319 protein-coding genes and 2 tRNA genes (1 of these 321 cut by a window edge) are annotated in these 391,808 nt (G+C 70.2%); 130 read left to right on the forward strand and 191 right to left on the reverse strand.

Annotated features, from left to right (window positions below; all coding sequences use genetic code 11):
• On the reverse strand, positions 1-594 hold the start of the coding sequence (locus tag LXT21_RS03250) for a DEAD/DEAH box helicase (protein WP_407666953.1). 2,676 nt of this gene lie to the left of the window's left edge; 594 of the gene's 3,270 nt are visible here — the first part of the coding sequence; the start codon lies at positions 592-594; its stop codon lies beyond the left edge, outside the window.
• Between the two features lie 134 nt (positions 595-728).
• Here LXT21_RS03250 and LXT21_RS03255 point away from each other — a divergent pair, with 134 nt between their 5' ends.
• The 7 genes from LXT21_RS03255 (at position 729) to LXT21_RS03285 (ending at position 6,421) form a co-directional block, all read left to right on the forward strand.
• On the forward strand, positions 729-1,715 hold the full coding sequence (locus LXT21_RS03255) for a 2-hydroxyacid dehydrogenase (RefSeq protein ID WP_256571223.1): 987 nt from the start codon (positions 729-731) through the stop codon (positions 1,713-1,715).
• The gene (locus LXT21_RS03260; protein ID WP_254036606.1) at positions 1,712-2,266 is read left to right on the forward strand and encodes an adenine phosphoribosyltransferase; all 555 of its coding nucleotides are present in this window, start codon (positions 1,712-1,714) and stop codon (positions 2,264-2,266) included. The genes LXT21_RS03255 and LXT21_RS03260 overlap by 4 nt, the downstream gene beginning before the upstream one ends.
• Before the next feature lie 104 nt (positions 2,267-2,370).
• A complete protein-coding gene (locus tag LXT21_RS03265; RefSeq protein WP_254036607.1) occupies positions 2,371-3,216 on the forward strand; it encodes an alpha/beta fold hydrolase in 846 nt (281 codons plus the stop codon).
• 79 nt (positions 3,217-3,295) lie between these two features.
• Positions 3,296-3,892, forward strand: a complete 597-nt coding sequence (locus LXT21_RS03270) for a TetR/AcrR family transcriptional regulator (protein WP_254036608.1) — start codon at positions 3,296-3,298, stop codon at positions 3,890-3,892.
• Complete coding sequence (locus LXT21_RS03275; protein ID WP_254036609.1) at positions 3,889-5,184, forward strand: MFS transporter; 1,296 nt, start codon at positions 3,889-3,891, stop codon at positions 5,182-5,184. The genes LXT21_RS03270 and LXT21_RS03275 overlap by 4 nt, the downstream gene beginning before the upstream one ends.
• Positions 5,181-5,678, forward strand: a complete 498-nt coding sequence (coaD, locus tag LXT21_RS03280) for a pantetheine-phosphate adenylyltransferase (protein WP_254036610.1) — start codon at positions 5,181-5,183, stop codon at positions 5,676-5,678. The genes LXT21_RS03275 and coaD overlap by 4 nt, the downstream gene beginning before the upstream one ends.
• Positions 5,675-6,421, forward strand: coding sequence for an MBL fold metallo-hydrolase (locus LXT21_RS03285; RefSeq protein WP_254036611.1), 747 nt, complete (start codon positions 5,675-5,677; stop codon positions 6,419-6,421). Before coaD ends, LXT21_RS03285 begins: the two co-directional genes overlap by 4 nt.
• 53 nt (positions 6,422-6,474) lie before the next feature.
• Here the strand turns inward: LXT21_RS03285 and LXT21_RS03290 are convergent, their stop codons facing one another.
• Complete coding sequence (locus tag LXT21_RS03290) at positions 6,475-8,370, reverse strand: alpha-amylase family glycosyl hydrolase (RefSeq protein ID WP_254036612.1); 1,896 nt, start codon at positions 8,368-8,370, stop codon at positions 6,475-6,477.
• A gap of 244 nt (positions 8,371-8,614) precedes the next feature.
• Here LXT21_RS03290 and LXT21_RS03295 point away from each other — a divergent pair, with 244 nt between their 5' ends.
• Positions 8,615-10,228, forward strand: coding sequence for a bifunctional metallophosphatase/5'-nucleotidase (locus LXT21_RS03295; protein WP_254036613.1), 1,614 nt, complete (start codon positions 8,615-8,617; stop codon positions 10,226-10,228).
• Positions 10,229-10,432: 204 nt separating this feature from the next.
• Positions 10,433-11,515, forward strand: coding sequence for a 2-oxoglutarate and iron-dependent oxygenase domain-containing protein (locus LXT21_RS03300; protein ID WP_254036614.1), 1,083 nt, complete (start codon positions 10,433-10,435; stop codon positions 11,513-11,515).
• Between the two features lie 4 nt (positions 11,516-11,519).
• On the opposite strand, the gene LXT21_RS03305 is transcribed toward LXT21_RS03300, so the two are convergent.
• Both LXT21_RS03305 and LXT21_RS03310 read right to left on the reverse strand, forming a co-directional pair.
• Complete coding sequence (locus tag LXT21_RS03305) at positions 11,520-12,293, reverse strand: YdcF family protein (protein WP_254036615.1); 774 nt, start codon at positions 12,291-12,293, stop codon at positions 11,520-11,522.
• A 10-nt stretch (positions 12,294-12,303) separates the two neighbouring features.
• Complete coding sequence (locus LXT21_RS03310; RefSeq protein ID WP_254036616.1) at positions 12,304-13,149, reverse strand: NAD(+)/NADH kinase; 846 nt, start codon at positions 13,147-13,149, stop codon at positions 12,304-12,306.
• Positions 13,150-13,267: 118 nt separating this feature from the next.
• Between LXT21_RS03310 and LXT21_RS03315 the strand changes: the two genes are divergently transcribed.
• A complete protein-coding gene (locus tag LXT21_RS03315; protein WP_254036617.1) occupies positions 13,268-14,599 on the forward strand; it encodes a replication-associated recombination protein A in 1,332 nt (443 codons plus the stop codon).
• A 116-nt stretch (positions 14,600-14,715) separates the two neighbouring features.
• Here LXT21_RS03315 and LXT21_RS03320 read toward each other — a convergent pair whose 3' ends face one another.
• The 3 genes from LXT21_RS03320 to LXT21_RS03330 form a co-directional block, all read right to left on the reverse strand.
• Complete coding sequence (locus LXT21_RS03320) at positions 14,716-16,176, reverse strand: sigma-54-dependent transcriptional regulator (protein ID WP_254036618.1); 1,461 nt, start codon at positions 16,174-16,176, stop codon at positions 14,716-14,718.
• Complete coding sequence (locus LXT21_RS03325; protein WP_254036619.1) at positions 16,173-17,753, reverse strand: response regulator; 1,581 nt, start codon at positions 17,751-17,753, stop codon at positions 16,173-16,175. Before LXT21_RS03325 ends, LXT21_RS03320 begins: the two co-directional genes overlap by 4 nt.
• A gap of 168 nt (positions 17,754-17,921) precedes the next feature.
• Entirely contained in the window at positions 17,922-18,863 is a 942-nt protein-coding gene (locus LXT21_RS03330; protein ID WP_254036620.1) for a diguanylate cyclase, read from the reverse strand.
• Positions 18,864-18,995: 132 nt separating this feature from the next.
• Here LXT21_RS03330 and LXT21_RS03335 point away from each other — a divergent pair, with 132 nt between their 5' ends.
• A complete protein-coding gene (locus LXT21_RS03335; protein ID WP_254036621.1) occupies positions 18,996-19,784 on the forward strand; it encodes a glycosyltransferase family 2 protein in 789 nt (262 codons plus the stop codon).
• A gap of 7 nt (positions 19,785-19,791) precedes the next feature.
• Positions 19,792-20,640, forward strand: coding sequence for a ChbG/HpnK family deacetylase (locus LXT21_RS03340; RefSeq protein WP_254036622.1), 849 nt, complete (start codon positions 19,792-19,794; stop codon positions 20,638-20,640).
• A gap of 69 nt (positions 20,641-20,709) precedes the next feature.
• Here the strand turns inward: LXT21_RS03340 and LXT21_RS03345 are convergent, their stop codons facing one another.
• From LXT21_RS03345 to LXT21_RS03385, 9 genes are all read right to left on the reverse strand, one after another.
• Positions 20,710-21,381 carry a class I SAM-dependent methyltransferase gene (locus LXT21_RS03345; protein ID WP_254036623.1) on the reverse strand — a complete coding sequence of 224 codons (672 nt, stop codon included), beginning with the start codon at positions 21,379-21,381 and terminating at the stop codon, positions 20,710-20,712.
• Positions 21,378-22,511, reverse strand: a complete 1,134-nt coding sequence (locus tag LXT21_RS03350; protein ID WP_254036624.1) for a mannosyltransferase family protein — start codon at positions 22,509-22,511, stop codon at positions 21,378-21,380. Before LXT21_RS03350 ends, LXT21_RS03345 begins: the two co-directional genes overlap by 4 nt.
• Positions 22,512-22,576: 65 nt before the next feature.
• Complete coding sequence (fadJ, locus tag LXT21_RS03355; protein WP_254036625.1) at positions 22,577-24,808, reverse strand: fatty acid oxidation complex subunit alpha FadJ; 2,232 nt, start codon at positions 24,806-24,808, stop codon at positions 22,577-22,579.
• Entirely contained in the window at positions 24,808-26,109 is a 1,302-nt protein-coding gene (fadI, locus tag LXT21_RS03360) for an acetyl-CoA C-acyltransferase FadI (RefSeq protein WP_254036626.1), read from the reverse strand. Before fadI ends, fadJ begins: the two co-directional genes overlap by 1 nt.
• 206 nt (positions 26,110-26,315) lie before the next feature.
• Complete coding sequence (locus LXT21_RS03365) at positions 26,316-27,806, reverse strand: hypothetical protein (RefSeq protein ID WP_254036627.1); 1,491 nt, start codon at positions 27,804-27,806, stop codon at positions 26,316-26,318.
• A gap of 245 nt (positions 27,807-28,051) precedes the next feature.
• The gene (gene hemE, locus LXT21_RS03370) at positions 28,052-29,098 is read right to left on the reverse strand and encodes a uroporphyrinogen decarboxylase (protein ID WP_254036628.1); all 1,047 of its coding nucleotides are present in this window, start codon (positions 29,096-29,098) and stop codon (positions 28,052-28,054) included.
• A 13-nt stretch (positions 29,099-29,111) separates the two neighbouring features.
• Entirely contained in the window at positions 29,112-31,592 is a 2,481-nt protein-coding gene (locus LXT21_RS03375; RefSeq protein WP_254036629.1) for an alpha-amylase family glycosyl hydrolase, read from the reverse strand.
• Positions 31,583-33,082, reverse strand: coding sequence for a hypothetical protein (locus LXT21_RS03380; protein WP_254036630.1), 1,500 nt, complete (start codon positions 33,080-33,082; stop codon positions 31,583-31,585). Before LXT21_RS03380 ends, LXT21_RS03375 begins: the two co-directional genes overlap by 10 nt.
• A 39-nt stretch (positions 33,083-33,121) precedes the next feature.
• Complete coding sequence (locus LXT21_RS03385) at positions 33,122-35,530, reverse strand: glycogen debranching protein (protein WP_254036631.1); 2,409 nt, start codon at positions 35,528-35,530, stop codon at positions 33,122-33,124.
• Positions 35,531-35,798: 268 nt separating this feature from the next.
• On the opposite strand from LXT21_RS03385, the gene LXT21_RS03390 reads away from it, so the two are divergent.
• The 7 genes from LXT21_RS03390 (at position 35,799) to LXT21_RS03420 (ending at position 44,733) form a co-directional block, all read left to right on the forward strand.
• A complete protein-coding gene (locus tag LXT21_RS03390) occupies positions 35,799-36,887 on the forward strand; it encodes an ABC transporter ATP-binding protein (RefSeq protein ID WP_254036632.1) in 1,089 nt (362 codons plus the stop codon).
• Positions 36,884-39,058: an extracellular solute-binding protein gene (locus LXT21_RS03395; protein WP_254036633.1), complete on the forward strand. Its 2,175-nt coding sequence runs from the start codon at positions 36,884-36,886 to the stop codon at positions 39,056-39,058. The genes LXT21_RS03390 and LXT21_RS03395 overlap by 4 nt, the downstream gene beginning before the upstream one ends.
• The gene (locus LXT21_RS03400) at positions 39,058-39,906 is read left to right on the forward strand and encodes a sugar ABC transporter permease (protein WP_254036634.1); all 849 of its coding nucleotides are present in this window, start codon (positions 39,058-39,060) and stop codon (positions 39,904-39,906) included. Before LXT21_RS03395 ends, LXT21_RS03400 begins: the two co-directional genes overlap by 1 nt.
• Before the next feature lie 6 nt (positions 39,907-39,912).
• Positions 39,913-43,203, forward strand: a complete 3,291-nt coding sequence (locus LXT21_RS03405; RefSeq protein ID WP_254036635.1) for an IPT/TIG domain-containing protein — start codon at positions 39,913-39,915, stop codon at positions 43,201-43,203.
• Between the two features lie 140 nt (positions 43,204-43,343).
• Positions 43,344-43,415, forward strand: a tRNA-Val gene (locus LXT21_RS03410).
• A gap of 7 nt (positions 43,416-43,422) precedes the next feature.
• Positions 43,423-43,499, forward strand: a tRNA-Asp gene (locus LXT21_RS03415).
• Between the two features lie 682 nt (positions 43,500-44,181).
• Positions 44,182-44,733 carry a cell wall protein gene (locus LXT21_RS03420; RefSeq protein WP_254036636.1) on the forward strand — a complete coding sequence of 184 codons (552 nt, stop codon included), beginning with the start codon at positions 44,182-44,184 and terminating at the stop codon, positions 44,731-44,733.
• Between the two features lie 216 nt (positions 44,734-44,949).
• Here the strand turns inward: LXT21_RS03420 and LXT21_RS03425 are convergent, their stop codons facing one another.
• Positions 44,950-45,180 (reverse strand): hypothetical protein, encoded by a 231-nt coding sequence (locus tag LXT21_RS03425; RefSeq protein ID WP_254036637.1) that lies wholly within the window; start codon positions 45,178-45,180, stop codon positions 44,950-44,952.
• 172 nt (positions 45,181-45,352) lie between these two features.
• A complete protein-coding gene (locus LXT21_RS03430; RefSeq protein ID WP_254036638.1) occupies positions 45,353-46,741 on the reverse strand; it encodes a hypothetical protein in 1,389 nt (462 codons plus the stop codon).
• A gap of 250 nt (positions 46,742-46,991) precedes the next feature.
• On the opposite strand from LXT21_RS03430, the gene LXT21_RS03435 reads away from it, so the two are divergent.
• The 3 genes from LXT21_RS03435 (at position 46,992) to LXT21_RS03445 (ending at position 50,393) form a co-directional block, all read left to right on the forward strand.
• Positions 46,992-47,870, forward strand: coding sequence for an alpha/beta hydrolase family protein (locus LXT21_RS03435; protein WP_254036639.1), 879 nt, complete (start codon positions 46,992-46,994; stop codon positions 47,868-47,870).
• A gap of 79 nt (positions 47,871-47,949) precedes the next feature.
• A complete protein-coding gene (locus tag LXT21_RS03440) occupies positions 47,950-48,771 on the forward strand; it encodes an NAD(P)H-binding protein (protein WP_254036640.1) in 822 nt (273 codons plus the stop codon).
• 275 nt (positions 48,772-49,046) lie between these two features.
• Positions 49,047-50,393: an alpha/beta hydrolase family protein gene (locus LXT21_RS03445; protein ID WP_254036641.1), complete on the forward strand. Its 1,347-nt coding sequence runs from the start codon at positions 49,047-49,049 to the stop codon at positions 50,391-50,393.
• Positions 50,394-50,468: 75 nt separating this feature from the next.
• On the opposite strand, the gene LXT21_RS03450 is transcribed toward LXT21_RS03445, so the two are convergent.
• The 6 genes from LXT21_RS03450 to LXT21_RS03475 all read right to left on the reverse strand — a co-directional run bounded on the left by LXT21_RS03450 (position 50,469) and on the right by LXT21_RS03475 (position 62,897).
• Positions 50,469-51,227 carry an outer membrane beta-barrel protein gene (locus tag LXT21_RS03450; protein WP_254036642.1) on the reverse strand — a complete coding sequence of 253 codons (759 nt, stop codon included), beginning with the start codon at positions 51,225-51,227 and terminating at the stop codon, positions 50,469-50,471.
• 259 nt (positions 51,228-51,486) lie between these two features.
• Positions 51,487-52,560, reverse strand: coding sequence for an NADH:flavin oxidoreductase (locus LXT21_RS03455; protein WP_254036643.1), 1,074 nt, complete (start codon positions 52,558-52,560; stop codon positions 51,487-51,489).
• Between the two features lie 190 nt (positions 52,561-52,750).
• Complete coding sequence (locus tag LXT21_RS03460; RefSeq protein ID WP_254036644.1) at positions 52,751-53,836, reverse strand: fatty acid desaturase family protein; 1,086 nt, start codon at positions 53,834-53,836, stop codon at positions 52,751-52,753.
• Between the two features lie 24 nt (positions 53,837-53,860).
• Positions 53,861-60,463 (reverse strand): type I polyketide synthase, encoded by a 6,603-nt coding sequence (locus LXT21_RS03465; protein ID WP_254036645.1) that lies wholly within the window; start codon positions 60,461-60,463, stop codon positions 53,861-53,863.
• 24 nt (positions 60,464-60,487) lie between these two features.
• The gene (locus LXT21_RS03470; protein ID WP_254036646.1) at positions 60,488-62,080 is read right to left on the reverse strand and encodes an SDR family oxidoreductase; all 1,593 of its coding nucleotides are present in this window, start codon (positions 62,078-62,080) and stop codon (positions 60,488-60,490) included.
• A 394-nt stretch (positions 62,081-62,474) separates the two neighbouring features.
• The gene (locus LXT21_RS03475; RefSeq protein ID WP_254036647.1) at positions 62,475-62,897 is read right to left on the reverse strand and encodes a YciI family protein; all 423 of its coding nucleotides are present in this window, start codon (positions 62,895-62,897) and stop codon (positions 62,475-62,477) included.
• 283 nt (positions 62,898-63,180) lie between these two features.
• On the opposite strand from LXT21_RS03475, the gene LXT21_RS03480 reads away from it, so the two are divergent.
• Both LXT21_RS03480 and LXT21_RS03485 read left to right on the forward strand, forming a co-directional pair.
• Positions 63,181-65,016 carry a fibronectin type III domain-containing protein gene (locus tag LXT21_RS03480; protein WP_254036648.1) on the forward strand — a complete coding sequence of 612 codons (1,836 nt, stop codon included), beginning with the start codon at positions 63,181-63,183 and terminating at the stop codon, positions 65,014-65,016.
• Between the two features lie 74 nt (positions 65,017-65,090).
• Positions 65,091-68,132, forward strand: a complete 3,042-nt coding sequence (locus LXT21_RS03485) for a DEAD/DEAH box helicase (protein WP_254036649.1) — start codon at positions 65,091-65,093, stop codon at positions 68,130-68,132.
• 165 nt (positions 68,133-68,297) lie between these two features.
• Here LXT21_RS03485 and LXT21_RS45310 read toward each other — a convergent pair whose 3' ends face one another.
• Positions 68,298-71,348: a protein kinase domain-containing protein gene (locus LXT21_RS45310; protein WP_254036650.1), complete on the reverse strand. Its 3,051-nt coding sequence runs from the start codon at positions 71,346-71,348 to the stop codon at positions 68,298-68,300.
• Positions 71,345-72,142 (reverse strand): transcriptional regulator, encoded by a 798-nt coding sequence (locus LXT21_RS03495; RefSeq protein ID WP_254036651.1) that lies wholly within the window; start codon positions 72,140-72,142, stop codon positions 71,345-71,347. Before LXT21_RS03495 ends, LXT21_RS45310 begins: the two co-directional genes overlap by 4 nt.
• 1,183 nt (positions 72,143-73,325) lie before the next feature.
• Between LXT21_RS03495 and uvrA the strand changes: the two genes are divergently transcribed.
• Positions 73,326-75,869, forward strand: a complete 2,544-nt coding sequence (gene uvrA, locus LXT21_RS03500; RefSeq protein WP_254036652.1) for an excinuclease ABC subunit UvrA — start codon at positions 73,326-73,328, stop codon at positions 75,867-75,869.
• A 38-nt stretch (positions 75,870-75,907) separates the two neighbouring features.
• Entirely contained in the window at positions 75,908-76,807 is a 900-nt protein-coding gene (locus tag LXT21_RS03505; RefSeq protein WP_254036653.1) for a glycoside hydrolase family protein, read from the forward strand.
• 21 nt (positions 76,808-76,828) lie between these two features.
• Here the strand turns inward: LXT21_RS03505 and LXT21_RS03510 are convergent, their stop codons facing one another.
• The 4 genes from LXT21_RS03510 to LXT21_RS03525 form a co-directional block, all read right to left on the reverse strand.
• On the reverse strand, positions 76,829-78,199 hold the full coding sequence (locus LXT21_RS03510; RefSeq protein WP_254036654.1) for a DNA/RNA non-specific endonuclease: 1,371 nt from the start codon (positions 78,197-78,199) through the stop codon (positions 76,829-76,831).
• A gap of 121 nt (positions 78,200-78,320) precedes the next feature.
• Complete coding sequence (locus LXT21_RS03515; RefSeq protein WP_254036655.1) at positions 78,321-78,881, reverse strand: gamma-glutamylcyclotransferase; 561 nt, start codon at positions 78,879-78,881, stop codon at positions 78,321-78,323.
• Between the two features lie 305 nt (positions 78,882-79,186).
• On the reverse strand, positions 79,187-80,641 hold the full coding sequence (locus LXT21_RS03520) for a M28 family metallopeptidase (RefSeq protein WP_254036656.1): 1,455 nt from the start codon (positions 80,639-80,641) through the stop codon (positions 79,187-79,189).
• A gap of 180 nt (positions 80,642-80,821) precedes the next feature.
• Positions 80,822-81,223 (reverse strand): GFA family protein, encoded by a 402-nt coding sequence (locus LXT21_RS03525; RefSeq protein WP_254036657.1) that lies wholly within the window; start codon positions 81,221-81,223, stop codon positions 80,822-80,824.
• 354 nt (positions 81,224-81,577) lie between these two features.
• Here LXT21_RS03525 and LXT21_RS03530 point away from each other — a divergent pair, with 354 nt between their 5' ends.
• Entirely contained in the window at positions 81,578-82,204 is a 627-nt protein-coding gene (locus LXT21_RS03530) for a LysE family translocator (RefSeq protein ID WP_254036658.1), read from the forward strand.
• Between the two features lie 49 nt (positions 82,205-82,253).
• On the opposite strand, the gene LXT21_RS03535 is transcribed toward LXT21_RS03530, so the two are convergent.
• The 5 genes from LXT21_RS03535 to LXT21_RS03555 form a co-directional block, all read right to left on the reverse strand.
• Positions 82,254-83,219 (reverse strand): hypothetical protein, encoded by a 966-nt coding sequence (locus LXT21_RS03535; protein ID WP_254036659.1) that lies wholly within the window; start codon positions 83,217-83,219, stop codon positions 82,254-82,256.
• A gap of 37 nt (positions 83,220-83,256) precedes the next feature.
• A complete protein-coding gene (locus LXT21_RS03540) occupies positions 83,257-84,822 on the reverse strand; it encodes a hypothetical protein (protein ID WP_254036660.1) in 1,566 nt (521 codons plus the stop codon).
• Between the two features lie 37 nt (positions 84,823-84,859).
• A complete protein-coding gene (locus LXT21_RS03545) occupies positions 84,860-86,179 on the reverse strand; it encodes a DUF418 domain-containing protein (protein ID WP_254036661.1) in 1,320 nt (439 codons plus the stop codon).
• An 80-nt stretch (positions 86,180-86,259) separates the two neighbouring features.
• Positions 86,260-86,709: an ATP-dependent DNA helicase gene (locus tag LXT21_RS03550; protein ID WP_254036662.1), complete on the reverse strand. Its 450-nt coding sequence runs from the start codon at positions 86,707-86,709 to the stop codon at positions 86,260-86,262.
• Between the two features lie 354 nt (positions 86,710-87,063).
• A complete protein-coding gene (locus LXT21_RS03555; RefSeq protein ID WP_254036663.1) occupies positions 87,064-87,252 on the reverse strand; it encodes a hypothetical protein in 189 nt (62 codons plus the stop codon).
• Between the two features lie 97 nt (positions 87,253-87,349).
• Here LXT21_RS03555 and LXT21_RS03560 point away from each other — a divergent pair, with 97 nt between their 5' ends.
• Genes LXT21_RS03560 through LXT21_RS03570 form a run of 3 tightly spaced genes read left to right on the forward strand, consistent with a single transcriptional unit; the run spans position 87,350 to position 91,700 of the window.
• Positions 87,350-87,733 carry a hypothetical protein gene (locus tag LXT21_RS03560; protein ID WP_254036664.1) on the forward strand — a complete coding sequence of 128 codons (384 nt, stop codon included), beginning with the start codon at positions 87,350-87,352 and terminating at the stop codon, positions 87,731-87,733.
• Between the two features lie 57 nt (positions 87,734-87,790).
• Positions 87,791-91,339: a VIT domain-containing protein gene (locus LXT21_RS03565; RefSeq protein ID WP_254036665.1), complete on the forward strand. Its 3,549-nt coding sequence runs from the start codon at positions 87,791-87,793 to the stop codon at positions 91,337-91,339.
• A gap of 25 nt (positions 91,340-91,364) precedes the next feature.
• Positions 91,365-91,700 (forward strand): hypothetical protein, encoded by a 336-nt coding sequence (locus tag LXT21_RS03570; protein WP_254036666.1) that lies wholly within the window; start codon positions 91,365-91,367, stop codon positions 91,698-91,700.
• A 15-nt stretch (positions 91,701-91,715) separates the two neighbouring features.
• Here LXT21_RS03570 and LXT21_RS03575 read toward each other — a convergent pair whose 3' ends face one another.
• The 6 genes from LXT21_RS03575 to LXT21_RS03600 form a co-directional block, all read right to left on the reverse strand.
• Positions 91,716-92,633 (reverse strand): hypothetical protein, encoded by a 918-nt coding sequence (locus LXT21_RS03575; RefSeq protein WP_254036667.1) that lies wholly within the window; start codon positions 92,631-92,633, stop codon positions 91,716-91,718.
• A 96-nt stretch (positions 92,634-92,729) separates the two neighbouring features.
• The gene (ypfJ, locus tag LXT21_RS03580) at positions 92,730-93,611 is read right to left on the reverse strand and encodes a KPN_02809 family neutral zinc metallopeptidase (protein ID WP_254036668.1); all 882 of its coding nucleotides are present in this window, start codon (positions 93,609-93,611) and stop codon (positions 92,730-92,732) included.
• A 122-nt stretch (positions 93,612-93,733) separates the two neighbouring features.
• The gene (locus LXT21_RS03585; RefSeq protein ID WP_254036669.1) at positions 93,734-96,433 is read right to left on the reverse strand and encodes a M16 family metallopeptidase; all 2,700 of its coding nucleotides are present in this window, start codon (positions 96,431-96,433) and stop codon (positions 93,734-93,736) included.
• Positions 96,434-96,611: 178 nt separating this feature from the next.
• Positions 96,612-98,174, reverse strand: a complete 1,563-nt coding sequence (locus LXT21_RS03590; protein ID WP_254036670.1) for a GMC family oxidoreductase — start codon at positions 98,172-98,174, stop codon at positions 96,612-96,614.
• Positions 98,171-98,788 (reverse strand): gluconate 2-dehydrogenase subunit 3 family protein, encoded by a 618-nt coding sequence (locus LXT21_RS03595; protein ID WP_254036671.1) that lies wholly within the window; start codon positions 98,786-98,788, stop codon positions 98,171-98,173. Before LXT21_RS03595 ends, LXT21_RS03590 begins: the two co-directional genes overlap by 4 nt.
• 99 nt (positions 98,789-98,887) lie before the next feature.
• Positions 98,888-99,811, reverse strand: coding sequence for a spermidine synthase (locus LXT21_RS03600; protein WP_254036672.1), 924 nt, complete (start codon positions 99,809-99,811; stop codon positions 98,888-98,890).
• Between the two features lie 93 nt (positions 99,812-99,904).
• Here LXT21_RS03600 and LXT21_RS03605 point away from each other — a divergent pair, with 93 nt between their 5' ends.
• A complete protein-coding gene (locus LXT21_RS03605; RefSeq protein ID WP_254036673.1) occupies positions 99,905-102,034 on the forward strand; it encodes an ATP-binding domain-containing protein in 2,130 nt (709 codons plus the stop codon).
• Here the strand turns inward: LXT21_RS03605 and LXT21_RS03610 are convergent.
• The 3 genes from LXT21_RS03610 to LXT21_RS03630 form a co-directional block, all read right to left on the reverse strand.
• Positions 101,997-103,673 carry a sensor histidine kinase gene (locus LXT21_RS03610; RefSeq protein WP_254036674.1) on the reverse strand — a complete coding sequence of 559 codons (1,677 nt, stop codon included), beginning with the start codon at positions 103,671-103,673 and terminating at the stop codon, positions 101,997-101,999. The two genes, LXT21_RS03605 and LXT21_RS03610, sit on opposite strands and share 38 nt — an antisense overlap.
• Positions 103,674-103,773: 100 nt before the next feature.
• On the reverse strand, positions 103,774-104,604 hold the full coding sequence (locus tag LXT21_RS45125; RefSeq protein WP_267145391.1) for a sensor histidine kinase: 831 nt from the start codon (positions 104,602-104,604) through the stop codon (positions 103,774-103,776).
• A gap of 90 nt (positions 104,605-104,694) precedes the next feature.
• Complete coding sequence (locus LXT21_RS03630; protein ID WP_254036675.1) at positions 104,695-105,378, reverse strand: hypothetical protein; 684 nt, start codon at positions 105,376-105,378, stop codon at positions 104,695-104,697.
• Between the two features lie 168 nt (positions 105,379-105,546).
• Between LXT21_RS03630 and LXT21_RS03635 the strand changes: the two genes are divergently transcribed.
• Together LXT21_RS03635 and LXT21_RS03640 are read left to right on the forward strand one after the other, a co-directional pair.
• Positions 105,547-106,854: a pectinacetylesterase family protein gene (locus LXT21_RS03635; RefSeq protein ID WP_254036676.1), complete on the forward strand. Its 1,308-nt coding sequence runs from the start codon at positions 105,547-105,549 to the stop codon at positions 106,852-106,854.
• Positions 106,855-106,957: 103 nt separating this feature from the next.
• Complete coding sequence (locus tag LXT21_RS03640; RefSeq protein ID WP_254036677.1) at positions 106,958-107,974, forward strand: metal-dependent hydrolase; 1,017 nt, start codon at positions 106,958-106,960, stop codon at positions 107,972-107,974.
• A gap of 48 nt (positions 107,975-108,022) precedes the next feature.
• Here LXT21_RS03640 and LXT21_RS03645 read toward each other — a convergent pair whose 3' ends face one another.
• The 5 genes from LXT21_RS03645 to LXT21_RS03665 form a co-directional block, all read right to left on the reverse strand.
• A complete protein-coding gene (locus LXT21_RS03645) occupies positions 108,023-109,462 on the reverse strand; it encodes a DUF1552 domain-containing protein (RefSeq protein ID WP_254036678.1) in 1,440 nt (479 codons plus the stop codon).
• Between the two features lie 5 nt (positions 109,463-109,467).
• Positions 109,468-111,081 carry a DUF1588 domain-containing protein gene (locus LXT21_RS03650; RefSeq protein ID WP_254036679.1) on the reverse strand — a complete coding sequence of 538 codons (1,614 nt, stop codon included), beginning with the start codon at positions 111,079-111,081 and terminating at the stop codon, positions 109,468-109,470.
• Between the two features lie 327 nt (positions 111,082-111,408).
• Positions 111,409-112,122 (reverse strand): ribose-5-phosphate isomerase RpiA, encoded by a 714-nt coding sequence (gene rpiA, locus LXT21_RS03655; RefSeq protein ID WP_254036680.1) that lies wholly within the window; start codon positions 112,120-112,122, stop codon positions 111,409-111,411.
• Between the two features lie 154 nt (positions 112,123-112,276).
• Entirely contained in the window at positions 112,277-113,563 is a 1,287-nt protein-coding gene (locus LXT21_RS03660; protein ID WP_254036681.1) for an SBBP repeat-containing protein, read from the reverse strand.
• Positions 113,564-113,734: 171 nt separating this feature from the next.
• The gene (locus LXT21_RS03665; protein ID WP_254036682.1) at positions 113,735-114,475 is read right to left on the reverse strand and encodes an outer membrane beta-barrel protein; all 741 of its coding nucleotides are present in this window, start codon (positions 114,473-114,475) and stop codon (positions 113,735-113,737) included.
• Positions 114,476-114,604: 129 nt separating this feature from the next.
• On the opposite strand from LXT21_RS03665, the gene LXT21_RS03670 reads away from it, so the two are divergent.
• A complete protein-coding gene (locus LXT21_RS03670; RefSeq protein WP_254036683.1) occupies positions 114,605-115,495 on the forward strand; it encodes a LysR family transcriptional regulator in 891 nt (296 codons plus the stop codon).
• A gap of 2 nt (positions 115,496-115,497) precedes the next feature.
• On the opposite strand, the gene LXT21_RS03675 is transcribed toward LXT21_RS03670, so the two are convergent.
• Positions 115,498-116,763: a right-handed parallel beta-helix repeat-containing protein gene (locus tag LXT21_RS03675; RefSeq protein ID WP_254036684.1), complete on the reverse strand. Its 1,266-nt coding sequence runs from the start codon at positions 116,761-116,763 to the stop codon at positions 115,498-115,500.
• Positions 116,764-116,831: 68 nt separating this feature from the next.
• Between LXT21_RS03675 and LXT21_RS03680 the strand changes: the two genes are divergently transcribed.
• Together LXT21_RS03680 and LXT21_RS03685 are read left to right on the forward strand one after the other, a co-directional pair.
• Positions 116,832-117,200 (forward strand): Spx/MgsR family RNA polymerase-binding regulatory protein, encoded by a 369-nt coding sequence (locus tag LXT21_RS03680; RefSeq protein ID WP_254036685.1) that lies wholly within the window; start codon positions 116,832-116,834, stop codon positions 117,198-117,200.
• Between the two features lie 73 nt (positions 117,201-117,273).
• Positions 117,274-118,152 (forward strand): GspE/PulE/PilB domain-containing protein, encoded by an 879-nt coding sequence (locus LXT21_RS03685; RefSeq protein ID WP_254036686.1) that lies wholly within the window; start codon positions 117,274-117,276, stop codon positions 118,150-118,152.
• Positions 118,153-118,169: 17 nt separating this feature from the next.
• On the opposite strand, the gene LXT21_RS03690 is transcribed toward LXT21_RS03685, so the two are convergent.
• The 4 genes from LXT21_RS03690 to LXT21_RS03705 form a co-directional block, all read right to left on the reverse strand.
• Positions 118,170-118,973, reverse strand: a complete 804-nt coding sequence (locus LXT21_RS03690; protein ID WP_254036687.1) for an SGNH/GDSL hydrolase family protein — start codon at positions 118,971-118,973, stop codon at positions 118,170-118,172.
• Positions 118,974-119,049: 76 nt separating this feature from the next.
• Positions 119,050-119,805 (reverse strand): alpha/beta fold hydrolase, encoded by a 756-nt coding sequence (locus LXT21_RS03695; protein ID WP_254036688.1) that lies wholly within the window; start codon positions 119,803-119,805, stop codon positions 119,050-119,052.
• Position 119,806: 1 nt separating this feature from the next.
• On the reverse strand, positions 119,807-120,634 hold the full coding sequence (locus tag LXT21_RS03700; protein WP_254036689.1) for an amino acid ABC transporter ATP-binding protein: 828 nt from the start codon (positions 120,632-120,634) through the stop codon (positions 119,807-119,809).
• Positions 120,631-122,112, reverse strand: coding sequence for an ABC transporter substrate-binding protein/permease (locus LXT21_RS03705; RefSeq protein ID WP_254036690.1), 1,482 nt, complete (start codon positions 122,110-122,112; stop codon positions 120,631-120,633). Before LXT21_RS03705 ends, LXT21_RS03700 begins: the two co-directional genes overlap by 4 nt.
• A 109-nt stretch (positions 122,113-122,221) precedes the next feature.
• Here LXT21_RS03705 and LXT21_RS03710 point away from each other — a divergent pair, with 109 nt between their 5' ends.
• From LXT21_RS03710 to LXT21_RS03720, 3 genes are read left to right on the forward strand one after another with little or no spacing between them, the layout of a single operon-like run.
• On the forward strand, positions 122,222-122,914 hold the full coding sequence (locus LXT21_RS03710; protein ID WP_254036691.1) for a response regulator: 693 nt from the start codon (positions 122,222-122,224) through the stop codon (positions 122,912-122,914).
• The gene (locus tag LXT21_RS03715) at positions 122,914-124,239 is read left to right on the forward strand and encodes a sensor histidine kinase (RefSeq protein ID WP_254036692.1); all 1,326 of its coding nucleotides are present in this window, start codon (positions 122,914-122,916) and stop codon (positions 124,237-124,239) included. Before LXT21_RS03710 ends, LXT21_RS03715 begins: the two co-directional genes overlap by 1 nt.
• A 30-nt stretch (positions 124,240-124,269) precedes the next feature.
• On the forward strand, positions 124,270-125,502 hold the full coding sequence (locus tag LXT21_RS03720) for a cytochrome P450 (RefSeq protein WP_254036693.1): 1,233 nt from the start codon (positions 124,270-124,272) through the stop codon (positions 125,500-125,502).
• A 7-nt stretch (positions 125,503-125,509) separates the two neighbouring features.
• On the opposite strand, the gene LXT21_RS03725 is transcribed toward LXT21_RS03720, so the two are convergent.
• A complete protein-coding gene (locus LXT21_RS03725) occupies positions 125,510-126,157 on the reverse strand; it encodes a DsbA family protein (protein ID WP_254036694.1) in 648 nt (215 codons plus the stop codon).
• A 141-nt stretch (positions 126,158-126,298) separates the two neighbouring features.
• Between LXT21_RS03725 and LXT21_RS03730 the strand changes: the two genes are divergently transcribed.
• Positions 126,299-127,483, forward strand: a complete 1,185-nt coding sequence (locus tag LXT21_RS03730) for an alanyl-tRNA editing protein (protein ID WP_254036695.1) — start codon at positions 126,299-126,301, stop codon at positions 127,481-127,483.
• A gap of 592 nt (positions 127,484-128,075) precedes the next feature.
• Here LXT21_RS03730 and LXT21_RS03735 read toward each other — a convergent pair.
• Complete coding sequence (locus LXT21_RS03735; RefSeq protein ID WP_254036696.1) at positions 128,076-128,351, reverse strand: hypothetical protein; 276 nt, start codon at positions 128,349-128,351, stop codon at positions 128,076-128,078.
• A gap of 708 nt (positions 128,352-129,059) precedes the next feature.
• On the opposite strand from LXT21_RS03735, the gene LXT21_RS03740 reads away from it, so the two are divergent.
• Genes LXT21_RS03740 through LXT21_RS03750 form a run of 3 tightly spaced genes read left to right on the forward strand, consistent with a single transcriptional unit; the run spans position 129,060 to position 133,138 of the window.
• Positions 129,060-129,611: an RNA polymerase sigma factor gene (locus tag LXT21_RS03740; protein WP_407666964.1), complete on the forward strand. Its 552-nt coding sequence runs from the start codon at positions 129,060-129,062 to the stop codon at positions 129,609-129,611.
• Positions 129,608-132,550 carry a tetratricopeptide repeat protein gene (locus LXT21_RS03745; protein WP_254036697.1) on the forward strand — a complete coding sequence of 981 codons (2,943 nt, stop codon included), beginning with the start codon at positions 129,608-129,610 and terminating at the stop codon, positions 132,548-132,550. The genes LXT21_RS03740 and LXT21_RS03745 overlap by 4 nt, the downstream gene beginning before the upstream one ends.
• A 33-nt stretch (positions 132,551-132,583) precedes the next feature.
• Positions 132,584-133,138, forward strand: coding sequence for a hypothetical protein (locus tag LXT21_RS03750; protein ID WP_254036698.1), 555 nt, complete (start codon positions 132,584-132,586; stop codon positions 133,136-133,138).
• 67 nt (positions 133,139-133,205) lie between these two features.
• On the opposite strand, the gene LXT21_RS03755 is transcribed toward LXT21_RS03750, so the two are convergent.
• A complete protein-coding gene (locus LXT21_RS03755; RefSeq protein WP_254036699.1) occupies positions 133,206-136,724 on the reverse strand; it encodes an AAA family ATPase in 3,519 nt (1,172 codons plus the stop codon).
• 204 nt (positions 136,725-136,928) lie between these two features.
• Here LXT21_RS03755 and LXT21_RS03760 point away from each other — a divergent pair, with 204 nt between their 5' ends.
• From LXT21_RS03760 to LXT21_RS03785, 6 genes are all read left to right on the forward strand, one after another.
• On the forward strand, positions 136,929-137,654 hold the full coding sequence (locus LXT21_RS03760; protein WP_254036700.1) for an EcsC family protein: 726 nt from the start codon (positions 136,929-136,931) through the stop codon (positions 137,652-137,654).
• A 25-nt stretch (positions 137,655-137,679) separates the two neighbouring features.
• Positions 137,680-138,702: a M48 family metallopeptidase gene (locus LXT21_RS03765; RefSeq protein WP_254036701.1), complete on the forward strand. Its 1,023-nt coding sequence runs from the start codon at positions 137,680-137,682 to the stop codon at positions 138,700-138,702.
• Positions 138,703-138,969: 267 nt separating this feature from the next.
• Positions 138,970-140,985 (forward strand): YgiQ family radical SAM protein, encoded by a 2,016-nt coding sequence (locus tag LXT21_RS03770; protein ID WP_254036702.1) that lies wholly within the window; start codon positions 138,970-138,972, stop codon positions 140,983-140,985.
• Between the two features lie 63 nt (positions 140,986-141,048).
• Entirely contained in the window at positions 141,049-141,684 is a 636-nt protein-coding gene (locus LXT21_RS03775) for a hypothetical protein (protein ID WP_254036703.1), read from the forward strand.
• Between the two features lie 413 nt (positions 141,685-142,097).
• On the forward strand, positions 142,098-143,222 hold the full coding sequence (locus LXT21_RS03780; protein ID WP_254036704.1) for a DUF3142 domain-containing protein: 1,125 nt from the start codon (positions 142,098-142,100) through the stop codon (positions 143,220-143,222).
• The gene (locus LXT21_RS03785) at positions 143,209-145,263 is read left to right on the forward strand and encodes a hypothetical protein (protein WP_254036705.1); all 2,055 of its coding nucleotides are present in this window, start codon (positions 143,209-143,211) and stop codon (positions 145,261-145,263) included. Before LXT21_RS03780 ends, LXT21_RS03785 begins: the two co-directional genes overlap by 14 nt.
• Before the next feature lie 10 nt (positions 145,264-145,273).
• Here the strand turns inward: LXT21_RS03785 and LXT21_RS03790 are convergent, their stop codons facing one another.
• The 6 genes from LXT21_RS03790 to LXT21_RS03815 form a co-directional block, all read right to left on the reverse strand.
• The gene (locus tag LXT21_RS03790) at positions 145,274-145,939 is read right to left on the reverse strand and encodes a cyclase family protein (protein WP_254036706.1); all 666 of its coding nucleotides are present in this window, start codon (positions 145,937-145,939) and stop codon (positions 145,274-145,276) included.
• A gap of 99 nt (positions 145,940-146,038) precedes the next feature.
• A complete protein-coding gene (locus tag LXT21_RS03795; protein ID WP_254036707.1) occupies positions 146,039-146,230 on the reverse strand; it encodes a hypothetical protein in 192 nt (63 codons plus the stop codon).
• Complete coding sequence (locus LXT21_RS03800; RefSeq protein ID WP_254036708.1) at positions 146,227-147,150, reverse strand: hypothetical protein; 924 nt, start codon at positions 147,148-147,150, stop codon at positions 146,227-146,229. The genes LXT21_RS03795 and LXT21_RS03800 overlap by 4 nt, the downstream gene beginning before the upstream one ends.
• Complete coding sequence (locus LXT21_RS03805; RefSeq protein WP_254036709.1) at positions 147,147-148,196, reverse strand: pilus assembly protein; 1,050 nt, start codon at positions 148,194-148,196, stop codon at positions 147,147-147,149. The genes LXT21_RS03800 and LXT21_RS03805 overlap by 4 nt, the downstream gene beginning before the upstream one ends.
• 19 nt (positions 148,197-148,215) lie before the next feature.
• A complete protein-coding gene (locus LXT21_RS03810) occupies positions 148,216-150,246 on the reverse strand; it encodes a hypothetical protein (RefSeq protein ID WP_254036710.1) in 2,031 nt (676 codons plus the stop codon).
• A complete protein-coding gene (locus tag LXT21_RS03815) occupies positions 150,243-150,977 on the reverse strand; it encodes a TadE family protein (RefSeq protein ID WP_254036711.1) in 735 nt (244 codons plus the stop codon). Before LXT21_RS03815 ends, LXT21_RS03810 begins: the two co-directional genes overlap by 4 nt.
• Positions 150,978-151,172: 195 nt before the next feature.
• On the opposite strand from LXT21_RS03815, the gene LXT21_RS03820 reads away from it, so the two are divergent.
• On the forward strand, positions 151,173-151,658 hold the full coding sequence (locus tag LXT21_RS03820) for a hypothetical protein (RefSeq protein ID WP_254036712.1): 486 nt from the start codon (positions 151,173-151,175) through the stop codon (positions 151,656-151,658).
• A 45-nt stretch (positions 151,659-151,703) separates the two neighbouring features.
• Here LXT21_RS03820 and LXT21_RS03825 read toward each other — a convergent pair whose 3' ends face one another.
• The gene (locus LXT21_RS03825) at positions 151,704-152,621 is read right to left on the reverse strand and encodes an RluA family pseudouridine synthase (RefSeq protein ID WP_254036713.1); all 918 of its coding nucleotides are present in this window, start codon (positions 152,619-152,621) and stop codon (positions 151,704-151,706) included.
• 319 nt (positions 152,622-152,940) lie between these two features.
• Here LXT21_RS03825 and LXT21_RS03830 point away from each other — a divergent pair, with 319 nt between their 5' ends.
• The 5 genes from LXT21_RS03830 (at position 152,941) to LXT21_RS03850 (ending at position 157,998) form a co-directional block, all read left to right on the forward strand.
• Positions 152,941-154,758 carry a Hint domain-containing protein gene (locus LXT21_RS03830; protein WP_254036714.1) on the forward strand — a complete coding sequence of 606 codons (1,818 nt, stop codon included), beginning with the start codon at positions 152,941-152,943 and terminating at the stop codon, positions 154,756-154,758.
• A gap of 319 nt (positions 154,759-155,077) precedes the next feature.
• Positions 155,078-155,644, forward strand: coding sequence for a TetR/AcrR family transcriptional regulator (locus LXT21_RS03835; protein WP_254036715.1), 567 nt, complete (start codon positions 155,078-155,080; stop codon positions 155,642-155,644).
• Positions 155,645-155,759: 115 nt separating this feature from the next.
• Complete coding sequence (locus tag LXT21_RS03840; RefSeq protein ID WP_254036716.1) at positions 155,760-156,422, forward strand: Rossmann-fold NAD(P)-binding domain-containing protein; 663 nt, start codon at positions 155,760-155,762, stop codon at positions 156,420-156,422.
• A gap of 59 nt (positions 156,423-156,481) precedes the next feature.
• Positions 156,482-157,126: a TVP38/TMEM64 family protein gene (locus LXT21_RS03845; protein WP_254036717.1), complete on the forward strand. Its 645-nt coding sequence runs from the start codon at positions 156,482-156,484 to the stop codon at positions 157,124-157,126.
• The gene (locus tag LXT21_RS03850; RefSeq protein WP_254036718.1) at positions 157,123-157,998 is read left to right on the forward strand and encodes an SDR family oxidoreductase; all 876 of its coding nucleotides are present in this window, start codon (positions 157,123-157,125) and stop codon (positions 157,996-157,998) included. Before LXT21_RS03845 ends, LXT21_RS03850 begins: the two co-directional genes overlap by 4 nt.
• Before the next feature lie 74 nt (positions 157,999-158,072).
• Here LXT21_RS03850 and LXT21_RS03855 read toward each other — a convergent pair whose 3' ends face one another.
• The 3 genes from LXT21_RS03855 to LXT21_RS03865 form a co-directional block, all read right to left on the reverse strand.
• Complete coding sequence (locus LXT21_RS03855; RefSeq protein WP_254036719.1) at positions 158,073-158,462, reverse strand: hypothetical protein; 390 nt, start codon at positions 158,460-158,462, stop codon at positions 158,073-158,075.
• Positions 158,463-158,617: 155 nt separating this feature from the next.
• Positions 158,618-159,514, reverse strand: a complete 897-nt coding sequence (locus tag LXT21_RS03860; RefSeq protein WP_254036720.1) for a phosphatase PAP2 family protein — start codon at positions 159,512-159,514, stop codon at positions 158,618-158,620.
• Entirely contained in the window at positions 159,507-160,442 is a 936-nt protein-coding gene (locus tag LXT21_RS03865) for a fatty acid desaturase family protein (RefSeq protein WP_254036721.1), read from the reverse strand. Before LXT21_RS03865 ends, LXT21_RS03860 begins: the two co-directional genes overlap by 8 nt.
• 63 nt (positions 160,443-160,505) lie before the next feature.
• Here LXT21_RS03865 and LXT21_RS03870 point away from each other — a divergent pair, with 63 nt between their 5' ends.
• The 5 genes from LXT21_RS03870 to LXT21_RS03890 all read left to right on the forward strand — a co-directional run bounded on the left by LXT21_RS03870 (position 160,506) and on the right by LXT21_RS03890 (position 164,526).
• Positions 160,506-161,480 carry a DUF3419 family protein gene (locus LXT21_RS03870; protein WP_254036722.1) on the forward strand — a complete coding sequence of 325 codons (975 nt, stop codon included), beginning with the start codon at positions 160,506-160,508 and terminating at the stop codon, positions 161,478-161,480.
• Positions 161,477-162,397, forward strand: a complete 921-nt coding sequence (locus LXT21_RS03875; RefSeq protein ID WP_254036723.1) for a GNAT family N-acetyltransferase — start codon at positions 161,477-161,479, stop codon at positions 162,395-162,397. Before LXT21_RS03870 ends, LXT21_RS03875 begins: the two co-directional genes overlap by 4 nt.
• The gene (locus LXT21_RS03880; RefSeq protein WP_254036724.1) at positions 162,367-163,077 is read left to right on the forward strand and encodes an iron-containing redox enzyme family protein; all 711 of its coding nucleotides are present in this window, start codon (positions 162,367-162,369) and stop codon (positions 163,075-163,077) included. The genes LXT21_RS03875 and LXT21_RS03880 overlap by 31 nt, the downstream gene beginning before the upstream one ends.
• 57 nt (positions 163,078-163,134) lie before the next feature.
• Complete coding sequence (locus LXT21_RS03885; protein ID WP_254036725.1) at positions 163,135-163,743, forward strand: 2,3-bisphosphoglycerate-dependent phosphoglycerate mutase; 609 nt, start codon at positions 163,135-163,137, stop codon at positions 163,741-163,743.
• An 87-nt stretch (positions 163,744-163,830) separates the two neighbouring features.
• Positions 163,831-164,526: a DUF4476 domain-containing protein gene (locus LXT21_RS03890; RefSeq protein WP_254036726.1), complete on the forward strand. Its 696-nt coding sequence runs from the start codon at positions 163,831-163,833 to the stop codon at positions 164,524-164,526.
• A gap of 63 nt (positions 164,527-164,589) precedes the next feature.
• Here the strand turns inward: LXT21_RS03890 and LXT21_RS03895 are convergent, their stop codons facing one another.
• The 8 genes from LXT21_RS03895 to LXT21_RS03930 all read right to left on the reverse strand — a co-directional run bounded on the left by LXT21_RS03895 (position 164,590) and on the right by LXT21_RS03930 (position 173,874).
• Entirely contained in the window at positions 164,590-165,132 is a 543-nt protein-coding gene (locus LXT21_RS03895; protein ID WP_254036727.1) for a peroxiredoxin family protein, read from the reverse strand.
• A 102-nt stretch (positions 165,133-165,234) separates the two neighbouring features.
• On the reverse strand, positions 165,235-166,605 hold the full coding sequence (hemN, locus tag LXT21_RS03900; protein WP_254036728.1) for an oxygen-independent coproporphyrinogen III oxidase: 1,371 nt from the start codon (positions 166,603-166,605) through the stop codon (positions 165,235-165,237).
• Positions 166,606-166,716: 111 nt separating this feature from the next.
• Complete coding sequence (gene ccoG / locus LXT21_RS03905; RefSeq protein WP_254036729.1) at positions 166,717-168,138, reverse strand: cytochrome c oxidase accessory protein CcoG; 1,422 nt, start codon at positions 168,136-168,138, stop codon at positions 166,717-166,719.
• 27 nt (positions 168,139-168,165) lie between these two features.
• Complete coding sequence (locus tag LXT21_RS03910) at positions 168,166-168,717, reverse strand: cbb3-type cytochrome c oxidase N-terminal domain-containing protein (protein ID WP_254036730.1); 552 nt, start codon at positions 168,715-168,717, stop codon at positions 168,166-168,168.
• Positions 168,710-168,889 (reverse strand): cbb3-type cytochrome oxidase subunit 3, encoded by a 180-nt coding sequence (locus LXT21_RS03915; protein ID WP_254036731.1) that lies wholly within the window; start codon positions 168,887-168,889, stop codon positions 168,710-168,712. The genes LXT21_RS03910 and LXT21_RS03915 overlap by 8 nt, the downstream gene beginning before the upstream one ends.
• Positions 168,889-171,255 carry a cytochrome-c oxidase, cbb3-type subunit I gene (gene ccoN, locus LXT21_RS03920; RefSeq protein ID WP_254036732.1) on the reverse strand — a complete coding sequence of 789 codons (2,367 nt, stop codon included), beginning with the start codon at positions 171,253-171,255 and terminating at the stop codon, positions 168,889-168,891. The genes LXT21_RS03915 and ccoN overlap by 1 nt, the downstream gene beginning before the upstream one ends.
• Before the next feature lie 4 nt (positions 171,256-171,259).
• Positions 171,260-171,454 (reverse strand): cytochrome oxidase, encoded by a 195-nt coding sequence (locus tag LXT21_RS03925; RefSeq protein WP_254036733.1) that lies wholly within the window; start codon positions 171,452-171,454, stop codon positions 171,260-171,262.
• Entirely contained in the window at positions 171,451-173,874 is a 2,424-nt protein-coding gene (locus LXT21_RS03930; protein WP_254036734.1) for a heavy metal translocating P-type ATPase, read from the reverse strand. Before LXT21_RS03930 ends, LXT21_RS03925 begins: the two co-directional genes overlap by 4 nt.
• A 48-nt stretch (positions 173,875-173,922) precedes the next feature.
• Between LXT21_RS03930 and LXT21_RS03935 the strand changes: the two genes are divergently transcribed.
• Positions 173,923-174,624, forward strand: a complete 702-nt coding sequence (locus LXT21_RS03935) for a sulfite exporter TauE/SafE family protein (protein WP_254036735.1) — start codon at positions 173,923-173,925, stop codon at positions 174,622-174,624.
• 73 nt (positions 174,625-174,697) lie between these two features.
• Positions 174,698-176,461: a DUF885 domain-containing protein gene (locus LXT21_RS03940; protein ID WP_254036736.1), complete on the forward strand. Its 1,764-nt coding sequence runs from the start codon at positions 174,698-174,700 to the stop codon at positions 176,459-176,461.
• 10 nt (positions 176,462-176,471) lie between these two features.
• On the opposite strand, the gene LXT21_RS03945 is transcribed toward LXT21_RS03940, so the two are convergent.
• From LXT21_RS03945 to LXT21_RS03955, 3 genes are all read right to left on the reverse strand, one after another.
• Entirely contained in the window at positions 176,472-177,266 is a 795-nt protein-coding gene (locus LXT21_RS03945) for a hypothetical protein (RefSeq protein ID WP_254036737.1), read from the reverse strand.
• 272 nt (positions 177,267-177,538) lie between these two features.
• Positions 177,539-178,354: a hypothetical protein gene (locus LXT21_RS03950; RefSeq protein ID WP_254036738.1), complete on the reverse strand. Its 816-nt coding sequence runs from the start codon at positions 178,352-178,354 to the stop codon at positions 177,539-177,541.
• A 60-nt stretch (positions 178,355-178,414) separates the two neighbouring features.
• Positions 178,415-178,837: a YciI family protein gene (locus LXT21_RS03955; protein ID WP_254036739.1), complete on the reverse strand. Its 423-nt coding sequence runs from the start codon at positions 178,835-178,837 to the stop codon at positions 178,415-178,417.
• 331 nt (positions 178,838-179,168) lie between these two features.
• Between LXT21_RS03955 and LXT21_RS03960 the strand changes: the two genes are divergently transcribed.
• Positions 179,169-179,753 (forward strand): SRPBCC family protein, encoded by a 585-nt coding sequence (locus LXT21_RS03960; RefSeq protein ID WP_254036740.1) that lies wholly within the window; start codon positions 179,169-179,171, stop codon positions 179,751-179,753.
• Positions 179,754-179,836: 83 nt separating this feature from the next.
• Here the strand turns inward: LXT21_RS03960 and LXT21_RS03965 are convergent, their stop codons facing one another.
• Positions 179,837-181,069: an acetyl-CoA C-acyltransferase gene (locus tag LXT21_RS03965; RefSeq protein ID WP_254036741.1), complete on the reverse strand. Its 1,233-nt coding sequence runs from the start codon at positions 181,067-181,069 to the stop codon at positions 179,837-179,839.
• Positions 181,070-181,234: 165 nt separating this feature from the next.
• Between LXT21_RS03965 and LXT21_RS03970 the strand changes: the two genes are divergently transcribed.
• A complete protein-coding gene (locus tag LXT21_RS03970; protein WP_254036742.1) occupies positions 181,235-181,849 on the forward strand; it encodes a TetR/AcrR family transcriptional regulator in 615 nt (204 codons plus the stop codon).
• Positions 181,850-182,013: 164 nt separating this feature from the next.
• Here the strand turns inward: LXT21_RS03970 and LXT21_RS03975 are convergent, their stop codons facing one another.
• Positions 182,014-183,303 carry a YecA family protein gene (locus LXT21_RS03975; protein WP_254036743.1) on the reverse strand — a complete coding sequence of 430 codons (1,290 nt, stop codon included), beginning with the start codon at positions 183,301-183,303 and terminating at the stop codon, positions 182,014-182,016.
• A 162-nt stretch (positions 183,304-183,465) separates the two neighbouring features.
• Here LXT21_RS03975 and LXT21_RS03980 point away from each other — a divergent pair, with 162 nt between their 5' ends.
• On the forward strand, positions 183,466-184,233 hold the full coding sequence (locus LXT21_RS03980) for a hypothetical protein (RefSeq protein ID WP_254036744.1): 768 nt from the start codon (positions 183,466-183,468) through the stop codon (positions 184,231-184,233).
• On the opposite strand, the gene LXT21_RS03985 is transcribed toward LXT21_RS03980, so the two are convergent.
• From LXT21_RS03985 to LXT21_RS04050, 13 genes are all read right to left on the reverse strand, one after another.
• Positions 184,199-184,957, reverse strand: coding sequence for a hypothetical protein (locus LXT21_RS03985; protein ID WP_254036745.1), 759 nt, complete (start codon positions 184,955-184,957; stop codon positions 184,199-184,201). The two genes, LXT21_RS03980 and LXT21_RS03985, sit on opposite strands and share 35 nt — an antisense overlap.
• 202 nt (positions 184,958-185,159) lie before the next feature.
• Positions 185,160-186,263 carry an oxidoreductase gene (locus LXT21_RS03990; protein WP_254036746.1) on the reverse strand — a complete coding sequence of 368 codons (1,104 nt, stop codon included), beginning with the start codon at positions 186,261-186,263 and terminating at the stop codon, positions 185,160-185,162.
• Positions 186,264-186,450: 187 nt separating this feature from the next.
• Positions 186,451-187,647: a hypothetical protein gene (locus LXT21_RS03995; protein WP_254036747.1), complete on the reverse strand. Its 1,197-nt coding sequence runs from the start codon at positions 187,645-187,647 to the stop codon at positions 186,451-186,453.
• Positions 187,644-188,216 carry a c-type cytochrome gene (locus LXT21_RS04000; RefSeq protein WP_254036748.1) on the reverse strand — a complete coding sequence of 191 codons (573 nt, stop codon included), beginning with the start codon at positions 188,214-188,216 and terminating at the stop codon, positions 187,644-187,646. The genes LXT21_RS03995 and LXT21_RS04000 overlap by 4 nt, the downstream gene beginning before the upstream one ends.
• Positions 188,213-188,734: a DUF3341 domain-containing protein gene (locus tag LXT21_RS04005; RefSeq protein WP_254036749.1), complete on the reverse strand. Its 522-nt coding sequence runs from the start codon at positions 188,732-188,734 to the stop codon at positions 188,213-188,215. The genes LXT21_RS04000 and LXT21_RS04005 overlap by 4 nt, the downstream gene beginning before the upstream one ends.
• Positions 188,731-190,215 carry an NrfD/PsrC family molybdoenzyme membrane anchor subunit gene (nrfD, locus tag LXT21_RS04010; RefSeq protein WP_254036750.1) on the reverse strand — a complete coding sequence of 495 codons (1,485 nt, stop codon included), beginning with the start codon at positions 190,213-190,215 and terminating at the stop codon, positions 188,731-188,733. Before nrfD ends, LXT21_RS04005 begins: the two co-directional genes overlap by 4 nt.
• The gene (locus tag LXT21_RS45130) at positions 190,212-193,196 is read right to left on the reverse strand and encodes a TAT-variant-translocated molybdopterin oxidoreductase (protein WP_267145392.1); all 2,985 of its coding nucleotides are present in this window, start codon (positions 193,194-193,196) and stop codon (positions 190,212-190,214) included. Before LXT21_RS45130 ends, nrfD begins: the two co-directional genes overlap by 4 nt.
• Positions 193,197-193,209: 13 nt before the next feature.
• The gene (locus LXT21_RS04025; RefSeq protein WP_254036751.1) at positions 193,210-193,833 is read right to left on the reverse strand and encodes a cytochrome c3 family protein; all 624 of its coding nucleotides are present in this window, start codon (positions 193,831-193,833) and stop codon (positions 193,210-193,212) included.
• Entirely contained in the window at positions 193,830-194,462 is a 633-nt protein-coding gene (locus LXT21_RS04030; RefSeq protein WP_254036752.1) for a respiratory nitrate reductase subunit gamma, read from the reverse strand. Before LXT21_RS04030 ends, LXT21_RS04025 begins: the two co-directional genes overlap by 4 nt.
• Positions 194,459-195,304: a c-type cytochrome gene (locus LXT21_RS04035; RefSeq protein ID WP_254036753.1), complete on the reverse strand. Its 846-nt coding sequence runs from the start codon at positions 195,302-195,304 to the stop codon at positions 194,459-194,461. Before LXT21_RS04035 ends, LXT21_RS04030 begins: the two co-directional genes overlap by 4 nt.
• Positions 195,305-195,713: 409 nt before the next feature.
• On the reverse strand, positions 195,714-196,112 hold the full coding sequence (locus LXT21_RS04040) for a hypothetical protein (RefSeq protein WP_254036754.1): 399 nt from the start codon (positions 196,110-196,112) through the stop codon (positions 195,714-195,716).
• A gap of 19 nt (positions 196,113-196,131) precedes the next feature.
• Positions 196,132-197,232, reverse strand: a complete 1,101-nt coding sequence (locus LXT21_RS04045) for a cytochrome-c peroxidase (RefSeq protein WP_254036755.1) — start codon at positions 197,230-197,232, stop codon at positions 196,132-196,134.
• A 224-nt stretch (positions 197,233-197,456) separates the two neighbouring features.
• Positions 197,457-198,287 carry a YfiM family protein gene (locus tag LXT21_RS04050; protein WP_254036756.1) on the reverse strand — a complete coding sequence of 277 codons (831 nt, stop codon included), beginning with the start codon at positions 198,285-198,287 and terminating at the stop codon, positions 197,457-197,459.
• A 119-nt stretch (positions 198,288-198,406) separates the two neighbouring features.
• On the opposite strand from LXT21_RS04050, the gene LXT21_RS04055 reads away from it, so the two are divergent.
• Positions 198,407-199,510: an acyltransferase family protein gene (locus LXT21_RS04055; RefSeq protein WP_323394049.1), complete on the forward strand. Its 1,104-nt coding sequence runs from the start codon at positions 198,407-198,409 to the stop codon at positions 199,508-199,510.
• 9 nt (positions 199,511-199,519) lie between these two features.
• Here the strand turns inward: LXT21_RS04055 and LXT21_RS04060 are convergent, their stop codons facing one another.
• The gene (locus tag LXT21_RS04060) at positions 199,520-200,074 is read right to left on the reverse strand and encodes an FxsA family protein (protein ID WP_254036757.1); all 555 of its coding nucleotides are present in this window, start codon (positions 200,072-200,074) and stop codon (positions 199,520-199,522) included.
• A 77-nt stretch (positions 200,075-200,151) separates the two neighbouring features.
• Entirely contained in the window at positions 200,152-200,658 is a 507-nt protein-coding gene (locus LXT21_RS04065) for a hypothetical protein (RefSeq protein ID WP_254036758.1), read from the reverse strand.
• A 42-nt stretch (positions 200,659-200,700) separates the two neighbouring features.
• Between LXT21_RS04065 and LXT21_RS04070 the strand changes: the two genes are divergently transcribed.
• From LXT21_RS04070 to LXT21_RS04080, 3 genes are all read left to right on the forward strand, one after another.
• A complete protein-coding gene (locus LXT21_RS04070) occupies positions 200,701-202,011 on the forward strand; it encodes a class I SAM-dependent rRNA methyltransferase (RefSeq protein WP_254036759.1) in 1,311 nt (436 codons plus the stop codon).
• 27 nt (positions 202,012-202,038) lie between these two features.
• Complete coding sequence (locus LXT21_RS04075) at positions 202,039-202,533, forward strand: YkgJ family cysteine cluster protein (protein WP_254036760.1); 495 nt, start codon at positions 202,039-202,041, stop codon at positions 202,531-202,533.
• Between the two features lie 242 nt (positions 202,534-202,775).
• Positions 202,776-203,894 (forward strand): glycerate kinase, encoded by a 1,119-nt coding sequence (locus tag LXT21_RS04080; RefSeq protein WP_254036761.1) that lies wholly within the window; start codon positions 202,776-202,778, stop codon positions 203,892-203,894.
• 561 nt (positions 203,895-204,455) lie between these two features.
• Here LXT21_RS04080 and LXT21_RS04085 read toward each other — a convergent pair.
• Both LXT21_RS04085 and LXT21_RS04090 read right to left on the reverse strand, forming a co-directional pair.
• The gene (locus LXT21_RS04085) at positions 204,456-205,427 is read right to left on the reverse strand and encodes a cysteine hydrolase family protein (protein ID WP_254036762.1); all 972 of its coding nucleotides are present in this window, start codon (positions 205,425-205,427) and stop codon (positions 204,456-204,458) included.
• A 9-nt stretch (positions 205,428-205,436) separates the two neighbouring features.
• Positions 205,437-206,882, reverse strand: a complete 1,446-nt coding sequence (locus LXT21_RS04090) for a nicotinate phosphoribosyltransferase (protein ID WP_254036763.1) — start codon at positions 206,880-206,882, stop codon at positions 205,437-205,439.
• A 935-nt stretch (positions 206,883-207,817) separates the two neighbouring features.
• Here LXT21_RS04090 and LXT21_RS04095 point away from each other — a divergent pair.
• A complete protein-coding gene (locus LXT21_RS04095; protein WP_254036764.1) occupies positions 207,818-208,711 on the forward strand; it encodes an energy transducer TonB family protein in 894 nt (297 codons plus the stop codon).
• Between the two features lie 4 nt (positions 208,712-208,715).
• On the opposite strand, the gene LXT21_RS04100 is transcribed toward LXT21_RS04095, so the two are convergent.
• Positions 208,716-209,219 carry a hypothetical protein gene (locus LXT21_RS04100; protein WP_254036765.1) on the reverse strand — a complete coding sequence of 168 codons (504 nt, stop codon included), beginning with the start codon at positions 209,217-209,219 and terminating at the stop codon, positions 208,716-208,718.
• Positions 209,220-209,342: 123 nt separating this feature from the next.
• On the opposite strand from LXT21_RS04100, the gene LXT21_RS04105 reads away from it, so the two are divergent.
• On the forward strand, positions 209,343-210,413 hold the full coding sequence (locus LXT21_RS04105; RefSeq protein ID WP_254036766.1) for a hypothetical protein: 1,071 nt from the start codon (positions 209,343-209,345) through the stop codon (positions 210,411-210,413).
• Between the two features lie 53 nt (positions 210,414-210,466).
• Here the strand turns inward: LXT21_RS04105 and LXT21_RS04110 are convergent, their stop codons facing one another.
• The 3 genes from LXT21_RS04110 to epmA are packed head-to-tail and all read right to left on the reverse strand — an operon-like array spanning position 210,467 to position 212,900.
• Complete coding sequence (locus LXT21_RS04110) at positions 210,467-211,159, reverse strand: inorganic pyrophosphatase (protein WP_223745206.1); 693 nt, start codon at positions 211,157-211,159, stop codon at positions 210,467-210,469.
• Positions 211,156-211,899 (reverse strand): lysophospholipid acyltransferase family protein, encoded by a 744-nt coding sequence (locus LXT21_RS04115; protein WP_254036767.1) that lies wholly within the window; start codon positions 211,897-211,899, stop codon positions 211,156-211,158. Before LXT21_RS04115 ends, LXT21_RS04110 begins: the two co-directional genes overlap by 4 nt.
• Entirely contained in the window at positions 211,896-212,900 is a 1,005-nt protein-coding gene (gene epmA / locus LXT21_RS04120; protein ID WP_254036768.1) for an EF-P lysine aminoacylase EpmA, read from the reverse strand. Before epmA ends, LXT21_RS04115 begins: the two co-directional genes overlap by 4 nt.
• Before the next feature lie 30 nt (positions 212,901-212,930).
• Here epmA and LXT21_RS04125 point away from each other — a divergent pair, with 30 nt between their 5' ends.
• A complete protein-coding gene (locus LXT21_RS04125) occupies positions 212,931-214,658 on the forward strand; it encodes a gluzincin family metallopeptidase (protein WP_254036769.1) in 1,728 nt (575 codons plus the stop codon).
• Positions 214,659-214,738: 80 nt separating this feature from the next.
• Here the strand turns inward: LXT21_RS04125 and LXT21_RS04130 are convergent, their stop codons facing one another.
• The 4 genes from LXT21_RS04130 to LXT21_RS04145 form a co-directional block, all read right to left on the reverse strand.
• On the reverse strand, positions 214,739-215,785 hold the full coding sequence (locus LXT21_RS04130; RefSeq protein ID WP_254036770.1) for an SPFH domain-containing protein: 1,047 nt from the start codon (positions 215,783-215,785) through the stop codon (positions 214,739-214,741).
• Between the two features lie 217 nt (positions 215,786-216,002).
• A complete protein-coding gene (locus LXT21_RS04135; RefSeq protein WP_254036771.1) occupies positions 216,003-216,803 on the reverse strand; it encodes an ABC transporter permease subunit in 801 nt (266 codons plus the stop codon).
• A gap of 2 nt (positions 216,804-216,805) precedes the next feature.
• Positions 216,806-217,723, reverse strand: coding sequence for an ABC transporter ATP-binding protein (locus tag LXT21_RS04140; protein WP_254036772.1), 918 nt, complete (start codon positions 217,721-217,723; stop codon positions 216,806-216,808).
• Entirely contained in the window at positions 217,720-220,029 is a 2,310-nt protein-coding gene (locus tag LXT21_RS04145) for an ArnT family glycosyltransferase (RefSeq protein WP_254036773.1), read from the reverse strand. The genes LXT21_RS04140 and LXT21_RS04145 overlap by 4 nt, the downstream gene beginning before the upstream one ends.
• A 340-nt stretch (positions 220,030-220,369) precedes the next feature.
• On the opposite strand from LXT21_RS04145, the gene LXT21_RS04150 reads away from it, so the two are divergent.
• The 3 genes from LXT21_RS04150 (at position 220,370) to LXT21_RS04160 (ending at position 223,742) form a co-directional block, all read left to right on the forward strand.
• Positions 220,370-221,758 carry a hypothetical protein gene (locus tag LXT21_RS04150; RefSeq protein WP_254036774.1) on the forward strand — a complete coding sequence of 463 codons (1,389 nt, stop codon included), beginning with the start codon at positions 220,370-220,372 and terminating at the stop codon, positions 221,756-221,758.
• 6 nt (positions 221,759-221,764) lie between these two features.
• A complete protein-coding gene (locus LXT21_RS04155; protein ID WP_254036775.1) occupies positions 221,765-222,646 on the forward strand; it encodes a hypothetical protein in 882 nt (293 codons plus the stop codon).
• Positions 222,647-222,743: 97 nt separating this feature from the next.
• A complete protein-coding gene (locus LXT21_RS04160; RefSeq protein WP_254036776.1) occupies positions 222,744-223,742 on the forward strand; it encodes an RNA ligase family protein in 999 nt (332 codons plus the stop codon).
• Here the strand turns inward: LXT21_RS04160 and LXT21_RS04165 are convergent.
• Positions 223,726-225,258: a rhomboid family intramembrane serine protease gene (locus LXT21_RS04165; RefSeq protein ID WP_254036777.1), complete on the reverse strand. Its 1,533-nt coding sequence runs from the start codon at positions 225,256-225,258 to the stop codon at positions 223,726-223,728. The genes LXT21_RS04160 and LXT21_RS04165 overlap by 17 nt on opposite strands.
• Before the next feature lie 210 nt (positions 225,259-225,468).
• On the opposite strand from LXT21_RS04165, the gene LXT21_RS04170 reads away from it, so the two are divergent.
• On the forward strand, positions 225,469-227,361 hold the full coding sequence (locus LXT21_RS04170) for an FHA domain-containing protein (protein WP_254036778.1): 1,893 nt from the start codon (positions 225,469-225,471) through the stop codon (positions 227,359-227,361).
• Between the two features lie 99 nt (positions 227,362-227,460).
• Entirely contained in the window at positions 227,461-228,054 is a 594-nt protein-coding gene (locus LXT21_RS04175; protein WP_254036779.1) for a response regulator, read from the forward strand.
• Between the two features lie 34 nt (positions 228,055-228,088).
• Here the strand turns inward: LXT21_RS04175 and LXT21_RS04180 are convergent, their stop codons facing one another.
• Positions 228,089-228,865 (reverse strand): enoyl-CoA hydratase/isomerase family protein, encoded by a 777-nt coding sequence (locus tag LXT21_RS04180; protein WP_254036780.1) that lies wholly within the window; start codon positions 228,863-228,865, stop codon positions 228,089-228,091.
• Positions 228,866-229,156: 291 nt separating this feature from the next.
• Here LXT21_RS04180 and LXT21_RS04185 point away from each other — a divergent pair, with 291 nt between their 5' ends.
• Positions 229,157-229,468: a hypothetical protein gene (locus tag LXT21_RS04185; RefSeq protein ID WP_254036781.1), complete on the forward strand. Its 312-nt coding sequence runs from the start codon at positions 229,157-229,159 to the stop codon at positions 229,466-229,468.
• Between the two features lie 10 nt (positions 229,469-229,478).
• On the opposite strand, the gene ftsZ is transcribed toward LXT21_RS04185, so the two are convergent.
• The 19 genes from ftsZ to mraZ form a co-directional block, all read right to left on the reverse strand.
• Positions 229,479-230,702, reverse strand: coding sequence for a cell division protein FtsZ (gene ftsZ / locus LXT21_RS04190; protein WP_254036782.1), 1,224 nt, complete (start codon positions 230,700-230,702; stop codon positions 229,479-229,481).
• A gap of 405 nt (positions 230,703-231,107) precedes the next feature.
• Positions 231,108-239,144, reverse strand: a complete 8,037-nt coding sequence (agmC, locus tag LXT21_RS04195; RefSeq protein WP_254036783.1) for an adventurous gliding motility protein AgmC — start codon at positions 239,142-239,144, stop codon at positions 231,108-231,110.
• Between the two features lie 413 nt (positions 239,145-239,557).
• Entirely contained in the window at positions 239,558-240,790 is a 1,233-nt protein-coding gene (ftsA, locus tag LXT21_RS04200; RefSeq protein ID WP_046715495.1) for a cell division protein FtsA, read from the reverse strand.
• Positions 240,791-240,834: 44 nt separating this feature from the next.
• Positions 240,835-241,689: a cell division protein FtsQ/DivIB gene (locus LXT21_RS04205; RefSeq protein ID WP_254036784.1), complete on the reverse strand. Its 855-nt coding sequence runs from the start codon at positions 241,687-241,689 to the stop codon at positions 240,835-240,837.
• A 373-nt stretch (positions 241,690-242,062) separates the two neighbouring features.
• Positions 242,063-245,890 carry an Ig-like domain-containing protein gene (locus LXT21_RS04210; protein ID WP_254036785.1) on the reverse strand — a complete coding sequence of 1,276 codons (3,828 nt, stop codon included), beginning with the start codon at positions 245,888-245,890 and terminating at the stop codon, positions 242,063-242,065.
• Positions 245,891-246,659: 769 nt separating this feature from the next.
• Positions 246,660-247,619, reverse strand: a complete 960-nt coding sequence (locus LXT21_RS04215) for a D-alanine--D-alanine ligase (protein WP_254036786.1) — start codon at positions 247,617-247,619, stop codon at positions 246,660-246,662.
• Positions 247,616-248,551, reverse strand: coding sequence for a UDP-N-acetylmuramate dehydrogenase (murB, locus tag LXT21_RS04220; protein ID WP_254036787.1), 936 nt, complete (start codon positions 248,549-248,551; stop codon positions 247,616-247,618). Before murB ends, LXT21_RS04215 begins: the two co-directional genes overlap by 4 nt.
• A gap of 6 nt (positions 248,552-248,557) precedes the next feature.
• Positions 248,558-249,976, reverse strand: coding sequence for a UDP-N-acetylmuramate--L-alanine ligase (murC, locus tag LXT21_RS04225; RefSeq protein ID WP_323394058.1), 1,419 nt, complete (start codon positions 249,974-249,976; stop codon positions 248,558-248,560).
• Positions 249,973-251,118, reverse strand: coding sequence for an undecaprenyldiphospho-muramoylpentapeptide beta-N-acetylglucosaminyltransferase (gene murG, locus LXT21_RS04230; RefSeq protein WP_254036788.1), 1,146 nt, complete (start codon positions 251,116-251,118; stop codon positions 249,973-249,975). Before murG ends, murC begins: the two co-directional genes overlap by 4 nt.
• Positions 251,115-252,278, reverse strand: a complete 1,164-nt coding sequence (gene ftsW / locus LXT21_RS04235) for a putative lipid II flippase FtsW (RefSeq protein ID WP_254036789.1) — start codon at positions 252,276-252,278, stop codon at positions 251,115-251,117. The genes murG and ftsW overlap by 4 nt, the downstream gene beginning before the upstream one ends.
• A gap of 4 nt (positions 252,279-252,282) precedes the next feature.
• A complete protein-coding gene (gene murD, locus LXT21_RS04240; RefSeq protein WP_254036790.1) occupies positions 252,283-253,650 on the reverse strand; it encodes a UDP-N-acetylmuramoyl-L-alanine--D-glutamate ligase in 1,368 nt (455 codons plus the stop codon).
• 24 nt (positions 253,651-253,674) lie between these two features.
• The gene (gene mraY, locus LXT21_RS04245) at positions 253,675-254,853 is read right to left on the reverse strand and encodes a phospho-N-acetylmuramoyl-pentapeptide-transferase (RefSeq protein WP_254036791.1); all 1,179 of its coding nucleotides are present in this window, start codon (positions 254,851-254,853) and stop codon (positions 253,675-253,677) included.
• Entirely contained in the window at positions 254,853-256,256 is a 1,404-nt protein-coding gene (locus LXT21_RS04250) for a UDP-N-acetylmuramoyl-tripeptide--D-alanyl-D-alanine ligase (RefSeq protein ID WP_254036792.1), read from the reverse strand. The genes mraY and LXT21_RS04250 overlap by 1 nt, the downstream gene beginning before the upstream one ends.
• Positions 256,257-256,289: 33 nt before the next feature.
• Entirely contained in the window at positions 256,290-257,813 is a 1,524-nt protein-coding gene (locus LXT21_RS04255; protein ID WP_254036793.1) for a UDP-N-acetylmuramoyl-L-alanyl-D-glutamate--2,6-diaminopimelate ligase, read from the reverse strand.
• Positions 257,814-257,867: 54 nt separating this feature from the next.
• Positions 257,868-259,889, reverse strand: a complete 2,022-nt coding sequence (locus LXT21_RS04260; protein ID WP_254036794.1) for a penicillin-binding transpeptidase domain-containing protein — start codon at positions 259,887-259,889, stop codon at positions 257,868-257,870.
• Complete coding sequence (gene ftsL / locus LXT21_RS04265; protein WP_254036795.1) at positions 259,886-260,290, reverse strand: cell division protein FtsL; 405 nt, start codon at positions 260,288-260,290, stop codon at positions 259,886-259,888. The genes LXT21_RS04260 and ftsL overlap by 4 nt, the downstream gene beginning before the upstream one ends.
• Entirely contained in the window at positions 260,287-261,201 is a 915-nt protein-coding gene (gene rsmH / locus LXT21_RS04270; RefSeq protein WP_254036796.1) for a 16S rRNA (cytosine(1402)-N(4))-methyltransferase RsmH, read from the reverse strand. Before rsmH ends, ftsL begins: the two co-directional genes overlap by 4 nt.
• Positions 261,202-261,207: 6 nt before the next feature.
• Positions 261,208-261,594, reverse strand: a complete 387-nt coding sequence (locus LXT21_RS04275; RefSeq protein ID WP_254036797.1) for an STAS domain-containing protein — start codon at positions 261,592-261,594, stop codon at positions 261,208-261,210.
• Between the two features lie 45 nt (positions 261,595-261,639).
• A complete protein-coding gene (mraZ, locus tag LXT21_RS04280; RefSeq protein ID WP_254036798.1) occupies positions 261,640-262,092 on the reverse strand; it encodes a division/cell wall cluster transcriptional repressor MraZ in 453 nt (150 codons plus the stop codon).
• Between the two features lie 263 nt (positions 262,093-262,355).
• Between mraZ and LXT21_RS04285 the strand changes: the two genes are divergently transcribed.
• The gene (locus LXT21_RS04285; RefSeq protein WP_254036799.1) at positions 262,356-263,063 is read left to right on the forward strand and encodes a PilZ domain-containing protein; all 708 of its coding nucleotides are present in this window, start codon (positions 262,356-262,358) and stop codon (positions 263,061-263,063) included.
• Positions 263,064-263,076: 13 nt separating this feature from the next.
• On the opposite strand, the gene LXT21_RS04290 is transcribed toward LXT21_RS04285, so the two are convergent.
• Positions 263,077-264,879, reverse strand: coding sequence for an acyl-CoA dehydrogenase family protein (locus LXT21_RS04290; RefSeq protein ID WP_254036800.1), 1,803 nt, complete (start codon positions 264,877-264,879; stop codon positions 263,077-263,079).
• A gap of 317 nt (positions 264,880-265,196) precedes the next feature.
• On the opposite strand from LXT21_RS04290, the gene LXT21_RS04295 reads away from it, so the two are divergent.
• On the forward strand, positions 265,197-266,507 hold the full coding sequence (locus tag LXT21_RS04295) for a hypothetical protein (RefSeq protein WP_254036801.1): 1,311 nt from the start codon (positions 265,197-265,199) through the stop codon (positions 266,505-266,507).
• A gap of 3 nt (positions 266,508-266,510) precedes the next feature.
• On the opposite strand, the gene LXT21_RS04300 is transcribed toward LXT21_RS04295, so the two are convergent.
• Positions 266,511-267,356: a hypothetical protein gene (locus tag LXT21_RS04300; RefSeq protein ID WP_254036802.1), complete on the reverse strand. Its 846-nt coding sequence runs from the start codon at positions 267,354-267,356 to the stop codon at positions 266,511-266,513.
• A gap of 154 nt (positions 267,357-267,510) precedes the next feature.
• Positions 267,511-268,440, reverse strand: coding sequence for a phosphatase domain-containing protein (locus LXT21_RS04305; RefSeq protein WP_254036803.1), 930 nt, complete (start codon positions 268,438-268,440; stop codon positions 267,511-267,513).
• A gap of 190 nt (positions 268,441-268,630) precedes the next feature.
• On the opposite strand from LXT21_RS04305, the gene LXT21_RS04310 reads away from it, so the two are divergent.
• The 6 genes from LXT21_RS04310 (at position 268,631) to LXT21_RS04335 (ending at position 275,662) form a co-directional block, all read left to right on the forward strand.
• Entirely contained in the window at positions 268,631-270,973 is a 2,343-nt protein-coding gene (locus tag LXT21_RS04310) for a serine/threonine-protein kinase (protein WP_254036804.1), read from the forward strand.
• 87 nt (positions 270,974-271,060) lie between these two features.
• A complete protein-coding gene (locus tag LXT21_RS04315) occupies positions 271,061-271,273 on the forward strand; it encodes a hypothetical protein (protein ID WP_046715516.1) in 213 nt (70 codons plus the stop codon).
• A 73-nt stretch (positions 271,274-271,346) separates the two neighbouring features.
• On the forward strand, positions 271,347-272,312 hold the full coding sequence (locus tag LXT21_RS04320) for a CarD family transcriptional regulator (RefSeq protein WP_254036805.1): 966 nt from the start codon (positions 271,347-271,349) through the stop codon (positions 272,310-272,312).
• A 59-nt stretch (positions 272,313-272,371) separates the two neighbouring features.
• The gene (locus LXT21_RS04325) at positions 272,372-272,884 is read left to right on the forward strand and encodes a hypothetical protein (RefSeq protein WP_254036806.1); all 513 of its coding nucleotides are present in this window, start codon (positions 272,372-272,374) and stop codon (positions 272,882-272,884) included.
• Positions 272,871-273,821 carry a hypothetical protein gene (locus LXT21_RS04330; RefSeq protein ID WP_254036807.1) on the forward strand — a complete coding sequence of 317 codons (951 nt, stop codon included), beginning with the start codon at positions 272,871-272,873 and terminating at the stop codon, positions 273,819-273,821. The genes LXT21_RS04325 and LXT21_RS04330 overlap by 14 nt, the downstream gene beginning before the upstream one ends.
• Entirely contained in the window at positions 273,818-275,662 is a 1,845-nt protein-coding gene (locus LXT21_RS04335) for an ArnT family glycosyltransferase (protein ID WP_254036808.1), read from the forward strand. The genes LXT21_RS04330 and LXT21_RS04335 overlap by 4 nt, the downstream gene beginning before the upstream one ends.
• 57 nt (positions 275,663-275,719) lie before the next feature.
• On the opposite strand, the gene LXT21_RS04340 is transcribed toward LXT21_RS04335, so the two are convergent.
• Both LXT21_RS04340 and LXT21_RS04345 read right to left on the reverse strand, forming a co-directional pair.
• Positions 275,720-276,193 carry a hypothetical protein gene (locus LXT21_RS04340; RefSeq protein ID WP_254036809.1) on the reverse strand — a complete coding sequence of 158 codons (474 nt, stop codon included), beginning with the start codon at positions 276,191-276,193 and terminating at the stop codon, positions 275,720-275,722.
• 154 nt (positions 276,194-276,347) lie between these two features.
• Positions 276,348-277,076, reverse strand: coding sequence for an HAD family hydrolase (locus LXT21_RS04345; protein WP_254036810.1), 729 nt, complete (start codon positions 277,074-277,076; stop codon positions 276,348-276,350).
• A 336-nt stretch (positions 277,077-277,412) separates the two neighbouring features.
• Between LXT21_RS04345 and LXT21_RS04350 the strand changes: the two genes are divergently transcribed.
• Positions 277,413-278,072, forward strand: a complete 660-nt coding sequence (locus LXT21_RS04350) for a hypothetical protein (RefSeq protein ID WP_254036811.1) — start codon at positions 277,413-277,415, stop codon at positions 278,070-278,072.
• A gap of 12 nt (positions 278,073-278,084) precedes the next feature.
• Here LXT21_RS04350 and LXT21_RS04355 read toward each other — a convergent pair whose 3' ends face one another.
• Entirely contained in the window at positions 278,085-278,696 is a 612-nt protein-coding gene (locus tag LXT21_RS04355; RefSeq protein WP_254036812.1) for a TetR/AcrR family transcriptional regulator, read from the reverse strand.
• Positions 278,697-278,765: 69 nt separating this feature from the next.
• On the opposite strand from LXT21_RS04355, the gene LXT21_RS04360 reads away from it, so the two are divergent.
• The 4 genes from LXT21_RS04360 to LXT21_RS04375 all read left to right on the forward strand — a co-directional run bounded on the left by LXT21_RS04360 (position 278,766) and on the right by LXT21_RS04375 (position 282,652).
• Complete coding sequence (locus LXT21_RS04360) at positions 278,766-280,013, forward strand: macrolide family glycosyltransferase (protein WP_407666955.1); 1,248 nt, start codon at positions 278,766-278,768, stop codon at positions 280,011-280,013.
• 59 nt (positions 280,014-280,072) lie between these two features.
• Positions 280,073-280,564 carry a hypothetical protein gene (locus tag LXT21_RS04365; protein ID WP_254036814.1) on the forward strand — a complete coding sequence of 164 codons (492 nt, stop codon included), beginning with the start codon at positions 280,073-280,075 and terminating at the stop codon, positions 280,562-280,564.
• 17 nt (positions 280,565-280,581) lie between these two features.
• On the forward strand, positions 280,582-281,862 hold the full coding sequence (locus tag LXT21_RS04370) for an Nramp family divalent metal transporter (RefSeq protein WP_254036815.1): 1,281 nt from the start codon (positions 280,582-280,584) through the stop codon (positions 281,860-281,862).
• A 193-nt stretch (positions 281,863-282,055) separates the two neighbouring features.
• On the forward strand, positions 282,056-282,652 hold the full coding sequence (locus LXT21_RS04375) for a hypothetical protein (RefSeq protein WP_254036816.1): 597 nt from the start codon (positions 282,056-282,058) through the stop codon (positions 282,650-282,652).
• A 177-nt stretch (positions 282,653-282,829) separates the two neighbouring features.
• Here LXT21_RS04375 and LXT21_RS04380 read toward each other — a convergent pair whose 3' ends face one another.
• From LXT21_RS04380 to LXT21_RS04390, 3 genes are read right to left on the reverse strand one after another with little or no spacing between them, the layout of a single operon-like run.
• Positions 282,830-284,014, reverse strand: coding sequence for an iron-containing alcohol dehydrogenase (locus tag LXT21_RS04380; RefSeq protein ID WP_254036932.1), 1,185 nt, complete (start codon positions 284,012-284,014; stop codon positions 282,830-282,832).
• 23 nt (positions 284,015-284,037) lie between these two features.
• Positions 284,038-285,504, reverse strand: a complete 1,467-nt coding sequence (locus LXT21_RS04385) for a glutamine synthetase family protein (protein WP_254036817.1) — start codon at positions 285,502-285,504, stop codon at positions 284,038-284,040.
• A 31-nt stretch (positions 285,505-285,535) separates the two neighbouring features.
• On the reverse strand, positions 285,536-287,026 hold the full coding sequence (locus LXT21_RS04390) for an aldehyde dehydrogenase family protein (RefSeq protein ID WP_254036818.1): 1,491 nt from the start codon (positions 287,024-287,026) through the stop codon (positions 285,536-285,538).
• Positions 287,027-287,132: 106 nt separating this feature from the next.
• On the opposite strand from LXT21_RS04390, the gene LXT21_RS04395 reads away from it, so the two are divergent.
• From LXT21_RS04395 to LXT21_RS04415, 5 genes are all read left to right on the forward strand, one after another.
• Positions 287,133-287,870 carry a glutamine amidotransferase gene (locus LXT21_RS04395; RefSeq protein WP_254036933.1) on the forward strand — a complete coding sequence of 246 codons (738 nt, stop codon included), beginning with the start codon at positions 287,133-287,135 and terminating at the stop codon, positions 287,868-287,870.
• A gap of 20 nt (positions 287,871-287,890) precedes the next feature.
• Positions 287,891-288,388, forward strand: coding sequence for a hypothetical protein (locus LXT21_RS04400; protein ID WP_254036819.1), 498 nt, complete (start codon positions 287,891-287,893; stop codon positions 288,386-288,388).
• A gap of 95 nt (positions 288,389-288,483) precedes the next feature.
• Entirely contained in the window at positions 288,484-289,275 is a 792-nt protein-coding gene (locus tag LXT21_RS04405; RefSeq protein WP_254036820.1) for a lipase family alpha/beta hydrolase, read from the forward strand.
• A 15-nt stretch (positions 289,276-289,290) separates the two neighbouring features.
• Positions 289,291-289,746, forward strand: a complete 456-nt coding sequence (locus LXT21_RS04410) for a hypothetical protein (RefSeq protein ID WP_254036821.1) — start codon at positions 289,291-289,293, stop codon at positions 289,744-289,746.
• A 130-nt stretch (positions 289,747-289,876) separates the two neighbouring features.
• Complete coding sequence (locus tag LXT21_RS04415; protein WP_254036822.1) at positions 289,877-291,115, forward strand: AI-2E family transporter; 1,239 nt, start codon at positions 289,877-289,879, stop codon at positions 291,113-291,115.
• A gap of 12 nt (positions 291,116-291,127) precedes the next feature.
• On the opposite strand, the gene LXT21_RS04420 is transcribed toward LXT21_RS04415, so the two are convergent.
• Together LXT21_RS04420 and rho are read right to left on the reverse strand one after the other, a co-directional pair.
• Positions 291,128-291,439 (reverse strand): hypothetical protein, encoded by a 312-nt coding sequence (locus LXT21_RS04420; protein ID WP_254036823.1) that lies wholly within the window; start codon positions 291,437-291,439, stop codon positions 291,128-291,130.
• A gap of 27 nt (positions 291,440-291,466) precedes the next feature.
• A complete protein-coding gene (gene rho / locus LXT21_RS04425) occupies positions 291,467-293,101 on the reverse strand; it encodes a transcription termination factor Rho (protein WP_254036824.1) in 1,635 nt (544 codons plus the stop codon).
• 594 nt (positions 293,102-293,695) lie between these two features.
• On the opposite strand from rho, the gene ligA reads away from it, so the two are divergent.
• The 6 genes from ligA (at position 293,696) to LXT21_RS04455 (ending at position 302,439) form a co-directional block, all read left to right on the forward strand.
• Positions 293,696-295,714 (forward strand): NAD-dependent DNA ligase LigA, encoded by a 2,019-nt coding sequence (gene ligA, locus LXT21_RS04430; RefSeq protein ID WP_254036825.1) that lies wholly within the window; start codon positions 293,696-293,698, stop codon positions 295,712-295,714.
• Between the two features lie 19 nt (positions 295,715-295,733).
• Positions 295,734-296,021: an acylphosphatase gene (locus LXT21_RS04435; protein WP_254036826.1), complete on the forward strand. Its 288-nt coding sequence runs from the start codon at positions 295,734-295,736 to the stop codon at positions 296,019-296,021.
• Complete coding sequence (locus LXT21_RS04440; RefSeq protein ID WP_254036827.1) at positions 296,018-296,461, forward strand: DUF3052 family protein; 444 nt, start codon at positions 296,018-296,020, stop codon at positions 296,459-296,461. Before LXT21_RS04435 ends, LXT21_RS04440 begins: the two co-directional genes overlap by 4 nt.
• A 553-nt stretch (positions 296,462-297,014) precedes the next feature.
• The gene (locus tag LXT21_RS04445; RefSeq protein ID WP_254036828.1) at positions 297,015-299,957 is read left to right on the forward strand and encodes an Rne/Rng family ribonuclease; all 2,943 of its coding nucleotides are present in this window, start codon (positions 297,015-297,017) and stop codon (positions 299,955-299,957) included.
• A 701-nt stretch (positions 299,958-300,658) separates the two neighbouring features.
• Complete coding sequence (locus tag LXT21_RS04450) at positions 300,659-301,963, forward strand: YhjD/YihY/BrkB family envelope integrity protein (RefSeq protein WP_254036829.1); 1,305 nt, start codon at positions 300,659-300,661, stop codon at positions 301,961-301,963.
• 125 nt (positions 301,964-302,088) lie between these two features.
• Positions 302,089-302,439 carry an HU family DNA-binding protein gene (locus LXT21_RS04455; RefSeq protein WP_046715538.1) on the forward strand — a complete coding sequence of 117 codons (351 nt, stop codon included), beginning with the start codon at positions 302,089-302,091 and terminating at the stop codon, positions 302,437-302,439.
• A 7-nt stretch (positions 302,440-302,446) separates the two neighbouring features.
• Here the strand turns inward: LXT21_RS04455 and LXT21_RS04460 are convergent, their stop codons facing one another.
• From LXT21_RS04460 to LXT21_RS04510, 11 genes are all read right to left on the reverse strand, one after another.
• Positions 302,447-304,522 (reverse strand): flagellar biosynthesis protein FlhA, encoded by a 2,076-nt coding sequence (locus tag LXT21_RS04460; RefSeq protein WP_254036830.1) that lies wholly within the window; start codon positions 304,520-304,522, stop codon positions 302,447-302,449.
• Positions 304,519-305,568: an EscU/YscU/HrcU family type III secretion system export apparatus switch protein gene (locus LXT21_RS04465; RefSeq protein ID WP_254036831.1), complete on the reverse strand. Its 1,050-nt coding sequence runs from the start codon at positions 305,566-305,568 to the stop codon at positions 304,519-304,521. Before LXT21_RS04465 ends, LXT21_RS04460 begins: the two co-directional genes overlap by 4 nt.
• Entirely contained in the window at positions 305,565-306,359 is a 795-nt protein-coding gene (locus LXT21_RS04470; protein ID WP_254036832.1) for an EscT/YscT/HrcT family type III secretion system export apparatus protein, read from the reverse strand. The genes LXT21_RS04465 and LXT21_RS04470 overlap by 4 nt, the downstream gene beginning before the upstream one ends.
• Positions 306,356-306,625, reverse strand: coding sequence for a flagellar biosynthetic protein FliQ (locus LXT21_RS04475; protein WP_254036833.1), 270 nt, complete (start codon positions 306,623-306,625; stop codon positions 306,356-306,358). Before LXT21_RS04475 ends, LXT21_RS04470 begins: the two co-directional genes overlap by 4 nt.
• 4 nt (positions 306,626-306,629) lie before the next feature.
• Positions 306,630-307,355: a type III secretion system export apparatus subunit SctR gene (gene sctR / locus LXT21_RS04480; protein ID WP_254036834.1), complete on the reverse strand. Its 726-nt coding sequence runs from the start codon at positions 307,353-307,355 to the stop codon at positions 306,630-306,632.
• Positions 307,352-307,768, reverse strand: a complete 417-nt coding sequence (locus LXT21_RS04485) for a flagellar biosynthetic protein FliO (protein ID WP_254036835.1) — start codon at positions 307,766-307,768, stop codon at positions 307,352-307,354. Before LXT21_RS04485 ends, sctR begins: the two co-directional genes overlap by 4 nt.
• Before the next feature lie 8 nt (positions 307,769-307,776).
• Positions 307,777-308,925: a FliM/FliN family flagellar motor switch protein gene (locus LXT21_RS04490; RefSeq protein ID WP_254036836.1), complete on the reverse strand. Its 1,149-nt coding sequence runs from the start codon at positions 308,923-308,925 to the stop codon at positions 307,777-307,779.
• 152 nt (positions 308,926-309,077) lie between these two features.
• Positions 309,078-309,506, reverse strand: a complete 429-nt coding sequence (locus LXT21_RS04495) for a hypothetical protein (protein WP_254036837.1) — start codon at positions 309,504-309,506, stop codon at positions 309,078-309,080.
• A gap of 69 nt (positions 309,507-309,575) precedes the next feature.
• Positions 309,576-310,379, reverse strand: a complete 804-nt coding sequence (locus LXT21_RS04500; protein ID WP_254036838.1) for a flagellar M-ring protein FliF — start codon at positions 310,377-310,379, stop codon at positions 309,576-309,578.
• Positions 310,380-310,387: 8 nt separating this feature from the next.
• Positions 310,388-310,870: an ATP-dependent helicase HrpB gene (locus tag LXT21_RS04505; protein WP_254036839.1), complete on the reverse strand. Its 483-nt coding sequence runs from the start codon at positions 310,868-310,870 to the stop codon at positions 310,388-310,390.
• Positions 310,871-310,885: 15 nt separating this feature from the next.
• Entirely contained in the window at positions 310,886-311,365 is a 480-nt protein-coding gene (locus tag LXT21_RS04510; protein ID WP_254036840.1) for a hypothetical protein, read from the reverse strand.
• A 207-nt stretch (positions 311,366-311,572) separates the two neighbouring features.
• Between LXT21_RS04510 and LXT21_RS04515 the strand changes: the two genes are divergently transcribed.
• A complete protein-coding gene (locus LXT21_RS04515; protein ID WP_254036841.1) occupies positions 311,573-311,899 on the forward strand; it encodes a PilZ domain-containing protein in 327 nt (108 codons plus the stop codon).
• A gap of 3 nt (positions 311,900-311,902) precedes the next feature.
• Here the strand turns inward: LXT21_RS04515 and LXT21_RS04520 are convergent, their stop codons facing one another.
• A complete protein-coding gene (locus tag LXT21_RS04520) occupies positions 311,903-312,310 on the reverse strand; it encodes a response regulator (RefSeq protein ID WP_254036842.1) in 408 nt (135 codons plus the stop codon).
• Positions 312,311-312,695: 385 nt separating this feature from the next.
• Here LXT21_RS04520 and LXT21_RS04525 point away from each other — a divergent pair, with 385 nt between their 5' ends.
• Positions 312,696-314,384 carry a tetratricopeptide repeat protein gene (locus LXT21_RS04525; protein WP_254036843.1) on the forward strand — a complete coding sequence of 563 codons (1,689 nt, stop codon included), beginning with the start codon at positions 312,696-312,698 and terminating at the stop codon, positions 314,382-314,384.
• A 74-nt stretch (positions 314,385-314,458) separates the two neighbouring features.
• Here the strand turns inward: LXT21_RS04525 and LXT21_RS04530 are convergent, their stop codons facing one another.
• From LXT21_RS04530 to LXT21_RS04570, 9 genes are all read right to left on the reverse strand, one after another.
• Positions 314,459-314,824, reverse strand: a complete 366-nt coding sequence (locus LXT21_RS04530; protein ID WP_254036844.1) for an STAS domain-containing protein — start codon at positions 314,822-314,824, stop codon at positions 314,459-314,461.
• A 96-nt stretch (positions 314,825-314,920) separates the two neighbouring features.
• Positions 314,921-315,631, reverse strand: coding sequence for an SH3 domain-containing protein (locus tag LXT21_RS04535; protein ID WP_254036845.1), 711 nt, complete (start codon positions 315,629-315,631; stop codon positions 314,921-314,923).
• Positions 315,628-317,496 (reverse strand): BatD family protein, encoded by a 1,869-nt coding sequence (locus tag LXT21_RS04540; protein ID WP_254036846.1) that lies wholly within the window; start codon positions 317,494-317,496, stop codon positions 315,628-315,630. The genes LXT21_RS04535 and LXT21_RS04540 overlap by 4 nt, the downstream gene beginning before the upstream one ends.
• On the reverse strand, positions 317,480-318,469 hold the full coding sequence (locus LXT21_RS04545) for a tetratricopeptide repeat protein (protein ID WP_407666957.1): 990 nt from the start codon (positions 318,467-318,469) through the stop codon (positions 317,480-317,482). The genes LXT21_RS04540 and LXT21_RS04545 overlap by 17 nt, the downstream gene beginning before the upstream one ends.
• The gene (locus LXT21_RS04550; protein ID WP_254036847.1) at positions 318,466-319,527 is read right to left on the reverse strand and encodes a VWA domain-containing protein; all 1,062 of its coding nucleotides are present in this window, start codon (positions 319,525-319,527) and stop codon (positions 318,466-318,468) included. The genes LXT21_RS04545 and LXT21_RS04550 overlap by 4 nt, the downstream gene beginning before the upstream one ends.
• Complete coding sequence (locus LXT21_RS04555) at positions 319,524-320,534, reverse strand: vWA domain-containing protein (RefSeq protein WP_254036848.1); 1,011 nt, start codon at positions 320,532-320,534, stop codon at positions 319,524-319,526. Before LXT21_RS04555 ends, LXT21_RS04550 begins: the two co-directional genes overlap by 4 nt.
• The gene (locus LXT21_RS04560; RefSeq protein ID WP_254036849.1) at positions 320,509-321,534 is read right to left on the reverse strand and encodes a BatD family protein; all 1,026 of its coding nucleotides are present in this window, start codon (positions 321,532-321,534) and stop codon (positions 320,509-320,511) included. The genes LXT21_RS04555 and LXT21_RS04560 overlap by 26 nt, the downstream gene beginning before the upstream one ends.
• Positions 321,531-322,412, reverse strand: a complete 882-nt coding sequence (locus tag LXT21_RS04565; protein WP_254036850.1) for a DUF58 domain-containing protein — start codon at positions 322,410-322,412, stop codon at positions 321,531-321,533. The genes LXT21_RS04560 and LXT21_RS04565 overlap by 4 nt, the downstream gene beginning before the upstream one ends.
• Positions 322,413-322,430: 18 nt before the next feature.
• A complete protein-coding gene (locus LXT21_RS04570) occupies positions 322,431-323,420 on the reverse strand; it encodes an AAA family ATPase (RefSeq protein WP_254036851.1) in 990 nt (329 codons plus the stop codon).
• A gap of 177 nt (positions 323,421-323,597) precedes the next feature.
• Between LXT21_RS04570 and LXT21_RS04575 the strand changes: the two genes are divergently transcribed.
• Positions 323,598-324,506 (forward strand): alpha/beta fold hydrolase, encoded by a 909-nt coding sequence (locus tag LXT21_RS04575; protein ID WP_254036852.1) that lies wholly within the window; start codon positions 323,598-323,600, stop codon positions 324,504-324,506.
• Positions 324,507-324,647: 141 nt separating this feature from the next.
• Here LXT21_RS04575 and LXT21_RS04580 read toward each other — a convergent pair whose 3' ends face one another.
• Together LXT21_RS04580 and LXT21_RS04585 are read right to left on the reverse strand one after the other, a co-directional pair.
• On the reverse strand, positions 324,648-325,946 hold the full coding sequence (locus tag LXT21_RS04580; RefSeq protein WP_254036853.1) for a M14 family metallopeptidase: 1,299 nt from the start codon (positions 325,944-325,946) through the stop codon (positions 324,648-324,650).
• Between the two features lie 129 nt (positions 325,947-326,075).
• A complete protein-coding gene (locus LXT21_RS04585; protein ID WP_254036854.1) occupies positions 326,076-326,513 on the reverse strand; it encodes a tetratricopeptide repeat protein in 438 nt (145 codons plus the stop codon).
• 175 nt (positions 326,514-326,688) lie between these two features.
• Between LXT21_RS04585 and LXT21_RS04590 the strand changes: the two genes are divergently transcribed.
• From LXT21_RS04590 to LXT21_RS04610, 5 genes are all read left to right on the forward strand, one after another.
• Positions 326,689-327,696, forward strand: a complete 1,008-nt coding sequence (locus LXT21_RS04590; protein ID WP_254036855.1) for a DUF2157 domain-containing protein — start codon at positions 326,689-326,691, stop codon at positions 327,694-327,696.
• Position 327,697: 1 nt separating this feature from the next.
• A complete protein-coding gene (locus LXT21_RS04595) occupies positions 327,698-328,792 on the forward strand; it encodes a DUF4401 domain-containing protein (protein WP_254036856.1) in 1,095 nt (364 codons plus the stop codon).
• On the forward strand, positions 328,792-329,454 hold the full coding sequence (locus LXT21_RS04600) for a GDYXXLXY domain-containing protein (RefSeq protein WP_254036857.1): 663 nt from the start codon (positions 328,792-328,794) through the stop codon (positions 329,452-329,454). Before LXT21_RS04595 ends, LXT21_RS04600 begins: the two co-directional genes overlap by 1 nt.
• A 183-nt stretch (positions 329,455-329,637) precedes the next feature.
• On the forward strand, positions 329,638-329,892 hold the full coding sequence (locus tag LXT21_RS04605; protein WP_254036858.1) for a hypothetical protein: 255 nt from the start codon (positions 329,638-329,640) through the stop codon (positions 329,890-329,892).
• Complete coding sequence (locus tag LXT21_RS04610) at positions 329,880-330,704, forward strand: biliverdin-producing heme oxygenase (protein ID WP_254036859.1); 825 nt, start codon at positions 329,880-329,882, stop codon at positions 330,702-330,704. The genes LXT21_RS04605 and LXT21_RS04610 overlap by 13 nt, the downstream gene beginning before the upstream one ends.
• Here LXT21_RS04610 and LXT21_RS04615 read toward each other — a convergent pair.
• Together LXT21_RS04615 and LXT21_RS04620 are read right to left on the reverse strand one after the other, a co-directional pair.
• Positions 330,674-331,477 carry an SDR family NAD(P)-dependent oxidoreductase gene (locus LXT21_RS04615; RefSeq protein ID WP_254036860.1) on the reverse strand — a complete coding sequence of 268 codons (804 nt, stop codon included), beginning with the start codon at positions 331,475-331,477 and terminating at the stop codon, positions 330,674-330,676. The genes LXT21_RS04610 and LXT21_RS04615 overlap by 31 nt on opposite strands.
• Before the next feature lie 87 nt (positions 331,478-331,564).
• Positions 331,565-333,313 carry a sigma-54-dependent transcriptional regulator gene (locus LXT21_RS04620; protein ID WP_074950568.1) on the reverse strand — a complete coding sequence of 583 codons (1,749 nt, stop codon included), beginning with the start codon at positions 333,311-333,313 and terminating at the stop codon, positions 331,565-331,567.
• 306 nt (positions 333,314-333,619) lie between these two features.
• Here LXT21_RS04620 and LXT21_RS04625 point away from each other — a divergent pair, with 306 nt between their 5' ends.
• From LXT21_RS04625 to LXT21_RS04645, 5 genes are all read left to right on the forward strand, one after another.
• Complete coding sequence (locus LXT21_RS04625; protein WP_254036861.1) at positions 333,620-337,078, forward strand: serine/threonine-protein kinase; 3,459 nt, start codon at positions 333,620-333,622, stop codon at positions 337,076-337,078.
• A gap of 72 nt (positions 337,079-337,150) precedes the next feature.
• The gene (locus tag LXT21_RS04630) at positions 337,151-337,795 is read left to right on the forward strand and encodes a hypothetical protein (RefSeq protein ID WP_254036862.1); all 645 of its coding nucleotides are present in this window, start codon (positions 337,151-337,153) and stop codon (positions 337,793-337,795) included.
• Complete coding sequence (locus tag LXT21_RS04635) at positions 337,795-339,051, forward strand: YcaO-like family protein (RefSeq protein ID WP_254036863.1); 1,257 nt, start codon at positions 337,795-337,797, stop codon at positions 339,049-339,051. Before LXT21_RS04630 ends, LXT21_RS04635 begins: the two co-directional genes overlap by 1 nt.
• Complete coding sequence (locus LXT21_RS04640) at positions 339,048-340,385, forward strand: TfuA-like protein (protein ID WP_254036864.1); 1,338 nt, start codon at positions 339,048-339,050, stop codon at positions 340,383-340,385. The genes LXT21_RS04635 and LXT21_RS04640 overlap by 4 nt, the downstream gene beginning before the upstream one ends.
• 116 nt (positions 340,386-340,501) lie before the next feature.
• On the forward strand, positions 340,502-340,972 hold the full coding sequence (locus LXT21_RS04645) for a hypothetical protein (RefSeq protein WP_254036865.1): 471 nt from the start codon (positions 340,502-340,504) through the stop codon (positions 340,970-340,972).
• Positions 340,973-340,992: 20 nt separating this feature from the next.
• On the opposite strand, the gene LXT21_RS04650 is transcribed toward LXT21_RS04645, so the two are convergent.
• From LXT21_RS04650 to LXT21_RS04660, 3 genes are all read right to left on the reverse strand, one after another.
• Positions 340,993-341,841, reverse strand: coding sequence for a class I SAM-dependent methyltransferase (locus LXT21_RS04650; RefSeq protein WP_254036866.1), 849 nt, complete (start codon positions 341,839-341,841; stop codon positions 340,993-340,995).
• 75 nt (positions 341,842-341,916) lie between these two features.
• Positions 341,917-342,996: a lysylphosphatidylglycerol synthase transmembrane domain-containing protein gene (locus LXT21_RS04655; protein WP_254036867.1), complete on the reverse strand. Its 1,080-nt coding sequence runs from the start codon at positions 342,994-342,996 to the stop codon at positions 341,917-341,919.
• Between the two features lie 19 nt (positions 342,997-343,015).
• Complete coding sequence (locus LXT21_RS04660; protein WP_254036868.1) at positions 343,016-343,453, reverse strand: CBS domain-containing protein; 438 nt, start codon at positions 343,451-343,453, stop codon at positions 343,016-343,018.
• 348 nt (positions 343,454-343,801) lie between these two features.
• Between LXT21_RS04660 and LXT21_RS04665 the strand changes: the two genes are divergently transcribed.
• Positions 343,802-344,185, forward strand: coding sequence for a response regulator (locus LXT21_RS04665; RefSeq protein ID WP_254036869.1), 384 nt, complete (start codon positions 343,802-343,804; stop codon positions 344,183-344,185).
• A 73-nt stretch (positions 344,186-344,258) separates the two neighbouring features.
• On the opposite strand, the gene LXT21_RS04670 is transcribed toward LXT21_RS04665, so the two are convergent.
• From LXT21_RS04670 to LXT21_RS04695, 6 genes are all read right to left on the reverse strand, one after another.
• On the reverse strand, positions 344,259-345,032 hold the full coding sequence (locus LXT21_RS04670) for a ZIP family metal transporter (protein ID WP_046715574.1): 774 nt from the start codon (positions 345,030-345,032) through the stop codon (positions 344,259-344,261).
• A 31-nt stretch (positions 345,033-345,063) separates the two neighbouring features.
• The gene (locus tag LXT21_RS04675; RefSeq protein ID WP_254036870.1) at positions 345,064-346,317 is read right to left on the reverse strand and encodes a COG3014 family protein; all 1,254 of its coding nucleotides are present in this window, start codon (positions 346,315-346,317) and stop codon (positions 345,064-345,066) included.
• A 46-nt stretch (positions 346,318-346,363) separates the two neighbouring features.
• Positions 346,364-346,972 carry a penicillin-binding protein activator LpoB gene (gene lpoB, locus LXT21_RS04680; RefSeq protein ID WP_046715575.1) on the reverse strand — a complete coding sequence of 203 codons (609 nt, stop codon included), beginning with the start codon at positions 346,970-346,972 and terminating at the stop codon, positions 346,364-346,366.
• Positions 346,973-346,985: 13 nt separating this feature from the next.
• Positions 346,986-347,816, reverse strand: coding sequence for a hypothetical protein (locus LXT21_RS04685; RefSeq protein ID WP_254036871.1), 831 nt, complete (start codon positions 347,814-347,816; stop codon positions 346,986-346,988).
• A gap of 16 nt (positions 347,817-347,832) precedes the next feature.
• Positions 347,833-348,435 (reverse strand): hypothetical protein, encoded by a 603-nt coding sequence (locus LXT21_RS04690; RefSeq protein ID WP_254036872.1) that lies wholly within the window; start codon positions 348,433-348,435, stop codon positions 347,833-347,835.
• 119 nt (positions 348,436-348,554) lie between these two features.
• Entirely contained in the window at positions 348,555-350,201 is a 1,647-nt protein-coding gene (locus LXT21_RS04695) for a mechanosensitive ion channel family protein (RefSeq protein ID WP_254036873.1), read from the reverse strand.
• A gap of 172 nt (positions 350,202-350,373) precedes the next feature.
• Here LXT21_RS04695 and LXT21_RS04700 point away from each other — a divergent pair, with 172 nt between their 5' ends.
• The 4 genes from LXT21_RS04700 (at position 350,374) to LXT21_RS04715 (ending at position 356,345) form a co-directional block, all read left to right on the forward strand.
• Positions 350,374-350,757, forward strand: a complete 384-nt coding sequence (locus tag LXT21_RS04700; RefSeq protein ID WP_141332373.1) for a response regulator — start codon at positions 350,374-350,376, stop codon at positions 350,755-350,757.
• 5 nt (positions 350,758-350,762) lie between these two features.
• Entirely contained in the window at positions 350,763-352,361 is a 1,599-nt protein-coding gene (locus LXT21_RS04705; RefSeq protein WP_254036874.1) for a cytochrome c family protein, read from the forward strand.
• Between the two features lie 210 nt (positions 352,362-352,571).
• Positions 352,572-354,821 (forward strand): LysM peptidoglycan-binding domain-containing protein, encoded by a 2,250-nt coding sequence (locus LXT21_RS04710; RefSeq protein WP_254036875.1) that lies wholly within the window; start codon positions 352,572-352,574, stop codon positions 354,819-354,821.
• 288 nt (positions 354,822-355,109) lie between these two features.
• The gene (locus LXT21_RS04715) at positions 355,110-356,345 is read left to right on the forward strand and encodes a L,D-transpeptidase family protein (RefSeq protein ID WP_254036876.1); all 1,236 of its coding nucleotides are present in this window, start codon (positions 355,110-355,112) and stop codon (positions 356,343-356,345) included.
• Between the two features lie 7 nt (positions 356,346-356,352).
• Here the strand turns inward: LXT21_RS04715 and LXT21_RS04720 are convergent, their stop codons facing one another.
• The 10 genes from LXT21_RS04720 to LXT21_RS04765 form a co-directional block, all read right to left on the reverse strand.
• Positions 356,353-358,110, reverse strand: coding sequence for an ATP-binding protein (locus LXT21_RS04720; RefSeq protein ID WP_254036877.1), 1,758 nt, complete (start codon positions 358,108-358,110; stop codon positions 356,353-356,355).
• A gap of 86 nt (positions 358,111-358,196) precedes the next feature.
• On the reverse strand, positions 358,197-360,821 hold the full coding sequence (locus tag LXT21_RS04725; RefSeq protein ID WP_254036878.1) for a serine/threonine-protein kinase: 2,625 nt from the start codon (positions 360,819-360,821) through the stop codon (positions 358,197-358,199).
• A 120-nt stretch (positions 360,822-360,941) separates the two neighbouring features.
• Positions 360,942-361,724: a hypothetical protein gene (locus LXT21_RS04730; protein ID WP_254036879.1), complete on the reverse strand. Its 783-nt coding sequence runs from the start codon at positions 361,722-361,724 to the stop codon at positions 360,942-360,944.
• Entirely contained in the window at positions 361,721-363,001 is a 1,281-nt protein-coding gene (locus LXT21_RS04735; protein ID WP_254036880.1) for an ABC transporter permease, read from the reverse strand. Before LXT21_RS04735 ends, LXT21_RS04730 begins: the two co-directional genes overlap by 4 nt.
• On the reverse strand, positions 362,998-363,699 hold the full coding sequence (locus LXT21_RS04740) for an ABC transporter ATP-binding protein (protein ID WP_254036881.1): 702 nt from the start codon (positions 363,697-363,699) through the stop codon (positions 362,998-363,000). Before LXT21_RS04740 ends, LXT21_RS04735 begins: the two co-directional genes overlap by 4 nt.
• Entirely contained in the window at positions 363,696-365,354 is a 1,659-nt protein-coding gene (locus tag LXT21_RS04745) for a hypothetical protein (RefSeq protein WP_254036882.1), read from the reverse strand. The genes LXT21_RS04740 and LXT21_RS04745 overlap by 4 nt, the downstream gene beginning before the upstream one ends.
• A gap of 142 nt (positions 365,355-365,496) precedes the next feature.
• Positions 365,497-367,242 (reverse strand): hypothetical protein, encoded by a 1,746-nt coding sequence (locus tag LXT21_RS04750; RefSeq protein WP_254036883.1) that lies wholly within the window; start codon positions 367,240-367,242, stop codon positions 365,497-365,499.
• Between the two features lie 464 nt (positions 367,243-367,706).
• Positions 367,707-368,474: a hypothetical protein gene (locus LXT21_RS04755; RefSeq protein WP_223748291.1), complete on the reverse strand. Its 768-nt coding sequence runs from the start codon at positions 368,472-368,474 to the stop codon at positions 367,707-367,709.
• A 78-nt stretch (positions 368,475-368,552) separates the two neighbouring features.
• The gene (locus LXT21_RS04760) at positions 368,553-369,740 is read right to left on the reverse strand and encodes an ABC transporter substrate-binding protein (protein WP_254036884.1); all 1,188 of its coding nucleotides are present in this window, start codon (positions 369,738-369,740) and stop codon (positions 368,553-368,555) included.
• 43 nt (positions 369,741-369,783) lie between these two features.
• Complete coding sequence (locus LXT21_RS04765) at positions 369,784-370,521, reverse strand: PspA/IM30 family protein (protein ID WP_254036885.1); 738 nt, start codon at positions 370,519-370,521, stop codon at positions 369,784-369,786.
• Positions 370,522-370,771: 250 nt separating this feature from the next.
• Between LXT21_RS04765 and LXT21_RS04770 the strand changes: the two genes are divergently transcribed.
• A complete protein-coding gene (locus LXT21_RS04770) occupies positions 370,772-372,139 on the forward strand; it encodes a sensor histidine kinase (protein ID WP_254036886.1) in 1,368 nt (455 codons plus the stop codon).
• A gap of 8 nt (positions 372,140-372,147) precedes the next feature.
• On the opposite strand, the gene LXT21_RS04775 is transcribed toward LXT21_RS04770, so the two are convergent.
• The 5 genes from LXT21_RS04775 to LXT21_RS04795 form a co-directional block, all read right to left on the reverse strand.
• A complete protein-coding gene (locus LXT21_RS04775) occupies positions 372,148-373,491 on the reverse strand; it encodes a 5'-deoxyadenosine deaminase (protein WP_254036887.1) in 1,344 nt (447 codons plus the stop codon).
• Positions 373,492-373,508: 17 nt separating this feature from the next.
• Complete coding sequence (locus LXT21_RS04780) at positions 373,509-373,913, reverse strand: cytidine deaminase (RefSeq protein ID WP_254036888.1); 405 nt, start codon at positions 373,911-373,913, stop codon at positions 373,509-373,511.
• A gap of 34 nt (positions 373,914-373,947) precedes the next feature.
• Positions 373,948-374,313, reverse strand: a complete 366-nt coding sequence (locus tag LXT21_RS04785; RefSeq protein WP_254036889.1) for a PilZ domain-containing protein — start codon at positions 374,311-374,313, stop codon at positions 373,948-373,950.
• A 439-nt stretch (positions 374,314-374,752) separates the two neighbouring features.
• Positions 374,753-375,163 (reverse strand): SET domain-containing protein-lysine N-methyltransferase, encoded by a 411-nt coding sequence (locus tag LXT21_RS04790; protein WP_254036890.1) that lies wholly within the window; start codon positions 375,161-375,163, stop codon positions 374,753-374,755.
• Between the two features lie 67 nt (positions 375,164-375,230).
• Positions 375,231-375,839 (reverse strand): TetR/AcrR family transcriptional regulator, encoded by a 609-nt coding sequence (locus LXT21_RS04795; protein ID WP_254036891.1) that lies wholly within the window; start codon positions 375,837-375,839, stop codon positions 375,231-375,233.
• 162 nt (positions 375,840-376,001) lie between these two features.
• On the opposite strand from LXT21_RS04795, the gene LXT21_RS04800 reads away from it, so the two are divergent.
• Positions 376,002-376,751, forward strand: a complete 750-nt coding sequence (locus tag LXT21_RS04800; protein ID WP_254036892.1) for an SDR family NAD(P)-dependent oxidoreductase — start codon at positions 376,002-376,004, stop codon at positions 376,749-376,751.
• 348 nt (positions 376,752-377,099) lie between these two features.
• Here LXT21_RS04800 and LXT21_RS04805 read toward each other — a convergent pair whose 3' ends face one another.
• On the reverse strand, positions 377,100-378,404 hold the full coding sequence (locus LXT21_RS04805) for a thymidine phosphorylase (RefSeq protein WP_254036893.1): 1,305 nt from the start codon (positions 378,402-378,404) through the stop codon (positions 377,100-377,102).
• A gap of 78 nt (positions 378,405-378,482) precedes the next feature.
• On the opposite strand from LXT21_RS04805, the gene LXT21_RS04810 reads away from it, so the two are divergent.
• The 5 genes from LXT21_RS04810 (at position 378,483) to LXT21_RS04830 (ending at position 384,835) form a co-directional block, all read left to right on the forward strand.
• A complete protein-coding gene (locus LXT21_RS04810; RefSeq protein WP_254036894.1) occupies positions 378,483-379,670 on the forward strand; it encodes a BMP family lipoprotein in 1,188 nt (395 codons plus the stop codon).
• 53 nt (positions 379,671-379,723) lie between these two features.
• The gene (locus LXT21_RS04815; protein WP_254036895.1) at positions 379,724-381,193 is read left to right on the forward strand and encodes an ABC transporter ATP-binding protein; all 1,470 of its coding nucleotides are present in this window, start codon (positions 379,724-379,726) and stop codon (positions 381,191-381,193) included.
• A complete protein-coding gene (locus tag LXT21_RS04820) occupies positions 381,186-382,331 on the forward strand; it encodes an ABC transporter permease (protein ID WP_254036896.1) in 1,146 nt (381 codons plus the stop codon). The genes LXT21_RS04815 and LXT21_RS04820 overlap by 8 nt, the downstream gene beginning before the upstream one ends.
• A gap of 71 nt (positions 382,332-382,402) precedes the next feature.
• On the forward strand, positions 382,403-383,332 hold the full coding sequence (locus tag LXT21_RS04825) for an ABC transporter permease (RefSeq protein ID WP_046715597.1): 930 nt from the start codon (positions 382,403-382,405) through the stop codon (positions 383,330-383,332).
• 348 nt (positions 383,333-383,680) lie between these two features.
• Positions 383,681-384,835: a sensor histidine kinase gene (locus LXT21_RS04830; RefSeq protein ID WP_254036897.1), complete on the forward strand. Its 1,155-nt coding sequence runs from the start codon at positions 383,681-383,683 to the stop codon at positions 384,833-384,835.
• Positions 384,836-384,841: 6 nt separating this feature from the next.
• Here LXT21_RS04830 and LXT21_RS04835 read toward each other — a convergent pair whose 3' ends face one another.
• The 4 genes from LXT21_RS04835 to deoC form a co-directional block, all read right to left on the reverse strand.
• Positions 384,842-385,480 carry a hypothetical protein gene (locus LXT21_RS04835; RefSeq protein WP_254036898.1) on the reverse strand — a complete coding sequence of 213 codons (639 nt, stop codon included), beginning with the start codon at positions 385,478-385,480 and terminating at the stop codon, positions 384,842-384,844.
• Positions 385,481-385,554: 74 nt separating this feature from the next.
• Positions 385,555-387,282 (reverse strand): phospho-sugar mutase, encoded by a 1,728-nt coding sequence (locus LXT21_RS04840; protein ID WP_254036899.1) that lies wholly within the window; start codon positions 387,280-387,282, stop codon positions 385,555-385,557.
• Positions 387,283-387,348: 66 nt separating this feature from the next.
• Entirely contained in the window at positions 387,349-387,741 is a 393-nt protein-coding gene (locus LXT21_RS04845) for a TraR/DksA family transcriptional regulator (protein WP_046715601.1), read from the reverse strand.
• A gap of 14 nt (positions 387,742-387,755) precedes the next feature.
• Positions 387,756-388,586 (reverse strand): deoxyribose-phosphate aldolase, encoded by an 831-nt coding sequence (gene deoC / locus LXT21_RS04850; RefSeq protein WP_254036900.1) that lies wholly within the window; start codon positions 388,584-388,586, stop codon positions 387,756-387,758.
• Between the two features lie 113 nt (positions 388,587-388,699).
• Here deoC and LXT21_RS04855 point away from each other — a divergent pair, with 113 nt between their 5' ends.
• Genes LXT21_RS04855 through LXT21_RS04865 form a run of 3 tightly spaced genes read left to right on the forward strand, consistent with a single transcriptional unit; the run spans position 388,700 to position 391,427 of the window.
• Positions 388,700-389,911 (forward strand): ComEC/Rec2 family competence protein, encoded by a 1,212-nt coding sequence (locus LXT21_RS04855; RefSeq protein ID WP_254036935.1) that lies wholly within the window; start codon positions 388,700-388,702, stop codon positions 389,909-389,911.
• Positions 389,908-391,173, forward strand: a complete 1,266-nt coding sequence (locus tag LXT21_RS04860) for a ComEC/Rec2 family competence protein (protein ID WP_254036901.1) — start codon at positions 389,908-389,910, stop codon at positions 391,171-391,173. Before LXT21_RS04855 ends, LXT21_RS04860 begins: the two co-directional genes overlap by 4 nt.
• A complete protein-coding gene (locus LXT21_RS04865; protein WP_254036902.1) occupies positions 391,170-391,427 on the forward strand; it encodes a DUF3006 domain-containing protein in 258 nt (85 codons plus the stop codon). The genes LXT21_RS04860 and LXT21_RS04865 overlap by 4 nt, the downstream gene beginning before the upstream one ends.
• Positions 391,428-391,808: the final 381 nt, after the last annotated feature.

Here is a 391,808-nt window from a genome sequence, read left to right on the forward strand (position 1 = left end):
ACGACGCACGTCCACCACCCACTGACGGGTGCCGGCGTTCGTGTTCGCCGCCGTCAGCCGGTAGAAGAACTCGTAGTCGGGCTGCGAGGACAGGCCCAGCCAGCTCTCCACCTTGGCGAGCGCCGGCAGGTTCGCGGCGTCCACCGGGGGTGAGTCCGGCTCGACGGGGACCTCGTTGTCCACCACCTCGTTGCTGGTGCTGGACGCGGCGGCCTGTGGCGGCTCCTCGGGCTGGGGCGCCACTGGCTGCGGACGAGGCGGAGGACGGAAGCGCGCGGCGTAGATGAGCGCCGCGGCCACCACGTGCTTGCAGTGGGGGCCATACGTGTTCCACGACTGACAGGTGCAGGTGGACGTGGCCTTGCCGTCCCCCAGCGCAATCACGACTTCGTAGCGCTCGCCGGTGGAACCGGCGACCTGCGCGCGGATGTGGTCCCCTTCGCGCTGGAGTCCGAAGACGCGGCGCGACTCAGCCACCTCCCGGCCCTTCTTGAAGGTGGTGGGTTGGACTTCAGCCTTCAGGGCCCTGAGCCACTGGGTGTCCTGAGGAGGGAGGGCGTCTCGGATGTCGGCGGTGGATTGCACGGCTGGCACAGGCCCCAGGCTCCTAGCGCCGGGGAACCCCTGCCACTAGCACAGCAAGGGGGCTCCCGCTCGCGGGAAATGTGGATGAGTCCGCCAGCGGAAGCAGCCACCGGCATCAGGCTATGAGAGCATCAACGTTCGCCATGGCTCGGACCGTCCGCCCCCGTGTCTTCGTGACCCGCCAGCTCCCCGGGGAGGCCCTCGGGCGACTAGGCAGGCTCGTGGACCTCCACGTCTGGCCCGAGGAGCTGCCACCCTCCCGTGACACCCTGCTCGCCGAGGCGGCCCGCTGTGAGGGGCTCGTCACCCTGCTGACGGACCGGGTGGACGCTCGCCTGCTTGCCCAGGCCCCGGGCCTGCGGGCGGTCAGCAACGTGGCCGTCGGCCACGACAACATCGATGTACCGGCCTGTACGGAACGGCGGGTGGTGGTGGGAAACACCCCAGGCGCCCTCACGGAGACGTCCGCGGACTTCGCCTTCGCGCTGATTCTGGGGCTCGCCCGGCGCGTGGCGGAGGCGGACGCCCATGTCCGGGCGGGCCAGTGGCGCACCTGGAGTCCCACCCTCCTGTTGGGGACCGACGTGTACGGGGCCACGCTGGGCATCGTCGGGCCCGGGGCCATCGGCTCCGCGGTGGCCCGGCGCGCGAAGGGCTTCGGGATGCGCATCCTCTACGTGAGCCGCGAGCCCCGGCCCGCCCTGGAGCAGGAGACGGGGGCCCGGCGCGTGGACAAGGCCACGCTGCTGGCGGAGGCGGACATCCTCACCCTGCACGTGCCCCTGACGCCCCAGACGCGGCACTGGGTGGGGCGCGAGGAGCTGGCGGCGATGAAGCCCGGGGCGCTGCTCGTCAACACCGCGCGAGGCGGCGTGGTGGACCCGGACGCGCTCGTCGAGGCCCTGCGAGAGGGCCGCCTGGGCGGCGCGGCCCTGGACGTGACGGACCCCGAGCCGCTGCCCCCGGACAGCCCCCTCATGGGCCTGCCCAACGTCCTGCTGGCGCCCCACATCGCCAGCGCCACGCACGCCACCCGGGGGCGCATGGCGTCCATGGCGGTGGACAACCTGTTGGCCGCGCTGGAAGGACGGCGGCCCCCTCACTGCGTCAACCCCGAGCTCTTCCCATGAACCTGCCCGCCGCGAGCCTCGCCGACACCACCCTCGTCGATGACCTGAAGGCCTGTCTGCGCGACGTGCCGGACTTCCCCAAGCCCGGCATCGTCTTCAAGGACATCACCCCCGTGCTGGCCGACCCGCGGCTGTTCGGCCGCGTCGTCAACGCCATGTCCGCGCCCTTCCGGGGACAGCACATCTCCAAGGTGGTGGGCGTGGAGGCGCGGGGCTTCCTGCTGGGCGCGCCCCTGGCCCTCGCGCTGGGGGCGGGCTTCGTCCCCGCGCGCAAGCCGGGCAAGCTGCCCTATCGCTCCGTCGTCGAGCGCTACTCGCTGGAGTACGGCGCGGACGGGCTGGAGATGCACGAGGACGCGCTCGTCCCGGGGGAGCGCGTGCTGCTGGTGGATGATGTCCTGGCCACGGGCGGCACGGCGGAGGCCGCCGCGCGGCTCGTGACGCGGCTGGGTGGAGAGCTCGTCGGCTTCAGCTTCCTCATCCACCTGGGCTTCCTCGACGGCGCCAGGCGCCTTTCGCCCACGCCCGTCACGACGCTGCTGACGTTCTGAGGCAAGGGCCGACCCGGGCCCCCGCCCCTTCCCCGCTCGCCTGCTGCGACGCTCCGTTCGTGTGTCCACCCTCTGACGAGAAGCCTCGTTCCACAGGGGGAGACATGCCCGAGGTGCGCTCCACCGGCGGTGCCCGCATCCGCTACGACGACGTCGGCGAGGGCGAGCCCACGCTGCTCTTCATCCCCGGCTGGTGCACGCGCCGGGACGTCTTCGCGTCCCTGGTCCCCCTGTGCTCCTCGCGACACCGCGTCCTCTGTGTCGACCTGCGGGGCCACGGCGAATCCGAGCCGGGTGAGGACGACTTCGACAGCGGCACGGTGCTCGAGGACTTGAAGGCCGTGGTGGAGGCCAGCGGCGCGAAGCAGGTGGTGCCGGTGACGGTGTCCCACGCGGGCTTCTGGGGACTGGAATTGCGACGGGAGCTGGGCGCGGAGCGGGTTCCCCAGCTCGTGCTGCTGGACTGGATTGTCACCGAGCCGCCGCCGCCCTTCCTCGCGACGCTGCGCGGCCTCATGTCGGAGCGCTGGGGACGCACGCGCGATGCGCTGTTCAAGGAGTGGACGCGCGGCGTGGAGCACGGGGACGTGCTGCGCGTCATCCACGAGGACATGCTCGAGTTCTCCGAGGAGATGTGGGCCCGCGCGGCGCGCGAAATCGCCGCGGCCTATGCCCGGGAGGGCTCTCCCCTGCGCGCGCTCGCGGGACTGAATCCGTCGACTCCCACGTTGCACCTGTACGCGCAGCCGGACGCGCACGACTACCTGGAGACCCAGGTGGCCTTCGGCATGCGGCACCCGTGGTTCCACGTCATGAAGCTCCCCGCCGTCAGCCACCTGCCCTCACTGGAGGTGCCGGCGCTGGTCGCGGCGGGAATCCAGGCGCTCGTCTCGGGGCGCCGGACAGCGGTGCGGACGGGGGAGACCCCGGACCTCTCCACCCCACGGTGAACCCTCTTCCAGAGGACGAGTTGACGCCCCCCGTTCGCCTGTTTATAAGTTGGTCACACAACCAATAAACAAGGCCACCATGCCCCGACCGTCCAACACCGAGGAGCGCCGCCAGCAAATCGTCACCGGCCTTTTGCGCGTGATGTCCGAGCGGGGCTACGAGCGGGCCTCGGTCAACGAAATCGCGAAGGCGGCGGGGCTGAGCCCGGGGCTGGTGCACTACCACTTCAGCGACAAGCAGGAGATTCTGCTCGTGCTGGTGGAGCAGCTCGCGGCGCGCGGCAGGGCGCGGGTGGCGGCGAAGCTCGCGAAGCTCGCGCCCGAGGACACCCGAGGCCGCGTGGATGCGTTCGTGGACGCGTTCCTCTCGCTGGGCCCCGACGCGGACACGAGCGCGGTGGCGGGCTGGGTCACCATCAGCGCGGAGGCCATCCGTCAGCCCGAGGTCCGCGCGGCTTATGAGCAGGTGGTGCGCGCGGACCTGGAGCAGTTGGAGGCGCTGGTCGCGGCGAGCGTGGGCAAGCGCAAGGCGAGAGCGCTGGCGGCGGGGCTCTTCGCGGCGGTGCAGGGGTACTTCGTGCTCTCGGCCAGTGCGCCGGGACTGGTGCCCGCGGGCACGGCCGCGAACACCGTGAAGCGCATGGCCGCGGGCGTGCTGGATGGGGAGGCGGCATGAGCCCGCTTCCACAGCACACGCCGGGGCGTGAGGAGTTTGCCCCTCCGACCCCGGGGGCCTTCGTCACGAGTCCCCACCTGGGCACGGTGACGAAGCTCGGGCTCCTGTCGAGCCTCTACCTCTCGCAGGGGCTGCCCTTCGGCTTCTTCACCCAGGCGCTTCCCGTGCTGCTGCGCCACCAGGGTCTGTCGCTGCCCGCCATCGGCCTGTCGCACCTGCTCGCGCTCCCGTGGGCGCTGAAGTTCCTGTGGGCGCCGTACATGGACCGGCACGGCTCGGCGCGGTGGGGCCTGAGGCGCGGCTACATCCTCCCGCTCCAGTGTCTGAGCGCGGGTCTGCTGCTCTCGCTCGCGCTGCCCGAGACGACCGTGAGCACCCAGGTCCTGTTCGCGGCGGTGCTCGGCGTCAACCTGCTCGCGGCCACGCAGGACGTGGCGACCGACGGGCTCGCGGTGACGCTGCTCTCCCCTTCCGAGCGCGGCTGGGGCAACGGCGTGCAGGTGGCCGCCTACCGCGTGGGCATGATTCTGGGCGGCGGCGTGATGCTCGCCGTCTTCGATGCCGCCGGCTGGCGCCCCACCCTCGTGGCCCTCGGGCTCATGCTGCTCGTCGCCACCCTCCCCGTGGCCCTCTACCGCGAGCCCCCCTCCGAGCCCCCGCCCCGCATGAGCCTGGGCCTCGGCTGGTGGCTGCGACGCCCGGGCGCCGGGACGTGGCTCGCCCTGCTCGTCGTCTACAAGGCCGGTGAAGCGCTGGCCACGGGCATGCTGCGCACCTTCCTCGTCGACCGGGGCCTGACGCTCACGGACATCGCATGGCTGCTCGGTGGCGTGGGCTTCACCGCGGGCCTGGTGGGCGCGCTCCTCGGGGGCAGTCTCGTGGTGAAGCTCGGACGCAAGAGAGCCCTGCTCCTGTTCGGCGCCCTCCAGGCCACCGCCGTGCTGCTGTACGCGCTCGTCTCCAGCGGCGCCGTGTCGGGGCTGCCCTGGCTCACCGCCGTCTGCGCCGTGGAGCACGTGGCCAGCGGCATGGCCACCGCCGCCGTCTTCACCGCGATGATGGACGTGTGCCGCCCCGACCACGCCGCCACCGACTACACCGTGCAGGCCTCGCTCGTCGTGCTCGCCACGGGCGCGGCGGCGGCGCTCAGCGGATTCAGCGCGCAGGCCCTGGGCTACACGGGCCACTTCATCCTGGCCGCGGCCCTCTGCGTCGCGGGCACCCTCTTCGTCACCCTCGCCTTCCCTCCACCCCACGCGCTCACGCCCGGCCCCCCCGAGGTGTCGCCATGACCATCGCCGTCTACGCAGGCAGCTTCGACCCTGTCACCGCCGGGCATCTGTCCGTCATCCGACAGGCCGCGCGACTGTTCAGCCACGTCGTCGTCATCGTCGCCATCAACCCCGCGAAGAACACGCTCCTGTCCCCCGACGAGCGCGTCGCCCTGGTGCGAGAGGCCGTGGCCCTCCACCCCAACGTCACGGTGGCGTGGACCGAGGGGCTCATCGTCGACTACGCGCGGGCCATCGGCGCCAGCGTCCTGCTCCGCGGCGTCCGGGGCGCGACCGACGCACAATTCGAAACGGAGCTCGCGCACAACAACCGCGTGCTCGCGCCCGAAATCGCCACCCTCTTCCTCCCCGCGGAAGCACACCTCGCCGAGGTGAGCAGCAGCAGCCTCAAGGCGCGCGTCACCCGGGGCGAGGACGTTTCCGACTTCTGTCCTCCCGCCGTCGCGGCGAAGCTGCGCGAGCGTCTCCACCCGTCCCACCGGAGCCAGCCATGAGCATGACTTTCATCCCCCTGGGTGTCGGTGACGCCTTCTCCGCCCTCCACTACTCCTCGTGCCTGACGGTGGAGGTCGACGACCAGGTGCTCCTCATCGACTGTCCCCACCCCATCCGGAAGATGATGCGCGAGGCGTCGCTCACCTCCGGCGTCCCGCTGGACGTGGACCGCGTCAGCGCCGTGGCCCTCACCCACCTGCACGCGGACCACGCCTCGGGCCTGGAGGGCCTGGGCTACTTCTCCTTCTTCATCCTGAGAAAGAAGCTGGAGCTGCTCGCGCACCCGGACGTCGCCGAGCGCCTGTGGGAAGGCCACCTGGCCGCGGGCATGGAGTGCCTCATCGAGAAGCGCGGCGAGGCCCCCAACCCCAAGCACTTCGAGGACTACTTCGAGCACACGCCCCTCTCCACCGAGTCGGCCGTGCGCCACGGGCCCTTCCTCATCGAGGCGCGGATGACGTACCACCACGTGCCCACCACCGCGCTGCGCATCCACGCGGGCGGACGGTGCCTGGGGTACAGCGCGGACACCGCCTTCGACGAGGGCCTCATCGACTGGCTGTCGCGCGCGGACCTCGTCATCCACGAGACGAACTACGGCGTGCACACGCCCTACGAGAAGCTCGCCGCGCTGCCGGAGGGGCTGCGCGCCCGGATGCGCCTCATCCACTACCCCGACGACTTCGACACGGCCGCGAGCGTCATCGAGCCGCTCCAGCAGGGCCGCCGCTACACCGTGTGACGAGCCTCCGGGCGCCCGAGTGAAGCCGGGCGCCCGGGTGCGTCCTTCACGCGTTACTGCGAGAAGATGAGCAGCGAGTAGGGACCAATCGCGAAGGACGCGTTGTTGCCCATGCCGTCCTTGGCGCCGCCGTACGCCGTGGTGTTCGCCGACGCGGTGTTGCCGAAGTCACCCGAGTACCCGTTCCAGTCGCTGTTGAAGCGCAGGTACCAGGTGCCCGTGCGCGGGAAGCCGATGTTGTAGCTCGGGAAGTACGTCCCGCTGAAGTTGGCCACGATGATGACGTCGTCGCCCGGGCCACCGTTCTCCCACCGGTGATAGGCAATCACCTTGCCGGAGTTGTTCACGTGGTGGACGTTGACGTTGCCACCGCGCAGGCCGCGCGTGTTGTTGCTCCAGTTGCGGCGCAGGCGGATGAGGTCGCGGTACAGGGTCTGGATGCCGCCGTAGGTGGTCAGCTTGCCCCAGTCCACCGGGTCGCCGTCCGCGAAGAAGCCGTCCTCGAGAATCTCCTGACCCTGGAAGATCATCGGGATGCCCGGAGACGTCATGGTGATGCCCGCGGCCAGCGTGGAGCGCTTCTTCGCCGCCCAGCTGCCCGCGTTGCCCGGCCAGATCTCCTCCGGCACGCGGGCGTGGCCGTTGGCCACCTCGTCGTGGCTCTCCGAGTAGATGACACGCGCGTGCGAGCGCCCGCTGAAGCGCTGCGTAATCGCGTCACGCACCGCGTTCATGTTCCGGTTGGCGTCGTTCTGCTCGATGACCGCCGCGCGGATGGGGTGCACGAACTCCGCCGTCCACTGCGCATCGAAGCCCGCGCCGCCCGCGAAGTCGCTCGTGGCGTCGTTGGTGATGGAGTCACCGCCGCCGAAGTCCTCCGCGATGGAGATCTTCCAGGGCTTGTTCGCGTTGATCTCCCGGTTGACCGAGCGGAACACCTGCCACGCCGGCGCGATGTCGCCCGAGCCGTCGATGGTCCGCATGTACTTCGTCGCATCCCAGCGCAGGCCGTCGCCACGGAAGTTGTCGAGCAGGTTCATCATCGAGTCGCGGATGTACGCGCGCACCTCGGCGCGGCCGTAGTCCGGACGCGTGTCGCCCCACGGCGTGGACTTGCGGTTGTCGGTGAAGAAGTACTCACCGCCGTTGCCCAGGCAGTCGCCGCTGAAGCACCACATGGGCAGGTCGCTCGGCCCCCAGTGGTTGTGCACCACGTCGAAGATGACGCCGATGCCGCGGTAGTGCGCCTCGTCCACGAAGCGCTTCATGTCGTTGGGCGAGCCGTACGCGCTCTCCGGCGCGAACGGGAAGGCCACGTTGTAGCCCCAGGAGAAGTCACCGGCGAACTCGTACGCCGGCATCACCTTCACCATGTTGATGCCCAAATCCCGCAGGTAGTCGAGCTTGGCGATGGCGCTAGTCCAGTTGCCCGGCCCGAAGCCTGGAGAGTCGTGGAACGTGCCCACGTGCATCTCGTAGATGACCATCTCGTTGAAGCCCGGCGTGGTGAACTGCTGCGCGTTCCACCAGTACTCGCCCTGGTCGTAGATGATGCTCGCGCCCGTGGAGTTCTCCTGCCACGCCGAGCGCGGGTCCGCGCGCCATGCGTCGTTGCCCCACGCGTTGCGCGTGACGAACTTGTACTTCTGCCCCTTCACCGCGCCCGCCACGTCGCCGGAGAAGTTGCCGTTGCCCTCGCCGCCCAGCTCCACCCAGCCCCAACCGCTGAAGTCGCCCGCCACGAACACCTTCTGGGCCAGCGGCGCCCACGTGCGGAACGTCACGCCACCCGAGTAGACGGTGGCCCCCATGCCCGGACGGCTCGACGGGCCGAGCCGCTGAACGACCTCTGCTGTCTCCTCACCGGAGCGCTGTTGATTCTCGAGCGCGCTCTCGCCGCAGCCCAACAAGCCGGCCAACAGCAGCGCGCTCCACGTGTTGTGTCGCATGGTGACGACCTCCCTAGGGTTGTTCAGGGCGGGTCCTAGCAATCGCAGTGAAGTACGGGCAAACCGGCTTCATGAGTTTTCTGTAACTTTCAGCCATGACACACTGCGGCGACCTTCCTGATTCTCCTGGGATGGTCGTGACTCAGGGGCCTGGCGTGAAGGCGGGTGTGCTCGCCTTCGTCGCGTGAGTGCGCTACTCCGGCGAGCCCGGCGCCGTGCGGGCGCCCCTGGAGACCGACTCGCGATGACGACGACGACAGCGCTGGCCCGACGCGAGGCCCTGCTCCTGCCGCTCGCGCTGCTGCTGGCGCTGGCCCCGGGCCGCGGACAGGGCGCGGCGCCCTCGGACACCACGCGCCTGACGTTGCTCCTCCTGGCGGACGTGTACCAGGTGCAGCCCCAGCAGGAGCACGGGGGCCGGGGGGGCCTGGCGCGCGTGGCCACGCTGCGCAAGCGGGTGCTGAGCGAGTCCCCCACCCCGCACGTGCTGACGCTGCTGGGCGGCGACACGCTGTCCCCCTCGGTGGAGTCGCTGCTGGAGGTGGACGGCAAGGCGCTCAAGGGCCGGCACATGGTCGACGCGTGGAACGCGCTCGGGCTGGACGTGGCGGTGCTGGGCAACCACGAGTTCGACTTCGGCGACGAGGTGCTGAAGGAGCGCATCCGCCAGTCGCGCTTCACGTGGCTGGGCGCCAACGTCGTCGACGGGAAGACGGGCGCGCTGTTCGAGGGCGTCAAGGCGTACGAGGTGCGGGAGCTGGGCGGCATCCGCGTGGGCCTGTTCGGCGTGGTGCTGCCGGAGACCAAGACTTCGACGAAGGCGGGGCCCGACACGATGTTCACCGACTTCTGCCAGGCCGCGCGGGAGGCGGTGGCGAAGCTGCGCGAGGCCGGGGCGCAGGTGGTGGTGGGCCTGACGCACCTGGAGCTGGCGCAGGACCGGAAGCTGGCCCAGTGCGTGAAGGTCGACGCCATCCTGGGTGGACATGACCACGTGGGCGCGCAGGACCGCACCACCGGCACGCCCATCTTCAAGGTGCCCTCGGACGCGCTGGAGGTGGGCCGGCTCACGCTGGACGTCGCCACGGCCACGGGCGCGGTGAAGAAGGTGTCCTGGGCGCGGCTGCCCGTCACCAAGAAGGTGCCCGAGGACGCGGAGTTCAACGCGGCCATGAAGCCCTACGAGGCGCTGTTCGCCAGGCTCGCGGAGCCGGTGGGCAAGACGCCGGTGGCGCTCGACGCGCGCGGCACGCAGGTGCGCTCGCGGGAGACGAACCTGGGCTCGCTCGTCGCGGACATCTTCCGTGAGGCGGCCGGCGCCGAGGTGGCCTTCGTCAATGGCGGCGCGCTGCGCGCGGACACCATCCTCCCCGCGGGGACGCTCACGCGCCGGGATTTGCACGCGCTGATGCCCTACACCGACGAGCTGGTGGTGGTGGAAATCCCGGGCGCCACGCTGCGCGCCGCGCTGGAGAACGGCGTCAGCCTGAGCCGCGAGGACGCGCGCCCCGGCCGCTTCCTCCAGGTCTCCGGCATGCGCTTCACCTTCGACGCACGCAAGCCTCCGGGCTCGCGCGTCGTCGACGTGAAGGTGAACGGCAAGCCGCTCGACGACGCGGCCACGTACCGGCTCGCCACGCTGAGCTTCCTCACCAGCGGCAAGGACGGCTACGACATGCTCAAGGGGCTGCCCTCCACGCCCGCGATGAAGGATGGGCGCACGCCGCTGGACCTGCTCGCGGAGGCGCTGCGCACGGGCAAGCCCGCGCCGCGCGCGAAGGCCGAGGGCCGCATCGTCCGCCTGGACCACGCGGCGCTCTCACGCGACGCGCGCCGACCCGCGCCTCCCCTGAAATAGAACCCGGGCGGAATTCGCGCGCCCTCGCATCCACTTCCCGACAATCCGCCGGCCCGAAACCTGGGTGGATTCGGCCCCGTGTCTGGCGATGAACGCGAGGGATTGCTCCACTCGCGCGCCGGCGGAGCGCCCCCCTCTTCATCTCTGATTCGGCCAGCCTGTTTCCGGGAGCGCCCCCAGCCCACCCCCATCCGGGAGCGCCCCATGGCCGAGTTGGAGACATTTCGTTTGCCGCACGTCGTGAGTGGAAGCGAAGCCGATGTCTCGCTCGGGCTCGCGATGATTCGAGCCTGGCGACGCGACGGCATCTTCCAGATTCGCATGAGCCCCACGCAGGCGGACAAGGCTCGTCACGCCTTCGAGCTGAGCCGGCGCTTCTTCCGCCAGCCGCTGGAGGAGAAGCAGCGCTGCGTGAGTGACTCGACGTACTCGGGCTACGTCGCCTCCGGCGAGGAGCTCACCGCGGGCGAGGCCGACTACTCGGAGGTCTTCACCGTCTGCAAGGACGTGCCCCTCACCGACGCGCGCGTGCACTCCAGCTGGCCCTGCCACGGCCCCGCGCCCTGGCCGGACGAGGCGTATCGGCTGGGCATGACGGCGCACACCGAGGAGCTCGGCTCCGCGGGGGAGAGGCTCCTGCGGCTCGCCGCGCTGGGGCTGGGCCTGGACATCGACACGCTCACCTCCCTGACGAAGGACGGCTGGCACCACATGCGCGTGCTGCGCTTCCCCGCACGCTCCCCCGCAACGACGCGAGGCATCGGCGCGCACACGGACTACGGCATGCTCGTCATCGCCGCGCAGGACGACGTGGGGGGCCTGTGGGTCCGCCCGCCCGTCGAAGGCGAGAAGCGCCACCGCAACTGGCTGCAGGGCGAGAGCTCCGCGGGCATGTACGAGCACGACGAGCCGTGGACCTTCGTGAAGCCCGTCCCCGACGTGCTGACGGTGTTCCCGGGTGACATCCTGCAGTTCCTCACGCGGGGCTATCTGTTGTCGACGCCGCACAAGGTGGTGCTCGCCCCACGTGAGCGCTTCGCGATGGCGTACTTCCACGAGCCCCACTTCGAGGCCTGCGTCCGCCCGCTGAAGAACCCCACGCGCGACGAGTTCATCCACTACGGCACGCACTTCACGCACATGTTCATGCGCTGCTACCCGGACCGCGTCACCACCCAGCGCATCCTCGACGAGGACCGGCTGACGACGCTCGCGTGGCTCCGGCAAGAGGCCGTCCAGCGCACCGCCCCCGTGGAAGAGGTGCCTCGCCGGCTCGCCGCGGGCTGACACGTCAGGGCGCCGTCCAACCCCGGAGCCGGTAGACGACGCGCCCCGCGAGCTCCCGGAGCACGTCCGTGCTCTGCGACAGCGCTCCGGCGCGGGGCAGCCATCCGAGCCGGCCCATGCGGAAGGCGGGCATCCTCGCGTCCACCGGCAGCGTGTCCGGGCGCAGGCCCACCGCGGCGAAACAGCCCTGCGCTCGGGGCATGTGCGCCGCGCTCGTCACCAGCAACAGCCGCTTCCAGCCACGCTCCTGGATGATGCGCGCGGACTCCACCGCGTTCTCGCGCGTGTTGCGGCTCTTGCCCTCGGTGACGATGCGCTCGGCGGGGATGCCCCACGCCTGGAGCATGCGCGAGAGCACGTCCGCCTCCACCACCGCCGTGGGGCGCGGGTCCAACGAGCCGCCCGAGATGAGCACGAAGCGGGCGTGCCCCTCGCGCACCAGGTCGAACCCCTGGAGGATGCGCTCCGGCGCGGCGTTGAACTCGAGCCGCCCCGAGCGCTCCGTCGCGGAGGGGTCCAGTCCGCCGCCCAGGACGATGACGGCGTCGTAGGGCTCTCCGGGCTGGAACGTGTCGTGGGCCCCCTCTTCCGCCTGGTACGTCAGCAGCGTGGACATCGCCTCGGTGGAGAAGACGTAGAGCACCAGGAGCCCGGTGACGAGGAGCCCTCGTGCGAGCGCGGGCCGCAGCCGGGGCAGGCGGCTGACGAGGAGGAAGAGCAGCGCCCAGGTGAGCGGCGCCAGGAACAGGTCCAGCACCTTCGAGAGGAACAGGAACACGGGGCGTCCGTCAGCGCTCGCCCCAGTGGAGCTTCTGCCGGAGGATGGAGAAGTAGGCCACGCGCGGGTTGCGCACCAGGTTGACCCGGTTGGCCGAGCGCACCACCTCGATGCAGTCCCCCCCCTGCAGGCCGTGGCCCGTCTGGCCGTCCAGCGTCAGGTACGTGTCGGCCGTCTCGCTGCGCAGGGTGATTCGGATGACGCGGTCGGCGGGCACGACGATGGAGCGCTGGGTGAGCGCGTGCGAGCAGATGGGCGAGAGCACCGTGCAGTCCACGGACGGGTGGACGATGGGGCCGCCGGCCGACAGCGAGTACGCGGTGGAGCCCGTGGGCGTGGCGAGGATGACGCCGTCCGCCTTGTACGTGGTGATGGGCACGCCATCGATGGAGGTCTCGTGGTCGGCGATGCGCGCCAGCGCGCCCTTGTTGATGACCACGTCGTTGAGGATTTCGTCCTCGATGAGCACGCGTCCGCCGCGAATCAGCCGGCAGTGGAGCTTCATGCGCGAGTCCACCTGGAAGCGGCCCGCGAGGACCTCCTCCAGCGTGGTGAACAGCTCCTCGACGGGGACCTCCGTCATGAAGCCCAGGCTGCCCAGGTTGACGCCGAGGATGGGCACCCCGCGTCCGCCGAGCAGCCGCGCCGCGTAGATGAGGGTGCCGTCCCCGCCGAGCACCACCGTGAGGTCCGCGCGCGACGCCAGCTCGCGATCCTCCACCCGGGGCCAGCCCAGCTCGTGGGCCAGGGAGCGGTCTCCCAGGACGGTGAGGTGCGGATAGGTCTCGCGGATGCGGGACGCCAGGGCCACCGCCTCGGGGTTGTCCTTCTTCGCGACGATGACGAGGGTCTGCACGCAGCCTGCTTCTTAATCCAGCCAGGCGCCCGGGCGCTCCCCTGAATTGTCGAAGGTCTCACCCACCGGACAGACGCCCCGGCGGGCCTGCCGCCAGGGCGCTAGCCTTGAGGCGTCCATGGACCTCTTCGAACACGCAGGACAGAAGGAGCAGGCCCGCCGGGCGCCCCTCGCCGAGCGCATGCGGCCGCGCACCCTCGACGAGTTCGTCGGGCAGGAGCACCTCACGGGAGAGGGCCGGTTCCTGCACCGGGCGCTCGAGGCGGACCAGGTCCCCAGCCTCATCCTCTGGGGGCCTCCGGGCACCGGCAAGACGACGCTCGCCTGGCTGGTGGCGCGCTCGACGGGCGCAGCGTTCGATTCGGTGTCGGCGGTGCTCGCGGGGGTGAAGGACATCCGCGAGACGGTGGCCCGGGCGCAGGAGCGCTGGAACCTGCATCGCCAGCGGACCTTCTTGTTCATCGACGAAATCCACCGCTTCAACAAGGCGCAGCAGGACGCGCTGTTGCCCCACGTGGAGAAGGGCACGGTGACGCTCATCGGCGCCACGACGGAGAACCCCTCGTTCGAGGTGAACGCGGCGCTCCTGTCGCGCTGCCGGGTCGTCACGCTGCGCGGGCTGGAGGACGAGGAGCTGGTGGCGCTCTTGCGCCGGGCGCTCGCGGACGCTCGCGGGTTGGCGGGACGGGTGACGGCGGACGACGACGCGCTGGCGTTCCTGGCCGCGTCGGCGGGAGGCGATGCGCGCAAGGCGCTGACGGGGCTGGAGGTGGCCGCGGCGTACGCGGGTGCACACGTGGACCGCAAGGCCGCGGAGGAGGCGCTCCAGCAGAAGACGCTGCTGTACGACAAGGGCGGCGAGGAGCACTACAACGTCATCAGCGCCTTCATCAAATCGATGCGCGGCAGTGACGTGGATGGGGCGCTGTACTGGATGGCGCGCATGCTGGAGGCGGGTGAGGACCCCATCTTCCTGTTCCGGCGCATGGTCATCTTCGCCTCGGAGGACATCGGCAACGCGGACCCGAGGGCGCTGAGCGTGGCGGTGGATGCGCTGAGGGCGTTCCAGCTCGTGGGCCTGCCGGAGGGCACGCTGCCGCTCACGCAGGCCGTGACGTACCTGGCGCTGGCGCCCAAGTCGAACGCGGTGCTGACGGCGTACACGGCCGCGCGCGAGGCCGTGACGAAGGAGGGCGCGCTGCCCGTGCCGATGCACCTGCGCAACGCGCCCACGAAGCTGATGAAGTCCCTGGGCTACGGGGGCGGCTACAAGTACCCGCACAACTTCGAGGGCAACTACGTCCCGGAGGACTACCTGCCCGACGCGCTGCGCTCACGGAGCTTCTACACGCCGACCCGCAACGGCGAGGAGGCGCGGCTTGCGGACCGGTACGAGGACATCCAGCGCCAGCTCGCGGAGCGTGCCCAGGAGTCGGGTGAAGAGGGCTGAGCCCCGCCCGGGTGAGTCCCGCCTCCGACCTCCTGAAACGAGCAGGCGCCGGTGAGGGAGTCCCTCACCAGCGCCTGGAGGTCATGCGATTTCTGCCTCCCGGAGGCCCGTCGCGACTACGACGCCGCCTCGAGCGACTCGGCGCCCTCGTCGTCCTTGAGGACGCGCGGCTTCATGGAGCGGCCCGCCACCTCGTACTGCTTGAGCAGCCGGCGGAAGTTGGAGCGGTCCACGCCCGCGGCGCGCGCCGCGCTGGAGACGTTCTGGTTGTTCTTCTCCAGCAGCGCCGACAGGTAGCGCCGCTCGAACGCCCGCATCGCCAGGCGCTTGGCCTGCGCGTACGGCAGGTGCGCCAGGCTGAACACCTCCACCGCCGAGTCGGCCTGCGGCGCCGACTGGAAGCCGGGCGGCAAATCCTCCACGTCGATGACGTCGTTGCTCGTCAGCACCACCGCGCGCTCGATGACGTTCTCCAGCTCGCGCACGTTGCCCGTCCAGCGGTTGCAGGTCAGGGCCTCCATCGCGCGCGGGGAGATGCCCGTCACCTTCTTGTCCGCCTTGGACGCGTACAGCTTCAGGAAGTGGTGCGCCAGCAGCGGCACGTCCTGCGGACGGTCTCTCAGCGGCGGCAGGTCGATGGTGATGACGTTGAGCCGGTAGAACAAGTCCTCGCGGAACTTGCCCTGCTCCTTCGCGCGCGACAGGTCCACGTGCGTGGCCGCGATGACGCGGACGTCCACCTTCACCGGCTCGTTGGCGCCCACGCGCTTGACCTCGCCCTCCTGGAGGACGCGCAAGAGTCGCACCTGGGTCGCCGGCGGCACGTCGCCAATCTCGTCCAGGAAGATGGTGCCGCCGTCGGCCGCCTCGAACAGGCCCTTCTTGTTGCCCGTGGCGCCCGTGAAGCTGCCCTTCACGTGGCCGAACAGCTCACTCTCCAGCAGCGTCTCCGTCAGCGCCGAACAGTTCACCGCGACGAAGGGCTTGTCCTTGCGCGAGCTGCGGTAGTGGATGGCGCGCGCCACCAGCTCCTTGCCCGTGCCGCTCTCACCCTGGATGAGCACCGTGGCCGTGGAGTGGCTCACCGTCTCCACCAGCTTGAACACCGAGCGCATCTGCGGCGACTGGCCGATGAGGTCCTCGAACTGGCTGCGCACGGTGAGCGCCTCTTCCAGCGCGCGGGTGCGGTCCTTGAGCGCCTTGCGCTCGGCCGCCTTGGCCACCGTGAGGCTCACCTCGTCGATGTTCTCGAACGGCTTGGTGAGGTAGTCGTACGCGCCCGCCTTCACCGCCTCCACCGCCGTCTCCACGGTGGCGAAGGCCGTCATCATGATGACCTCGACATCCGGACGCTCGGCCTTGATGCCACGGAGCAAATCCATGCCGGACAGGTTCGGCATCTTGATGTCCAGGACGACGACGTCGATGGTCGGGTCCTTGGCCGCCGTCAGACCTTCCACCGCGTCATCAATGGCCACCACCGGGTGGCCCTCGCGCTGGAGAATCTGCGTCACGGCCTTGAGGACGACCGAATCGTCATCCACGACGAGGACTTTGGCGCGCTTGACTTGGTTCACGGCAACCTCTCGAGCTGCAGGGGAATGGGCAGGAAGACGGTGAAACGGGAGCCGGCGCCCACCTGGGTGTCGACGTGGAAGCTGCCCCCGTGGTCCTGGACGATGCGGTACGCGATGGACAGGCCCAGCCCGGTGCCTTCACCGGGGGGTTTGGTGGTGAAGGAGGGCTCGAAGATGCGCGGCAGGTGCTTCTCCTCGATGCCGCACCCCGTGTCGGTCACCGCGAAGAAGCAGCGGTCACCCTCACGGCCCGTCTCCAGCTTGAGCTGGCCGACACGCACAGGAAGCGCCTGCAGGCCGTTCTGCAGCAGGTTCAACACCACCTGCGCGAGCGTGCCCGGGTCGCCATAAACCTTCGGAAGCCCGTCCTTCAAATCGAGCGACAGCTCCGCGCGCGGCGTCGTCTTCAGCTGCGCCCGGAAGAGCACCGCCGCGTCCTCCACGCAGCGCGACAGGTCGAACAGCCGCCGGTCCTCCACGCGGCTGTGCCGGCTGAACTTCAGCAGGCTCTCGACGATGCGCTTGCAACGAAGCGCGCTCTCTTCAATCAGCCCCAGGGACTCCAGGTCCGCGTCACTGCGGCCCGCGTCGCGGGACATGAGCTGGGCGAAGGCCAGGATGCCCCCCAGCGGGTTGTTGATTTCATGCGCCACGCCCCCCGCCAACTGCCCCACCGCCGCCATCTTCTCCGTCTCGATGAGCCGGCGCGTCATCGCCTGCTCCTCGGTGACGTCGCGATAGGTGCACACCACCCGCTCATCCCCCGCCATGGGGTAGGCGGCCACCACGTACGTCCTGCCCCCCTGCTGCACCTCTCCGCGCGCGCCCTTGCCGCTCTCCATCGCCGCCGGCAACGGGCAGCCCGTGCACGGCTCGTTGCGACCGAAGAGGTACCGGTAGCAGGCCATGTCGGACGGAATCTGCTCGATGGAGCGCCCCGCCACGTGCGCGTACGCCAGGTTCGCCCGCCGCACCGCGAAGTCGCGCCCGCGCACCACGCACAGCGGCGTCTCCATGCAGTCGAACGACAGCTCCCACTCCCGCTTGGCCTGGCTGAGCATCCGCGTGCGCTGGGCGACGCGCTCCTCCAGGTCCGCGTTGAGCAGCTTCAGCTCCGCGTTCTGCGCCGTCGTCACCCGGTACAGCCGCTCGTTCTCCGCCTGCAGCGCGTACTGCTCGAACGCGCTCTTCACCGTCAGCACCAGGTGGCTGTCGTTCCAGGGCTTGGAGATGAAGCGGAAGATTTCGGAGCGGTTGATGGCCTCCTCAATCGCCTGCTGGTCGGCCTGGCCGGTGAGCATGATGCGCTGGGCGCGCGGCTCCTGCTGCTTCACCCGGGTGAGGAACTCCACCCCGTTCATGCCCGGCATCCGGAAGTCGGAGATGACGACCTCGGGGCGGAACTCCTCCACCGTGCGCAGCGCCTGCTCGGCGTCCGTCGCCGTCTCGATGTCCCAGTCCCCCCGGCGCAGCACCCGCCGGATGGACTTGAGGATGTTCTCCTCGTCGTCCACGAGCAGCAGCCGCCCGCGGGGCGCTGCTTCGGTCTGGGTGAGCTGTGCGGCGAGGGGTCCCATGGGATTCTTTCCGTCCCATGACATTTGCAATGTGTCTGCCAGCCGGTGGGGCGTTGCAAACCCATGGAATCACGGGATGATTCGACTCCCCGACAATCGGGGAGCGGGGTCATCCTAGACTCCCCCCACCCTTATGGGTCAAGACCACCCCAGGGTCTTTGACCCAGGTCACTCCCCCTGCGAGGGACTGGGCGGCAACAGGGGCATTTGAGAGTGGAGACAGACCCTGTCTCGCCCCTCGGCCTTGGCTCGGTAGAGGGCCTCGTCGGCGGTGAGCAGGAGCTGCTCCGGGCTGAGGACGGAGCGGTGGGGGAAGCTGGAGAGGCCCAGCGACGCCGTCACCCGGAGCGAGCCCTGGGGCCCTACCTGCAGGGTCGCCAAATCCTTGCGCACACGCTCCGCCACGGTGAGCGCGCCCGTCAGGTGGGTGCGGGGCAGCAGGACGGCGAACTCCTCGCCTCCATAGCGGGCCACCAGGTCCGTCTCGCGCACGCTCTGCTGGAGGGCCGCCGCCACCTCTCGCAGGACGCCGTCCCCCGTGGTGTGGCCGTGCCTGTCGTTGACCTGCTTGAAGTGGTCCAGGTCCATGAGGATGAGCGACAGGGGGTCGTCGTAGCGCTGGGCCCGACGGAACTCCTCGCGCAGCCGCTCCTGGAAGTGGCGGTGGTTGTGGACCCCCGTCAGCCCGTCCGTCGAGGACAGCCGCTGCAGCTCACCCACCTGGTTGGAGAGCTGGGAGAAACGGGCGTGGACCTTGAGGCACCGGGCCACCCGCGCCTTCAATTCCTCCACATCCCATGGGTCGAAGATGACCTCGGCGCCGCGGGTGAGCGCCTCCAACCATGGCTCACGAGGCTCCCGGGGGGTCAGAATCAGCACCGGAGGACCTGGGGGACCGTCCGGGTTCAGCAGCTTGTCGAGCCAGTCACCGGCGACCTGTCTTCCGCCCACCCACACCACCAGGTCCACCTCCCTCGCCAGCCGGCTCACGTCAGGGCCGGGGGAGGTCAGACGGAGGCAGTAGTCCTCCGGACCGAGGGCCCGCGCGAGGCGGGCCAGGGTTGACTCCGCTTCATCCACCACCAGCAGGGTATGAGGCCTAGAGGTCACAGTGTCCCCGTAAAATGGTGATTCCACGGTAGCACAGGGGTGTTCGCGAGTGGGAGCCCCCTGATTGATTTAGGACCCGGGCCTTGCTACCGAGCCGCCCGGAATCCCCTTCTCCGCGCATCGAGGTCCGTCGTGGCCAAGTACCCCAGCATCAGCCTCTTCCTTCCCGCTTGGAACGAGGAGGACTACGTGGAGCGGGCGGTGAGCCGGGCATTGGAGGCGCTGCCCCAGCTCACGGACGACTTCGAGATCATCGTGGTCAACGACGCGTCGACGGACCGCACGCAGGAGATCGCGGAAGGGATGGCGAAGCGGATTCCGCAGCTGCGGGTCATCAACCATCCGGTGAACCTGAAGCTGGGCGGGGCGATGCGCACGGGGCTGGCGGCGTCGACGAAGGACATCGTCGTCTACTCGGACATCGACCTGCCGTGGGACTTGCGGGAGCTGGAGCGCTCGCTGCACCTGATGGACTACCTGGAGGCGGACATGATCTGCGCCTTCCGGTTCGACCGCACGAGCGAGGGCCCCAAGCGCATCGTCTACTCGTTCGTCTACAACATGCTCATCCGGGCGCTGTTCGACATCCAGATCAAGGACGTCAACTTCAGCTTCAAGGTGATGCACCGGCGGGTGCTGGAGTCGATGGAGCTCAAGAGCCAGGGCTCGTTCATCGACGCGGAGCTGGTGGTGAAGGCCATCCGCAAGGGCTTCCGCGTGTTCCAGATGGGCGTGGACTACTTCCCGCGCACGCGGGGCGTGTCCACGCTGGCCTCGCCGTCGGTCATCGTGAAGATGGTGAAGGAGCTGGTGAAGCTCTACCCGGAGACGCGCACGCCCGCGCCGCCGTCGCAGCCGGTGCGCCTGCCGCCGTCGGTGCAGCCGCTGCGCACCGCGAACAACCGCTCGGCGAGGGGCTGAGTCGTCCGTGAGCACGCGGCCCCGGCGCCTCATCGTCAACGCGGATGACCTGGGGCTGCACGCGTCCCTGGACGCGGGAATCCTCCGCGCGCACCGCGAGGGAATCGTCACCAGCGCCACGCTGCTCGCCATGGGGCCCACCGCGCCCGAGGCGGCGGCGCGAGCTCGTGAGCAGGGGCTCGCGGTGGGGTTGCACCTGGCGCTGTCGACGAGGCTCGAGCCCGCGGCGGGCGCGCACCGGGTTCCCACGGTGGCGCCCGATGGGCGGCTGCGCGCGAGCTGGGCGGAGTTCGCGAAGGCGTGGCTGACGGGGAAGGTGCGGCGCGCGGAGGTGGAGCTGGAGCTGGAGTCGCAGCTTCGACGCGCGCGCGAGCTGGGCGTGGAGGTGGACCACCTGGATGGGCATCAGCACCTGCACCTGCTGCCCGGCATCCGGCCGAGGGTCGAGGCGATGGCCGCGAGGGAGAAGCTCCCCGTGCGTTGGCCGGACGCCCTGCCCCGCGCGCGGTGGCTGCGCACGCCGGGCCCCGCGCTGAAGACGACGCTGCTCACGGTGCTGGCGCGCACGGCGCCCAAGGCTCGGCAGGGCGTACGCCGGGTGAGCGCGGGCGGCGTGTTCGAGGCGGGCCGGTTGGATGAGGCCGCGCTGCTGGCGGTGCTGGACGCGATGCCGGCGGGAGACTTCGAGGTGGGCTGTCATCCCGGCGAGGGCACACCGCATGTGCCCGAGGCCCCCGCTTGGACCTATGGATGGCAGGCGGAGCTGGAGGCGCTCACCAGCGCACGAGTGAAGGCGCGGCTCGCGGAGCGCGGCATCCAGCTCCACTCCTACGGGACGCTCGCCTCCGCGACGTAGAGCACGTGCGCAGCGTGGTTGAGCCGCGCCTCGCTTCGGGCGCCTCGCGCATGGCGAAGCCCGCGACGTCTACGGGACGCTCGCCTCCGCGACGTAGAGCACGTGCGGCGTCGTGTAGCCCCGCCCCAGGTCCACCACCTCGCGCACCGTGAAGCCCGCGTCCTCCAGGAGCGCTCGCATCTCCGCGCGCGGCTTGAGCACCATGCCTCCGCTCGCCTTCGTGCGCCCCAGGAGCGACACCATCACCCACTCCTGCGCCAGCGCCTTGCGGTGCTTCCAGGAGCCATCCCCCTCCACCTCCTTCAACAACAGGCGCCCACCCGGACGCAGCAATCCACGCGTCGTGCGCAGGAAGCCGAGCCACTTCTCCTCGGGCAACAGGTAGAGCACGTCGCACACCACCGCCGCCTCACACGTCCCTGGCAGCGCGGGCGCGAGCACGTCCTCCAGCGTCCCCTCCGCCAGCCTCACCTGCGGCAGCCCCGCGAGCGCCTCACGCGCCCACCCCACCTTGCGCGGGTCCGGGTCCACCGCGTGCACCACCCGCTTCGGGTCCGACAGCGCCAGCAGCGCGGACAACAACCCATGTCCACAGCCGATGTCCGCCACCGTGCCGCCAGCAGGCATGCGCTCCACCACCGCGAGCAGCGGCGCCGACGACGCCCTCGCATGCACATGGAAGCGCTCGGCCGCGGGCAGCCGGGCGTACAGCGCGAGGGCCTCGTCGAGGAGCGTGCTCATGAGATGTAGTAGTCCGCGCCGAACGCCCACGACAACACGAGCAGCGACACCGCGCCCACCGCGAGCGCCCCCTGGAGCACCCTCGGACGCTCACGCAGGAGCATCGCCCCCGTCAGGAACACGGGGAACGAGGACAACAAGTAGCGCCCCATGCCCATGAAGTCCTTCGTGGACCACGCGGGCAACCCGACGATGGCCAGCACGTAGACGGCATATCCCCACCCGAGCAGCTTGCGCGTGGGCCACACCAACGCGAGCGCCAGGAGCGTGAAGAACGCATGCGCCGCCAGCCGGAACGCCTCACGCTTGTCCGTCGGATTGAGCACGACGTGCTCGAACCACGACACCTTCAGCCACGTCTTCCAGCCCGGCGTCTGGGCCCACCCCGCCGCGCCCTGCACCTTCACGAAGGCGAACGGGTCTCCGAACTTGTGCCAGAGAAAGAGCATGTAGCAGCCGAAGCCCAGCCCCGAGAGCACCGGCAGGAAGTCCACCGCGGTCCACTTCTCGCCCCGCGCGTGCTTCCACTCCAGCCTGCGCACCAGCAACCCCAGCACCACCGCGGGCGCCACGGGCCGCGCCGATGTCGCCACCGCCGCCACCAGCACCGCGGGCCCCAGGTGCCCCTTCTCCAGGAGCACGAAGGAGGTCACCACCAGCAGGACGAACAGCGCGTCCGAGTACATGGCCCCGTAGAAGTACATCGTGAACGGGTACATCGCCATCAAGAGGCCCGCCTTGAGCGCGGTGTCCTCGTCCGCGAGCAGCCGCGCCCAGCGCGTGAACATCACCAGCGCCAGCGGCCCGCACAAGAGCGTGATGAGCACCCCGGCCTGATAGACGTTGGGCCCCAAGGTCTCCACCGCGCGGATGAGCAGCGGGTAGAGCGGGAAGAAGGCCACCGAGCTCTGCTCGCCCGGCGTGTACTGATAGCCGTCCTGCGCGATGCGCATGTACCAGCTCGAATCCCACGCCACCCATCCCATGGTGACGTACTCGTCGAGCCGCACGACGGGGTTCTGCGGATTCTTGTGGAAGTAGCGCCACGCCCCGGCCGCGGCGGCGGCGCTGCAGAGCAGGACGGCGACCAGGACGACCAGGGCGATGGTGCGAGACGCGGAGCGGGCCATTCGGCCGGCAGGCTGGTCCCAGAACGCCGCCCCGGTCAAGCACCGGAGCGGCGGGAACCCACGCCTCAGCGCGGGTAGAACGTCTTGCCTTCCTTGACCATCTCCACCAGGAGCGGCGCGGGCGTGAAGCGCTCACCCAGCTTGTCCTGGTAGTGCTCCAGCTTGCGCAGCACCTCCGACAGCCCCCGCGCGTCCGCGTAATGGAACGGGCCACCGAGGAACGGCGGGAAGCCCAGGCCGAAGATGGCGCCCACGTCGCCGTCGCGCGCGCTGCGGAGGATGCCCTCGCCCAGGCAGCGGATGGCCTCGTTCACCATCTGCAGCACCAGCCGCTCCGCCATCTCCGAGGCGTCGAAGCCCTTGCGCTCCTTGCCGTGCGGCAACAGGCCGTAGACCGTGGGGTCCACCTCCTTCTTCTTGCCGTTCTCGTAGAGGTAGAAGCCCTTCTGGCTCTTGCGGCCCAACCGCCCGTCGGCCACCACGCCGTCCAACGACTTGGGCGCCGCCATGCGCTTGCCGAAGGCCGCCTCCATGATGGGGCCGACCTTGTGGGCCACGTCGATGCCCACCTCGTCCAGCAGCGTCATCGGCCCCACCGGGAAGCCGAACTCCACCAGCGCCTTGTCCAGCGCGGCGATGTCCGCGCCCTCGGCCAGCAGGTATGCCGCCTCGTTCAGGTACGGCGCGAGGATGCGCGAGGTGTAGAAGCCCGGCCCGTCGTTGACGACGATGACCGTCTTGCCCTGCTTGCGCCCCACCTCCACGCAGGTGGCCGTCACCCAGTCCGCCGTGCCCGCGTGGGTGATGATCTCCAACAGCGGCATCTTGTTGACCGGGCTGAAGTAATGCATGCCGATGACCTGGGCGGGCCGCTTGCTGCCCTTGGCCAGCTCGGTAATCGGGATGCTGGAGGTGTTGGACGCGAAGATGGCGTCGGGGCCGGTGACGGCCTCCACCTCCGCGAGGATGCGGTGCTTGAGCTTCAGGTCCTCGAACACCGCCTCGATGACCAGGTCCGCCGACTTGAAGCCGCTGTAGTCGGTGCCCGCGGTGATTCGCGCCTGCTTCGCCGCCGCCTCGCGCCAGGTGAGCGAGCGCCTCTTCACGCGCTCATCCAGGATGCCCTGCACCTGCTTGAGCGCGCGCGCCACGCCCGCGTCGTCCTTGTCCTTCACGCGCACCTGCGCGCCCTGGAGCACGCCGGCCACATAGGCGATGCCGCCGCCCATCAGCCCGCCGCCCAGCACCGCGACCTTCTTCACCTCGCGCGGCTTCACGCTCGCGTCCGACGTGCCGTTCTCCTTCTTCAGCGCCGTCGTCGCGAAGAACACCTCCACCAGTCGCTTGGAGACATCCGACATCACCAGCTCGCCGAACGCCTTCGCCTCGGCCGCCAGCCCCGCCTCGCGCCCGGCCTCCAGGCCCTTGCGCACCACCCGCAGGGCCTTCTCCGGGGCGGGGTACTTGCCGCGCGTCTTCTTGAGCAGCTGCTTCCTCGCCGCATCGAAGAGGACCTTGCGCCCCAGCGGGTTGTCCTCCAGCGCCACCTCCGCCCACAGCTCCTTGTTCGCCAGCCCCTGGAAGAAGCCCGCGAGCCCCTTCTTCTTCCCCACCGACTTCAGGCCCTGGCCATGCGCGCGCACCGGCTTGAGCGAACCCGCCGCCAGCTCCTTCGCGCGCTGGACGGCGACGGCGCGCAGGATGGGCACCGGCACCACCTCGTCGACGATGCCCAGCTTGCGAGCCTTCGCCGGCTTGACGTTCTTGCCCGTGAGGATGAGGTCCAGCGCCGCCTGCGCGCCGATGAGCGCGGGCAGCCGCTGCGTCCCGCCGGCGCCCGGAATCAGGCCCAGCTGCACCTCCGGCAGGCCGAGCGTCGTCTTCGGGCTGTCGGTGGCGATGCGGTAGTGACACGCCAGCGCCCACTCCAACCCGCCGCCCAGACACGCGCCGTGGATGGCCGCCACGACGGGCTTGGGGAAGGCCTCCAGCCGGTCGAACCCCGCCTGCCCCTGCTGGCTCATGGCGGTGGCCTCCTCCGCCGTCTTCAGCGTCTGGAGGTAATCGAGCTTCGCCCCGGCGACGAAGCTGTCCTTCTTGCCGGAGATGAACACCAGGGCCTTCACCTCGGCCTCGCGCTCCGCCTCCTCCAGCAGCCGGGAGAACGCCGCGCCCACCTCCGGGCTCAGCGTGTTGACGGCGGAGTCCGGCAGGTCGAACGTCACGACGGCGACGCCGTCCTCGACCTGGAGGGAGAAGCCCTGCTTCGCCTCGAGCTCTTCGAGTTGGATGGCCATCACGCACGCTCCAGGACCACCACGGCGCCCAGACCACCGGCGGCGCAGACGGTGCACATCACCGTGTTCTTGTTCCGACGCTTCAGCTCGTTGAGGGCCTGCGTGACGATGCGCGCCCCCGTCGCCCCGAAGGGATGACCGATGGCGATGGAGCCGCCCGTCACGTTCAGCCGCTCGCGGTCCACCTCCCCCACCGGCTCCGCCCAGCCCGCCTTCTTCGCGAAGCTCTTCGACGCCAGCGCCTGGAGGTTGCTCGCCACCTGCGCGGCGAACGCCTCGTGCATCTCCACCAGGTCGATGTCCGACAGCTTCAGCCCCGCGCGCGCGAGCGCCGTGGGCACCGCGTACACCGGGCCCTGCAACAGTTGGTCGCCCGGGTCCGTGGCCGCGTACGCATACGAGCGCAGGTAACCCAACGGCTCGTACCCCAGCTCCCGCGCCCGCTCCTCGCTCATGAGCAGGAGCGCCGCCGCGCCATCCGTCAGCGGCGACGCGTTGCCCGCCGTCACCGTGCCGTACTTCCGGTCGAACACCGGCTTGAGCTTGCCCAGCGACTCCAGGCTGGAGTCCTCGCGGATGATGTTGTCGCGCGTGACCGTCTGCTCGAACTTCGGCGGCACCGACACGTGCATCACCTCGTCGTCGAAGCGGCCGTCCTTCCACGCCGCCGCCGCGTTCTTGTGCGACGCCAGCGCGATGCGGTCCTGCTCCTCACGGGAGATGCCGTTTTCCTTCGCCATCTTCTCCGCGCTCTCCCCCATGGACAGGCCCGTGGAGTACTCGGCGATGGCGGGCGGGACGGGAACCAGGTCCTGCGCCTTGAGCTTCTGGAAGGGCTTGAGCTTCTCCCCCAGCGAGCGCCCCTTGGACGCCGCCGCCAGCGCGTGCGCCAACGGCCGGCTGGTGAACACCGGCGGGTCCGACATCGCCTCGGTGCCTCCGGCGATGGCCACGTCCGAGTAGCCCAGCGCAATCGCGTTGCCCGCCGTCGTCAGCGCCTGGATGGACGTCGCGCACGCGCGCGTCACCGTGGCCGCTTCAATCTTGAGCGGCAGCCCCGCCGCGATGACCACCTCGCGCGCGATGGACGGCCCCGTCAGCGTCGGAATCACCTGCCCGAAGACGAGCTGGTCGATGACGTTCGGGTCCAGGTCCGAGCGCTGCACCAGCTCCTGGACCACCATCCGCCCCAAATCCAGCGCGGTGAGCCCGGAGAACACCGTGCCCGCCTTGACGAACGGTGTCCGCAGCCCCCGGACGATGGCCACCCTGCGGTGACCGTTGCGCTTCTGGCTCGCCATGTGTGCCTCACCCTCCTGGACGTCGAGTGGGGCACTTCTAATGAGCGCTGATGCGACGCGTCAACCCTCTGTTGATTCAAGAGTCAATCCGCGAGCACTTGGGGCGGTGCTCCCTCCTGGAGCAAGGGAGCCACGGGGCGGAAGGGGTGAGTCCTCCGCCCCGTGTGCTTCGGCCACCCCTCACTCACGCGAGGGGCGCGGCCTTGCTACTTCTTTCCGTCGGCCTGCGGTCCGAGGACGATGTCGAAGCGGACACCGCCCGCCTCCTCGACCTTGTCGGGCTGCTCGGGGCTGGCCGAGTGCTGCACCACCTCGACGGCGAAGCGGCCCTGCTCCACGGCGGTACCCTGCGAGACGAAGCGGACGTTGATGTGGTGCGCGCCGTCCGGGTCCAGCCACAGGCCATCCAGCCGGGCGTTCTCCGGGTCGGTGATGCGCACGGTCTGCTCGCCCACCACCTCGAAGCCCTGGCCCTCGTGGCCCCAGCGCTCCCACAGCTCGGGGGGCAACGTGACGAGCACCTGGCCGCGGTGCAGGAAGGACCCCAGGTCCGGGTCGCCGTTGCGAATCTCCAGGTGCGCCAGGCTCGGCCTGTCGCGCAGCAGGTTGCGCACGCGGAAGTCGAAGTCGCGCGCGGGCGCGAACGGCGACAGGTTGACGACGTTGACGTTCTTCCACGCCAGGTTGTTGTTCCAGCGCGTGTTGTTGAGCGTGTTGGAGTTGGTCAGCTCCGCCAGCGTCATCGGGTCCTGCGAGGACACCCAGCGCGTCAGGATGCAGTAGTGGCCCGGCGCGGGCACGCCGTTCCACGGCACCATCACCTCCACGTTGGCGCCCGCGGCGATGCTGGCCACGGAGATGGAGCCGATGGGCGCCCAGTCCATGGGCCACAGCGCCGCGCCGCCCGAGCCCGTGTAGTAGACGTGCAGCGTGCCGCTGGCCGTGTTGCCGATGGGGGCGAGCGGGCCGTTGTTGCGCAGCGTGACGTAGACGTAGTTCGTCTGGCCGAACTCCGGGTTCTGGTGACCCGCGCAGCCGGCGTTCTGGCACACGCGGATGTCCGGGCTCACCCAGATGGGGTCCACCGTCGGCGTGTTGCCGAAGTCAGCACCGTTGTCCTTCGAGTACACGTCCACGCCGCACTGGGTGACGACGAGCGTGGCGAAGTCCACGCCGGAGTCATCCTGGACGAAGACGTCCACGAAGCCCTGCGCGTTGAGGGTGGGGATGAGGTTCACCGCGCCGGGCAGCGAGGCCAGGTTGAGCACGACGGTGCCGGTGCCACCCAGGGGGATGCCCAGGCTCGCCAGCGAGGCGCCCCAGCCCGTGGCGAGCTGCGTGCCCGTGGGGCCCATGAAGAACAGGCCCATGGAGTCGTTGGAGCCGCCGTTGCGAATCGTCATGCGCAGCGTGGCGCCACAGATGGGGCCCAGCCGGCGCAGGTTCGTGAAGGTGGTGGCGAACCACCGGTCGGAGCTGATGTCGTCGAACGGACGCGAGCCGGGGAAGCCATAGTTCGCGGCGATGTAGTTGAGCATGCCCGCGCTGGGCGACACCGCCTCGGTCGGCGCGGCGAAGTTGTCCGCGATGCCGTGGGTGAAGGTCTGCGCGCGAGCAGCGCCGCCCCAGGTGACAGCCAGAAGGGCGAGCATGCTGAAGACGGTGCTGAAGTGGATTCGGGGATGAGGCGAAGACATGGAGCTCCTCGGGGTGTGGCGGGTTCGGCCGCGCCAGGCCACGTCGGAGAACTCCAAATCGAGAAGAAGGAAGGGCGCGCCGCGGCCGGCCACTGAGCAACCGCCATGCCCGCATGCCCTTCAGAGGATGACGCGCCGCTCGAGGACCTCGCGGCGAGACATTCCACGCCACAGTCCGAACAAACTGTGGCGTGTCCGGTTACGCCCGCGCGCGTGGAGTGCCACGCGGCCGTGCGGGGAAACCACTACGGCTTCAACGTGCCCTGACGCAGCGCCGTGCCCAGGCGGTGCACGGCCTCGACGGCGAACTTCGCGGCCTCCGGGTCCGTGGGCGGGAGGATGCCGTGGCCCAGGTTGAAGATGTGTCCCACGGGGCCGGCGCGCAGGAGGATGTCCTTCACGCGGCCCTCCAGCTCCTCGCGCGGCAGGAACAGGTGCAACGGGTCCAGGTTGCCCTGCACCGCGACGTCCGGGCCCAGCACCTTGCGGCCTTCGTCCATGGGCAGCGTCCAGTCCAGGCCCACCACGTCCGCGCCCGTGCTCTTGAGCAAGGACAGGTGCGTGGACATGCCCACGCCGAAGACGATGACGGGCACGCCCGTGGCCTTCAGCTCGGACACCATGCGCTTGAGGTACGGCAGACAGAAGCGCTCGTAGTCCCACGGCGACAGCTCGCCGCCCCACGAGTCGAAGATTTGAACGATGCTCGCCCCCGCCTCCACCTGCATCTTGAGGTACGGGATGAGCGTGTCGGTGAGCTTGCCGAACAGCCGGTGCGCCAGCTCGGGCTGCTCGAACATCAGCCGCTTGATGAGGATGTAGCTCTTGGAGCCGCCGCCCTCCACCATGTACGCGGCCAGCGTGAAGGGCGCGCCCGCGAAGCCGATGACGGGCACCGAGTCATTGAGCGCCTTGCGCGTGCGGCGGATGGCCTCCGCGACGAAGCCCGTGCCCTCGACGGGGTCCGGCACGCCCAGCTTGTCGATGTCCGCCGCGGTGCGCACGGGCGTCGGGAAGTGCGGGCCCTTGTCCCCCAGCTCCAGGTGGATGCCCATGGCCTCCACGGGGATGAGGATGTCGGAGAAGATGATGGCCGCGTCCACGCCCAGTCGCGTCACCGGCTGCACCGTGACTTCGGCGGCCAGGTCCGGGTGCTTGCACAGGTCCAGGAAGGCGATGTTGCCGCGGATGGCCCGGTACTCGGGCAGGTAGCGGCCAGCCTGTCGCATGAGCCACACCGGCGTGGTGTCGGTGGGCTGGCGGCGCGCGGCGCGGAGGAGTCGGTCGTTCACTTCGGGCTCTCGGTCAGTCGGTGCACAGCTTGGAGGTCGACATCGCCAACAACGGCGGACAGAGGCGCAGGAAAGGCGGCCCCTTCACGGAGCGCTGCTCCCACGCCACGGGCACCTGCACGGGGCCCTCCTCCGTCTTCAGCTCCGGGACGAACAGCAGGCGGTTGGGGCCGCCCTCCCAGGAGAACTTCCCCGGGCCGTCCTCTCGCACGAGCTTGTACTCGAAGACCCCGCCCTCGGGCAGCGACAGAGTGACGGCGCCGGCGTCCGGGCGCAGCGAGCGCTCGGGCTTCCAGCCCCCCAGCTCAGGGCCGCCGCCCACCACCCGCACCGCCGCATCCCCTGTCTGGAGCACCACGGTGCGCCTGGGTCCCTCCCCCTTCCACTCGGTGCGCGCCTTCTCCACCAGCGCCGCGTGGCCGCCCGGCGAGGCCGCCCGGAGCCGCACCAGCGACACCTCGCCCGGCTTCACGTCGACGTGCCAATACGCCGACTCCGCGAGTCGCCCCAGCATGGAGCGTGTCCCCGTCAGCGGGTCGATGCCGCTCCCATCCCCGAGCCCCGTGGGCAGGAACGCGATGCGGCGCTCGGTCCCGGAGTTGATGCCGACGAAGAACGCGTCATCCGGCGTCACGCGGACGTAGGCGAAGAAGTCCTCCCGGGCGGCGAGCACCATCGTCTCGCCACGCTGGAGGGCCTCACTGCCCCGACGCGCTTCCAACAACCGGGCAATCCACGCGCGCAGCGGATGCTCCTGCGTGAAGCGCATGTCACCGCGGTTCTCCGGCTCCTTCGCGCCGGTGAGCCCCTCTTCGATGCCGTACGTCAGCGCCGGCACGCCGCGCGCCGTGAGCTGCACCGCGAGCGCCCGCTTCACCTTCTCCACGTCCCCACCGCACTCGCTCATCACCCGGGGCAAGTCGTGGTTGTCGAGCAGCGTCACCAGCGACTGGGGCGCGGGCTGGAACCTGTCGTTGAAGAGGATGGCGCCCAGGTGCGACGGCGAGCGGCCCCGGCAGAAGACATCCACCAGCGCGAAGGCCAGCGGGAAGTCGAACATCGTCCCGAAGCGGCCCTCCTTCATCACCCGCGCCAGCAGCACCGGGTCCCCGTCGAGCAGCTCGCCCAGCAGCAGGAAATCCTTGCCCGCGTGCGCGCGGAGGTCGTCGTTGTAGCGGGCCCAGAAGTCCATGGGCAGGTGCTTGACGGCGTCCAGCCGGAAGCCCGCGGGCTTCACGGTGTCCACCCACTTCAGCGAGTGCGAGAGCAGGTGCTGGTAGACCTCCTCCCGCTCCACCGCCAGGTCCGGCAGCCCGTGCACGTCGCGCATCACCAGCTCGCGCGAGTCGTTCCAGTTCTCGATGGGCCCCAGCCCATGGAACCACTTCGGCTGCTCGCGCGTCAGCCGCGTCTCCGGGCCCACGTGGTTGAGCACCACGTCCAGCACCAGGCGCATGTCGCGGCGGCGCAGCTCCGACGACAGCTCCTTCAGCAAGGCCTCGTCACCGAAGCGCGGCTCCACCCGGCCGAAGTCCTCCACCCAGTAGCCGTGGAAGGCGCCGTACCCGTAGAACTTGTCGGTCCGCATCTGGAAGACGGGTGAAAGCCACACCGTGCGGACACCGAGCGCCTGCAGCCCGTCCAGTCGGTCGATGACGCCACGCAGGTCTCCGCCGTGAAAGGCCTGCGCGTCCTTCGCATCCACCGCCCCGTCGTTCTTCGCGTCCCCGTTGGCGAAGCGGTCCACCATCACGAAGTAGATGGCGTCCCCCTCCGGCGGCGTCCACTGGCCCCGGTACGGCTGGGGCGCGGACTTGGCCGGCGGCGGAGGCGGCTCGGTGGGCGTGCTCGTGCCCGGCTCGATGCCCTCTCCGGCCGGGGCGGACAGGCCGGGCACCAGCCCCGGGCCACCGTCCGTGGACGGCACCAGCATGGGCGAGGCGAGGAACGAGTCGAACAGCGCGCCCGCCTGCCCCGAAATCTGCCGGGCCACCTCCAGCTGCGCGTCATCCTCGCGCTGCTGGTCGAACTGGAGCGCGGCGCCGTAGTCCGACGAGTCGCTGGTGGCCTCCAGCGAAGACGTGGCGCGGTTGGCCGTGGTCTTCACGTACACGTCCCAGGAGAAGCGCCCGCCCACCTGCCCGAAGAACGTCACCCGCGTCTCCACCAGGAGCAGGAGCGGCGCGTCCCCGGCGCGGGCCTTGAGCATGGCGAAGCGGCGCTGCGTGTCCGTCACCTTCGCGAACTCGGCGGCGTACTCGTCGTAGGGCACCTCGCGCGCCTGGAGGTTGCGCTTGGCCAGCACCTCCGCCACGCGCTGACGCACACCCTCGGGCACGTTGGACACCGCGCCGCGCCGCGCGTCGTCGCGGATGTACGCCACCGCCACCACCGTCCCCTCCGGCGCCAGCACCGGAGGCCCCTGCCGCTTCAGGCAGCCCGAGGCCACCAGCGCGAGGACCAGGGACCACAACCACCGCTGTCTCAGAACCATCCTTCGGCCTCGATGGCGACCACCGAGTGCCAGTGGCGCTCGGGGCCGACGTACTGGTTGTACTGGTTCAGGCTGTCCACGAACGAGTTGCCGAACGCCGCGTGCTGCGTCGAGTACTGCAGGCCGTACAGGAGCCGCAGGCTGGGGCGCGCGTAGATGCCGCGGCCGGTGGGGTTGAGCACCACGCCCACCTTGCCCTGCCACGTGTCGCGCGTGTCGCTGTCGCCGAACTCCAGGCCGCGCGCGTCGGGGATGCCGCGCGTGCTGGTGAACACCGAGTCCACGTGGTTGCGGTACGCGTTGCCGTTCTGGCTCTTCTCGCGCGCGATGCTCGTCTCCATCAAGAGATGGACGCGCTCGGTGAGGAAGTACTGCAGGCGGACCACCGTGGACGCGATGATGCGGTCGTCGTCGCCCGGCTTGATGGCGTTGTCGTTGTTGTAGGCGTAGCCCAGCCACACGCCCCACAGCGCCTCGAGCTTGTCGGGGATGAGCTTGATGTACGCCTCGTTGCCGAGCGACGCCTCGTAGCGCTCGTCGGTCTGGTCCGCGACGAACACCGTCCAGTCGCGGTTGCGGTAGCGCTCCGTGTACGCCTGGTCCGGGTGCTTCTTCTCGAACGTGAGGTAGAGGTTGTCCCAGATGAGCGGCCCCAGCCCGCCGAAGCCCACGTAGCCCACCGCGCGGTAGGACAGCGCGCTCCGGGGCGACAGGTCGTTGACCACGTAGTCCTCCAGGCCGGGGTTGGCCTCGAAGTAGCGCGCCACGACCTCCCGGCGCACGTAGTCCTCGTAGTTGATGCCGTCGGAGCGGTAAAGCGCGTTGCGGTTGCCCTGCACCTTGGGCTCGTAGCCCAGCTGCCCGCGCAGGCCGACCTCCAGGTGCCCGGGAATCAGCCGGTAGCGGAAGGACGCGGCGCCGGTGAGCACCGTGTTGTACTTCTGGGGCCTGAGCGTGTAGCCGCTGTCACCCACAGCGAGCAGCACGTCGTAGCGGTCGCCCTGGTACGTGCCGGACAGGCCCACCGTGTCCCAGAGCAGCGTCGCCGGGCGCTGGTCGTAGATGTGCAAGTCGTTCCAGCGGTCCTCGAGCGTGCCCAGCTGCCACGTCACGCGATCCAACAGGATGTTGCCCGCGCGCACGAAGAGGTAGTCGGCGCGGAAGTTGAGGAACGAGCCGTTGCCCGGGTCCGCGGAGCGGAACGACGTGCCCGAGAAGCGTGAGTGCACCTCCGCCCAGACCTCGTCGGAGCCCGGCGCGGCCTGCAGCACATCCAGCCGCAGGTTGAGCTCGCCGTAGGGGCTCTCGTTGAGGAGCCGGCCGTAGAGCCAGTAGTAGCCCAGCTGGCCGGAGCCGCCCGAGAAGTCCGGGCGGGTCATGATGCGGAAGTAACCCGCGGCGCCGAAGCGGTCTCTCGTGGCGTCGGCCAGGGTGACGAGCGGGATGAGGAGCAACAGGAGGGCGCCGAGGCGCGCTGGCAGGACTCGCATGGACGGGCCCTGCTTATAGCGCACCTCGCCTGCCTGCCCCTACTCCGCGCGCAGGACGACGATGGTCCGCTCCGGCACCCCGTAGGTCGCCCCCGTCACCGGGGACGGCGCGTCCAGCCACGAGTTGCCCGTGGCCCTCGGGTCCAGGCCCGTGGCGGACAGGTACTCGGGGCTGTCGAAGTACGCCTGCGTGTCGATGAGCCGCTTCCACTGGCGCCCGGGCGGCAGGGTGAACTCCACCGCGCGCGGCTCCATGTTGATGAGCACCACCAGCTCCGGGCCGTGCGTCGTGTCCGGGTAGTGCATCATCAGCTGCTTGGTGTCCCAGCCCACCTCCTCGCTGTTCTGCGCGCTCTTCCACACCAGCGGCGAGCCCTTCTCGTAATCGGGCGGAGCGAACGCGTACGCGTGCTCCTTGCGCAGGCGGATGGCGGCCTTGACGAACTCGTACATCCGGTGACGCTCGTCACGCGCGAGGTACGCACCCCACTGGTACCAGTTGAACGGGTTGTCGGCGCGCGTGGAGTAGGCGTTGTTGTTGCCCAGCTGCGTGCGCATCCACTCGTCGCCGCCCAGGATCATGGGCGTGCCGTGGCTGACCATCATCGCCATGAAGGCGTTGCGCATCATCTGCCGGCGCATGCCCTCCGCGCGCGCGTCGCCGACGGGACCCCAGTTGCGCGAGCGGTTGTGGTCCTCGCCGCTGACCTTGTCGCAGAAGGGGCTGTTGGGCGTGTCGCAGCACACCGGGTTCAACGGGCCGCACTTGTTCTGCTTCACCTCGTACGCGAACAAGTCGTACAGCGTGAAGCCGTCGTGCACGGTGATGAAGTTCATCGAGTGGTACGGCCGGCGCCCGTTGCGCACGTACCACTCCTTGCTGCCGTACATCAGGAACGCGCCGTCCGCGGAGCCGGGGCGCCCGCACAGCGAGCCCTCGTTGGAGTTGAGCTTCCAGTCGTCGCGGTTGATGAACGCGCGCCACCAGTCGCGGAAGCGGCCGTTCCACTCGTACCAGCCGTTGCCCGGCTGCGTGAGCGAGTTGGGGAACTCCCCCATGGGCATGCAGTACCAGCCGCCCGCGCTCCAGGGCTCGGCGATGATGCGGGTGTTGAACTTCTGCAGCACCGGGTCGTCGATGATGTCCTGCAGCACCGTGTTCTTCGGGTCGTCCCAGCGGTTGTAGTCCTGATCTCTCTCGCCCAGGATGGGCGCCAGGTCGAAGCGGAAGCCGTCCACGTGCAGCTCTTCGACGTAGAAGCGCAGGCTGTCGATGATGAGCTTGCGCATGGGGCGGTGGTTGGGCCGCGTCTGGTTGCCCACGCCCGTGTTGTTCCAGTACGTGCGCCGGTCGCCCGTGAGCCCGTAGTACGCCTGGTTGTCGATGCCGCGGAACGAGTACAGGCCCGCGACCTCCGCCGGGTCCAACGAGTCCAGCGGCTCACCGGGCAGCACGTCGTCGGACTCCAGCTTCTCGCGCCACAGCCCGCCCTCGCCGGTGTGGTTGTAGACGACGTCGACGATGACCTCGATGTCGCGCTTGTGCAGCTCCTCCACCATCCACTTGAACTCGTCGATGACCTGGTGGGGCAGCTTGTGCGCGGCGTAGGAGAGCTCGGGGGCGAAGAAGTTGATGGTCTGGTAGCCCCAGTAGCCGCCATCCAGCGGCTTCTCGTGGATGGGGAGCAGCTCCACGGCGGTGATGCCCAGGTCCTTGAAGTAGTCGGCCTTCTCGCCCATGCCCCGGTAGGTGCCCGGGAAGCGCACGCCGCTGGCGGGGTCCGCGGTGAAGCCCTTGGCGTGGACCTCGTAGACGATGAGGTCCTGCCACTTGTGGCCCGACCACTGCTCGTCCTCGCGGTTGGCGCGGTACTGCCGCTCCACGTCGCCCCACTGGTAGCCGCTCTGCACCAGCACGCTCTTGGCGGAGGCCGCGTACGTCACCTCGTTGCGCGCGGGGCCGCTGGCGGTGCTGCCCTTGCTCCAGTCGTGGTCGCGGTGCAGCGCCTTCGAGTACGGGTCCGTGAGCAGCTTGTTCGGGTTGAAGCGGTTGCCATACACGTCCGCGTCCGCGCGGAAGCCGTGGATGGAGCCGGGGAACCACCGAGGGTCGAACTCCCAGTTGGGCCCCCAGGCGCGGAAGCCGTAGTGCTGGCCCAGCCCCACGCCCTCCACGTAGACGTTCCACACGTCCCCGTAGCGGGTGAGCGCGTACGTGCGCGAGGGCGAGTTCACCTCCGGGTCGTCGAACAGGAGCAGCTCGATGCGCGTCGCGTTCTCCGAGTACAGGGCGAAGTTGACACCCTGATCCACGAAGGTGGCACCCATGTGCTTCAGGGACTCCACGTCCTCCACCGTGTAGCTCGGGGCGCGCGCCTCGCTGTGATACAGCCGGACGTAATCGCTCTCGCTGCACCCGAGGGCGAACAGCAGCGAAACCAGGGTCATGCCCCTCGGAAGGGACCAGCGGGGAGTGCTCATGCGGTGGGGTAGACCTCGACGAACCAGATGCCGGCTTCCATAACAAGCGACTTCCAGGGCTGACAAGGCGGCCATCCCCGCCCTGTCCCTCGACGAGCATCAATACGGCTGCCGGAAACTTCCGGATGACTTCCGCCGAAAATAACGCACTGCGCCCAACCGGCCAGGTTTGGGGAAAGCGCGAGGCTCCGGGTAAGGTGCGCGGCCGTTCTCCCCCCATTTTTCCGAGAGCGTCTTGTCCGAAGTCACCCTGAACGGCATCAAGAAGTCGTTTGGCTCCAACCTCATCGTGAAGGGCGTGGACCTTCAGGTGGGACAGGGCGAGTTCCTGGTCATGGTGGGCCCGTCCGGCTGCGGGAAGACGACGCTCCTGCGGCTCATCGCGGGGCTGGAGCAGGTGGACGCGGGCGAGGTCCGCATCGGCGGCAAGCGGGTCAACGACGTGCCGCCACGCGATCGTGACGTGGCGATGGTGTTCCAGTCGTACGCGCTCTACCCGCACATGACGGTGCGCGAGAACCTGGCCTTCGGCCTGACGCTGAGGAAGCTGCCCCGGGCGGAGATCGACTCGCGCGTGGCGGAGGTCGCCTCGATGCTGGAGCTGGGGCACCTGCTGGAGCGCAAGCCCAAGGCCCTGTCGGGTGGTCAACGTCAGCGCGTGGCCATGGGCCGCGCCATCGTCCGGCGGCCCCAGGTGTTCCTCTTCGACGAGCCCCTGTCCAACCTGGACACGGCGCTGCGCGTGCAGATGCGCGGAGAGCTGGCGCGGCTGCACCGCCGGCTGGGCGCGACGATGATCTACGTCACGCACGACCAGGTGGAGGCGATGACGCTGGCCACCCGGGTGGCCGTCTTCAACGGAGGCGTGCTGCAGCAGGTGGGCCCGCCGCTGGAGCTCTACAACCGCCCGGCCAACCGGTTCGTGGCGGGCTTCCTGGGCTCGCCGTCGATGAACTTCCTGGAGGCCCGGCGCGACGGAGGAAGCCTCGTGGGCAAGGGCTTCACCCTGCTGAGCCCGCGGGACTTGCCGCAGGGAAGTGAGCGGGTGCTGGTGGGCTTGAGGCCGCAAGACCTGCGGGTGGCGGCGCTGGGGCCCTTGTCCGGCACGGTGGACGCGGTCGAGCGGCTGGGGTTCGACGGTTACGCCTTCGTCACGACGGAGGCGGGCCCGGTGGCGGCGCGCTTCGACAAGGGCACCCACGTCTCCGTGGGGGACAAGGTGGCGCTCGCGCCCGTCGCCGACGCGCTGCATGTCTTCAGCGAGGACGGCGCCGTGGCCCTTCGCCACCCCACCCAGCACGAGACGCTCGAGGTGGCGTCTTGAGGAGACTCTGCGCCCTGGTGCTCCTCGCGGCGGCCTGGTGCGCGCACGCGGCGGAAGGCCCGGCGCCCCTCAAGCTGTGGCACGCGTACCGGGGCGGCGAGGAGAAGGCGCTCCTGGAGGCGACGAACCTCTACACGAAGGAGACGGGCGTGCGGGTGGACCTGCTCGCGCTGCCCTATGACGCGTACGCGGCCAAGCTGACCAACGCCATTCCCCATGGCGCCGGCCCGGACGTCTTCATCTTCAACCACGAGCGGCTGCGCAACTTCCACTCGCAGAACCTGGTGGCGCCCACCCGTGGCGCCTTCCGGCGCGAGGACTACTTCTCCAACACCGTGGAGGCGCTGGAGGTGGATGGCCAGGTGTACGGCTATCCGATGTCGCTCAAGTCGCTGGCGCTCTACGTCAACACGAAGCTCGTGCCCCGGCCGCCCACGACGACGGCGGAGCTGCTGGCGCTGTTGCCCACGCTGTCCAACCCCGCCGAAGGGCGCTTCGGACTGGCGTACGAGAGCGGGGACTTCTACTTCCACGCGCCCTTCCTCTTCGGCTTCGACGGCAAGCTCTTCGACGAGGCGGGCAAGGCGAGCTTCGACACGCCGGGCATGGCGCGCTCGCTGGCGTTCGTGAAGAAGCTCCAGGACGAGAAGCTGATGCCCCAGGAGGTGAGCGGGGCGCTGGTGAAGACGCTCTTCAACGACGGCCGCGCGGCGATGATCATCAGCGGCCCCTGGTTCGCCGGGGAGATTGCCCCGTCGGTGGCCTATCGGGTCGTGGCGCTCCCCACGGTGAGCGAGACGGGCACGCCCCTGCGTCCCTTCCTCGGTGTGGAGGCCGCGTTCGTCACCGCGCGCACGGAGCAGGCGTCCACGGCGCACGAGCTGGCGCGCTTCCTGTCGCTGGGCGAGGCGTCGCGGGTGCGCACCACGCTGGGCCGGCAGATTCCCGCGGACGTGCAGGCGTACCAGCTCCAGGCGGTGAAGGACGACACGCTCATCTCCTCGTTCCGCGAGGCGGCGGTGAACGCCACGCCCATGCCCAACACGCTGGAGATGGCCCGCGTGTGGGAGCCGATGAAGCTCACCCTGCGCGCGGTGCTCCAGGGCGGCGCCCAGCCCGAGGACGCGGGCGCGCTGGCGGACCGCCGCTACCGCGCGCTGCACCGCGAGCGTCCTCCCGAGGCCAACCCCGTGCCCTGGCTGGGGCTCGTGGGGGTGATGGCGGTGGGAGGCACCGCGTGGGTGCTGCGCCGGCCCGCGCCGGGGATGACCTTCCGGCAGCGCTACCCGGACGTGGCCCGCGCGGCGACGTACGTGGCGCCCGCGGCGGTGGGCCTGCTGGTGCTGGTGTTCATCCCGTTCTCGGTGGGCCTGGGCCTGTCGCTGTTCCACCACGAGGCGGGCCAGTACACCTTCGTGGGCCTGGCCAACTTCGTCGACATCCTGGCCAGCCGTGGCTACAGCATCACCGAGCCGCTCTCGTTCTACTTCACGCTGGTGGTGACGCTGCTGTGGGCGGCGGTGAACGTGGTGCTGCACGTGAGCATCGGCCTGGGGCTGGCGCTCCTGCTCAAGGACCCGCTGCTCAAGCTGCGCGGCGTGTACCGGGTGCTGCTCATCATCCCGTGGGCGGTGCCCAACTACATCACCGCGCTGATGTGGAAGGGCATGTTCCACCAGCAGTTCGGAGCCATCAACGGGCTGCTCGTGGCGCTGGGGCTGGAGCCGGTGAGCTGGTTCACGCGCTTCTCCACCGCGTTCGCGGCCAACGTGGCCACCAACACGTGGCTGGGCTTCCCCTTCATGATGGTGGTGGCGCTGGGCGCGCTGCAGTCCATCCCCCCGGAGCTCTACGAGGCCGCGGAGGTGGACGGGGCCAGCCGCTGGACGCAGTTCCGGCACATCACCCTGCCCCTGCTCAAGCCCGCCATGCTGCCCGCGGTCATCCTGGGCAGCGTGTGGACGTTCAACATGTTCAACATCATCTACCTGGTGTCCGGAGGCGAGCCGGGCGGCGCCACCGACATCCTGGTCTCCGAGGCGTTCCGCTGGGCCTTCCAGCGCAACGAGCAGTACGGCTTCGCCGCCGCGTACTCGGTCCTCATCTTCGTGGTGCTGCTGGGCTGGTCCGTCTTCACCAAGCGCCTGATGCGCACCGAGGAGGCGGCGTGATGAAGAAGCCCTCGGGTCTGAAGATGGCCTTCATCCACGCCGGGCTGAGCCTGATGTGCATGGTGACGCTCTACCCGGTGCTCTGGGTGGTGAAGATGGCGCTGTCGCCGTCGGACGGCCTGTCGCTCACGGCCAACCCCTTCCCGGACGCGGTGACGTTCGACCACTTCCGGGAAGTGCTCCTGAGCACGGACGTGCATGGCCGGTGGGTGTTCGGCCGGCAGGTGCTCTCCAGCATCATCGTGTCCGGCGCGACGACGGTGGTGGGGCTGACGCTGGCGGTGACGGCGGCGTACGCGCTGTCGCGCTTCCGCTTCCCGGGGAAGGAGGGCGGCATGCAGGCGCTGCTCATCACCCAGATGTTCCCGGCGACGCTGATGCTGGTGCCCATCTACAGCATCCTGCAGAAGCTGCGGCTGCTCGACAGCCTCACCGGGCTGGTGCTGGTGTACGCCACCACCGCCCTGCCCTTCTGCATCTGGATGTTGAAGGGCTATTTCGACACGCTGCCGCGCGAGCTGGAGGAAGCGGCGGTGATGGACGGGGCCACGCCCCTCCAGGTGTTCCTCCGTGTGGTGTTGCCGCTGGCCCGCCCCGCGCTGGCCGTGACGGCGCTGTTCTCCTTCATGACGGCGTGGAACGAGTTCGTCCTCGCCGCCACGCTGATAAACGACCCGACCCGCTTCACCCTGCCCGTCGCCCTCCAGCGGTACGTGGGCGAGTACAAGGTGGAGTGGGGCAAGTTCGCCGCCTGCGCGCTCGTGGTGTCCGCGCCGGTCATGGCGTTGTTCTTCGCTCTCCAGAAGCACCTCGTCGGCGGGTTGACCGCCGGCGGCGTCAAGGGGTGATGGCCGATGTCCCGTTGTCTGCGGTCCCTTCTTCTCGTGTTGCCGTTGCTCGCCGTGGCCTGTGGTGATGACAAGGAGGGCAATCAACCCTCCGAGCAGACCGCGCCCACCGTGAGGGAAATCACCCCCTCGGGCGGTCCCATCGCGGGCAACACGCTCATCAATGTCTACGGGTCCGGCTTCAAGGACGGCGCGAAGCTCTACCTCGGCGAGCAGGAAGCCCTGCGCGTCGTGGTGGTCAACGCGTTCCGCATCTATGGCTACTCGCCCACCGCGACCACCGCGCAGGTGGACGTGCGCGTGGTGAACCCCGACGGCGCCCACGGGACGCTGGTGAAGGGCTTCACCTACGAGGGCCCGCCGGGCAGGAACATCGACCAGGCGGAGGTCATCAACAGCAATACGGAGGCGGTCAGCGGCGGCCAGCCGGTGGGCGTGCTGGTGCGCGGCGCCATCACCGTCGCGGGGCTGACGCGCGGCGTGGGCCAGGGCGGCGGGGTGCGCGCCCAGGTGGGCTTCGCGCCCGCCAACTCGGCGCTGCTCCAGCAGGACAGCTACACCTGGGAGGAGGCCACGTACGAGGGCGACTCCGACAGCGGCGAGGCGGACATCTACAAGGGCAACGTGCTGTTGCAGCCGGCCATCGGCGGAGAGAGCCGCGAGTGGGTCATCACCATGCGCTTCTCCATCGACGGCGGCACCACGTGGGTGATGGCGGACGGCGACGGCATGGCCAACGGCGTGGCGGAGAACATGCTGCGCCGGGTGTTCATCTCCCGGCCGCGCGTGGACTACTGCAAGCTGGGCCCCGACGGCAACCGCGCCAACCCGGAGCTGTTCTACCGTCCCACGGACACCACGCTGCTCAAGGTGCAGGGCCAGGTGTACGCGGCGGGCATCACCCAGGGCGCCGGCGCGGGCTCGGGGCTGGTGGCGCAGTTGGGCTACGGCCCGGTGGACTCGGACCCTCGCGACTCCGCGGCGTGGACGTGGATTGCCGCCGTCTACAAGGCGGAGCACGGCAACAACGACGAGTGGGAGGCGGAGCTGCCCAACCCCGGCACCGAGGGCCAGTACAAGCTCGCCTTCCGCTTCAGCATCAGTGAGAACGCCTGGCGCTTCTGCGACGCGGACGGCGTCAACGACAGCACCGAGGGCGAGCTGACGTTCAGCCTGGCCAAGCTGGGCACGCTCACCGTGGGCACCGAGGCGCCGAAGCCGCCGGTGAGCTGGTGCAAGATTGGCGAGGACCAGAAGGCCCCCGAGGTCATCAACTACCAGACGACGCAGACGTCGGGCTTCAAGACCGTCTATGCGCAGGTCCACATGCCGGGCGTGACGGACAAGGTGGGCGCCGGCCCGGGCCTGTCCGGTCAGCTGGGCTGGGGGCCCGCGGGCGAGGACCCGCGCACCTCGGCGCTGTGGAACTGGTCCACGGCGCTCGTGTTCAACAAGGACAACTTCCAGGTCAACGACGAGTGGAAGGCCACGCTGCCCAACCCGGGCACCAACGGCGAGTACCGCTACGCGGTGCGCTTCAGCGGCAACGGCGGCCCGGTGCGCGTGTGCGACGGCAACGGCGTGGACGACGGCGGCCAGGAGTTCGAGCTGGACAAGCTGGGCCAGCTCACCGTCACCGGCGAGGTGGTGGTGCCCAAGGTCATCGGCTTCTGCAAGCTGGGGCCGGCGAACGAGCCGAACCCGGAGACGGTGACGTACGCGGCGGGCGCCGCGGCCACCCGCAAGGTGCTGGCACAGGTGTTCGTGCAGGGCGTGACGGCGGGCGCGGGCGCGGGCACCGGCATCGTGGGACAGCTGGGCTGGGGTCCCGCGGGTGAGAACCCGGCCACGTCCGCGCAGTGGAACTGGGCGACGACGGCCGCCTACAAGGACGAGTCCGGCAACAACGACCAGTTCGAGACCACCCTGCCCAACCCGGGCGCGGTGGGCAGCTACCGCTTCGCCTACCGCTTCAAGGTGAACGACGGCGCGTACCTGCTGTGCGACTCGGACGGCAACAGCGGCGGGGCCGCGGGCTTCGACCCCGCGAAGACGGGCACGCTCACCGTGAGCGCGGCGCAGGACATCTCCGTGGGCTGGTGCAAGCTCGGAGGCGAGTCCAACGAGCCGCCCCCCAACGAGGTGTACCAGTTGGGCCAGGCGCCCATCGACATCTACGCCCAGGTCTACATGGAGGGCGTCACCCCGGGCACGGGCGCCGGCGCGGGCATCCAGGGTGAGGTGGGCTACGGCCCGGAGACGGACGAGCCGACGGCGGCCAGCTGGCAGTGGACCACCACGGGGACGAGCTTCAACCGTGAGTCCAACGGCGGCAACAACGACGAGTGGAAGGCCGCGCTGCCCAACCCGGGCACGGTGGGCCGCTACAAGTTCGCCATCCGCTTCAACGTGAATGGCGGCGCGTTCCGCTACTGCGACGCGGACGGGCTGGGCAACGGCTTCTCGCTCGAGCAGGCCGGCACGCTGACGGTGCAGGCGCCGGCGGCGGCGGACTTCTGCCGGCTGCAGAGCGTGAGCGGGACGACGGTGGGCAGCGGCGCGGCCGTCACCGTGACCGGCCGGGTGCGCCTCGCGGGCGTCACCAACGGCGCGGGCGCGGGCACGGGGCTCCAGGTGCAGGTGGGCCTGGGCAACGCGGACGTGGACGCCTCCGCCACCCCCGCCTCCTTCACCTGGAAGGCCGCGGCGTACGCCCGCGAGGCCGAGGGCGAGGCGGACACGGACGAGTTCTCCACCAGCATCCACCCGGCCTACACCGGCAACCGCGCGGTCAGCCTGCGCTACTCCACGGACGGCACGGCGTGGACGTACTGCGACAAGGACGGCAGCGACGTGGGCGGGTACACCCCGGGCCAGCAGCACGCCCTCACCGTCGGCAACCACCAGGACATCGAGTACTGCAACCTCCAGTGGCCCTTCTCGGTGACCGTGGGCCCCAACCCCACGACCATCTACGGGCAGGTCTACAAGGCCGGCGTCACGACCCAGAGCGGACCAGGCGTGGGCCTGGTGGCTCACCTGGGCTACGGCGATGCCCAGCAGGACCCCGGCGTGGGGGGCTGGACCTGGATTGCCGCCCCGTTCCTCAGCGAGGAGGGTGGCGGCAACAACGACCAGTTCTCGGCGGACCTGCCGGGCAACCTCCCCGCTGGCACCGTCTACGCCTACCGCTACGCCCTCAACGGTGGCGCCTACTGCTTTGGAGACCGGGATGACCGGGGCGGCAGCGGCAACGGCTTCCAGGCCGCGGACGTGGGCGCCGTGAGCGCGCCCTAGGCGGATCACTCACCGACCGCACGGGCGATTTCACGCTCCGCGCGGTCGGTGACGGAATATCGGCGCCTCCGAAACAGGTGCTTGACAGTGGAGGGAGCCACTTATAAAAGCCCGCTCGTCGCAACGCGGAACACGCCCTCGGGCGGATAGCTCAGCGGCAGAGCGTCGCCCTTACAAGGCGAGGGTCACAGGTTCAATCCCTGTTCCGCCCAATGTTGTGGGGAGTTAGTTCAGTTGGTTAGAACGCCGGCCTGTCACGCCGGAGGCCACGGGTTCAAGTCCCGTACTCCTCGCCAAGAAGAAGGCCCCCAAGTCCATGTGATTTGGGGGCCTTCGCCTTTTCGGGCTCCTGACATCACAAGACACTCCGCGTCCTCCGTCGCGATGGCTCCATGACACCTGGGGAGCTCGAGCCCGGTGGCTGAGCAGGCCGGCCACGAACCGCCAGCAGCAGCCCCTCGAAGGCGCGCGGATGGGTGACTCCGGAGACGTGAAGCACGCTCCATCCCAGCGCATGCAGGCCTGGCGCATCAGCCCCCCCACATTCGAACGAAGGCTCGCAGCCTGCCCGCCACCCGGCGCCTGCCCATGCAGCCACGGGGCAAGCCTGACGCGCAGCCGCCGACAGTGGCCAGGGCCTCGGTGTTCGCCGTCAATCGGGACAGGGACGTCGCCACTGCATAGACATTGAAACGCGAGCGTCCGCGTTACATCGATACCCGCGCGCACCGTGGCGGCATCTCGACAGCAGTCCTCAACACCCTCGAGCAGCGTGAAGTCAGCTCGACGGCTCGCCCGGAGTGCCCGCCAGTGAGCGGTGAACATTCACGTATAGTCGAACAACCTGAGCCGTGCTACGCCAGCCACGACATGCCTAGAGCCCGTCGCGTTTCCCCCTCCCCCCGAAACACCCGCTCTCAGCCCGCGCGCGGCGCTCCCTCGGCGACGCCGTCCCTGGATGAGGCTTTCCAGTCCATCGTGCAGGGCGCCGTGCAGGAGTCGTTCGCCTCGCTGGTGGCCTCGCTGCGCCGCCTGTCCGAGCGCATGAGCGGGCAACCCATCACCACGCCGCGCGTGGCCCCCAAGGCCCCCGTCGCGCCCCAGCCTCCTCCCAAGGTCGAGGCCGTCGTCGAGCAGCCCGTCGCCTGCGCTGTCATCGGCTGTCGCCAGCCCGTGCGCACGCTCGGCTACTGCTCCGCGCACTACCAGAAGCGTCGCCAGATGATTGCGACAGGCCGGCTGCACTCCGCCTGGGTGGAGCACGCCGCGCCGCACTCGCTGCCGGATGTCATCCTGTCGCGCCGCCGTCGCTCGGAGTCGCGTGAGGAGAAGCCCACTCCCGCGGCTGCTCCCGCCGCTCCCGCCGGCCCGCGCGTCTGGGTTCGCAAGAAGGGCCAGACGGCCGCCCAGGGTGATGACTCCACCAATCCGGCCACGCTGGCCGCGGCCCTGCGCGCGTCTGACGGCGACGCGGCGGACACGGTGAAGCGCTGGGCCGAGGAGTTCCTCGCGAACAAGCGTCGCAATTAGTTGCACGGACGCACGAAGGCCCCGTGCTCATCCGGAGGAACGCGTCCCTCGCATCGCGAGTCGAGACGCTCCGAAGGAAGCGCGGGGCCTCACACCACCGGGCACAGTCCCGGGGGACACCCACGGCGACTTCCCAACCACAGTCAAGTCAGACACGGTCGACCGCCCATCCCCGGAGGCCCGGCTCCGGAAACGAGCATCAACCCAGGTCCGCGCTCAGGGACAGACGTAGGACTCTTCGACCCAGTCCCCGCACACGCTCTTGCGGCACAGCGTGTAGTTGCACGTCTCAGCCATGTAGCCACAACAAGCGACGTCGGCGTCCGCCGTGCCTGAACAGGTCACGCGCTTGCCGCCCTTGTAGGTCTCGGGAGACGGGTTGCCGTCGCACGAGTCCGAGTCACTGCCACATCCCGCCAACACCAACAGCGGGACCGCCCACAGCATGCAAATGAGTCTTCGCATGCTGCGCATGGAAACATGTCGACGGCGCGGCGGGCCAGAGCATCTGGGTGAAGACTGACCACTCCTTGCGCCACGAAACCATTTCTTGTGTCTCGTTTTCAGAGAACACAGTGCATCGGGATTCCGTGAGCACCGCGCCTGTCTCGAAAGCCTCTCAGAAGCGGGCCTGGAGCATCACCGTGGCGCCCCAGGCGCTCGCCTTGATGAAGACGGGCTCCGGAATCCCCGTCACGTCGTCTCGGAACTCCGTCTGGTTGGGGTCATGCATATAGGAGATTTCGCCCACGACGCCGGCCACGCGCCCCAGGTCCCATCTCGCCGTGGCCTTCAGGGTGAGGACCGTGGCGCGGTCCTCGCCCACCGGCAGCAGGGAGAACTGGTTGCGTCCCTGGACGATGAAGACCCGGTCCACCCCCAGCGCCTCTGAGGAGCGGAACGCCGCCGGCAAGGAGACGCGCGCCAGCAAGCCGGGCGTCAGGCCCCAGTCCGTCAGGTGGTAGTCCACGCCCAGCGAGCCGGAGACCTCGGCGCGAGGGTCCGCCTCGAGAGGGAAGGCCATGAACGGAGGGAAGCCCGGCCCATCCAGTTGGAGGAAGCTCGCCGTCCGGAACCAGGCCAGGGCATGGACACGCCACGCCCCCAACCGCAGCCGCCCATCCAGGGCCGCCGCTTGAGACGTCTCGGCGAACTTGCCGAAGCCTCCGGCTGGGTTCTCCAGGTCCTGGGAAATCAGGCTGCCCTCCAGCGAGAGCGACGCGGAAACCCCCGTCGAGGACGCCGAGGGCGTGAAGAACCGCTCGAAGAAGGTGGGGTCTCCCCGGAAGAGTGACAGGTCCACGTTCGCGCCGATGGGCTCGCCCCGGCTCCAGAAGACCCGAGCGGAGCCACCGCGCAGGATGACCGACAGCTCACGCCCCATGCCAGCCAGGCCCGGACTGTCCCCCCGGTCCACGTACATCCCTTCCAGCTCCACCCGCAGCCCGGGCGCGACCTCGACCTGTCCGCCCGCGAGCACCGCGTAGTGTCGCGCCCGCTCCAGGTCCCACGTCGGCAACTCCGCGGACTTGAGCGCCACGAAGGCCGCCCAGCGCTGACGCGCGAGCCGCAGCTCCACGGCGGGCTCGCTGCTGCTGTCACCCGTGGGAAAGACGTCCCGGCCCCAGGTCACCGGATAGACGGCCCCCAGGTACACCCGCGTGGAGCTCAGCGGAAAGACACTCAGCGCCAGGCTCTCGTCCGAAGCCCAGGCCGCGGGACGGTAGCGCAGGCGGAAGTTGCTCCCGTTGTCCGTGAAGCCCACGCCCTGCACTCCGTTGGCGTTCACGAAGAACGACAGCTCCGCCTCCGCGCGCAGCCCCGCCGTCAGCTCTGGCGAGCGCGCGTCCAGCGCCGCGTTCCAGCTCGTCGTGGAGCCCGAACGGTCCACGTTCGGATCACTCCCCAGGAAGGACAGACGGGCCTGCCACGAGGATGCCTCCGAGGGCGACTCGGACACCTGGGGCACGGTCGACAACAGGGACAACAGCAAGAGCGCAGGGGACATGGCGCGCCGCCTCTATCACGCGCGACAGGCGTTGTCCGTTCGCGGTGCGAAATCCGCCGCGTCCGCGCGCTTTCGCTTCGCGAAACAATCCCAACCATGTTTCGCGAAGCGGAACAAAACACGAAATAACTGAACATATAGAAAAATCAGATAGACAGGACTCCGGACGCGCCGCTTTGATTCCTGATGGGACGCCCGCGGAGGGCTTTCGCGGCGCTCCCATGACCATCGACAGCCACGAGGAGAAGTCATGAAGAAGAGCGAGCTGAGCTTCCGTCTTGGATTGCTGCTGGCCCTGGCCTGGACCTCCACCGCGGGGGCGCAGGCGTTGAGCAGCTTCTCGGCGACGTACCGGGGTGGCGGCACGTCGCTGTGCGGCTCCACGTACAACCTGCGCGGCCAGGAGCCCGCGGCCTCGGGCAAGTACCCGGTGTTCATCTACACGGTGGGCACCACGGAGAACTACGACCACTCCTCGGCGCTGGCGGCGGTGGAGGAGATGGCCTCGCGCGGCTATGTCGCGGCCACCGTCGAGTATGACAACGCCACCTTCGGCTCGTGCTCCACGCTGACGGCCCGCTCGCGCTGCATCTTCGACGGCGGCCGGTCCACCAGCGCGGTGGGCACGCTGTGCGCTCGAGCCAAGGCGGACTGCTCGAAGGGAATCGTGGTGGCGGGCTTCAGCCAGGGCTCCGTCATGGCCATCCTCGCCAAGAACCACGACTCGCGCGTGCAGGCGGCGTATGGCCTGGGCGCCGGCGTCCAGTACTCCATCTACAACCTGTCCTCCTGCGTCGCCAATGGCAACCGCGCGCTGCCCAGCAGCCGCCTGCGCATCATCAACGGTGAGCAGGACGTCTTCGTCGGACCGACGGAGGCCCAGGTGCGCGCGCAGAACACGGACACGACGGGCTACTCCTGCCCGCTGGCCACGTCCTGCCTGCAGAGCAACGGCAGCGGCTGGTACATCATCAAGGACAGCCAGGTGGGTGACCTCAACGCCGACCACTGCTACATGCGCACGGGGAGCTGCGTGGGGCTCCTGCTCGACTCCACCTGGCGCTCGGGCAGCCAGCCCTGGTCCCTGCGTCCCAACCTGAACTGGCTGACCCAGTTCACCACGCCCTGAGCGGGCGTTCTGTTGAGTAATCCATCCGCGCCCGCCTCGCGCGTCCCGAGGCGTGGCGTGGATGTGTATGCCTCACGCCATGACCTCCTCCACGAGCATCCTCATCCTGGGCGCGAGCGGCACCACTGGACGACGTGTCACCCGGCTCCTGCGCGGCCAGGGCCACACCGTGAGGGCCGCCTCCCGGCACTCCGACCTCCACTTCGATTGGACGGATTCGAGCACCTGGGAGGCCGCGCTCGGCACGTCCTCGCGCCTGTACCTCATGGCGCCCCATGAGCAGCCCATCCCCGCGCAATTCGTGTCGCTCGCCGTGTCCCGAAGCGTGCGCCGCATCGTGCTCCTGTCGAGCCAGGCCATCGAAATCATGGGGGACCAGCGCCTGATGGCCGCCGAGCGGCTGGTGCGCGACGCGGGCGTGGAGTGGACCCTGGTGCGCCCCGACTGGTTCAACCAGAACTTCGACGAGGGCTTCTTCCGCCCGTCCGTCCTCGCCGGACGCATCGCCCTGCCCGTCGGGGACACGAAGCAGGCCTTCGTCGACGCCGACGACATCGCCGCCGTCGTGGCCACCGCCCTGACCGAGGACGGGCACGCGGGCCGGAGCTACGAGCTCAGCGGCCCCCGGCCCCTGGGCTTCGCCGAGGCCGCCGCCATCATCGGCCGCGCCGCCGGCCGCGAGGTCCACTTCGCCGGCGACCCGGACACCTACCGCGCCGAACAGAAGACGCTGGGGCTCCCCGACGAGGCCATCCAGGGCGCCATCCAGGCCTTCTCCGCCCTGAAGGAGCGAGGGGACGCCGCCCCCACCGACACCGTGCGCGCCGTCACCGGACGGGCCCCCAAGCCATTCGAGACCTACGCCGCCGAGGCCGCGGCCTCCGGCGCCTGGGCCCCTTGACAACCAGCGCCTCCAATCGCACGATTCAATCAGCTGATTGAATCCAGACCCCTCCGGGAGGCACGGGCGAGCCATGCCCTGGCCTCCCGTGCGCGTGAGCCCGCGCCCGAAGCCTGTCGACGCCCCCGTGTCACCTCGCGCCGCCCGCGCCTCGCCCTCCGTCTGTCTTCACCTCGCCGCGTGGGAATCATGTCTGTGTTCTCCACCGGGCGATGACAGAAATAAAGGGCCGCGGTGTTCGAACCTGCAATCCCTCACAGGAGATTGCACACACCATGGGTTTCAACCTGAATCGACGTTCCCTGCTGCACGTGGGCCTGGGGCTCACCGGTGGGCTCGCGCTGCTGCGAGCGCCGTCCGTCCTGGCGGCGCCGTCCTCCACGCCGGGCACGACGCCTCCGGCCGAGGAGCCCCAGCGCCCCTGGTATGAGCTGGGGTTGCTGGAAGACGACCCCATCATGCAGAACCAGCTCCTGCACTTCCTGGCCGCGACCTACAGCGCCCAGGCGGACATCGGCGAGGTGCTGGACACCGCGACGCGCATCGACGTGAACGATGACTGGAGCTGGCCCACCGAGTGGGTGAGCACCGCGGACCGCCTGCGCGGCATGGCCGAGGCGAGCCTCACCCGACACCACAAGACGAGCGCCGGCCACGCCTACCTGCGCGCGGCCAACTACTACCGCGCCGCGCTCATCCACCACCCCGAGCCCAGCCATCCGAGCGCGGTGCAGACGGGGCGCCGCGCGGTGGACGCGTACAACAAGGCGCTCGTCCTGCTGAAGATGCCGGGCACCCCGGTGCGCATCCCCTACGAGAACACCACCCTGCCCGGCTATTTCTTCCGGGCGCGGGGCGCGCGGGGCGCCGCGCCCCTGCTCATCTTCCAGCAGGGCCGCGACGCGTGGCCCGAGGAGTCCAAGTACGTGGTGGACGCCGCGCTGGAGCGTGGCTACCACTGCCTGCTGGTCCACGCCCCCGGACAGGGCATGGCCATCCGCGAGCAGAACCTGCCGTTCCGTCCGGACTGGGAGAAGGTCATCACGCCCGTGGTGGACTTCGCGGTGCGCATCTCCGGCGTGGATTCACGCCGGATGGCATTGCTCGGCTGGAGCATGGGCGGCGCCCTGGTGCCGCGCGCGGCCGCCTTCGAGCGGCGCCTCAAGCTGCTCATCCCCAACCCGGGCGTGCTCGACTGGGGCCAGTCGCAGTTCGACAACTTCCACGGCTACTTCCCGGAGCTGATGGCGCTGCTCGACAGCGACCCGGCCGCCTTCGACGCGGGCATGTACCAGCGCATGAGCCAGGTGTTCCTGTTCCGCTGGTACATGCGCGACGCCATGCACAAACACGGCGCCAGCTCCCCCTCGGACCTGATGTTCAAGCTGAGGACCTTCACCAACCGGCCCGTCGTCGAGCGCATCCGCTGCCGCACGCTCGTCATGGACGGCACCGCGGAGGCGTACTCCGGAGGCCAGGGGAAGATGCTCTTCGACGCGCTGAGCTGCCCCAAGGACTACCTGCTCTTCACCGAGGAGGACACCGGCCTGTTGCACTGCCAGGAGGCCGCCCAGGCCGTCGCCAATCACCGCATGTTCGACTGGTTCGACGAGTACATCTGAGCCCCTGAAACGACGACGTCGGACCCGGAACGAGCCGGGTCCGACGTCATGGGAAGCACAGGCGCGAAGCGGTGATTAGAACCGGAACTGCGCGCGCACGCCGCCGTTGATCCAACCGTGGATGGCCTTCTCCTCGAGGTCCTGCGACTCGTCGGTCTCTCCGTCGGAGACGGTCGCCGACGAGTACTGGCCGACCGTCGCGGTGATGTAGGGGCCCACCGAGAACTTCGGCGAGATGCGGAAGTCGACGCCGCCCTGCGCGGACACGAACTCGAAGCCCTTCACGGACGTCTTGACGGAGAGCTCCTCGCCCAACAGCTCGAGCGAGATCTTCGTGTTCAGGATTTCGTAGCCGATGCCCACGCCCACCCAGGGGTCGACCAGCGGCGTCGCATCGAAGTGATAGGCCGCGTTGACACCGAAGCGCAGCTGGCTGGCGCTGCAGCTCACGCCGTCGACGCTGCAGGGGTCTTCCTCACCGGCAACCTCGGGGGTGTTGAGCGAGCCCAGGCCGTACTGGAAGAAGGCGCCGAGGTAGAAGTTCTTGTTGAAGAAGTAGCCCGCGTTGAGTTCCAGCGGAATCACGCTCGAGACCAGGTCACCGACCTTGGCGCCCTCACCATCTCCGCTCGGGTTCCCCGCCAGGTCGCCGTACGGAACGGCGAAGCCCGCGCGCAGGCCGAGCGCGAAGCCCTTGCCCTCACCAGCGGACGAGTCCTCACGGACGTAACCCTCTTCGGAGTAGCTCTCCGCGGCGTCATCCTGCGCGAACGCGGGGGCGGCGATGAGAGCGAAGGACATCGAGCACAGCATCATCTGGGTGCGGCTGGTCATGAAGGTGGTCCCGCGAAAAGTGATGTGAGTTGCCCCACACCGTCGAGGTGTCGGACGCGTGTAGAGACGCCCGGAGGCGTCACTTATTTAAAACGGACGGGACATAAAAGGCCGGGTTTCAGGGGACCCAGGCATTTTTCCAGTCCACACGCCTCACGCCGCGAGACTTCGTTTCATGGCCAAGAATCTTGACGCCGCGGGCCCGCTCCCAGAGTGAACTGCCCGTCTTCCACGTCACGGCCCCTGCGAGTTCAACGCATCAGGTCGCGACGAAGTTCTTCCAGCCCCGCAGATAGTCGATGAAGCCCGGTGAGGCTCCCTCGGTACGCAGCAGGTCGAAGGAGAGGGGCGGCTGCTGGATGGGGGCGCCGCGTTGGATGCGCTCGGGCCAGTCGTGGTTGGCGATGGCGGAGCGGCCCAGGGCCACCGCGTCGGCGCCGCGTGCCAGCTGCGCCTCGGCGTCCTCCTTCGTCCAGATGGCGCCGGCGACGACCATCTTCACGCGCGCGGGCACGGCCCGGCGGAACAGCGCCGTCGCGTGCTCCTGGGGGCGCTTGGTGGTGTTGAGCCCCGCGCGCCAGAGCGACAGGTGGAGGATGTCCATGCCCTCGTCGGCGAGCATCCGCGCGACGTCGAGGCTCTCATCCAGATCCAACCCGCGCGCCTGTCCGAAGTCCTCGGGGGACAGGCGCACCGCGAGCACCAACGAAGGGGCCGCCCGGCGCACCGCGGCCAAGGTCTCGCGGATGAGGCGCGAGCGGTTCTCCAGCGAGCCACCCCAGCGGTCCGCGCGGAGGTTGTAGGTGGTGCTCAGGAACTGCGACAGCAGATAGCCGTGCGCGCCGTGCAGCTCCACCGCGTCGAAGCCCGCCTGGGCGCAGCGCCGGGCCGCGCTCGCGAAGGACGCGATGACGGCTTCAATCTCCGCCTCCGTGCCCTCGCGGCACTCGTCCGCGCCGCCGTGCGCGCTCGCGCTCCAGCGCGACATCCCGCTCACGGCGGGGTCCGCGCGCAGGCCCCCATGGAAGAGCTGCGCGGAGAGCAGCGCGCCGCCCTGGTGGACCCTGTCGGCGAGCCGGCGCAGCCCGGGCAGCATCGCGTCGTCGTGCACGCCCAGCTCGCCCGACCAGGCCTTGCCATCCTGCTGGACATGCGCCGCGCAGGTCTCCACCAGCCCGAAGCCCCCTTCCGCGCGACGCTCCAGGAAGTGGAGCTCCGCGTCGGAGAGGGTTCCGTCGGCATGGCTCTGCTTGTTGGTGAGCGGCGCGAGCCAGACGCGGTTTCTCGCGACGACGCCTTCTCGCAGCACCAGGGGGTCGAACAGTCCTGCCATGTTTCGTGTCTCCGGGGTTTCTCGCCGGTGGGGGACCGGGAGGGGGACAGTCGCGCTCTCGTGGCGGCTGCGCCCCGACATTTCGTGCCCAGACTTCGGGAGATGGCGGATACCACTCAATCGGGGGCTCCGCAGAGAGGCTCGCGCGCCTTCCTGTCCAACAATGGGCTGTCGCTCGTCCTGCTCGCCGTCACTGGCGCCGGGACACGAGGCGACTTCGCAGCTCGCCGCTCGTCACCGAGGGCGTCCCGTGGGGCCCCACCCACGTCCCCTCCTCCGTGGGTGAGTACAGCGCCGGGCGCGTGTACAGCGCGCGCAGCGCCTGGACGTGGGGATAGACGGTGGAGGCCTCCGGGTTGAGCTCACGCAGTCGCTGGCGCAGCAGCGGCGCGAAGCGTGGGCTCATCGCCGGGAAGATGTGGTGCTCCTGGTGATAGCTGAAGTTGAGGTGGGCCCAGTCCATCACCGGGTGCGTCTTCACGCTCGCGGTGTTCACGAAGGGGTTGTCGTGGTCCTCGGACGCCGGCTGCAGCCAGTGGTTGGTGGCGATGTAGACCATCAACGTGATGTTGGCGACGACCAGGGGGAACACCAGCGCGAAGAAGGCACCGCGCGGCCCCATGGCCCAGCCCAACCCGCCCCAGCCGAGCACCAGGAGCACCGTGAGGAGGCGCTCCTTCACGCGGTTCATCCGCACGTGGCCAAGGTGGGGCTGGTCGATGTGGTGCCACAGGAAGGCCTGCCCCTGCGCGGTGAAGAACAGGCTGAGGCTGACGTAGCTCAGCCAAGTGCCGGAGCCCGGTGAAATCGCGTGGAACATCCGCGCGAAGCGCTGGGTGCCCAGGTCCGGCTGACGCGGGAGGATGTCCGGGTCTCGCTGGTGGATGTTCGCGGCGCTGTGATGCGCCTGCACGTGCCACGCGCGCCAGTTGCCCGGCGTGACGAGGAACGGGCCGAAGCCGACCCAGCCGAGCACGTCCTCCCAGCGCCGGCTCCTGAAGACGGCGTGGTGCAGCGCCTCGTGGGCCGCGAGCCCCACGGTGGTGACCATCTGTCCCAACACGAAGGAGAGCGGGAGGCAGACCCACCAGGGCAGATGACCCCAGGCGAGGAGCCACATCGAGGCCAGCATCACCGGCACCAGGGCCAGCGCGATGACGCCCCGGTGGGGTTGAGGTTCGAAGGACTCGGCGGGCAGCACCCGGCGCAGCTCCGCGCGGAGCGGCTTGGGGTCATCGAAAGGCAAGACAACCGTCGACGGTGTGGAGGAGTTCATGGTGTCCATTCCGCGGAAAGGGTTTCAGGCCATGGGGCGCGCGAGGCCGCCCTCGAGCAGCATTCGCAAGCGCCCTGCTTCATCGACCGCCGCGACGGTGCCGCACTGGAGGACGTCGCCTTCCAGACGCGGGCGCAGGGCCTTGAGGGAGAGCTGGAGCGGCGCGCTGCCCCCCCCGTTCACCAGCTCCCGGTCGAACGTCGCCCGCTGGAACTGGATGGGCGCGAAGACGTCGTTCGACACGCCATGCACGTGCATCGCGCTCAAGCGCAGCGCCGCGTCCAGCACGAGCGCTGGCACGGTGGCCCCCGCCTCCTCGCGCCGCGACGGCAGGCCGAGCTTCGCGAAGCGCGCCGCGGGCTCCAGGCGGATGTCCTCCAGGCAGTCGAACATCTTGCGCAGCTCGATGGGGCCGCCCGGAGCGCAGTGCGGATCCTGGGCCAGGATGCCGTGTCCCGAGGGCGCCGCCGCGTCGAGCCCTGGCACACTCCGGGGTGGCTTCCGGGTCAGCGTGAAGCGCGCCTCCGCGTAGACGAGGTCTCGCTCCAGCACCACGCCCGAGGCGTGGACGATGTCTCCCAACAGCCTCACCTGCACACCGTGCAGACCGGGTTCGTCGACCAGCGGAGTGCACTCGGCGCGCAGGGACTGGTGGCCTCCGGGTCGCACGCGGATGAAGCGTGAGAAACGGACGTCCTCGATGGTCACGATGCTCAGCTCCGGCAGCCGGCCTCCCAACGCGGCCCGGAGCATCAGGTCCAACGCCCAGGCTCCCGGGAGCGTGGGCGTGCCGCGCACCAGGTGGTCCTCCAGACACGGCACGCTCGCGGCGTCGACCCGCACCTCGCGGACGATGGGCCGGGGCGCCGTGCCTCCCTCGGGGGCTTCTGGGAGGATTCGCAGGCCGTAGAACTCGCGCTCGTTCTGGGTGAGCTGCACGTTGATGGGCTCGCGCGGCGGGCCCTCCACGAGCTGGAGGAACAGGGCCTCGCCCTCCTCGGCGCGGATGCCTCGGAGCTTGCGGCTGGCGCCGAGCACCCGGTACTCGGAGCCTCGAGTCATCCCGATGCCATCCCAGGCGAGCCACCCCACGCTGCACCAGTGTGCGCGTGGGTTGACGTCGTCCACCCAGGCGCAGAGCCGGTCCAGCGCTTCGTTCGCCGCGCCGTAGTCCGCCTGCCCGTCATTGCCGATGAAGCTGAAGGCGGACGTGAGCACGTGGAAGGGCACCGTGCGCCCGAAGCGACTGGCGCAGGCCGCGTGCAGGTGATTCAGTCCGAGCAGCTTGGTGTCCAGGTTCGTCCTCAGCTCCGCGAGACGGCGACGATGGAGCTTCTTGGACGTCTGCGTCCCCGCGCCGTGGACCACGAGGTCCAGTCGGCCGAAGTCTCGGACGAGCTCGTCCATGACCTTCGCCACGTCCTGGGGACGGGTGACGTCCGCGACGCGGTAGACGGTCCGCCCTGGCAGTCGGGCGAGGCCCATGAGCGTGGAGCGCAGCTCGCGGGCGGCCAGGTGCCGTTCGAAGCGCGCGCGCAGCTCCGGCATCCGGACGCCCCACTTCGTGGCCAGCTCCTGCGCGTAGAACTCACGCTCCAAGGTCGGGAGTTCTTCGTCCGTCGCGACGAGGATGCGCTCGGGGGCCGCCTCCGGGTCGCTCCGGCCGAGGAGCACCACCGTGCAGCCGTAGCGCTTCAGCAATGCCCCGGCGAGCACCGCCGTGACGCCGCGTCCGCCGCCCGTCAGCAGGACCACGGAGCCCGAGTCGAGCAGGGCCGGTCCCGAGGAAGGTGTCGTGGTGGGGCGCAGCCTGCGCACGCAGCGTGTCTCGCCGTCGAAGCAGACCTCGACCGATGGGTTTTCGTCACCCTCCTCCGAGCCCAGCTCGACGAGCGCCTGGTCCAGGGACTCGGACAGCAGGGTGCTCGTGGTCGAGATGGCGCGGACGTTCCTGGCCGGGACCTCTCTCGCGATGGACTTGAGCATCCCCGCGAACAACCCCGTCACGGGATGCAGGACACGCCGAGGTCCCAGGCCGCCCACGCAGAGGCTCGCCAGTTCGACGTCTCCGGCGACGAGCTTCTCGTAGGAACGACGGGCCGTGAGGAACAGCAACTCGAGCGCCTCGTGGCGCAGGGCGGTCTCTTCGACGACTCGGGGCGCGTCTCCACTGTGGATGCTCGCGACGGCGAGGATGAGTTGGGGCTCGAAGCCGAGGGCTTCCAGGCTCGCCTCCGCGGTCTCCTCACTCGACAGGTCGATGCCGCGCACCCTGCCCTTCGTGCTCGTGGGTCCCGCGAAGAGGATGAGGTGGTCCGACACACGGAGTCGGCGCGCCTGCGCCTCCAGCGCATGCGCCAAGGTTTCGTCGCCCGCGATGAACAGGACCCGACGACCCGTCAGGACTTCGGGTCGTGTCACCCGCGCCGGATGCTCGACGAGTACAGGTGCGTGGTAGCCGATGGACGCACTGAGGTCGAAGCCACTCGCCTCTGCCTGTGGTGCGGAAGCCTCGGTCGAGCCTGCGTCCGCACGCCCTGATGACGCGGGCGCATCCACTCCCGCGCCAACCGCCCTCCCAGCTTGGGCCTTCGGCACCGCCTCGCTCATCGTGGAGGATGCCGTCGCGGTGGCTGGATGAACGGTCTTCCCTGTCGACGTCGACGCCTCGTGTGAAGCCACGTCGACGCGCGGATTCTCCAGGACAGGAGCTCGCGCTTCGGTGGCACGAGCCCCCGTCGAGATGAGTTCCAACGACAGTCGCGTGCCCTTCGCCGCTTCCGGGTGGAAGCTCAGCGTCCCCGAGCGTCCCTCGCTCGCGGCATGCACCGCTCGCAGCACCTCGAGCCCCTCGCCCGCCGAATGCGCTGGCAGCCGCGTCACGGCTTCTTCACGGGCAGGCCCCGACGAGGACAGGCGCAAGCCACACATCACCTTCAGCCCTCGCTGTGCGGCCTTCTCGGCGGTGGTGACCGCCAGCAACATCGTCCCTTCCGAACCACTCGCATCGTCCGCCGCGCCCGGCCGGAGGACGTTCGCGCTCCCGACGAGGACCAGCTCGAAGCCCGTCTCCAGCACGTCCCTCGCGGCCTTCAGAGCCTCCGCCAACGAGGCACCTCCCGCGTCGATGACGAAGTTGGGTCCCTTCGTATCCAGCGCACCCGCCACCCTCCCCGGCGTGACGTTCGCCATCATCCCCTGGAGCGTGTAGGGCCCCGAGGGCCGCACGCTCCCCCGCACCGTGTCATGCAGCGCCTCCGCCAATGGGAGCAGCGCCGCGCGCTCGGGAGTATTCAGCACGAGTTCACGAAGCCCACGCCGTGTCGACGCGGCCAGCACTCGCTGGATGGCCTCCACGCCCCTGCGCGTCTTTCCCTCGAGCCCCAACACGATGGCCGTCCCCGAGCGCATCCCGTCGAAGCCCCCCAGCTTCTCGACGAGCGCGCTCGCCGCCGTGAGCGCGAGCCCCTGCGTCAGGTCCATGTCCTCCGCGATGTCCGGCAACAACCTCAGCGAGGACGGCAGCCGGAACGCTCCGACATCGAAGCGCGCGCCCACCTCCGACGGCACGCCCACTCGCGGCGTCCCTCGCGCATCCGGGTACACCCCCTCCGCGGCGACGACCACCAGCTCGCTCATCGGCTTGGAGCGCGTCGACACGGGCGACGCATCGCCCCGGTACTCCTCGAGCACCAGGTGCGCATTCGTCCCCCCGAAGCCGAACCCGTTCGTCGCGGCCCGCCGGGGATTCGCCCCGTTCTCCGGCCAGGGCTGCTCACGCTGACTCACCTCGAAGTCCGCGCCGAGCGCACGCAGCGCCTCACCAGGTCGCTCGAAGTTCGACTGTCGCGGGAACAGCCGATGCTCCAGCGCCTTGCACAGCTTGATGACCGACGCGGCCCCGGCCGCCCAGCCCACGTGTCCGATGAGCGCCTTCACGCTCGCCAGCTGGATGCCCGCGCGCTTGCCCGTGAACACACGGCCGATCGACTTCAGCTCGGTGGCATCTCCCGCGGGCGTCGCCGTGCCATGCGCCTCCAGGTACTGGATGGAGGCCGGGTCCACGTCCGCCGCCGCGTAGCACGCGGTCATCGCCGCCACCTGTCCCTCCACGCGCGGGACATTCGCGGAGCTGCTGCGCCCATCGCTCGACAACCCGGTGCCCCGGATGATGGCTCGAACGGGCAGGCCCCGCGCGAGCGCATCCGACAGGCGCATCAGCCCCACCACTCCCGCGCCCTCACCGAAGATGACGCCATCCGCGCTCGCGTCGAACGGTCTGCTCCCTGTCGCCGACAGCCCGTTGAACTGGGAGAAGAGGCAGTTGTTGCCCGGTCCCGGAGAGAAGACGCCTCCCGCCAACACCAGGTCCGCCTCCCCTCGCTGGAGCGTCTTCATCCCCAACGCGATGGCGTAGAGCGAGGACGCGCACGCCGCGTCCAGCAACACCGTGGAAACACCTCGCCCCACCACGTCCGTCACCACCGCCTGGAGCGTGGGATGCGGCGCCAGCTCCGAGGAGCGGGCCTCCACGCCCATCACCTCACGCGTCGCGCGGGACAGCAGGGCCACGTCCGCGCCATGCATCCCCTTCGCGCGCAGCAGCGCCTCCCCTGCCTCCAGGCTCAGCGCGGCGTCGTACTCGGAGGAGCCCTCCGCAGTGGAGCCGAGCAGACACTGGATTCGCTCCGGCGCACGCGCACCGAGCCCCTCCATCGACTGCGCCAGCGCGATGGCCAGCAGCTTCTGCTCGCGGACATAACGCCGGAAGCGCTCCGGGTCCGTCCCCTTCGGCGCCACCAGGTCCTCGTCGCGCACGGCCCCCGTGAGCAGCGTGTAGGCCCGGTCCGGCGTGCCCACCGGTCCGATGAAGTCCGTCACCAAGGAGGGTTCGCGAACGCCCGGATCGACGATTCCACTGATGCCCTGCCGGATGTTGCGCCAGAAGGACTCGGGGTCCTTCGCCCCTCCCGGCAACATGCAGCCGAGCGAGACGATGGCAATCGTCGCGTCCTCCTCCGGCCCCTGGGTCTTCACGGGAACGGACGCCACCGGCTCGGCGCGAGGCGGCAGCAACGTGGAGATGGCGCGCACGTCCAGCGTCCCCATCGGTACCGGGATGCGCTGGACGATGCGCGCCATCCGCCCCTCCGTGCCGCAGTCCAGGAAGCGCGTGCACCCCGCGCTCGACAGTCGCTCCACCGCGCCGAGGAAGTCGAACGGCTTGAGCAGGTGCGCCGCCAGCGCCTCGGCCAGCTCGCCCGGAGCGCCTGCGTACACGCGCCGCTCGATGGGTGAGTAGATGAGTCCGCGCGGCGTCTTCATCGCGACCCTCGACAGCGCGACCCGAAATGCCTCCGCCGCGGGTCGGAGCCCGGGATGATGGAAGGGATACCGGCTGGCCACGAAGGTGAAGCCCTGCCCTCGCTGCTCCAGATGGGCCCGGAGTCGCTCCAGCTCCCAACGGGCCCCCGCCACCACGGTCTGCTTCGCGTGGTTGCGCCCCGCCACCGTCACCCCCGTGACGCCGCTCTCGACCAGCGCCCGCGCCGTGTCCGCCTCTCCCAGCGCGACGGCGGCGAGTGTCCCCAGGTCCTCCGGCACCACCTCGAGCGCGCGGACCCGCAGGCACACGACCTCCGCGCCGGAGCGCAGGTCCATCGCGCCTGCCGCCGTCATCGCGGCAATCTCCCCGAAGCTGTGCCCGACGAAGACGTCCGGCGCCCTGCCCTCGCGCATCAACCACCGCGCGCCGAGCACTCCGGACAGGAAGATGCCGAGCTGGTCGAGCTGCGGCACCTGCGCCAGTGCGTGACGCACCTCGGCCGCATCCCGCGCCTCCACCAACGGGCGCACGTCGAACCCGTGACCACGGGCCACGTCCACGACGGACATCAGCTCGTCGCGGAGCTCGGGCTGCAGGGACTTGAGCCGCACGAACAACTCCGGCTCGAAGGAACCCTGACCGGCGAAGAGGAACGCGGTGGCGCCTGTCGGCAACTGGAGCACGGGACTCCTCGCCGGCTCCGTCGTGACTGGAGCGCTCGTGGAAGCGGCTTCGAGGTCGACCAACCTGGAGGTCCCCAACGAGGCCGGGTCCTCCAGAAGACGGCGGGCCAGTCCCCGCACCGGTTCGGAGAACAGCTCCTGGATGGCGGAGCCCCCCTTGAGCACGCGCTCGCGGAAGCTCCGCGCGGACGCGGGCTCGAACATGTTCGCCAGCGCCTCGAAGCAGGGACGGAACGAGTCCGGGAAGGCACACAGGGCGCCGGTGGCCCTGTCCGCGCAGAGGACCGTCTGGTAGCCGCACGCCACGGGCGTCCCGTCCCGCTTGAGCGTCCGGAAGCAGAAGCGCACGCCGACCTCGCCCCGGTCCTCGAACGTGGTCAGCACCACGAGCCTGTCCCCCAGGTTCGCGGGAGAGAGGTTGCGCGAGTACCCCTCGTAGGTGAGCAGGAGCACCCGGTCGAAGTCGCGCCGGAACTCCGGCACCTCGAAGAAGTGCGGGCTGAAGAGCAGGTGCTCACGGCCCGCGCACTGGAACTTGAAGTTGGTGAGGAAGTGATGGCTCCCGTAGGCCATCGTGTCGTCGAAGTGGATGTCGTACGGGACGGCGAAGTAGCCCATGGTGGTTCTCCCGAGCGAAAGGGTTCAGGCGTCCAGGGCGAGCCGCGCCCGTCCATCGTGTCCGTGGGTGCGCTCAGGTCTCGCGGGCAGCAGGCCATCCACCGTCCCGGAGAGCCCACCGTCCACGACCCAGACCGCGCCGTTCACCCGCTGCGTCCGCGCGCCCAGCAAGAGCTCCGTCACGTCCGCCACGTCGTCCGCGGTGCAGAGCTGTCCTCCCGGCGTCGCGGCCTCCCAGCGCGCCACGCGCCCGGGCGCATCCGGGAACATCCCCAGCAGCTCACCGTGCACCGGGCCCGCCGACACGCAGTTGGTGCGGATGCCCTCGGGCGCCAGCTCCGCCGCCAGGTACCGGGTGAGCGATTCGACCGCGGCCTTCACCACGCCCTGGCATCCCAGGTCGTGCATGTACCGCTGGGACATGGACGTCGACATCGTGACGATGGCTCCGCCCCCGCGCCGCGCCATCAGCGGACGGGCCCGCATGGCGCACTCGTACGTCCCGGTGACGCAGGTGCGGAACGCCTTGTCCCAATCCCGAGGCGCAATCCGGTCGAACGGGCCGATGAGCCCGTTGGACGCGTTGCACACCAGGAAGTCCAATCCGCCGAGCCGCTCGTCGATGGCGGAGAACAGCCGCTCCAGGTGCTCCTCGTGCGCGACCGAGCCCCACAGGTGCAGCGCCTTGCCACCCGCCGCGAGGATCTCCTGCGCGGTCCGCTCCCCGTCGTCCCGCGAGTGGAACGAGTTGACCACCACCGTGGCTCCCGCGCTGGCCAGGCGCATGGCGATGACCTTGCCGATGCCCTTCCCCGAACCCGTGACGAGCGCGACCTTGCCCTCGAACGGAAGCGGCGGCTGGCTCCTGGACGGCGGCGCGGCCCGCACGGGCACCTGCTCCACGACAGGGCTCGTCACCGGCGCCGCGCCCTGCTGCGAACGGATGGCCTCGCAGATGGCGGAGAGGGTTCGCAGCCGCTGGGACGGCTTCGGCCCCACTTCCCAACCGAGCTCCTTGATGAGCACGGCCAGCACCTCCGCCTGCTTGACGGAGTCGATGCCCAGCTCGTCCTCCAGGTCGGCGTCGAGCGTCAGCAGCTCCTCTGGATAGCGCGTCACCCGCGCGAACACGGCGCGGACCTTCGACTCGAGGTCCCTCGACGCGTCCTTCACGTGGCGTGGCGTGGCGTGCGCCGCGGCGGACGCAGCGCCCACCGAGGTCGCCCTGGGCATCGCCTCCGACGCGACGGGAGACGCCACGGAGCGGGAATCCACCGGGGCCGGGCTCCTCACGGCCTCGGGTGCGCCCCGCACCATGGAGGCCGCCGCCACGACGGGCGCGGACTGCGCGAGCAGCGCGGCGACGCCCTCCGCGATGGCTCCGAGCGTGCGCGCCTTCGCCCCTCGCGGCAGTCGGTCCGCGGAGAGGTTGAACTCGCGCGCCACGACGGCGGCGATCTCGGCGAGCTTCACCGAGTCGATGCCCAGCTCATCCTCGAGCGAGGCCTCCGCCGTGAGGATGTCGAGCGGATACCGCGTGACGGAGGCCGCGCACTGACGAATCCGCTCCAGGACCTGAGCGGGAGAAGAAATGCCCTGCGGAGATGACGGGGACATGCTGAACCCTCACGATTCGGACAACGCATGGAGATGAATGAGACACGTGCGTTGTGCACGAGGGGTCTGACATTGCGTGCCCGCACCGACGCGGTGTGAAACAATGACAATCACGAACGGACGTTCGGAGTCTCCCCGCACGGGAATGAAATGACGGAGGTCGGGTTTCTTCCCGCAATACAGGCCACGCCCGCGAGGAGCACGCGGAGGAATTCACGCATGCGCGCTCAAGCGAGCGTTCGCTCGTCCATGGCCATACATGGCCTCATGGACAATCCAGACTCATCAAAACACAGCCATCAGCGAACGGCTGTTCGCCCGACAAAAAGACTTGCACGGGCCCGCGCTGACCGCGGGCCCCGTGCGTGGGGGTGTGGTGGTGGGGCGAGGCGCCTCAGCTCTTGGAGATTTGCTGCCGCAGGTTGTCTTCCTGCGCCCGCAGCTCGGGCGTCATCACGTCGCCGAAGTCCTCCATCTCGGCGACCTGGCGGATTTCGATGTCGGACTCGCTCAGCATCGGGTTCGGGCAGCGCTTCACCCACTCGATGGCCTCCGCCAGGGACTTCACCTGGAACAGCCAGAAGCCGGCCACCAGCTCCTTCGTCTCCGTGAAGGGCCCGTCAATCACGGTCCGCGACGTCCCGGAGAAGCGCACCCGTACGCCCTTCGAGCTGGGGAGGAGTCCCTCGCCACCAATCATCACGCCCGCCTTCACCAGCTCCTCGTTGTACTTCCCCATGTCGGTCAGCAGCTTCTCGTCCGGCAGGATTCCCTCTTCGGACTCCTTCGTCGCCTTCACCATCACCATGAATCGCATTGCGTGCTCCTTGTCGTTCCGAGGTTCCGTGCCGGGTGCTTCCCGGCTTCATTGCTTCGTCGAACAGGCGCGCGGGAGATCGACACGACCTCGATTTATTTTGAAGAGCGTCGCCAACCCCCTGGAATGACTCGCCTCGCGCGCCCCACTTCCGAAAATAGGGCCGAAATCCGCGAGGCGCAGCGGAACCAGGAATCATGGTTTGACCCGAATATGGGGAGTCGCCTCTCTCTGGGGAGGGGTGCCACCGGGCGCCTCTTCCCCCAGCTGAAAGGCCGATGCCATGCAGCTCCCAGGACTTCTCCATCGGGCGGGACGCACCGCCTTCGCGGTCCTCACCACCCTGCTGTGCCTGCTGCTCCCCGCGCACGTCCTGGCGGCGGACCGGGGCGCATGGGCGCCCAACACGCCGTACACCGTGGGCGACATCGTCTCGTATTCCGGCAAGGGCTACGACTGCCGGCAGTCCCACACGTCGCTCGTCGGCTGGGAGCCGCCGAACGTCCCGGCCCTCTGGTTGGAGCGTACGGGGAATCCACCGCAGGACACCCAGGCCCCCTCTGCCCCACCTTCGCTCACGTCCACGGCGAAGACGCATGAGAGCGTGTCGTTGTCCTGGGGCGCGTCCACGGACAACGTCGGCGTCACTGGCTACGAAGTCTTCGTCAACGGCGGCACGGCCGCGTCCGCCTCCACGTCGGGTGCCACCAGCGCCACGGTGACGGGCCTCGCGCAGAACACCACGTACACCTTCACCGTGAAGGCCCGGGACGCCGCGGGCAACCGCTCGGCGGCGAGCAGCGCGCACAGCGTGACCACCTCGCCTCGGCCCGCGGCCGACACCGTGCCTCCGTCCACGCCCGGCAGTCTGCGCTCCACCGGTGTGAGCAACAGCAGCGTGTCGCTGACCTGGGGCGCGTCCACGGACAACGTGGGCGTCACCGGCTACGAAATCTTCGTCAACGGCGGAAGCAGCGCCTCGGCCACCACCACGGGCGCCACCAGCGCCACGGTGACGGGCCTCAACGCGAACACCACGTACACCTTCACCGCGAAGGCGCGCGACGCCGCGGGCAACCGCTCGGCGGCGAGCAACAGCGTGTCCGCGACGACGACGGGCACGCCGCCCCCGGGCAACAAAATCATCGTGGGCTACTGGCACAACTTCGACAACGGCTCGACGAACATCCGCCTGCGCGACATCTCCGCGAAGTTCAACGTCATCCAGGTCGCCTTCGCCGAGCCCGTGGGCGGCGCGGGCTCCGGCAACATGGCCTTCACGCCGTACAACGCGAGCGTCGCGGACTTCAAGGCGGACATCGCGCTGCTCAAGAGCCAGGGCCGCAAGGTGCTCATCTCCATCGGCGGCGCGAACGGCACGGTGCACCTGGATGACGCCACCGCGCGGCAGAACTTCGTCACCACGATGCAGAACCTCATCACCACCTACGGCTTCGACGGGCTCGATCTGGACCTGGAGGGCAGCTCGCTGTCGCTCAACGGCGGGGACACCGACTTCCGAAACCCCACCACGCCGCGCATCGTCAACATCATCCAGGCCACGCGCCAACTGCTCAACCAGAACGGCACGGGCTTCGTCCTCACCATGGCGCCCGAGACGGCCTACGTGCAGGGCGGCATGTCCGCGTACGGCGGCCCCTGGGGCGCGTACCTGCCCGTCATCCACGCGCTGCGAGACAGGCTGACGTACCTGCACGTGCAGCACTACAACACCGGCACCGTCATGGCGCTCGACGGGCGCGCCTACGCGCAGAGCACGCCGGACTTCCACGTGGCCATGGCGGAGATGATGATTCAGGGCTTCCCGGTGGGCGGCAACACCAGCGCGATGTTCCCGGGGCTGCGCGCGGACCAGGTGCTCATCGGCCTGCCGTCGTCACCGCAGGCGGCGGGCGGCGGGTACACCACGCCGGCCAACGTGCACAAGGCGCTCGACTACCTGCTCAAGGGCCAGTCCTTCGGCGGCACGTACGTGCTGCGAAACCCCGCGGGCTACCCCGGCTTCAAGGGCCTGATGACCTGGTCCATCAACTGGGACAGGTTCACCAACTTCGAGTTCTCCAACAGCCACCGCGCGTACCTGGACACCTACCCGTAGGCTCGTCTCCCACGGACCCGGCGCAGGCGAGGATTGCGCCGGGTCCGCCACGGCGCTAGGGAGGCGGTCCCCGTATGTCCGCGACCGCCGACCTGCTCGAAACCATCCAGGAGGAAGCGCGCCCGGAGACCTGGTCCGCCGGCATGGGCCTGGCCCGCGCCGGCGCTGTCTCGGTGCAGTCCGTCGGCGAGGAGGAGACGGTGCTGCGCGTGCGCGCCACCGGCCGCCCCGCCCCCGTGACGACGACCCTCTATCCCGAGGACGAAATCTGGGAGTGCGACTGCCGGGGGAAGCATGACCCGTGCGAGCACGTGGTGGCCGCCGCCCTCTTCCTCCACCACACCGCGCAGAAGGGCCCCCCGCCCCGCCCGGCGGCGCCTGCGCGTCCCGCCGCGCCCGCTCGTCCCGCCGCCCCCTCTCGCCCCGCGACGGCACCCGCGCCCGGCGCACGGCCTGGCGCGACGGCCAAGCCCGAGCGATTGGTGTACCGCTTCAAGCGCGTGGACGGTGGCCTGCAGTTGGAGCGGCTGGTGGTCCGTCCGGACAACACCGCGCGGCTGCTGGCGCGCAGCCTGTCCTCGCTGCTCACGAACCCCGTGGAGGCCGCGCGCATCCAGGTGGAGCCGTGTGACCGCGTGGTGGACGCGCTGCTCGCGAGGCCCACGCGCGGCGCGCTTCCTCCCGAGCGGTTGGATGCGTTGCTGCGCGCGCTGGAGCCCGCGCGCACCATCCTCTTCGACGGGATGTTGATGTCGGTGTCCAGCGAGCTGCTCCTGCCCCGAATCACCGTGGAGGACCGGGGCGAGCAGACCGTGATGAAGGTGGACAAGGACTCGCGCGTCACCGAGGTCATCAGCCCCGGCATCGCGATGGGCGGCGGCGTGCTCTTCCGGCTCGGTGAGCAGTCCATCTCCGGTTCGCGATTGGAGAAGCTGCCGCAGGAGCGCGCCTTCTCGCCGGACCAGATGGGCGACCTCACCGGCAAGGTGTTGCCGGAGCTGGCCAAGCGCCTGCCCGTGGACGTGAAGAGCCGGCGGCTGCCGGCCATCGACCGCACGCTCAAGCCGCGCATCTCGCTGGAGCTGGACCCACTCGAAGGCGGGCTCTCGGTGTTGCCCACGCTCGTGTACGGCTCGCCGCCCACGGTGCGCATCGACAACGGGCGCATGGTGTACCTGAGCGGCGCGGTGCCCGTGAGAGACGAGGGCGCCGAGCAGAAGCTCGTCCACGGCCTGCGCGACGAATTGAACATGGTCCCCGGCCGGCGCGTGTCGGTGCAGGGCAAGGAGGCCGTGCAGCTCGCCGACAAGCTGCGGCGCTGGCGCGGTGGGCTCACCGGCGACGCGGCGCGCTTCGTCAGCCCGGACGTGAAGCTCAAGCCGGTGCTCGGCGTACAGACGGGCACCACCGAGGTGGGCGCGCCGAGCGTCGGCTTCTCGTTCAACTTCGAGGTGGAGGGCGCGGGCCCGGACGCGCCGCGCATGGTGGACGCGGCCGCCGTGATGAAGGCCTACGAAGAAGGCCTGGGCCTGGTGCCGCTGGAGGGAGGAGGCTGGGCGCCCCTGCCCACCCAGTGGCTGAAGTCGCATGGGCAGCGCGTGACAGACCTGTTGTCGGCGCGCGACTCGAATGGTCGCATCGCCAACCACGCCATCCCCCAGCTCACGGACCTGTGCGAGGCGTTGGAGCACCCGCCCCCGCCCGGGCTGGAGAAGCTGGCGCCGCTGGTGAAGGGCTTCGAGAAGCTGCCCGAGCCCCAGCTCCCGCGAGACCTCACCGCGAAGCTGCGCCCGTACCAGCTGCACGGCGTGAGCTGGCTCACCTTCCTACGGCAGGCGGGACTGGGCGGCGTGCTCGCGGACGACATGGGTCTGGGCAAGACGCTCCAGACGATTTGCATGATTGGGAAGGGCACGCTCGTCGTGGCGCCCACCAGCGTGCTGCCCAACTGGCACGCGGAGGTGCGGCGCTTCCGTCCCTCGCTGAAGGTGTCCGTGTACCACGGCCCCGGCCGCTCCCTGGACGAGACGGCCGACGTGACGCTCACCACGTATGCGCTCTTGCGGTTGGACGCGGAGGTGCTGGGCGCGAAGACGTGGGACATGGTGGTGCTCGACGAGGCGCAGGCCATCAAGAACCCCGACAGCCAGGTGGCGCGCGCGGCGTACGAGCTGGAGTCGAACTTCCGGCTCGCGCTCAGCGGCACGCCCATCGAGAACCGGCTCGAGGAGCTGTGGAGCCTGATGCACTTCACCAACCGGGGCCTGCTCGGAGGGCGCAAGGACTTCGAGGAGCGCTGGGCACGCCCCGTCTCGGACAACCTCAAGGGCGCGGCCGAGCGGCTTCGCGCGCGCATCCGTCCCTTCGTGCTGCGCAGGCTCAAGCGGGAGGTGGCGCCCGAGTTGCCGCCGCGCACCGAGTCCGTCCGCCACGTCACGCTGAGCGAGCACGAGCGCGCGGTCTACGACGCGGTGTACTCGGCCACGCGCGAAGAGGTGGTGTCGCAGCTGGAGGCGGGCGGCAGCGTGCTCAAGGCGCTGGAGGCGCTGTTGCGGCTTCGACAGGCCGCGTGTCATCCGGCGCTCGTCCCGGGCCAGCAGGCGAAGTCGTCGTCCAAGGTGCAGGCGCTGGCGGAGGCGCTCGGCACGGCGGTGGCGGACGGACACAAGGCGCTCGTCTTCTCGCAGTGGACGTCGATGCTGGACCTCATCGAGCCGGCGCTGCGCGAGGCGGACATCGGCTTCATCCGGCTGGATGGCAGCACGTCCAATCGCGGCGCGGTGGCGGACGCGTTCCAGGACCCGAACGGCCCACCGGTGATGCTCATCTCGCTCAAGGCAGGCGCCACGGGCTTGAATCTCACGGCGGCGGACCACGTGTTCCTGGTGGACCCGTGGTGGAACCCCTCGGTGGAAAATCAGGCCGCGGACCGCGCGCACCGCATCGGACAGCAGCGCCCCGTCATGGTGTACCGACTGGTCTCCCAGGGCACGGTGGAGGAGAAGATCCTCACGCTCCAGGACAAGAAGCGCGCGCTCTTCGAGTCCGCGCTGGGAGGCGGCTCCGGTGGTGGCGCCGCCATCACCCGCGCGGACCTGATGCAGTTGCTCGACTGACGTGGAGGGCCTCGGCGCTGTCCGAGGCCCGTGACGTCCTGACTTGGAAGCACCGCGCCACGTCGCTCACGAAGGAGTCGACCGCGACGTTGGACGCGGCATGGATGAAGATGCGCATCGCCGTCGCGCTCCAGGCGGTGCGGTCCGCTCCTGGGAAGTCGACCGCTACCCTCCGCGACAGTGCGCCAGCTCAGCCCGCGTTTCTCGCGTCTCCTGGGTGTAAGCCTTGCTCCAGGCGCCCAGCTCCTCCGACGCGCGACGCGCCTGCTCGCAACCCTCCTCCATCGCGCCCGTCAGCCGAAGCGCTCGCGCGAGTCGACGACGCACCCTCGGCACTCTCGCGGAGACCACCTGCCGCTGCGTGAGCGACTCCAGCGCCGTGCGCAGTGGGCCGAGCGCCTCCGAGGGTTGGCCTCGCGCGAGCTGGACGTCGCCCAGGACGAGCAGCGCCTCGATGCGCTCGGATGACGACAGGCCCAGGTCCTTCTCCATGCTCGCGAGCGCCTGCTCCACGTGACGACGCGCCTCATCCACCTGCCCCAGGAACAGGAGCGCATCCGCGAGGGCTCGCAGTCCCGCACCGTCCACCTCTCCCTTCGCGACGAGGGGCTGTTGGAGTGAGACACCTCGCGCGTGGAAGCCCCGCGCCTCCTCCGGACGCCCCGACAGACGCAGCAGTCGGCCCACCTCGTGGAGGTCCAGGGCCACCTCCGGGTGCGCGGCGCCGTAGACACGCTCGCGATGCGCCAGGACGCCTCGCACGTGCGCGAGTTCCCGCGCCCGCTCACCCTGCTCGCCGAGGACACCGAGCCAGTTCGACGCCATCCCCATCAGCACCGGGCTGTCTGCGGCCACGCTCTTCTGCGCCACGGACCAGCTCTGCTCCGCGGCCTCGCGCGCCTGGGCGCCATGTCCCCATTCGAAATAGACGAGCGCCAGGTTGGACCAGGTCCGGGCCACCGAGAGGTTCGCGTCCCCCAACGTGTGACGGAGGATGTCGAGCGCACGGAGCAGGACGACCTCCGCCTGTGACAGCTCTCCGAGCAGCGCCAGCGTTCCGCCCAGGTTCACCAGGGCCCGCCCCGTGTCCCGGTGCGACGGTCCGAAGTACGCCTCGTGGAGCCGCACCGCCTCCTCCTGCCAGTGCCTGGCCTCCACGAGCCGTCCCCGCTTCCGCGCCAGCAGCCCCAGCCGACCGCTCAGCTCCGCGTGCGCTTGCGTCCGGCCCTTCGCGCTCGCGGCCTCCAACGAGGCGCGCAGCAGCGGCTCGGCTTCGGCGAAGCGGCCCTCCTGTTCCAGCAGCTCCGCCTGGACGTGGTTCAGCAGCGCGTCCAGCTCGGCGTCCCGGAGCGACTCCGCCACGGCCCTCGCGCGATGGAAGTAGGGCCACGCCTCCTGGGTGCGCCCCAGGCTGTACCCATGCAACCACGCCTGGGACTTGAGCACCCGCCCGAGCACGCCCAGGTGTCGTCCCGCCTCCGCCGCCAGCGAGCCCTGGGCCAGGGACTTCCGGGCCTCGTCGAAGGCCCCCGCGTCCTCCTGGAGGAAGGCACAGAGTTGGTGCGCCTCCGCTTCGAGCGGTCGGTGATGCGTGACGAGCGCACGCTCCCGGGCGGGCAGTGCAATCTTGAGCGCCTCCGGCGTATGGCCCGCGAGCAGCTCCGCGTTCGCGCGCGCCAGCTCCGCGCGCACCGCGTCCACCTCCGCGCGCGCCTTCGGGTCCTGGGGAGGAGAGACGGCCTCCTGCAACGTGCGCACGTCCGCGCAGTGGACCACGCCGCCGAGCGACGTCCCGAGTCCGAAGCCTCGCTCCACCGTCCGCGCGTCCGCGCCCTGGAGCGCCACCGTCAAGCGCGACAGCTCGCCCAGGCGCTGGTCCAGGCACGTCATCTGCAAGCCCAACGCCGCCTCCGTCTGCTCGCCGAAGACCCGCGTCGCCTCGCACGCGGATTGATGCGCGTGCGTCCAGTCCCGGGTCCACCGGTCCAGCGAGGAAGCCACGGCCTGGAACGAGGCCTCCGCCGAACCGTCCCCCGTCTTCAAGAAGGCCTGATGCACGGCCTCCCGTACCGGCGCATCCCAGACGCCCACGAGGTGTCTCTCGCTGCCGTGACAGCGCTCGCGAGAGTCCTTCCAGGAAGGCCCCAACACGAGGAACCCCAGGCCCACCAGTCCGCCCGCGAGCACGGCCACGGCGGCGCTGCGCTTCCAGGCACCGACCTCGCGCGCGAGGCGGGACCGCAGGACCGCCATGGACTCGAAGCGTCGCGCCGGGTCCACCGAGAGCCCCCGCCGGACCACGGCCACGAGCCATGAAGGCACACCGCGCTTCTCGGGACGCACCTCCATGCGCTGCATGGACGTCAGCAACTCCTCGCGCGTGTTGCCCGCGAAGGGCCGCTGCCCGTTGAGCGCTTCGTAGAGCGCGACGCAGAAGGCGAACTGGTCCGAGCGCACATCCCCGCGCTCGCCACGGAGTTGCTCCGGCGACGCATAGCCAGGGGTCCCCAGGAATACCCCCGTGACGGTGAGCGACGCTCCGTCGGGGACGCGGGGACGCTCCTCTCGCGGTGACTCCAGCGCCGCCGCGTTGGACAGGCCGAAGTCGGTGATGCGCACCTGTTCGTCGCGCGTGAGCAGGACGTTGTCGGGCTTGAAGTCGCGATGGGTGATGCCCAGCGCATGCGTGGCCGCGAGTCCATCGGCAGCCTGGATGAAGGGCTCGAGGATCTCCCGGCGCGTGCGCGGCTTCTCCGTGAGCCACCGGCGCAGTGTGCCGCCCTCGACCAACTCCATCACCAGGAAGAGCTGCCCCTGGAACTCACCCACGTCATGAAGTTGGGCGACGTGGGGATGCGACAGTCGAGCCATCGTGCGGGCCTCGCGCTCCAGTCGCTGACGCGCCTGTCCGAGAGAACCCTCTCCGAGCCTCGTGAGGTTCAGCAGCTTGATGGCCACCTTGCGGTCCAGCTCCGGGTCGTAGGCGGCATGGACGCGGCCCATGCCTCCCTCGCCCAGGAGCCCCAGCACCACGTAGCGCCCCACGCGCGCGCCTGTTCCGACCGACGGAGGAGGTGTCTCCAGCCCACTCAACGCGGCGAGAACGCTCCGGCATTCCGGACACCCCGCGACGTGTTCGCGCACGCGCGTCGTGCTCTCGGGGTCCAGCCCTGCCCTCGCGTAATCGGAGAGAGCGTTCTCGTCCGGGCAGCTCACGGCCGTCCTTCCAGAAGTCCCGAGAGGCTCAAGTCCAACCGACCCTGGATGGCGCGCATCAGGCTGTCCACCTCCGGCTCGGGCAGCGACAGTCGCTCGGTGAGCGCGCGGCGCGTGCGCTTCTCCAGCAGGGACTGCACCACGGAGAGCCGGCGGGAGAGCGTGGACTTGTGCAGGCCGAACAACGTGCCCATGCGCTCGAGCGACAGTCGCTCGACGAAGTGCAGCCTCAACAACTCGCGGTCCTCGTCATCCAGCGAAGCCACGGCTCGGATGAAGGCCGCGCGCACGTGACCTCGGGCCTCCTCGCGGACGAAGCCCAACTCCAAGCCTCCAGGCGCGGGATGCGCGGCGAGCACCTCGGCATCGACGAGCGACTCGTCTCCGAGCGCCTTGCGCATCCGCAGCGCGAGCCGCACCGCGGAGATGCTCACCCAGTGCAGCAGCGGCCCCGAACCCGCGTACCCGAGCAGCCGCGAGGGCGCATCCGTGCGAGGCATCAGGAGGTTGGCGCGCAGGACCTGAAGCACCTCGTCCACGAACATGGGCGAGGGGTGGATGCGCGACAATGGGACGTGCAGCTTGAGGAAGACGTCCTGCTCCAGCAGCGCACGGGCCGCGGGCACTCCTTCCGCGCACGCGAGCGCGAGCGCGAGGTCCCGGCTGTGCAACCGCTCCAACGCGAGCAGCGGGTCCGTGGCGCGCGCGAGCTGCGCACCGAGATGTCGTGTGAAGGTTCGGACATCGGGCGCGGCGTCACCGAGGGCCGCGGCCTCGGAGGCAGCGCGCGTCACGGCCTCCCGGGCTCCTGGAGATTCGCGGAGCCGTGCAGCGGACGACTCACCGGCGGACCGCAGCACCGCATCGAACGGCTCGGAGTCAGGCCCATGCACCGCAAGCACTCCTGTCATCAAGGCCGCGAGTCGACGGAGCCAGGGCCTCGCCCATTCACACCTCGCGCACGAAGGATGAATCGGGACCCAGGCCTCCGGAAATTATCACGGAGGACCCGGCCCACCGAACGTGGCGTGCCCACGCGCCACTTCGCAGCACGCCTGCGCCGCTCTCGCGTCCCACGAATGAAACGACCCGCACTCCAGGAGAACCGTCTCGCAACTCCGAAGCGGACAGGAAGGCGAGCTGCCGCCCTGAAGTGAGGCCCCACGAGCAACAGCCCCGAGCCACCACACGGGTCTTCGCTTCCATCTGACGCCTCCCTCGCGGGGTCGCCCGTCTACCGGGGCCTCGTGCACCGCGAACTCTCGGCTCCACCACTCGATGCTGCGTCGCTCGCACTTCACGAGGTGGGGGCCAGCCTGGACCGCCTCCGGTTGATGACTCCCTCGCGAGGGGTCGTCCGACTCCCGGGGGCATCACGCCTTGCGTACTCAGCTCCATCGCCCGATGCCTCGTCGCTCGCACTTCACGAAGTGGGGGCCGACCTGGACCGCCTCCGTTTGATGACCCCTCGCGAGGGGGCGTCCGACTCCGGGGGCATCACGCCTTGCGTACTCAGCTCCATCGCCCGATGCCTCGTCGCTCGCACTTCACGAAGTGGGGGCCGACCTGGACCGCCTCCGTTTGATGACTCCCTCGCAAGGGGGCGTCCGACTCCGGGGGCATCACGCGTTGCGTACTCAGCTCCATCGCCCGATGCCTCGTCGCTCGCACTTCACGAAGTGGGGCCGACCTGGACCGCCTTCGCCTGACAGCGCCCTCGAGGGAGCGCCCGTCTCCGAGGGCCTCATGCACCTCGCGCGCGGGTCCATCTCTCCCTCACTCGTCGCTCGCACGTCACGAAGTGGGGCCGACCTGGACCGCCCCCTTCTGACGACTCCCGCGCAGGGCCGCCCGTCTACCGGGGCCTCGTGCACCACGCGCTCTCGGGGCCATCGCGCGAGGCTTCGTCGCTCGCCCGCTGTTCGTTGCTCCCTCCCGACACCAGATTGGGTAGGACACCCGGCAGGAGCCCACTTCATGAGCCGACCCCGCCGTCCCTCCCATGCAGGCACGCCCAGCGACCGCCCGACAGGCTTCGTCCGCGTCCGAGGCGCTCGGGAGCACAACCTCAAGAACGTGGACGTGGAGATGCCACGCGACGCCCTGGTGGTCTTCACCGGCGTCTCAGGCTCGGGCAAGTCCTCGCTCGCCTTCGGCACGCTCTACGCGGAGGCCCAGCGACGCTACTTCGAGTCCGTGGCCCCGTACGCCCGCCGGCTCATCGACCAGGCGGGCATCCCGGAGGTGGACGCCATCGAGGGCCTCCCGCCCGCCGTGGCCCTCCAGCAACACCGGGGCGCGCCGACGACGCGCTCGTCCGTGGGCAGCGTGACGACGCTGTCGAACTCACTGCGCCTCCTGTACTCGCGCGCCGGCACGTACCCGCCGGGACAGCCCCATCTGGACTCGGACGCGTTCTCCCCCAACACACCCGCGGGCGCCTGTCCGAACTGTCACGGCCTGGGCCGCGTGTACGAGGTCACGGAGCGCTCGCTCGTCCCCGACGACTCGCTCACCATCCGCGAGCGGGCCATCGCCGGCTGGCCTCCCGCGTGGCACGGGCAGAACCTGCGCGACATCCTGGTGACGCTCGGCTACGACGTGGACCGCCCCTGGCGCGAGCTCCCCAAGAAGGACCGCGACTGGATTCTCTTCACGGACGAGCAGCCCACCGTCCCCGTCTACGCGGGCTTCACGCCGGCCGAGACGCGCCAGGCCCTCAAGCGCAAGTCGCCCCCCAGCTACATGGGGACCTTCAGCAGCGCGCGGCGCTATGTGCTCCAGGCCTTCGCCACCACGCAGAGCCCGCTCATCAAGAAGCGTGTGTCCCAGTACATGGAGAGCGGCGAGTGCCGCATCTGCCACGGCAAGCGCCTGCGCCGCGAGTCCCTGTCCGTCACCTTCGCGGGCCTGGACTACGGCGAGCTGTCCCGCCTGCCGCTCAAGCGCGTCGACACGCTCCTGCGCCCCTTCGCCGACGGCACCGCGCCGGGCCTGAAGAAGCTCACCCGCGAGCACCCGGAGAAGGCGCTCGTCACCGAGCGCATCGCGAAGGACCTGGTGGAACGACTTCACGTCCTGATGGAGCTGGGACTGGGCTACCTCTCGCTGGAGCGCGCCACGCCCACGCTCTCACCAGGAGAGCTCCAGCGACTGCGGCTGGCCACCCAGGTGCGCTCCAACCTGTTCGGCGTGGTGTACGTGCTGGACGAGCCCTCCGCGGGTCTGCATCCCGCGGACACCCAGGCCCTGCTGCGCGCGCTCGATGCGCTGAAGGGCTCGGGCAACTCACTGTTCGTGGTGGAGCACGAGGTGGATGTCATCCGCCACGCGGACTGGGTGGTGGACGTGGGCCCCGCCGCTGGCGAGAAGGGCGGCGAGATCCTCTACAGCGGCCCGCTGGACGGGCTCCAGCAGGTGGAGAACTCCCAGACGCGGCGCTACCTCTTCGGAGAGCAGACCGCGCGCACGCACGCGCCCCGCGAACCCAAGGGCTGGCTGCGACTGAAGGACGTGTCGCGCAACAACCTGCACGGCCTGGACGTCGACTTCCCGCTGGGCGTCTTCACCACCGTGACGGGCATCTCCGGCTCCGGCAAGTCGAGCCTGGTGAGCCAGGTGCTCGTGGAGCTGGTCGCCACGCACCTGGGCCACGCGCCCCCCGAGGAGGATGAGGAGGGCGAGCCCCTGGAGCGTTCAGAGGTGAAGACCACGGGCGGCCGCATCGTCGAGGGGATGGAGGGGCTGCACCGGATGGTGCGCGTGGACCAGAAGCCCATCGGCCGCACGCCGCGCTCCAACCTGGCGACGTACACGGGCCTGTTCGACCACGTCCGCAAGCTCTTCGCCGCCACGCCCACCGCGCGCTCGCGCAAGTACGACGCGGGTCGCTTCTCCTTCAACGTGGCCAAGGGCCGCTGCGAGACGTGCGAGGGCGAGGGCTTCGTGAGCGTGGAGCTGTTGTTCCTGCCCAGCGTCTATGCGCCCTGCCCCACCTGCCACGGCGCCCGCTACAACGCGAAGACGCTGGAGATCCGCTACCGCGGCAAGAATATCGCCGAGGTGCTCGGGATGACGGTGGACGCGGCCCACGCGTTCTTCACCGAGGAGCCCCACGTGGCCCGCGCGCTCGGCGTGCTGCGCGAGGTGGGCCTGGGCTACCTGCGCCTGGGACAGCCGGCCACGGAGCTGTCCGGCGGCGAGGCCCAGCGCATCAAGCTGGCCACCGAGCTGCAGCGCCCCCAGCGGGGCCACACGCTCTACGTCCTGGACGAGCCCACCACGGGCCTGCACCCGGCCGACGTGGACAAGCTGATGACGCAGCTCGAGGGCCTGGTCGACGCGGGCAACACCGTCATCCTCGTCGAGCACGACATGCGCGTCGTCTCCGCCAGCGATTGGGTCATCGACATGGGGCCGGGGGCGGGAGACGAAGGTGGGAGCATCGTCGCGGCCGGGCCTCCCGCGAAGCTCGCGCGCTCAACGACGAGCCGCACCGCGCCGTTCCTCACACTAGGATGACCGTCCCCAAGCGCCCTGACGGGCGGAGGTGACGGTTCATGAGACGCTGGCTCGCGCCATCCTGCATCGCGTTCATCCTGCTGCTGGGCTGCGACCCGGCGGACCCCATCAAGCCGGGCCGGCCCTCCACGGAGACGGACGCGGGCACGCAGCCGCCGCTCACCAAGAGCGTCAAGCGCGGCATCGCCTTCGACCTGGCCACGCCCGAGGACCTGGCCGCCGTCTCCCCGGGCGTGAGCTGGTGGTACAACTGGAGCCCCCAGCCGCACGCCAACGTGCCCGCCGACTTCCGCACCCGCTACGGGATGGATTTCATCCCCATGCTGTGGAACGGGAACTTCGACGCCGCGCGCATCGAGCAGATGCTGCGCGCCAATCCCCACATCCAGTACCTGCTCCTGCTCAACGAGCCCAACCTGACGGACCAGGCCAACATGTCGCCGCAGGCCGCGGCCCGCCTTTGGCCCCGCTACGAGAGCGTCGCCGCCAACACCGGCGTGAAGCTGGTGGGCCCGGCGATGAACTGGGGGACGCTCGCCAACTACTCGGACCCGGTGGTGTGGCTGGACGCCTTCTACGCCACGTACCGCGCGGAGAACGGCAACCGGGAGCCGCGCATCGATTACCTGGCGTTCCACTGGTACGACTACGGGCTCGACGGGCAGCTCAACCGGCTGAAGAAGTACGGCAAGCCGTTCTGGGTCACCGAGTTCGCCAACTGCCACCAGCAGCGGGACGGCGCGCAGATCGACTCCGTGGCGAAGCAGAAGGCGCAGATGACGGAGATGGTCGCCGTGTGCGAGCGCCGCGAGGACGTGTTCCGCTACGCCTGGTTCACCGGCCGTTGGACGAACGACCCGTGCTTCGCGAGCCTGCTGGGCCCCAACGGCGCCCTCAACGAGCTGGGCCAGCACTACCTCTCGCTGCCCGTGCCGTGAGCCCGAGCCGGCGCGGGACACTCAGCGCTGCGTGAGCAGCGTCATGGACTCGTACTGGCTGCCCTCGAGCTGGAACGCGCCGGGGGCCTTCGAGTCCTTCTCCAGCTGGCTCTGCACGCCCTTGGGGAGCTGCGCGTACAGGTCCTGACCGAGCAGTTCCTCGATGCGGTCCACCGGCACGCGCGCGTTCTCCAGCAGCGGGACGATGGCCTCCTTCTTCGAGGGGCCGTCCTTCAGGTTCGGCACCATGTACGCGAACATCGTCAGGTTGCCGTTGGGCAGCTCCAGCAGCACCGTCTTGAAGTTGTGCGTGGGGACGGCGATCTTCCGGTCCTTCGCGCCCGTGGTCGCAATCTCGTCCTTCGGCAGGGGCTTGCCCTGGTCGTCGAGGAAGAGGTTGCCCGTGACGATGTAGGCCTTGCCGCCCGTCTGCTCCACCAGGCCGTGGATGCCCTTCTCCAGCGTGCGCCACACCTGCTGGTTGTGGTTGCCGTACTGGGGGGCGATGTTCGACATCTGGTGGCTCTCGTTCATCGCCTCCTGCGTGGGCGAATCCTCCGCGGGCTTCATGTGGCCGCGGTCGAAGCCGGTGTTGTTGTAGTCCGAGTCCGTGATGCCCGTGAGCGGCAGCGACGGATCTCGCACGAAGGTGCTCTTGTTGCGGTTCACCTCCACGGGCGTCTCGTGGATGTCCGCGGCGGAGAGCATGTGGCTGACGAAGGTGGGCAGGTTCTTCCCCTCGTCCAGCATCAGTCGCGAGTACTGCTTCACCAGCTCCAGGCCCTTGCCCGCGCCCCCTTTGGGACGGAGCGGGTCCACCTCACCGGCGGCCTCCGCGACGCGACTCTGGAAGGCGGCCATCTGCTGGTCGGGCACCCACTTCGTGCCGTCCACCTGGTTGGCCTTGGACTTCTGGATGTAGGCCGCGAGCTCTTCCTGGCTCACCTTGCCGTCGCCGTTGCCACCCAGCAGGTCGGCCCGCCTGGCGAGCCCGTCCTGCCACTTCGAGTCGAAGGCATCCACCTTCACGGAGCCGCCGGCCTGGGTGAGCTTCGCGTCGAGCGCGGCGCGGCCCTGCTGGAGCGCGGTGGAGGTGAGGTAGCGGCCGTCGGTGGGCGCGGTGAGGTAGGCCTGGATTTCGGCCGCGGAGACCTTGCCGTTGCCTCCGCGCGTCTTGGTGCCCGCCTGGTCCGCCGCCTTCAGCAGGCCGGCCTCCCAGCTCTGGTCCGTCCAGCCGAACTTGGTCTGCAGCTCGGCGATGGAGACTTCGCGAGCGCTGGAGCGAGCCCAGGCGCTGGTGTCCTGGGGCTTGAGGCCATTGACGGGCGCCGCCTCGGTGGACACCGAGGGGGACGGGGTGCTGGCGCGAGAAGTGGGTCGCAGCGTCGTCATGGCTTGAGACGTCCTTGGGCCGACCAGGGGCTGGCGCGGAGTGAGGCCCGGCATCTCTATCGTCGGCCCGACGCGGTGCCCGGTTGCGTCACGCCATCACATTTCTGTCACGAAGTTGCGACTACGGCTTCTTGCCCGGGGGAGCCTGGACGCCCCGTGCGTCCGCCTTCGCCTGCTGGAGTGTGCCGACGATTTGCGCCTCGGCCTGGAGGCGCTCGACGTAGTCGGCGGCGAGCCCCGCGTGCTCGGCGGCCAGGGCCAGCGTGACGAGGAAGGCCTCGCTGATGGTCCCCTGGGCCGCGGGGGTGGCCCTGGGCGGGGGCGTGAAGGCGTGGGCGGAGAGCAGGGCGCCGGTGGAGGTGCGCACCTTGACGGGGCGGGAGGTGGAGGCCTCGGCGATCACCGCCTCCAGCCGGCTCACCGCGTCCCATGCCTCCGGGGAGAGCCGACGCAGCACGCCGGGGAGCTTCTTGCCCGGGGCATCCACCAGCCGGGCCACCTTGCCGCCCCAGGCCAGCGAGGGCACGTCGTAGACGACGTCCACGTCCAGGGCGTCCACCAGCTCTCCGTCCGGCAGCGCGGGCAGGGCCGGAAGCCCCGGCAGGCGCTCACGCGCCGTCACCGGGGACAGGTCGACGGAGAAGGCGAACCAGGAGCGCGGCGAGGGCATGGCGGCGGACATGATGTCGAGTCTCGACGGGGCGAGGCCCAGGGACAAGCCCCGGCGGGTGTGAGCCGGAGCCATGGGCCGTCAGGCACGAAGCCCCGTCAGAAGAGGCTGGAGGAGCATCCGACGCGACGCCCTCGAGCACGTGGCCGGGCGAGCGCGCCGCCAAGGCGGAGGCCATCGGGGACAAGGCCCTGCTGGACAAAGCCGGTCGAGCGTACCGCCGAAGCGGAGGGCGTCAGCGACGACGCCTCGCACGAGCGCGCCGCCAAGGCGGAGGGCGTCAGCGACGACGCCCTCCTGGACGAGCCGGCTCGCCCCTACTTCTCCGTCGTGCGGTTCGCGGCGAGCTCGATGACGTTGACCATCAGGTCCTTCACGCGGCGGGGCTTCTCGCCACCGTTGTCGCGGAGGATGAGGTCGATGTCGTCCTCGGGCTCGTGGTACTCGGGGATGAGGTCGCCGCCGCCCTTCGGGTTGGACAGGCCCTCGAAGAGGAAGAGCACGTCCTCGCCCTTGCGGCCGAAGACGGCGCCGTCCTGGCGGTCCCGATACATGTTGATGTCGCGGTTGATGCGGTCGAACGGGTCCGGCAGCTGCGCGTTGGCCTGCTCCACCACGTCGCGGAAGTAGTTGGCCTGCCCGCGGCGGTCCGTGTCGACGACGGACAAGCGCTGGTCATCCCAGCGGCCCACCATGTCCACGTTGATGACGCCCGTAATCTGCTCGGTGCCCAGGCCCGGAATCGGGTGGTCCACGAAGTACTGCGAGCCCACCAGGCCCTTCTCCTCGGCGCCCGTCCAGATGAAGAGCACGGAGCGGTCCAGCTCGCCGCGCTTGGCGGCCTCCGCCAGCTCCGGCACCGCCGCCATCAACACCGCGCTGCCCGACGCGTTGTCGTCCGCGCCGTTGTGGACGTTGCCCCGACGGTCCGTGCCCACGTGGTCCAGGTGGGCCATCACCACGATGACCTCGTCCTTGTGGGGACCCGAGCCCGGCAGGAGCGCCATGGTGTTGACCGCCTGCCCGGACTCCGTCGCCAGCGAGCGCAGCTCCTCGACGCTGCGCAGGCCACCGTTGCGCGCGGGCGCGAGCGGCTGGCCCTCGGCCTTCATCGCGCTCTCGTACTTCTTGTTGAGCATGGCCAGCGTCTCCCGGGGCATGCCCTCCTCCAGGTAGAAGCCCTCCTCGAAGAGCTTGTGGCCGAACTGCTTGTGCGCCTTGTGCTCGTCGCCGCCGTGCACCTGGTTCGCGTCGGTGTTGCCCACGAACGAGAACACGTCGAAGCGCTGCTGGAACGGGTTCTCGGGGCTGTTCACGTTGGGGCCCACGAGGCCGTACTTCTCGACATGCGCCTGCACGTAGGCGGAGGCCGCGTCGAGCCCGGGCGACGGGCTGTCACGCCCCTGCAGCTCGTCCGAGGCGAGGTACGCGATGTGCGTCATCGGGTCCGCGTCCGCGAGGTTCGGCGCGGGCTCGGAGGGCTCCTCGGGCGTGGGCTCCACCGGGCCCTGGCACGGAGGCGGGGGCACGGGCGCCGGCAGCTGCGGGAGCGGCTGGGGCACCGGGGCCGGAAGCTGCGGCAGCGGGGCCGGAAGCTGCGGCGCGGGGAGGCGGGGCAACTGCTGGGTGGAGCCGGTCTCGAAGCGGTCCTTGTTCCAGCTCGAGTCCAGCGCCTTCGCCTTGTTCTCGGGCGGCGGAGGGGCCTTCGCGGCCGGGGCTCGCGACGACGCGGTGGGCAGGGGGCGAGGCGTGTCGCTGATCTTCGAGGCCATGGTTTGGGGGATCCCGATGGAGAGCGTGAATGGCGCGCTTCGGGATTATCGCCACAGTGTGCCCCCAGGTTGCGCGAGAACCACACTTCCTCGTGATTTCAGTGAGTTGTCTCAAGACATGTTTCACCCTGGGCGGATCCGCTGATCGCCAGAGGCCCACGCCGGGCACCGAGCCCCGGCTCAGAGGTGCCGGAACTCAGCCGGGGGCTTCGAGAAGTCGTCGTCGCGTCCGTTGACGTAGGTGATGGGCGAGCGCATCAGCTCGTCCACGTCCACGTTGTCCAGACAGTTGACCTTGACGGTGTAGTACTTGCCCAGCTCCGTGTCGTCGCCCCAGCCGAACGCGTGCACGCCGCAGTGCTTGCAGAACAGGTGATGCAGTTGCTTGGAGCGGGCCTGGTACTCGGTGAGCGCGGACTCACCGGCGAGGAGCCGGAAGTCCTCGGGACCGATGACGGATTGCCACAGCCGCGCCTTGGTGCAGATGGAGCAGTTGCACTTGTAGGTGCCCTGGCTCAGGTCGACATCCGCTTCGTACCGGACCGCTCCACAGTGACAGCCTCCGACGTACGTCTTCTTCACGAGTGACGCTCCTCATGGCCCCAGCCACGAGCCCCTCCCTCCAGAGAGCCCCGCCGCCAGCCCCTCGTCCGGGGGCTTTTTCCGTTCTGGTGGAGCAGAACACGAGAAGGCCCCAGGGCCACGGCCGGATTTCGCCCCACCGTGCCCTCATCCACGAGGCCGACATCCGGGACGTCGTCACGCCAACGACCCGCCGCGCGAGCGTCGCATACCGGCGACGAGGCCCCGGGTGGCACGTCCTGCATCCGACGGAGGACCGGGCCCCCTCGAGTTCGTCATTCGCGCCCACCCCACCGCGTCCGTGCCCGGTCGCCGCCAGTCCGGAGATACGCTCCGGCCGCGCGCACCCACCTCATGGACCTCACGCTCTGGGCCACCTTCACGCTGACGATGGCGCTCTTCGCCATCACTCCGGGACCCGCTGTCTTGCTGGTGGTCTCGCAAGCGATGTCGCGGGGGTTCCGGGCGGGGATGAGCGCGACGTGGGGCATCCAGGCCGGCAATGCCGTGTACTTCCTCATCTCCGTGGCGGGCCTGGGCGCCGCGCTGGCCACCTCACGCATCGCCTTCAACACCATCCGCTCCGCGGGCGCCGCCTACCTCGTCTACCTGGGCGTGAGCACGCTGTGGGCCGCGAAGAAGAGCCTCACGCTGGCCGAGCGCCCCAAGCCGCCCCTGTGGCAGGGCGCCTTCGTGCAGGGCTTCGCCAAGCAGCTGGCCAACCCCAAATCCATCCTGTTCTTCGGCTCACTGCTGCCGCAGTTCGTCCAGCCGGGCCCTCACGCGGGGCTGCAGTTCACGGTGTACGGCGTCTCCTGCATCGTGGTGGAGGTGCCGGTGCTGGCCGGGTACGCCTGGCTGGGCGTCGCCGGAGGCCGCGTCTCCAGCTCACCGCGCGCCCAGGTCTGGCGGGAGCGGCTGTCGGGCCTCGCGCTCATCGGCATCGGCGTGGTGCTCATCACGATGCGTCCGCCGGCGTGAAGCCCCCGCACGGCGCCCCCACTCCGAGGGCGCCGTGTCAGACGTCCTCTCAGGGCGACGGCTTCGACTCGGGCGCGTCCGCGGGCTGCTCCTTCAGCGCCTCCAGCTCCCGCGCGTTGGCCGCCCGGGTCTTGGGCTTGCCCTTCTCCATGCTGATGAGCGTGGCCTTGTTGCCCAGGACGCACGCCAGCGTCTCGCCCAGCGCGGGGACCTTCTTCACCGCGTCGCAGCGGCCCACGTAGGCCACCTGCCGGCGCGCGGGCTCGATGCCGAACGCCACCGCGAAGAACTTCCCCGGGTTGCCATCGAAGGGGCCGCCGGACACGAGCGTCACCCAGGAGTCCTTCAAGAGCTCCGGCGTGTAGAGCACGTCGTAGCTCTCCGGCTTGCACTCGCGCTGGGTGCTTCCGGCCTTGCAGCGCTGGGCGCCGCGAACCTTCTCGAACAGCGCCGTGTCCACCCGCGCGGTGAACATGGGCGCGGGCAGCTCGTAGCGCACGGGCCCGGCCTTCTCCAGACCCGCGCAGGGGCGCTTGCCATCCGTCGCGGAGATTCGCAGCGTCAGCGGCATCTGCTGCGTGCCCGTGGACGAGGTGAGGATGAACGCGGTGCCCGTCTGCGCCAGTGACTCGGGGACGGTGACGGAGAAGGCCCCGATGAAGTCCGAGGGCCCCTCGTCCGAGTCGGTGAGCAGCAGGTGCAGCGAGCCGCCCACGCCCACCGGGAGCCAGGCCCCCGAGCGCGTCTCCTCCAGGAAGAGGCTGTTCCACAGGAGGGTGGTGGCGTCCTCCTGCTTCGGGCCGATGACGACGGGTGAAGCGCCTTCAACGTCGACCGCCATCGCGGTCAGCTCCGGGTCCGCCGAGGAGCCTTCGTCCCACGCGGAGCCGCTGGCGTTGGTCGCCTCGACCTTCGCCGCCAGCGGGGACACGAACAGCTCCTTGCACGCCCGATAGTCCTGCGCCCCCGCCTGCGTGGAGACACAGAGCCCCAGCAACAGCCACCGTCGCATCATGCTTCCTCTCACTCCAGCCTCGGCGTCAGCGCCTCGGCTATAGCCCCAACGCGTATACCTTGTTCCGGTCCACCACGTAGACCCGGTCCTTCACGATGACCGGGTCCCTCAGCGCGCCGCCGTCCGAGGTGCCCACCAGCGACAACTTGGTGGCGCTCCACAGCGTCGACAACGTGGAGACGGCGACGACATGCAACCCGGTGCGCGAGGTGATGACCAGCGTGGGGATGCTCACGCCCGCATCGTCCTTCGTCCCCGACGCCGCCGCGATGCTCGTGCTGCGCCTGCCCGCGAAGGGCGTGGTGGAAAAATCCAGCAGGTTTCGCCCGTAGTACGGGACGGTGACGTCATACACACCCGTCAGCGTGGTCGTCAGGGGCGTGCCGCCCGAGAGCGCGTCGAAGGAGTACAGGACGGTGCCCAGGTTGGAGCCGGAGGTCTCCTGGGCCGCGAAGATGGCGCGTCCCGCCACGAGCACCGGCGCCTGATAGCCGGTGAGGTGCGTGCTGGGCAGCGGCGCGGAGCGGAAGAGGCTGGCGCCGTTGTAGCCCGCGTTGCGGATGTTGAACGTCACGGTGCCGGTGCCGGGGTCCCGCTCCAGCAGGTAGATGCGATTGCCGGACACGCTGATGTGGCTGGCGGGCTCCAGCGCCACGCGGGGCCAGCGCGCCGTGCCCGTGGCGACATCCCAGCCATACAGGCCCGTGGCGAAGGGACGCGGCTCGGTGGCGGAGCAGTTGGTGGAGCACTGGAAGTTGTAGATGGCGGCCAGGTAGATGAAGCCGCCGTCCGCGGCGATGGAGCCCAGGTGGTCCTCGGCCGTGTCCCACTGGTGCTGGGGGAAGACGCGCGTGCCGCCGTAGTAGCCGTAGGTGTTCAACTCCAGGAGCAGGTTGCCGCGCTTGTCCATGGAGCGAAGCCCCAGCTTGGGGCCGTGGTAGTGCAGCTGGTTGTAGACCCACAGCCGCGTGCCGTCCGACAGCGACTGGCCCCAGCTGTCGTTGGGCGCCTGCTCGTACTCGGCATAGGGGATGGTGCCCCCCGAATAGTAGTTGGCGCCGAACTGCTGGCTCCACGTCCGGATGCCGTCATCGTTGCGGACGATGCCTTCCTTCGCCTCGTAGACACCGCCCCCCACGTTCTTCTCGTAGGTGAACATCGTCGGCCAGTGTCCCCGGTTGTCATTGAGCTGCCGGTCCACGCTCCACACGTTGGCGCCGGTGTCCACGGCGAGCTTGTCCAACGCGGGGCTGCCGCCGGAGCCGACGTAGTTGGGATTGGAGTTCCACGTCAGGTAGACGCCTCCGGTGTTCGCCACCGCGCGCTCGACGCCCTGCACCGTGCGCCCCGCGCCCGCCGTGGGCGCGTACTCCCAGAGCTTGCGCAGGGGATGCCATGCGCAGCCGTCGGAGGTGGAGGAGCGGCGGGCATCATGTCCCAGCGTCGACCAGGCATTGGTTCCCGTGCACGGTGGCACCACGGCGGAGGTGACGACTCCCGCTGCCTCCGCCGAGGGTGGAGGGGGTTCTGCCCCCGAGCCTCCACAAGCGACGAGCCCCACGGTCGACAACAACAGCACCACGCCTCGTGTCTTCAGCGTCATGGCACGACCTCCCCGTTAGAGTGCCCACGCTAGCGGTTCACGACACCGCTGTCCCCACCGCCCCCTTCCCCGCTGGCAGCCGGAGGGGCTGAGCATGGCCATACGTGAGCGAGCGCCACAACCACTCCACGGGTCCGAAGCGGAAGCGGGAGAGCCACAGGTGGCTGAGGACGATCTGGACCGCGAAGATGCCGAGCGACAGGAAGATGACCCGTGACGGTGGCAACTTCGTGATGAGCCCCAGACCCCAGCCGTTGTAGATGAAGACGCTCACCACCGACTGCAGCAGGTAGTTCGTGAGCGCCATGCGCCCCACGGGCATCAGCACGGCGAAGACGCGCTGGACCCAGCCACGCCGGGACAGGAGCGCGAAGAGGGCGACGTAGGCCGCGCCCAGGAAGAGGCAGCCGAGTTCCTGCGCCTGATTGAGCAGAATCGACGTGTCGCGGCTCATCTCGTCCATCAACCCGAGCGAGCGCAGCCGCCAGAGCACCAATCCCAGACCGTTGCCGATGACGCCGAGGAAGAGGCCCCAGAACAACAGGCGGTGGTGCACGCACCGGTTGCCCTCGATGTCCTGGAGCAACAAGAGCCGCCCCGCCAGCAGCCCGAAGAGGAAGCGGCCCAACGCGAAGCTCATCCAGACGAGGCGGTTGGGCTGAAGGAACGTCTCCACGTTGAAGCGCATGCCGCCGACCATCGACGTCCAGAGCGAGTCACTCGAGTACGCCTCCAGGAGGCGCGTACGCGCCGCCAGCTCCGCCGCGCGCGTGGCCGTCGCCGTGGCCTTCGCGGCCTCCGCGCCGTGGAGCCATATCGGGATGTGGTGTGACAGCAGTTGGACGGTGCTGGGTATCACCGCCATGCACAGCACGGCCCAGATGAGCACCGTCCTGTTCGAGGCCTTGCGGAACAACAGCAGCAGGAAGCCCACCAGCGCGTAGGTGTGCAGGATGTCGCCCACCCAGATGACGTACTGGTGGAACAGGCCCAGGCCCAGCAGCACCAGCAGGCGCCGGGCATAGAGCCGGGTGATGGAGTCGCCGCGCTTCTCCGCCCGGGACATCTGGATGCTGAAGCCCAGCCCGAAGAGGAACGAGAACAGCGTCACGAACTTCTGGTTCACGAAGAAAAGGTAGAGGTTGTTGATGACGGTCTCGAAGAGCGGCGCCGTCAGCGCGCGCGCCTCTTGGGGCGGCATCAGCACCCGACCACTGAACCAGGCCGCGCTGTTGGAGACGAACACACCGCAGAGGGCAAAGCCTCGCAGGGCATCCAACAGCGTGACGCGCTCACCGACGTCCACCGGGCGAGCCTCGGCGGAGGGCGGCGATGAAACGACAACGGGCTCGGACATCGCTCAAGCAGATGTCCGAGCCCGTTCTTCGTCAACCGGGACTTGCTACATGAGCCCCATCCAGCTCGACCCGAGGCCGACTACCCCCGGCGCGGCGTGTTGGACGCGCACCAGCCATACCCGCGGCGCTCGCACTCGGCGCGCTCCCGACGCTCACGCTCCAGCCGGGCCAGACGCTCCCGCTCCTGACGCTCGCGCTCGATGCGGGCCTGACGCTCGCGCTCCAACCGCGCCTGCCGTTCACGCTCGACGCGGGCCTGCCGCTCCCGCTCCAGCCGCGCCTGCCGCTCACGCTCCAACCGCGCCTGCCGCTCCCGCTCCAACCGCGCCTGACGCTCCCGCTCCTCACGCTCCCGCTCCAGTCGGGCCTGACGCTCACGGTCCGCGCGCGAGACGTTGCGCTGCCCCTCCGCCCACTCCGTCACCTTCTGCGTCGCGATGGGGGAGGCACCATGAACCGACTGCGCGAGGACGGGAGAACCCATCGTGAGGGAGCACACCACCAGGACTCGCATCAGCTTGCTGTTCATGACGACCTCCTTCGCAGCGGGTTGCGCCGCGTTCTGTCCCTTCTGACGCACCTCCCCCTGGCCTATTCAGTCCCCGTCCCCCGCATGGGGCAGGACGTACACGGAGTCCAGGCTCCGCTCGGGACACAGGAAGAAACAACGAGACTCCCCGTCCTGGCGGCCGCTCCGCATACATCCACCTCCTCACGAGAGAGGCCCCCGAAGTGCCTCGGCGCTCTCCTTCGCGCACCGCGCACGAAGGCATCGGAGTGCCACCCCGGTTCTCGCGGGTCAGCAGCATCCCGCCCTCCGCACAGAGGGGAACAGACGTCTGGCGCGACGCCTCATCGGGCCGTCCGTACAGGCAATGGCTGCTCAGCCCTCCGCGGAGCCAGGCGTCTTGTCCGGGTCCGGGAAGGGATGCACGCGGTGGGGTGCCTCGTCGTCGTCACCCTCCGCCACCCCGGGCGTGTGCCCGGGCACCTCCTCCTCGTAGCCCGCCTCCCGCGCCGTCCTGTCCTCCGAGGGGTCGTCCGCGCGTTGGCGCTCGTCGATGTCCGGCATCACGTCCTCCTGTGTCGTCCTCGCGAAAAAGATAGGCAGTGCCGCGCACGAAGGCGGCACGCCGGGTGATGATGCGTGGCACAGCGGAGGCGACGGCATGGGCACACATCTCGGGAGCACCCTGCGACAGTGGAGGGACCACGCCTCGCGGCTCATCCAGAACTCCGTCTCCCTGGCCGCGACGGTGTACGTCACCCTCCGGCCCGACCGCGCGGGGAGCGAGCGGGCCCAGCGCAACGCCGAGCGCATCATCGCCGCCTGCCGCGAATTCCAGACGCGACAGGGACGGCTCCCGGAGGCCCTGTCCGAGCTCGTCCCCGACCTCCTGTCCGAGCTGCCTCGGGCGAAGTTCGACGGCCCGCACTTCGGCTTCACCTATGACGTGACGCATCAGCGCCACGTGCTCGGCTGGACAGACCGGATTCCCTTCGGCCGCCCCTACTACGTCTTCGAGGAGGACCGCTGGGGCTACCTCGATTGACATCCATCCCGGGGGCAGCCTGCGCGCGTGACACGGTGTTGGGTTAACGTCCCCGACATGCGCGTCTCGCGACTGTCGACCGCCGCCCTGTTGCTATGTCTCGCCGTGGTGGGTTGTGAGCGCACGGCCTCCACGGCCCCGCCCGCGCCTCCCAAACCCGCGACGACGCCCGAGAGCTTCGCCAAGGCGGGCCTCGCCGCGCCCACGACGGTGTCCGGTGTCGTCGACCCGGGAGAGGTGGATGTCGCGGAGCTTCGCGACGCCCTCGCGAACCCCACGCTCCTCGACGATGACACGATGGAGCGCCTGCTCAACAACCTGCGAGCCGAGAGCGGATTGTCTCTCAGCGAAGCCGAGGCGCCTGTCGAAGGCAGGCCGCCGCCCAGGCCAGGGGCCCTCCAAGCGCCCCCGCCACCTCCCGCCTCACCCGCGCCCCGGGAGGTCCCCGCCGTGGCCTCCTCCCTCGACGTGCCACCGACGGACTCCGTGGCCCGCCCCGCCCCCACCCGTTCCCGTGAAGCCCTCCAGGTCATCCGCGGAAGCAGCGGTGGTGGCGGACCCGAGACGCAGGAGCCCTCCAAGAAGGAGCGGGCCGACGGCTCGCCACCTCCCACGAACCTGCCCACGCCCGTGCTGCCCAAGGTGGACGCGGCGCCTCGCGCGGCCAAGGTGCTGGTGCGCGACGAGTCTGGCCGCTACCAGCCGCTGAAGACCCGCGCGATTCGCGTCGTCACGTACATCCAGGGTGCCCGCGCGCGCACCGTGGTGGACCACCTCTTCGAGAACGACACGACCCGCGCGCTCGAAGGCACCTTCTACTACCCGCTGCCCGGAGGCGCGTCCGTCGCGGGCTTCGCGCTCTACTCCGGCGCGGTGGACGCGAACGGCCCTTCCCTCTTCCAGTCCTCGGACCTCTTGCCCGCGCTGGGGGACGGCACCGCGAACCTGGAGCAGCTCACCGCCGCCGCCCCGCCCAGTCCGAAGGGCGCGAAGCGCTCGTGGGGCGAGGTGCAGGAGGCCCGCGTCGTCGAGCAGAAGCGCGCCCGCGAGGTCTACGAGGACATCGTCCGCGACAACGTCGACCCGGCCCTGCTCGAGTGGGCGGGCGCCTCCACGTTCAGCGCCCGCGTCTTCCCGCTGCCGCCCCGCTCGCTCAAGCGCGTGGTCATCGCCTACGAGCAGACGCTCATCCACGACGGCCGACACCTGCGCTACACGTGGCCCCTCCCCACCGGCGCGGGCACGGAGGTCCAGGTCTCCGCGCGCGTGCACGTGGACCCGACGCAGGTGAAGGACGATCTCGTCTCCCCCGTCGCCTCGGGCAGCGGGCGCAAGCTCGGCGCATGGCGGGTGCACGACTGGCCCCGACTGAAGGGTGACGGAGCGCTGTCCGTCGCGCTCGCGCCGAAGGACGGCGACGCGGACGTGTTGGTGGGCAAGGACGATGCGGGACTTCCGGGCCAGGCCTTCCATGCCCGCGTCCGACTGCCCGCGAAGCTGACGTCGACGGCCGAGGGCCCTCCCACCGGGCGCGCCGTCCTGGTGGTGGACACCTCCCTCTCCACCGAGGACGGGAACGCCTGGGCGCTCCAGGCCGCCACCCTGCGCGCGCTCCTGGAGAAGGACTCCACGCTGAACGAGTACGCGGTGCTCCTCTTCGACGTGCGCCCCCGTTGGCTGCACGGCACGGGCTGGCGGACGAACGACGCCGCCCGTCGTCAGGAGACGTTCTCCGAGCTGGAGCGCGTGTTCCTGGAGGGCGCGTCGCACGTGGACGGGATGCTGACGGAGCTGGACCGGGCCGGCGCGGACTGGCTCAAGCCCGCCCAGCCCGGAGCGCGCGTGACGGCCCTCCTGCTGTCGGACGGCAACGTCACCTGGGGCCCGAGCACCATCGAGTCCCTCATCTCCCGGCACACCAGCGCGGAGTCGCTGCGGTGGGTGACGTACCGCTTCGGAGAGGCCGCGGTGAACACGGAGCTGTTCGATGCGCTCGCGCGGGCCAGCGGAGGCCGGGGCGTGTCGGTGCTCTCCGGGGCCCAGGTGGACGTCGCCGCGACGGCGCACCGGGCCAGTCCCGTCGTCCTCTCCCGCGTGGAGGTGAAGGGCGCGCCCGTGAAGGACCTGGTCATCGCCGGCCGTCCGCACCTGGTGTTCCCGGGCCAGGAGCTGCTCGTGGCCGGACGGCTGCCGGAGGCTGGGGCCGCGGCGCTCGTGGTGGCCACCCGCGTGGGCGACGTGGAGAAGACGCTCGAGGTGCCCCTGCCTCGCGACACGGACAGCGCGTTCGCGCCTCGCGCCTGGGCGGACCTCTTCGTCTCCCGACTCGTCTCGCTGGACGACGTGCGCCTGGACCGGATGGTGGTGGCGCTCAGCCAGCACTACCACCTGGCCAACGCGCGCGCGTCCATGCTCGTGCTCGAGACGGCGGCCGAGTACACGCGCTTCGCCCTGCGCGATGAGCGCGTGGAGCTGAACGACCTGGAGCTTTTGCGCAAGCGGGAGCAGGACCAGCGCCGGGACGCGCTCGTGGGGCTGGACATGGACGCGGTCCCCAAGTCGGGGCGCGCGGTGGTGGACGCCCTGACGCTGCAGCGCGCGGTCCTCGCGCCCTCGCACCCGCGCCAGCCCTTGCGCGACGAGCCCTACGCGGGCGGCGAGGCCCGCCTCACCGCGGAGCTTGCGTACCGCAAGGCGCGACGGGAGAACCGGGACGATGTGACGCTGTACGAAGGCATCGCCCGGGAGCGCGCCTTCGCCGGTGACACCGGGGGCGCAGTGCGGGCCCTCTCCTCCCCCGTGGAGCTGCGCCCCAAGGACCCGGAGGCGCTGCGGCTGGTGGGCTATGGCCTGCTCGCCCTGGGCCAGTACGCCGCGGCGACGGAGCTGTTCGAACACCTGCGGCTCAGCCGCACCTTCGAGGGACAGGCCTACCTGGAAGAGGCGCTCGCGCTGGACGCCGCGGGCCGCTACGCCGAGGCCGCGCGCAACTACGAAATCCTGCTCGCCCGCCCCTTCCCGCGGCACCCCGGTGAGCTGCGGCTGGTCGCGAGCTACCACTACGGCCGGATGCTCTCCGCGCTGGCGCGACACCCGCGCGCGGAGCCCATCGTCCAGGAGCTGCGCGCGCGCCTCGCCGAGCTTGGGAAACCCGAGACGTCGGGCATGTATGGCGACGCCTTCTCCCGCGCGCCCATCGGTTATCAGCTCACCACGCACTGGAACTCGGACCAGACGGACATCGACCTGTGGGTCATCGAGCCCGACGGCGAGCGCTGCTACTACCAGCACAAGCAGACGCGGCTCGGAGGCCAGCTCTACTGGGACATCACCGATGGGCTGGGGCCGGAGCTGTACCACGCGCGCAAGCTGGTACCGGGGCCCTACCATGTCGTGGTGCACTTCTACGGGCACCGCGCCCCCAAGCTCGCCGTGCCCACGGCCGTGCTGCTGGTGAGCGACAGGAATGTGTTCTCTGTCGACGAGCCCACTCAGCGCCGGTTCCAGCTGCGCATCCTCCCGAAGAAGGATGCGAAGCTGCTCCTGCGCCGCGAGGAGTTCATCCCTCGCAAGACGGCGGCCATCGCCACCCAGCCCACCCCCTGACGTCTCCACCCGCGCGAGGTCCGGCATGAGTCACCATCGCAAACCCCGAGGCCCCGTCGGCCGTGTCGGCGGCCTGCGCCGCGTCGAGGGCGCCGACGCCATCCTCCGGGTCCGCGCCCTCGAGCGCGTCTCGGGGCCCCAACGCATCGAATCGAACGACGTGGCGAGGCGCTCCTTCTCCGAGGCCCTGGACCGCGCGTCGCGAGGGCTGCACAGCTCGGAGCCACTGCCCACCGTGCGCCGTCCGTCGCCTCCTCCCGTACACCCCACGCGCGAGGAGGACGAGCCGATGACGTCTCCGGAGCCTCCTCCGGAGAGCTTCATGGGCATCCTGTGGTGGAAGATGCGGGGCAACCGATAGCGCCCGCCGTCCGCGTCAGAAGGTGAAGCCGGCGCCGAAATAGGGGCCGTGCATCCGGTCCACGTGGGCCACGCCGTCCACCGTCCCCAGGTCGTCCAGGTACAGGCCGCGCCAGCCGCCGCGCAGCATCAAGCTCCCCAGGTGCAGGGCCAGCCCCACCGTGGCGTCGACCTGGAGGAACGGCAGCGGCGTCAGCTGCGCGCGCGCCTCGAAGTCCAGCGGGGAGAACAGACACGCCTCGAAGGACAGCGCCACACTCGGGCCCGCCAGGGTGATGTCCGGCGCGTGCGCCGTGCTCAGTCCGCCCTCCGCGCGCAAGCGGAACGCGTCGCGCACCAGGAAGGCATACGTCAGGTGCGCCGACACCAGCATGAGGTCGTCCTCGCCCACCGTGCCGTCATCCGTGGGCTGCTTCAGCAACATCATGCGGGTCTCCACCCCGAAGCGATGACCTTCCAGCCCCGCGAGCAGGTCCACGCCGCGCACGTCGTCGAGCATCAGCAGTCGCTGCGCGCTCAACCGGAAGGACAGCGGCACCGCGTGCCGCTGCCCCGCGAGGAGGGGCTGGGAGGTCTCCGGGTCGAGCCGCTCCGACAGGTGCGTCCCCGTGTTGGCGATGGTCCGGGCGGCGCCCTCGAACAGCCCGCTGAGGAGGCTCGCCACGATGCCCCCCGACGCGTCGTCGTCGTCATCATCCGAGCAACAATCATCGTCGTCGAACGAGTTGCGCGAGCGGGGCTTCTTCCCATCGTCATCGTCGTCCTCGGTGCCGATGGCGGAGGCCTCGTGTGTGTCCGGGTCCGCGCTGGAATCGTGCGTGCTCGACTTCGAGTCGCTCGGGGTGTTGCGCTTGCCGAAGCGCGCCTCGGCGACGGGCGCCCAGACGAGCCCCGTCAACAACCCCACACACCACAGCGTCTTGAATGGGAACACGCCCCCTCCGCGTCGATGGACGCGGACCGGCCACCGCGCGGAGGGCATTCAACCGCGAGCCGGGGCTGGATTGTCAATCAGCCCCATGGCGCGCTGTCAGCGACGACGGCGTGGAACGGATTGCGCCCCGAAGGTGTCGCACGCCTCGAGCGTGCCCTGCGTCAGGCCCCGCTTGAACCACTCGACGCGCTGCGCGGACGAGCCGTGGGTGAAGGACTCGGGGACGACATGTCCCTGGGCGCGGCGCTGGAGCGTGTCGTCGCCGATGGCGGACGCGGCCCCCAGTCCCTCCTCCACGTCACCCGGCTCCAGAATCTGTCGCTCGCGCTGGGCATGGTGCGCCCAGATGCCGGCGAAGCAGTCCGCCTGGAGCTCCTGGAGCACCGACAGCGCGTTGCCATCCTCCGGCGACGCACGCTGCCGCGCGGCCTGCACCTGACGGGAGATGCCCAGCAGGTTCTGCACGTGGTGCCCCACCTCGTGCGCCACCACGTAGGCCTGCGCGAAGTCGCCGGGCGCGCCGAAGCGGCGGTCCAGCTCGTCGAAGAAGTCCAGGTCCAGGTACACGCGCTGGTCCGGCGGACAGTAGAAGGGCCCCACCGCGCTCTCCTGGAAGCCGCAGGCCGAGCGCACCGCGCCGGTGAAGAGCACCAGGCGCGGGTCCACGTACTCGACACCGTGAGGCTCCAGCAGGCCCGGCCAGGTGTCCTCCGTGTCCGCGAGGATGACGGAGACGAAGTCCTTGAGCTGGGCCTGCCGAGGGTCATCGGGCACGCCCGAGCCGCCCGTGCCGTCGTCGCTGGACGGCCCGCGTCCACCGCTCGGCGTGGTGACGACCGAGGGGTCTCCTCCGAGCAACATCACCAGCAGCGCCACCACCAGCGACGCCGCCCCGCCGCCCACCGCGAGCGGGCGCCCCAACCCCGCCCCTCGCCGGTCCTCCACATTGGAGCTGCGACGTCCTCCCTGCCACCGCATGCCTGCCCCCTCGCGGATGTCTTCCTGTCCAGGCAAGGTAGTCAGCGTCGGAGCGGGAGGACGCAGGGCCCCGCATGCCTCGCCTGGGTGTACGGGCACCAGGCGAGGGAGCACTCTATCTGTCAGGGCGTGGACAGGGCCTGGAGCATCGGCTGCACCCGGTCCTTGTCCGCGACGACGCCCACCACCAGACGCTTCAGGCAGCCGTCGAACTCCTGCCTCACCTGCTCGGCCGTCACCGCCTGGAGGTGCGCGGGGCGCTGGGCCAGCGACTCCGCGGGGAAGCCTCGCACGCGCGCGTCCAGGAGCGACTGGACCCACGACTCGGAGGAGATGAACGACACCGCGTCCCGCGAGAGCAGGCGCTTCCTGGCGCGCGCGAGCTCCGCCTCGTCCACGCCCCGGGCGAACGACGCGAGCGTGTCCTGCACGGCCTTCGCGCCCTCCGCCATCCGCGCCGCGTCCACCAGGCCCTCCACCAGCAGATGCGCGGCACCACCGCGTCCCAGCCACGTGCTGGCGCTGAAGCCGTAGGACGCGTCCTGCCGCGCGCGCACCAGGTCGAAGCTGCGCCGGCCCACCAGCTCCGCCATCACGTCGTAGCGCGCCTCGGCCTCGGGCGTGGCCGTGGGCAGCCGACACGCCAGCTGCAGGTGGCCCTGCGTCGCGCCGGGCCTGGACGTCACGAGCGTCCGGGGCTTCGCGGCGGGCGACGGCAGCCCCGGCGCGGCGGGCACCTCCACCGGCGAGGTCGGCCCGTGCTTCCAGCCGCCCAGGTACTCGCGCACCAGCGGCTCCACCGTCGCCGCGTCGAACTCACCCGCGATGACCACCACCGTGTTGGCCGGGCGGTAGACGTCCCGAATCCAGGCCATCATGTCCTCCTCCGACACCTGGGACAGCGCCTCACCCGTGGCGTGGCGCGCGTAGGGGTGCGGCTCGTAGAGCAGTTGCATCAGGTCGCGCTGCGCGCGCTCCTCCGGGTGCGAGTCCAATGTCTTGCGCCACGGCACCACCTGCTCCTGCAGGAACCGCCACGCGTCATACGAGGTCCGCGTGGAGGAGAGCTGCTCGGCCAGCATCGCGAGCATGTTGCCGACGTTGCCGGACGTCCCGGCCACCTCGAAGCGCTGATGATCTCTCCGCATCCCGCCGAACACATGCAGGCCCCAGTGGCTCGCGTTGCCCTCGAACCAGGACTCGCGGAAGGCGCCATAATCCGCCATCTCCGCCACGCCCGACTTGGGCCCGTACGTGCGCCCGCCGCCCAGCACCGCGCCCACGCGCACCACGGGCAGGCCTGGACGGGGCGCGAGCAGCACCTCCATCCCGTTGTCCAGCTTCAGCGTCCGCACCGGCGCGGACAGCGCGGCCTGAGCCGCCTGGGTGACTCGCTCCGACTGAGCGCTCGCCGGCGGCTCCTCCGGCAGCGCCACGGGAGCGGCCACCACCGCACCGCCCGACCCACCGGGCCGCACGAGGATGATGCGCGCGCGCTCGCGCTGGAGCCACTTGTAGGCGAAGTCCGTCACCTTGCCGCCGTCGAGCGTCATCAACGCCCGCTGCGAGCGCGTGTACCCGCGCGCATCCAGCATGAAGTGCGTCAGCTCCGCGCGTCGCACGGTGCGCGACAGCAGCTCCTCGGACTCCAGCACCATGCCGGTGATGACGTTGCGGCGCAGGGCCTGGAAGTCGTACTCGCGGCCGAGCACCGCCCCCGCGTGGCCGGGCGCCTGGCTCCACGTCCACTGGACCTCATCCAACATGTTGTCCGCCGACTTGCGCGGGTGGCTGCCCTGGGTGAGCACCACCCGCACCACCAGCAGCGACGCGCGCGTGCCGGGCAGCAGCAGGGTGGAGAACCCGGCGATGTCCCCGTCCCGTCGCATGGAGCCCCCCAGGCTGCGGCCCAGGTTCACCCGCACGAAGTCATGGATGGCGCTCGCCTCGTCGAAGGAGCGCGGCAGCACCCAGGAGATGTACAGCTCCGGGGAGCCGACGGCGGCCTGATACTCGGGCATCTGCGCGGGCGCGGCGCGCGGGGACGGCTCGGACACGGGCGGCATGCGCGAGTCCACCGCCAGCGGGGCCCCGGTGCCCACCCACTCCGGCGGAAGGTTGTCGAGCAGCACCGCCTCCACCCTCGCCAGGTCCACGTCTCCGGCGATGACCAGCGTCGTGTTGTCCGGCCGGTAGTGGGTCCGCGCGAAGCGCTGCGCGTCCGCCAGGGACAGGGCCGTCAACGAGTCGTGCGTGCCGATGATGGGCCGCGAATACGGGTGCTCCGGCGCATAGGCGGACGCGTGCACCCAGCTGAAGACCTGACCCACGAAGCCCGTCTCGTTGCGCTGGCGAAGCTCGTTACGCACCACCTCGCGCTCCACCGCGAAGGTCTCGGGCGTGACCCCGGAGAGGGGCGCGGACAGTCGCTGTCCCTCCATCTTCACGAGCATGTCCAACGACTGCTTGGGCGCCACCCACTGGTACACGGTGTGGTCCAGGCTGGTGAAGGCATTCGAGTAACCCGCCGCCGCGTCCTCCAGCCGGGTCGACACCGAGGGGCTGCCTGCGTGACGCGCGCGGAAGGCCAGGTGCTCCACCACGTGCGCCAGGCCCTCCTTGCCCGTCGGGTCGCCGGAGCCCCCCACGCCCACCAGGGCCACCATCGCCACCACCGGCGCGCGCGCGTCCTGCTCCACCACCACGCGCAACCCCGACGGCATGCGGAAGTCGCGCAGCGGGAAGGACACGTCCCGCATCACCACCTGCCCCCGCTGCGGCAACGTGGAGCACGCGCCCAACACGACGCAGAGCAATCCCACGACAGCCGACACCACCCTCCGCCCACGCGGAGGATTCCCAACCTGGATTTGTGAGCTCATATGAAGCGGACTTGCGCGACTGCGGGACCCACCCACCGCGCCCCCTCCGGGCGCCAGCCCTGGGTCCATAGACCAAAGGCAGCATGCAACGCCATCGGCGCCCGGTCTGGAATCACTGTCACCCCGAGCCACTCACCGCCGCGGCGACGTGCTGGCTGCCCCAATGCGCGACGCCGAGGATGCTCTCCATCGGGTTGACGCCCAGCGCGGAGGGGAAGACCGAGCCATCCACGACGAAGAGGTTGTCGGAGTCCCAGTAGCGCAGCGTGCTGTCCACCACGCTCGTCTCGGGGTTGCCCCCCATGGCGCAGCCGCCCATCTGGTGGGCGCTGAGGACCGAGCACTCGAGCGGAGCGTAGGGCGCGTCATCCAGCAGCGGGATGTCCTGCTCGCTGCGCATCACCACCGGCTTCGAGTGCGGGCTGAGCACCACCTCCGCCCCCGCGGCGAACTGGATGCGCGCGGCGACCTTGAGCGCCTCGCGGAAGGCCTCCCAGTGGAGCTCCCCGAGGGGATAGTCCACCTTGAAGCGCGAATACTCGCCCGCGCCGCGCAGGGCCACGGTGCCGCCCTCGTCCCCGGGCTGGACCCCATCCAGACAGATGGAGATGAGCGCGTTCGCATGCGGCAGGCCCGCCATCAAATCCTGATGCCCCGCACCGAAGCCGTTGAGCGCCACCGCGCTCAAGAGCGGCAACAGCGGGGGCACCTCCAGGAGCCACCCCATCCTCCCCTGCCCCCGGTCGATGAACTGCCGCGAATACACGGTGAGCGGCGCGCCCGAGTACGCCTCCACGCGCTCGCGGAAGCGCGCGTTGGACACGACCACCGGATGCAGGAACAGCCGCTTGCCCACGCGCCCCCGTCCGGTGAGCCCGCTGCGCAGCAACAAGCCCGGCGAGTTGAGGGCGCCTCCACACACCGCCGTCACCTTCGCCTTCACGGTGAGCTTCTTGCCCGTGGGCCGGTTCGTCCTCGGGTCGAGGATGTCCCCGTGCACGGCCGTCACCCGGCCGCCCTTCGTCTCCAGCCGCCGCGCGCTGACGTTGGCGTACAGGCGCATGCCCCGCTCCACCGCCTCCGGGATGAGCGTCACCAGCGTGGACTGCTTGGCGTCCGTGGGACAGCCCAGGCCACACGCGCCCAGGGACGCGCACGCGCGCACGTTGCGCTTCACCGTGCCGCGGCCATATCCGAGCGCACCCAGCCCGTCCCAGAGGATGCGGTTGTTGCGATTGGCCTGCTCGATGGGCCAGTCGCGGATGTTCAGCCGCTCCTCCAGCCAATCCCAGTGCGGCGCGAGCGTGGCGGAGTCCAGCCCCTTCACGCCGTGCGCGTCGCGCCAGTGCTCGAGAATCTCGGGCGGCGTACGGAAGCATGCGCACCAGTTGACCGCGGTGCCGCCGCCCACGGTGCGCCCCTGGTAGATGCCGATGGACAGGTCGTCCGTCGCCCGGTTGCCACCCTCCTGGTAGAACGTCGCGTAGGCCTTGGCCTCCTTCAGGTCGAAGTCGCGACGGGTGTGGTAGCCGCCCTCCTCCAGCATCACCACGTCCAGCCCGCGCCGGGCCAACTCCAACCCCAGCACCCCGCCGCCCGCGCCGCTGCCCACCACGCAGACATCACACGTGAGCGTCGAGTCCTCGGTCAGCTCGTCTCCCGTCCAGATGCGTCCCGTCATGGCGTGCCACCTCCCGAGCCCGCGAAGGGACCATCCGCGGGCCCCCGCCACACCGGCGCGTCCGCGACGTGAAAGCCCTCCGGTGCGACGAAGCCCGTGGCGGCCATGGCGGCCGGATGCGAGTAGTAGGCGGCGTACAGGAGCCCTCGCAGCGCGTGGTAGCCCCCGCGGCGGAACACCAGCCGCGACGTCCTCCAGGATTCGAGCACGGCGTCCTGCGCCTCGGGCCCCAGCCGCGAGAACGGGGTGACGTGTCCGGTGAAGAGCAGCCCCGCCAGCGCGTTGTCGAAGAGGCCCACCACCGCCTTCACCTCGTTCGCGACGACCGGGTCCAACCCCGCGAGCAGCCCGTCCACCAGGAAGGCCACGCGCACCGTGTCCGCGTCCGGCCAGCCCTCGCGCGGCTGGAAGGCCCGGCGGGCCATGGCCTGGAGCGTGGCGTACTCGCGCGCACCGAGCACCTTCAGGCCCTCGGGAGGAAGGGGCAATGACAATCCTTCACGCGTCCACAACAGGCCGCCGCCTCCCAGCGCGAGCAGCGCGCCTCCGAACAACCCTCGCTTGAGCAACCCTCGACGTGACAACGAGGGCGGCCCGACAGGAGACGGGGACATTCATCCTCCGAGACGACGGGTGTACAGGGGCGCGATGAGACGCACGGAACTCTAGCGCGCGGCCCCCGCCGCGACGCAATCACTCACGTGTCCCATGTGTCACGGCGCCGGAGGTGCTGGCTTCGACTCCGGAGCCGGCGGCGCAGCGGCGGGAGAGGGTGCGTCCCTCAACACCTGCCCCGTCAATTCCTTGCGCGTGGTGGCATCGGCGTAACCTTCCACCACCAATGCGCTCAGGTCAAAGGGGACGCCCTGCGCCTTCTCGACCTTGTTGGCAATCGTCTCCAATGCCTGACGCGTCTGCTTCTCCGGATAGGGTACGCCCACGAAGATGCGATTGGCGGCGCTGGCCACCTCGAAGGTGTAGAGCTGGGTGAAGCCCGCCTGCCAGGTGCGGAGCATGGAGGGGAACAGGGGGTTCGGCGGGTATTCCCAGACGTTGCCCACCACCGCGCCGCGCGCCGTCAGCTTCGCGCGCACGGAGGCGAGGAACTCCACGGTGCCCAGGTGCTCGGGGATGCTTTCGGGGCCGTAGGCGTCCAGGAAGATGAGGTCGTACGCGGGGCGCTTCGCCTCGATGAAGGCCCGGCCGTCCGCCACGTGGGCCTTCAGGCGCGCGTCCTCACGGAAGCCGAAGAAGCGCCTGGCCACGTCCACCACGTCCGGGTCGATGTCCACCACGTCGATGTGCGCCTCGGGCAGCACCGCGCGCAGGAACATGGGCATCGCGCCGCCGCCCAGCCCCACCACCAGCACGCGCTGGGGCTTGGGCACGAAGGCCAGCGCCACCATCGACACGCGCGTGTACGCCAGCTCCAGCTTCTTCGGCTGCCCGGGCCACACCACGCTCTGCAGCGCCCCGGACTCGTCGAACTGGAGATAACGCCGGCCCTCCCGGTCCTCCGTCACGGTGATGAGCGTGAAGGGTGACTGGCCGCGGTGCAGCTCCTTGCGCGGACTGGAGGACGAGCACGACAGGAAGGCCAGCACCAGCAGCGCCAGCCGAGGGGTGAACCGCTGCATGCCCGCTCCTTGCTCTCACGATTCAAAGTAGCACTTCCGTCAGGAAAACCAACGGGTTGACGCGCCAGTACCCCCAGGTTCACCTTGCCGCCCATGACGCACGCCACGCCCGCCCTCGCCGAAGCCGACCAGGCCCTCATCACCGAGGAGGAGGCGCTGCTGTCGCGTGTCCAACAGGCGCTCGAGGCGGCGCGACAGAAGGCCGGACGCACGCAGGAGAACCGCCTGCTCGTCGCGCAGCTCCAGGCGCTCCGCGAGGACGCGGCCACCGCCGCCGAGGCGGACCTGCCCCACCTCTTCTTCCAGATGGACCAGACGCGCGCCCTGCTGGACCGGCAGGAGTCCGCGAACCTGCCCGACGCCCAGGCGCCCTACTTCGCGCACCTGCGGCTCGTCGGCGAGGCGGGGCCGCGCGACTACCTGCTCGGACGCACCACCTTCGCGGACGTGGGCGCGGGCGTGCGGGTCATCGACTGGCGCTTCGCCCCCATCGCCCGCGTCTTCTATTCGTACGAGGAGGGCGACGCGTTCGAGGAGCAGTTCGGTGAGCGGCTGTCCGAGGGCACCGTCGAGGTGCGCCGGCTCGTCGTCATCGAGAAGGGCGTGCTCACGCGCATCATCTCCGGCGCGCGGGTGCTGGAGCGCGCCTCCGACGGCACGTGGCGCTCCGTGGGGCGCGACTTCACCTCGCTCCAGGCGGGAGGCGCGGGCACGGCGGCGCGTCCCGGCGCCCTGGGCACCGGCAAGGGCGCCCGACGCGTCGAGGACGTCTTCGGCGTCACCGCCCTGCTGGACGCCGAGCAGTACGAGGCCGTCACCGTGGAGTCCGGGCAGCCACTGCTGGTGTTGGGCAGCGCGGGCAGCGGCAAGACGACGGTGGCGCTGCACCGGCTGGCGAAGATCGCCTTCGACGACGCGGAGCGCTTCCCGCAGTCACGCATGAAGCTCATCGTCCCGGAGGAGGGCTTGGCGCGACTGTCGCGGAGGCTCCTGGCGCCGCTCGGCCTGGGGCGCGTCACGGTGGAGACGCGGGACTCCTGGCTCCTGGCCACGGCGCGCTCGGCGTTCAACCTGCCGGGCATCAAGCTGAGCCCGGAGACGCCGCCCCTGGCCGCGCGCTTCAAGCGCCACCCCGCGCTGCGACGCGCGCTCCTGGAGCGCATCGGCGCGCCGAAGACGGAGGCGGGCACCACGCTGGAGCGACTGCACCGCAGGCTCGCGGACGCCTACCTGGACCGGAGCTTCCTGGAGGAGGTGGTGCGCGCGGCGAAGGGCGAGCTGCCGCGCACCGCCATCGACGAGGTGTACGAGCACACGCGCCTGCAGCGCTCCACGCCCCTGTCGAAGGAGCTCAAGGACATCACGGACCCGGACCGGCTCATCACCGTGGATGGCAAGGCCATCGACGAGGACACGCCCTACGCGCTCGCGGGCACGGTGGACCTGGAGGATCTGCCCATCCTCATGTTCCTCAAGGCCCAGCAGGGCCCGCTCGGCCTGGAGCGCCTGGCCCACGTCGTCCTGGACGAGGCGGAGGACTTCTCCCTGTTCGAGCTGTTCGTGGTGCGGCGGCTGCTCGGCAAGGGCAAGAGCTGCACGCTCGCGGGCGACGAGCTGCAGCAGACGGACGCGGGCTTCGCGGGCTGGCCGGAGACGCTCGACGAGCTGGGCATCCGCGACGCCGCGACGTGCCGGCTGCAGGTCTCCTACCGCTGCCCCGCGCCCGTGGTGGAGCTGGCCCGGGGCGTGCTCGGCACCCAGGCCAAGGCGGAGTCCGCGTCGCGCCCCCAGCGCCCAGGCGCGCCGGTGGGGTTCCACCACTTCCCCGTGGAGGCCCAGGCGCAGCTCTTCATCGGCGAAGCGCTCAGAGACCTCGTCGCGCGCGAACCCCACGCCTCCGTGGGCGTCATCGCCAGCAGCCCCGAGTCCGCGGACGCCGTGTACCGCGTCGTCGCGGACCAGTCCTGGGCGCGCCGGGTGAAGGACGGCGAGTTCTCCTTCGAGCCCGGCGTGGACGTCACGGACGTGAGCAGCGTGAAGGGCCTGGAGTTCGACTACGTCATCCTCCCGGACGTCACCGCCAGGGCCTGGCCCGTGGACGACGAGACGCGCCGCCGCCTGCACGTGGCCATCACCCGCACGTCCCACCAGCTCTGGGTGGTGTCGTCGGGCGCGCGCTCGCACCTCATCCCGCGGGAGGGCGACGCGGCAGCTCCACGGTGAAGGTGGAGCCCTGGCCGGGCGCGCTGCGCACCAGGATGCGCCCGTCCATCGCGTCGACAATCTGCCGGACGATCCAGAGGCCCAGCCCCAGTCCACCGTAGTGACGCTCGCTGGCCAGCCGCTCGAAGCGCTGGAACAGCCGCGACTGCGCCTCCACGGCGATGCCCACGCCCTCGTCGCGCACGAGCAGCCAGGCGCGTTGGTCGTCCACGCCCACCTGCACCTCGATGGGATGTCCCCGGCCGTACTTGATGGCGTTGGACAACAGGTTCTGGATCACCTGCTCCACGCGCAGCTTGTCCCACGAGCCCGTCGCCGTCGGAGCCGTCTCCAACCGGAGCGCGCACCCCGCCCGGGCCAGCTCCTCCGCGTAGCGCGGCACCAGCTCGCGCACCAGCGCGGCCAGGTCCATCTCCTCGCGCTCCAGGCGCAGCTTGCCCGCGGTGATTCGCGAGACATCCAACAGCTCCCGCACCAGCCCGGACATGCGCGACAGCTGGCGCTGCACGGACAGCACCTTGCTGGAGATGGACTCGGACGCCACGTCCCCAGTGCTCGCCGGATGCGCCTCCAGTTGCCGCCGGAGCGCCTGGACGTTGAGGGTGAGCGAGGTGAGCGGCGTGTTCAGCTCGTGCGAGGCCACGGACAGGAACGAGTCGCGCGCCCGCACCGCCTCGTGCGCCTCCGTGTAGAGCCGGCCGTTGTCCAGCGACGTGGCCGCGCGCCGGGCCAGGTCCTCCGCCAGCCGCACGTCCGCCTGCGTGTAGCGCCGGCCCTTCTCCGTGTTCACCAGCGAGAGCGCGCCCAGCACCCGCCCCCGGCTCATCAACGGGACGATGATGTACGCGGACACGCCCAGGGCCAGCGTGGCCCGCCCGTGCGCCTCGTCCTGGAACGTCCGCGCGACGATTTCCGGCCGCAGCTCCGACACGTACTCCGTGGTGCCCGTGCGCAGCACCTTGCCCACGCCGTGGGGCGCGTCCAGGAGGATGGGGTAGCGCTCGTGGTACGCACGCGTGGCCTCCACCCTCTCCGGCCGCACGTGCGCCATGGACACCCGCCGCACGCTCCCGTCCGGCATGGGCACGTCCACGCTGCACCCATCCGCCAGCGGCGGCACGGCCAGCAGCGTGAGGCGCTGGAGGATCTCGTCGTGCTCCAGCGAGGACGTGAGCACCTCGCTGGCCTGCGCCAGGAAGGCCGCGTGCCGCTGCGCGCGGCGCGTCTCGTCGTAGAGCCCGCGGAGGATGGCCTCCTGCTTCTTCTCCGACGTGTTCTCCCGGGAGAAGACGTAGACGCGGCCCTGGCCCCGGAACAGGCGCAGCACGAACCAGCGCTCGCGGGCCGAGAAGTGCCACTCGAACTCCTCCGGCGCTCCCGTGGCCGCCACGCGGAGGAAGCGCTCCTGGAGCTGCTCGCGCAGCACCTCCGGGTACGCCTCCCAGGGCATCCGGCCGAAGAGGTCCTCGCGCCGGCCCCCGAAGGCGCGCTCCAGCGCCGGGTTGGCGTAGAGGCACACCCCCTCCGGGGAACAGATGGCGACACTCTCGGGGAACTGGTCCCACAGGGCCGTGTCGTCGCTGGCAGGGCCCTCGCCGGTCAAAGGATGTTCCACGCGCTCGGTGCGGATGCGGGTCAAGGCCCCTTCCCCCGCTTAACACTTCCCTCGTCCCGACCCACCGGCTCCTCCCACGCGTCTGCTCGTCAGACAACACTCCACAGCCCCCCCAGGGCAAGTTTCAGGGCCCGTCGGCGAGCGGAGCGGGCAGCGGCAGGCGGACGCTGAAACAGGCCCCCTTGCCCGGCGTGCTCTCCACCGACACGCGCCCTCCGTGAAGCTCCACCAACTGCCGGGAGATCCACAGCCCCAGACCGAAGCCCGGCCGTCGCGAGTCCAGCCGGGCGAAGCGCTGGAAGAGCCGCGCCTGGTCCTCCTCCCGGATGCCTGGGCCACCGTCGCGCACCCACAGAAGCGCGAAGTGGCCCTCGGTGGTGAGCACCACTTCGATGGGCGTCCCCGCCGCGTGCCGCAGGGCATTGGTGAGCAGGTTGGTGAAGACCTGCTCCACCCGCGTGCGGTCCCACGCGCCCACCACGCCCGGCGGGGCCCGCACGTACAAGTCGCAGCCCGCCCGCCGCACGTCCTCCTCCATGCGCTCCACCGTGCCTCGCACCAGCGCGCCCAGGTCCACCTCCTCCAAATCCAACACGGGCCGCTGCGTGGACAATTGCGACACGTCCAGCAGCGTGGCGATGAGCCGGTCCAACCGGCGGCACTGGTCCTGGACGCGGCCCAGGCGCCGGGGCACGTCATCCGGCGCGAGCGCCCCCAGCTGGGCGGAGCGCACCAGCCCATCCACGTACAGCCGCAGCGACGTGAGCGGGGCGCGCAGCTCGTGGGAGGCCACGGACAGGAACTCGTCCCGCACCCGCAGCGCGGCCTCCAGCGCCGCCGTGCGCTCCGCCACCCGCGCCTCCAGCTCCCCCGCGGACCGCCGCGACTCCTCCGGAGAGCCCGCCTCGGGTTCGCCCGCGCCGGGCGCCCCCGTCCGACTCGTCTCCACCGCCATGCCCCAAGTCCTAGCGCCAGGGGGCCCATGGCTCCAATCCGCCCCCCGCACGCGCCGGCCCGCAAGCTTCCACTTCCCAACACGCCCGCGTCAGGGAGGCGTCTGCGCCCCCTGCTGCTGCTGGCGCCACGCCTGGCGACGCTCCTCCTGCGCGCGGCGGTGCGCGAGCGACTCCGCCTCCTGGCGCGAGTACTCCGACAGCCGGGTGCGGTGCATGTTGATGCTCAGCTCGTACAGGCCCCGGTCCCGCTCCGGCAGCTCGTCCCCCTGCTCTTCCAAGACGGTCGTGGCGAAGAGCAGCATGTCCTCTGACACCTTGCGTCGTCGTTCGTAGTACTGCTGGATTTCCGCCTCGGTGGCGTCGCCCGACTGCACGCGGCCGAAGACCTCGTTCCACCGCCGCGTCTCCTCCTCGCGCTTGCGGATGAGCTCCGGGTCCTTCGTCGGCGCGCCCAGCTCCCAGTACAGGTTGTCGGGCAGCCTCGCGCGCAGCGCCTCCATGTCCAGGGGATAGGGCTTGGGCTGCTCATCCTCCAACTCGGGGGCCTGGAGCGTCTGAGGAATGACGCTGCTTGTCATTCCTGGCGGCTTCACCGGCTCCGGAAGGGGCGTGGGCGGCGCGGGCGGAGGGGTGGGCGCGGCGACGGGCGCCTCCGGCTCGGGTGGAGGTGGAGGCGCCTCTCCCCAGAGGGAGAACACGAGCGCGGCCACCAGCGCCACCCCCGCGAGTCCCGCCAGCCAGCCCAGCCGCTTCGACCCCGCTTTGTCGGACATGACGCCCGAATACCGCGTGCCTCGCGCACATGGCAACCAACGCTTGTCATGCCGCAATGCATCACAAATCAGTCGGGTGCTCGAAACATGAAACAACACATTCAAGACTGACTCGGGTGTCAACGTGGGATATAGACCGGACTTCCCCCCAAACCCGGAGGAGCCTGCATGAAGCGCGTACTCGTGGCGTGCCTCGCTGTCGCTGCGCTGATGGTCCCCAGCGCCGCCCGCTCGGAAGTCATCGTCTCATCCATCGTCAGCGTGCTGGTGGATGGCGGCAACAACTACAACTGGCAGAAGGTGGAGCTGCCTGGGACGAAGTGTGGCAATGGCTCCCAGTTCAAGTTCTTCATCCACAAGACGAACTCGCCCAACCTGCTGATGCTGCTCGAGGGCGGCGGCGCGTGCTGGGACTACGACACCTGTAGCGGCCGTGCGGGCCTGTTGGGCGCGGCGAATCCCAACGGCATCGCCGACGACTACATCACCCAGTTCACGGCGAAGTACGTCTCCCCGCTCGTCAACGGCGCGGACCCGGGCCTGCCGGGCCGCAGCAAGACGAACCTGGTGACGAACGGCTGGAACATCGTCTACGTGCCGTACTGCACCGGCGACGTGCACATCGGCAACAACGTGAAGACGTACGTGGACCAGACGGGCGCGAACCCGCCGCTCACCTGGCACCACAGCGGCTACACCAACACGCTGGCGGTGGCGAACTACGCGAAGACGCAGTTCCCCAACGTGCAGAAGTTCCTGATGACGGGCTACAGCGCGGGCGGCACGGCGACGTCGGCGGGCTACTACTTCGCGCGTCGCATCATCAACCCGGCGCGGGGCTACCTGCTCAACGACTCCGGCCCCATCTTCCTGGCGCCCAACGCCAACTTCAAGTCGCGCGCCCTGCACGACAAGATTCGTGACTCGTGGAACCTGAACTCCGTGTTCGGCCTGCTGCCCGCGTCGTTCAGCCAGAACGACTTCGGCACCATCAACCGCATGGTGGCCACGGAGTTCCCGAACGACCAACTGGCGTACACGGGCTACACGCGGGACTACAACTACTCGCGCTTCTCCTATGAGCGCTTCCACACGCCGAACGACAAGGAGTCGGTGCACGCGTACTGGAAGGCGGACGAGGCCGCGCTGGTGACGGAGCTGAACAAGTACAACAACTACAGCTACTTCATCCCGCACGAGCGCGCCATCAACTCCAGCCACTGCAGCACCATCATCACCTTCATCGGCTCGCACGCCTGCCAGCAGATGGAGAAGAAGAAGTGGTACGAGTACATCCTGGAGCCGTGGCAGTCGTGGACGTGCCGCAGCGAGTTCGTGGGCATGGACGTGTTCCTGCAGCGCTTCGTGAACAACAACCAGCGCGTGCGCGTCTATGAGCCGCCCAACGGCTACAACGCCGAGGACCCGGGCATGGGCATCGTCGCGCCGCTCATCAACGGCGCGCTCGGCGGGTAATCCCTTCCGAGGCCTGAGGTGACTGGCGGCGGGGCGGCGGAGGCGACTCCACGTCCCGCCGCTGGTGTTTGGAGGGACAAAGGCGCTAGAGCCTCCAGGCGCCATGGACAACCTCACCCACGGGCTGCTCGGACTGGCCATCGGCGCGCTGCGCCGCCCCGACGTGCGCCCGGGCGCTCCCGAGCGGTCGACGCCCACGGACCGGGCGGTGCTGCTGGCGAGCGTGCTGGCCGCGGAGCTGCCGGACCTGGACACGCTGCTGGCGCGGGGCGACGCGGTGACGGTGGCGCTGCACGCGCACCGGGGATTGTCTCACTCGCTCGTCTTCACGCCCGTGGTCGCCCTGGGCGCCACGCTGGTGGCGCGGGCGGTGTTCCGTGGCGCGCGGTGGACGCCGGTGCTGCTCACCAGCCTGCTGTCGGTGGTGTTCGCGCACCTGCTGCCGGATTTGTGGACGGGCTGGGGTACGCGGGTGCTCCTGCCGTTCTCGGACGCGCGGCTGAGCCTGGACTGGACGGTGGTGGTGGACCCGTGGGTGACGCTGCCGCTCCTCGTGGGCACGGGGGTGGCGTGGCGGCGACGGGCGGTGTGGCGCAGGGCGGTGCTGGTGGGGCTCGCGTGCGCCATGGCCTACGTCGGCGCGCGCGTGGTGTCCTGGGGCGTGCTGACGGGGCGCGTGGACCGGGCCTACCCCGGGGCCCAGGCGGTGCGTGTCTTCCCTGCCCCGCTGTCGTTCCGCACGTGGCGGTACGTGGCCCGGCTCCCGGGTGAGGTGCTCGCGGCCGGGGAGCTGTCGCTCTTCGGTGAGCCGCGCGAGGACCGCCGGGTGGTGGCGCCGGTGGATGTCCTGCCCGAGGACTTGAAGGACCTCCCCACCGTGCGCGAGGCGCTGGCGTGGGCGCGCTTCCCGGTGGTGACGGTGGTGCCGGTGGAGGGCGGGCGCGAGGTGCGCATCGCCGACCTGCGCTACCACCTGCGCGGCGAGCCGACGCTCACGTTCGTGGTGCGCGTGGACGCGGGTGGGCAGGTGACGGACGCGCGGCTGGAGCGCGGAGGGAGCGCGTCCGAGCTCTTGCGTCGGTGGCGTGGCGGGGATGCGCGCGAGGCACGTCCCGACTGACGCGGAGGGGACCTCGCGGCGGGCAGCCCCCGCCGCGAGGGAGCAACCTCAGGTCAGCCCCGACAGGGGGCCCTTGAAGTCCGGATGGCCGAAGGTGTTCACGTTCACCCCGAAGGCCTGGGCGATGGACACCAGCAGCTTGTTGTGCGCGACGGCGCCCGGCAGCGGCGTGCCCGGCCCGCCCCAGTTGTTCAGCGGGTTGGAGCCCGCCGGACGCAGCCGCAGGAACCGGCCCATGCGGAACTTCCCGCCCGCGCCGCCCGCGAGCACCGTGGGCACGCGCACGTTCATGTGGCCGGACGCATCCCCCAGCTCGTTGCCCCAGAGGATGAGCGTGTTGTCCAGCGCCGTGCCACTGCCCTCCTGCACGGAGGCCAGGCCGTTCATCAGATACGCCACCTGCTCGGCGTACCAGCGCTGCACCTTCACCATCTTCCCGCGAATCTGCGAGCGCAAGGGCTCGTCCGTCACGTCCAGGCGGTGCGCCAGGTCGTTGTGCGTGTCCTCGTGGATGTCGAGCCACGGCATCGACGGACCGGGAATCGTCAGCGTCGCCACGCGCGTCAAATCACACGCGAAGGCCCGGACGATGAGGTCCAGGTGCAGCTTGGTCAGCGTCGGCATGTTGTTGAGGTTGCCGAGCTGGCCCAAATCGTACGCCGGAGGCGCCGTGCCACCACTGCACGCGGCCTCCGCGGGCAGGGGCTCCTGCTGCGCCGGCGTGGGCGTGGTGCTCAGCGAGCCGAGCCGCCGCTCGATGTCGCGCAGCGACTCCAGATGCGTCTCCAGCTTCTGCTTCTCCGCGCCCGCCAGCCGCTTGCTCAACCGGGTGGCGTCCTTGATGAGGTAGTCCAGCAGGCTCTTGCGACGCGAGGTGTTCTGCGCCACCTCACCCGGGTCCTGCGAGGGCGACGGGGCGTTGCCGAACAGGCGCTGGTAGACACCCGCCGGGTCGCGCTCGAAGGGCACGCGGCCACCGTTCGGCGTGAAGCTGATGCTGTTGTAGACGTGCTGGCCGCCGAACTGCTCCCAGGCGTTGAGCTGGATGGAGCGGAAGCGCGTGGCGCCACCAATCTGCGCCGCCAGCACCTGGTCCAGCGAGGCGTTCTCCGGCAGGTCGTCACCGCTGGCGGTGTTGACCTTGCTGCCGGTGAGGAACGTGAGCGGACCCCCCTCGTGGCCCGTCAGGCCGCGCTCGTAGAGCACCTGGTAGTCCAGGCCGTCCAGCACCAGCAGCTTGGAGCGGTGGGCCTGGAGCGGCTGCAGCATGGAGTTGGGGAAGTCGAGGGTGAAGTCCATCTCCCCGCCCTGCGGGTTCCAGTACTCCGGAAGGCACCCGTGGGCGGTGAAGATGGCGATGAAGCGCAAGGGCGGCGTGGTGGCCTGGGCGTACGCGTCCGTGGTGCCGAGCAGGTTGGCCAGGGGCAGCGCCGCCGTCGAGCCCGCCAGGGCCTGGAGCAGGGAGCGTCGGGAAAGATTGCGGAGCATGGTGGCTACTCGGGGGAAGTGGTGCGCCGGTGGACGAAATAGGGGGAGCGGACGAGCGCCACGAGCGCGTCGCCCAGCTTCAGCTTCGGGTCCGCGCGGAAGCTCCTGCGCATGTCCTCCAGCGTCCTGGCGTCGACGGTGTCCTCGTCGCGGCCCATGACGTAGCGGAAGAGCTGCAGCGGCACGCAGTTGGCCACGTCCGGGCTCTCCGACAGGAAGCGCGCGAGCGCGGCGCCACCGGTGAAGGGGTGCGTCCCGTCCTCGGTGACGACCGAGCCGTTGGCATCCACGGGCAGGCCGTTCTCCTCGGTGCGGTACTTGCCCAGGCCGTCGTAGTCCTCCATGCCGAAGCCGATGGGGTCCAGGTCGCGGTGGCAGCCCGCGCAGGCCGGGTTGTTGGTGTGCGCGGCGAAGCGGGCGCGCGTCGTGGCGGTGGGGTCCACGGCGGGCGGGATGATGATGATGGACGGCGGAGGCGGCGGCACCTCGCGGCACAACAGGCGCGTGAGGACGAACTTGCCCCGGCGGATGGGCGAGCTGGAGTCGAACAGCGCGTACGTCGTCAGCACGCTGGCGTGGGTGAGGATGCCCACGCGGTTGGCCGGCAGCGGCACCCGTCCGGTGGTGCCATCCGGCGTCAGCGTCGTGCCGTAGAACAGCGACATGCGCCCGTCCGCGAACGTGTAGTTGGCGCCGAGCAGCTCCTTGATGGAGGCGCCCTCGTTGGCGAGCACGTGGTTGATGAACGTCAAGGTCTCCGTGCGGCTGGAGTCCTTGAACGCCACGCTGAAGTCCGGGAACACCTGGTTGTTCTTGTTGATGCTCTCCAGGCCCGACAGGCCCAGCCACTCGATGACGAAGCGCTGCAGGTACTGCTGGGACTCCTTCGTCTTGAGCAGGCGGCGCGCGTGGGACTCGCGGACATCCGCGGACTTGAGCACGCCCGCGGCGGCGGCGGCCGTCAGCTCCGTGTCCGGCGGCGCGCCGGTGATGGCGAATGAAATCGAGGAGGCGATCTCCTGCTGCGTCAGCCACACCACTTTGTTGGCGGGCGCGCCGGTCTCCCCGAGCTCCGTGCGGTACAGGAAGGACGCCGACGTCAGCACGGCCTGGATGACGTACTCGGCCGCGGCCTTGGGGCTCGTGTCCTTGCGGACCGCATTCCACAGCGCGAGCAGGTCCGCCTCCTCGTCGGCCACCACGGGGCGACGGAAGGCCCGGGCTCCCAGCGCGCGGATGAACGCGCGGGCACAGTCTTCCTCGTTCTTCCCCGCGGCGCACTCGTACTCGCTGGCCAGGTTGTTGACCGCGACGGGGCCCCAGTTGCGCTCCGCGGCGCTGTCGAGCTGGTCCGCGAGCAGCGGCGTCACCTGCAGGCGGTCATGCGTGGTGAAGCCCAACAGCGTGTCCTCGGGCGCGAACAGCTGCGCCATGGGCACCGGCGTGGGGTTCTTCACGATGGAGTAGACGCTGTTGTCGTATTCGGCGCGGGTGATGCGGCGCACGCGCGCGGGGGCGGCCTCCGTGACCTCTGGAGGATCTCCGCCGGATGTGTCGCCTGTGCAGGATGCGGTCACCAACAGCAGCGCCGCGGGAATGCAGGAACGGACGATTCGCATACGAAAGGCACCCTCTGAGCCAGCAGCCCCTGGAAACCCCCTCTTGAAGCGCCGGAACGCAGCGAAGTCTAACCGCGCGCGCTGTCGCGTCCTCCGGACTTTTTGGTGAGTTCAGTGAGGGCCGCGCTCCACGCTCTTCCAAGCCCGCGAGAAAGACTCCCGCGCGCCCGACAGTGGCCTACGTCCACATCGCGCCCCACACGCGCAAAGCCTGCGCGCATGGAGTGGGAGTGGACCCACGCGACACCTGCCCACCCACACACAGCGCGCCGGGTGGCCCGTGCTCCGAGCGGACAAGCACACCGCGCGCGGGCGGCGGGTGTTGACTCAGGGAGGAGGCACGCGGTGCTCCACGCCCGAGGCTCCCGCGACGACCAGGTCCGTGACGAGGCCGAGGAACAGGCCGTGCCCCACGACTCCCGCGCGCGCGTCCAGGCGCGCCGCGAGGGATGACGGCGCGTCGATGGGACCGAAGGCGCAGTCGAGCACGAGGTTGCCCTGGTCCGTGTGGAAGGCGGTTCCGTCCGCGTGAGCGCGAGGTGTCACGCGCGCGCCGAGCGACTCGAGGAAAAGCCGCTGCGAGCGCCAACCGAAGGGCAGCACCTCCACCGGCACGGGCCCGTGCGTGCCGAGCCTCGGTGACAATTTCGCCACGTCCGCGACGATGACGACGCGGCGGCTGGCTTGCGCGACAATCTTCTCGCGCAGCAGCGCGCCACCACCGCCCTTGATGACGGACAGCTCCGGTGCGACTTCGTCCGCGCCATCGATGGTGACGTCCAGCACCGGATGCGCGTCCAGCGTGGTGAGCGGCACCCGCAGCTCCCGCGCGAGCGCCTCGGTGGCGAGCGAGGTGGGGACGCCGAGCACATCGAGCAGCAGCCCACGCTCACGCCGCGCCGCCAACGCGCGCACCACGAAGGCCGCGGTGCTGCCCGTGCCCAGGCCCACCCGCATGCCCCCATGGAAGAAGCGCTCCACCGCCGCCTCCGCCGCCTCGCGCTTGTAGCGCGCCGTCTGCTCGGCCGCGTCGTCCGCCATCACCCGCTCCTTGCGCACCTCGCGCGGAAACGTACAACGCCCCTCGCGCCTGTCAGGAGGAACCTGCTTCCCACCCCGCATGGGGACAGGATGGGAAGCAGCCCGCACCGAGCGCTCACCTGGTTGTTGGCGAACGCTCGGACCCGCTCCGTGACTAGAAGCGGAACACGGTGGCGTCGAAGCCGCCCGCGTTGACGTTCCCGGGCAGGCTGCCCCAGGAGTAGCCCACGGCGTACACACCGCCGTCGGCGCCCACCGTCACCGCTTGTCCCCGGTCGGAGGCGCTCGAACCCACCTGCCGCGTGCCCAGGGGCTTGCCCGAGGTGTCGTACGAGCTGACGAACACGTCGCTGCCGCCCAGCACGACGTTGCCGTCCAGCGCGCCCGACGTGTGCCCCACCAGGTGCACGCGTCCATCCGCGCCCACCGCCACGGCCTGCGCGTAGTCCGTCGTGGTGGTGCCCAGCTGCCGCGTCCACTGCTTGTGGCCCGCCTCGTCGTACTTCACCAGCACCGCGTCGTAGGTGCCCACCCGGACATTCCCGTCGAGCGCGCCGAAGGTGTAGCCGGAGACGTAGGCCGCGCCGGACGCATCCACGGCGACGCCCGTGCCGTAGTCGTCGCTGTTCGAGCCGAGCTGCCGCACCCACTTCTGATTGCCGGCCACGTCGTACTTCGCCAGGAACAGGTCCACCGTGTTGTTCGTGGACGTGACGCCGTCGAGGCTGCCCTGCGTGTAGCCGGCCAGGTAGATTTCCTCGCGCGCGCTCACCGCCACGCCCAGGGCCACGTCGCCGCGCGAGCTGCCGAACTGACGCATCCAGTACGGGTTGCCGCCCGTGTCCAGCTTCGCCACCACCACGTCGTAGTTGCCCGGCGTCGGCGTGCCGTCGATGCGACCCAGCGAATAGCCCGCGAGGAACAGGCCATCCTGTCCGGACTTGCGCGTGACGGCGAGGCCCGTGGCGAAGTCATCCGTCGCCGTGCCCTCCTGCCATACCCACTGCAACACGCCCGACGCGCTGAGCTTCAGCACGAAGAAGTCCGCGCCGCCCTTGTTCACGTACGGCAGGAAGCTGCCCCAGGTGTAGCCAGCGACATAGACGTTGCCCGCCGCGTCCGCCGTCACCGCCATCGCCCGGTCATTCATCGCCGTGCCGACCTGACGCACCCAGTGCACCTTGCCGTCCACGCCCTGCTTCACGACGAAGACGTCCTGTCCGCCCGCCGAGGGCTCCTCACCGAGCTGCCCGCCGGTGAACCCCGCGACATAGACGGCGTTGCCCACCGAGGCCACGGCCAGCGCCTGCTCATCCGCGGCGCTTCCGAACTGTCGTTGCCAGACCGGTGCGTTCAGGGCTTGGGCACTCGCCAGCGGTGCTCCCAGGATGGCCACCGCGCTCGCGATACTCCATGCGCCACACCACCACTTCCGAACCATGGGCGACTCCTCTCGAGATGAAGGTTCCGCCCCGTACTCTGGCGCGGGGGACGGCCCTGGCGCATCTCGCAAAGGACTCCGCACCTCCTGTTCGAAAGGTGCGACGCGGAGCGTTGCGCACTCCGCGTCATGGTGGGGGCGCGCCGACGCGTGCCCCCGACTTCACTCAGCTCAGATGTTCCAGCTACCTCGGACGCCCAGCATGAACGCCCCGTACGTGCCGTCCTCCGCGTAGCCGAGCGGCGTGGTGGTGGTGGGCAGCGGCGAGGGCAGCGTCAGCGTGGTGTCGCCCGAGCGCGTGGTGTAGCGCCCGAAGGTGGCCGTCAGGAAGGGGCCGAACGACAGCGAGTGGCCCAGGCGCCACTTGCCACCCAGCGTGACGTTGACGAACTCGGGGCCCCGCGTGCTGCTCTTCAGCTTCAGGTTCGCCGTCCCGGCCTGCGTCTGCACGGGGCCGGAGTTCTCGTTGCGCAGGATCACCATGCCGAAGCCCATTCCGACGAACGGGTCGAACGAGGCCGTGGGCGAGAAGTGATACTGCACCTGCGGACCGAAGCGAAGTTGCGAGGCGGCACACTCCCAACCCTCGAAGCAGGAGTACGGATTCTCCTTGGTGATGATGTACGTGTAGCTGCCGTAGGCACCGATGAACCAGTTCGGCGTCGCCCGGTAGCCCACTTCCGCCACCACGGGCACCGCGCCGTTGGCCGCGTCACTGAGCTTCACATCACCGATGGTCTGGTTCAGGCGCAGGCCATTCTTGTAGACGTGACCCACGCCGGCCTGGAACCCGAGTCCGACGGTGACTTCCAAACCTGTCGGCGCACTGTACGTCGCGGCTTCCTGCGCGCTCGCGCCCGCCGAACCCAGTGCAACCGCTGCCGCCAGGGCCCAACTCAGCCTTCCCGTCATAAACCCCTCCGTCGAGTGGAGCGTTGAATCTAGAACAAGCCGCATCTCACAAGTAAGCCGCATTGCGTCACAGTTACAGTTGTGACGGTGGGTCAGCGATGACTGTCAGGGACGTGCACAATGCGGGGAATGAACGTGACCCTCGAACAGGCCCGCGCGCTGGATGCTCTCGCACGACATGGCACCTTCGCGGCGGCGGCCCAGGCGCTCGGAAAAGGGCACACGGCGGTGCTCTACACCCTGCGAACGCTCGAGGGACAGACAGAGCTGGAGCTGCTGGACCGCAGGGGCTACCGCACCCGGTTGACGGCCGCGGGGGAGCGGGTGCTGGAGCACTGCCGGAAGTTATTGGCAGTTGAGCGCGACCTCGAGGCGACATGTGCGGAGATACGCGCGGGGTGGGAGCCCACGTTGCGAATCGTCTTCGACGGTGTCTTCCCGGCCGAGCCGCTTTTACGCGTAGTGAAGGCGCTGAGGGCGGAGGGCGCGGGCACGCGCTTCCATGTGTCGTCGGAGTTCCTCGCGGGCGTGGAGGCGGCCTTCACGCGGGACGACGCGGACCTCATGGTGTCGGTGCTGCCGCCTGCACTCCCGGGGCTGAAGAGCTACGCGTTGCCGGAGCTGGAGGCGATGCTCGTGGCCCACCGCTCCCATCCGCTGGCGAGACGGCGTCGCGGCGCCATCAGTGAAGAGGAGCTGTCCGAGCACCTGCTGCTCACGGTGCGCGGCTCGGACCCTCGGCTGCAGTTGAGCACCGTGTCGCTGGAGCTGCGCTCCACGGTGCACCTCAACGACTTCGCGGCGAAGAAGGCGGCGATTCTGGAGGGCCTGGGCTACGGGTGGCTGCCGGAGCACCTGGCGTCGAAGGAGCTGCGGCGCGGGGAGCTCAAGCTGCTCAAGCCCGCCAGCGGCTCCACGCACGCCTTCCTCCCCAAGCTCCACCACCGCGCGGGCGTGAGGCTGGGCCGCGCCGCGCGCCGCGTGGTGAAGGCGCTCACCGGCACCGAGCCGCCGCAGTAGCGCTACTTCGTCGCCGTGGTGCAGTCGCCCGACACGTTCGCCGCCGCGCGGCCGTCCACCTGGTTGTCACGGAAGACGTTGTCGTCCGCCACCACCAGCTCCACGCCGCCGCTGCCGCGGTTGCACACCACCACCGCGCCCGCGCCCGCGCGGTTGCCGACGAACTGGTTGCCGCGCAGGGTGAGCCCCCGCGTGCCCACGTCCTCCAGGTAGATGGCCGCCGCCGGCCCGCGCGTCACGGTGTTCCCCACGAAGACGTTGCCCTCCACCAAATCATTGTTGGGCTGGAAGTAGTGCAGCGCCCCGCCGCCGCCCAAATCGTAGAGGCCCTGCGCGTTGGGCCACGCGAGCAGCGGACGCTGCGCGAGCGAGCTGTCGGTGGCGCCCCGGTAGGCCTCCAGGGTGTTGTCACGGAAGGTGTTGCCGCGCACCACCGAGTCACGCCCGTGCGTCACGCACATCGCCCCGCCGCCCGCCATGGAGGACGTGCCGTCCTGCGCGAAGCGGTCCACGTCCTTGGTGCGGTTGTTCTCGAAGAGGGAGTCCTCCACGCGCGAGCCCACGGTGAACATCAAGTCCAACGCGCCGCACTTGGCGGACACCTCGTTGTCGCGGAACACCGCGTGGAGAATCGTCACCGGCCCCGGGTAGTAGGCCCACAGCGCGCCGCGCGTCCTGTCGCGGTTGCCGTTGTAGTCGTTCTTCTTCACCTTCTCGAAGACCATGTGCTCGAAGACGGGGTCGCCGTCGCCCACCGAGCCGTCGCCGAAGAAGTTCATCCCCCACCAGCCGTGGGGATTGGTGGAGGTGAGCAGCACGGGCTTGTCCGCCGTGCCGCGCACCTGGATGCCGCCGTACACGCGCACCTCCACGCGGCCCTGGTGGTGGTTCATCACGCTGTCGGCCGCGCCGGGGTCCACGTCGGCTTGCGTGACGTCGGGGCGCCCCTTGAAGTCGAGGATGACGCCCGGCTCCACCGTGAGCACCTGGCCCTTGGGGATGGTGACGACGCCCTCCGCGTCCCCGACGACGCGGTAGGGAGAGCCCGCCTCGGTGAGCGTGCCCGCCAGGGTCCCCGTCACCACGGTGCCGCCGTCCTCGGGCACCACGATGACGGGCCCGCCGTCTGCGCCCCCCGGCGTCCCTCCGTCGTCACCGCCGGGCACCACCCCGGGCTTCTCGGGCGTGGAGGAACACGCGGTGACGGACAACCCCAGGACCACGGCCCACAGGAGGCGCTTCACGGACTCGGAGGCGGACAGGTGCATGTCTGGGCGCGCTAGCACGGCGCCGAGGCGCGCCGCAAACCGCGCCCGGGCTGATAGAAGCGCGCGCCATGGCGAACGACCTCCTCGTGCTCTCCTATTCGGGCTGTTCCACCTGCAAGAAGGCGCTGAAGTGGCTGGAGGCCCAAGGCCTTGCCCCCCGCGTGCGCCCCATCGTGGAGCAGCCCCCCACCCTCGCCGAGCTGGACGCGTGGATTGCCAAGAGCGGCCTGCCCGTGCGCAAGTGGCTCAACACCAGCGGGCTGAGCTACCGGGCGCTCGGCAAGGCGAAGGTGGACGCGGCGAGCGAAGCGGACGTGCGGGCCTGGCTCGCGGCCGATGGCAAGCTGGTGAAGCGGCCGGTGCTCGTCACGCCCTCGGCGGTGGTGGTGGGCTTCCAGGAAGAGGCCTGGGAGCGCGTGTTCGCCAAGCGAGGTTGAGGGCCGAGCAGCCGGCCGGGCGGACGCGCGCCCGTCCCTCGCGAAGCGCGGCCGCGCGTGAAGATTCCTCTCCATGGAATCCAGCGCCAGACGTCCGCTCGGAGAAATCCTCCTGGAGATGGGGGTGCTCAGCCGCGCCCAGCTCCGGGTGGGACTGGTCCACCACCACGAGACGCACGTCCCCCTGGGACGCGCGTTGGTGCGCGAGGGGGTGTGCACCGAGGCGGACGTGCTGCGCGGCCTGTCGGCGCAGCTCGGCGTGAGCGCGGTGGACCTGGACCTGCAACCTCCCGAGCGCGGCATGGCGGACCTGTTGCCCGCGCGCATCGCCCGGCAGTACCGCGCGGTGCCGCTGCGCGTGGAGCTGGTGCCCATGGAGCAGGGCGAGCGCGAGGTGCTCCATATCGCCCTGCCCGCCCCCGTGTCGCTGGAGGCCGTGGACGCCGTGCGCGCCGTCACCGGCAAGCCGCGCGTCGAGGCCTACGTGGCCTCCGACCCCGCCATCACCCACGCGCTCTCCGAGCTGTACGGCTTCGAGGAGCCCGCCGAGCCCGCGGCCACGCCCGTGCCCGCGCCGGGGGGACACCTGCTGCTCTACGGCTGGCCTCCCGTCACCGCCGTGCTCATCTCGCGGCAGCTGGCGCGGAGCGGTTATCAGGCCCGGGTCGCGACCCCGCTGGAGGTCCTCCACACCCGCGCCAACGACGTGGTGCTCGCGCCCCTGCAGGCCATGGAGGGCCTGTTGGCCGGCGAGGTCCACATCGAGGGCGCGCTCATCGTCCACGGCACGTCCGACGACGAGGGCTTCGAGCGGGCACGGCAGCTGGGCGCGCGGGGCTTCCTCGCCAATCCCCGCGACGAGCAGCTGCTGCTGCGCGCGGTGCGCCGGCTGATTCCCAGCGGCGGCTCTTCCATCTCCGGCGAGTCCGGCTCGTCGCACCACTCCCACTGACGTGGGGCCAGCGCGCGCTACCCCTGGAGCAGGCCCAGCGCCTCGAGCACCTCGGGGTACACCTTGCTCGCGAAGTAGCGACCGCCCGCGATGGTGAAGTGCACGCCGTCGCTCATGCGCAGCTTCATCGGCTTGCGGAACCCCTCGACGCGCGCCTGGAGCAGGGCCTTGCCCTTGTCGTCCGTGAAGTACGAGCGCGTGTCGACGTAGCGCGCGTCCACGCGGGAGCCGATGACCTCGCGCTGGAGTCCCCGGATGAGGCTCAGCTTCTGCTCGAAGCGCTTGAGCCCCGTCGCGGGCAGCTCCAGCCAGATGAGCTTCCGTCCCGGCGCGGCGAGCACGCTCGCGAAGGAGTCGATGCGCTGACGGTAGACGTCCTCCCACTCGGGCTTGCCCCAGTGGACGGGCTTCTTGCCATCGCGCTCCAACAGTGACTGGCCGTCATTCCCCCCGAGGATGACCACCACCACGTCCGGCTGGTGGCGCTTCACCTCCTCCTCGCCCACGGCCATCCAGTCGAAGAAGTCCGGACGGGCCAGCCCCGTGGAGGAGCGGGCCCGACGCGACGCGCGAATCGTCGGATGCGCCTCCAGGCGGGCCAGCAGGTAGTCACCGAAGCCCGTGGCGATGAGGCTGTCGCCGAGCAACAGCACGGAGCGAGGGCGCTCGGACTCGGCGGTCGCCGCGTCGGGAGGCGGCGCGGGCGCCGCGAGCACGGCCTCGGACGGAGGGCCCGCATCCTGTCCGGAGGGAGCAGCCCAGCAGAGCCCGGTGGAGAACACGACGAGGACGACGAACCAACCCGTGAAGCGCTTCGGCATTCGGGCCGCACGGTAGCGGCACACCGCCGTCACGTACACTCCCTTTCACGCTGGCGCCCGGGGCCCACCGCCCAGGTCACGCCGCCGACACGCTCGGAGTCGACGTCAGTTTCGCGAGCCACGGCGCCAGGAGCTCCGCGCAGGCCTCCGGGTGGGTGAAGTACGGCACGTGCCCCGCCCCCTTCAACACGTGGTGCGGCGTCCCCGGCGGAAGCGATTGCAGCAGTCGCTCCACCGAGGAAGGCGGCACCAGCACGTCCCGGTCGCCCTGGATGCAGAGGCAGGAGACGTCCAGCCGCCGCAGCTCGGGCGGGTGCGCCTCGCGTTGGATGGCGAGCGCGCGATGCCACGTGGTGCGGCGCTCCAACACCGTCGTGGGGACCACCTCCGCCACCTGCGAGAAGGGCACGGGCTTCCACGCGGCCAGCCCCGCGGCGACCACGCCGGGACGCGCCCACACGGCGATGGGCCCCATCATCCCGATGAGCACACCGCGCGCGCCCAGATGCGTGGTGCGCGTGAAGGCCCCCAGGAAGGCGACGCCGCGAGCAACGCCGGCCGCCGCCAGGTGCGCCGCCACCATCCCACCGAAGGAGCTGGCCACCACCGCGTCCACCGCGCCCGCCGCGTGCGCCACCTGCCGGGCGAGCGCCCCCGCGCCCACCGCCGCGTGCGTGCCCTCCGGGTACTCGACGAGGACGGGACGACACCGGGGCGCCAGCGCCTGGGCGAGCGCGCGGAAGCCGGAGCCTCTCGCCCCCAGGCCGGGCAGCAGGAGCACCCTCGGCCCCTCGCCCCATCCCACCTCCGTCAGCAGCACTTCCGAGCGCATCTCATTCCCTCGCGGTCGCGGCGGGGAACAGCGGGGTGACGCCGCTTCTGCCCGTCTCCAACGAGGCCACCTCCGGCTCCGGGCCCGGCGACTCCCGGGACAGTCCCAGGAAGGTCCGGGTGCGCTCATGTCGGGGCCGCTCCAGCACCTGCGCGCAAGGCCCCTCCTCGAGGATGCGTCCACCGTGCAGCACCAACACGCGCGACGCCAGCTCGCGCGCGAAGCGCATCTCGTGCGTCACCGCCACCAGCGTGAGCCCGTCCTCGCGCAGCCGCGACAACAGCGACACCAATTCGCCCACGCGCTCCGGGTCCAACGCGCTGGTGGGCTCGTCGAGGAGCAGCGCCTCGGGCTCCATCGCCAACGCGCGGGCGATGGCCACCCGCTGCTGCTCACCGCCGGACAGCTCGGAGGGATAGGCGTCCTCGCGGTGGGACAGGCCGACCTTCGCGAGCAGCGCGCGCCCCAGCTCCGTGGCGGCCCTCGCGTCCAGGCCCCGCACGTGCCGGGGCGCCTCGATGACGTTGCCCAGCGCGGTGCGGTGCGCGAACAGGTGCCACTGCTGGAAGACGAAGCCCACGCGGCGGCGGATGTTGGAGACGGAGGCGCCTCGCGCTCGCGACGCGCCGGGCCCGAGCACGTCGTCCCCCACCCGGATGGAGCCCGCGTCGAAGGGCTCCAGCCCGTTCAGGCACCTCAAGAGCGTGCTCTTGCCGCCGCCCGAGGGGCCCACCAGCGCCACCACCTCCCCCGGCGCGAAGGACGCGCTGATGCCGTCCAACACCATGCGACCCTCGTACCGCTTGCACAGGTCCTTCACCTCAATCATCCGCGCGCCAACCTCGCTTCCAACCGCCTCGCCAGGAGAGACAAAGGGTAGCTCATCGCCAGGTAGAGCGCCGCGCACAACGCCCCAGGCAACAACCAACTGCGAACATCCACCGCCGTAATCGTCATCCGCTTGGTGAGCTCCACGACGGAGATGACGGACACCAGCGAACTGTCCTTGAGCAACGCGATGAAGTCGTTGGTGACGCTCGGCAGCGCCACCCGGAACGCCTGGGGGAACACCACCCGGCGCAGCGCCAGCGGAGTGGACATGCCCAGCGCCAACGCCGCCTCCATCTGTCCACGAGGCACCGCCAGCACGCCCGCCCGATACACCTCCGCCTCGTAGGCCGCGTAGTTCAACCCCAGCCCCAGCACCGCCGCGCTCAGCGCATCCAGCCGCAGCACCCCGGCGAGCCCGTAGTACAGGACATAGAGTTGCAACAGCACCGGGGTTCCCCGGAACACCTCCACGTAGAAGGACGCCGCCCCCGACAACCCCCGGGGCCCGTACAGGCGCACCAGCGCCAGCCCCACGCCCAGCGGCACCGCGAGCGCCATGGCCCCCACGGACACCACCAGCGTCACCAGCGCCGCCTGGAGGAACATCAGGGCCTGCCCCCAGCCGAGCTTCGCCGTGCTCGTCTGCGACAGCACCTCGCGCGTCTGCGCGTCGGTCCACTCCACCATCTTCTGCTGCTGGGCGCTGTCGATGTTCCACCGGGCGAAGATGCGCCGCAGCTCCCCCGAGCGCGCCACGTGCCCCAGCGCCACGTCCAGCGCCGCGCGCAAATCCTCGTCCCCGGGCCGCACCGCGATGGCGTAGTAGCCCTCGCCCACGTCGCCCACCACGCGCAGCCCGGGCCTCGGCTGGCCGTAGCGCTGGGCGATGAGGTCGTCCATCAGCACCGCGTCCACCCGCCCCTGCTCCAGGTCGATGTAGGGCTCCTCCACGCCCTCGTACGGCACCGCCTGGATGCCCTCGCGCTGGAGCAGGTCCCACGCCTGCGAGTTGGCGAGCGTCCCCACCCGCTTTCCACGCAAGGAGGAGAGCCCCGTGACGCTGTCGTCCTGCCGCCGGGCCAGCAGCCGCAGCTGGAAGATGAAGTACGGCCGGGTGAAGAGGATGCGTCCGCTGCGCGCCGGGGTGACCTCAATCCCGTTGAGCGCCACGTCGAACGAGCCCCGCTCCAGGGAGGGGATGAGGCTGGACCAGTCGTTCTGCACGAAGCGCGCGCGCACGCCCAGCTCCCGCGCCAGCGCATCCGCCAGCTCCACCTCGAAGCCGCGCATGTGCCCGGGCACGTCCGGGTCCTCCATGGCGTACGGCTCGCCGCCCTGCGCGTCCGCGCCCCAGCGCAGCTCTCCCGCCCTCCGCACCCGCTCCAGCCCGGGCTCCTCCCGCTGGACGCAGGACGTCAACACCACCGCGAACACGAGCAGCGCCCCGCCTCGCCTCCACACACCACTCACGTTCATTTCGGGGACTCCCACTCTGTAGCAGGTGCAGGTGTGACCCAGTATTCAGGTCCTGACACTTTCTCCGGGACTGCGTACTAGAGTGACGTGACAGAGGAGCCAAGGCGTCATGGAAGCATACAAGGTGCTGGTGGTGGACGACGAGCCGCAGGTGGCGCACGCCTTGAGGCGGCTGCTGAAGCGTGAGGGTTTCGACGTCCAGCTCGCGTTCAACGGAGAAGAGGCGCTCGAGCGGCTGAAGACCTTCAGCCCGGACATCATCCTGACGGACTTCCGGATGCCGGGGATGACGGGCAGCGAACTGCTCCAGCGCATCAAGCGCAGCCACCCGCTGGCGCTGCGGCTCATCATCTCCGGCTACGCCGACTTCAAGTCGGTGGTGGCGTCGGTGAACGAGGGCGAAATCTGCCGGTTCATCAGCAAGCCCTGGGATGACGCGGAGCTGGTGACGTACCTGTCGGGCCTGTTGCGCCACCGCGAGACGATGGCCCAGCTCTACGCCCCGTTCCGCGCCGCGCCCCAGGGCGTCAGCGCCGAGGTGAGCCCCACCGACGCCGCGCTCGTCCTGAAGGTCCAGGTGGCGGACCCGTCGTTCCCGGCCGAGCAGGCCGTGTCCATCATCGAGCGTTTCGCAGGACTGTTGGCCGACGACAGCCTGAAGGTGGTGGGGGGACTGCTGGAGCGCTTCGGCGGACGGCTGTCCTTCGTGGCGGAGGTGGGCGGCCCGCAGCGGCTGCGCCTGGAGCTGCCCATGCGCGCGGAGAGCGCGCCGAGTGTTCGACCGGGGCTGGGCGAGGCGTGATGGCCCCGGAGGTCGACGCGGATTGGGTGAACAGCCGCCTCAAGCGCTTCACCCTGCTGGCGTGCCTCCTCATCCACGGTCTGCTCGTCGCCAGCCTCTGGGGGCGGTGGCACGAGGCGCTCGTCGTGACGGTGGGCTTCACCGTGGTGACGGGGGCCAACGTGGTGCTCGCGCGGGGCTTCTTCTCGCGGCACACGCGGGTCGCCGAGGCCTCGCGCTTCATCCTGAACATGTTGGGCACCGTGTTCTACGGCGTGGTGAGCCACTGGGAGCTGCCCGTGTGGCTGTACCTGCCGCTCAACGCGCTGTGGGTGGACCGCTTCGCGGACTCCGGGGCCCGGCGCCGGCTCGGGGTGATGCTGGCGATGGTGTCGGGCGTGGCGCTCTGGGACGGGGCCCCGCCCGAGGTCGCCGCCTGCTTCGTGCTGCTGTCGGTGCTCACGTACGCGCTCTCCGAGGGCCGCGTCTTCCTCACGCACTCGACGCTGCGGGAGCTGGCGCGCCAGCACGACGAGCTGGCCCGGGCGCACGAGCAGCTGGAGATGGCCCACCGGCGCGCCCGTGAGCAGGAGCGGCTGTCCAGCCTGGGCATGCTGGCCGCGGGCGTGGCGCACGAAATCAACAACCCCATGAGCTATGTGAAGAGCAACGTGAACGCGCTGCTCATGGACCTGCGCGCCTGCAAGAACCTGCCGCCGGAGCTGCAGGAGTACGTGGACGACGTGCTGCCCGCCACCGCGGACGGCATCCGGCGCGTCGTGGCCATCGTCGCGGACCTGCGGCGCTTCGCGCGTGGAGACCCGGGCGCGCTGGAGGAGTACGACCTCAACGAGGAAATCGCCGTCGCGCTGCGCATCACCCGCACGCAGGTGCAGTCGCGCTGCGAGGTGGAGGTGACGCTGGGGGATTTGCCGCGCCTGCTCGGCCGTCCGGGGCAACTGGCGCAGGTGGTGGTGAACCTCTTGATGAACGCGGCGCAGGCCATGCCCTCCGGAGGGCGCATCCTCCTGAGCACGCGCATGGAGGCCGACGAGGCCATCCTGTGCATCCAGGACTCCGGGCACGGCATGACGCCCGAGGTGCGCGCGCGGCTGTTCCAGCCCTTCTTCACCACCAAGCCCGCAGGTGAGGGCACGGGCATGGGGCTGGCCGTGGTGCACGGCATCATCACCTCGCACCAGGGACGCATCGACGTGGAGACCTCGCCCCAGACGGGCACGCGCTTCACCGTCCGGCTCCCCCGAATCCCTCCGCTCGACATGCACCTGCCCGGACTGTCCGGCCCGGTCCCCACCCCGCCGAAGTCGCAGCCGGGCACGGTCTGAGCCTCCACGCGACTGTTCAACGAGACCGTCATGTCCTCCTCGCCGCCCGCCTTCGCCAGCCGCTTCGAGCCTCGCTACGTGCAGGACCCGTATCCGCTCTACGAGCGCCTGCGCCACGAGTCCCCCGTCCACTTCAGCGAAGAGATGCACCTGTGGGTGGTCTCCCGCTACGAGGACATCAAGGCGGTGGTGCACAACCCGGACGACTTCCTGTCGGCCAACGCCTTCCGCAATCCGGTGCCGCCCGCGCCGGAGGTGCTCGCGGTGCTGGCGGAGGGCTACCCCCAGGTCCCCGCGCTGGTGGACGACGACCCGCCCAACCACACGCGCATGCGGGTCATCGTCACCAAGGCCCTGGCGCCGCATCGCCTGAGCGCGATGGAGGCGCGCGTGCGCGCGATTGCGACGGAGCTGTTGGACGGCTTCGCCCACGCGGGGGAGGCGGACCTGGTGGAGGCGCTGGGCTACCCGCTGCCCGCGCGCGTCGTGGGCGCCATCATGGGGCTGCCGGACTCGGACGTGACGCGGCTGAAGCAGTGGACGGAGGACCTGGTGGTGATGTCCGCGGGCAACGCGCCCGTGGAGCGGCAGGTGGAGTGTGCCCGGGGGCTCGTCTCCATCCAGAAGTACCTGGCGGGCCACATCGCCGAGCGGCGACGCGCGCCCACCGATGACCTCATCAGCGCGCTCATCGAGGCGCGGCACGAGGACACGCCGCCGTTGAGCGACGTGGAGCTCATCAGCCTCATCTCGATGCTGCACTTCGCCGGGCACGAGACGACGTCGAACCTGTTGGGCAACCTGCTCGTCTGGGTGCTGCGCGCGCCGGAGCGGCTGCGCGAGCTCCAGGAGGACCCGGGCCGCATCCCCCGGGCGATTGAAGAGACACTGCGGCTGGACGCGCCGGTGCAGGGGATGATGCGCACCACGCGCCGCGCGGTGACGCTGGGCGGCGTGGAGGTGCCCGAGGGCGCGCGGCTGCTCGTGCTCTATGCGTCGGGGAACCGGGACGAGCGGGTGTTCCATTCGCCTGGAGAGGGCGTGCTCCGCCGCCCGGACGTGGGCAAGCACCTGGGGTTCGGGATGGGCATCCACTACTGCATCGGCGCGCCGCTGGCGCGGATGGAGGTGCGGCTGGCGATGGAGCTGCTGTTGAAGCGGCTGCCCGGGCTGCGGCTGGCGCCGGGCGAGGCCATCCGCTACCTGCCCAACTTCCTGCACCGGGGCCCACGGCAGTTGCTGGTCGAGTGGGACCCGGCCTGAAGCGGCTTCAGCGCTTGAGCGCGGCGTCGATGTGCGTGGCGAAGGTGTCGATGGGCTGCGCGCCCGTCACGCCGGTGCCGTTGACGAAGAAGGTGGGCGTGCCGACGATGCCGCGGCGCTGGGCCTCGAGGCGGTCGGCCTCCACGTAGTTGTCCCAGGCCTGGGTGTCGAGCGCGCGCTTGAAGCTCGCGACGTCCAGGCCGAGCGCCTTGGCGTACTTCTCCAGCGAGGCGCGGTCCAGGGCGCCCTGGTTGTCGAAGAGCACGTCGTGCATCTGCCAGAACTTGCCCTGCTCGTGGGCGGCCATGGCGGCGGCTGCGGCGAGCTTCGCGTTCTCGTGGCGGGGCAGCGGCATGTTTCGGAAGACGATGCGAATCTTGTCGCCGTAGCGCTCGCGCAGGCCCTCGACGGTGGTCGCGCCGCGCTGGCAGAAGGGGCACTGGAAGTCGCTCCACACCTCCACCGTCACCTGGGCGTCGCGGGGCCCCAGCGCGGGGGCCTCGGCGCGCGGCGTGGCGGAGATGAGCTTGGGCTGGGCACGAGCGGACTTGGGCTGCTTGTCGCAGTCGGGCGTGGGCTCGTCACCGGCGAGGGCGGGGTTGAAGGACGAGAACACGACGGCGGCCGCCAGGAGGGCGGGAGCGCGGAGCTTCATGGTGGACCTCTGGAGTGGGATGGATGCGGCACGCCCGGCTTCCTGCCTGGAGGCCTGGCGGCACGAGGGGCGATGCCCTCGCACGCAAGGAGTGACGCGAGCGGCGCGGGAGTTTCAGCGCCGTGTTATTTCCCGCGCACCATGAAGACCGAGCGCCTCGATTACGCGGACCCCTTCCTCCATCGATTCACCGCGCGGGTGGTGGGCCACGGCGCGTGGGATGGCGCGCCCTCGGTGGTGCTGGACCGCACGGCCTTCTATCCGGAGGCGGGTGGACAGATGGGGGACCAGGGTGTGCTCGGTGGGCTGCCCGTGCGCGACGTGCAGGTGGACGACGCGGGGACGGTGCATCACCTGGTCGAGGGCGTGCTTCCCGGGCTCGGGGTGGAGCTGGAGGGCGTGGTGGATTCGGAGCGGCGGCGGGTGCACATGTCGCTGCACACGGGGCAGCACATGTTGTCGCGGGCGCTGATGGACATCGCGGGCGCGGCCACGGTGTCGTCGCGACTGGGGGCCACGTGCACCATCGACACGGACCAGGAGACGTTGGACGAGCAGCTCGTGGCGAAGGCGGAGGCGCACGTCAACGCCATCATCGACGCGGACCTGCCCATCCGGGCCTTCTTCCCCACGCCGGAGGAGCTGGCGGCGCTGCCGCTTCGGCGTGCGCCCAAGGTGACGGAGAACATCCGCGTCATCCAGGTGGGGGACTTCGACGTGTCGCCGTGTGGCGGGACGCACTGCACGCGCACGGGACAGGTGGGGATGGTGCGGGTGTTGGGCGTGGAGCGCTACAAGGGCAAGGGGCGGGTCCTCTTCTCGGCGGGGCCGCGCGCGCGGCGTGAGCTGTGGGAGGAGGCGGGCGTGTTGAGGGCGATGAGTCGCGCCTTCACGTGCGGACCGGCCGAGGTGCCCACGGTGGTGGAGAAGCTGCGGCGTGAGCTGACCGAGGCCCGCGAGGCGTTGGGTGCGGCGCGAGCGCGGCTGGCGGAGCACACGGCGGTGGAGCTGGCGCAGGCGCTGGAGGCGTCGACGGACAAGCAGGTGGTGGCGGTGCTCGACGGCGCGGGACCGGAGCAACTGCGCGCCGTGGCGGCGAGGCTCACGGCCCGACCGGAGGCGGTGGTGTTCCTCGCGGGTCGCGCGCCCGAGGGTTTGTCCGTGCTCATCGCGCGGGGCAGCGCGTCCACGTTCGGCTGTGGCACGTTCCTCAAGCGGGCCGCTGAGGCCACGGGCGGGCGGGGCGGTGGACGTCCGGAGCACGCCGAGGGACGGCTTCCGGCGAACACGGACTGGACCGCACTCGTGGCATCCCTGCGGGGCTGAAGCCCGCCCTGCCCCACCCTCAGTAGACGAGCCGTGGGGCCCGCATCACGGGCGAGGAGAATTCGAGGCAGGAGGCTCCGGCACCACCGGCGAGGGGGGTACGGGGGAAGCAGGGTCCTCTGTCCTAGGGGCGGGCCTCAAGGGAGGAGGCTCGCTCGCGGGAACTGGAGCCTTCGCCACCACGTCGCCCTGCGCGGTCACCGCGTAGACCTCCCACCAATCCAGGACGCGGCCACTCGGGCCACCGCAACGGTGGAAGCCCTGCTCCAGCACCACGAAGTACAAACCAGGTGTCTCTCCTGAGAAGACGGAGACATCCAGTCCCTGCTCCGGACTCGAGCACCCCGTGAACAGGTTCGGAACAGGAGGGGACTTCACGACCTGCCGAATGGCACCCGCCCCGGCGAGCACGGCCCCTGCCTCCGTGGGCTCGACGAGCGTGACGGAGGAGTCCTCGTCGGGCCAGGCCACCTCACCCTTCCAGGTCGATGCGGGCGTCACGCACCCCTGGAGAGCCATGACCCATCCCACCAGCATTCGTGCCTTGCGCATGTCCCGCACCTACTCCTCGAGTAACCGCAAGCCACAAGCACTACACTTGAGGCACCACGCTCTTGAAGGGCGGACGCGGACGAATTGGCGAGCACGTGCCCAGGGTGATCCAACGCGCCCGGGCTTCGCTCCACTGCTGCACCTCGCCCGTGGGAAAGTAGCGCAGGATGAAGCGTGACCCATCGGGCTGCTCCGCCACCAGCGCGGAGGCCATCTCGATGGCCGCGCCCTTGAAGAACGCTGGAGCCGGGTTGCCAGGAATCAACCGCACCTCCGCCATCGCGACGAACGGCTTGAACGCATCCGTCGGCCACACTCCAAGGTCTTGTGAGGAAGGGAGCGCCGCGCAGGGATGGTTGTGCACGTACCCAACGACCCACACCTCTGACGGTGCGAAGTCCTCATCCTCCACCTCGAAGAAGGGCCTGCAGGCTGCGTGACTGCCGCGGACGGGAGACGCGACTCGCCAGGACAAGGAGTCACGCCCACCCGCCACGTACACGGTCGAGCAATACTCCGTGGACAGACCTTGGATGGGTCGCCGTGTCGCGGGGTCACACGCCTTCGCGCCAGGAAGTTTCAGCAAGGCCTCCGCCACATCCCGCAGGAGGCTTATCGGAATGGAGGCGTCCCCCGTGGGCATCTCCACGGCGGGGACCTCGGCCCAGGGCCCCCGCGCATGTGTCATCCCGGCCGCTGGCACCCCAGCCCGGGTGGAGGCGGTACATCCCCCCAGGAGCACCAGGGCAAGGACCTCGAGCAGGATGCGGTCGGAGCAGGCCATCCCCTTGGACTTTAGCGGCGGACTGAAGCGCCCCGACCGACCCTGGGCCGAACCGTGGGAGCGGAAATCACCCTCCCCTCTTCGGCCAGGTGAGTCCTTCCTTACCCGCACCCACACGCAACGCGACGCGTCACGACTCACTCCACCGAAGAGATTTTCTCCGACGCGTTCACATCGTACGGAGGGGGCGCTCCACCGGTGGAACGACATGAGAAGATGGGTGTAGGGGTTCGCGCCACGATGGACGACGGGCAGCACCGCCAGTTCGATGCTTTTGCACGCTCGCGACGACCGGGGCTGCTTCGCCTTGCCCGACGCCTGTGCTCCGGGGGTGGAATCGACCCGGAGGACCTGGTGCAAGAGACCCTCGAGCGCGCCTACCGGAACTTCGACCGGCTGGTGGCGGAGAACCCAGGCGCGGTCAGCGTGTGGCTCAGCACCACGCTGAGCAACCGCTTCCTGGACCATTGTCGTCGCAGACGCACCGAGGTCCTGGGGGCCCCCGCGCTGCGTGTGGTGCAGGACTTGGAATCCTCCGGCGAACCCGCCGCCCTCGAGCAGTGGGAGCAGGTCAGCCGCGAGGACTTCCAGAGGGCCATCGACAAGCTCCGGCCTCCCCACCTCCAGGAGGCCTACCGGCTTCACGTGGCGGGACTTCGATATCGGGCCATCGCACAGCGGTTGGATGCGCCCGAAGGAACGGTGGGACGGTGGCTCAGCGAGGCGCGGCAGGCTCTGCGGGGTCTGCTGACCCCGGGCGCCGCCTCGAGTGAAGGCAGGGCCAGACCATGACCGAGCAGTGCGACAGATTGGAGTCCTTCATCGACGGCGAGCTGGTGCCGGCGGATGCGGAGAACTTCCGCCACCACCTGACCGGCTGCGCCGCGTGCGAAACACGGATGAAGGAACTGCTCGCGCTCGAGCTCCTCGCCGACGACGCCCTGCACGAACCCGGGGACGCCACGCTGGCCTTCGTCCCTCCACCTCCCCAGCTCAAGCGGCGCCGGAGCTGGATGATGGTGGTGCCGCTGGCGCTGGCCGCGGGCCTGGCGGCGTTCGTTCTCGTGACGCGGACCGATTCGTCCTCCACCTCCCCCGAGCTGTGGCTGGGGCAGGACCCGGGCCGCACGCTCGAGGCCCGCCTCACCCATCCGGGCGCCGACCGCCATCGTCCCTACGAGGTGATGCGCAGCGGCGGCAACTCGCCCCGCGCGTTGTCCCTGCGCGAGCTGGCGAAGCTGGAGGAGGCTGGTGACGAGCGGGGCATCGCGTCCGCGTACCTGCTGCGCGGAGACCCCGCCCAGGCCGGCGCGTTCCTCGACAAGCTGCCCGCGTCCCCCGACCTGGACTCGGACCGCGCGGCGCTCGCCCTCCAGCGCGGCGCCCACGAAGAGGCCCTGGCCCTGGTGGACCGCGCGCTGAAGCTGAAGCCCGGCCACCCCCAGGCGCTGTGGAACCGGGGCCTCGCGCTCGAGAAGCTGGGACTGTCCCTGCAAGCCGCGGAGGCCTTCGAGCAGGTGGCCGCGCAGCAGGAGCCGGGCTGGAGCCAGGAGGCCGCCGAGCGCGCCGCCGACCTGCGTCGTCAGGAGGAGACCCAGCGCAAGGGATGGAAGGGCACCAAGGAGGACTGCGACCGGATGGTGGCCGGCGGTCCCGTGCTCGCCCAGGCCCAGGTGGAGCAGCACCCCGGCCTGTCCCGCCTGTGCTTCTACGATGCGCTGCGCACCGCCACCTCCGCCGAGCGCGTCGAGTCGCTGCGCCCCCTGGCCCGCCAGCTCGACACCGTGGACGGCGGCACGCACCTGGAGGACGCCCTCCTGCGCGCGGCCCGCACGGACTTCCCGGCGCGCGCGCCCTTCGTCGCGGACTACGTGCGGCTGACGCGCAACGCGCTGTCTCCGACCGAGCTCGACGCCTTCATCGTGAAGCTGCGCGAGGCCCGCCAGGAGGACCTGCTCCTGGGCGCCCTGCTCTTCCCCAAGGACTTGCGGCAGCACGAGCGTGAGTACCGCGAGCTCGCGCTGGCCACCCGGGACCCGTGGTTCGCGCTGCTCGCCGAGGAGCGCCAGGCCCGCGCGGACCTCCAGCGCGGTCAGGTTCCGCAAGCACGCACGCGGCTGGCCGAGGCGTTGCGCACCTGTCCTCCCGGCGCGCGCTTCAACTACCGCTGCCTGGAGCTCGAGCGGAACCTGGCCCTCGTGGAGCGGCAGCTCCACCGCCCCGTCGAGTCCCGCGCGCACGGACTTTTGGCGCTCGCGCGAGCCCGCGCGGGGCATGAGTGGACCAAGGAGTGGAGGCTGCTCCAGGAGCTGGGCCAGGTGGCCCTCTTCCATGGAGACCTGTCCCTGGCGCGCGCCTACCTGGAGGAGAACATCCAGCGGCTGCCCGAGCGCTGCGCCGACCACGAGTCGGCCTACGTCAACCTCGCGCTCGCGTTCCACCGCACGCTCGACTTCACCAGCGCCCGGGAGCAGCTGGACCGCGCCGCGCGCTGTGGCAATCCGCCCTCGCTGGCGCGCGCCTTCGCCATCGCGGACCTGGCCCACACGCAGGCTCGCCGCGCCGAGGACACCGAGGTGCTGACGCGGGGCCTGGAGGCGCTCAGGGCCACGCCGGCCCGACTGGAGACCGCGGGCGAGGGCGCGATGCTGCGCCACATCGAGGGCCGCTTCTTCGTCGAGCAGGACCGCCGTCGGGGACAGGCGCTACTGCGTCAGGCCATCGATGAAGCGGCGCCGCTCGTGGCGTCGGACGTCAACGCCCGCAAGGCGCGCGTGTACAGCTTCACGTCCCTCATCCTCGACGCCTCCCGACACGAGGAGCTGGAGCGGGCCATGGCCCTCTTCGCCGAGGAGCGCGCCCTGCCCCTGCCCGAGCGCTGCGCGCTGGGCGTCACCGTGGACGACGAGCGCACGGCCCTGGTGGCCCGCGACGCATCGGGGCGATGGGTCGGCCACTTCGACACCCAGCGCCGCCAGCGGCTGGAGAGCGTGGAGGGGCTGGTCCCCGAGCGCCTCGCCGCGGCCCTGCGCGACTGCCCGCATGTGGACGTTCTCGCGCGGCCGCCCGTGCTCGGCAAGCCGGACCTGCTGCCGCCGGACGTCGCCTGGGCCTACCGCGTGGGACCGACGCCCGCCGAGCCCACCGGACAGCCCTCGCGCCGGCTGGTGGTCGCGGATGTGAACGCCCCCGCGGAGCTGCGCCTGCCCTCGCTGCGCGCCTGGCGCCCCTCGGAGAACGAGGACGCGACGCTGGCCACCCTGCGAGGCGCCTCCGCCACGCCGTCACACGTGCTGCAGGCGATGCGCGAGGCCACGGAGGTGCAGATTCACGCGCACGGCGTGGTCGACCCGAGCGCCGTGGATGGCTCGCTGCTCGTGCTGTCCCCCGAGGCGCAGGGCGGCCGCTACGCGCTGACGGCTTCGGACCTGCACGGGGAGCGGCTCGAGGGCCGGCCCGTGGTGCTGCTCGCGGCGTGTCATGCCGCGCACAGCAAGGCGTACTTCCACGAAACGTTCGGCCTGCCGGTGGCGTTCGTCGAGTCCGGCGCCCGGGCCGTGCTCGCCGCCACGCAGGAGATTCCCGACGCCGAGGCGTCGGACTTCTTCGAGCCGGTGCTGGCGCGCATTCGCGAGGGGCTGCCCGCGGCCCGCGTCCTTCGCGATGCACGACAGGACTGGCTCCGCAGCCGGGGAAGCGCCTGGGTCCGCCAGGTGCTCCTCTTCGAGTAGTTGCCTCGTCTCATCCCAGAGTCTCGAATACCCATGAAGAAAGTCCTCCTGTTGGTTCCCCTGCTGCTCGGCGTCGCGGCGTGCCGCCACATCGAGACGGTTCCGTCGACCGAGCAGATTCAGCGCAAGGCGCCCAAGGGTGCGCTCGTCCGCGTCATCCTCCGCGACCGGGCCAACCCCCAGCGGCTCACCACCTACCTGGTGGACGTCAGCCGCAATGAAATCGTCGGCCAGACCAACCGCGATGCCAACGCGACGCGGGGCGCCCAGGAGGAGACCTCTTCGGAGGAGGTTGGCACCTCGGAGGGCAGCACCTCCGCGCAGCAGTCGGGCGGACAGCTCTACGTCGGTGACGTGGAGCTGCTCACCGATTGCGTCCCCAGGACGGACAAGGAGGGCTGCCTGGGCGTCGCCGACCTGCGGGACGGAGACCCGGGTGGTGCGTCGGGCGGCGGCGGTGACCCCACGGGCCACCAGCAGCTGGTCGAGAAGGTGAAGCGGCTGGCCGCGCTGACCTACTGGTCCACGCTCGAGGTGGGCATCCCGACGGTCCGGAAGACGGCGGCCCCCGTCCGCGTGAATCAGTAATCACCCGGTGCGCTGAGGACAGAAGGCTCCGGTGTCGCGAGGGTGCGGCGCCGGGGCCTTCGTCGTTTCAGGGGGACTTGCCGGCCTCGGCCTCGGGGGGAGACAGGCCCGAGAGCGTCTCCACGTAGGACGCGGCGACGCGCAGGAAGCGCGCGCCCTTCACGCCAGTGAGGTACTGGCGCTTCATCGCGCGGGTGGCGCCCACGTAGAACATGGCGCGGCGGATGCGCTCGTTCTCCCGCGCGTTGCGCTCCTTCGCGCCGGCCATCCAGTTCTCCACGGTGTCCAACGCGTCCAGGCCCGCGAAGAAGACGACGGGGCACTCGTGGCCCTTGCAGGAGAACACGGTGGTGGCGCGCACGTGGTCCACGCCGCTGACGCGGAAGTCCGTCACGTCGCGGCCGCCCTTGCCACCGTAGGCGTGCGCGGGCACGCCGGCCCGGTTGAGGGCCTCCGTGTACTGCGATGGCATGACGGGCGCGACGACGAGGATGTCGCCGGGGTGCACGCCTTCGTCGCGGATGAGCCGCGCCACTTCCTTGGCCACCTGCCGGGCCTCGCTCGCGCCCGAGGCGAAGCCGCGCACCTGGGGCAGCACGCCGCCGCGCTCGGTGGACTGCACGCGATAGAGCCCCTCCAGCGTCTCCTCGGGGAGCCACAGGAGCCCCTCGCGGGCGAGCTCTCCGGCCTTCATGTACTCGCGCATGCCCGGGTCGCTGGTGCCGTGCTGGCGCAGCGGGTCCAGCACCACGTTGAAGGCCACGTCGAGGATGTCGCGCGTGGCGCGGAAGGTCTCCTTGAGGATGCGGGTGCGGCCCCGGAAGGACAGCCCTTCCGGGAGCTGTTCCTTGAGCGCCTCGATGGGGACCTGGCCGTAGACGTTCTGCGAGTCGTCCATGAACAACTGGAGACAGCGCACCGGCTTGCCATCCTGCGCGACGTGGGGACGCACCAACGCGTGGAGCATGGCGAGCGCGCGGACGTCCATGTCCTGGGCCTCGTCGACGAAGACCCCGTCGAAGGACTCGGGCTCCACGCGGCGCAGCGCGCCCACGTGCTTCACCGTCACCCGGGCACGGAGCGCTCGCACACGCTCGCGGCCGGCGCGCTGGGCAATCGCCTCCACCAACAACTTCTCCACCAGGGGCGAGAGCGCGCGGTTGAAGAACGAGACGAGCACCTGCGTGTCCTCGTGCTCCAACAGATAGCGCGCCACCCAGTGGGCCAGGACGTACGTCTTGCCGCTGCCCGCGACCCCGCGCACCAGGTGGTGTCCGTCATCGAAGCGGCGCTCGAAGAGGGACACCTGCTCGTGGGTGAACAGGGGCCGCGTGGGACGCGAGCCCTCGATTTCGCCGCCGAGGCTCGTGGGCGCGGCGGGAGGTGGTGGCGGCGGAGGCGGTGCCTCGCGCGGCAGGGGCAGCGCCTCCAGGCGGAGCGGCGAGCCGGGGAGGACTCGCAGACGCGGCAAGAGCGAGAGGAAGCGCTGGGGGATGGTGGCGCCCCGGGCCTCGTCGCGCGAGGCGAGCACCAACAGGTAGTCGCGCGCGCGGCTGGCGGCCACGTTGAGCATCGGCACCAGCGTGTGGGGTGGGAAAGGCCGGCCTCCAGCCACGGTGTCCACCAGCACCACGTCGTACTGGGTGCCCTGCTGACGGTGGATGGTGGAGGCGCTGAACGCGTCGCCCCGGAAGCCCGCGGAGTTGCCGAGCCTGCGCAGGAGCGAGGCCTGCGCGCGATAGGGCGTGACACACAGGACGCTGAGGCCGGCGCGCACGGCCTCGCGGGCGAGCGACACGGCGAGCTCGGCGGACAGCTCGCGCTGGTAGCCGGAGCCCGTCTCGCCTCGGCCGTGGGTGAGGCGCTTCGCGTCGCGGCTGAGGCCATCGAGCACCACCCATCCCGCGCGCGTCCCGGCGAACGCGGGCACGGGCGGGGCCTTCTCGGCGCGAGCCTTGACGATGTCGCCATCCTCGAGCGCGCCGCCGTAGCAGAAGTGGCTGACGACGCGGGCGATGTCCGGGTGCATGCGGTGCTGGGTGCGCAGCAGCAGCACGTCCGGGCGCGTGGCGTCGCGCACCGCGTCCTCCAGGTGGGACAGGCCGCTGGCGCGCAGCCACTTCTGGGAGCCGCGTCCGGCGCCCTCGGCCGCGCGGCTGACGGGGCCGATCTGCTTGGGGTCTCCAGCGAGCGTCACGCGCTCGGCCAGGGGGGCCATGAGCGCGGTGGCGGCGCGGGTCACCATGCCGGCCTCGTCCACGACCAGTCGCGCGAAGGTGCACTTGCCCTCGAGCTCCGACACCAGTCGCAGGGCGCGGTGGACGGTGAGGACCATGAGGGGGCAGTCGCCCTTCTCCGCCTCCTTGAAGGTGGGGTCCTTCATCTTGCCGCGCAGGCCGCGCAGCTCCGCCTGGAGCTTGGCGAGCTCGTGCGCGGGGCCGCCTCGGACACGCTGGAGGTACAGCTCGCGCTCGCGCTCCTCGATGCTCGCGCGCAGCTTGCCGCCCTTGGTGTCCTCGAGCGTGACGGTGGGCAGCTTCGCCAGGGCGTCGCTGGCGCCGGTGCCGCCGCGGAAGATGCTGCGCGCCAGGGGACGCAGGGGGATGGGCTGACGCTCCAGCAGGGCGCTGACGCGGAGGACGAGCTCATCGGCGGCGCGGTTGGTGGGGGCCACCGCGAGGATGCGCTCGTTGGGGAAGGCGCGCAGGGCGCGGGCGATGAGGTCGGCGACGGCGGTCGTCTTGCCGGTGCCGGGGGGGCCCCAGATGCAGCCCCAGGGCTGGGCCCAGAGACGGTCGGTCGGGAGGAGCTCGGCGTCCTGGGGACGCGGCGTGGGCGCGGGCTCGTCGCCACTGGCGCGGCGCAGGGACTGATGGAGCGCGGGCTGCCGGTCCTCGTACGCGGACGCGGCGGTGCAGAGCGCCTCGGCGAAGTCATAGGGCCGATAGCACCAGCGGTCGGCGGCGAGGGCGCGGCGGTCCACGTCGTCACCGTGGTCGGGGGCGGCGAAGACGCGGCCGGACTCGAAGTCGAGGTGGACGACGTCTCCGCCGAAGACGCACTCCTCACCGAGGAAGCCGAGCAGCGAGCCACCGGACCAGTCCGGGTCCGCGGCGGGCACGGGGACGAGGGACAACACGCCGGGGCCCTGGAGTGAGACCTGACGCACGTCCTGGAGCAGCTTGGCGCGGTACTGGCTGCGCTCGGAGAGGAGCGCGTCGCTCAAGTCCTCGGGGAGGTATTCGGGAGGACGCCAGGCCTCGCGGCGCTTCCCGGTGGCGACGGCGGCCTGGATGACCTGACGCTCGGACGCGGTGACATCCGAGGGCGCGGAGACATCGCGAGCCGGTGGCTCCTCGGGTGCGGGGGCGTCCGTGCGCGGAGCAGGAGGCTTCGGGCGCTGTGACCTGGCGCGGGAGAGGGCCAGCAGCGGATTGGGCGAGCGCGGGAGGTCCTCGGGGACAGTGCGAGGGGACTTCGGTGGGATGGGCGCGTCGTCGTACTCGACGTGAAGCTCGCGGACGGAGTCATCCTTCCGTGGCGCGGGGCGCCCTTCGGAGACCTCGTTGTGCGTCCGGTGCGTCATGTCGGCGGGCCCCGGGCCCCTCGGCCCAGGCCGGGTACGGGCGCGCGAAGGTAGGGGAGGCGTGGATCCACGTCAATGCACCCGCCAACAGAGTCTCGGTGTACTCACCCGTGCTCGGCTTGACAGTCCGGACGAGGGTCCGCCAGCGTCTCCGTCACGGCCTCTCGCTCACGCGCCAGGCCGCCATTCCAATGGGGGGACACCATGAAAGAAGTCGAGGACCCTGAACAGGGGCGCAAGCTCCTCACAGCCGTCGAGCGCATCCTCGCGGACACGGACAGCCTCGTGCTGATGGCGAAGCAGGAGCTGGCGAAGGCGCGCGACAAGAAGCTCCCGAGCGAGGACGCCGTGCGTGAGGACGCCTCGCTCGCGGTGGTGCGGCACTTCTCGAACCGCTCCGCCCTCTCGGGAGGACTTGCCGCGTTGCCCGCGCTGGTTCCGGGCGCGGGAACGCTGGTGGCCGCGCTGGGCGGGACCCTCGCGGACATGTGCTTCATGCTCAAGTTCGAGGTGGAGATGGCACTGGTCCTCAGCCACCTCCACGGCTTCGACATCACGCGAGAAGACGAGCGGCAACTCGCCTTCCTGCTCGCCTCGGTGAGCACCTACGACGCGAAGAAGGACCGCAACGCAGTGCTGGACCTCGCGGAGACCCAGGGCGTCGCCTTCTGGAAGTACGCCCCCCGGGAAGCATCGAAGATGCTCGTGAGCGTGATGACGAAGCTGGCGCTCCTGTCCGTCTCCAAGGGGCTGTTGCGCGCGCTGCCGCTGGTGGGCATCGCGGTGGGCTCCTCGATGAACAAGGTCCTCACCCAACGCGTGGGGGACCGCTGCGTCCGGGAGTTGAAGAAGCGTCGTGAGCTCGCCCCTCCCGGGGAAACCAACACCTCTCACTCCGTGGTGGATGCCCATGTCCGCAAATCCGGCTGAGCCCCGCGCGCCGCGGGATGCGGCGATGAACGAGGACCTCGTCTCGGCGCTCTGGCCGGATACGACCGACGCACCTGTCCGGCTGATCGAATGTCGTCACTGCGGCCGGCGCAACCGGGTCCGGATTGCGTCGGCGGTGATGGACCTCGCGCACTGCGAATGCGGGGCGTGCAACAAGGCGTTGTTCCTGAGGCCCGACGAAGCGCTGACGAACCTCAGCTCCACGGCCTATGAACATGCACTGGACCGGGCAACCCTCCAGGCACTCAAGTCCCTCCCGGGGTTTCCCGCCCTGATGCGCTGGTTACTCGCAAACCTGGGTGAGCGAAGCATGCGGCTCGTCAACCTCTCCACCTCCGTCCGCTGTGGAAAGGATCAGTTCCCGGAGCTGGCGGGGCTGCTGGACGTGGCGCGTCGCCGGCTCGACATTCCCTACACGCCTTCGCTGTTCCTGACCGAGTCGCCGTACGCGAACGCGGCCACCTTCGGAGTGGAGGAGCCCACGGTGATGGTGCACGCGGCACTGCTGGACCATCTGGACGACACCCAGGTGGTTTCAGTGCTCGCGCATGAGTTGGGACACCTGCATGCGGACCACGTGCTCTACCGCTCCGTGGCGACGGTGCTCGCGGGCGGGAGCCGGCTGCTGGGAAGTGTGGGGCAGCTGCTGAGCTTTCCGCTCCAGAAGGCCCTCTACAAATGGGCGCGGTGTTCCGAGCTGACCGCAGACCGCGCAGGGCTGCTGGGCTGTCGTGACCTGGCCGCATCGCTCGGGGTGTTGATGCGGCTGGCCGGCGGCAACAGGCCCGGCACCGTGAATCGGACGAAAATGAAGCTGGCGCCCTTCGTACAGCAGGCACGCGAGCTGGCCCGAATGGAGGAGTCGAGCTGGTTCGATGGCCTGCTGGCGACACTCCTCACCATGGACTCCAGTCACCCCTTCGTGGCCTGGAGGGTCATGCACCTGCTCGATTGGGTGGAGAACGGCAACTATCTGGACATCCTCGCGGGCCAGTATGAGCGGGTGAAGCGTTCCGCCGTGGCCTGACCTACGCCGACACGCGGGCCCTCCACGGAGGGCCGCGTGCCCGTTTCCGCCTGCGCTCCGGAGCCTTGGATTTCGAGTCACCCCCTCCGGCCGTCCGGGTGGGACGCTCCTGGAGGCGGTGCGGCGATTGCGCCACCTCCATCCCCCACCAAGCAAGGGTGTAGGACCTGTGCCCCTCTTGGGTGTACACCCGCGCCCCGCCCTGTTTGCTTCGGGCGCCTGGGGGTGTTTAGGAGAGAAGCCCCCCGCCGACGCCGCCCCACCGCCATGGCCCAGACGACGCGCTACGCCCATCCCTTCCTGCCCATCACCCGCGCCGACATGCAGGCGCGCGGCTGGGAACAGTGCGACATCATCATCGTGACGGGAGACGCGTACGTGGACCACCCGGCCTTCGGCCCGGTGCTCATCGCCCGCTTCCTCGAGGGCCGGGGCTTCAAGGTGGGCCTCATCCCCCAGCCCGACTGGCACTCGGCCGAGCCCTTCAAGGCCCTGGGCCCACCGCGCATGTTCTTCGGGGTCGCCGCCGGCAACCTCGACTCCATGCTCAACCGGCTCACCGCGCAGAAGAAGAACCGCTCCGCCGACCAGTACAGCCCCGGCGGCCGCACCAACTGCCGGCCCGACCGCGCCACCATCGTCTACGCCCAGCGCTGCCGCGAGGCCTACCCCGACGTCCCCATCGTCCTCGGCGGCATCGAGGCCAGCCTCCGCCGCATCGCCCACTTCGACTACTGGAGCGAGAAGGTCCGCCGCTCCATCCTCTTCGACGCCAAGGCCGACCTGCTCGTCTTCGGCATGGGCGAGCGCCCCATCATGGAGGTCGCCGACCGGATGCGGAACGGCGAGCGCATCCAGGACATCCGCGACGTGCGCGGCACCGCCTACCTCATCAACGACGAGGAGATGCGCGCCCACGAAGCCGACCCCGCCCGCCGCGCCGCCGACCGCAAGACCGTCGTCCTCCCGCCCTACGAGGCCGTCGTCTCCGACAAGCAGGCCTTCGCGGTCATGAGCCGCGACTTCCAGATGGAGACCAACCCCGGCAACGCGCGCCCCCTCGCGCAGCGCCACGGCAACCGCGCCATCTTCATGAACGCCCCCGCCCTCCCGCTCGAGGACGGCGTGGGTGACACCGCCTCCGGCAAGGCCACGGTGGCGATGGACGAGCTGTACGACCTCCCGTTCAACCGCGTCCCCCACCCCCTCTACAAGAGCGAGGGCATCCCCGCGTACGAGACGGTGAAGCACTCCATCGTCCTCATGCGCGGCTGCTTCGGCGGCTGCACCTTCTGCTCCATCACCGAGCACGAGGGCCGCGTCATCCAGAGCCGCTCCGCGGAGAGCGTCCTGCGCGAGGTGCGCGCCCTGCGCCGCATGGGCGACTTCCGCGGCACCATCACCGACCTCGGCGGCCCCACCGCCAACATGTACAAGCTCAAGTGCAAGAGCGAGGACATCGAGAAGCGCTGCCGCAAGCTGTCCTGCGTGCACCCGGGCGTGTGCGAGAACCTCCAGACGGACCACGGCCCCCTCATCAGCCTGATGAAGGACGTGCGCGAGGAGGACGGCGTCAAGCACGTCTTCATCGCCAGCGGCGTGCGCTACGACCTGGCCGAGCGCTCACCTGAATACGTCAAGGAGCTCGCCGCGCACCACGTGGGCGGCCAGCTCTCCGTCGCGCCCGAGCACGTCTCGCCGCGCGTGCTGGAGAAGATGAAGAAGCCCGGCATCGAGAGCTTCGAGCGCTTCCAGCAGATGTTCGCCTGCGCCAGCGAGGAAGCCGGCAAGGAGCAGTACGACATCCCCTACTTCATCAGCGGACACCCGGGCTCCACCCTGGAGGACATGGTGGACCTGGCGCTGTGGCTGAAGAAGAACGGCAAGCGCCCCCGTCAGGTGCAGGACTTCATCCCCACCCCCATGGCCATGGCGACGGCCATGTACTTCACCGGCATCGACCCGCTGAAGATGGAGCCCGTCTACACGGCCCAGGGTCTGCGCGAGAAGCGCCTCCAGAAGGCCCTGCTCCTCTACTGGAACCCCGAGCACTGGCCCCTGGCCCGCGAGGCCCTGAAGCAGGCCGGCCGCGCGGACCTCATCGGCCGTGGCCCGCACGCGCTCGTTCCTCCCGAGACGCCCGCCGAGGCCGCTCGACGTCAGCGCGAGGGCGCACGCGAGCAGGACGACGCACCGCGTGAGTCCCAGGCCCCCGCGCCCCGAGGCCCCGGTGGCGCGCGTCGTCCCGGGGGGCCACGTCCCCATGGCTCCCGGGCTCGCTGAGCGCACAGCGGCCCTCCAGCCGACCGTTTGAATAAACGGCGGTGACGTTCGTCGGGGGGCCACATGCTCCCCTTGATTGCCCTGTTGCTGTGGACCGCAGCGCCGCCAACGCCGCCCCAGGTCACCCCCGCGCCCAAGCCGCCTCCGGAGCAGCCCAGGCCGCAGTGCATCACCGCCCAGGGGCGCGAGCTGTGCGGCTTCCAGTGCAGGACCAGCGGCTCGAAGGCGGGCTGTGCCCAGACGCCCTATGGGACGTGTCAGGTCCTCCAGGATGACGTCCACTGCTGGGACCCGCCCCGGGTGGCCATCCAGCATCCTCCCCGCACCCCGGTGCGCCCCGAGTGCAAGGCGGTGCGCGGCAAGGTCGACTGCGGCTTCAACTGCCGCATCTTCAATGGCGAGGTGGCGTGCAACTCCACGCCCTACGGGCTGTGCGACACGCACTTCGGCAGGCTCGTCTGCTGGGACCCACCCGACAGCGTCATCCATGATTACGCGCAGGCCACCCCCGCGGCCCGCTGCCTCAACGCCTCCGAGGCGATTGCGTGCGGCTTCGACTGCAAGGCCAGCCGCACCGAGGTGCGCTGCACCAACACGCCCCGAGGCGTCTGCACGCTGAACGACCAGCGGCTGACCTGCTTCGACCCGCCCTCCCTCCTGCACTGCGACCACAGCAACCCGCCACCACCGCCCAACTGAAGCACCAGGGCGAACCCTGAGCACCGTCTCAGCACTCGCATCGGCGCGCGACCTCCGACGCCCGGGGGCCCGCGGCGGGCCAATGCCCCCGCGTGGGCAACTCGCGACCGCGAACCCCGGCCGCCACCAGGAAAGACAAGCACCGCCCGCTCTGGACCTTCGGGCGTCCGTCACCTTCGTCCTGCGCGCGGCCCCCCATGCCGGGCAACCCAACCCAGGCTCCCACTCCCGCTCCGCGCCGTCGGGACACGGGCGAAGTGCTCGCCTCCTCGCTCGCGCGGCGACGAATCCCTGGGGCTCCACGCAGTCTCATGACCCGAGACAAACCGGGGCACACGCGCGCGCAGCTTGCGCGCCTCGGTTGTGGCACCATGAGACATCGCATCCACTCCAGCGATGCGTGTCGTCTCACCATGCGCACCCCACACCTGTCTTCGTCGCGCCGACTCGCGAGCATCTCGTTCATGGGGCTGTGCCTCATGCTCGGCTGCACGCGCGCGCCCCCGCCGCCGCCGCTCGGGCACGAAGCCTACGTGTGGCAACGGGACTGGAGCCCGACGCTCGTCGAGTCCCTCGCGGCAATGCCCTCGGAGCTGGGCGCGCTGCGCGTGCTCGCGAGGGAGCGCTCCGGCGGCGCACGCACGCCCGTCTCCATCACGGTGGATGTCGCGGCCCTCGCGAAGACGGGGCGCGACGTGGTGGCGGTGATGCGGGTGGATGGCACCGCGCCCCTCGACGGCATCTCCCTGGAAGAAGTCGCCTCCATCGCCCGGGACTGGAAGGCGCGCGGCGTGCGCGTGCGAGGCGTGGAGCTGGACCACGACTGCGCCACCCACGCGCTGCCCGCGTACGCGGACTGGCTCGAGCGTGAACGGAGCCTGCTCGGCGAGCTGCCCCTGTCCATCACCGCGCTGCCCACGTGGGCGGGCTCCCCCGAGCTGGAGCGCCTGGCAGCCATCCCCGACGACCTCGTCGTCCAGGTGCACGCCATCCGCGCCCCCACCCTCTTCACCCCCGAGCAGGCGCGCGGCTTCATCGAGCGCTGGGCCCGGGCCACGCGCCGGCCCTTCCACGTCGCGCTGCCCACCTACCGCGTGCGCCTGCGCGACGGCACGCCCCTGGTCTCCGAGCCCCGTGACGTCTCGCGCTTCCTCACGGAGCTGCGCGCGCGTCCGGTGAAGGGCGTGAAGGGGCTGGTGTGGTTCCGGTGGGGCCACGCGGGCGACCCGGAGGCCTGGAGCCCGTCCACGCTGACCGCCGTCCTCCGCCAGGAGCCGCTGACGCCCCGCGTGGAGCCCCGGCTGGTGGACGCGGGCGGCGGCACGCTCGACATCGTCCTCGAGAACACGGGCCGCGTGGACGGCGTGGCCCCCGCCCGGCTCACCCTTTCTGGAAACCTGGAGGTCCTCGACGGCGTGGGCGGCTATGCCCCGTTGGGGAGCTCCCTCGTGGCGCGCAAGCCTCCCCGCCTGCGCGCCGGCGAGCGACGCGTCGTCGGCTTCGTGCGGGGAAACGAGGTGTCCCTTGTGGCTCCGTAGCCTGCTGTCCGCCGTGGTCATCCTGGTCTGCCTGACCCCCATCCGCTCCGCGAAGGCCTGTGGCCCCGGCTTCCAGGACCGCCTCCTCGCCGACCGCGCGCTCACGCTCGGCGAGCTTCCGGGTGGGCTCTTCGCGCTCGAGGTCCACCGGCTCCTGCCGAAGCCCACGGACGTGTTCGCGGTGAACGAGTTCTACGACGAGCCCCCCGACGCGCGTCAGGGTGGTGGTGCGCGGGAGACCGAGCTGTACCTGGCGGGCGCCAAGGCCTTCAACGAAGGACACGCCGAGACGGCGCGGGCCCGCTTCCTCGAGGTGCTCGCGCTGCCGACCGCGGAGCGGCGCCGCTTCTCCACCTTCGCCGCGTACATGCTGGGCCGCAACGCGGGCGTCGGCTTCGAGGAGGACGCGCAATACGGCTTCGAGCTCACCCGGCAGCTGGTGCGCGAGGGCTTCGACGACCCGCTGGGCCTCGCGGTCTCCAGCCTGGGCATGCAGGCGCGCGTGCTGCTCCAGCGGGGGGACGACGTGGGCGCCATCAAGCTGTACGCGGAGCAGGCCTCGCACGGCAGCGGCGGAGCGGAGGTGTCGCTGCTCTTCGTCGCGCGAGCGCTCGCCCGAGACGCCGCGCGCCTCCAGGTCGCGCTGAAGGACCCGCTGGCGCAGCGGCTGATGGCCACCTTCGTGTGGACGCGCGGTCGCGAGTACGCGTGGACCGAGGAGCCCTCGGCCGGAGGGCTCGGCATGGTGCTGGACGCGCTGGCCGCGGTGCCGAACCTGGCGGGCGCGGACCGGCTGGCCGCGGGCGCCTGGCGCGCGGGCCGCTTCGACCTGGCCGAGCGCTTCGTCGCCTCCGAGCAGACACCGCTGGCCTCCTGGGTGAAGGCCAAGCTCGCGCTGCGCCGGGGCGACGCCGCCTCCGCGGAGACGTACCTGGCCGAGGCCGTGCGAGGGCTCCCCGAGCGGGAGTGGTGGCATGACTGGTACCTGGACGACACCTCCCGGCCCCTGTGCCGCGCGGAGGGAGAGCGCGGCGTGCTCGCGCTGACGCAGGGCCAGTTCATCCGCGCCGCCGAGCGGCTGTGGGCGGGCTGCTCCTGGCCGGACGTCGCCTACGTCGCGGAGCGGACGTTGAGCATGGAGGAGCTCCAGCGCTTCGCGGCCGCGCACCCGCGCACGGAGAAGAGCCACTGCGACCTGGCGCCGGAGTCGGAGCCGGAGTCACCCGACAGCATCGCCGCCAGCAACACGTCGCTCGGGATGCCCGAGCGGCTCCACCTGCTGCTCGCGCGGCGGCTCCTGAGGGAGGGCCGGTTCGACGAGTCGCTGGAGGCCTTCCGCGGCACGGCGGTGGAGGACGCCGCGCGCCGGTACGTGGAGGCGCTGCGGCGCGCCGACAGCGCGTGGGACGACCTGGACCGGGCCGAGGCGCTCTTCGCGGCGGCGAAGCTCGCGCGCTCCGAGGGCATGCGCCTGCTGGGGACCGAGGCCGCGCCGGACTGGGGCTGGGTGGACGGCAACTACGACGTCTCGAACTATGACCGGGACGACGAGGAAGGAGACGCCACCGACGACGAGAAGCGGGCCCGGGCGATGTTCCCCCGCGCGTCGCTCCTCGGCGCGGAGGAGCAGCGGCTCGCGACCCTCCACGGCCCTCCCCTCACCGAGCGCTTCCACTACCGGCTCGTGGCCGCGCGGCTCGCGCAGCGTGGCGCGGAGCTGCTGCCTCCGCGCAGTCAGGCCTACGCCATGACGCTGTGCCACGCCGCGCTCCACGCCGCCAACCGCGACCAGGCGCTGTTCGAGCGCCTGTACCTGACGTACATCCGCAACGGCGCGCGCATCGACAACGTGACGTGGTCCTTCGGGGCGTCGTGCCTGGAGCCGAACTTCGCGAAGGTGCGCGCCGAGCGCCCCTTCTACGCCCAGGCCGTGCCCCAGCGGCACCGGGTCAAGCTGATGGTCGGCGGGGGCATGCTGCTGCCGACGATGATGGGCTTCGCCTTCTTCCTGCGCCGCAAGCGCCGCGCCCCCGCCGCATGACCCAGGCCCTTCAGCGCGCGCGGAGGATGGCGCGCGCTGGAGCCCCGTCGCCCCCCGCGATTCGCAAGGGCAGACACACCAGCTCGTACGTCCCCTCGCGCACCTGGGACAAATCCAGTCCCTCGATGATGCAGATGCCCGCGTCCAGCAGGGCCCGGTGCGTGGGCACGCCCTCGTCCGGGCTGCCGATGGACAGGTAGTCGATGCCCACCGTGCGCACGCCGAGTTCCGCCAGGTAGCGCGCGCCGTCCAGCGACAGGTACACGAAGTCCGGCTGGAACGGCTGGGAGGGCCACCGCCGCGCGGAGTTCGCCGTCTTGAAGAGCAGCCGCTCCCCCGACTCAATCGCGTGGCCCCTCAGCTCCTCCACCTGGATGGCGCGCGCGTCGCGAATCTCCAGCACGCGGGCCGCCCCTATCAACCGGTCGAAGGACAGCGCGTCCACGCCCTCGGCGCCCTTGACGAAGTGCACGGGCGCGTCGACGTGGGTGCCCGAGTGCGCGCCGAAGGACAGGTCCGACACGTTGGCGTCGTCCCCCTTGTCCAAGTCCTGGGAGCGGGTGATGCGCACCTCGGGGTTGTCCGGCCAGTGCACCATGCCGTCGCGCAGCGGCACGGAGATGTCCACCCACGGCGACGCGTGGGCGGAGCGGCTCGTCTCGGCAGCGGTCTCCATGACTCTCAATCCTGGCCATCCGCGGCGCGCCTCGCCGACGGCCAGCGGGCCCCGGTCCCCCGCTCGCTCCGGAGCCGGACGGGCCACCGCTCGCGCGGCTCAACCCACCGCGAGGTCGAGGGCGAAGAAGTACAGGTCCACGTAGGACTGGAGCGCCTGGAAGAGCCGTTGGGTGAACGGCCATCCGCCGAACGCCAGCATCGTGCTCAGCACCATCAGCGTGAGCAGCAGCGTGTACTCCATCATCGCCTGGCCCCTCTGCGAGGCGCGGCGTCGGGTGATGGGCTTCATGGAGCTCCCCCCTCGTTCTCGCTCGCGTCCGATGTGGACACGGCATCCGGCGCCAGGCCCTGCGCGGTGATGGCGGTCCGAGCGCCCTCTCGTGAGAGCGCGAGGCTCCACTGCCGTCCCGCGCGCGTGGAGAAGCGCAACCGCCGCGCGCCCTCCGCGGGCTCCGAGGGAACATCCTCTTCCGGGAGCTCCGCGTAGCCCTGCTCGGCCAGGGCGCCGCGATAGAACGCCTCCACCTTCGTCAGCGGGTCGGCCGTGTCGAAGCTCACCGTGACGGCCTCGCTGCCCTCGCCGCTCGAGCGCACCGCCAAAGGATGCGTGCCCGGATAGGGCGGCAGGTCCGCCAGGTCCTCGCCGCGCGAGCCGCTCCGCCACGCCTCCATGTCCGCCTGTCCGAGCACCACCGTGAGCCCCTTGTCGTCATGGTGCGGCATCACCATCACCGTGAGCTGGAGTCCCTCGTCGAACAGCGTCGCGCCGAGCGCCGGATACGGCACCAACCCCTCTGGCACCACCAGCCGCCCGTGCGGCCACCCCTTCGACTCGAAGTACCGCGAGTAGAAGGCGAACACGTCCTCCAGCGACGCCTGGGTCTCGAAGGCCGCCAGGTTCATGGGCACGCCGTGCGCGTCGAGCTGCTGACCGATGGGGACCCTCCGCCCCGCGCGCGGAGGCAAGGGCAGCCGGCGCTTCAACCCGGCCTGCCCCAGACGCCGTGCATCCTCTCCCGAGCGCGCCACGCGACTCGGCACCGGGGGCGCCGAGGGCTCCTGCTCCCAGGGTCCGGCGAGGAGCTCGGAGTCCATCGGCTCGACGGGCTCCGCGTCGAGCCGGGCCGTGTAGAGCCGGCCCAGCGACGAGCCGAGCACGGCGCTCAGGCCCAGTGCCACCACGAATCGGCGTCGTGTGCGTGTGCTCATGGCCGGTTGTAGTTCGCGTCTTCATGTCCCAGGTAGTTGTGCGGCGAGCGGTTCGCCTCGCTGCCTGGCGCGATGTCCCGGTGGTCGTCGTCATCCCACGGGGTCAGGTGCCCCATCTCTTCCCGGCCCGGGCGGTCCACGTCGAACCGCTGCATCTGCTTGGAGGGGTTCAAGAACCCGAACCTGAACTCGGACGTGTTCCCGAAGTCCTTGGGTGTATCCAACAGGAACAGCATGGCCTCGCGAACCTGCTGCGTGCCGATGGCCTTGTCCGTGAGCACGTCCTTCGGATGCAGCCGCGTGGGCGTGTTCATGTAGACGGCCTCGCCGACGTTCGCGTACTTGCGATTCCGGGCATGCTCCGCGGTGGTCACCGGGCTCTCGCGCGCATCCTCCAGCGCCCAGTCGTCGGTGAGCACCATGAAGCCAGGGTCTCGTGCACCCGGAGCCTTCTGTCCGGGACGACAGCCGCTCAGGGACCGCCCCATTCCGCAGACGGACATGCCGCCGCGCACGGCCTGCGGCAGACTCGCGGGGAGGAACGACGACTGGACCTCCACCTGCGCGCGGCAGGCCATGTAGCTGCCGCGATGCAGGTAGGCGCGGACCTTGGCGCCCACGCCATCGAAGGTCAGCAGCCGACCTTGTGCGTAGGCACGCACGTCCACCGGCTCGCAGCGCACGTCCGTGAGCTCCTGCTCCGCCACCACCATGCGCCGCTTCGCGGGCGACGAGCCCGCGCGCCCGAAGCTGTCCATCCCCGCCAGGGCCTTCATCACCCGAGGCCCCGTCACGGAGGTCACCTGGCGCTGCAAGCCGAAGGCGCCGTCGTCGTCCGCCTTGTCCGCGCCGGTGTAGCCCACCGCGTAGTCGTGCCCCAGGTGGGCCGTCAGGTTCCAGGTGGCCATCATCTCCGCCTCCTGGGCCCGCGTGGACGCGATGAACGCCTCACCGGCGTACAAGGCATAGAGCAGCACCGGGACGAGCACGAGCATCGCCAGGGCCAGCTCCACGGTCGCGGCACCGCGCGCGCGTGGGTTCTTCATGGGGCGTGCTCCCGTCTCGTCAGTAATTGAGCGCGGACCATCGGTGGAGATCCAACAGGACGAAGTACGTCGCGGGGTGGCCTTGCTCGGCCGCGTCCCTGGCATCCGTCTGCTTCACCGGGTGCAGCTTGGCGCGCCAGAAGGGATTCCAGAGGTTGGGGGGCTCGCCGTACTCCTCGTCGATTTCACTGGCGAGCAGGACCCGGGGCTTGTGGAAGTAGACGAGCCCTCCGGCGAGCGCGGCCATCCGCTCCCCCGCCGCCAAGTCCCCCGGCGCCTTCCAGGTGGAGAAGCGGACGGGCCCCGGCAGCCGGGCGCGGAAGTCGAAGTCCCAGGGCATGCGGAGGTCCTCCGCGGACGTCGGGCGCTGCTCCGCGACAGGTCGGGTGATGAGCGTCAGCGTGCGCGGCATGTTCCAGAGGTCCACGTCACGCTCCACGCGGGCCAGCTTGAAGCGCATGTGCCCGCGGTAGAACCCGCGCCGGGGACCCGCGCAGCGTGGGCCGTCGCAGTCACCCAGCTCCCGGCCGTGCCCCGTCCTGCGCATCAGGTCGCCATGGAAGATGTGATGGCTGTGCTGGGACGCGTCCCCGTTCAGGTCATGGTCATGGGGGTCGGCCCAGATGCCGTTGCGGCCAGGCTGGATGACCGTCGTCTGGGAGAACGTCTCCCCCGAGCCGAGCCGGTAGGTGCTGCTCACGCGGCCGTGGTCCTCGCTCGCGAGGCCATCCCCATCGCCCATGTCCTCCTTGAAATCGTGCCGGGCCCGGTGCGCCAGCTTCGCCAGCTGCGTCCCCGCCCTCGGCTTCGCCGCGCCGTGGTGGAAGGGGAACCCCACGTTGATGGACGGGTTGTGGGCATTGGCGAGCCCGGGGTCCTCGCCCGTGCCACCCCTGTTCGTGGTGTAGCGGGTGGTCCCGTGGTTGACGAGGACGGTGGTCACCGTGGCGCCATGGCTCCTCGCGGCGAGCTGGGCCCCCCGCTCCAGGCGGACCAGGTTCGTGTCCTTGTCGTTGGCCGAGGGAGACTCGCCGCCCTGCTCATAGCCGCGGCGGGTGATGAAGCTGGGGTAGCGCGTCGCGGAGAGGATTTCGTCGTAGTCGCGGTGGAGCCGCAGCTCGAGGCCGTTGTCCAGGGCGTCCTTGTAATACGACAGGGAGACCTGCCCCGCGCCTGCTTCCGCGCGCAGCTCCGGCGCCGTCATCGCGACCATCAACTGGGGCAGGGACTGCTGCGTCGGCGGGCGGACGTACATGTCCTCGCCCTGCCGCTCCACCCGCATCTCGGTGTTGGCGCGCAGCAGGAACTGCTCGTTGCCGCCCTTCGACAGCCGGGCGTCCTCCGCCTCGCCGGTCATCATCATCCGCAGCTGCGCATCCACCATGAGCTGCCGGGAGCGCAGGTACTGCACCTTCTTGAAGTGGTCCCTCGAGCCCTCCACCATCCGCAGGCAGCTGTTGCTGTTGTCCTTGCGGTGCCATTCGTCGTGGAACCAGCCGGCGCCACGGCGGTGGTGGTCCGACTCATCCAGGCACGTCTTGCCGTCCATGCAGTCCTTGTCCACGCGGCACACCCGCTGGCCATTCACCGGGGAGCACTGCCTGGCACCGAACCCGCCCGCCGGGTCGAACTCGCTCAGCCAGTAGATGTCGCGGATGCGCCGCGCGTTGGCCGCGCCCTCACACGCGTCCCTCACGCCCGCGCCGCACCGCCGCTGGAGCTTCTCCGCGATGCGGTCGAAGTTCCGCCCCGTGGCGCCGAGCATGTCCTCGTAGAAGGTGACGTAGCTCTGGTGCGCGTGGACGGAGAGGATGCTCACGTGGTGGGCCACCAGCGCCCGGTTGCTCCACGCGTAGAAGTTGAACGCCCGCGCCTCGGCCACCGCCAGGCTGTACGCGGTGGAGTCCGCCATCGCCTGCAGCTGAATCTTGCGCCGCGTCCTCGCGCCGATGGCGAACGTGAGGAACGTCGTCAGCACCACCACCAGCATCAACAGCACGGCCAGCACCAGGGACTGGCCCCGCGCCGAGCGAGCCTGTCTCGGACTCATCTGCATTGCCCCTCCAGGGGGACATCCGGCAGCGGGTCGCTCATCATCCGCAGCGTCCACGACGAGACCAGCGGCACCGTGAAGTACCCCTGGTCGATGCCCATCCGCGCGATGGCCCAATCCGGGCTGCGCTCGCGCGCCGTCGTCACCTCACCCGGCCTGCGCCGCACCGGCATCAGCGGGTCCGCCCCCCGCGTCCACGCCCGCCCCGTCTGCGACGCCAGCCACACCCGGCTGATGACCCAACCGGCGAACGGGACACGGAACTCGTAGAAGTACGCCAGCCGCACGTGCACCTGGGTGGGCCGCTGGTCCGGCGTGAGCTGCAAATCGAAGGAGGCGTTGGGCCGGTAGTCGCTCAGCCGGTAGTCCACCTGCACCAACGGGATGGGACCGGCGCCCTGGAAGCGGAAGGCCAGCGGCTTGTTCTCCCCCAGCACCCGGCGCGCCGCCCGCGTGAAGCGCTCCTGCGGCGTGCCTGACTCCCCCACCCCGCTCAGCGACGGAATCAGCGCCATCAGCGCCGCGCGCACCATCGGCTTGCAGTCCAGCCGGTAGACACTCGCCGACCGCGCCACCTTGTACGCGGCGTATTCGTTGAGCAGCCTCGCGTGATGGGCCAGCCCCAACTGGAGCACGCCCAGGAACACGAACACCGTCATCGGCAGGACGATGGCGCTCTCCACCGCCGCCTGGCCACGCTGTCCGACTCCACCCGACCTTCGGCGCATGCGGGGTCCCCTCCCCACGGACGCCAGGAAGATTCCTGGATTGACTCACTCTACAGGCAAATCCACGCTTAACCAGATAGATGCCAAGTTGATTGCTTGAGTCAAACGTTGACCGGTCGACATCCGCCCACCTTTTCTCCTCGGGAGGGGTCGGCTAGGGTGCGCCGCCCTTCACGGTTCACAGGAGCACAGAAGATGCCGAGGACGTCCCAGGAGCAGACCCAGGAGCGACACGCGTTCCTGCTCACCCTCTTCCGCCAGCAGCCGGACATCAGCAGCAAGGATGCGCTGGAGTCCTTCAAGACGAAGTTCGGGGCGACCATCAACCTGAAGACCTTCAACCAGCTGCGCGCGGAGGCCGAGGAGGAGGTGGCCGCCGTCGCCCCGGTGGCCGAGGAGCCCGAGCCGGAGGTGGAGAGCGCGCCCGAGCCCGCCGCCGATGACGCCGCCGCCCAGCTCAAGGCCGCCGCCAACCCGGAGGCCCTCAACGGCGCCGCCGCCCCGGCCAAGAAGCCGAAGGTCAAGAGCAACGGCCCGAAGAACGTCTTCGTGGACGCGCCCAAGGAGCACCTGACGTTCCTGGAGAGCATCGTGCAGCAGCTCCAGGAGGCGGGCGCCGCCAACGTCCGCATCGACCACTCCACGGACCGCTGGATGGTCCTCGTGGTGGACTCGAAGTAGTCCCCGACGGCCCGGGCTCCCCGTCGAACACGGGAGCCCGGCGCGTCAGCGACGCAAGAGCGCCAGGGCGCGCTGGAAGTCCTCCGGGAGCGCAGCCTGGACTCGCACCCGCTCCCCGTTCAGCGGGCCCGGCAGCTCCAGCTGGAACGCATGGAGCGCCTGTCGGCCCAGGGCCTTCGCCGCGGGATGCTCGCGGGCCGCCTCGGTGCCGTAGAGCGAATCCCCCAGCACCGGGAAGCCCGCCTCGGAGAGCTGCACGCGAATCTGGTGCGTGCGCCCCGTGTCCAGGTCCACCTCCAGGAGCGCGGCCCCGGCGAAGCGCTCGCGCACCTCGAACGAGAGCGCCGCGCGCCGGGCCGAGTGCACCCGGGTGGTGAAGCGGCGCGGGTCCTTCGGGTCTCTCGTGTAGGGCCCCTCCAGGCGCCCGTGCTCCGGCGGGTGCCCCAGGACGAGCGTCCGGTAGCGCTTGTCCACCTGCTTCTGCTGGAAGGCGCGCAGGAGCGCCGCCGCCGCCGTGTCCGTGCGCGCGAAGGCCAGACATCCGCTGGTCTCGCGGTCCAACCGGTGCACGACGCCGGGCAGCGCCTGGCCCTCCACGTCGAAGGGTGGGCGCTGGCTCGCGAGCAGGTCCACCACGGAGGCGGCGCGGCCCTCGGGCTCCACCACGAGGCCGGGCGGCTTGTCGATGATGACCAGGGCCGCGTCGTCGTGGAGCACCGTCAGCGGGGGCCCCTCGACGTGCGGGCGGGTGGGGGCCTTGGGCTCCGGCCGTTCGAGCTCGAGCTCCTCGCCGCCCCACAGCTTGCGCGTGGGCTGACACTTCTTGCCGCGGATGCGCACCCCGCCCGACTCGATGAGGGCGCGGGCGCGCTCCAGCGAGAAGCCGGGCACGTGCTTGGAGACGAAACGGTCCAGCCGCTCTCCCGCGACCTCCTGCGGGACGAGGAGTTTCTGCTGCGCCATGTCCACCCCGTCCCTCATGCGCCGCGGGGAGTCAACGCCCGCGTGGCGCCACCTACCCCTGGAGTCCCTCGTCGCCCGGAGCCCCGAGCCCCGGCGCCTGGCTCGCCGCGCGTGTCGCACCCGGCAAGGCTCATGATGTGACAGGCCGGGTCGTGGCTGACCAGCGAGGTCCATGGCTTGTCATTCGTTGACTTTTAAACACGGAGCGTATGACAGTGTTTATCCCGGGCTCAACCAGGCCCGCTCTGAGGGGGAGCTCATGGATTTGACGCACAGTCGCATCGCGACACGTCTCGTCGTTCTCGCAGGATGCCTGTCTTTGCTGCCCGGATGTCCTTGGGTCATCAAGCCCACGCCCAAGCCCAAGACGGTGGAGGAGCAGCGCGAGGTCGTGATGGCGGCCTTCCAGAAGCGTCCGCCTCACGAGGACTTCGTGATGCTGGACCTGGCCGATGACGACCAGTACGAGTACGCGCGCCACCGGCTGCAGGAGGCCGCCGCCGCGCAGGTCGCCCAGGGTGGCCAGGACACGCCGGGACCGACGGTGGCTCGCGACTTCGCGCGCGCGCTGAAGACGCTGGACGTCGCCCGGGCCAAGGCGGTGCGAGGCGGCCCGCGCCCCAAGCCCACCGACTGGGACTGCGACCACTTCATCCACGTGAACGACTCGCGCACGGTGGGCGGCGGCAAGGCGCAGCAGGCGGACAAGGCGCAGCAGGACAACCGTCCTTCGTTGATCCTCAACCCCTACGCCACGTGTGCGGGCGGCGCCACCCACGTCTTCACGGACGTGACGGCGTACGACAGTGACCTGTCCGGCAAGAAGCTGACGGTGCTGGCCAAGAGCGCCAACGAGGAGCACCACGACGGCAAGACGTTCGACGACACGGCGGTGTCGGTGCGGCCGTCGATGGCGCCCGAGAGCAAGGTCGTCGTGGAGTCGCTGATGGTGGCGCACAACGAGCAGACGGGCGAGGAGCACGTCTCGTTCGCGAGCCTGGACACGACGCTGACGCCCGAGCCGGTGAGCTTCACGATGGACCACCCCCGCTTCGCGAGCAACGAGCCCCGCTCGAACATCAACCTCACCACGTGCCAGCTGCGCGGCGGCGCGGACTGTGACTACGCCATGGTGACCAACGCCCAGGGCACCCTGGCGCCCTACCCCCAGCAGCCGGTGGGGCTGGCGCTGCGCAAGACGGGCAACCCCTGGACGGGAGACCCCGCGGCCTACTTCCCGTTCCAGGCGGGGCAGACCTTCGACATCACCAACATCTACGTCCCCACGCAGCTCACGTTCGACGCGGGCGCGATGTCGCAGCCCTGCGTCATCCAGGCGATGAAGAACGGCCCGACGACGACGCGGATGCGCCTCATCAAGACGGACTCGGGCGGCACCTGCACGACGCTCGCGGACCTGTCGGACCTGTTCGTCATCAATGGGAAGACGGCGAGCATCCAGCGGCTGGTCAACCTCTCGCAGAACACCACTGCCAACGGTGGCGCGGGCTGCACGATGGAGAAGATCGTCAACGAGCCCGTGGTGATGTCGATGACCCTCTACTCGATGGCGACGTGTGGCGGCGCCGCCGCGGTGCCGCGCCTGACGACCTTCACGAGCACGGCGCTGCCCACCAACCCCTTCAACCTCAACGTGCTCAACAGCTGCATGGCGGAGGGCACGAAGGTGACGCTCGCGGACGGGACGCGGGCGGCCATCGAGACGCTGAAGGTGGGCGACAAGGTCCGCTCCAACGCGAGCGGCCGGGTGCTGACGGTCCAGGACTTCATCTTCGGGCGGGAGCCCAAGCCGCTGGTGCGGCTGCGCGATGACCAGGGCCACGACCTGCGGCTGACGGAGAAGCACCCGGTGCTGCTCACCTCCGGGCTCGTGGTGCCCGCGGACAAGGTCCAGGTGAAGGACCAGGTGCGCACCGAGTCCGGCACGGCCTTCATCACGGCCACCGAGCGCGTGCCGTACGACGGCAAGGTCTACAACCTCAAGCTGGGCACGCCCGAGGAGCTCGAGTCGCTCGGGCCCAACGAGCGGACGCTGTTCGCCGATGGCGTGCTCGTGGGCGACGACACCATGCAGCGCGAGCTGACCTCGCCGCGCCGCGCGTCCGCCACGCCGTAGTCCCCTGCGTCGGGGTGGAGGCGCCTCTCCACCCCGACGTGTCTTCCGAGCCGGTCAGCCGAGGGCCGTGAGCCGCGACGCCCCAGGAGGGCCGCCGCAGTGCTCCTGCCCGAGAGCCGCAGCGCCGGAGCACCCGCCCGCGCGCGCCACACCGGCCCCTGGCAGCCCCCCCCATCCTCTTCGCGTTGGCGCCGCGGAGGTGCACGTCACCAGACATCCGAGCGTGCCGCGACGAGCCCTGCCTCGCCCGCCAGCCATCCGAACCGCGGCTGGGTTCAGTCAAATTGACAAAAAATGCGCCAGTTGTCACATTGCAACAATGCCAGCGACACTGAAAGACGACGAAGCAACAGCCCGACGCGCGAAGGTCCTCGTTGCCGCTCGCTGGTGCTTCCTCAACTTCGGCTTCGCCAAGACGTCATTCGAGGACATCGCCCGGCGCGCCACGCTCTCGCGCACGCTGCTGTATCGGATCTTCAAGGACAAAGAGGACATCTACCGAGCCGTCTTCGTGGACTGGCTGGTGTCCAGGCACCCCGACGCGAGGAAGGCAGCAAAGGGGCCCGGCAGCCCGTATGAGCGCCTGCTCGGGGTGTGCCGGCTGCTGGTGATGGAGCCTTGGGGAGAGATGGTCGGCGCCCCCATGGGGAGCGAGTTCCTGGAGGCATGCGAGCGGATCGACCCGGAGAGCGAAGCGCTCCATCGACAGGTCGCGCGGGAGTGCGTCACCACCATCCTGGCTGACTCGACGAGTGCCGAGGTCTTCCTCCTCGCGCTCGACGGGCTGCTCGCGGACCAGCCCTCAGTCGAGCAGCTCGAACAGCGCACGCAGGTTCTCGCGGCGCGTTTCGCCCCCAGCGCGTCGAAGAAGGGAGCGAGGTCATGAGGGCGATGTGGCCCTTCCTTGGCGAAGACGTCGCCACGGGCCTCCCGCGCAATGAGCCCCCCGCGCACATCCGGCATGGGCTCGGGCCCGACAGTGCTCCCGAGAGGTGCGTGCGATGAAGGTCATCCTCTTCGGGGCGACGGGCATGGTCGGCATGGGTTGCCTGCGCGAAGCGCTCGCTTCGCCCGACGTCGAGGCGGTACTCAGCATCAGCCGGCAGTCATGTGGCGTCGAGCACCCGAAGCTGCGCGAGCTCCTGCTCCCCGACCTCTTCGAGGTCGCGGCCGTCGAGCAGCAGCTCGTCGGCTACGATGCGTGCATCTGGGCAATTGGCGTCAGCTCCGTCGGTCTCGACGAAGCGGCCTACGCCCGAATCACCGAGGAGCTGACGCTGCGCTGGGCGCGCACGCTCCTCCGGCTCAACCCGGGCATATCCTTCTGCTACTGCTCGGCGGGGGGCGCAGGCGGGCCGGGAATGTGGGCGCGGGTGAGGCGCCGTGTCGAAGGTGTGCTGAACGAGATGCCGTTCCGGCACGTTGGCGCGGTCCGCCCTGGATTCATCCGACCGGGCCCTGGCATCCGGAGCAAGACGCGCGGCTACCAGCTCGGCATCGTCCTGCTGAAGCCGCTGTTCTTGATGACGCCGCTGCTGGTCCGTGCCTTCCCCGGGCTGTTCACGACGTCGGAGCGCCTCGGCCGCGCGATGCTGAGTGTCGTCCAGGGGCAGGCCGACGGGTTCATCCTCGAATCAGCCGACATCAACCGAGTGGGCGGGTGAGCGCGGCGCCTCGCGGTCCCCTCGGCGCGAAGCTCGGCGTCATCGGGGGAGTGCTCCTCATGCTCGCTGGCGCCTGGCTCTTCGGCGTCTTCGCGTGGGTGGGAGCACCTGGCGGACTGGCGCAGAAGCTCGTCGGGCTGGGGGCATGGGGTTACCTCGCGTTCATCCTCGTGTACACGGCACTGCAGCCATTCGGTGTCCCTGGCACCTTCTTCGTGGTGGCGGCGCCGCTCATCTGGCCGTGGCCGACCGCGTTCGCGCTCTCGATGGTCGGGACGATGTCTGCGAGCGTCGTCGGCTTTTCGTTCGCGCGATTCGTCGCGCGAGAGTGGGTCTCCGCGCGCATCCCCGCCAGGCTGCGCAAGTACGACGCGGCCCTCGAGCGGAGTTCCTTCCGAACCGTCGTCATCCTGCGACTCATCTTGTGGATGCCGCAGGTGCTCCACTCGTTCTTCGGCGTCTCGAAGGTCGGGTTCTGGACCCACTTCTGGGGCTCGCTCATCGGCTACGCACCGCCGCTGCTACTCGTGAGCTACCTGGGCGCGGAGATGTTCGACGCGTCGGGGAAGATGCAACCCGCCGCGTGGCCCATCATGGCCGGGCTGCTCACCGCATCACTCGTCATCGCCGCGCTCGCGCGAGCCTGGGAGCGCCATCGCCTCCCAGGGAGAACCCTCCCATTCTCCTGGAGCAAGAAACCATGACGCAGGACCTCCTAGGCAAAGTCATCCTCATCACCGGCGCGACGGACGGCATCGGCAAGGCGGCCGCCGCCGTGCTCGCCAGACGCGGAGCGACGTTGACGATTGTCGGCCGAGACAAGCAGAAGACCGAGAAGGTGCTCTCGGAGCTGAAGTCGACAAGTGAGAACCCGAACCTGGACCTCCTCCTCTGCGACTTGTCGCGGCTGGCCGACGTCAGGCGTGCCGCGGAGGAGTTCAAGGCCAGGCACGAGCGGCTGGACGTCCTCGTGAACAACGCGGGCGCCACCTTCAAGAAGCCAACGATGGGGCCCGACGGGTTCGAGCTGACGTTCGCGCTCAACCACCTCGCGTACTTCCAGCTCACGACGTCGCTGCTCGACCTGTTGCGCAAGACGCCCGATGCACGAGTCGTCTCGACCTCGAGCAGCATGCAGGCGCGAGGGAAGCTCGACCTCGCGAAGACACCGACATCCCTGGCCGGGTCGGGCCCGGCTGCCTACGCGACCTCGAAGCTCGCGAACATTCTCTTCACCCGGGAGCTCCAGCGACGCCTGGGAGGAACGACGGCCATCGCCAACTGCTTCGAGCCAGGCACGGTGCGGACGCAGTTCGGTGGTTTCGGCTCTGACCAGGGGTTCTTGCTGAACCTCGTGTACACACTCGCGAAGCCGTTCTCGAGCACGCCCGAGCAGGGCGCCGACTCCCTCATCTGGCTCGCCACGGCACCCGAGGCGGCCACGCTCCGAGGTGAGTATGTCTCGAAGCGCCGGGCCGTGACGCCGCAGAAGCAGGCGCTAGACCCAAAGCTCGCGGCCGACCTGTGGACACTGAGTGAAGAGCTCTGCGCCAAGGCAGTAGCGCGCGCCGACTGACCACCTTCGCATCAGCAAGAAACAGAGCCACCGCACTCTTCGGCCCCCAAGCCACACCGCGCACCTTCGCGGGCCTATGCGGCCCGCGCGCCCGGGCCACGTCGGCCTTCCGCGTTGCGCCAGCCCGTGTCGCGGTGAGGCCGTCCCCCGTTGAGCCGGTGCTTCGACTTGCGGCGCAGGAAGCTGCTCGCATCCTCGCGGCGGTAACAGGTGAGGAGGCGCTCGTCGTCACTCACCAACAGAATCCAGCCACGCGCCTGCCGCGCGAGTGACGATTCGCGCAGGGTCCGCGAGAGGTCTCGCTCCAGCACCGTGACGTGCGTCGCCCCCGCAGCGCGGACCCGCAGGCCATGGTCGAGGATGAAGTCCAGGACCTCCTGACGCAGCATCCCGCGCGCGCTGTGTTCGAGGAACGTGAAGGTGGGAAGAGTCGGGCGGGAACTGGACGGGCGACACCGGGCCATGGGGCTTCCTCCTGTTGCCTCCCCTCCTCTTCACATGTCGTTCCAAGCCACCCCACACGCGATTCCAGGGGGTTGCGGGCACAACGCCCGGGCCCCGCGGGACATTTCGTCAATGTGCCGCCGAGCGCGTGACAGCGCGACGCACGCACCTTCGGTCACCCCGGCGGAAGCACCACCGCGGTCTCCACGCCGCGCCTCCGCCGCCAGGACTCCCACGCACGCAGCAGTCGCGGATACAGCGCGCGGAAGGCGACGAACCACACGACACCCGCGAGCAGGTCGACCGCGTAGTGGTAGCGCAGCACCAGCGTGGAGACGAAGAGCATCACCGCCACCGGCAACATCCCCCGGAAGCGCCACGGATGCGCGAGCCTGTCGTGCGCGAGCAACACCAGCGTGATGTACACGTGCAGGCTCGGGAACACATCGAAGGTCGACGAGCCGTGGGCCACGACGGCCGCGTTCAGCCGCGTCACCCACCCGCCCTCCACGGGCACGGTGAACAGCTCGGGATACGCCACCAGGGGCCCCACCGCGGGCACCAGGTAGTAGCCCACGAGCCCCGGCACGTAGGCGGAGAAGACCTGACCGAAGAAGGCCTCCGCGCGCTCCCGCGAGCCCACCACCGCCCACGCCATGGCCAGGTGCAGGTAGACGTGGAACGACAGGTAGCTCGCGCTGAACACGTCGCTCACCGCCGCCGAGCTCCAGCGCTGCAGCCACACCGACGGCGTGCTCCCTCCGAACACCCACGCGTCCACGGCGAACAACGCGGCATCCCGCGTCGGAAGCCCGAGCACGGGGACGGTGTCCTTCACCGAGGCATAGAAGAAGAACGTCACCCCATAGGCCAGGAGCAACCGCACGCGGAAGAGGTGCCCCCAGCGCTCCAGGCGTGAGAGCCCCGCCACCGCGAGGATGAACAGGAGCGTCGCGCCGAGCACCTGGAGGAAGACCACCGAGCGCGCACCCGCGACGACGAGGAGCCCGCACGACAGCGCCCCCCCGAAGCCCGTGAGCAGCACCTCGTGCAGGAAGGGACGCTCAGACATCCGGGGATGCGGCGCGGCGGGCCTCGCGCATCAGCGAGCCACTCAGCACGCCCCACACGAACGAGAAGTACGACGGGATGAAGGGCGCGCCCTGCGCGACGAGCTCGGCCCGCAGGGACTGGTGCAGCGCGGGCAGGTTGTACCAGGGCACCCTCGGATACAGGTGGTGCTCCAGGTGGTAGTTCTCGTTGCACATGAAGAAGCGCGTCACCGGATTGGACAGGATGGTCCGCGAGCCCCGGACGGGATGCGTGTTCTCCGTCAGGAAGGTGTGCTGGCTCATGCCCCGGATGTTGACCAGCGTGTTGATGATGACCATGGGCAACACCCAGGCCTGCAGCAACACCGGCCACGGCACGAAGCGCGCCGCGAGCACGCCCGCCACGAGCACCATCGCGACCTCGAACCCAATCCATCGCCGCTCGGACGGCGTGCCGTGCTTCCAGCCCAGGATGGGAATCATCGTGATGTACGCGGGGTAACCGAGCAGCAGTCGCCCAAGGTGCATCGCCAGCTCCAGCCAGCGCCGCCCCGTGTAGTTCGCGTAGTGGTCGGGGTCCAGGCCACCGCCCAGGTCCCGGTGGTGCCGCAGGTGCAACACCTTGTACGCCGCGAAGTTCTGGAGCACGGGCCAGGCGCACAGCATCCCGCCCAGGCGATTCAGCCAGGGCCGCGGGGACAGCCCACCGTGCACCGCCTCGTGGGTGAACAGGCTGATGCCATGGAGCGCGGCCGCCGAGACCAGGTAGAGCGGCAGCCGGATGAGCCAGCTCGCCACCGAGTCGCCGTGCCTCGCGAGCAGCACGAGGAGCCACGCCGACACGCCCTGGAGCAGGAGGAACAGGGCGAGCCGGGGCAGATGACGGGCGTCGATTCGCTCCAGCTCGCGCAGGGACTCGGGAGACAGGGCTGCGGAGGGCGTGGGCATGGCGCGTCCTGATGACTTACAATCCCGCTCCGAGTCGAAGCAACCCTCGCCCCCACACCGACCTTGAGCGCACCTCCTCCTCGTCTGAAGTTCGCGGTCGTCCGTGAAGACCCGGCGCTGGAGCAGGTGCTCATCGAGCACACCCGGGCACGCGCGCTCCTCACCGTCGCCTCCGGCGGCTGCACGCTCCTCACGCTGGCGCGAGACAACCCCACGCTCGAGCTGGTGGGCTTCGACTTCAACCCCAGGCAGCTCGAGCACGTGAAGGAGAAGGCGCGCTGCCTCGGCACCGCCGCGCCCCAGCACTTCAACGTGCTCTCCCACGACGCCGCGGGGCTGAATCAGCGCGGCGAGTTCGAGGGCCTGTTCCGCACGCTGCGCCTGTTCGTGGAGGAGTTCGTGGCCCCTCGCCGCGAGCTCAACACGTTCTTCGACCCCGGGGTCGCCGAGTCGGAGCGCGAAGCGCTGCGCGCGGGTTGGTTCGCTTCGCACTACTGGCCCGTCGCCTTCCAGCTCGCGTTCGCGGACCCGTTCCTGCACGCCATGTTCGGTCCCGCGGCCACCCAGCACGCCCGCCCGGGCTCCTACCCTGGTTACTTCCAGGCCCTGTTCGAGCGGGGACTCCGACGCGAGGACGCCTGCCGCAATCCGTATCTGCAACACGTGCTGCTCGGCGCCTACCGCCCCGGCGACGCGCCCGGTTATCTGCGCGCCACCGCGCCGCTCCAGGTCTCCCTCGTCCAGGGCTCGCTGCCGGATGTGCCCGACCTGGGCCGCTTCGATGTCATCTCCCTGTCCAACATCTTCGACTGGTCCGATGACTCGCTCGTCGAACAGTGGGCCACGCTGCTGTCCCAGAAGGCGCGCCCCGGCTGCGCGGTGCTGCTTCGCCAGCTCAACAACCAGCGCGACTTGAGGCGCTTCTTCCACCCCGCCTTCGCGTTCGACGACGCGCTCGGCGCGCGGCTCCAGGCCCAGGACCGCAGCCTGTTCTACGAGCGCGTCGAGGTCGGCTTCCGACGGACGTCGGGTCCATGAGCGACCTCCGCTACGTGGTGCTCCGGCCCGACACGCTCGGGCCCTACGTCGAGCGGCTGCGAGGACTCGAGCGCGGAATCGAGTACCCCATCGCCGACGGCGCCGACCACTTCTTCATCGACCACGGCCCCGACTACCACCCGTTCTTCTCGTCCATGGGAGAGGCGTACTTCCTGCTCGCCCTGCGCGGCGAGGAGCTGCTCGGCTCGGTGACGGGAATCCTGAGGCAGGTCCACCGGGGCGCCCGCGCCCTGCCCGGGTTCTACATCTGCGACCTCAAGGTGGCGCCCCACGCGCGCGGCTCGGGGCTGGCGCGCGGACTCATCCTCCGGGGGCTCACCCACCTGTTCCGCATCCCCGCCCTGCGCGGCATCCGGTTCCTCTACGGCGCCGCCATGCGAGGCGCGCGGGGCGACGTGATGCGCACCGCGCGCGGCTGGAACCCGCTGCGGATGGGCCGCCCCCAGAGCCGGCTCGCGCTCTACTTCACGCCCCCCTCGCGCCTCGCCACGTTGGAACCGGGAGACGCGCCCGGGTGTCCGCGGGGTGAGGGGCTGGTGCTCGGCCCCGCACCGTCCCGCCGGCTCGAGGGCGCGGGGTGGTGCGCCACGTCCGGGAGCAAGGACCTCCAGTTGATGTCGACGCAAGCCCCTTGGCCGCTCGTGCACCTGGCCGCGCCACCCTCCGCGTGGACCCGAGGCTGGGGGCACTACCTCCAGACCTGTGGCGAGGAGCTCACCGCGCAGAGCCCCCAGTCGCTCGCCTGCTTCGTCATCGACGAGCGCTTGGAAGACCACGTCCACTGGCTGCGAGGACAAGGGGTTTCCCCCGACGCGGTGTGCACCGTCTACTCTCTCGACCTCACCCGACTCAAAGGGTCCCCGGCATGGGTGCACCTTCCCTCCTCCGAAATCTGAACCTGCGCCACCACATCGGCGCGCTGAAGGCCGAGTGGAACGCGCGGGAGTCCTGCGCGTACCTGCGCGCGCTGCGCGACGGCACCTTCGAGCGAGGGGACTTCGTCGAGACGCAGCGGCAGTTCTTCCACGCGGTGGCGCACTTCACGCGGCCCATGGCCGTGCTCGCCAGCCGACTCCCCCGCCCCGAGCTCCGCCTGCCGCTGGTGGAGAACGTCTTCGACGAGCATGGGCGGGGCACGCTCTCCCACGGCCATGAGCACACGTTCCGCTTGCTGCTCGAGCGGCTCGGCGCCTCGCTCGACGGGCTCCACGACGAGACGTGCTGGCCGGAGGTGCGCAAGTTCAACGTCGCGCTGACGGGCATCGCCGCCTTCGAGGCCACGCACACCGGGCTGGCCGTGTTCGGCATCATCGAGGACCTGTTCAGCGGCATCTCCCTGGAGCTGGGCCAGGGCATCATCGCGCGCGGGTGGCTCCCGGCGGAGCAGGTGGTGCACTACCCCACGCACGCGACGCTCGACGAGGAGCACGCGGACGGGTTCTACCGCCAGCTCGACGCGCCCTTCGCGAGCGACGCCTCGGCCCGGCGGGACATCCAGCAGGGCCTCCTGCTCGGAGGTCACCTCTTCCTCGGCCTCTACGACGACCTCCACCGGGCCCGCCGCCGTCGGGCGTGACACAGCCCACCCTCGTCCACCCTGGCCCGGACGCCCGGGTTGGGCTAGCAGGAGGCCATGCCCCTGCTCGCGCTCGTCCGTCATGGCCAGTCCCTGTGGAACCACGAGAACCGCTTCACGGGCCTCGTGGACGTGCCCCTGACCGACAAGGGCCGCGAGGAGGCGCGCCTCGCCGCGCGCTCGCTCCAGGGGCTCACCTTCGACGTGGCCTACACGTCCGTCCTCACCCGAGCCCAGGAGACGCTGGCGCTCATCCTGGAGGCCCTGGGCCAGCGCCCTCCCATCATCCGCGACGCGGCCCTCAACGAGCGCCACTACGGCGACCTGCAGGGCCTCAACAAGGCGGACGCGGCCCAGCGCTTCGGCGAGGCCCAGGTGAAGCTGTGGCGGCGCTCCTACGACGTGCCGCCCCCCAATGGCGAGTCCCTGGAGATGACCGCCCGCCGGGTCCTGCCCTTCTACGAGCGCGCCATCAGCGGCGACCTGCGCCTGGGCAAGAACGTCCTCGTCGTCGCGCACGGCAACTCCAACCGCTCCCTGGTCATGAAGCTGGACCAGCTCACCGGCGAGCAGGTGGTGGGGCTGGAGCTGGCGACCGGCGTTCCCCTCGTCTACGAGCTGTCCCCCGAGGGAAAGGTGCTGTCCAAACGAACCCCCTCCCCCTGAGGGTAGGGGTCTTGTCGACAGGGCGGAATGAATGCGAAGAGGGACGGCTCGTCTGAGATGTTGAGTACACGAACAAGGAAGCCCCCGATGAAGGCCCTCGCGCTCGCTGTCGCCCTGCTGTCCGCCTCCACCTCCTTCGCGCAAGACGCGGCCGCCGAGAAGTTCCGTCCGCCCCCGCCGGGCCGGCCGATGCCGCAGCCCCAGCCCCAGCCCCAGCAGCCGAACTACCCGCCGCGCCACAACCCGGGGCAGAACTACCCGCCGCAGAACCCCACCGGCACGCTGGTGGTGGTGAGCCGCGAGGAGCTGGCGCAGCGGCTGGCGCGCCTGGAGAAGCTGCTCGAGGACATCGAGGACCGCGCCGACCGTGACACCCGCGCCAAGGTCCGCAAGGCGCAGGACCTGCTCGACGGCGTGGCCCGCAGTGTCGAGGAGGCCCCGCTGCTCGCCACGGTGATGCCGCGCCCGCCGCCCCCGCCGCCGGAGCCGATGGTCCGGCCGATGAGCGACACCTCCTTCCAGCGCTGGTACGACGCCATCTCGCGGGAGACCTTCACCGACGACAAGATGCGCGTCCTCCAGATGGGCCTCCAGGACAACTACCTCCTGGTCTCCCAGGTGCTGCGGCTGATGGAGCGCATGCAGTTCAACGACGACAAGATCAACGTGCTGCGCATCGTGAAGCCGCGCATCCTCGACACGGAGAACAACTACCTGCTCTTCAACGCCTTCACGTTCTCCGCCGACAAGAAGCGCGCCCAGGACATCCTGTCCGCGCGCTGAGCTGAGCGCACCGAGAGGCACCGGGGCGTCGCGGGAATCCCTCCCGCGGCGCCCTTCGTCTTTCTAGGGTCGCGTCAACAGCTCCAGCAGCGCCTTCGCCTCCGGGGAGTCCGCCTCGCCGTGCACGGCGGCGAGCACCCGCCCCTCCTCGTCCAGCGCGAAGGCATACGGCGTGGGACTGGAGGCCAGCGCCAGCTTCTTTCCCATGGCGCCGTCCTTGTCGAGCCAGGTGTCGGACCAGGAGTCCTGGGGCACCTTCTTCCGGGCCTTCTCGCGCACCGTGCCCAGGCCCACGAAGAAGGGCAGCTTGAAGGAGAGCAGCGAGGCGCGGTGCACGGAGTCGGGCACGCGCGATTCCGCGGCCTCCTCGAACCAGCGGCGCATCGCCTCGCCGCCGTCCTTGTCGGTGAGGACCACCAGCAGCGTGCGCCGGCCCCGCCACTCCTGGCTGCGGTGCGTCTGTCCCTGCAGGTCCTCCGCGGAGAACGACGGCACCACCTCACCCTTCTTCAGCGCGGCGCTCGCCAGCGTCGCCACCAGGAGCGTGGCCACCAGGCCAGAGGCCCCGAGGGCCCGTCGAACGGTCCTTCGCTCACCGCCAGCCATGCCCACCTCCCTGTCGCGCGCGAGGGCGCCAGGGTGAGGTGGTCATCCCTTGGCGCGCACGCCAGGGGAGCGGACACCCGCGGGGCCCGCCTGCCCGCCCTGCTACACCGTCCGGGAGAAGCGCGGGCGCTCGGCCCGGGCGAGCCGGGCATCGAACACCATGGCCACGTTGCGCACGAACAGGCGGCCCAGCGCGGTCAGCTCCAGCTGCGAGCCCGAGCGCACCAGCAGCCCGTCCTCCTCGAACGTCCCGAGCCGCTCCAGCTCCGGCGCGAAGTCGCGCACGCCCTGCTCGCCCAGGTCCACCCAGGCGTTGCACATCAGCTGGGTGATGACGACGCGGCGCTTGCGGTCATCCTCCGTCAACAAGAGCCCGCGCTCCGTGGCCAGCCGGCCGTGGGCGATGCGCTCGTAATAGGCGGGCAGCGGGCGGACGTTCTGCGCATACGCGCCCGCCACGTCGCTGATGCCCGTGCTGCCCAGCGCCACCACGTCCGAGGCCGCCTTCACCGTGTAGCCCTGGAAGTTGCGCCCCAGCCGACGCTCGGAGAGGGCGCGCGCCAGTTCGTCCTCGGGCACCGCGAAGTGGTCCATGCCGATGGCCTGGTAGCCCGCGCCCACGAACCCCGCGTAGGCCGCGCGGAACAGCTCCATCTTCACCTCCGCGCTCGGGAGCGCCTCGGTGGGCATCCGCTTCTGGTGCTTGAGCACGTCCGGCATGAAGGCGAAGGAGTAGACGGCCAGCCGGTCCGGCCGCATCGCCAGCACCGTCTCCAGCGTGCGCGCCCAGCGCTCCGGCTCCTGGTACGGCAGGCCGTAGATGAGGTCGAAGTTCACGCCGGTGAAGCCCAGCTCCCGCGCGTGGTCCAACAGCGCGCGCGTGCGCTCGGGCGTCTGCAGCCGGTGGGTCACCTCCTGCACGCGCGGGTCGAAGTCCTGCAGCCCCATGGACAGCCGGTTGAAGCCGAGCTGCCGGAGCAGCGACACCTGCCCCGTCGTCGTCACGGACGGGTGCACCTCGATGGCGACCTCCGCGTCCGGCAGCAACGTGAAGCGGCGCATCAGCTCCGTCCAGAGCCGCTCCAGCTGCGCCTCGGTGAGGAACGTGGGCGTGCCGCCGCCCCAGTGGATTTGCGACAGCGCGCGCCGGGGCCCCAGCTGCTCCGCCACCAGGTACAGCTCCATCACCAGGTGGTCCAGGTACCGGTCCGCCGCGCTCGAGTCCTTGCTGATGACCACGTTGCAGCCGCAGTACCAGCACAGGCTGTGGCAGAACGGCAGGTGGACATACAGCGACAGGGGCGAGGACGCGTCCTGTTCTCCGGCGACTCGCAGCCGGGCCTCCAGCGCCTCGGGTCCGAAGTCCGGCCGCCACTCCGGCGCGGTGGGATAGCTGGTGTAGCGCGGCCCGGAGACGTTGTACCGGCCCAGCAGCTCCGGCGACGGACGGGGGACTCCTGGAAGCATGTCCATGAACCACCTGCACTCCAAGGCGCGTGCCACGCCCCGCGCCCGGAGGACCTGGGGCCTCACGCAGAATCTGCGGAGGCCCCCGGGTGACGCGCACGACTTTCGCACGCCGCCTCAGCGGGGCTTGGACGGAGGCCCCAGGAAGCGCGCCTCCATCCGCTTCACCTCGCCCGACGCGGAGTCGGCCACCTCCACGATGAAGTTGAAGGGCACCTCGGTGCTGCCTTGTGGCACCAGGATGAACAGCGGCACCCGGAAGCTCTCCAGCGAGCCGAGCTGCACCTGGGACTGCGGAATCACGCCCCGCGCGGCCGGCGGCGCCTGGATGGACAGCGTGAAGGTGGTGGGCTCCGGGTTCTTGTTCACCAGGTGCAGCTCGAACTGGTTTCGCACCTGCCCCTCCTCGACGAGGTAGGGCATGCCCTGGAAGCGCAGCAGGTTCGCCTCGAACGGCACCCGGCGGGCCAGCGTCCACACCAGCCCCACCACCGAGGCGGCGAACAGGAGGCCATACAGCGCGAGCCGGGGGCGTGCGATGCGATGAGGCTCTCCAGCCAGGCCCTTGAGCGAGTCGTAGCGGATGAGCCCGCGCGGCCGGCCAATCCGGTCCATCACCTCGTCGCACGCGTCGATGCACTGCGCGCAGGCCAGACACTCCATCTGCAGGCCGTTGCGGATGTCGATGCCCGTGGGGCACGCGGTGACGCACTTGCGGCAGTCCACGCAGTCGCCCCTCGGCGGCGCGGCGTGCGCGGGCAGCACCTTCACCATCCGTCCCCGGGGCTCCCCTCGCCGCGTGTCATAGCCGACGATGAGCGAGTCCCGGTCCTGCATCGCCGACTGGAGCCGGCCATAGGGACACACCACGATGCAGAGCTGCTCGCGGAACCACGCGAAGTTGAAGTACAGCGCGCCGGTGACGGCCATGGCCCAGGTGAACGCCACCGGTGACGTGGCCGGGCCGCTGGACACCATCGACACCAGCCCGCCCGCGGACACGAAGAGGCTGAGCGCCGCGTGCGCGATGACGAGCGACACGCCCACGTAGGCCCCGTGCTTCGCTGTCGCCCGCGCCACGCGCAGCGGCGTCCACGGCGAGGTCTCCTGCTTGAGCCGCCGCTCCCGAGGGCCGTCGAAGAGCCGCTCGATGGGGCGATACAGGCCCTCCAGGAACACCGTCTGCGGACAGGCCCATCCGCACCACGCGCGGCCCAGCCACGCGGTGACGAACAGCAGACCGAATCCCAGCGCCGTGCCCAGGAAGAGCACGCGCCAGAAGTCCTGCGCGTTGTACGTGGCGCCGAAGAGGTAGAAGCGCCGCGCCGCCACGTCCAGGTGGACGGCGGGATGCCCCCCCACCTCGACGAGCGGTAGCGCCACGTAGATGGCGAGCAGCACCCCGAACATCACCCGCCGGCGCGTGATGAAGCGCCCGCTCACGTCCGAGGGGTGGATGGCCTTGCGCGAGCCATCCGCGTTGATGGACGACAACTGGTCGATGCGCGGGGGGCCGTCTCGCTGAGGTGCTGTCGCCATGACGTGGGTTCCTGGGGGGCGCGAGGACTACGGCGTCTCCGGCTCGCCCTGCGGGGCCTTTCCTCCCGCCGCGTTCGTGCCCTTGAGCGTCAACAGGTATGCGGTGACGGCCTTGACGCGCTCGGCGCCCAGCGTGCGCTCCCACGCGGGCATGCCCTTGGCCACGGCGCCCTCGGACACCACCTTGTGGATGGCCATGGGTGAGCTGCCATGCAGCCAGAAGCCGTCCGTGAGGTTGGGGCCGATGAGCCCCTGCCCCTGCGCGCCGTGACACGCGGCGCAGTTGGCCTGGAACACGCCCTTGCCGTTCTCCAGCGACGTCGGGTCCTTCACCAGCGACAGGAGCAGCTCATCGGATGCGGGCGTGTTGCTCGCCATGCGCTGGGCATGCTCCGCGGACTCGGCGGCGTACTCGCCCAGCTGTCCCGGGCTCACCTCCGCGATGTGGTACCAGAACCAGTAGCCCGCGCCGAAGACGAGCGTGGTCCACAGGATGGCCAGCCACCAGTTGGGCAGCTGGTTGTCGTGCTCCTCGATGCCGTCATAGACGTGCAGCACCGGCGACTTGTCGTCACTCATGGCCGCCCTCCCCGCGCTCCGACAACGGCATCTGCGACAGCGCGTCGAAGTCCTGGCTGCGGCGCGCCACGAAGACCCAGGCGCACACGCCCAGGAAGACGGCGATGAACAGGACGAGCGCGAAGAGCGGCAGCTCTTCCAGCGTCATCCCCTGATAGAATTGCTTGTACATCAGCGGCTCCCTTCCTGAACGTCCGCCGCCGACGCGGTGGGCGCGCCATCCGCCGGCGCGGGCACGTCCTGCGGTCCACGACCCAGGCGCTGGAGGTAGGCCACCAGGGCCACCATCTCCGAGTCCCACGCCACCTGGACACCCTGCGTCGCCAGGTCCGCGGCGATGGCCTCACCCTGCGCCTTCTGCCGCGCCTCGGCCGCGTCCACCTCCGCGTTGGTGTACGGCACGCCCAGCTTCTGCATCAGCGTCAGCTTCTTGGGCGCGTCCTTCACCTTGATGGTGTTCTCCGCGAGCCACGGATAGGGCGGCATGTTCGAGCCGGGGCTCGTCGCGCGCGGGTCCATCAGGTGCGTGTAGTGCCAGAGGTTCGGGTAGCGGCCACCCACGCGGTGCAAGTCGGGCCCCGTGCGCTTGCTGCCCCACTGGAACGGGTGGTCGTAGATGAACTCCTCCGCGCGCGACACGTCGCCGTAGCGCTGCGTCTCCGCCACGAAGGGGCGAATCATCTGCGAGTGGCACGTGTAGCAACCCTCGCGGACGTAGAGGTCACGCCCCTGCAGCTCCAGCGGCGAGTACGGCTTCTGCGACTCGCCATGCGAGGGCACCGCCTGCTGGATGAGGATGGTGGGCAGCAGCTCCGCCACGCCGCCGATGAGGATGGCGATCAACGTGAGCACGGTGAAGGCCAGCGGACGCCCCTCGATGAGCGCGAACCAGGACGGACGGCCCGCCTCGCGGTCCTTGCGGGTGACAATCCAGGCCAGCTCGCCCAGCACGATGATGCCGCCCATCAACACCAGCGCGCGCACCGGCTTCGCCCAGCCCAGGAACATCGTCACCGTGAGGATGGCGATGGCGAAGATGAGCGGACGGCCCGTGATGACCTGCACCCAGGCCGGCCGCGTGGAGACGGGCGCGGGGGTGACGGGGTGGTGCGAATCCTCGCCCACCACGACGGTGGTCTCTCCGTCCACGGCCTTGCCCGAGCGGGCCGTCTTCCAGAGGTTCCACGCCATCATGCAGAAGCCCACCAGGTACATGGAGCCGCCGGCGAAGCGGACGATGTACATGGGCCGGATGGCCAGCAGCGTCTCCACGAAGTTCGGGTACATCAGCGTGCCGTCCGGGTTGGTGGCGCGCCACATGAGGCCCTGGCTGATGCCGCTGACCCACATCGACACGATGTAGAGGAGGATGCCCACCGTCGCGAGCCAGAAGTGCGCGTCCGCCGAGCGCGTCGAGTGCAGCTTCGTGCCGTACAGCCTGGGCACCAGCCAGTAGAACATGCCGGCCGCCATGAAGCCGTTCCACCCGAGCGCGCCGCCGTGCACGTGGCCGACAATCCAGTCCGTGTAGTGGCCCAGCGCGCTCACCGACTTGATGGAGAGCAGCGGCCCCTCGAAGGTCGCCATGCCGTAGAACGTCACGGCCGCGATGAAGAACTTCAGGACGGGGTCATCGCGCAGCTTGTACCAGGCGCCCTTGAGCGTCAGCAGGCCGTTGAGCATGCCGCCCCACGACGGCGCCCAGAGCATGACACTGAAGACCATGCCCAACGACTGCGCCCAGTCCGGCAGCGCGGTGTAGAGCAGGTGGTGCGGGCCGGCCCAGATGTAGATGAAGACCAGGGCCCAGAAGTGGATGATGGACAGCCGGTACGAGTACACCGGCCGCTCCGCCGCCTTGGGCAGGAAGTAATACATGATGCCCAGGATGGGCGTGGTCAGGAAGAAGGCGACGGCGTTGTGGCCGTACCACCACTGCACCAGCGCGTCCTGCACGCCGGAGAAGACCGAGTAGCTCTTGAAGCCATCCAGGGGCAGCGCCAGGCTGTTGACGATGTGCAGCACCGCCACGGTGATGATGGTGGCGATGTAGAACCAGATGGCGACGTAGAGGTTCTTCTCGTTGCGCTTCGCCAGCGTCCAGAAGAAGTTGATGGCGAACACCACCCAGATGAGGGTGATGCCGATGTCGATGGGCCACTCCAGCTCCGCGTACTCCTTGGAGGTGCTGATGCCCAATGGCAGCGTTATCGCCGCCGCGACGATGATGAGCTGCCAGCCCCAGAAGTGGATGTTGGAGAGCAGGTCCGACGCCATGCGCGCCTTCAACAGGCGCTGCGTGGAGTAGTAGACGCCGGCGAACATCATGTTGCCCACGAACGCGAAGATGACCGCGTTGGTGTGCAGGGGACGCAGGCGGGAGTACGTCAGGTAGGGGATGCCCAGGTTGGCCTGCCACCACGCGAGCTGGCTGGCCACCAGCGCTCCCACCGCCATGCCCACGATGCCGAAGATGACCGCCGCGATGATGAAGCGGCGGACCGTGGTGTCGTCGTAGACGATTCGCTGTTGTTGCACGGATTCACTCCTGGGAAGCCGAAGGCGAGGTCCGCTCGTCGGACGGCCGCGCGGGGCGGGCGCTGTCCTCCTCGAGCGGGAAGAGCGCGAGCCGGTCCGCCTGCTCGTGGTCGCGGTGGCGCATGCTGTAGATGAACAGCAGCACCGAGCTGGCCACGAGCATCAGGCTCACGAAGACCTGGAGCACGAGCACGTTCATGCGGGTACCTCCGTGGGGCGAGGGAGGCCACCCGCGTCGCGCCGGGGTGCACGGGGCGCGGACAGGCTCCACACGGTGAACAGGACGGTGGCGAGGCTGGTGGCGGGCATCGCCACCGCGGCGCGCAGGGGCGTCATCCAGCCCACCAGGCACACGGCGACGGCCACCACGTTGTAGCCGATGGCCAGCATGAGCAGCCGGCGCACCACCTGGTGCAGCTCGCGCGACAGGCGCAGCGCCTCACGCAGGGACGCGAGGCCCTCACCCACCAGGAAGAAGTCGCTCTTGCCCGGCATCACCGGACGGTCGATGGCGGGCGTTCCCGCGCACAGGGCCCGCTCGAAGGCGAGGCTGTCGTTGACGCCGTCGCCCAGGTACAGCGAGTCCGTCGAGCCCAGCCGCGACACCGTGCAGGCCTTGTCCTCCGGACGCAGCCCGCCGAGCGCCTGCGCTTCAGGGACTCCGAGCGAGCCCGCGAGTTCTCGCACCCGTGCGGGGGCGTCGCCCGAGATGAGCCACACCGCGTGGCCCTCGGCCTGAAGCGCGGAGACCTCGCGACGGGCATCGGGGCGCAGCGCCTCGCGCAGGGGGAAGGCGGCGACGGGGGTGTTGTCGCGGAAGAGCACCGTGCCGCGTGCGCCCTCGGCACTCGCGCGGCCCACATGCCAGTCCGCGCGGCCCAACCGCCACGACACACCTTCGCGCACCCACTCGAGCCCCTGTCCCGGATGCTCGGTGACACGGGCATCCGGAACGAAGCGGGCGCCCGTGCGCGACAGCGCCTCCGCCAGACACCGGCTCACGGGGTGATTGCTGCGCGAGGCCAGGTTGAAGGCCACATCCCGCGCCTCATCGTCGAGCGACTCCACCACGCTCCGGTCCGCCAGCTCCATCCGACCGAGCGTCAGCGTCCCCGTCTTGTCGAACAGCACCTGACGCACACGCGGCAACCGGTCCAACAGGTCCGTGGAGCGGATGAAGAAGCCTTCTCGGCGCAGGCGCGCCTGCACCAGCTCGTACGCCAGCGGCGTGGCGATGCCGATGGCACACGGGCACGTCACCACCAGCAGCGCCACCGCCACCTCGAGCGCCTTGTCCGGCCCCGACGGCCACCACAACACCAGCCCCAACGCCGACACGGCCAGCACCGTCACCACCCAGCGCCGCGACACCGACTCCCAGAAGCGCGTGTGCCCCGCACTCCGCCCCGCGCCTTCCGGAGGGCGCCGCAACAGCGCCACCAGCGGCGAGTCCTGGAACGACTGCGTCGCCAGCGCCCGCACCGCCTCGCGCCCCGCGTTGAACGCGCCCGCGGGCAGCGGCTGCCCCGCGAGCACCTCGCGCTCGTCGGGCTCACCCGTCATCCAATCCGTGGAGACCCGCGCGCGAGCATCCAGCAACTCCGCGTCCACCGGCACCAGGTCACCCGGCGCGATGACGAGCAGGTCCCGCTCCGCCACCTGCGACACCCGCACGGTGACGAGCTGGTCCCCCTCCTGTCGACGGACGAAGAGCCCCTCGGCCCCGTCGTCCTCGAGCAGGAAGCGGCGGTTGCGCTCCAGCACCCGCTGCTGGAGCCAGCGCCCCACCAGCATCAACGTCACGAAGGTGTTGAGCGTGTCGAAGTACGCCAGGTCGCCGCGCCCGCCGCGCGCCTGCACCAGCGACGTGCCGAACACCAACAGGATGCCCAAGGCAATCGGCAGGTCCAGGTGCGGCACCCCGCGACGCAGCCCCTGCCACGCCGAGCGGAAGAAGGGCCAGCCTCCCACGAGCACCACCACCGAGGACAGCCACAGGCTCAGCCACGTGAAGAGCCCGAAGACCTCGCCGTCCTCGGGTGCGAGCCCCACGTAGAAGCTCACCGAGAACAACATCACGTTCATCGTCAGCGCGACGCAGATGCCCAGTCGAATGGGGAGGTCCAGGCTCGTCGGCGCCGGCCGCTTGCGACTGGGCCCGAACAGATAGCCGAAGCCCTCCACCGCGCGCAGGAAGCCCGCCACATCGAAGGCACCGTGCCGCCACTGCATCCGCGCCTTGCCCAGCGCCGGGTCCACCGTGAAGCCCGCGCCTCCGGGCTGCCGACGGAACAACTCGTTCATCAACCACACGCAGGCCGCGCAGTGGATGCCCTGCACGTCCAGCTCGAGCGAGCACAGCGCGCCCGACACCGACTCCGCCTTCGTCACCAGCGGCTCCAACCACGACAGCCCCCGCCCTCGCGCGGGCTCCGCCGCAGGCGACGTCTTCCCACCGGTGAGTTGGTAGTAGCGGGTCAGCCCCTGCGACACCAACAGGCCATGGACCACCTCACAGCCCGCGCAGCAGAACTCGCGCGTGCTGGCGCCCTCCGGAACGCGGCTGCCGCAGTGGAGGCAGAGGGCCTCGTCGGGCCGGGTTTGCGCGGGATCAGCCATGCAGGCTGTCACCTTGCGAACGGCATGCCTGTTGCGAAGGAGTCGTGCATGGCCCTCGACACCTCGCTCCTGCTGACGGCGCTGACTCCCACTCCCACGCTGGTGGCGGGTGCGCTGGGTGCACTCACCGTGGGCCTCACCGGAAGCGTGCACTGCTTCCTCATGTGTGGACCGCTGGCCTGCGCGGGCCTGCCCGCCCTCCAGGGCCCTCAGCGGCGTCGCGCCCTCGTCGCCTACCAGGGCGCGCGCTGGGCCGCGTACTCGCTCGTGGGAGGCCTCCTGGGGGCGCTCGGCGGCGGCGTCACGAGCGTGCTCGCCGTGTCCACCCGCCCCTATCTGCCGTGGCTGATGGCGGCGGCGCTGGTGGCGTCCGCCCTGGAGCTGGGAAGACGCCTGCCTCCTCTCCCAGGGCTCGCGCGGCTCACGGGCACCGTCGCGCGGTGGAGCGCAAAGTTTTCGTCGACGGCGCGAGCGGGCGCAATGGGTGCGGTGACACCGCTGCTCCCCTGCGGCCTGCTCTACGGCGTGTTCGCGGTGGCGCTCGCGAGCGGCTCGTTCAGCGGCGGCGCGCTGGTGATGGGCGCCTTCGCGTTGGGCGGGCTCCCCGCGCTGCTCGGCGCGCAGCTCCAGTCGAGCCTGTGGAGTCGTCGGCCACGGCTCTCGGATTTCCTGCTTCGTCGGGCAATGCCGCTCATCGCGGCGGCGGTGCTCGTCATGCGCGCGGTGGACACGTCGCCACACTGCCACTGAGGGTCCCCGCCCCGCGCTTGTCGTGGGCCCCTGGCTCGGCGAGGCTCCCCCCCCTCTCTTCCGCCGAGCTGACATGACCGCGCCACGCACCCTCGCCGCGTTGCTGCTGTTGTCCACGGGCTGCACCACGTCGCGCACCGCCACGCAGGAGGCGCCGTCGACCCAGACCGCGTCCACGCTCGCGCCCGCGCAGGTGGCGCTGCGGACCTTCGTCGACGCGCACTTCGACGAACAGTTCCGCCGCTTCCCCCTGTCCGCGACCTCGGCCGGCGTGCACACGTATGACGGCGAGCTGCGGGGCTTCACGGCCGAGGAGCGCGCGTCCCACCTCGCCTATCTGAAGGACCGGCTCGCGGCGCTGCCGAAGTCCGTGGATCGTCGCTCGCTGCCTCCGCAGGACCGCGCCGACTACGACATCCTGGAGAACCACTTCCGCGCGCGCATCCTCGACTACGAGGTGGTGCGCTCGTGGGAGCGCAACCCCAACGCGGCGCTGGGTCAGGCGTCCAACGCCGTGTTCCAGCTCATCAACCGCGACTTCGCGCCGCTGGAGGAGCGGATGCGCTCGACGGTGGGCCGCATGGCGAAGGTGCCGGAGCTGTTCCTGGCCGCCCAGGCCGCGCTGAACAACCCGCCGCGAATCTGGACCGACATCGCGCTCCAGCAGGCCCAGGGCACCCGCGCGCTCTATGCCCAGACGCTGCCCCAGGCCTTCGCGCCCGTGAAGGACGCTGAGCTCAATCAGGCCTTCCAGCGGGAGCAGGCGCGTTGCCTCGCGGCCATCGACGCGTACATCCGCTTCCTGCGCGAGGACCTGCTGCCGCGCTCCAAGGGCGACTTCGCCATTGGCGAGGACACCTACCGCCAGAAGCTCCTCTACGAGGAGGGCGTGACGGAGAGCATCGACTCGCTGCTCGCGTGGGGGCACGCGGAGATGAAGCGCACCCAGGGCCAGTTCCGCGAGGTGGCGGGTCGACTCGGGCCGGGCAAGGCGCCCATGGACGTGTACCGGGAGCTGAGCAAGGAGCACCCCACGCCCGCGGAGCTGGTGCCCACCACCACCGCGACGCTGGAGGACATCCGCGCGTTCCTCATCCGCGAGCGCATCATCACCGTGCCCAGCGAGGTCCGCGCGCAGGTGGCGGAGACGCCGTCCTTCAACCGCTCGCTGTCCTTCGCGAGCATGAGCACGCCGGGCCCGTTCGAGCAGCGCGCGACGGAGGCGTACTACTACGTCACGCCGCCGGACCCGACGTGGAGCGCGGAGCAGACCGAGCAGCACATGAGCTTCTACAACCACCACGCGCTGCCGCTCGTGTCCATCCACGAGGCCTATCCGGGCCACTACGTGCAGTTCCTGTGGACCAACCGGGTGGAGTCCAAGGTGCGGCGGCTGCTCGGCTCCGCGTCCTTCTCCGAGGGCTGGGGCCTGTACACCGAGCAGATGATGCTCGACGAGGGCTACGGCGGACGCTCGGGGCCGGGCGCGGACAAGCTGCGGCTGAACCAGCTGGCGCTCTACCTCCAGCGACTGGCGCGCTACGTGGCGGGCCTGTCCCTGCACACGCGCGGCATGACGTACGAGCAGGCGGTGCGCCTCTTCGAGGAGGAGGCGTTCATGACCAAGACGAACGCGGAGCGCGAGGCGCGCCGGGGGACCTCCGACCCCACGTATCTGGTCTATGCGCTGGGCAAGAAGATGCTGATGGACCTGCGCGAGGAGGCGCGCGTGAAGTGGGGCAAGGACTTCTCGCACCTGCGCTTCCACGACGAGGTGGTGTCCTACGGCTACCCGCCCGTGCCCATCGTGCGCCAGCTGCTGCTCGGCGAAGAGTAGCCACCGCGCCTCAGAAGCGCTCGAGGGCCACCCTCACGTGGAACGCGCGCGCGGAGCGTGACGCGTCCACGCGTGACCACTCCACGACGCCGTCGATGCCCACGCGGCCGTTCCCCGCGAACCCCAGCCAGCCCAGGTAGCCCAGACGCAGCTCGTGAGCTTGAAAGGCCCCCTTCGTGAGTTCGCGGGAGTACTGATACCCGAGGCGACTGAAGCCCCGCATGGACTGGGCGAAGAACAGCGGGTCGACCATCACGCCCCCAGCCCAGAGGCCTCGGCGCGCTCCTCCCGCGCCGAAGAGCAACCGGTAGCGGGTGTAGCCGTCGAACTCGATGGACGCGAGGTACCCACGGAACGCGAGGCCGGGCGAGACGCCCGCGTCCAGGACGTCATCCAGCGCGGCGGGGACCAGCTCCGAGGCGAAACCAAGCCCTCCGCCATATTCGGCCTCGAGGTCCACCAACCAGAGGAAGGTCGAGGCCAGTGGGGGCAGGTAGAACGTCGCGCCCAGCCCCACGGCCCAGGCGGAGCGGTCCATGAGGTCGTCGGGCATCGAGGACGTCGTCGTCAACCGCGAGGCGGACACCCGCGCACGGAACATGCCCGGGCTCTCACAGCCGGGCAGCACCTGGTGGAGTATCGCGCGCACCGAGGGGCCTCCGTAGGAGAAGCGAGCCCCCTCCGCCGTCTGCGAGCGCAGGCTGGAGTAGGCCGTCGAGACAGTCGCGTGCTCCACGTACTCCCAGGAGGGCACCTGCTCCGCGGGGTGCCCGCTCGGGACGGGCAGGATGGCAATCACGTTCACCGAGGGGCATTCGAACGGAGCCAGCGGCCTCTGGGGCTCTTCCCGCGGCTCTGACTGAGCGTGCGCCAGGCCCCAGGGGAGGAGCGCGGAGAGCCACAACACCGCCGCGAGGGCGCTGGCCCCGTTCCCCCAGGAGAACCCCTGGCGGTGTCGGGAGGAAGCGCCACTTGTATCCAGGCTGTCGAGCCCGGGCACGTCGGAGAGGAAGTCCATGGCGCAGCGTCGCCAGGACACCGGGCGCGAATCCTCATGGAATCCGCATGATTGGGTCTTCAGTCCAGCAGGCCCTGGGCCACGGCCTGACGCAGCACCTCGGCGAGCACGTCCATGCCGGGCAGCGAGCTCACCGTCCGCACCGACACGTTGTTCGTCGACGTCTGCGTCGAATCGCCCACCACGAAGGGCAGCGGACGTCGGCCCAGGCGCAAAAGCCGCTCGTCGTGGAAGGCCTCCGGTGCCCGCTCGCACAACATCCGCATCAGCACCGTCATGTTGGCGATTCGCGAGGGCTGCATCGCCGGCCCCAGGCAGGAGAACTCCACGCCGTGCTCGCTCAGCAGCGCCCCCTGGCCATCGCGAGAGAAGACGTAGATGACCTGCGTCGTCTCCTCCGACTCCTGCCGCACCGTCTTGGCGCCGGTGCGCGGCAACATCAACCCATGCGAGGCGATGGCCAGCCCGTACGCCTTGGCCACCTCCATCTTGCTGGGCTGCTCCTTGTGCTCGCTGCGCGTGCGCACGGAGCTCGCGCCCCGCAGCACCACCGCCACGTCACGCCAGCTCCAGGACTGCGTCTCGCCGGAGCGCGCGCTGAACGTCACCGCGTCCTCGCCGAACGTCACCCGCCGCGCCGCGAGCCACTCCCGCCCCAGGCCCTGTTCGTCCACCGCGAGCACCGCGAGTCCTTCGCTCCGGAGCGCCTCCACGAGCGCCTCCGCCGGCTCGGGTGCGAGCCGCGCCACCAACGCCGGGGGCTCCGGCGCCAACCGCATCCGCGCCTCCGCCAGCGCCATGCCCGTCGCCGATGCCAGCGCATTGGCCGCCGACTGCATGTCCGGCGCGGCCTCCACGAGTGCCACGACTTTCATGTGCCCACCTCGCTCTGGCGGCAGTGGAGCACGTTTCGACGCGGCAGACACGCCTTCGACTCAGGAGCGTGAGCCCGCCGCTCGGGGCCGCGCCTCCTGCGCCACGGGCTCGCGCGCCAGCTCCTCCAGCTCCGTGGGCTCGAGCACCTGACGCAGCTCGATTTGAGCATCCGCGCTTCCAGGCAGGTGGGGACACCGGCGCGCCCACTCCAGCGCCTCCTCGTGCGTCTTCACCTGAATCATCCAGAACCCGGCAATCAACGTGTCGGGCGCGGAGAACGGCCCGGTCGTCACCGTCCGCTTGCCTTGTGAGAAGTCGATACGCGCACCGCGTGACGTGGGATGAAGTCCCGCCGCGTCGAGCAACACACCCGCCCGCACCAGCTCATCGTTGTAGCGGTCCATCGCGGTGACGAGCGCTCGACTCGCGGACCCTCCCGACTCCGTCTCCAGGCTGGCCTTCAGCAACAGAATGAATCGCATCGTCGCGCCTCCCTGCGGTGCACACGCCACGCCCCCTCGCCCGCTCACGCGGACATCGGGCCGTGGCTCCATTTGCGCGACGAATGAGACATGTCGAGATCGACACACCCGGGTTGCCCACCCACGCGCCAGGTATGCCACCCGGTGAGCGCACCGAGCCCCGCCGCTCCCCCGAATTATCCGGGCCATTTCGCGCGCGGAGATTCCCCAGCAATGCCAGGGGGTTGCACCGCACGACGCGAGAAAAACAGGGGGCGTGTCGATCCCCCGAAAGGCCGTTCGTCGCCCTTTTGAAGCCGGGATTCCAACCCACCCCACAGGGAGAACACACATGGCCAAGAACATTGGCATCGCTATCGCCGTGCTCATCGCCGGGATGGTTGCCTTCATCGCCACCCGTCCGGACACGTTCCTCATCTCGCGCAGCCGCGAGATTCAAGCGCCGCCGGAGGCCATCCACGCGCTCATCAACAACTTCTCCCAGTGGCGGCAGTGGTCGCCCTACGAGAACGTCGACCCCAACATGACGCGCAGCTACGAGGGCCCCGCGGAGGGCGTGGGCGCCACCTACGCCTACCAGGGCAATCGCAACATCGGCTCGGGCAAGATGACGATTCTGGAGAGCAAGCCCGGTGAGCTCGTCGCCATCCGCCTGGAGTTCATCGAGCCCTTCGCCGCCGTCAACCGCGCGGACTTCACGCTGCGCCCCGGCGAGCAGGGCACGCTCGTCACGTGGAGCATGTCTGGCCCCAACACCTTCATGGGCAAGGCGATGACGGCCTTCGGCTTCATGGAGTCCTTCGTGGGCGAGCAGCAGGAGAAGGGCCTGACGGACCTGGAGACGGCGGCGAAGGAGCTGGCGCGCAAGTCCACCCAGTCCGCGCGGAGCTCGGCCTCGCCCGCGCTCGTTCCCTGAAGCCCTTGCTCCCCAAGTCCCCAGGGCCGCGCCCTGGGGAGGACACCTCGATGATGCTGATGATGCTGTTGGGGCAGCTCGGCTCAGCCGCGCTCGAGCACCGCCGCCACCGCCTGCCCACCACTGGTGCACAACGTCACCAGCGCGAGCGACTTCCCCGTGCGCTCCAGCTCGTCCAGGGCGGTGCCGACCAGGATGCTCCCCGTCGCGCCCAGCGGATGACCCAGGGCGATGGCGCCACCGTTGACGTTGACGCGGTCGATATCAATCTCCAGCGCCCGCGCCGTCTGTAGCACCACCGCGGCGAAGGCCTCGTTGATCTCCCAGAGGTCGATGTCCCGCGCCTTCAGCCCCGCGGCGTCCAGCGCCTTGCGCGACGCCAGCGCCGGCCCGGTCAGCATCAACACCGGGTCGCTCCCCACGGCGGACACCGAGCGGACTCGCGCTCTCGGCTTCAGGCCGTGCGCGCGCACGTAGTCCTTGGACGCCACGAGGATGGCGCCCGCGCCGTCCGCGATTCCGCTCGCGGTGCCCGCGGTGTGCAGGTGACGCACGGCGCCCGCGCGCGGGTAGGCCTGGAGCGCCAGCTCGTCGAGCGTCTCACCCTTCGGGCCCTCGACGCGTGCCCCGAGCTGCGTGAAGGCGGGCGCGAGCGCGCCCAGCTTCTCCGCGGTGGTGTCCGTGCGTGGGTGGTCATCCGCCGTGAGCAGCACCTCGCCCGTGTGCGGGTCCTTCACCGGGAACAGGCTCCGCAGGAAGCGGCCCTCCGCCTGGGCACGCGCCGCGAGCTGCTGCGAACGCAGCCCGAAGGCATCCAGTTCCTCGCGCGTGAAGCCCTCCAGCGTGGCGATGAGGTCCGCGGAGATGCCCTGGGGGACCTGGAAGAAGCGCCGCCGCAAATCGACGTTGCCGCCGTCCGTGCCGCCCCCGTCCGCGTTGAGACCATAACGGCTCATCTGCTCGACGCCGCCCGCCACCACCAGGCGCTGGGCACCGGAGGCCACGCCCATGGCTGCCACCGACAGCGCCTGGAGGCCGGAGCCGCAGAAGCGGTTGAGGCTGAAGCCCGGAATGGAGATGGGCCAGCCGGCGGCGAGCACCGCGTTGCGCGCGATGTTCGCGCCCTGGGCCTCGATTTGCGACACCGCCCCCACCACCACGTCGTCCACGTCCGAGACGTCCACGCCAGTGCGCAGCGGCAACTGCTTCAGCGTCTGGGCCAACAGCTCCTGCGGGTGCAGGCCACTGAGCGCTCCCTTCCCGGGCCTGGCCCGGGCACGCGGAGTCCGGACCGCATCCAAGATGTAGGCATCCATCGACGAGCCCTCCATTCACGGGCGGCGTCGCGCCGCCCTGTCCAAACAATATTATGAGCATAATATGGTCGCAACTTGGAGGTGGCGAGGAGGCGGACAGGGCTGAACGGGAAGCGGGGTGCACCCGATGACGTGTATAATGGTGTACAGCGAGGTGAGATTCGGATGCCGCATCCCCCGGAGCAGAAGCAGTCCACGCATGAGCGAATCCTGGAGGCCGCGGGAGGGCTGTTCCGCCAGAAGGGCTTCCTGACGACGAGTGTGGAGACGGTGATGCGCGCGGCCGGGCTCACGGTGGGCGGCTTCTATGCGCACTTCGGCTCGAAGCAGGCGCTGCTCATCGAGTCGCTCCAGCGCATCATGAGTCGTCAGCGGGTGGACTGGCCGCAGGGGCTGGAGGACCTGAAGGGCGCCGAGTGGCTCAACCACCTGGTGCGCCGCTACCTCTCGCGGGCCCACCGGGATGCGCCCGTTCCGCCGTGTGCCCTGCCCGCCGTGTTGTCGGACGTGGTGCGGGGCGAGGCGGAGCTGAAGCAGGCGTTGGCGGAGGAGCTGAACCTGACGGTGGAGAGCTTCACGCCGCACCTGTCCTCGGACGAGCGCGCCACTGCGCGGGAGCGGGCCCTGGCCACGTATGCGCTGTGCGTGGGCGCGCTGACCTTGGCGAAGGCGACGGCGGGCAGCCCCATCTCGGATGAGGTGCTCAAGGCGGCCCGCCGCGTGGCCATGTTGTCGGCGGAGGACTCGCAGGTCGCGGAGAAGCGCGACCCGAAGAAGTAGGGGCGGCATCCGCGAACGCGGGGAGTCGACCGGAACAGGGTTCGACTTCCGGATGCGTCGTCGTGCGTCCTCCTGGCGACAAGCCACGTCAGCGCTTGTCGCGACCTTGACCGATGGGTGGGCAAGGTCGCGACGCCCGGGGCGTCACGGGGTGGAGCCGCGCGTCACTCCGGGGCGGCGGCACGCAGCGCCACCGGGTGTGTCTTCAGCCATTCCTGGCAGCGCTGGATGCGCTCGGCCGACGCCGGCAGGTTCATCTGGAACAGGAGCTGCCGGTAGGGCTCGAAGCTCTCGGGCGTCCAGGTGGTGAGCGCCTTGAGGTCCGCGAGCGCCACCATCTCCTCCGCCGAGCGGCCCTGCGCCTCCTGCCTCGCGGTGAGGAGCGCGGCCAGCAACATGCGCGCGGGCTCGGCCTCGAAGGCGATGGCGGCGTCCGCGTACCAGGCACGCAGGGCCTCGTCGACCGTGGCGTCCTGCGACTTCTGGCGCATGCGGTCCAACATCCCCGCGAGGAAGTCCGCGTCCAGCGCGCCCTTCACGCCGCGCAGCAGCGCCGTCACGGCCTCGCGGCGCTGCGCCGGCTCCGCGCCCTGCGGAAGTCCCTTCAGGGCCTGCATCGGCTCCCAGAGGACGCAGGTGAGCCAGAGCTCCTCCTCGGGCGCGAACACGGGCGGCGTCGAGGGCTCACGCAGCTTCGCCTCGACGCGCGCGGCGCGCTCCTTGGCCTCGAGAGCGATGCGCTCGGCGAGCCCGGGGTCCTCCTTCACGTAATCCACCAGCGCGTCCACGTCGCCGTCGCGCGCCTGCTGGAGCGCCTTGCGCGCCTCGTCCGACAGCGAGCCCTCCGACATCCCGCTCGCGAGCAAGTCGTACTTGGCCAGCCACTCCTTGTGGCGCGTGCTCCACTCGCGGAACTGCACGTCGAACACCACGTCGAGGATGGGGTTGTTCTCGGGGCGCAGGCGGCTGGACGCCTTCGCTGCGCTCGCGATGACGGCGCAGGCTCGCAGCGCCCGCTGGTCCTCTGCCGAGAGTCCGGACTCCTCGCTGCGCGCACGCAGCACGGCCGCGAGCCGGTCCAGGAACGACTTCGTGGCCAGGGCCTTCACGGTGCCCACGAGCAGCTCCCGGTGGGCCTGGTTGGCGTCGAGCGTCTCCACCTCGGAGATGCGCGCCAGTTCCTGGCCCACGTGCTTGTCGAACGCCTCCGCGTCGAAGCGAAGCCCGGGCCCGGGGCCCCACTCCGCGAGCAGCTTGCCGAGCCTGTCCAGCGCGACCCCCAGGTAGCTCACATCGGTGCTCTCGAGGGACTTGAGCCCATCCCGGACGGCGGTCTGCCCGGAGGTGGGAGACGGCGCGGCGCGGGCGCGGTCCTCACTGGCGTGGCAGACCTTGTACTTCTTGCCACTGCCACACGGACACGGGTCGTTTCGGCCGGGCTTCTTCTGACTCAAGGGCTGCGCCTCTCGGCTCGCGGGGGCGAGCGGTGGAATCCGCGCGCACCGTAGCAGGAGGCACCCGCCCCGGGCAGCCCGCTGTTGGGAACCCCGCCAGGACCGTGGACGTCTCGACAACACCGAGCGGAGTCCTCTCAGATGCTCGGCGAGGTGACACGCATGGGAAAGCAGGGGCTGTTCATCGCGGTGGCGTCGGCGGTCATCCTCCTCGCGGCTCCGGGGCTGGCACGTGAACCCAGGTCCACGTCGAGGACAGGGACTGGCTGCGCGAAGACAGTCCCTCTCACCGCGCGGCTCGTCGAGGACGCGGCCGGGTCAGGGCTCCAGGGCATCGAGACGCGGGACGACCTCCTCATCGGCACGCTGAGCTACCTGCGGGAGCCACGCGAAGCCGCCGAGGCCGCGAGCGGCACCGTCCTCTTCATCAAGGGTGCGAAGGGCTGGCGCGCGGTCCTCCCCCAGCACGAGGAGAACGAAGTGGGGCTCTATCTCGCATCCCAGGGCCGCAAGCTCGCCGTCATCACCCAGCGACAGATAGGAGACCCGGGACAGTCGTTCACCGTGGTGGTGACGAGCGATGACTTCGCCACCTCGACGTGCGCCACCCTCCCCTTTCCGCGCGAACTGAACCAGCCCACCTGGAACGGCGAGTACCTCTCGCCGCATGACCTGGATCTCGACTCGCGCGGACGGGGGATGCTCATCGGCTCGGCGTCGTTGGAGCGACAGGAGGAGCCACCACGCACGCTGTGGTTCACCTACGCCACGCGTGATGGCGGCAGGACCTGGGGCGCGCCCCGCTCAATCACGGGGCAGCAGGACGCGCCCTCGGGCACGCTCGTTCCGGCGCGTCGCGTGGAGGCCGCGGCCCTCATCGCGGACCTGCGCGCCTTCACCTCGGGGATTCGAAGGGAGGAGCGGCGGTGAGCCCCGCTCCCGAAAAATCCGCGCCATGGTTGAGCGCCTCGAAGAAGGCCATGCTGTCCGGGCAGCCATCGCCGCCCGTGACGACGGCACGGCCCCACATATAGGTGGGGTCGAGGGTGCCCGCAATGACGACCTCCGAGGTCTGGAAGTGATAGGTCGGGGTTCCGATGGGCGGAGACGTATCCCAATCGCTCTGGAAGTCGGATAGCGCATCCGTCCAGGCCTCCGCGAAGGTATGGAGCTTCCGGGTGTACGTTGACGCGTTGGTCCCACCCGTCTCCGCAATCGTGCGGACCTTGTCTGCGCCCCACGCATAGCTGAACTGAATATCCAAGTAGAAGTAGCCGCCGCACAGCATCCCGGAACGCTTCCCCCAGCCGTTGTAGGTATTCGGGGGGTACGGGGAAGCGGACGGCGGCTCCGTCGATTGTGCCTCACGGGACTCGAGGACAGCCTCCTCCATCGTGCGGAGCAGCTTTTCGTTGGCAGCCAGGCGCTTCTCGAACACCACCGGGTCGGACTTCTCCGTCCGCTGCAGTTTGAGGAACACCCGCTCCATCCGAACCGTCTGGAGCATGAACTCGAAACCCTCGACGCCCCAGGCCGAGCGCTCATAGCCGCCGTGCGCGTTCGGGCGCTCCCAGACACCGGGAGCCAGTTGCGTCCACACCCGCATCGGAGCGCCAGAGGCCGTCTCCTGCTCCAGCTTCGCCTCCGGCTCCATGGCGCCTCCGCACGCCGTCAACAGGAAGGGGACCGTCAATCCTCGCAGCAGCATGCGTCGCATCACGGGTCTGTCCTTTCGAGGTCCACCCCACTCGGGGTGGCCATCCACGGATTCAAGGACAGCCAGATTTCACATGGAAACAGACCAGACCTGAGAGTCATGGCACTGTTCGATACTCGACATCCGTGTAGAGCTGACCTCAGTGAGGCGCGGAGGCTTTGGCTTGGAAGCTGGAGCGCTCGGACTCGGTCAAAGACAGACGCTGCTCGCGGCCACTCCGCGCGGAGAGGACACCCGCCTCCAGCACGGCCGCGACGGCCACGGCCTGCGCGGGCGTCACGGGATTGGGGCCGATGCCACGCACGGCGTCCCGGATGCCTGCGTAGTACTGGCGATAGTCGCCACGAGGAGCCGTCGTTCCTCGTGACGCGCCCGTCGGCCCTTCGATGAGACGACCGGGCCAGACATCCTCTCCCCAGTCCTTTGCGCCCGGGAGTTCCCCCGCGATGAGACGGTCCGCTTGAGTGTCCATGCCGTGCTTGAGCCAGGAGCCCTTCGTGCCGTGCACCGCGAAGCGAGGCATTCCACCCGCGATGAGCATGGACGCCTGGAGCACGACGTGGCGCTGGGGGTACTGGAGCGTCACCTGACACCAGTCATCCACGGTGGCGCCGTCGCGGTGGATGGACAGCAGGGCGTGCACGGTGTCCGGCAGTCCGAACAGTTGCAGGGCCTGGTCCACCAGATGCGGTCCCAGGTCGAACCAGATGCCCGCGCCGGGGACGGGCTGTTCGCGCCAGCGCTGGCGAACCTCGGGCCGGAAGCGGTCGAAGCGAGACTCGACATGCGTCACCCGGCCCAGCGTGCCCTGGGCGAGCAGCGCCCTCAGTTCGAGGAAGTCGCTGTCCCAGCGGCGATTGTGGAACGCGGACAACAGACGCCCCTGTGACTGCGCCAGCGCCGCGAGGGAGCGCGTGTCCTCCAGCGTCACCGCCATCGGCTTGTCGACGACCACGTGCTTGCCCGCGCGCAGGGCCGCCTGGGCGAGTGGGACGTGCTGCTCGTTCGGCGTGGCCACCACGACCAGGTCCACGTCCGGATGCGTGGCCGCCTCGAGCGTGGAGGGGAGCACGGTCACGGCGGGCAGGTCCGCATGGACAGCCTCGGGCCGACTGGACGCGATGACGTGCAGCGAGAGGCCCTCGACCGTGCGCAGCAACGGGGCGTGGAAGGACTTGCCCGCGAAGCCGTAACCCAACAGGGCGACGCGGAGCGGAGGCTGGGAACGCGCGGGCTCACTCATGGTGGCCGCGATTGAAGCACATCACGCGCCCCTCACCAGGGTGGAGGTCACCCACAAAAAAGCGATGCCATCCGCCCGAGGAGGAAGCGGATGGCATCGCCGCCACGGTCACAAGGAGCTGGGTTCGGAGGAGCGGGGCCGGTCCCAGGGGTCCGTGACTGCGGACTTGATTCACGCACTCAGCACATCAAGTGTGGTGATGCAGGCTCTCCACCAGGTACGGGTCTCCCGCCGGCAACATCGGCGACGTGCGCACCGCCCGCGTCACCGCCAGCGAGAACAGCGCCGCCACGCCCACCAGCCCCGCCAGCTCATACAGGCCCAGCACCGGCCCGTGCGGCTGATGCGCCGGCGCCACCATCAGGTACAAATCCAACCAGCGTCCCACCAGCAATACCCCGGCGACGCGCAACAGATGCGACGGGTTCATCTTCGCCGGACGCGGCAAGAGCAACACGAACGGCAGCGCCCAGTTCAACACCACGTTCGCGTAGAACGGCACCTCCCACCCACCGTGCATCCGCGCGATGAAGTACACCGTCTCCTCGGGGATGTTCGCGTACCAGATGAGCAGGAACTGCGAGAACCACAGGTACGCCCACAGCGTGGCGAAGCCGAACATCAGCTTCCCCAAATCATGCAGGTGACTCGAGTTGAGCTGAGGCAGCGCCCCCGCCCGATGCAGGAGAATCGCCACCACGGTGATGGCACACACGCTGGAGCTCAAGAGCCCCGCCACATTGTAGAGCGCGTAGATGGTGCTGAACCAGTGCGGCTCCAAACTCATCAACCAGTCGAACGCCGCCAGGCAGAAGGTCAGCGAGAACAGCACCAGGAACACCGCCGACACCGTCACGTTGCGCCGCGTGAGCGCCTCACCGGGCTGCGCATCTTGCCGCAGCGAGTTGCGCCGCAGCATCCACGTGAAGGCCACCCACACCGCCAACATCACCCCCATGCGAATGGCGAAGAACGGGACGTTGAGGAACGCCTCCTTCTGATGCAGCAGGTGGTCCGTCTCCATCACCCCGGGCTTCGCCCACGGGTACAGCGTCGTCGCGAACGGCAACAGCGCCAGCATCGTCGCCGCGCCCCAGGGCACATACGCCGTGAACGCCTCCGGGATGCGCTTGAACACGGTGAACCAGCCCGCGTTCGCCACGTACATCAGCGCCAGGAACACCGCGCCGCCCAACCCGAGACACAGGAAGTAGAAGCCATTGGTCAGCAGGCTCGTCAGCGCCCGCTCCCGGGCCTGCACCAGGCCGAGCACCAACACCCCCAACCCCACCCCCGCCGCCACCTGCGCGGCGCGGTGGAAGACGGGCGAGACAGCGAAGCCGCCCTGGGACTCGGGGCCGTGGGCCTGAACGGGGGCGCTCATGGCGTCTCCTTGCGCGCCGTGCGCGCGGGGTTCTGCAGCGAGCGGAGGTAGTGGACCAGCTTCCACCGGTCCTCCGGCGCCACCTGGGAACCATGCGCCGGCATCAAGCCCTGCCCATGGGTGATGATGTGGAAGATGCGACCGTCCGGCAGCTCCATCGCGTGCTCCGCCAGCAACGACGGCGGCACCGGGAAGCGCGCCGTCACCGGGCCATCTCCCAAGCCGCCAGAGCCGTGGCACGGCGTGCAATAGCGCTGGAACGCCGTCTGCCCTCGCGCCAGCACCTCCGGCGACGCCGGATACGGATTGCGCAGCTCCTTGCCCGCCTTCTCCGCGGCCTCCGTCCCGGAGACCAGCTTCAGCGGCACGTGCCCACGCGGCACCGTGCCCTTCGCCGGCGTCAGCAGCGTCTTGCCGTCCGCCGTGTTCGGGTTGCTCGCGAAGCTGTCGTACGGCACCGAGGACACCATGTCCGGCGCGTACTCGTAATTGGGGCGCGTCTCGTCCTGCTCACACCCCGCCAGGGACAACACCCCCAGCGTCGCCACTCCCACCCAGGTCCCTTTCACGACGGCACCTCCCTCACATCCGTGGCCACCGCGCCGTGGCGTCGCATCAAATCCTCCGCCGCCTCCAGCGACTCCGGCGTCTGACGCGGCGCCACGACGATGGCGAACCGGTCATCCGTCACCCGGGGCAACGTCGGCCGCTTGTTCCCCGGGAACAGCTTCGCCCGCACCAGGAACGCCGCCACCGTCGACAGCGCGGCGAACAGCACCGTCAACTCGAACGTCACCGGGATGAACGCGGGGAGCGAGTTGAACGGCTTGCCACCCACGTTCAGCGGCCAGCTCACCACGCTGGTGTAGAGCTGGAGCGACAGCGCCAACGTGCACCCCGTCAGCCCTCCGACGAAGCACACCCACGTGAGCCGGCTGGGCTTGAGCCCCATCGCGTCATCCAGACCGTGCACCGCATAAGGCGTGTACACGTCCCGCAGGTCATGGCCCGCCTCGCGCACGGCGCGGGTGGCCTCCAGGACCTGCTCCTCCTTCTCGAAGTAACCGATGAGAACCGGGGCACTCATACGGGGACATCCTTCCGGGTGGCGATGGCGAGCGGCGGGGCGTGCCGGCCCGAGGCGTCTTCCGTCGGCGCCTCGTGCGCGGCGGCCGGGCGCGACGGCGGGTGCGCATCCCCGTGTCCGGGGTCGCTCCTGGCGAAGCCGAGCACGCTCTTCACCTCGCCAATCGAGATGATGGGCAGCACCCGGACGAAGAGCAGGAACAGCGTGAAGAAGAGGCCGAAGGTCCCGATGAAGGTCCCCACCTCCACCATCGTCGGCGTGTACATGGACCAGCTGCTGGGCAGGAAGTCGCGGTGCAGGCTGGTGACGATGATGACGAATCGCTCGAACCACATGCCCACGTTGATGACCAACGACAGCGCGAAGATGGCCGCGGGCGAGGTGCGAATCTTCTTGAACCAGAACAGGTGCGGCGACACCACGTTGCACGTCACCATGATCCAGTAAGCCCAGGCGTAGGGGCCGAAGGCGCGGTTCATGAAGGCGAAGCGCTCGTACGGGTTGCCCGAGTACCAGGCGATGAAGAACTCCGTCGCGTACGCCAGCGAGACGAGGCCACCGGTGACGATGATGACCTTGGTCATGTTCTCCAGGTGGCGAATCGTAATCAGGTGCTCGTAGCCCAGCACCACCCGGGTGATGATCATCAGCGTCAGCACCATCGCGAAGCCGCTGAACACCGCGCCCGCCACGAAGTACGGCGGGAAGATGGTGGTGTGCCAGCCGGGAATCACCGACGTGGCGAAGTCCATCGACACGATGGTGTGCACGCTGAGCACCAGCGGCGTCGCCAGGCCCGCGAGCAGCAGGTACACCGTCTCGTAGCGGCTCCACGTCCGGTGCGAGCCCGTCCACCCCAGGGACAGCACCTTGAAGACGGCCTTCTTCACGCCCGCCTTCAGCCGGTCCCGCACCGTGGCCAGGTCCGGAATCAGGCCCACGTACCAGAACACCGCCGACACGGTGAAGTACGTGGAGATGGCGAACACGTCCCACAGCAGCGGCGAGCGGAAGTTCACCCAGAGGCTGCCGCGCGTATTCGGATACGGCAGCACCCAGAAGGCCAGCCACGGGCGGCCCATGTGGATGACGGGGAAGAGCGCCGCGCACATGACGGCGAACAACGTCATCGCCTCCGCCGCGCGGTTGATGCTCGTGCGCCACTTCTGCCGGAAGAGGAAGAGGATGGCGGAGATGAGCGTGCCGGCGTGGCCGATGCCCACCCAGAAGACGAAGTTGGTGATGTCGAACGCCCAGCCGATGGTCTTGTTCAAGCCCCACACGCCGATGCCCGTGCCCACCTGGTACGCCACGATTCCCGCGCCGGTGCCCAGGACGGACACCGCGATGGCGAACGCCGCCCACCACTTCCACGTGGGCGCGCGCTCCATCGGCGCGCAGATCTCCTCGGTGAGCTGACCCAGGGTGCGCGACTCGCTGACCAGCGGCACGCGCAGCGGGGACAGATGCTGGTTGCTCATGTTCCGCTTCCCGACCCGGTGTTCCGGATCTTCGTGAGGTAGGTGATGGACGGCCCGATGTTCAGCTCCTCCAGCAACCGGAACGCCCGCCCGTCCTTCGCCAGCTTCGCCACCCGGCTCTCCGAGTCATTCAAGTCCCCGAAGTGGATGGCCTTCGCCGGGCAGCTCTGCTGACACGCCGTCTGGATGTCGCCGTCCTTGAGCGGCCGGCCCTCGCGATTCGCCGTCGCCTTGCCCTCCTGGATGCGCTGCACGCACAAGGAGCACTTCTCCATGACACCGCGGCTGCGCACCACCACGTCCGGGTTGAGCACCATGCGCTCGAGCGGCTCGTCGTGCGGGTAGTCGAACCAGTTGAAGCGCCGCACCTTGGTGGGGCAGTTGTTGGCGCAGTAGCGCGTGCCGACGCAGCGGTTGTAGACCTGCTGGTTGAGGCCCTCCGACGAGTGCACCGTCGCGAGCACCGGGCACACCGTCTCGCATGGCGCGTTCTCGCAGTGCTGGCACATCATCGGCTGGTGCACGACCTGCGGATTCGCCGCGTCGCCCTGGTAGTACCGGTCGATGCGCATCCAGTGCATCTCGCGCTGGCGCAGCACCTCGTCGCGCCCCACGCTGGGGATGTTGTTCTCCGCCTGGCAGGACACCACGCACGCCGAGCACCCCGTGCACGCGCTCAGGTCCACCGCCAGCGCCCAGCGGTGGCCCTTGTACTCGTGGCCCGACCACATCGAGAGCGAGTGCCCGCCGTTGCCACCGCCGTGACCACCGTGGTCCTCGTTGCCCGCGCGCGGGTTGGCCAGGAACGCCGCCAGCTCCGCCTCGCGCACGTGAGGCCGTCCCTCCAGGCTCGAGTGCGTCTGCGTGAGCGCCAGCTTCTGCCGCTCCCCCGTGGCGGCCACCGTCGCCCCCGGCACCGAGCGGCGCACGCGCCCGTCCACCACCGCGGCCAGCGGGTAGACACGCTCCCCCACTCCATCGCCGATGCGTCCAGCGCGCGTGCGGCCGTAGCCCACCGCCAGACCCAGGGCGCTGGGGTGCGTGCCGGCTTGAATCAGCACGGGCAACGACACCGACTTGCCGCCCACGCTCACCTTCACCACGTCGCCATCGGACAGGCCCAGCTCCTTGGCTCGTGCGGGCGCGATGAGCGCGGGGTTGCCCCACGTCGCCTTGGTGATGGGGTCCGGCACCTCGTGGAGCCACGCGTTGTTCGCCATCGCGCCGTCGCGCAGGCCCACTGAGGGGAACAGCACCAGCTCCCACTCCACCGAGGGACGCGCCACGCCGGCGAGCGCCTTCGCCACGCCGTCGTCACGGAAGGTCAGCGGCGCCGTCGGCACCGGAGACAGCGTCACGACGCCTCGACGAACCGAGTCATCCCAGAAGCTGGCGAAGTCCGTCCCCGTCGCGCCGGCCACCGGGAAGACCTCCGTCTCCCAGCGCGCGCGCAGGAAGTCGTGGTGGGCCTGGGCCGCGCCCGCCCACGTCAGCAGGGACTCCACCGCGTCGCGCGTGTCATGCAGCGGAGACACCGCGGGCTGCCGCAGCGACACCACGCCCCGACGAGGCTCCGCGTCACCCCACGCCTCCAGCGCCGTGGAGGCCGGCGCGTGAAGCCGCGTCAGCACCGCCGTCTCGTCCAGCCGGTCGTTCAGCGCCACCGTGAGGGGCACGTTCTTGAGCAGCGCACCCAGCGCGTCGCCGCGCGCGTCGGTGTGCGCCGGGTTGACGCCGAGGAAGAACACCGTGCCCACGCTCCCGGCACCCAGCTCCGCGAGCAGCTCACCGTACGACTGCGCCTTCTCGTCCAGCGCCACGCCGTCCAGCGGGAACACCGTGGTGCCCTCGTTGCCGAGCAGCACGTTCGCCGTCGCGGCCAGCACCTGGCCCGCCACCTCGTCGCCACCGCACACCACCAGCGACTCCGTGCGGTGGGCCCACAGCGCCTCGGCGAGTTCGTCCAGCGCGGCCGACTCCAGCTTGGAGCCCGGCAGCGACTTCAGCCCCGGCACCTCGCGGCCCGCCTTCACTGCCAGCCTGCGCACCACATCGCCCAGGGCCAGCGTCACATCGGACGGCGCCACCACGAAGCGACGGTCCGCCGCCGCGCCGGTCAGCGTCATCACCGGCTCCACCTGGAAGTGGCGCGCCATCGCCTTGTGAGCCGCCGCGTCGCGAGCCTCCGCGTACTGCCGCGTGAAGGCCACCGGCGACACCCACGTGCCCAGGAAGTCCGCGCCGAAGCTCGCGATGACCTTCGCCTTGTCGAAGCGGTAATCCGGCACCACGCGGGCGCCGTGCGTGACGCGGTACGCATCGCCCAGCGACGACAGCTCTCCCAGGGGCTCGTAGCGCACCGTGCGCGCCGTCGGGTGCGCGGCGAGGAAGCGCGCCACCGCGGCCTCCGCCGTGGGCCCCATCACCCAGGGCAGCACCAGCCGGATGGCCTTACCGTCCTCGGTCGCCTTGGCCAGGCCCTTCTTCACCTCCGCATCCAGGTCCGTCCACGACACCCGGCTGCTGGCGCGCGAGGGGAAGCGGGCGCGGCTCGCGTCGTAGAGCGAGAGCACGGAGGCCTGTCCCACCGCGCACACGCCGCCGCGCGACACGGGGTGCTCGTCGTTGCCCTCGACCTTGATGGGTCGACCATCGCGCGTCTTGAGGAGCAGGCCACAGCGCGCGGGGCACGCCTCGCACGTCGACGCGTACCAGAGCGCCGTGCCCGGGGTCACCTCGTCCGGCCGCGACACGTAGGGGATGAGCTTCTGCACCGGCGCGCGCTGGCAGGCCACCATGGCCGCGGCGGCGCTCAGGCCCATCATCTTGAAGAAGTCACGGCGGCTGCTGCCATCCGGAGGCGCGGCGGCGACACCCACCGGCAGCTCCTCGGCGAACTCGTCGCGCTGCGTGTCGAGCCACGAGGAATCCGTCGCGCGCTCGGCCAGGCTCTGCCAGTACTGGGGAAGTTTGTCGGACATGGCGCGGGGGTCCTCAGCGGTGGCAGCTCGAGCAGTCCGAGGGCGGCTGGAGGGTGCGAGGGGTCTTCGAGGGCTCGGGAAGCGGCTCACCGGACATGAGGGCCAACAGCTCCCCCTTGCGCGGCACGGATGCGATGGGCGCCGTCAGGCCTTGCGCGCCCGTCTTGCGGTGACAGTCCAGGCACCAGCCCATCGTCATGGGCTCCACCTGCTCCACGCGCACCATCTGCTCCACCGCCCCGTGGCACGTCTGGCACTTCAGTCCCGCGGTGACGTGGCTGGCGTGGTTGAAGAAGGCGTGGTCCGGCAGCCGGTGCACGCGCACCCACTGGATGGGCGCGTTGGCCGCGACGGCCGCGGCCACCTTCTGGATTTCGGGCGAGTCCTTCTTCACCTGCGTGTGGCAGTTCATGCAGACGCTGGCGGACGGCACACCCGCGTGACGGCTCTGCTCCGCGCCCACGTGGCAGTACTGACAGTCCAGCTCGTACTGGCCCGCGTGGACCGCGTGGGAGAAGGCCACCGGCTGCGCCGGCATGTGGCCCTGCTGGTTGTTCACCGGTCCGCTGCACCCGCCCAGCCCCAACACGAGCAGCGCGCCGGTCTGACCCAGGAAGCGGAAGGATGCGCGGCTCATGGCGTCTCCTCACGAGGCGTGGCGAGCAGTCCCGGCTCCACCGATTCCCCGGCGCGCTGAGGCACCGACGCGCGGTTCATCCGGATGAAGGGCGCCAGCGCCAGCAGCGCGAAGCCGAGGAGCACGTGCACCTGGTAGACGGTCGGCGCCGTCAGCATCAGCGTGGCGTCCGGTTGGACGGCCATCAGCGAGCGCACGTACGGCACGCCGATGTGCAGGTACCAGGCGGTGCCCCAGCGCAGCGCCACCGCGATGTACACGGCGGTGAGCACGTGCGCGAAGAGCAGGCCCAGGATGAGCGCGGGCGTCCACTGCCCTTCCTTCACCCGGCGAAGCCCCAGCGACGCGAGCCCCCAGGCGAGCAGCAGCGTGCCGATGAGCTGGAGCGACTCCAGCGCGAACAGCCGCGCGGCAGAGGCGTTGAAGGCCTGCATCGCGCGAGGCGCGGCCAGCCCCAGCAGGTGGAAGAACGCGACGATGGCGACACCCGCCAGCACCGCGCGCCCCGCGGGCGTCCAGGGCGTGGTGGGCGGCGCGGGCTCGCGCGCCGTGACCCTCCAGATGGTGCCCGCCAGGGCCACCCCGGCCGCCGCGTACGGCAGGACGTTGAAGAGGAACGCGTCGCTCACGACTGACCTCGCGTGGACGGAGCCGAGAACATCACTCCGATGAAGCCCAGGACCGCGGCCATGCCGACGAGCCCCAGGTAGAAGAAGTCGCGGTCCGCGCGCGGACGGCTGCCATCACGAGACACGTCCGCGAGGTACGCCTTGATGGCGTACTGCTCCTCCTCGTCGAGCTGCGCCTTCGCGTAGAGCGGGCCCATCATCGGCCCCTCCAGCTTCGCCAGCGCCGGACGCATGCCCTTCTCACCCATCCGCGCGAAGGCGAAGGTGAGGTTGGGGCCCAGCGTGCCGCCACCGGCCACGCCCAGGCCGCGCACGTCGTGGCAACCGATGCAGGCCGCGCCGCCGTTCTTCAGCGGCTCCGCGCCCTCGAAGAGCCGACGGCCCCGGGCCACCTCCTCCGGCGTGGCGTCCGTGCCCATCTTCTCCGCGGGCGAGGGCTTGCAGCCGCCCATCCCCTTCTGCGTGCAGTCGCGAATGAAGGCAAAGAGGCTGTCGCGCTCCGCGTCGGAGAGCGCCTGGTCCGGCATGCGCACGCCGTTGAACTTCGCGAGCAGCTCGGTGGCCACCGGGTCACCCGAGTCGATGAGCGCGCCGGGGCTCTTCATGAAGCGCGTCACCCAGGCCTCCTCGCGGCGCTCCAGCACGCCGTGGAGGTCAGGACCAATCCGGTCGCCCTCGCCCATCGAGTGGCACGTGGCGCACCGCTGGGTGAAGAGCTGAGCGCCCTGACGCGCGGTGCTCTGCGCCAGCGCGGCCGGCGCCGCCAACAGGGCCAGGAGCGGAATGATGGGGACGAGCGTTCGCTCCTGACGCGGCCGTCTTCCCAGCTCACGTGTCCGCATTGCTGCGTGCCCCTCCTCGCGGGGAGGCCGGACTCATTGCCCGGCACGCGGGGACGTCAGTGCAACGCGAAGGCCAGGATGATCCACGCCTCACAGCGGCGCGAAGCTCCGGAAATCAAGCGAGCGGTGCGCAGCATTTGCGCGCGATGACACACGCGGACGCACTGTTTGCCAGCAGGCATCCCGGGCGAGCTCGCTCAGCTCGCGTCCTCGGGCTCACCACGCACGTCATGACGCGGAGGACGTCTCGGTGGCAGACCTTGCGCTCGGCTCCACATCCCGCGAGACATTCGCGAGATGGAGCACGCGCGTGGGCACGTTGAAACACGAAGGCCCCGAGGCGAGACATGCCTCGAGGCCCAGGCTCACGCGGGGAGCACGAAGCTCCACCCGCGCGGGACGACCTGCGTCACATCGCGGTGGTGGAGAACACGCCGCGGCCGATGGCCATGATGCCACCGATGATGAAGAGGACCGCGAGCCCCACGCCCGCCAGCGGCAGCGCGTAGCCCGGCTGCGGACGCCGGCGATTCACCGAGAGCAGCGCCTGCGCGGAGCCCGCCGCGAGCACCATCATCACGATGTGGCCGATGAGCGCCGGATAGTAGAAGCGCGTCACCAGCACGAGGATGCCGAGCAGCACCTGGAGGTGCAGCAGGCCCGCGAAGGAGGAGCCGAGGATGCGGCCTCCCTTGTCGAACGGGCGCTTCGTGGCGAGCCCGAAGGCGAAGTAGGCGATGGCCAGCACGCCCGCGAGCAACACCAGATAGCGGAGCCCGGAGTGGGCATAGAAGAACATTCGGTCCATGGGTGTCTCGGGGTTTAGCTCAGGAAGGGTCCGGCTCGGGAGTCTTCTTCGTGCTGGGCGGCAGGGGCGGCGCGGCGATGTGCTCACGCGGCGGCAGCTCCCCGGTGAGGCTCTTGAGGAAGGCCACCAGGTCCTCCACCTCCGCGTCCGTCAGCGTCCGCGCCAGCTGGTGCTTCGCCATCAGCCGCACCATCGTCGGCAGCTCATTCACGCTGCCGTCGTGCAGGTACGGACCGGTGCGCTCCACGTTGCGCAGCGTGGGCACGCGGAACTTGCCCCGGTCATCCTCGTTCTTCGTCGCGTCGAAGCGCCCCGCGTCCTTCAGGCCCGGGTAGTCCTCGATGAGCCCCAGCTTCTGGAACGACGTGCCGCCCACCGCGGGGCCGTTGTGGCACGTGGTGCAGCCCGTCACCACGAAGAGGTGCAGGCCGCGCTGCTCCGACTCGCTCAGCGCCGAGTGCTGGCCCGCCAGGTACTGGTCGAAGCGCGACGGCGTGGTCAGCCCCCGCTCGAACGCGGCGATGGCGCGCGCCGCGTTCGCCAGCGACACGGGCTTCTTCTCGCTGGGGAACGCCTCCCGGAAGCGCGTCACGTACTCCGGCATGGAGGCGAGCGTGGCCACCACGCGGCGCTCGTCCGGCATCGCCATCTCCACCGGGTTCAGGATGGGGCCGGACGCCTGCGCCTCCAGCGTGTCCGCGCGCCCGTCCCAGAACTGCGCGATGTGGCCCGCCGCGTTGTAGACGGTGGGCGAGTTGCGCGAGCCCTTCTGCCCGCGGTGCCCGTCCGACAGCGCCTTGTTGTCCACGCCATAGGTGTCCAGGCCGTGGCAGGTGTTGCAGGAGACGTCGTGGTTCTTCGACAGCCGGGGCTCGAAGAAGAGCATGCGGCCCAGCGCCACCTGGGCCTCGGTGTCCTGGGGCGCGGGCTTCGCGTTCTTGGCCGGCGGCGTGGGGCGGAAGAAGTGCGAGAGCTGCTCGGGCGTCATCGGCTTGGGGCCCGGCGGCTTCGGCGCGCTCGCCGTCGTGGGCGGCGCGACGGGCTCCTGCTTGCGCTCACAGCCCGACAACGCGCCCAAGGAGGTCAGCGTGAGCAGGGTGACGAAGCGGGTTCGGGACATGACGCACTCCAGGGGTGTGGACGACGCGGCACGCTATCAGCCCCTCTTCCGGCCGGGGCCCGCGTCTTTGTGACGCACCCCACCCGCGCTTCCCGCGTCCATCAGCCCGTCAAGAGCCTGCGCTCCGCTGCCCCCCTGCTCCTCGGACGAGGAGCCCCTGGGTGCGAGGCCTCGCCCTGGCCGCTACCTCCCTCGAGCGACAGGTTTGACGGGCCGCTTCCGCTTCAGCGCCCCCGCAGCGGGGCGTCCGCCTGGTGCGGGAAGCCCGGAGCGCCCCCTCTCGACGACTCGGAGGATGGATGCGGGATGAAGACGGTGGAAACGCGAACGAGGACGTCGATGTCCTCATCTGCCGCAAGTGCCTGATGCGCGGCGCGCGCAGCGGGGGCGGCATCGAGCTGCCGCGCTGGCTGCAGCGCTCGCTCGCCGAGCGAGGGCTCGCCGACGAAGTCCGTGTCATGCCCACCGGCTGTCTGCGCCAGTGTCCTCGCGGCAAGGTCACCGTGCTCATCACGGGCGGACACGCCGAACAGGGCAGCGCCTTGATGACGGTGGACCCGCTGATGGAACGAGAGCCGCTCCTGCGCCTCGTCGAGGCCCGCGCGCGCCCCGACCAGGACCTCTTGTCCTCCCCGCGCCCCGGGGACGAACACGACGGGAGGAGCGGCCCGTAGCGAGCCCCGCGCCTGGGGACTGGGCGTCGGGCCGAAGAGGAGCCGGTCCACGAGCCACGACACGCCGAGGCCCGTCGCCGTCCCCGCGGCGTCCCAGGCCAGGTCCTTGAACGAGAAGGTGGTGCCCCGGCCCAGGTCGTACAGCTCCTTGCCCACGCCCACGCCCATCGCGAGCCCCGCGCCGGTCCAGAACCGGGCCTCGGGCGGCTCGAAGAGCAGCGCGCCCGCGCCGTAGCCCACGCCCGCGAGGACGAAGCAGGCCGCGAAGTGCTTGGGCTTGTCGGGGCCCAGCCAGTCATCCCCCGACGCGGCGCTCGCGACGGGGCTCGACAGCAGCGCGATGAGACAGGGGACGAACCCGCTCCGGTTGGAAAGCTTCATGAGCAGGGATGTAGCACCCCACGGACCGTCCAGGTGGCCTGTCCCTGGGTGTGGAGATGACCTCCACGGTGGTGCGTTTTCGAGACGAGGCCGGCGCATCGGCCTATGCTCCGGGTCGCGTGAAACGACTCGCCCCCTCGTTCACCTTCCAGCAGCAATCGAACCGGCACCCCGGGCTCGACGGGGCGCGTGGTCTGGCGGTCCTCGCCATGGTGCTGGGACATACGCTGGACGCGCTGCTCTCGGCCGAGGCGCGCCTGCTCCCGTGGGTGCAGCACTACTGGACCTTCCGCGGCGTCACCGCGCCCCTGTTCCTGCTGGTGAGCGGCTGGGCGGTGGTGGCCGCGCTGGGGACCAAGCCCAACGCCGCGCGCGACACGCTCGGTCGTCGGGTGCGCCGCTCGTTGTTGCTGCTGTTCCTGGGTTACTTCCTGCACTGGCCCGGGTGGCACGCCGTGCGGGACATGGGCTGGACGGACGCGATGCTGTCGCACGTCCTCACCTTCGATGCGCTCCAGTGCATCGGCTTCGCGTTGCTGGTGGGCTCGGTGCTGCTCGCGCTCGTGCCCGCGCAGGGAGGCCGTCCGCTGGTGCTGCTCGTGCTGGCGGTGGGCATCCCGCTGGCGAGCGCCACCGTGTGGCAGCTGGGCGTGGGCCTGCCGGGCGCGGTGCAGCAACTGCTGGGCAGCGCCGCGGGCAGCCGCTTCCCCTTCTTCCCGTGGGCGGGCTACTTCTTCGCGGGGGCCTTCGCGGCGTACGCGCTGCACCTGCTGCGTCCGGGTTGGCCGCAGGGCCTGGCGCTGCTGGCGCTCGGCGCGGGGATGCTCGGGCTGACGCGGATGACGACCGCCGACTGGACGCCCGCGAGCGCGTGGCTGGTGGCGTACCGCGTGGGCCAGGGGCTCCTGGTGTTGGGCGCGGTCAACCTCGCCCCCGTGCGGTTGAGCAAGCTGCTGGCGCCGTTCGGGCGCCTGTCGTTGTGGATCTACGTCCTGCACCTGCCGGTGGTGTACGGCTGGGCGGACATCGCCGGCCTCGCGAGCCGCATCGGGCCCCGGCTGGGCGTCCCCGCCGCGACGGGCATCGGCGTGGCGCTGCTGCTGACGTGCGCGATGGTGGCGTGGCTGGGTCGCTGGTTGATGGAGCAGGCCCGTCCGTGGCGCGCGGGCTCCACCACGCTCAACGCGAGCCTGAGCGGCACGCGGATGAGCCCGCGGGTCTGAACGCCCACGTCAGTGCCTCGGCTCGTCCTCGGTGAACTCCGCGTCCACCTCCGAGCGTGACGCGCCTGAGCGGATGCGCCCGGCGGGCCCCTTCGGCGCGGTGTCGGACCAGGACTCCGGGAACGGCGTGCCGCCCGTGGGCTCCCCCGGGAACGGCCCCGGAAAGCCCATGCCGCCAATGGTGGTGACCTGGAACGAGCCATCCCGCATGCGGCGCTCCACCGCACGGCGCAGGCGCGCCGTGACGAAACGGCGCACCGGAGGCAGCAGCAGCGACAGGCCCACCACGTCGGTGAGGAAGCCCGGCACCAGCAGCAGCAGGCCGCCGAGCATGATGAGCGCGCCGCTGAACAGGCCTTCCTCAGGCACCTGGCGCGTGGCGAGCGCCTCGCGCCAGCGACGCATCACGCGACTCCCCTCGCGGCGCGCGAGCCAGGAGCCCACGAGCCCCGTCAGGAGCACCACGGAGAGCGTCGGAAGGAAGCCCACCTCCCGGCCGATGGCGACCAGCAGGTACAGCTCCACGAAGGGGAGGGTGAGGGCGAGGAGGAAGTACTTGAACACGCCCCCAACCTAACGCCGAGCGGCCCCTCGTGCTGGACAACCCGACGGGAGAGACGGCGCTCCCCTCCTCGCCCGCACTACCTGCCCCCGAGACTCCCAATCATCGAGTCCACCAGCAGGTACAGGAAGAAGAAGGCGCCGATGGCGATGAGGAAGAACTTGGCGCCGGGCTGGAAGCCGCGCGAGCTCTCGGTCGTGGCCGGGGTGAACGACATGGAGCTCACCGCCATGGCGCCGTCGTAGCGGACCGTGCGCAGGTACTGGTCCACCACCACGTGGGCGTCCGTGGCCGTGAGGGAGCGCCCCAACTGGGGGTCCACCAGCCGCGCGCCGGCCGCGTTGGCGATGGCGGCGGCTTCCGCCACCACCTCGCGCACCAGCTCCGTGCGCTCTGTCAGCGGGATTCGCAGCTCGGTGGCCACCACCCGTCCCCCTTCGCGCAGCTCGCCCACCTCCACGTCTCCGTGCTCGAAATGCCAGAGCCGGTTGCCGTCCGGTCGGGCGCTCACCCGCCGCTCGGAGAGGAGGCCATCCACCCGCGCCGCCTCGTAAGGCGTGCCCGGCGTCTTCGTCTGTAGGAGCAACTCGTATCTCACGCGGGTTGCGAGTATACGCCGCCCAACGCCATGCCCACCTCTTCCAAGCCCCCTTCCGGCCCCCATCGCGGCGGCAGACCCTCCTCCCCGCCGTCCGGACAGGGCCGAGGCCGCCCCCACCACCGCCCCGAGAAGGTGGCCCCGGACCGCACCGCGCCCGACCTGGGCCCGGATGGCCTGCCCCAGGTCTCCCTGCTGCGCCGGGGCGTGGAGCGCTGGCAGGCGGGCCACCCCTGGATTTATCGGGCCGACCTCAATGGGGACCCGGGGCTGCAGGGCGGCGAAATCGTCCGCGTCACCGACGGGCGCGGCTGGTTCATCGGCAAGGCGTTCTACTCGCGCCAGTCGAAGATTTCGCTGCGCTGGCTGAGCTTCGACGACGTGGCCGTGGACGAGGACTTCTTCCGCCAGCGCCTCCTGTCGGCCCAGGCCCTGCGCCAGCGCGCGCTGCCGGGTGAGACGACGTACCGGCTGATGCACGGCGAGGCGGACGGGATTCCGGGCCTGGTGGTGGACCGCTACGGCGACTACCTGAGCGTCCAGTTCCTGGTGCCCGCCACCGAGCAGCGCAAGGCGCTCATCGCGGACCTGCTCGAGGCGCAGTTCAAGCCGCGCGGCATCGTCAACCGCTCGGACGTGGGCGTGCGCAACCTGGAGGGGCTCATGCCGGAGAAGGGCCTCCTGCGCGGCGAGCTGCCCCCGGGCCCCATCTCCTTCGACGAGGGCATGGTGCGCGTGCGCGCGGACCTGCTCGACGGCCAGAAGACGGGCGCCTTCCTGGACCAGAAGGAGAACCACATCATGGCGGCGCAGTACGCCGCGGGCGAGGCGCTGGACTGCTTCTCGTATGTGGGCGGCTTCGCGCTCCAGCTCGCCACGCGGGCCCAGAGCGTCACGGCGGTGGAGATTTCGGACCAGGCCGCGGCCCAGCTGCGTGAGAACGCCCAGGCCAACAAGCTCACCAACGTGAATGTGGTGCCCGCCAACGCGTTCGACTTCCTGCGTGACACGGTGGACGACGGAAGGAAGTTCGACACCATCGTCCTGGACCCGCCGTCGTTCGCGAAGAACAAGGACGCCATCGCCGCCGCGGTGCGCGGGTACAAGGAGATCAACCTGCGCGCCATGCAGCTGCTCAGGCCCGGCGGGCACCTCATCACCGCGAGCTGCACGTACCACGTGGACGAGCAGGCCTTCGAGGACATGCTCGCCTCCGCCGCCGCGGACGCGAAGCGGCGCATGCAGATCATCGAGCGGCGCGGCGCGGGCAAGGACCACCCCGTGCTGCTGAACTTGCGGGAGACCCGCTACCTGAAGTGCTACGTGCTGCGCGCGATGTGAGCGCGGCCACGGGAGAAGGTGGAGGACATGCGGAGCCGGGACTGGGACGACGAGGAGGACGCGCCCGCCACGCGGGGTTCCCACCAGAAGGAGCGCGCCCTGAAGGAGGTGCGCGCCGTCTTCCGCCAGGCCGACGCCGCCTACGGTCCCTTCTCCTGCCCCGCCAGCGGTGAGTGCTGCCAGTTGTCCCGCACGGGCCGCCAGCCCTGGCTGTGGTTGCCCGAGTGGGAGCTGCTCACCCAGGGCCGCCCCCTGCCGCCACCGCGCGAGGATGGCGGCTGTCCCTATCTGGACGCGGCCGGCAAGCGCTGCACCGTGTACGCGGACCGGCCCTTCGGCTGCCGCACGTTCTTCTGCGAGCGCATCCGCGGCCCCGCGCGCCAACCCGCTGAAACCGTGGGTGCGTTGCTGGAGCGGCTCGAGCGCGTCTCCCAGCAGCGCGAGCCCTCGCTGCGCGCGCCTCGGCCCTTGCTCGAATGGCACGCCGAGGCCCTCGCCCGGGCGTCAACCAAGACACCCTGACGGGTCATCTGCACCCACCCCACCGCCCCGGTCTGCATTGAATCCCACTCTTGGATTCAAGCTATTGATGCAATTCCAGAACTTCACCGACACATGACGCATGTATCAGGGTGGACTCGGCTGCCGACGAGGCCATGATTGCGCCGGGAATCCGGCTGCGGAGGCGTGGGCTTGCGGAGAAGTCTGACTGCGAGGACAAAGGGGAACGAAGACCACCCGGTGGATGGTGGAGCGTCCTCGTCGTGATACCGCCTCGTTGGCTGGTCGCACCGCAGGAGTACAAGGGCACCCTCACGGCGGCGGAAGCCGCGGAGGCGATGGCCCGGGGCGTACGAGAGGTCTCGCCCGAGGTGGTGCTGGACCTGGCGCCGCTGGCGGATGGCGGCCCTGGCACCGTGGAGGCGTTGCTGTCGGGCACGCGTGGCGAGCGCCGCGTGTGCCGGGTGCACTGTCCCCTGGGCAAGCCGATGGAGGCCGCGTGGGCGCTGCTCGACGACGGGCGCACGGCGGTGGTGGAGATGGCGGCGGCCTCCGGGCTGGTGCACGTGGAGCCCAACCCCGTCAGCGCGAGGAAGGCCTCGACGTACGGCGCGGGTGAGCTGATGCGGGCCGCGCTGGACTCGGGCTGCGAGCGGCTCATCATCGGACTCGGCGGCAGCGCGACGACGGACGGCGGCGCGGGCGCGCTCACGGCGCTGGGCTATCGCTTCCTGGACGCGAACGGCCATCCCCTGCCCCCCGGAGGCGCGGCGCTCTCGGCGCTCTCGCGTGTGGACGCGAGTGGACGACATCCCCGGCTGGGCAAGGTGGAGCTGATGGGCGCCACCGACGTCACGTCGCCGCTGCTGGGCGCGGATGGGGCGGCGCGGCTGTTCGGTCCGCAGAAGGGCGCGGACGCGGAGGGCGTGGAGGCGCTGGAGGCGGCGCTCGCGCACTTCTCGCGCGTCGTGGGGGATTTGTCCGCGGGCTGGCCGGGCACGGGCGCGGCGGGTGGCTTCGGCTTCGGACTGGTGGCGCTCGCGGGCGCGCGGCTGGTGCCGGGGTACGAGCTGGTGTCGCGGGCGCTGGGACTGGAGCGGCGCGTGCTGCTCGCGGAAGTGGTGCTCACGGGCGAGGGGCGCTTCGACCGGCAGACGTCGCTGGGCAAGGGCCCCGGAGGACTGGCGCGACTGGCGCGCGAGCACGGCACGCCGGTGGAGCTCTTCGCGGGCTCGGTGCGACGCGACGAAGGCGTGGAGCTGGACCTGTTCCACACGGTGGTGGACCTGAGCACCCAGGCGCGTCCCGGAGCACCCGCGGCACAGGTGCTCCAGGAGGCCGTGGCGCGCTGGACGGCGGCGCGACTCAAGACGACACGCTGAGGCTCCCGCTCACGCGACCAGGCCGGTGCGGCTCAAGACGGCGCGTTGAGGCTCGTGCTCACGCAACCAGGCCGGTGCGGCGCGAGACGGCGCGCTGAGGCTCGTGCTCAAGCGACCAGACCGGTGCGGCGCAAGACGGTGCGCTGAGGCACGCGCGCACACGATCAAACCGGTGCGCGGCGCAAGACAGCGCGCTGAGGCCCGCGCGCACGAGACGAGACCAGACCGGTGTGGCACCTCGCACTCTCGCGACGAGGCCCAGACGACTGGCGTGGACTCGACACACGCGGACGGGACGTGAAGCGCCTCGCGGAGGCCCGCGCGCATGCGACCAGACTGGAGCGGCACCTCGCGCTCCCGCGACGAGGCCCAGACGACTGGCGTGGACTCGACACACGTGGACGCCCCGCCGGATGCGCGGCTCGAGACGCCTCGCTGCGGCCCGCGCGCACGCGATCAGGCCGGTGCAGCACCGCACGCTCGCGCGTCGAGGCCCAGGCGCCGGGTGTGGGCCCAACACACGCCAGACGGGACGTGAATCGCCCCGCCGGACGCCAAGGCTCAGTCCTCCAGCGGGTCCGTCGTGCGCACCACACGCATGCCCGCCTCGCGCAGCTCCTCGATGGCCCTCTCCGCCATGCGCGGGAAGTCGAGCGCGGCCGGCAGCGGATTGATTGGCGGCGCGGGCACCGGGCTCATCGCATCCACGAGGATGTGGACGCGCCCCATCCGCGAGCGGTCCGTGCGCTCGATGTGCTCGCGCAAGTCCCGCAACGTGGACAGCACGCAGTGCGACTTCGCCTGACCGAAGACGTAGACGCGGTCGAACGTCATCAGTCGCTCGAACAGGCGCGTGTTGAACTCGCCCACGCGCTGCCCCTTCACCTCCGTCACGTCCGGGGACAGCACCGAGTAGTTCTCGGTCAGCGGGTGCTCGCCCTTCAGCTCGAAGTGCGTGGGCGTGTCGCGCACCAGGGCGTGGAACGCGCTCGCCTCGTAGAACGCGGGCACCAGCGCGTGGCTCAGTCCACCGAGCAGCGCGTGGTACGGCCAGATGGTGTGCACGTAGCGACCTCGCGCCTCCAGTCGCTCGCAGTACTCCAGGCTCTCCGCCTCGAAGCGCGTGGCGCGCCAGCGGCCCGCGCGCACGTCCGCGGCGGTGATGGACGTGAGCGGCGGCGGAGCCTTCCCCTCCGCGTCACGCCACCACGCGGGATGGAAGATTTGAAAGACGCGGTGGGTGTCGAGTGAGAACACCAACTCCGTCACCCGCCCCAGGTTCGCGTAGAGCCAGCGCAACGTGCGCTGGGTGTCCTCCACGGCGCCAGGGACGAAGAGGCTGGCGCCGGGCGTGCAGAAGGCCACCTGCACGTCGATGCCGAAGGCCGCGATGCGCACGCGGTCCTCGCTCGCCGGACGCACGCGGTGCTCGGCCGCGTAGCGCAGGGCCTCCTCGGCGACCTCCCCGGTGCGCTCCAGGTAGAGCTGTCCTGCGCGAGCATCCTCGTGGAACCGGGGAATGGGCAGTGTCATGGCGCCTCCTCAGCGACCCTTGGGGAAGTGCTTGCGCGTGAGGTCCTCGACGAGCGCGCGCGTGGCCAGCGTCTGGGCGATTCTCGCGGGCTCCGAGTTCACCTCGAGCGCCCCCACCAGCGACGGCGTCTCGGGCTCGGACTCCATCAGCGGGAAGTACCCATCCGGCACGGGCTCGCCCTCCTGGCCCACCAGGCCGATGGGCCCGGAGCCGTGGCGGCGGCGGAACAGGACGGGCGTACCGGGGATGCTCTGCTTGCCCTCGGCCAGCTCGTTGCCGAACTTCATCACCGGCTGCGCGCCCGTCTGCGACAGCTTGTAGATGGCGGCCACCTTGTCGCGCGTGAAGGGACACTCCATGGTCCGCGCGACGATGTGACCTCCGTAGCCGTAGAACTGCGAGCCCGACTCCCAGCCCACCTGTCGACGCAGGTCCTCGAACTCACGCGTGGCCTCGGCGTCCAGGCCATCCTCGAGGATGTTGACGGGCTTGATGCCGATGTCGCGCGCGCGCGTCACGGCGTACAGGTACTGGAGCTTCTTGTTGCCCGAGTCGAAGCGGATGGAGTCCCCCGCGCCCGGCTCCTCGCGGATGAGCTGGAAGGCGGCGGGGATGCCGGAGGTGAGCGTGTCGAAGGTGTCCAGCAGGTAGCTGGAGCGCTGCGGACGGCGCTCGCGCATGGCGCGGAAGGCGGCATCGTCCGAGCCGAAGCGCTGGATGTGCTCGTGGCCCATGGTGCCCACGGGAATCATCCCCAGCTTGCGCGCGCCCTCCACGTTGCTGGTGCGCGTCACCCCCACGTCCTTGCAGGCCTGCAGGGCCAGCTCATGCTGCTGCTGGCAGGTGGCCGCGCGCAGGCCCACCTCGAAGATGCGGGCCGGGTCCTCCACCGCGTCGATGAGCTCCTTCACGGTGGCGCGTACGCGCTCCAGGTAGCCCTCCGTGTCCACGGTGATGGGCACCGGCTTGACGCCCACCGCGTCGAGCGTCTCCAGCGCGATCGCCTTCTGCTCGTCGCAGGTGACGCGGGCGAGCGCGCGCGACAGGGCGTCACGGTCCGTCAGGGCCTGGGTGGCCACCTGGATGCGGAAGTTGAGCTGGAGCAGGAGCGGCTCCACCCACGAGACGAGCGCGGAGGGGCCGGTGACGGTGAGGATGGGCTCGCGGGGGAAGAAGCACGCGCCGCGGGGGATGGCGCGGACGGAGAGCTTCTCCTTGCGGAGGATGGCCGCCTTGAAGCCCACGCCCATCTCGTAGTCGTACTTCGCGAGAAAGTCGTAGTCCTCGGGCTTGGGCTCGGGGAGGAGGGCACACACGTAGGCGGCCAGGTCCAGCGGCATGACCTGGAGTCCGCCCTTGCGGTGTGAGTAATAGAACGTCTCCCGGCGCAACGGCCAACCGGCCTCCGCCATGCTGAACTTGTAGCCATCCGTCGCGAGCAGCGAGGTCGCCATCCTGGGTACCTTCCTCCGATGTCACAGGAGACTACGCGCGCCATGATGTGTTTCCTACCCTTCCACCGCGCTTTCCCAAGCACACCGGGCAGGCGTGATTAAACCTGGAACCCATGTCGCCGGCCCCCTCCCGACGCCTCCTCCCCGCGCTCGTCGCCAGCCTCGCCCTGCATGGGCTCCTGTGGCTGGTGGTCGGCGGCGTGCCGGAAGGCGCCCCCAGAGGGCCTCGTGCGCCCCAGCCCCCGCGCCCCGCGCTGGAGTGGGTCGAGGTGGAGGTGACATCCCCGCCTCCAGACCCTGGGACAAGCGCCTCCGCAATCCAACCACCGCCGGGCTCGAAGCCCCCGAGCACCCCGACCGGGCGCACCGAGGGCCCTCTCGCGGTGGGCCCCGCGCAGGATGCTGCTTCGGACGGACGCCAGGAAGATGTCGTCTCTCAGGCGCCCGCAGACAAGGCGCCGCCCACACTGCCGGAAGAACACCGAGCCGATGACGGCGAGGCCGTCCCGCCTCTCGGCAACGCGTCAGCAGACAGGCTCCGAGGTGAGGACCGCGGCGCGGTCGCACGGGCTTCCGAACTCAGTGCCCCTCGTCCCGAGAGCCCGAGCACTCGCGGCGGCGAGGTCGCACGAGTACGCGAGGCCGACACCCGCCGAACCGATGGCGCAGTCGCACAGGCCACCCCGGACTCGAAGGAAGACGCCGTCCGAGCCAATCCCCAGGACGCGCTCGCACGAGCCTCCGCGGCGAGCCCTCCGACCTCGGACGCACCTCGCCCCGACACCGCGAACGACACGCTCGGCCAGCCCCGCGATGCGACCCAGAACGAGAAGCTGGCCGACGCGCACGCATCCACGGACCACCCACTTCCGACCGACGCTCCCCGCCTGACGCAGGCCCCCGGTTGGAGCACTCCACCCGCCGAGTCTTCCGACGTGCCACGACTGCGACAGGCGCCCCACGGGGACGTCCCACGCGCGACGCCCACCGACGCGCGGCGCGCGGACCCTCGAGACGCGGTCGCACAAACACCCGAGGGTGCACGCCTGCTGCTCGCGGCCCGGACCCAGCGCGTCTCCGCGTGGCGCAGCGAGGAACACGTTCCCGAGGAGCGCGAGCTCAAGGGCACCCGTGAGCCCACCACACCCCAGGCGCTCGTCGAGGAGCTGGTCGCCGAGGGCATCGGCCGAGGCAAGGTGGACCGGGGACTGGTGCACCCCTACTTCAGCCAGCTGGGCAAGACGCTGCTGGGCCTCTGGGACGCGGACCGCGCCGTGAAGGAGCACGGCCTGCAGGGCTACTTCGACATGGGCATGGAGCGCAGCCGCGCCTACGGCCGCGTGTGGGGCGAGCGCGCCGCCAACTACGGTGCCACCGGCGCCTTCGCCGCGAACAAGCCTCCCGAGGAGGACCGTCGTCGTCCCGCGAGCCAGGTGGGAGACCCCACGCTGCGCATGCGCCAGGAGCTGCGCGAGAAGATGCGCGAGGAGTTCCGAGCCACCCGACGCGCCCTCATCCGCGTCGTGCAAGACCCTCAAGGACGCCTGCTCGACGTCGAGCTCGTCGAGCCCAGCCACCAACCCGAGGTGGACAACGAGGCGATGAAGGACGTCCGCGCCGCCGCCCAGAAGCTCCCCCCTCCTCCCGCCGAGGCCGTGGGCAAGCGCGAGCGCATCGTCAGCCTCTGGGAGTTCGAGCTGATCCTCTCCATCAGCCCGCCCATCCCCATCTTCACCTTCGAGTTCGACGAGGCGCTCGGCTTCATCGACACGCGCCTGCCCCTGGACAAGCGCATCTACAAGCGCGTGCGGCTCGTCGAGCTGCGCTGAGCACCTAGAGACAGTCGACCAACCCGTCATAGAGCGTGGTGCTCGTGCCGGGCAGCGGCGCGTCCATCGGCTCCGGCCCGGAGAGCGCCTTCAACAGCGCCGTCATCGTCGTGCCCGGCACCAACGGGCTCTCACAGGCCCACGTGCGCGCCTCCGAGGTGATGGCCCCCGACGCCGTGTCGATGTGCTCGTAGCTCCCGCCGAACACCCAGAGGCACTGTCCGAGCACGCCCGAGCGCTGCCCCACCGAACAGCGGAACACCACCGTCTCGATGTTGCCGTAGTCCCCCTCGCAGAACGTGTCCCCGCAGATGTCATCGAAGTTCTTCCGGAGATTCGCGCGCAGTTGGAGCCAGGCGCGGAACTCCTCCTCGGTGCTCAGGTACTCCACCGCGTCCACGAACGGCCCGTGCTCCCAGCCCGGCACGAAGCCTCCCGGAATCCCCCGAGCGCCTGCCAACGTCGACAGCCCCAACAGCGACAACAGCCCCCACGAACGAATCCGCATCACGACGACCTCCGAATGGTGCCGCCCCACCCCACCCGGCCGTGACACGTTTTTCAAGTAAAGCAGTGTTCACAATCTATCCAAGATGACGTGGAGTGACGCCTTCCAGAAAGGCAGGCCGGCATGCCGTCACCTCTTCGTCGTGTTTCCGAAGTGCTGGTGTCCACCCTCGTCACCGTGTCGCTGGGGCTGCTCGTGGGATGCGGCGAGGGGTATTCGGAGGATGACCCCTTCGGCGAGGCGCAGCGGGCGCTGCTCGACGGGGTCGGCTCGACGGCGGCGCGCGCGGCGCTCACGAAGCGGTGGGCACCCATCCACTATCAGGACGTGGACGTGACGGGCTCGCACGCGCTCAGCGGCAAGTCGGACTTCCTGACGCGCGTGGACTTCGACGGGGATTGGAGCGGGACGAACAACTGGGACAACACGGGCTCGCGGCTGTTGTCCGCGCACGCGTACCAGTCCGTCGTCGAGACCAGCTCGCACTGGTACCTGCTCTACCTGTTCTTCCACCCGCGCGACTGGTCCGACAACATCTTCGAGGGCGAGCACGAGAACGACGGCGAGGGCGTGCTGCTCATCGTCCAGCGCGACGGCAGCGAGTATGGCGCGCTCGTGGGCGCGGTGACGGTGGCGCACAAGGACTTCTTCTCCTTCGTCCCCACCGGCAGCCCGCTCGCCTCGGGCGCGGAGAGCGTGGACGGCACGCTGTCGCTCGCGTCCTTCGAGGGCGTGCTCCACCCGATAACGGCGCAGGAGGCCAAGGGCCATGGCCTCAAGGCGTGGCCGGCCTACGACATCGTCGGTGACGGCGTGAAGTACTTCCCCTCCCTCACGCTCGCCGAGCAGCCCGCGTCCGCCACCGCCGCGGACGTGCGCTACAAGCTGCTCGACTTGTACGGCGGCGAGGGCCTCTGGCAGCGCCGCGAGCTCTCCACGCTCTTCTCCAGTTGGGGCACCTTCCGCGGCGACACCAGCGGCGGCTGCGGGCTCGTCGCGGGCAACTGCTCGTCCAACTCCGCCAACGCGCCGTGGGGCTGGGATGACGGGAACGACGGCCCGGTGCTGCGCGGTGAAATCGCCACGGACCCGGCGAAGCTCGCCGCGCACTACTTCAGCCCGTCGTCACAGTTCTCCCGGACGTACACCTTCAACCCGTACCAGGGCATCGGCACCGACCCGAACCAGCCCTGAGCCGCGACCCCCGAGGAGCGGAGGACCTCGCCCCGCTCCTCGGTGAGGCGCCGTCAGGACGCGCGGCTCTTGCGGGCCACCGGACGACGCGCGCGGCTGCGCACGGGCGTGGTGGGGGCGTTGCCGTAGACGCGGTCGTAGTCCTTCATGCTGCGGCGGATGACCTCGAGCGCCTCGGGGCGGTCATACACCTCCGCGATTTCGACGCTGCGCTTCCCCTCGCCGGGAATCTGCTTGTAGGTGAGGAAGTAGTGCTTGAGGCGGTCGAGCAGCGGGCGCGGCAGCTGCGCGATGTGCTGCAGCTCGCCGTAGACCAGGTCGGACTCCAGCACCGCGATGATCTTGTCATCCGCCTCGTCGCCGTCGACCATCCGGAAGCCGCCCACCGGCACCGCGCGGACCAGCAGGTTGCCGTTGCTGACCACCTTCTCCGTCAGCACGCAGATATCAATCGGGTCGCCGTCGCCCTTGATGTCGCGCATGCCCGTGCGCTCGGCGCAGCGCTTCGCCACCAGCTCGTCGCAGAACGTCTGCGGGATGAAGCCGTACAGCGTGGGGCACTGGCTGCTGAAGCGCTGCGGGCGGTCCAACATCAGGATGCCCGACTCCTTGTCCAGCTCGTACTTCACCGCGTCCGTGGGGACGATTTCGATGTACGCGGTGACGACCTCCGGAGCGTCGTTGCCAGGGGTGATTCCGTGCCAGGGATGAGATGCGAACGACTTCTGAGGTGCGGGCTTCTTCATGTAGGTACGTCTCCCGAGCGTCGACACGCCTCGGAGTAGAGTTGCGCGACCGCGTCCTCCAACTGGCGCGTGAGCGCCTCGCGGTCCTGAATCGTCAGGCCTTGCGTGGTGATGGGCGCTCCCACCGCCAATGCCACGCGTTGTCCCCACCGCACCGCCCGTCCTCCCTTGGGAAGGATGAGCCGAGTCCCTGACACGGCCATGGGCACCACCGGCACGCCCGCCTGGATGGCGAGCGTCGCGGCCCCCTTCTTGAACGGCCGCAGCCGGCCGTCCTCACTTCGCGTGCCCTCCGCGTAGAAGAGCACGCTCACCCGCTCGCGCAGCGCCGTCACGGCCTCCTCCAGCCGGGCCCTGTCTTGACTGCTGCCGCTGCGCACCACGGGGATGTTGCCCGCCAGCCGCAGCGCCGAGCCGAACACCGGAATCTTGAACAGCTCCGCCTTGGCCACGAAGCGCGTGTGCTTCTCGAGGTAGGCCAACCCCAGCGGCGCGTCGTAGTGCGACTGGTGGTTGCACACGAAGACGACGTGGCCGTCCGTGGGAATGTGCTCCAGCCCCACCGCCTCGTGACGCACGCCCGCCGACGCCAGCACGCCCTGCGCCCAGAGCTTCAGGAGCTTGTCCGCCTCCCGGTGCGCGCCGGCCACCGACAGCGCCGATATCGTCGCCGACACCGCGCCCGTCAGCCCCACCGCTGAAACACCCGCGAACGCTGTCCGGACGATGTCTCGAATCACACGAACTCGTGGGCGGGGAACAAGAGCACCTCCGAGATGCGCTGGACCCCGAGCAGCAGCATCAGGATTCTGTCGAGCCCCACGGCGATGCCCGCCGAGGGTGGCATTCGACCTACCGCGTCGAGGAACCGCTCGTCCAGAGCATACACGGAACGTCCCAGTCTGCGCCGCAGGTCCTGTTCCTCGAGCAGGCGGGCGCGTTGCTCCGCGGGGTCCGTCAGCTCGCTGAACCCGTTCGCCAGCTCCAGCCCCTTCGCGTACAGCTCCACCCGCTCCGCCACCGCCGGGTCCCCGGGCTTGAGCCGTGACAGCGCCGCCATCGACGCCGGGTACTCGATGAGGAACGTCGGCCGGTCGAACCCCAGCCCCGTCTCCACCCGCTCCAGGAACAGGTGGAAGAACACGTCGTCGAAGCTCTCCGCGGAGCCCGTCCGCACGCCGATGGCCTCGGCCGCCCGCTTGAGCGAGGGCCCGTCCGAGTGCACGCGGATGTCCACCCCGGTGGCGCGCAGCACGGCGTCGCGCACGGTGAGCCGCTCGTAGGGGGTGCGCGTGAAGAAGCCCGGGTCCGCGCCAGGCTCGCCCTCCGTCGCCGAGCGCCCGGCTTCCGCCAGCGCGCCCTCCAGGTCCGCCATGATGGCGTGGTAGTCCGCCTGGGGCCGGTAGAACTCCAGCATGGTGAATTCCGGGTTGTGCGTGGTGGAGACCTCGCCGTTTCGGAACACCTTGCAGAGCTGGAACAGGGGGCCGGCCCCGTCGGCGAGCAGGCGCTTCATCGCGTACTCGGGGCTGGTGTGGAGGTAGAGCGGGCGCTCGACGCCCACGTTCGTCTCCGGGAGGAAGCGGGCCTCGAAGGCGTTGATGTGCGGCTCCATCCCGGGGGTGGGGATGAGCAGCGGCGTCTCGACTTCCAGGTAGCCTTCGGCCGCGAAGAAACGTCGCAGGGCGGAGTAGAGGGCCTGGCGTCCGCGAGCGGCCCGCCATTGAGAAAGGTTGGGCATGGGCGAGCCGGAAGTAACATGAGGCCCCACATGCTCCCAAGGATTCCCCTCCTCCTCGCAGTCGCCTGCTGCCTGAGCGCCTGCCACAAGGCGCCTCCCGCCGACAACCGGCCGCCTCCGACGGAGGAGCAGTTGCTGACAGCGGACATCCGGGCCCTGACCTCGCGCGCGGAGACGCTGCTCGAGGCCCAGCACCGCCTGGTGTGGGTGTTCTGGACCGAGGGCCGCCACGTGGACGTCTCCGGTACGTACGCGGGCCAGGAGGACCTCTTCACCCTCGACAACATCCGGAAGCTGGACCGGCTGCGCCAGCTCACCCAGGACCCGCGCGAGGTGCGCGCCCTCACCGCGATGCACTCGCACTTCGCGGGGGAGTACCTGTCGCACGCGCTCGCCGAGCACAACGACGCGTCCGCCAACCTGGAGGCGTCGCTCACCTTCAACCTGGACGGCAAGGAGCTGCGCTATCGGGACCTGGAGCGGCTGCTCGCCAACGAGCGCAGCGGCACCCGGCGCCGGGCGCTCTACGCGGCGGCCACGCCCGCGCTGGAGCGGCTCAACCAGACCCTGCGGCGCAAGGAGGAGGAGGCCGAGAAGCGGGTGAAGGAGCTGGGCTTCCCCTCGTACGAGGCCTTCGGCAGCGAGCTGCGGCAAGCGGACCTGGGCAAGCTGAGCGTGCTGGCGGAGGAGATTCTCCAGGCCACGCAGGCGCCGTACCGCGTCGTCATGGAGCGGCTGGCGCAGCGCGAGCTGAACCTGGCCTTCAAGGACATCACCCGCGCGGACATCCCCCGGCTGTTCCGCTCGCGCGAGGTGGAGGACGCGTTCCCCAAGGGCGTGTCGCTGAAGAAGGCGCACGAGACGCTGGCGGGGATGAAGCTGGACCTGTCCACGCAGAAGAACGTGGAGATCGACGAGCGCGACTTGCCGAAGAAGAACTCGCGGCCCCTGGCGCTGGCGGTGCGCGTGCCGGAGGACGTGCGGCTGTCGTTCAAGCCGGGCTCGGGCGTGCTGCATCAAGCGCGGGTGCTGCACGAGTTCGGGCATGCGCTGCACGCGGCCTTCACCGCGGAGACGCGCTTCGAGCTGGCGCGGCTGGGCAACCCCACGGTGGGCGAGGCGTACTCGTCGCTCTTCGAGGACCTGCTGGAGGACCCGGTGTGGCTGGAGGAGCACGCGGGCCTGAGCGGAGAGGAGCGCGCGAAGTACCTGGCGACGTCGAGCGCGCACAAGCTGTACCTCATCCGTCACGCGGCGGGCCGGCTGCTGTACCAGTTGGAGCTGCACCGGCGCGCGGACGTGGACCCGAAGGAGCTCTATCGGGAGGTCATGTCGCGCACCGACGACATCCCGATGACGGCCGAGGACACGGCGCGCTACCTGGTGGACCAGGAGGACTTCTTCCAGTCGGCGGACAGCTTCCGCGCGTGGTTCCTCGCGGGACAGATTCAGGCCCAGCTCAAGGCGCGCTTCGGTCCCTCGTGGTGGCACTCGCCCGAGGCCGGTGAGTTCCTGAAGACGCTGTGGGCGAAGGGCAACGCGCTGTCCGCGCGCGAGGTGGCCCAGGCCATCGGCGAGCCGGGCATCGAGCCGGACGTGCTGCTGCTTCGCCTGGGCACGACGCTGCAGGTGCCCATCCGGCTGGACATGAAGTCGGACGACGCGGTCAGCGCGCCCGGGCCGGAGGGCGTGCCTCCCGCGGCGACGTCCCAGCCCGAGGGCTCGACGACCGCGCCCCCGGCGGGCCCGGGCCAGTAGCACCCCATCAACGACACGGGCCCCCGCCCTCGCAGCGGAGGACGGAGGCCCGGGTGTCATGAAGCGAAGCAGCGCGGGGACTACAGGAGCTTCATCAGCTCCGCGCGCTTGGCGTTGTACTCGTCATCCGAGAGCACGCCCGCGTCCTTCAGCTCCTTGATCTCCTTCAGGCGCTGCGCGGGGCTGCGCGTGTCGGCCGGGGCCGCCTGCTGCGCGGGCTCCGGGGGACGCTGCTGCTGTTGCTGCTGGTTGTTGTTCATGAACTGCTGGGCCATGCCGAAGCCCATGCCCATGCCCATGCCGCCCAGCGCGTTGCCGCTGCTCTCGCCGCCTTTGGCCATGCCCTCGGCCGCGCCGAGCATCGCCTGCCCCTGCGCGTACTGCTGGAAGCCGCCGGCGAGGCGCGAGTACGCCACGTCCTTGCCCAGCTTCTTCAGCGTCCCCTCGTCCTCCTCCTTGATGCTGACGTGGAAGTTGCCCATCCGCACCACGGTGAGCCCGTAGTCGTCCACGTGCGGCTTGAGGCCGGCGATGACCTCCGTCTCGATCTCCTCCGTGTACGCACCGCTCGTCACGTCGAGCAGCGGCCAGCGCTTCTTGACCAGCAGCTCGGCGATGCGATCTCTCGTCACCTTGAGCACCTGGTTCTTGAACCAGCCCAACAACGCCTCGTTGTTGGAGCGGCCCATGCCCACCAGGCCCACCACGAGCTTCTCCGGGTCCGTCACGCGGATGGAGAAGTCGCCGTACACCATGGTGCCGATGCCCAGGCCCGTCTCCGGGTCGCGCACATCGCCGATGGGCCCGCCGAACTTGATGCCCGGGAACTCACGGACGGAGACGAAAAAGACCTCCGCGACGAACAGGTTGCCGCCGGTGAACTTCTCCAGCAGGCGCGACAGGAAGGGGATGTTGTTCGAGTCGAGCTGGTGGCGGCCCGCCCCCAGCTTCCCCTCCACCTTGCCGTCCTTGACGAAGAGGGCGACCTCGTCGGCGTCCACGGTCAGCTGGGTCAGCATCCGGATGTTGTTCTCCGGATACTTGTAGATGATCTCCCCCTTCGCCGTGTCCGCGCGAGCGATGAAGTTGCGCTTCGCCTCACCCTTGATGGTGTCGAAGATACCCATTGCTAGTCAGCGCCTCCGTGGCCGCCGTGGCGGCCGGCAAATCCGCGCCACCACCCGACCCTCTTTAAGAACATGGCCCCCGCGACGAAAGCGCGCCCGCTTTCCGCCCGGATGCCCTCCCTGCAACATGCCAGTTTCACTGGCCATTGCCTAGCCGCTCGCCCACCGGGCGGCCCCTGTCGGGTGCCCGGTCAACGGCGCTGTGCCGGCCCTTATTTCAGCCCCAGCGGCTGACCAGGCGCTCCCGGTCCAGCAGGCGGATGCTCGCCCACAGCAGCACCAGGTCGAGCACCAGCACCACCGCGCCCTGGAGCGCGTAGTACATGAACCCCGCCTTCAGGACGCCGGCCACCTGACCGCCCACCATTCCGACGAGCGGCAGGACGACGAGCGCGGAAATCTGCTGCGCCATGCGGGCTTCGCTCACCCGGGCGGAGATGAGCACCGCCACGCCGTTGCCGAAGAAGGCGAACAGGGGGGCAATCACCAGCACACCGAAGGTCCACAGCGCGTTGGGCATCAGCGGCCCCTGGACCAGTGGCCACGCGACGATGTCCACGCCCACGCTGAACACCAGAAAGGCCGCCCACGTAATCACCACCGCGGGCACCAGCGACGCCAGGCTCTTGCCCGCCACCAGCTCCGCGGCCGTCACCGGCGAGGCGAGCAGCGGCTCCAGCGTCCTGCGCTCCTTCTCCCCCGCCACGCTCTGCGAGGCGATGAGGATGGGCACGAAGATGGGCATCACCAGGAACAGGCCGAACCAGTCGGTGAGCGTCTTGTCGATGAGGAAGCGCGCGGCCGACGCGCCCAAGGGCAGCGAGGAGTCATAGAACTGCGCCACGCTGCGCAGGTCCGCCTGGTTGGGCGTGTTGACGTACGTCCACACCACGATGATGGGCACCGTCACCATCACGGTGGGCAGCACCGCCATGGACACCAGCAGGCCCACGTTCTTGCGCAGGTCCAGGAAGTCCTTCCAGAACACGGCCAGGGCCCGGCGCGGACGGAATGCCACGGCTACGCTCCCCCTTCGCGAAGCAGGTCCAGGTACACCTCTTCCAGGGGCCGCTGCGCCGGCACCGCGCTGTGCACCCGCGCGCCCGCTCCCACCAGGCACGCCAGCACGTCCGGCGCCTGCGAGTCATCCTCCAGCATGACCCGCAGCCGCATGCCTTCGGTCAGCACGTTGGGCGCGAAGGGCAGCGACGCGAGCACGTTGCGGTAGCGCTCCGCCTCGCCCTCCACGCGCACCTCCAGCGCCTGCCCCGCGCGCCGCAGCTCACGCACCGGCCCCATGAGCAGCAGCCGCCGCTTCACCACCGCGACGCGCTCGCACAGCCGCTCCACCTCCGCGAGGTTGTGCGAGCACAGGACAATCGTGCGCCCCTCCGCGGCCAGCTCCGCCACCGCGTCGCGCACCGTGCGCGCGGACTCGGGGTCCAGGCCGCTCGTCGGCTCGTCGAGGAAGATGACCTTCGGGTCGTGCACCAACGTGCGGACGATGGCCAGCTTCTGGCGCATGCCCTTGGAGAAGCCGCCCACCGGCTCCAGCTCGCGGTCCGCCAGACCGAAGCGCGCGAGATAGTGCCGCGTGCGAGGCCACGCCTTCGCCTCGTCCAGCTCGTGCAGCTTCATGAAGAAGCGCAGGTTCTCCCGCGCGGTGAGCCGGTCATAGAGGCCGGGCTGCTCGGTGAGCAGTCCCACCACCTTGCGCAGCGCCTCGCCGTCGCGGTCCACCCGGTGGCCCCACACGGACACCTGACCCTCGCTGGGAGTCAGCAGGCCGGTGAGCATGCGCACCGTCGTCGTCTTCCCGGCGCCGTTGGGGCCGAGCAGGCCGAACACCTCGCCCGGCCGCACGTGGAAGGTGAGCCCCTCCACGGCGACACGTTCGCCGAAGCGCTTGCCCAGCCCCTGGACGTCGATGCCGCTCAATCGATGGTCACCAGGACGAACTTGTTGTTGATGTCCCGGTCCACGGGCGTGACGACCTTGTCCGGGCCCACCGCGTTGCGCAGCGTGGAGAGCATCTTCTGCTCGGCGAGCACCCACTCGCGTCCGGGCCGCGCCACCAGCGAGCGCAGCTTCGCGTTGTAGTCGCCGCTGCGGTACTGCTCCACGGTGTTGCTGGAGTAGAGCGTCTCGCCGCGCCAGTTCATCAGGTACGCGACGATGGGCTCACCCTCCTGCCGCTGCGCGTAGTAGCGCCAGAACAGGTCGCGCTGCGTCCAGTGGTGGGACAGGTCCACCCAGTGGTTCCAGTTGAACCAGAGCGCGAAGCCGGCCGCCAGCATCCAGAAGGTGCCGAACAACATCGTCCGCGCGCGCATCAGCGTGGCCACCACCGCCATGGCGCCCGCCACCGCGAAGACGAAGCCCAGCGCGCCCTTGATGTTGACGGGCTCCGACAGCGAGCGCAGCAGCGAGTCATCACCGGCCGGCGCCCTGAACCCGCGCACCGCCATCAGCACGCCCACGATGGCCACCACGCCCGCCATCAACTGCAGCGACGAGCGGCCCTCCGGCTCCGCCTTGAGCGACTGCCACCCGAGGAACGCGGCCGCCGCCGCCACCGCGACGCCGATGAGGCCCGTGGCGGACACCTTCGCGCCGGAGGCCACCGCCGTCAGCGTGGCCGCGCCCGCCAGGAGCAAGAGCAACGCGACGGCGCGCGAGCCCGGCGTCACCTTCTCCCGCGTCTTGGGCGAGAAGGCCTCGAAGGAGAGGTAGACGCCGAAGGCCAGCAGCACCAGCGTCACCAGGTCTCCGGTCCACAGCGCGCGGGAGAAGAACGCGATGGGCCGGGTGACGAGGTCCTGGGGATAGGGGCGCTCGTAGTTGTAGACGAACAGGTCCGTGAAGTTCTTCGGGTTCTCCGCCAGGTCCTTGCCCACGAGCACGAAGAGGACCAGGCCGAAGATGAGGCTCACCGCGTGCGTGGGGATTCCGTCCTCCCACAGCCGGTCGATGAACAGCGCGATGAGCACCGCGAGGCCCGGCAGCACGGGGAAGACGTAGTGGTGGAACTTGGTCGCGCTGGAGGCCAGGAGCCAGAAGGCGAAGGCCACCCAGATGACGGTGATGAGCGCCAGGTGGTCCGACTTCTTCTCCGAGCGCAGCTTCAGCTTCGCCACGACGGAGAACGCGCCGGGCAAGAGCGCCACCCAGGGGAAGATGCCGAAGCCGCCCTGCTCGATGAAGTAGATGAACGTGCCGCCCGGCGTGGTGGTGTGCACGCCCGCGGTGAGGCGGTTCAGGTGGTCGTGCACGAAGAAGCGGTACCAGAAGAGCTTGCCCTCGTCGTCCACGCTCTTGAAGAGCGACATCACGACGTACCAGGGCGCGGCCACCGCGAAGAACACCAGGATGCCCGTGCCCAGCTTCATCTTGAACATCTGGCCCCAGAGCACCGGCATCGGCTGGCGCCCCTCGCGCACGTCCTTGCGGAAGCCGCCGTCCGTCAGCCAGCGCAGGTGCGCATCCAGGCTCGCGCCGTCCCACGGGATGACCGCCAGCGCCGCGTAGAGCACCAGGATGACAGCCGGCAGGCCCACGCCGAGCAGGCCCTTGGCCAGGGTGGACAGGCCCGCGAAGACATAGAAGCCGTACCACCACGCCGCGCGGTGCTTCGTCGAGTCATCCAACTGGCCGATGAGCGCGCACGCCATGGCGCACACGAACGTGGTGACGAAGGGCGTGTCCGTCACCGTCTGCCGGGTGAGCAGGAAGTACAGCGGCATGGTGGCCAGCACGAAGCCGGTGGCCAGACCCGCGCGGCGGCTCACCACGCGCGAGACGGCCAGCGACAGCAGCGTCACCGCGGTGATGCTCAGGAGCACGAAGGGCATGCGCATGCCCCACTCCGTGTACAGGCCCAGCGCGCCGCCGGCTCGCACGGTGCCCACCACCTGCATGCCCAAGGCCTGCATCCACATGGTGAGCGGCGGCTTGGAGAAGAACCACGCGTTCTCCCAGAAGGGGAACACGTAGTCGCGCCGGACGATCATCATCCGCGCCACTTCGCCGTAGTGCGTCTCCCAGCAGTCCCACAGGCCCACCGCGCCCAGGTACGGCAGGAAGAGCAGGGCCGCGAAGAAGGCCGTGGAGGTCACCACGCGCCAGGTGGTCGGCAGCGCCAGCCAACGCCGCATCCAGGGCGCCGAGAGAAGCTCCTTGCCGAGGATGGACTCGGCGAAGGTCTGCGCTTGCTGCTGTTCCTGCTGTTCGCCGTCGCTCGCCACGGGTGATGGGCTCCTTGAGTCGTTTCGGGCGGTTGCCTGCGCACCACGGGCAGGACGCGGCCTTATAACTCCGCCACCCCCGCCGGTCGACCTCCGCCAGAGGCACACCGTGAGGGAGCTTGCGCGCCATTGTGCAGGAGCCTGCACGGAAGAGGGAGGCCCACATGCCGCGAGCCCGGGGAGCGGCCGGGGGCACGGGCCTTGTAACGGCCGCCTCCGTCCGGTTCGCGGAGGCTCCATGCTCGTGTCAGCGGTGACGTTGGGTTGTGCCTTGTTGCTCGCTCAGTGGGAGGGAGCGCCCCCCGCCGGGCCTGGTCCCAGCCAGGACAGGGATGCACCCGTGCGGCCCACGCCTCCCCTCCTCACGCCCACCATCCCGCCCCCCGCCGCGACCCCGCCCCCGGAGACGCCCTTCCAGCCCCAGCCGGCGGACGGGCAGCCTCTCCAGAAGCCACCTCCTCCCGGGGAGCAACCCGCGCCCCCACCCTCCGAGGAGCCGCCTGCCTCGCTCGACGACGCGGCCCCTTCCACCGGGCCGCTGTTCGAACACACCCCGGACGAAGGTGTGCCCCTCGTCGCGTCCGCCATCCAGCCTCCGGCCCACCCGCTGCCCGTGCAGGACCCGGAGCGGCCCGTGGTGTGCCTCACGTTGCCGCCCACGCCCGCGGTTCCCTCGGGGTACTGGCGGGCCCAATGTGACTCCCGCGAGCGACGCTGCCTCATCGCCCCGCAGCACGAGCTGGACATGGACGGGCGGGAGACGGACCGAATGCTGGAGCGCGCTCGCGGTTGCATCCTCGAGCGCGACACGTCCATCCCCGCGGATGCGCTGCGCCAGTACCGGCTGGAGCCCTCCATCGCGGACGCGCCACCCGGCTGGTACCGCGATGAGCGTGGCCGGGTGATGCAGTTCAACTTCGACCTGCACCGCCGCATCTGGTTGGGAGGCGCCTGGAGCCCGCTGTGGCGCGAAGGTGTCCCGCGCGAGGACCGCGTGCGCCTGGACTTCGGCATCGCGTTGGAGATTTCCGAAGAGCGCCACCTGCACCGGCTGCGCGTGCTGGAGACGGAGGTGGTGTTGGGGCAGCGGACGCTCGACTCGACGCTGCTGCGCTACGACTTCAGCGTCGAGCGGAATGACCCGCTGTTCCGCATCACCACGTTCTTCGGCGAGCCGCGCCGGTATGACATCAGCCTCGACATGGGCCTGTGGTTGGAGGCGCTGCGCGTGGAGGAGGTGGAGCGCGGCGAGCTGCAAGGCGGCTTCCTCACCTGGGGCAGCGTGCACGCCACGTTGGACTTGTGGCACTCGCGCGACATGGTGTCGTACGTGCGCGTGCGCGCAGGCCCGTCCGCCGAGCGCGACTACGAGAACGACGTCAACTCGCTCGTCCCCGGCGCCGTGTTGGAGGCGGACCTCACGCTGGACCGGGATGGCTTCCATCACCTGCGCGTCGGCGTGGAGGCGGAGAAGGTCCTCTTGTCGCGCGCCATCCTCGGACGCCCGCTGAGGCCGGAGCGACTCAAGGTCTCCGCGGGCTACGAGCGCATCCTCATCGCCATCAATGACCAGCCGCTGTCGTTGGTGGTGGATGCCCGCGGGATGTGGCGCAACGACATCCCCTACCTGCCCCAGCGTTGGGAGTGGTCCGCCTCCGCGGGGCTCCGCTTCTCGCTCTGGGCTCCCGCGCGCCGCTCGGCGCCCACGGCCCAGCAGGCTCGGGACTGAAAGCCCGTGCTCGCGCTCGGACTCACCCTGCTTCTGGCGGCCATGGCCTCCACTCCGGGCGTGGACACGCCCCACGTCGACCCGTGTGCGCCACACGACGCGAACGGTGCCCCCTTCCCCGTCTGCTTCGACCCGGGCGAAGGGCTGGTGGTGGGCTCGGGCGTCGTGATGAACGACGGCGTCCAGGCGCTGTCCCTGCGCGCGAGCGTGCGTCTGCGCAGCGGCCGCACCAGCCGGAGCAAGGGCACCCCGTGGTTCAACAACCATCGACTGGTCGACGTGGCGCTGTGGGACGGCGCGCGTCGGGGACTGTCCTTCACCGCCTATGACGGACTGCTGCGCCGCCACCTGGAGGAGGGCTTCATCCTGATTCCCACCGCGCGCCCGTTGCGCATCCCGTTCCCGTTCGACGTGACGGTGGCGCTGCGCGCGGCCCACCTGGAGCGGCGCGTCTGGGAGGGGCCGGGGTGGACGTTGGAGACCGGACGCGTGGGGCTGCTGGTGGACCCGATTCGCTCGGAGACCGAGCGCGTCTGGTTCGGCGTGGGCCCCGCCGCGACCCACACGCTGCGCCACTCGCGCGACGGAACCTCACAGGAGCTGTCCCCCTTCACCTCGCTGATGTTCGACGGAGGGTTGGAGAGCGAGGACGGGCTGTGGGCCTTGCGCGCCTCGGGGCTCGCGGGGTGGACCCATGGCGTGGATGGAGGCACCCACTTCCGCATGCGCGCGGACGCCTCGCTGGAGCGGGTGTTCCTCGCCGTGGCGGACCAACCCGTGGCGCTGCGGCTGTCCGGTGGCGCCGTCCGGGGCGATGCGGGCCTCTTCCGACGGGACGCGTGGACGGTGGGCGCGACCCTGGTGGTGCGGGCCTTCAGCGAGAGGTAACCAGGCTCGCGGTGTCTCGAGCGGGGCTGTCAGCCCGCGAGGCACGTGGCGTCACCAGGGAGTCCGCCCCTCGTGGCGGCGCGGAGGGAGGCCCGTCATGGAGAGAAAGCTCGTCTCGATTCAGCGCATCGACCACCTGGAGGACATCCCCGGAGCCGACAACATCCTGAAGGCGCGGGTGATGGGCTGGGACGTGGTGGTGAGGAGGGGCGAGTTCGCTCCTGGCGATGCGTGCGTCTTCTTCGAAATCGACAGCCAGCTTCCAGAGGGCAAGGACTGGGCGGAGTTCCTCCGGCCCCGGAGCTTCCGCGTGAAGACGGCGAGACTGCGGGGCGTGTTGTCCCAGGGGCTCGCGCTGCCGACCTCCATCCTGGGTGGCGAAGTACCGCCCCTCGGCACCGACGTGAGGGACGTGCTGGGCGTCGTGAAGTTCGAGCCCACCCCGTCCGAAGGGAACGACGTGGCCGGCCCCTTCCCGGGCCAGGTGCCGAAGACGGATGAGATTCGGCTGCAGTCGGCGCTGGGCGTGCTCGACGAACTGCGCGGCCTCGACTTCTACGTGACGACGAAGCTGGACGGCACCTCGTCCACGTTCCTGCGGACGCTGGAAGGGGAGCTGGTGGCGTGCTCGCGCAACTGGGCGTTGAAGCCCGGCAAGCACCCGGCGTGGCGCGTGGCGGAGAAGTACGCGCTGGCCACCGTCCTGCCGCCCGGCTTCGCCATCCAGGGAGAGCTGTGCGGACCGGGCATCCAGAAGAACCGCCTGGGGCTCGACGCAGTGGACCTGTTCGTCTTCAGCGTCCACGACACACGCACAGGACAGTTCCTGGGCCATGCGGAGCACCTCGCGTTCTGTGAACGGCACGGGCTGCGCTCGGTGCCGGTGGAGCATGTCGTCATGGGCGATGAGGCACGCGCGTTCGACCACGGCCTGGAGCACTACCTGCGACTGGCCCAGGGCCTCTACCCCGGGACGAAGAACCGCAAGGAAGGCATCGTCGTCCGGCCGCTCGTCGAGCGCTCCTCGCCCACGCTGGGCGGCAGGCTGTCGTTCAAGGTCATCAACAACGACTTCCTGCTCAAGGACGAGGAGTGAGCCGGCGCCCCCCTTCCAGGATGTCGCCCCGAGGTGGCGATTCCTGGGAGGGATGGGGCGCGGAGGTCTCCAGCACCGCGCGCAACGCGGCCTCGGCGGCCCGCAGACGTGAATCCTGCGGGTCCACCCGCCTCGCCCGCTCCAGTCGCTCCAGCGCTCGAGGCAGCGCGCCTCGCGACAGCTCGCAGCGCACGCCCGCCTCGAGCGCCCCCGTGTCGGAAGGACCGTAGGCCTCCGCCTCGTCGGCCGCGTGACAGCCCTCGTCCACGCGCCCGGCATCGAGCAGCGCCCGCGCGAGCTCCACCCTCGCGCCCACGTGCGAGGGCGACAGGCGCACCGCCTCCGTGAGCGGGAGGATGGCCTGCCTCGACGCGCCCAACCGACGCAGCACCGCGCCCAGCTCCCGCTGAGGCCCCGCGGAGCCCGGAGACAGGAGCGCCCGTCCCCGCGCCTCACGCAGCACGGAGGGCTCGTCGAAGCGCAGCTCCGCCACCATCCGGCTCACGATGTCCTGGTACGCGGGCCACTGCGCGGGCCAGATGAAGACCAGGCGGTAGACCCACTCGCCGCGCGGCACGAAGAAGGCGATGAGCCGCCGTCCGCCCGCGGGCCCATCCAGCTCCGCGCGGAGCCGCAACGCGAGCCTGCCGCCCACCTGCGTGCTCTGAGGTCCCTGGACGGAGAGCGTCCTTCCCTCGGGGCCAGGGACGCCGAGCGGCAGCGTCTCCTCCTGGAAGTGCCGCGCCTGCGCGAGACCGTCTCCGGGCTCACCCGCCTCGATGGCCTCCGCGGAGAACGTGGCGCGCCCCAGCCCCGGCAACCCGTTGGAGAACGTGCGCCGCCCCTGCCCATCCACCTCGCCGCTCCATCCTTCGGGCATCACCACCGCGACGCCGAAGCCGTCATCCCGCTCCACCCGCCAACCCGAGCGCTCCACCACCACCGCGGTCGCCACCGCGATGGCCACGAGGACGCCGACCACCGGCCGCAGCACACCCGGCCGCGTCATGCCCTCCAGCTCGCGCGGCTCCAGGAACGCTCCCGCGAGCAGGCCCGTCACCAGCCCCCCCAGGTGCCCGGCGTTGTCCACGCCCACGGATGTCCAGCCCATCCAGAGAAACACGAGCACCGTGGGAATCGCGCTCTCCCCGGAGAGCCAACGCACGCGGAAGGCGGCGTGTGATCGGTGACGGCGGCCGAGCACGAGCAGCGCGCCCATGCATCCATAGACGAGCCCCGACGCGCCCACGCTCACCGCGCCAGACCAGGCAAGCGAGCTCGCCATGGTGGTGAGGCCCGCGGCGACGAGCAGCGCGACATAGTCGCGACGTCGGCAGACCTTCTCCAGCGCCACGCCCGCGGCCACCAGCACGACGGTGTTGAGCGCCAGGTGCAGCAGGTCCCGGTGCAGCAGGTTGGCCGTCGCGAGCCGCCACACCTGCCCCGCCTCCAGCACCAGCGGCCCCGCCTTGGCGCCCCACCGCACCAGCGCGTCCACGTCGACGGGACCCCGCATCACCAGGGCTCCATGGACTCCCAGGAGGACCCCCGCCAGGGCCAGCGTGACCCAGGGAAACGACCGAGCGCCCCCCTGCCCGGCCGCTTGACCGATGGACAACAGGCCCGGCTGCCCCACCTGCTGGGGAGAAAGTCCTGTCATTTGAGGGGGATGCATGACTTGTGGTTTGAAAGGGCGTTCTGCTATGACTGTACGCGGATCGGACCCGTGCTGAAGCTCATCATCGAAGACGACGAGGGGCGCAAGACCGTTGTTCCCTTCGTGCGCGACGAGATCACCATCGGCCGTCAGGAGGGAAACACCATCCGCCTGACGGAACGTAACGTGTCTCGTCGTCACGCACGACTGGTGCGGTTGAACGGCCATGTCGTGGTGGAGGACCTGGGTAGCTATAACGGTACCCGGATCAACGGCGAGCGTATCGCGGGTCAGTCGCCCCTGAATGAGGGCGACCTGATCCAGATCGGCGACTACGACCTGGCACTCCAGGCCGAAGGCGCCGCGAACGCCGTAGGACCCATCACGACCAAGGTGCCCGCGCGCCGGCAGGAAACAGAGCCCGACGAGCCCGAGGGCTCCGAGGACGAGTCGCCCGGCGACGGGGAGGAGAATGACCACACTCCTCCGTCCCTGGACGGCGCGGACAAGCGTCGAAACTCCACCTCCATCATCCGGTTGGATCATGTGGAGGCGGACCGGCCGCGAAAGCTGGAGGACATCGACACCAAGGACGCGCCGCGTCTGGTGGTGTTGACTCCGGACGAGCTGCGCGGTCAGGAGTTCGCGTGCATCCGGACGGAGCTGCGCATCGGCCGGACGGACGACAACGACATCACGTTGGATCATCGCTCGCTGTCGCGCACGCACGCCAAGCTGGTGCGCGAGAACACGGGCGAGTGGCGTGTCATCGACATGCAGTCCGCCAACGGGATGACGGTCAACGGCGAGAGCTACGCCCAGGCGACGCTGAACAGCGGCGACGTGGTGGAGCTGGGCCACGTGAAGCTGCGCTTCCTGGCCGCCGGTGATGCCGCCGACGAGGCCGAGGAGCAGGGCGCCAGTGAAGGTGGCATGTCGAAGCTGCCGCTGGTCGCCGGGCTCGTCGCGCTGCTGCTGGGTGGTGGCGGCGTCATCTTCTGGATGAACAAGCAGGGTCAGCTTGGCGGGACGCCTCCGCCCGTGGACCCCGTGGCCGTGGCGCAGACACCCAAGCCCGTGGAGCCGCCCCCGGAGCCTCCGGTGAAGCCGCCCGAGGACGTCAAGCCTCCGGAGACGGTGGTGCAGCCGGGGACGCCGGAGAAGCCTCCGGAGCCCCCTGCGGCGCAGGCGCAGCCGACCTACGAGGACTTGCTGAAGTCGGCGAACGCCGCGTTCGGGACCAAGGACCTGAACCAGGCCGCGGACGCCCTCGCGCTGTTCTCCAAGACCGACAAGTCCCGGCCGGAGGTCAAGGAGCTGCAGGCCAAGCTCGCCTCCGAGCAAAGTGTGCAGAAGCAGCTCGCCGACGTGGAGAAGTCGCTGGCTGCGGGCAAGCTTGATGACGCGAAGAAGTTGCTGGATGCCAGCGCGAGCACCCAGTTCTTCGACACACGTCACGCTGAACTGAAGGCGGAGTTCGACCGAGAGAAGAAGCGGCAGGAGGCCGCAGCAACGGTCGTTCCGACGGGTGCGAAGACCACACCTGAGGAGCCAGCAGGCCGCCCCACTCCTGCTAGCAAACGCAGGCAGGACGAGGTGAACCAGGCGTTGGCGACAGCGCAAGAGCTACTCGCCACCAAGAAGTACGATGAGGCGCTGACTGCCCTGAGCCCTTGTCTAGAGCCTGGCCCTAGCGTTCCTGGATGCAACCTGAGCCTTGGTATTGCCTACATCGGCATCAAAAAGTACGAGCCTGCCATCACCAAGTTGAAGGCTTGCGTTGGCGCAGAGCCACAGAACGCTGAGTGCCACCTGTACCTCGGATCTGCTTACGCACGCATCCAGCAGAACGACAACGGAATCAGGCACTACCAAGAGTTCCTCAAGCTCGCCCCTTCCCATCCCCAGGCCAAGAACGTGAAGAGGTTGATTTCAGACTACGACGCGAAGGTTCAGCAGTAGTCGTCTAGCAAGAGATGCAGTGGCGTGCCGTCGGGCTCCTTCCCCCTCCCCCAAGGCCCGTTCGGCCATATTGCAGTTCACCTGCAGCGAGGAGACGCTGTGCAGATTCGCATCCTGGTGGTTGATGACGAGCAGGACAACTGCGACTACCTCAAGCTGGTGCTGACCCGCGAAGGCTACGAGGTCGTCACCACGACGGACCCCACGCAGACAGTGGAGATCCTCCGTGGCTCCGACTTCCACCTCGTCATCCTCGACATGATGATGCCGCAGATGTCGGGGACCGAGGTGCTGGAGCTCATCCGCAAGTACGACACCGACGTCGCCGTCATCGTCGCCACCGCGTACCCCACGGTGGACACGGCCGTCGCGTCGCTCAAGGCCCAGGCTTCCGACTACGTCAAGAAGCCCATGGAGCCCGAGCAGTTCATCTCCGCCGTCCGCAACGCCCTGCAGAAGAAGGGCCTGTCCCAGGACCCGGAGGCGGATCTCCACCGCGCCATCGGTCGCACCATCCGCGACGCCCGCAAGACGCAGGAACTCACCCTCAAGCAGCTCGCGCGGCGCACGGGCCTGTCCGTGTCCCTGCTGTCGCAAATCGAGCGCGCCGAGTCCTCGGCGTCCATCTCGTCGCTCTACAAAATCGCCTCGGCGCTCCAACTGCGCATGGGCGAGCTGTTCGGCGACACCTGAAGCACCCCCATCGCTTCGCCGGCCGCTCCAGTCACTAGCGGCCGGTGAAGCGGGGCGGTCTCTTCTCCAGGAACGCCGCCCGCCCCTCCTTCGCATCCTCGCTGGCGAACGCCCTCGCGCGCAGCTCCCGCAGCCGCGCCCGCTCCGAGTCCCCGAGCGACGAGCGCCCCAGCAACCCGAAGGACTCCTTCATCCCCGACACGGCCCCAGGCGCATGCCCCGCCAGCGTCGCGCACAGCGCGTCCGCACGCGCCTCCGCGTCCTCCTCGCACGCGTCCAACAGCCCCCAGTCCAGCGCCTCGCGCGCGTCCAGCTTCCTCGCGGTGAGGAACAGCTGCTTGGCCCGCGACAACCCCACCAGCCGCGTGGCCCGCGCCAGTCCCTCCGGCGAGTAGACGATGCCCAGCTTCGCCGGGGGCATGAGGAAGACCGTCTCCGGCGCGCCCACGCGGAAGTCACACGAGGCCGCCAAATCGAACCCCGCCCCCACCGCCGCCCCACGCACGAGCGCCACGCTGGGCGCCGGGTGCCGCTCCAGCTTGAGCAGGCAGTCCACCAGGATGTCGTCCGGGAGCCGCCCGTCCTCACCCGGGGGCCCCAGGTGCGTCAGGTCATAGCCCGCGCAGAACGTCCCGCCCGCCCCACGCACCAGCAACGCACGCACGTGCGGCTCGGGCTCCAGCGCCGCGTCCAGCACCGCCAGCATCGCGTCGTTGAGCGCATTGCGGCGCGCCAGGTTCGAGAGCGTCAGCACCCGCACGCCGTCCTCCCGGTCCTCCACCTCCACGCCGGGCGACTTCTCCATCGTCATGGGCTTCGACTCCACTCACGGATTTCGCGCGCGAACCTCCCACGCTTCCGCCCCGGGAGGCTCCAGCAAATGCGTCCCCGGCAGAGCCTCCGTGCCGTCCCATCACCTCTCGCCCCGCCCTGCTCCCTTGCCCGCCCGACGAGCGAGACACCGTGCAACAGGTCCCTACAATCCAGTAAATTTGCGGCTGTAGGAGGGCATGGCGTACCTTGTCACACCGTGAAGCCCTCCTCTTCCTCAGGCACTGGTGTTGGTGTGGTCGACCTCCATGGCGCGCGTCGCGCTCGGCGGATGGACCTCTACCGTGGCCGTCACGCGGACCGCGTCCGCGGAGTCCGAGGCACGCTCGAAGCACTCACCCAGAGCGGCACCCTCTTCACCCAGGACGGCACGCGCCGCGGCCTGTCGCTGCTCAAGGCCCTGCAGCTGTTGCAGCGGGCCGGCGCGCGACTGGAGGAGCTGTCGGGGAGCGGTGTGATTCCGGCGCCCCGCAAGCAGGAGCGCATCGACGCGCTGTACGAGGAGCTGGACACGCTCTTCGCTCGCGCGGACAAGCTGGCCGGACGGGACGAGGCCAGCGTGGCCCAGCTTCCCGCCCGCTAGTCGCGAAGGCCTACGGCAGCTCCGTCTGGCCCTGCCGACGCAGGAACGTGGGGATGTCGAACTGGTCCTCGTCCAGAGGCAGCGCCGACTCCTTCACCACGGACGTGCGGTTGCTGATGCTCTTGCTGGACTCCACGGGCGCGAGCGGACGCGGCGCGCTGCCCTTCGCGGGGACCAGGCTGGCCACCTCCTCGCGCGCGCCAATCAGCACCGACTGCTGCGGCGCACGGGACAGCGGGACCTGGACCACCGGCGCCACGTTGCGGACCTTGGGCGCATCGCGGTGGACGAAGCCCGTCGCGATGATGGTGATCTTCACCTCGTCCTGGATGTTCTCGTCGATGAGCGAGCCGAAGATGATCTCCGCCTCGCTGTCGGCCGCGTCGTGCACCAGGGTCAACGCCTCGTTGACCTCCTGGAGCGTCATGTCCCGGCCGCCCGTGATGTTGATGAGCAGGCCCGTGGCGCCGTCGATGGAGACGTCCTCGAGCAGCGGACTGGAGATGGCCTGCTGCATGGCCGTCAGCGCGCGCTTGTCACCGGACGAGTTGCCCGTGCCCATGAGCGCCAGACCCTTGTCGCTCATGATGGTCTTCACGTCGGCGAAGTCGACGTTGATGTAGCCGTGGTACTGGATGAGGTCGCTGATGCCCTGCACGGCGTTCAGCAGCACCTCGTCCGCGCGCTTGAAGGTCTCCAGGAGCGGCATCGGCTCGTTGGAGAGCGACAGCAGCCGCTGGTTCGGAATGGTGATGAGCGTGTCCACCGCGGCCTTGAGCTCGACGATGCCCTGCTCGGCCTGCTTGCGGCGCTTGTTGCCCTCGAAGAGGAAGGGCTTGGTGACGACGCCCACCGTGAGGCAACCCAGGCTCTTGGCGATGTCCGCGATGATGGGCGCGGCGCCCGTGCCGGTGCCGCCACCCATGCCCGCCGTCACGAAGACCATGTCGGCGCCCTCGAGCACCGCGGCAATCTGGTCCCTCGACTCCAACGCGGCCTCGCGGCCCATCTCCGGGTTGGCGCCGGCGCCCAGGCCCTTGGTCAGCGTCTGGCCCAGCTGCAGCCGCGTGGGCGCCTTGCTGGCGGCGAGCGCCTGGATATCGGTGTTGGCGGCGATGAAGTCCACGCGGTCCAGCTTGGACATGATCATCGTGTTGACCGCGTTGCAGCCTGCCCCACCTGCCCCGACGACCCGAATCTTGGCGGCCTGCTTGTTCTGATCGAACTGGTCCATACGCGGTCCTTTCGGCAGGCGTCGCGCGATGCAGCGCGCGGGCCTCCAACCTCCACAATCATCAGCAAGTCCCGATCTTTGGCAAGTATTCCGCTACGCACATGTAGCGGGATGAGCCGGCGCCGAGTCCTGACGCGCACTTACGCAGCGGCATCCGAAGCAAGCAGCGCGGCGTGGAGGGTCCACTTCGCCCCTTGACTCGCGAAAGGCGGCGCGCCCTGGCGGGTCATTCCCCCCGCGAACCCACCCCGTTCCTCCGCGCTCCACCCCGGCGTGGCGGGTCTTCACGCACCGTCAGACCTCCAGGACTCATGGTGGAGGACGGGCCTCGCACCAAAAACCAAGGGTGGCCCCGGACGAAGCTCCGGGACCACCCTCGGGGTTCAGCTCGAGCTTGGGCTCAGGTCAGGGGTTCTCGCGCTCCACCTCGACCTTGCCGACGCGCAGGATGTTGAACTCCACGCGGCGGTTGTTCTCACGGCCCGCCGCCGTCTTGTTGGTGTCCACCGGCTTCGTCTCGCCGTAGCCCTGCGACTCCAGGCGCGCGGCGTCGATGCCCTCCTTCACCAGGAACGCACGGACGTTGGCGGCGCGGCGGCGCGACAGGTCCAGGTTGGACGCGTCGTTGCCCTGGTCATCCGTGTGGCCCTCGATGCGCAGCAGTTCCACCTGCGGGTTCGCACGCAGCACCGCGGCCACCTGCTTCAGCAGCGGGAAGCTGCGCGGCAGGATGATGTCCTTGCCGGTGGCGAAGTAGACCTTCTCCAGGATGAGGATGCGCTCGCCATCCACCTGGACCTTCACCTTGCCCTTGTCGGGGCAGCCGTCCTCGTCCTGGAAGCCGTTGATGGTCTCCGGCTCCATCGGGCACTTGTCCGCCACGTCCGGGATGCCGTCCCGGTCGTTGTCCGGGTCCGGGCAGCCGTCCTCGTCCTGGAAGCCGTCCTTGTCCTCGGGCTGGTTCGGGCAGCGGTCATCCGGGTCGAAGATGCCGTCGCCATCCGTGTCCACGGGCGGCGCCACGTCGGGGCAGCCGTCCTCGTCCTGGAAGCCGTTCTTCGTCTCCGGCTCGTTCACGCACTGGTCGTCACCGTCGAGGATGCCGTCCTGGTCGTTGTCCGGGTCCGGGCAGCCGTCCGCGTCCTCGAAGCCGTCCTTGTCCTCGGGCTGCGTGGGGCAGCGGTCGTCCGGGTCGTAGATGCCGTCGCCGTCCGTGTCCACGGGCGGAGGCGGCGCCGTCGGCTTGGGCGACGGAGGCGGGCTGAAGCTGAAGCCCGCCAGCAGCCGGTAGCCCGGCGTGCCGTAGCCACGGGTGAGGCCCGGGCCACCACCGAGGTGCGCCGCGAAGCCCTTCGCCGAGCGGTACTTCAGCGCGGCCAGCAGCTCCAGCGGGCTCTCCTCCGTGTCCTGCTCGTCCAGGCCGATGGCGCCAATCACCGTCGCCTCGGCGGCGAGCGGGACGCGGCCCAGCGTGAAGGGAATCTCCGTGCCCAGGCCGTACGTGAAGGCGTTGCCCGCCGTCAGGTTGCGCAGCACCTGCTTCTCACGCAGGTCCACGCCGACGTTGGCGGCGAAGCGGACCCGCTGACCGTACTCGGCCACCAGCTTCGGCTGCACCGCCACCCCCGAGCCTCCGAGGAAGTCGTTGCCGCCCGCCGTGGGGAGCACCACCGGCACCGCCAGCGCGAGCCCGAAGTTCTCCCCATCGATGATGCGCGCCTTCGGGACCAGCCGCAGGTCACCGATGCCGCCGGAGCTCACGCCGTCCGCCAGCGTGGGGTCCACCTGCGGCGCCGGGTCCGAACCCTGGATGGTCACCGGCAGCACCACGCCGATTTCGAAGCGGTCGAACAGACCCACCGCGCCCATCAGGTCGATGCCCACCTGGCGGCTCACCACCGCGGTGATGAACCGGTCCGAGCGCGGGTCCAGGAAGTTGAGCGGCTTGCTGGCGTAGTTGAGCGACAGGCCCAGGTTGAGGCCCAGGTGAGGCTGCACGCGGGCGCTGTGCAGACCGAGGATGTCCTCGGCGCCCGGGCCCGGCTTGTAGCGCTGCACGTCGATGGACTGCGACGCGCCCCTCGGCGCAATCACCTGCGCGTGGGCAGGCTGCGCCGCGAGCGTCCCCGCGAGGACCAGGCCTCCGGCGACCCCCGCCGCCACCGCCCGCGACGAGCGACGGAGGCGACCGAAGAGGGGCAGCGCGAGCAGCAGCAGCGCCAGCGGCGCGAACGTCCCCGCTCCGCCCGTGCTGCAGCCACGGCCCACCACGACGAAGTCGTCGTTGCCATCGAGCGGGTTGGAGCCGCCCTTGACCTCGTCACCGTCGCTCGCCCCACCGCGGTCGGTGTCGGCGTCGTTCGGGTTCGTCTCACCGTTGTCGAGGCCGCCGTTGTGGTTGGCGTCCTCCTGGCCATCGCGCAGGCCGTCGCCGTCCGTGTCCGGGTTGAGCGGATCCGTGGCGTTGGAGCCCTTGACCTCCACGCCGTCGCTCAGCTCGTCGTCATCCGAGTCGGCGTCGTTCGGGTCGGTCTCCGTGGCGTCACGGCGGCCGTCGTGGTTCTTGTCCTCCTCGCCATCGCGCAGGCCGTCACCATCCGTGTCCGGGTTCTTCGGGTCGGTGGTGGTGGTGGGGTCCGCGTCCGGCACGAAGTTCGGCGAGTCGATGTTGGTGCCCGGGCCCGCCGTCTCGCGCGTCACGCCGCGCTCGGTGCCGTCGTTCAGCCCGTCGTTGTCGCTGTCCGGGTCGAGCGCGTCGATGATGCCGTCCCCATCCGTGTCGGTGAGGCCGTCCTCGCCGTCCGGCACGCCGTCGTCGTCGGAGTCCGCGTCATGCGGATCCATGCCCAGCTCGATTTCGCGCGCGTCGGGGACGCCGTCCAGGTCGGAGTCCAGGTCGTCCGCGGCCACGTTCGGGTCGGTCTCGCCCGGGTCGACGCGACCGTTGTGGTTGGTGTCCTCGTTGCCGTCGAACACGCTGCCGCCGTCGGTGTCCCGGTTGAGCGGGTCCGTCGTCGTCGTCGGGTCCGCGTCCGGGATGAACACGCTCGGGTCGGTGTCCGTGCCCTGGGGCTCGGTGATGCCCAGCTCCGTGCCGTCCTGCAGCCCGTCGCCGTCCGTGTCCGCCTTGTTCGGGTCGGTCTCGCCCGGGTCGACGATGCCGTCGTGGTTCTTGTCCTCGTTGCCGTCGAGGATGCCGTCGTCATCCGAGTCGTCGTCCAGCGGGTCCGTCCCACCGACGTTCACCTCGACGCCGTCGGAGATGCCGTCGCCGTCCGTGTCCGGGTTGTTCGGGTCCGTGCCGCGCGCAATCTCGTCCGCGTCCGTCAGCCCGTCGCCATCCGAGTCCAGGCCGATGGTCCACGTGAAGGTCGCGGGCGTGGGGTCCACGTCGCCGTCCGCGTCCACCGCGCGCACCTGGAAGGTGTGCTCCCCGTCCGCCAGGCCCGTGAACTGCGCGGGGCTGGTGCAGGGGGTGAAAGCACCACCATCGATGGAGCACTCGAACGTCGCGTTCGGGTCGGCCAGAACCGTCTCGAAGCTGAAGTTCGCGGTGGCGCTGCCGGAGCTCGCGGGCGGGCTCGCGGTGATGCGCGTGTCGGGCACCGTGTCCACCGTGAAGGTGTTGGTGTCCGTCGCGGTGTTGCCGTTGGCGTCCTCCGCCGTGGCCGTCACCGAGTGCGGGCCGTCCGCCAGCGGCGTCGACACCGGCACCGACCAGGTGCCGTCCACGCCCACCGTCACCGTGCCCACCGTGGTGCCGTCCACCACCACCGTCACCGTGGCGCCCGGCTCACCCGTCCCCGAGTAGGTCACCGTGCCCGTGGTGAGCACCGCGCCCTCGGCGGGCGTGGTGATGGCCACCGACGTCTCCGCGTCCACCGTGAAGGTGTTGGTGTCCGTGGCGGTGTTGCCCTGCGCGTCCTCCGCCGAGGCCGTCACCGTGTGCGGTCCATCCGCCAGCGGCGTGGCCACCGGCAGCGACCAGGTGCCGCCCGCGCCCACCGTCACCGTGCCGACGATGGTGCCGTCGACCGTGACGGTCACCGTGGCGCCGACCTCACCCGTACCGGAGTACGTGACGACGCCGTCGTCGAGCACCGCGCCCTCCGCGGGCGTGGTGATGCTGACCGTGGTCTGCGTGTCCACCGTGAAGGTGTTGGTGTCCGTCGCGGTGTTGCCCTCGTCGTCCTCCGCCGTGGCCGTCACCGTGTGCGAACCGTCCGCCAGCGTCGCGGCGACCGGCAGCGACCAGGTGCCGCCCGCGCCCACCGTCACCGTGCCCACCGTGTTGCCGTCCACCACCACCGTCACCGTGGCGCCGACCTCGCCCGTACCGGAGTACGTGACGACGCCGTTGTCGAGCACCGCGCCGTCCGCGGGCGTGGTGATTTCAACCGTGGTGCTGGTGTTGACCGTGAACGTGTGCGTGTCCGTCGCGGTGTGGCCGTGCTCATCCTCCGCGGTGACCGACACCGTGTGGGGACCATCCGCCAGGGACGAGTTGCCCGGGATGCTCCAGCTGCCGTCCGGACCCGCCGTCACCGTGCCGACGACGGTGCCATCCACCGTCACCGTCACCTCGGCGCCCGGCTCCGCCGTGCCCGTGTACGTGACCTCGGCGGTGTTCACCACCGCGCCCTCGGCGGGCGTGGTGATGGCCACGCGGGTGCTCGTGTCCACCGTGAAGGTGTTCGAGTCCGTGGCGGTGTGGCCCTGCGCGTCCTCGGCCGTGGCCGTCACCGTGTGCGCGCCATCGTTGAGCGACGAGTTGCCCGGGATGCTCCAGCTGCCATCCGGACCCGCCGTCACCGTGCCCACCGTGTTGCCGTCCACGCTCACCGTCACCGTGGCGCCCGGCTCGGCCGTACCCGAGTACGTCACCGTGCCCGTGGTGAGCACCGCGCCCTCGGCGGGCGTCGTCACGGCCACGTTGGTGCCCGTGTCCACCGTGAAGGTGTTCGAGTCCGTCGCCGTGTTGCCGCTCGTGTCCGTCGCCGTGACGCTCACCGTGTGCGAGCCGTCATCCAGCGGCGTGGCCACGGGCAGCGACCAGCTGCCGTCCGGACCCGCCGTCACCGTGTCGACGACGATGCCATCCACCGTCACCGCCACCGTGGCGCCCGGCTCGGCCGTACCGGAGTACGTCACCACCGGGTTCGTCAGCACCGCGCCCTCGGCCGGCGTCGTCACGGCCACCGACGTCGTCGCATCCACCGTGAAGGTGTTCGTGTCCGTCGCCGTGTTGCCATTCGTGTCCGTCGCAGTGGCCGTCACCGAGTGAGCACCATCCGTCAGCGGCGTCGCCACCGGCACCGACCACGTGCCGCCCGCGCCCACCGTCACCGTGCCCACCGTGTTGCCATCCACCACGACCGTCACCGTGGCGCCCGGCTCTCCCGTACCGGAGTACGTCACCACCGGGTTCGTCAGCACCGCACCCTCGGCCGGCGTCGTCACGGCCACCGACGTGCCCGTGTCCACCGTGAAGGTGTTCGTGTCCGTCGCCGTGTTGCCGCTCGTGTCCGTCGCCGTGGCCGTCACCGAGTGCGGCCCGTCCGCCAGCGGCGTCGACACCGGCACCGACCACGTGCCACCCGCGCCCACCGTCACCGTGCCCACCGTGTTGCCGTCCACCACCACCGTCACGGTGGCGCCCGGCTCACCGGTACCGGAGTAGGTCACCACCGGGTTCGTCAGCACCGCGCCCTCGGCCGGCGTCGTCACGGCCACGTTGGTGCCCGCGTCCACCGTGAAGGTGTTCGAGTCCGTCGCCGTGTGGCCGCTCGTGTCCGTCGCCGTGGCCGTCACCGTGTGAGCACCATCCGTCAGCGGCGTCGCCACCGGCACCGACCACGTGCCGCCCGCGCCCACCGTCACCGTGCCCACCGTGTTGCCATCCACCACGACCGTCACCGTGGCGCCCGGCTCACCCGTACCGGAGTACGTCACCACCGGGTTCGTCAGCACCGCACCCTCGGCCGGCGTCGTCACGGCCACCGACGTGCCCGTGTCCACCCTGAAGGTGTTCGTGTCCGTCGCCGTGTGGCCCTGCGTATCCGTCGCCGTGGCCGTCACCGAGTGCGGCCCGTCCGCCAGCGGCGTCGACACCGGCACCGACCACGTGCCGCCCGCGCCCACCGTCACCGTGCCCACCGTGGTGCCATCCACCACCACCGTCACGGTGGCGCCCGGCTCACCGGTACCGGAGTAGGTCACCACCGGGTTGGTCAGCACCGCGCCCTCCGCGGGCGTCGTCACGGCCACGTTGGTGCCCGTGTCCACCGTGAAGGCGTTCGTGTCCGTCGCGGTGTGGCCCTGCGCGTCCTGCGCCGTGGCCGTCACCGTGTGCGGCCCGTCCGCCAGCGGCGTCGCCACCGGCACCGACCACGTGCCGCCCGCACCCACCGTCACCGTGCCCACCGTGGCGCCATCCACCACCACCGTCACCGTGGCGCCCGGCTCACCCGTACCGGAATACGTCACCACCGGGTTCGTCAGCACCGCGCCCTCCGCGGGCGTGGTGACGGCGACCGCCGTCTGCGTGTCCACCGTGAAGCTCGACGTCGTCGCCGTGCTGGTGCGCGACGCATCGCGAGAGCGAGCCGACAGGTTGTACACACCGTCCGCCAGCGTGCCAGGCACCGTGAAGGTCCAGTTGCCACCGGTGACGGGGATGTTCGCGTACGTGGTGCCGTTGATGGTCAGGTCGACCATCGTGGCGCCGCCGGACGCCGTGCCCGTGATCTGCGTCGGAGACGCGAGGAGCACCGCGCCGTTGGTCGGCGTGGAGATGACCGGAGGCGGCAGGGCGTTCTGCACGTTGAACGTGTTGGTGTTGCTCACCGTGCTCGTGGCGCCGTTCAACACGGACACCGCGTTCACCGTGTGGTTGCCCACCGCCAGGTCCGTGGTCGGCGTGTACGTGAAGTTGCCCGCGGCATCCGCCTGGACGGTGGCCAGCACCGCACCGTCGACGGAGATGACGACGGACGAGTTGGGGGTCGCGGTGCCCGAGATGGGAGGACGCACGCCCGTGGTGGAGCCATTGGCCGGCGTCACCACCACCGGTGCCGTCGGCGTCACGAAGGCGCCAGGGAGCGTGGTGATGACACCGACGCCGCCCACGACGGCGCCGTACGTCAGACCGTCCGGAGCGGTCGCCGTGGGCTGCGTGCCCGGAAGTCCGCCCGCGACGGTCGCCGTGCAAGCCACGGTGGCACCCTGGAACAGGATGCGACCACCGCCGCCGCCGCCACCCGTGCCGTGCTCGGCGAAGGTGGTGCTGCCACCGTTGCCGCCGTTGGCCGTGATGAGGTTGTTGTTGCAGGACAGGTTTCCGGTCGTACGCACGGAGACCGTGCCGCCAGAGCCACCGCCGCCCGCGGCGTCATTGGCGTCTTCCCGGGCGTTCTCGCCCGCCACACCGTTGGCCGAGACACGGCCCGTGCCCGCCAGCGAGGCCGCGCGGATGTACACGATACCGCCCGCCGCGCTGCCACCACCGCCGAAGTCGTCGTTGCTGTGACCCGCGCCACCACCACCGCCGAACAGCAGGGTGCTCACCGGAGAGAAGTCCATGCGGGCACCACCGCGACCACCGACGTCACGGGAGGGAGGCTCGTCACCGCTCCACGTCCGGCCGCCCTTGCCACCCGCGCCCGCGCTGCCACCACCACCGCCGCCCGAGTTGTGACAGATGCCACCGCCGGCACCGTTGGCGATGTTGCCGTAGCCCGAGGAGCCCGCGACGAACGGGTCGGTGTTGTCGTAGGCCGACAGCACCACGCCCTCGCCCTTTTGCGCGCCACCCGGGTACGCCTGGTTGATGCCGGTGCAGCCGTCACCCGCGCCGTTCCAGAAGATGCCGCCGCGGAAGCCCAGACCATCCGCGTGGATGGCGCCATTGTTGGTCACCGCGCCGTTGGCCAGGAAGATGAGCACGCCGCCGGTGGTGCCATTCCAGGGCGCCGCGACGATGGAGCCGCCGGCGTTCACCGTCACCGTGGTGTACTCGGGGACGCGGATGGCCTGGGTGCCCGTATTCGCCGCGAAGGCCACCGTCAACGGGGCCGTGAAGGTCAGCCGCGTCGCCGTGAGCGCGGAGATGCGCGCGAACTCCCACCGACCCACAGGGGCGTTCGCCGCCACGGACATGTCGATGGGCGTCTGGGTGCCCGAGGCCGGCGCCGTGAGGCCCGCCGCCTGGTACACCATCACCAGGTTGCCCACCGCGAAGCCGGTGGAAGACGCGACGGGGACGAAGTTCTGTCCGGCCGGCACGGCCGCCGTCACCCGGGTATAGGTGTTGATGACGGTGTTGGGGACGTTGACCGTCAGGGCCGTCGTTCCGGTTCCGAGATGGAAGCGGTCGGGCTCCGCGTGAGCCGCGGGCGCCGCCAGCGCGGCACACAGGAGCGCCAGCAGACCGACGACGGGCAAGCAAGCACGTCCACGACGTGCCGCGACCTGCGAAGTGGGAGTTTTGGATGTGGGAGTCATAGGACTGGGGCCGCGCGGTGTAGGGACTGGCCCGTGCGGCAGTGGACGCTCATAGCAATCCAGGAGCCACGCTCCGTCCACTTCCGGTCCACGCCCTGTTTCAGGGGGGTTCACTCGGACGCCCCCTGCCCTCCAAGCCCGCGGATCCGAAACACGGATCCGGATTCTGGAAACCGGATGACCCACCCCTCGCGTCCCGCTCTGGCTGACCCGTCAGGAGCGTGCGGGGTAGAGGCCCTGACACGTCAACACGGGAGGCCTTCGCTGACGCACGCCGCCAGAAACGCGACGAGGGGCCCTCCTTCCGGAAGAGCCCCTCGCGTTGCGACAGGACGCGTGTTGCGTCCCAGGCGCTAGAAGATTTCCTCGAGCCACTCGCGCATGCGGCCCTTCACCTTCTTGTACACGTTCTCCTCGCGGATGCGGAACATGCGCCGGTCCAGGTGCTTGGCACCGTAGACGACCAGGCCCACGCCCGTGGCGTACATGGGGCTCTTCACCACGTCCACCAGCCCGCCGATGCCGCGCGGCATGCCGCGACGCACGGGCAGCCCGAGCACCTCCTCGGCCAGCTCCGGCATGCCCGCGAGCAGCGTGGAGCCACCCGTGATCACCACGCCCGAAGCGAGCAGGTCCTCGTAGCCGCACTTCTGGATTTCGCGGTGGACCAACTGGAAGATCTCCTCCACACGCGGCTCCAGGATCTCGCAGAGAATCTGGCGGCCGAGCACGCGCGGCTGACGACCCCCGACGCTGGGGACCTCAATCGTGTCGTCCTTATTGATGAGCGACGCCAGCGCGCAGCCGTACTTCTGCTTGATGCGCTCGGCCTCGTGCGCGGGCGTGCGCAGGCCGATGGCGATGTCGCTGGTGAGGTTGTTGCCGCCCAGCGCAATCACCGCCGTGTGGACGATGGAGCCGCCGGAGAAGATGGCGATGTCCGTGGTGCCGCCGCCGATGTCGACGAGGCACACGCCCAGCTCCTTCTCGTCCTCGCCCAGCACCGCCTCGGCGCTCGCCAGCGGCTGCAGGACGATGTCGGAGACATTCAGGCCCGTGCGGTTGGCGCACTTGACGATGTTCTGCGCGCTGGACACGGCGCCCGTGACGATGTGGACCTTGGCCTCCAGGCGCACGCCCGCCATGCCCAGGGGCTCCTTGATGCCGCCCTGGTCATCGATGATGAACTCCTGGGGCAGCACGTGGATGACTTCCCGGTCCAGGGGGATGGCCACCGCCTTCGCCGCGTCGATGACGCGCGCGATGTCCGCCTCGCGGACCTCCTTGTCCTTCACCGCCACGATGCCTTGGGAGTTGAAGCCCTTGATGTGGCCACCGGCGATGCCCGTGTAGACGTGGGAAATCTCCGCGCCCGCCATCAGCTCCGCCTCTTCGATGGCGCGGCGGATGGAGGAGACGGTCGCCTCGATGTTGACCACCACGCCCTTGCGCAACCCCTTCGACGGATGCGTCCCGATACCGATGATGTCGATACCGCTGTCGGTCAGCTCCCCGACGATGGCGCAAATCTTCGTCGTGCCGATGTCGAGGCCGACAATGATCTCCCCCGACTTCTGCTTCGCCATGACAACCCTCCCAGGCCCCCCACTCTCGTGAAAGGGGCGTCCTCTTACGGCTTCGTGCTCCCGCTCCTCTCGGACGCGGGGCTCGAAATCTTCACCGCCACCCAGCCGGGCCGGGCCCGGTTATCCAGGTGAATGATCTCCGCTGCAAGCCCCCTCGCGCTCAGTTCGCGACGAACACGGGCCAACCGCTGCAGCTTGACCTCGGAATCTCCTTCGCCTAGGCGCACTTCCTGGCCCGACGCGGCCACCAGCGTCACCTCCCGCCCATCCATCCGGACCTCGGACAGCCGCTCGGGCTTGCCCGGGGACGCGCTCGTGTAGGCCCGCGCCACCTCCAGCGCCGCCTGGAACCGCTGGCGCGCCACATCGGGGTCCGCCACGTAGCCGTCCCGGTCCACCCCCGTCACCAGCGGCAGGTCCAGCCCGTCGCCGGGCGTCACCCGCTTGAAGGGCTCGCCCTCCTCGTCCAGCACGTACAGCTCGCCCAACACCGCCAGCGCCTCCGGGACGTGCTCGGACACCTGCACCGAGACCCGGTTCGGGAAGCGCCGCGTCACCTCCACCTTCTTCACCCACGGGTGCTGGCGCATCGCGCGCTCCAGCGCCCCCGTATCCAACGTCCAGAGGTTCTGACCCTTCGTCAGCGCCGCCAGCCGCAGCAGCTCCACGCGCGAGGCGCGCTCCAGGCCGGCGAAGGACACCGCCGCCAGGTCGAAGCGGGGCGACGACAACGCCCACTTGCGCGTCTCCACCCCGCCCCACACCAGCAGGCCCGTCGTCAGCGTCAGGGCCAGCACCTTCATCACGCCCGGGCCCCTCGAACGCACCGCGCTCTTCACCGCCTCATTTCGCTGGGCGGAGTCTTGACGGCGGCGGTTTTTGCTTCGTCCGAAGGCCATGGTGAGGAAAAGGTGTCACGCATGCTGCGCGCGGATGGATCTCCACGCCAGTTTTTGGCAACAGCCACGTTGCTGTAGCGCGTGAAACACCCCTGAGGAAACAAGGCTCCCGCTCTGAGCGGGCCCCTGGCGAAGGGCGGCGGACCTTGATCTTCAAGCGGCTGGATTTCAAGGGGACTTTTATCAAGCCCGCGCGCGGAAGCGTCAGCAGGTGAACTCACGGCGAAAACCGGAGCTTTCATCCCCGCATCGGCGGCCCCCTCCGCCCTCCCGCTGCCCGAGTGGACGGGCACATGCGGGAGGGCGCCGCGCTTGGTTCTCGGGCGAGGTTCTTCCACCGGGCGGGCGAGGGTGGCCCACCCGGTGGCGGACTTCACAGGCGCGTGCTGGCCTCGAGCACGCTGACGCGGTCCTCGACGAGCTGGTGCCAGGTGAGGCGGTAGGTGCCCGCCTCGAAGTCCAGCGTCGCGCTGTCATACTGAACACCAGATGAGGTGTCTTTCGGCGTGGCCCCCGCGTGGAACGGGCCGGTGCCCGCCGCGTAGGACAGGCTGAGGATGCCCACGAAGTCCCGGGGCGACGCCGCCACCGCGCCACAGCCCTTGTCGTCACACACCATGCGGCCCGCGTTGGCGTTGGCGGGGCGGCTGCTCGCCGCGACGTGCACCCAGTCCGCGCCATCCCAGCGGAACCACGCCTTGCCCGTGTGCAGGCGCAGTCCCTGGGGAGACGGGCCCACCAGCGCGTAGCCCCCCTGCCCCGGGATGTTGGTGAAGCGGTGGCTCCAGGTCTCGGCGTTGAAGGCCCGCCAGCCAATCTGGCCGTCGAGTCCCTCCACCATCATCAGCGTGTTGCCGTGGACGACGTACTGCTCGTCGTCGATGTGGGCCGTGCTCCCGTAGATGTTCTGGAAGATGCCGCCCTGGCTCACCCTCGCGTGGAAGTTGATGTAGCGGCGCGCCGACACCACGAGTTGACTCCCCACCGCGTCGACGTCCAGCCGGTCGATCTGCCAGTTGTTGATGGTGTCCGCGGGGAAGGTGGTCGCCGCCGTGGACCACGACAGGCCGTCCGCGCTGTAGGAGGTGCGCGCGCTCGCGATGCCCCACGCGACGAGGAAGGCGCCACCGCTCTGGTCCACATCCAGGTGGAGCTGGGTGGCCGTCACGCTCTCGAGCAGGACCGCGGTACCGAGCTGCTCGTCCTCGTAGCTCACCACCCGCACGTCCAGCTTCCCGCCCGTCACGGCCTGCTGAAAAGCGACCACGCTGCGGGCCTCATTGCGAGAGACACGGGGCTTGCGCGCCGGTCTGGCGACTCGAACCGGCGCGCTCCACGCGCTCCCGTCGTATTCGGCGAGGAAGACGCTCCACTCCCCGGCGTCGAACTGCTCCCAGGCCGCCACACCACGCCCATCCGGAAGGAAGTCGACGGAGCTCACGCCCACCGTGCCCGTGGGAGCGGGCGCCGTGAGCGGACGGGCCTCAGCCCACTCACCCGTCCCCTGGTACGTGCGCACGGAGAGCTGCCCTGGCGCCACGAAGACGACGCCCTGTCGCGAGTCCACGGGGATGAAGGAGGCGCGGCCCGCCGCGGAGTCACGCAGCAGGACCGCGGGCCGCCAGCCCTGGAGCGTGAGCGCGGTGCCCCACACCTGATGATTGGCGGTGGCGCTGCCCGTCTCCGTGAGGACGAGCAGGTCGTCACCCTGCACGCGCAGGTCGCGGACGCGGCTCATCCCCGTCACCACGGTGGCCGTCACCGGCGAAGACCAGGAGCCGCCCGTCTGGGTGGTCGCGCGCAGCTGGCTGGTGCTGACATTGGCGGACCACAGCGCCACGAAGTTGCCGTGGCTCCGTGCGACGCCCCACAACGTGTTGACCGAACTCTCCGAGAGCCGGACCTCGGGCTGCCACGTACTCCCCACGCGGTCCGCCGCATACGGGAAGCCGTTCGCGTGAATGTAGACGGCGGTGATGACCTGACCGTCCGTGGCGAGCTTCACCGCGTCCGAGTCCGAGGTGGAGATGAGCTCCGCTGCGCCCCACTGCCGCGTGGCGCGGTCGAAGCGCGAGAACTCGGTGCCCCGGTCGCTCACCCACGCGCGAACGAAGGTGTCTCCCACGCGGAGGTAGTCGGCGTCCGCGCGGGACGAGATGGAGCTCTGCACCCACTGGACACCGTCGTAGGTGACGGCGACGCGAGGGTTGGCGCCCGGCGTGGAGGTAATCAGCACCGCGTCACCGTTGTGGAGGAATGTGGGGCTCGCCCCCAGGGTGCCGGTCGCGAAGACCTCCGCCCACTGGTTGCCGGAGAGGGCGCGGATGCGATTCGACTCGAGCATGAACAGGCGCCCGGCCGCGCTGAACAGGCGCCCGGTGGTGTTGGGCCCGGCGGACGTGAGCGTCGTCCCGTCGAAGGAGACCACGCGGTGGTTGATGCTCGTCGCGTCCGGCCAGGAGATGGCGAAGCGGTTGTCCCAGACCGCGACCTGCGGCGACACCGCCGCCGAGGTGCTCACCCCGAGCAGCCGTGACGCACCGTAGCCGCCACCGGAGTCGAGCGCCGCGCGCACCTGGACGCCCTCGCCGGTGTCCTCGTTCCAGACGGCCAGCGTGCCGAGGGGGCCCGTGGCGAACACGAGGCCGCCGGGCTGACCGCGCGTGGCGCCACTCACCTGCGTGTGCGTGTCCACCGTTCGAATGGCGTACGTGAAGGGCGCGGCGAGGGACTGCCCCTGGGGCGTGCGGACGTCCTTCACCGTGGCCGTGTAGACAGTGGCCGGCGCGAACGGCGGCACCGGACGGAACACCGCGGTGCGCGTGGAGGCCTCGTAGTTCACCAGGCCCGTGTGCCCCGCGATGGAGAAGGTCGTCGTGTTGATGGAGGCCGGGTCCAACGGACGGTCGAAGCTCACGCGCAGCGCACCGTCGCGCGAGACGAAGCGCGCGTCCGCGACGGGCAGAGCGCCTGTCACCTGGGGCGGAGCGGGCTGGAGCTCCGTGACGAACCAGAAGGGGTTGGAGCCCATCCACGGGTAGCCGTTGCCCGCGAGGTCCTCCACGTCGTCGATGGTCACCCGGTAGCGCGTCTGGTACGCGAGGGGCGACGTCGGCGTGAAGATGGCCGCCATCCGTCGGTCATCGTAGCGCACGGAGCCCGGCACCTTCCGGACGGGCCTGGCGCCAATCTCGTCCATCTCCTCCAGGTAGAAGCTCTCCACTGTCACCGTGGCGGGGCGCAGGGGCTCCGCGAAGACGCCCTCGATGGCGTCGATGCGCACGGGGATGCCCGTCGCTCCGTATGCGGGGAAGGTCGATGCGAGGCTCGGGGCTCCGTTGTCCGCGACGATGCTCAGGGTGAACGCGTAGCTGAAGCTGCTCGTGAGCGCGTTGCCCGCCAGGTCCTTCGCCTGGGTGGAGAGGGTCCCGGTGACGACGGCGCCTGGTGCGGGCAGCGGGTTCAGCCGGAAGTAGGCGGTGCGGGAGTTCGGCTCGTACGTGATGACACCGGTGAGCGGCGCGGCCGGTGAGTTGTCCAGCTTCTGCTCGAAACGGAGCGTCTCCGCGTTGAGTGTCCGCGGGTCCATCTGCTCCTCGAAGGTGAGCGAGTACACGGGGTAGCCCACCGCCACGTATCGCTGCTGGTGCGTGGGCCGGGTGGAGGACACCGTCGGAGCCTTCGTGTCCGCATCCGTCCCCACGGTGAAGCGGAAGACATAGGGCGCGGGCAGGCTGTCGCCTGTCGTGGTGCGCAGCGCGGTCGCGACCGTCACCGTCACCAGCGTGTCGGCCGCGAAGGGCCGCGCGGGGACGAAGGCGACAGAGCGCGTGACGGCGTCATGGGTGACGGCGCCGGCCACCGCCACGCCATTCTCAGTCACCGTCAGACTCGCGGGCCCCACGGTGGCGTCGTCGAGCGCATCGACGAAGGCGACGTGGATGCGCGTGTTGCGGGCCACCTGCTCCGCGTCCTGGAGGGGGAGCGTGTAGTCGATGAAGCCCACGCCATCCGCCGTGGGCCCGCCTCCGTCCGAGCCATGGGCATCGGGTGAGCCTCCATCAGGCGTCCCCGCATCCGAGCCCGAGTCGATGGCGTCCATCGGCGGATCATCGGACTTGGAATCCTTGCAGGCGGTGACTCCCAGCCAGAGGGCCAGGATGAGCAGGACACTGCGCTTCCACGGAGTGGTGGTGTTCATGAAATGTGGGGGGTGCGGTGGAAAAACCGACAGGCCACTTCCGCGGCCACGCCCCAACCCCTGCTCAGGAACGGATGGCGCCAGAAAAGTCGCACAGTCCGTTGCATCTGCCACCGCATCACGGCTGTTCGGAAGATGAGAACCCGAGGAACAAGGGCGTGACGCCAGGCGCCCACATGTGGCGGCGGAGCGCATTCGAGTTCACGTGAGGGTGGTCCGAGGCAGACAACTCACTCCGCAGCGAGCGTCCCGTCTGAAGCACCTGGAGTCACCACCCGCGCGGATGGTGGCACGCGCGCCCCCCGTCGGGCCGCCCCCTTGCGTCAGAGCCCTGCGTCAGCAGGATGCGAGCTGCGCCACCAGCAGGTCGTCACTCCCGAGGAAAAGAGGCCACGCGCAGACCACCTTGCGTCAGCGCCCCACAGCAACGAGCGCGGGCAGGGTCACCGTCATGTCGCTCCCCGCGCGGCAGAAGGGCCACGCGCAGACCACCTTGCGTCAGCGCCCCGAATCTCGGTGAGGCGCGAGTTGCGCCACCGTCACGTGGCCACTCGCATGGCAGAGGAGCCACGAGCGGGCTGTCTGAAGGGAGCCACCTTGCATCAGCGCCCCATCAACGAGCGTGTCGCCACTCGCGCGGAAGAGGAGCCATTCTCGGCCCTCCAGAAGGGCGGCCAACTTGCGTCAGCGTCCTACCTCAGCGAGCGCGGGAAACGCCGTCACCCCACGCCGCCCCTCCCCGGCATCACACCGAGGACAGGCCGCGTGCTCAGGCCTTGAGACAGGCACCCACGAGCAACCGCTCGCACAGCGCTGGGAAGTCGATGCCGCGACCCGCGGCAATCTTGGGCAACAGGCTGGTGGCCGTCATGCCCGGCAGCGTGTTCGTCTCCAACAGGAACACGTCACCGCCCTCGGTGACGATGACATCCGAGCGTGAGCCGCCAGCGCAGCCCAGGGCCCGGTGCGCGCCCAGGCACACCTCGTTCACCCGCGCGTACTGCGCCTCGGGGAGCGGCGCGGGAAAGAGGTACTGAGTACCCGTGCCCGCCTTGTACTTCGCGTCGTAATCGTAGAACTCACGCGCGGCGCGGACCTCGATGACCCCCAGCGCCTCGTCGTCCAGCACGCCGCCCTGCACCTCGCGGCCCTTCACGAACTGCTCGACCATCAGGGTGCCCGCGTACTTCACGGCGTCCTTCACCGCGGCCTCGTAGGCGTCGCGCGTCTTGCAGATGTGCACGCCCACGCTGCTGCCCTCGCGGCTGGGCTTCACCACCACCGGGAAGGGGAACGGCAGCGAGTCCGCCGCCGCCAGCGCGGACGCCTCGTCCTGGAACGCGCGGTACGCGGGCGTCGGGATGCCGTGGGCCAGGAAGATCTGCTTCGCGTAGACCTTGTCCATCGCCATCGCGGACGCGAGCACGCCGCTGCCCGTGTACGGGATGAACATGGACTCGAGCAGGCCCTGGAGACTGCCGTCCTCACCGTAGCGCCCGTGCACCGCCAGCCACGCCACATCCACCTTCTCGGCGACGAGCCGCGCGGGCAGGTCCTTGCCCACGTCGATGTCCACCACGTCGTAACCCAGCGAGCGCAGCGCGCCCGACACGGCGGCGCCCGTGCGCAGGGACACCTCGCGCTCGGACGACAGGCCGCCGAACAACACGCCCACGCGCTTGTGCTTGAGCTCGTCCTTCGTGAAGGCGCCGCGATTCACTGTCGTCATGGCAGGAAGACTCCCACGCGTTTGACTTCGGGTTTCATGTCGACGCCAGTGGCCTCCCTCACGCGCGTCTGCATCAGCGTGATGAGCCCCAGCACGTCCCGAGCGGTGGCCCCGCCCAGGTTGACAATCCAGTTGGCGTGCAGCGTGGAGATCTGCGCCCGCCCGAGCGTGTGCCCCTTCAGGCCCACCAACTCGATGAGCCGCCCGGCATGGTCACCCGGCGGATTGGTGAACACGCTGCCGAAGTTCGGCTGGCTCAAGGGCTGCGTGCGCTTGCGGTAGCCCAGGTCCGCGTCCATCGCGACCTTGGACGCCGCGACATCACCACGCGGCAGCCGGAAGCGAACCCGCGTCACCACCCCGCCAACAGGCAGCTCCGAGTGCCGGTACGCATGCGGCACCTGCGCCTTCGTCAGCCACCCCACCCCATCCGGCGTCGCCACCTCCACCGCCTCGATGACCCGGAAGGCCTCGCCGTTCTTCGTGCCCGCGTTCATCGCCACCGCGCCGCCCAGCGTCCCGGGGATGCCCGCGAGGAACTCCGCGCCCACCAACCCCTGCGAGCGCATCACGTTCACCAGCTTCACGATGGCCGCGCCCGCGCCCAACGTGATGAGCCCACCCTCCGGCCCCACGTCGATGAGCTCCGGGAACAAATCCCCCGGCAGCTTCACGGTGACGCCCGGCACGCCGCCATCCCCCACCAGCGTGTTCGCGCCGCCGCCAAGGATGCTCAAGGGCGCACCCTCGTCGCGCGCCAGCTTCAGCACCTCCACCAACGCGTCGCCAGACCGGGGCCGCACCAGCGCCTCCGCCGCGCCGCCCACCCGGACACTGATGAGCGGAGCCAGCGGCTCTCCTGCCTTCACGTCGCAGTCCGGCACACGCTCCACGCGGAGGGCCAGCACCGTCTTCACACCTGCTTCCACCATGATGCGCTAGCCCTTCGTCGGAGCCGCGTGGCCCAGCAGGCCGAGCAGGTCCGGGCCCACGTGGGTGATGTCACCCGCGCCCAGCGTCAGCACCAAATCACCCTCGCGCAGCCGGGGCAGCAGCTCCGCCGGCAGGTCCGTGCGCTTGGGGACGAACGTCACGTCGCGGTGGCCGTGCGCGCGAATCGCGTCCGCCAGCGCGTCACCCGTGGCGCCAGGAATCGGCTCCTCGCCCGCCGCGTAGACGTTGGTCACGAAGAGCAGGTCCGCGTCGTTGAACGCGGTGGTGAAGTCCTTGAACAGGTCATGCGTGCGCGTGTAGCGGTGGGGCTGGAAGGCCACCACCAGCCGCCGACCGAAGGCGCGCCGGGCGCCCGCGAGCGTGGCCAGCACCTCCGTGGGGTGGTGCCCGTAGTCGTCCACCACGGTGATGCCCTTCGCCTCGCCCTTCACCGTGAAGCGCCGCTGCACGCCGCCGAACTCGGCCAGGGCCGTGCGCACCGTCTCCAGCGGGATGTCCATCTCCTCCGCCACGGCGATGACCGCCAGCGCGTTGAAGGCGTTGTGCGCGCCCACCATGCGCACCCGGAACTCGCCCAGCGCCTCGTCCCGGCGGAACGCCTGGAACGTGGTGGTGAAGCCATCCAGCGTGATGCTCTCCAGGCGGTAGTCCGCCATGTGCGAGCTGCCGTAGGTGACGAAGCGCTTCTCGATGCGCGGCAAGAGCGCCTGGACGTTGGGGTTGTCCAGGCACAGCACGTTGAGCCCGTAGAACGGCACCCGGTTGCAGAACTCGACGAAGGCCGTCTGGAGCACCTCCAGCGAGCCGTAGTGGTCCATGTGCTCCGGGTCGATGTTGGTGACGATGGAGATGGACGGGTGCAGCTTGAGGAAGCTGCCGTCGGACTCGTCCGCCTCCACCACCATCAGCTCGCTCTTGCCCAGCTTGGCGTTGGAGTCGAGCACGTTCACCTTGCCGCCCACCACCGCCGTCGGGTCCAGGCCCGCGGCGCTCAGCACCGTGGCCACCATGGACGTCGTCGTCGTCTTGCCGTGGCTGCCGGCGACCGCCACCGCGTACTTCAGCCGCATCAACTCCGCGAGCATCTCCGCGCGGGGGATGACGGGAATCTTCCGCTGACGCGCGGTGACCACCTCGGGGTTGTCCTTGCGCACCGCCGAGGAGATGACCACCACGTCCGCCTGGACCAGGTTCGCCGCCTTGTGGCCCTCGAAGATGGAGGCGCCCATGCGCGTCAGGCGCCGGGTGATGTCGCTCTCCTTCAAGTCACTGCCGGACACCCGGTAGCCCAGGTTGAGCAGCACCTCGGCGATGCCGCTCATGCCGATGCCGCCGATGCCCACGAAGTGCACCTGCGCGGCGTGCCGCGTCTTGAAGAGACTGGGGGGCTTGTTCTTCGTCACGACTCGCTCCTGGGCGCCTTCTTCGCTTCGGGTGTGGCGCGCTCGCGGCCACTGGGGCCCCAGGTCTGCACCATCAAATCCACGCACACGTCGGCCAGCTCCTTGGCCGCCTCCGGACGGCCGAGCAGCGCCGCCTTCTTCTCCATCCCCTTGAGCCGCTCGGGGTGCTCCTTGAGCGTGCGCAGGGTCTCCGCCAGCTTCGCGCCCGTCAGCTCCGACTCCTGGAACATCAGCGCCGCGCCCGCGTCCACCAGCGCCCGCGCGTTCACCGTCTGGTGGTCATCCGTCGCGTGCGGGAAGGGCACCAGGATGCTGGCCTTCTTGCACACCGTCAGCTCCGCCAGCGTGGTGGCGCCCGCGCGGCAGACGACCAGGTCCGCCTTCGCGTACGCGCTCGACATGTCGTCGATGAACTCCACCACGTCCGCGTCGAAGCCCCGGTCCTGGTAGCCCTTGCGCACCGTCTCCAGGTCGTTCTTGCCCGTCTGGTGCACGAAGCGCAGCTCGCCCTTCAAGTCCCCCAGCGAGTCGAGTGCTTCCAACATCCGCTGGTTCAAGCCCCGCGCGCCCAGGCTGCCGCCGAAGACGAGCACCGAGAAGTGCTCGTGCGCCACGTGGCTGCGCAGGTAGTTGTCCATCAGCTTGCGGCGGATGGGGTTGCCGATGAGCTGCACCTTCTTCTCGGGGAAGAACTGGCGCGCCTCGTCGAAGGCGATGAAGACCACCCGCACCACCTTGCCCAGCACCTTGTTGGTGAGGCCCGGCAGCGCGTTCTGCTCCTGAATCGCGGTGGGGATGCCCATCAGCCACGCGGCCAGCACCACCGGCCCGCTCGCATAGCCGCCCACGCCCACCACCACGTCCGGCTTCTGCCGGGAGAGGATGCGGAAGGACTCGATGAAGGCCAGGGGCAGCGCGACGAGCGCCTTGAGCAGGGAGAAGAAGCCCTTGCCCTTGAGGCCCTGCACCTTCACCAGCTCCAGCGGATAGCCCTCGCGCGGCACCACCCGCGCCTCCAGGCCCCGCTCGGTGCCCACGAAGACGACCTCGTTGGCGTGGTGACGCGTCACCACCTCCTCCGCCAGGGCGATGCCTGGGAAGAGATGCCCCCCCGTGCCGCCTCCCGCGATGAGCACCTTCACGCCGCCACCTCCCTCAGCTCCGAACCTGTCCGAGCACCCCTCGGCGCCCCCTGCGCGCTGGCGCTCAGCGACAGCAACACGCCCGCGGCGCCCATCAGCACCACCAGCGACGAGCCACCGTACGAGACGAACGGCAGCGTCAGGCCCTTCGTCGGCAGCAGCCCCATGGCCACGCACATGTTCACCGTGGCCTGGAACGCGATGATGGAGGAGATGCCCAGGCCCAGGTACGTGCCGAACGACTCGCCCGCCGCCAGGCTCGCGCGCACGCCGCGCCAGAGGACCAGGGCGTAGAGCACCACCAGCACGCCCACGCCGATGAGGCCCGTCTCCTCGCCGAGGATGGCGAAGATGAAGTCGGTGTGCGCCTCTGGCAGGAAGAAGAGCTTCTGCCGGCCGTCGCCCAGGCCCAGGCCGGACACGCCGCCGGACCCGATGGACATCAGCGACTCGGCCACCTGGTAGCCCACGTCATGCCGGTGGGCCCACGGGTCCAGGAAGGCCAGGATGCGCTTCATGCGGTACGGACTGGACGCAATCGCCACGTACGCCAAGGGCAGCGCGAGCAGGATGGAGCCGACCAGGTAGCTCAGCTTGGCGCCGGCGGCGAACAGCAGCACGAACAGCATGAAGACCAGGAGCACGCTGCTGCCGAAGTCGGGCTGCAGCATGCAAAGCATCACCAGGATGCCGCACAACGCCAGGTGCGGGAGGAAGCCCACGGAGAACGTCGCCACCTTCTCGCGCTTCTTCGCCAGCGAGTAGGACAGATAGACGACCCACGCGAACTTGGCGACCTCCGCGGGCTGCAGGCTGAAGCCCGGCAGGCGGATCCACCGGCGCGCGCCGCCCGCCGTCGAGCCGATGCCGGGGATGGCCACCAGCACCAGCAGGACGATGGCCGCCAGCAGCAGCGGATACGCCCAGCGCGCCAGCTTGCGCCACCCCACCTTCATCGCCACGGCCATGGCGACCAGGCCCATGCCCGCCGCCGTCACCTGCCGCTTGAAGAAGTAGAGGCTGTCGCCGAGCTTGTCCTGCGCCAGCACCGCGCTCGCCGAGTACACCATCACCAGCCCCATCGTCACCAGGGCCAGCACCGCGCACAGGAGGATGGGGTCGAACCGCACGGGAGCGTTCGACGGGGGAGAGGTCTTCATGCCGTCACAGCGCTCCGACCAGGCGCTTGAAGCTGTCGCCCCGGTCCTCGAAGTTCTTGAACTGATCGTACGACGCACACGCGGGCGACAGCAGCACCGTGTCACCCGCCTTCGCCAGCTCACGCGCCTTCGCTACCGCCGCCGCCAGCGTGCCGCACGCATGCACCGCCGCCTGCCCCTCGTAGGCCCGGGCGAGTGCTTCCGAATCCGCGCCGATGGTGAGCACGCCCTTCACCTTGCCCCGCCCCGCCTCCACCATGGGCGCGTACGGCGCGCCCTTGCCCTTGCCGCCGGCAATCAGCCACACCCCGTCCTGGAACGCGCGCAGCGCCACCAGCACCGAGTCCACGTTGGTGGCCTTCGAGTCGTTCACCCACTCCACCCCGTCCAGCACCCGCACGCTCTCCAGCCGGTGGGGCAGGCCCGGGTAGCTGTCCAACCCCGCCTGCACCGCGTCCGCCGGCACGCCGCCCAGCCGCGCCAGCAGCGCCGCCGCCATCGCGTTCTGCGCGTTGTGCGCGCCGCGCAGCGCGCGGTTGTCCAACCGGTACGACTCGCCCAGGAACTCCAGCCGGAAGCCGCCGTCGACCGCGACCGCGAGCCCCGAGAGCTTCGGCGCGTCCACCACCGGGCGGCCCGTGACGCTGAAGCCGTACACCGGCGTGCGCGCCTGGGTCGCCAGGCCCATGACGGCCGCGTCGTCCGCGTTCACCACCGCGAAGTCACCGTCGTGCTGGTGCTGGAAGATGCGGGCCTTGGCCTCGCCGTATTCCTGGTGGCTCGCGTACCGGTCGATGTGGTCCGGCGTGAGGTTGAGGATGGCGGCGCCGCGCGGGCGCAGGGACTGGATGCCCTCGAGCTGGAAGCTGGACAGCTCCACCACCAGCGCGTCCCAGTCCGCGGGCGTCAGCGCCGCCTCGCTGAAGGGCCGGCCCAGGTTGCCGCCCACGAAGGTGCGACGGCGGCCCTTGGCGAACAGCTCCCCGGTGAGCGCCGTGGTGGTGCTCTTGCCGTTGGTGCCGGTGATGCCGAACAGCGGCACGGAGGTGAGCGCGCGCCACGCCAGCTCCACCTCGCCCCAGATGGGCACCCGGGCCGCGGCGGCCGCGCGCAGCTCCGGCAGCGCCAGCGGCACGCCCGGGCTCACCACCACCAGCGCCTGGGACTCCAACAGGCCCGGCGGCGCGGGCACGGTGACGAGCGCGGCCCCCAGCGCTTTCACCTCGCGGGCCACGTCGCCCAGTGCCTCCTCGCCGCGGGCGTCGAGCGCCGTCACGCTCGCGCCCTGCTGACACAACAGGCGCAGCGCCGCGACGCCGCTCTTCGCCAGCCCGTACACCAACACCTTCTGCCCGGACAGCGAGAGCGTCATGGGAGCCACCACCCCTTGGGGGAATCAGCGCAGCTTCAGCGACAGGAGCGCCACGCCACCACAGAGGATGGAGACGATCCAGAAACGGACGATGATCTTCGGCTCGGCCAGGCCCTTGAGCTCGAAGTGGTGGTGCACCGGCGCCATCTTGAACACCCGCTTGCCGGTCATCTTGAAGGAGGCCACCTGAATCATCACGCTCAGCGCCTCCGCGAAAAAGATGCCGTGGATGATGGCGGAGACCACCTCGTTCTTGGACAGCACGGCGAGCCCGCCCAGGGCCCCGCCCAGCGCCAGCGAGCCGATGTCGCCCATGAACACGGAGGCCGGGTAGGTGTTGAACCACAGGAAGGAGATGCCCGCGCCGACGATGGCCGCGCAGAACACCGCCAGCTCCGCGCCGCCCTTCACCTGGAGGATGCCCAGGTACTGGTACAGCGGCGTGGCCACCAGCTTCGTGGTGCCCCCCACCGACACCGAGTCCGCGATGCTCAGCGTGGTGCCCGCCACGTAGCAGAGCACCGCGAAGGTAATCGCGGAGACGATGGTCGGGACGATGGCCAGGCCGTCCAGGCCGTCCGTGAGGTTCACCGCGTTGGACGTGCCCACCACCACCACCCACGCGAACACGACGTAGAACCAGCCCAGGTCCAGGTTGAACCAGTGCGAGGGGATGAAGGGCAGCGTCAGCCGCGTGTTGATGAGCAGCGTGGGGCCGAACGAGCCGTCGGGTTGCGTCCACGTGGTGAGCAGGCCGAACACCGCCACCAGGTAGAAGAAGGTCTGCAGCACCATCTTCTTGCGGCCCGCCAGGCCCTTGGAGTTGCGCTTGGACAGCTTGAGCCAGTCGTCCAGGAAGCCGATGAAGCCGTAGCCGAAGGTGAGCAGCAGCACCACCCAGACGACGCGGCTCTTCAGGTCCGCGAACAACAGGGTGCCCGCCGCGATGCAGATGAGGATGAGCGCGCCACCCATGGTGGGCGTGCCCTTCTTCTTCTGATGCGTGTCCGGCGTGTCCTCGCGCACGTTGCTCTGCCCGTGCTGCTTGAGCCGCAGCCTCGCGATGAGGCGCGGACCAATCAGCATGCCCAGCACGAGCGCGAAGACCCCGGCGGCGATGATGCGGAAGGTCGGGTAGCGCAAGAAGTTGAGGATGCGCCCCGCCTCCGTGTTCTGGATGAGCTCGTAGAGCAGGTACAGCACTAGTGGTTTCCTCCGGAGGACGTCGGGGTGCCCGTCAACGCGGCCACCACCCGCTCCAGCCGCATGCCGCGGCTCGCCTTCACCAGCACCACGTCCTGGGGGCGCAGCCGCGGCGTCAACCACGCCACCAGCGGCTCCACCTCCGTGAAATGCGCCGCGGCCTCTGCCAGCCCCGCGCGCTTGAAGCCTTCCGCCGAGCGCGGGCCGAAGAACGCCACCAGCGCCGCCTTGCCCGACACCTGCTCGCCCAGTCGCGCGTGCTCCTCGAGCTCGCCCGGGCCCAGCTCCAACATGTCGCCCAGCACCGCCACCGCCCGGCCGCCCGAGGGCACCAGCGTGCCGAGCGTCTCCAGCGCCGCGTCCATCGACGCGGGGTTGGCGTTGTAGCAATCGTCGATGACCGTCACGCCGCCCTGCCCGTCCAACACGTTGAGCCGCCGCGAGTACGGCCGCGCGTCCTCCAGCCCGCGCACGCACTCCTCCGGCGTGTAGCCCAGCGCCAGCGCCACCGCGAAGGCCGCCGTGGCGTTCTGCGCGTTGTGCGGGCCGATGAAGGACAGGCGCACCGGCCACTCGCGGCCCAGGTGACGCACCGTGGCCACCATGCCGTCGCGGCCCTTCGTCTCCACCGACACCAGCCGCACGTCCGCGCCGTCCGTCCGGCCGAACGTCAGCCGGTTCGCCGTGCTGCGCTCGGCCTGCGCGGGGATGAGCGCGTCGTCCGCGTTGATGACGATGGTGGTGCCCGGCCCCATCTCCTGGAACATCTCCCCTTCCGCGTCCGCCACGCCCTGCAGGCTGCCCAAGCCCTCCAGGTGCTCGGGCTGGACCACGGTGATGACGCCCGCGTCGGGGCGCACCACGCGGGTGAGCCGCTCGATTTCCCCCGGGCGGTTCATCCCCACCTCGATGACCGCCGCCACGTGCTGGGGCTCCAGCCGGAACAGCGTCAGGGGGACACCAATCTCGTTGTTGAAGTTGCCCTCCGTCTTCAGGGCGGGCCCGCGGGTGGCCAGGATGGCGCCCACCATCTCCTTGGTGGTCGTCTTCCCGTTGGAGCCGCCCACCGCGCAGACGGGGATGCGGAAGCGCTGACGGTGGTGGCGGCCCAGGGCCCCCAACGCCATCAGCGTGTCCTCCACCTCGTACAGCACGAAGCCCTCGGGCAGCGCCGGCAGCGCGCGGCCCCTCCCCACCACCGCGCCCGCCGCGCCACCCCTGGCCGCGGCGTCCACGAAGGCGTGTGCGTCGAAGCGCTCACCCACGAGCGCCACGAACAGGCAGCCCGGGGTGAGTGCCCGCGTGTCGGTGCAGACCGCTTCGAAGGCGGCGGGCCCGGGCCCCAGGCGCCGGGTCGCCCCGGTCGCCTGCACCACCTCTTCGTCGCTGAATCGAGCTGCCATGGGGTGTGAGGGCCCGCCTCTCGCGCGCCTTGCTCAGCCGGGCGTGCGGTTCGCCAGGGCCTTGGCGGCCACCTGGCGGTCATCGAAGTTGTGCTTCTCCTGGCCCACCTGCTGGTAGGTCTCGTGGCCCTTGCCGGCGATGAGCACCACGTCGTCCCCGGTGGCCAGGCTGATGGCCTGCTCGATGGCGGCGCGGCGGTCCGCCTCCACCAGGTAGCCCTTCTCACCGGACTTCGCCTTGGCGGCGGAGATGCGGCGCATGCCCGACTTCTCCAGGCCCGGGGTCACCTGGCCGATGATGTCGTCCGGGTTCTCCGTGCGCGGGTTGTCGCTGGTGACGACGGCGACGTCGGCGGCCTCCGCGGCCACCTGCCCCATCAGCGGGCGCTTGCCCTTGTCGCGGTCTCCACCGCAGCCGAAGACCGTGAGGACACGGCCCTTGGCCAGCGAGCGGGCCGCCTCGAGCGCGCGCTTGAGCGCGTCGTCCGTGTGCGCGTAGTCCACCAGCACCGTCGGCGCTCCGCCCGGGCCGTAGTTCTCCACGCGCTCCATGCGGCCTTCCACCGGCGTCATCCGCTCGATGCCGACCTTCACGTCGCTGCGTGAGAAGCCCGCGCCGATGCCGATGCCCACCGCCAGGAGGATGTTCTCCAGGTTGTGGGGCCCCAGGAGCTTGCTCTTCAGCGCGATGTCACCCGAGGGCGTCTTCAGCGTGCCCTTGATGCCATCCAGCGAGAAGGTCACGTCCGAGGCGGAGATCTCCCCGCTGCCCTGACGGCTGAACTTCCACGCCATCTTCTTCTGGCCGCGCTGCTCGTTGTAGATGCGGCTGGCGTAGGTGTCATCCCCGTTCACCACCGCGACGCCCGAGGCGGACAGGTTCTCCGCGAAGAGCTTCCGCTTGGACTGGAAGTAGTCCTCCATGTCCTTGTGGTAGTCGAGGTGGTCGCGGCTCAGGTTGCTGAAGCCCGCGGCCTTGAAGGTCAGCCCGTGCACCCGCTCCTGCGCGAGCGCGTGGCTGGACACCTCCATCACCACCGTCTCCACCCCCGCGTCCACCATCTCCTTGAAGATGCGGTGCAGCTCCAGCGGGTCCGGCGTCGTGTTCGCCGTCGGCACCGTCTTGCCGCCGAACTTGTAGCCCAGCGTGCCGATGACCCCCGTGGACACGTAGGCCGCCGCGCTCATCGCCTCCAGCAGGAACGACGTCGTCGTCTTCCCGTTGGTGCCGGTGACCGCGAGCAACGTCAGCTTGTCGGCCGGACGGCCATGGAAGTTCGCCGCGATGAGGGCCAGCGCCTTGCGCGCGCTGCCCACCTTGAAGAAGGGCACCTGCGAGGAGGGCACCGGCTTCTCGGAGACCACCGCCACGGCTCCGCGTGACACGGCCTCCCCGATGAACTGGGCACCATCCTCCTTGGTGCCGGGAATGGCGACGAACAAGTCGCCAGGCTTCACATGCCGCGAGTCCTGGGTCACACCGGTGACGTCGACCGCGGAACGACCACCCGAGGTCTGCTCGGCACCACACCCTGCGAGGACATCCGTCAGCTTCATCTCTTCCCCTTCTTCACACGCATTGCAAGCGCGGGGCCTGGAGCATGCGCGGCCTCATTGCCGCGTCGCCATCTCCAGCGTCACCCGGGCCCCCTTCTCCACCAGCGAGCCGGCGGCGGGGGTTTGAGACACCACACGACCACTTCCCAGTACCTGTGGCTCCAACGCCGCGGCGAGCAGCTTCACCACGGCCTCACGACCCCCGGCACCCTGGACGTCCGGCACACGCACCGTGCCGGGCTCAGGGCTCTCCGAGACCGCTTCCTCCAACGCCGGGCGGGCGGGCTCGACGGCCGCACGGGCCACCGGCTTCGCCGCGACAGGCGCGGGGGACGCGGCGGCCACGGCCGTCCCGGGTGCCGCCGTCCGAGACGGAGGCACGGCCAGGTGGGCCATGGCGGCGGTCGCAATTTCCTTGAAAGCAGGGGCAGCCACGAGCCCCCCGTACACGTCTGTCTTGGGTTCGTCCACCACCACGAGGATGACGATGCGAGGATCCTCGGCCGGCACCATGCCGACGAAGGAGGCGATACGCTTGTCCGAGTAGCCCCGGGCCACGGGGTCCGCCTTCTGGGCGGTGCCCGTCTTGCCCGCCACCCGGTATTCGTCCATGGCCGCCCGGGGCGCGGTACCTCCCTTGACGACCACGCTTTCGAGCATGCCCACCACCTGCCGGGCGACCTTGCTGGACACGACCCGGCGGACCTCCGTGGGACGGTTCTCCAGCAGAACCACCCCATCCGGGTCCACCACCTTCGACACCAAATAGGGGCGCATCATCACGCCATCGTTGGCCAGCGCACCATAGCCGGCGGCGATCTGCACCGCGGTGGCCGTCATGCCCTGTCCAAAGGACTGGGTGGCCAGGGACACTTCGGCCTTCGGGAAGGGGATGACACCCCGCCCCTCGCCGGGCAGCGACAGCCCCGTGCGCTCGGCGAAGCCGAAGGCGTGGTAGCCGGCGACCATCTTCTCGCGGCCCAGCACCTGGGCGATCTTGGCCATGCAGATGTTGGAGGACACCTGGAGGATGCCCTGCGGCGCCAGCCACCCGTAGGAGTGGGTGTCGTTGATGGTGTGGCGCCCCACGCGCCAGGCGCCGTTCTCGCAGAAGAAGACGCTCTCGGGGGTAATCGCCTTCTCCTCGAGCGCGGCGGCCACCACGAAGGGCTTGGTGGTGGAGCCGGGCTCGAAGGTGTCCAGCGCGGCGCGGTTGCGCATGCCGGTGCGGGAGCTGGACTCGGGGGTGTTGGGGTTGAAGCGCGGGTGGTTGGCCACCGCGAGCAGCTCCCCTGTCTTGGGGTCCAGCGCCACCACCATGCCGGCGATGGCCTTGGCCTCCTCCACGGCCTTGGCCAGGGCCTTCTCGGCCACGTACTGCAGATGCCGGTCCAGGGTCAGCGTGACGGCGGCGCCCTGGCGCTCCAGGGGGTCGGTGGCGCCCTGCACCAGCAGCTTGCGGCCCTTGGCGTCACGGAAGCCGGACATGCGCGAGTTCTGGCCGGACAGCTCGTCCTCGAAGGCCTTCTCCAGGCCCTCCAGGCCCTTGCCGTCCATGCCGACCAGGCCCATCACGTGCGCGCCCAGCTCGCGCTGGGGATAGAAGCGCTTGGGCTCCTTGGTGAAGCCCAGGCCGGGCAGGCCCAGCGCCTTCACCGCGGCGACCTCCTGGGGCTTGGCCTGGCGTTTGACCCAGGCGAAGCGCTTGGAGCGGGCCAGGCGCGCGCCCAGCTCGTCCGCGTCCACCTTCAGGGCCTTGGCCAGCTGCTTCGAGGCCTGACGCACGTCGGGCAGCATCGAGGGGTCCACCCAGACGGAGTCCACCTCCACGCTCTGGGCGAGCGGCGTGCCGCGCCGGTCGAAGATGTCGCCGCGCCGGGCGGGGATTTCAATCTGGCGGACGTACTGGTCCTGCGCCATCCCGCGCAGCTTCTCCTGCTCGAAGACCTGCAGCTGCACGGCGCGACCGAAGGCGACCCCCAGGAGGAGCAGGAAGAGGCCGAACAAGAGCTGCACCCGCAGCTTCAGCCCCTTCGCGTTGGGCTCAGGAGCCCGGGTCGCCTTGAAGTCCCTCACCGGCCCGCGCCTCCACGGCCAGCCACGCGCACGGCGGGCTTGTTTTCCTGAGGCGCCTGGGCGGAGGCGCTGGCGCGAGAGGGCTTCTCCGCGGACAGGGACACCACCGCGCTGCCGGCGGGCATGCTCATGCCCAGCTGCTCACGGGCCACGCGCTCCAGCCGGCCCGGGGCCTTGAGCGTGGCCAGCTCCAGCTTGAGCCGGTCATTCTCCCGCGTCAGGGAGCGGCTCTCCGCCTCCTCGCGCGACAGCCGGTAGCCCATGTCCACCACCATCACCCGACTGGTGACGTGGAGGATGCCCACCGCCGCGAACAGGGTGAACAGGAGGACCGCGGGCAGCAGGTGCAGCAGCACGCCCGTCACCGACACGGAGCCACGCTGGGACGACGCCTTGCTCATCGCACTTTCTCCACCACGCGCAGGTGCGCGCTCCGAGAGCGGGGGTTGACCTCCACCTCATCCTCCGAGGCGGACACGGCCTTCTTCGTCACCACGCTGAAGTTGCCCAGGCTCTGACAGACGCAGATGGGCAGGCCCGGGGGGCAGGTGCAGCGGCCCTCCAGCGCGCGGAAGGCCTCCTTCACCTTCCGGTCCTCCAGCGAGTGGAAGGAGATGACGGCGGCGCGCCCGCCCACCTTGAGCAGGCCCGGCAGCGCGGACAACAGCGCGTCCAGCGCCTCCAGTTCCTGGTTGACGGCCATGCGCAGCGCCTGGAACGTCCGGGTGGCCACGTGGATGCGGTTGGGCCACGCCTTGCGCGGCACCGCGCGCTTGACCACCTCCGCGGCCTCCAGCGTGCGCGTGGGCAGCGCGCGCTTGAGCTCGCGGGCGATGGGCCGGGCGAAGGGCTCCTCGCCGTACTCCTCGAGGATGTGCTTGAGCTCGCGCTCGTCCAGCGTGGCGATGAGCTCCGCGGCCGTGGGGCCGTCCGGGCCCATGCGCATGTCCAGCGGGCCGTCCTTGTTGAAGGAGAAGCCGCGCTCGGCCACGTCCAGCTGGGGCGAGGACACACCCAGGTCCACGAGCACGCCGTCCACCGGCAGCAGGTCACGGGTGACGCGGGGCAGGTCGGCGAAGTTGCCGGCGCGGCCCTGGAAGCGGGGGTTGGGGCCCAGCCGGGAGGTGGCCGCCGCCAGCGCCACCGGGTCGCGGTCCACGCCGACCACGGACGCGCCCTGGGCCAGGAGCGCCTCCGTGTGGCCACCACCCCCCAGCGTGCCGTCGATGATCACCTTGCCCGCTCCCGGTCGCAGCAGCTCCACCGCTTCACGCAGCAGGACGGTGTGGTGCTGGAATTCCAAGGCCCCCACGAGCACTCAGACGAAGGGAGCCCGCGCGAGGCCGAAGGCGGCGCGAGCGTCGTTCATGTGCGGGTAGATTTCGAAGGCGTCGTGCGCGCCGGCGGCCCGGAAGATGGCCGCCAGGTACGGCGACAGCCCGGACAGCTTCAAGTCCCCGCCGGTGCGGCGGAAGGCCTCGGCGCGGGCCATCAGCGGCTTGACGCCCTTGTAGTTGAGGTGGCCGACCTCGGAGAGGTCCAGCACCACCTGACGCAGGCCCCGGTGCATGCGCTGGGTGAGCTCGTCGCACAGGGTCAGCAGGTCCTGCTCGCTCAGCTCGCCCTCCAGCATGAGCGTCTCCACGCGCCCGGCACCCGCCAGCGCGCTCGCCGCTCCTCGCCGCACCTCCAGAACCTGATTCATACAGTGCCACCCTCTGGGGACTTCAGCCCTCTGTCGACTTTCCGGCTACGGCTGCCGCAGCTCGGAGAGCACCTTCATCACGTCCGCGGAGGCCGCTTCCTGGCGGGCCTCTTCCTGGGCCTTCGCCCAACCCTCGCGGCTCCAAAGCTCGATGACCTTCACCATCCCCGCCCACACCACGTCCTTCTCCAACCCCGCATACGTCCGGAGCGACGGTGGGATGAGCAGCCGTCCCAGCCGGTCCAGCGGGCACTCCTGGGCGCTGGCCACGTACAGGCGCATCAGCGTCTTCACCCCGGGCTCCATGGGATTTCGCCGCGCGAGGGAGTTCTCCAGCGCCTCCCACTCCCGCACCGGGTAGGCGTGCAGGCACCGGTCCAACGCCGTCGTGACGATGAGCCGCTCGTCGTAGGCCCCCACCAGGGTCTCCCGGAGCTTCGCCGGGAGGCTGGTCCGCCCCTTCGCGTCGATCTGGTGCTCAAAGACGCCTCGGAACACGGGGGCGATCCACCTTTTCAGCCCTTCAAGGGATGAAGCTCCACTCCTTCCCACTTCTTGCCACGACCGGGCGGCATTCATACGCGCCCACATGGGGGGGGTCAAGAAAGCGCAACAGGTTGGAACACGCGGAGGGTGCAACGCCGAGATCCGGACAACCCGTCACACCTGGAAGGTCAGGTGTTTGGCGCAGCGCGGCGCCCTACCCATGGCGCTGGGGTAAACTTGAGCTCCCCCCGAGAAGGGCGCAGAGTGACGGGTGCGTGAACACGAACGTGCGACTGAAGGTGGCCTACAAGAGCCCGCAGTCCCTGGTGGGGGAGTACACGCGCAGCGTGGGTCAAGGCGGCGCCACCCTCCACACGCGGCGCAGCCTGCCGCTGGGCACCCGTTTCACCTTCGAGCTGCATGCGGGAGGCGCGCTGCGGCCCGTGGAGGTGCTGGGCGAGGTGGTGCAGGTGGAGCCGCGCCCGGAGCGCGACTACCTGCTCACGGTGCGCTACGGCGCCACGGAGGACCGCTCCGCGCTGGACGCGGTGCTGCAGCGCATCTTCTCCCTCCAGGAGACGGAGGGGCTGCGCCGCTTCCCCCGACTGCCGCTGCACCTGCGCGCGGTGGAGGCGACGCCCTTGTCACCCGCCTTCCTGGTGCGGGACATCTCGCGCGGCGGCGTGGGGCTGGACGTCATGGCCCCCGCCCTGCCCCGCCACGTGCGCGTGGGCACGCCGTTCCTGTTGGAGATGGACCTGACGGGCGGCGCGCTGCTGCTGCACGGCGAGGTGGTGTGGACCGCGTCCACGCCGCGCAAGAACGCCACCGAGGCGACGCCGGGCTTCGGCGCCACGTTCGGCCGGCTGCGCGCGCCCATGCAGGAGCGGCTGGACGCGCTGCTCGCCTTGAGCTCGTTGCCCCCCGCGCCGTGGAAGGCGCGGGTGAGCTTCGGCATGGACGCGGTGACGCGGATGCCGTGAGCCTCGCGGCGGGCTACTCCGTGTAGGGGTAGCCGCCGGCGGCCTCGACGGCGGTCACCACCGTCTCGCGCAGGTGGGCCGGGTTGTACGGCGTGAAGACGTCCAGCGTGCGCAGGCGCGTCAGCTCCTTGTCCAGCGCGTCTCCCTCCAGCGTGGCGCACAGGGCGCGGCGGGTGCGCTCGTACACGCGCGGCGCGCTGTCGAACGCGAACAGGCGCACCAGCGCCAGCCTCACCGGGTCCACCTTCCCACCGGCGGCCACCTGCCGGGTGCGCGTGACGAGCGAGTCCAGGGCGAACGCGTCCATCATCACGTCGGAGAGCGCGGCGAGCACCTCCTGGTGCTTCTCCAGCTCCGGCCCGAACTTCTCGGCGGCGATGCGCAGGGCGTGCAGCGCCAGGCGCTTGGTGCTCTCCGCGGCGACCTCCTCCGCGGCCAGCGCGTCCTCCGTGCGGGCGCGAGGACGCTCACCGCGCGTCAGCTCGTCCGCGATGTTCTTCGCCATGGAGAACAGCGGCAAGTCCCCCTTCACCGCGCGCTTGAGGATCATGCCCGTGATGAGCATGCGGTTGATTTCGTTGGTGCCCTCGAAGATGCGGTTGACGCGCGCGTCGCGGTAGGCGCGCTCGATGGGGTACTCCTCGATGAAGCCCGCGCCACCGTGCAGCTGCACGGCGTCATCCAGCAGGTGGCCCAGGGCCTCCGAACCGTACACCTTCATGATGGAGGACTCGATGGCGTACTCCTCCACCGCGGCCAGCAGGTGGGCCTCGTAGTCCGGGGCGCTCTTGTCCCGCGCGGACAGGCGCGCGTCGACCAGGCCCGCGGTGCGGTAGGTCATGCTCTCCACCGCGTAGACGAGCATCGCCATGCGCGCCAGCTTCTCGCGCGACAGCGGGAAGTCGGCGATGGCCGTGCCGAACTGCTTGCGCTCCTGCGTGAAGCGCAGCGCGTTGGCCAGGTTGAGCTTCATGCTGCCGAGCACGCCCGCGCCCAGCTTCAGCCGGCCGTAGTTGAGGATGTTGAAGGCGATCTTGTGGCCTCGCCCCACCTCGCCCAGCAGGTTCTCCGCGGGCACCTTCGCGTCCTCGAAGTAGAGCGGGCACGTGGACGAGCCACGGATGCCCATCTTGTGCTCCTCGGGGCCCACGCTGAAGCCCGGCGTGTCCTTCTCCACGATGAAGCCGGTGAACTTGTCACCGTCCACCTTGGCGAAGACGACGAACACGTCCGCGAAGGCCGCGTTGGTGATGTAGAGCTTGGAGCCGTTGAGGATCCAGTGCTTGCCGTCCGGCGAGCGCACCGCCTTCGTCTTCGCGCCCAGCGCGTCGCTGCCACTGCCCTGCTCGGTGAGCGCGTACGCCGCCACCCACTCGCCCGTGGCGAGCTTCGGCAGGTACTTCGCCTTCTGGGCCGCGTTGCCGAACCAGACGATGGGCAGAGTGCCGATGCCCACGTGCGCGCCGAACGTCACGGACCAGGAGCCGTTGAGGCCCATCGCCTCCGCGAGCAGCAGCGAGGTCGTCTTGTCCAGGCCCGTGCCGCCGTAGGCCTCCGGGATGTCCGTGCTCAGCAGGCCCAGCTCGCCCGCCTGACGTAGCAGCTCGCGCAACAGCGCGTTGTCCTTGTGCTCGATGCGCTCGGACTGGGGCACCACCTGCTCGCGGCTGAACTGGAGCGCGGTGCGGAAGAAGAGCCGTTGCTCCTCCGTGAAGGTCTCCGGCGTGAGGACGCGGGTGGCGCCGACCTCCTGGAACAGGAAGGCACCTCCGGTGGAGATTTCCTTCGACGCGGCGGGCTCATTCACTGCGGCCATCCAAGACCTCCCAAGGTGAACGGAAGGAAACCCCTTCCGCCAGCGGGCACACGGCCCACCGTGCAAGCTATGAAGCGCGGCATCTTAGGAGGAGAAGCAGGCGGGCCAGCCCTTTTCTCGCTGCGGGCCTGCCGGTTCCGCGCGGCTCGCGCACTTCGCGTCCGGTATTTCCGCGCAGCGGAACGCTCGAGGCCCGGTGACTGTGGCGTGAGCGACAGTCACAGGGCTCCCACAGACGTCGCGGCCCTTCACGATGGCCACCCATGGCCCCTCACTCCAGGCCGGAGGCGCTTCGCCTCCCAGGAAGGGTGGTTGCCATGGGAACGAGTTCGAGAGTGCTGGTGGCGTTGTTCGTCGCGGGCGTCGTCGCGGTCCACGGGGAAGCCCGCGCCCAGACGCCTCTCGCGGGAGCCCTGACGTGGGCCCATCCCGGCACGGGACCCAGCGAGGAGACCGGCGAGATTGCCGCCACCCGGGACGGAGGCTTCCTGTCCTTCGTCAACTTCACCGGCAGCGTCGACGTGGGCGCCGTCCAGGCGACGGCACCGGGTGGCGCCGAGGAGCGGGCCGTCGCCCTCGTGCGGCACTCCCCCCAGGGCCAGCCGTCGCTCCTGCGGGTCATCAATGGCTGGCACGGGTTCCACCTCACGGTGGACACCTCGGGCAACATCGTCCTGCTCGCCTGGCCCGCGGGCCCGCCCCTCGGCAACCTGTTCAGCGATGACCCCCACCTGATGAAGTTCGACAGCGTGGGGCGGCTGCTCTGGCTGCGCCCCATCCGAAGCTCGGAGCTGACGGCCCAGGCGCTGGTGACGGACCGCGACGGGAACATCGGCATCGGCGGCTACACGCTGACAGCCCAGGGCAGCGCGCGGCTCGCCTTCGTGAAGTACGACGGCGAGGGCGTGAAGCAGTGGGCGTTCGTCGACGTGAACACCGTCCAGAGCGTGGCCCGGGCCGCCACCGTCGACAGCGAGGGCCACTTCTATGTCGCGGGTGATGCCATCGGCGCCATCAGCTCCGCCGAGCCGTATCTCATCCGAATCTCCGCCTCGGGTCAGGCGCAGTGGCGCCGCCGGTTGGTGGGCGCGCTCGGCTTCGCGTACGGCGTGGCCACGCACGGCAACCGCGTGGTGATGGTGGGCACGTACGCCAACACCTTCACCTTCGCCGGACAGCCGCACACGTCCACCGCCAATCTCGGCATCGACCAGGATGCCTTCGTCGCCGCGTGGACGCGCGAGGGCGAGGAGCGCTGGGCGTGGAACTTCGCCTTCGACATCGAGGGCGTCGCCATGGACTTCAACGACGGCGTCACCGTCATCGGCGGCTATCAGGGCGGCAGTCCGGACACGGCGGCCCTGGGCTCGCCCGCGGGCAATGCGTCGAGCGCCGCCAACGTCTACGTCGCGAAGTTCGACCGGCTCCAGGGCACACCACGCTGGGTGAAGAGCTTCCCCAGCGGCCAGGACCGGAGCAGCCCCGGACTGGACGCGGGCTCCGTCGCCGTCACCCAGGATGGCAGGCCCGCGGTGCTCGGCCGCTTCCACGACACGCTGCAGGTCGGCGCCCAGACGTGGACCGCGAGCGGCGTGTCGGACCTGTTCCTGTTCGGCTTCGAGCCCTGAGCCTCAGCCCGCGTCCCCCGCGCGCCGAGGCGTCGGGTAGACGAGGCACAGCGTCTCGAACAGCGGCTCGCCCGGGGCCGCGTACACGGCCCCGAGCGCCCTCGCCGCCTGCGCCACCTCGGTGCCGAACGAGGGCACCAGACAGAGGTCCTCGGACTGCTTGAAGCGCCCCTTCAAGAGTCCCAGGCCCCGGCGCAGCATCGCGAGGTCCTGACGCCCCTCGCGCACTGGCACCGAGGGACCGTTCGCGTCCGGACCGGGCAGCTTGCCCACGCTCGTGCTCAGCTCGAACCCATCCGCGCGCTGGATGATGCGCAGCTTCCCCGGCGCCACCTCCGCCAGCCACTCACGAAAGCCCTCCTCGTCGCGGAGGACCAACCGATAGGCGACAGGCGCGTCCGGATGCGCGAGCCACACCGCGCCCGCCGAGTCCCGCAGCGCCGCGAACAGCTCCGACACCTGCGCGAGGAATGTGTCCGCGTCCGGCACGAGCAACACGTCCCGGCCCTTCACCTTCTGGGTCAACCGCGCGAGGGAGTCCGGCTTCGTCGGCTCGAAGGTCTCCGCGTCCACGCGCACCTGCTCGCCGGCGAGCTGCACCCGCAGCGCCTCGGAGGGGGGCGCCTCACCGTAGACCGGAACCTCGACGCGAGGCTCGGCGCCCCCATCGTCGACAAAGGCCCCCGTCCCCATGGCCAGCGACGGGAGCGGCTCGGGCTTCAGCGACTGCAGGGGCTGTGCGGGCTTCTCCTCACGACAGCCCACGAGCGCGAGCAGCAGGCCCGTGAGGACACCCAGCCCTCGCCGCCTCGAGCCTCGCGCCGCTCGACGAATGCCTCCCTGCTTCATCACCGCCTCGAACCTCACGACGTCACACCAACCCGCGTCACCGATGACACCTCGGTCACCACGGACCAGTCCGCGTCCCTGGGTTGAAACACTCGCATGCGGCATCCCGGTGCGTCATGAACACAGCCGGGCGTCATGACCTCAACGCAAGACGTCACGGAGGTGTCTGATTGGCCGTCGCGGGCGGAGTCTGCGCGGGCTTCGGCAGCGCGCTCGCGACACAGGCCGCGTCCGCGAGCCCCAGCCCCACCGCGTGCTCCGCCGCCTGACGCGCGTCCTGGAAGAGCACCATGTCCGTGAAGCGCTGCGTGTCCTTCGTGCGCCCCGCGTCACGGATGTAGATGGCCTTCACACGTCCGGGGAACTCCTCGCGAATCTGCGCGTAGACCTCCGGGTCCTTCTCCCCCGAGTCCCCCACCAGCACCACGGGCTGCGGGAACTGCGTGAGCAGCCGGCGGATGATGGGCTGCTTGTAGTCAGACAGCGAGCCAGGTCCCAAATCCCTCAGGTACACGCCGAAGCTTGCGGGGAAGTCATGCCGCGTCAGGAACGCCTTCACCCGGGGCAGGTACTGGACGGGCGAGCCACTCACCAGCGCGAACGCCGAGGGCACGCTGCCCCGCAAGCACCCGTAGAGCGCCGCCATGCCCGGCACCACCTCCAGCTCGTCCGCGTCCTTGAGCAGCGCCGTCTGCACCAGCTTCGTCGGCTTCGTCACCTGCGTCACCACCACCGTGTCGTCGAAGTCGGAGACGACGAGCAGCGGCGTCGACGCGGACACCACCTCCACCCGCGCCGAGGTGATGGCCCCCTCCACCCACGCCTCCGCCTCGGACGCGCCCTCCTCGAACCGCTTGCCCGGGGGCGGCATGAGGTTCACCTCGAACCCACCGTCATGCCCGCTGGTGAGGGTCGCCGTGACACCCTGGAAGCGCACCGACACCTTCGCGCCCTCCCAGTTGCGAGCCGCCAGCCGACGCACGTTGCGCGTCAACGCGGAGCTCCCATCGCCGGGCGCTTCCTTCAACACCCGCCCCTGCAACATCACCCGCTCCGGCTGCCCCAACACAGGTGTCAGCAACACCGCGGGCGCCGCCACGACGCGGCATGCGCAGAGAAATCCAAGCAGGACAAACCATCGAGCAATCGTGTTCAACGGAATTTTCCCGTGTTAATGTTTGCGGAGACCTTGATGATAGCTTCACGCGGTCATCGAAGGGCGTCGTGGTGGGGTAGCACATCGGCCCGGTGCGCCCAGAGGAGCCGGAAGACACGTGGAGCACCCGTCCGAAGGGCGCGATTTCGGCAAGTACACGTTGCTCGAGCGCATCGCGACGGGCGGCATGGCGGAGATCTTCCGCGCCCGGATGACGGCGGTGGCGGGTGTCACCAAGCCGGTGGTCATCAAGAAGATCCTCCCCGGCTACGCGGACCAGAGCGCCTTCGTCTCCATGTTCGTCAACGAGGCGCGCATCGCCGCGGGGCTGAGCCACGGCAACATCGCGCAGGTCTTCGACTTCGGCGAAGTCGACGGCCAGTTCTTCATCGCCATGGAGTGGGTGGACGGGCATCCGCTGTCGCGCGTGTTGCGCCGGGCGCGTGAGAAGGGATTGTACACGCTCCCGCAGCCCCTCGCCCTGCTGGTGACGGTGGAGGTGCTCAAGGGGCTGGCGTACGCGCACACCCGCCTGGACGACCGCGGCCGGCCGCTGCACATCATCCACCGCGACGTCAGCCCGCAGAACGTCCTGCTCAGCTACGAGGGCCAGGTGAAGCTGGTGGACTTCGGCATCGCCCGCGCGCGGATGGCGGGCGGGTACGAGCCCGACGAGGTCGACGCCAAGGGCAAGTACGCCTACTTCGCGCCGGAGCAGGCCCGGGGCCGGGAGCTGGACGCGCGCGCGGACATCTTCGCCGCGGGCACCTTGTTGTACGAAACGCTGTGCGGGCGACTGCCCTTCGAGGGCTCCGTCACCGACGTGATGCGCAAAATCGCGGTGGGCGACTTCCCCCGGCCGCGCGAGCTGGAGCCCGACATCCCTCCGGCCCTGGAGCGCATCCTCCTCACCGCGCTGGCCGTGGAGCGCGAGCAGCGCTACCCCACCGCCGAGGCCTTCGCGGAGGTCCTCACCCGCTACCTGCACACCGCCACACCCGACGTCTCCACCAGCGCGCTGGCCCACTTCATGGGCTACCTGTTCGAGACCGAGCTCGTCGCGGACGGGCGCCCCGTGCTGCTGCCGCGCGAGTTCCTCGGGCAGATGGCCCGCTGGACGCGCGCGCCCTCCGAGCGCCGAGCCCCGCGTGAGCCTTCGCCCTCCGACGTGACGCAGGAGCTGACTCCGGCGCTCCTGGAGGCACCCACCGCGCCCCGCCCACCCGAGGGCCGCCGCGAGCGCACCACCCAGCCCATCCCCGTCGTCCCCGGCCCGTCCTCGGATGCCACTCCCGCAGAGGCACCTCCCCCCGAGCCCGCGCCGACCCTCGACGCCCCGCCTCGCACCGGCCCTCGCGTGCCGAACGCGATGGCGCTGGGGACGCCGGTGCTCGCGGCCATGGGCGTGGCGCTGGTGGTGATGATGCTGGGGCGCAACGGCACCTTCTCCGTGGAGCTCAGCTCGTCACCGCCGGGCGCCAACATCCGCGTGGATGGCCGACCGCTGGACACGCTCACCCCCGCGCTCCTCACCCACCTGCCCGCGGACACCGAGCACCTGTTGGAGGTCCACATCCCCGGCATGGTGCCGTGGAGCCAGGTGGTGCGCGCCGAGCGGGGCACCACCCTGGCCGTGCACGCGCGACTTCGTCCTCGGCTGAACACTCCGGCCGCGAGCGCCACGTCCGCCCGCGCCCACCCCGCGCCACCGGTGCAGGAGATGGACTGGGCCCCGGGCGGCATCCGCCTGTCCGCGGTGAGCCACGCCTTCCGCGTCCCCGTCACCAACGCCGCCCGCGTGCAGCTGGACCCGGCCCGCACGTACCTGGTGCACACCGAGGGGCGCATGTCGCTGGGCGGCCCCATGTCCGTGGAGCACGCCAGCTACTTCCTGGAGGGCGACGCGAACCTGCCCGCGCACGAATCCTTCGGCGTGCTCGGGCCCGACGAGCAGCTGGTGCGCCACGCCTCCATGCTCCACGTCTTCGCGCTGGATGCCCGACGGGACGACAACCGGGGCGGGCTGCAGGTGCGCATCCGGGAGCTGGGGGGCCCGAGCCTCCCGCCCTTCCGGCTGGACTCGCGCCAGCACGCGGTCAAGCTGTCGCGGGCGGACCGCTTCGTGCTCCGCGCGCTGGACCCGGGCACCACGTATGACGTGGTGCTGCGCTACACCGCCGAGCCCGCCCGGACGCGGGGCCTGGGCGGCGGCCCCGTGGGACGGGTGCTCGGCCTGGTGGGCACCGGCCCCGGTCCCGAGGGCTCGCCCAGCGGCCTGGCGCTCCTGGAAGTGGGACAGCCCACCCGGCTCAAGGGGGCGTCATGGCTCCAGCTCGCCTTCCCGGACGACAACCTGGCCGACAACACCGGCACCCTCCTGCTGGAGGTCGCCCCCGTGGTCCACCCGGCGGGCGGGCAGACGGCCCCCGCCGAGCACCGCCACGGCCGCACGGCACAGTGAACCCTGCTACAGCCGTGCAGCGGCCTGTCGCCGAAAAGTTGATCCTCCAGTCGCTCCCCCTACCCTGAGCGACAAGGAGGGCTCAACATGTTGAAGCTGGTGGCAGTGGCCGTGGTGGGAGCGGTGGTGCTCGGGACGGTGGGGCTGTCGGGCCGCGTGGACGCGCGTCCCGGGAGCAGTGAGGCGGAGCCGACGCAGGCGCAGGTGGAGGCGGCGCTGGACGCGCGGCAGAAGGAGCTGCTGGGCATCCTTTTGGAGGCTCAGCGGACGGGCGAACGCACGGCGTCGGTTCACCGGTAATCTCGTGGCGTCGAGCGCGACTCGGTGCTAAGCCCGGGCCTCCGTTTGACGTCTACCAGCCCGCGAGGGGGACATGCCTGAAGGGTCCGCGTCACTCAACCAGCTCGCGGTCGGCGACCGGGTCGTCTACCCGAATCAGGGTGTCTGCCGCGTCACCGCCATCGACACCAAGGAAGTGGCGGGACAGAAGCTCATCTTCGTCACCATGCGGCGGGAGGAGGACAACGCCCTGCTGATGGTGCCCCAGGCCAAGGTCGTGGCCATCGGTGTCCGCCGGGTCGCGAGCCCCGAGGACGTGAAGAGCCTCTTCGCCTTCCTGCGCGCCGACGGCGACAAGGCCGACCTGGACTGGAAGCAGCGCGCACGCACCAACCAGGAGCGCATGACCCAGGGCGGAATCCTGGGGCTCGCCGAGGTGGTCAAGGACCTCCAGGTCCTGAGCGAGCTGCGCCCGCTGCCGACCAAGGAGCGTGAGCTGTACGACAACGCCCGGCACCTGCTGGTGTCGGAGGTCGCCACCGCGCTCGGCACCGCCGAGGTCAACGCCGAGGACGCCATCGACCTCGTGCTCTTCCCGCCCGGCCGCGAGCGCCCCAAGCGCACCGCCGCCGAGTTCGCGAAGGGCGACGAGGACGACCTGGGGCTCGACGGCGACCTGTTGGGGCTCGACGGCGACCTGGACCTGCCCTCGGAAGAGGAGCCGCAGTCCGAGTCCGACGAGGAGAGCTCCTCCGAGGACGAGGGCGAGGAGTCGTCCGAGGAGAAGGGCGACGAGGAGTCCGCGCCGAAGAAGCGCGGCCGTCCTCCCAAGGCCAAGCCCGAGGAGGCCGAGGGCGCCGAGCCCGCCGCGCCCAAGAAGCGCGGCCGTCCTCCCAAGCCGAAGCCGGACGCCCCGCCCGAGGGCGCCGAGCCCGCCGCGCCCAAGAAGCGTGGCCGTCCTCCCAAGCCGAAGCCGCCCGAAGTGGAGGGAGCGGCGCCCGCCGCGCCCAAGAAGCGCGGCCGTCCGCCCAAGGCCAAGCCCGCCGACAGCGAGGACTGACCGCCAACACCATCCAGGGGGCCCTGACGCGGGCCCTCTTCGCGCCGAGGTGATGCCCCGTGATTCGCGTCGTGACGCTGGACCCCTTCGACGACAAGCAGCTCGCCAAGCTCAACCGCACGCTCTACACGGCGTTCGGCGTGGGCAGCGAGCACTCCGGCAGCGCCGAAATCCCTCCGGGGTTGGGCGAGCCGCTGGACGCCGAGAAGCTGCTGGAGCAGGTGAAGGGCATCCGCGCCTACCAGGACGACAAGGTGCTGCTGCTCACCGCGCGCAAGCTCAAGGAGCGCGAGCTGCCCAGCGGCGTGGCCCCCACCCCGGGCTTCGCGCGCCAGGGCAAGGACCGCTCCATCATCTCGCTGCAGCCGCACAAGGATTTGGAGACGGGCTTCAAGCCCGTGGCGCGGCAGGCGCTGCACCAGCTCGGCCACCTGTGGGAGCTGCACCACTGCCTGGACCCGCGGTGCTCGATGTACCCGCCCTGGACGCCGTCGTTCTCCCAGGGTGAGCCCATCTTCTGCACCTTCTGCCGGGAAAAGAGCGAGCAGAAGATTCGTCTTGCGAAGTCCTAGCCTCCCACGCGCGCTGCCCCTCCTGGAGCTGGGGGGCCTCTTGCTGGTCGCGCTCCTGGCCCTGCTCTTCCACCTGCGGCTGCCGGGCAAGCTCCCCACCGAGGAGGGCTATCGCGCGGTGGCCCAGCGGCTCCAGTCGCAGGCGCGCCCTGGTGACGCGGTGCTGCTGTTCCCCTGGTGGACGGAGCGCGCGCGCCTGTTCGTGCCTCCGGGGCTGCCCGTCTATGGCTACCTGGGCTCGGACACCGATGACCTGTCCGCGCACCCGCGCGTCTGGGTGCTGGGACAGCCGGAGCTGCCGCGCTCGGACGAGGCGGCCTTCCTGAAGGACTTCCTGCCGGAGCGCCGCGCCGTGGGTGGGCCCGAGCGCGAGGGCCCGCTGACGCTGACGCTCTACGAGAACGGACGCCACCGGCCGCGCCGCTTCACCGCCTCCGATGTCGTCTCCCGCGCGCGCGTGTACCTGGAGTCGGACGACGGCGAACGGCAGGCGTGTGCCTTCAACGGCTCGACGCACCGCTGCCCGGGCCCGGGCAACGTCTACGTGGCCACCGAGTGGCACGAGGTCCTCTACGAGCCGCGCCGCTGCCTGTGGATGCCCGCCCCGCCGGGAGACCAGAAGCTGGTGGCGGAGTTCGACGGCGTGCCCGGCGACGTGGGGCTGCGGCTCGAGGGCGGCATCATCTTCGAGTACGCCTTCCCCAAGGACGCGCAGCTGACGACGGCGCACCTGGGCGTGGACGACGCGCGGAGTGGCGCGCGGCTCTTGGACGTGGCGATTGCGCCGGGCCAGGAGGGCGTGAAGAAGGCCGAGGTGCGGCTGCCTCCCGGCGCGCCCCGCACGGTGAAGGTGTGGGTCCGCTCACGCAATCCGGACCGGCGGCAGGTGTGCCTGGACGTGCTGGCGGTGGAGCCGGCGGTGGGAGTGAAGGGATGACGGGCAGGCCGGCGACCCGCGAGGAGAAGCGCTGGGCGTGGGCGCTGTGGGCCCTGGCCTTCGTGGCGCTGTGGTGGACCGAAGGCCACGTGGGCTTCACGCGCGACGAGAGCGTCTACTTCGCCGCGGCGGAGGGGTACGCGGACTGGTTCCGCCAGCTGTTCCAGTCGCCGACGCGGGCGCTGACGGACGCGGCCATCGTCCGCGCGTGGGACTACAACCACGAGCACCCCGTCCTGATGAAGACGCTGTTCGGGCTGAGCCACCTGCTCTTCCACGACACGCTGGGGTGGATGCGCTCCGCGGCCGCGTTCCGACTGCCGGCGTTCGCGCTGGCGGCGCTGGTGCCCGCGCTGAGCTTCCTGTTCGGCAGCGCGCTGTACGGCCGCGCCGCGGGCCTGTTCGCCGCGCTCGCGTTCATGCTGGTGCCTCGGCAGTACTTCAACGCGGAGCTGGCGTGCTTCGACGTGCCGGTGGCCGCGCTGTGGCTGCTCGTCGTGTACTGCTTCTGGCGCGCGCTGGAGGACGTGCGGTGGGGCGTGGCGTGCGGGGTGGCCTTCGGCCTGGCGCTGACGGCCAAGCACAACGCGCTGTTCCTCCCCTTCGTGCTGACGCCCTTCGCGCTGTGGCGCGCGTGGGAGGCGAGCGAGGCGGAGCCCCAGGCGCGCGGGTGGCTCTTGCGCTTCGTCGGCCTGTTCGCCGCGGTGGCGGTGCTCTACGGGCTGCTCATCCTGTCGCTGGGCGGCGGCGAGGGCTTCCAGCGGAAGTTCTTCCTGCTCAGCCCCCACACGCTGCTGTTCATGGGGCTGGCCGTCGGCGGCACGTGGCTGCTCAAGGGCGTGGAGAAGGTGAACGCGCGGGTGACGCGGGCGCTCGTGCCCATCGCGGCGATGGCGGTGCTGGGCCCCGTCATCTTCTACCTGCACTGGCCCTACCTCTGGCACCACCCGGTGGACCGCACCGCCTGGTACCTGGCCTTCCACGCCAAGCACAACCACTACGCCTGGTTCTACCTGGGCACGCTGCTGCGCGAGCCGCCCTTCCCTCTCGCGTACGTGGTGGTGAAGACGGCGCTCACGGTGCCCACCAGCCTCTTCGCGCCCATGGTGACGGGCTTTTTCGCGCTGGCGGGCCGCGGGGTGCTGGGGCAGCTCGAGCGCACGCGCGCGTGGGTGCGGCCGGTGACGATGGTCGAGGCGCTGGTGGGCGTGAACGCCGTGACGTCCATCCTCATCATCAGCCATCCCCAGGTGCCGCACTTCGGCGGGGTGAAGCACTGGTTCCCGTCCATGGTGTTCCTGGGCCTGCTCGCGGGACAGGCGGTGTCACGCGGCGCGGCGGCGCTGCTGGAGCGGCTGCGCGAGAAGCGGCCCTCGCTGCCCGCCCTCACCGTGCTCGCGCCCGTGTTCGCGGTGCTGCTGGCGCCCGCGCTGGTGTACTCGGCGCACGTGTTCCCCTACGGGACGGCGGCGTACTCGGAATTGGCCGGAGGAGCGGCCGGCGCGGCGTCGCTGGGGATGCAGCGGCAGTTCTGGTCCAGCCATGTCACCGGCGTGCTGCCGTGGATCAACGAGCACGCGAAGCCGAACGCGCGGCTGTTCCTGCATGAGGTGCACGGCGGCTCGTTCCGCGACTACCAACGCAACGGGATGCTCCGACCGGACCTGCGCGCGGTGGGCAGCCCCTTCGAGGCGGACATCGTCGCGTACCAGTACCACCAGGAGTTTCGAGAGTACGAGTTCCAGACGTGGCAGGCGTTCAACACGCGCACGCCGGCGACGGGCCTGTACCTGGACGAGACACCGCAGGTCATCGTCTACGTGCGGCCCGAGCCTCGCTGAGTCGGAACGAAGACCCCGTGATGAGGCACGGGGTCCTAACCCACGGGTGAGTCGGCGTTACGGCGTCCGACAGCCCGGGCCCGCCGAGCAATCCGAGCACCAGGAGCTGGACTCGTAGGGGGACTGGCAAGCGCCGTCACCGCAGTAGCCGCCGTAAGGACAGTCCTGGGGGCACGTCTGCGGCTCCAACGGGTAGCACCGCCCGTTACCACAGACATCGATGAGCCCCTCCGGCTCGCGCGGCGGCACGGCCTCCGGCGCGAAGCACCCCGTCCCCGAGCAATCCGAGCACCAGGAGCTGGACTCATAGGGGGACTGACAGGCACCGTCACCACAGTAGCCGCTGTAAGGACAGTCCTGGGGGCACGTCTGCGGCTCCAGGCGATAGCACCGCCCATTGCCACAGACATCGATGCGGGCCTCCTGCGCTCCCAACTCCTGCTCCAGCGGAGCCTGGGCGTCCACACCACCGCAGGCCGACAACGCCGCGAACGACACCACGGCCATCCAGACACGAGTCCATCGCTTCATTCGACGCTCCTCGGGGTGAAGGGAAACGGCCAATCCTAACCACCGCCCAAAGGGCGACCGCAAACCCTCACACCCCACGCCCGGAGCGCCTCCGCATCTCCAGCACAAACCTTCAACCTGGATGCAAGAGCAATCCAAGAGCACTCCCTCGCCCTCACGAGCTGGGAACACCTTCCCCACCCTGCGCACCCGCGAGGAGCACCGGGAGCACATGCAGCACGTCGTGCCGGTCGACACGACTCCACCCACGACTCACCGCCAGGTCCGCCAGCTCCGCCGAGGGCTCGAACGCCAGCGGGAAGCCCACCAGCGCGAGGATCTCCGCGTCGGAGAGGGAGTTGCCCATCGCGAAGGAGCGCTCCAGCGAGGCCTGGTGGAGGGCCACCAGCTCATGGAGGATGCCGGGCTTGCCTCCGCTGCGACCGGGCCCCTGGAGCAGCTGTCCCGTATAGCGATTGCGTTGGATGGACATCTGCGCGCCCCGGTACACGTCGATGCCCAGGTCCTGCGCGACCAGATTCACCATCTCGATGGGCCCCCCGGAGACGAGGGCCACCAGGAACCCCTCCGCCTCGAGCCTCTGGAGGAGCGGCCGGACGAACCCGAACAAGCGGCCTCGCGCCTGGGCCCAGACATCCTCCGCCGCGCGCTCGACGCTGGGGACCGCCACGCCCGCGAACAGCCGCTCCCAGCCCCGATGGACATCCGAGACGGCGCCGAAGAAGTCCTGCCCACCCGAGTCATGGCGGTCGACGGCCGCCAGGAACTCGCGCCCCACGTCTCCATCACAGACACCGCGCGCCATCAGCTCGCGCACCAGCAATCCCCCGAGCGTGTCCGGAGTGAGCGTCCCATCCAGGCCGAGCACCGCGAGTCTTCTCATACACAACCTTTCCTTCCTGTCGGGCAGGGCTCCGTGTCGGCCCCCCTGTCTCCACCACGAACGAGGACAGAGGACACACCGCCGAGGGTGTCCGCTCGAGGCGCGACGTGTTGCTCATCGAACGAGCCCCCCCGTCGACCACGGTCCTCGCGTCCGCGAGTCATCACCCGACGCCCCCCGGCGTCCCACGGCACGAGGTCGTGTCCCTTCCGGGATGGAACCCCCATCGCCAGGGCGGGGCGGACGACTCGGACGCGGGTGGGGACGACGTTGGCACCCTCCGCCCCCCTGTCCACCTTCCGCGAGTCGGGCTCTCGCCCGGAGGGGGACATCCACATGCATCTGTTCAGGCTTCCGTCGATTCTCGCCGTGTCCGCGGCGCTGTGTTTCTCGGTCGGTTGCTCCAAGCGGGGCTCCCAGGCCCAGGGCGCGCAGCCCCAGGCCAGCACCCAGCCCGCGGCCCCGCCCCAGTCACCACCCGCCATGGCACAGGGCGCGCCCTCGGAGGACACGCCGCCCGATGCCCATGGCAAGCACCACGGCAAACACCACAAGGGCGTCTCCGAGACCAACTGCCCCATGGCCGTCCCTGGCACGGTGGCCCGGGCCGAGGACGTGCCCGAGGGCGTGGCGCTCGTCCTCAGCACGCCGGAGCCCACGCAGGTGGCGGAGCTCCAGCAGCGCAGCCGCCGCATGCTGCACGAGCAGGCCGCGAGCACGCAGCGCGCGCAGGAGACGTCCGTCCTGGACGAGGTGAAGCAGGAGGACCTGGGCGACAGCTCCAGCGAGGAGCAGTACGGCCGCGATGACAGCGGCACGGGCGGCGCCGGCATGGCGGGCGCGCCGACGATGCCCTCCAGCGCGAGCGTCCAGGACACGCCGGATGGCGTCGTCATCGTCTACACGGCGATGGACCCATCCAAGCAGAAGCAGCTCAGCAGCGAGGTCCACCAGACGGCCAACGAGATGAAGCCTGGCCAGTGCCCGGGCATGTGAGCCGCGCCGGTGTCAGCCCCTGCCCCCCGGTGTCTTCCGGGGGCGCAGCGCGGCCAGGGCGTAGTCCACCACCGTGTCCGCGTACGACTCGGTGAGCGGCGCGGTGCGCAGCAGCCAGCGGTGGAACAGCGGCCCGAAGAACAGCTCCACGGCGACGTCCAGGTCCACGTCCCGAGCCACCTGCCCCGCCTTCTGCGCCGCGCGCAGCCGCTCCTTGGTGACCTCCAGGTTCGGCCGCAGCAGCGTGTCCACGAACTGCTTCGCCAGCGCCGGGTCCATCTGTGACTCCGCGGTGAGCGCGCGCGAGGGCACCTCGAAGCGAGGCGCGCCCAGCTCCGCGACGGTGGCCCGAATCACGCCCTTCAGGTCCGCCACCACGTCGCCCGTGTCCGGCAGCGGCGCGACGTCCCCCATCAGCGCGGCGAAGGCATCCAGCACCAGCGCGCCCTTGGTGGGCCACCAGCGGTAGATGGTCTGCTTGCCCACCCCTGCCCGCGCGGCGATGGCCTCGATGGTCAGCCGCGTGTACCCCTGCTCCCCCACCAGCTCCACCACCGCCTTCAGGATGGCCTGGTGCGAGCGCTCACTGCGCCGCCCCGTGTCCGGCGTCTTCGCCTCACTCATGGGACGACACGCTATCGGGGTGGTGGCGATACGCAACGTCTCGTCTTGACAACCCGCAGGTCGAGCCTCATGGTGACCATTCGAGACGGACCGTCTCGTCTCACATCCGGAGCCCCATCCATGAAGCGACGCGCCCATATCGCGATGGTCAGCATCCCCGCGCACGGCCATGTGAACCCGAGCCTGGAGGTCCTCCGGGAGCTGGTGGCCCGGGGCCATCGAGTGACCTACGCCAATGATGCGTCCTTCGCGGAGCCCATCCAGCAGACGGGCGCGGAGCTGGTGCCCTCTCCATCGACGCTGCCGCGAGAAGGCGTCGCGGACCGGCAGTGGCCGGAGGACACGATTGGGCAGTTGGAGGTGTTCCTGAAGGACGCGATGGAACAGCTCCCCCGGCTGCGCGCGGCCTGGGAGCAGGACCGGCCAGACCTGTTCCTCTATGACATCGCGGGCTACACCGCGCGCATCCTCGCGGAGAACTGGGGCAAGCCCGCCATCCAGCTCTCCCCCACGTTCGTCGCGTGGGAGGGCTACACCGAGGAGATGGCGCCGATGATGGAGTCGCTGCGCGCGGCCCCGGGCGGCGCGGACTACTACCGTCGCTTCTCCGAGTGGCTGAAGGCCTGCGGCGTGGCGCAGACGGAGTCCACGCTCTTCGTCGGCTTGCCGCCGCGCTCGCTCGTGCTCATCCCGCGCGCGATGCAGCCGAACGCGGACCGCGTGGACACGCGGCGGTTCACCTTCGTGGGCCCCTGTCTCGACGAGCAGCGCATCCACCAGGGGACGTGGAGTCGGCCCGCGCACGCGAAGAAGGTGCTGCTCATCTCGTTGGGCTCCACCTTCACGAACCAGCCCGCGTTCTATCGACAGTGCATGGCGGCCTTCGGGGACCTGCCCGACTGGCACGTGGTGCTGAACATCGGCCGGCATGTCCAACGCTCGGAGCTGGGGGAGGTCCCCGCCAACTTCGAGGTGCACTCGTGGCTGCCGCAGCTCTCGGTGCTGAAGCAATCGGAGGTCTTCATCACCCACTCGGGCATGGGCAGCACACAGGAGGCGCTGTGGTGCGGCAAGCCGATGCTGGCCGTGCCCCAGGCCACCGACCAGTTCGCCAACGCGGACCGCATCGTCGAGCTGGGCGTCGGCCTGCGGCTGGACACGCAGAAGGCCACCGCGGCGGCGCTGCGAGAGGCCTTCCAGCGGCTCACCACCGAGCCCCACTTCTCCGAGCGGGCCGCCGCGATTCAGCGAGAGCTTCGCGACGAAGGCGGGGTGAAGCGCGCCGCGGACCTCATCGAGCAGGCGCTCGGTGGATGAGGCGTCGGGTGTCATGACGCTCGACCCGCCCCACGACGAGTCGTGACAGAGTCGCGCGCATGGACGCGCGGGACATCCATCTGAAGTGGGTCGTGCGCCTGGTGGCCGAGGAGCAGGGACTGTACCTGTGGCTCGGCTGGGCCCCGCTGGCGGAGCTGCTCGAGGCGATGACCGAGCTGTCGACGACCCCCAACACCTTCTTCCGCTTCACCTTCTCGGAGAGCACGCTCGAGAGCCTGGGTGAGCTGCTCGCGCGCGTCGAGGACTGTCACGCGACTCCGGAGCCCTACCAGTCCCATCCGCGTCCCTTCAGCGTGGAGCGGCTCGCCAGCGCGGCGAACGAGGTCCATCAGCAGGCACAGCTCCTCCAGAACAAGCTGGCCGAGCCCGGCTTCGCCCACGCCGTCGCGGTCCAGAAGATGATGGCCCCACGAATCTTCCACGACGCGTGGGCGACGATTCTTCGTCAGCTCGGCTCGGGAGGCGGCCCACACCCTCCCCTGCTGGACTGCACGGGCCTGGCGGACGTGTCGCTTCAGTGGGGGTGGTAGCGTCTGGCGTCACCGCCATGGAAAGCAACGCACCGTCCTCCGCGCCGTCTCTCGCCAGTGACAAGCCCGGACTGTTCGCGCGCTTCGGTCCTGGCATCCTCGTCGCCGCCACGGGTGTCGGCGCTGGCGACCTGCTCACCGCCAGCCTCGGAGGCTCCGCGGTGGGTGTGTCCATCTTGTGGGCCGCCGTCGTGGGCTCGGTGCTCAAGGGCTTCCTCAACGAAGGCGTGGCCCGCTGGCAGCTCGCCACCGGCACCACCGTGCTGGAGGGCTGGGCGCGCATGAGCGCGGGCCTGCGCTACGTCTTCTTCATCTACCTGCTCGGCTGGAGCTTCTTCACGGGCGGCGCGCTCATCTCCGCATGCGGCGCGGCGGGGGATGCGCTGTGGCCCCTGGCCAGTGACTCGGAGACGTCACGCCGGCTGTGGGGCGTGATTCATTCGGTGGTGGGGCTGGCGCTCGTGGGCCTGGGCGGCTTCCGGCTCTTCGAGAAGCTGATGGCCGCCTGCATCGCGCTGATGTTCGGCGCGGTGCTCTTCACCGCCCTCGCCTCGGAGCCGGACTGGGCCGCCGCCGCGCGCGGGCTCGTCATCCCCTCGCTTCCCGACCAGGGCGCGCCCTGGGTGCTGGGCCTGCTGGGCGGCGTGGGCGGCACCGTGACGATGCTCTCCTACGGCTACTGGATTCGGGAGAAGGGCCGCGAGGGCCCGAGTGGCCTGCGCATCTGTCAGACGGACCTGGCCGTGGGCTACGCGCTCACGGGGATGTTCGGCGTCGCCATGGTCATCATCGGCTCCACGCTCCAGTTGGAGGGCACGGGCCTGCGGGTCGCCAGCCTGCTCGCGACGCGGCTGGAGGCCATCATCGGTCCGGTGGGCTACTGGGTGTTCCTCGGCGGCTTCTGGGCCGCGGTGTTCTCCAGCCTGCTGGGCGTCTGGGAGGGCATCCCCTACCTCTTCGCGGACTTCCTGCGCATCCAGCGCGGAGAGGCCCGGGGCCTCGTGGACCTGCGGACGACGCGCGCGTGGAAGGGCTACCTGGTGGCGCTCTCCCTCGTGCCGCTGCCCATGCTGTGGGCGCCGCTGCAGCGCGCGCAGCTCGCCTATGCCGTGGTGGGCGCGCTGTTCATGCCGCTGCTCGCCGTCACTCTTTTGTGGCTGAACAACCGGCGTGACTGGGTGGGCCCGCTGCGCAACGGCTGGCTCGTCAACGCCGCGCTCGTCGCCACGCTGGTGCTGTTCGTCGTCATCGGGTTCGACGAGGCGGTCGACGCGCTGCGCAAACTGAGGATCCGTTGAGGGCGGTGCACGCGGCGGGACACTGGAACGAACGGGAGTTCAGGCGCCGGTGTCGAAGCGCACGGATGTGCACTTACGGTCTTTGTGTCGCGCGGCCTCCAGGCGGGCGGGCGACAGCCCATCCCCCAGCCATGACGCTCGGAGTAGGCTTTCGAACGCGGATGGTGGATCTTCCACGCCCCGGGAGGGACACATGAAGCGCTGGAGCATGGTGCTGGCAGTGGCGGCGGTGAGCGTGAGCTGCCAGGACGGCAAGAAAGAGGACCGCATCACGCGGGCGCAGGTCCGCAAGACGGGGCCCGCGACGATGGAGGTCATCCCCTCCGCCGGGCAGCTTCCGTACTGCATGCTCTACACGGTGTCGGAGAAGGGCGTCATCCGGCAGCTCACGCTGACGCGCGAGAACCGCTCCATCCGCTGCGACGCGAACAAGCCCGTCGCCAACACCAGCTTCCGCGTCCCGACGCAGGAGGGGAAGGTCAAGGTCTACATCTTCTTCTCCGACGAGCGCATCCCCGCGGGCCCCGTCGCGCAGCAGCTCTACGACTTGCGCGGGCAGGACCGCATCAGCGCCATGGACCTGCGGCTGCCGGGACGCGTGTTCGTGGAGACGATGGACTTCGTCCCGGAGGAAGGCACCGCGGAGATCACGGGCGCGGTGGTGGGCACCCACGGCGAGGTGACGGACTCGGGCTCCGGCGCCACTCCGGACCAGGACCTCGGCGCCACGGTGCTCGGTGACGGAGGGACCGCGGGCACCCAGCCGGCGGCGGCGGACGAAGGGACCTGAGCTCGACACCCGAGGAGGACGCGAGACCTCCTCGACGCATGTCGCTCGTGTCACGCCACGTGGGAGCCTGAGCCCCCCGAGCCGGACGCAGACCGGCTCGAAGCGTGTCGCTCGCACCGCGCCTCGGCACATCACCCGAGGAGGTCCGGAGCCCTCCTCGAGCCCTCTACCCCCGCGTCACCAGGCCTCGCGGGCCATGGCCAGCAGGTCCGCCTCGGTCACCTTGCGCGGATTGCTCAGGTGCGAGGCGTCCAGGAAGCCCTTCTGCGCGATGTGCGGCAAGTCCTCCTCGCGCACGCCCACGTCCCGCAGCCGCGCGGGAATCCCGATGGCCGCGTTGAGCTTGCGAACCTGCTCGATGGCGTTGCTCGCGAGCACCTCCTCACGCGCGTTGGAGGTGTCTCCCATCGCCACCGCCACACGGGCCAGCCTGGCCGTGCTCGCCGCGCGGTTGAACTCCATCACCACCGGCAGCACCACCGCGTTGGCCAGACCATGGTGCACGCCGGAGATGGGCGTCAGCGCATGCGCCAGCGCGTGACACGCCCCCAGGCCCTTCTGGAAGGCCATGGCCCCCTGCATCGCGGCCACCATCATGTCCGTGCGCGCCGCCAGGTTCGTCCCCTCGCGCACCGCCGTCACCAGCGAGCGGCCCACGCGGTGGATGCCGTCGATGGCCACCGCGTCCGCCAACGGATGGAAGCCCTGCGACAGGTACGCCTCCAGGCAATGCGTGAAGGCATCCATGCCCGTGGCCGCGGTGACCCCCGGAGGCAGCCCCAGCGTCAGCTCCGGGTCCACGATGGCGGCGCCCGGCAGCAGGTGCGGACTGAAGATGACCGTCTTGCGGCCCGTGTCCGCCAGCGTCACCACGCCCGAGCGCCCCACCTCCGAGCCCGTGCCCGCGGTGGTCGGAATCGCGATGAGCGGCGGCAGGTCGTCCTTCACGTACTGGTCGCCGCCCTTGGCGTCGTCATAGCGGCTGAGCGGCGGCTCGTGCGTGGTGAGCAACTGCACCAGCTTGCCCGCGTCCAGCGCGCTGCCTCCGCCCAGGGCGATGAGCCCGTCGCAGTCGTTCTGCCGGTAGACCTCGAGGCCCGCGAAGACGTCCTTCTCCGTGGGGTTGGGCTCCACCTTGTCGAAGACCGCGCACGGCAGGCCCGCCGTCTTGAGCACCTCCAGCACGCGGGAGACCAGGCCCGCCTTCACCACGCCCGCGTCCGTCACCAGCAGGGGGCGCTTCATCTTCAGCCGCTGCGCCTGGGCGGGCAGCCGCTGGAGGGCTCCCGCGCCGAGGACGATGCGGGTGGGCCACGCCATCTCGGTGACACGGGGCTCGGTGGGGATGTCGAACGGCTTCATCTCGGGTTCCTCCCTCGGGCTCATCAGATGAGCTCCAGGTAGCGCTCCAACTCCCAGCTGGTGACGGCGCGCTCGTACTGGCGCACCTCCCACTCGCGCGTGCGCACGAAGTGGTCCACGAAGCCCTCGCCCAGAATCTCCCGGGCGCGCTCGCTCTGCTTGAGCAGGCTCACCGCGTCCTTGAGGTTGCGCGGCAGGGGCGCGGCCTCGTGGGACGCGTACGCGTTGGCGTTGCACGCGGGCGGCGGCTCGATTTCGTTCTCGATGCCCCACAGGCCCGCGGCCAGGCTCACCGCCATGCCGATGTACGCGTTCATGTCCGCGCCCAGCTGGCGGTACTCGATGCGCATCGCCTTGGCGCTCTCGCCGATGACGCGCACCGCGCAGGTGCGGTTCTCCAGGCCCCACGCCGCGGTGGTGGGCGCCCAGGTGTTCTCCACGCTGCGCTTGTAGCTGTTGATGGTGGGCCAGTAGAGCGCCGTCAGCTCCGGCATCAGCGCAATCTGCCCGCCGATGTAGTGCCGCATCAGCCGGCTCATCCCGTGCGGCGCGCCCTCTTCATGGAAGAGGTTGTGCTCGCCCTTCGGGTCCCACAGCGACTGGTGCACGTGCCCCGAACAGCCCGGCAGCTTCGCGTTCACCTTCGCCATGAAGCACGCGGACAGGCCCTGGCGCGCGCACAGCTCCTTCACCACCGTCTTGAAGAGCGCCGCCTTGTCCGCGGAGCGCTCCACGTCGTCATAGCGGATGGCCGCCTCGAACACGCCGGGGCCCGTCTCCGTGTGGAAGCCCTCGATGTCCAAACCGAAGCCGTTGCACCCGTCGATGAGCGAGTGCACCAGCGGCGCGTTCATCGACGTGCGCAGCCACGAGTAGCCGAACATGCCGGGCGTCAGCGGCGTCAGGTCCTGGAAGCCCTTCTCCCGGAGCGTGTGCGGCTGCTCCTTGAAGATGAAGAACTCGTACTCGGCGCCGAAGCGCGGCAGGTAGCCCTGCTCACGCGCGCGCGCCGCCACCTTCTGCAACAGCTGCCGCGGGCTCGCCTCGAACGGGGTGCCGTCCGCGTTGACGAAGTCCAACAGGAACGCCGCGGTGTCCGGCTCCCACGGAATCATCCGCCCCGTGGACAGGTCCACCGTGGCGTGCGCGTCCGGGTAGCCGGTGTGCCAGCCCGTCACCTGCGTGTTGTCGAGCAGCTCGTCGCCCAAGTCCCAACCGAAGACGACGTCACAGAATCCCAGCCCGCTCTTGGCGGCGCTGAGGAACTTGTCCACAGAGATGTACTTGCCGCGCCAGACGCCATCGATGTCGACGGCGCCGACCTTCACCTTCTTCGCGCCGCGCTCGTCCAGCCAGCGCCGCATCGAGTCCGCGCCACCCGAGTCCCGGGGCACGGCGGCGCCGCGCACCGGCCCCCCGCGCTCCTTCGCGCGAGCCCTGCGAGCCACGGCCGGGTGCGTGAGTACCTTCGCCTTGGAACGGGTCGGCATCGGGACCTTCCTTCCTGGGGTGCGGGAATGCTCAGGTGTCCGTGGGCAGCTTCGTCCACACCGCCTTCGTCTGGAGGTAGCCCTCCAGCGCGTGGTGCGACAAATCACGGCCCCAGCCGGACTCCTTGTAGCCGCCGAACGGCGCGGCATCGTCGAACTCGTTGAAGCAGTTGATCCACACCACGCCGCTCTTCACCTTGCGAGCCAGCGCGTGCGCCTTCGCCACGTCGCGCGTCCACAGCGACGCGGCCAGTCCGTAGAGCGTGCCGTTGGCCAGCTCCAGCGCCTGCGCGTCGTCCTTGAAGCGCATGCAAGAGAGCACCGGGCCGAAGATCTCCTCCTGGGCAATTTTCATGTCCGACTTCACGTCGCCGAAGACGGTGGGCTTCATGAAGCAGCCCTTCGCCTTGGCGCTCTCCGTGTCGCGCTCGCCGCCCGCGAGCAACCTCGCGCCCTGCTGACGTCCGCTCTCCACGTAGCCCAGGATGGTGTCGAGCTGCTTCTGGCTCACCTGCGCGCCCATCTCCGTGGTCGGGTCCAACGGGTCGCCCACGCGCAGCTTCTTCGCGCGCTCGGCGAGCCGGCCCACGAACTCGTCGTAGATGCCGTCCTGCACCAGCACGCGGCTGCCCGCGTTGCACGTCTCACCCTTGTTGCCGAAGATGCCCCAGAAGCACGCCTCCACCGCGCGGTCCATGTCCGCGTCGGAGAAGACGACCTGCGGACTCTTGCCGCCCAGCTCCAGCGTCAGCTTCTTCAGGTTGCTGCCCGCCGACGCCTGCATCAGCCGGCGCGCGGTGCGGCCCGAGCCGGTGAAGGAGATCTTGTCCACGTCCGGGTGCCGCGCGAGCGCCTCGCCCGCGGGGTCTCCGTAGCCGGGCACCACGTTGAGCACGCCGGGCGGGAAGCCCGCCTCCAGCGCGAGCGCTCCCAGCTTCATCGCGGTGAGCGGCGTCATCTCGGAGGGCTTCACCACCACGGTGCAGCCGGCGGCGAGCGCGGGGCCCAGCTTCCAGCACAGGATGCACGTGGGATAGTTCCAGGGGACAATCAGGCCCGCCACGCCCACCGGCTCCTTGAGCACGTAGGTGTGGAAGGGCCCGTCCACCGGCAGCACCTCGCCATGCACCTTGTCCGCCCAGTCCGCGAAGTACGCGAGCGTGCCGGCGCCCGGCGCCACGTCCCCGCGGATGGCGTCGCGGAACGTCTTGCCGTTGTTGAGCGACTCGACGAGCGCGAACTCCTCGCGCCGCTGCCAGAGCAGGTCGGAGAGCTTTCGGATGAGCTTGCCGCGCTCGCGGGCGGACATCTTGCTCCACGGGCCAGACTCGAACGCGCGCCGGGCGGCCTTCACCGCGCGGTCCACGTCCGCCGTGGTGGCGCTGGGCACGTCACACACCTTCTCACCCGTGGCGGGGTTCACCACCGGAAAGGTGCCCCCTTCGATGGGGTCCACACCTTGTCCGTCGATGAGCAACTGCAGGACGGGCAGCCGTGGGGAGAGGGAGCGTGCATCAATCATGGGGATTCCTCGGGGCGCACGAAGGCGTTCCAGACGGATTGGCCAGGAGCGAACACAGGTGGCACGACAGGGTAGGAATGACGTCCAGACGCGGCAACCTGCGGCGGTGAAGAACGTCTTGTTGCTGAAAGCCGGCGAGGCGGCCGTGTCCGTGCGCCTCAGTGTGGGTGATTACGAGCAGTGGTTCCTGCGCACCATTGGACTGGAGGGTCATCGCTTCGACATCCTTCCCATACATCGCGACGCCCCCCTGCCCCGCGACGCGCGCGGCTACGACGCGGTGATGATGACGGGCTCACCGTTGTCGGTGACTCAGCTCGCGCCGTGGATGGAGCGCGCCGCGGACTTCATGCTCGACGCGGCCGAGGCGGGCACGCCGGTGCTCGGCGTGTGCTTCGGTCACCAGCTGCTCGCGCATGCCTACGGCGGACAGGTGGCGCGCAATCCGCGCGGACGTGAGACGGGCACGGTGCAGGTGCGCCTCACCGAGGAGGGGCGCCAGGACGCGCTGTTCGACGGCGTGCCGGAGCTCTTCGCCACCCAGGCCACGCACGAGGACATCGTCACGCGCATGCCCGAGGGTGCCCGGGTGCTCGCGGGCAACGACAACACGGCCACGCAGGCGCTCGCCTTCCGCCCCAATGTCCGGGGCGTGCAGTTCCACCCGGAGGCGGGCCCCGACGCACTGCGCGCCGTCATCGACGCCCGGCGTGACGGCCTGGAGAAGGAAGCGCTGGCGCGGGGGCGCGCGCCCGGCGAGGAGGTGCCGAGGCTCTTGGCGGGCCTTGCTCCCGCTCCCTTCGGGCGCCGAATCCTGATGAACTTCCTGGAGCGCTTCACCTGACCCGCTTCCCGAGGCCTCCCTTGCCGCGCATCCTCCTGTCCTTCCTGCTCGCCCTCCTCGTCACCTCCTGCTCGGATGGGAACCCGTGCGACCAGGCGCCTCGCTGTGATGAAGGGGAGGCGCTCAACTGCGAGACGGCCTGCGCCGTGGGCCCCTGCTCCACCGGCCCCGTGTTCCAGCAGTGTGACCGGGGCGCCACCTGCACCGTCGTCCCGGGAGACCGGAGCGACGCGCGCTTCTATCGCTCGCGGGCCGTGTGCGCGCTGAGCCTGACGCAGTGCGACCCGGCGACGGCCCCCGAGCCGGTGTGCGAGGACGGGCGCTTCGTCACCGGCTGCGGCGCGCACCGCCGGGACATCCGGGCCTTCTGCTCCCAGTCGGCGCTGTACTTCGACAAGGTGCCCACCTGCTGCATCACCGGCCCCGGGGATGGGGGAACGGATGCCGGCACGGACGCGGGAACGGGAGATGGTGGGATTCCCGACGCGGGCCCGGGCGGAGCGGACGCGGGACGTTGAGCAGCGAGCGTTCGCCGCCCCGCACGTGCTGCGCCAGGCGGGGAGGATTCACAGGTTGAGCCCGGACGGCGCCTCGCGCGTCGCTCGGGTGCGCCATGAAACGTTTCCTGCCGCGCTATCGCCGGTGGAGCCGCCGGCTCAAGAGCCTCATCGGCCAGCTCCACCTGGACGCGGACGCCAACCGCATCGTCCGCAGGACGGACTTCGCCCACTGCCCCAAGCCCGTGCTGCTGCTCTACGGCTTCTTCAGCACCCGGCGGGTGTTCGAGGTGCTCGAGCAGCGGCTGCGGCGCGAGGGCTACGCGGTGTGGTCCATCCACCTGGGCGGCGCGTTGGACCGCTTCAACACGCACGGCATCGACGCGCTGGCCGAGAAGGTGCGCGAGAAGGTGGAGCGCATGTACGCGCGCTACCCGCACATGGGGCCCTTGAGCATCATCGGCCACTCGAAGGGTGGCCTCATCGGCACGTACTACGTGAAGCGCCTGGGCGGAGACCAACGGGTGCGCAACCTCGTGACGTTGGGCACGCCGCACCAGGGCTGCCCGCTGGCGTACCTGGGCTGCGCGACGCTCGGCTGGTTCAGCCGCAGCATGTGGCAGCTGACGCCCGTGTCCCCCTTTCTGCGCCAGCTCGCCATGGGCGCGTTCCCCCGGAACGTGCGGGTGACGTCGCTCTACTCGCCCACGGACGAGGTGACGCCGTGGGCCTCCGCGCGACTGAAGGTCGATGGGCAACCCAACGTCTTCAACCACGAGCTGCCCGACGCGGGCCACGGGGAGCTGCTCACCCGCAAGTCCGTCTACCAGGTCATCCGCCGCGAGCTGGCGGCGGGATATGGCGAGCACGCTCCGACGCTGCGCGCGCTGCCACCCTCCGCCTCTTGAGGTAGAGAGGGGGACATGCCCTCGCGGTGGGACCATCTCTTCGACCTGAAGCCCGTCACCCTCCTGGAGCACCTGGTGGAGGAGGTGGCGAAGCTGCTCGCGCAGGACCTGCGAAGCTGGCCGCCGCCGGTGCAGGAGGTGGACCTGGACACCGGAGGCCACTTCGCGCCCCTGTTCACCGAGCCCCGCCCGCGCCCCTCTCCCGCCGTCTACACGGAGGCCCTGCGGCTGACGCGCTGGGAGCTGTCCCACGAGACGGACGCGTATGACGACTACATGCGCCACCAGCGCTACCTGGAGCGCGGCCTGGGCCCCGACGACAGGCTGGCCCTGCTGTTCCTCTCGCGCTGGCTGACGGAGCAGATGCACGGGCTGGGCGAGGCCACCGAGGGACGGGTGAAGCGCAAGCACATGCACGAGTGCCTGGACCGGCTGGAGCGCAAGCTGCGCCTCCAGCAGCCCTCGGCCTGAGCAGGCCGGACCCGAGGTGGAGGGAACTTTCCGTCATCTCGGCACCCGGGCGAGCCCCTGCTTGGGGCACGAACGAGAACGAGGGCGGGCGGGCCTTGTCAGCGCGCGGGCGGTGCCATAAGCCCGAGACATGTCGCCGCACCCCGTGGAATCTCCTCCGACGCCCATCGTCGACCGCCGCAACCGCCTGTGGGTGCTGGGGGCCCTGTGGCTCGTGGTGGCCCTGGTGCTGGTGACGTTCCGCTCGGTGGTGATGCCCTTCGCGGGCGCGGCGCTCATCGCCTACCTGGTGCAGCCGCTGGTGGCGCGAATCACGCGGGTGAAGGTGGCCGGGCGGCAGGTGCCGCACTGGGTGGCCATCCTGCTCATCTACGCGGGCTTCTTCGTCGGCGTGTACCTGTTCTTCGTCGCGCTGGTGCCCCAGCTGTACCGGGAGATGGCGCGCGTGAGCCGGGACCTGATGGCGCTCGCCAACACGCTGACGCCCGAGCAGGTGCAGGTGCTCGCGCAGCGCGCGGAGACGTGGCTGAGCGCGCAGGGCATCCCCGTGGCGCTGTCCAACCGCGCGCTGGAGGGCGCGGACGCGGCGGGCGCCGGGCACTTCAGCCTGGCGTTGGATTTGGAGCAGCTGATGGGGGACGCGGTGAAGCGCGTGGCGTCCCTGGTGCAGGAGAACCTGGGCGACATCGTCAACGTGTCGCGCAGCATCGTCGCCAGCGTGGCCGCGGGCGTCTTCATGCTGTTCTTCATCCTGATGGTGGCGGCCTTCTTCTCCATCGACGGGCAGGCCATCCGCCGCTACTGCGGCACGCTGGTGCCCCCCGAGTACGCGCAGGACGCGCGGCAGCTCGCCGAGCGCCTGGACCGCTCGCTGTCCGGCGTGGTGCGCGGGCAGGTCACCATCTGCGTCGTCAACGGCGCGCTGACCTTCGTGGGGCTCTTGCTCTTCGGCGTGAAGTTCGCGTTCCTGCTGGCGACCATCGCCACGTTCTTCAGCCTCATCCCCATCTTCGGCACCATCCTGAGCTCGGTGCCCATCGTCCTCATCGCGCTGGCGGACGGCTTCCAGAAGGGCGTGGCCATCCTGCTGTGGATCATCGGCATCCACGCAGTGGAGGCGTACTTCCTCAACCCCAAAATCATGGGTCAGGCCGCGCGCATCCACCCGGTCATCGTGGCCTTCTCGCTCATCGCGGGCGAGCGGCTCTTCGGCCTCATCGGCGCGCTCTTCGCGGTGCCCATCACCGCCATCCTCGTGGCGTGCTTCGACTACGCCCGCCTCAAGGCGCAGCCCCAGGCCGTGGTGACGCTGCCGGGCGCCGAGCCCCAGCCGGTCATCGCCACCGGCCAGCAGACGCCCGCGGCCTGAGGAGGCACGGCCTCACTGGCAGGCGGCGGCGCAGCGGTCTCCGCGGCAGATGGGCATGCAGCGACCGCAGTCGATGGAGCCCTCGGGACAGCCGCTGGTGCAGCTCACGCCGCGGCAGTTGGGCCCCTCGTCCGCGTGCGTGACGGCCGTTCCCAGCCCGCAGCACGCGTCCGCGACGCAATCGTCATCTGAGTAACAGGTGCGGCTGGACAGCACGGGGGGCGTGTCCAGCGGTGGCCCCAGGGGGTCCACGTCGCATCCCACGGTTCCGAGTGTCACCCCCACGAGGAGGGGAAGCAGGCGGACGAGCATGGGACCCAACATGGGGCCTCCCCGGGCCAATGGCTACCTCTAGCGGTTCATCGAGCCGAGGAAGTCCGCGTTCGTCGCCGTCGGACGCATGTGCTTGAGCACGAACTCCATCGCGTCGATGGGGGTGAACGGGTGCAGCACCTGGCGCAGCGCGGTGATGCGGACCAAATCACCCGGCCCCAGCAGCAGCTCCTCCTTGCGCGTGCCGGACTTGTTGATATCCAGCGTGGGGAAGATGCGCTTCTCCATCAGCTTGCGGTCCAGGACGATTTCGGAGTTACCCGTGCCCTTGAACTCCTCGAAGATGACCTCGTCCATGCGGCTGCCGGTGTCGATGAGCGCGGTGCCGATGATGGTCAGCGAGCCGCCCTCCTCGATGTTGCGCGCGGCGCCGAAGAAGCGCTTGGGCTTGTGGAGCGCGTTGGCGTCCACGCCGCCGGACAGAATCTTTCCGGACGCGGGCACCACCGTGTTGTAGGCGCGCGCCAGACGGGTGATCGAGTCCAGCAGGATGCAGACGTCGTACTTCTGTTCGACCAGGCGCTTGGCCTTGTCGATGACCATCTCCGCCACCTGCACGTGGCGCGTGGCGGGCTCGTCGAAGGTGGAGGAGACCACCTCGCCGCGCACGCTGCGCTCCATGTCCGTCACTTCCTCCGGGCGCTCGTCCACGAGCAGCACGATGAGGTAGACGTCCGGGTGGTTGCGGCTGATGGCGTGCGCGATGTTCTGCAAGAGCACCGTCTTGCCGGCCTTCGGCGGCGCCACGATGAGGCAGCGCTGGCCCAGGCCGATGGGGCAGAACATGTCGATGATGCGCGTGGTCATCTCCGACGACTCGTGCTCGAGCTTGAGCTTGCGCGTCGGATACAGCGGCGTGAGGTTGTCGAACAGGATGCGCTCGCGCGCCGCGTCCGACATCGGGTCCGTGAAGTTGACCTTGTCCACCTTCTGGAGCGCGAAGAAGCGCTCGCCCTCGCGGGGCTGGCGGATGGGGCCCGTCACCGTGTCGCCGGGCCGCAGGTTGAAGCGGCGCACCTGCGACGGGGACACGTAGATGTCGTCCGGGCTGGGCTGGTAGTCGCTGTCCGCGCTGCGCAGGAAGCCGAAGCCGTCGCTGAGCAGCTCCATCACGCCCTCGGCGTGGACCTCGAAGCGCTTGTCCGCGATGCCACCCAGCAGCGCGAAGATGAGGTCCTGCTTCTTCAGACCCTGGTAGTTCTCGATGCCCACGTCGTGGGCCATCCGGGACAGGTCCGTGATCTTCATCCGCTTCAGGTCATTGAGCTTGATGACCTGCATGGGAGCGCCGTCGCGGCTGACCTCCGTGATGGTCGGGGCCTCGGGGGGCTCCGGCGGGGGCGGCAGCGTGGCCGCGGGGGACTCCTCCTCACCGGAGATGCGAGCCTCCTGGAGGTCGTCGTCGCGGACCGGACGGGAGATCGGCGTCAGCACCGGGCGGGGCGGCTCGGCGCTCACCTCGGCGGAGTCGCTCTCCACCTCCGGGTTCGTGTCCTCGTCGCGGCGAGGGGCGCGGCGCGAACGGGACGGCTTCTCGGCTTCCTCCCTGTCGGCGGTCTTCGCCGCCGCGCGCTTGCGACGGGGCTTGTCGTCGGCCTCGACGGGAACAGCGACGTCGGCGGCCTTCTCTCTCGAAGTACGGGCTTTGCGCATGGCTGGGAACGCTTGGGGAATGGTGGGGTGCCCGAGGACTCGGACGCTCGATTGCCGGGGGAGATGTCCGCTCGGCCTCGGAAGCACCTTCTCCAGTGAGGAGCGACCCTTACCGGAATCCCTGGAGGGGACTGCGCGGGCACGGGCCGATTGGTTTTGGGGAAGAGATGGCGCCGTCGAAATTCCTGCGCCAGTGAACCGCCGAGGGACGTTATTGACCCCCTCCAGGCCTGTCAAGGCATCTTGAGGGCCAGCGCGCGGACTCTTCCTGATGAGCAACATGAGCCCGGCGGCGGACAATTCCCACCCGCCACGGGGCGTCGTGGCTCCCCACGCCAGGACCCGACGGGTCGCTTCGCTTGGGGTGGGCCCTCGTGGGCGGAACCGTGAGCCCCGGCCCCGCCCCGCACGACAGACACCGCGCCAGCGCGCCGCACCGTCGGCATGAGCAGGGGCCTACGTGGCGGGGCGTGTGGACGGCGCACGCGCGGGACATGGCGGGAGGGAGTCGACGCGATGTCGGGGTGTCGCTCTAGATTGCGCGCCATGGACACGCCCTCACGCGGGGGCGTTTTGGGGTAAGGACCGCCCACCGTGGACGACTTCAAGAAAGCCGAAGCCCGAGCCCGCGAGCTCCGTCGTGAGCTGGCCCACCACAACCACCGCTACTACGTGCTCGACTCGCCGGAGATCAGCGACATCCAGTACGACACGCTGATGCGTGAGCTGCAGGGGTTGGAGGAGAAGCACCCCACCCTGCAGACGCCGGACTCGCCCACCCAGCGCGTGGGCGGCAAGGCGGCCGACGAGTTCGGTCAGGTGGTCCACCGCGTCCCCATGCTGTCGCTCGCCAACCTCTTCGAGGACGAGGGGCTGGTGGAGTTCGACGAGCGCATCCGCAAGATGCTCGGCATCCCCGCCGTCAATTACGTGTGCGAGCCCAAGCTGGACGGGCTCGCGATCGCGCTGCGCTTCGAGAAGGGCATCTTCGTGCAGGGCGCCACCCGCGGCGACGGCACCACGGGCGAGGACGTGACGGGCAACCTGCGCACCATCCGAAGCCTGCCCATGGAGCTGTTCCCCGAGGACGGGGTGAAGGTGCCCGAGCTCCTGGAGGTGCGCGGCGAGGTCTTCATCCGCAAGGCGGACTTCCAGAAGCTCAACGAGAAGCGCGAGGAGGAGGGCGAGCCGCTCTTCGCCAATCCGCGCAACGCGGCCGCCGGCAGCCTGCGCCAGCTGGATCCGAAGGAGACCGCGCAGCGTCCGCTCTCCGTCTACCTCTACGAGTGTGTCCCCACCGAGGGCGTGCCCGCCTTCAAGACGCACATCGAGAAGCTCGAGTACCTGAAGTCGCTGGGCCTGCCCATCAACCGCTACGTGCGCGCGGCGGGCATCGACGGGGTGCGCGCCGCCTATGACGCCTCACTGAAGGGCCGCCACGAGCTGCCCTTCGAGGTGGACGGCATGGTGGTGAAGGTGGACGACGAGGACCAGCGAAAGCGCCTGGGCCAGGTCTCCAAGAGCCCGCGCTGGGCGGTGGCGTACAAGTTCCCGCCCGAGGAGGAGTCCACGCTGGTGCAGGACATCGGCATCCAGGTGGGCCGCACCGGCGCCCTCACGCCCGTGGCGCACCTGAAGCCCGTGAAGGTGGGCGGCGTCACCGTGGCGCGCGCCACGCTGCACAACGAGGACGAGCTGCGGCGCAAGGACGTGCGCAAGGGCGACACCGTCTTCGTGCGCCGCGCGGGGGACGTGATTCCGGAAATCGTCTCCACGGTGCTCTCCAAGCGCCCCGAGGACTCCAAGCCCTTCGAGTTCCCCAAGCACTGCCCGGTGTGCGGCGCGGTGGCGGTGAAGGACGAGGACGGCGCCGTCATCCGGTGCACCGGCGCGTCCTGCCCCGCGCAGCTGGTGGAGAAGATCCGCCACTTCGCCAGCCGCATCGCCATGGACATCGAGGGCCTGGGCGACAAGCTGGCCGCGCAGCTGGTGGCCACCGGCACCGTGAAGACGTTCGCGGACCTGTACGCGCTCACCAAGCAGAAGCTGATGACGCTCGAGCGCATGGGCGACAAGAGCGCGGAGAACCTGCTCGCGTCCATCGAGCACTCCAAGACGACCACCCAGCGCCGCTTCCTCTACGCGCTGGGCATCCGACACGTGGGGGACGCCACCGCCAAGGCGCTCGCCGAGGCCTTCCCCAAGGTGCAGGGGCTCTTCGACGCGTCGCTGGAGGACGTCTCACGCGTCAAGGATGTCGGCGCGGTCATGGCGCAGGTCATCCACACCTTCTTCCAGGAGCCCCAGAACCGGGAGGCCATCCTCGCGCTGCTCAACGCCGGTGTCGCACCCGCCCCGCCCCAGGTGGCCACGGGAGGCCCGTTCATTGGTAAGACGGTGGTGCTCACCGGCTCGATGACGGGTATGACGCGGGAGCAGGCGAAGGAGGAGGTGGAGCGGCGGGGTGGGAAGGTCGCGGGAAGTGTCTCGCGCAAGACCGATTTCGTGGTGGCCGGCGACGATGCGGGCAGCAAGCTGAAGAAGGCCCAGGAACTCGGGGTAAGAATCCTGGATGAGGAAGCGTTCCTCGGGCTGTTGCGAGCGGACGCCTAGAGGGTGAGGCATTCGGTTCATGAGCGGTTCCAGGCGGGTGGCCCTGCGCATCCAGGGCAAGGTGCAGGGCGTCTTCTTCCGGGAGAGCGCCCGGGTGGAGGCCACGCGCCTGGGGTTGTCGGGCTGGGTGAGGAACCGCTCGGAGGGCTCGGTGGAGGCGGTGGCGGAAGGAGAGCCTGAGATGCTGGAGGAGTTCATCCGGTGGTGTCACCGAGGTCCCGAGCAGGCGCGCGTCGACGGCGTCCAGCGCACGGACGGCGAGGCCACCGGCGAGTACCGTCACTTCATCGTGGAGCGCACATCATGACGCCCTACGCGCTGGCATCCCTGCCGGCCATGCTGGGCATCCGGGCCGGGTCCAAGGTCTCCGTCATCAACCCGCCGCGCGGCTTCGTGCAGAAGCTCAATCCGCTGCCGGACGGGGTGGAGTTCCTCATCACCGCGCAGACGGGCCTGGATGTCATCCTCTTCTTCTCCCAGGACGCGACGGAGCTGGTGCAGCGGCTGCCCGCCCTGGCGCGCGCCATGGCCCTCACCGGGGGCATCTGGGTCTGCTGGCCCGGCGGCGAGGGCGTCAAGACGACCCTCTCCGAGGACTTCGTGCGTCAGGCGGCGCTCGACATCGGCCTGGTGGACAACAAAATCTGCATCATCGACTCCACCTGGACGGGCCTGAGGCTGGTCCGCAGGCCCCGCGGGCGGCTGGACAAGCCCGAGGGCCGCAAGCAGGCCCCCGCCCAGGCCTGAGACCTGCCAGGGAGGCACCCGGCATCTGCCCGACAGTGGATGGATGCCGTTTCTCGGCTTTACACGTGTGCCGAGGGCGTGAAAAACTCCCCGTGTTTCTGGGCGCTTGTGTGACGCTCCGCATTGGCGAAGGTCACGCCCAGTCTTGAATTTTTGACGGGTTGCGTTCCCGGATACCTCCGGGCGCGTCGGCTGCGCCGGGGCTCCAAGTCGCCCCCCCAAGGTGACCCACTGCAGGGCACCGACCGGGTGTGGAAGGAAGGAGCGGGCGGCACGCGCGTGGTGGAGGACCTCGAACGCGGTTGAAGACAAGGCTCCGCCCGGCAGGGTGCCGGTGGCAAAGCGGAGCAATTGAACTCGGAGGAGCAGGCGGTGGTCCCCTTGGCCCTCGACAGCGTGACGTGTGCCGTTCCCGGACAGACCGGGGAGGACGTCCTGACTGGAGGGCCTCCGGAGGCCGCCTCTCCTTTCGCAGCGTGCACGCAGGCGCGGCGTCTTGCCGCCTCCCGTCCGGTGAGGTCCGCCCTACCGCGCGCGCGTCCAGGATTCGTCCATGAGCAGCATCCTCGTCATCAACGCCGCGGGTCGGGAGACTCGCGTGGCGCTCGTCGAGAACGGGCACATCGCGGAGTTCTATCTCGAGCGTAAGAAGGACAAGGGCGTCGTCGGCAACATCTACAAAGGCCGTGTGGTCCGGGTGCTGCCCGGCATGCAGGCGGCCTTCGTGGACATCGGCCTGGAGAAGGCCGCGTTCCTCTACGTCAGCGACGTCGTCTACGACCCGGACTTCGCCCGGGCGCAGTTCGAGCTGACCGAGGGCGAGCACGAGGACGCGCCCGACGTCCCCACCGAGTCCGAGGCCGAGGCCGCCGAGGCCGCCGCCCGGAACGGGGGTCCGCAGCACCACCACCCCGTGGAGCACGCGGCGGAGGCGGAGGTCGAGGAGCCGTCAGCCGAGGCCCACGCGCACCTCGAGGGCCTGCCGAAGGACACCCGCCTGGAGCTGGCGGCGAACGCGCCGTCGGTGGAAGTCACGTCCGGGACGGAGTCCGCCGAGGCCGCGCAGCCGACGTCCGAGGCCGCCCCGTCCGAGACCGAGCCGTCCGTGACGGTGGTGGCCAGCGAGGTGTCGGTGTCCGTGGAGGGCGCGACGGCCTCGGTGGAGACGGCGTCCGTGGCGGTGACGGTGGTGGAGGTCCCCTCCCCCGCGTCGGAGCCCGCCGTGGCCGAGGCCGCTCCCGAGCCACCGGTGTCCGAGGACGGCGTGGAGGTCGCGCAGCAGCAGCCCGAGCCGCCGCCCGCGTCGGCCACCGCGCTGAGCGAGCTGATTCCGCCGCCGGGCGGTGAGGAGGGCGCGCTGGCCGTGGCCCGTCCCGCCGAGGTCTCCGGTGAGCGCCGCACGCCGCGCGAGGCCCGGGAGGCTCGGGAGCCGCGCGGCCGGGAGAAGGAGAAGGACAAGGGCCGTCACAAGCAGGACGAGAAGCGCCGGGACAAGCGCGACGACGACGGCAACGGCAAGGAGAAGGTCAAGCAGCGCCGGACGGACAAGATCGAGGACTTGCTGAAGGTGGGCCAGGAGGTGGTGGTCCAGATTTCCAAGGACCCCATCGGCACGAAGGGCGCGCGCCTCACCTCGCACATCTCGATTCCCGGCCGTCAGCTGGTGTTCATGCCCACGGTGGACCACGTGGGCATCAGCCGCCGCATCTCCAACGAGAAGGAGCGCCGGCGGCTGCGTGAAATCGTGGACCGGCTGCGTCCGCCCGGCACGGGCTTCATCGTGCGCACGGTGGCGGAGAACGTTCCGCAGGAGAAGCTCGAGAGCGACATCCGGTTCCTCATCGAGGTGTGGAACCAGGTGGTGCGCAAGAACGAGAAGCGGGGCGGCCCCGGTCTGTTGCATCCGGACCTGGACCTCATCCTGCGCGCCACGCGTGACCTGTTCGCGCATGACGTGGAGAAGCTGGTCGTCGACGACCCCGAGGAGTACGAGCGCATCCTGGGCTTCGTCACGGCGCAGGACCCGGCGCTGCGGGACAGGGTGGCGCTGCACGAGGGTGACGACACCGTCTTCGACGCGTACGGCATCGAGCAGGAGCTGCAGCGGGCCACCCAGCGCAAGGTGTGGCTGAAGAGCGGCGGCTACCTCATCATCGATCAGGCCGAGGCGCTCACGGCCATCGACGTCAACTCGGGACGCTACGTCGGCAAGAAGAGCCTCGAGGAGACCATCACCAAGATCAACGTCGAGGCGGCCAAGGAGATTGTGTACCAGCTCCGGCTGCGCAACATCGGCGGCATCATCATCTGCGACTTCATCGACATGGAGAAGGCGCAGAACCGGGACAAGGTCTTCAAGGCGCTGCAGGAGGCGCTGGGGCGCGACAAGGCGAAGACGAACGTGCTGCGCATCTCCGAGCTGGGCCTCGTGGAGATGACGCGCAAGCGCGTGCGCGAGTCCATCGGCCGGGTGCTGCACGAGGACTGCCCGTACTGCGACGGCAACGGCTTCGTGAAGACGGCGACGACGGTGGCGTACGAGATCTTCCGGGAGATTCGCCGGGAGGCGCCGGGCTACAAGGACTCCACGCTGGTCATCAACTGCAACGCGGAAGTGGCGCGCCTGCTCCAGGGTGAGGAGCGCAACGAGCTGCGGCACCTGATGGACCGCTACAACAAGTCCATCCAGGTCAAGGCGCAGCAGAACTACCACCGCGAGCAGTACGACATCTACGGACGCTCGGCGACGGGCCCCGAGCACAAGGTGGCCTCGTCCCCGGGTTCGGGTGACGGCGAGCTGGCGATGCAGCAGCGCAAGCCGGACAGCGGTGGCTTCGGGCGGCAGGACCAGAATCGCCGGGGCGGTGGTGGGGGCGGAAGGGACCGCGATAGGGACCGGGGTGGCAGCGGCGGTGGTGGTGGTAGCGGCGGCGGAGACCGGCGCGATGACCGCCGTGACGGCCGTCGTCCGGACCGTGGCGGAGACCGCCCGCGTGGTGAGCGCGGGGACCGAGGCGGCGAGCGTGCCGACCGTGGCGGTGAGCGCGGTGAGCGTGGGGACCGAGGCGGCGAGCGCGGTGAGCGTGCCGACCGTGGCGGTGAGCGTGGGGACCGAGGCGGCGAGCGCGGCGAGCGTGCCGACCGTGGCGGTGAGCGCGGGGACCGAAGCGGTGAGCGCGGTGAGCGTGCCGACCGAGGCGGTGAGCGCGGGGACCGAGGCGGCGAGCGCGGTGAGCGTGCCGACCGTGGCGGTGAGCGTGGTGGCGAACGCGGCGAACGTGGTGAGCGCGGTGACCGGGGCGAGCGCGGTGACCGGGGCGGAGACCGTCCGCGCGGTGACCGGGGCGGCGAGCGCGGTGACCGAGGCGGTGAGCGCGGCGAGCGCGGTGGCAGCCAGGGCGCATCGGGAGGCAACGGCGGCGAGGGCAGCGGTGGCTCGACGCCTCCAGCATCAGGCCAGGGTGGCTCGGAGCCGTCGGGCGGTAGCACCACCTGATTCCGCGAGGTGAGGTGGGGCGGCGTCTCGACGACCGCCCTTCTCACCCCGGCATCAGCCCTCCCATGGAAGCCAGGTGGAGTGGGCTCCGTAGCGGCCCACTTCCCCACCATCGGGGTTGGAACAGCAGCATCCTTTCGTCGGCGACACGGACTGGAGCAGCCCTTTCACGGATGCAAAGTGGAATGGGCGCGGGGCCAGGTCCGCGCCTCTGTCCGAGGGCTCAGCCATCTGGCTCGGCGTCGCCCGAATCCTCAGCCAGGAGCCAGAAGCAGCGCGCTCGTGGGCGCGGGTGCCATCGAATCGCGCACAACGTCCCGTGTCGGGTGCCGCGCGCCTCCTCCACCGCTCAATGGGGAGGCCTGCTTCGAGCCTCACAGGTCCCACGAGGTCTCCTGGATGTCGGGTGATGTAGCGCGACAGGCGTGTGTCCACAGGAGGTGGGCTGGCCCTGGAGGTGCCGGTTTGGCTAGCCTTACGACTCCATGTCGCGGAGCGTCGTCGCCTCCCGGTCCGCAGCCGCCCCGGATGAAACCCATCTCCGTCCTACCCCAGCGCCGTCTCCGCCCCCCTTGCCATCGCGCGATGCGCTGGCGCACGGCCAGGAGCGCCTGAGGTTGGCCGCGCCCTCGACTCCAGCGTCGTGGTGGCGGAGCGCGCGCGAGCGCGCTCGTGATTGGGCGCTGCGCGTCTGGGAACCCATGCAGGGAACCCAGGTGGGCCGCTTCGCGACCGACACATTCCTCGCGGCGAGGACCGTGGCCCAGGGCTTTCGCGGAGAGAACCTCCGACTCCGTGCCGCCGCGCTCACCTACATCAGCATGTTCTCGCTGGTGCCGTTGCTGACGGTGGGCCTGGTCCTGCTCAATGCGTTCCACCAGGACCGCTTCGAGGAGCGACTGCGCTTCGTCGTCCGGGAGATGCTCGCCCCGGGAGTGCAGGAGAAGTCCGCCGCGGTGCTCAACCAGCTCCTCGAGCAGAGCAACTCCGTGGCCATCGGAAGCGTCGGCTTCCTGGCCATCCTCCTGTCCGCGGGCTCCCTGCTGCGCCACATCGACGGCGCGGTGAACGAGCTGTGGGGCATCCGCCGTCAGCGCCCTTGGGGCACCCGGCTGCTCATCTACTCGGGCCTGCTCCTGTTGGGTCCCATCTTCCTCGCGGCCTCCCTCACCGGGACGCGGGCGGTGCGCGGCGTCCTCCAGAGCCTGCCCTTCGCGAGCGTCCTCATCGCGCTCGGCACCACCCTCATCGCCGTCGTGGGCCTGACGCTGCTCTACTTCTGGACCCCCTACGCCCATGTCCGGGTGCGCTCCGCCCTCGCGGGGGGACTCGTCGCGGGCCTCGGGTGGATCGTGGCCAAGTCGGTCTACGCCGAGTTCGCCGCGCGCAGCTTCCGCTACAACCTGCTCTACGCCTCGCTGAGCGCCCTGCCCCTCTTCCTCGCCTGGGTCTACGTCAGCTGGCTCGTGCTCCTCTTCGGGGCCCGGCTCTCCTACGCCGTCGAGCACACCGCCTTCCGCGACTCCCTCTTCGCCTTCGGCACCCACCCCCGGGCCCATGAGCTGGTCGCCTCACGCATCGCCCAGGAGACGACGCTGACGTGGGTGGACGGAGGCCCGGCTCCCACGCCCCGGGTGCTGGCGACCCGGCTTCGCGTCCCCGAGTCGCTCGTCCACGAGGTGGTCGACCGCATGGTCACCGCGGGCCTCCTGGAGCGCCTGCGCCGGGGCGGATTGAGGCCCGCCAGGGACCCCGCCTCCCTCACCCTCGCCGACACCACCCTCGCGGTGCACGGGGTGATGATCTCCGGCGGGGCGGACACCTGGGACGGCCCCAAGGCCACCGGCTTCGAGCAGGTGGAGCACTTCTTCCAGGAGGCGGACTGCCTCGGCGTCGAGCGCCTGCGGCGCACGCGATGGACCGACCTGGTGGCCCCCCTGCGGCCTGAAGTCGCCCAGGAGGCCCCCTCGCCTCCCCCCCGAGTGGCAGCCAGCGGAAATCCGTAAAGTTTCTAGGTGGTTGGGAGTCCACCCTGCTTGCAGTGCCGGCGCGTTCTGTTATGTTTTCCTGATTCGACCACGGGCCAGAGTGCCCTGTTGCGAAGGGGTCACCGGGTTTGCGGGAGCGTCCGATGCTCAAGTCCGATCTGATCAACATCCTCGTGGCCAAGCGGGGCGTGACGCAGAAGCAGGCTGAGGCCACCATCGAGACGATTTTCGAGTCGATGAAGGATGCCCTCTGTCGCGGCGAGAACATCGAGATTCGCGGCCTCGGTGCCTTCCACGTGAAGAACTACCAGGGCTACCAGGGCCGCAACCCGAAGACGGGTCAGGTCATCCCGGTGAAGCCCAAGCGGGGACTGCTCTTCCGCACGGGCAAGGAGCTCAGGGACCGGGTCAACCGCCCCGCGCCCCAGCAGGCCCAGGCGGACCTCGCCTCCCCCGAGAGCAAGGGCCCCGGCAGCACCGGCACCGGCCTCTGACCCACCGTCACATCCCATGGGACACCGGCGACAGCCGACCGATGGGACGAATCTGCAGGGCGCCATCCAGCTCGCCATAGGTGAGCACCGCCACGTCCGGGAACGCCCCCTCGCACAGCCTGCGCAGTGACCTGCGCACATCCGGCGCGGTGAGCAGCACGGCCTTCCCGCCCGTCGCGACCTGACGCACCCCCTCCAGGATTTCCGCCACCCGCTCCGGGTCCGGCGCGAGCCCCCTCGGCCCAGCCGCCCGCAGAACCTCCTCCACCTCGGGGTCCACCAGGTAGGCATACAGCGGCCCCGTGGGCGCGAACTTGTGGCTGAGGTAGCGACGCAGGGCCTGACGGCAGCGCTCCGCGAGCGCGGCGGCGTCCCCCTCGGTGGTGGGTGACACGAGCGCTTCCAGGATGGCCCTCAAGTCCCGGATGCTCACCCCCTCCTGGAGCAGCTTGCGCAGCACGTCCGTCAGCAGCGGCAACGGCACCTTCTGGAGCGCCTCCTTCACCAGCATCGGCGCACGCGGCTCCATCCCCTCCAGGAGCCCCTGGACATCCTGGAGCCCCAACAACTCCGCCGCCCGGCTCCGCAGCACGCAACGCAGGTGCTCGGCCAGCAGCGCCTCGGGGCGCAGCACCTGGACCTGGGCGAGCTCCACCGGGCCCCTGCCCGACTCCGGAATCCGGCTGATGCTCCTCCCCGTCGCGGGCTCCACCGCCGGCTCCGCCTTCACCTGGAGGAACGCGAGTTCGTCCGGAGGCGCCAGCGCATAGAGCACACCCGGGGTGAGCTGCCCGCCGCCCGCGGGGACCTCGTCCACCAGGATTCGATACTCCCCCGGGGACAGATAGGCGGCCTGGGTCCTCACGCGGATACCGGGGACCCGGACGCCCAGTTCGAAGAAGAGCTCGTCACGGACCGCGTTGAGCTGTTCGTGCACGAACGCGCCCCCGGAAGACTGCGTCAGCACCGTCAGGTCCGGCGCGAGGTCCAAGGTGAGTGGAGACACCCCCACCGCAAGCCCCGCGCTCATCGGAGGAGCCGCCTCCTTCCCGGAAGCCCCCACCTTCTCGCCCGACGCGTCCGACTCGCCTGCCGCCGCCACCGGACGGGCCGCGCCACGCGACAGGGCGTACCCGAGCCCCGCCAGGGCCGCCGCCAGCACCAGGAACGTCAGGTGCGGCATGCCCGGCATCAACGCGAGGACGCCGCACAGTCCCGCGACGACCCAGAGCGTCCGGGCCTCACCGAAGAACTGTGATCCAATCTCCGCGCCCAGCGAGTCCTCCTCCCGCTCCGACGCCACCCTCGTGACGACGAGCCCCGCCGCCACGGTGATGCAGAGCGACGGCACCTGAGACACGAGCCCGTCACCGATGGCGATGAGCGCGAACGTCGCCGCCGCCTCGGAGAGCGACAGCCCGCCCTGCAACACCCCGATGAGCGAGCCCCCAAGCAGGTTCACCGCGACGATGACGAGGCCCGCGATGACGTCGCCCTTCACGAACTTCATCGCGCCGTCCATCGCGCCGAACATCTGCGACTCGCGCTCCAAATCCCTCCTGCGCTTGCGAGCCTGTGCCTGGTCGATGGCCCCGGCGCGCAGGTCCGCGTCGATGGACATCTGCTTGCCCGGCATCGCGTCCAGGGTGAACCGGGCGGACACCTCGGCGACCCGCTCCGCGCCCTTCGCCACCACCAGGAACTGCACCAGCGAGAGGATGGCGAACACCACGCCGCCGACCACGTAGTCCCCCTGCACCACGAACTCGCCGAACGCCTGGATGACGTCGCCCGCGTGTCCCTCCGAGAGCGCCAGCCGCGTGGACGAGACATTGAGCGCCAGTCGGAACAACGTGGTGAACAACAACAACGTCGGGAAGGACGTCACCTTCAGCGCGTCCTTCGCGCGCAGCGCCGCCACCAGCAGCGCCACCCCCGCAGCCAGGTTCACCGCCAGGCCCACGTCCAGCAGCCATGCCGGCAGGGGGATGATGAGCGCGCCCAACACGGCGGCCATCGCCACCGCGAGCACCAGGTCCGATGAGCTCTTCACCTTCGACAACCACGACGTCAGGGCCTTCATGAAGTCCGTCTCCGAGATGATTCGTCCGAGTCCCGCGCTTCCATCGCCGTGCGAAGGACGACCGCCGCCGCCTGGTACAGCTCCTCGGGGATGGGCTCCCCCAGGTCGTAGTGGATGAGGCTTCGCGCCAGCGGCACGTCCCGCACCACGGGGATTCCGAGCCGGCGCGCCTCCTCACGGAGCGCGAGCGCCTCCTCCTCACGCGCCTTCGCGACGAGGTAGGGCGCCTCGCACTCCTGGGTGTCGTAACGGAGCGCCACCGCGAGATGCGTGGGATTGACGACCACGGCGGTGGCCCGGGCCACGCCCCGCGCCGGGCCGCCCTGCGCGAGCTGCCGGTGCAACGCCTTGCGCTGTCCCTTGTGGCGTGGGTCCCCCTCGCTCTCCTTGTGCTCGCGCTTGAGCTCCTCTCGGCTCATCCGCAGCTCTCGAAAGTGGCTCCGTCTGGCGAGCAGGTAGTCCCCCACGCCCAACATCACCAGCACCCAGGCCAGGCTGTGCACCAGCCCCTCGATGCGTTCGAGCATGCGCGGCAGCCCCTCGCTCCCCGAGAGCCACGCGCTCCGCAGCACCTCCGGCCCCAACTCCTCCACCTCGCCCCAGACGAACATCGCCACCACGGCCACCACGACCAGCGCCTTGCCCAGCTCCATCCACGGCTTCACGCTGAACAGCCGCTTCATCCCGGCCGCGGGGCTGACGCGCTCCCACTGGGGTGCCACGTGCTCGGGATTCATCTCGAACCCCACGGTGGCCACGCTGACGCCCAGCGACGCGACCAGCGCGCCTCCGAGCACGGGCCCGCTCATGCCCATGAAAATCCAGAGCCCCTCTTCCCAGGCGCCCACCCCCTGCTGCTCGAGGAACAACCGCGCCGTCCACTCCTGGAGCCGCGCCACCTGAGGCACCGAGCCCGCCATGAAGCCGAGCACGCCTCCCAACGTCACCGCGCTGGAGGACAACAATCGGCTGCGTGGAATCTGTCCCTTGCGACGAGCCTCGCGCAGACGTTTCGCGGAGGGCTGCTCCGTCTTCTCTCCGCTCATCGCGCCAGCGCCCCCAACACCGAGAGGGCCCCACCCGTGGAGACGACCTCCGCCAGCAATCGCTCACACAACACGCCCGTCCCCAGCCACAACACCGCGCCGCCTCCCAGGATGCGCAGCGGCGCCCCCAGCTCCTGCAGGTTCAGCTGCGGCGCCGCGCGCGACGCCATCGCCAGGAAGCAATCCGCCGTCAACATCGCCGCCGCCATCGGCGCGCCCACCGCCAGGCCCGTGGCCAGCGCCCCTCCCGCGAGCACGACGACGTGCAGCGTCGCGGCCTCCGTCGGCACGAACGCGCCCAGCCCCACCACGCCGAATCCACGCACCCAGGCGCCGAACACCAGCGGCGCCACCGCTCCCGACATCACCAACCCCAGCAGCAGTTGGTGCAGCCCTTCGCCCGTGGCGGACTCGCGGCTCCCCGACACCGGCAGGCTCGCCTCCGCGGACGTGCCTCTCAACAGGTCGATGAACCTTCCCCCCATCCGCGCGGCGTCGAACGGCAACGCGGAGACCATCCCCACCGACACGCCATAGGCCAGCTCCCGCAGCAGCCAGCCCGCCAGCATCCATGACGACGTCACCGGCGCCGGCAGCCCCACGCCTCCCTCCACCCGGAGGAACAACGCCAGCGACAGCACCAGCCCCAGCCGAACCGTCGGCGGAGTGGCCTGCCCCCCCAACACGGGACACAGGAAGGCCACGGGCACGAGCCGCGCGCAGCACAGTGCCACCACGGCGGCGTCCGGCCCGAGCGTCTCCAGCGACGAGCGAACCAGCTCAAGGTTCATAGCGAGACCTCGGCGATGAGCGTCAAGAGCTGAATGGTGAAGCGCGTGAGCTGGGCGGCGATCCACGGCCCCGCGAGCACCAGGGCCATCACCGCCGCGCACAGCTTGGGCACCACCGACAGCGTGCTCTCCTGCAGTTGCGTCGTGGCCTGGAAGAGTCCCGACAGGAGGCCCACCAGCAGGCTGGCCCCGACAGGCGGCAGCGACGCGAGCACCATCAACAACAAGGCCTCACGGCCCAGCGACAGCAACAGGTCCTGGGTCATCGCGTCACCGGTATCCGAGGATGAGGCCGCGCGCGAGCAGCGACCAGCCATCCACGGCCACGAAGAGGAGGATCTTGAAGGGCAGGCTCACCTGGCTCGGAGACAGCGTCTGCATCCCCAGCGCGAGCAACACGTTGGCGATGACCATGTCGAGCACCAGGAACGGGAGGAAGACGAGGAAGCCAATCTGGAAGGCCTCCTTCAGCTCGGTGATGACGAAGGCGGGGATGATGACGAAGAGGTCCGTCTCCTGGACCACCTCCGCCTCCTCCGGCGGCCGAAGCTCGCGCGCCAGGTCCACGAAGCGGGCCCGCTCCTCGGCGCTGCCGTGCTTCACCAGGAACTCGCGCAGGGGCTGCGCCACCCGGGCCGCCGAGTCGAGAATCCGCGTGCCGGAGCCGGACTCGAGCTCCTGATAGGCGAGCTGCCCCGCGTCGAACATCCGCTCCATCACCGAGGCCATGATGTGACCCGTCAGCACCGCCGCCAGCCCCGTCAGCACCAACGTCGGCGGCGCCTGCTGCGTCCCCATGGCCGAGCGCGCCAGCGACAACACCACCGCGATTTTCGAGAAGCTCGTCAGCATCAGCACCGCGAACGGCAAGAGAGACATCAGCGCGAGCATCCCCATCATCGACAGCGGGCTTCCCGCATAGGACTGCTGACCGAGAATCCCTTCCGGGGACACCGCGGCGACCACCGGCACGAGCCACCCCAGTCCGCTGCTCATGACCGCATCCCCCTGCGCATCCCGCGCCCCGGACGAGGCCGACGGGCTGGGGCCAGGACGAAAGGAGCCGCCTGTCTCCGCTCGGGCAGCGCATGCACGTGCGCGAACGCATCACCAAAGGTCACCAGGAAGTCGCGCCCCTCCACCTCCACCAGCGCGAGGCCACACCTCGGCGACAACCCCGCCCGCGAGACGACCTTCAAGCGCTCGAGGCTCGCCGCGCTCGTGCCCCTCACGCCCCGTCGCCACCACCACCAGCCAAGCCCACCCAGCGCCCCCACGAGCAACACGCAGCGGGCCACCGAGACCATGGACATCCCTCCCATCGGCCCCAACAAGGCCAGCGCGAGCACCAGGAGCGTCGCGACCTGCAAGCGAGCGCGCGGGGAGAACGAGAACCGACGGGCATTCATGGGCGCGCTCACGGCAGCAGGGCCAGGATGCGGGCGCCGACCTCACCCTCGATGTCCACCAGCTCGGCGCGCGCCACCACCCGGTCCCCCACGCGCAACAACACCGGCGTGCTCGCGTTGATGTGCAGCGGCAGCACCACGCCCGCCCTCAACGCCGCCAGCTCCGAGAGCGGAACGAGCACCCGCGTCAGCTCCACCTCCACGTCCACGGGGAGCGGGGGCATTGCGTCGCTGCTGCGTTCATTCGATGACGGCATGTTCGACTCCGGGAAAGGCGCGCGGATTTGCGCGCGCGTCAGACAGAAGCCCTGGGGCTGGAACGTCCCCGCGAGCGAGAAGCCACGGCCCACCAGCCGTCCGTCTCCCAGGAGGCGCGCTTCCTCACGGCGCACTCCCTCGAAGACCACCACGTCCCCCACCGCGAGCGCGTCCAGCGCCTGGGGGGAGAGCGGCATGCGCCCCACCAGACACCTCAGCTCGAGCGATGCGGCGAGCACCTCGGGCGCGACACCCGCGCCACGCTCCACCGGGTACTCCAGGAACACGCTCTGCAGCAGCGGCGCCGGCAGCAACAACCGGGCCCCCGCGCTCACCTGCCCCACCGTGACACGCAGCTCCACGCCCACCAGCGGCTGTCGGCCTCTCAGCCGGGCCGTGATGTCCTCGCCCCGCATCGTCAGCGCGACCAGGCGCGGCGCCAGCACCGGGTACAGCTCCGAACGGGCGCGCACCGCCGAGAGTCCCACCAGCACCAGGTACGCCAGCGTCGCGTCCTCCAGCCGGGACAGCTCCGTCACCACACCCGACCGGCCGCCCGAACCCGCGATGCGCTCCAGCACCGCGATGGCCAGCGCGGGCTCCAGCTCCAGCACCGCCACGCTGCCCACCGCCGACAGCTCCAGCAGGACGAAGACCGCCGGCCGCATCAGCCCGCCGAGCGGAGAGACCACCGCATCCAGCAACCGGGCCTCGGCTGTCACGGGACACCCCAACTCGCGACCGAGCGCCTCGCAGATGTCCCCCAGCGCCTGCCGCCCCTGGTTCGCGACACGGGGACGCGCGGCGAGCACGAGGTGCGCCCGGCTCATCCTGCGTGCCCCCAGCCGGCGCAGTCTGCGCGGCTCGGGTGAAATCGACGGTTCGGTGTCCAGGTTCATCGAAGAAGGCTCTCGGGGGGAGTGAGACGACGCACCCCTCTCGTGCACGGCCCCCGCCAGGAGGCCGTGTCGTGATGTCGCGGAGTTGGAAGGCGTGAGAATCCGGGCTCGGGATGCCCGGTACGGAGAACAGGACGGACAGGCGACGGACGTCAGCGCGTGGCTTCTCGAATGAGCCGCTCGGCCAGTGAAGTCAGCAGGGGCGGAGCCAACGGGTCCACCGGCTCCACCACTCTCCCGGGGAACAGGGTGCGGTGATAGGGCGGCAGACGCCGGAACACCTCCTTGCGAAGCGACTCCGGCGCCTCCTCCATCAAGGCCTTCAGTCTCGCGGCGGCGTCGGCCCGTTCACCGAACTCCATCGCCACCTTCGCCTGCCGCTGCGCCGAGGGCATCGCCGACAAGTTCCGCAGGTGCACCTTCGCGCGCCGCATCGCCCCTGTTCCCAGCCCCTCCAAGAGTTCCCCCGCGCGCTCCCGTCCGAGCACCCACGCCACCAGCGCGTACCGCTCCAGGGGAACCACCAGGAGCGGGCGGTACACCGTGGCCTCCACGTCCACGGGCGGCGGAGGTGGCGCCACGGGCACCTCCTCCTTCCGTGCCGCACGCCGGACCCGCCCTACCCGTGTCGCTTCCATGTCGAGCCCCTCTCAGGCGACCTTGCGCGCCGCACCCGGCGACAACACGGGCCGCGCGGGCACGGGCGGAATCACGGGCGTCGCGCTCAGCTCGCGGAAGTGCCTCATCCGCAGCGCCACCCAGACGAGGGCTCCCGACAGTCCCGTCACCAACACACCGAGCACCGCGAGCAACACCCGCAGCCGGAGCGGCGAGGACAGTCCTTGCGCCGCGGCCACCTCGCCCCTCGCGGGCACCTCGTCCACCAACAGCGACACCGACTCCGTGGACAACCCCTCCACGCCTCCGGCCACGAGCGCCTTCAGGACATCCGAACCCTGCCGCACCCTCGCCGCCTGGCCGGGCATCACCCGCACCATCGCCGACGCTTTCGACGGCGTGGGCGCGACACCCGGACGCGGCGGCGGGGGAACCACCAGATGGACTCTCGCCAGCAGCACCCCCTCCATGGACTGGAGCGTCTTCTCCAAGCCCCGCTCCAGCACGCGCACGCGACACAGCCCCTCTTCCGTGGGCGTGCGCACCAGCCCGCTCCCACCGAAGACGTCGCAGCCCACCTCCGCCGCGGGCCTCGGCAACCCCAGCTCCGCGAGCACCCTCACCGCCTCCGTCGACTGGTCACCCGCGACTTCGATGGACCACGAGGGCTTCTTGCCCGCATCCAGGACCTTGCGCGCCTCCACCCCCCGCTGGATGAGCACCGTCTGGAGCTCGTTCGCCTGCCGTTCATCCAACCCCTGCTGGATGCGCTCTCGACAACCCGCCGTCCCCAGGAGCAACAGGAGGGCGAGCCACCTTCGGGAAATCGATGACATGGCCGTGCTCAAACCTGCGTCTGGAGGACCTGCTTGACGCCACCGGTCGCCTTCTCGACGACCTTGCCGGCGAGGTCGATCTCCTGGCTCGCCCGATAGACCTGCGCCTGCAGTGACAGCAGCTCCGCCGACGAGAAGTCCCGGCCCGACTCCGCCAGCCCCATGATGTGGTCCAGTCGCTTCTGCGCCTGCCCCACGCGCTCCATCACCTGCGCGGCCTGCTGCTCCCGCGCCGACTGGACCGAGTCCACCCGCTCGCCCGCCTGCGCCCGCGCGCAACCCGCGGAAGCCCGCGCCCCCGTGCCCTCTGCGCGGACCACACCCGCGGAGGCCTCGCCCGCCGGGCGCGTCGAACCCTCCACCGACACGGGCGGCCCTTCGCTCCGCCCGGGACTCCTGGCCCCCTCCAACACTTGTCCGAACCGCTCGCGCCCGGGCTCCACGGGCGACAGGCCCGGGCTCCCCACGGCGCCCACTTTGTCCACGCTCATGGCTGCCGTGCCCTTTCAGCGGATGTTGTTGATGGCGGCCTTCGCCGAGTCGTGGCGGACCTTCATGATGTTGGAGACCGCGTTGTGCTCCCGGCTCTCGCGCTGCATCTCGTTCTGCAGGTGGAGATAGGCCGCGTTGAACTTCTGGCCCTCCTCGCTGAGCGCCTTCTGCGCGTTCAACAGCTCCCACGCGTCCGTGCTCCCCGTCGACGTGCCGCCCGTGCCCATCGACGCGCTCGCCGAGGACGTCGACGCCGTGGACGCGAAGTCGGACGTCTTCATGGGCGCCACCTGCGCCACCGCCAGCTTCGTGCTGGAGACCGCCGCGCTCAGGATGGCGCCGGTCGGAATCATCCCGCCCACCACGCCCGCCCCCTTGTTCACGACGGTGTGCGCCGCGTGCGCCAGCACCGTCCCGAAGTCGTTGCGCGGCGTCTGCCGGGGAAGGGTGTGGGTGGTGCTCAACAGGTACGGGCTGCGCTGACTCGGTTCCAAGCAAGACCTCCGGCGATGGGTGCCGGAGGCCCCTGTTCAGGGCCCATGCCAGGAGAAATCCCGAGCAATCCCGCCTGTCTCGGCGCCCACCGGGCTCCATCCACCGGGAAGAGCGTCCAGACGATGAGATGGGCGGACGGGACGGAAACTTGCCTCGCACGCCAAGTGCCTCAGAGTTGTCGCACCCTGTCGCACGCGGAGGAGCAGATGCAGACTTCCAATGGTGGCCCCCCTATCGCCGAGCGCTTCCACCCGCGCGTCGAGGCGGACATCGCCGTGAAGGTGCTCCTGCCGGGACGCGCCGTCATGGTCCGTGCCCGCGACGTGTCCATGGCGGGCCTGTTCCTGCTCGCCCACCCGGGCGACTCGCAGCGTCAGCTCACGCTGGCCCTGCCGCTGCCGGGGGACCGCGAAATCGTCACCACCTGCACCATCCGCCGCCGCGAGGCGAACGGCGTGGCGCTGGAGTTCGGCGAGCTGGACTGGGACGACCTCATCGCCCTGGCGCGCTTCCTCCACCCGCGCCTGCCCTGAAGCTCAGGCCGGCTCCGAGCGGGGCGCCGCCGTGCGCAGCCGCTCCACCAGCGCCATCAGTTCCGCGCCTCGGAAGGGCTTGTGGATGTAGCCGTCCGCGCCCGCCAGCGTGGCGCTCTCCATGTCCGACTTCTTCGCCTTCGCGGTGAGCATGTAGAGCGGCACCGTCGCCGTGACGGGGTCGCTCTTCAGGATGCGACACGCGGAGATGCCGTCGAGCTGCGGCAGGACGACGTCCATCAGGATGAGGTGGAAGGTGCGGCTGCGCGCCAGCTTCAGCCCCTCCAGCCCGTTGGCCGCGCACACCACGTCCACCGTGCCGTCGCTCAACATCGAGCGCACCAGCTCCCGGATGACGGGTTCATCTTCCACGAGCAGGATGTGAAAGGGTGCCTGGGACATGCCAACCATGTTTCTCCGGCGCGATGCTGGACGACTCGAGGGCGATGACTCGCGGGCACGCCACCCCCACTTCCGGTGCCACCTGCCGCGCGCGGTATAGCCCCGCCGATACCACGCGCACCAGGGTTGCCATTCATTTGTGTGGAGCACCACGCATCCGACATGTCTGCCTCGGATTCACGGGGAAATCCGTACCTCGTGTCCGAGCCCCGCCCAGCGGACCGCTCCCCGGACCAGCAGGCCCCCTGGGCCACCCGCTCCTCTCGGAATTCCACCCCACCAGGTCACCTCCCCCACGCCCCTCCCTCCAGGGCTTCGGTTCTCCGTTGTCCCGGAGCGCTATGATGAGCCTGAAATGGCGGCAAAACTAGAATGTCCTGAGTGCCGAGGCACGGTGGGGCGAGACGACTTCCAGTGTGAGCACTGTGGGTTGCTCCTGGACCCGGAGCAGGCCAGCGGGGAGTACGTCATCACCGAGCCCACCATCGTCCGGGCCATGCTCTCTCCGCCCCAGCGCACCCGGACCATGGAGCTGCCCCGGCCGCCGCCGCAGAAGCCCGCGGCCCATGACCTGGCCACCGCGCGCTTCACCATCCCCATGGATGGGCAGACGGTGCCGCGCCTGCGTGCCGGGTTGGATATCGCGCTGCAGCCGCTGCATCCCTTCGAGGCGCATATCGCGTCGTTCGTCGATGGCGTCCACGCGGTGCCGCAGCTCGCGCTCGCGGCGCGGCTGCCTGAAATCGAGGTGAAGGTCGTCCTCAAGGCCCTGCTGGAGCGCGGCGTCGTGGAGCTGCGGCGCGAGCCCACTGCGCCACCGAAGCGCAGCCTCACGGCCGAGATGCCCGTGCTCGACGGCTCCGAGTTCCTGGAGCCCGCGGCGCTCGGCGCGGACGAGGAGGAAGAGCCGTTCACCCTCCGGGACGAGGAGGTCCCCACCCTCTCGGGTGAGTCCCCCATGATGCTGATGGCCCTGGGTGACGAGGATGGCCTGACGCCCCTGGCGCTCGGTGACGAGGAGCCCGTCGAGGACCGTCCGACCCGACGCGACAGGCCCCCGAACACGCCCTCGCATGACGAGCCCGCTCAAAGCACGCGTTCCGGAGCCGCGCCCTCGCCCCGTGGAGCCTCGGGCCCTGCTCTCGGGGAGCGACCTCCGCCCGCGAGCAGGGCGCGACCGCTGGCCTCTCGGCCGGGCGCATTCATCGGAACGGCCGTGTCCCCTCCATCGCGGCCAGGAGCCTTCGACGGAGCGGCGCCCGCGCACGCTTCGCGGGCAGAGGTCTTTTCCGAATCGGATGCCGTGTCAGCGCCACGCTCGGCCGTCGCCGCTGGAGCGCCAGTGGCGGCACCCTCATCATCACGGCCCATGGCTTTCGACGGAGCGGCGCCCGCGCATGCTCCGCGCCCCGCCGGAATGGTTCCCGCGCCCGCGTCACGGCCAGCAGCCGCTGGGATGGCCCCCCTGCACGCGTCGAGACCCGCCGCTGCCCCACCGAGCACTGTCGTCCCCTCGGACGAAGCCCCCACGATGAGGAGCTCACATCCGCAGTTGGGCGGCGCCTCGCGCGTGGTGCATCCGGAACCTCCCGCACAGCCCTCCCGGGTACCTCCACCGCTCGTCACCGCCAGCGGCGCGACCACCCTGCCCGCCGTGCCGTTCCCCGGGATGGTGGCGCCCGCGCCCGCCGAGCACGCCACGCGCTCCCAGCGGCCCTCGATGCCCCTGGACGCGCCGCTCCCCGGCGTGGCCCCTCATTCTCCCGAGGACCTCCTCCAGCGCGCCGTGCGTCTGGAGCGCGCCGGACACGTGGAGCGCGCCATCGAGGTCCTCACCAAGGCCATCGACCGCGCCCCCGATGCCGCCGCGCTCCACAGCAAGCTGGCCCTCATCCTCGTCCATCAGCGCAAGGACTACGCGCAGGCGGCGCGGCTGCTGGAACGCGCCGTGGAGCTGGAGCCGGGCAACACCGTCTTCCAACAGAACCTGCTGAAGGTCGCGGCGCTCTCCGCGGCCAGCGCCGGCCAGCGCAAGGAGCGCAAGCCCGGTCTCCTCGCCCGACTCACCGGCAGACGCGGCTGAGGTTTGCGCCGCTCAGCACCTCGGACCTCCGCTCGGCGCTCGCCTCCAGCAGGCCCTGCCGGGCACCGCGCCACTCAGGGACCGCCGTCCAACAGCCGCTCCGCCTCCTCCAACGAGAAGGCCAGATAGGCGTCGTAGCCCATCTCGCGGCTGGTCCGTTCGAAGTGCAGCGCCGCCTCCACCGAGCGCCCCACCACCCGCACCACCCGACGGAAACCTCGCGCCTTCGCGGCCTCCATGATGCGCCGCAGGTGCACCGTGCCCTCGTAGTCCAAGGACGTCACGCCCTTGAGGTCCGACAGCAGGTCGAACCGCGGACGCATCCGGTCGATGGCACTCACCGCGGCGTCACCGACGCGCTGGGCCTCTTCCTTGTCGACGTCTCCCCAGATGCGCACCACCAGCCGGTTCTTGCCGACCTGGACCTCGACCTCGAACACTGGGCACCGACCTCCAAGGAAAACCTGACTTCCCTTGGGGCAGTCTACTCCCGGTGGAGCACCGGCATCCAGGCTCCTTCCAGGAAGCCGCGTCGTTCAGATTTCCGCGACGCCCTCGCGCTCGGCCCAGCCCTCCAGGCCGTTGGGCAACCGGATGCGCACGAAGCGCCCCGTCTCCTCCAGCAGGCGCACCTTCAGGCCCGCATGCACCTCGAAGATGGAGCGCGCGCCGGGCTGCGGCAGCTCCCGCGCCACCAGGGTGGGCGACAGCACCACCGCTTCATGCACCGTGTCATCCACGTACGCGTGCGCGGCCAGCAGGACGCCCGAGGGGAGGGCCACCGCGAACAGCAGCGCGGCCAGGATGCCCACCACCGCGCGACGTCCTGGCGCGAGCCACCGCCACACCAACACGAGCAACAGCGCGCCCACCCACGTGCCCAGGAAGGTCCACGCCACCATGTTGCCATCCGTGGCCGCCGTCACGCGCGGCAGGAACTCCTCCTCCGCCGTGGCACCCACCACCTTGTCCACCTGCCGGGCGCGGGCCACGGCCAGGTTGGCCTCCAGGTCCGGCGCGCGGCCCCCCTGCTTGCGAGCCTGCTCCAGCGAGAGCACCGCCCGGCCCAGGTCGCCACGCGCCAGGTGCGTGGTGCCCAGGTTGTAAAGGACGTCCGCCCCACCGTGGCCTCGGGACAGGAGCTTCTCGTAGCCCTCCTGCGCGGCGGCGTAGTCCTCGCGCGCGTAGGCCTCGTTGGCCTTGAGGAAGACGTCCTGCGCCTCTTCCGGCGAGTAGTAGCCGCTCACGCCCAGCCCTCCATGGCCGCGACCGCCGCGTCCATCACCTTCTGCCGCGCCGCCGCGTCACCACCGCCGCCGTAGCGGCCCAAATCACACGCCTCCAGCACGTACAGCACCTGAGCGCGGCGCTCGTCCGCCACGCCCGCCGCCTTCATGCGCTCGCCGATGACCTCCCGGGTGAGGCCGATGACGGGCCCGCCCAGCCGCGCGCCCAGGAAGCCCTGCAGCGCCTTCTCCACCTCGGCGTAGAAGGCCCCCGCGTCCGCGCCCGCCTGGAGCTTCTCCGCCTCCACCAGTCGCTTGCGCGCGGCCTTCGCCTGCTGACGGCTCTTGTCCGACTCGGTGCGCGTCGCCAGCCGGCCACGCAGCCCGCCGATGAGCGCCACGCCCGCGAGCAACCCCAGCGGCGCGAGCACCACCGGGACGAAGAAGCCACGCTTCCACGGCGGCTCGGACGGCGCCACGAAGCGCGCCTGGTAGCGCACCGGCCTGAGGCCTCCCGCCGTCAGCACGTTCTTCTGCTCGTTGGCGGCGTCCGCCACCTGCCCGGAGGTCGTGGGCAGCGACGTGGGGCTGCCCGCCGCGGACTCCACCGTGAGGGTGATGGGTTCGGTGCGCGCCACCTCGTAGGAGCGGGCGCGCGCGTCGAAGAAGGGGAACTCCAACGCGGGCAGCGTGAAGGTGCCCGTGCGCTGCGGCATCACCAGGTACTCCACCACGCGGCGGCCCTGCACCTTGTTGCGCTGCGGCGCCACCTTGTCCGTCGTCGTGGGGTCATAGATTTTCAGCGCGGAGGGGCCCGTGAGCTTCGGCGGGGTGACGTTCTTCACGTTGCCCGTGCCCTCCAGGATGACCTTCACCGTGACGGGCTGGCCCAGCTCCACGCGCGTCGTCGACACGTCCGTGGACAGCCGCCACGCGCCCACGTTCGCATTGGACATCCCCGGCGGCGCACCGGGCGGCAACGGCGACACCTTCACCTTGAGCCCGTTGGACACGCGGTGCACGCGGTGGCCCGCGAAGAGGAAGCCCGTGGTGATGTCCGCCTCCGCCGGGGAGATGGCCAGCGAGCCGGCCTTCACCGGGAAGAGCGCGCGGCGGCGCAGGAGATAGGCGCGGTACGGCACGCCATCGACCACCTTCTGCTCACCCGACAGCTGCGTGGGGCTCTCCACCTCCTCCGTCCAGAAGCCCTCCAGCTTGGGCATCGTGACGGCGTCCACGCTGGTCAGGTCCACGCGCGAGTAGATGTAGAGCGACAGCGTCACCTGCTCGCCCACGTAGACCTGGTCCCGGTCCAGGCTCGCGCGCAGGAACAGGTCCGAGTCGCCGCGCGGGATGCTCGGCGTGTCCTCATCCTCGTCGTTGGCGAACGGGTCCGGCAGGCGCGAGGGGAAGTTGGCGAACGGGTCCGGCAGCCGCTGCGGATTGCGTCCCGACTGCGCGGGCGCGGACCCCAGCTTCCCCGGCATCACCACCAGCTGCACCGAGTCCGTGCGGTGCGTCTTGCCTCCCGCCGTCATCTCCGCGGGCGGAATCGTCAGCTTCCCCGTCCGGTTCGCCCGGAGCGTCATCACGTACTTGGTGACCTCCTGGATGTTGGCGGGACCACCGCCGGACCACGACACCGAGCGCTGGGTGCTGCGCGAGCTGTTGAGCACCTCGAAGTCGTCCGACTGCGGCAGCCGGACCTTGGCGTCCGGGGGCGCGTCCGCCGTCACCACCGTGAGGCGGAAGGTGTCCTCGCTGCCGACCTCGGTCCGGTCCACCGTCTGGTAGAACTCGAGGCCCGCCGCCCACGCCGGCCCCGAGACCAGCAGGGCCAGCACGGCCAACACCACCCCGGCGCCGAAGCTACCAGTCCTTCTCATTGGGCTTCCTCTGCTTCTTCTTCTGCTGGAAACGCCAGAGCTGGAGATTCTTCTCGTTCTGCTTCATCGCATCCAACAGGCGCTCCGCCTCCTGCTGGTCCAGGTCCGACGGGCTCACGCCCGCATCCGCGCCCGACGACTCCGAGTCACCCTCCGACTCGCTGCCGCCATCCGTCCCGCCATCTCCCGGGTCGCCATCTCCGTCATCGTCGCCGCCATCCGCGCCACCGTCGCTGCCGCCATCCCCCTTCTGAGGAGGCCCCTGGTCGCCGCCGTCGCCGCCATCCGCGCCGCCGTCCCCTCCGCCGTCCGCGCCACCGTCGCCGCCGCCATCCGCGCCGCCGTCACTGCCTCCGTCCTCCATCCCGCCGTCGGTGCCACCATCCGCGCCGCCGTCGGTGCCGCCGTCCACCGGCGCGCCGCCGTCCGCCTTGGTGCCGCCATCCTCGCCACCATCCGGTCGCCCGCCATCCGTCCCGGAGTCTCCCCCACCGTCCGTTCCTCCATCCGCCGAGTTGTCCTGCGGCGGAGGCAGGTTGCGCAGCACCACCTCGTAGTTGTGCCGGGCCTGGATGTCCTGCGGGTCCAGGGTCAGCGCGCGTCGGTAGGACTTCAGCGCCTCCACCCGGTCCCCCGTCGTGGCCGCGAGGTTGCCCAGGTTGTACCAGGCCTTCTGTCGCAGGTCGGGCCGGTTGGACTCCGTCACGCCGCGGAACACCTCCTGCGCGTCCTTCACCCGGCCCAGCTTCGCCAGCGCGTCGCCCCGGTTGAAGTCCACCGTCGGGTCGTGCGGACGCTCCTTCTTCGCCTCCTCGAAGGCCTTCAGCGCCTCCTCGTAGTTGCCCGCGAGGTACGCCTCACGCCCCTTCTGGACCATCGGATGGTCGCGCTCCAGCGGCCCCGCGCCGAGCGCCGTCCACGGCAGCACCAGCACGCACGCAAGCCCCATCCACCGTGAGAGCCGCGCGCTCATGGCGTCGACCTCCGGCGCGTGGACGGCAAGAGCACCATGCCCAACACGAGCAGCACCAACCCGGGCACCGCGAAGGTCTGGAAGCGCTCGTCGTAGCGGACCGTCACCCGGCTCTCCAGCTCACTCTTCTGCATCTGGTCGATGCGCTCCACCACCTGCCCCATGGCCACGCCGCGCGGCTGGAAGAAGAACGCGCCCCCCGTGGCCTCCGCGATGGCCGTCAGCCCCGCGCGGTCCAGGCGGGTAATCACCGTCTCGCCCGCGCCGTCCTTCTTGTAGTCCACGAACTCGCCGCGCCTGTCGTACACGGGGATGGGCTCGCCGGACTCGGAGCCCACGCCCACCGTCAGCACCTGCACGCCCGCTTCCTTCAGCGCGTCGCTGGCCTCGCCCACCTCGCCGACCAGGTCCTCGCCGTCCGACAAGAGCACCACCACGCGCTCCTTCGAGCCGCGGTCCGCGTTGTCCAGCACCTGCTTGGCCAGCCGGAGCGCCGAGCCCACGTTGGTGCCGCCCTGGGGCATCACCTCCGGGTCCACCGCGCGCAGGAACAGCTTCACCGCCGAGTAGTCCGACGTCAGCGGCGACTGGATGAACGCATCCCCCGCGAAGACCACCAGGCCCACGCGGTCGCCCTTGAGCTCGTCGAGCAGCGTCGTCAGCTCCAGTTTGGCGCGCTCCAGCCGGCTGGGCTGCACGTCGCGCGCGAGCATGGACTTGGACGCATCCAGCGCCACCACCACGTCGATGCCGCGCCGCTTGGTCAACTCGCTCTTCGTTCCACACTGCGGCTGCGCCAGCGCGAAGCCGAACAGCATGAGCCCCAGGCCGTACAGCCCGCCCTGCGTGGCCGGACGCCACACGGAGATGCCCGCCGTGAAGCGCTCGGCGTGGCGCTCATGCAGCACCGCGCGCACGCGCGAGCGGCGCCGCAACGACAGCATGAGCGCGAGCAAGCCCAGCAGGGCCCCCACCAGCACCAGGCCGAGGAACACCGGCTGGGCCAGTCCCGCCTGATAACCGAGCACGGTGAAGCGCCAGGGTTCCACGGGCGTCACGGGAAGACCCTCAGGAAGGTGGAGCGCAGGAGCAGCTCCAGGGCGAGCAGGCCGAAGGCGGCCAGGAGGAACGGGTGGAACTCCTCGCGGTAGGTGGCGGACGCGCCGCCCTCCATCAGCTTGGAGCGCTCCAACGAATCGAGCACCTTCTGCAGGCCGCGCCTCAGGCCCTCCGGGTCCGTCGCGCGGTAGTACTCGCCGCCCGTGCGGTCCGCGATGTCCTGCATCAGCTCCGGGTTGATGGGAATCTCCGTCTCGCGCCACACGGTGTTGCCAAACAGGTCCGTGCCCTGCGGGAAGGGCACCTTGCCGCCCTTGCCCACCAGGATGGTGTAGATGGGCACGTGGAGCGCCTGCGCCATGTTCGCGGAGTCCATGGGCGACAGCTTCCCCGCGTTGTTGTCGCCGTCCGTAATCAGCACCACCACGCGGCTCTTCGCCTCCGAGTCGCGCAGGCGGTTGAGCGAGGTGGCCAGCGCGTCACCAATCGCCGTGCCGTCCTCCAGCACGCGGGTGCGCAGTTGCTTGATGACCTCCTTCAGCACGCCGTAGTCCAGCGTGAGCGGCGCCTGCGTGTACGCCGCGCCCGCGAAGACCACCAGGCCGATGCGGTCATTCACGCGGTTGGCGATGAACTCGGTGAGCACCTCCTTGGCCACGTGCAGGCGGTTCTGCGGACGGAAGTCGCCGGCCTCCATGGAGGTGGACAAGTCCAACGCCACCACGATGTCGATGCCCTCCACCGACAGGTCGCGCACGCGCGAGTCGCGCACCTGGGGCCGGGCGATGGCGAGCACCGCCGCCGTCACCGCCACCACGCGCAACAGAGGCAAGAGCGGCAGCATGTACGTGCGCAGGCCCTTGCCGCTCTTGGCGAACACGTGCGCCGCGGAGAAGCGCAGGGGCGCGCGAGCGCGACGCTCCCGCCAGGCCTGCACCAAGAGGAGCGGGACGAGCAGCAGCCCCCAGAGCGCCTCGGGGTTATTGAACGCGGGGAGCGGCGGCATTGTCGGGAGCTTGAATCGGCTGGGGCGGAACGTAGGTCTTGTCGACGAGCTCGTAGCCGAACAGGAGCGCGTCACGACAGCTCTCGGGCGTGGCGTCCGCCCGCGCGTACTTCACCATGTCCGACTCGGACACGAAGCGCATGAGCTTGTCCTCGGGAAGTCCCGGCGGGGCCAGGCGGCGCAGCGAGGACATCAGCTCGGAGCTGGTGCACTCCAACGCCTCGAAGCCATAGCGCTCGCCCAGGTAGCCCCGGACGATTTCGGACAGGCGGAAGTAGTGGTCCTTCACGAGGCCGCGAGCGGGCAGGTTCTCCGTCTTGAGCGTGTCCAGCGCCTTGCGCGTGCGCACGTCCAGCGGCAGCGGGGGCGGCACGAACACGTGCTTGGGGCGGTTCCTCCACCAGCGGATGAGCGCCCACGCCAACAGGCCCGCCGCGAGCGCGCCCAGCAGCGCCAGCACCAGCCGCCACGAGCGGATGGGCACCTCCTGCGGCGGCTGGATGTCGAACAGGTCCGCGCCCTGCCCCTCCGCCTCCGGCGGCAGCGTGGACGTCACTTCAATCTGCCGGCCCGGCAGCGAGTACTGGCGAGGGCCCTCCGGCGTGGCCACGTCGAACGCGAGCGCGGGCACCTGCACCGTCCCCAGCGCGAAGGCCGACATGCGCACCGCGAACGTGGTGGTGGCCGAGTCCGCGCCGTCCTGCCGCTGGCGCGTCTGGTCCAGGAACTCGAAGTCACCCGTCTCCTTGGGCACCGCCAGTTCGTAGCGGTGGTCCTTCGGGTGGGTGAGCACCACGTGGTACGTGAACGGGTCGCCGATGCGCACCTGCTGCGGGTCCACGCGCACCGACACGTCCAGCGGCTGCGTCTGTTCGTGCGTGGGAGCCCCGGGCGGGCTCGCGGGCGGAGTCCCCTTCGGAGCCTGGGCCCCGGCCGACGACGCGAGCGTCAGCACGCCCACGCACAGCACCATCCCGATGCGCGCCATCCACCGGCTCATGCCGCCATCCTCCGGGCCCGCGCGCGGAAGAACTGCGCGAGCGCCTTGCCGTGGTCGTCTCCGGCGCGCAGCTCCACGTGGTCCAGCTCCAGCTTCTTGAAGAGCTTGCGGCGCTCGTCGCGAGCGGCCTGCATGGCGCGCGCGTAGCGGCCCCGCACGCGCGGGTCGCTCGTGTCCACGACGAAGCGGTCTCCGGTCTCCGGGTCCTCCATCTCCACCAGCCCCAGGCGCGGGAAGGCCTCCTCCAGCGGGTCCTCCACCACGACGGGGACCAGGTCGTGCTTGCGCCCCACCAGCCGCAGCGGCTTCTCGTAGTCGCGCGCCTGGAAGTCGGAGACGAGGAAGGTGACGGCCTTCCGCTTCGCCACCTGCGTCAGGTACGTCAGCCCCGCCGACAGGTTCGTGCCCTTGCCCTGGGGCTGGAAGGTGAGGATGTCGCTCACCAGCCGGAGCACGTGCGTGCGGCCCTTGCGCGGCGGCACCACCTTCTCCACCCGGTCCGAGAAGAGGATGAGCCCCACCCGGTCATTGTTGGCGATGGCGCTGAAGGCGATCTGCGCGGCGACCTCGGCGGCGATCTCCGCCTTGGTGCGCTCCTTCGAGCCGAACTCCTTGGAGGCGGACACGTCGACCAGGAGCATCACCGTGAGCTCGCGCTCCTCGGTGAAGACCTTGACGTAGGCCTCGTTCATGCGCGCGGTGACGTTCCAGTCGATGATGCGAATCTCGTCGCCGGGCTGGTACTGCCGCACCTCGGAGAAGGCCATGCCCCGGCCCTTGAAGACCGAGTGGTACTGGCCCGCGAGCATGTCGGAGACCACCTTGCGGGTGCGAATCTCCAGCTTGCGGATGCGGCGGATGAGGTCCTTGGGCAGCACGGGGCGCTCGGCGGGAGGTCAGGGCACTTCGACGCGGTCGAACACCCGCTGGATGATCTTCTCCGGCGTGAGGTCCTCGGCCTCGGCCTCGTACGTCATCGCCACGCGGTGGCGGAGCACGTCGAAGGCGATGGCCTTCACGTCCTCGGGCGTGACGAAGGCGCGGTGGCGCAGGAAGGCATGCGCGCGAGCGGCCTGGGCCAGGGAGATGGTGGCGCGCGGCGAGGCGCCGAACTGGATGTAGTCGGCCAAATCCTTGAGGCCGTACTTGCCCGGCTCGCGCGTGGCGAAGACGACGTTGAGGATGTACTCCTTCACCTTCTCGTCCATGTAGATGTGGTGGACGAGCTCGCGGGCGCGCACCAGGTGCTCCACCGCGACGACGCGCTGGGCCCGGGGCGAGGAGCCTCCGGACATGCGGTCCATGATGATCTTCTCCTCATCCCGCGTCGGGTAGCCCACCTTCACCTTGAGCATGAAGCGGTCCACCTGGGCCTCGGGCAGCGGGTAGGTGCCCTCCTGCTCGATGGGGTTCTGCGTGGCCAGCACGAGGAACGGCGAGGGCAACCCGAAGGTCTGGTCGCCGATGGTGACCTGGCGCTCGGCCATGGCCTCCAGCAGCGCGGACTGCACCTTGGCGGGGGCGCGGTTGATTTCGTCCGCGAGGACGATGTTCGCGAAGATGGGGCCCTTGCGAACGGTGAAGTTCGCGGCCTGCTGGTTGTAGATCATCGTGCCCACGACGTCCGCGGGCAGCAGGTCGGGGGTGAACTGGATGCGCATGAACGTGGCGCTGAGCGCGTCGGCCACCGTGCGCACGGTGAGCGTCTTGGCGAGGCCGGGCACGCCCTCCAGGAGCACGTGGCCGTTGCACAACAGGCCGATGAGGATGCGCTCCAGCATGTAGCGCTGGCCGACGATGACCTTGCCGGTTTCCTGGTTGAGGACCTCGACGAAGCTGCTTTCCTGCTGCACGCGTTCGGTGAGCGCGCGGATGTCCGTGTTCATGACGCCTCGGATGAGACTGGCGGCGGGCAGCCTAGGGTTGACCGGGTATCGGGCTCAACACCGCAGAAGGCCGGGCATTCCAGTAAGTTGGGTCCCCTTGTCCCCGAGGACCGTGTCCATGGCCCCATTGTCCCCCAGTTCTCGTCCCACCTCGCGAATTTCCGGGGACTCGCGGCCATGAAGCGCTCGGCCTGGGCCCAGGCGCCCTCGGCGGGGGCCGTGGAGGCGGGGCTGTTGGCCCAGCTGGCCCCGGCGGTGACGGCCACGGTGCACTGGCTGCCCGGAGGGGGAGCGCTGCGGGTGCTGGAGGGGGGCCAGGGGCCCACGGTGGTGCTCCTGCACGGGCGCGGCGGGGCGGCCTCCACATGGTTCGCGTACCTGACGGCGCTCTCGCGGGGGCACCGGGTGCTCGCGGTGGACCTGCCCGGCTTCGGGATGTCCTCGCCGACCGAGGGGCCCGTCCGCTCGGCGGAGGAGGGAGTGGGGTTCTTCACCGCCCCCGTGGAGGCGCTGCTCGAACAGCTCGCCCCGGGGCCCGTGTCCGTGGTGGGCCACTCGCTGGGCGGGCTGGTGGGGGTGGAGCTGGCGCTGCGCGCGCGTGTGCCGGTGGAGCGGTTGGTGCTGGTGGACGCGATGGGGCTGGGGCCGGACATGGCGCGCAAGGCTCGGGCCTTCTTCCGCGCGGGACCGGAGCGGCTGGCGCGCTCGTTGGGGCCGTGGGCCTGGGCTCGGATGATGCCCCCCGCGCCGACGCCGCTGGGGGAACGGCTGGGCGCGCTCGACTACGAGCTGATGTCGGCGCCGGGTGGGCACGATGAAGCCGCGCGGGCCTTCGACAGCCTGGTGCCGCTGATGGGGCCGGTGTTCCACCGTCGGGAGCGGCTCGATGGAATCACGGCGCCGGTGCTGCTCGTCTGGGGTGAGCGGGAGGAGGTGCTGCCCCTGTCACTCGCCGAGGAGGCGTCCCGGCGCTTCCCGAATGCGCGGCTGGTGCGCGTGGACGCGGGCCACAGTCCCCATCAGGAGCGTCCGGAGCGCGTGCTCCCCGAGCTGAAGTCCTTCCTGGCCGCGCAGGGTCAGCCGTAGCGCGCCACACGCGAATCAATGCGGAGGATGCGCCTGGGACTCCGCGACATGGCGTGGACGAAACGGAGGATTCGCATGAAGCGAGCGACGACCTCCGGCGACACGGACCCGCGAGGCACCGTCGGAGCGATGCCTCGCGGCTCACGGGTCGAAGCGGATGATGCGCTCGATGCGGTACGTGTCCGTTGCGTCCAACGGCCGGAGGAGCATCAGGTCCCCGCGCTGGCCCAGGGACAACGACTGACGTGCGGGCTGCGTGAGTCGAACGGTATCACCCGGCTTCGCGCCCTTGCCGGACAGTGGCACCGCGAACAGACCCGCGCCGTCCACCGTCTCGACGGCGCCGAGGACGCGCAGATCTCCCAGCTCTTCAATCTTCCCCACGTGCGCCAACACGGGCTTCTTGCCCTTGGCGCGCACGGCCCGGTTGACGGCGATGCCCACGTCGCCGGTGAAGGGCTTGCCATCCGCGCCGAACAGGCCGATGCCCTGGAGCAACAGATGGACGACGCCGGAGCTCTCGTTCTGGGGGATGGACTCGTAGCGCGAGACCTCCGCCGACTCGGCCCGGCCACTCGCGAGCGCGTCCAACGCCGTGGCCAATGCGACGAAGTTGAGCCGCACCAGGGGCTCGTCCGGCGGCAATGAGGTCCACGCCCCCGTCTCGATGAGCACCGAGGGTGTCCCCCAGCGCGTCATGTTGTCGCCGAAGGCCCGCGACTCGAAGCTGTCGTCGTAGCGCCCCACCTGTCCAGGCGCGAGCGGCTCCACCGCGTCGCGAATCACCGCGCAGACCTTCTTCGCGAGCAGACGCCCGGGGTTGTCGCTCCGCGCCTTGTCGAACGCGGCCGCGAGCACGGAGATGGACGCGGGCCGGCCCGTGTCCCCTACCCCGTGACGCCAGCCCTGGTTGTGCAGGTTGAAACCGATGAACGGCTGGAGCTCGTCGCGCAGCTTCTTGAGCGTCCTCGCCTCGGGCGTCTGGAGCGCGAGCGCGTCGCGGTTGATGTCGATGCCCTGCGCGTTGCGGCGCTGGAAGCGCTCGGCGCCATCCGGGTTGAGCATGGGCACCGCGTGGAGCGTGAGCGAGGACAGCAGCCTCGCCACCCAGGGTTCGTCCCGGTGTGTCCTCAGGTACTCGAGCAGGTCCAACAGCGCGGTGGTCGCCGTGGGCTCATCCCCGTGCATCTGCGACCAGAGCAGGACGTGACGCGAGCCCGTACCCAGCGCGACATGGTGGAGCGCGCGCCCCTCCACCGAGTGCCCCACCACTTCGAGCCGGAAGAAGTCAGGTGAACGCGCCTTCAAGTCCTTCAGGTGCCGCGCCACGTCGGCGTGCCGGACGAGCGGCGCCACCGGGAGCGACTCGAGATGGACCTGGTCCCACCGCTCCGCGAGCGCGTGGGGTTCGGGGACGAGGACGACCGGAGAGGTGGACATGGGCGAGGCCACGGACTGCGCGGTTCGAGCGAGGGCCGGTGCGGGCACCAGCCCCCAACAACAGACGACGACACGAAGCAGACGACTGCGTCCACCCTGGACCATGGCGCGCTCCGGTTCCTGGAGCCCTCAGGACTTCTGGGCAGGGTGCAGCAGTGTTTCGAGGAAGCGCAGGTACTTCGGGTCCTCCTGCTCGAAGATCTCCTTGTCCGCGCCCATGAAGGCCCGCGCCAGTTCATCACCGGCGCGCCGCATGTCTCCGAGCTCGAACTCGCACTGTCCCAGCCGCAGGTGGATGAACGGGTTGCCCAGGCCATCGGGCGCGTGGACGGCGTCCTTGAGCGCGGCGCGTGCTCGCGAGAACTCTCCCATCTGGAAGAGCGTGTCGCCGATGGCCGTGCAGACCCACGTGGTCGCCTCGTACTCCATCCATGGCTCGGGGATGAGCTGGAAGGCGGACTTGAAGGACCGCAGCGCCGCGGCGAGGTCTCCCTTCTCCGCGAGCTCATCTCCCTCGGCGCAGAGCGCCTGGATGCGCTCGTGGACCTCGTCCGGAATCTCGGGCATGCGGACCTCACCTCACCGCCGGCGAGCACCGCCGTGCGCGACTGCGTATACCACCCTTCCCGGTGTGCAGCGCGCTGCACAACCCGTGGGCAGGCGGCCATCCCACCGCGTGTCCCCGCGCCTTGTGCCGAGGAGAGCCCCCGGATGGGTACGACTCTTGGATAGACTGCGGAGCGTGCCGAAAGACCTGCTCGAACTCGATGCGACACCCGAGCGACTGCGCGCGCTCACCGAGGCCCGCGTCATTCCTCCCGAAGCCCTGGAGCGCGCGCTCGCCCTCTCCACGGCCTCTCCGACGCCCGACGCGTGGCGGCGCTTCGTGTCCACCGTGCTGCTCGGCCTCGGCGCGCTGCTGCTGCTCTCCGGCGTCATCTACTTCTTCGCCTACAACTGGGCGGAGATGCACCGCTTCGCCAAGCTGGGGCTCATCGGCGTCGGCATCCTCGGCACCGCGCTGCTCTCGCGCAGACTCGGCGACACGCTCGCCGGACAGTGCAGCCTGTTCGCCTCGGCGGTCCTCGTCGGCGCGATGCTCGCCGTCTACGGACAGGCGTATCAAACGGGCGCGGACGCGTTCGAGCTGTTCGTCGGCTGGGCCGCGCTCATCCTGCCCTGGGTGCTCGCGGCGCGCTTCGCGCCCCTGTGGCTGCTCCTCCTCGTGCTCGCGAACACCGGCATCGCGCTCTTCCAGGACCAGGTCCTCGGCGGTGGCGACGACGCGAAGGGCTGGCTCGCCGTGGTGCTCGGGTTGCTCAATGGCCTGGCGTGGGCCACCCACGAACACTTCGCCAACCGGGGCGTCTCCTGGCTCCAGGGGCGCTGGCTGCCTCGCGTCCTCGCGACGATGGGCGTGCTGCCCCTGCTTGCCGTCGGCACGTCGTTCATCATCATCCCCGACGAGGTGGGACTCAGCGGGCTCACCGCCCTGGTGCTGCTCCTCGGGACCTTCGCCGCGGAGTACGCGCTCCACCGGCACCTGCGCGGCGAGCTGTTCCTGCTCACCCTCGGTGCGCTCTCGGTGATGACGCTCGTGACGACGGGCCTGGGCCGCGTGGTGTTCGAGGGCACGAAGGACGAGCTGGGACTCTTCATCCTCCCCATCTTCATCATCATCCAGGTGGCCATCGCCGTCAGTTGGCTGCGCGCCGAGGCCCGCGCCACGGGCGCCTCCGAGGAGTCCTGACATGTCCCTGCGCCCGTCCATCCAACAGGTCCTCGAGGGTCTGCGAAGCGAAGGTCAGGTCGATGAGCTCGCCGAGGCCCGCGCCCGCGCGACGCTCGAGGTGCACCAGCGCACCAGCACCGCCTCGCCCTGGTTCGTGAAGGCCTTCGCCGCCTTCGGCGCCTGGCTGTCCGCGATCTTCCTGGTGAGCTTCTTCGTCTGCGTGGGACTCTGGAAGGAAGAGGAGGTCTTCTCGGGGGTCGGCCTCGTCCTCGTCATCGCCGCCGTCGCGCTCCGACGCACCATCCAGGGCGTGTTCCTCGAGCAGCTCACGCTCGCGGTGACGCTGGCTGGCGTGGGCATGGCAGCGACCGGGGTCGCTCATTTCGGCTCGGACCTCGCCGGTGTCGGAGCCCTCCTCGTCATCAGCCTGGCCCTGCTCTTCGTCTATCCGGACGCCACGCTGCGCTTCCTCGCCACGCTCGGCGCGGCAGGGGCAAGCTTCTACCTCCTGATGGAGCTGGTGCCGGGCCCGGGGATGGACCTGTGCATCCTCGCGTGCGCTGCGCTCCTCTACTGGCTCTTCCTCCACCAGGCACGGCTGAGAACGGGCAGGCTCGGTGACCTCGTCGGCCCCGTCGCTTTCGGGCTCGCCTGCGGTCTACCCGCCGCGATGGTCACGCGCGTTTCGCATTTCCTCCTCACCCCCGACCTGCATGAGTCGCTGCCAATGCCCCTGCTCACACTGGGCCTCACCGCGCTCACCCTCGTCACGGCGTGGCAGGTCATGAGGGAGCACGACCTGCCGCCCTCGGGCCCCCAAGGCGCGGCCGTCTTCGCCGCGCTCACGCTCGTCGCCGTCCTCACCGCTCAAACCCCTGCGGTCATCACCTCGGTGGGCCTCTTGGTGCTCGGCTTCCATCGGCGCAGCAGCCTGATGGTGGGCATCGCCACTGCGTTCCTGCTCGCCTCGGGCACCTGGTACTACTACGACATGAGCGTCACCTTGCTCGCCAAGGCGCTCGCGCTCATGGGCAGCGGGGTCATCCTGCTCGGCCTCCGACTCTTCCTCTCGCGCCGCTTTCCCCAGACGCCGTCCACCGTGGAGGCACGCTGATGCGCTCGACCCTCTTCTTCGTCGGATTGCTGCTCGCGCTCGCCGTGCCGCTGGGCCTCGTCGTCCAGAAGGAGCGAGTGCTCTCCACCGGCAAGGGCATCCTGCTGGAGCTCGCGCCCAGGGACCCGCGCTCGCTGATGCAGGGCGATTACATGGTGCTCGACTACGCACTCACCCGGGACCTCAACGACAAGCGCGAGTCGTTTCCCCACGACGGCGTGCTCGTGTTGAAGCTTGATGGCGATGGTGTGGGGACCTTCGCGCGCATGGACTCGCCCGATGTCCCGCTGGCGCCTGACGAGCACAGGCTGCGCTACCGCATCCGGGACAGCCGCTTCCGACTGGGCGCGGAGTCCTTCTTCTTCCAGGAGGGCCACGCCGGGCGATACCAGCGCGCGCGCTACGCGGAGCTGAAGACCGCCGACAACGGCAACAGCGTCCTCGCGGGCCTGCGCGACAAGGAACGGCAGCCGCTTGGCGCCGACTCCGCGGAAGACGTCGACGCGACGGCCATTACCGACACTCCCGACGACGTCGATGCGAACTCCATCATCGATGCGCCCACCACGGTCGATGCGCCGACCATCGACAGCCCCACCGAGGCCGACGCGGCCACCCACGTCGGCGCTCCCGCCGACGCGTCGCCCGCTGTCATCGAGTAACCCTCCCGAGGGCTGCCTCCCGACAACGGCGCAGCCTGCGCATCATCCACCAACCCGCGCGGGGCTTGCGCCGCATCCCCGCTGTCGCCCCGTCCCCCTCGGGATTGACTCCCGAGCGGGTTTCGCGCATCATCATGTTGATTTCGATAATCAAAATCAAAATCATCAAGAAGGAGACACGCGATGCTCGGTCAGGGATGCGGCAAGAGGGTGCTCGCGCGGGGGCCATGCGCCGAGGTGACGCGTTGCACCTGTGGTCACATCCATCTGGCGATGGGGCCGGTGACGATTCGTGTCGAAGAGGAAGTGCTGCGCGCCATCGGCATGACGCTGGTCGAGGCGGTGCACAACCTGGATGAGCCCGAGCGCTCGCACGCGGACGACGCGGAGAGCGCGCCGTCGATGCAGTCCCCGACGTTCGGCGGGTGGAAGCAGTGAGCGGCACCACGGGGACGTTGCGTCTGCCGCGCAACGAGCAGTCCGCGCGCGTGCGTCGGCTGAGCGAGAGCGAGGCGGAGGCCCTCCAGCCGGTGGCCCCCACCTCCGCGCCGCTGTCCGTGCTGCTCACGGAAGGCACGGCGCGAGCCCACGAGCAGGCCGAGCGCTCGGTGTTCCTCCAGTCGCTCTTCGGCGGCACGTGGGAAGGCGTCTATGGCCAGTACGTCCGCGCCCAGCACTACGTCAGCTACCTGCGCCAGCTCCACATGCTCTACGCGACGTACGAGAGCGTGCTGCCCCACGCCGCGCGCACGTCGCTGACGCCCGTGCTGCTGATGCCGGAGCTGCGGCGCGCGGACGCGCTGGAGGCGGACCTGGCGTACTTCTGCGGCGAGACGCGCACGGAGACCTTCGCGTGCGTGGAGACGCGCCTGCACGCCGAGCGTCTGCGCGAGGTGGCCGAGGACGCGCCGCACCTGCTCGTCGCGCACGTCTACGCGCGGTGCGTGTTGGACCTGTTCACCGCGCCGGAGCGGGCGGGCATCGTCGCCAGCGCCTTCGAGCTCGAGGACTCCCGAGGCACGCTGTTCCACGGCTCCGCCACGCCCGGCGAGCTGACGGCGCTGCGCGTGCGGCTGCACTCGCGCATCGACGGCCTGGAGCTGGAAGAAGACGAGGCGCGCGAAATCATCCAGGAGGCGCGCATGGCCTTCCGGCTCCAGGCGCTCGTGTGCGACGAGCTGGCCCGGGGCGCGACGGGAATCTCCCCGCCGTCGGGTGGCTACCGGGGCGGGTTCAGCGCCTCCCAGTAGTTGGGCAGTCCGCGCAGGTGGTTGCCGCCGTCCACGTCCAGGCTCTCGCCCGTCATCCAGGCGGAGTCGTCGGAGCACAGGAACATCACCACCCGCGCCACCTCGTCCGCCAAGGCATGCGCGCGCCCCAGCGGCGTGCGCGCCAACAGCTCGCGGTGCATCGTCGGCCCCTCGATGAAGGCCGCGGCCTGGGGCGTGTGGGTGGCGCCCGGGGCGACGACATTCACGCGGATGTTGTGACGCCCCAGCTCCAGCGCCGCCGCGCGTGAGAGCTGGGCGAGCGCCGCCTTCGACGCGCTGTAGTGCCCCAAGCCCTCCGACACCACCGTCTGGCACAGCGACGAGACATTCACGACCGCGCCCGGTTGTCCCCGGGCGATGAGCGCGCGGGCGAAGGTCTTCAGGCAGAGGAAGGGCCCCTTCAGGTTCACCGCGAACAGCCTGTCCAGTTCGTCCTCGGGCAGGTCCATCAGCAGTGACAGCGACACCGTGCCCGCGTTGTTCACCAGGATGCCGGGCAGCCCCAGCTCGCGCGTGGCGAGCTCGTGGGCACGGTGGACGTCGTCCACCCGACACACGTCTCCGGCGAAGGGCACGGCGCGCGCGCGGCCCTCCGCCTCGCGGTTGAGACGTTCGGCCGCCTCCACCACCTTCGTCTCCGTGCGTCCGAAAACGAGCACGTGGGTGCCCTCGCGCATGAGCCGCGAGGCGACGGCCAGACCGATTCCCTGCGCGCCACCGGTGACGATGGCGCATTGTGAGAGGAGCTTCACTGTTCTCACCCCCGAGTGTCGTGTCTCTCGGAAGCTAGCAACGGCTCCTCTCAGCGAGCATTGTACCGCGGGCCACTTGGCGCCGGCTCAGGCCGCCTCGTCCTCGGAGAGCAGGTCCGCGAACGGCGAGGCGTCCTCCCCCAGTGCCTTGTAGAGCGCCTCCACCTTTTCCAGCTCGCGCTTGAGCGCCTTGTGGTGGTTGCGGTTCTTCACCAGGCTCTCGCGCCCCAACAGCTTGAAGCCGTCGTCGCGCCCCACCTGCCGGATGGCCACGCCCAGCACCAGTCCACGGAACGCGTCCGCGAGGTCCAGGTCCAGGGGCGCGTTGCGACGGCGCGCCTCCGCGACGAAGGCCTGGGCCGCCGCCTTCAGCGCGTCCGGCAAGGGCTTGCCACCCGGCGCCTGCTCGTAGTCGAGCGCGCGCGCCACGTGCTTCTCGTGGAGCACCAGCTCACCACCGGACACGGCGTGCTCCACCATGGCCAGCGTGTACGCACGGCGGACGATGTTGTCGAGCTGACGCAGGTTGCCCGGCCACGCGCTGCCGACGAGCAGCCGCTCCGCGTCCGGCGTCACGCGCGCGTTGCCCTCGGGGGAGCGCTCGCGGTGGCGGCGCTTCACCATGTACTGGGCCCAGAGCGGGATTTCGTCCTGACGCTCCTGCAGCGCGGGCATGCGCACCGGCAACACGTTGACGCGGTAGTAGAGGTCCTCGCGGAAGCGGCCCGCGCGCACCTCGGCGTGCAGGTCCGCGTTGGTGCCGATGATGAAGCGCACGTCCGCCTGACGCTCACCGGTGCCCTCGCCCAGCGGGCGGTAGCTGCGCGACTCCAACAGGTGCAGCAGGCCCGCCTGCGCCTTGAGCGACAGCTTGTCGATTTCGTCGATGAACAGCGTGCCGCCGTCCGCGCGCGCCACGCTGCCGGGCGCGTCACGCACCGCGCCCGTGAAGGCGCCCTTCTTCCAGCCGAAGAGCTCCGCCATCTGGAGGTCCTCGGGCACCGTCACCAGGTCCAACGTCTCGAAGGGCTTGCCCCGACGGTTGGAGCGCTCGTGGCACCAGCGCGCCAGCCGCGACTTGCCCGCGCCCGTCGCGCCGCTGATGAGGATGGTCTCGTCCTGCAGCGCGAAGACGCGCAGGATGGGCAGCAGCTCCGCCATGGAGCGGCCCACCACCGGCAGGTACTCGTCCACCTCCGGAGTCGCCACCGGACGCTGCGGCAGGCCGGCCAGGTACGGCGCCGCCACGTCCGCCAACAGCTGGAGCCGCTCGCCGGACTCGCGCCAGACGAACTCCTGCCCCATGGCGGCCAGGCAGTCCGCCTCCAGGGAGATCATCCCCTCGATGCTGCCGCCCGGCGTGCGCAGGGGCAGCACGCACACGTGCGTGGCGTGACGGCCCAGGAAGCGCTGACGGCTCTCGTTGCTGTGGAACCCCGCGAGCCCCGGGTCACCCGTCACCGGGGCGTCCGGCGCGTGCGGCTGCACCGTGCCCACGTTGACGTCGATGGACACCGCGCAGCGGTGCTCCACCACCGCCCTCCACGCCGTGGCCGACGTGAAGAAGGGGGTCCCCACACTCGCATCCGTAATCTCAGTGGCGCCCACATCCAGCGCGGCCAGGCGGCGGTAGGCTTCCCCCGGGCGCAAGTGGACGATTCCGCGAAGCACGCGGGCGCGGGCTGCGTACCGACTGGACGCAACGGCGTCCTGCGCCACGGCCAACATGTGCTTGAGGGTGGTGGTCGCCGCGGTCTCGAAATCCTTCGCCCCCCGCAGCGCGCTCATGAGCTGCGGCATCTCCTCGTGCATCCACTCGCCTCCGTCCGGTGCCATCCGAGAGTACCCGCCAAGGGCCGCATCGGAGGGGAGGCAGTGTAGCGGAGATGAAGAACGCGGAAGGAGCGGCCCCTCCTTCCGCGTTCCCGAACCTCGCTGACGGCTGGGCACCCGGTTTCCCGTGGCGCCGCGCCGAAACCCCATGCGCGATTCATGCCAAACACGCATTTTACGTCTTTTCAGGGGTTTGACTCGAAATGCGACCCTTGGAGGCCCCAAACCGCGTCCAACTGGTACGCAGCCGCGTCCCAACGCAACGCAGATGGGACGTGCCAGGGGGGCTCGCTATGCTCGATGCCCTTTATGACGGAGTCTTCTCGGATTCCCACGCTGCCTGGGGTGGGGGCGACCATCGGCCCATACACACTGCTCGAGGTGCTCGGGCAGGGGGGCATGGGCGTCGTCTACCGGGGGCAGCATCCGGAGACGGGCGAGGGGGTGGCGGTGAAGACGGTGCGCGCGGCCTCGGAGGTTCCGTTGGCCAGCATCCGTCGGGAAATCCATGCGTTGCGCCGGCTCCGGCACCCGGGCGTGGTGCGAATCGTCGCCGAGGGCGTGACGCGGGGGCTGCCCTGGTACGCCATGGAGTTGCTCCGGGGGCAGACGCTGCGGCTGGCCACACCCGCGCCGGGGACGGGGCCGCTGGACGGCGAGCGGCTGAGGGGGACGCTCAATCTGACCCGGCGGCTGTGCTCGGCGCTGGCGTTCCTGCATGGCAACGGGCTGGTGCACCGGGATCTCAAGCCGGAGAACGTCTTCCTGCGTCCTGATGGGACGCCGGTGCTGGTGGACTTCGGCATCGCCGCGCGCTTCGGCGGCTCACGGGGGCGGGAGACGCTGGACGTGAGCGGCGTGGTGGTGGGCAGCGACACGTACATGGCGCCGGAGCAGCTCCGGGGCGACTACGTGGACGCGCGGGCGGACCTCTACGCCCTGGGCTGCATCCTCTACGAGCAGCTCACGGGACGGCCGCCCTTCGTCCCCGGCCGCGAGGGGCCGCTGCCCCATCAGCACCTGCACCTGACGCCCGTGCCGCCGGGCCTGCGCGTGGAGGGGGTGCCCACGGCGCTGGACGCCTTGGTGCTGCGGCTGCTCGCCAAGCGCCCCCAGGAGCGGCCGGGATACGCGGAGGACGTGTCGTCCGCGCTCGAGGCCCTGGGCGCGGCGCACGGCGAGGAGGGCGCCGCCGCGGTGCCCCGGACGCCCGCCTATCTGTATCGGCCTGACCTGTCGGGACGCGGCGGTGAGCTGGGCCGGCTGATGGCGGCGCTCGACGCGGCCGCCCGTGGACACGGCGGCCGGGTCTTCCTCGGCGGAGAGAGCGGCGCGGGCAAGACGCGGCTGGCGCTGGAGCTGGCGGCGGAGGCCGGCTGGCGACGCATGGCGGTGGTGACGGGCGAGTGCGTGGCCATGGGCGAGGGCGGCACGGACCTGCACGCCGCGCCCCTGCAGCCCCTGCGTCCGCTGATGCACGCGGTGGCGGACCGCTGCAACGAGCGCGGCGCGGCCGAGACGGCGCGGCTGCTCGGACCTCGGGGACGCGTGCTCGCGGCGTACGAGCCGTCCTTGTCGCAGCTGCCCGGTCAGCGCGAGCTGCCCGAGCCCCCTCCCCTGCCCGCGCAGGAGGCGCGCCTGCGCGTGTTGTCGGCGCTGCGCGACACGCTGTGCGCGCTGGCGGAGGCGCAGCCGCTGCTGTTGGTGCTGGATGACTTGCAGTGGGCGGACGAGCTGACGCTGAGCTTCCTGTTGGAACTCGACGCGCGGCACCTCGCGAAGCGGCCGGTGTTGCTCGTGGGCACCTATCGGATGGACCAGATGGGGCAGGCCCTGCGCGAGGTGGTGGGCGCGTCCGACGCGGTGCGCGTCGAAGTCGGCCGGCTGGACGCGAGGAGCGCGGGGCAGATGGTGCGCGACATGCTCGCGCTGCGCGAGGTGCCCGCGCCCTTCGTCGACGCGCTGGTGCAGGAGACGAGCGGCAATCCCTTCTTCATCGCGGAGTACCTGCGCGCCGCCATCGACGCGGGCCTGCTCTTCCGCGCGCCCTCCGGCGAGTGGCTCTTCGAGGCCCAGGGCAGCGCCGGCGGCCGTCCCCTGCCCCTGCCCGGCAGCATCGCCGAGCTCATCGAGCGGCGCCTGTCGGACCTGGGCGAGCACGGGCGCGCGCTGGCGGAGGTCGCCGCGGTGCTGGGGCGCGAGCTGGATGAGGAGCTGCTCTTGTCCGCCACCGCGCTGCCGGAGGGCACGAGCGCGGAGGCCGTGGAGGAGCTGCGGCGTCGGCAGGTGCTCGAGGAGTCCGGCGGGGGCCGGCTGCGCTTCGTGCACGACAAGCTGCGCGAGGTGGCCTACGCGCGAATCCCCGACACGCGACGACGCGCCCTGCACCATCGCTGCGCGGAGCACCTGGAGGCACATGGCGAGACTTCACTCTCGGGCCTGACGCCGCTGGCCGCGGGCCTTGCCCACCACTGGTCGCGCGCGGGAGTGCCCGAGCGGGCCAGCGGCTGGTTCGCGCGGGCGGCGGACGCGGCGCGCTCGGCGTATGCCAATGGCGACGCCATCTCCTTCTACGAGTCCGCGCTGCGCGAGGCCGCGGCGTCCTCGGGGAACGCGCATGCGTCCGGCCTGGACGCGCCGGAGGTGGCACTGGATGTCGTCTGGGAATCGCTGGGCGAGGTGCTCGCGCTCACCGGACGCCAGCAGGACGCGCGTCAGGCCTTCCTCCAATCCCTGGCACGGATTGAGCAAACCCAGCGTGTCCGTCGCGCCAACGTGCTGCGGAAGGTGGGCAAGTCCTTGCAGACGCACCATCAGAACGAGGAAGCGCTGCGGGTGTATGCCCAGGCACAGGCCGAGCTGGGACCCATGCCCGACAGCGTCTCCTCCGCGCCCGGACAGTTGGAGGCCGCGTGGTGGCACGAGTGGGTGCAGCTCCAGGGTGAGCGCATCACCGTGCACTACTGGCTGGCCCAGCTCGACGAGATGCGGGCCCTGGTGGAGGGAGTGCGTCCGGTGATGCGGGCCCACGGCACGCCGCTGCAGCGCGCGCGGTTCTTCAACTCGCTGGTGCAGATGCAACTGCGCAGCGAACGCTATCGAGCATCGACAGAGACCGTGGCCCACGCCCGGGCCTACGCGGAAGCGGCGCTGGAGTCCGAGGGGGAAGCGGAGCACGCGGGGGCCCGGTGCGTGGTCGCCATGGTGTTGCTCTTCCATGGCGCACTGGATGAGGCACAGAGCTGGATGGAGGAGTCCCTGCGCGGAGCCGAGCGGCAGGGAGACGTGACGTTGCAGACGCGCTGCCTCACCTACCTCACCGTCATCCTCCGCTTGAGGGAGCGGGTGGCGGAGGCGAGCGAGGCGACGGAGCGCACGCTGGAGCTGGCGACGCGCTCCGGCATGTCGGACTACCTGGGCGCGGCGCATGCCACCCGGGCCTGGGTGGCCTCGCGTGCCCAGGACTTCGTCTCGGCGAGACAGGCGGCCACCGAGTCGCTGCGACTGTGGCAGGCGCTCTCGCTCGTGTACCCCTTCCAATGGCTCGCGCGCTGGCCCCTGCTCGTCGTGGAGCTCTCGGAAGGAGCACTGCCCCAGGCGCTGGAGCAGGCCCGGGCGATGCTCGAGGGCCACCAGCAGCGACAGCCAGACGTCCTCACGCAGGCGTTGATGCAAGCGTTGGCGCAGGCGGACGCGGACCGGATGGACGAAGCGCGGACCACACTCATCCAGGCCTGTGAGTCAGCCCGGCGGCTCTGCTATCTGTAACTCGGTTGACCGCAGGTGCTTCCTTCCACCCGCCAGGGCCTCGGGGCCCGTGGCCTTGTTTCCGAGGTGCGCATGGCAGGCCCGTATGTGTATTTCTTCTTCAAGCCCGAGCGCGTCACGCTGCTGGAGGGCTTCTCCACCCAGGTCTCCGTGTGGGGCGTCCCGTCGCGAAGCCCCAACGTGCCCGAGAACGTGACGAGCAAGATGAACTTCCGCATCGAGGGCAACGACGGCTCCATCGGAATCTCCCAGCCGTCGCCGGACGTCCTCCAGATTTCCGGACTGGATGACAACATCAAGCCCGTCACCGTCGTCGCCGCGCCCAGGAACAACGACACCGAGTTCCCCCGCATCGAGGCGCGCGTGGAGTGCTCGGTGGACCAGTCGGACTTGCTCATCTACGCGCCGGACGGGAACATCTACTGGCTCAAGCCCGAGGAGTGGCAGAAGGCCCAGAAGCTGTCCCCCACGGACAAGAGCCTGACGGGAGACCTGGACACGCTGTTGAAGAACGAGACGGTGGTCGCCAACCTCCCGGTGCCCGCCAACGTCGCGGCGCCCACCAACACGGCGGCCGAGAACCTGTCCGACGCCGCCGAGCCCATCACCTGCTTCCTGCTCAACCTCAACAGCATCCTCCTGAGCTACAGCCCGAGCCCGAACCTGAAGGCCGGCGAGCAGGGCCCCGTCTACCGCAATCCCGACCCCCAGCCTTGATGCGCCCCTTCTCCTTCGACACCGGTAGCGCGTCCCCCGGGACGACCAAGCAGTTCCGCCAGGGGACCCACCGGGTGATGACGCCCGAGCAGACGCTGGAGCGTGTGCAACGGCTCATGCCCGTCATGGGAATCACCCGCGTCGCCAACGTCACGGGGTTGGACACGATTGGCCTCCCGGTGGTGATGGTGACGCGGCCCAACGCGCGCTCGCTGGCGGTGTCGCAGGGAAAGGGCACGAGCCTCGCGGCGGCGAAGGCGTCCGGGTTGATGGAGTCGGTGGAGGCGTACCACGCCGAGCACGTCACGCTGCCCCTGAAGCTGGCCACGTACAATGAGCTGCGCTTCCGCTCGCCCGTGGTCGACGTGGACAGGCTGCCTCGACTGTCGGTGAGCCTGTTCCATCCCAACTGGCGCACGCTCTGGGTGGAGGGCGTGGACCTGTTGGGCTCGGGGCCGCTGTGGCTGCCCTTCGACCTGGTGCACACGGACTTCACGCTGCCCCTGCCCACGGGGAGCGGCGCGTTCCTCATGAGCAGCAATGGGCTGGCCTCCGGCAACCACGTGCTCGAGGCGATGCTGCATGGGTTGTGTGAAGGGGTGGAGCGCGACGCGACGGCGCTCTGGCATGCGGGCGGCGAGAAGGCCCAGGCCGCCACGCGACTGAAGCTGGAGTCGGTGGACGACGCCGAGTGCCGGCAGGTGCTGGACCTCTACGAGCGCGCGGGCGTGGCCGTGGGCGTCTGGGAGACGACGAGCGACATCGGTGTGCCCGCGTTCAGCTGCTACATCATCGACCGGGAGCCCGAGCCGCTGCGCCCTGTCGCGGTGGCGGGCGGCATGGGCTGTCACCCCTCGCGAGCCGTCGCCCTGCTGCGAGCCCTGACGGAGGCCGCGCAGAGTCGGCTCACGCGCATCAGCGGCGCGAGAGATGACCTGCACCGCAAGGCGTACGAGGCCGCGCGCGAAGGCGTGACGGCGGAGCGACTGCGCAAGCGGCTGGCCGAGGAGCCCGCGGTGCGGGAGTTCCAACAAGCGCCGCATCACGACGCGGCCACGTTCGAGGAGGACCTCGCGTGGGTGCTCGCGAGGGTGCGCTCGGTGGGCGTGAGCCAGGTGGTGGTGGTGGACCTGACGAAGCCGGAGCTGGGGTTGCCCGTCGTGCGGGTGGTGGTGCCGGGGTTGGAGACGACGCACGAAGCGCCCGGGTATCAACCAGGTCCGCGAGCCCAGCGGATGCGCGGAGGCGCGCGATGAAGGTCTTCATCTTCACCGGCCCCACGCTGCGAGCCGAAGAGGCGAAGCGGGAGCTCGACGCGGTGTACCTGCCTCCCGCGCAGCAGGGCGATGTCTACCGCGCGGCCTGCGAGAAGCCGGTGGCCCTGGGTATCATCGACGGGTTCTTCGAGCACGTGCCCGCGGTCTGGCACAAGGAGATCCTCTGGGCGATGTCGGAGGGCATCCATGTCTTCGGGGCCTCGAGCATGGGGGCGCTGAGGGCCGCGGAGCTGGCCACCTTCGGCATGGAGGGCGTGGGCTGCGTGTTCGAGGACTTCCGCCAGGGCGTGCTGGAGGACGATGACGAGGTCGCGGTGGCGCACGCGAGCGCCGAGCACGACTGGCGTCCCCTGTCCGAGGCGATGGTCAACGTGCGCGCCACGCTCGCGGCGGCACGAGCGGCGGGAGTGGTGAGCGAGCCTGTTCGCGCCTCGCTCGAGCAGCGCGCCAAGGCGCTCTTCTACGTGGAGCGTGCGTGGCCGAAGCTGCTGTCGGGATTTCCTCGCGCGGAGGTGGAGGCGCTCGAGGCCTGGCTGCCGCGGGGACGCGTGGATGTGAAGCGCGCGGACGCGGTGGCGATGCTGCGCACGATTCGCTCGCGTGTGGAGGCAGGGCTCTCGCCCAAGGAGACCCGCTTCCCCTTCCAGCACACGGATGCATGGGAAGAGGCGCGAAGGCGCGCGGCGCGACAGCCGCTTCGACAGACGGCACGCACCTCGGATGGCGTGGGAACCGAAGCGCTCCTCGATGAGCTCCGCCTGCGCGGAGGGCTGAAGGAGGCGCGGCGGGCGAGCATGGCGCGAGCACTCGCCGTGGAGGAGGCGCGGCGGGTGGGGCGCGTTCCGGACGCATGGGAGCTCCACGCGACGAAGGAGGCGCTGAGCCACGAGCGGCACCTCACGCCGGAGTCCTTCGAGCTGTGGAAGGCGGAGCAGCACGTGGACGACGTCGCCCGGCTGCTGCGGGACGAGTCCCATGTGCGCTGGGTGGAGGCGCTCATGGAGCCGGAGGTCTTGCGGCACCTCGCCGACCACCTGCGGCTGACGGGTGAGTACGCCGTCTTGTTGGAGCGTGCGCGCGACAAGGAGCAGGTGCTCGAGACGGCGGGGCTCTCGCGGCCCAGGCTGGAGGACGCGGGCATCACCGAGGGCGCGCTGTGGGCCTGGTACTTCGAGGAGAACCAGGGGCGCATGGTGCCCGTGCAGATGGAGCAGGCTGCGCGCGACGAGGGCTTCGCCGACGTGGCCTCCATGCGCAGGGCCGCGCTGCGTGAGCTTTGCTATGTGCTCACGAAGGCGGGCGCCGCGGCCTGAAGAGCGATTGGACCTCCCCGACGCAAACTTTGCATGACCGGGTTCACCACGAGCCCGTGCTAGACCCCGCGCGCCTGCCCACGTCGGCGGCGCGAATGCCCTGGGGGAAGCACCACATGAACACGACGCCGGAGAATGAATCTCCACGGTCGTCCGGTCTGCTCTTGAAGTGGCTGCCGCTCATCCTGGCCGGTGTCGTCGGCCTTGTCGTCGGCCTCTTCTGGCGCAGCTCCATCGAGCTCTTCGGAATCCACATCGAGCTCCCAGCGGAGCCTCCGCGCATGTTCCACGTGTACGGCGTCATGCTGGTGCTGTGGCTCGTCTACGTGGGCCTCCAGAAGGTGCGCGCGCTGTTGAGCGGCGACGGTGAGGCGCAGATTGTCGCGACCTACATCGTGTCGGGCGAGGGCTCATCGAAGGACATGAGCATCGAGGTCCTCGAGCACCTGAAGGACAAGCACGGCTTCGACGCAGTGGACTGCCCCGACTGCGACGCCGAGGGCTGCAAGCGCTGCGACGACGGAGGGCTCCTCCTCGACTACAAGAAGGAGCCCTGCGGAGCGGACTGCCCGCTCCGTCCGCTGTAGCGCTGACGCACGCGCGTGCGTTACTTCTTCTTCGAGGCGGTGGCGCGCTTGCGACTCGAGGGCGCCTTCACTTCCACCGTCGACGAGGGCGCCGGCTGCAGGACGAAGACCCGGTCCAACCGTCGGCTGCCACGCTCGACGGGCGCGCTGAGGTCGTAGTCGAAGTCATACGCCTCCACCACGCGCAGGCCCGCGGTGCGGAACAACCGGTTCGCCTGCGCCGCGTCGTACGTCCGGAAGAACCAGGTCGTCTCGATGAGCCAGTCCTTCCCTGGCCCCGTGACGCGCAGCCGGTTGCGCATGGGGGAGCGGCGCGCGCGCCGGTCCGGCAGGCCCTCGTTCGTGTTGCAGACGACCTTGTCCTTGCCCACCGTCCCCAGCCAGCGCTCGTGCTCGGCCGAGGTCCGCGCGTAGTCGGTGAGGTGGAAGCCCAGCACATAGAGCCCCTGGGGCTTGAGCAGCCGCCGCGTCCCCTTCAGGTGCGCCAGCGCCGCCGCCTCGCTGTCCAGGTAGCGGAAGGTGGAGACCAGGTTGTGCGCGACGTCCACCTTGCCCTCCAGCGAGGGCTCGAAGAACTCCTCCATGCGCGACACGGAGAGCTTCACCTGACGGCGACGCGCGGGCGTCAGCCGCTTGCGCGCATGTGCGAGCATCGCCTCGGAGATGTCGTAACCGGCGACCTTCAGTCCCCGGCTCGTGGCCTCGGCCACCAGGCGACCGGCGCCACACGCGGGCTCCAACCACTGCTTGCCCCCCGTGCCGTGCCGTTCGCTCAGCGCCTGGAGGAAGTCCACCTCGCGCACGGTGTCGGTGCCGAAGATGGCTTCGTAATACTCGGGGTGCTCATACCAGTCGGTGCGTTTTTCCATGGGAGGCGTGCCCGCTCGGGCGCGCGCATCCTCCGGTCCCCCGGCGCGAAAGCCAAGTCAAAGCGTGCCTCGGCCTCACGCGGGCTCCTGCTCCGGTGCCCCCAGCGACGAGCGCTCCGACATCGCCTCGCGCAGGCGCACCCCGAACATCCGGCGCAGGAGCACCATGCCCAGCGGCAGCGGCAGCCACAGCGTGTATCCACGCAGCAACATCACCGCCGTGAGCGCCACCTCCACCGGCACACCCAGCGACGACAGCGTGCCCACCGCCGTGGCCTCGAACGTGCCCACGCCTCCGGGGATGATGCTCAGGGTCATCACCAGCGTGGCCAGCATGAACGCGGCGAACACGGCGGCGAAGTCCACCGGGTGCCCCACCGCCTGGAACATGCACGACAACGTGAGCGCATCCAGCGCGAAGGTCGCGAGCTGGAGCGCGCTCGCGCGGACCAGCAACCAGGTGTCTCGCACCAGCGAGGGCGAGACCTGGGAGATGGACTCGAGCAGCGCCGTGAGCCCCGGGATGCGGCGCGCCCACCGCGGCGGCTGCCAGCCTCCGTGCCGCGTCAGCCAGAGGATGGCGAACGGCACCGCGCACGCGAGCGCCGCGAACGCCGTGGCCAGTCCGAGGATGGCCGAGTGCAGCGCCGCGCGATACCAGAGGATGAAGATGGACGCGGCCACGGCCACGGCGTGCGCCAGGTAGAAGGACACCATGTCGACCAGCAGCGCGCCCGTGGCCACCCGGGGCGGCGCGCCCTCCCGCTGGAGCCCCTTCATCACCACCACCGAGCCGCCGATGCCCGCGGTGGGCACGAGCTGGTCGAACGAGAGCTTCATCAAGGCCAGGCCCGCGGTGCGCAGCCAGGGGGCCTTCACGCCCTCCACCTCCAGCACCACGCGCCAGCATCCCGCCATCGTCAGGTATGAGAAGAACTGGAGCACCACGCCCACCAGCAGCCACTCCGGCCGCGCGCGCTGGAGCATCTGGGCGAACTGCTTCTCCTCCCCGAAGCGCAGCACCACGAACGCCGTGAAGGCGCCCAGCAGCACCACTCCCGGCAACCAGCCCCACACGCCGTGCCGCCGCGAAGCCCGCTCCGATGGGCCGCGCGCGGAGCGGTCGTCTTCCGTCGCCGAAGAGGCCCCGTGCATGCGCGCGCACCGGCCCGCCCTAGTGAGCGGCGGCCTCCGTCGCGTCGCCTCGACGGGCCTCCGCGGCCGTCAGCAGCCGCGCGGCCATGCGCATGAAGTCCGCCTCGGTGATGATGCCCACCAGCCGACGCTCGCGGTCCACCACGGGCAGACAGCCGAAGCGCTGGTCCAGCAGCTTGTAGATGGCCTCTCGCACCGGCAGGTCCGGCCGCACCATCTCCACGTCGCGCGACATCAGGCGGGAGACCGAGATGGGCTCGGGGTGGGGCGCCGCGAGCTGACGCGACAGCGCGCGGATGAGGTCGCGATGGCTCACCAGCCCCACCAGCCGGCCCTCGCGCACCACGGGCAGGTGACGGATGTGATGGAGCTTCAACAAGTCATCCACGCGGACCAGGTCATCGGTCTCTTCCAGCGTGACGACATCCCGGGTCATCAGGTCGCCCACGGTGAGCATGACGCGTCCGCCTCCTCGTCGGACCACGAGCTCCCGCGCACCCCGCGCCGCTCGGACCGACTCCTCCCGAGGGTGCGCCCGCGCCCCGGTTCGCGCAGCGACAGGGCAGACAGACAGACAGGGGCCGGCGCTGCCTCACGCCCCGAGCCATCGCCCGAAATCCAAGGGCTTGCCGCGAGCGGCCGGCAGGTCGCTCACCAGGCGCTCACGCCGTTGCCACATGCGCCAAAGGCATCACACACCTCCAGGGTCGTGAGCTCACGGCCTCCCCTTGAATTCAGCGCGCCCCCGGCCCGTCACCAGGACAGTGGAACAGCGGCTCGGCCGCCTCTGCTGGAGACACTTGCAATGGCTCTCATCCTTCTCGTCGACGATGACTCCACCCTTCTCGAAATCTACACCGAGGCCCTCCGGGGTCAGGGCTGGGAGGTGGCCTCGGTCCGCGACGGTGAGATGGCCCTCGCGCTCGCGCAGGCATTCCCCCCGGACCTCATCCTCACGGACGTGTCGATGCCGGGGATGAACGGCCTGGAGCTGTGCCGGCACCTGCGCGCCGATGAGACGCTGCGCCACGTCCCGCGCATCGTCCACAGCAGCATGGAGCGGCTCGCGAGCCTCTCGGGCGACGTCTTCCTGCGGAAGTCCGGGGACCTCACGGAGCTGCTCGCCTGCATCACCCGGTGCCTGACCCCGCGCACGCTGGTGCCCACGATGCCGGCGGCGGCGGCGTGAGCGTCCACTCCGCCTCGAGCCCCCGTGCGACGCACCCCTCGGGCCCCCTCGACGACAGGAGGGCTCGAGGGCTTCAGTGCGCCGGGTGGCCCACCAGCCGCGCCAGCGCGAACATGAGCGCCAGGCCCACGAAGAGCGCCAACACGTTGCGGCCCGGCTGGTCCTTGCCGTGGCGGTGCACGTGCGGCAGCAGGTCCGACACGGCGATGTACAGGAACGTGCCCGCGGAGAACGCGAGCGCCTTGGGCGCCATGCTCTCGAAGCGCAGCACCGCATCGAAGCCGAAGTAGATGAGCGCGCCGGCGGGCACCATCAGCCCGTACAGCGTGGAGAGCAGGAGGATGGAGCCCTTCGAGCGACCCTCCGTCTTCAGGATGGACGCGAGCGACAACGCCGAGGGCACCTTGTGCGCCACAATCGCGATGAGCGCCATCAACCCCACGCCCTCCTCCACCGCCGAGCCCAACGCGATTCCGTCGAACAACGTGTGCGTGGACAGGCCGAGGAACGCCGTGAGCCCCAGCACCTGACCGGGCTCCGTGTGACGCCCGTGGCCGGACATGTGGTCGCCGGGCAGGTCCTCCCCCGCGTGCGCCACCAGGTAGCGCTCCAGCACCAGCAAGAAGACGAAGCCCCCGGGCACCAGCGCGAAGGCCCACCAGCCTCCGCCCTCGTACGCCTCCGGGAGCATGTGGAAGAACGCCGCGCCCAGCATCACCCCGGCGGCGAACGCCAGGAAGCGGACCAGCTGCGTCTGCTTCTGGTTCCACAGCACCACCAGCGCGCCCAACAGCGCGCCGATGACGACGATGAGTGAGTAGAGGGCCACCGTGGCCAGGACCGACATGGGGCGCGCACCCTACAACAAATCCGTCACGTCAGTAGTAGCGCCTCACCACCAACAACCCCACCCGTCCCGGCTTCACGTCCACCGTGTGCTCCGACACCCTGCCGCCCCCCTCCACCCGCACCACGTGGCTCCCCGCTGGCACCCGGAAGCGCGCCACCTGGAACTCCGCAGGCAGGGAAAGCCAGGAACGCAGGTCCGCCGCGTTGCCGGCATTGAGGATGAGGAACGCCAGCGCGCCCAGCTCCTCGCTCTTGGTCGCCGCGCCCAGGCCCGCCGCCAGTCCCGCCTTCACGGCCACGCCGGCAATCTGCTTCGCCAGCATCCCGCCGATGCGCGTGTCCAGGTGCAGCCGCGCCACGTCCGCCATGGACGTCACCGTGACGGCGCTGACGCGCTGCTCGCCCACCGTCACGCCCACCTGCGGCGCGCCGCCGCGGTCGCGGTAGACGGGCACCTCGATGAGATTGCCGCCGTTGACGTCGCGCGACGCGGGCTGCTTCTCCGGCGACAGCCCGGCCTCCACGACGACGACGATTTGAGCCTCGTCACGCGCCAGCGGAGGGTGCTCGACGTTCGGGTACTTCGCCTTCAGCTCCTCGTAGAGCTGGTCCCTGCCGGTGTACTTCGCCAGTCGGAGGAGCGGCTCCGCGAGCTCGCCCACGCGCGGCTCCAGCTCGTACGCCTTCGCGTAGTCGATGTACGCCGCGTCCCAGTCGCGCTGGTCCTCGCGGATGACGCCGCCCAGGTAGCGGGCGATGGCGAGCTGCTGGTACGGCTTCTTCTCCTCGACGACCATCTTCTGGAGGCGCTCGTTGACCTGACGCACCTCCACCATGGCCGCCTCGTCGTCGCCCAGCTCCGCGTAGTTGAGCGCCTGGACGACGGAGATCATCAGCTTCTCGAAGTCCTCGCCGCGGTAGGCGCGCTGCCGCTCGTTGGTCACCAGCGCCCCGGCCTCCTCGCTGACGGAGACGGCGTCGAGCTGCGCGCTGAGCTTCTCCGCCTCCTCCAGGACCTTGTTGCTCTCCGCCCACTTGCGGGCCGAGTGCAGCACCATCCCCTTGTCCAACAGGATGAGCAGCGTGTCCTTCGATGAGCCGTCCCGGGCGACGGCGTCCAGCTCCGACAGGGCCTCGTTGTAGTGCCCCGATTGATAGGACATGCGGACGCCGCGCGTGCGGGACACGTAGTCCCCCGCGCAGCCGGACAACAGGAGCACGCTCACCAGCGCGAGCGCGCCCCAGCCACGGGGGCGCGCCGGAGGGTGGTGGAGAGGAGTCATGAGCAGTCGAGCCTTCACCACGAGCCGGCGGCCACCGTCGGCGGAGCTACCAGCTCACGCCGCGCTTCTCGAACTTCTTGCGGATCTGCTTCTCGTCCGTCCACTCGATGAGGCCGGTGCGCACGTTGCTGAGCTTGGCCGTCATCTTGTAGTACACGAGCTTGTCGCGGCCGACCTCCTGGATGATGGAGGCCAGGTCCCCCGACATCAGGAAGTCCACGGACACCTGCTGCCCGGGGCCCTTCGCCGCGTTCGGATTCACGTAGCCGGACTGCTGGTACTCGTACTCCTCCGCGATGTCCTGGCGCGCGGCCTGGTCCACCATGGCGAAGCGGCCCGTCTGCGCGAGCGCCGTCTGAATCTTGTCACCCAGCGAGCGCATGTCGATGTGCTCGGAGGTGCTGTTCTTCAGCTTGCCCACGAGGACGATGGGCAGCGAGCCATCCGGCCGGGGCGTGGAGAAGCGCGGCGAGGAGGCCAGCGACTCCGCCATCTTCTTGGCGATGAGCTGCAGGTCGTTCTCGTTGAACTGGTCCGACAGCATCTCGATTTCGTTCGGGTCCTCGTACGTGCCACGCGTGAAGGCGCGCGGGCCACCACACGCGGCGAGCGAGGCGACGAGGCAGGCAGACAACAGCAGGCGATGAATCTTCATGGTGAGGTGACTCCTAGTTCCATTCGCATTCGAAGCGGCTGCCTTCGAAGTTCCACTTGTAGGCGAGCACCGCGTCGCGACGGTAGCCGGCCGTCAGGCGACACTGGCTCATCAGCGAGGCGCGCGGATAGTCGAAGCTGTACGTCTGCGCCTTCGAGCGCTCCTGCGCGTTGAGCTGGGAGGGGTGGGTGAGCGTGGGGCTGGCGCTGGCGGCCACCATCACCGAGTGCTTGCCGTACGTCTTCAGGGGCACGCGGCCGGCCAGCTGCACCCGGCGCACGGTGCGCGCCACCAGGATGTCGCTGCGGTCCACGTTCGTCTCGTGGCGGTTCCTGCGCTGCAGCAGCTCCGAGATGTTCGCCGTGAAGACGCGGGTGAGGTCCCCATCCTCCACGAAGAAGTAGAGGAACGCCTCGCGCGCCACGCGGCTCTCACCCGTGAAGTCCAGGGTGATGAGCAGCTCCAGCTCCCGGTTGGGCGTGATGCCGTGGCGGGACACCGCCGCCAGCACCTTCTTGTCCACGCCCGCCTTCTTCAGCTTGATGAGCCCGTCCGCGCTGGCGTCACACGCGCAGCGGCGCTCTTCAATCATCTTCACCAGGTCCGCCGGCTCGAAGCCCGCCTGGGACAGCTTGGTCAGCTCCTCGTCCGTCAGGGGCAGCTGGTCCGAGCGCTCGTAGATGCGCGGCAGGTTGTTCGGGTCCCACTGGATGATGTTGTAGGTCTGCACGTTCCCTTCGGGGAACGGCAGGGCGATTTGAGGGCTTCCATTCGCCGTGGACAGGCTGACGGGTGACTGGCTTGCCGCCAGCGCCAGGGTCGCCGCGAGGACTTGGGCAATCATGTCGGGACCTCCCCCTCTAGAAGCGATAACCCACGGCCATGCCCAACCGGTGCGTCACGCCGCCACCGCCGATGGGAATGTCCGGAGTGTAGAACAACCCGAGCGACACCCGGTCGCGCGAGCCCATGAGCACCTCCGCGCCCACCTGGGGCGAGATGCCGAAGTGCAGCTCCTCCTTATTGCCCCGGACGTCCTGGTACGTGGTGTCGACGTAGTCGGGCGTGTAGATGGCGCCCGCCTTCAGGCCCAGCGAGAACACCAGCGGCCAGCCCCAGCTGCGGAAGCGCGGGCCCACCATGACGTTGGTGCGGCCGCCGTCGAAGACGTACGTGACGTTGGCGTCCAGCGCGAACCAGTCCGCGCCCCACCACGACACCGTGGCGCCGACATAGAGCGGGGGGCCTTCGGGCGCGTTGCGGGGAGGCTCCTCGGCGTTGACGGCCGCGCCCCACTCGAGCTGGAACGACACGCCCGTGCTGCTCGAACCCGAATAGCCGCCCTTGCCATATTCGGATTCCTCGGGCCCATCCGTGCGGCCCCGTTCCTGCGCGGCCGCGGTCAACGGCGCCGCCATGGCCAGCGACAGGAGGGCTCCGCACAACCTGGAATGACGCTTCATCTCGAAGACTCCCACATGCGGTAGGTGCGAAAATTCCACTGCGTCCGACGGTCCGGCCCCCGCCAATATTCAAAACACCGCCCGGGCTGGCAAGCGCACCTTGGCCCAGGCCTGTTCTCTCAGGAAGCGCGAGGCCCCGGAGGGGTGGCGTCCTGGGGAGCGTCCGGCTGGGGGTCGGCCTGCACGGTGGGGGCCTGCCGGGACTCGGTGCGGGTGAAGGGCAGCCACTGGGGGTGGTTCCTCAGGAAGATGACCAGCTTCTCGCGGACCAGGGCACGCAGCTCGAAGAGCTTGTCCGGGTTGGCGGCGCTGACGAGCGCGCGGATGGTCAGCGTGCGGTCCTGGGCCTCCAGCACCACGACGGTCTGCACCCGGCCGTCCCAGATGGCCTTGGCCTCGTTGTCGAGGATGCGCTTGAGCTCCCCGCGCAGCGCGTCCACGTCCGTGGAGTAGTCCACCTGGAGGGTGACGGCGCCGAGCAGCTCGGGGCTGACCTTGCTCCAGTTCTGGAAGGGCTTGTCCAGGAAGTAGGTGATGGGGATGACCATGCGGCGCTGGTCCCAGACGCGCAGCACCACGTAGGTGAGGGTGATTTCCTCCACGGTGCCGAACTCGGTCTCCACCACCACCTGGTCGCCGATGCGCACCGGCTGGGTGATGGACAGCTGGATGCCCGCGAGCAGCGTGGCGATGGACTTCTGCGCCGCCAGACCAATCACGATGCCGGCGATTCCGGCCGAGGCGAGCAGCGACACGCCGACGTTGCGCACCACCTCGAACTGCATCAGCAGCAGGGCCGCGGCCACCACGTACGTCGCCGCCTCGAAGACGGCGCGCAGCACGGCGAACTGGGTGCGCAGCGAGCGCGCCCGGGCGGGGTCGCGGCTCTCGGAATTGACCCGGTTCTGGATGAAGTCCGCGAACACCCGCAGGAAGCGCAGGATGAACCACGCCACCGCGACGATGATGAGCGAGTAGCTCACCCGGTTGAACAGCGTCTGCGTGGGGCGCGGCAGCAGCAGGAAGGACGTGCCCACCGCCAGGAGCACCGCGAAGAACGGCAGCCGCAAGGGCCCCTTCCCCGCCGCCACCAGCTGGTCATCCAGCTCGATGCTCGTCCAGCGCGCGAGCCGCAGGCCGAACGCCAGCGACACCTTCTCCAGGAGCAGCGCCAGCCCCACCGAGCCCAGCAGCACCACCAGGAGGCCCAGCCACTGCCACGGCTCCAGCCCCAGCACCGTGCCGGAGAAGAAGAACGGCGGCAGCCACTCCGCCACCCGGGGGCCGTACGCCTCGAAGAGGGGGTCCACCAGCCGGACGGTGGACTCGCTGAAGACCCAGAGCAGCGCGCCGTCCTGCGTCACGCGCTGGAGCCGGACGCTCACGTTGGCGCCCTCCAGGGGGATGGTGCCCACCTGGTCGAAGCGAGCATCGGCCGGGTCGCCCTCGGGGGCCTTGGAGAGCGCCGACAGGTCGATGGCGAGCTTGCGGTCCAGCACGAACTTGAGCCGGCGCGCCAGTTGGGCGCCGCGCTCGGGCTGCTGGGCCTTGGGGATGAAGTCCAGGTCCAGGTAGTGCGCCGCGGTGGCGTAGTCCCCCCGGTGCGCGGCGGACAGGAAGCCCTGCGCCGTGGCATGGGGCGTCTGGCGGTCCATCGGCGCCGCGGGCGGCGGGAGGCCCGAATTGAGCGCCTGGGAGGGCAGCGCCCCCAGGACGACCCCCATCACGAGGAGGGCCATCCAGGCCCTGCCGTCTGTGTGCATCATGCGGTCTTCCTTACTCCTTTTCGGCCCCGTTGCCGGAAGAAGTCGGGGCCCGGCCGCCCGGCGGAGGGGCGCCAAGGGGGACGCCGGGGACACCACCCCCTCTCACCCCGTGGGAAAGGCGTTGGTGCGCCGGCTGGGGGTAGGATAGAAACGGCGCCCAAGGAAGGTCGACGTGTCCGAGAAGCGAAGAATCCTCCTGATTGACGACAGCGAAATCACGCTCGCCATGGAGAAGGCCGTGCTGGAGGCGCGCGGCTACGAGGTCGTCGCCACCTCCACGCTGATGGAGTTCGAGAAGACGCTCCAGGCGTGGCGCCCGGACCTCATCCTCACGGACATCCACATGCCCGAGGCCAAGGGCACCGACATCTGTCGCACCCTCAAGAACGAGTACGGCACCCAGGACATCCCCATCGTCCTGTTCTCCAGCCTCCCGGACGTGGAGCTGTCCAAGCTGGCCGAGCAGGTGGGCGCCGACGGCTTCCTCTCCAAGGAGAACGGGCTGGAGGCCATGGGCGAGAAGATCGACGAGCTGGTGCAGAGCATCCTCTGGTGATTCGCATGCCGCGCCCCGTCCTGGTCGCCGCCCTCTGGGGCCTGGTGCTGGTGCTCGGAGGCTGCAGGCGCACGGACCCCTCCCCCCGCCCGGCCGACCCCCCCGAGGCGGGCTCGTCCCCGACAGCCGCCGCGTCCTCCACAGCGGGCGCCATCCTCTTCGTCTCCGCGGACACCCAGGGCTATCTGGGCCCGTGCGGCTGCAGCGAGAACATGCGCGGTGGCATCGCCCGCGCGGCCTTCCAGGTGAGCGAGGCCCGCCAGGGCGCGCTGCCCGTGCTGTACGTGGATGGGGGCAACAGCCTCTTCGGGGAGAAGACGCTCAAGCCCGGCCAGGTGCCGCAGGAGGAGCTGAAGGCGAAGGCGCTCGCGGACGCCATGCGGATGATGGGGCTGTCGGTGCGCGCCACCGGCCCGTTGGATGACACGCGCGGCGCGGCCTTCCGACAGGGATTGGGTTTGCCCGAGCTGGCGGATGGCACGGTGAAGCTGTTGCCCGCGGGCCCTCGCAAGGTGGGCGTGGTGGCGGCGGACTCGCCGGAGCAGCTGGTGGTGGCGAGCGCGAAGGCCCGCTCGGACGGCGCGGACTTCGTGCTGGGGTTGTTGGACGCGCCGTTGGAGGAGGCGCAGCAGGCGGCGGAGCTGCCGGGGCTCGCGGTGGACGTGTTGGTGGCCACCCGCTCCGCCTCGGAGCTGAGCGGCGAGCAGAACCGGCTGGTGAAGGCCACCGTCCCCGTCGTCGCGCCGCAGAGCAAGGGGCGCTCGCTGGTGCGCGTGGACCTGAGCTACGCGAAGGCGCCCGGGCGCTTCTCGCTCCAGAAGGGACAGGCCGACCTGGAGCGCGAGGTGGCCGCGCTGGAGCAGCGCACGGCGCTGTTGGACAAGGAGATCAACCTCCCGGGCATCGACCCGAAGCTCAAGGCGCTCAAGCAGGCCAAGCGCGACGAGCTGGTGGCGCGCAAGCAGGCCCTGGTGTCGGCGCCGCCCGCCGCGTCACCCGACGTCAATGGCTTCACGGTGCGCTTCGTGCCGCTGGAGTCGGGGCTGCCTTCGCTGCCGGACGCGCAGGCGCTGGTGGCGCGCTACGACTCGGAGGTGGGCAAGCTGAACCTCGCGTGGGCGAAGGAGCATGGCCAGGACTGCCCCGTTCCCGCGAAGGGACAGGCGGGGTTCGTCGGCAATGAGCCGTGCCGCTCGTGCCACGAGGAGAGCTTCCCCATCTGGGAGAAGTCCAAGCACCACCACGCGTGGGAGACGCTGGAGGAGGTGGGCAAGCAGCACCACCTCAACTGCGTGGGCTGTCACGTGACGGGCTGGGAGCAGCCGGGTGGCGTGTGCCGGTTGGACAAGGTGGCCGGGCGCGAGGACGTGGGCTGCGAGAGCTGCCATGGTCCGGGCTCCGTGCACGCCGACGAGCCGAGCGCGGACAACATCATCGCGTCACCCGGTGAAGCGCTCTGCGTCACCTGCCACAACCCGGAGAACTCGCCCCACTTCGACTTCGCGACGTACCTGCCGCGAATCCTGGGACCGGGCCACGGGAAGCCCTCGGACGCCGCGTCACCCGACAAGCCGGCGGACGAGCGGAAACCCGCGAAGCCGTAAACCCCGAGCGTCTGCCTGGCGGGCCGCACCCACGGTGGGTGGTTCATTCGCCATACCGGGCGACTCGTTGTTTGACTGTCAAGAAAAAGGGCGAATACTTGGGGCTTCGCCTGCTTCTGGGCGCACCCTTCTTGCGAACGCATGCTGCCCTTCTGCCTTCTCGTGCTGAACCTGGCCTCGCTCCCCGCCTCGCAGGGAGTGCCGCCACCCATGCCGCCGCCTCCCGCCGGCATGCGCGTGCTCGCCGCGAGCGAGACGCCGGCGCCCGCCTCGGCTGAGCTGAAGCCCGCGCCCTCGACGGACAACACCGTTGCTCCCGCCGCGCAGCCGAGCATGCCAGACACCGGCACGGCCACGCGCCCCACCGGACCGGCAGCCGAGCCGTCGCGCGCGGGCACGGCGGACTTAGCGAAGGGAACGAAGGCCGAGGGCGCCTCGCCGTCCACAGGCTCGACTTCAGCGACGACCGTGGCGAAGGGCACGAAGGTCGAGGGCTCCTCGACTCCTACGGGCGCGGCCTCCGCGACGACGGTCGCGAAGGGCACGAAGGTCGAAGGCACCGCGAGCATGGGCGTGGCCCCCACGGCGAGCAAGCAGGAGCCGGTGGCCCCCGCGACCGATGCCGCGCCGGACGATGACGAAGCCGATGAGGCACGTGCGGTCGCGGGTGCTCCCGATGAAGAGGACGAGGAGCCGGAGGCCACGCGCGAGGTGGTCGAGTCCGAGTCCGCGGAGCTGGAGGAGATGCGCGCGCTGGAGAGCGTGACGCTGGACCCCACCGCGAAGCCGAGCGCGGAGGTGATGCAGTCGCTGCGGCGCCTGGGCCTCGCCAATCCGCTGCGCATGCGCATGCTGGACGCGCTCGAGGAGCCCACCTTCCGCGAGGACGACTCCCCCGAGCAGCTCCCGCTCATCACCAACCTGGCCACGTTCGATGTCCGCAGCATCCAGGACCGCTACGACATCCCGGTGGAGATGCAGCCGCTCGTCGCGCAGTACATCCAGTTCTTCCAGGGGCCCGGGCGTCGCTGGTTCCGCAAGTGGATGTCCCGCTCCGCGCGCTACCTGCCGGTGATGCAGCCCATCCTCGAGAAGCACGGCATGCCGCTCGACACCGTGTACCTGGCGATGATCGAGAGTGGCTTCTCCGCGCACGCCTACTCGTGGGCGCACGCCTCCGGCCCCTGGCAGTTCATCTCCAGCACCGGCAAGCAGTACGGCCTCAAGCAGGACTTCTGGGTGGACGAGCGCAGGGACCCCCTCAAGGCGACCCACGCCGCCGCCACCTACTTGAAGGACCTCTACCGGGAGCTGGGCCACTGGTACCTGGCCTGGGCCGGCTACAACACGGGCTCCGGCCGCGTGCGGCGCATGATTGACCGCCACGGCACGCGCGACTTCTGGGCGCTCTCCGAGGAGAAGGGCCTGGCGAAGGAGACCAAGCACTACGTGCCCAAGCTCATCGCCGCCGCGCTCGTCGCGAAGAACCCGTCCGCGTTCGGCTTCTCCGACGAGGAGTTCGACTACGAGCGGCCCCTCGAGTTCGACGAGGTGGACCTCACCGACGCCACGGACCTGGACGTGGTGGCCCGCGCGGCGGGCGTGAACATCCAGGACGTGCAGGACCTGAACCCGGAGCTCAAGCGCTGGTGCACGCCGCCCGCGAGCACGAAGCACCCCTACAAGCTGCGGCTGCCCAAGGGCGCGGGCCCCCAGTTCGTCGAGGGGTTCAAGCGCATCTCCCCCGCGGAGCGGCTGACCTTCCGCGTGCACAAGGTGAAGCGCGGCGACACGCTGTCGCAAATCGCGGAGCGCTACGGCACGGCCTCCGAGGCCATCCTCCAGATGAACCGGCTCAAGAGCGCGCGGACGCTGAAGCTCGGCGCGGACCTGGTCATCCCCATCCCCGCGAGCAAGGCCGCCGGAACGACGGGCGGCGCCATCGCGAGCAAGGTGGCCCAGGCCCGCCGCAGCGGCGTCGTGGCGCACCGCCCCGAGGACGAGGTGCCCGCCGGCACGCCCAAGGGCCCCGTGGCCGCGGGCCCCGTGAAGACGGAGACGCTCAACGGCCGCACGCGCGTGACGTACGGCGTGCAGTCCGGCGACAGCCTCTGGGTCATCGCCACCAAGTTCAACGTGTCGGTGGATGAGTTGAAGAAGTGGAACAACCTGCGCCGGCGCAACCCGACACTGCAGGTGGGCTCGCTCGTCTACGTGTGGCCCCAGGGCACGGCCCAGGTGCAGGAGCGCGCGGGCACCGTCGTGGTGGCCAAGCAGGTCGCGTCGAACGCGGGCAAGCCCGTGAGCGGCGGCAAGGTGCACGCGCTGGCCGAGGGCGAGACGCTCTGGTCCGTCGCGCAGCGCTACGGCGTCAGCGTCCAGGACATCATGCGGTGGAACAACATCAAGGACCACCGCACCATCCCCACCGGAAAGGTCCTCTCGCTGAGCGCGCCGTGAGCACCTTCACACCGGTGCCTTTCGGACACGAGGGCGCCGGGCGAGTGAATTGCATCGGGTGGGCGCATGACTTCGCCCATTTCGCGGAACGGCGCGCTCACCCATCCCTTCCCGCCCGACGCGGACCCGCTCCTCGCTCCGAGTAGCCTCGGGACACACCTTCCCCGGGCCTCCGGCAACATCGTGGAGCCAGCGCCACGGCAGGTCTCCAGTATCCCGGTAACGAGACGGCCCTCCCACGGAATCGGGACGTCTCCCATCGAAGACACCACGGTGCGGGCCGGCGCCATGCGCGTCGACCTCTCCGGGTCCACTTCACGCCAGGGCCTCCCGTCGGACCCGGTCACCCGCGCCACCCCGTGGTTCGGCGGCCACACGCGCGCGGCGGGCGTCGGCGAGCCAGATGCCCACCCGCGAACAGTCGCCTCCGTCGAGTCACGAACCGCGCTTCCGCTGTCCGCGAGCCCGGTGGACGCGAAGGCCCGTGCGTCACGCGAGCCGAGCCACACGCTCCCGCTCTCCGCGAGCCTTGCGGACGCGATGCCCCTGGCGTCACTCGAGCCGAGCTCCACACTCTCGCTGTCCACGAGCCCGGCCGACGCGGGGGCCCGCGCTTCGCGCGTGTCCGAGGCTGGCTTCAGCGCCATGAACCCAGGAGTCTCGACGCAGGCTCCCTCACGAGACGCCGCTCCACACGCGGGCGCGGTGGGCGGGTGGGGCATCTCCACGTGGACGCCCGCCCCCTCCCCGCTCGGCAACGCCCGCTTCACCCACGCCGTGCAGCTGTCGCCCGTGGCCTCGGGACAGGAAGTGCTCGGCCCAGGCTCACGTGGTGAGGGCATCCGCGCGGTGCAGAGCGCGCTGCTGGAGATGGGCTTCGCCGTGCACGGCGGCGCGGACGGTCAGTTCGGCCCCCAGACGGTCCGCGCGCTGCGCAACTTCCAGGTGCACGCCAGCCGCACGCTTCCAGGCGTCAAGGTGACGGGCGCGCTCGACGCGGCCACGCTCAAGGCGCTCGACTCGCTGGCACCCGCGCCCGGTGCTCGAGGACAGTCGCGCGGGATTCCTCCCGCCGTCTACGAGGGCCAACCCGTGCGCGTCATCGTCGCGCTGCGCGAGCACCGCACGTTCCTCTACGACGCCGAAGGGCGGCTGGTGGACATCTTCCCGAACGCCTCGGGCACGCAGGCCACGCCCACGCGCGCGGGCCTCAAGGTCGTCCGCTCACGTCTGGACCAGGCCGCCGCCGAGGCCGCCGGGGCGCGCCTCTGGAACGACAAGCACGTCTTCGGCACGCGCATCCTGGACCTGTCGTGGGCGGACGGACGCCACTCCGCCGAGGAGCTGCATGGCACCAACGCCCCCGCCCTGCTCGGCATGGACGTGTCCCACGGCTGCATCCGTCACTCGAACGAGGCCATCATCGTGCTCCACGACGCGCTGTCCGCGGGGGACCGCGTGGCCATCGTGGAGCACGTGAACGACCCGCACCTGGGCGCCGTCGCCCCGGTGCCGGTCTCCTGACGAGCCGCTACCCCTGCTCGAGCAGCGCCTTGAGCTCACGCACCCGACGGGTGATGAGGTCGCGGTCCACCGCGCGGTAAACCTCCGGGAGCAGCTCGCGACTGGTGCACTCCTGCACCGCCACCAGGTTCTGCAGCTCGATTTCCAGCGGGTAGCTGGGCGGCACGAAGTCCGCGAGCACCGCGACCAGGTCCTCCTTGGACACGGCCTCGCGCCCTTCCGCCAGCGCGCGGAACTTCGAGCGCACCATCACGGCCTCGATGTCCGCGCCGCTGAAGGCGCGCACACCCTCCGGAATCAGCTTGGAGTAGGACTCGATGCCCTCCACGGACACGCCCGTCTTCTTGGACATGGCCTGGAACAGCTCGTCGCGCTCCGCGTCCGTCTGCGGATAGAAGAGCGCCAGGTGCTCCTCCGCGCGCCCCTGCCGCTTCAGGTCGATGGGCAGCAGGTCCGGCCGCGCCGTCATCAGGAACCAGACGATTTTGCCGCGGTACTGCGTGTTGCCCATGAAGGAGGCAATCGAGCCGAACACGCGGCTGCTCGTCCCCGAGTCCCCGCCCGAGTCGCGGTTGCCCAGGAACGTGTCCGCCTCATCGATCATCACCGCCACCGGCCACAGGGCCTTGAGCAGGTTGAAGATCTTCTCCAGGTTCGCCTCGGTGACGCCCTGCCACTGGCTGCGGAAGTTCAGGAACTTCACCACCGGGATTCCAATCTCCCCGGCGAAGCAGCTCACCATGAACGTCTTGCCCGTGCCCACGGGGCCTGACAGCAGGTAGCCCATGGGCATGACCTCCAGGCGCCCCTTCTTCAGCGCCGAGGCCGCCTGCCGCAGCATCTGCTTCGCCTTGGCGTGGCCCGCCACCGCGTCCAGCGTGTGCGCCGGCTCGATGAACTCCAAGAGGCCGTGGCACTCCGCCTGGATGATCTCCTTCTTCTTCTCCTTGAGGAGCTCCGAGGTGATGCGCACCTCGCGCTCCAGCGCCTCGGTGAGCACCCGGTCCAGGTTGATGCGGGACAGGCCCGCCGTCATCTTCGCCAGGCCCGCGAGCGGCACGTCGGACAGCGACTGCAGCCGCTTGCCCTCCAGCTTGTAGCGCACGTACTCCAGCCGCTCCTCCTCGGTGGGCAGCGGCAGCTCGATGGGCGCGACGTACGGGTTGCGGGAGATGCGCGGCGCGATGTCCGCCAGGTTCTCCGCGAGCAGCACCACGGACACGTCACCCGCGAGGAACTGCGGGTCGTGCGCCCACTTGTCCAGCGTGGCCAGCACGAAGCGGTCCTCGGAGGACAGGTGCGAAATCTCGCCGCCCGGCACCAGCGTCTCGGCGAAGTCGATGATGAGCGCCAGCGAGCGCCCCTCGCTCAGCCGCATCCGCAGGAAGTTCTCCAATATCTGGAGCGCACGACCCGGGTCTCTCGGCATGACCTTGGCGTAGTCCGTGCCGTACATCGCGTCGTACCCGGACATCGTCCGCGCCAGGTCCTTCTGCGTCTCCGGCGTGGCCGAGCGGATGCCCGACGAGCGGTCATAGAAGAGGACATGGTCTCGTCCGCCGAAGAGCTCCTCGGAGAGGAACGTCTTGAGCGTGCCGAAGCCCAGCGACTCGTCCTCCATCTTGAGCGGCTGCAGGTCCCTCACCGCTCCGTAGAGCAGGAAGGTGCTCACCGTCTTCGTGTAGTACTTGCGCGCAAGCTGCTGCGCCCAGCGGGGGAGGTCCGCCAGCGGATCTTCCTTGTGGACCTTGCGTACCTTGCTCACGGACACACGCCTCCTGTCACTCCCCACGGAAGGGAGTCGACACACCCGCTTCCCACGAAGGGAAGCGGGGCTCGATTTCATGGAATCTAACGGCAGCGCGGCTGGCGCTTGAGCGAAACCGTCGTCGTGGCGATGGATTCTCCGGCCTCGGGCGCCGGGACCTCCACCTCCGCGTCGTTGTGGCAGCGCAGCTTCAGGATGAGCTGGCGCTCGTTCGGCGACACCTGCACCGTGGTGGGCGTCTCCCCCAGCTCCCGACTGCCCGCGAAGATGACCGCGCCGGCCGGCTTGGAGTCGATTCGCACCGACAGCTTGGACACCACGGGCTCCAGCTTGACCGACACCTCGGTCGGCCCCTCACCGGACGCTGACACGCGCTTGGACGTGGCCTTGTGCTGGGGGGCGCTCACCTCCACCACCCACGGGTCCGCGCCCACCGGAACGCCCTTGATGTACGCGTCCGTCTGGCCCTGCTCGCGCACGACCTTTCCGTCCACCTTCACCTGGGCGTCGGCGGGCTGGGTGGCGAGCACCAGCGACGCGGTGCGCACCAGGCTCTCCAGCACCACCTCCACCGGGATGACTTCCTTGCCGCTCTTGACCTCGAGCGTGCGGACGAAGGTCTTGTAGCCCTCCGCGCTGACCGTCACCATGACCTGGCCGGCCGTCACCTCGCGCAGCACCGACGTCCCCGGGCCCTCCACCGCGATGGGCTGGGTGTCCAGCAGCACCTGCACGCGGCCTCGCACCTCCGAGGGCACGCGCTGGAGGTCCAGCATCACGTAGCCCTGTCCCGGACGGGACAGCGCCCAACCCAGCCCACTGAGCACCAGCAAGGCCACCAGGCCGCCCACGGCGTACAGCACCCGCTTGTCCAGGCCGCGTCGGCCCAGCGCGGGCACCGCCGTCGTCGCGCGCTCCTCCTCCTCTTCCTCCTCGTGCATTACCGGGCGCGGAGGCGGCTTGGCCACCGGAGCGCCCGCGCCGAGCATCGGAGGCGGCGCGGGAGGACGCGAGCCGCCCTGGAGCCCCTCGGTCAGCGCCTGGCGGGAGATGCCCTGCGACACGTCGGGCGGGAGCGCCGAGCGCGAAATCCCCTGCGACACGTCGGGCGGCGTCTCGCGGACGATGCGCGGCAGCCCATCCCCACCGCCCCCTCGGCTGCCCCGGGGCGCCGACGCGGCGACCTCCGGCGGCACCAGCGTGGGCACCGTCGTCGAGGGGCGGACCACCGGCGGTCCGGACGGCGACAACACCGGCATGGACGCCTGGGACAGGCGCGGAGGCTGGGCCTGGGGCGGAGCCACCGGCAGCACGGCCGTCTTGCCCGTGGTGGGCTCGTCCTCGTCGTCGTCCTGGGTGCGCGTCTCCAGCGGGGTGATGGTGCGGCCCACGTTGGCGCCCGGCTGCGTGGTGGGCTCCGGGCTGTCCTCGAAGACGTGGTCGCTGGAGACCAGCTGCGTGGCCTGGACCTCGTCCTCCTTCGGCGCGGGCGCGGCGGTGGCCGCCGTCAGCTTGGGCAGCGCGGCCAGCGTGGGCGAGCGGCGCACGCCTCCGGGCGACACGGCCCCCATGGTCGCGGTGGCGCGGGGCTGCGGGGCCACCGGCTGCACCACGGGCACGGCCACCGGCGGCGCCGCGGCGGGCGGCGGCGCGGACTGGTGGGAGGACGGCATGCTGCTGAAGCCGGCCGCGTCCAGCGCCGCGAGCATGCCGTCGGGGGGACGGATGTCGGCGTAGTCGGACAGGCGCTGCTTCTCGCGCTCCACTTCCTCCGCGAAGGTGGACTTCATGTACTGCATGAGGTCCTTGCGGCCGAAGATGGTCTCGCTGGTGATGAGGAAGCGCTGCAGGTCGTCGCCCAGCTCGCTGGCGTACTGGTAGCGCTCGTCCACGTCCTTGGCGAGCGCGCGCATCACAATCTTCTCGAGGTTCTCCGGGATGCGCCGGTTGTACGTGGACGGAGAGGGGACCTCCGCCTTGCGCACCTTCTCCAGCACGCTGAAGTCGCTGTCGCCCACGAAGAGGCGCTCGCCCGTCAGCATCTCGTAGAGACACACGCCGATGGCGAACACGTCCGAGCGGCGGTCCAGCGGCAGGCCGCGGATCTGCTCCGGGCTCATGTAACCGAACTTGCCCTTGAGGATGCCGGCCTGCGTCTTGGTCGCCTTGCCCGCGGCCTTGGCGATGCCGAAGTCGATGACCTTGACCTCGCCCTCGAAGGACAACAGGACGTTCTGCGGCGAGATGTCGCGGTGGACGATGTTCATGTCCCGCCCCATCCCGTCCTTCTTCCGGTGGGCGTAGTCCAGGCCCTCGCACATCTTGGAGATGCAGAACGCCACCAGCGGCACCGGCGCCGGCTCCCCCTTCTTCCGGCAGCGGTCGAAGATGGCCCGCATGTCCTTGCCGGGGATGTACTCCATCGAAATGAAGTAGCTGCTGGCGATCTGCCCCAGCTCGTAGATCTGGGCGATGTTGGCGTGGCTCAGCTGGACGCTGATCTTCGCCTCATCGATGAACATCGAGATGAACTCTTCGTCCTCCGCGATGTTCGGCAGGATGCGCTTGATGGCCACGAGCCGCTCGAAGCCGCTCGCGCCGAACTGCTTGCCGCGCCACACCTCCGCCATGCCGCCAATGTTGATGCGGTCCAGAAGGAGGTACTTCCCAAATGGAATGGGCTGCCGCTTCGGTTGAGAGGTCGTCACGTGGGGGAGGGTCCGTTCAACGCGAGCCTAGCGATCGCCCGTCCGCAGGGTCAACCACACGGCACCTCCCCACGCGCCCTCCAGGCGAGCAGGCAACAGGCGCGTAGCAGCGCGTTTTTCTCAAGGTTGGAGACTGGAGGTGCTCCCCGCGTCCGCGCCGACATCCGTGGAGGGGGGCTCGGCGTCACGGAAGGCGTTGCCCGGCTCGGGGGCCTCGTCGCCCAGGGCGGGCTGCACGAGCAGGAAGCGCGCCTGTCCCCCGACGGAGAGCACCTCGGGGGGACCGAAGCGCGTCTCCGCGGCCAGGCCCACCAGCGTCACCCACGCGCCCTTGCGCTCGGGGGCCACGCAATACAGGAGCGTGCCGGGGCGCACCCCTGGGGCGTCCCGCACCGGGCCCTCGCAGTCCTTTCGGACCTGGAGGGTATACCCGGCGAGCTGCTCCCCCCGCACCAGGTAGGGCGGGCGGCCGAGCTGCTCCAGGAAGGACTGGAGCACCCGGGGGTCCTCCACGACGGCGTCCTGGGTGGACTGCTCCTGGGCCAGCTTCTGGAAGCGCTGGATGGCCATGGAGGCCGCGTCCGTGGGGTCGATGGGGATGCGGCTCTCCGCGAGCATCAGGTCGAAGAAGAGCGCGCCCACCAGGAGGATGGGCAAGAGCCGGTAGCCCTTGAAGTCGTCGGCCTTGCCCCGCGCGAGCCCGCCGACGATGACCACGCCCAGGGCGAGGGCCGCCAGGGTGAGCACCACCGCGGGCCGCACCGGCGAGGGCAGCTCGATGAGGGCGGACACATCCGCGCTCCGGGCGCGCACGGCGTCCGCGAGGTCTCCTCCGTAGATCCAGGCGAGTGCGGCCAGGCTGAGCAGGTTGCCCAGCAGCGTCTTACGGGAGGGAAGCGTCATCCTGCGAGCGTCCGTGCGGGGTCGGTGGCGGCGGCGCGCCGGCTGGGGAAGTAGGCCCCGGCCAACGCGGCCAGGAGTCCCAGTACCACACCCCCGAGCACCACGGGCCAAGGGAAGGAGAAGAAGCTGTCCGGCTTGTACGGGAAGTTGGGCAGGTAGCTGGCGGCGAGCCGGTTGACGGCGAGGGACGCGGCGAGCGCCACCCCGGTGCCAATGGTGCCCCCGGCGAGCCCCACCACGGCGGCCTCGGCCAACACAATCGCCCGGATGTCCGAGCGCGACGCGCCCACCGCCTGCATCACGCCAATCTCCTTGGCGCGCGCGCGCACCGAGGCCGACAGCGCGTGGGCGATGTTCACGGCCGCCAGGAAGCAGATGAGGATGGACAACAGCGCCAGCGCGGACGTGGTGAGCGCCACCGCGGCGCCGGTGTTCTCCGCCATGCGCCGCTCCTGGTCGTCGATTTCCAGCCCCATGCCCTTCACCGCGTCCACCAGCGCGGGCACGTGGGACGGGTCCTTCGCCACCAGCGTCACGCCCGAGTAGCTGTCCGCGTCCACGCCCGCCGCGCGGTTGATGCGCACCGCGGTCTCCAGGGGAATGGTGATGCCGGCGAACATGGCGCGGTCGGACGCGCCCACCACCTGCGTCTGCGCGGACGTGGCGGGGCCGGTGGCGGACTGGGACACGTAGGAGCGGTTGAACTCCACCGGGAAGCCGAAGCCGACAATCATGTTCGCGGACAGCTGCGGCAGCTTGCGCGCGGGGGCGAAGGTCTTGTTGTACAGCTCGAGCAGGCGCGTGGACACGAGCGCGGGGATGGGCTGGCCCTCGCCGGGGTCCTTGAACTCGCCCATCTGCACGTCGCCCTTCACGAGCGCCGGCTCCACGCCCATGGCCAGCACCTCCATGCCCATGCGCAATTTGGTGCCGAAGAAGACGCCGTCGTAGCGCGTCACCGCGGGCACGCGCACGTTCATCTTCCGGTACGCGGACTCCACGCCGGGCAGCGCGGTGAGCCGCTCCACTGCCTCCCGGTCCAGCTTGCCGCCGCCGAGCAGCGAGCCCAGCGACACCGACGAGGGCACCACGTCCACCAGCCGCGCGTCGGTGGGGAAGATCTTCTCGCGGATGACCGCGCCCACGCCCAGGCCCAGGCCGATGAAGAACACGAGCGTGCCCACGCCCATGGCCACGCCGAAGGCGGAGAAGAACGCGCCCCGGCGCTCGCGCGCGAGGCTCAGCCGCACCAGTCGAGACAGCGCGTCCAGCCTCACGGGACACCTCCCGAGGCCACCTGGGGCGTGGCGCGCTCCTCCACGAGCTTGCCCTCCTTGAGCCGCAGCACGCGCCTGGCGGCGGCGCTCATCCGGTCCTCGTGGGTGACGGCCAGCACGGTGAGCCCCTCTTTGTGCAGCTCGCGGAACAACTGGATGACGCCGTCACCGGTGGCCGAGTCCAGGTTGCCGGTAGGCTCGTCGCACAGGAGCAGCTTCGGGCCGCCGTAGAGCGCGCGGGCGATGGCCACGCGTTGACGCTCGCCGCCCGACAGGCGCACCGGCGCGCGGTCCTTCTTGGCGCCCAGGCCCACGCGCTCGAGCAGCGCCTCCGCGCGCTTGACGGCCTCCGGCGTGCGAGGGCCGAAGTACGAGGGGAGCAGCACGTTCTCCAGCGCGGACAGGTTGGGGATGAGGTGGAAGGACTGGAAGACGAAGCCCACGTGCGTGTTGCGGAAGCGCGCGAGCGCGGCGTCCTTCAAGCCGCTGAGCGTCACGCCGCCCACCTTCACCTCGCCCCGGTAGTCGATGTCCAGGCCGCCCAACAGGTGCAGCAGCGTGGACTTGCCGCTGCCGGACGGGCCCACCACCGCGACGAAGTCTCCGTCGTCCACGTCGAGGGACATCCCGTCGAGCACCCGCACCCGGGTGCCATCGCCATCGATGTATTCCTTGGTGACGTCTCGGGCTTGAATCACGGAGTGGCCGGCTGGGTCGTGGTGGAGGACGGAGCCGTCGGGGTGAGGCGCAGCGACAGCTCGGCCTGGAGCGCGCGCTCCTTGCGCGACACCGCCAGCGTCACCGCGCGCAGGTCATCGGTGGCCTCCAGCCAGCGCACGGTGGTGGCCTTGATGGCGAAGCCGCCGATGCCCCACGCCTCCGACGGAAGGTTCTTCACCGAGTCCGACAGGCGCCGCAAATCGAGCACCGCGCTGAAGGCGGCGTCCTTGCCCACGTCCTTCAGGTCCGCGGCCACCTGGCCCTCCGCGGCCTTCTGGGTGAGCGCGGCGAGCGAGGCCTCGAGCTGCGACTGGGGCGAGGCCACCAGCAGCTTGCCGTTGGGCGCGAGCGCGAAGTGGGCGCCCTCCCCCGCTCGGTAGGACGTGAGGTAGACGCGCTGGCCCTTCAGGTCGGAGGCCTCCACCTTGGCGCCGAAGTCGGTGGCGAGCTGGGGCAGCTTCTCCAGCATCCCCTTCGTGCGCTCCGGGTTCTCCAAATCGGACAGGGCGACGAGGTTCACGAAGCGGAACGGGTTGGTGCGGCGCAGGTCCAACGCGGGCATGCCCGCGCCCAGCTGCACCTTGGGCGACAGGGAGACACCCAGCACCGTGCCCGGCTTGAAGTTGTCGAGCACCTCCGCCTTCACGTCGAGCCCGCTCTTCTGCACCGCACGCGTCAGGTAGTCGCCGACGAGGTAGGGCCACACGCCGTCCAGGTGCGACGGGTCTCCCTGGAAGCGCGCGACGAGGAAGCTGTCGGGGGGCAAGAAGCCGCGCAGGTCCACGGCGTCCTTCACCGGGTCCAACGCCGCGAGTGACGGCTTGGTGTCCGGCCACGGCGCGTCCGCGTGCACGGTGAGGGCGCGGTCCTCGACGAGGCCGGTGAGGGTGAGGCCCTGCACCGTGCCCGCGGGCACCAGCAGTCCCGCGCCGCCGGGGAGGTACACATGGAAGTCGCGCTTGGAGGGCAGCCGCGCGAGGGACGCGGTGAGGACGGGCTCCTTCGTGAGGGCCTTGTCCTCGGGCTGCGTGGCCAGGGGCCGCAGCGACGCGACGGATGGGCCCACGCCCAGGAGGGCGAACTGGCCGCCGTCGATGAAGAAGAGGCCCAGCGCGGCGGTCGTCGAGCCAGGGCGGCTGAAGGTGACGAGCTTGCCGCCCGCGCCGCCTTCTTCCTTCCGCTCGGAGGCGCCCAGGCGGGTGCGCGCGAAGCCGGCGAAGGTCTCCTCGAGCTTCTGCGCGTCCTTGACGCCGACGACGGAGACGGCGCGGTTGTCACCGAGGAAGGCCGCGCCGGCGCCCTTCTCCGGGGCGAGTCCGGCGGCCTCCAGGGCCTGGCGGCTGCGCAGGTCCACGCCCACCTGGCGCATCACCGCGTTCACGTAGCCCTCCGCGGAGGAGAAGCTCTGCAGCTGCGCGGCGAAGGAGGCGACCTTCAGGTGCTGGAAGCGCGCGAGCTTCTCGCCCAGGGCCCCGAGGTCATGGATGACGACGGACGCCTGCGCGTCGCGGGGCAGGTAGCGCGCCGGGCCGGAGGCACTCGGGGCCACGGGGCCCTGGTCCTTGCCACAGCGCGAGCAGCCCGCGACGGCGAGCAGGAGGAGGAGGGTCGGAAGCCAAGCTCGGCGGAACATGACGGCAGGACAGGACGGCTGGGCCGGAGAGTCAATGGAATCCTGTGCGGGGCGGATGTCCGCCACCCCGACGAGGAGGCCGGATGACGGCCAGCCAACGTCCCACGTCTGGCCGCCCCCTTGCCCTGACGCCCCGAGCCGCTCAGGGCTTGTAGGTCAGCTCCGCGATGACGTAGCCCGGCTTCCACTGGTAGGGGAACGGGAGGATGTGCAGCGGACGCATCTCCACCTTGGAGTCATCGAAGTGCCAGGTGTGGACGTCGATGTAGTAGCGCGGGCGGACCTGCTCCACGTACCGGGCGATGGGCGTCGTGCGGTCCAGCGTGAAGCGCCCCGCCTCGTCGTTCGCGAGCCCATCCAGGTTGAGCACGGCGCCGGGGAACAGCATGCCGAGCGCTCCACAGCTGAAGCAGGCCACCCGCTCCCCGGGCTGGAGCTGGACGTTCTGCTTCAGCCAGAGGCCCGCGCGAATCATCGTGTGCTGCCAGGCCTGGGAGTTCTCGTCGAAGGTCGCGAAGGGCTGCAGCGCGGAGAGCTTGCGGTACTCCCGGGGGACCCGCGCGATGAACACCGCCAGCGCGCTGGCGACCAGCACCCCACCGAGCGTGGCGACGAGCACGGACGGCGCCTTCCACGAGGACTGCTCGCGCCGCGCCTGCCTCGCGCGCTCCATCGTCGACAGCCCTCGGGCCACCGCCAGCCCCAATGACACCGAGATGAGGACCGGCAGGTCGAAGAGGTACCAGATGTAATACGAGTCCTCGCCGGGCCGCCGCGTCGCGATGAGCGCGCCCTGCGCGACGCACGCGGCGAGGATGCCCGCGGTGAGCACCGCCAGCAGCATGACGACGAGCGCCCCGGGGCCCGGGGAGCCGTCGCGTGAACGCCGCGCCTGGACCGCCGCCATCACCCCGGCAGCCATCAGGGCCGCGAGCGCCACGACGGTGAGGGCCAACCAGAGCGAGCCCTGGCGCGAGTTCGTCACCAGGAGCCCCGCATCCACCTGGGGCACGAACATCTTGCTGGGCAACCCCACGGCGAAGGTGAACACGGCCTTCAGATACGCCCAGCCCTGGTTCGAGACGACGTCCCAGGTGATGGGCGCGGAGTGTGAGCCGAGGGCCTTCACGCGCGCGGACATCGGCAGCGGGTGTCCGAACGCGAGGGTGGCGTAGCCGAACCACAGCACGAGCGGCAAGACGAACGAGGCGAGCAGGACCCCAGGCCGCCTCCAGCGCCAGAGCGCCATCAGCCCCACGACGCCGAGGACGACGAGCGTCGTCGGGAGCATGCGGCACAGCAGCAGCGCGGAGAGGCTCAAGCCCACCCACATCGAGAGCCGCCGGCGCTCGACCGGAGTGGACGCCTGGGCCGTGGCGATGAGCAACACGCCCGCCAGGACGAAGGACGTCAGCGCGTTCTCCTTGAGCGTCATCGAGTTGAGCAGGACGGTGCCCCGCGTGAAGTAGAAGAGCCCCGCCACCACCGCCGCCCCACGCTGCACCCACTGGAGCCACGCAGCGCGCGCGTCGACCGCGCGCAACACCACGCACGTGATGAGCACGCTGGTGAGCACATGGAGCACCAGGCCCATCATCATCGCGCCGCGGAAGAAGGACTCGAAGTCGGAGAAGAAGACGGCCAGCCCGGCCAATACCAGCTCGTACATCGGCTGGAAGCCATAGCTCGGCGTGATGCCATCGAAGGTGAAGAACAGCTTCGACTTGAAGTGAAATGCCGGCAGCAAATAGTAGAAGCTGTCGTCTTGAATCGACGCCGCCAGCTCATGGAAGTTGCTGTCGCGCACCCGCGCCATCAATTGAGGCAGCGCCACGGCCATGACCAGGACGACGGCCCCGATGGCCACCAGCGAGGGACTGAATGCCAACCCCCGGCTTCGCGTGGCGTCAGATGAAGGAATGCGCAGCTCGGTATCACCCATGAAAGACTGTCCCACGCCCCTCGATTCCGGGGCACAAACTCTTGACGCCGCCACATACCACGACAGCCCTCAAAGATACGCATGCATCGCCTCGGGTCGCGCCGCCCGAGGAGGAACGGCCCGATGGCGTCATGACCTAGCGACGCATCGCGAGGGCCTCCCACCCGCTGTTTGCCATTCCTGGCATCCGCGCCGGACTCGTGAGTGGCGCCGACGAGCCCTCGACCTGCCGCCTGTTCGTCGAGCAAGGGCCGCCGGCCGGGTGGCAGCGGGGCTCCGGCCGCCGGTTCACCCTCGACGCGCGACCCAGGCGCGAAGCCCGATGCCCTCCGCACCCGCGCTCGCGAGGAACACGCCGTCAGGCGTCACGGCGAGCGGAGCGAATGTCACGCCTGCCCGGGCACGGGCCTTCAGCGCACCCGTGAGCCATGCGGCAGCGGGCCGCGCGTCTCCTCGGTGAACTCGAGGAACTGCTCCATCTGCCGCACGGACTCCTCGGTGGCCTCGGCCTCCGCGCTCAGCATGGTGAGCTGACGGTTGACCACCTCCGGGTCTCGAATGGCGATGGACTGCTCGTGCGTCAGCCGCATCATGTCCTCGATGCCGGCCAGCTGGTGGCTCACGACCTCGCGGCTCTCGCTCGCCTGTTCGAAGCGCGCCAGCCGCTTGCGCAGGATGTCCACCCGGTTCTGCTTCACGTCCTTCAACCGGGGATTGGTCTCGCGCGCCACGTCCTCCTCCAGCTCGCGCACGTCCTTCTCCAGGTTCCCCCGGTCGGAGCTGTTGAGGTACGAGCGGTACTGGTTCAGCGTGGAGATGAGCCGCAGGAACGACGTCAGCAGCGCGTCCAGCCGCGGCTCGCTGTCGGACTCCAGCACCTTGCCACCCGGCAGCTTGCGGTAGTTGGCGAGGATCTTCTCCTTGAGCCCCACCAGCTGCTGGTAGTGCTCGCGCTGCGAGGGCGCCAGGTCCGCCAGCAGCGAGTCCACCGCCTTGCGCGCCGCCTCCGGGTCCGAGGGCTCACGCGAGCGGATCGCCCGCTGGAAGCGCGGCATCGACGAGAAGAGCGCCAGGTACAGCCCCTCCAGTCCCAGCGCGATGAGCGCCGGCAACGGCTCGCCCGTCACCGCCGCGGACGCCGCCGCCGTGCCCAGCCCCATCAGGTTGGCGGGCATCATGAATGCGGCCTTGATGTAGTTCGGAGACTTCTTCGCCACGTCCGACCTCCCCTGCCCGGCCGCTCGGTCGACTCTGCTTCAGGGACCTCGCGCCTCCGACACGTACTTCAACGCCCCCAGGTCCCTCGTATCCTCCGCGAGGGGCACCGGGGGTCCCTGCTTGAGCTTCTGGAAGAGCGCGGCGGCGCTCTGGTACAGCTCGTCATAGGTGACCGGCGCCTCGCCGGAAAGACCGAAGAACGCTCGATTGTCCGCCAGCGTCGCCGGCGGCGCACTGCGGATGGCCTCCGTCGGGTCTCCCAGGTACGGCGCCACCTCCCCCAACATCCTCGCCCCCGCCGCCGGGTCCTTCAGCACCGCCTGCCCCGCGTCCAGCATCCCTCGCAGCACCCGACGGACGGCGTCCGGGTAGCGCGCCGCGAAGTCACCCCGCGCCACCAGCACCGTGGCCACCAGGTGCGGCGCGTCCGCCGTCGTCGCCAGCACCGCCCCGCCCCGGTCGCGCGCCGCCAGCTCCACGTCGCCCCACAGCCCCACCACCGCGTCCGCGCGGCCCTCGCGCAGGGCCCGCCCCGCGTCCAGCGTCGACGGCAGGTCCACCCACCGCACGTCCGTCGTCCTCAGCCCCGCCCGCGCCAGCACCCACAGCGCGAAGTAGTGCGTGGAGCTGAACGGATAGACGCCCACGCGCTTGCCTCGCAGGCCCGCCAGGTCCGTGACGCCCACCGCCGCGAGCGCCTCCTGTCCCCGGCTGCGCCCCACCAACAGCAACGTGCGCGGCGCGGCGTCCCGCAGCCCCGGCGCCCACGACGCCAGCCGGTCCACCGACAGGAAGCCCATGTCCACGCCGCCGTTCTCCGCGCCGATGGCCAGGGCCTGCCGCAGCTCCTCCTCCCGGGCGAAGAGCACCGCGCGCGCGTCCAGCGCATAGGCCGTCTTCAGCACGCCCTGCGCCGCGCCTGGAGGCGCCGCCGGGTTGTCCAGGCTCGTCGCGCCACCGGCCGCCACCAGCAGGCTCGCCGCGGAGCCGCGCGCCGTGAAGCCGATGAGCACGGGCCGCAGCGGCACCGAGGCCACGTCCGCCACCGGGGCCGACACGCCCGCCGGGAAGTCACCGGGTGACAGCCGCACGGCCTCTCGCACCGAGGGGAAGAAGCGGGCCTGGAGGGTGTCCAGATATCCCATGCGGGACGCGACCACCCAGGCCGCGCCCAGCACACACAGGAACAAGAAGAGGAAGAGACCTGGTCCGCGGTGGAGCTTCATCCGTCAGTGTCCGGGGCTCTTCCCTTCTCCATGCGCCGACACGCTACTCGACGCCGACCTTCTTGCCGATGGTCTTCCCCGTCTGCCCGCTCACGTCGGACACCGGGGCGGGGCTGTCCATCATCCCCATCTCCATCTTGAACTGCTTCACCAGCTCGTTGGCCTGGATCTTCTCGGCCTCTTCTTCAATCTGCGCGGACTGGTGGTCCACCGACTCGAGCGCCATCTGCATGCGCGCCTCGTTCACGGCGGTGCGCTCCTCCACCTTGCGCAGCATCTCGTCGTGCGTCGAGTCGATGCCGGCGACGGTGAAGGACTCCATCGTGTCGGCCACCTTGGCCTGCCACTTGGCGCGACGCGCGTCCCGGATGGCCGTCATGGCCTCCGCCGTCTTCTTGTCCTTCTCCCGCATGAACGCCTTCTTGACGTTCAGCGCCTTCTCGTACGCCAGCTTCGCCGTGGCCAGCTGCGCCTCGTTGCGCTCCAGCGCTTCCTTCTCCACCTGGAGCTTCGTCGCGTACTGCGCCGCCAGGTCGTCACGACCCGCCTGGATGGCGGCCTTCACCTTGGCCGTCAGCCCGCGCACGTCGTCCTTGTACTTGGCGTTCTCCTTCTCGAGCAGCGTCACGTTCGCCCGAACCATGGCGATGGACTCGTTCATCTTCGGGACCTGGTCGTTCAGGTCACGGATGTTCTGCTCGAGGATGAGCTCCGGATCCTCGATGGAGGAGACGAAGAAGCCCGCGAAGCTGCGCAACGCCCTCTTGAGTCTGTCCCACATATCGCTGGTCTACCTCCGTCCAGACCTACTTGCAGCCACCTTACACGAACTCCGGGGCGTGCAAGCAGCCGCAACCACCCCTCTGATCAGTGCTACGCGGACTCACCTAAGCCGATTGCCGACCACCCACAAGTCCACCCGCGCTTTCCCGCTCGCAAGCCCCACATGAGGGCCCTCGAGCCGCCACCCGGTGGGCTCCCCGGTTGGGGACTTGCTCCAGGGGCGCGAAGCGGGGAAAACCTCTCCCCGCGTGGACATCGCCCCGGGTTGGACCCACTCCTCCTACGATGAATCCCTGGCGAGGGCGGTGGATGCCCAGCGCCGGAGTGTCCTGGGCACGGGAGCGGCGGTGCGGCTGGTGGGCGCGTCGCTCTTCCTCGTCGTCACCACGACGCTCTGGCTGACGGGCGGCGAGGACTGGACGCCCTACCCGCTGCTGCTCGCGCCCTACGTGGGCGTGGCCGCCGTCCTCTTCTTCGTGAGGCACCGCCCGGAGGCCAGCTGGCTGGGGGTGCTGCAGGCCCCCGTGGACGTCGTGCTGGTGTACGGCCTCCAACACCTGGCGCTGCCCATCTCCCCGTTCCCCGCGGGCGTGGCGGGGTTCAGCCTGGGCCTCTTCGCGCTGGTGGTGACGCTCAGCGGCCTCACCCTGCGCCCCACCGTCGTCTACGGCACCGCCGCGCTGTCGTCCGTGGCCCAGGCCGCGCTGATGCGCGAGGCGGGCGTGGGCTGGGGCGCGGTGCTCATCGCCGTCGTCACGCTGATGATGGTGGCCGCGGTGAAGCACTACGGCACCGGGCGGCTGCGCGTGCTCGCCGGAGCCCTCACCCGCGTGGAGGTGGACCGCGCCCTGGAGGCCCGCCGCTTCCAGGAGGTGGAGGAGGCGCGGACCCTCATCGCCCGGCTGCTCGACGAGGAGCACGAGAAGAACGACGAGCTGCGCGCGCTCCAGCGCGACAAGGAGCTGCTCACCCAGTTCCTCGTCCACGACTTGCGCTCGCCGCTGTCGGCCCTGACGATGACGCTGTCGTGGATGCAGCAGGAGCTGCCCCAGGGGCCCCTCAACGAGTCCGCGCACACGGGACTGGCCGTCACCGCGCGCCTGGACCGCATGATCACCGACTTGATGGACGTGCCCCGGCTGGAGCAGGGGCGGCTGGCGCCCCGCAAGGTGCCGCTCGACGCGTTCCGGCTCCTGGATGACGTGCGGCGCTCGCTGGAGAGCGTGGCCCGCGCGCGCCGGCTCACCCTGGACATCACCCTCCCCGAGGGGCTGGCCGTCCAGGGCGACGCGGACCTGCTCACGCGCGTCGTGGAGAACCTGGCCACCAATGCCCTGCGCTACGCGCCCACCGGCGGCAACGTGCGGCTGGAGGGCGGCGCCGACGCGAGAGGCCCCTGGCTGGCGGTGCACAACGACGGCCCCCCCATCCCCGCGGACCTGAGGGACAAGCTGTTCGACAAGTACGTGCAGGGCGCCCCGGAGCGCGACAGCCGCCGGGGCTACGGCCTGGGGCTGTACTTCGCCCGGCTGGCCACCGAGGCCCACGGCGGAAGGCTCGCCGTGGAGGACACGCCGGGCTGGCCCACCTCCTTCGTGGTGCGCCTGCCCGTCTGACGTCGCCCTCAGCCCCGGGCGCGCTGCTTGCGGCGCTTGAGGATGCGCTCCACGTGGGAGTTCGCGCTGGAGAGGACCGACGCCGCGTCCAGCGTGGTGAGCACGCCGTCCTTGAGCACCGGCCGTCCGTCGATGAAGACGTGGGTGACGTCGCTGGAGCGCGCCGAGTGCACCAGCGGCACCAGCACGTCCTCCGGCGTGGGCCCCGCGTGCAGACCGCTCAGGTCCACGACGGTGATGTCCGCGCGCTTGCCGGACTCGAGCGAGCCCACCTCGTCCTCCAGCCCCAGCGCCCGCGCGCCGTGCAGCGTGGCCATCTCCAGCACCCGCATGGGCGTCATCGCCAGCGGGCCCACGCGCGGGTTGTGCATCACCGCCGCGAGCCGCATCTCGTGGAAGATATCCAGCGTGTTGTTGCAGGGCGCGCCGTCCGCGCCCAGCGCCACCGACACGCCGGCCTCGAGCAGCTCCGGCACCTTGGCGATGCCGGACGCCAGCTTCAGGTTGGAGCCGGGGCAGTGGCACACCACCGTCTGCGTCTCGCGCAGAATCTCCTGCTCCTCCGCGGACAGCCACACGCAGTGGGCCAGCGTCACGTGCCGGCCCGTGAGCCCCACCGTGTGGAAGAAGTCGACGTTGTCGCGGCCGCCCGTGTACTGGCGCACCGCCTCCGTCTCCTTCGCGTTCTCGCTCGCGTGCGTGTGGATGCGCACGCCCTTCTCACGCGACAGCCGGGCCACCTCGCGCAGCAGCTCCGGCGTGCACGACAACACGAAGCGCGGCGCGAAGGCGTAGCGCAGCCGTCCCTCGTGCGTGCCGTGCCACTTCTCCAGGAGCGACTGGCTCTCGGCGAGCGAGTCGGCGGTGGACTCACGAAGGCCCGCGGGCACGCTGGCGCCCGCGTCCATCATCGCCTTGCCACCCACCAGCCGGAACCCCGCGTCCCGCGCGGACTCGAAGACCGAGTCGTAGTGGTGCACGCTGCCCATGTCGAGCGCGGCCGTGGAGCCCGAGCGGATGAGCTCCGCGAAGGTCAGGTCCGCCGACGCGCGCATGGAGGCCGCGTCGTGGGAGGCCTCGTACGGCCAGATGCGCTCGCGAAGCCAGTCGAGCAGCTCCAGCCCGTCCGCGCGGCCGCGGAACAACGTCTGGCAGGCATGCAGGTGGCCATGGATGAGGCCGGGCAGCACCACCTTGCCCGTCACGTCCACCACGCGCCGCGTGCCCCGGGCCTTCAGGCCCCGGCCCACCTTCGCGATGCGCCCGTCCTGCACGAGCACGTCCGCGCCCACGAGCACCTCGCGCTCGCGGTTCATCGTCACCACGGTACCGCCGGTCAGAAGCAAATCCACGGGTACTCGCGCTCTCTCTAGAGGAAGTCCTTGGTGAAGGCGTGCGGCAGCAGCTCGCCCAGGGTGTAGCGCGCCTCGTCCCCGCTCGGGGAGCGGCTGCGCACGGGCAGGTGGGGCCCCGCGAACTCGGCCATCACCTGCCGGCACATGCCGCACGGGGGCACCGGCGCCGCGGGGTTGGCCACCACGGCCACCGCCACCGGCTGCTTGCGCCCCTGGGCCACGCCCGCGGCCAGGGCGTTGCGCTCGGCGCACACGGTGAGGCCGTAGGTCGCGTTCTCCACGTTGCAGCCCGCCACCACGGAGCCGTCCGCGTAGAGCACCGCGGCCCCCACGGGGAAGCGGGAGTACGGCACGTGCGCCCGCTCGCGCACCCGGGTGGCCTCCTCGTACAGCCGCTCCCAGGCAATCTCGTCCGCCATGTCGCCCTCCTCCAACAAGGTGCCGCGGGTGGACTCAGCCCGGCTCGCCCGCCAGTCGCCGGTCATCCAGGTGGCGGGCGATGGCCAGCTCCGCCTCCACCGGCAGGTCCACGAAGCGCACGTGCGCCGCGGGCCCCTGGGGACCGTTCGTCACGTGGAGCACCTCGCCGCGGGCCTCGACCTCGTCGGGGAGGATGGGCAGATGGAAGCGCACCTCCACCTGGGCCCCCGCCTCCAGCCCCGGCCCGTTCCAGGCGCAGCCGCCAATGGACAAATCGCCCTCGCGTGTCTCGAACTCCGCCGAGCTGCCCACCCGGCGCACCTTCAGGCGCATGGGAATCCGGGGGGAGTCGCGCCGGTCCTCGGCCTTGTCGCTCATCGAGTCGTTCCTCTCGGCCATCGCCGTTCCAGTCCTGCCACTCATGCCCGCGTCACCGTCGGAAGCGCCCGAGGGACGGCCCGCCTCCGGAGACATCCTCTCCGGAAGGTGCGCATCCACACCCGCTCCGCCCGCATGACACCTGGCATCCGTTGAAGTCCCGCCGGGGCGCACCCCGGCACGCGGCGCGCTCGAGGACACGTCACGGGCCCGCCCGGCCGCGCCAGCAGAAGCCCTGTCGGGAGGTCGAAGCCCGGGTGTGGCTTCCTCTCCCAGGCCCCCCGGCGAACGGCCCTCAGCGCGTCCGTCACGTGTTCCTGATGCACCATCTGCCGCCCATCATACGCTTGCCCACCCGCCGGGGAGGCGCCGATTTTCATGGGTGACGCGGGTTTGCCCCAAGAATGTCTTGTACCGGGAGTGAGACACCTTGCGCCCCGCGTCGGAGCCCCGGGCCCGCTCAGGGAGGGACACCCTGGCCCCGGGAGTCCCACCACTCCTCGCCGTAGCTGATGAAGATCTGCTCGCCGGGGTGGATGTCCCTCAGGGCGTAGAAGGTGAAGAGGTCCCGGTCCACCGCGCGGTAGTAGGCGGCGCTGGGCTCCTTGGCGTGGTTGTAGAGCATGCCGTAGCCCAGCACGAGCGCGACCCAGTCCCCCGCGGGCTGCTGCTCCCGGTCGCTCCAGCGAATCTGGAAGACGTAGTCGTCGAGCGGCGGGTGCCGCGTGTGCTTCTGCAGCACCTTGAGGTAGCGACACTCCTCGATGAGGTCGCCGGCCTTGATGAAGTCGTCGGTGAAGACGCCGTAGCCCCACTCGCAGGGCCGGACCTTCACACCTGGATGCACATACAGCGCTTCGCCCGTGTTCATGCGCCCCTGCCGTTGGCGCGCGCGAAGATGCCTCTTTCCGGGGCGGAGGAGAAGACTTGAGCGAGGCTCAGGTCGGCCACGCCAGCAGCGACGTCCGGGCCACGCGCCGCAGCGACTCGCGGCTGGCCCCGGTGGCGGCCTGCACGGCCATCCCCTGCGTGACGGTGGTGAAGTAGCGCGCCAGGTCCGCGCAGTCGACGTGCGCGGGGACGTCTCCCTCGCGTTGGCCCCGCTCCAGCCGCTCGCGCAGGGCCTGCTCCCCCGCCGCGCGCCGGGCCGCCAACTCCCCCTGGATGGGCGCCGCGTCCGCCCCGCTCACCAGCGCGCCCTGCACCGTGATGCAGCCCTTGGGCTCGCGGGGCAGCGTCTGCGCGTCCGCCAACCCCAGGAGCAGATGCTCCACGGCGGCCTTGGCCGTCGGCTTCTCGAAGGCGTCGCGGTAGAGGCACAGGTGGCGCTCGACGTAGCGGTCCAGCGCCTTGCGGAACAGGGACTCCTTGTTCCCGAACGCCGCGTAGAGGCTGGGCCGGTTGATGCCGAGCTCCTCCGTCAGGTCCGACAGCGAGGTGCCCTCGTAGCCCTGCCGCCAGAACAGGCGCAGCGCACGGTCCAACGCCTCATCCACGTCGAAACCCCGGGGACGCCCCACCGGGGCGGCTGCCGTCTTTGGTTTCATACCGTTCGATACTAATCCCCTTGACCCGGGCCGGCCAGGGCTCCATATCTGTACCGGCCGGTACGAATTCACTGCGTGCGGCTCGCGTGTCCCGCGCGAAGCGCGCCCGGCGTGCGTCCAATTCAGTACCAACTGGTACACAACCCCTGAAGGATGACGAACATGTCGAAGAAGCTCGCAGGCAAGGTGGCGCTGGTGACGGGTGGCTCGCGGGGCATCGGCGCGGCGACGGCGCGGGCGCTCGCGCGGGAGGGCGCGGACGTGGCCATCAGCTACGTGGCGTCGGCGGAGAAGGCGCAGGCGCTGGTGCGGGAGCTGGAGTCCGAGGGGGTGAAGGCCGCGGCCTTCAAGGCCGACCAGGCGGTGGCGACGGAGGCGGCGAAGGTCATCCAGGCCGTCACCGAGCGCTTCGGCCGGTTGGACATCCTGGTGAACAACGCGGGCGTGGCGACGCAGAGCCCCATCGACGACGCACAGCGCGACGTGGCGGTGCTGGACCGGCAGCTCCAGGTCAACGTCACGGGCGTCATCGCGGCCATCCGCGAGGCGGTGAAGGTGATGGGCGAGGGAGGGCGCATCATCACCGTGGGCTCGAGCATCACGGGCCGCGTCGGCATGCCTGGGATGGCGGACTACACGGCGACGAAGGCGGCGGTGGTGGGCTACAGCAAGGGCGTGGCGAGGGACCTGGGCGCGCGAGGCATCACCGTCAACGTGGTGCAGCCGGGCTTCACGGACACGGACATGTCCGCGGGGCTGGAGCCGCACAAGCCCGCCATCAACACGACCATCCCCCTGGGGCGCTTCGGCCGTCCCGAGGAGGTCGCCGAGAGCATCGTGTTCCTCGCCGGACCGGGCGCCTCGTACATCACCGGCGCCGTGCTCGACGTCGACGGTGGACAGGGCGCTTGAGCACGACGGAGTGAGGAGCCTTCATGGCGCGAGCGGTCCGACGAGGGACCGCTCGGCCCAGGCGGCCTCCCCCACGTCACTCGGCCGGGAGCGCATCGGCAAGCCGCAGAAGACGGCTCCGTGCTCCAAGCGCGTGCCAGGCGCACTGCCGAGGCCGCGAACACGGAGCGCTTCACCGCGTCGCGGAAAGGGGCTCCTCACTCCAAGCCCGCTGCCTCGTACTCGAGACATCGCTGACACGGAGCGAGGCACCGCCTCGTGAAAGGGGCTCTCCACTCCGGGGTTGCGGCCTCACGCCCTCGCGCGAGGCCGTAAACACAATCGGCGGGGCACCGCGCCCCTCCCCACCTACTCCACGCGCTCGCGAACCAGGGGACGCGGCGCGGGAGCGGCATCACCGAAGCGATACGCCGCGAGCAGCCGCGCCTTGACGCCCTCGACAGGCGCCTCGTCGTTGAAGTGCACGCGCACCACGGGCTCGCCCTTCTTCACCGCCTCGCCCGTCTTCTTCAGCAGCGTGAAGCCCACGGCCGGGTCGATCTTGCTGTCCACCCGCTGCCGGCCCGCGCCGAGCGCCACGCCCGCCAGGCCCACGCCCTCCGTGTCGATGCCCGTCACGAAGCCCTCCCGGGGCGCCACCACGTCCACCGTGGCGCGCGCCTGAGGCAGCAGCGAGTAGTCGTCGATGGAGCGCGGGTCTCCGCCCTGCGACTGGACAATCTCCTTCAGCTTGCGGATGGCGCTGCCGTCCTCCACCGACTTGCGCAGCTTCTCGCGCGCCTCGTCCACCGTGGCGGCCTTCTTGCCCAGCACGAGCATCTCCGCCGTCAGCGCGTAGGTGATTTCGGTGTAGTCCTCCGGCGCGTCGCCGCGGAGCATGTCCACCGCCTCCATCACCTCCAGCGAGTTGCCCACCTTGCGGCCCAGCGGCTGGTCCATGTCCGTCAGGAGCGCCACCACCTTGCGCCCCATCTCCGCGCCCAGGCCAATCATCGTCTTCGCCAGCGTGCGGGCATCCTCGTCGCGCTTCATGAACGCGCCGCTGCCCACCTTCACGTCCAGCACCAGCGCGTCGATGCCCTCCGCCAGCTTCTTGCTCATGATGGACGAGGCAATCAGCGGGATGCAGTCCACCGTCGCCGTCACATCACGCAGCGCGTAGAGCTTCTTGTCCGCGGGCGCCACCTGCGCCGTCTGGCCAATCAGGCAGCAGCCCACCTCGCGCACCAGCCGGCGGTACTCGGCCGTGGACAGGTTCACGTTGAAGCCCGGGATGGACTCCAGCTTGTCCAGCGTGCCGCCCGTGTGGCCCAGCCCCCGGCCCGAAATCATCGGCACCGGCACCCCGCACGCGGCCGCCAGGGGCGCCAGGCTGAGCGACACCTTGTCCCCCACGCCGCCCGTCGAGTGCTTGTCCACCTTCACGGCCGGGGTGTCGGACAGGTCCAGCACCTCGCCCGAATTCAGCATGGCCCGAGCCCAGGCCCCCAGCTCCCGGGAGTCCAGCCCCCGGAAGAAGACGGCCATGCACATGGCCGCCATCTGGTAGTCCGCCACCGTTCCCGCCGTATACGCCTGGATGAACGCGGCGATGTCCGCCGGCTCCAGCCGGCCTCCATCCCGCTTTGCCTTGATGAGCTCGTAGGGTTGCACGGGGACTGCCCATACCAGGAACAAGGCCCCCCATGCACTTCCGCGAAAGGCGCCGCCGCATCTGGTAGATAGCCAGCCATGATGCTTCGCCTCCAGGTCCTCGCCCTCACGGCCCTCCTGTGCGCCTGTTCCAAGTCCAAGGAGGAGTCGCCCCCCGCGGGCGCTCCCGCCACCTCCCCGCAGGCGGCGAAGAAGCCCCTCCCCGTCGGCCTCGTCATCGACGTGGGCGGCCGGGGTGACCACTCCTTCAACGACGCCGCCCTTCGCGGCCTGGAGCTGTGGGCCGCCGGCAAGCGCTACGAGGGCGGCAAGTACGTGGACGCTGGGCCGGACGAGGTGAGCAAGTCGCTGCCCGGCCACCTGTCCTCCATCGCCGCCACCCTGAAGCCGCTGCCCATCCAGCCCGTCGTCCTCCAGAGCAAGGCCCAGGAGGACTACATCCCCAACCTCCAACTGCTCGTGGACCGGGGCTCGCAGCTGACCATCGGCAACGGCTACCTGCTGGCCAACGCCGTACGCACGTCCGCCCAGGAGAACCCGAAGGCGCGCTTCCTGCTCATCGACAGCCAGGTGCTCGACTCGCAGGGCAAGGCGCTGAAGCTGCCCAACGTGCGCACCGTCCTCTTCAAGGAGCACGAGGGCAGCTTCCTCGTGGGCGCGCTCGCGGGTCTGGTGACGAAGACGAACAAGGTGGGCTTCGTGGGCGGCATCGAGGTGCCCCTCATCCAGCGCTTCGAGGTGGGCTACCGCGCGGGCGTGAAGACGACGAAGCCCGAGGCCGCCCAGGCCCTGATGTCCGTCTACACCGGCAGCTTCAACGACATGGCCGCCGGCAAGCAGGTGGCCCAGGACCTCATCGCCAAGGGCGCGGACGTCATCTTCCACGCGGCTGGCTCGGACGGCATCGGCGTCATCCAGGCGGTGAAGGAGGCTCGCGCGGCGGGCAAGAGCGTGTATGCCATCGGCGTGGACTCGGACCAGTCGCACGTGGCGCCGGAGGCCATCCTCACCTCCATGCTGAAGCACACGGACCTGGTCGTGTACCAGACGGCCAAGGACCTGGTGGACGACAAGTTCACCGCCAGCGAGCAGGTGCTGGGCATCAAGGAGAACGGCGTGGCCATGGCCGAGGTGCGGGTGGACTTCCCGGGCAAGGCGGAGGCGCTCCAGAAGGTGGAGGCCTTGCGCCAGCGCATCATCTCCGGCGACATCCAGGTGCCCTCCGTCCCGGCGGACCTCGCCTCCTTCCAGGCCGCCGCCCCCTGATTTCCCTCCGGCACATCCAGAAGCGGTTCGGCGCCGTCACGGCGCTGGACGACGTGTCGCTCGACATCCGCGAGAAGGAGCTGCTCGCCGTCGTGGGCGAGAACGGCGCGGGCAAGTCCAGCCTGATGAACGTCCTCTACGGGCTCTATCACCCGGACTCGGGTGAGGTGTCCGTGGAGGGCGCGCCCGTGCGGCTCAAGAGCCCGCGCGACGCCATCGACCGGGGCATCGGCATGGTGCATCAGCACTTCATGCTCGTGCCCACGCTGACGGTGGCGGAGAACGTGGTGCTCGGCCGCGAGCCCACGCGCCGGGGCCTGTTCGATTACGAGCGCGCCGTGGCGGAGGTGTCCGAGACGTGCTCGCGCTTCGGCTTCGCGCTGGATGCTCGCGCCCGGGTGGACACGCTCACCGTCGGCTCGCAACAGAAGGTGGAGATCGTCAAGGCGCTGCACCGGGGCGCGCGCGTGCTCATCCTCGACGAGCCCACCGCCGTGCTCACCCCCCAGGAGGCCGAGGAGCTCGCGCGCGTGATGCGCGGCCTCGTCGAGCAGGGGCGCTCCGTGGTGCTCATCAGCCACAAGCTGAAGGAAGTGCTCGGCGTGGCGGACCGCATCGCCGTGATGCGCCGGGGGCGGCTGGTCTCCGAGGTGCGCCCCTCGGACACCTCCGCGAGCGCGCTCGCCGCCCTCATGGTGGGTGACACCGCGCGCGCCGCGCCGACGGACGCGAACACGCAAACCACCCAGACGCCCTCCACGGGCGAGGTGCTGCTCGAGGTGTCGGGGCTCCAGGCCCAGGGCGACAATGGCCGGCCCGCGCTCCAGGGCGTGGACCTCACGGTGCGCGCGGGCGAAATCGTCGGCATCGCGGGTGTGGACGGCAACGGGCAGCGAGAGCTGGCGGAGGTGCTCACGGGCCTTCGTCCGCTGACGTCCGGCACGGGCACGCTGCTCGGCGGGAAGCTGGCGCACCTGACGCCCGCCCAGGCGCGCGAGCGCGGCGTGGGCCACGTGCCCGAGGACCGGCTGCGCCGCGCGGTGGTGAAGGCGCTCAGCGCGGAGGAGAACATCGCGCTGGGTCGGCACAACCGGCCGCCCTTCGCGAAGGGGCCGTGGATCGACTTCGACGGACGCCGCGCGCGGGCCACGGAGCTGCTCGCCGCCTACGACGTGCGTCCGCCCGAGCCGACGCTGCCGCTGCAGGCCCTGTCCGGAGGCAACCAGCAGAAGGTCGTGGTGGCGCGCGAGCTGGATGCGAGGCCCCGCCTGCTGGTGGTGGTGCAGCCCACGCGGGGCCTGGACATCGGCGCGGTGGCCCAGGTGCACGCGAGGCTTCGCGAGGCCCGGGCGCAGGGCACCGGCGTGGTGCTGGTGTCGCTGGACTTGGAAGAGGTGCTGGCGCTGGCGGACCGCGTCTACGTGCTCTTCGAGGGGCGCGTGACGGGCCAGTTCACCCGGCCCGAGTACGACGAGCAGGAGCTGGGACGTCGCATGCTGGGAGCGGAGCCGGGCCATGGGTGAGCGCACGCGGCAGGCCCTGCCGTCGGTGCTGTCGGTGCTGTTGTCGCTGGGGGTGTGCTGGCTGCTCATCGCGTTCACGCGCGACGAGGGCGGGCTCGCGACGGCCACGGCGGCCTATCTCCAGATGCTCTGGGGCGGCGTGGGTGACTGGCCTCGCTTCCTCTTCGAGGACGCACCGGCCACCGTGCTCACCCGTCCGATGGGCGAGGCGGCGATGAAGGCCGCGCTGCTCACCTTCACCGGGCTGTCGGTGGCGGTGGCCTTCAAGGTGGGCCTGTTCAACATCGGCGCGCAGGGGCAGATGCTGCTGGGCGCGCTCGCCGCCGCGGTGGTGGGCGCGCACGTGGCGCTGCCCTCGGTGCTGCACATCCCCGCGGCGCTGTTGGGCGCGGCGCTGGCCGGAGCCGCGTGGGCGGGCATCGCCGCCCTGCTGAAGCTCTACCGGGGTGTGCACGAGGTCATCTCCACCATCATGCTCAACTGGGTGGCGCTGCGGCTCGTCGACAACTGGCTCGTGGTGGGCCCGCTGCGCGGCACCGCGGAGGCCGGCGCCTCCGTCACCGGCACCGCCGAAATCCACCCCACCGCGGCGCTGCCGCGCCTGTTGGGCGACAGCTCGCGGTTGAACCTGGGCTTCGTGCTGGCCACCGTCGCCGCGGTGGCGGTGTGGGCATGGCTGACGCGCATGCGCTCGGGCTTCGAGACGCGCGCGGTGGGCCTGGGTGACGAGGCCGCGCGCGCCGCCGGCATCCCCGTGGCGCGCCGCGCGGGACTCGCCATGGCGCTGGCCGGGGCACTGTCGGGCCTCGCCGGCGCCGTGCTGGTGCTGGGCACCGAGGGCCGCTACCCGGGCACGCTGGGCGCGCCCTACGGCTTCGACGGCATCGCCATCGCGCTCATCGGCAACAACCACCCGCTGGGTGTGGGCGCCGCGGCGCTCTTCTTCGGCGTGCTGCGCGCGGGCGGTACACGCATGCAGCTGCTCGACGTGCACAAGAGCTTCCCCGAGCTCATCCAGGGCCTCGCGCTGCTCTTCGTCGCCGGCCGGCTCATCTGGCTGGCCGTGCTGCGCCGCCGCACCGCGCCCGCCCCTGTCGCCACGCCCGCCGCGCCCACCGCGCAGGTGCCCCATGCGTGAGGCCCTCCATCGGCCGCTGTTCGCCACGCGGGACGCCGCGCCCCTCGCCGCGCCCACCGCGCAGGTGCCCCATGCTTGAGGTCCTCCATCGGCTGCTGTTCGCCACGCTGGACGCCGCCCCGGCGCTCGTCTTCGCCGCGCTGGGCGCGGTGCTCTCCGAGCGCGCGGGCGTGGTGGCCGTCGGCGTCGAGGGAATGATGCGCGTGGGCGCCTTCTGCGCCGCCGTCGCCGCGCTCGTCATGCCCACGCCCCTGGCCGTCGTCATGGGCATGCTCGCGGGCGCGGGGCTCGCGGCGGTGCACGGCTTCCTGTGCATCCGCTGGCGCTCGGACCAGGTGGTGTCCGGCATCGCCCTCAACCTGGTGGCCCTGGCCGGCGGCACCTTCCTGCTGGAGACGCACTTCGGCCCCAACGGCACGCCCTCCATCCAGCAGCTCTCCACGTGGGAGCTGCCAGGACTGTCCTCGGTGCCCGTGCTGGGCGCGCTCTCCGGCCACGCCGCGCCCACGTACCTGGCGCTGCTGCTCCCGGTGCTCCTGCAGCTGGTCCTGACGCGCACCCCGCTGGGCCTGCGCCTGCGCGCCGTGGGCGACAAACCCCACGCGGTCGCCACGCTGGGCCTCTCCGTCCCCGCCCTCAGGTGGGGCGCGGTGCTGGGCGGCGGACTGCTCGCGGGCCTGGGCGGCGCGGTGCTCTCCACCACCGTGTTGGACCGCTTCGAGCAACACACGCCCGCGGGCCTGGGCTTCATGGCCCTGGCCGCCATGGTCTTCGGACGCTGGACGCCGCTGGGCGCCTTCCTCGCCGCGGCCTTCTTCGCCTTCGGCAACGCGCTGCGAATCGGCCTCGCCTCCAGCGCCCCAGGCCTCCTGGACGTCGTGCCCCAGGGCGTCCTGCTCGCCCTGCCCTACGTCCTCACCCTCGTCGTCCTCACGCTCCAGGGACAGCGCAACAGCACCCCCGCCGCACTCGGCGTCCCATACGAGCAGGAATCCCGCTGAGCCCGGAATACCCAGGCGGTGTCTTTTCGAACCCGGGTATGAAATGATTCTTGGTCATAGGTGACACCCGGGTGTCTGGTGGCCAACGTCGGCTCCTTCGAGCAATGGAGGAAGCCAACACTCCAACCCCCTGCCGTTACTGGGGCGACCTCCGGGTTTCTCCGGGATTGAGACACAGGGCGTCGACGCGAGGTTCGGCACGCGACTGGCATGTAGCCCGGGTGTCGGGCCGCGCCGGGATGGAGGAGGCCACCGGGGGGAGGTTTCATCCATTCAGACGCAAGGTTCGTAGGGACTCCTTGTGAACCCCGGGCCCGGTCGGTCCGGCCAACACGGCGGGGGTGGGTGATGCTGGAGACGACGGGAACGACCGAGACGTATCGCCCCCGCGTGTTGGCGGTGGACGTGGAGTCAGAGGGCATGGAGCGGCTGTGCTCCATCCTGGCCCCGGCGGGCTATGACGTGCTGCCGGCGGGCGGGGCACAAGCCCATCAGCCCGCGGACCTGGTGCTCCTGGACGTGGAGCGGCCGGGAACGGACGGACTCGCGGCCTATCGCCGGCTCCAGGCGGAGCTGCGCGGGCCCCCAGTGCCAGTGCTGATGCTGACGCGGCGGGCGGACCGCCAGACGCGGCGTCAGGTGCTGGAGGCCGGGGTGGATGATCTGCTCACCACCGAGCCCCTGGACCCGCTGGAGCTCAAGGTCCGCGTGCACACGCTCCTGGAGCTCAAGGCGCACCGCGAGCGCGGTGGGCAGCGGGCCGAGGAGCTGTTGGATCCGCGCACCCGCTGGGTGGAGATGGAGCGGCTGGCGCGCGTGGGCACGCTGGCGGCGGACGTGGCGCAGAACCTGGGCCACATCGGCGAGGGCCTCCAGCGGGCGCTGGGCCACGTGCGCGAGCGCGCGGTGCAGGGCCTGCCGCCGGATGCCGAGGAGCTCAAGAAGCTGGGCGTCGCGGGCGAGCAGATGCGGCTGTACGGCCAGCACCTGCTGTCGCTGGGCCCCACCAACCCCAAGGACATCCAGCGGTTCGACCTGCGGGAGCTGGTCCCCTCCGTGGTGGACCGCCTGCGGGACAACGGCCGGCTGCTCACCGCCGAGGTGACGGTGGTGCTGCCCGAGGACCCCATCGCGGTGGTGTTCAACCGCCGGCAGCTCGAGCAGGTGCTGGTGGAGATCCTGGCCAACGCGGCGGAGGCGGTGGAGTGCGTGATGGACCGCCCGCGCCGCATCCACGTGGGCGTGGAGATGCCGGACATGTTCGGCGACTTCGGCCCGCGCCTCTTCGTGAAGGACACGGGCATCGGCATCTTCGAGGACGAGCTGCAGGCCGTCTTCGAGCCCTACTACACGACGAAGCCGCCGGAGAAGGGCGCCGGCCTGGGCCTCACCGTGGCGCGCGCCCTGGTGGAGTCCATGGGCGGCAAGCTCACGGTGCAGAGCCGGGTCAACCTGGGCAGCACCTTCACGGTGGAGCTGCCCGAGCAGACGTCCTCCTGGTAGCAGCGCCTAGAAGCGGTAGGCGATGCCGAAGAGGGCCTCCATGGCGAACTCGCTCTCATCCCAGTCGGGGATGAGGGCGGGGCCCATGCGCAGGTTGAAGGAGGCGGCCAGCTTGTTGCTGATGAAGTACTCCAGGCCGCCGCCCACCAGGATGGGGATGACGGGGCCGATGCTCCGGCCGAAGTAGACGTGGAAGGGCATGTCCAGGCCCACGTTCACCATCAGCGCGCTGCTGACGGGAATGCCCACCACGAAGGCCACCGGCAGCGCCAGGCCCACGTCCGTGTCGCCGTCATCGAAGTAGAACAGCGGCCCGGGCTGGAAGGTGAGCGCGAAGGACACGTTGTTCGCCTTCGCCAGCTCCACGCGCAGCCAGCCCTGCAGCTTGATGCCGGGGGCGGTGAAGCGCACCCAGCCCTCGCGGCCCCAGTTGAAGCTGAACTTGCCGCCGATATCGACCGTCTCCGACGTGCCGTGGAGCACGCCCAGGGTGAGGCCCGGCCAACCAATCTGCCCCGAGAAGGCCGTGTTGCCCCGCCCCAGCGTGTCGGCGGCGAGGATGGACCAGCCCTGTCCACGCGCCAGCGCGGTGCCAGGGAGGGCCAGGAGAAAAGCGAGGAGGAGTCCAGGGACGAGGCGCTTCACACGAAGCCTTTCGGTGAGGGGCCGCGACAGGGGTAACGCGGCCAGGGGTGTGGAGTTGAGGAGTGATTCAGGACTCAGGTGGGTTGGCCCCGCTCACGGGCCAGGGCGATGAAGGCCTCGATGAAGGCGGTCAGCCGGGTCTCGGCGCGCGCGCGGGCCTGGGCCAGGGGCTCGCCCGCCGCGGGCGTCTCCTTGCGCTCGAAGTAGTATTTGATTTTGGGCTCGGTGCCGGACGGACGCAGGGTGACGCGGCCGCCGCCCTCCAGCTCCAGCGCGAGCACGTTGGAGGGGGGCAGGCCGTTGACGCCGCGCTGGTAGTCGAGCACCGCGCGCACCGCCTCGCCGCCGATGTGCGAGGGAGGCCGGGCGCGGAACGCGTCCATGATGCCGCGGATGGCCTGCGCTCCCGCCGCGCCTGGCAGCGTGACGTTGCGCTGGGCGCCGACATAGAGGCCGTGCTTGCGCTGAATCTCCTCCAGGTAGCCGAGCACCGTGGTGCCTCGCGCCTCGCACCACGCGGCCAGGTCCGCCATGACGAGCGCCGCGCCGACGCCGTCCTTGTCCCGCGTCACGGTGCCGGCGGTGTAGCCGAGCGCCTCCTCGTAGCCGAAGACGAACTGCGTGCCCTCGGCCTGCTCGCGCTCCAGGGCGCGGTTGGCGATCCACTTGAAGCCCGTGAGCACCTCGTCATAGGCCGCGTCCAACGAGCGGGCGATGTCGCCCAGCTGCGTGGAGGAGACGATGGTGGTGACGACATGCGGACGGGCGCGCTTCGTCCCCTGCGTCAGCAGGTAGTGGCCCAGGAGCACGCCCACCTCGTTGCCGGTGAGCATGCGCAGGCCGCCCGTGGACTCGCGCGCCATGACGGCCAGCCGGTCCGCGTCCGGGTCATTGGCGAGCACCAGGTCCGCCTTCACGCGCTCGGCGGTGGCGCGCGACAGGTCCATGGCGCCGGGCTCCTCCGGATTGGGGAAGCGCACCGTGGGGAAGCGCCCGTCCGGCTGCTGCTGCTCGGCCACCGGCGTGAAGCGCGGGAAGCCCGCGTCGCGCAGGGCCCGCTCCGCCCACACGCCGCCCACGCCGTGCATCGCCGTGTAGACGATGGACAGCGTCGGCGAGCCCTTCTTGTGCACGCGCAGGCCCAGGATGGCGCGCACGTACTCCTCGCCCAGCGAGTCCGGCAGGTCGCGCCAGAGGCCCTGCTTGCGCGCGGCGTCCGGCGTGAGCAGCGGCACCCGGTTGGCGGGCTCCACCTTCGCGATGGCCGCGGCGATGCCCGTGTCGTGCGGGGGGATGATTTGCGCGCCGTTGCCCCAGTACACCTTGTAACCGTTGTACTCGGGTGGATTGTGGCTGGCCGTCACCATGATGGCGGCCGCGGCGTTCAGGTGCAGACACGCATACGCGGTGAGCGGCGTGGGCACGGGCTCGGGGAAGACGTGGGCCGGGATGCCCTCGGCGGCGAGCACGGCGGCGGTGTCCTCGGCCAGCTCCGCGCTCAGCCGGCGCGCGTCCCGCCCCACCACCACGCCTCGGGTGGCGACGTCCGGCACCTGCGCCTTGAGGTAGCGCGCCAGGCCCGCGGTGGTGCGGCGCACCACGGCGCGGTTCATCCGGTTGGGGCCGGCGCCCAGCACGCCGCGCAGGCCCGCGGTGCCGAACTCCAAGTCCCCCACGAAGCGGTCCGCCAGCTCCGCCTCGTCATTCGCGGCGAGCAGCCGCGCCAGCTCCTCGGCGGTGGTGGGGTCCGGGTCCGCCAGACGCCATGCCTCCGCCCGCTCTCTCAATCCGCTGTCGCTCATGGAGCCTCGTTGCCTCGTGTCTCGAAGAGGGCGCACGCGACGACGTGCCCGGGCGCCTGTGGGGTTTCAGGAGTAGTCGGTGAGCTTGCGGCGGGTGGCGCGGCCCTTGGGGCCGTCCTTGCCGCCCTGGCACGTGACGCACAGCTCGGCGTAGGGCATGGCCCTGAGGCGACCGAGTGGAATCTCGTCGCCGCACTCCTCGCAGTCCCCGAAGGAGTCCGGCTCGTCGCGCAGCTTGCCCAGCGCCTTGAGCACGCGGGCCAGCACGCCGTCCATGTTCCGGTTCCGGTTGGAGGCGATGGCCTGCATCATCTCGTTGAGGGGCTGCTCGTCCTCGTCCCCGCCGATGCGCGCATCGTCGGTCCGGTTGGGCTCGATCTTCGCCGGCACCTTCTCCGTCAGCTCGGAGTGCAGCGCCAGCAACAGGGCCTTGAGTTCGTCTCGCTGTTTCGCGTTCATCGCGGCCCGCCGGGTCAGTACTTCGCGGTGGAGACCTGCCCGTTGACGATGGCCACCGACGCGGACGCACCCAGTCGGTTGGCGCCCGCGCGCAGCATCTTCAGCGCGTCCTCGGAGGAGCGGATGCCGCCGGAGGCCTTCACGCCGACGTCGTCTCCCACCGCCAGTCGCATCAGCGCCACGTCCTCCACGGTCGCCCCGCCGGAGCCGAAGCCCGTGGAGGTCTTCACGAAGGCGGCGCCCGCGGACTTCGACAGCAGACAGCCGAAGACCTTCTCCTCGTCGGTGAGCAGCGACGTCTCGAGGATGACCTTCACCGGCACCGGACGGCACGCGTCCACCACCGCGCGGATGTCCTGGAACACGAGCGCGTGCTCGCGCGCCTTGAGCGCGCCGACGTTGAGCACCATGTCGATTTCGCGCGCGCCGGCGCGGATGGCCTCGCGCGCCTCGAACGCCTTGGCCGAGGAGAGGCTGGCGCCCAGGGGGAAGCCCACCACGGCGATGGGCACCGTCCTCGAGCCGGCGAGCACCTTCGCCGCGGTGGCCACCTGCGCGCTGTTCACGCACACCGTGGCGAAGCCGTGCTCACGCGCCTCGCGGGCCACCTTCGCCACGTCCTCGGCGCGGGCCTCGGGCTTGAGCAGCGTGTGGTCGATGTACGGCGCCAGGTCCGCGGCCGAGCGGATGGAGGCCGGGTCCACGCGGGCCGTGGCGGGCGGAGCGAGGTCGACAGGAAACCCGCCGGGCGAGTCCTCCCGGGTGGCCGTCCACGAGGACACGTGGCGGCGGACCTGGTCGGCGAGCTCCTCGACGAACTTGGAGAGGTCCTTGGAGTCGGACATTGCGGCCCCTTAGCCCACTTCGCGGTCCTCGGGAAGCGCTCGGGAGAGTCGTTCGTTTCCCGCTCACACCTGACGTGCCGAGGGTGGGAACGTGGCGGTAGAGTCCCCTCGTGATGTCCCGTCTCCGCTGGTTCGGTCTCCTCGTCCTCCTGCTCGCCGCGCCGCCGGGTCTCGCCGCGGGCCTGCCCTCCCCTCTCACCGCGACATCCGACAGGCCACTGACGGTCCACTTCCTCGACGTGGGCCAGGGCGACGCGGCCCTCGTCATCTCGCCCACCGGCAAGACGGTGCTCATCGACGGCGGCCCGCCCGAGGCGCGCGAGCGGCTCACCAAGCGCCTGCGGGAGCTGGTGAGCGGCCCGTTGGACCTGGTCATCCTCACGCACCCGCACCTGGACCACCTGGGAGGGCTCGCGCAAACCTTGCGCACGATTGGCGCGCGGCGGTTCATGGACCCCGGCTTCGACCACCCCAGCGAGGCGTACCGCGACCTGCTGAATGTCGTCGGGGACACGGTGGGCCAGGTGATGAACCCCGAGCCGAGCCCCTCGTCCCCCAACGGGCTGCTCACCATCGGCCTGGGCGAGGGCGTCTCGCTCTCCGTGCTCTGGCCGCGCGCACCGAAGGAGCCCTTCCTCGTCGGCACGCGCTCGGACCCGAACTCCAACTCCATCGTCGCGAAGCTGACGTATGGGAAGACGGCCTTCCTGCTCGTCGGCGACGCGGAGCCGGACACGGAGGGCATGCTGCTCAAGAAGTCGTTGGACTTGAGCACCACCGTGCTGAAGGTGGCGCACCATGGAGGTCGTCACTCCTCCACCGCCGCGTTCCTCGCCGCGGCGAAGCCCCAGGCCGCCGTCATCTCCTGCGGGGCGAAGAACGACTATGGCCACCCCGCACAGGAGACGCTGGAGCGCCTGGGCGCGGTGGGCGCGCACGTGCTGCGCACGGACCGGGACGGCGAGGTGGTGGCCGCCAGCGACGGCAACACCGTCACGCTGCGCACCCACGCGGGCGACGGCGCCATGGTGGTGGTGTCCGGCGGCCAGGGGCTCGCTCCCTCCGTCCCCGTCCTGGTCCCATCCCCGACGCCCGACACGAAACGTCCGGGGCCGGGTTCGCGACAATCCCGCGACGACACGGGTGGAGCCTCGTCCCGAGGCGGCTCCGAGGGCCAGGAGCGCTACATCGGTCTCAAGGGCAGCAAGGTATTCCACCGCGAGACGTGCTCCACCCTGAAGCGTTCCAAGTCGGAACGCACCGTGTACCTGAACCGCGAAGCCGCCCTGCGCGAGCGTCGCCCCTCCGAGGATTGTCATCCATGAGTTCGCGCCTACTCGCCCTGCTGGGCACCCTGCTCGTCCTGGGGGCCTGCAAGGAGCCCGCGCCGGACCCCGCCGCCCGAGCCCCAGAGGCCCGGCGCTACTTCGGCGCGGCCCCGGACGGGAAGCTGCGCGTCTACTTCTTCGACGTGGGCCAGGGGGACGCGGCGCTCATCGTGGCGCCCAACGGCACCACGGTGCTGGTGGACTCGGGCCCAGAGAGCGCCTCCCGGCACCTGGTGAACCGCCTGCCGGAGCTGCTCACCAAGCCCCTGGACCTGGTGGTCCTCACGCATCCCCACGTGGACCACCACGGCGCGCTGGACGCGGTGCTGCGCCGGGTGGGGGCTCGCCAGTTGATGGAGCCCCAGCTGCCCACGGCGCCGCCAGACTACGACGCGCTGCTCACGAAGCTCGGCGAGCGCCGGGTCCAGGTCGTCTCCCCCGCGCCGCCCACGTCCACGCCCAACGCGCCCCAGCGCATCAACCTGGGGGACGGCGTGTCGCTGACCATCCTGTGGCCGCGCGCGCCCAGCGAGCCGCTGCTGGACGCGCCCACGGCCGCGCTGGAGGTCAACTCCATCGTCATGCGCCTGTCGTACGGCGAGACGTCGGTGCTGTTCACCGGTGATGCGCTGGCACAGACGGAGGAGTACCTGCTCGCGCGCGAGGTGCCGGTGCAGTCCACGTTGCTCAAGGTGGGGGCGCACGGGCTCGACACCGCCACCACGGCGCCGTTCCTCACGCGCGTGGGGGCTCGCGCCGCCGTCATCTCCGTGGGCGCGGGCAATGCGTTCAAGGCGCCGGCGCCCGCCACGTTGGAGCGCCTGAAGGCCGCGCACCTGGAAGTGTTCCGCACCGACGAGCATGGCGAGGTGCAGGTGGTCAGCGATGGCAAGTCACTGGTCATCTCGCCGCAGCGGCTCAAGCAGGGCACGCCCAGCGACATGCGCTACACGCTGGTGGGGCAGGGACCCACGCCGCTCCCGGACTTCTGGGCGGGCAAGCCGCTGGTCGAGAAGAAGCCCGTCGTGGAGCAACCCGTCGAGCCGGTGAAGATGACCGAGGCTCCGGCGGCGCCGCCCAAGGACGAGCGCAACAACAAGAAGTACAAGGGGCCGTACCACGCGAGCCGCAAGCGCGACAAATTCCACATCCCCGACTGCGACGGCGCGCGGAAGATCCACGCCGAGAACCTCATCATCTACAAGACGCGGGAGGAGGCCATTCGTGAGCGGCGGCCCGCGCAGGACTGCAACCCGTGAAGAAGAAACCCACCCAGTCGCGGGCCACGCTGGACCGCATCGAGGATGAAGTCGCGGTGCTCGTCGTGGACGGGCGCGAGGTGACGAGGCCCCTCGCCTCCCTCCCCGAGGGCGTGCGTGAAGGCGACGTCATCCACCTGGACACGATGACGGTGGACGCGGAAGCCACCGAGGCGCTGCGCGAGGAGGTCCGCGCGGCCCGTGAGCGAGCGAAGAAGGGCAAGACGCCGCCACCGGGCGACTTCGACCTCTGAGCCTGTCGCGCTGTCACGCCGGTCCGACTCGAGCCGGCGCGACGTGCGAAGCGGCGGGCCAACGACAGTCCTGGTGATGAAACATGAGCGCGGAGCCTTCCGCGCGACGCCTCTCCGAGCCACCACTGCGCGATGGCTCAGACTTCAGATGCGCGCCCTTTGTCGACGAAGAGACCGCAAGGAGAGGAAGGGCCCGCCAGGTTCGCCACGTCACTCCTCGACACGATGGCTCAGGCTTCACGTGTGCGCCCTTCGTCGACGAAGAGACCGCAAGGAGAGGAAGGGCCCGCCAGGTTCGCCACGTCACTCCTCGACACGATGGCTCAGGCTTCACGTGTGCGCCCTTCGTCGACGAAGAGACCGCAAGGAGAGGAAGGGCCC

Origin of the sequence: Myxococcus guangdongensis, assembly GCF_024198255.1 — a bacterium.
Classification (GTDB): domain Bacteria; phylum Myxococcota; class Myxococcia; order Myxococcales; family Myxococcaceae; genus Myxococcus; species Myxococcus guangdongensis.

Bases quoted from the DNA above. Each gene is read 5' to 3' on its own strand.
- LXT21_RS03255 (WP_256571223.1), top strand. From the start codon at position 729: ATGGCTCGGACCGTCCGCCCCCGTGTCTTCGTGACCCGCCAGCTCCCC.
- LXT21_RS03260 (WP_254036606.1), top strand. From the start codon at position 1,712: ATGAACCTGCCCGCCGCGAGCCTCGCCGACACCACCCTCGTCGATGAC.
- LXT21_RS03265 (WP_254036607.1), top strand. From the start codon at position 2,371: ATGCCCGAGGTGCGCTCCACCGGCGGTGCCCGCATCCGCTACGACGAC.
- LXT21_RS03270 (WP_254036608.1), top strand. From the start codon at position 3,296: ATGCCCCGACCGTCCAACACCGAGGAGCGCCGCCAGCAAATCGTCACC.
- LXT21_RS03275 (WP_254036609.1), top strand. From the start codon at position 3,889: ATGAGCCCGCTTCCACAGCACACGCCGGGGCGTGAGGAGTTTGCCCCT.
- coaD (WP_254036610.1), top strand. From the start codon at position 5,181: ATGACCATCGCCGTCTACGCAGGCAGCTTCGACCCTGTCACCGCCGGG.
- LXT21_RS03285 (WP_254036611.1), top strand. From the start codon at position 5,675: ATGAGCATGACTTTCATCCCCCTGGGTGTCGGTGACGCCTTCTCCGCC.
- LXT21_RS03290 (WP_254036612.1), bottom strand. From the start codon at position 8,370: ATGCGACACAACACGTGGAGCGCGCTGCTGTTGGCCGGCTTGTTGGGC.
- LXT21_RS03295 (WP_254036613.1), top strand. From the start codon at position 8,615: ATGACGACGACGACAGCGCTGGCCCGACGCGAGGCCCTGCTCCTGCCG.
- LXT21_RS03300 (WP_254036614.1), top strand. From the start codon at position 10,433: ATGGCCGAGTTGGAGACATTTCGTTTGCCGCACGTCGTGAGTGGAAGC.
- LXT21_RS03315 (WP_254036617.1), top strand. From the start codon at position 13,268: ATGGACCTCTTCGAACACGCAGGACAGAAGGAGCAGGCCCGCCGGGCG.
- LXT21_RS03325 (WP_254036619.1), bottom strand. From the start codon at position 17,753: ATGGGACCCCTCGCCGCACAGCTCACCCAGACCGAAGCAGCGCCCCGC.
- LXT21_RS03345 (WP_254036623.1), bottom strand. From the start codon at position 21,381: ATGAGCACGCTCCTCGACGAGGCCCTCGCGCTGTACGCCCGGCTGCCC.
- LXT21_RS03350 (WP_254036624.1), bottom strand. From the start codon at position 22,511: ATGGCCCGCTCCGCGTCTCGCACCATCGCCCTGGTCGTCCTGGTCGCC.
- fadJ (WP_254036625.1), bottom strand. From the start codon at position 24,808: ATGGCCATCCAACTCGAAGAGCTCGAGGCGAAGCAGGGCTTCTCCCTC.
- fadI (WP_254036626.1), bottom strand. From the start codon at position 26,109: ATGGCGAGCCAGAAGCGCAACGGTCACCGCAGGGTGGCCATCGTCCGG.
- LXT21_RS03365 (WP_254036627.1), bottom strand. From the start codon at position 27,806: ATGTCTTCGCCTCATCCCCGAATCCACTTCAGCACCGTCTTCAGCATG.
- LXT21_RS03375 (WP_254036629.1), bottom strand. From the start codon at position 31,592: ATGGTTCTGAGACAGCGGTGGTTGTGGTCCCTGGTCCTCGCGCTGGTG.
- LXT21_RS03380 (WP_254036630.1), bottom strand. From the start codon at position 33,082: ATGCGAGTCCTGCCAGCGCGCCTCGGCGCCCTCCTGTTGCTCCTCATC.
- LXT21_RS03385 (WP_254036631.1), bottom strand. From the start codon at position 35,530: ATGACCCTGGTTTCGCTGCTGTTCGCCCTCGGGTGCAGCGAGAGCGAT.
- LXT21_RS03400 (WP_254036634.1), top strand. From the start codon at position 39,058: ATGAAGAAGCCCTCGGGTCTGAAGATGGCCTTCATCCACGCCGGGCTG.
- LXT21_RS03405 (WP_254036635.1), top strand. From the start codon at position 39,913: ATGTCCCGTTGTCTGCGGTCCCTTCTTCTCGTGTTGCCGTTGCTCGCC.
- LXT21_RS03425 (WP_254036637.1), bottom strand. From the start codon at position 45,180: ATGCTGTGGGCGGTCCCGCTGTTGGTGTTGGCGGGATGTGGCAGTGAC.
- LXT21_RS03430 (WP_254036638.1), bottom strand. From the start codon at position 46,741: ATGTCCCCTGCGCTCTTGCTGTTGTCCCTGTTGTCGACCGTGCCCCAG.
- LXT21_RS03435 (WP_254036639.1), top strand. From the start codon at position 46,992: ATGAAGAAGAGCGAGCTGAGCTTCCGTCTTGGATTGCTGCTGGCCCTG.
- LXT21_RS03440 (WP_254036640.1), top strand. From the start codon at position 47,950: ATGACCTCCTCCACGAGCATCCTCATCCTGGGCGCGAGCGGCACCACT.
- LXT21_RS03445 (WP_254036641.1), top strand. From the start codon at position 49,047: ATGGGTTTCAACCTGAATCGACGTTCCCTGCTGCACGTGGGCCTGGGG.
- LXT21_RS03450 (WP_254036642.1), bottom strand. From the start codon at position 51,227: ATGACCAGCCGCACCCAGATGATGCTGTGCTCGATGTCCTTCGCTCTC.
- LXT21_RS03455 (WP_254036643.1), bottom strand. From the start codon at position 52,560: ATGGCAGGACTGTTCGACCCCCTGGTGCTGCGAGAAGGCGTCGTCGCG.
- LXT21_RS03460 (WP_254036644.1), bottom strand. From the start codon at position 53,836: ATGAACTCCTCCACACCGTCGACGGTTGTCTTGCCTTTCGATGACCCC.
- LXT21_RS03465 (WP_254036645.1), bottom strand. From the start codon at position 60,463: ATGGGCTACTTCGCCGTCCCGTACGACATCCACTTCGACGACACGATG.
- LXT21_RS03470 (WP_254036646.1), bottom strand. From the start codon at position 62,080: ATGTCCCCGTCATCTCCGCAGGGCATTTCTTCTCCCGCTCAGGTCCTG.
- LXT21_RS03475 (WP_254036647.1), bottom strand. From the start codon at position 62,897: ATGCGATTCATGGTGATGGTGAAGGCGACGAAGGAGTCCGAAGAGGGA.
- LXT21_RS03480 (WP_254036648.1), top strand. From the start codon at position 63,181: ATGCAGCTCCCAGGACTTCTCCATCGGGCGGGACGCACCGCCTTCGCG.
- LXT21_RS03485 (WP_254036649.1), top strand. From the start codon at position 65,091: ATGTCCGCGACCGCCGACCTGCTCGAAACCATCCAGGAGGAAGCGCGC.
- uvrA (WP_254036652.1), top strand. From the start codon at position 73,326: ATGAGCCGACCCCGCCGTCCCTCCCATGCAGGCACGCCCAGCGACCGC.
- LXT21_RS03505 (WP_254036653.1), top strand. From the start codon at position 75,908: ATGAGACGCTGGCTCGCGCCATCCTGCATCGCGTTCATCCTGCTGCTG.
- LXT21_RS03510 (WP_254036654.1), bottom strand. From the start codon at position 78,199: ATGACGACGCTGCGACCCACTTCTCGCGCCAGCACCCCGTCCCCCTCG.
- LXT21_RS03515 (WP_254036655.1), bottom strand. From the start codon at position 78,881: ATGTCCGCCGCCATGCCCTCGCCGCGCTCCTGGTTCGCCTTCTCCGTC.
- LXT21_RS03520 (WP_254036656.1), bottom strand. From the start codon at position 80,641: ATGGCCTCGAAGATCAGCGACACGCCTCGCCCCCTGCCCACCGCGTCG.
- LXT21_RS03530 (WP_254036658.1), top strand. From the start codon at position 81,578: ATGGACCTCACGCTCTGGGCCACCTTCACGCTGACGATGGCGCTCTTC.
- LXT21_RS03535 (WP_254036659.1), bottom strand. From the start codon at position 83,219: ATGATGCGACGGTGGCTGTTGCTGGGGCTCTGTGTCTCCACGCAGGCG.
- LXT21_RS03540 (WP_254036660.1), bottom strand. From the start codon at position 84,822: ATGACGCTGAAGACACGAGGCGTGGTGCTGTTGTTGTCGACCGTGGGG.
- LXT21_RS03545 (WP_254036661.1), bottom strand. From the start codon at position 86,179: ATGTCCGAGCCCGTTGTCGTTTCATCGCCGCCCTCCGCCGAGGCTCGC.
- LXT21_RS03550 (WP_254036662.1), bottom strand. From the start codon at position 86,709: ATGAACAGCAAGCTGATGCGAGTCCTGGTGGTGTGCTCCCTCACGATG.
- LXT21_RS03555 (WP_254036663.1), bottom strand. From the start codon at position 87,252: ATGCCGGACATCGACGAGCGCCAACGCGCGGACGACCCCTCGGAGGAC.
- LXT21_RS03560 (WP_254036664.1), top strand. From the start codon at position 87,350: ATGGGCACACATCTCGGGAGCACCCTGCGACAGTGGAGGGACCACGCC.
- LXT21_RS03565 (WP_254036665.1), top strand. From the start codon at position 87,791: ATGCGCGTCTCGCGACTGTCGACCGCCGCCCTGTTGCTATGTCTCGCC.
- LXT21_RS03570 (WP_254036666.1), top strand. From the start codon at position 91,365: ATGAGTCACCATCGCAAACCCCGAGGCCCCGTCGGCCGTGTCGGCGGC.
- ypfJ (WP_254036668.1), bottom strand. From the start codon at position 93,611: ATGCGGTGGCAGGGAGGACGTCGCAGCTCCAATGTGGAGGACCGGCGA.
- LXT21_RS03590 (WP_254036670.1), bottom strand. From the start codon at position 98,174: ATGACGGGACGCATCTGGACGGGAGACGAGCTGACCGAGGACTCGACG.
- LXT21_RS03595 (WP_254036671.1), bottom strand. From the start codon at position 98,788: ATGTCCCCGTCTCCTGTCGGGCCGCCCTCGTTGTCACGTCGAGGGTTG.
- LXT21_RS03600 (WP_254036672.1), bottom strand. From the start codon at position 99,811: ATGCAGCGGTTCACCCCTCGGCTGGCGCTGCTGGTGCTGGCCTTCCTG.
- LXT21_RS03605 (WP_254036673.1), top strand. From the start codon at position 99,905: ATGACGCACGCCACGCCCGCCCTCGCCGAAGCCGACCAGGCCCTCATC.
- LXT21_RS45125 (WP_267145391.1), bottom strand. From the start codon at position 104,604: ATGGCGGTGGAGACGAGTCGGACGGGGGCGCCCGGCGCGGGCGAACCC.
- LXT21_RS03630 (WP_254036675.1), bottom strand. From the start codon at position 105,378: ATGTCCGACAAAGCGGGGTCGAAGCGGCTGGGCTGGCTGGCGGGACTC.
- LXT21_RS03635 (WP_254036676.1), top strand. From the start codon at position 105,547: ATGAAGCGCGTACTCGTGGCGTGCCTCGCTGTCGCTGCGCTGATGGTC.
- LXT21_RS03640 (WP_254036677.1), top strand. From the start codon at position 106,958: ATGGACAACCTCACCCACGGGCTGCTCGGACTGGCCATCGGCGCGCTG.
- LXT21_RS03645 (WP_254036678.1), bottom strand. From the start codon at position 109,462: ATGCTCCGCAATCTTTCCCGACGCTCCCTGCTCCAGGCCCTGGCGGGC.
- LXT21_RS03650 (WP_254036679.1), bottom strand. From the start codon at position 111,081: ATGCGAATCGTCCGTTCCTGCATTCCCGCGGCGCTGCTGTTGGTGACC.
- rpiA (WP_254036680.1), bottom strand. From the start codon at position 112,122: ATGGCGGACGACGCGGCCGAGCAGACGGCGCGCTACAAGCGCGAGGCG.
- LXT21_RS03660 (WP_254036681.1), bottom strand. From the start codon at position 113,563: ATGGTTCGGAAGTGGTGGTGTGGCGCATGGAGTATCGCGAGCGCGGTG.
- LXT21_RS03665 (WP_254036682.1), bottom strand. From the start codon at position 114,475: ATGACGGGAAGGCTGAGTTGGGCCCTGGCGGCAGCGGTTGCACTGGGT.
- LXT21_RS03670 (WP_254036683.1), top strand. From the start codon at position 114,605: ATGAACGTGACCCTCGAACAGGCCCGCGCGCTGGATGCTCTCGCACGA.
- LXT21_RS03675 (WP_254036684.1), bottom strand. From the start codon at position 116,763: ATGCACCTGTCCGCCTCCGAGTCCGTGAAGCGCCTCCTGTGGGCCGTG.
- LXT21_RS03680 (WP_254036685.1), top strand. From the start codon at position 116,832: ATGGCGAACGACCTCCTCGTGCTCTCCTATTCGGGCTGTTCCACCTGC.
- LXT21_RS03685 (WP_254036686.1), top strand. From the start codon at position 117,274: ATGGAATCCAGCGCCAGACGTCCGCTCGGAGAAATCCTCCTGGAGATG.
- LXT21_RS03690 (WP_254036687.1), bottom strand. From the start codon at position 118,973: ATGCCGAAGCGCTTCACGGGTTGGTTCGTCGTCCTCGTCGTGTTCTCC.
- LXT21_RS03695 (WP_254036688.1), bottom strand. From the start codon at position 119,805: ATGCGCTCGGAAGTGCTGCTGACGGAGGTGGGATGGGGCGAGGGGCCG.
- LXT21_RS03700 (WP_254036689.1), bottom strand. From the start codon at position 120,634: ATGATTGAGGTGAAGGACCTGTGCAAGCGGTACGAGGGTCGCATGGTG.
- LXT21_RS03705 (WP_254036690.1), bottom strand. From the start codon at position 122,112: ATGAACGTGAGTGGTGTGTGGAGGCGAGGCGGGGCGCTGCTCGTGTTC.
- LXT21_RS03710 (WP_254036691.1), top strand. From the start codon at position 122,222: ATGGAAGCATACAAGGTGCTGGTGGTGGACGACGAGCCGCAGGTGGCG.
- LXT21_RS03715 (WP_254036692.1), top strand. From the start codon at position 122,914: ATGGCCCCGGAGGTCGACGCGGATTGGGTGAACAGCCGCCTCAAGCGC.
- LXT21_RS03720 (WP_254036693.1), top strand. From the start codon at position 124,270: ATGTCCTCCTCGCCGCCCGCCTTCGCCAGCCGCTTCGAGCCTCGCTAC.
- LXT21_RS03725 (WP_254036694.1), bottom strand. From the start codon at position 126,157: ATGAAGCTCCGCGCTCCCGCCCTCCTGGCGGCCGCCGTCGTGTTCTCG.
- LXT21_RS03730 (WP_254036695.1), top strand. From the start codon at position 126,299: ATGAAGACCGAGCGCCTCGATTACGCGGACCCCTTCCTCCATCGATTC.
- LXT21_RS03740 (WP_407666964.1), top strand. From the start codon at position 129,060: ATGGACGACGGGCAGCACCGCCAGTTCGATGCTTTTGCACGCTCGCGA.
- LXT21_RS03745 (WP_254036697.1), top strand. From the start codon at position 129,608: ATGACCGAGCAGTGCGACAGATTGGAGTCCTTCATCGACGGCGAGCTG.
- LXT21_RS03750 (WP_254036698.1), top strand. From the start codon at position 132,584: ATGAAGAAAGTCCTCCTGTTGGTTCCCCTGCTGCTCGGCGTCGCGGCG.
- LXT21_RS03755 (WP_254036699.1), bottom strand. From the start codon at position 136,724: ATGACGCACCGGACGCACAACGAGGTCTCCGAAGGGCGCCCCGCGCCA.
- LXT21_RS03760 (WP_254036700.1), top strand. From the start codon at position 136,929: ATGAAAGAAGTCGAGGACCCTGAACAGGGGCGCAAGCTCCTCACAGCC.
- LXT21_RS03765 (WP_254036701.1), top strand. From the start codon at position 137,680: ATGAACGAGGACCTCGTCTCGGCGCTCTGGCCGGATACGACCGACGCA.
- LXT21_RS03770 (WP_254036702.1), top strand. From the start codon at position 138,970: ATGGCCCAGACGACGCGCTACGCCCATCCCTTCCTGCCCATCACCCGC.
- LXT21_RS03775 (WP_254036703.1), top strand. From the start codon at position 141,049: ATGCTCCCCTTGATTGCCCTGTTGCTGTGGACCGCAGCGCCGCCAACG.
- LXT21_RS03780 (WP_254036704.1), top strand. From the start codon at position 142,098: ATGCGCACCCCACACCTGTCTTCGTCGCGCCGACTCGCGAGCATCTCG.
- LXT21_RS03790 (WP_254036706.1), bottom strand. From the start codon at position 145,939: ATGGAGACCGCTGCCGAGACGAGCCGCTCCGCCCACGCGTCGCCGTGG.
- LXT21_RS03795 (WP_254036707.1), bottom strand. From the start codon at position 146,230: ATGAAGCCCATCACCCGACGCCGCGCCTCGCAGAGGGGCCAGGCGATG.
- LXT21_RS03800 (WP_254036708.1), bottom strand. From the start codon at position 147,150: ATGAGCACACGCACACGACGCCGATTCGTGGTGGCACTGGGCCTGAGC.
- LXT21_RS03805 (WP_254036709.1), bottom strand. From the start codon at position 148,196: ATGAAGAACCCACGCGCGCGCGGTGCCGCGACCGTGGAGCTGGCCCTG.
- LXT21_RS03810 (WP_254036710.1), bottom strand. From the start codon at position 150,246: ATGAGTCCGAGACAGGCTCGCTCGGCGCGGGGCCAGTCCCTGGTGCTG.
- LXT21_RS03815 (WP_254036711.1), bottom strand. From the start codon at position 150,977: ATGCGCCGAAGGTCGGGTGGAGTCGGACAGCGTGGCCAGGCGGCGGTG.
- LXT21_RS03820 (WP_254036712.1), top strand. From the start codon at position 151,173: ATGCCGAGGACGTCCCAGGAGCAGACCCAGGAGCGACACGCGTTCCTG.
- LXT21_RS03825 (WP_254036713.1), bottom strand. From the start codon at position 152,621: ATGGCGCAGCAGAAACTCCTCGTCCCGCAGGAGGTCGCGGGAGAGCGG.
- LXT21_RS03835 (WP_254036715.1), top strand. From the start codon at position 155,078: ATGCCAGCGACACTGAAAGACGACGAAGCAACAGCCCGACGCGCGAAG.
- LXT21_RS03840 (WP_254036716.1), top strand. From the start codon at position 155,760: ATGAAGGTCATCCTCTTCGGGGCGACGGGCATGGTCGGCATGGGTTGC.
- LXT21_RS03845 (WP_254036717.1), top strand. From the start codon at position 156,482: ATGCTCGCTGGCGCCTGGCTCTTCGGCGTCTTCGCGTGGGTGGGAGCA.
- LXT21_RS03850 (WP_254036718.1), top strand. From the start codon at position 157,123: ATGACGCAGGACCTCCTAGGCAAAGTCATCCTCATCACCGGCGCGACG.
- LXT21_RS03855 (WP_254036719.1), bottom strand. From the start codon at position 158,462: ATGGCCCGGTGTCGCCCGTCCAGTTCCCGCCCGACTCTTCCCACCTTC.
- LXT21_RS03860 (WP_254036720.1), bottom strand. From the start codon at position 159,514: ATGTCTGAGCGTCCCTTCCTGCACGAGGTGCTGCTCACGGGCTTCGGG.
- LXT21_RS03865 (WP_254036721.1), bottom strand. From the start codon at position 160,442: ATGCCCACGCCCTCCGCAGCCCTGTCTCCCGAGTCCCTGCGCGAGCTG.
- LXT21_RS03875 (WP_254036723.1), top strand. From the start codon at position 161,477: ATGAGCGACCTCCGCTACGTGGTGCTCCGGCCCGACACGCTCGGGCCC.
- LXT21_RS03880 (WP_254036724.1), top strand. From the start codon at position 162,367: ATGGGTGCACCTTCCCTCCTCCGAAATCTGAACCTGCGCCACCACATC.
- LXT21_RS03885 (WP_254036725.1), top strand. From the start codon at position 163,135: ATGCCCCTGCTCGCGCTCGTCCGTCATGGCCAGTCCCTGTGGAACCAC.
- LXT21_RS03890 (WP_254036726.1), top strand. From the start codon at position 163,831: ATGAAGGCCCTCGCGCTCGCTGTCGCCCTGCTGTCCGCCTCCACCTCC.
- LXT21_RS03895 (WP_254036727.1), bottom strand. From the start codon at position 165,132: ATGGCTGGCGGTGAGCGAAGGACCGTTCGACGGGCCCTCGGGGCCTCT.
- hemN (WP_254036728.1), bottom strand. From the start codon at position 166,605: ATGGACATGCTTCCAGGAGTCCCCCGTCCGTCGCCGGAGCTGCTGGGC.
- ccoG (WP_254036729.1), bottom strand. From the start codon at position 168,138: ATGGCGACAGCACCTCAGCGAGACGGCCCCCCGCGCATCGACCAGTTG.
- LXT21_RS03910 (WP_254036730.1), bottom strand. From the start codon at position 168,717: ATGAGTGACGACAAGTCGCCGGTGCTGCACGTCTATGACGGCATCGAG.
- LXT21_RS03915 (WP_254036731.1), bottom strand. From the start codon at position 168,889: ATGTACAAGCAATTCTATCAGGGGATGACGCTGGAAGAGCTGCCGCTC.
- LXT21_RS03925 (WP_254036733.1), bottom strand. From the start codon at position 171,454: ATGAACGTGCTCGTGCTCCAGGTCTTCGTGAGCCTGATGCTCGTGGCC.
- LXT21_RS03930 (WP_254036734.1), bottom strand. From the start codon at position 173,874: ATGGCTGATCCCGCGCAAACCCGGCCCGACGAGGCCCTCTGCCTCCAC.
- LXT21_RS03935 (WP_254036735.1), top strand. From the start codon at position 173,923: ATGGCCCTCGACACCTCGCTCCTGCTGACGGCGCTGACTCCCACTCCC.
- LXT21_RS03940 (WP_254036736.1), top strand. From the start codon at position 174,698: ATGACCGCGCCACGCACCCTCGCCGCGTTGCTGCTGTTGTCCACGGGC.
- LXT21_RS03950 (WP_254036738.1), bottom strand. From the start codon at position 178,354: ATGAAAGTCGTGGCACTCGTGGAGGCCGCGCCGGACATGCAGTCGGCG.
- LXT21_RS03955 (WP_254036739.1), bottom strand. From the start codon at position 178,837: ATGCGATTCATTCTGTTGCTGAAGGCCAGCCTGGAGACGGAGTCGGGA.
- LXT21_RS03960 (WP_254036740.1), top strand. From the start codon at position 179,169: ATGGCCAAGAACATTGGCATCGCTATCGCCGTGCTCATCGCCGGGATG.
- LXT21_RS03965 (WP_254036741.1), bottom strand. From the start codon at position 181,069: ATGGATGCCTACATCTTGGATGCGGTCCGGACTCCGCGTGCCCGGGCC.
- LXT21_RS03970 (WP_254036742.1), top strand. From the start codon at position 181,235: ATGCCGCATCCCCCGGAGCAGAAGCAGTCCACGCATGAGCGAATCCTG.
- LXT21_RS03980 (WP_254036744.1), top strand. From the start codon at position 183,466: ATGGGAAAGCAGGGGCTGTTCATCGCGGTGGCGTCGGCGGTCATCCTC.
- LXT21_RS03985 (WP_254036745.1), bottom strand. From the start codon at position 184,957: ATGGAGCCGGAGGCGAAGCTGGAGCAGGAGACGGCCTCTGGCGCTCCG.
- LXT21_RS03990 (WP_254036746.1), bottom strand. From the start codon at position 186,263: ATGAGTGAGCCCGCGCGTTCCCAGCCTCCGCTCCGCGTCGCCCTGTTG.
- LXT21_RS03995 (WP_254036747.1), bottom strand. From the start codon at position 187,647: ATGAGCGCCCCCGTTCAGGCCCACGGCCCCGAGTCCCAGGGCGGCTTC.
- LXT21_RS04005 (WP_254036749.1), bottom strand. From the start codon at position 188,734: ATGAGTGCCCCGGTTCTCATCGGTTACTTCGAGAAGGAGGAGCAGGTC.
- nrfD (WP_254036750.1), bottom strand. From the start codon at position 190,215: ATGAGCAACCAGCATCTGTCCCCGCTGCGCGTGCCGCTGGTCAGCGAG.
- LXT21_RS45130 (WP_267145392.1), bottom strand. From the start codon at position 193,196: ATGTCCGACAAACTTCCCCAGTACTGGCAGAGCCTGGCCGAGCGCGCG.
- LXT21_RS04025 (WP_254036751.1), bottom strand. From the start codon at position 193,833: ATGAGCCGCGCATCCTTCCGCTTCCTGGGTCAGACCGGCGCGCTGCTC.
- LXT21_RS04035 (WP_254036753.1), bottom strand. From the start codon at position 195,304: ATGCGGACACGTGAGCTGGGAAGACGGCCGCGTCAGGAGCGAACGCTC.
- LXT21_RS04040 (WP_254036754.1), bottom strand. From the start codon at position 196,112: ATGGACCGAATGTTCTTCTATGCCCACTCCGGGCTCCGCTATCTGGTG.
- LXT21_RS04045 (WP_254036755.1), bottom strand. From the start codon at position 197,232: ATGTCCCGAACCCGCTTCGTCACCCTGCTCACGCTGACCTCCTTGGGC.
- LXT21_RS04050 (WP_254036756.1), bottom strand. From the start codon at position 198,287: ATGAAGCTTTCCAACCGGAGCGGGTTCGTCCCCTGTCTCATCGCGCTG.
- LXT21_RS04070 (WP_254036759.1), top strand. From the start codon at position 200,701: ATGCCCACCTCTTCCAAGCCCCCTTCCGGCCCCCATCGCGGCGGCAGA.
- LXT21_RS04075 (WP_254036760.1), top strand. From the start codon at position 202,039: ATGCGGAGCCGGGACTGGGACGACGAGGAGGACGCGCCCGCCACGCGG.
- LXT21_RS04085 (WP_254036762.1), bottom strand. From the start codon at position 205,427: ATGACACTGCCCATTCCCCGGTTCCACGAGGATGCTCGCGCAGGACAG.
- LXT21_RS04090 (WP_254036763.1), bottom strand. From the start codon at position 206,882: ATGGCGACCTCGCTGCTCGCGACGGATGGCTACAAGTTCAGCATGGCG.
- LXT21_RS04100 (WP_254036765.1), bottom strand. From the start codon at position 209,219: ATGCGGATTCGTTCGTGGGGGCTGTTGTCGCTGTTGGGGCTGTCGACG.
- LXT21_RS04105 (WP_254036766.1), top strand. From the start codon at position 209,343: ATGCCGTCACCTCTTCGTCGTGTTTCCGAAGTGCTGGTGTCCACCCTC.
- LXT21_RS04110 (WP_223745206.1), bottom strand. From the start codon at position 211,159: ATGAAGAAGCCCGCACCTCAGAAGTCGTTCGCATCTCATCCCTGGCAC.
- epmA (WP_254036768.1), bottom strand. From the start codon at position 212,900: ATGCCCAACCTTTCTCAATGGCGGGCCGCTCGCGGACGCCAGGCCCTC.
- LXT21_RS04125 (WP_254036769.1), top strand. From the start codon at position 212,931: ATGCTCCCAAGGATTCCCCTCCTCCTCGCAGTCGCCTGCTGCCTGAGC.
- LXT21_RS04130 (WP_254036770.1), bottom strand. From the start codon at position 215,785: ATGGGTATCTTCGACACCATCAAGGGTGAGGCGAAGCGCAACTTCATC.
- LXT21_RS04160 (WP_254036776.1), top strand. From the start codon at position 222,744: ATGGAGAGAAAGCTCGTCTCGATTCAGCGCATCGACCACCTGGAGGAC.
- LXT21_RS04165 (WP_254036777.1), bottom strand. From the start codon at position 225,258: ATGCGGGGTCCCGTCGACGTGGACGCGCTGGTGCGGTGGGGCGCCAAG.
- LXT21_RS04180 (WP_254036780.1), bottom strand. From the start codon at position 228,865: ATGACGATGGAGAAGTCGCCCGGCGTGGAGGTGGAGGACCGGGAGGAC.
- LXT21_RS04185 (WP_254036781.1), top strand. From the start codon at position 229,157: ATGGACCTCTACCGTGGCCGTCACGCGGACCGCGTCCGCGGAGTCCGA.
- ftsZ (WP_254036782.1), bottom strand. From the start codon at position 230,702: ATGGACCAGTTCGATCAGAACAAGCAGGCCGCCAAGATTCGGGTCGTC.
- ftsA (WP_046715495.1), bottom strand. From the start codon at position 240,790: ATGGCGAAGCAGAAGTCGGGGGAGATCATTGTCGGCCTCGACATCGGC.
- LXT21_RS04205 (WP_254036784.1), bottom strand. From the start codon at position 241,689: ATGGCCTTCGGACGAAGCAAAAACCGCCGCCGTCAAGACTCCGCCCAG.
- LXT21_RS04210 (WP_254036785.1), bottom strand. From the start codon at position 245,890: ATGAACACCACCACTCCGTGGAAGCGCAGTGTCCTGCTCATCCTGGCC.
- LXT21_RS04215 (WP_254036786.1), bottom strand. From the start codon at position 247,619: ATGACGACAGTGAATCGCGGCGCCTTCACGAAGGACGAGCTCAAGCAC.
- murB (WP_254036787.1), bottom strand. From the start codon at position 248,551: ATGGTGGAAGCAGGTGTGAAGACGGTGCTGGCCCTCCGCGTGGAGCGT.
- ftsW (WP_254036789.1), bottom strand. From the start codon at position 252,278: ATGAAGACCTCTCCCCCGTCGAACGCTCCCGTGCGGTTCGACCCCATC.
- murD (WP_254036790.1), bottom strand. From the start codon at position 253,650: ATGACGCTCTCGCTGTCCGGGCAGAAGGTGTTGGTGTACGGGCTGGCG.
- LXT21_RS04250 (WP_254036792.1), bottom strand. From the start codon at position 256,256: ATGGCAGCTCGATTCAGCGACGAAGAGGTGGTGCAGGCGACCGGGGCG.
- LXT21_RS04255 (WP_254036793.1), bottom strand. From the start codon at position 257,813: ATGAAGCTGACGGATGTCCTCGCAGGGTGTGGTGCCGAGCAGACCTCG.
- ftsL (WP_254036795.1), bottom strand. From the start codon at position 260,290: ATGAGCAAGGCGTCGTCCCAGCGTGGCTCCGTGTCGGTGACGGGCGTG.
- LXT21_RS04275 (WP_254036797.1), bottom strand. From the start codon at position 261,594: ATGAATCAGGTTCTGGAGGTGCGGCGAGGAGCGGCGAGCGCGCTGGCG.
- LXT21_RS04290 (WP_254036800.1), bottom strand. From the start codon at position 264,879: ATGGCCGCAGTGAATGAGCCCGCCGCGTCGAAGGAAATCTCCACCGGA.
- LXT21_RS04295 (WP_254036801.1), top strand. From the start codon at position 265,197: ATGGGAACGAGTTCGAGAGTGCTGGTGGCGTTGTTCGTCGCGGGCGTC.
- LXT21_RS04300 (WP_254036802.1), bottom strand. From the start codon at position 267,356: ATGAAGCAGGGAGGCATTCGTCGAGCGGCGCGAGGCTCGAGGCGGCGA.
- LXT21_RS04315 (WP_046715516.1), top strand. From the start codon at position 271,061: ATGTTGAAGCTGGTGGCAGTGGCCGTGGTGGGAGCGGTGGTGCTCGGG.
- LXT21_RS04320 (WP_254036805.1), top strand. From the start codon at position 271,347: ATGCCTGAAGGGTCCGCGTCACTCAACCAGCTCGCGGTCGGCGACCGG.
- LXT21_RS04335 (WP_254036808.1), top strand. From the start codon at position 273,818: ATGACGGGCAGGCCGGCGACCCGCGAGGAGAAGCGCTGGGCGTGGGCG.
- LXT21_RS04340 (WP_254036809.1), bottom strand. From the start codon at position 276,193: ATGAAGCGATGGACTCGTGTCTGGATGGCCGTGGTGTCGTTCGCGGCG.
- LXT21_RS04345 (WP_254036810.1), bottom strand. From the start codon at position 277,076: ATGAGAAGACTCGCGGTGCTCGGCCTGGATGGGACGCTCACTCCGGAC.
- LXT21_RS04350 (WP_254036811.1), top strand. From the start codon at position 277,413: ATGCATCTGTTCAGGCTTCCGTCGATTCTCGCCGTGTCCGCGGCGCTG.
- LXT21_RS04355 (WP_254036812.1), bottom strand. From the start codon at position 278,696: ATGAGTGAGGCGAAGACGCCGGACACGGGGCGGCGCAGTGAGCGCTCG.
- LXT21_RS04360 (WP_407666955.1), top strand. From the start codon at position 278,766: ATGGTGACCATTCGAGACGGACCGTCTCGTCTCACATCCGGAGCCCCA.
- LXT21_RS04365 (WP_254036814.1), top strand. From the start codon at position 280,073: ATGGACGCGCGGGACATCCATCTGAAGTGGGTCGTGCGCCTGGTGGCC.
- LXT21_RS04370 (WP_254036815.1), top strand. From the start codon at position 280,582: ATGGAAAGCAACGCACCGTCCTCCGCGCCGTCTCTCGCCAGTGACAAG.
- LXT21_RS04375 (WP_254036816.1), top strand. From the start codon at position 282,056: ATGAAGCGCTGGAGCATGGTGCTGGCAGTGGCGGCGGTGAGCGTGAGC.
- LXT21_RS04380 (WP_254036932.1), bottom strand. From the start codon at position 284,014: ATGAAGCCGTTCGACATCCCCACCGAGCCCCGTGTCACCGAGATGGCG.
- LXT21_RS04385 (WP_254036817.1), bottom strand. From the start codon at position 285,504: ATGCCGACCCGTTCCAAGGCGAAGGTACTCACGCACCCGGCCGTGGCT.
- LXT21_RS04390 (WP_254036818.1), bottom strand. From the start codon at position 287,026: ATGATTGATGCACGCTCCCTCTCCCCACGGCTGCCCGTCCTGCAGTTG.
- LXT21_RS04405 (WP_254036820.1), top strand. From the start codon at position 288,484: ATGAAACGTTTCCTGCCGCGCTATCGCCGGTGGAGCCGCCGGCTCAAG.
- LXT21_RS04410 (WP_254036821.1), top strand. From the start codon at position 289,291: ATGCCCTCGCGGTGGGACCATCTCTTCGACCTGAAGCCCGTCACCCTC.
- LXT21_RS04415 (WP_254036822.1), top strand. From the start codon at position 289,877: ATGTCGCCGCACCCCGTGGAATCTCCTCCGACGCCCATCGTCGACCGC.
- LXT21_RS04420 (WP_254036823.1), bottom strand. From the start codon at position 291,439: ATGTTGGGTCCCATGCTCGTCCGCCTGCTTCCCCTCCTCGTGGGGGTG.
- rho (WP_254036824.1), bottom strand. From the start codon at position 293,101: ATGCGCAAAGCCCGTACTTCGAGAGAGAAGGCCGCCGACGTCGCTGTT.
- LXT21_RS04435 (WP_254036826.1), top strand. From the start codon at position 295,734: ATGAGCGGTTCCAGGCGGGTGGCCCTGCGCATCCAGGGCAAGGTGCAG.
- LXT21_RS04440 (WP_254036827.1), top strand. From the start codon at position 296,018: ATGACGCCCTACGCGCTGGCATCCCTGCCGGCCATGCTGGGCATCCGG.
- LXT21_RS04445 (WP_254036828.1), top strand. From the start codon at position 297,015: ATGAGCAGCATCCTCGTCATCAACGCCGCGGGTCGGGAGACTCGCGTG.
- LXT21_RS04450 (WP_254036829.1), top strand. From the start codon at position 300,659: ATGCAGGGAACCCAGGTGGGCCGCTTCGCGACCGACACATTCCTCGCG.
- LXT21_RS04455 (WP_046715538.1), top strand. From the start codon at position 302,089: ATGCTCAAGTCCGATCTGATCAACATCCTCGTGGCCAAGCGGGGCGTG.
- LXT21_RS04460 (WP_254036830.1), bottom strand. From the start codon at position 304,522: ATGAAGGCCCTGACGTCGTGGTTGTCGAAGGTGAAGAGCTCATCGGAC.
- LXT21_RS04465 (WP_254036831.1), bottom strand. From the start codon at position 305,568: ATGAGCGGAGAGAAGACGGAGCAGCCCTCCGCGAAACGTCTGCGCGAG.
- LXT21_RS04470 (WP_254036832.1), bottom strand. From the start codon at position 306,359: ATGAACCTTGAGCTGGTTCGCTCGTCGCTGGAGACGCTCGGGCCGGAC.
- LXT21_RS04475 (WP_254036833.1), bottom strand. From the start codon at position 306,625: ATGACCCAGGACCTGTTGCTGTCGCTGGGCCGTGAGGCCTTGTTGTTG.
- sctR (WP_254036834.1), bottom strand. From the start codon at position 307,355: ATGAGCAGCGGACTGGGGTGGCTCGTGCCGGTGGTCGCCGCGGTGTCC.
- LXT21_RS04485 (WP_254036835.1), bottom strand. From the start codon at position 307,768: ATGAATGCCCGTCGGTTCTCGTTCTCCCCGCGCGCTCGCTTGCAGGTC.
- LXT21_RS04490 (WP_254036836.1), bottom strand. From the start codon at position 308,925: ATGAACCTGGACACCGAACCGTCGATTTCACCCGAGCCGCGCAGACTG.
- LXT21_RS04500 (WP_254036838.1), bottom strand. From the start codon at position 310,379: ATGTCATCGATTTCCCGAAGGTGGCTCGCCCTCCTGTTGCTCCTGGGG.
- LXT21_RS04505 (WP_254036839.1), bottom strand. From the start codon at position 310,870: ATGAGCGTGGACAAAGTGGGCGCCGTGGGGAGCCCGGGCCTGTCGCCC.
- LXT21_RS04515 (WP_254036841.1), top strand. From the start codon at position 311,573: ATGCAGACTTCCAATGGTGGCCCCCCTATCGCCGAGCGCTTCCACCCG.
- LXT21_RS04520 (WP_254036842.1), bottom strand. From the start codon at position 312,310: ATGGTTGGCATGTCCCAGGCACCCTTTCACATCCTGCTCGTGGAAGAT.
- LXT21_RS04540 (WP_254036846.1), bottom strand. From the start codon at position 317,496: ATGAGAAGGACTGGTAGCTTCGGCGCCGGGGTGGTGTTGGCCGTGCTG.
- LXT21_RS04545 (WP_407666957.1), bottom strand. From the start codon at position 318,469: ATGAGCGCGCGGCTCTCACGGTGGATGGGGCTTGCGTGCGTGCTGGTG.
- LXT21_RS04555 (WP_254036848.1), bottom strand. From the start codon at position 320,534: ATGCCGCCGCTCCCCGCGTTCAATAACCCCGAGGCGCTCTGGGGGCTG.
- LXT21_RS04560 (WP_254036849.1), bottom strand. From the start codon at position 321,534: ATGAGCCGGTGGATGGCGCGCATCGGGATGGTGCTGTGCGTGGGCGTG.
- LXT21_RS04570 (WP_254036851.1), bottom strand. From the start codon at position 323,420: ATGAACACGGACATCCGCGCGCTCACCGAACGCGTGCAGCAGGAAAGC.
- LXT21_RS04575 (WP_254036852.1), top strand. From the start codon at position 323,598: ATGAAGCGCTCGGCCTGGGCCCAGGCGCCCTCGGCGGGGGCCGTGGAG.
- LXT21_RS04580 (WP_254036853.1), bottom strand. From the start codon at position 325,946: ATGTCCACCTCTCCGGTCGTCCTCGTCCCCGAACCCCACGCGCTCGCG.
- LXT21_RS04585 (WP_254036854.1), bottom strand. From the start codon at position 326,513: ATGCCCGAGATTCCGGACGAGGTCCACGAGCGCATCCAGGCGCTCTGC.
- LXT21_RS04595 (WP_254036856.1), top strand. From the start codon at position 327,698: ATGTCCCTGCGCCCGTCCATCCAACAGGTCCTCGAGGGTCTGCGAAGC.
- LXT21_RS04600 (WP_254036857.1), top strand. From the start codon at position 328,792: ATGCGCTCGACCCTCTTCTTCGTCGGATTGCTGCTCGCGCTCGCCGTG.
- LXT21_RS04605 (WP_254036858.1), top strand. From the start codon at position 329,638: ATGCTCGGTCAGGGATGCGGCAAGAGGGTGCTCGCGCGGGGGCCATGC.
- LXT21_RS04620 (WP_074950568.1), bottom strand. From the start codon at position 333,313: ATGGCACCGGACGGAGGCGAGTGGATGCACGAGGAGATGCCGCAGCTC.
- LXT21_RS04625 (WP_254036861.1), top strand. From the start codon at position 333,620: ATGACGGAGTCTTCTCGGATTCCCACGCTGCCTGGGGTGGGGGCGACC.
- LXT21_RS04630 (WP_254036862.1), top strand. From the start codon at position 337,151: ATGGCAGGCCCGTATGTGTATTTCTTCTTCAAGCCCGAGCGCGTCACG.
- LXT21_RS04635 (WP_254036863.1), top strand. From the start codon at position 337,795: ATGCGCCCCTTCTCCTTCGACACCGGTAGCGCGTCCCCCGGGACGACC.
- LXT21_RS04640 (WP_254036864.1), top strand. From the start codon at position 339,048: ATGAAGGTCTTCATCTTCACCGGCCCCACGCTGCGAGCCGAAGAGGCG.
- LXT21_RS04645 (WP_254036865.1), top strand. From the start codon at position 340,502: ATGAACACGACGCCGGAGAATGAATCTCCACGGTCGTCCGGTCTGCTC.
- LXT21_RS04650 (WP_254036866.1), bottom strand. From the start codon at position 341,841: ATGGAAAAACGCACCGACTGGTATGAGCACCCCGAGTATTACGAAGCC.
- LXT21_RS04655 (WP_254036867.1), bottom strand. From the start codon at position 342,996: ATGCACGGGGCCTCTTCGGCGACGGAAGACGACCGCTCCGCGCGCGGC.
- LXT21_RS04660 (WP_254036868.1), bottom strand. From the start codon at position 343,453: ATGCTCACCGTGGGCGACCTGATGACCCGGGATGTCGTCACGCTGGAA.
- LXT21_RS04665 (WP_254036869.1), top strand. From the start codon at position 343,802: ATGGCTCTCATCCTTCTCGTCGACGATGACTCCACCCTTCTCGAAATC.
- LXT21_RS04670 (WP_046715574.1), bottom strand. From the start codon at position 345,032: ATGTCGGTCCTGGCCACGGTGGCCCTCTACTCACTCATCGTCGTCATC.
- LXT21_RS04675 (WP_254036870.1), bottom strand. From the start codon at position 346,317: ATGACTCCTCTCCACCACCCTCCGGCGCGCCCCCGTGGCTGGGGCGCG.
- lpoB (WP_046715575.1), bottom strand. From the start codon at position 346,972: ATGAAGATTCATCGCCTGCTGTTGTCTGCCTGCCTCGTCGCCTCGCTC.
- LXT21_RS04685 (WP_254036871.1), bottom strand. From the start codon at position 347,816: ATGATTGCCCAAGTCCTCGCGGCGACCCTGGCGCTGGCGGCAAGCCAG.
- LXT21_RS04690 (WP_254036872.1), bottom strand. From the start codon at position 348,435: ATGAAGCGTCATTCCAGGTTGTGCGGAGCCCTCCTGTCGCTGGCCATG.
- LXT21_RS04695 (WP_254036873.1), bottom strand. From the start codon at position 350,201: ATGATGCACACAGACGGCAGGGCCTGGATGGCCCTCCTCGTGATGGGG.
- LXT21_RS04705 (WP_254036874.1), top strand. From the start codon at position 350,763: ATGCCGCGCCCCGTCCTGGTCGCCGCCCTCTGGGGCCTGGTGCTGGTG.
- LXT21_RS04710 (WP_254036875.1), top strand. From the start codon at position 352,572: ATGCCGCCGCCTCCCGCCGGCATGCGCGTGCTCGCCGCGAGCGAGACG.
- LXT21_RS04715 (WP_254036876.1), top strand. From the start codon at position 355,110: ATGCGCGTCGACCTCTCCGGGTCCACTTCACGCCAGGGCCTCCCGTCG.
- LXT21_RS04730 (WP_254036879.1), bottom strand. From the start codon at position 361,724: ATGACGCTTCCCTCCCGTAAGACGCTGCTGGGCAACCTGCTCAGCCTG.
- LXT21_RS04745 (WP_254036882.1), bottom strand. From the start codon at position 365,354: ATGTTCCGCCGAGCTTGGCTTCCGACCCTCCTCCTCCTGCTCGCCGTC.
- LXT21_RS04755 (WP_223748291.1), bottom strand. From the start codon at position 368,474: ATGATGCCCGCCAACCTGATGGGGCTGGGCACGGCGGCGGCGTCCGCG.
- LXT21_RS04760 (WP_254036884.1), bottom strand. From the start codon at position 369,740: ATGAAGCTCCACCGCGGACCAGGTCTCTTCCTCTTCTTGTTCCTGTGT.
- LXT21_RS04765 (WP_254036885.1), bottom strand. From the start codon at position 370,521: ATGTGGGACAGACTCAAGAGGGCGTTGCGCAGCTTCGCGGGCTTCTTC.
- LXT21_RS04780 (WP_254036888.1), bottom strand. From the start codon at position 373,913: ATGGCGGACGAGATTGCCTGGGAGCGGCTGTACGAGGAGGCCACCCGG.
- LXT21_RS04785 (WP_254036889.1), bottom strand. From the start codon at position 374,313: ATGGCCGAGAGGAACGACTCGATGAGCGACAAGGCCGAGGACCGGCGC.
- LXT21_RS04790 (WP_254036890.1), bottom strand. From the start codon at position 375,163: ATGAACACGGGCGAAGCGCTGTATGTGCATCCAGGTGTGAAGGTCCGG.
- LXT21_RS04795 (WP_254036891.1), bottom strand. From the start codon at position 375,839: ATGAAACCAAAGACGGCAGCCGCCCCGGTGGGGCGTCCCCGGGGTTTC.
- LXT21_RS04800 (WP_254036892.1), top strand. From the start codon at position 376,002: ATGTCGAAGAAGCTCGCAGGCAAGGTGGCGCTGGTGACGGGTGGCTCG.
- LXT21_RS04810 (WP_254036894.1), top strand. From the start codon at position 378,483: ATGATGCTTCGCCTCCAGGTCCTCGCCCTCACGGCCCTCCTGTGCGCC.
- LXT21_RS04820 (WP_254036896.1), top strand. From the start codon at position 381,186: ATGGGTGAGCGCACGCGGCAGGCCCTGCCGTCGGTGCTGTCGGTGCTG.
- LXT21_RS04825 (WP_046715597.1), top strand. From the start codon at position 382,403: ATGCTTGAGGTCCTCCATCGGCTGCTGTTCGCCACGCTGGACGCCGCC.
- LXT21_RS04830 (WP_254036897.1), top strand. From the start codon at position 383,681: ATGCTGGAGACGACGGGAACGACCGAGACGTATCGCCCCCGCGTGTTG.
- LXT21_RS04840 (WP_254036899.1), bottom strand. From the start codon at position 387,282: ATGAGCGACAGCGGATTGAGAGAGCGGGCGGAGGCATGGCGTCTGGCG.
- LXT21_RS04845 (WP_046715601.1), bottom strand. From the start codon at position 387,741: ATGAACGCGAAACAGCGAGACGAACTCAAGGCCCTGTTGCTGGCGCTG.
- deoC (WP_254036900.1), bottom strand. From the start codon at position 388,586: ATGTCCGACTCCAAGGACCTCTCCAAGTTCGTCGAGGAGCTCGCCGAC.
- LXT21_RS04855 (WP_254036935.1), top strand. From the start codon at position 388,700: ATGTCCCGTCTCCGCTGGTTCGGTCTCCTCGTCCTCCTGCTCGCCGCG.
- LXT21_RS04860 (WP_254036901.1), top strand. From the start codon at position 389,908: ATGAGTTCGCGCCTACTCGCCCTGCTGGGCACCCTGCTCGTCCTGGGG.